The 453778-nt window shown below is 71.2% G+C and carries 421 protein-coding genes and 1 tRNA gene (2 of these 422 only partly in view); 178 read left to right on the top strand and 244 right to left on the bottom strand.

Annotated elements, in window-relative coordinates:
• Both HNR14_RS11425 and HNR14_RS11420 read right to left on the bottom strand, forming a co-directional pair.
• A protein-coding gene (locus tag HNR14_RS11425) for a diacylglycerol/lipid kinase family protein (RefSeq protein WP_179701144.1) crosses the window boundary here: on the bottom strand, window positions 1-633 show its 5' portion. The gene continues 345 nt to the left of window position 1, outside the view; the window shows 633 of its 978 coding nt (coding positions 1-633); its start codon is at window positions 631-633; its stop codon lies beyond the left edge, outside the window.
• A gap of 245 nt (window positions 634-878) precedes the next feature.
• Complete coding sequence (locus HNR14_RS11420) at window positions 879-2120, bottom strand: serine/threonine-protein kinase (RefSeq protein WP_343064469.1); 1242 nt, start codon at window positions 2118-2120, stop codon at window positions 879-881.
• A gap of 129 nt (window positions 2121-2249) precedes the next feature.
• Here HNR14_RS11420 and HNR14_RS11415 point away from each other — a divergent pair, with 129 nt between their 5' ends.
• From HNR14_RS11415 to HNR14_RS11405, 3 genes are read left to right on the top strand one after another with little or no spacing between them, the layout of a single operon-like run.
• Window positions 2250-2786, top strand: a complete 537-nt coding sequence (locus HNR14_RS11415; protein ID WP_343064468.1) for a MarR family winged helix-turn-helix transcriptional regulator — start codon at window positions 2250-2252, stop codon at window positions 2784-2786.
• A gap of 50 nt (window positions 2787-2836) precedes the next feature.
• Window positions 2837-3001, top strand: a complete 165-nt coding sequence (locus HNR14_RS11410; protein WP_169730356.1) for a hypothetical protein — start codon at window positions 2837-2839, stop codon at window positions 2999-3001.
• A 13-nt stretch (window positions 3002-3014) separates the two neighbouring features.
• Entirely contained in the window at window positions 3015-3266 is a 252-nt protein-coding gene (locus HNR14_RS11405) for a DUF6458 family protein (RefSeq protein WP_021764808.1), read from the top strand.
• A 137-nt stretch (window positions 3267-3403) separates the two neighbouring features.
• Here HNR14_RS11405 and HNR14_RS11400 read toward each other — a convergent pair whose 3' ends face one another.
• Together HNR14_RS11400 and HNR14_RS11395 are read right to left on the bottom strand one after the other, a co-directional pair.
• Window positions 3404-4798 carry a pyridoxal phosphate-dependent decarboxylase family protein gene (locus HNR14_RS11400; RefSeq protein ID WP_425485029.1) on the bottom strand — a complete coding sequence of 465 codons (1395 nt, stop codon included), beginning with the start codon at window positions 4796-4798 and terminating at the stop codon, window positions 3404-3406.
• 122 nt (window positions 4799-4920) lie between these two features.
• Window positions 4921-5472 carry an XRE family transcriptional regulator gene (locus HNR14_RS11395; RefSeq protein ID WP_246311560.1) on the bottom strand — a complete coding sequence of 184 codons (552 nt, stop codon included), beginning with the start codon at window positions 5470-5472 and terminating at the stop codon, window positions 4921-4923.
• Between the two features lie 31 nt (window positions 5473-5503).
• Between HNR14_RS11395 and HNR14_RS11390 the strand changes: the two genes are divergently transcribed.
• The 4 genes from HNR14_RS11390 to HNR14_RS11375 all read left to right on the top strand — a co-directional run bounded on the left by HNR14_RS11390 (window position 5504) and on the right by HNR14_RS11375 (window position 9561).
• The gene (locus tag HNR14_RS11390) at window positions 5504-6427 is read left to right on the top strand and encodes a DMT family transporter (RefSeq protein ID WP_179701139.1); all 924 of its coding nucleotides are present in this window, start codon (window positions 5504-5506) and stop codon (window positions 6425-6427) included.
• A 45-nt stretch (window positions 6428-6472) separates the two neighbouring features.
• The gene (locus tag HNR14_RS11385) at window positions 6473-7420 is read left to right on the top strand and encodes a GlxA family transcriptional regulator (RefSeq protein ID WP_179701138.1); all 948 of its coding nucleotides are present in this window, start codon (window positions 6473-6475) and stop codon (window positions 7418-7420) included.
• 137 nt (window positions 7421-7557) lie between these two features.
• On the top strand, window positions 7558-8556 hold the full coding sequence (gene gap / locus HNR14_RS11380; protein WP_179701137.1) for a type I glyceraldehyde-3-phosphate dehydrogenase: 999 nt from the start codon (window positions 7558-7560) through the stop codon (window positions 8554-8556).
• Window positions 8557-8655: 99 nt separating this feature from the next.
• Window positions 8656-9561: an aminoglycoside phosphotransferase family protein gene (locus HNR14_RS11375; protein WP_343064467.1), complete on the top strand. Its 906-nt coding sequence runs from the start codon at window positions 8656-8658 to the stop codon at window positions 9559-9561.
• Between the two features lie 78 nt (window positions 9562-9639).
• Here the strand turns inward: HNR14_RS11375 and HNR14_RS11370 are convergent, their stop codons facing one another.
• A complete protein-coding gene (locus HNR14_RS11370) occupies window positions 9640-11847 on the bottom strand; it encodes a DEAD/DEAH box helicase (RefSeq protein WP_179701136.1) in 2208 nt (735 codons plus the stop codon).
• Window positions 11848-12110: 263 nt separating this feature from the next.
• Here HNR14_RS11370 and HNR14_RS11365 point away from each other — a divergent pair, with 263 nt between their 5' ends.
• Genes HNR14_RS11365 through HNR14_RS11355 form a run of 3 tightly spaced genes read left to right on the top strand, consistent with a single transcriptional unit; the run spans window position 12111 to window position 16458 of the window.
• Window positions 12111-13574, top strand: a complete 1464-nt coding sequence (locus tag HNR14_RS11365) for a phytoene desaturase family protein (RefSeq protein WP_179701135.1) — start codon at window positions 12111-12113, stop codon at window positions 13572-13574.
• Between the two features lie 4 nt (window positions 13575-13578).
• A complete protein-coding gene (locus tag HNR14_RS11360; RefSeq protein ID WP_179701134.1) occupies window positions 13579-14037 on the top strand; it encodes an SRPBCC family protein in 459 nt (152 codons plus the stop codon).
• A gap of 51 nt (window positions 14038-14088) precedes the next feature.
• Window positions 14089-16458 carry an ATP-binding cassette domain-containing protein gene (locus tag HNR14_RS11355; protein WP_179701133.1) on the top strand — a complete coding sequence of 790 codons (2370 nt, stop codon included), beginning with the start codon at window positions 14089-14091 and terminating at the stop codon, window positions 16456-16458.
• A gap of 9 nt (window positions 16459-16467) precedes the next feature.
• Here HNR14_RS11355 and HNR14_RS11350 read toward each other — a convergent pair whose 3' ends face one another.
• The 4 genes from HNR14_RS11350 to HNR14_RS11335 form a co-directional block, all read right to left on the bottom strand.
• Window positions 16468-17154 (bottom strand): SDR family NAD(P)-dependent oxidoreductase, encoded by a 687-nt coding sequence (locus HNR14_RS11350; RefSeq protein ID WP_179701132.1) that lies wholly within the window; start codon window positions 17152-17154, stop codon window positions 16468-16470.
• Entirely contained in the window at window positions 17151-18011 is an 861-nt protein-coding gene (locus tag HNR14_RS11345; protein WP_179701131.1) for a fumarylacetoacetate hydrolase family protein, read from the bottom strand. The genes HNR14_RS11350 and HNR14_RS11345 overlap by 4 nt, the downstream gene beginning before the upstream one ends.
• Window positions 18008-18811 carry an IclR family transcriptional regulator gene (locus HNR14_RS11340; RefSeq protein ID WP_179701130.1) on the bottom strand — a complete coding sequence of 268 codons (804 nt, stop codon included), beginning with the start codon at window positions 18809-18811 and terminating at the stop codon, window positions 18008-18010. The genes HNR14_RS11345 and HNR14_RS11340 overlap by 4 nt, the downstream gene beginning before the upstream one ends.
• A 139-nt stretch (window positions 18812-18950) precedes the next feature.
• Complete coding sequence (locus HNR14_RS11335; protein ID WP_179701129.1) at window positions 18951-25778, bottom strand: glycoside hydrolase domain-containing protein; 6828 nt, start codon at window positions 25776-25778, stop codon at window positions 18951-18953.
• Window positions 25779-26143: 365 nt separating this feature from the next.
• Here HNR14_RS11335 and HNR14_RS11330 point away from each other — a divergent pair, with 365 nt between their 5' ends.
• A complete protein-coding gene (locus HNR14_RS11330; protein WP_179701128.1) occupies window positions 26144-27334 on the top strand; it encodes a S1C family serine protease in 1191 nt (396 codons plus the stop codon).
• A 22-nt stretch (window positions 27335-27356) separates the two neighbouring features.
• On the opposite strand, the gene HNR14_RS11325 is transcribed toward HNR14_RS11330, so the two are convergent.
• Entirely contained in the window at window positions 27357-28115 is a 759-nt protein-coding gene (locus HNR14_RS11325; RefSeq protein ID WP_179701127.1) for an IclR family transcriptional regulator, read from the bottom strand.
• Window positions 28116-28207: 92 nt separating this feature from the next.
• Between HNR14_RS11325 and hutH the strand changes: the two genes are divergently transcribed.
• From hutH to hutI, 3 genes are all read left to right on the top strand, one after another.
• Window positions 28208-29758, top strand: a complete 1551-nt coding sequence (gene hutH / locus HNR14_RS11320; protein WP_179701126.1) for a histidine ammonia-lyase — start codon at window positions 28208-28210, stop codon at window positions 29756-29758.
• A gap of 100 nt (window positions 29759-29858) precedes the next feature.
• Entirely contained in the window at window positions 29859-31583 is a 1725-nt protein-coding gene (gene hutU / locus HNR14_RS11315) for a urocanate hydratase (RefSeq protein ID WP_179701125.1), read from the top strand.
• Window positions 31583-32749, top strand: coding sequence for an imidazolonepropionase (hutI, locus tag HNR14_RS11310; RefSeq protein WP_179701124.1), 1167 nt, complete (start codon window positions 31583-31585; stop codon window positions 32747-32749). Before hutU ends, hutI begins: the two co-directional genes overlap by 1 nt.
• A 21-nt stretch (window positions 32750-32770) precedes the next feature.
• Here the strand turns inward: hutI and HNR14_RS11305 are convergent, their stop codons facing one another.
• The 3 genes from HNR14_RS11305 to HNR14_RS11295 form a co-directional block, all read right to left on the bottom strand.
• Window positions 32771-33685, bottom strand: coding sequence for an arginase family protein (locus HNR14_RS11305; RefSeq protein ID WP_179701123.1), 915 nt, complete (start codon window positions 33683-33685; stop codon window positions 32771-32773).
• 95 nt (window positions 33686-33780) lie between these two features.
• Window positions 33781-37197, bottom strand: a complete 3417-nt coding sequence (locus HNR14_RS11300; protein ID WP_179701122.1) for an efflux RND transporter permease subunit — start codon at window positions 37195-37197, stop codon at window positions 33781-33783.
• Window positions 37198-37295: 98 nt separating this feature from the next.
• Window positions 37296-37982, bottom strand: a complete 687-nt coding sequence (locus tag HNR14_RS11295; RefSeq protein WP_021765314.1) for a TetR/AcrR family transcriptional regulator — start codon at window positions 37980-37982, stop codon at window positions 37296-37298.
• 106 nt (window positions 37983-38088) lie between these two features.
• Here HNR14_RS11295 and HNR14_RS11290 point away from each other — a divergent pair, with 106 nt between their 5' ends.
• Window positions 38089-39024, top strand: a complete 936-nt coding sequence (locus tag HNR14_RS11290) for an SDR family NAD(P)-dependent oxidoreductase (RefSeq protein WP_179701121.1) — start codon at window positions 38089-38091, stop codon at window positions 39022-39024.
• On the opposite strand, the gene yczR is transcribed toward HNR14_RS11290, so the two are convergent.
• On the bottom strand, window positions 38991-40469 hold the full coding sequence (gene yczR, locus HNR14_RS11285) for a MocR-like transcription factor YczR (protein ID WP_179701120.1): 1479 nt from the start codon (window positions 40467-40469) through the stop codon (window positions 38991-38993). The two genes, HNR14_RS11290 and yczR, sit on opposite strands and share 34 nt — an antisense overlap.
• Window positions 40470-40532: 63 nt before the next feature.
• Between yczR and yczE the strand changes: the two genes are divergently transcribed.
• Both yczE and HNR14_RS11275 read left to right on the top strand, forming a co-directional pair.
• Window positions 40533-41444, top strand: coding sequence for a membrane protein YczE (gene yczE / locus HNR14_RS21375; RefSeq protein WP_179701119.1), 912 nt, complete (start codon window positions 40533-40535; stop codon window positions 41442-41444).
• A gap of 53 nt (window positions 41445-41497) precedes the next feature.
• Window positions 41498-42667, top strand: a complete 1170-nt coding sequence (locus tag HNR14_RS11275; protein WP_179701118.1) for an MFS transporter — start codon at window positions 41498-41500, stop codon at window positions 42665-42667.
• A 94-nt stretch (window positions 42668-42761) separates the two neighbouring features.
• Here the strand turns inward: HNR14_RS11275 and HNR14_RS11270 are convergent, their stop codons facing one another.
• On the bottom strand, window positions 42762-43523 hold the full coding sequence (locus HNR14_RS11270) for a MerR family transcriptional regulator (protein WP_179701117.1): 762 nt from the start codon (window positions 43521-43523) through the stop codon (window positions 42762-42764).
• Window positions 43524-43707: 184 nt separating this feature from the next.
• Here HNR14_RS11270 and HNR14_RS20655 point away from each other — a divergent pair, with 184 nt between their 5' ends.
• Window positions 43708-44802 (top strand): hypothetical protein, encoded by a 1095-nt coding sequence (locus HNR14_RS20655; protein WP_218876061.1) that lies wholly within the window; start codon window positions 43708-43710, stop codon window positions 44800-44802.
• 138 nt (window positions 44803-44940) lie between these two features.
• Complete coding sequence (locus HNR14_RS11260; RefSeq protein ID WP_179701116.1) at window positions 44941-45474, top strand: GNAT family N-acetyltransferase; 534 nt, start codon at window positions 44941-44943, stop codon at window positions 45472-45474.
• A gap of 39 nt (window positions 45475-45513) precedes the next feature.
• Here the strand turns inward: HNR14_RS11260 and HNR14_RS11255 are convergent, their stop codons facing one another.
• The 9 genes from HNR14_RS11255 to HNR14_RS11215 form a co-directional block, all read right to left on the bottom strand.
• The gene (locus tag HNR14_RS11255) at window positions 45514-46779 is read right to left on the bottom strand and encodes a Glu/Leu/Phe/Val family dehydrogenase (protein ID WP_313544210.1); all 1266 of its coding nucleotides are present in this window, start codon (window positions 46777-46779) and stop codon (window positions 45514-45516) included.
• A gap of 117 nt (window positions 46780-46896) precedes the next feature.
• Window positions 46897-48375: a serine hydrolase gene (locus tag HNR14_RS11250; protein ID WP_179701115.1), complete on the bottom strand. Its 1479-nt coding sequence runs from the start codon at window positions 48373-48375 to the stop codon at window positions 46897-46899.
• Window positions 48376-48498: 123 nt separating this feature from the next.
• The gene (locus HNR14_RS11245; protein ID WP_179701114.1) at window positions 48499-49863 is read right to left on the bottom strand and encodes an NAD-dependent succinate-semialdehyde dehydrogenase; all 1365 of its coding nucleotides are present in this window, start codon (window positions 49861-49863) and stop codon (window positions 48499-48501) included.
• 129 nt (window positions 49864-49992) lie between these two features.
• Complete coding sequence (locus tag HNR14_RS11240) at window positions 49993-52125, bottom strand: APC family permease (RefSeq protein ID WP_246311812.1); 2133 nt, start codon at window positions 52123-52125, stop codon at window positions 49993-49995.
• A 294-nt stretch (window positions 52126-52419) separates the two neighbouring features.
• Window positions 52420-53061: a helix-turn-helix transcriptional regulator gene (locus tag HNR14_RS11235; protein WP_179701113.1), complete on the bottom strand. Its 642-nt coding sequence runs from the start codon at window positions 53059-53061 to the stop codon at window positions 52420-52422.
• Entirely contained in the window at window positions 53058-53909 is an 852-nt protein-coding gene (locus HNR14_RS11230) for a DUF4097 family beta strand repeat-containing protein (protein WP_179701112.1), read from the bottom strand. Before HNR14_RS11230 ends, HNR14_RS11235 begins: the two co-directional genes overlap by 4 nt.
• A 353-nt stretch (window positions 53910-54262) precedes the next feature.
• A complete protein-coding gene (locus HNR14_RS11225) occupies window positions 54263-54742 on the bottom strand; it encodes an aromatic ring-opening dioxygenase LigA (RefSeq protein ID WP_343064466.1) in 480 nt (159 codons plus the stop codon).
• Window positions 54743-54890: 148 nt separating this feature from the next.
• Window positions 54891-55472, bottom strand: coding sequence for an antibiotic biosynthesis monooxygenase (locus tag HNR14_RS11220; protein ID WP_179701111.1), 582 nt, complete (start codon window positions 55470-55472; stop codon window positions 54891-54893).
• A gap of 68 nt (window positions 55473-55540) precedes the next feature.
• Entirely contained in the window at window positions 55541-56593 is a 1053-nt protein-coding gene (locus HNR14_RS11215) for a LacI family DNA-binding transcriptional regulator (protein WP_179701110.1), read from the bottom strand.
• A 407-nt stretch (window positions 56594-57000) separates the two neighbouring features.
• Between HNR14_RS11215 and HNR14_RS11210 the strand changes: the two genes are divergently transcribed.
• From HNR14_RS11210 to HNR14_RS11190, 5 genes are read left to right on the top strand one after another with little or no spacing between them, the layout of a single operon-like run.
• Window positions 57001-58251, top strand: a complete 1251-nt coding sequence (locus HNR14_RS11210; protein ID WP_021763315.1) for a sugar ABC transporter substrate-binding protein — start codon at window positions 57001-57003, stop codon at window positions 58249-58251.
• A gap of 14 nt (window positions 58252-58265) precedes the next feature.
• Window positions 58266-59405 (top strand): carbohydrate ABC transporter permease, encoded by a 1140-nt coding sequence (locus HNR14_RS11205; RefSeq protein WP_179701109.1) that lies wholly within the window; start codon window positions 58266-58268, stop codon window positions 59403-59405.
• Entirely contained in the window at window positions 59402-60313 is a 912-nt protein-coding gene (locus HNR14_RS11200; RefSeq protein ID WP_179701108.1) for a carbohydrate ABC transporter permease, read from the top strand. Before HNR14_RS11205 ends, HNR14_RS11200 begins: the two co-directional genes overlap by 4 nt.
• Window positions 60310-61107, top strand: a complete 798-nt coding sequence (locus tag HNR14_RS11195) for a Type 1 glutamine amidotransferase-like domain-containing protein (protein WP_179701107.1) — start codon at window positions 60310-60312, stop codon at window positions 61105-61107. Before HNR14_RS11200 ends, HNR14_RS11195 begins: the two co-directional genes overlap by 4 nt.
• Window positions 61104-63101 carry a glycogen debranching N-terminal domain-containing protein gene (locus HNR14_RS11190; protein WP_179701106.1) on the top strand — a complete coding sequence of 666 codons (1998 nt, stop codon included), beginning with the start codon at window positions 61104-61106 and terminating at the stop codon, window positions 63099-63101. The genes HNR14_RS11195 and HNR14_RS11190 overlap by 4 nt, the downstream gene beginning before the upstream one ends.
• Window positions 63102-63287: 186 nt before the next feature.
• On the opposite strand, the gene HNR14_RS11185 is transcribed toward HNR14_RS11190, so the two are convergent.
• Window positions 63288-64361, bottom strand: coding sequence for an NAD(P)-binding domain-containing protein (locus HNR14_RS11185; protein WP_179701105.1), 1074 nt, complete (start codon window positions 64359-64361; stop codon window positions 63288-63290).
• Between the two features lie 141 nt (window positions 64362-64502).
• On the opposite strand from HNR14_RS11185, the gene HNR14_RS11180 reads away from it, so the two are divergent.
• Complete coding sequence (locus HNR14_RS11180) at window positions 64503-64715, top strand: DUF3073 domain-containing protein (protein WP_021762602.1); 213 nt, start codon at window positions 64503-64505, stop codon at window positions 64713-64715.
• Between the two features lie 12 nt (window positions 64716-64727).
• On the opposite strand, the gene HNR14_RS11175 is transcribed toward HNR14_RS11180, so the two are convergent.
• Genes HNR14_RS11175 through HNR14_RS11160 form a run of 4 tightly spaced genes read right to left on the bottom strand, consistent with a single transcriptional unit; the run spans window position 64728 to window position 68166 of the window.
• The gene (locus tag HNR14_RS11175) at window positions 64728-65336 is read right to left on the bottom strand and encodes a response regulator transcription factor (RefSeq protein ID WP_179701104.1); all 609 of its coding nucleotides are present in this window, start codon (window positions 65334-65336) and stop codon (window positions 64728-64730) included.
• Window positions 65333-66478 carry a histidine kinase gene (locus HNR14_RS11170; protein ID WP_179701103.1) on the bottom strand — a complete coding sequence of 382 codons (1146 nt, stop codon included), beginning with the start codon at window positions 66476-66478 and terminating at the stop codon, window positions 65333-65335. The genes HNR14_RS11175 and HNR14_RS11170 overlap by 4 nt, the downstream gene beginning before the upstream one ends.
• Before the next feature lie 24 nt (window positions 66479-66502).
• Entirely contained in the window at window positions 66503-67246 is a 744-nt protein-coding gene (locus HNR14_RS11165) for an ABC transporter permease (RefSeq protein ID WP_179701102.1), read from the bottom strand.
• Entirely contained in the window at window positions 67243-68166 is a 924-nt protein-coding gene (locus HNR14_RS11160; protein WP_179701101.1) for an ATP-binding cassette domain-containing protein, read from the bottom strand. The genes HNR14_RS11165 and HNR14_RS11160 overlap by 4 nt, the downstream gene beginning before the upstream one ends.
• Before the next feature lie 124 nt (window positions 68167-68290).
• Here HNR14_RS11160 and HNR14_RS11155 point away from each other — a divergent pair, with 124 nt between their 5' ends.
• Entirely contained in the window at window positions 68291-68746 is a 456-nt protein-coding gene (locus HNR14_RS11155; protein ID WP_179701100.1) for a prevent-host-death protein, read from the top strand.
• Window positions 68747-69088, top strand: a complete 342-nt coding sequence (locus HNR14_RS11150; protein ID WP_179701099.1) for a hypothetical protein — start codon at window positions 68747-68749, stop codon at window positions 69086-69088.
• A 41-nt stretch (window positions 69089-69129) separates the two neighbouring features.
• Here the strand turns inward: HNR14_RS11150 and HNR14_RS11145 are convergent, their stop codons facing one another.
• Complete coding sequence (locus tag HNR14_RS11145; protein WP_179701098.1) at window positions 69130-69738, bottom strand: TetR/AcrR family transcriptional regulator C-terminal domain-containing protein; 609 nt, start codon at window positions 69736-69738, stop codon at window positions 69130-69132.
• Between the two features lie 80 nt (window positions 69739-69818).
• Here HNR14_RS11145 and HNR14_RS11140 point away from each other — a divergent pair, with 80 nt between their 5' ends.
• A complete protein-coding gene (locus tag HNR14_RS11140; protein ID WP_179701097.1) occupies window positions 69819-70502 on the top strand; it encodes a DUF998 domain-containing protein in 684 nt (227 codons plus the stop codon).
• Window positions 70503-70511: 9 nt separating this feature from the next.
• On the opposite strand, the gene HNR14_RS11135 is transcribed toward HNR14_RS11140, so the two are convergent.
• Together HNR14_RS11135 and HNR14_RS11130 are read right to left on the bottom strand one after the other, a co-directional pair.
• Window positions 70512-71114 (bottom strand): response regulator transcription factor, encoded by a 603-nt coding sequence (locus HNR14_RS11135; protein ID WP_179701096.1) that lies wholly within the window; start codon window positions 71112-71114, stop codon window positions 70512-70514.
• Window positions 71111-72325 carry a sensor histidine kinase gene (locus HNR14_RS11130; protein WP_343064465.1) on the bottom strand — a complete coding sequence of 405 codons (1215 nt, stop codon included), beginning with the start codon at window positions 72323-72325 and terminating at the stop codon, window positions 71111-71113. Before HNR14_RS11130 ends, HNR14_RS11135 begins: the two co-directional genes overlap by 4 nt.
• A gap of 145 nt (window positions 72326-72470) precedes the next feature.
• Here HNR14_RS11130 and HNR14_RS11125 point away from each other — a divergent pair, with 145 nt between their 5' ends.
• Entirely contained in the window at window positions 72471-73022 is a 552-nt protein-coding gene (locus HNR14_RS11125; protein WP_179701095.1) for a small multidrug efflux protein, read from the top strand.
• Between the two features lie 22 nt (window positions 73023-73044).
• Here HNR14_RS11125 and HNR14_RS11120 read toward each other — a convergent pair whose 3' ends face one another.
• The 7 genes from HNR14_RS11120 to HNR14_RS11090 form a co-directional block, all read right to left on the bottom strand.
• Window positions 73045-74316: a Calx-beta domain-containing protein gene (locus HNR14_RS11120; protein ID WP_179701094.1), complete on the bottom strand. Its 1272-nt coding sequence runs from the start codon at window positions 74314-74316 to the stop codon at window positions 73045-73047.
• A 137-nt stretch (window positions 74317-74453) separates the two neighbouring features.
• Window positions 74454-78617: a metallophosphoesterase gene (locus HNR14_RS11115; RefSeq protein ID WP_179701093.1), complete on the bottom strand. Its 4164-nt coding sequence runs from the start codon at window positions 78615-78617 to the stop codon at window positions 74454-74456.
• The gene (locus HNR14_RS11110; protein WP_179701092.1) at window positions 78617-80698 is read right to left on the bottom strand and encodes a purple acid phosphatase family protein; all 2082 of its coding nucleotides are present in this window, start codon (window positions 80696-80698) and stop codon (window positions 78617-78619) included. The genes HNR14_RS11115 and HNR14_RS11110 overlap by 1 nt, the downstream gene beginning before the upstream one ends.
• Before the next feature lie 157 nt (window positions 80699-80855).
• Entirely contained in the window at window positions 80856-81977 is a 1122-nt protein-coding gene (gene purM / locus HNR14_RS11105) for a phosphoribosylformylglycinamidine cyclo-ligase (RefSeq protein ID WP_179701091.1), read from the bottom strand.
• A gap of 42 nt (window positions 81978-82019) precedes the next feature.
• Window positions 82020-83597, bottom strand: coding sequence for an amidophosphoribosyltransferase (purF, locus tag HNR14_RS11100; RefSeq protein ID WP_021763721.1), 1578 nt, complete (start codon window positions 83595-83597; stop codon window positions 82020-82022).
• A gap of 33 nt (window positions 83598-83630) precedes the next feature.
• Window positions 83631-84005: a hypothetical protein gene (locus HNR14_RS11095; RefSeq protein WP_179701090.1), complete on the bottom strand. Its 375-nt coding sequence runs from the start codon at window positions 84003-84005 to the stop codon at window positions 83631-83633.
• A gap of 59 nt (window positions 84006-84064) precedes the next feature.
• Entirely contained in the window at window positions 84065-84421 is a 357-nt protein-coding gene (locus HNR14_RS11090) for a sterol carrier family protein (protein WP_179701089.1), read from the bottom strand.
• Between the two features lie 57 nt (window positions 84422-84478).
• Between HNR14_RS11090 and purD the strand changes: the two genes are divergently transcribed.
• Window positions 84479-85732 (top strand): phosphoribosylamine--glycine ligase, encoded by a 1254-nt coding sequence (gene purD, locus HNR14_RS11085; protein WP_179701088.1) that lies wholly within the window; start codon window positions 84479-84481, stop codon window positions 85730-85732.
• A gap of 76 nt (window positions 85733-85808) precedes the next feature.
• Here the strand turns inward: purD and HNR14_RS11080 are convergent, their stop codons facing one another.
• Entirely contained in the window at window positions 85809-87053 is a 1245-nt protein-coding gene (locus tag HNR14_RS11080) for an FAD-binding protein (protein WP_179701087.1), read from the bottom strand.
• Window positions 87054-87233: 180 nt separating this feature from the next.
• On the opposite strand from HNR14_RS11080, the gene HNR14_RS11075 reads away from it, so the two are divergent.
• A complete protein-coding gene (locus HNR14_RS11075) occupies window positions 87234-87686 on the top strand; it encodes a DUF6325 family protein (RefSeq protein ID WP_021764802.1) in 453 nt (150 codons plus the stop codon).
• A gap of 28 nt (window positions 87687-87714) precedes the next feature.
• Window positions 87715-88047, top strand: coding sequence for an SHOCT domain-containing protein (locus HNR14_RS11070; protein WP_218875533.1), 333 nt, complete (start codon window positions 87715-87717; stop codon window positions 88045-88047).
• A 17-nt stretch (window positions 88048-88064) separates the two neighbouring features.
• Here HNR14_RS11070 and HNR14_RS11065 read toward each other — a convergent pair whose 3' ends face one another.
• Complete coding sequence (locus tag HNR14_RS11065; protein WP_179701085.1) at window positions 88065-88532, bottom strand: MarR family transcriptional regulator; 468 nt, start codon at window positions 88530-88532, stop codon at window positions 88065-88067.
• Between the two features lie 53 nt (window positions 88533-88585).
• Here HNR14_RS11065 and HNR14_RS11060 point away from each other — a divergent pair, with 53 nt between their 5' ends.
• The 3 genes from HNR14_RS11060 to HNR14_RS11050 are packed head-to-tail and all read left to right on the top strand — an operon-like array spanning window position 88586 to window position 90958.
• Entirely contained in the window at window positions 88586-89290 is a 705-nt protein-coding gene (locus HNR14_RS11060) for a hypothetical protein (RefSeq protein WP_179701084.1), read from the top strand.
• Entirely contained in the window at window positions 89287-90021 is a 735-nt protein-coding gene (locus HNR14_RS11055; RefSeq protein WP_179701083.1) for an SDR family oxidoreductase, read from the top strand. The genes HNR14_RS11060 and HNR14_RS11055 overlap by 4 nt, the downstream gene beginning before the upstream one ends.
• 22 nt (window positions 90022-90043) lie before the next feature.
• Window positions 90044-90958, top strand: coding sequence for a phosphoribosylaminoimidazolesuccinocarboxamide synthase (locus tag HNR14_RS11050; protein WP_179701082.1), 915 nt, complete (start codon window positions 90044-90046; stop codon window positions 90956-90958).
• An 87-nt stretch (window positions 90959-91045) separates the two neighbouring features.
• Here the strand turns inward: HNR14_RS11050 and HNR14_RS11045 are convergent, their stop codons facing one another.
• The 8 genes from HNR14_RS11045 to HNR14_RS11010 form a co-directional block, all read right to left on the bottom strand.
• Window positions 91046-92755 (bottom strand): DHA2 family efflux MFS transporter permease subunit, encoded by a 1710-nt coding sequence (locus tag HNR14_RS11045; protein ID WP_179701081.1) that lies wholly within the window; start codon window positions 92753-92755, stop codon window positions 91046-91048.
• Between the two features lie 13 nt (window positions 92756-92768).
• Window positions 92769-93347, bottom strand: coding sequence for a PadR family transcriptional regulator (locus HNR14_RS11040; protein WP_179701080.1), 579 nt, complete (start codon window positions 93345-93347; stop codon window positions 92769-92771).
• A gap of 80 nt (window positions 93348-93427) precedes the next feature.
• Window positions 93428-94048 carry a uracil-DNA glycosylase gene (locus HNR14_RS11035; protein WP_179701079.1) on the bottom strand — a complete coding sequence of 207 codons (621 nt, stop codon included), beginning with the start codon at window positions 94046-94048 and terminating at the stop codon, window positions 93428-93430.
• Between the two features lie 31 nt (window positions 94049-94079).
• Window positions 94080-94745: a TIGR00645 family protein gene (locus tag HNR14_RS11030; RefSeq protein ID WP_313544133.1), complete on the bottom strand. Its 666-nt coding sequence runs from the start codon at window positions 94743-94745 to the stop codon at window positions 94080-94082.
• A gap of 68 nt (window positions 94746-94813) precedes the next feature.
• Complete coding sequence (locus HNR14_RS11025) at window positions 94814-95962, bottom strand: alcohol dehydrogenase catalytic domain-containing protein (protein WP_343064464.1); 1149 nt, start codon at window positions 95960-95962, stop codon at window positions 94814-94816.
• Between the two features lie 11 nt (window positions 95963-95973).
• Complete coding sequence (locus tag HNR14_RS11020) at window positions 95974-96870, bottom strand: phosphonatase-like hydrolase (RefSeq protein WP_179701077.1); 897 nt, start codon at window positions 96868-96870, stop codon at window positions 95974-95976.
• A gap of 33 nt (window positions 96871-96903) precedes the next feature.
• The gene (locus HNR14_RS11015) at window positions 96904-98058 is read right to left on the bottom strand and encodes a TIGR03364 family FAD-dependent oxidoreductase (RefSeq protein ID WP_179701076.1); all 1155 of its coding nucleotides are present in this window, start codon (window positions 98056-98058) and stop codon (window positions 96904-96906) included.
• 109 nt (window positions 98059-98167) lie between these two features.
• On the bottom strand, window positions 98168-100372 hold the full coding sequence (locus tag HNR14_RS11010; RefSeq protein ID WP_179701075.1) for a sigma-70 family RNA polymerase sigma factor: 2205 nt from the start codon (window positions 100370-100372) through the stop codon (window positions 98168-98170).
• A gap of 304 nt (window positions 100373-100676) precedes the next feature.
• Here HNR14_RS11010 and HNR14_RS11005 point away from each other — a divergent pair, with 304 nt between their 5' ends.
• From HNR14_RS11005 to purQ, 7 genes are all read left to right on the top strand, one after another.
• Window positions 100677-102335 (top strand): SdrD B-like domain-containing protein, encoded by a 1659-nt coding sequence (locus HNR14_RS11005; RefSeq protein WP_179701074.1) that lies wholly within the window; start codon window positions 100677-100679, stop codon window positions 102333-102335.
• A gap of 104 nt (window positions 102336-102439) precedes the next feature.
• Window positions 102440-103300 (top strand): tryptophan 2,3-dioxygenase, encoded by an 861-nt coding sequence (gene kynA, locus HNR14_RS11000; protein ID WP_179701073.1) that lies wholly within the window; start codon window positions 102440-102442, stop codon window positions 103298-103300.
• Window positions 103297-104436: an amidohydrolase family protein gene (locus tag HNR14_RS10995; protein ID WP_179701072.1), complete on the top strand. Its 1140-nt coding sequence runs from the start codon at window positions 103297-103299 to the stop codon at window positions 104434-104436. Before kynA ends, HNR14_RS10995 begins: the two co-directional genes overlap by 4 nt.
• Complete coding sequence (locus tag HNR14_RS10990; RefSeq protein WP_179701071.1) at window positions 104433-105701, top strand: kynureninase; 1269 nt, start codon at window positions 104433-104435, stop codon at window positions 105699-105701. The genes HNR14_RS10995 and HNR14_RS10990 overlap by 4 nt, the downstream gene beginning before the upstream one ends.
• Window positions 105694-106533: a PaaX family transcriptional regulator gene (locus HNR14_RS10985; protein ID WP_179701070.1), complete on the top strand. Its 840-nt coding sequence runs from the start codon at window positions 105694-105696 to the stop codon at window positions 106531-106533. Before HNR14_RS10990 ends, HNR14_RS10985 begins: the two co-directional genes overlap by 8 nt.
• Window positions 106534-106578: 45 nt before the next feature.
• Window positions 106579-106839, top strand: a complete 261-nt coding sequence (gene purS, locus HNR14_RS10980) for a phosphoribosylformylglycinamidine synthase subunit PurS (RefSeq protein ID WP_021758062.1) — start codon at window positions 106579-106581, stop codon at window positions 106837-106839.
• Entirely contained in the window at window positions 106839-107537 is a 699-nt protein-coding gene (gene purQ, locus HNR14_RS10975) for a phosphoribosylformylglycinamidine synthase subunit PurQ (protein WP_179701069.1), read from the top strand. The genes purS and purQ overlap by 1 nt, the downstream gene beginning before the upstream one ends.
• An 83-nt stretch (window positions 107538-107620) precedes the next feature.
• Here purQ and HNR14_RS10970 read toward each other — a convergent pair whose 3' ends face one another.
• On the bottom strand, window positions 107621-108415 hold the full coding sequence (locus tag HNR14_RS10970) for an MmyB family transcriptional regulator (protein WP_179701068.1): 795 nt from the start codon (window positions 108413-108415) through the stop codon (window positions 107621-107623).
• Window positions 108416-108492: 77 nt separating this feature from the next.
• Between HNR14_RS10970 and ilvD the strand changes: the two genes are divergently transcribed.
• The 5 genes from ilvD (at window position 108493) to HNR14_RS10945 (ending at window position 114428) form a co-directional block, all read left to right on the top strand.
• Entirely contained in the window at window positions 108493-110358 is a 1866-nt protein-coding gene (gene ilvD / locus HNR14_RS10965) for a dihydroxy-acid dehydratase (protein ID WP_179701067.1), read from the top strand.
• A gap of 34 nt (window positions 110359-110392) precedes the next feature.
• Window positions 110393-110851 (top strand): DUF3817 domain-containing protein, encoded by a 459-nt coding sequence (locus HNR14_RS10960; RefSeq protein ID WP_179701066.1) that lies wholly within the window; start codon window positions 110393-110395, stop codon window positions 110849-110851.
• Window positions 110852-110927: 76 nt separating this feature from the next.
• Complete coding sequence (locus tag HNR14_RS10955; protein WP_179701065.1) at window positions 110928-111110, top strand: YegP family protein; 183 nt, start codon at window positions 110928-110930, stop codon at window positions 111108-111110.
• A gap of 185 nt (window positions 111111-111295) precedes the next feature.
• Window positions 111296-113614, top strand: coding sequence for a phosphoribosylformylglycinamidine synthase subunit PurL (gene purL, locus HNR14_RS10950; protein WP_179701064.1), 2319 nt, complete (start codon window positions 111296-111298; stop codon window positions 113612-113614).
• A gap of 79 nt (window positions 113615-113693) precedes the next feature.
• Window positions 113694-114428, top strand: coding sequence for an SDR family oxidoreductase (locus tag HNR14_RS10945; RefSeq protein WP_179701063.1), 735 nt, complete (start codon window positions 113694-113696; stop codon window positions 114426-114428).
• Here the strand turns inward: HNR14_RS10945 and HNR14_RS10940 are convergent.
• Window positions 114413-115327 (bottom strand): DMT family transporter, encoded by a 915-nt coding sequence (locus tag HNR14_RS10940; RefSeq protein ID WP_021764107.1) that lies wholly within the window; start codon window positions 115325-115327, stop codon window positions 114413-114415. The genes HNR14_RS10945 and HNR14_RS10940 overlap by 16 nt on opposite strands.
• A gap of 195 nt (window positions 115328-115522) precedes the next feature.
• Between HNR14_RS10940 and HNR14_RS10935 the strand changes: the two genes are divergently transcribed.
• The 5 genes from HNR14_RS10935 (at window position 115523) to HNR14_RS10915 (ending at window position 119709) form a co-directional block, all read left to right on the top strand.
• Window positions 115523-116710 (top strand): LLM class flavin-dependent oxidoreductase, encoded by a 1188-nt coding sequence (locus tag HNR14_RS10935; RefSeq protein WP_021764108.1) that lies wholly within the window; start codon window positions 115523-115525, stop codon window positions 116708-116710.
• A gap of 32 nt (window positions 116711-116742) precedes the next feature.
• Window positions 116743-117435 (top strand): CE1759 family FMN reductase, encoded by a 693-nt coding sequence (locus HNR14_RS10930; RefSeq protein WP_039923067.1) that lies wholly within the window; start codon window positions 116743-116745, stop codon window positions 117433-117435.
• A gap of 117 nt (window positions 117436-117552) precedes the next feature.
• A complete protein-coding gene (locus HNR14_RS10925) occupies window positions 117553-119031 on the top strand; it encodes a glycosyltransferase family 2 protein (protein ID WP_179702629.1) in 1479 nt (492 codons plus the stop codon).
• Window positions 119032-119098: 67 nt separating this feature from the next.
• Window positions 119099-119515, top strand: a complete 417-nt coding sequence (locus tag HNR14_RS10920; protein ID WP_179701062.1) for a hypothetical protein — start codon at window positions 119099-119101, stop codon at window positions 119513-119515.
• A complete protein-coding gene (locus tag HNR14_RS10915; protein ID WP_179701061.1) occupies window positions 119512-119709 on the top strand; it encodes a helix-turn-helix transcriptional regulator in 198 nt (65 codons plus the stop codon). The genes HNR14_RS10920 and HNR14_RS10915 overlap by 4 nt, the downstream gene beginning before the upstream one ends.
• Window positions 119710-119790: 81 nt before the next feature.
• On the opposite strand, the gene HNR14_RS10910 is transcribed toward HNR14_RS10915, so the two are convergent.
• The gene (locus HNR14_RS10910; protein ID WP_021764111.1) at window positions 119791-120210 is read right to left on the bottom strand and encodes an organic hydroperoxide resistance protein; all 420 of its coding nucleotides are present in this window, start codon (window positions 120208-120210) and stop codon (window positions 119791-119793) included.
• 82 nt (window positions 120211-120292) lie between these two features.
• Between HNR14_RS10910 and HNR14_RS10905 the strand changes: the two genes are divergently transcribed.
• Window positions 120293-120589 carry a hypothetical protein gene (locus HNR14_RS10905; protein WP_021764112.1) on the top strand — a complete coding sequence of 99 codons (297 nt, stop codon included), beginning with the start codon at window positions 120293-120295 and terminating at the stop codon, window positions 120587-120589.
• A 22-nt stretch (window positions 120590-120611) separates the two neighbouring features.
• Here HNR14_RS10905 and HNR14_RS10900 read toward each other — a convergent pair whose 3' ends face one another.
• Genes HNR14_RS10900 through HNR14_RS10885 form a run of 4 tightly spaced genes read right to left on the bottom strand, consistent with a single transcriptional unit; the run spans window position 120612 to window position 123919 of the window.
• Window positions 120612-121532 (bottom strand): SDR family NAD(P)-dependent oxidoreductase, encoded by a 921-nt coding sequence (locus HNR14_RS10900; RefSeq protein WP_343064462.1) that lies wholly within the window; start codon window positions 121530-121532, stop codon window positions 120612-120614.
• 7 nt (window positions 121533-121539) lie between these two features.
• Entirely contained in the window at window positions 121540-121854 is a 315-nt protein-coding gene (locus tag HNR14_RS10895; RefSeq protein WP_021764188.1) for a chorismate mutase, read from the bottom strand.
• Between the two features lie 17 nt (window positions 121855-121871).
• Complete coding sequence (locus HNR14_RS10890; RefSeq protein ID WP_179701059.1) at window positions 121872-123200, bottom strand: FtsX-like permease family protein; 1329 nt, start codon at window positions 123198-123200, stop codon at window positions 121872-121874.
• Window positions 123197-123919, bottom strand: coding sequence for an ABC transporter ATP-binding protein (locus HNR14_RS10885; protein ID WP_179701058.1), 723 nt, complete (start codon window positions 123917-123919; stop codon window positions 123197-123199). The genes HNR14_RS10890 and HNR14_RS10885 overlap by 4 nt, the downstream gene beginning before the upstream one ends.
• A 108-nt stretch (window positions 123920-124027) precedes the next feature.
• On the opposite strand from HNR14_RS10885, the gene HNR14_RS10880 reads away from it, so the two are divergent.
• Window positions 124028-124693, top strand: a complete 666-nt coding sequence (locus HNR14_RS10880; RefSeq protein WP_179701057.1) for an NYN domain-containing protein — start codon at window positions 124028-124030, stop codon at window positions 124691-124693.
• A 148-nt stretch (window positions 124694-124841) separates the two neighbouring features.
• Window positions 124842-126128: a GNAT family N-acetyltransferase gene (locus tag HNR14_RS10875; RefSeq protein ID WP_343064461.1), complete on the top strand. Its 1287-nt coding sequence runs from the start codon at window positions 124842-124844 to the stop codon at window positions 126126-126128.
• Between the two features lie 73 nt (window positions 126129-126201).
• On the opposite strand, the gene HNR14_RS10870 is transcribed toward HNR14_RS10875, so the two are convergent.
• Window positions 126202-127488 carry an adenylosuccinate synthase gene (locus HNR14_RS10870; protein WP_179701056.1) on the bottom strand — a complete coding sequence of 429 codons (1287 nt, stop codon included), beginning with the start codon at window positions 127486-127488 and terminating at the stop codon, window positions 126202-126204.
• Window positions 127489-127638: 150 nt separating this feature from the next.
• Between HNR14_RS10870 and HNR14_RS10865 the strand changes: the two genes are divergently transcribed.
• From HNR14_RS10865 to HNR14_RS10835, 7 genes are all read left to right on the top strand, one after another.
• Window positions 127639-130416: an MMPL family transporter gene (locus HNR14_RS10865; protein ID WP_179701055.1), complete on the top strand. Its 2778-nt coding sequence runs from the start codon at window positions 127639-127641 to the stop codon at window positions 130414-130416.
• Window positions 130413-132431 (top strand): hypothetical protein, encoded by a 2019-nt coding sequence (locus tag HNR14_RS10860; RefSeq protein ID WP_179701054.1) that lies wholly within the window; start codon window positions 130413-130415, stop codon window positions 132429-132431. Before HNR14_RS10865 ends, HNR14_RS10860 begins: the two co-directional genes overlap by 4 nt.
• 93 nt (window positions 132432-132524) lie before the next feature.
• Window positions 132525-133208, top strand: a complete 684-nt coding sequence (locus HNR14_RS10855; RefSeq protein ID WP_179701053.1) for a TetR/AcrR family transcriptional regulator — start codon at window positions 132525-132527, stop codon at window positions 133206-133208.
• Window positions 133205-133903, top strand: a complete 699-nt coding sequence (locus HNR14_RS10850; protein WP_179701052.1) for a hypothetical protein — start codon at window positions 133205-133207, stop codon at window positions 133901-133903. Before HNR14_RS10855 ends, HNR14_RS10850 begins: the two co-directional genes overlap by 4 nt.
• Complete coding sequence (locus HNR14_RS10845) at window positions 133900-135753, top strand: YhgE/Pip domain-containing protein (RefSeq protein ID WP_179701051.1); 1854 nt, start codon at window positions 133900-133902, stop codon at window positions 135751-135753. Before HNR14_RS10850 ends, HNR14_RS10845 begins: the two co-directional genes overlap by 4 nt.
• A 49-nt stretch (window positions 135754-135802) precedes the next feature.
• A complete protein-coding gene (locus HNR14_RS10840) occupies window positions 135803-136645 on the top strand; it encodes a metallophosphoesterase (RefSeq protein ID WP_179701050.1) in 843 nt (280 codons plus the stop codon).
• The gene (locus HNR14_RS10835; protein ID WP_343064460.1) at window positions 136645-137067 is read left to right on the top strand and encodes a DUF3052 domain-containing protein; all 423 of its coding nucleotides are present in this window, start codon (window positions 136645-136647) and stop codon (window positions 137065-137067) included. The genes HNR14_RS10840 and HNR14_RS10835 overlap by 1 nt, the downstream gene beginning before the upstream one ends.
• Before the next feature lie 118 nt (window positions 137068-137185).
• Here the strand turns inward: HNR14_RS10835 and HNR14_RS10830 are convergent, their stop codons facing one another.
• Window positions 137186-137815, bottom strand: coding sequence for a TrmH family RNA methyltransferase (locus tag HNR14_RS10830; protein WP_179701049.1), 630 nt, complete (start codon window positions 137813-137815; stop codon window positions 137186-137188).
• Window positions 137816-137879: 64 nt separating this feature from the next.
• On the opposite strand from HNR14_RS10830, the gene HNR14_RS10825 reads away from it, so the two are divergent.
• The gene (locus HNR14_RS10825; RefSeq protein WP_021765272.1) at window positions 137880-138680 is read left to right on the top strand and encodes an HAD-IIA family hydrolase; all 801 of its coding nucleotides are present in this window, start codon (window positions 137880-137882) and stop codon (window positions 138678-138680) included.
• 4 nt (window positions 138681-138684) lie between these two features.
• Complete coding sequence (locus tag HNR14_RS10820; RefSeq protein WP_179701048.1) at window positions 138685-139236, top strand: DUF4303 domain-containing protein; 552 nt, start codon at window positions 138685-138687, stop codon at window positions 139234-139236.
• 1 nt (window position 139237) lies between these two features.
• Here the strand turns inward: HNR14_RS10820 and HNR14_RS21370 are convergent, their stop codons facing one another.
• Together HNR14_RS21370 and pyrE are read right to left on the bottom strand one after the other, a co-directional pair.
• Complete coding sequence (locus HNR14_RS21370) at window positions 139238-141691, bottom strand: septum formation family protein (protein WP_179701047.1); 2454 nt, start codon at window positions 141689-141691, stop codon at window positions 139238-139240.
• Window positions 141691-142239 carry an orotate phosphoribosyltransferase gene (gene pyrE, locus HNR14_RS10810; protein WP_021765089.1) on the bottom strand — a complete coding sequence of 183 codons (549 nt, stop codon included), beginning with the start codon at window positions 142237-142239 and terminating at the stop codon, window positions 141691-141693. The genes HNR14_RS21370 and pyrE overlap by 1 nt, the downstream gene beginning before the upstream one ends.
• A gap of 42 nt (window positions 142240-142281) precedes the next feature.
• Between pyrE and HNR14_RS10805 the strand changes: the two genes are divergently transcribed.
• From HNR14_RS10805 to HNR14_RS10785, 5 genes are all read left to right on the top strand, one after another.
• Window positions 142282-143130: an exodeoxyribonuclease III gene (locus tag HNR14_RS10805; protein ID WP_179701046.1), complete on the top strand. Its 849-nt coding sequence runs from the start codon at window positions 142282-142284 to the stop codon at window positions 143128-143130.
• 110 nt (window positions 143131-143240) lie between these two features.
• Window positions 143241-144119 (top strand): ABC transporter ATP-binding protein, encoded by an 879-nt coding sequence (locus HNR14_RS10800; RefSeq protein ID WP_179701045.1) that lies wholly within the window; start codon window positions 143241-143243, stop codon window positions 144117-144119.
• A gap of 135 nt (window positions 144120-144254) precedes the next feature.
• Window positions 144255-145301 carry an aliphatic sulfonate ABC transporter substrate-binding protein gene (locus HNR14_RS10795; RefSeq protein ID WP_179701044.1) on the top strand — a complete coding sequence of 349 codons (1047 nt, stop codon included), beginning with the start codon at window positions 144255-144257 and terminating at the stop codon, window positions 145299-145301.
• Between the two features lie 7 nt (window positions 145302-145308).
• Window positions 145309-146214, top strand: coding sequence for an ABC transporter permease (locus HNR14_RS10790; RefSeq protein WP_179701043.1), 906 nt, complete (start codon window positions 145309-145311; stop codon window positions 146212-146214).
• Window positions 146215-146327: 113 nt separating this feature from the next.
• Entirely contained in the window at window positions 146328-146795 is a 468-nt protein-coding gene (locus HNR14_RS10785) for an SRPBCC family protein (protein WP_021762627.1), read from the top strand.
• Between the two features lie 64 nt (window positions 146796-146859).
• Here HNR14_RS10785 and HNR14_RS10780 read toward each other — a convergent pair whose 3' ends face one another.
• Window positions 146860-148287 (bottom strand): amino acid permease, encoded by a 1428-nt coding sequence (locus HNR14_RS10780; protein ID WP_179701042.1) that lies wholly within the window; start codon window positions 148285-148287, stop codon window positions 146860-146862.
• Between the two features lie 154 nt (window positions 148288-148441).
• On the opposite strand from HNR14_RS10780, the gene HNR14_RS10775 reads away from it, so the two are divergent.
• Window positions 148442-149344: an arginase family protein gene (locus HNR14_RS10775; protein ID WP_179701041.1), complete on the top strand. Its 903-nt coding sequence runs from the start codon at window positions 148442-148444 to the stop codon at window positions 149342-149344.
• Window positions 149345-149365: 21 nt separating this feature from the next.
• On the opposite strand, the gene HNR14_RS10770 is transcribed toward HNR14_RS10775, so the two are convergent.
• Window positions 149366-150262, bottom strand: a complete 897-nt coding sequence (locus tag HNR14_RS10770; protein ID WP_179701040.1) for an SDR family NAD(P)-dependent oxidoreductase — start codon at window positions 150260-150262, stop codon at window positions 149366-149368.
• 113 nt (window positions 150263-150375) lie between these two features.
• Here HNR14_RS10770 and HNR14_RS10765 point away from each other — a divergent pair, with 113 nt between their 5' ends.
• Window positions 150376-151617: an MFS transporter gene (locus HNR14_RS10765; protein WP_179701039.1), complete on the top strand. Its 1242-nt coding sequence runs from the start codon at window positions 150376-150378 to the stop codon at window positions 151615-151617.
• 14 nt (window positions 151618-151631) lie between these two features.
• Here the strand turns inward: HNR14_RS10765 and HNR14_RS10760 are convergent, their stop codons facing one another.
• Entirely contained in the window at window positions 151632-152438 is an 807-nt protein-coding gene (locus tag HNR14_RS10760; RefSeq protein ID WP_218875020.1) for a DNA alkylation repair protein, read from the bottom strand.
• Window positions 152439-152562: 124 nt separating this feature from the next.
• On the opposite strand from HNR14_RS10760, the gene HNR14_RS10755 reads away from it, so the two are divergent.
• Genes HNR14_RS10755 through HNR14_RS10745 form a run of 3 tightly spaced genes read left to right on the top strand, consistent with a single transcriptional unit; the run spans window position 152563 to window position 155758 of the window.
• Complete coding sequence (locus HNR14_RS10755; protein ID WP_179701038.1) at window positions 152563-154008, top strand: DUF6421 family protein; 1446 nt, start codon at window positions 152563-152565, stop codon at window positions 154006-154008.
• Window positions 154005-154688: an SDR family NAD(P)-dependent oxidoreductase gene (locus tag HNR14_RS10750; protein ID WP_343064459.1), complete on the top strand. Its 684-nt coding sequence runs from the start codon at window positions 154005-154007 to the stop codon at window positions 154686-154688. The genes HNR14_RS10755 and HNR14_RS10750 overlap by 4 nt, the downstream gene beginning before the upstream one ends.
• Window positions 154685-155758 (top strand): beta-eliminating lyase-related protein, encoded by a 1074-nt coding sequence (locus HNR14_RS10745; RefSeq protein WP_179701037.1) that lies wholly within the window; start codon window positions 154685-154687, stop codon window positions 155756-155758. Before HNR14_RS10750 ends, HNR14_RS10745 begins: the two co-directional genes overlap by 4 nt.
• Before the next feature lie 399 nt (window positions 155759-156157).
• On the opposite strand, the gene HNR14_RS10740 is transcribed toward HNR14_RS10745, so the two are convergent.
• Entirely contained in the window at window positions 156158-156922 is a 765-nt protein-coding gene (locus HNR14_RS10740; RefSeq protein WP_179701036.1) for a GNAT family N-acetyltransferase, read from the bottom strand.
• A 67-nt stretch (window positions 156923-156989) separates the two neighbouring features.
• On the opposite strand from HNR14_RS10740, the gene HNR14_RS10735 reads away from it, so the two are divergent.
• Window positions 156990-157298 (top strand): hypothetical protein, encoded by a 309-nt coding sequence (locus HNR14_RS10735; protein WP_179701035.1) that lies wholly within the window; start codon window positions 156990-156992, stop codon window positions 157296-157298.
• 13 nt (window positions 157299-157311) lie between these two features.
• On the opposite strand, the gene HNR14_RS10730 is transcribed toward HNR14_RS10735, so the two are convergent.
• The 3 genes from HNR14_RS10730 to HNR14_RS10720 all read right to left on the bottom strand — a co-directional run bounded on the left by HNR14_RS10730 (window position 157312) and on the right by HNR14_RS10720 (window position 159451).
• On the bottom strand, window positions 157312-157755 hold the full coding sequence (locus HNR14_RS10730) for an SRPBCC family protein (protein WP_179701034.1): 444 nt from the start codon (window positions 157753-157755) through the stop codon (window positions 157312-157314).
• 108 nt (window positions 157756-157863) lie between these two features.
• Window positions 157864-158745, bottom strand: a complete 882-nt coding sequence (locus tag HNR14_RS10725; RefSeq protein WP_179701033.1) for an NAD(P)H-hydrate dehydratase — start codon at window positions 158743-158745, stop codon at window positions 157864-157866.
• Window positions 158732-159451 carry a histidine phosphatase family protein gene (locus HNR14_RS10720; RefSeq protein ID WP_179701032.1) on the bottom strand — a complete coding sequence of 240 codons (720 nt, stop codon included), beginning with the start codon at window positions 159449-159451 and terminating at the stop codon, window positions 158732-158734. The genes HNR14_RS10725 and HNR14_RS10720 overlap by 14 nt, the downstream gene beginning before the upstream one ends.
• 65 nt (window positions 159452-159516) lie before the next feature.
• On the opposite strand from HNR14_RS10720, the gene HNR14_RS10715 reads away from it, so the two are divergent.
• Window positions 159517-159933, top strand: coding sequence for an ester cyclase (locus tag HNR14_RS10715; protein ID WP_179701031.1), 417 nt, complete (start codon window positions 159517-159519; stop codon window positions 159931-159933).
• A 19-nt stretch (window positions 159934-159952) separates the two neighbouring features.
• Here the strand turns inward: HNR14_RS10715 and HNR14_RS10710 are convergent, their stop codons facing one another.
• Complete coding sequence (locus HNR14_RS10710; RefSeq protein ID WP_218875019.1) at window positions 159953-160846, bottom strand: alpha/beta fold hydrolase; 894 nt, start codon at window positions 160844-160846, stop codon at window positions 159953-159955.
• Between the two features lie 138 nt (window positions 160847-160984).
• Here HNR14_RS10710 and HNR14_RS10705 point away from each other — a divergent pair, with 138 nt between their 5' ends.
• The 3 genes from HNR14_RS10705 (at window position 160985) to HNR14_RS20875 (ending at window position 163376) form a co-directional block, all read left to right on the top strand.
• Window positions 160985-162052 (top strand): YbdK family carboxylate-amine ligase, encoded by a 1068-nt coding sequence (locus tag HNR14_RS10705; RefSeq protein ID WP_179701030.1) that lies wholly within the window; start codon window positions 160985-160987, stop codon window positions 162050-162052.
• 77 nt (window positions 162053-162129) lie between these two features.
• Window positions 162130-163167, top strand: a complete 1038-nt coding sequence (locus HNR14_RS10700) for an iron-containing redox enzyme family protein (RefSeq protein ID WP_179701029.1) — start codon at window positions 162130-162132, stop codon at window positions 163165-163167.
• A complete protein-coding gene (locus HNR14_RS20875; protein WP_179701028.1) occupies window positions 163164-163376 on the top strand; it encodes a CDGSH iron-sulfur domain-containing protein in 213 nt (70 codons plus the stop codon). Before HNR14_RS10700 ends, HNR14_RS20875 begins: the two co-directional genes overlap by 4 nt.
• Window positions 163377-163505: 129 nt before the next feature.
• On the opposite strand, the gene galU is transcribed toward HNR14_RS20875, so the two are convergent.
• The 5 genes from galU to HNR14_RS10670 all read right to left on the bottom strand — a co-directional run bounded on the left by galU (window position 163506) and on the right by HNR14_RS10670 (window position 169820).
• Window positions 163506-164531 (bottom strand): UTP--glucose-1-phosphate uridylyltransferase GalU, encoded by a 1026-nt coding sequence (galU, locus tag HNR14_RS10690; protein ID WP_179701027.1) that lies wholly within the window; start codon window positions 164529-164531, stop codon window positions 163506-163508.
• A gap of 45 nt (window positions 164532-164576) precedes the next feature.
• Window positions 164577-165980, bottom strand: a complete 1404-nt coding sequence (locus HNR14_RS10685; protein ID WP_021756209.1) for a UDP-glucose dehydrogenase family protein — start codon at window positions 165978-165980, stop codon at window positions 164577-164579.
• A gap of 29 nt (window positions 165981-166009) precedes the next feature.
• Window positions 166010-167491 (bottom strand): glycoside hydrolase family 26 protein, encoded by a 1482-nt coding sequence (locus tag HNR14_RS10680; protein WP_179701026.1) that lies wholly within the window; start codon window positions 167489-167491, stop codon window positions 166010-166012.
• A complete protein-coding gene (locus tag HNR14_RS10675) occupies window positions 167484-169076 on the bottom strand; it encodes a glycosyltransferase (protein WP_179702623.1) in 1593 nt (530 codons plus the stop codon). Before HNR14_RS10675 ends, HNR14_RS10680 begins: the two co-directional genes overlap by 8 nt.
• Window positions 169077-169454: 378 nt before the next feature.
• Window positions 169455-169820: a cupin domain-containing protein gene (locus HNR14_RS10670; RefSeq protein ID WP_179701025.1), complete on the bottom strand. Its 366-nt coding sequence runs from the start codon at window positions 169818-169820 to the stop codon at window positions 169455-169457.
• A gap of 47 nt (window positions 169821-169867) precedes the next feature.
• On the opposite strand from HNR14_RS10670, the gene HNR14_RS10665 reads away from it, so the two are divergent.
• The 5 genes from HNR14_RS10665 to HNR14_RS10645 all read left to right on the top strand — a co-directional run bounded on the left by HNR14_RS10665 (window position 169868) and on the right by HNR14_RS10645 (window position 172974).
• Window positions 169868-170539, top strand: coding sequence for a VOC family protein (locus HNR14_RS10665; protein WP_343064458.1), 672 nt, complete (start codon window positions 169868-169870; stop codon window positions 170537-170539).
• Window positions 170539-171069, top strand: a complete 531-nt coding sequence (locus tag HNR14_RS10660; RefSeq protein ID WP_179701023.1) for a hypothetical protein — start codon at window positions 170539-170541, stop codon at window positions 171067-171069. The genes HNR14_RS10665 and HNR14_RS10660 overlap by 1 nt, the downstream gene beginning before the upstream one ends.
• A gap of 107 nt (window positions 171070-171176) precedes the next feature.
• Complete coding sequence (locus HNR14_RS10655) at window positions 171177-171767, top strand: nitroreductase family protein (protein WP_179701022.1); 591 nt, start codon at window positions 171177-171179, stop codon at window positions 171765-171767.
• Between the two features lie 281 nt (window positions 171768-172048).
• A complete protein-coding gene (locus HNR14_RS10650) occupies window positions 172049-172663 on the top strand; it encodes a hypothetical protein (protein ID WP_179701021.1) in 615 nt (204 codons plus the stop codon).
• A gap of 32 nt (window positions 172664-172695) precedes the next feature.
• Window positions 172696-172974: a hypothetical protein gene (locus HNR14_RS10645; protein ID WP_179701020.1), complete on the top strand. Its 279-nt coding sequence runs from the start codon at window positions 172696-172698 to the stop codon at window positions 172972-172974.
• An 81-nt stretch (window positions 172975-173055) separates the two neighbouring features.
• Here the strand turns inward: HNR14_RS10645 and HNR14_RS10640 are convergent, their stop codons facing one another.
• Entirely contained in the window at window positions 173056-174105 is a 1050-nt protein-coding gene (locus HNR14_RS10640) for a zinc-dependent alcohol dehydrogenase family protein (protein WP_179701019.1), read from the bottom strand.
• 60 nt (window positions 174106-174165) lie between these two features.
• Window positions 174166-178011, bottom strand: a complete 3846-nt coding sequence (locus tag HNR14_RS10635) for a beta strand repeat-containing protein (RefSeq protein WP_179701018.1) — start codon at window positions 178009-178011, stop codon at window positions 174166-174168.
• Window positions 178012-178184: 173 nt separating this feature from the next.
• Between HNR14_RS10635 and HNR14_RS10630 the strand changes: the two genes are divergently transcribed.
• Genes HNR14_RS10630 through HNR14_RS10605 form a run of 6 tightly spaced genes read left to right on the top strand, consistent with a single transcriptional unit; the run spans window position 178185 to window position 180955 of the window.
• Window positions 178185-178619: a DUF6916 family protein gene (locus HNR14_RS10630; RefSeq protein WP_179701017.1), complete on the top strand. Its 435-nt coding sequence runs from the start codon at window positions 178185-178187 to the stop codon at window positions 178617-178619.
• A complete protein-coding gene (locus HNR14_RS10625; RefSeq protein WP_179701016.1) occupies window positions 178619-179083 on the top strand; it encodes a GNAT family N-acetyltransferase in 465 nt (154 codons plus the stop codon). Before HNR14_RS10630 ends, HNR14_RS10625 begins: the two co-directional genes overlap by 1 nt.
• Complete coding sequence (locus HNR14_RS10620; protein WP_179701015.1) at window positions 179080-179403, top strand: DUF6916 family protein; 324 nt, start codon at window positions 179080-179082, stop codon at window positions 179401-179403. Before HNR14_RS10625 ends, HNR14_RS10620 begins: the two co-directional genes overlap by 4 nt.
• On the top strand, window positions 179403-179915 hold the full coding sequence (locus HNR14_RS10615) for a phage tail protein (RefSeq protein WP_179701014.1): 513 nt from the start codon (window positions 179403-179405) through the stop codon (window positions 179913-179915). The genes HNR14_RS10620 and HNR14_RS10615 overlap by 1 nt, the downstream gene beginning before the upstream one ends.
• Window positions 179916-179928: 13 nt before the next feature.
• Window positions 179929-180426 (top strand): phage tail protein, encoded by a 498-nt coding sequence (locus HNR14_RS10610; RefSeq protein ID WP_179701013.1) that lies wholly within the window; start codon window positions 179929-179931, stop codon window positions 180424-180426.
• A gap of 7 nt (window positions 180427-180433) precedes the next feature.
• Window positions 180434-180955 (top strand): phage tail protein, encoded by a 522-nt coding sequence (locus HNR14_RS10605; RefSeq protein WP_179701012.1) that lies wholly within the window; start codon window positions 180434-180436, stop codon window positions 180953-180955.
• A 73-nt stretch (window positions 180956-181028) separates the two neighbouring features.
• On the opposite strand, the gene HNR14_RS10600 is transcribed toward HNR14_RS10605, so the two are convergent.
• Window positions 181029-183188 (bottom strand): ATP-dependent Clp protease ATP-binding subunit, encoded by a 2160-nt coding sequence (locus HNR14_RS10600; RefSeq protein WP_179701011.1) that lies wholly within the window; start codon window positions 183186-183188, stop codon window positions 181029-181031.
• A 131-nt stretch (window positions 183189-183319) separates the two neighbouring features.
• On the opposite strand from HNR14_RS10600, the gene HNR14_RS10595 reads away from it, so the two are divergent.
• The gene (locus HNR14_RS10595; RefSeq protein ID WP_179701010.1) at window positions 183320-184510 is read left to right on the top strand and encodes an AAA family ATPase; all 1191 of its coding nucleotides are present in this window, start codon (window positions 183320-183322) and stop codon (window positions 184508-184510) included.
• 68 nt (window positions 184511-184578) lie between these two features.
• On the opposite strand, the gene HNR14_RS10590 is transcribed toward HNR14_RS10595, so the two are convergent.
• A complete protein-coding gene (locus tag HNR14_RS10590; RefSeq protein WP_179701009.1) occupies window positions 184579-185067 on the bottom strand; it encodes a hypothetical protein in 489 nt (162 codons plus the stop codon).
• Window positions 185068-185199: 132 nt separating this feature from the next.
• Between HNR14_RS10590 and HNR14_RS10585 the strand changes: the two genes are divergently transcribed.
• A complete protein-coding gene (locus HNR14_RS10585) occupies window positions 185200-185559 on the top strand; it encodes a hypothetical protein (protein WP_179701008.1) in 360 nt (119 codons plus the stop codon).
• A gap of 15 nt (window positions 185560-185574) precedes the next feature.
• Here the strand turns inward: HNR14_RS10585 and ppk2 are convergent, their stop codons facing one another.
• Entirely contained in the window at window positions 185575-186483 is a 909-nt protein-coding gene (gene ppk2 / locus HNR14_RS10580) for a polyphosphate kinase 2 (protein ID WP_179701007.1), read from the bottom strand.
• A gap of 85 nt (window positions 186484-186568) precedes the next feature.
• Entirely contained in the window at window positions 186569-186988 is a 420-nt protein-coding gene (locus HNR14_RS10575; protein ID WP_179701006.1) for a MarR family winged helix-turn-helix transcriptional regulator, read from the bottom strand.
• A 79-nt stretch (window positions 186989-187067) separates the two neighbouring features.
• Between HNR14_RS10575 and HNR14_RS10570 the strand changes: the two genes are divergently transcribed.
• Entirely contained in the window at window positions 187068-187997 is a 930-nt protein-coding gene (locus HNR14_RS10570; protein WP_179701005.1) for a quinone oxidoreductase family protein, read from the top strand.
• 122 nt (window positions 187998-188119) lie between these two features.
• On the opposite strand, the gene HNR14_RS10565 is transcribed toward HNR14_RS10570, so the two are convergent.
• The 4 genes from HNR14_RS10565 to HNR14_RS10550 form a co-directional block, all read right to left on the bottom strand.
• On the bottom strand, window positions 188120-188746 hold the full coding sequence (locus HNR14_RS10565; protein ID WP_179701004.1) for a GNAT family N-acetyltransferase: 627 nt from the start codon (window positions 188744-188746) through the stop codon (window positions 188120-188122).
• A 134-nt stretch (window positions 188747-188880) separates the two neighbouring features.
• Entirely contained in the window at window positions 188881-190014 is a 1134-nt protein-coding gene (locus tag HNR14_RS10560; protein WP_179701003.1) for a class I SAM-dependent methyltransferase, read from the bottom strand.
• An 88-nt stretch (window positions 190015-190102) separates the two neighbouring features.
• Window positions 190103-191482, bottom strand: coding sequence for an APC family permease (locus HNR14_RS10555; RefSeq protein ID WP_179701002.1), 1380 nt, complete (start codon window positions 191480-191482; stop codon window positions 190103-190105).
• 91 nt (window positions 191483-191573) lie between these two features.
• Window positions 191574-193181 (bottom strand): amidohydrolase, encoded by a 1608-nt coding sequence (locus HNR14_RS10550; protein ID WP_179701001.1) that lies wholly within the window; start codon window positions 193179-193181, stop codon window positions 191574-191576.
• Between the two features lie 129 nt (window positions 193182-193310).
• Here HNR14_RS10550 and HNR14_RS10545 point away from each other — a divergent pair, with 129 nt between their 5' ends.
• Window positions 193311-194018, top strand: a complete 708-nt coding sequence (locus tag HNR14_RS10545) for a TetR/AcrR family transcriptional regulator C-terminal domain-containing protein (protein ID WP_179701000.1) — start codon at window positions 193311-193313, stop codon at window positions 194016-194018.
• Window positions 194019-194075: 57 nt separating this feature from the next.
• Here the strand turns inward: HNR14_RS10545 and HNR14_RS10540 are convergent, their stop codons facing one another.
• Together HNR14_RS10540 and HNR14_RS10535 are read right to left on the bottom strand one after the other, a co-directional pair.
• Window positions 194076-196526: a beta-glucosidase H gene (locus HNR14_RS10540; protein WP_179700999.1), complete on the bottom strand. Its 2451-nt coding sequence runs from the start codon at window positions 196524-196526 to the stop codon at window positions 194076-194078.
• A 13-nt stretch (window positions 196527-196539) separates the two neighbouring features.
• The gene (locus HNR14_RS10535; protein WP_248616270.1) at window positions 196540-197937 is read right to left on the bottom strand and encodes an MFS transporter; all 1398 of its coding nucleotides are present in this window, start codon (window positions 197935-197937) and stop codon (window positions 196540-196542) included.
• 143 nt (window positions 197938-198080) lie between these two features.
• Between HNR14_RS10535 and HNR14_RS10530 the strand changes: the two genes are divergently transcribed.
• Complete coding sequence (locus tag HNR14_RS10530; protein WP_179700998.1) at window positions 198081-199097, top strand: LacI family DNA-binding transcriptional regulator; 1017 nt, start codon at window positions 198081-198083, stop codon at window positions 199095-199097.
• Window positions 199098-199112: 15 nt separating this feature from the next.
• On the opposite strand, the gene HNR14_RS10525 is transcribed toward HNR14_RS10530, so the two are convergent.
• Window positions 199113-200516 carry a chymotrypsin family serine protease gene (locus HNR14_RS10525; RefSeq protein WP_179700997.1) on the bottom strand — a complete coding sequence of 468 codons (1404 nt, stop codon included), beginning with the start codon at window positions 200514-200516 and terminating at the stop codon, window positions 199113-199115.
• A gap of 223 nt (window positions 200517-200739) precedes the next feature.
• Between HNR14_RS10525 and HNR14_RS10520 the strand changes: the two genes are divergently transcribed.
• From HNR14_RS10520 to HNR14_RS10495, 6 genes are all read left to right on the top strand, one after another.
• The gene (locus HNR14_RS10520; protein ID WP_179700996.1) at window positions 200740-202104 is read left to right on the top strand and encodes an alpha/beta hydrolase-fold protein; all 1365 of its coding nucleotides are present in this window, start codon (window positions 200740-200742) and stop codon (window positions 202102-202104) included.
• A gap of 156 nt (window positions 202105-202260) precedes the next feature.
• A complete protein-coding gene (locus tag HNR14_RS10515; protein ID WP_179700995.1) occupies window positions 202261-203586 on the top strand; it encodes an efflux RND transporter periplasmic adaptor subunit in 1326 nt (441 codons plus the stop codon).
• A complete protein-coding gene (locus HNR14_RS10510; RefSeq protein ID WP_179700994.1) occupies window positions 203579-204289 on the top strand; it encodes an ABC transporter ATP-binding protein in 711 nt (236 codons plus the stop codon). The genes HNR14_RS10515 and HNR14_RS10510 overlap by 8 nt, the downstream gene beginning before the upstream one ends.
• Window positions 204286-205518 (top strand): ABC transporter permease, encoded by a 1233-nt coding sequence (locus HNR14_RS10505; RefSeq protein WP_179700993.1) that lies wholly within the window; start codon window positions 204286-204288, stop codon window positions 205516-205518. Before HNR14_RS10510 ends, HNR14_RS10505 begins: the two co-directional genes overlap by 4 nt.
• 37 nt (window positions 205519-205555) lie before the next feature.
• Window positions 205556-206440, top strand: coding sequence for a DUF5666 domain-containing protein (locus tag HNR14_RS10500; RefSeq protein WP_179700992.1), 885 nt, complete (start codon window positions 205556-205558; stop codon window positions 206438-206440).
• Window positions 206437-208581 carry an efflux RND transporter periplasmic adaptor subunit gene (locus HNR14_RS10495; RefSeq protein ID WP_179700991.1) on the top strand — a complete coding sequence of 715 codons (2145 nt, stop codon included), beginning with the start codon at window positions 206437-206439 and terminating at the stop codon, window positions 208579-208581. The genes HNR14_RS10500 and HNR14_RS10495 overlap by 4 nt, the downstream gene beginning before the upstream one ends.
• A 375-nt stretch (window positions 208582-208956) precedes the next feature.
• Here HNR14_RS10495 and HNR14_RS10490 read toward each other — a convergent pair whose 3' ends face one another.
• The 7 genes from HNR14_RS10490 to HNR14_RS10460 form a co-directional block, all read right to left on the bottom strand.
• Entirely contained in the window at window positions 208957-210147 is a 1191-nt protein-coding gene (locus HNR14_RS10490) for a glycine C-acetyltransferase (protein WP_179700990.1), read from the bottom strand.
• A complete protein-coding gene (gene tdh / locus HNR14_RS10485) occupies window positions 210147-211190 on the bottom strand; it encodes an L-threonine 3-dehydrogenase (protein WP_179700989.1) in 1044 nt (347 codons plus the stop codon). The genes HNR14_RS10490 and tdh overlap by 1 nt, the downstream gene beginning before the upstream one ends.
• A 105-nt stretch (window positions 211191-211295) precedes the next feature.
• Complete coding sequence (locus tag HNR14_RS10480) at window positions 211296-212492, bottom strand: Gfo/Idh/MocA family oxidoreductase (protein WP_179700988.1); 1197 nt, start codon at window positions 212490-212492, stop codon at window positions 211296-211298.
• A gap of 67 nt (window positions 212493-212559) precedes the next feature.
• Window positions 212560-213591, bottom strand: a complete 1032-nt coding sequence (locus tag HNR14_RS10475; RefSeq protein WP_179700987.1) for a LacI family DNA-binding transcriptional regulator — start codon at window positions 213589-213591, stop codon at window positions 212560-212562.
• A 9-nt stretch (window positions 213592-213600) separates the two neighbouring features.
• Window positions 213601-214428, bottom strand: a complete 828-nt coding sequence (locus HNR14_RS10470) for a carbohydrate ABC transporter permease (protein WP_179700986.1) — start codon at window positions 214426-214428, stop codon at window positions 213601-213603.
• Complete coding sequence (locus tag HNR14_RS10465) at window positions 214421-215329, bottom strand: ABC transporter permease subunit (protein ID WP_179700985.1); 909 nt, start codon at window positions 215327-215329, stop codon at window positions 214421-214423. Before HNR14_RS10465 ends, HNR14_RS10470 begins: the two co-directional genes overlap by 8 nt.
• A 3-nt stretch (window positions 215330-215332) precedes the next feature.
• On the bottom strand, window positions 215333-216592 hold the full coding sequence (locus tag HNR14_RS10460; protein ID WP_179700984.1) for an ABC transporter substrate-binding protein: 1260 nt from the start codon (window positions 216590-216592) through the stop codon (window positions 215333-215335).
• A 160-nt stretch (window positions 216593-216752) separates the two neighbouring features.
• On the opposite strand from HNR14_RS10460, the gene HNR14_RS10455 reads away from it, so the two are divergent.
• Window positions 216753-217493: a cysteine hydrolase family protein gene (locus HNR14_RS10455; RefSeq protein ID WP_021762378.1), complete on the top strand. Its 741-nt coding sequence runs from the start codon at window positions 216753-216755 to the stop codon at window positions 217491-217493.
• A 75-nt stretch (window positions 217494-217568) separates the two neighbouring features.
• Here the strand turns inward: HNR14_RS10455 and HNR14_RS10450 are convergent, their stop codons facing one another.
• The 17 genes from HNR14_RS10450 to HNR14_RS10370 all read right to left on the bottom strand — a co-directional run bounded on the left by HNR14_RS10450 (window position 217569) and on the right by HNR14_RS10370 (window position 236583).
• Window positions 217569-218012: a hypothetical protein gene (locus HNR14_RS10450; RefSeq protein ID WP_179700983.1), complete on the bottom strand. Its 444-nt coding sequence runs from the start codon at window positions 218010-218012 to the stop codon at window positions 217569-217571.
• A gap of 69 nt (window positions 218013-218081) precedes the next feature.
• Complete coding sequence (locus HNR14_RS10445; RefSeq protein WP_179700982.1) at window positions 218082-218558, bottom strand: carboxymuconolactone decarboxylase family protein; 477 nt, start codon at window positions 218556-218558, stop codon at window positions 218082-218084.
• A 23-nt stretch (window positions 218559-218581) separates the two neighbouring features.
• Window positions 218582-219475, bottom strand: coding sequence for a sigma-70 family RNA polymerase sigma factor (locus HNR14_RS10440; protein ID WP_179700981.1), 894 nt, complete (start codon window positions 219473-219475; stop codon window positions 218582-218584).
• 187 nt (window positions 219476-219662) lie between these two features.
• Window positions 219663-219992: an SdpI family protein gene (locus tag HNR14_RS10435; protein WP_179700980.1), complete on the bottom strand. Its 330-nt coding sequence runs from the start codon at window positions 219990-219992 to the stop codon at window positions 219663-219665.
• A 161-nt stretch (window positions 219993-220153) separates the two neighbouring features.
• The gene (locus tag HNR14_RS10430; protein ID WP_179700979.1) at window positions 220154-220567 is read right to left on the bottom strand and encodes a heat shock protein transcriptional repressor HspR; all 414 of its coding nucleotides are present in this window, start codon (window positions 220565-220567) and stop codon (window positions 220154-220156) included.
• Window positions 220568-220569: 2 nt separating this feature from the next.
• Window positions 220570-221574, bottom strand: a complete 1005-nt coding sequence (locus HNR14_RS10425; RefSeq protein WP_179700978.1) for a DnaJ C-terminal domain-containing protein — start codon at window positions 221572-221574, stop codon at window positions 220570-220572.
• 117 nt (window positions 221575-221691) lie between these two features.
• The gene (locus tag HNR14_RS10420; protein ID WP_021762562.1) at window positions 221692-222285 is read right to left on the bottom strand and encodes a nucleotide exchange factor GrpE; all 594 of its coding nucleotides are present in this window, start codon (window positions 222283-222285) and stop codon (window positions 221692-221694) included.
• Window positions 222286-222287: 2 nt separating this feature from the next.
• On the bottom strand, window positions 222288-224147 hold the full coding sequence (gene dnaK / locus HNR14_RS10415) for a molecular chaperone DnaK (RefSeq protein ID WP_021762563.1): 1860 nt from the start codon (window positions 224145-224147) through the stop codon (window positions 222288-222290).
• Between the two features lie 161 nt (window positions 224148-224308).
• Window positions 224309-225892, bottom strand: coding sequence for an MFS transporter (locus tag HNR14_RS10410; protein WP_179700977.1), 1584 nt, complete (start codon window positions 225890-225892; stop codon window positions 224309-224311).
• A 65-nt stretch (window positions 225893-225957) separates the two neighbouring features.
• Complete coding sequence (locus tag HNR14_RS10405; RefSeq protein ID WP_218875017.1) at window positions 225958-227871, bottom strand: SDR family NAD(P)-dependent oxidoreductase; 1914 nt, start codon at window positions 227869-227871, stop codon at window positions 225958-225960.
• A gap of 23 nt (window positions 227872-227894) precedes the next feature.
• A complete protein-coding gene (locus HNR14_RS10400; protein WP_179700975.1) occupies window positions 227895-229388 on the bottom strand; it encodes an FGGY-family carbohydrate kinase in 1494 nt (497 codons plus the stop codon).
• Window positions 229385-231049, bottom strand: a complete 1665-nt coding sequence (locus tag HNR14_RS10395; protein WP_179700974.1) for a glycerol-3-phosphate dehydrogenase/oxidase — start codon at window positions 231047-231049, stop codon at window positions 229385-229387. Before HNR14_RS10395 ends, HNR14_RS10400 begins: the two co-directional genes overlap by 4 nt.
• Before the next feature lies 1 nt (window position 231050).
• Window positions 231051-231923 (bottom strand): 3-hydroxy-5-phosphonooxypentane-2,4-dione thiolase, encoded by an 873-nt coding sequence (lsrF, locus tag HNR14_RS10390; RefSeq protein ID WP_179700973.1) that lies wholly within the window; start codon window positions 231921-231923, stop codon window positions 231051-231053.
• A complete protein-coding gene (locus tag HNR14_RS10385; protein ID WP_179700972.1) occupies window positions 231916-232971 on the bottom strand; it encodes an ABC transporter permease in 1056 nt (351 codons plus the stop codon). The genes lsrF and HNR14_RS10385 overlap by 8 nt, the downstream gene beginning before the upstream one ends.
• Entirely contained in the window at window positions 232968-233975 is a 1008-nt protein-coding gene (locus HNR14_RS10380; protein ID WP_179700971.1) for an ABC transporter permease, read from the bottom strand. Before HNR14_RS10380 ends, HNR14_RS10385 begins: the two co-directional genes overlap by 4 nt.
• A complete protein-coding gene (locus HNR14_RS10375; protein WP_179700970.1) occupies window positions 233972-235477 on the bottom strand; it encodes a sugar ABC transporter ATP-binding protein in 1506 nt (501 codons plus the stop codon). Before HNR14_RS10375 ends, HNR14_RS10380 begins: the two co-directional genes overlap by 4 nt.
• A gap of 32 nt (window positions 235478-235509) precedes the next feature.
• On the bottom strand, window positions 235510-236583 hold the full coding sequence (locus HNR14_RS10370; RefSeq protein WP_179700969.1) for a substrate-binding domain-containing protein: 1074 nt from the start codon (window positions 236581-236583) through the stop codon (window positions 235510-235512).
• A gap of 146 nt (window positions 236584-236729) precedes the next feature.
• Here HNR14_RS10370 and HNR14_RS10365 point away from each other — a divergent pair, with 146 nt between their 5' ends.
• Together HNR14_RS10365 and HNR14_RS10360 are read left to right on the top strand one after the other, a co-directional pair.
• Window positions 236730-237482 (top strand): GntR family transcriptional regulator, encoded by a 753-nt coding sequence (locus HNR14_RS10365; protein ID WP_218875016.1) that lies wholly within the window; start codon window positions 236730-236732, stop codon window positions 237480-237482.
• A gap of 53 nt (window positions 237483-237535) precedes the next feature.
• On the top strand, window positions 237536-238303 hold the full coding sequence (locus tag HNR14_RS10360) for a GTP pyrophosphokinase (protein ID WP_021762565.1): 768 nt from the start codon (window positions 237536-237538) through the stop codon (window positions 238301-238303).
• Window positions 238304-238316: 13 nt separating this feature from the next.
• On the opposite strand, the gene HNR14_RS10355 is transcribed toward HNR14_RS10360, so the two are convergent.
• A complete protein-coding gene (locus tag HNR14_RS10355) occupies window positions 238317-239054 on the bottom strand; it encodes an SDR family oxidoreductase (protein WP_179700968.1) in 738 nt (245 codons plus the stop codon).
• A complete protein-coding gene (locus tag HNR14_RS10350; RefSeq protein ID WP_179700967.1) occupies window positions 239051-239473 on the bottom strand; it encodes a hypothetical protein in 423 nt (140 codons plus the stop codon). Before HNR14_RS10350 ends, HNR14_RS10355 begins: the two co-directional genes overlap by 4 nt.
• A 92-nt stretch (window positions 239474-239565) precedes the next feature.
• Here HNR14_RS10350 and sigJ point away from each other — a divergent pair, with 92 nt between their 5' ends.
• The 4 genes from sigJ (at window position 239566) to HNR14_RS10330 (ending at window position 242931) form a co-directional block, all read left to right on the top strand.
• Window positions 239566-240456 (top strand): RNA polymerase sigma factor SigJ, encoded by an 891-nt coding sequence (sigJ, locus tag HNR14_RS10345; RefSeq protein WP_179700966.1) that lies wholly within the window; start codon window positions 239566-239568, stop codon window positions 240454-240456.
• Window positions 240457-240523: 67 nt separating this feature from the next.
• Window positions 240524-241999 (top strand): MFS transporter, encoded by a 1476-nt coding sequence (locus HNR14_RS10340; RefSeq protein ID WP_179700965.1) that lies wholly within the window; start codon window positions 240524-240526, stop codon window positions 241997-241999.
• 10 nt (window positions 242000-242009) lie between these two features.
• A complete protein-coding gene (locus HNR14_RS10335) occupies window positions 242010-242210 on the top strand; it encodes a hypothetical protein (protein ID WP_179700964.1) in 201 nt (66 codons plus the stop codon).
• 52 nt (window positions 242211-242262) lie between these two features.
• Window positions 242263-242931, top strand: coding sequence for a hypothetical protein (locus HNR14_RS10330; RefSeq protein ID WP_179700963.1), 669 nt, complete (start codon window positions 242263-242265; stop codon window positions 242929-242931).
• Window positions 242932-242944: 13 nt separating this feature from the next.
• Here HNR14_RS10330 and HNR14_RS10325 read toward each other — a convergent pair whose 3' ends face one another.
• A complete protein-coding gene (locus tag HNR14_RS10325) occupies window positions 242945-243643 on the bottom strand; it encodes a MarR family winged helix-turn-helix transcriptional regulator (protein ID WP_246311558.1) in 699 nt (232 codons plus the stop codon).
• Window positions 243644-243698: 55 nt separating this feature from the next.
• Here HNR14_RS10325 and HNR14_RS10320 point away from each other — a divergent pair, with 55 nt between their 5' ends.
• Complete coding sequence (locus tag HNR14_RS10320) at window positions 243699-244787, top strand: hypothetical protein (RefSeq protein ID WP_179700962.1); 1089 nt, start codon at window positions 243699-243701, stop codon at window positions 244785-244787.
• Between the two features lie 98 nt (window positions 244788-244885).
• Here the strand turns inward: HNR14_RS10320 and HNR14_RS10315 are convergent, their stop codons facing one another.
• Window positions 244886-246778, bottom strand: a complete 1893-nt coding sequence (locus HNR14_RS10315) for a glucoamylase family protein (RefSeq protein WP_343064457.1) — start codon at window positions 246776-246778, stop codon at window positions 244886-244888.
• Window positions 246779-246886: 108 nt separating this feature from the next.
• Between HNR14_RS10315 and HNR14_RS10310 the strand changes: the two genes are divergently transcribed.
• From HNR14_RS10310 to HNR14_RS10300, 3 genes are all read left to right on the top strand, one after another.
• Entirely contained in the window at window positions 246887-247318 is a 432-nt protein-coding gene (locus tag HNR14_RS10310) for a hypothetical protein (protein ID WP_179700961.1), read from the top strand.
• 61 nt (window positions 247319-247379) lie between these two features.
• Window positions 247380-247931 carry an isopentenyl-diphosphate Delta-isomerase gene (gene idi / locus HNR14_RS10305; protein ID WP_179700960.1) on the top strand — a complete coding sequence of 184 codons (552 nt, stop codon included), beginning with the start codon at window positions 247380-247382 and terminating at the stop codon, window positions 247929-247931.
• Window positions 247932-248082: 151 nt separating this feature from the next.
• Window positions 248083-248931 (top strand): SDR family oxidoreductase, encoded by an 849-nt coding sequence (locus HNR14_RS10300; protein ID WP_179700959.1) that lies wholly within the window; start codon window positions 248083-248085, stop codon window positions 248929-248931.
• A 178-nt stretch (window positions 248932-249109) separates the two neighbouring features.
• Here HNR14_RS10300 and HNR14_RS10295 read toward each other — a convergent pair whose 3' ends face one another.
• The 8 genes from HNR14_RS10295 to HNR14_RS10260 form a co-directional block, all read right to left on the bottom strand.
• Window positions 249110-249559 carry a hypothetical protein gene (locus HNR14_RS10295; protein ID WP_246311557.1) on the bottom strand — a complete coding sequence of 150 codons (450 nt, stop codon included), beginning with the start codon at window positions 249557-249559 and terminating at the stop codon, window positions 249110-249112.
• 96 nt (window positions 249560-249655) lie between these two features.
• The gene (gene dcd, locus HNR14_RS10290; RefSeq protein ID WP_021764114.1) at window positions 249656-250261 is read right to left on the bottom strand and encodes a dCTP deaminase; all 606 of its coding nucleotides are present in this window, start codon (window positions 250259-250261) and stop codon (window positions 249656-249658) included.
• Window positions 250262-250285: 24 nt separating this feature from the next.
• Window positions 250286-252562 (bottom strand): exo-beta-d-1,3/1,6-glucosidase, encoded by a 2277-nt coding sequence (locus HNR14_RS10285; protein ID WP_179700958.1) that lies wholly within the window; start codon window positions 252560-252562, stop codon window positions 250286-250288.
• Complete coding sequence (locus HNR14_RS10280; RefSeq protein ID WP_179700957.1) at window positions 252559-253701, bottom strand: ABC transporter permease; 1143 nt, start codon at window positions 253699-253701, stop codon at window positions 252559-252561. The genes HNR14_RS10285 and HNR14_RS10280 overlap by 4 nt, the downstream gene beginning before the upstream one ends.
• Before the next feature lie 2 nt (window positions 253702-253703).
• Complete coding sequence (locus HNR14_RS10275) at window positions 253704-254774, bottom strand: ABC transporter permease (RefSeq protein WP_021763500.1); 1071 nt, start codon at window positions 254772-254774, stop codon at window positions 253704-253706.
• Window positions 254771-255583, bottom strand: coding sequence for an ABC transporter ATP-binding protein (locus tag HNR14_RS10270; RefSeq protein ID WP_021763499.1), 813 nt, complete (start codon window positions 255581-255583; stop codon window positions 254771-254773). The genes HNR14_RS10275 and HNR14_RS10270 overlap by 4 nt, the downstream gene beginning before the upstream one ends.
• The gene (locus tag HNR14_RS10265) at window positions 255580-256404 is read right to left on the bottom strand and encodes an ABC transporter ATP-binding protein (protein ID WP_021763498.1); all 825 of its coding nucleotides are present in this window, start codon (window positions 256402-256404) and stop codon (window positions 255580-255582) included. Before HNR14_RS10265 ends, HNR14_RS10270 begins: the two co-directional genes overlap by 4 nt.
• 85 nt (window positions 256405-256489) lie before the next feature.
• Window positions 256490-258166 carry an ABC transporter substrate-binding protein gene (locus HNR14_RS10260; protein ID WP_179700956.1) on the bottom strand — a complete coding sequence of 559 codons (1677 nt, stop codon included), beginning with the start codon at window positions 258164-258166 and terminating at the stop codon, window positions 256490-256492.
• 147 nt (window positions 258167-258313) lie between these two features.
• Here HNR14_RS10260 and HNR14_RS10255 point away from each other — a divergent pair, with 147 nt between their 5' ends.
• The 4 genes from HNR14_RS10255 to HNR14_RS10240 all read left to right on the top strand — a co-directional run bounded on the left by HNR14_RS10255 (window position 258314) and on the right by HNR14_RS10240 (window position 264152).
• A complete protein-coding gene (locus HNR14_RS10255; RefSeq protein ID WP_179700955.1) occupies window positions 258314-258961 on the top strand; it encodes a TetR/AcrR family transcriptional regulator in 648 nt (215 codons plus the stop codon).
• Between the two features lie 31 nt (window positions 258962-258992).
• The gene (locus HNR14_RS10250) at window positions 258993-260084 is read left to right on the top strand and encodes a DUF4037 domain-containing protein (protein WP_343064456.1); all 1092 of its coding nucleotides are present in this window, start codon (window positions 258993-258995) and stop codon (window positions 260082-260084) included.
• Window positions 260085-260234: 150 nt separating this feature from the next.
• The gene (locus HNR14_RS10245; protein ID WP_179700953.1) at window positions 260235-263990 is read left to right on the top strand and encodes a LamG-like jellyroll fold domain-containing protein; all 3756 of its coding nucleotides are present in this window, start codon (window positions 260235-260237) and stop codon (window positions 263988-263990) included.
• An 88-nt stretch (window positions 263991-264078) separates the two neighbouring features.
• Window positions 264079-264152: transfer RNA gene (locus HNR14_RS10240), tRNA-Gly, on the top strand.
• A 54-nt stretch (window positions 264153-264206) separates the two neighbouring features.
• On the opposite strand, the gene HNR14_RS10235 is transcribed toward HNR14_RS10240, so the two are convergent.
• A complete protein-coding gene (locus HNR14_RS10235) occupies window positions 264207-265169 on the bottom strand; it encodes a GlxA family transcriptional regulator (RefSeq protein WP_179700952.1) in 963 nt (320 codons plus the stop codon).
• A gap of 70 nt (window positions 265170-265239) precedes the next feature.
• Between HNR14_RS10235 and HNR14_RS10230 the strand changes: the two genes are divergently transcribed.
• On the top strand, window positions 265240-265917 hold the full coding sequence (locus HNR14_RS10230; RefSeq protein ID WP_179700951.1) for an NADPH-dependent F420 reductase: 678 nt from the start codon (window positions 265240-265242) through the stop codon (window positions 265915-265917).
• 29 nt (window positions 265918-265946) lie between these two features.
• On the opposite strand, the gene HNR14_RS10225 is transcribed toward HNR14_RS10230, so the two are convergent.
• Window positions 265947-266786, bottom strand: coding sequence for an SDR family NAD(P)-dependent oxidoreductase (locus HNR14_RS10225; protein WP_179700950.1), 840 nt, complete (start codon window positions 266784-266786; stop codon window positions 265947-265949).
• 149 nt (window positions 266787-266935) lie between these two features.
• Here HNR14_RS10225 and HNR14_RS10220 point away from each other — a divergent pair, with 149 nt between their 5' ends.
• Window positions 266936-267808: a helix-turn-helix transcriptional regulator gene (locus HNR14_RS10220; protein ID WP_179700949.1), complete on the top strand. Its 873-nt coding sequence runs from the start codon at window positions 266936-266938 to the stop codon at window positions 267806-267808.
• Here HNR14_RS10220 and HNR14_RS10215 read toward each other — a convergent pair.
• The 10 genes from HNR14_RS10215 to HNR14_RS10170 all read right to left on the bottom strand — a co-directional run bounded on the left by HNR14_RS10215 (window position 267803) and on the right by HNR14_RS10170 (window position 277801).
• Window positions 267803-268711: an alpha/beta fold hydrolase gene (locus HNR14_RS10215; RefSeq protein ID WP_343064455.1), complete on the bottom strand. Its 909-nt coding sequence runs from the start codon at window positions 268709-268711 to the stop codon at window positions 267803-267805. The genes HNR14_RS10220 and HNR14_RS10215 overlap by 6 nt on opposite strands.
• 65 nt (window positions 268712-268776) lie before the next feature.
• A complete protein-coding gene (locus HNR14_RS10210) occupies window positions 268777-269514 on the bottom strand; it encodes an alpha/beta fold hydrolase (RefSeq protein WP_179700948.1) in 738 nt (245 codons plus the stop codon).
• 19 nt (window positions 269515-269533) lie between these two features.
• Window positions 269534-270487 (bottom strand): alpha/beta hydrolase, encoded by a 954-nt coding sequence (locus HNR14_RS10205; RefSeq protein WP_179700947.1) that lies wholly within the window; start codon window positions 270485-270487, stop codon window positions 269534-269536.
• A 98-nt stretch (window positions 270488-270585) separates the two neighbouring features.
• Window positions 270586-270981 (bottom strand): sigma-70 family RNA polymerase sigma factor family protein, encoded by a 396-nt coding sequence (locus tag HNR14_RS10200; RefSeq protein ID WP_179700946.1) that lies wholly within the window; start codon window positions 270979-270981, stop codon window positions 270586-270588.
• Window positions 270947-272593, bottom strand: a complete 1647-nt coding sequence (locus tag HNR14_RS10195) for a cytochrome b (protein WP_179700945.1) — start codon at window positions 272591-272593, stop codon at window positions 270947-270949. Before HNR14_RS10195 ends, HNR14_RS10200 begins: the two co-directional genes overlap by 35 nt.
• Entirely contained in the window at window positions 272593-273933 is a 1341-nt protein-coding gene (locus HNR14_RS10190) for an NAD(P)/FAD-dependent oxidoreductase (RefSeq protein WP_179700944.1), read from the bottom strand. The genes HNR14_RS10195 and HNR14_RS10190 overlap by 1 nt, the downstream gene beginning before the upstream one ends.
• 54 nt (window positions 273934-273987) lie before the next feature.
• Entirely contained in the window at window positions 273988-274881 is an 894-nt protein-coding gene (locus tag HNR14_RS10185; protein WP_179700943.1) for an RNA polymerase sigma-70 factor, read from the bottom strand.
• A gap of 87 nt (window positions 274882-274968) precedes the next feature.
• Complete coding sequence (locus HNR14_RS10180) at window positions 274969-275736, bottom strand: SDR family oxidoreductase (RefSeq protein ID WP_179700942.1); 768 nt, start codon at window positions 275734-275736, stop codon at window positions 274969-274971.
• 94 nt (window positions 275737-275830) lie between these two features.
• On the bottom strand, window positions 275831-277258 hold the full coding sequence (locus HNR14_RS10175) for a DHA2 family efflux MFS transporter permease subunit (RefSeq protein ID WP_179700941.1): 1428 nt from the start codon (window positions 277256-277258) through the stop codon (window positions 275831-275833).
• Window positions 277259-277345: 87 nt separating this feature from the next.
• Window positions 277346-277801 carry a sigma-70 family RNA polymerase sigma factor family protein gene (locus tag HNR14_RS10170; RefSeq protein ID WP_179700940.1) on the bottom strand — a complete coding sequence of 152 codons (456 nt, stop codon included), beginning with the start codon at window positions 277799-277801 and terminating at the stop codon, window positions 277346-277348.
• A 152-nt stretch (window positions 277802-277953) separates the two neighbouring features.
• Between HNR14_RS10170 and HNR14_RS10165 the strand changes: the two genes are divergently transcribed.
• Window positions 277954-278721 carry an SDR family oxidoreductase gene (locus HNR14_RS10165; RefSeq protein ID WP_179700939.1) on the top strand — a complete coding sequence of 256 codons (768 nt, stop codon included), beginning with the start codon at window positions 277954-277956 and terminating at the stop codon, window positions 278719-278721.
• 34 nt (window positions 278722-278755) lie between these two features.
• Here the strand turns inward: HNR14_RS10165 and HNR14_RS10160 are convergent, their stop codons facing one another.
• Window positions 278756-279073: a PASTA domain-containing protein gene (locus HNR14_RS10160; protein WP_179700938.1), complete on the bottom strand. Its 318-nt coding sequence runs from the start codon at window positions 279071-279073 to the stop codon at window positions 278756-278758.
• Between the two features lie 129 nt (window positions 279074-279202).
• Between HNR14_RS10160 and HNR14_RS10155 the strand changes: the two genes are divergently transcribed.
• From HNR14_RS10155 to HNR14_RS10145, 3 genes are all read left to right on the top strand, one after another.
• Window positions 279203-281077, top strand: a complete 1875-nt coding sequence (locus tag HNR14_RS10155; RefSeq protein WP_179700937.1) for a DUF2207 domain-containing protein — start codon at window positions 279203-279205, stop codon at window positions 281075-281077.
• A gap of 177 nt (window positions 281078-281254) precedes the next feature.
• Window positions 281255-282376, top strand: a complete 1122-nt coding sequence (locus HNR14_RS10150; RefSeq protein WP_343064454.1) for a glutathione-independent formaldehyde dehydrogenase — start codon at window positions 281255-281257, stop codon at window positions 282374-282376.
• A gap of 65 nt (window positions 282377-282441) precedes the next feature.
• Window positions 282442-283086 (top strand): DUF1345 domain-containing protein, encoded by a 645-nt coding sequence (locus HNR14_RS10145; RefSeq protein WP_179700935.1) that lies wholly within the window; start codon window positions 282442-282444, stop codon window positions 283084-283086.
• Here HNR14_RS10145 and HNR14_RS10140 read toward each other — a convergent pair.
• From HNR14_RS10140 to HNR14_RS10080, 13 genes are all read right to left on the bottom strand, one after another.
• Window positions 283077-283430 carry an antibiotic biosynthesis monooxygenase family protein gene (locus HNR14_RS10140; protein ID WP_179700934.1) on the bottom strand — a complete coding sequence of 118 codons (354 nt, stop codon included), beginning with the start codon at window positions 283428-283430 and terminating at the stop codon, window positions 283077-283079. The genes HNR14_RS10145 and HNR14_RS10140 overlap by 10 nt on opposite strands.
• Entirely contained in the window at window positions 283430-284371 is a 942-nt protein-coding gene (locus HNR14_RS10135) for a MerR family transcriptional regulator (RefSeq protein WP_179700933.1), read from the bottom strand. The genes HNR14_RS10140 and HNR14_RS10135 overlap by 1 nt, the downstream gene beginning before the upstream one ends.
• Before the next feature lie 64 nt (window positions 284372-284435).
• Window positions 284436-285467, bottom strand: coding sequence for a LacI family DNA-binding transcriptional regulator (locus HNR14_RS10130; RefSeq protein ID WP_343064453.1), 1032 nt, complete (start codon window positions 285465-285467; stop codon window positions 284436-284438).
• Window positions 285468-285584: 117 nt separating this feature from the next.
• On the bottom strand, window positions 285585-286301 hold the full coding sequence (locus HNR14_RS10125) for a gluconate 2-dehydrogenase subunit 3 family protein (RefSeq protein WP_179700932.1): 717 nt from the start codon (window positions 286299-286301) through the stop codon (window positions 285585-285587).
• Between the two features lie 35 nt (window positions 286302-286336).
• The gene (locus tag HNR14_RS10120; RefSeq protein WP_021758574.1) at window positions 286337-287986 is read right to left on the bottom strand and encodes a GMC family oxidoreductase; all 1650 of its coding nucleotides are present in this window, start codon (window positions 287984-287986) and stop codon (window positions 286337-286339) included.
• Window positions 287987-288031: 45 nt separating this feature from the next.
• Window positions 288032-288973, bottom strand: coding sequence for an aldo/keto reductase (locus HNR14_RS10115; RefSeq protein WP_021758576.1), 942 nt, complete (start codon window positions 288971-288973; stop codon window positions 288032-288034).
• 17 nt (window positions 288974-288990) lie between these two features.
• Window positions 288991-289998, bottom strand: a complete 1008-nt coding sequence (locus tag HNR14_RS10110; protein ID WP_021758578.1) for a LacI family DNA-binding transcriptional regulator — start codon at window positions 289996-289998, stop codon at window positions 288991-288993.
• A gap of 55 nt (window positions 289999-290053) precedes the next feature.
• Window positions 290054-291121, bottom strand: coding sequence for an ABC transporter permease (locus HNR14_RS10105; protein ID WP_021758580.1), 1068 nt, complete (start codon window positions 291119-291121; stop codon window positions 290054-290056).
• 55 nt (window positions 291122-291176) lie between these two features.
• Window positions 291177-292685, bottom strand: a complete 1509-nt coding sequence (locus tag HNR14_RS10100; RefSeq protein ID WP_021758582.1) for a sugar ABC transporter ATP-binding protein — start codon at window positions 292683-292685, stop codon at window positions 291177-291179.
• Window positions 292686-292786: 101 nt separating this feature from the next.
• The gene (locus HNR14_RS10095; protein WP_021758584.1) at window positions 292787-293884 is read right to left on the bottom strand and encodes a sugar ABC transporter substrate-binding protein; all 1098 of its coding nucleotides are present in this window, start codon (window positions 293882-293884) and stop codon (window positions 292787-292789) included.
• Between the two features lie 111 nt (window positions 293885-293995).
• Entirely contained in the window at window positions 293996-295081 is a 1086-nt protein-coding gene (locus HNR14_RS10090; protein ID WP_179700931.1) for a nitrilase-related carbon-nitrogen hydrolase, read from the bottom strand.
• A gap of 238 nt (window positions 295082-295319) precedes the next feature.
• Window positions 295320-295655 carry a hypothetical protein gene (locus HNR14_RS10085; RefSeq protein WP_021758588.1) on the bottom strand — a complete coding sequence of 112 codons (336 nt, stop codon included), beginning with the start codon at window positions 295653-295655 and terminating at the stop codon, window positions 295320-295322.
• The gene (locus HNR14_RS10080) at window positions 295652-295825 is read right to left on the bottom strand and encodes a hypothetical protein (RefSeq protein WP_179700930.1); all 174 of its coding nucleotides are present in this window, start codon (window positions 295823-295825) and stop codon (window positions 295652-295654) included. The genes HNR14_RS10085 and HNR14_RS10080 overlap by 4 nt, the downstream gene beginning before the upstream one ends.
• Before the next feature lie 349 nt (window positions 295826-296174).
• Between HNR14_RS10080 and HNR14_RS10075 the strand changes: the two genes are divergently transcribed.
• Window positions 296175-297158, top strand: coding sequence for an AraC family transcriptional regulator (locus HNR14_RS10075; protein ID WP_179700929.1), 984 nt, complete (start codon window positions 296175-296177; stop codon window positions 297156-297158).
• 235 nt (window positions 297159-297393) lie between these two features.
• Window positions 297394-297699: an NIPSNAP family protein gene (locus HNR14_RS10070; RefSeq protein WP_179700928.1), complete on the top strand. Its 306-nt coding sequence runs from the start codon at window positions 297394-297396 to the stop codon at window positions 297697-297699.
• Between the two features lie 16 nt (window positions 297700-297715).
• Here the strand turns inward: HNR14_RS10070 and HNR14_RS10065 are convergent, their stop codons facing one another.
• The 4 genes from HNR14_RS10065 to HNR14_RS10050 form a co-directional block, all read right to left on the bottom strand.
• Window positions 297716-298321: a phosphoribosylanthranilate isomerase gene (locus tag HNR14_RS10065; protein WP_179700927.1), complete on the bottom strand. Its 606-nt coding sequence runs from the start codon at window positions 298319-298321 to the stop codon at window positions 297716-297718.
• 74 nt (window positions 298322-298395) lie between these two features.
• Window positions 298396-299304, bottom strand: coding sequence for a pseudouridine-5'-phosphate glycosidase (locus tag HNR14_RS10060; RefSeq protein WP_179700926.1), 909 nt, complete (start codon window positions 299302-299304; stop codon window positions 298396-298398).
• 98 nt (window positions 299305-299402) lie between these two features.
• On the bottom strand, window positions 299403-300854 hold the full coding sequence (locus tag HNR14_RS10055) for an MFS transporter (RefSeq protein WP_218875014.1): 1452 nt from the start codon (window positions 300852-300854) through the stop codon (window positions 299403-299405).
• Window positions 300851-301783 (bottom strand): adenosine kinase, encoded by a 933-nt coding sequence (locus HNR14_RS10050; protein WP_179700925.1) that lies wholly within the window; start codon window positions 301781-301783, stop codon window positions 300851-300853. The genes HNR14_RS10055 and HNR14_RS10050 overlap by 4 nt, the downstream gene beginning before the upstream one ends.
• Before the next feature lie 96 nt (window positions 301784-301879).
• Here HNR14_RS10050 and HNR14_RS10045 point away from each other — a divergent pair, with 96 nt between their 5' ends.
• Entirely contained in the window at window positions 301880-302779 is a 900-nt protein-coding gene (locus tag HNR14_RS10045) for a LysR family transcriptional regulator (protein WP_179700924.1), read from the top strand.
• Here the strand turns inward: HNR14_RS10045 and HNR14_RS10040 are convergent.
• The 9 genes from HNR14_RS10040 to HNR14_RS10000 form a co-directional block, all read right to left on the bottom strand.
• Window positions 302745-303995 carry an MFS transporter gene (locus tag HNR14_RS10040; RefSeq protein WP_179700923.1) on the bottom strand — a complete coding sequence of 417 codons (1251 nt, stop codon included), beginning with the start codon at window positions 303993-303995 and terminating at the stop codon, window positions 302745-302747. The genes HNR14_RS10045 and HNR14_RS10040 overlap by 35 nt on opposite strands.
• A gap of 193 nt (window positions 303996-304188) precedes the next feature.
• On the bottom strand, window positions 304189-305409 hold the full coding sequence (locus HNR14_RS10035; RefSeq protein ID WP_179700922.1) for an acyl-CoA dehydrogenase family protein: 1221 nt from the start codon (window positions 305407-305409) through the stop codon (window positions 304189-304191).
• The gene (locus HNR14_RS21365) at window positions 305406-306596 is read right to left on the bottom strand and encodes an acyl-CoA dehydrogenase family protein (protein ID WP_179700921.1); all 1191 of its coding nucleotides are present in this window, start codon (window positions 306594-306596) and stop codon (window positions 305406-305408) included. Before HNR14_RS21365 ends, HNR14_RS10035 begins: the two co-directional genes overlap by 4 nt.
• A complete protein-coding gene (locus HNR14_RS10025; protein ID WP_179700920.1) occupies window positions 306593-307954 on the bottom strand; it encodes an LLM class flavin-dependent oxidoreductase in 1362 nt (453 codons plus the stop codon). The genes HNR14_RS21365 and HNR14_RS10025 overlap by 4 nt, the downstream gene beginning before the upstream one ends.
• Window positions 307955-307988: 34 nt before the next feature.
• On the bottom strand, window positions 307989-309605 hold the full coding sequence (locus HNR14_RS10020; RefSeq protein ID WP_179700919.1) for a dipeptide ABC transporter ATP-binding protein: 1617 nt from the start codon (window positions 309603-309605) through the stop codon (window positions 307989-307991).
• Window positions 309602-310507 (bottom strand): ABC transporter permease, encoded by a 906-nt coding sequence (locus HNR14_RS20860; RefSeq protein ID WP_179700918.1) that lies wholly within the window; start codon window positions 310505-310507, stop codon window positions 309602-309604. The genes HNR14_RS10020 and HNR14_RS20860 overlap by 4 nt, the downstream gene beginning before the upstream one ends.
• 37 nt (window positions 310508-310544) lie before the next feature.
• Entirely contained in the window at window positions 310545-311528 is a 984-nt protein-coding gene (locus tag HNR14_RS10010) for an ABC transporter permease (protein WP_179700917.1), read from the bottom strand.
• Complete coding sequence (locus tag HNR14_RS10005; RefSeq protein ID WP_179700916.1) at window positions 311525-313165, bottom strand: ABC transporter substrate-binding protein; 1641 nt, start codon at window positions 313163-313165, stop codon at window positions 311525-311527. Before HNR14_RS10005 ends, HNR14_RS10010 begins: the two co-directional genes overlap by 4 nt.
• Window positions 313166-313327: 162 nt before the next feature.
• Window positions 313328-313894: a flavin reductase family protein gene (locus HNR14_RS10000; protein ID WP_179700915.1), complete on the bottom strand. Its 567-nt coding sequence runs from the start codon at window positions 313892-313894 to the stop codon at window positions 313328-313330.
• A gap of 145 nt (window positions 313895-314039) precedes the next feature.
• Here HNR14_RS10000 and HNR14_RS09995 point away from each other — a divergent pair, with 145 nt between their 5' ends.
• Window positions 314040-314177: a hypothetical protein gene (locus HNR14_RS09995; RefSeq protein ID WP_021762429.1), complete on the top strand. Its 138-nt coding sequence runs from the start codon at window positions 314040-314042 to the stop codon at window positions 314175-314177.
• A 13-nt stretch (window positions 314178-314190) separates the two neighbouring features.
• On the opposite strand, the gene HNR14_RS09990 is transcribed toward HNR14_RS09995, so the two are convergent.
• Window positions 314191-315177, bottom strand: a complete 987-nt coding sequence (locus HNR14_RS09990) for a diacylglycerol/lipid kinase family protein (protein ID WP_179700914.1) — start codon at window positions 315175-315177, stop codon at window positions 314191-314193.
• Window positions 315178-315276: 99 nt separating this feature from the next.
• Here HNR14_RS09990 and HNR14_RS09985 point away from each other — a divergent pair, with 99 nt between their 5' ends.
• Both HNR14_RS09985 and HNR14_RS09980 read left to right on the top strand, forming a co-directional pair.
• Window positions 315277-315423 carry a hypothetical protein gene (locus HNR14_RS09985; RefSeq protein WP_179700913.1) on the top strand — a complete coding sequence of 49 codons (147 nt, stop codon included), beginning with the start codon at window positions 315277-315279 and terminating at the stop codon, window positions 315421-315423.
• A 144-nt stretch (window positions 315424-315567) separates the two neighbouring features.
• Entirely contained in the window at window positions 315568-315903 is a 336-nt protein-coding gene (locus HNR14_RS09980) for a DUF7882 family protein (RefSeq protein WP_179700912.1), read from the top strand.
• Window positions 315904-315970: 67 nt separating this feature from the next.
• On the opposite strand, the gene HNR14_RS09975 is transcribed toward HNR14_RS09980, so the two are convergent.
• Window positions 315971-323467 carry a DUF5979 domain-containing protein gene (locus tag HNR14_RS09975; RefSeq protein ID WP_179700911.1) on the bottom strand — a complete coding sequence of 2499 codons (7497 nt, stop codon included), beginning with the start codon at window positions 323465-323467 and terminating at the stop codon, window positions 315971-315973.
• Between the two features lie 302 nt (window positions 323468-323769).
• Window positions 323770-324405 carry a TetR/AcrR family transcriptional regulator gene (locus tag HNR14_RS09970; protein WP_179700910.1) on the bottom strand — a complete coding sequence of 212 codons (636 nt, stop codon included), beginning with the start codon at window positions 324403-324405 and terminating at the stop codon, window positions 323770-323772.
• Between the two features lie 122 nt (window positions 324406-324527).
• Between HNR14_RS09970 and HNR14_RS09965 the strand changes: the two genes are divergently transcribed.
• On the top strand, window positions 324528-325997 hold the full coding sequence (locus HNR14_RS09965; protein WP_179700909.1) for an MFS transporter: 1470 nt from the start codon (window positions 324528-324530) through the stop codon (window positions 325995-325997).
• 58 nt (window positions 325998-326055) lie between these two features.
• Here the strand turns inward: HNR14_RS09965 and HNR14_RS09960 are convergent, their stop codons facing one another.
• From HNR14_RS09960 to HNR14_RS09950, 3 genes are read right to left on the bottom strand one after another with little or no spacing between them, the layout of a single operon-like run.
• Window positions 326056-328083: a hypothetical protein gene (locus HNR14_RS09960; RefSeq protein WP_218875011.1), complete on the bottom strand. Its 2028-nt coding sequence runs from the start codon at window positions 328081-328083 to the stop codon at window positions 326056-326058.
• Entirely contained in the window at window positions 328080-329663 is a 1584-nt protein-coding gene (locus tag HNR14_RS09955; protein WP_179700908.1) for a family 43 glycosylhydrolase, read from the bottom strand. The genes HNR14_RS09960 and HNR14_RS09955 overlap by 4 nt, the downstream gene beginning before the upstream one ends.
• On the bottom strand, window positions 329660-331135 hold the full coding sequence (locus HNR14_RS09950; RefSeq protein ID WP_179700907.1) for an MFS transporter: 1476 nt from the start codon (window positions 331133-331135) through the stop codon (window positions 329660-329662). Before HNR14_RS09950 ends, HNR14_RS09955 begins: the two co-directional genes overlap by 4 nt.
• A 130-nt stretch (window positions 331136-331265) precedes the next feature.
• Here HNR14_RS09950 and HNR14_RS09945 point away from each other — a divergent pair, with 130 nt between their 5' ends.
• The 3 genes from HNR14_RS09945 to HNR14_RS09935 all read left to right on the top strand — a co-directional run bounded on the left by HNR14_RS09945 (window position 331266) and on the right by HNR14_RS09935 (window position 333899).
• Window positions 331266-331877 (top strand): TetR/AcrR family transcriptional regulator, encoded by a 612-nt coding sequence (locus tag HNR14_RS09945; protein ID WP_179700906.1) that lies wholly within the window; start codon window positions 331266-331268, stop codon window positions 331875-331877.
• 56 nt (window positions 331878-331933) lie between these two features.
• On the top strand, window positions 331934-332506 hold the full coding sequence (locus tag HNR14_RS09940) for an RNA polymerase sigma factor (RefSeq protein ID WP_343064452.1): 573 nt from the start codon (window positions 331934-331936) through the stop codon (window positions 332504-332506).
• 70 nt (window positions 332507-332576) lie between these two features.
• Complete coding sequence (locus HNR14_RS09935) at window positions 332577-333899, top strand: hypothetical protein (protein ID WP_179700905.1); 1323 nt, start codon at window positions 332577-332579, stop codon at window positions 333897-333899.
• 37 nt (window positions 333900-333936) lie between these two features.
• On the opposite strand, the gene HNR14_RS09930 is transcribed toward HNR14_RS09935, so the two are convergent.
• Together HNR14_RS09930 and HNR14_RS09925 are read right to left on the bottom strand one after the other, a co-directional pair.
• The gene (locus HNR14_RS09930; RefSeq protein WP_179700904.1) at window positions 333937-334335 is read right to left on the bottom strand and encodes a VOC family protein; all 399 of its coding nucleotides are present in this window, start codon (window positions 334333-334335) and stop codon (window positions 333937-333939) included.
• A 49-nt stretch (window positions 334336-334384) separates the two neighbouring features.
• Window positions 334385-335044, bottom strand: a complete 660-nt coding sequence (locus tag HNR14_RS09925) for an NAD(P)H-dependent oxidoreductase (RefSeq protein WP_179700903.1) — start codon at window positions 335042-335044, stop codon at window positions 334385-334387.
• Window positions 335045-335121: 77 nt separating this feature from the next.
• On the opposite strand from HNR14_RS09925, the gene HNR14_RS09920 reads away from it, so the two are divergent.
• Window positions 335122-335463, top strand: a complete 342-nt coding sequence (locus HNR14_RS09920) for a winged helix-turn-helix transcriptional regulator (protein WP_021760564.1) — start codon at window positions 335122-335124, stop codon at window positions 335461-335463.
• A gap of 9 nt (window positions 335464-335472) precedes the next feature.
• On the opposite strand, the gene HNR14_RS09915 is transcribed toward HNR14_RS09920, so the two are convergent.
• Window positions 335473-336495: an aldo/keto reductase gene (locus HNR14_RS09915; protein WP_179700902.1), complete on the bottom strand. Its 1023-nt coding sequence runs from the start codon at window positions 336493-336495 to the stop codon at window positions 335473-335475.
• A 119-nt stretch (window positions 336496-336614) separates the two neighbouring features.
• On the opposite strand from HNR14_RS09915, the gene HNR14_RS09910 reads away from it, so the two are divergent.
• From HNR14_RS09910 to HNR14_RS20650, 3 genes are read left to right on the top strand one after another with little or no spacing between them, the layout of a single operon-like run.
• Complete coding sequence (locus HNR14_RS09910) at window positions 336615-337520, top strand: helix-turn-helix transcriptional regulator (protein WP_179700901.1); 906 nt, start codon at window positions 336615-336617, stop codon at window positions 337518-337520.
• Window positions 337517-338041 carry an SDR family oxidoreductase gene (locus HNR14_RS09905; RefSeq protein ID WP_218875010.1) on the top strand — a complete coding sequence of 175 codons (525 nt, stop codon included), beginning with the start codon at window positions 337517-337519 and terminating at the stop codon, window positions 338039-338041. The genes HNR14_RS09910 and HNR14_RS09905 overlap by 4 nt, the downstream gene beginning before the upstream one ends.
• On the top strand, window positions 338038-338283 hold the full coding sequence (locus tag HNR14_RS20650) for a hypothetical protein (RefSeq protein ID WP_218875009.1): 246 nt from the start codon (window positions 338038-338040) through the stop codon (window positions 338281-338283). Before HNR14_RS09905 ends, HNR14_RS20650 begins: the two co-directional genes overlap by 4 nt.
• Window positions 338284-338313: 30 nt before the next feature.
• Here HNR14_RS20650 and HNR14_RS09900 read toward each other — a convergent pair whose 3' ends face one another.
• From HNR14_RS09900 to HNR14_RS09875, 6 genes are all read right to left on the bottom strand, one after another.
• On the bottom strand, window positions 338314-338658 hold the full coding sequence (locus tag HNR14_RS09900) for a ribbon-helix-helix domain-containing protein (protein WP_179700900.1): 345 nt from the start codon (window positions 338656-338658) through the stop codon (window positions 338314-338316).
• A 273-nt stretch (window positions 338659-338931) separates the two neighbouring features.
• Window positions 338932-340374, bottom strand: a complete 1443-nt coding sequence (locus HNR14_RS09895) for a GGDEF domain-containing protein (protein ID WP_179700899.1) — start codon at window positions 340372-340374, stop codon at window positions 338932-338934.
• An 86-nt stretch (window positions 340375-340460) separates the two neighbouring features.
• Window positions 340461-341120 carry a GntR family transcriptional regulator gene (locus tag HNR14_RS09890; protein ID WP_343064451.1) on the bottom strand — a complete coding sequence of 220 codons (660 nt, stop codon included), beginning with the start codon at window positions 341118-341120 and terminating at the stop codon, window positions 340461-340463.
• A 247-nt stretch (window positions 341121-341367) separates the two neighbouring features.
• The gene (locus HNR14_RS09885) at window positions 341368-343623 is read right to left on the bottom strand and encodes an Ig-like domain-containing protein (RefSeq protein WP_179700898.1); all 2256 of its coding nucleotides are present in this window, start codon (window positions 343621-343623) and stop codon (window positions 341368-341370) included.
• A 501-nt stretch (window positions 343624-344124) separates the two neighbouring features.
• Window positions 344125-344634 carry a hypothetical protein gene (locus HNR14_RS09880; RefSeq protein ID WP_179700897.1) on the bottom strand — a complete coding sequence of 170 codons (510 nt, stop codon included), beginning with the start codon at window positions 344632-344634 and terminating at the stop codon, window positions 344125-344127.
• A 507-nt stretch (window positions 344635-345141) separates the two neighbouring features.
• Window positions 345142-345840, bottom strand: a complete 699-nt coding sequence (locus HNR14_RS09875) for a GntR family transcriptional regulator (protein WP_246311555.1) — start codon at window positions 345838-345840, stop codon at window positions 345142-345144.
• Between the two features lie 218 nt (window positions 345841-346058).
• Between HNR14_RS09875 and HNR14_RS09870 the strand changes: the two genes are divergently transcribed.
• The 3 genes from HNR14_RS09870 to HNR14_RS09860 all read left to right on the top strand — a co-directional run bounded on the left by HNR14_RS09870 (window position 346059) and on the right by HNR14_RS09860 (window position 348307).
• On the top strand, window positions 346059-346769 hold the full coding sequence (locus HNR14_RS09870; protein WP_281371282.1) for a GAP family protein: 711 nt from the start codon (window positions 346059-346061) through the stop codon (window positions 346767-346769).
• Window positions 346770-346812: 43 nt separating this feature from the next.
• Window positions 346813-347847, top strand: a complete 1035-nt coding sequence (locus HNR14_RS09865; protein ID WP_179700894.1) for a linear amide C-N hydrolase — start codon at window positions 346813-346815, stop codon at window positions 347845-347847.
• A 274-nt stretch (window positions 347848-348121) separates the two neighbouring features.
• Window positions 348122-348307: a hypothetical protein gene (locus HNR14_RS09860; RefSeq protein WP_179700893.1), complete on the top strand. Its 186-nt coding sequence runs from the start codon at window positions 348122-348124 to the stop codon at window positions 348305-348307.
• A gap of 37 nt (window positions 348308-348344) precedes the next feature.
• On the opposite strand, the gene HNR14_RS09855 is transcribed toward HNR14_RS09860, so the two are convergent.
• Both HNR14_RS09855 and HNR14_RS09850 read right to left on the bottom strand, forming a co-directional pair.
• Window positions 348345-348941, bottom strand: a complete 597-nt coding sequence (locus tag HNR14_RS09855; RefSeq protein ID WP_179700892.1) for a DUF998 domain-containing protein — start codon at window positions 348939-348941, stop codon at window positions 348345-348347.
• 6 nt (window positions 348942-348947) lie between these two features.
• Window positions 348948-349373, bottom strand: coding sequence for a DUF5684 domain-containing protein (locus HNR14_RS09850; RefSeq protein ID WP_179700891.1), 426 nt, complete (start codon window positions 349371-349373; stop codon window positions 348948-348950).
• A 95-nt stretch (window positions 349374-349468) separates the two neighbouring features.
• Between HNR14_RS09850 and HNR14_RS09845 the strand changes: the two genes are divergently transcribed.
• A complete protein-coding gene (locus HNR14_RS09845) occupies window positions 349469-350257 on the top strand; it encodes an SDR family NAD(P)-dependent oxidoreductase (protein WP_179700890.1) in 789 nt (262 codons plus the stop codon).
• Window positions 350258-350335: 78 nt separating this feature from the next.
• Here HNR14_RS09845 and HNR14_RS09840 read toward each other — a convergent pair whose 3' ends face one another.
• On the bottom strand, window positions 350336-350515 hold the full coding sequence (locus tag HNR14_RS09840) for a hypothetical protein (protein WP_179700889.1): 180 nt from the start codon (window positions 350513-350515) through the stop codon (window positions 350336-350338).
• 135 nt (window positions 350516-350650) lie between these two features.
• On the opposite strand from HNR14_RS09840, the gene HNR14_RS09835 reads away from it, so the two are divergent.
• Window positions 350651-352126, top strand: a complete 1476-nt coding sequence (locus tag HNR14_RS09835) for a dGTP triphosphohydrolase (RefSeq protein ID WP_179700888.1) — start codon at window positions 350651-350653, stop codon at window positions 352124-352126.
• Here HNR14_RS09835 and HNR14_RS09830 read toward each other — a convergent pair.
• From HNR14_RS09830 to corA, 4 genes are all read right to left on the bottom strand, one after another.
• The gene (locus tag HNR14_RS09830) at window positions 352123-352899 is read right to left on the bottom strand and encodes a hypothetical protein (RefSeq protein ID WP_179700887.1); all 777 of its coding nucleotides are present in this window, start codon (window positions 352897-352899) and stop codon (window positions 352123-352125) included. The genes HNR14_RS09835 and HNR14_RS09830 overlap by 4 nt on opposite strands.
• A 13-nt stretch (window positions 352900-352912) precedes the next feature.
• Window positions 352913-353629 (bottom strand): RES domain-containing protein, encoded by a 717-nt coding sequence (locus HNR14_RS09825; protein WP_179700886.1) that lies wholly within the window; start codon window positions 353627-353629, stop codon window positions 352913-352915.
• Window positions 353629-354015, bottom strand: a complete 387-nt coding sequence (locus HNR14_RS09820; protein ID WP_218875008.1) for a hypothetical protein — start codon at window positions 354013-354015, stop codon at window positions 353629-353631. Before HNR14_RS09820 ends, HNR14_RS09825 begins: the two co-directional genes overlap by 1 nt.
• A 273-nt stretch (window positions 354016-354288) precedes the next feature.
• On the bottom strand, window positions 354289-355257 hold the full coding sequence (gene corA, locus HNR14_RS09815; RefSeq protein ID WP_021764626.1) for a magnesium/cobalt transporter CorA: 969 nt from the start codon (window positions 355255-355257) through the stop codon (window positions 354289-354291).
• A gap of 90 nt (window positions 355258-355347) precedes the next feature.
• On the opposite strand from corA, the gene HNR14_RS09810 reads away from it, so the two are divergent.
• The 3 genes from HNR14_RS09810 (at window position 355348) to HNR14_RS09800 (ending at window position 356999) form a co-directional block, all read left to right on the top strand.
• On the top strand, window positions 355348-355914 hold the full coding sequence (locus HNR14_RS09810; protein ID WP_179700885.1) for a putative immunity protein: 567 nt from the start codon (window positions 355348-355350) through the stop codon (window positions 355912-355914).
• A gap of 76 nt (window positions 355915-355990) precedes the next feature.
• Window positions 355991-356443 carry a helix-turn-helix domain-containing protein gene (locus HNR14_RS09805; protein ID WP_179700884.1) on the top strand — a complete coding sequence of 151 codons (453 nt, stop codon included), beginning with the start codon at window positions 355991-355993 and terminating at the stop codon, window positions 356441-356443.
• 13 nt (window positions 356444-356456) lie between these two features.
• Window positions 356457-356999 carry a PIN domain-containing protein gene (locus HNR14_RS09800; protein ID WP_179700883.1) on the top strand — a complete coding sequence of 181 codons (543 nt, stop codon included), beginning with the start codon at window positions 356457-356459 and terminating at the stop codon, window positions 356997-356999.
• Window positions 357000-357040: 41 nt separating this feature from the next.
• On the opposite strand, the gene HNR14_RS09795 is transcribed toward HNR14_RS09800, so the two are convergent.
• On the bottom strand, window positions 357041-357715 hold the full coding sequence (locus HNR14_RS09795; RefSeq protein ID WP_179700882.1) for a phosphatase PAP2 family protein: 675 nt from the start codon (window positions 357713-357715) through the stop codon (window positions 357041-357043).
• A gap of 34 nt (window positions 357716-357749) precedes the next feature.
• Complete coding sequence (locus tag HNR14_RS09790) at window positions 357750-358526, bottom strand: COG4705 family protein (protein WP_246311554.1); 777 nt, start codon at window positions 358524-358526, stop codon at window positions 357750-357752.
• A gap of 108 nt (window positions 358527-358634) precedes the next feature.
• On the opposite strand from HNR14_RS09790, the gene HNR14_RS09785 reads away from it, so the two are divergent.
• Together HNR14_RS09785 and HNR14_RS09780 are read left to right on the top strand one after the other, a co-directional pair.
• Window positions 358635-359300: a response regulator gene (locus tag HNR14_RS09785; RefSeq protein WP_179700881.1), complete on the top strand. Its 666-nt coding sequence runs from the start codon at window positions 358635-358637 to the stop codon at window positions 359298-359300.
• Window positions 359297-360307 carry an ATP-binding protein gene (locus HNR14_RS09780; RefSeq protein WP_179700880.1) on the top strand — a complete coding sequence of 337 codons (1011 nt, stop codon included), beginning with the start codon at window positions 359297-359299 and terminating at the stop codon, window positions 360305-360307. The genes HNR14_RS09785 and HNR14_RS09780 overlap by 4 nt, the downstream gene beginning before the upstream one ends.
• On the opposite strand, the gene HNR14_RS09775 is transcribed toward HNR14_RS09780, so the two are convergent.
• Both HNR14_RS09775 and HNR14_RS09770 read right to left on the bottom strand, forming a co-directional pair.
• Window positions 360273-360929 carry a DedA family protein gene (locus tag HNR14_RS09775; protein ID WP_179700879.1) on the bottom strand — a complete coding sequence of 219 codons (657 nt, stop codon included), beginning with the start codon at window positions 360927-360929 and terminating at the stop codon, window positions 360273-360275. The two genes, HNR14_RS09780 and HNR14_RS09775, sit on opposite strands and share 35 nt — an antisense overlap.
• Before the next feature lie 50 nt (window positions 360930-360979).
• Complete coding sequence (locus tag HNR14_RS09770; RefSeq protein ID WP_179700878.1) at window positions 360980-361576, bottom strand: TetR/AcrR family transcriptional regulator; 597 nt, start codon at window positions 361574-361576, stop codon at window positions 360980-360982.
• Window positions 361577-361665: 89 nt separating this feature from the next.
• Between HNR14_RS09770 and pdhA the strand changes: the two genes are divergently transcribed.
• From pdhA to HNR14_RS09755, 3 genes are read left to right on the top strand one after another with little or no spacing between them, the layout of a single operon-like run.
• Window positions 361666-362778: a pyruvate dehydrogenase (acetyl-transferring) E1 component subunit alpha gene (pdhA, locus tag HNR14_RS09765; RefSeq protein WP_179700877.1), complete on the top strand. Its 1113-nt coding sequence runs from the start codon at window positions 361666-361668 to the stop codon at window positions 362776-362778.
• Window positions 362775-363767 (top strand): alpha-ketoacid dehydrogenase subunit beta, encoded by a 993-nt coding sequence (locus HNR14_RS09760; protein ID WP_179700876.1) that lies wholly within the window; start codon window positions 362775-362777, stop codon window positions 363765-363767. Before pdhA ends, HNR14_RS09760 begins: the two co-directional genes overlap by 4 nt.
• A 36-nt stretch (window positions 363768-363803) precedes the next feature.
• Window positions 363804-364976, top strand: coding sequence for a dihydrolipoamide acetyltransferase family protein (locus HNR14_RS09755; RefSeq protein WP_179700875.1), 1173 nt, complete (start codon window positions 363804-363806; stop codon window positions 364974-364976).
• Window positions 364977-365005: 29 nt separating this feature from the next.
• Here the strand turns inward: HNR14_RS09755 and HNR14_RS09750 are convergent, their stop codons facing one another.
• The gene (locus HNR14_RS09750) at window positions 365006-365659 is read right to left on the bottom strand and encodes a nitroreductase family protein (protein ID WP_179700874.1); all 654 of its coding nucleotides are present in this window, start codon (window positions 365657-365659) and stop codon (window positions 365006-365008) included.
• A 123-nt stretch (window positions 365660-365782) separates the two neighbouring features.
• Window positions 365783-366445 carry a fasciclin domain-containing protein gene (locus HNR14_RS09745; protein WP_179700873.1) on the bottom strand — a complete coding sequence of 221 codons (663 nt, stop codon included), beginning with the start codon at window positions 366443-366445 and terminating at the stop codon, window positions 365783-365785.
• Window positions 366446-366587: 142 nt separating this feature from the next.
• On the opposite strand from HNR14_RS09745, the gene HNR14_RS09740 reads away from it, so the two are divergent.
• Window positions 366588-368291 carry a cytochrome c biogenesis protein DipZ gene (locus tag HNR14_RS09740; protein WP_021763294.1) on the top strand — a complete coding sequence of 568 codons (1704 nt, stop codon included), beginning with the start codon at window positions 366588-366590 and terminating at the stop codon, window positions 368289-368291.
• A gap of 12 nt (window positions 368292-368303) precedes the next feature.
• Here HNR14_RS09740 and HNR14_RS09735 read toward each other — a convergent pair whose 3' ends face one another.
• Both HNR14_RS09735 and HNR14_RS09730 read right to left on the bottom strand, forming a co-directional pair.
• Window positions 368304-368669: a hypothetical protein gene (locus HNR14_RS09735; protein WP_179700872.1), complete on the bottom strand. Its 366-nt coding sequence runs from the start codon at window positions 368667-368669 to the stop codon at window positions 368304-368306.
• Window positions 368666-374443, bottom strand: a complete 5778-nt coding sequence (locus HNR14_RS09730; protein WP_179700871.1) for a GH92 family glycosyl hydrolase — start codon at window positions 374441-374443, stop codon at window positions 368666-368668. The genes HNR14_RS09735 and HNR14_RS09730 overlap by 4 nt, the downstream gene beginning before the upstream one ends.
• A 166-nt stretch (window positions 374444-374609) precedes the next feature.
• On the opposite strand from HNR14_RS09730, the gene HNR14_RS09725 reads away from it, so the two are divergent.
• Window positions 374610-375659: a LacI family DNA-binding transcriptional regulator gene (locus HNR14_RS09725; protein ID WP_179700870.1), complete on the top strand. Its 1050-nt coding sequence runs from the start codon at window positions 374610-374612 to the stop codon at window positions 375657-375659.
• A 301-nt stretch (window positions 375660-375960) separates the two neighbouring features.
• Here HNR14_RS09725 and HNR14_RS09720 read toward each other — a convergent pair whose 3' ends face one another.
• On the bottom strand, window positions 375961-376893 hold the full coding sequence (locus HNR14_RS09720) for an ROK family protein (protein ID WP_179700869.1): 933 nt from the start codon (window positions 376891-376893) through the stop codon (window positions 375961-375963).
• Between the two features lie 104 nt (window positions 376894-376997).
• Here HNR14_RS09720 and HNR14_RS09715 point away from each other — a divergent pair, with 104 nt between their 5' ends.
• The 5 genes from HNR14_RS09715 (at window position 376998) to HNR14_RS09695 (ending at window position 382600) form a co-directional block, all read left to right on the top strand.
• Window positions 376998-377984, top strand: coding sequence for a helix-turn-helix domain-containing protein (locus tag HNR14_RS09715; RefSeq protein ID WP_218875007.1), 987 nt, complete (start codon window positions 376998-377000; stop codon window positions 377982-377984).
• 67 nt (window positions 377985-378051) lie between these two features.
• Window positions 378052-378936: an ABC transporter ATP-binding protein gene (locus tag HNR14_RS09710; RefSeq protein WP_021765755.1), complete on the top strand. Its 885-nt coding sequence runs from the start codon at window positions 378052-378054 to the stop codon at window positions 378934-378936.
• Complete coding sequence (locus HNR14_RS09705) at window positions 378933-379991, top strand: iron-siderophore ABC transporter substrate-binding protein (protein WP_179700868.1); 1059 nt, start codon at window positions 378933-378935, stop codon at window positions 379989-379991. Before HNR14_RS09710 ends, HNR14_RS09705 begins: the two co-directional genes overlap by 4 nt.
• A gap of 7 nt (window positions 379992-379998) precedes the next feature.
• Window positions 379999-382101 carry a Fe(3+)-hydroxamate ABC transporter permease FhuB gene (locus HNR14_RS09700; RefSeq protein ID WP_179700867.1) on the top strand — a complete coding sequence of 701 codons (2103 nt, stop codon included), beginning with the start codon at window positions 379999-380001 and terminating at the stop codon, window positions 382099-382101.
• A 157-nt stretch (window positions 382102-382258) separates the two neighbouring features.
• Complete coding sequence (locus HNR14_RS09695) at window positions 382259-382600, top strand: YciI family protein (protein ID WP_179700866.1); 342 nt, start codon at window positions 382259-382261, stop codon at window positions 382598-382600.
• 3 nt (window positions 382601-382603) lie between these two features.
• Here HNR14_RS09695 and HNR14_RS09690 read toward each other — a convergent pair whose 3' ends face one another.
• Entirely contained in the window at window positions 382604-382819 is a 216-nt protein-coding gene (locus HNR14_RS09690) for a hypothetical protein (RefSeq protein WP_179700865.1), read from the bottom strand.
• 99 nt (window positions 382820-382918) lie between these two features.
• Window positions 382919-383869 (bottom strand): helix-turn-helix transcriptional regulator, encoded by a 951-nt coding sequence (locus HNR14_RS09685; protein WP_179700864.1) that lies wholly within the window; start codon window positions 383867-383869, stop codon window positions 382919-382921.
• A gap of 102 nt (window positions 383870-383971) precedes the next feature.
• On the opposite strand from HNR14_RS09685, the gene HNR14_RS09680 reads away from it, so the two are divergent.
• The gene (locus HNR14_RS09680; protein WP_246311552.1) at window positions 383972-384424 is read left to right on the top strand and encodes a VOC family protein; all 453 of its coding nucleotides are present in this window, start codon (window positions 383972-383974) and stop codon (window positions 384422-384424) included.
• An 18-nt stretch (window positions 384425-384442) separates the two neighbouring features.
• Here HNR14_RS09680 and HNR14_RS09675 read toward each other — a convergent pair whose 3' ends face one another.
• From HNR14_RS09675 to HNR14_RS09660, 4 genes are all read right to left on the bottom strand, one after another.
• The gene (locus HNR14_RS09675; protein ID WP_179700862.1) at window positions 384443-385255 is read right to left on the bottom strand and encodes an alpha/beta fold hydrolase; all 813 of its coding nucleotides are present in this window, start codon (window positions 385253-385255) and stop codon (window positions 384443-384445) included.
• 9 nt (window positions 385256-385264) lie between these two features.
• Window positions 385265-385468: a hypothetical protein gene (locus tag HNR14_RS09670; protein WP_021764817.1), complete on the bottom strand. Its 204-nt coding sequence runs from the start codon at window positions 385466-385468 to the stop codon at window positions 385265-385267.
• Between the two features lie 74 nt (window positions 385469-385542).
• Window positions 385543-386124, bottom strand: a complete 582-nt coding sequence (locus tag HNR14_RS09665; RefSeq protein ID WP_021764818.1) for a sugar O-acetyltransferase — start codon at window positions 386122-386124, stop codon at window positions 385543-385545.
• A 46-nt stretch (window positions 386125-386170) separates the two neighbouring features.
• Complete coding sequence (locus HNR14_RS09660) at window positions 386171-386746, bottom strand: TetR/AcrR family transcriptional regulator (protein WP_179700861.1); 576 nt, start codon at window positions 386744-386746, stop codon at window positions 386171-386173.
• A 124-nt stretch (window positions 386747-386870) separates the two neighbouring features.
• Here HNR14_RS09660 and HNR14_RS09655 point away from each other — a divergent pair, with 124 nt between their 5' ends.
• Window positions 386871-387449 carry a Dps family protein gene (locus HNR14_RS09655; RefSeq protein ID WP_021764820.1) on the top strand — a complete coding sequence of 193 codons (579 nt, stop codon included), beginning with the start codon at window positions 386871-386873 and terminating at the stop codon, window positions 387447-387449.
• Window positions 387450-387473: 24 nt separating this feature from the next.
• On the opposite strand, the gene HNR14_RS21360 is transcribed toward HNR14_RS09655, so the two are convergent.
• Genes HNR14_RS21360 through HNR14_RS09630 form a run of 5 tightly spaced genes read right to left on the bottom strand, consistent with a single transcriptional unit; the run spans window position 387474 to window position 392541 of the window.
• Window positions 387474-388415 carry a helix-turn-helix domain-containing protein gene (locus HNR14_RS21360; RefSeq protein WP_179700860.1) on the bottom strand — a complete coding sequence of 314 codons (942 nt, stop codon included), beginning with the start codon at window positions 388413-388415 and terminating at the stop codon, window positions 387474-387476.
• Window positions 388412-389086: a glycosyltransferase family 2 protein gene (locus HNR14_RS09645; RefSeq protein ID WP_179700859.1), complete on the bottom strand. Its 675-nt coding sequence runs from the start codon at window positions 389084-389086 to the stop codon at window positions 388412-388414. The genes HNR14_RS21360 and HNR14_RS09645 overlap by 4 nt, the downstream gene beginning before the upstream one ends.
• Window positions 389083-390345 (bottom strand): PIG-L family deacetylase, encoded by a 1263-nt coding sequence (locus HNR14_RS09640; protein WP_179700858.1) that lies wholly within the window; start codon window positions 390343-390345, stop codon window positions 389083-389085. Before HNR14_RS09640 ends, HNR14_RS09645 begins: the two co-directional genes overlap by 4 nt.
• A complete protein-coding gene (locus HNR14_RS09635) occupies window positions 390339-391343 on the bottom strand; it encodes an acyl-CoA dehydrogenase family protein (RefSeq protein ID WP_343064450.1) in 1005 nt (334 codons plus the stop codon). Before HNR14_RS09635 ends, HNR14_RS09640 begins: the two co-directional genes overlap by 7 nt.
• Before the next feature lie 22 nt (window positions 391344-391365).
• Complete coding sequence (locus HNR14_RS09630) at window positions 391366-392541, bottom strand: alcohol dehydrogenase catalytic domain-containing protein (RefSeq protein ID WP_179700857.1); 1176 nt, start codon at window positions 392539-392541, stop codon at window positions 391366-391368.
• 112 nt (window positions 392542-392653) lie between these two features.
• Between HNR14_RS09630 and HNR14_RS09625 the strand changes: the two genes are divergently transcribed.
• From HNR14_RS09625 to HNR14_RS09615, 3 genes are all read left to right on the top strand, one after another.
• Entirely contained in the window at window positions 392654-393001 is a 348-nt protein-coding gene (locus HNR14_RS09625) for a hypothetical protein (protein ID WP_179700856.1), read from the top strand.
• A gap of 71 nt (window positions 393002-393072) precedes the next feature.
• Window positions 393073-393969 carry an SDR family oxidoreductase gene (locus tag HNR14_RS09620; protein ID WP_179700855.1) on the top strand — a complete coding sequence of 299 codons (897 nt, stop codon included), beginning with the start codon at window positions 393073-393075 and terminating at the stop codon, window positions 393967-393969.
• Between the two features lie 78 nt (window positions 393970-394047).
• The gene (locus HNR14_RS09615) at window positions 394048-394758 is read left to right on the top strand and encodes a YceI family protein (RefSeq protein ID WP_343064449.1); all 711 of its coding nucleotides are present in this window, start codon (window positions 394048-394050) and stop codon (window positions 394756-394758) included.
• 1 nt (window position 394759) lies between these two features.
• Here HNR14_RS09615 and HNR14_RS09610 read toward each other — a convergent pair whose 3' ends face one another.
• The gene (locus HNR14_RS09610; protein ID WP_179700854.1) at window positions 394760-396055 is read right to left on the bottom strand and encodes an alpha/beta hydrolase-fold protein; all 1296 of its coding nucleotides are present in this window, start codon (window positions 396053-396055) and stop codon (window positions 394760-394762) included.
• 131 nt (window positions 396056-396186) lie between these two features.
• Complete coding sequence (locus tag HNR14_RS09605) at window positions 396187-397101, bottom strand: helix-turn-helix domain-containing protein (protein WP_179700853.1); 915 nt, start codon at window positions 397099-397101, stop codon at window positions 396187-396189.
• Window positions 397102-397331: 230 nt separating this feature from the next.
• Between HNR14_RS09605 and HNR14_RS09600 the strand changes: the two genes are divergently transcribed.
• The 4 genes from HNR14_RS09600 to HNR14_RS09585 all read left to right on the top strand — a co-directional run bounded on the left by HNR14_RS09600 (window position 397332) and on the right by HNR14_RS09585 (window position 400741).
• On the top strand, window positions 397332-397523 hold the full coding sequence (locus tag HNR14_RS09600) for a hypothetical protein (RefSeq protein ID WP_179700852.1): 192 nt from the start codon (window positions 397332-397334) through the stop codon (window positions 397521-397523).
• A 365-nt stretch (window positions 397524-397888) separates the two neighbouring features.
• Window positions 397889-398347, top strand: a complete 459-nt coding sequence (locus tag HNR14_RS09595) for an NUDIX domain-containing protein (RefSeq protein ID WP_179700851.1) — start codon at window positions 397889-397891, stop codon at window positions 398345-398347.
• A gap of 41 nt (window positions 398348-398388) precedes the next feature.
• Entirely contained in the window at window positions 398389-399921 is a 1533-nt protein-coding gene (locus tag HNR14_RS09590; protein WP_179700850.1) for an ATP-dependent DNA ligase, read from the top strand.
• Window positions 399922-400123: 202 nt separating this feature from the next.
• Window positions 400124-400741, top strand: a complete 618-nt coding sequence (locus HNR14_RS09585; protein WP_039921890.1) for an HdeD family acid-resistance protein — start codon at window positions 400124-400126, stop codon at window positions 400739-400741.
• A gap of 19 nt (window positions 400742-400760) precedes the next feature.
• Here HNR14_RS09585 and HNR14_RS09580 read toward each other — a convergent pair whose 3' ends face one another.
• The 3 genes from HNR14_RS09580 to HNR14_RS09570 form a co-directional block, all read right to left on the bottom strand.
• Complete coding sequence (locus tag HNR14_RS09580) at window positions 400761-400937, bottom strand: hypothetical protein (protein WP_179700849.1); 177 nt, start codon at window positions 400935-400937, stop codon at window positions 400761-400763.
• A gap of 417 nt (window positions 400938-401354) precedes the next feature.
• Window positions 401355-401846, bottom strand: a complete 492-nt coding sequence (locus HNR14_RS09575; RefSeq protein ID WP_179700848.1) for a GNAT family N-acetyltransferase — start codon at window positions 401844-401846, stop codon at window positions 401355-401357.
• Window positions 401847-401908: 62 nt separating this feature from the next.
• Window positions 401909-402382 carry an ATP-dependent zinc protease family protein gene (locus HNR14_RS09570; RefSeq protein ID WP_179700847.1) on the bottom strand — a complete coding sequence of 158 codons (474 nt, stop codon included), beginning with the start codon at window positions 402380-402382 and terminating at the stop codon, window positions 401909-401911.
• Window positions 402383-402406: 24 nt separating this feature from the next.
• On the opposite strand from HNR14_RS09570, the gene rimK reads away from it, so the two are divergent.
• A complete protein-coding gene (gene rimK / locus HNR14_RS09565; protein ID WP_021762618.1) occupies window positions 402407-403609 on the top strand; it encodes a 30S ribosomal protein S6--L-glutamate ligase in 1203 nt (400 codons plus the stop codon).
• Between the two features lie 6 nt (window positions 403610-403615).
• Here the strand turns inward: rimK and HNR14_RS09560 are convergent, their stop codons facing one another.
• Window positions 403616-404551: a hypothetical protein gene (locus HNR14_RS09560; protein WP_179700846.1), complete on the bottom strand. Its 936-nt coding sequence runs from the start codon at window positions 404549-404551 to the stop codon at window positions 403616-403618.
• Window positions 404552-404659: 108 nt separating this feature from the next.
• Window positions 404660-404854: a hypothetical protein gene (locus HNR14_RS09555; protein WP_179700845.1), complete on the bottom strand. Its 195-nt coding sequence runs from the start codon at window positions 404852-404854 to the stop codon at window positions 404660-404662.
• A 132-nt stretch (window positions 404855-404986) separates the two neighbouring features.
• Here HNR14_RS09555 and HNR14_RS09550 point away from each other — a divergent pair, with 132 nt between their 5' ends.
• Window positions 404987-405277: a DUF4287 domain-containing protein gene (locus HNR14_RS09550; RefSeq protein ID WP_179700844.1), complete on the top strand. Its 291-nt coding sequence runs from the start codon at window positions 404987-404989 to the stop codon at window positions 405275-405277.
• Window positions 405278-405281: 4 nt separating this feature from the next.
• Here HNR14_RS09550 and HNR14_RS09545 read toward each other — a convergent pair whose 3' ends face one another.
• Window positions 405282-405743 carry a GNAT family N-acetyltransferase gene (locus tag HNR14_RS09545; protein WP_179700843.1) on the bottom strand — a complete coding sequence of 154 codons (462 nt, stop codon included), beginning with the start codon at window positions 405741-405743 and terminating at the stop codon, window positions 405282-405284.
• Window positions 405744-405833: 90 nt separating this feature from the next.
• Here HNR14_RS09545 and HNR14_RS09540 point away from each other — a divergent pair, with 90 nt between their 5' ends.
• On the top strand, window positions 405834-406871 hold the full coding sequence (locus tag HNR14_RS09540; RefSeq protein WP_179700842.1) for a LacI family DNA-binding transcriptional regulator: 1038 nt from the start codon (window positions 405834-405836) through the stop codon (window positions 406869-406871).
• 15 nt (window positions 406872-406886) lie between these two features.
• On the opposite strand, the gene HNR14_RS09535 is transcribed toward HNR14_RS09540, so the two are convergent.
• Window positions 406887-407240, bottom strand: coding sequence for a UBP-type zinc finger domain-containing protein (locus HNR14_RS09535; protein ID WP_021762571.1), 354 nt, complete (start codon window positions 407238-407240; stop codon window positions 406887-406889).
• 145 nt (window positions 407241-407385) lie between these two features.
• On the opposite strand from HNR14_RS09535, the gene HNR14_RS09530 reads away from it, so the two are divergent.
• Window positions 407386-407946 carry a TetR/AcrR family transcriptional regulator gene (locus HNR14_RS09530; protein ID WP_179700841.1) on the top strand — a complete coding sequence of 187 codons (561 nt, stop codon included), beginning with the start codon at window positions 407386-407388 and terminating at the stop codon, window positions 407944-407946.
• Between the two features lie 203 nt (window positions 407947-408149).
• Window positions 408150-409196 carry a cupin domain-containing protein gene (locus HNR14_RS09525; RefSeq protein WP_179700840.1) on the top strand — a complete coding sequence of 349 codons (1047 nt, stop codon included), beginning with the start codon at window positions 408150-408152 and terminating at the stop codon, window positions 409194-409196.
• A gap of 452 nt (window positions 409197-409648) precedes the next feature.
• On the opposite strand, the gene HNR14_RS09520 is transcribed toward HNR14_RS09525, so the two are convergent.
• From HNR14_RS09520 to HNR14_RS09485, 8 genes are all read right to left on the bottom strand, one after another.
• Entirely contained in the window at window positions 409649-409969 is a 321-nt protein-coding gene (locus tag HNR14_RS09520) for a hypothetical protein (protein ID WP_179700839.1), read from the bottom strand.
• 312 nt (window positions 409970-410281) lie between these two features.
• Complete coding sequence (locus HNR14_RS09515) at window positions 410282-410770, bottom strand: hypothetical protein (RefSeq protein ID WP_179700838.1); 489 nt, start codon at window positions 410768-410770, stop codon at window positions 410282-410284.
• 719 nt (window positions 410771-411489) lie between these two features.
• Complete coding sequence (locus HNR14_RS09510) at window positions 411490-412149, bottom strand: TM2 domain-containing protein (protein ID WP_179700837.1); 660 nt, start codon at window positions 412147-412149, stop codon at window positions 411490-411492.
• A gap of 41 nt (window positions 412150-412190) precedes the next feature.
• Window positions 412191-414278, bottom strand: coding sequence for an RHS repeat domain-containing protein (locus tag HNR14_RS09505; protein ID WP_218875004.1), 2088 nt, complete (start codon window positions 414276-414278; stop codon window positions 412191-412193).
• Between the two features lie 204 nt (window positions 414279-414482).
• Window positions 414483-416408 carry a glycoside hydrolase family 127 protein gene (locus HNR14_RS09500; RefSeq protein ID WP_179700836.1) on the bottom strand — a complete coding sequence of 642 codons (1926 nt, stop codon included), beginning with the start codon at window positions 416406-416408 and terminating at the stop codon, window positions 414483-414485.
• A gap of 2 nt (window positions 416409-416410) precedes the next feature.
• A complete protein-coding gene (locus HNR14_RS09495) occupies window positions 416411-417328 on the bottom strand; it encodes a carbohydrate ABC transporter permease (protein WP_021763507.1) in 918 nt (305 codons plus the stop codon).
• Window positions 417325-418245: a carbohydrate ABC transporter permease gene (locus HNR14_RS09490; protein WP_179700835.1), complete on the bottom strand. Its 921-nt coding sequence runs from the start codon at window positions 418243-418245 to the stop codon at window positions 417325-417327. The genes HNR14_RS09495 and HNR14_RS09490 overlap by 4 nt, the downstream gene beginning before the upstream one ends.
• A gap of 77 nt (window positions 418246-418322) precedes the next feature.
• Window positions 418323-419612: an ABC transporter substrate-binding protein gene (locus HNR14_RS09485; protein ID WP_179700834.1), complete on the bottom strand. Its 1290-nt coding sequence runs from the start codon at window positions 419610-419612 to the stop codon at window positions 418323-418325.
• 218 nt (window positions 419613-419830) lie between these two features.
• Here HNR14_RS09485 and HNR14_RS09480 point away from each other — a divergent pair, with 218 nt between their 5' ends.
• The 3 genes from HNR14_RS09480 to HNR14_RS09470 all read left to right on the top strand — a co-directional run bounded on the left by HNR14_RS09480 (window position 419831) and on the right by HNR14_RS09470 (window position 422272).
• Window positions 419831-420859, top strand: coding sequence for a LacI family DNA-binding transcriptional regulator (locus tag HNR14_RS09480; RefSeq protein ID WP_021763510.1), 1029 nt, complete (start codon window positions 419831-419833; stop codon window positions 420857-420859).
• A gap of 143 nt (window positions 420860-421002) precedes the next feature.
• Entirely contained in the window at window positions 421003-421701 is a 699-nt protein-coding gene (locus HNR14_RS09475) for a methyltransferase domain-containing protein (protein ID WP_179700833.1), read from the top strand.
• Window positions 421702-421705: 4 nt separating this feature from the next.
• Complete coding sequence (locus HNR14_RS09470; RefSeq protein WP_179700832.1) at window positions 421706-422272, top strand: gamma carbonic anhydrase family protein; 567 nt, start codon at window positions 421706-421708, stop codon at window positions 422270-422272.
• Here HNR14_RS09470 and HNR14_RS09465 read toward each other — a convergent pair.
• The 15 genes from HNR14_RS09465 to HNR14_RS09395 form a co-directional block, all read right to left on the bottom strand.
• Window positions 422226-422753, bottom strand: a complete 528-nt coding sequence (locus HNR14_RS09465; RefSeq protein ID WP_179700831.1) for a DUF6328 family protein — start codon at window positions 422751-422753, stop codon at window positions 422226-422228. The genes HNR14_RS09470 and HNR14_RS09465 overlap by 47 nt on opposite strands.
• Window positions 422754-422813: 60 nt before the next feature.
• Window positions 422814-423140, bottom strand: coding sequence for a hypothetical protein (locus HNR14_RS09460; protein ID WP_021763514.1), 327 nt, complete (start codon window positions 423138-423140; stop codon window positions 422814-422816).
• A gap of 73 nt (window positions 423141-423213) precedes the next feature.
• A complete protein-coding gene (locus HNR14_RS09455; RefSeq protein ID WP_179700830.1) occupies window positions 423214-424095 on the bottom strand; it encodes a phosphate ABC transporter ATP-binding protein in 882 nt (293 codons plus the stop codon).
• Between the two features lie 10 nt (window positions 424096-424105).
• On the bottom strand, window positions 424106-424957 hold the full coding sequence (locus HNR14_RS09450) for a sortase (protein WP_343064448.1): 852 nt from the start codon (window positions 424955-424957) through the stop codon (window positions 424106-424108).
• Window positions 424958-425055: 98 nt separating this feature from the next.
• Complete coding sequence (locus HNR14_RS09445) at window positions 425056-425784, bottom strand: hypothetical protein (protein WP_179700829.1); 729 nt, start codon at window positions 425782-425784, stop codon at window positions 425056-425058.
• On the bottom strand, window positions 425781-426881 hold the full coding sequence (locus HNR14_RS09440) for a WxL protein peptidoglycan domain-containing protein (RefSeq protein ID WP_179700828.1): 1101 nt from the start codon (window positions 426879-426881) through the stop codon (window positions 425781-425783). Before HNR14_RS09440 ends, HNR14_RS09445 begins: the two co-directional genes overlap by 4 nt.
• A gap of 125 nt (window positions 426882-427006) precedes the next feature.
• Window positions 427007-428053, bottom strand: coding sequence for a hypothetical protein (locus HNR14_RS09435; protein ID WP_179700827.1), 1047 nt, complete (start codon window positions 428051-428053; stop codon window positions 427007-427009).
• 29 nt (window positions 428054-428082) lie between these two features.
• On the bottom strand, window positions 428083-429177 hold the full coding sequence (locus HNR14_RS09430) for a type 2 periplasmic-binding domain-containing protein (protein ID WP_179700826.1): 1095 nt from the start codon (window positions 429175-429177) through the stop codon (window positions 428083-428085).
• Between the two features lie 77 nt (window positions 429178-429254).
• Window positions 429255-431738 (bottom strand): hypothetical protein, encoded by a 2484-nt coding sequence (locus HNR14_RS09425; protein ID WP_179700825.1) that lies wholly within the window; start codon window positions 431736-431738, stop codon window positions 429255-429257.
• A gap of 284 nt (window positions 431739-432022) precedes the next feature.
• On the bottom strand, window positions 432023-433660 hold the full coding sequence (gene pstS / locus HNR14_RS09420) for a phosphate ABC transporter substrate-binding protein PstS (RefSeq protein WP_179700824.1): 1638 nt from the start codon (window positions 433658-433660) through the stop codon (window positions 432023-432025).
• Window positions 433660-434973, bottom strand: coding sequence for a phosphate ABC transporter permease PstA (gene pstA / locus HNR14_RS09415; protein WP_179700823.1), 1314 nt, complete (start codon window positions 434971-434973; stop codon window positions 433660-433662). Before pstA ends, pstS begins: the two co-directional genes overlap by 1 nt.
• Window positions 434974-434986: 13 nt before the next feature.
• Complete coding sequence (pstC, locus tag HNR14_RS09410) at window positions 434987-436000, bottom strand: phosphate ABC transporter permease subunit PstC (RefSeq protein WP_021762235.1); 1014 nt, start codon at window positions 435998-436000, stop codon at window positions 434987-434989.
• 103 nt (window positions 436001-436103) lie between these two features.
• A complete protein-coding gene (locus HNR14_RS21170) occupies window positions 436104-437948 on the bottom strand; it encodes a serine/threonine-protein kinase (protein WP_179700822.1) in 1845 nt (614 codons plus the stop codon).
• Window positions 437945-438739 carry a lytic transglycosylase domain-containing protein gene (locus HNR14_RS09400; protein WP_179702606.1) on the bottom strand — a complete coding sequence of 265 codons (795 nt, stop codon included), beginning with the start codon at window positions 438737-438739 and terminating at the stop codon, window positions 437945-437947. Before HNR14_RS09400 ends, HNR14_RS21170 begins: the two co-directional genes overlap by 4 nt.
• Window positions 438739-439293 carry a hypothetical protein gene (locus HNR14_RS09395; RefSeq protein ID WP_179700821.1) on the bottom strand — a complete coding sequence of 185 codons (555 nt, stop codon included), beginning with the start codon at window positions 439291-439293 and terminating at the stop codon, window positions 438739-438741. The genes HNR14_RS09400 and HNR14_RS09395 overlap by 1 nt, the downstream gene beginning before the upstream one ends.
• Before the next feature lie 350 nt (window positions 439294-439643).
• Between HNR14_RS09395 and HNR14_RS09390 the strand changes: the two genes are divergently transcribed.
• The 3 genes from HNR14_RS09390 (at window position 439644) to HNR14_RS09380 (ending at window position 443858) form a co-directional block, all read left to right on the top strand.
• On the top strand, window positions 439644-440816 hold the full coding sequence (locus tag HNR14_RS09390; protein WP_179700820.1) for an EfeM/EfeO family lipoprotein: 1173 nt from the start codon (window positions 439644-439646) through the stop codon (window positions 440814-440816).
• Window positions 440813-442102: an iron uptake transporter deferrochelatase/peroxidase subunit gene (efeB, locus tag HNR14_RS09385; RefSeq protein WP_179700819.1), complete on the top strand. Its 1290-nt coding sequence runs from the start codon at window positions 440813-440815 to the stop codon at window positions 442100-442102. The genes HNR14_RS09390 and efeB overlap by 4 nt, the downstream gene beginning before the upstream one ends.
• 61 nt (window positions 442103-442163) lie before the next feature.
• Window positions 442164-443858, top strand: coding sequence for an alkaline phosphatase family protein (locus tag HNR14_RS09380; protein ID WP_179700818.1), 1695 nt, complete (start codon window positions 442164-442166; stop codon window positions 443856-443858).
• Between the two features lie 100 nt (window positions 443859-443958).
• Here the strand turns inward: HNR14_RS09380 and HNR14_RS09375 are convergent, their stop codons facing one another.
• The 8 genes from HNR14_RS09375 to HNR14_RS09340 form a co-directional block, all read right to left on the bottom strand.
• Entirely contained in the window at window positions 443959-444813 is an 855-nt protein-coding gene (locus HNR14_RS09375) for an NmrA family NAD(P)-binding protein (protein WP_179700817.1), read from the bottom strand.
• Between the two features lie 171 nt (window positions 444814-444984).
• Complete coding sequence (gene araA, locus HNR14_RS09370; RefSeq protein ID WP_179700816.1) at window positions 444985-446517, bottom strand: L-arabinose isomerase; 1533 nt, start codon at window positions 446515-446517, stop codon at window positions 444985-444987.
• Window positions 446517-447242, bottom strand: coding sequence for an L-ribulose-5-phosphate 4-epimerase (locus HNR14_RS09365; RefSeq protein WP_179700815.1), 726 nt, complete (start codon window positions 447240-447242; stop codon window positions 446517-446519). Before HNR14_RS09365 ends, araA begins: the two co-directional genes overlap by 1 nt.
• Window positions 447239-448957, bottom strand: coding sequence for a xylulokinase (locus HNR14_RS09360; protein ID WP_179700814.1), 1719 nt, complete (start codon window positions 448955-448957; stop codon window positions 447239-447241). The genes HNR14_RS09365 and HNR14_RS09360 overlap by 4 nt, the downstream gene beginning before the upstream one ends.
• Before the next feature lie 234 nt (window positions 448958-449191).
• Complete coding sequence (locus HNR14_RS09355; RefSeq protein ID WP_179700813.1) at window positions 449192-450223, bottom strand: LacI family DNA-binding transcriptional regulator; 1032 nt, start codon at window positions 450221-450223, stop codon at window positions 449192-449194.
• A gap of 42 nt (window positions 450224-450265) precedes the next feature.
• On the bottom strand, window positions 450266-450982 hold the full coding sequence (locus HNR14_RS09350) for a GAP family protein (protein ID WP_179700812.1): 717 nt from the start codon (window positions 450980-450982) through the stop codon (window positions 450266-450268).
• A 1-nt stretch (window position 450983) separates the two neighbouring features.
• Entirely contained in the window at window positions 450984-451814 is an 831-nt protein-coding gene (locus HNR14_RS09345) for a mechanosensitive ion channel family protein (protein ID WP_179700811.1), read from the bottom strand.
• Between the two features lie 111 nt (window positions 451815-451925).
• Window positions 451926-452495 carry an NADPH-dependent F420 reductase gene (locus tag HNR14_RS09340; RefSeq protein ID WP_179700810.1) on the bottom strand — a complete coding sequence of 190 codons (570 nt, stop codon included), beginning with the start codon at window positions 452493-452495 and terminating at the stop codon, window positions 451926-451928.
• Between the two features lie 95 nt (window positions 452496-452590).
• Here HNR14_RS09340 and HNR14_RS09335 point away from each other — a divergent pair, with 95 nt between their 5' ends.
• Window positions 452591-453100 (top strand): MarR family winged helix-turn-helix transcriptional regulator, encoded by a 510-nt coding sequence (locus HNR14_RS09335; protein WP_179700809.1) that lies wholly within the window; start codon window positions 452591-452593, stop codon window positions 453098-453100.
• Between the two features lie 123 nt (window positions 453101-453223).
• On the opposite strand, the gene HNR14_RS09330 is transcribed toward HNR14_RS09335, so the two are convergent.
• Window positions 453224-453628, bottom strand: a complete 405-nt coding sequence (locus HNR14_RS09330) for an NUDIX hydrolase (RefSeq protein ID WP_179700808.1) — start codon at window positions 453626-453628, stop codon at window positions 453224-453226.
• A gap of 32 nt (window positions 453629-453660) precedes the next feature.
• Here HNR14_RS09330 and HNR14_RS09325 point away from each other — a divergent pair, with 32 nt between their 5' ends.
• Window positions 453661-453778: the start of a nuclear transport factor 2 family protein gene (locus HNR14_RS09325; RefSeq protein ID WP_179700807.1), read on the top strand. Its footprint extends 242 nt past the window's final position; only the first 118 of its 360 coding nucleotides appear in the window; it begins with the start codon at window positions 453661-453663; the stop codon falls past the right edge of the window.

Below are 453778 nucleotides of genomic sequence, written 5' to 3'. Positions count from 1 at the left end.
GGCGGGAAGCGAGCCGCAGTTGCCGACGATCACGGTGTGCGCACGCACGGAGTGCACGCGGCCGCCATCGAGGCTGTAGCGCAGCCGCAGCTCGTTCTTGTCCCGCAGCACGGTGCCGATCGCCTTCACGTAGGCCAGCCAGCCGGCCTTGGCCTTGAGGTCGTCGTCGGTCGCTGCGATCATCTGGGCGTCGATCCCGAAGCCGGCCATGACGAGGTAGGCGTGCTCGCTCGTCTTCCCGGAGGCGTCGCGCAGCTCGGCGACGCCGACGTCGATCGGGCGGTCGTCGCCGCCGAAGGCGCTGTCGAGCGCGTTCTCCACGTCGTCGAGGGTGAGGCCGAGGTTGCGGGCCAGGAGGTTGCCGGTGCCGGAGGGCAGCAGGGCCAGCGGGGTGCCGTGCCCGCGGAGTGCCTCGGCGACCGTGCGGACGGTGCCGTCACCACCGGCCGCGATCACCACATCCACCCCGCGCTCGAGCGCCTCCCGGGTCTGGCCGGCGCCGGGGTCCTCCTCGGTCGTCTCCAGCCAGAGGGTCGGCTCCCAGCCCCAGCGCTCCTCGGCGGCGCTCAGCGCGGCTCGGAGGGCGGGCTCGTCGACCTTCACAGGGTTGACGACGATCGCGGCGATGCTCATTCAGGTCCTCTCGTTGCCTCGACCGTACCCGGTGGGGTCAGCGGTCGGCGACATCCCGCAGCACGACCTCCACCAGCACGACCAGGCACACGGCCACGATCGCCCAGGCGAGGAGAGTGAGAACCATCACCCTCCCTTCCTACCGGAGCGGCGGCAGCCGGGAGCCGAAACGCGGCAACTCGTAACATGCGGGACGGAAACGTCACACGCCGGAAACGCGGGAGGCCGCGCGGCGAGCGGGCGGGTCAGCCCTTGCCCTTCCCCTTGTTGCCGTTCCCGTTGCCCTTGCCGTTCCCGTTGTTCCCGTTCCCGCTGCCCGTCTTCCCGTCGTCCGGGGCGGTCGTCTCCTGCGCGGGAGCAGGCGCGGGAGTCGGGACGACGGCGGGGGCGACGGTCTGCGGCGGCATCTGCACGCTCGGCGTGGGCCGCGGCGTCGGGCCGGTGTCGGCCGTCTCCCCTCCGGGTGCCAGGAGCGCGCCGAGAGCGAGCGCGCCCGCCACGACGACGGCGGCACCCGCCACGACGAGGACGGTCGCGAGACGGCGGCGCCGGCGCGGAGGAGCGGCAACCGGCTGTGTCGGCGCGGTCGCGCCGGGTCCGCCGGGCTCAGCGTTCCCGGCGGGCATCGCCACGGTCGGCACGCCCTCCGCCTCCACCGCCGGCACCCACCCGGCCAGCTCCGGCCCCATCACCGCCGCCATCGTGGCGACCTCGGCGGCGGTCGGCCGGAGGTCCGGGTCCGCGCTGGTCATCGCCAGCAGCATCCCGCGCCATCCGTCGGGCAGGTCGGCCGGCACGGACGGATCGTGCGCCGCACGAGCGGCGACCGCCTCCACCGGCGTCCCCGGATACTGCCGCACGCCCGTGAGGGCTTCCAGCACGACGAGGCCGAAGGCGTACACGTCGGCCGCTGGGCCGGGGTCGGCTCCGCGCAACTGCTCGGGGCTGAGATAGCCCGCGGTGCCGATGACGGTCCCGGCCGTCGTCACGCGGTCGGCTCCGAGGAGGTGCGCGATGCCGAAGTCGGCGAGCTTCACGATCGGCGCACGCCCCGGCACGCTCGAGGTCGCCAGGAGGATGTTGGCCGGCTTGAGGTCGCGGTGCACCATCCCGGCGCCGTGCACGACGGCGAGCGCCTCCGCCACGTCCGCGGTCAGGGTCGCGACTTGCTCCGGCGGGAGCGGACCCTCGTCGAGCCGCGACCGGAGGTCCTGCCCGTCGACCAGCTCCATCACCAGGAAGCTCGGGGTCGTCTCGCCGTCGCCCGCGAGGTGCGCGTCGAACAGCGTGACGAGATGGGGGTGCGACAGGCGCGCGAGCGCGGTCGCCTCCCCGCGGCGCCGGGTGTCGTCGGCGGCCGTCCCCGCGGGGAAGAGCTTGATCGCGACGAACCGGCCGAGCTGCCGGTCGTAAGCGCGATGGACGGTCGCCATGCCGCCGCGACCGAGCCGGTCGCGCAGCTCGTACCGGTCGAGTAGCGGATCCACCGTGCGAGCATACGCACAGCCGAGACTCCAGGCAGCGGGTGGGCCCGATCCCATTCCCCACCGTGAATACGCTCAGAATCGCGACCGGGGCCCTTGAACCGGCGTCGGATGAGGGCCTGGCTGGGGAGCGTGGGAGATCGGGAGCAGCAGGCGGCAGGCGTCAGGGGCGAGACACCCCGGCCGGACACCGGCGTGCTCGAGGCGCTGCAGGTGTACCGCGCGGCGGAGGCGGCGATGCGGCGCCGCACGGGTGCCGCGATGGGCATGGGCGACAACGACCTCCTGGCCCTGCGGCTCATCCTCGACAACACGGCCGCGGGCCGCCCGACCGCGGCGAAGGACCTGAGCCGGTATCTCGGGATCTCCAGCGCCTCCACGACCGCGCTCATCGACCGGCTGGAGGGCGGCGGCTTCGTCGAGCGCCGCCGCAGCATGACGGACGGCCGCTCGATCACCCTCCTCCCGACGCGCGCCGCCCTCGGCGAGACGGGACCGCTGCTGGCCGAGGCCAACGCGCAGCTGGCCGCCGCCTCCGCCGAGCTGAGTCCCGACGAGGCCGAGACGGTCACGCGGTTCCTGACGCGGATGCGCGAGACCGTCGATCGCATCTCGGCCGATCGCGCGAGGGTTAGACCCGAAAGACGTCGCAGTCAAGGGGATTACTAGGCAACCGAAACAGTTGTTCGATGGTGTGCGTCAAGGAAAGGACACTCTCCATGAACATCCTGCTCATCATCATCGCGATCATCGCGATCGTCCTGCTGCTCACCGGAGGCTTCGTCCAGTCGCTGAACTTCCTGCTGTGGGTCGGCATCATCCTGCTCGTGCTGGCGGTGATCGTCTGGCTCGTGCGCATGCTGACCGGCAGTCGCCGGGTCTGATCGGAGACGTCGCATGAGCCTCGGTACAGGCATCGTCCTGCTCGTCATCGGTGCGATCCTGGCGTTCGCCCTGAACGTCCAGGTCGACTGGATCGATCTGCACCTCGTGGGCTACATCCTGATGATCGCCGGCGCCGTCGGCATCATCCTCGGGATCGTGCTGCTGTCGCGCCGCCGCCGAAGCGTGGCGACGACGCGCACGGCTGTGGACCCCACGACGGGCGAGCGTGTGACCCGCCGGACCGGCGAGTCGGACCAGCTCTGACGTCACCCTGAACGACAGGAGCCCCGCACCATTCCGGTGCGGGGCTCCTTCGCGTTCGGGCAGTGCTGAGCCGCGAGACGTGACTTCTTGTGGGCGGGGAGGCCTCCGCACCCACGACTACTCACGTCTCGGGGGCCTCACATGGTGTCGAGGATGGCGACCAGGTCTTCGAAGGTCGTCAGCGGGTTCAGGATGGCGAACCGCGTGTTCGGGCGGCCCGCGTGCGAGCTCGGAGTGACGAACGCGCGCTGCTCGTCCAGCAGGCGAGCCGACCAGAGGGCGTAGTCCTCGCGGGTCCAGCCGTCGCGCTCGAACACGACGACGGAGAGCTGCGGCTTGCGGACGAGCCGGAAGCCGTCGCGCCGTTCGATCTCGGCCGCGATCCTCTCGGCGAGGCGCAGGGAGGCCGTGACGGCATCCCGGTACGCGGCTGCGCCGTGGCTCGCGAGCGAGAACCAGAACGGGAGTCCGCGCGCACGGCGGGTGAGGTGGATCGCGTAGTCGGACGGGCTCCACTCGGCGGCGTCCGTCAGGGTGTCGAGGTATTCGGCGTGCTGCGTGTGCGCGCGGCGGCCGGCCTGCGGGTCGCGGTAGATCAGGGCGCAGGCGTCGAACGGCGCGAAGAGCCACTTGTGCGGGTCGACGATCACCGAGTCGGCGTGCTCGACACCGGCGAACCGCGGACGCGCGACCGGTGACAGCATCCCGGCCAGGCCGTAGGCGCCGTCGATGTGGAGCCAGAAGGGGAACTCGCCCTTGAGCGCGGCGATGGAGGCGATGTCGTCGACGATGCCGAAGTTCGTGGAGCCGCCGGTCGCGACGACGGCGAAGACCGCGTCGCCGTACTCCTCCAGCGCGGCGCGGACGGCCTCGCCGGTCAGGACGCCGGACTCGCCCGGCGAGACCGGGACGACATCCACATCCATCACCCGCGCCGCCGACGCGACGGAGGAGTGCGCCTCCGCGCTGCAGACGATCACCCAGCGGTCCGACGGGGAGCGGCCCTCGGCCCGGGCGTGGTCGCGCGCAGCGACGAGCGCGGACAGGTTGCCCAGCGTCCCGCCCTGCACGAACACGCCGCCCGCGGTCGCCGGGAGGCCGAACTCGGCGGCCAGCCAGGAGAGCACCTGGTTCTCGGCGTACACGGCGCCCGACCCCTCCAGCCACGATCCGCCGTAGACGGCGCTGGCCGAGACGACGAGGTCGAACGCGGTCGCGGCCTTCGTCGGCGCGGTCGGGATGAACGACAGGTACTGCGGGTGGTCGGTGGTGATGCAGGCGGGGGCGAGCACGTGCTCGAAGACGGCGAGCGCGCGCTCGGCGCCCATCCCGCTCTCGGAGACGGTCTGGCCGGCGAGGCGGCGCAGCTCGTGCTCGGGCAGCGGCTTGTCGAGCGGGGTGTCGGTGCTCAGGATGCGGCGACGCGAGTAGTCGAGCACGAGGTCGACGAGGTCGCGGGTCTCGGGGGTGACGGCGTGCATCCGGTCGGCGGACAGCGGGGACTGGGTGTTCATGGGACCTCCGCGGACCATGCTTTCACACGGAATGAGCAGGAGTGCGGTGATGGACGCACATTTTGCGCCTTCTTATCGACTTTCACGCACCGATCGCGCATCAATCGTGGGCGACGCGGACGCTTTCGCCGATTCGAGGGTCAGGAGACGACGAGCCGCACGAACCGCGCGGTCTCCGCCCCGACGGCCGCATACGAGTACCGCTGCGCACTGGAGTAGATGGCGTGCTCGTCGACACCGAGCTCGGAGACGCCGTCCTCGCGCTCGATCCGCAGCCTCCCGGCGGTGACGAAGACGATCTCGTGCCAGCCGGCCGGGTCGGGCTCGGCGTCGTAGCGTTCGCCCGCGGCCAGCGCCCACGTCCAGAGCTGGGCGTCCGTCCGGGCGGGGACCGCGCCCACGAGCGCGGCGACGCTCTCCGCCGAGGCGCCGCGCCAGGCGACCGCGTTCACGGCCGTCGGCAGTGCGGACGGCTCCGCGACGAGCGTGACGAAGTCGGTGTCGAGCGCGTCGGCGACCCGGTCGAGGCCCGAGAGGCTGATGTTGGCCTCCCCCGCCTCCAGGTTGATGATCGTGCGGCGGCTGATCCCGGACCGCTCGGCGAGCGCGGCCTGGCTGAGGCCGCGCTCCTGGCGCAGGCGGCGGAGGTTCCCGGCGACATGGGCGAGGACGTCGGCGCCGTGTTCTGGCATGTGCATCATTCTGCACCATAGGATGTGCAGGATGCTGCACACACCGGATCGGACCCGCGACCCCGCACGACGGCGCTTCGCCGTCAGCCGGCAGGAGGGCGCGCTCCTCGCGATCACGGCCCTCTGGGGGTCGACGTTCCTCATCGTGCACCTGGCGATGGCGCACAGCGGGCCGTGGTTCTTCGTCGGGCTGCGCTTCGCGGTCGCCGGGCTGCTCGGGCTCGTGATCTTCCACCGATCGGTGCGCGGGATGCGCTGGCGCGACATCGGCGCAGGAGCGGCGATCGGCGTCTCCATCGCGCTCGGCTACGGGCTCCAGACGATGGGCTTGCAGACGATCAGCAGCAGCACCTCCGCCTTCATCACCGCTCTGTACGTGCCGCTCGTCCCTCTGCTCCAATGGCTGGTGCTCCGCCGGGCGCCGCGGCCGCTCACCCTCGCCGGCGTCGGCCTCGCCTTCGTCGGACTGCTGCTGCTCGCCGGACCGGACGCGCTGACCATCGGGCTCGGCCCCGGCGAGATCGCCACCCTGGTGAGCACGCTGCCGATCGCGGCCGAGATCCTGCTGATCGGGCTGTTCGCGAAATCGGTCGACGTGGGCCGGGTCACGATCGTGCAGCTGCTGGTGGCGGGAGGGGCCGGGTTCCTCGCCATGCCGATCGTCGGGGAGGCCGCACCCGCGTTCTCATGGGCGTGGCTGCTGCCCGGCGTCGGGCTCGGCGTCGCGAGCTGCGTCATCCAGCTCACGATGAACTGGGCCCAGCGCTCGGTCTCCCCGACCAGGGCGACCATCATCTACGCGGGCGAGCCTGTCTGGGCCGGTGTCATCGGCCGCATCGCCGGCGACCGGCTGCCCCCCATCGCGATCGCCGGGGCCGGGCTCATCGTGGCCGGCGTGATCGTCAGCGAGCTGCGACCGGCGAAGCGCCGTGAGACGCCTCCCGGCCTCGGCTAGACTCCGGCGCGCGGGCGTCTCCTCGAGCCCGCGGAAGGAGCTCCGATGACCGCCCGGGACCACCGCGTCGCCGTCCTCGTGCTGGAGGGCGCGAAGCCGCTCGACGTCGGCATCCCGTCGCAGGTGTTCGCGCACCGGCCGAGCATGCCGTACGAGGTGCGCGTCTGCGGCGCGGAGCCGGGGCTCGTCACCGGAGGCGACGGGCTCTCGTACCACGTGGCCGAAGGGCTGGACGCGCTCGAGCGCGCCGACACGGTCTTCGTCCCGGGATACCGCGAACCGGCGAGCACGGAGCCTCCCGCCGCCGTCGTCGCGGCACTCCGCCGGGCGCACGAACGCGGTGCCCGCCTGGCCGCGATCTCCACCGGCGCCTTCGCCCTCGCGGCCACCGGACTGCTCGACGGCCGCCGGGCGACCACGCACTGGCACTACACGCGGGCCCTCGCCGAACGGCATCCCCTCATCCGCGTGGACGAGAACGTGCTGTTCGTCGACGAGGGCGACGTGCTGACCTCGGCGGGCGCCGCCTCGGGGATCGACCTCTGCCTGCACCTGGTGCGCCGCGACCACGGGGTCGGGCTGTCCAACCACGTCGCGCGGCGGCTGGTCGCCGCGCCGTACCGCAGCGGCGGCCAGGCGCAGTACGTGCCGCGCAGCGTGCCGGAGCCGCTCGGCGACCTGTTCGCCGAGACCCGCGAGTGGGCGCTGGGGCGGCTCGGCGGACCGCTCACCCTGGCCGAGCTCGCGCGCAACGCGAACGTCTCGGAGCGGACCTTCTCGCGGCGCTTCGTCGAGGACACCGGCTACACGCCGATGCAGTGGGTGCTCCGCGCGCGCGTCGACCTGGCGCGGGAGCTGCTGGAGCGCAGCGACCTCGGCGTCGAGCAGATCGCGCACCGGGTCGGGCTCGGGACGGGGTCGAACCTGCGCCTGCACTTCCACCGCATCCTGGGCACCTCCCCGACGGAGTACCGCCACACGTTCTCGGCCTGACGCGCCTGGCGGGATCCTCGCGAGGGGTGGCACACACGCTGGCGCGATGCTTGCGTGCACTGTCGTGGGAGCCACTTTCGGCTCTGTGCGGGGCGACGGAGCATGGATGGCGGACCGGGAACGAAAGGAACCACCCCATGACCCGCATCGCCATCAACGGCTTCGGCCGCATCGGCCGCAACACCCTCCGCGCCCTCCTCGAGCGCGACACCGACCTCGAGGTCGTCGCCGTCAACGACCTGACCGCGCCCGACGCCCTCGCGCAGCTGCTCCGCTTCGACAGTTCCCTCGGCCGCCTCGGCCGCACGGTCGAGGTCGACGGCAGCACCCTCGTCGTCGACGGGCAGCGCATCGAGGTGCTCGCCGAGCGCGACCCCGAGAACCTGCCGTGGGCCGACCTCGGCGTCGAGATCGTGCTGGAGGCCACCGGCCGCTTCACCTCGGCCGACGCGGCCCGCGCGCACCTCCGCGCCGGCGCGAAGCGCGTGCTCGTGAGCGCCCCCTCCGACGGCGCCGACGTGACGCTCGCCTACGGCGTGAACACCGACGAGTACGACCCGGCGTCGCACACCATCGTCTCCAACGCCTCCTGCACCACGAACGCCCTCGCGCCGCTCGCCAAGGTGCTCGACGACCTCGCCGGCATCGAGCACGGCTTCATGACCACGGTGCACGCCTACACGCAGGAGCAGAACCTGCAGGACGGCCCGCACCGCGACCCGCGCCGTGCCCGTGCCGCCGGCGTGAACATCGTGCCGACCACGACCGGCGCCGCCAAGGCGATCGGCCTCGTGCTCCCCGGCCTCGACGGCAAGCTGTCGGGCGACTCCATCCGCGTTCCCGTGCCGGTCGGTTCCATCGTCGAGCTCAACACGACCGTCGCGCGCGAGGTCACCCGCGACGAGGTGCTCGCCGCCTACCGCGCCGCCGCCGAGGGGCCGCTCGCCGGCATCCTCGAGTACTCGGAGGACCCGCTGGTGTCGAGCGACATCACCGGCCAGCCGGCGTCGTCGATCTTCGACTCGGCGCTCACCCGCGTCGACGGCACGCACGTGAAGGTCGTCGCCTGGTACGACAACGAGTGGGGCTTCTCCAACCGCGTGGTGGACACCCTCACCCTGCTCGCCCGGTCCTGAACCCGGGTTCGCCCGCGAGAGGTGACTCGTTGCGGGTGCGGACGCGCCCGCACCCACGACGAGTCACGTCTCGCGGGCGTGTCTGTTAGCGTCGAGCGCGTGACTCACGCCTCGACCCCTGTTGCGGACATCTCCGCCGACGCCGACCTGGTCGGCCGCATGATCGCCGAGCAGCACCCGGACCTCGCGGGGCCGCTCCGGCTGGTCTCCGACGGCTGGGACAACCGCATCTTCCGCCTCGGCGACGACTTCGCGGTCCGCGTGCCACGCCGGGAGGTGGCGGCACACCTGATCGAGCACGAGCAGCAGGTGCTCGGCGCGATCGCCGAACGGGTCGCGGTGCCCGTCCCCGCGCCCGTCCGCGTCGGAGTGCCGAGCGCGATCTTCCCGTGGCCCTGGAGCATCATCCGGTGGCTGGAGGGTGTCGACGGCGCCTCGGTCGATGCCTCCGCCCGAGCGGTGGTCGCAGAGCCGCTCGCCGCGTTCGTGCGCGCCCTGCACATCCCCGCGCCCGATGACGCCCCGGTCAATCCGGTGCGCGGCGTCCCGCTCGCAACCCGCGACGCCGCCGTCCGCGAACGCATCGCCCTGCTCGCCGCACGCCTCGACACGACCGCGCTCACCGCGGCGTGGGAGGACGCGCTGGCCGCACCCGTCTGGGACGGCCAGGCGCTCTGGCTGCACGGCGACCTCCACCCCGGCAACCTCGTGCTCCACTCGGCCGACGGCACCGCGGACGGCGTGGACGGGCTCGCCGCTGTCATCGACTTCGGCGACGTGACGGCCGGGGACCCCGCGACCGACCTCGCGACGGCCTGGCTCACCTTCGACGGCCCGGCACGGGAGGCGTTCCGCGCCGCGTTCGACGGCTCCGTCGACGACGCGACCTGGCGGCGCGCCCGCGGCTGGGCCGTCACCATGGGCACGGCCCTCGCCGCCCACTCGGACGACAACCCCCGCATGGGCGGGATCGGCAGGCACGCGCTCGCGCAGCTGGCCGGCTGAGACCACGTCCGGTTCCGCGCACGCAGAAGCCCCCGCCCGCTGGGCAGCGGACGGGGGCTTCGTGGTGCGAGCGGTCGCTTACGCCTCGGCCGCGGCGAGCGCGCCGGCCTGCGCGAGGTCGGTGAGCAGCTGGTCGCCCGGGATCGCGGGGACGAAGTCCGCCTCGATCTCGGCGCGGTCGAGCAGCTCGTTCATGCGGCGCTGACGCTGGCGCGGGATGAGCGTGACGACCGTGCCCTGCTTGCCGGCGCGGCCGGTGCGGCCCGAGCGGTGCAGGTAGGTCTTGTACTCGTCCGGGGCGTCGGCCTGGATGACCAGGTCGATGTCGTCGACGTGGATGCCGCGGGCGGCGACGTCGGTCGCGACCAGCACGTTCACGCGGCCGCTGGTGAGCTGCGCGAGGTTGCGGGTGCGGCGCGACTGGTTGAGGTCGCCGTGCAGGCTGACGGCGGGGATCCCGGCGTCGTCGAGCTGGTCGGCGAGCATCTCGGCGAACGCGCGGGTGCGGGCGAAGATCAGCGTCTTGCCCTCGCGGTCGGCGAGCTGCTCGATGATCGCCGGCTTGTCGCGGTGCTCGATGACGAGCACGCGGTGGTCGATCGTCGAGGACGCCTGGTCCTCGCCGGCGACCTCGTGCACGGCGGGCTCGACGAGGAACTCGTCGACGAGCTGGGCGACGCCCTTGTCGAGGGTCGCCGAGAAGAGCAGCTTCTGGCCGCCCTCCGACGTCTCGCGCAGGATGCGCTGCACCGGCTCCAGGAAGCCGAGGTCGCACATGTGGTCGGCCTCGTCCAGGACGGTGATGACGACCTCGCTGAGGTCGAGGCGACCCTGCTCGAGGAGGTCCTCGATGCGGCCCGGGGTGCCGATCACGATGTCGACGCCGCGCTGCAGCGCGCCGACCTGACGGCCCTGGGGCACGCCGCCGTAGATCTGGGTGGTGAAGAGGCCGACGCTGCGGGCGATGGGCTGCACCGTGCGGTCGATCTGGAGGGCGAGCTCGCGGGTCGGGGCCAGGATGAGCGCGCGGGGGGCGCGGCCGATCTGGCGCTTGCCGCCGGCCTTGCCCGACTCGGCCCAGAGCGCCATGAGGCGCTCGACCATGGGGGCGCCGAACGCGATGGTCTTGCCGGAGCCGGTGCGGCCGCGGCCGAGCACGTCCTTGCCGGAGAGCACGTCGGGGGCGGTCGCGGCCTGGATCGGGAACGGCTTGTCGGCGCCGAGCTCGGCGAGCGCGCGCACGACGTTGCCGCCGAAGCCCAGGTCGGCGAACGTCACGCCGTCGACATCCGCGGCCTGGATGGCCTCGGCCTCGAGGCGTTCGAGCACGACGTCGTCCTGCGCGTTGAACGACGGCTTGTCGTCGCGCGACGGGTAGAAGGAGGAGTCGCGGCGCGGGCGGTCGTCGTGGTCGCGGCGCGGGGCACGGTCGCCACGGTCGTCGAACGAACGGCGCGGACGGTCGTCGCTGTCACGACGGGGAGCGCGGTCGCCACGGTCGTCGAACGAACGACGCGGACGGTCGGAGAAGTCGCGGCGCGGACGGTCGTCGCTGTCACGACGCGGGGCACGGTCGCCACGGTCACCGCGGTCGTCGAACGAACGACGGGGACGGTCGTCGGCGTCACGACGCGGACGCTCGGGGCGTCCGCCGCGGTCGTCGAACGAGCGACGCGGACGGTCGTCGTTGTCACGACGGGGAGCGCGGTCGCCACGGTCGTCGAACGAACGACGGGGACGGTCGTCGTTGTCGCGACGCGGGGCACGGTCGCCGCGGTCGTCGAACGAGCGACGCGGGCGGTCGTCGTTGTCACGACGCGGAGCGCGGTCGTCGAACGAGCGACGCGGACGGTCGTCGTACTCGCGACGCGGGGCACGGTCGCCACGGTCGTCGAACGAACGACGGGGACGGTCGTCGTCGCGACGCGGACGGTCGGCGCGGTCGTCGAAGGAGCGGCGGGGGCGCTCGTCGGCGTCGCGGCGGGGGCGCTCATCGCGACCGGCGCGGCCGCGGCTGTCCCACTCGCGCTCGGTGCGGCGCGCGTCCTTGCCGCGGGGCTCCCAGTTCGGGCGCTCGGTGCGGCCGCGGCCGGCGGCGTCGGAACTGCCGCCACGGGTGCCGTAGACGGCACGGCCGCGCTCGGCGCTGCCGCCACGGGTGGCGCGGTCCTCGGCGGTCCAGCGGGCCTTCTTGCCGGCGGTCTGCTCCTCGGCGCGGTAGCCGCGGTGCTTGGGGCTCTTGCTGCCGACCTGCTTGGGTCGGTCGTTCTTCTTGTACGGGGGCATGCGTGATTCTTCCTGGGTTATCTCAGGTGCGCGGCGGCACGCAGAAGCGCACCGGGGAATCCCCGTCGAACATCGTCCGGGGCCGTTCACATCGTGATTGTCCGCACCGCTGATCGGGTGCAGAACCGGCCCGCTTGACTTACAAACCCATCCGCGCGACATGCGCGGTGTCAAGAGCCGACCTCCCAACGATACAGGACGCAGGCTGTGAAGGGGCTGCCGATCCCGGAACCCGTTCGGAGGGCACGGGGTATACAGGAGGTATGCCCTCCGCCTCCTCGCTCGACGCCGTCGTGATCGGCTCCGGCCCCAACGGGCTGTCCGCCGCCGTCACCCTCGCCCGCGCGGGGCTGTCGGTGCGGGTGTACGAGCGGAACGCCACCGCCGGCGGCGGGATGCGCACGCAGGAGATCACGCTCCCCGGCTTCCGGCACGACATCTGCTCGGCGGTGCACCCGCTGGCGTTCGCGTCCGGCTTCTTCCGCCGGTTCGGTCTGGAGAAGCGGGTGCGGTTCGTCACGCCGACCGCGTCGTACGCGCATCCCCTCGACGGCGGCCGTGCCGCGGTGGCGTACCGCGACATCGAGCGCACGGCCGACGCACTCGGCCCGGACGGCGCGGCCTGGCGCGCACTCATCGGACCGTTGGCCCGGCACGCGGACGAGGTGGCGCAGTTCACCGGTTCGGCGATCGTCGGCCTCCCGCGCCATCCCCTCGTCGCCGCCAGGCTCGGGGCGACCGCGCTGCTCCAGGGCGGTCCCTGGTGGAACCTGCCCTTCCGTACCGAAGAGCCGGGGGCGCTCCTGACGGGCGCGTTCGCGCACACGACCCTCGCGCTCCCGAGCGTGGCAGGTGCCGCCGCGGGCCTGACGCTCGCCGCCTACGGCCACGCACGCGGCTGGCCCGTGCCCATCGGCGGTTCGCAGAGCATCGCCGACGCCATGGTCGCGGACCTGGAGGCGCACGGCGGCGAGCTCGTCACCGGCACCGAGGTGACGAGCCTGGCCGACCTCCCGGAGTCGCGCATCGTCGTCTTCGACACGCACGTGCGTGCGGCCGCCCGGCTCGGCGAGGACCGGCTCGCGCCCTCCTACCAGCGCAGCGTCTCCCGCTTCCGCAGCGGGAACGGCGTCTGCAAGGTCGACTTCGCGCTCTCGGGGCCAATGCCGTGGGCGAACCTCGAGCTCAACGAGACCGCGACCGTGCACGTGGGCGGCACCCGCGCCGCCGTCGCCCGCTCCGAGCGCGAGGTGGCGCGCGGCGCGATCGGCGACGACCCGTACGTGCTCGTCTCGCAGCCGTCGCTCTTCGACGACACCCGCGCCCCCGCGGGCAAGCACGTCCTCTGGGCGTACACGCACGTCCCTCACGGCTCCGCCGCGGACCGGACCGAGGCCGTCATCCGCCAGCTCGAGCGCTTCGCACCGGGCTTCCGCGACCTCATCCTGGCCAGCACCTCCCGGACCGCCGACCAGATGGAGCTGTACAACCCCAACTACCTCGGCGGCGACATCTCCACCGGGATGCCCGACCTGCGCCAGCTGATCGTCCGGCCCGTCCTCTCCCCCGACCCGTGGCGCATGCCCGGGCGCGGGCTCTATCTCGCGTCGGCGTCCGCCGCCCCCGGACCGGGTGTGCACGGACTCGGCGGGTACTACGCGGCGCGCAGTGCGCTGCGCCACGAATTCGGTGTGACCCGCATGCCGTCTCTCGCCCCCGAGGAGTGACGACATGTCCGTGACCGTCCGCCGATTCCGCTGCACGCCCGACCAGGTCTTCGCAGTGCTCGCCGACCCCTGGGTGTACCCGAGCTGGGTGGTCGGAGCGTCGCGCATGCGCGCGGCCGACGACACCTACCCGGCGGCCGGCTCCAAGCTGCACCACTCCATCGGGGTCTGGCCGTTCGTGCTGAACGACGAGACCCGCGTGGACGAGTGGGATCCGCCGCGCCGGATGGTGCTGCAGGCCAAGACGCGCCCCGTCGGCGAGGAGCGGGTCGTGATCGACGTGCGCCCGCACCGCGACGGCTGCCTCGTGCGCATGGAGGAGCATCCCGTCGCCGGACCGGCCACGTTGATCCCCGCCCCCCTCGCGGACGCGGTGCTGCACGTGCGCAACCGCGAGTCGCTGCGCCGGCTGGAGTGGGCGGCCCGGGGGTGGCGGAGCGCCGGGCCCGGCATCCTCTCCTGACCGTCGGTGCCAGGCGCTAGCGTGGGGTGCGCCGGACCGAGGGAGAGATCGATGACCACGCACACCGACGCCACGCACGTCGCCGACACGCACGACCTGCTGCGGGTGCAGGGCGCCCGCGAGAACAACCTCAAGGACATCAGCGTCGACCTGCCGAAGCGGCGGCTCACCGTCTTCACGGGCGTCTCCGGCTCGGGCAAGAGCTCCCTGGTGTTCGGGACGATCGCGGCCGAGTCCCAGCGGATGATCAACGAGACCTACAGCGCGTTCGTGCAGGGGTTCATGCCGTCGCTGGCCCGCCCCGACGTGGATGTGCTGGAGGGGCTGACGACCGCGATCATCGTCGACCAGGAGCGGCTGGGCGCCAACGCGCGCTCGACGGTCGGCACGGTGACGGACGTCAACGCGATGCTGCGCATCCTGTTCAGCCGGCTGGGTCAGCCGCACGTCGGATCGCCGCAGGCGTTCTCGTTCAACGTCGCGTCGGTGCACGGCGATCGCGCGGTCACGATCGAGCGCGGCTCCGGCAAGGAGGCGGCGGGCAGCTTCACGCTCACCGGCGGGATGTGCCCGCGCTGCGAGGGAATGGGGACGGTCAACGAGATCGACCTCGCGGAGCTGTTCGACGAGACGAAGTCGCTCGCCGAGGGCGCCATCACCATCCCCGGCTACACGGCCGACGGGTGGGCGGTGCGGCAGTACGCGGAGTCCGGGTTCCTGGACGCGTCCAAGCCGATCCGCGACTACACCGAGACCGAGCGCAACGACTTCCTCTACAAGGAGCCGACCAAGGTCAAGATCTCGGGCATCAACATGACCTTCGAGGGCCTGGTCCCCAAGATCCAGAAGTCGTTCCTCTCCAAGGACCGCGACGCGCTGCAGCCGCACATCCGCGCCTTCGTCGACCGCGCCGTGGCCTTCACCGTCTGCCCGGACTGCGGCGGCACCCGGCTGAACGAGGGCGCCCGCTCCTCCCGCATCGACGGCGTGAACATCGCCGACGCGTGCGCCATGCAGATCAGCGATCTGGCGGAGTGGGTGCGGGGCATCCAGGATCCGACGGTGGCGCCGCTGCTGGCGAACCTGCGGCACACGCTCGACTCGTTCGTCGAGATCGGCCTCGGCTACCTCTCGCTCGACCGGCCCTCCGGAACGCTCTCGGGCGGGGAGGCCCAGCGGACCAAGATGATCCGGCACCTGGGCTCGTCCCTCACCGACGTCACGTACGTTTTCGACGAGCCGACGATCGGGCTGCACCCGCACGACATCCAGAAGATGAACGAGCTGCTGCTGCGCCTGCGCGACAAGGGGAACACGGTGCTCGTGGTGGAGCACAAGCCGGAGGCCATCGCGATCGCCGACCACGTGGTCGACCTCGGGCCGCGCGCCGGCACCGCGGGCGGGACGATCTGCTTCGAGGGCACGGTCGAGGAGCTGCGCGCGAGCGGCACCCTCACCGGCCGCCACCTCGACGACCGCGCCGCCGTGAAGGAGTCGGTGCGCACCCCGTCGGGCGCGCTCGCAGTGCGCGGCGCTACCGCGAACAACCTGCACGACGTGGATGTGGACATCCCGCTCGGCGTCCTGGTCGTCGTGACCGGGGTCGCGGGGTCGGGCAAGAGCTCGCTCATCCACGGGTCGGTGTCGTCGCAGGAGGACGTCGTCTCGATCGACCAGGGCGCGATCCGCGGATCGCGGCGCAGCAACCCGGCGACCTACACCGGGCTGCTCGAGCCGATCCGCAAGGCGTTCGCCAAGGCCAACGGCGTGAAGCCGGCGCTGTTCAGCGCGAACTCCGAGGGCGCGTGCCCCACCTGCAACGGCGCCGGGATGATCTACACCGACCTCGGCGTGATGGCGAGCGTCGCCACCGTCTGCGAGGAGTGCGGCGGCAAGCGGTTCCAGGCGTCGGTGCTCGAGTACACGCTGGGCGGAAAGGACATCAGCCAGGTGCTCGCCATGCCGGTCACCGATGCCCGCGAGTTCTTCGGTGCCGGAGAGGCGCGCACCCCCGCGGCCAGCGCCATCCTGGACCGGCTGGAGGACGTCGGCCTCGGCTACCTCAGCCTCGGTCAGCCGCTCACCACCCTCTCCGGCGGCGAGCGCCAGCGCCTCAAGCTGGCCACCCACCTGGGCGAGAAGGGCGGTGTGTACGTGCTCGACGAGCCGACCACCGGTCTGCACCTGGCCGACGTCGAGCAGCTCCTCGGCCTCCTGGACCGGCTGGTCGACTCCGGCAAGTCCGTGATCGTGATCGAGCACCACCAGGCCGTCATGGCGCACGCCGACTGGATCGTCGACCTCGGGCCGGGCGCGGGTCACGACGGCGGCCACGTCGTCTTCGAGGGCATCCCCGCCGATCTGATCGCCGCGCGCTCCACGCTGACCGGCGAGCACCTCGCCCGCTACGTCGGCGCGTGAGCCTCGCGGTCAGTACGTCGCGCGCCCGCCGCTGATGTCGTAGACGGCTCCGGTGGAGAAGCTGACGCCGTCGGAGGTCAGCCACGCGACCAGCTCGGCGACCTCCTCCGGCCGGCCCACCCGCTTCATCGGGATGAGGCCGGTGATGTGGGCGAGCACCTCCGGAGACGTGTCCGCGTTCATCGGGGTCGCGACGACGGCCGGTGCGATCGCGTTCACGAGCACGCCGGTCGTCGCCAGCTCCTTGCCGACGGACTTGGTGAGCGCGATGACGGCCGCCTTCGATGCCGAGTAGATCGACAGGTTCGGGTTGCCGTCCTTGCCGGCCATGCTCGCGAAGTTGACGACGCGCCCCCAGCCGCGCGCGACCATGCCCGGCACGAAGGTGCGCAGGGTCGCGACGGTGCCGAGCACGTTCACGTCGAGCACTCCGCGCCACTCGTCGGCGCTGGTGTCGAGCAGCGGCTTGTTCGGGCCGACCACCCCCGCCGAGTTGATCAGGATGTCGACGGGCCCGATCTCCGCCGCCGCGACCGCGAGCGCCTGCTCGTCGGTGACGTCGAGGAGGACGTCGGCGTCCCCGGCGAGGTCGACCGTCACGACACGGACGCCGTCCGCGCGAAGCCGCTCGGCCGTGGCCGCACCCAGCCCGCGGGCTCCCCCGGTGACGAGCGCCGTCCTCCCGTGCCCGCTCATCGCGGGGCGACCACGGTCTGCCGCTGCGCGCCGAGACCGTCGATCGCGAGCTCCATCACGTCGCCGGCCTGCAGCCAGATCTGCGGGTCGAAGCCCATGCCGACTCCGGGCGGGGTGCCGGTGTTGATCAGGTCGCCGGGCTCCAACACCATGAACTGGCTGATGTAGTGGACGATGAAGAAGGGATCGAAGATCATCGTCGACGTCGAGCCGGTCTGGCGGCGCACGCCGTTCACATCGAGGGTCATGCCGAGGGCGCTGACGTCGTCGATCTCGTCGGGGGTGACGAGCCAAGGGCCGGCCGGGTTGAAGGTCTCAGCGGACTTGCCCTTCAGCCACTGACCGCCGCGCTCCATCTGGAACGCGCGCTCGGAGACGTCGTTGACCAGCGTCCAGCCGGCGATGTGGTCGCGGGCCTGCTCGACCGAGTCGAGATAGCTGGCGCGCGTGCCGATCACGATGCCGAGCTCGACCTCCCAGTCGGGCTTGGTCGCACCGCGGGGGATGCGGACGTCGTCGTTCGGCCCGACGAGCGTGTTCGGCGACTTGGTGAAGAGGATGGGCTCGCTCGGCACCGCCTGACCGGTCTCGGCGGCGTGGTCGGAGTAGTTCAGTCCGACGCAGATGATCTGGTGCGGGCGGGCGATCGGCGCCCCGATGCGCTGCTCGCCGAGCTGTTCGACCTCCCCGCGCTCCAGGCGCTGCGCGACGACGGGCCGGATGGTGGCGATGCCGCCGTCGCGGAAGAAGGCCTCGTCGTAGTCGCGCACGATGTCCGACAGGTCGACGTAGCTGTGCTCGTCGACGAGGACGGCGGGCTTCTCGGCGCCGAATGCGCCGATCCGGATGAGTCTCATCGGTTCCTCTCGAGGGTGGTGTCGCGGGTGGTGTCGTGGATGATGTCGTGGATGTCCCCGGCGGCGGCCAGCAGCGCGGACAGCGGCGTGCGATACGCGACGGCGGAGACGCTGACCGCGCCCGAGGGCTCCGACGGGGACCCGAGGAAGACCGGGAACGCGATGCAGGCGATGCCCGGCTCGTTCTCCTCGTCATCGACGGCGAAGCCGCGTTCGCGCGCCTCCACCAACCGCTCGTGCAGCCTGCGGGCCGTGGTCACCGTGCGGGAGGTCTTCTGCTCGAGGGTGCGGTCGCCGACCCACTCCTCGACCTCGCCGAGGGTGCGGAGGCGGGCGGCGAGGAGCACCAGGCCGACGCCCGTGCTGTGGGCGGGGTTGCGACCGCCGATCGAGGACGACAGGCGCACGGCTCCGACGGCCGGGTCGACCTTGTCCCGGTAGACGACCTCCGTGCCGTCGAGCACGGCGAAGTGGATGGTCTCGTCGAACCGCGCGGAGAGGCGCTCGAGCAGCGGGCGCACGCGCACGTGCTCGGGGCGCGCCTCGTGATGCGCGAACGCGAGGCGGAGGAACTCGTCGCCCAGGATGTAGTGGCCGCGGGCGTCCTGCACGGCGAGTCCGGCGCGGCAGAGGGAGGCGAGCGCGCGGTGGACGGTCGGCTTGGGATGGCCCGTGCGCTGCGCCATCTCGTCGAGGGTGGCGCCCGCGGGGAGCCCTGCGAGCTCGACGAGCACGGCGAGGACGCGGTCGGTCCCGACCAGGCGCTCGTCGCCGGACGCGGCGGAGGGGGTGTGCGGCATCGGCGTCTCCTTCCGGACGCCATGCTAGCGCTATTCCATCCGTTGGATTGCAATTCCATTTAATGGAATCACGGACACGGCGCAGACGCCGACGGCCCGGACACCGTGCGGTGTCCGGGCCGTCGTGCGCGAGGCTCGGCTAGCGGGTCAGGTACCGGCGCCGGCGGCGGACCGCGAGTGCCGTTCCGAGCGCGAGCGCGAGCAGGGCGCCCAGAGCCGCCAGGCTCACGTCGGCCGCACCGGTGTCGGCGAGGTCGCCGCTGCCGGAGCCCGCGATCGAGCCGCTTCCGTTGCCGGCCGGGGTCGTGCCCGATCCGCCGCCTGTGCCGGGGCCGGTGCCGGGATCCGTCCCACCGTTGCCGGGATCCGTGCCCCCGCCGGTGCCCGGGTCGACGACCCCGCCCGGCAGGTGCGCGTCGGCGGTGATCCAGAACGCGACCGTGTAGGTCCGGCTCGTGTTGCCGTCGGCCGAGGTGACCGTGACGGTGCGCGACCGTCCGGACGCGTCGTCGATCGCCGCGAGCGAGCGGAACCGTGCCGTGAGCGGCTCGCCGACCGTGACCGTCGCGCCGTCGGCCGTGGCCGTCGCCGTGACCGCCGGGAGGGCACGGCCCGCCGGCCAGTCCACCACGTAGGTGCGGGTGGCCGGGTCGAAGCCGTCGAGCGCTGTGCCGGCGACGCTGATCGCCGAGGCGGTCGCGACGCTCCGCTGGGTGGCGTCGGCGTAGTTGGTCACCGTCACCGTGCCGTCGGCATTCACCGTCACCTGCGCGGTCAGCGCCTTGGCGAGGTTGAGGCGCTCCCAGCTGGCGTCGCCCTGAGCGGTCAGGTCGAGCGGGTCGCCCGAGTCGAGCGCCGTCTGCTCCAGGATCTGCGTGCGCTGCGCGTCCGTCAGGTCCGGGAAGGCGGTGGTGAGCAGGCTGGCCGCCTCGGCCGGCACCGTGACCTTCGCACCCGTCGCCGCGACCTTCGTGAAGCCGTAGTCGAGGCGCTGGGTGTAGAGGTCGGTCGCCGCGGCGTCGTCGAGACCGGCGTACGGCGTGCCCGAGCAGGCGGCGAGGGTGTCGCCGTATCCATTGGCCTGGCACTCCTCCACCAGCACCTGCTCCAGCTCGTCGTGCGCCTGCAGCATCAGGTCGGCGAACGCCGGGTCGGCCCAGCGGTGTGCGACCGTGGCCTGCGCGTCCATCCGGCCGCCCATGACGTCGAGCGGGTAGTGGAAGCCCAGGATGATGCGGTTGTTGCCGTACTCGGAGGCCCGGGCGAGCAGCTGGGGAGCGAGCTCCGGCAGCAGGGTCGCCATGGTCGTGCCGAACGTGTACCCGCCGAACGTGTGACCGCTCGGGTAGGAGCCGCTGCCCGCAAGACCGTCGTAGCCGCCGGTCTTGTTGTCGTAGATCAGGCCGCCCTGGCTGGCCAGGCCCATGCGCACGTACGGGCGCAGGTACTGGAAGTAGGGCTTCGCGGCGTCGGCTCCGCCGAGTCCCGAGGCCACCCGGTCGAGGATGGCCTGGGTCTTCGGCAGCTTGCCCGCGCCAATGGCCGCCGCGTAGAGCGTGCCGAGGCGCGATCCGAGGGCGTCGGTCATCGTCGTCGCCGGCGAGTTGTCGGCGTCGCGCTGGGCACGATCGACCTGCGCGCTGGTGGCGGCGTGGTTGATCGCGATGACCTTCTTGTCGTTCTCCGCGGAGATGGTGCTCAGGTCGGCGACCTTCTCGTTGGCGCCGAGGGTGCCGGTGCCGAGAGCGGAGAAGCCGCGCAGGATGTACACGTTGTAGTCCACGCCGGTCGGGGTCGCCGGCCAGGAGTCGGACGGGTACGACGCGTTGATCGTGCCGCTCGGGAAGGGCGTGGACGCGAGGGCCGCGAACGTCTCCGCGACGGCGGGGGCGGCCTGCGGGGTCGCCGGTGCCGCGGTCGAGGGAGCGGAGGCTCCCGTCGCGTTGAGAGCGCTGACCTGAGCGGTGTACGCCTGCCCTGCCTTCAGCCAGGTGAAGACGGCCGAGAGCTGGGTCGGGTCGCTGATCGTGATGGTGTGGCCGTCGTCGAGGGTGACGAGGTAGCCGGTGAGCGGCGATCCGCCGTCCTCCGACGGGGCGGTCCAGCGCACGGCGACGCTCGACCCGCTGGCCGTGGCCGTGACCGTCAGCGGAACGGCCGGCGCCACGACCGGCTTGGCCGCGAGGCCGTTCTGCGCGGAGGTGAGCGCGGCGGCCGCGGCCTGGAGCGCCTCATCCGTCGCGGCGGAGTCCGCCAGCACGGCCTTGCCGGCGTCGAGAGCGGACTGGAAGGCCGCCCACGACTCGTCGGTGTACCGCTCGTTCGTCACGGCCGATGCCACGCTCACGAGGTGGGCGAGCGTGAGCCTCGAGACCGGGGTCAGCTGGCTGGCGGCCAGGCTCAGGCTCCGCGCCTGGGCGTCGACCGCGCTCTGGGTCGCGGCGTCGGAGGCGAGCAGCTTCTTGGCCGCGGCGAGCTCGCGGAGGAACACCGCGAAGTCGATCGAGCCGTAGACGCCGGTCTTGTCCGCCAGTGGCGCGTTCGTGTCGATCGCGCCCCGCAGGCCGGTCTTGTCGACGCCCGTGGTGAAGGTCAGCTTGTCGATGTTGGCGACGTACGGGTGGTTCGCATCCGCCGTCGTGTGCAGCACCAGGTACACCCGGTGGCTGCCCGTGATCGACTTCGAGAGCGCCAGCTGAGCCGTTCCCGACTTCACCCAGTCGGCGCCGGTCGGCGCGAGCGGGAGGGTCGCGTACGGCGTGCCGGGGGCTGCCGGGTCGAACGTGTCGAGGTAGAGGTCGATGCGGGAGTTGGTACCGCAGCGGGCCGAGTTGTTCACGTAGTGCGTCGCGACCTGCGTGACCGCGGTGCCGCCGAAGTCGACCGGTCCGTAGTCGAGCCAGGCGCCGTCGTACGTGCCGCCCAGGTCGACGACGGTGCCGTCGCTCCAGGTGGAGGTCTCGCTCTTCAGGGCGCCGCCGCTGTTCGCCTTCCACGCCTCCGCCTCGAGCACCGTGGTGGTGTTCTTGGTCGGGATGAAGGTGACGTTGTCGATGTTGGCGACGTACGGGTGGCTCGCGTCCGGCGTGGTGTGCAGCACCAGGTAGAGACGGTGGCTGCCCGTGATCGTCTTCGGCAGGGTGATGGAGGCCGTGCCCGCCTTCACCCAGTCGGCGCCGGTCACCGCGAGCGGGACGTTGGCGTACGGCGTGCCCGGGTTCGCCGGGTCGTAGCCGTCGAGGTACACGTCGACGCTGGAGTTCGCACCGCAGCGGGACGAGTTGTTGACGTAGTGGATGGCGACCTCGGAGATCGGCGTGGTGCCGAAGTCGATGGTGCCGTAGTCCAGCCACGCCTTGTCGTAGGTGGCGCCGAGGTCGGTGACCGCGCCGTCGCTCCAGGTGGACTGCTCGGACTTGAGGCCGCCGCCGCTGTTCGTCTTCCAGGCCTCCGCCTCGACGACGACCGGTGCTGCGCCGTCCGACGCGGTCGCCGAGAACTGGAACCAGTCGAAGTTCGACACCCAGGCCTGGCCGGTCGGCGCGGTGAAGGTGAAGGTCACCCGCTTGGCCGCGGCGAGCGCGACCGGGTCGGTGACCGCCGCCGAGACGGTGACGTAGTTGCCCCAGCTGCCGGTGCCCGGGAGGCTGACCGTGCCGACGACCGGCCCGTTCTCATCCCCCGCGTGGACGGTGGCGGTCGACGGCGCCGCGTTGGTCGCCTGCGAGTTCGCGTAACGGATCGAGATCCGCTTGGGCGTCGAGCCGGCGAAGTCGAGGTTGTTGTACCGCACCCACGAGCCCGTGGTCACGCCGCCGAGGTCGCCGGTGGACTGGTAGGCCTCGTTCTTGAGCGAGCCTCCCGACCACTCGTCCGACTGCTCGGCCTGCAGCACGCGGTAAGCGCCCTGGTCGAGGCCGAGGCCGTCGATCGCCGCCTGCAGCACGCTGGTCGCGCTGCGCAGCTTGGAGCTGGTGGCGGACGGGTCGGCGAGCACCTTCTGCGCCGAGGTCAGCGCCTTGGTGAGGGCGCTGTACGACGCGAACGAGTAGTTGCCCGGCTGCACCAGCGCCGCCTGGTCGACCAGCTTCTGCAGGGCGACGCGGTCGGCGTTGGAGACGGTCAGCTCGAGAGCCGCCAGGTCGGAGACGCCCTGTCCGGTCAGTGTCGCCGCGGTGGCTCCGCCGCCGAGTGCCGCGTCCGCGAAGTTCACGTGGAAGCGCGCGTTCTTCGTGATCGTGCCCGTGAGGCGGAGGATCGCGGTGGTCGCCGTGGTGACCCGCAGGTCGGCGGTGACCGAGGAAGGCAGGCCGCTCACGGTCGCCCCTCCGGTGCCGGTGATGCTGGAGCCGACCGCGCCGGTGAAGGTGGCGCCGCCGCCGAGTGTCAGGACGGTCGAGCCGGAGACGGTGCCGTCCGCCGCCGCAGCGAGGGAGGTCGCCGATGCGGTGACCGGGTAGGTCGTCGCGCTGCCGCCGTCACCGCCACCGGGGTTGCCGGGCGTGCCGGCGGAGCCGGTGCTCATCGAGTAGGCGGGCTTGGTGTCCGCACCCCACGAGGTCGCTTTCGCGCCCATGTCGAAGGCGAGGGTGCCGCCGCCGACGATGGAGGAGTAGTCCACCCAGGTGTTGTTGTACGCCGCGCCGCCCAAGGTGGCCGACTGGATGTAGAAGTCGTCGGACGAGACATTGCCCGCCGAGACCGTGAACGACCGGCCGGTGTCGTAGGTGATCTTCGTCGAGTCGAAGAACGGCGAGCCGATCTGGTACTGCGACGACCCCGCGGTCACCGGGAAGAGGCCGATCGCCGCGGCGACGAACATGGTCGACATGGTGCCGGCGTCATTGTCCATCGTCGGCAGGAAGCCGGCCGGGTCGAGCTTGTAGACGTTCGTCTTGACCGGCGGCGTGAACTCGCCGTTGCCGCTCGGCGCCTCGTTGGTGCTGCCGGTCGCGATGTACCGGTTCCAGGTCGGCTTCGTGTAGATCGCGCGCGCCCACTTCTGGGTCAGGTTCGGCTCGCCCATGTAGTTGAACAGGTAGGGCGCCTGCAGGTCGATCTCGTTGGCGTTGGAGTGCAGCATCCCCTTGCCGTCGTCGGTCGCCGAGTCCTCGCCGAACATGTGCTCGACGGCCAGCTTGGCCGCCTTCGAGCCGCCCATGGCCTGGATGGTGCCGGCCATGTCGTAGGCGCCGTACCAGTTGTACTGCCATGGGGTGCCCTGGTAGAGGTTCGCTGTCTCGAAGCGCTCGTAGTCGACGCTCGTCCAGTCGCCCGCCGCGTTGCGCGGGGTCAGGAGGCCGACCTGCGTGCCGTCGGCGGCCGTCCACGCGCCCGCCTTGAAGACGTTCTGGAACGGGAGCGCCGCCTGGGCGCGCAGGTCTTTCGCCTCGTCGGTCTTGCCCAGGGCGTCGGCGATGATCGCGAGCGCCCACTGGTCGTAGCCGCGCTCGAGCGACGAGCCCGGTCGGTCGGCGATGTAGCCCTGGCGCAGCTCCTGGCCGGAGTAGTACCCGACGAGGTTGTGCAGGGCCGGGTACGCCTCGTCGAGGCGGGTGAAGCCGGTGTAGCCCTTCGACAGCGCGTCGGCGACGATCACGGCGGAGCGCTCCCAGCGGACCGTCGGCACGCCCTGCACGAGGCTGGCGAGGTTGGCCGCACCGGACGCGTTCTGGTCGGCGAAGAGGGTGATCAGCGACTGGATCATGTCGCGGTAGAGGGTCGGGTCGACGTAGGCGATCACCGAGTACTTGCGGAAGTCGTCCCACGACGACCAGCCGTCGTAGTACGTGTAGTCGTCGACCTGGTGCACAGCGCCGTCGACGCCGCGGTAGGTGCCGGAGGTGCTGGTGGCGTTGGTCGGCACCGCGAACATCCGGTACAGGTGCGTGTAGAAGAGCTTCTTGAGCGTGCCGTCGGGGTCGCTCTTCGTCGAGGCGGTCACGTCGACGGCGCCCAGGCGGGCGTTCCACGCGGCGGCCGTCTCGGCGCGCACCTGGTCGAAGGTCTTGCCGCCGACCTCGTTGGCCTGGTCGATCTGGGCCTGGGCCGCGCTGATCGGCGAGAGCGTGATGCGCAGTTCGACCTGCGAGCCGGCGGCCGGGTCGAAGGAGATCACCGCGCCGGTGTCGGTGCCGGTGCGGTTCGTGGTCGCGTCGAGCGCCGAGCCGTCTGCCCAGGTGCGCACCGAGGCGACCTTCTGCGCGGTCTCCGCGTAGTACGCCATCGCGTACGAGGCGCCGTTGAAGTTGCCGGCGAAGGTGCCCGAGAGCGCGATGCGGCCGTCGGCGAGCGTCGTCGTGGTGATGGACGACCCCGTGCGGCTGGTGAAGTTGTTGTTCAGGTCGAAGACCAGCGAGGGGGTCTTGCCCGCCGGGAACGTGTAGCGGTGCATCGCGGTGCGGGTCGCGGCGGCGACCTCGGCGTTGATCGTGCCGCCCGGCGCGGTCACGGCGCCGTCGGTGCCGGCGATCTCGCCGAGGCCCACGCGGTAGTAGCCCGGCGTCGCGGCCTCGTCACTGTGCGAGTACGGGTGCGCGTACGAGCCGGTGGAGGGGCGGGCGGAGTAGCCGACCTCGGTCGGGACGACGAGGATGTCGCCGCCGCCTCCCGAACCGCCCACGCCGTCGAGGTTGGTCTGGGTGAAGCCGGCGATCTTCTTCTCGTTGTAGTCGTAGCCGGTGTGGTTGCGGTTCGGCGTGGTGAGGGGGTTCACCTTCGCGAGACCGTTCGGAGCCTGTGCACCCGGGAGGTCGTTGCCGTCGTCGCCCGCCGTGCTCACGAACGGGTCGACGAACGACGTGTAGTCGGTGGCCGCCGGTGCCGCGTCGGGTGCGGCCATCGCGGGCAGGGCCGTGAGACCGGTCCCGGAGGCCACCAGCGCGACAGCGGACGCGACGGCGGCGAGCCGGCCCGCGAACGCGCGGCTCCTCGGATGCGCCGAGGGCGCAAGTGACGTGCGGGGCATGGATGAGCTCCTGGTTCTGGTGAAGGTGTGACCGGATGACCCCGCGTGTGACAGCGCTGTCATGGCAGAGAGCTAACCCTACCGGCGCCGTCTTCGTCAAGCGCCTGCGAGAACCGATAGGGAGGCTATCGATCCTGGATGGAACGAAAGGGGCCCTCGCGGTGTCCTGGAGGCTGCGCGAAAGTGTCCGAAAAGTGAACGCGCCCGCGCCGCCGTCAGCCCCTCACATTTGGACCAAATGTCGGGAATGGCGGCGCCTTTCCCGACATTTGGTCCAAATCTCGGGTGCGAATCGGGGCGCGAATGGGCGTAGCGGGGCGCGCATCCCGGCCACTAGCCTGGCGCCACACCCTCCAGGAGGCGCCATGACGGACCAGCAACCGACTCCCGATCCGGCCGCGGCCGAGAGCGCCGCCGCCTCCCCTGTGCCTGATCCGGCCGACGCGCCTGTCGATGCGGCCGCCACGCCCGAGCCACCCGCCGACGATCCCGGCACCCCCACCCGCGCCGGCTGGGCCACCGCCCTCCTCGTGACGGGAGCCGCCCTCACCCTGATCGCGGGCGGCTTCATCGCGGGGACGATCGCGGCCACCGCCGTCACCGCGGGCACCAGCGGATCCTGCGACGCCGCATCCGTCGCGAACGGCGTCCTGCCCACCATCGTCACCATCTCCGTCACCTCGTCCTCGGGCGGCATAAGCAACGGCAGCGGCCAGATCATCACCGATGACGGCTACATCCTCACCAACAACCACGTCATCTCCCCCGCCGCATCGGGAGGCACGCTGTCCGTCCGGTTCAGCGACGGCCACGACCTCGACGCCCGGCTGATCGGCCGCGACCCGAAGACCGACCTCGCCGTCGTGAAGGTCGACGACGACGAGCCGCTCCCGGTGATCTCCATCGGCGACTCCGGTGGGCTCTCGGTCGGCCAGCCGGTGGTCGCGCTCGGCGCCCCGCTCGGCCTCTCGAGCACCGTCACCGCCGGCATCGTCAGCGCGCTCGGCCGCACCGTCCCCGTCCCGAGCGACGACGATCGCAACGCGGTGCTCGTCGGCGCCATCCAGACCGACGCCTCCATCAACCCCGGCAACTCCGGCGGAGCACTGGTCGACTGCCGCGGCCGGCTGATCGGCGTCAACACCGCGATCGCGACCGTGCCGGGCAGTGGAGGCCAGAGCAGCACGGGCAGCGTCGGCATCGGCTTCGCAGTGCCCGAGTCGTCGGCGATGAGCATCGCGCACGAGCTGATCGAGACCGGGAAGGTCTCGTACCCCACCGCCGGGCTCGAGGTTCTCCCCATCCCGCCCGGCGTCGCCGCGGCGTACGGAATCACCGACGGCCTGTTCGTCCAATCCGTCGAGGCCGGGGGCCCCGCGGCGAGCGCCGGGCTGCGTGCCGGCGATGTCGTCACCACTCTGAACGGCACCCCGGCGAGCAGCGTCGACGTGCTGACCGCCGTGCAGATCACCTCCGACCCGGGCGACGAGGTCGCGATCGGCTACGTCCGCAGCGGCCGAGAACGGGAGGCAACGCTCACGCTGGCCGCGGGGTGAGGTGGCGGGTGCGAGGCCGCTCTCACGCCCCGCGGATGCGCCGCGACAGTTCGGCAGCCGCCTCCCGCACGCGCGCGGCGAGCGCCTCCCACTCCTCCGGCGGCACGTTCTCGCGAGGGAAGGTCACCGCGATCCCCGCGGCGGGCCACCCGGCGTGATCCCGCACCGACACCGCCACGGACGCGAAGCCGGGCGTGACCTCGCCGTCCTCCGTCGCAAATCCGCGGGTCCGCACGTCGGCGAGCACCCGGCGCAGCTCTCCGTAGGAGTGGGGGCCGGCGCCGGTGCGCTCCTCGAAGGCATCGCGGTCCGGGTAGAGGGCGCGCAGCTGCCCGGCCGGCAATGTCGCCAGGAGCGCGCGGCCGCTCGCCGTCAGATGGGCCGGGAGGCGCACGCCGACGTCGGTGACGAGGCGCGGCCGGCGTGGGGCGCGCTCCTCGACGATGTAGACGACGTCGCGGCCGTGCAGCACGGCGACGTGACCGGATTCGCCGATCGCGTCCACGAGGCCGGCGACGATCGGGCGGCCGAGCCGGCTGAGCGGCTGCTGCCGCGAGAACGCGCTCGACAGCTCGTACGCGGCGACGCCCAGCCCGTAGCGCCGTGCCTCGGGGAAGTGCAGGACGAACCCGTGATCGCCGAGCACCGAGAGCAGGTGGTAGACCGTCGAGCGCGGGAGGCCGAGTGCGGTCGCGATGCTCGCGGCGGGTACGGGCCCGCGCTGCGTGGCGAGGTGACCGAGGATGAGCAGCGTGTTCTCGGCGGCGGGGACCTTGCTCATCGGGCCTCCTCGCACGGTCGCTGTCTGGTATCCCGGACAGAGTCGAGTGTACAACCGGCCCGCCGCGGCGGCCCCGCGGCGAGGATCGGAGCATGCTCCTCACCACCGCCCCCGTCATCGTCGGCGCCGCGCCGCTCACCGTCGCGGACGTCGTCGCCGTCGCCCGCCACGACGCCCGCATCGAGCTCGACCCGAACGCGCTCGACGCGGTCCGTGCTTCCCGCGCCATCGTCGAAGGGCTCGCCGACGACGTGGAGCCGCACTACGGCATCTCGACCGGCTTCGGTGCCCTCGCGACCACGTTCATCCCGGCCGAGCGTCGCGCGCAGCTGCAGGCCAGCCTCGTGCGCTCGCACGCCGCGGGCAGCGGCCCGGAGGTGGAGCGGGAGGTCGTCCGCGCCCTCATGCTGCTGCGTCTCGCGACCCTCGCGACAGGCCGCACCGGCGCCACTGCGCGCACGGTCGAGACCTACGCCGCCGTGCTCAACGCCGGCATCACGCCGATCGTGCGCGAGTACGGATCGCTCGGCTGCTCCGGCGACCTCGCCCCGCTCGCCCACTGCGCGCTCGCTGCGATGGGCGAGGGCCAGGTGCGCGTCGACGGCGAGCTGCTGGATGCCGCGGACGCCCTGGCCGCCGCCGGCATCGAGCCGCTCGTGCTCGCCGAGAAGGAGGGCCTCGCGCTCATCAACGGAACCGACGGGATGCTCGGGATGCTGTCGCTCGCGCTGCACGACCTCCAGCGCCTCCTCACCACGGCCGACATCGCCGCCGCCCTCAGCGTCGAGGCTCTGCTCGGCACCGACGCCGTGTTCGCCGACGACCTGCAGCGACTGCGCCCCCAGGTCGGCCAGGCGGTCTCGGCGGGCAACCTGCGCGCCCTGCTCGCCGGCTCCCCCCTCGTCGCGAGCCACAAAGGTCCCGAGTGCACGCGGGTGCAGGATGCGTACTCCCTCCGCTGCTCGCCCCAGGTGCACGGCGGCGCGCGCGACACGGTCGCCCACGCGACGATGGTCGCCGAGCGCGAGCTGGCCTCCGCGGTCGACAACCCGGTGCTGACACTCGACGGCCGGGTGGAGTCGAACGGCAACTTCCACGGCGCGCCCGTCGCGTACGTGCTCGACTTCCTGGCGATCGTGGTGGCGGATGTGGCGAGCATGTCCGAGCGCCGCACCGACCGCTTCCTCGACCCGGCCCGCAACCAGGGGTTGCCGCCGTTCCTCGCCCACGAGGTGGGGGTCGACTCCGGGCTGATGATCGCGCAGTACACCGCCGCGGGCATCGTCTCCGAGCTCAAGCGCCTCGCGGCTCCGGCATCGGTCGACTCCATCCCGTCGTCCGCCATGCAGGAGGACCACGTGTCGATGGGCTGGGCCGCGGGTCGCAAGCTCCGCCGCGCGGTGGACGGCCTCACCCGGGTGCTCGCGATCGAGGTGCTGACCGCCTCCCGCGGCGCCGACCTGCGCGCGCCGCTGACGCAGGGCCCGGCGACCGGAGCCGTGACCGCCGCGCTGCGGGAGCAGGTCGCGGGCCCAGGCCCCGACCGCTACCTGTCCCCTGAGATCGAGGCCGCGGTCGCGCTCGTCGCATCCGGTGCCCTCCGCGACGCCGCCGACGCCGCCCTCCCCACCCCCCTCACCTGACCACTGCCCGCGAGCACAGGAAAAGTGCTCGAAACACGGCCTCGCGCGAGCACTTTTCCTGTGCTCGGCGGCCAGAAGACGATGACGAAGGAGACGCAGAATGGACGGAGCGAGACCAGTGCGCGCGGCGCGCGGCACGGAGCTGAGCGCCAAGAGCTGGCAGACGGAGGCCCCGCTGCGGATGCTCATGAACAACCTCGACCCCGACGTGGCCGAGCGCCCCGATGACCTCGTCGTGTACGGCGGCACCGGCCGGGCCGCCCGCAGCTGGGAGGCGTTCGACGCGATCGTCGAGACCCTCCGCGACCTCGAAGCGGACGAGACTCTGCTCGTGCAGTCGGGCAAGCCGGTCGGCGTGTTCCGCACCCACGAGTGGGCGCCGCGCGTGCTGATCGCCAACTCGAATCTCGTCGGCGACTGGGCGACGTGGCCCGAGTTCCGCCGCCTGGAGGCGCTCGGCCTCACGATGTACGGCCAGATGACCGCCGGATCGTGGATCTACATCGGCTCGCAGGGCATCCTGCAGGGCACGTACGAGACGTTCGGCGCGGTCGCCCGCAAGCTCGCCGCCCGGCGGGGCGGGCACGACGAGCAGGGTGATGGCACGCTCGCCGGCACTCTCACCCTGACCGGTGGATGCGGCGGGATGGGCGGCGCGCAGCCGCTCGCCGTCACGCTGAACGGCGGCGCGGTGCTGATCGTCGACGTCGACCGCGCCCGCCTGCAGCGCCGCGTCGACCACGGCTACCTCGACGAGCTCGCCGACGACATCGACGACGCCGTCACCCGTGCCGTCGAGGCGAAGGACGAGGGTCGCGCCCTCTCCGTCGGCCTGGTGGGCAACGCCGCCGAGGTGTTCCCCGAGCTGCTGCGCCGCGGCGTCCCGATCGACATCGTGACCGACCAGACCAGCGCCCACGACCCGCTCAGCTACCTGCCTGTGGGCGTCACGGTCGAGGAGTGGCACGATCGCGCCGCCGCGGATCCCGAGGCGTTCACCGACGCGGCCCGTGCCTCCATGGCGGCCCAGGTGGAGGCCATGGTCGGCTTCCTCGACGCCGGTGCCGAGGTCTTCGACTACGGCAACTCGATCCGCACGGAGGCACAGCTCGGCGGCTACGACCGTGCGTTCGACTTCCCCGGGTTCGTCCCGGCCTACATCCGCCCGCTCTTCGCCGAGGGCAAGGGCCCGTTCCGCTGGGCGGCACTTTCGGGTGATCCGGCGGACATCGCGGCGACCGACCGCGCCGTGCTGGAGCTCTTCCCGGAGGACGAGCACTTGCGCCGCTGGATCACGCAGGCCGGCGAGAAGGTCCCGTTCGAGGGCCTCCCGGCGCGTATCTGCTGGCTCGGCTACAAGGAGCGGCACCTCGCGGGCCTCAAGTTCAACGAGATGGTCGCCTCCGGCGAGCTGAGCGCCCCGGTCGTGATCGGCCGCGACCACCTCGACTCGGGTTCGGTCGCGTCCCCGTACCGGGAGACCGAGTCGATGGCCGACGGCTCCGACGCGATCGCCGACTGGCCGCTCCTGAACGCCCTGCTCAACACCGCCTCGGGCGCGACCTGGGTCTCGCTGCACCACGGCGGCGGCGTCGGGATCGGCCGCAGCATCCACGCCGGCCAGGTGATCGTCGCCGACGGCACCGCGCTGGCGGCCGAGAAGATCGAGCGCGTGCTGACCAACGACCCCGGCACCGGAGTCATGCGACACGTGGATGCGGGCTACGAGCGGGCGGTGGAGGTCGCCGACGAGCGCGGTCTGCGGGTCCCGATGCGCGAGCACGCCGAGCGGGAGCACGCGGCCCGGGAGCGCGAGGCCCACTGATGCCGCGCGCGACGCTGCTCACCGGCATCGGCGAACTCGTCACATTCGACCCGGCGCACGACGGGCCCCTCGGCCTGGTGCACGACGGCGCGATCTTCAGTGTGGACGGGCACGTCGAGTGGACCGGGCCCTCCGCGAGCGCTCCCCTCGGCGATGCCGACGAGGTGCACGACGCGCGTGGCGCAGCGGTGATCCCGGGCTTCGTCGACAGCCACACGCACCTCGTGTTCGCCGGAGATCGCGCGGGGGAGTTCGAGGCGCGGATGGCCGGGCGACCGTATTCCGCTGGTGGCATACGCAGCACCGTCGCGGCGACGCGAGCCGCCTCCGAAAGCGAAATGCGTAACCAGCTCAACTGGTTCGCTAGCGAGTTGCGCGCCCAGGGCACCACGACCTTCGAGGTGAAGAGCGGCTACGGCCTCACGGTCGGCGACGAGGAGCGCTCCCTGCGTCTGGCGCGGGAGGTCACCGCCGAGACGACATTCCTCGGAGCGCATGTGGTCCCGCCCGAGTACGCCGATCGTCCCGATGAGTACGTCGCCCTGGTCGTCGGGCCGATGCTCGACGCCTGCGCCCCTCACGCCCGCTGGATCGACGTCTTCTGCGAGACCGGCGCGTTCGACCCTGACCAGACGCGCCGCATCCTCACCTCCGGAGCGGACCGCGGGCTCAGTCTGCGGCTGCACGCCAGCCAGCTCGCGCCGGGCGACGGCGTGGCCCTCGCGGTCGAGCTGGGCGCCGCCGCCGTCGACCACTGCACGTACCTCACCGAGCGCGATGTGGAGGCCCTGGCCGGGTCGACCACCGTCGCCGGCCTCCTCCCGGGCGTCGAGTTCTCGACCCGGCACCCGTATCCCGACGCCCGCCGCCTGCTCGATGCGGGCGTGCGCGTGGCGCTCGCGAGCGACTGCAACCCGGGCTCCTCCTTCACGTCGTCGATGGCGTTCTGCATCGCCGTCGCCGTGCGCGACATGGGCATGACCGTGCCGGAGGCGTTGCGAGCCGCGACCCTCGGTGGTGCGGAGTCCCTGCGCCGGGACGACGTCGGTCACCTGCGTGCTGGCGCCCGCGCCGATTTCGTGGTGCTCGACGCACCTTCGTACGTGCACCTCGCCTACCGTCCCGGCGTGCCGCTGGTGGCGCGGACGGTCATCGGCGGCGCGTAAGCCGCCCATCGACCGGCCGGCTCAGGAGGTGCGCGACGCCACTCCGGCAGCTGCCTCCAGCACCAGCAGTGCCGCCAGGCGTACGGTTCGCTCGTCGGCGGCGTCGGCCGTGGCATCCACCTCGGCGATGTCGAGCGACCACACGAGGGGGGACGCTGCGGCCAGGCGGGCGACCCGGCGCAACTCCCACGCGGCGAGGCCACCGGGCACGGAGGCCGGGCACCCCGGAGCCACCGAGCGGTCGCACACGTCCACGTCGAGATCCACGTGCACCGGACCTCCCGCCGCCCCCGCGATCTCCAGCGCCTCCGCAATCACGTCCTCCCAGGGCCGCCCGTGCAGTGCATCGCGCGTCACGACCGTGATGCCGAGGTCGGCCGCACGCCGCGTGTATTCGGCGGAGTTGGCGAAGTCCGCGATGCCGATCTGGACGATGCGCGCACCCGCGAGCCCGGCCTCCACCAGCCGCCGCACGGGCGACCCGTTCGAAACCCCGTCGCGCAGATCGTGGTGGGCGTCGAGCGTGATCAGCCCGGCCGTTCCGAGGTCGGAATCGTACGCGCCCAGCGCGGCGGGAACGGTCAGCGCGTTGTCCCCGCCGACCGCGACGGTCAGGGTCGAGCGGGCGACGGCCGCGCGCATGGCGGTGGTCGCGCGCGCCTCCCCCTCCTCGCCATCCGGCTCGGCCACATCCCCCGCGTCGGTCAGCCGGAGCCCCTCGACGGCGAGCCCCGCGGCGTGCTCCGAGTAGCGGCGCAGGGCCGCGCGCACGGCGGCCGGCGTCGCGTGTGCTCCCGTCGCCGACAGCGAGGTGCGCCAGGTCGGGATGCCGAGCAGCGTCAGGTCCGCGCGCTCCCCCTCCGGCAGCGCGTCGAACCCCGGCCAGTCACCGGCCCGGGGCCACAGGGGATCGACGGACAGCGCGCTGGTGCTCATAGCGCGACGATACCGAGCGGGGGACGCGCGGGCCGATGAGCCCGCGCATCCCCCGTCTGGGATCCCGGACGATGTGTCGATCGCCCGGGACGCTCTCAGAGCTGCTGGCCGCCCGCGGGCGGGGTGAACACCGGCGGCTGCGGGCCGGAGACCGGCACGACGCCGCCGGTCTCGCTCGGGCCTCCCGTGACGGGCTCGCCCGCGCCGGGTCCACCCGTCGAGCCGTTGCCGCCACCGTCGCCGCGCTTCGCTGCCCGCCTCGCCTCGCGGCGCTCGCGCCATCCCATCACCAGGTTGTAGAGGGTCGGCAGCACGACCAGCGTCAGCACCGTGGAGGAGATCAGACCGCCGATCACGACGATCGCCAGCGGCTGCGAGATGAAGCCGCCGTGCCCGGTGAGGCCGATCGCCATCGGGGTGAGCGCCGCGATGGTCGCGAGCGCCGTCATCAGGATGGGGCGCAGACGGCGGGAGGCGCCGTGCACGACGGCCTCCGCGACCGAGAGCCCTCGCCTGCGGTACTGGTTCACCAGGTCGATGAGCACGATCGCGTTGGTCACCACGATGCCGATCAGCATCAGCACGCCGATGAGGGAGGCGACGCCGAGCGGGATGCCCGAGACGATCTGCAGCAGGATGGCGCCGGTCGCCGCGAACGGCACCGAGACCAGCAGGAGGACCGGCTGGAGGAGCGAGCGGAATGTCGCCACCATCACGATGTAGACGATCAGGATGGCCGCCAGCAGCGCGAGGCCGAGCTGCGCGAAGGCGTCGGTCTGGCTCGACGAGACGCCGCCGATCTTCGCCGTCGCACCCTCCGGCAGGTCCGCCTTGGCGAGGGACTTGGTCACGTCTCCGCTCGCGACGGAGAGGTTGTCGGTCGCAGGAGTCGCCGTCACGGTGGAGGTGCGCAGGCCGCGCTCGGAGGTGACCGTCGCCGGCCCCTTCGCCTCTTCGACGGTCGCCAGCGTGCTGAGCGGCACGACACCCGTCGCGGTCGGGATCTGCAGGTCCGCGAGCGCGGCGACGGTCGTCGGCGCGTCCGAGTTCTGGATGTAGATCGTCAGCGTCGTGTTGTCGATCGCGACCGTTCCGGCCTGGGTCGGCTGCATCGCCTGCGAGACGATGGTGCCGACGGCGACCTCGCTGAGGCCCGCCTCCGCCGCCTTGGTGCGGTCGACGGTCACCGCGATGTACGGCAGCGACGCGCTCAGGTTGTCGGTGACCTGCTTGAGCGACGAGTGCTTCTTCAGCTCGGCGACGACCGAGTCGGTCGCCGTCTGCAGCTCCTCGCTCGTGCTCGCGGTGATGTCCACCTCGATGTCGCTGGAGGCGCCGAACCCGCTCTGCGACGACACCTGGATGGTGCCCTGGTCCTTGATGGAGCCGAGCTCGCTCTCGATGGTGTTCTGCAGCTTCTCCTGATCGGCGTCCGGGTCGGTCGTGATCGAGAAGGTCGTGCCGCCTCCACCGCCCCCGGCGAACGCGTCGCGGAGGGAGGAGCCGCTGGAGCCGATCGACACCTGCACGGTCTCGACGCCCTTCGTGTCGAGCAGCTTCTGCTCGACGGACTTCGCGGCGTCGTCCTTCGCCTGCAGGCTCGCGCCGGGCTCCAGGGTCTGCGTGATCGTGAGCGAGTTCTGGCCGCTCGCGCCAAGGAAGTTCGTCTTCATCAGCGGAGCGAGGAAGCCGGTCCCGATCAGGACGACGAGCGCGATGATCATCGTGATCGCCGAGTGCTTCAGCGTCCAGCGGATGATCGGCAGGTAGCCCTTCTGCAGGCGCGACGGGTGCTCGAGCTCGTCGTGACCGGAGGCCGCTGCCTCCTCGACGGTCAGGTGCGCCGCCTCGTCGTCGGCCGCGCCGCCCTCGTGCTTGCGAGCCTTCGGTGCACGCAGGAACCAGTAGGCGAGCACCGGCACGATGGTCAGCGCCACGAGCAGCGACGAGAGCAGCGCGATCGTCACGGTGAGCGCGAACGGGCGGAACAGCTCGCCCGTCACATCGCCGACGAACGCCAGCGGCAGGAACACCGCCACGGTCGTGATGGTGGAGGCGGTGATCGCGCCCGCGACCTCCCGGACCGCGCGGACGATCGTGACCGCCCGGTCGGCGCCGGGCACCAGTTGTCTCTTGATGTTCTCGATGACGACGATGGAGTCGTCGACCACGCGGCCGATCGCGATCGTCAGCGCGCCGAGCGTGATGATGTTGAGCGTGTAGCCCGTCGCCCACATCACGACGAACGTGATGAGCACGCTGGTCGGGATGGAGATCGCGGTCACCAGCGTGGAGCGCACCGACAGCAGGAACACCAGGATGACGATGACCGCCATCAGGAGGCCGAGCAGTCCCTCCTCGGTGAGCGAGTTGATCGACTGGGTGATGAACGGCGCCTGGTCGAACACGACGGTGATCTTCGCGTCGGAGCCGAGCTTCTTCTGGAGGTCGGGGATGAGCTCCGTCACGCCGTGCGAGACCTCGACGGTGTTGGCGGAGGGGAGCTTCGTGACCGCGATCGTGAGCGCCGGCTTGCCGTCGACGCGCGAGATGGAGGTGATCGGGTCGTCGGTCTCCGCGACCGTGGCGACGTCGCCGATGGTGGGCGGGGTGGTCGGCTCGGCTGCGGCGGCGGCTGCGGCCGCGGCCGCGGCTGCAGCGGATCCCGACGCACCGGTCGCGCCGGTCGTGGCCCCGGTCGCACCAGTGGCGCCGGTCGCACCCGTCGCGCCGGATGCCCCGGAACCGGACGCGCCCGCGCCCGCCGTCGCGCTCCGCACAAGCGGCAGCGCCGCGATGTCGTCGACCGACGTGAGCTGCTTGCCCGACTGGATGGAGAGGGTCTTGCCGTCCTCGGTGATCGAGCCGCCGGGGAGCAGCACGCCGTTCTGCTGCAGCGCGTCCTTCACGGCCGAGCTGCTCAGTCCCGCCGCCGCGAGCTTCGCCGCGTCCGGGGTGATGGTGATGCGCTGGCCGACCTCGCCGACGAGCTGCGCGTCGTTGACGCCCGTGACGTCCTTGAGGTCCGGGAGGGCGAGCTTCGTGATGTCGTCGGAGAGCGTCCGCTGGTCGCCGTTGCTGCTGACCGCGAGCTGGATCACCGGGAGGTCGTCGATGCTGCCCGAGACCACCTGCGGCTCGACGCCCGAGGGGAGGTTCGACTTGATCTGGTTGATCGCGCGGTCGATCTTCTGCTCGGCGGTCGCCAGGTCGGTGCCGTAGGTGAACTTCGCCGTGATGATCGACTGGTTCGTGCTGCTCACCGAGGAGGTGCTCTCGAGGTCCGGCACACCCTGGATGGCGGCCTCGACCGGGGTGCTCACGTCGTTGTTCACGACTTCCGGGGACGCGCCGGGGTAGGTCGACACGACGGCGAGCTGCGGGAAGGAGATCGACGGGATCAGTTCCTGCTTGAGATTGGCCAGCGCGAGACCGCCGAACACGGCCGCCACGATGGTGACGAGCGCGATCAGCGCGCGGTTCTTCATGCTGAGCACAGCGAGAAAGTGCACGGATGTTCCCCTCAGCGGGTGTGGATGCGGACGTGCGGCATCGATGACGCAGGTCCAGCATCTCATTGCACAAGGTGCAAGTTCCTCATGCCGTGGTACTACTTCGCGGCGGAGCCTCCACCCGCGCCCACCCGGCCGGCGCGCAGCCCGCGGATCACGACCGCGACGCCCGTCCGGAGGCTGGACGCGAAGTCGAGCCGGTACCGGGCGAGCTCCGGGTCGAGCGCGTAGGCCTCTGCCATCCCGGGCGACACCCGGCAGCTTGACCAGACGCCGCCGATGGCGAGCGTGACCGCCCCGACGAACACGAGGGCGTCGGACTCGTCGCTGCCGATCCAGGGCGCTGCCAGCGCGGCCAGCCGCGCCGCCGAGGTGAGCATCCCCCGCTTGTAGGCCCGGGCGACCTCCCCCGAGATGTTGTGCTCCAGGATGCCCGGAGCGCTCGCGCAGAGCTCGGCCAGCACCGGCCGCTCGGCCACCGTCTCGGCCACCGCGGCGGCGAGGGAGCCGGCCGAGCGCTCGGGCGTCGCCGCGAGACGCTCCTCCAGGGCATCGAGCCACTCGCGGAACTCGCGGTCGTAGAGGTCGAGCAGCACGGCCTCGCGCGACTCGAAGTAGCGCAGCACGTTCGACTTGGCGAGACCGACGCGCCTCGCCAGCTCGTTGAGGCTCAGGTCGGCGACGCGGGTGTCGCCGAGCATCGCGCGGGCGGCGCTCAGGATGTCCTCCCGGCGCTGCGCGCGCTGCTCGACGCTGCGCGCCCGGCTGAACGTCGCCTGTGACACCGGGAACCCCCTTGCTAACAGACCATCGGTCTATTACTGTCCGTAACAGACCACCGGTTCATTATTTCACGATCAGCCGGACATCCACGGCACGACGGAGGATCTCATGTACACCGTTCCCGACCAGACCGGACGCAACATCGTCGTGACCGGTGCCAACAGCGGCACGGGAAAGGAGGCGACGACCCGGCTCGCCGCGGCCGGCGCGCGCGTCACGATGGCCGTGCGCTCGCTCGACAAGGGCGAGTCCGCGCGCCGTGACATCCTGGCTCGCGTGCCCGGCGCTCAGCTGGAACTGCGCCGCATCGACCTGGCCGATTTCGCGAGCGTCCGCGCCTTCGCCGAGGGGATGCTGGCCGACGGCGAGCGCATCGACACCCTGGTCAACAACGCCGGCGTCATGGTCCCGCCGAAGCGGACGGTGACCGTCGACGGGCACGAACTGCAATGGCAGAGCAACTTCCTCGGCCCGTTCCTGCTGACGAACCTGCTGCTGCCGCGCATCCTGGAATCGCCGTCGCCGCGCGTCGCGACGATGTCGAGCGGCACGGCGAACTTCGGCGGCATCCATTTCGACGACCTCGACTCCGAGCGGCGCTACCGCGCCGGCCGCGCGTACGCGCAATCCAAGCTCGCCGACCTGCTGATGGCCCTCCACCTCGCCGCGCTCTCGGAGGAGCACGGCTGGGGTCTCCTCAGCACCGCAGCGCACCCCGGCTACACCCGGACGAACCTGCAGACGGCAGGACGCAATCTCGCGCGGAGCGAGGACAAGGCCCTGCAGCCCTCGCGGCGCACCCTCCTCCCCTCGCAGGGGGTCGAGCAGGGAGCGGAACCCCTGCTTTTCGCCGCCGCCGATCCCACCGCCGCGCAGGGCGCGTACTACGGACCCGACCGCTGGGCCCTGACCGGCCCGACCCACCGGGCCGCCCTGCCCCGCAGCGCCCGTGGGCGCGACCTGCCCGCTTCACTCTGGGCGGTCGCCGCGAGCCGGACAGGAGTGGACGCTCAGACCACGTTGGGCAGCGCCGCCGCGTCGTAATACGGCGCCGGCTCGTTCGCCGCGACGGCCCACGCCCGCTTCAGCGCGGCGAACGCGCGCTCGGTCTCGTCCACCGAATAGGTGATCGGAATGCGCAACGACCGCTCGAACGCGCCGTCGAGCCCGAACCGGGGGCCGGCCGCGATCAGCAGGCCGTGGTTGCGCGCGGCGAGCGCGAGCGCGGAGCTGACGGGGGCGCCGATCCCGACCCAGGCGGCGAGACCGCCGTGCTGGGTGGGCATCGTCCAGTCGGGGAAGGTGGAGGCGATCAGCCGCCGCACGGTGTCGCGCCCCTCCCGCAGCTGCGTGCGCCGCTCCTCCACGATCTCCGGGATCTGCGGCAGCATCCGTGCGACCACCAGCTGCTCGATCATCGGCGTGCCGAGGTCGGTGGACGGCTTGGCGGCGATCAGGCGCTGCACGAGCGGGCGGTCGGCGCGGATCCAGCCGATACGCAGACCGCCCCAGAGGCTCTTGCTCGCCGAGCCGATGAGCAGCACGGGCGCTCCGCCGGCCGCGCGCTCCGCGTAGACGGGCATCGGGAGGTGCTCGCCCCGGCGGTCGATGTCCAGGTCGCCGGTGGTCTCGTCCGCGACGACGATCGTCCCCTGCGCCGCCGCCGCCGCGAGCACGCGCTCCCGGGTGGCCGGCGACATGGAGGCGCCGGTGGGGTTGTGGAAGTCGGGGATGAGGTACGCCAGCGCAGGATTCGCGCGACGGATCGTCTGCTCGATCGCGTCCGCATCCCACCCGTCGTCCTCGGTGCCCAGTGCGTGCGGGCCCTCCTCCGGTGGCGTCACCGTGATGGGGACGAGGCGGGCTCCCGCGAGCCGTAACGCCTCGGTGGCGTGCGGGTAGGTCGGCATCTCGACCAGCGCGCGGTCGCCGCGGCCGAGGAAGGTGCGGGCGATCAGCGCGATCGCCTGCTGCGCGCCGACGGTCACGAGCACCTGGTCCGGGTCGGTCGGGAGGCCGCGCTCGGTGTAGCGGGCGGCGATCGCGGCGCGCAGGTGCGGGAGGCCGACCGGGTCGTACCCGGAGTCGGGGAGGAAGTGCGGCAGCTCCTCGGCGGCGGCGCGCGCCGCGGCCGGGAGGGCGGTGGCCGCGGGCAGGGCAGCCTTCGTGAAGTCGAGCATCCCGTCGCCGCCACCGGTGGGCAGCGCCAGTGCCGGGCCGGGGAGCCGCGCGACGCTGCCGGAGCCGCGGATGCTGTCGACGAAGCGGCCCTCGCGCAACTGCCGGTAGGCGGCCGCGACCGTGGTGCGGCTGAGGCCGAGGCGGCCCGCCAGATCGCGCTCGGCCGGCAGGCGGGTGCCGATCGGGATGCGGCCGTCGAGCACCAGCAGGCGCACGCGGTCGGCCAGTTCCTGATACTGCGAGCCGGTTCCACGCCACTGACCGAGCAGGGTCTCCAATGAGCGGGCGGTGAGCTGGGGATCCGACATGCATGCCACCTTAACCGAATTGGCATCTTGATGGAAGGCCAATCGAGCGATTGGATTGTGAAGGTGACCACTCGACTCCTCCTGACCCGGCGCCTCGTCCAGCTGCTGATCGGCCTCTTCCTCTACGGGATGGCCATCGCGCTGATGGTGCGCGCCGCGATCGGGGTGTCGCCGTGGGACGTGCTCGCGCAGGGCCTCTCGATCCACAGCGGCTGGGCGTTCGGACTGATCACCAACGTGGTCGGCCTCGCCGTGCTGCTGCTCTGGATTCCGCTGCGCCAGCGCCCCGGTCTCGGCACGGTGCTCAATGTGCTGCTCGTCGGGCCGAGCGCGCAGTTCGGCCTGTGGGTCATCCCACAGCAGACGGAGCTGTGGGCGCAGATCCTGGTGTTCGTCGCAGGCCTCGCCCTGCTCGCGGTGGCGACCGGCCTCTACATCGGAGCCCAGCTCGGGCCGGGCCCGCGCGACGGCCTGATGACGGGTCTCCACGCCCGCACCGGCTGGCCGATCTGGGCCGTGCGGACGGGCATCGAGATCGTGGTGCTCATCATCGGCTGGTTCCTCGGCGGCAATGTCGGCATCGGAACGCTCGCCGAGGCGCTGCTGATCGGACCGCTCTGCGCCATCACCATCCCGTTCTTCGCCATCCGGCTGCCGCGGCTCGCTGCAACGGCCGCGCCGCTGGAGGGCGAACTCGAAGGCACGGCCGTGCAAGGGGCCGGCCTTCGGGACGAGCAGGATGCCGCGCGTGTCGACGTGCGCGACGGCATCCTGCTCGAGTCCGATGCCGCCGCCCGCGGCCGGTTCGCCGACCACGCCGACGGCCCGCTCGTCCGGCGGGTGCAGCCGGATCGCGCGCCGGCCGAGCGTGCAGAGGCCGGCGACGCGGCGGAGGAGGCGCGCCCCTCCCGCATCATCGCCGCGCACTGGCTCGACGACCGCCTGAACGGGCGCACCCGCACCCGCCGCGCCTAACTCCGCCCGCGCCCTCTCGATGCAGCCCCGGCGACGGGAGTACGGTGCGTCGAGTGCGGGGGAGGCGGAGCGGACTGGCGGTCTACGTCGCCGCGGCGTGCCTCCTGCGGGGCGCCGACGCAGCGGCGGTCATCGGCGTCGTACTGCTCGCGCAGCAGCACCGTCTCGGTGCCGGAACCGGCCTGCTCGCGGCGTGCATCACCCTGCCGCATCTGCTCGGTCCGGTCGCCGCGCAGCTGCTGGATAGAACGCACGCCAAGCGCGCCGTGCTCGCCGCGGCGGGCGCCCTCTACGGGCTGGCGCTGGCCGTCGCCGTTCCTGCGATCGGTACCGCGCCGTGGCTCGGCGCGATCGCCCTCCTGGTCGCCGGCGCGGCCGGTCCGCTCCTGACGGGAGGGATGAGCAGCCAGCTCGCCGGGATCGTCGGCGGCGACGCCGTCGCGCAGCGCCGCGCTCAGAGCGTCGACGCCGCCACCTACGGCATCGCGGGCACGGCCGGCCCCGCGGCGATCGGTGCCATCGCGGCGACGGCCGGTCCTGCCGTCGCCGTGGTCTGCGCGGCTACGGCCGCCCTCGTCGGCGCCGCGCTGGTACTGCTGCTCCCCCGGCCCGACCGGGAGGGCCGCGACCACCCGGCCCCCGCCGTCAACATCCTGCAGGCCATCGGGATGCTCGTGCGCGTGCCCGGGCTGCGGCGCACCACGGTGGCGACAGCGGTGACCGCGATCCCGCTCGGAGCCGTCCCGTTGATCGCGGTGGCGACGGCCGCCTCCCTGGCGCAGCCTCCCGCGCAATCCGCGACGCTGACGGCGGCGTACGGCTTCGGCAACCTCGCGGTCTCCCTCGTGCTGATCGCCGTCCCCCTCCGCGGCGAGGCCGACCGGCTCGTGCTACGCGGGACGCTCGGGGTGCTCGGGATGCTGGCGGCCGGCCTCCTGGCCCTCACCTTCCCGCTCGCCATCGTGGTGTACGCCGCGCTCGGCGCGGCGACCGGGGTGCTGTTCACGGCCAGTCTCGCGGCGCGCACCGCGTACGCGCCGCACGGCGCTGAAGCCCAGGTGTTCGTCACGATGGCCGGCATCAAGGTCGGCTTCTCGTCGCTGGGCGCCGCGCTCGTCGGCGTGCTGCTGCCGCTCGGCTCGACCGCACTCTTCGCCGGGTCCGCGCTGCTCGTGCTCGCGACCGCCGCCGCCTTCGTGCTCGATCGCCGCCTCTCGCGCTGAGCCGCGCGCGCCTCAGCGCCACCGAGACGGCACGAATTCGCGCGAAAAGCGCCGAGGAGGCGGACAATCCGCCTCCTCGGCGCTCGCCGGACGCCTACGCGAGGTGGGCGGCGGCGTACACGCGGAGGGCGTCGCGGACGAACTCCGCCCCCTCCGCCCCTCCGTAGTTCGCGCCGAAGCGCGGGTCGGCGACGTACATGTCACCGAGGCCGTTCAGGTAGGCGGCCGGCGGACCGCCCGCTCCATAGCCGGGGGTGCCGGGCACGTCGGCCAGCCATTCGGCGTGCCGCCGAGCGAGCGCCTGTGCCTCCGCCGACTCCGGCGCGACGCCGCTCGACGCGGCGGAGATCCAGTCGGCGGCGAGCCGCTCCTGGCGCTCCTTCCACCCCTGGCGCTCCTCCGGCGTCATCCCGCGCCACCACCGGTCGGACGCCGCGTACGCCTCGCGTCCCCAGCGCTGTTCGACCTCCTCCTTGTACTGGGTGTGGTCGAACCCGTCGAACATCTCTTCAGCCATGATCTCCGCTCCTCTCTCCACGGCGTGAATGGTCGTCTCGACCGACGCGATCTGCCGCGCCAGCCTGTCCTGCTCGCCGCGCAGCCAGCCGAGGTGGTCGCGCAGCGCCGGCACCGCATCCTCCCGGTCCGCGAGCACCCGGGCGATGGCCGGCAGGCCGAGTCCCAGGTCGCGCAGCAGCAGGATGCGTTGCAGCCGCACGAGGGAGTCCCGGTCGTAGAACCGGTAGCCGTTGGCCCCGACGCGGCTCGGCCGCAGCAGACCGATGTCGTCGTAGTGCCGCAGCGTCCGGCTCGTCGTGCCGGTCATGCGGGAGATGTCCTGGATGGACCAGTCCATGCGCGGCTCCTCTCTCGTGTGCACGGAGATCACGCTAGATCTTGACGTTACGTCAAGGTCAAGCGGGCGGGGCAGACCCGGAGCAGGATGTCGGTGCCCGCCCGGATGCGCCGTCGCACCGTTCTGTTAGCGTGGCCCACGGGGGCGATCGCGCCTCCGGCAAACCGTGGAAAGGCGTGCGACCGTGACGACACCTGGCATCCGGAACAGTGCGATCGGCGGGTGGGCCCCGCGCGTGCTCATCGGGGCGGTGATCCTCGCAGCGCTGCTCTCGATCGGATTCGTGCTCTTCGGCGTGAGCGGCGAGACCCTCGGCCGCGTGATCGCGACCAACATCACCCTGGTCGTCTTCGCCCTGCTGGTGTGGCTCGACTCGCTCATCGGCCGGTTCCGCCCCTCCTGGTTCGAGCTGTCCTCGCTCGCGGCCGACGCCTACCTGCTCCTGCTCTGGATCGGGATCATCTGGCTCAGCCCGTTCACGGTCGGCGACCAGTTCGGCGCCTTCTTCCTCGGCATCGGCACCCTGCTGTGGGTGCGCGCGATGCTCGGGCTCGGCGACCTCCTGCGCCTGATCTGGAACCGCTGGCGCAGCCGCCCGACCGACATCTTCGCGGTCGTCGCGCTGGTCGCGCTCGCCCTCATCGCGGTGCTCGTCACCCTCCCGGCTCCGCACTCGCTGAACACCCTGTGGGACTACGAGTTCTACGGCCGCGTCATCGGCGCGATCAGCATCGTCGCCGGCGTCTGCTTCGTGCTGGTGCCGTTGTGGGGACTGCTCGGCTCGCGCGAGCAGCGTGCGGCCGGCCACGCGACGCCCGGCTACGCGGCGGCGGGCTACGCTCCCGCCGGCTACCCGCAGGCCGGCTACGGCCAGCCGATCCCGGCCGCTCCCGCGTTCACGGCGCAGGCTCCGGGAGGCTACGCGCAGACTCCGGGAGGCTTCCCTCCCGCTCCGCAGGCGGCTCCGGCCCCGGCGGCACCCGCCGAGGCCGCCGCTCCCGCCGCACCGGCTGCACCGGCCGCCGCCGCTCCGTCACCCGCTCCGGTCGCCGAGGCACCCGTGCCGGCAGCACCGCCGACTCCGGCCTCCGCGACCACGTCCGCCCCGCAGCGCCCGCTCGCCTGGCCCCACTTCACCGACGGCACACCGCTGGCCGCCGGCCCGGACGGCCGCCCCGACTTCGCCGCGGTGCCCGCCGGCAAGCAGCTCGGCTGGCCCCTGCACGTCGACGGCACTCCCGTCCCCGCCGCGCCGGACGGCACCCCGCTCTACCGCTGACACCCCCGAGAGGTGAGTCGTTGCGGGTGCGCACCCCTGCGGACCCGCAACGACTCACCTTTCGCGCGTCCGGGAAGAGGTGCGAGGGTGTTGGCGTTGCGGTTCAGGCAACCACTTGGAACAACACGAGGAGAGCGGATGAGCGCCACGGAGACGGCACCGACCACGACACCGGATGACGGACTCGTCATCCGCCTGGCCGACCCGGCGGAGTACGCGGCCATCGGCGAGCTCAGCTACGCGGCCTACCGCAACGACTACACGATCAGCGACGGCTACCGCGCCCAACTGCTCGACACGGCCGGTCGCACCGACGAGTACGAGATCTGGGTCGCGGCGGATGCCGACGGCACCCTCGTCGGCACCGTCTCCATCCTGCGAGACGGCTACCACCTGGGCGGCGCGCTGCGCGACGGCGAACTCTACTTCCGGCTGCTCGCCGTGAGCCCCGACGCCCGGCGCCGCGGGATCGGCGCACGCCTCACCGCATTCACGCTCGACGAGGCCCGTCGCCGCGGCTACCGGGCCGTGGCCCTCAACAGCGGCGAGCACATGACCGGCGCCCACGCCCTGTACACCAGCCTGGGCTTCGCCGCCGATCCCGAGCGCGACATCCACATCCACGACGACGGCCAGGCGATCACCGTCCACCTGTTCACGCGCGCGGTCTGAGCCCGGGAGCCCGCGCTCCCGGACCCGAGCACTCGCGGCTTACGGGTACAGGCCCCGCAGCCGGTGCGCTTCGGCGACCCGCTCCACGGCGAGCGCCGTCGCGGCCGCGCGCAGCGTGAGGTCGCGCGAGCGGGCGGAGGCGAGCACGTCGCGCCAGGTGGCGAGCATGCGCTCTTCGAGCTTCGCCTCCACCTCGTCGACGCGCCACCAGTACGCCTGATTGGCCTGCACCCACTCGAAGTACGAGACGATCACACCGCCCGAGTTGGCGAGGATGTCGGGGACGACGAGCTGACCGTTCGCGGCGAACACCGCGTCCGCGCCGGCTGTGGTCGGACCGTTGGCGCCCTCGACGATGACACGAGCGGTCACGCGTGGCGCGTTCTCCTCGGTGAGCACGCCCTCGACGGCGGCGGGGATGAGGAGGTCGACGTCGAGCTCGAGCACCTGGGCGCTGTCGGCCGCGTCGGCGCCGATGTAGCCGACGACCGAGCCGGTGGCGTCGACGTGGGCGGCGAGCCGCTCGGGATCGATGCCCGCGGGGTTGTGCACCGCGCCGTACTGGTCCGCGATGCCGACGACGCGCACGCCCGCCTCGTGGAGGAAGAAGACCGCGTCGCGGCCGACCTTGCCGAAGCCCTGCACGACGGCCGAGGCGCCCGCCGGGGTGATCCCGCGGTGGCGCAGGGCCGCCAGGGCGATGTGGACGACGCCGCGGGAGGTGGCGCTCGCCCGGCCGAGCGAGCCGCCCAGGCTGAGCGGCTTGCCGGTGACCACGCCGGGGACGGTGTAGCCCGAGACCACCGAGTAGGTGTCCATGATCCAGGCCATGGTCTTCTCGGACGTGCCGATGTCGGGCGCCGGGATGTCGCGCTCCGGGCCGAGGATGGGCAGGATCTCGCTGGTGTAGCGACGGGTCACGCGCTCCAGCTCCGCCTCGGAGTGGAGGCGCGGGTCGATGCGCACCCCGCCCTTGGCGCCGCCGTACGGGATGTCGACGAGCGCGCACTTCCACGTCATCCACATCGCGAGGGCCCGAACCTCCTCGAGCGTGACGTGCGGGCTGTACCGCAGGCCGCCCTTGGCGGGACCGCGGGAGAAGTTGTGCTGCACGCGGTGGCCGGTGAAGACGGTGACCGTACCGTCGTCCCCCCGCAGGGGCACGGCCACGGTCATCTCGCGACGCGGGGTGGCGAGCATGTCGCGTATCCCCGCGTCGTATCCGAGCGTCGCGATCGCGCCGTCCAATTGGGCGATCGCCTCATCCAGCGGGTTCGCTTCCGTCCGATCCAACGTCAGGGCCACGGCTCCTCCTCAAGCACTTGTGTGAGGCCCACGGTACGTATCCCGCGTCGCCGATGCGTTCGACGCCCTGTCGATTCCGGACAGCGCGGATAGACGTCGTGGCGAACGTCGCCGCGGTTACCGGGAGGCGGCGCCGTGCTTTCGACGCCGCACAACGAGGATGCCGCCGGCGATCACGAGCATCCCTCCGCCGAAACCGGCGAGGAGCGGTGCCGACCCGCTCGATCCGCTCTCGGCCAGGACGTGCGTGCGACCGTCGCGGTGGTCGCCGTGATCGCCGTCGCCGGGGACATGGTCCGGTCGCGGCTCGAAGTTCAGGATCAGCGAGAGCAGCTCGATGCCGGGCTCGCTGTCGACGCCCTGCGGACGCCCCTGGTTCCACATCGTGGTGACGCCCACTCCGCGGCTCGGGGCGAGCGTGGTGTCGGTGCTGAACCCGGCCGTTCCGCCGTTCTTGAACGCCCAGTCCGTGCCCATGCCGTTCGAGGCCGCGGGGTACAGCTGCCAGCCGAGTCCCATCTGGAAATCCGTGACCGGCTGACACGACGCGGGATCCGGCTCCGAGCACATGGTGGTGATGGTGCTGACGGGACGGAGGGTGTCCGTCATCGTCCGCACGCCGAGCGGTGCGCCCGCAGAACGATAGCCGAGGTGCGCCTCGACCCAGGTCGCCATGTCGTCGGCGTCGGAGACGAGCCCGCCTTCTCCGGCGAGGGCGTTGGTGTCGTCCCAGTAGAAGGTGGGGGTGTTGTCGGACGCGTACGGCGTCGCGATGGTCGGTCCGGTCCCGAGCAGGGTCGAGGACATCCCCAGGTCGTCGAGGAACGCGCCCTGCAGCGCGGGCAGGTACGCGGGCGGGTCGGTCTCCGGGGTCGGCGCGATCACGTTCGCGAGGATCGTACCGAGGAGGCCGAACCCGAAGTTCGAATAGAGCCAGTTGGTGCCGGGCTGCCACAGCAGGGGGTTGTCCGCCAGGCCCCGCCACAGCATCCTCTGCGTGTAGTCCGGCTGGGGATTGATGCAGGCGGGGTCGTTGTGGCACGGCTCCCAGTAGTTCTCGGGCGAGTCGGGAAGGCCTGCCTGATGTGTGGCCAGATCGCGGAGCGTGATCTCCGTCGTGGCGCCGGACTGCGGGTCGGTCCACACCGGCACGGTGATCCCGGCCGGTGCGTACTTCTGCACCGGGTCGTCGAGCGACACCCGCCCGGCGGCGACGAGGGAGGTCAGGAGGTCGGTGGTGAAGATCTTCGTCTCGGACCCGATCTCGAACTGCGTCGACGAATCCACCGGCGTCGCGGACCCCAGCGTCGGAACCCCGACGGCGAATCGGGTGACCACCGGTTCGGCACCTCCGGGGGCCGGTGTCACGACGGCGACGGACATCCCGGCGATGCCGTACTTCGCCTGGAAGGACGCGATCTTCTCCTGGATGCGGTCGCGCAGCTCGGGCGTCATCTCCACCGCCCGGTCGGCCGTGTGAGTCGATGCCTGAGCGGGCGCGGTGCCGACGGCGACGACCACGCCGATCGCGACCGCCGCCGCACCGATCATCGTCCGGAATCGGCGCCCACGCCGACGCGAGCTGCTCCTGATCACGTTCCGCCCCTCCCCGGGTGACTTCAGCGATCTCATACTGCCCGATATGAGTCGTCGCCCGGAAGGGGATCGACGCAGGACGGCCGCCCCGGAGGTCCGGGACGGCCGTCGTGCGCAGCGGGATCAGCCGATGCGGATGAGCTTCTTGTTGACGAACTCGTCGGCGCCGAAGCGGCCGAGCTCACGGCCGGAGCCGGAGCGCTTCACGCCGCCGAAGGGCAGCTCGGCGCCGTCGGCGAGGACGAGGTTCACGAAGACCATGCCGGCCTCGATCTGGTCGGCGACGCGGTGCGCCTGCTCCTCGTCGGTCGTGAAGAGGTACGAGCCCAGCCCGAACGGGGTGTCGTTGGCGATGCGGACCGCGTCGGCCTCGTCCTTCGCGCGGAACACCTGCGCGACCGGTCCGAAGAACTCCTCCTGCGAGGCCGGGTTCTCCGGGGTGACGCCGGTGAGCACGGTGGTCTCGAAGAAGGCGCCGTTACGGCCGCCTCCACGGACCAGGGTGGCGCCGTTCTCGACCGCGCGGTTGACCTGGTCCTCGAGGTTCTCCGCCGCGCGCAGCGACGAGAGCGGGCCGAGGGCCGACTCCTCGCTGGTCGGGTCGGTGGCCTCCACCTCGGCGAGCTTGGCGGTGAACTTCTCGAGGAACGACTCGTACAGATCGTCGGCGACGATGAAGCGCTTGGCCGCATTGCAGGACTGGCCGCTGTTGTCGAGGCGGGCGTCGACCGCGTTCTGCACGGTTCCGTCGAGGTCGTCGGTGGACAGCAGGATGAACGGGTCGGACCCGCCGAGCTCCAGCACGACCTTCTTCAGGTTGCGGCCGGCGATCTCGGCGACGGCCGCACCCGCGCGCTCCGAGCCGGTGAGGGAGACGCCCTGCACGCGGCGGTCGGCGATGACCTTCTCGATCTGGTCGTGGCCGGCGTAGATGTTCACGTACGCGCCGACGGGGAAGCCCGCGTCGAGGAAGATCTTCTCGATCGCCGCGGCCGACTCCGGGCACTGCTCCGCGTGCTTGAGCAGGATGGTGTTGCCGATCACCAGGTTGGGTCCGGCGAAGCGGGCCACCTGGTAGTACGGGAAGTTCCACGGCATGATGCCGAGCAGCACGCCCAGCGCCGAGCGCCGCACGACCGCGGTGCCCTCGCCGTCGAGCAGCGTGATCGGCTCGTCCTCCAGGAACTCCGACGCGTGGTCGGCGTAGTACTCGTAGATCGCACCGGCGAAGTCCACCTCGCCGAGCGCCTGCTCGACCGGCTTGCCCATCTCGCGGACGATGATGTCGGCCAGCTCCTGGCGGCGCTCCACGTGCAGCTCTCCGACGCGGCGGATGAGGGCGGCGCGCTCCTCGACGGTGGACGACTTCGACCAGCCGCGGTAGGCGTCGCTGGCGGCGGTGATCGCGGCCTCGAGCTCGGCGTCGCCGATGGGCTCGAAAGTCTTCACGGTCTCGCCGGTGGCGGGATTGGTCACGGCGTAGCTCATGGCACTCCTCTTCTGCGATGAATGGCGTCAGGCCCTCTTGCGACCCTACGCGCCATCCGCGCGGATCGCCTCGACACGACGTCCGAGTTCTCAGACCGGGACCGACACAGTGTACAGAGCGCGGAAGGCTCAGCGCTTGGTGGGCGCGGGGGTCTCCGGAGGCGTCGGCAACGTCTCGCCCGTCGTCTCGCCCACGACGTCCGGCACATCCGGGACGGAGTTGTCGGGCTGGCCGACGGCGAGCGGAGTGGAGTGGATGTGGATGCGCGCGTGCGGCTTCGACGCCGGCACCAGCGGCCGGCGGGCGATCGCGCGCACGGGCTCGCCGCGGCGGTCCTGACCGGGCAGCGGGCGGGATCGGCGGCCGTAGATGAGCGACGAGGAGTCGAGCAGCCACGGGACGAGCGCGACCGTGACGCCGTGGCAGAGCATCAGCTGCTTGGCGAGGCGCCGGGCGCGGTGGTTGTGGAGGATGCCCTCCCACCAGTGGCCGACGATGTACTGCGGCAGATAGACCGTCGTGACCTCGGAGCCGTGCTCCTCGCGTCGGTGCTTGAGGTACTTGATGAGCGGAACGCCGAATTCGCGGTAGGGCGACTCGATGATCGTGAGCGGGACGTGGATGTTCTGCTCGATCCACTGCTTCTGCAGCTCCTCGGTCGCCTCCTCCTCGATGGAGACGTGGATGGCCTCGATCGAGTCGTGCCGCGCCGCGATCGCGTAGTCGAGGGCCTTGAGGGCCGGCTTCTGCATCTTGCCGACCAGCACGATGGCGTGGTCGCCGACGGAGCCGAAGGTCGTGATCGGGTCGACCTCGATCTCCTTCTCGACGTCGCGGTAGTACCGGTTCACACCGAGCATGAGGAACCACAGGATCGGCATGAAGATGAAGACGAGGTACGCGCCGTGGGTGAACTTCGTGATCGTCACGACGATGAGCACGATCGCGGTCAGGCAGGCGCCGAAGGCGTTGATGCAGAGCGAGCGCACGATGCTGCTGCGCTCGCGACCGGTCTGCCCGCCCTCCTTGAGCAGCGTGATCCAGTGCTTCACCATCCCGGACTGGCCGAGCGTGAACGACACGAAGACGCCGATGATGTAGAGCTGGATGAGCTGGGTGAGGTTCGCCTGGTAGACGAGCAGCAGCGCGGTCGCGGCGAGCGCCAGGACGATCATGCCGTTCGAGTAGACGAGGCGGTCGCCGCGGGTGTTGAGCGCCTTGGGGGCGTAGGAGTCGCGGGCGAGCACCGAGCCGAGCAGCGGGAACCCGTTGAAGGCGGTGTTCGCCGCCAGCAGCAGGACGATCGCGGTCGCGGCCTGGATGAGGAAGAAGAAGAAGGTGTTGTTGCCGAAGGTCGCGGCGGCGATCTGCGCGATGAGGCTGCGCTGCGGCGACGTCGCGCACTGGGCCCAGCCCTGGAGGTCGCAGGGATTCTCGGCGTAGTGCACGCCGCTGATCAGCGCGGTGGCGGTCAGGCCGGCGAACAGGACGATCGCGATGCCGCCCATCAGGCCGAGCGTGACGCGGGCGTTGCGGATCTTCGGGGTGCGGAACGCGGGGACGCCGTTGGCGACGGCCTCCACACCGGTCAGGGCCGAGCAGCCGCTGGAGAACGCGCGGAGCAGCAGCAGCACCATCGCGGCCTGCGTGAGGCTGCTGGCGTGCACCTGGTACCCGGCCGACTCGGCGACGGGCGCATCGCCGAAGACCGTGCGGATCAGCGCCGTCACGATCATCAGGAAGACGCTGCCGATGAAGATGTAGGTCGGCAGGGCGAACGCCTTGCTCGACTCGCGCACACCGCGCAGGTTGACCGCGGCGATGAGGATGACGCAGAGAACCGCCAGTTCGACCCGCCACGGCGCGAGGAACGGGAGGGCGGAGATCACGTTGTCCACGCCGGACGCGACCGATACGGCCACGGTGAGCACGTAGTCCACCAGCAGGGCCGAGGCGACGATGAGGCCGGCCTTCTCGCCGAGGTTCTTGTGGGCGACCTCGTAGTCACCACCGCCGGAGGGGTACGCCTTGACCAGCTGACGGTAGCTGAGGACGACCGTGACGAGCAGGACGACGACGGCCGCCGCGACCCACGGGGCGAAGCTCAGGAACGCGAGCCCACCGAGCAGCAGGATCATCAGCAGCTCCTGCGGGGCGTAGGCCACGCTCGACAGGGCGTCGGAGGCGAAGATGGGTAGGGCGAGGTGCTTCGGGAGCAGCTGTCCTTCGAGCTTTTCACTCGGAAGCGGGTCGCCGATCAACCAGCGCTTCGGGGATCTCCCCTCATTTGTCACGAGGGACGACACTACTCGCTGCCAATACCCTGTCAAGTCGGCGCGTCGAGGGGGTGGCCAGTTGCGTTTCTGCAAGGCTCGGCCTTCGCATCCACAACCCCTCCACATCCGCGGAATGACGCGGCGGAACGGGGCTCGGAGCCTCTCTCTGAAGACTCTCAGAACGTTCGCCGGGAGTTGCTGTGCATCCCGTCCGGGGCGCCGTCTCCGCGGGCGGCGCCGTGCGCAGGTAGAACCGCAGCGACGACATGGCTCATCCCGTCAGCGTCGCCCGAGCGCCTCCAGGACGGAGCGGCGCACGCGCACCAGCTCGTCCTTCAGGAGCGTGACGACGTCCTCCGGCAAGGTTCCGCGCGACGCCTGCAGCCGCAGCTCCGTGCGGAGCTGCTGGCGGAAGTCGTTGATCGCGACATCGGCCTCGCGGATCGCCGACGAGGCCGCCGCCCGAGCGTCGCGAGACGCCTCCCGGGCCGCGTCGCGCGCCTCCCGCCGGGGATCGAAGCGCGTGGCGTCCCGCCGGCTCTCGCGTGCGGCCGAGGCCAGCTCGGCCCGCAGCGTGCGCATGGCGTCGTCGACGCCCGCGCGCACCTCGTCGGCGAGCCGGCGCACCGAATCGGTCACCTCGTCCTCGATCGCGTCGAGCTCGTGCTGGCGCTCCGCGAGCTCGCGGCGGCCGGCCTCAGTGATGGCGTAGACCGTCTTGCGGCCGTCGGCCTGCTTGGTGACGAGGCCCTCCTCCTCGAGCTTGGCGAGCCGGGGGTAGATCGTGCCCGCGCTGGGCGTGTACGTGCCCCCGAAGCGGTCGCTCAGCGCCTGGATCAGCTCGTAGCCGTGCTTGGGGGACTCGTCGAGCAGGCTGAGGAGGTACAGGCGGAGGCTGCCGTGGGCGAAGACGGGGGTCACGCCGACTCCCCCTCGCCGCCCTGGCGAGCGCCCTCCTGCGAAGCGCTCGGACCGCGCAGCACCGAGACGGCGCCCGAGACGGAGTTCACGTTGATGTCGACCCAGGAGCCGTCGAGCGAGCCGGCCGTGCCGGTGTACCCCTTTCCGACGGACCCGACGATCACCACGTTGTCGAGCTGCACGCGTCCCGAGACCGTGTTCGCCCGGTAGCGCGCGCCGATGGCCTCGGGGATGCGGATGGTCGAGTCGCCGGAGACCGTGTTGATCGCGATCTCGTCCGGAGTGCCGGAGATGTCGGCCATCACGTCGCCCGAGACGCCGTCCACCGCGAGCTTGCGGATCGAACCGCTGACGGTCACGTCGCCCGAGACGGTGTGCGCGTTGATGCGGCCGGAGTGGTCGCGCACCGACAGCTCGCCGCTGACCGAGTTGAGCTCGATGTCCCCCACCAGCCCGTCGGCGACGACATCGCCGGAGACCGTGCTGAGGCGGGCATCCGTGTGCAGACCCGAGATCAGCGCCGTCGCCGAGACGACCCCGAACTTGAGGGCGACGTCGCGCGGCACCAGCACGCTCACGTCCGCTTTGGCGTTCGACCTCATGGACTTGAAGACCTCGATGAAGTTGTCCCAGCGCAGCTGCGGGTGGTCGATCTCCAGCCGGTCGCCGTCGATCGTGATCTTCAGATCCCGACCCTGCACCGAGTGCACCTCGACGCGTGCGCCGGGCTCGTCGTGCGCGATGACGTCGATCTGCCCGCCGATGAAGCCGATCTTGAGGGTGCGGACCAGCTCCACGTCGATCGTGCGGCTCTCGCCGGGCTGGACCAGCCACTTCTCCTGTGCCATGTTCCTGACCTCTCCTGTACGCCGCTGCCACGCGGCGATGATGTTTCGGTGACTCGCGATATATCGCGATGTTGACAGAGTCACGATATATCGCGAGTTGCGACCACCGCAACCCCAGCGCCGAGGAATCAGGGTGCACTCAGGGTCGGGTCGGGGTTCGAGTCGGGGAGGGCCAGGGCACCGGCCTTCCGTACAGGCGGAAGGGGCGGTACGTGTGTCGACGTACCGCCCCTTCGGCCTATCGCGCCGCTCGGGCGGCGAGCCGCAGGCGGGTGGCTCTCTTGAGCTCCGTCCACCGCTCGCGCGTCACGCGGCGCCGTCTCCGGATCGACGCTGAACCGATCCCTCCCGTGCTACACCGCCGACGCGGTCGCGGTGCTGCGGCGGCGCGGGGCGATGAGCCAGATGGCGCAGCCCAGCAGCGCGATGATCACGCCCGCTCCCATGGCGAAGGCCGCCACGCCGAACGAGACCACCGACGTGAACAGCGAGGCCCGGAGGAAGGATGCGTTCATCACCATCGGGCGCAGCGGGTCGTCCTGCTCGAGCTCGGCGTAGGTCTTGCCGCCCGACAGCTTCTCCGCGTGTGTGTTGATGATGTCGGCCTGCGCGAGGGCGGTGAACGGCCCGGCGACGGTCTGCCCGCCGAACGCGGCCGCATCCTCGCTCACGGTGATCTTCTGCGCCTGGAGCTGGCTGCTGACCACACCCCAGACCACTCCGCCCGCGATCACCATGACCAGTCCGGCGACGACGGCGAGGATCCCCACCGGCCGCACGAGCCGGGTGGCCCAGGTCGAAGTTGCCGATCGCGTCTCTGTTGCCACGGTCACGATGAATCCTTCCGGCGGCGGCCATCCCGCCGCGTCGTCGCGTGCGGTGGTTACCGCACGCTTGAATTCTACGGACTGTAGAAGTTCGATATGCGACATGCTTTCGCCACGGTCCGCAAGGATCCGGACAACTCCCGGGAGGCGGCGATCAGCGACGGAGCCAGGGCTGCAGCAACCGGGTGACGAACGGCAGCAGGAGGTATGTCATGGTCGGCGTGAGGCAGAGCGTGCTGATGAGCACGGTCGCCAGCGGCCACAGCGAGTGCCAGCCCGGCACGAACGTGACGGTCAGCCAGGTGAAGAGCAGGGACAGCGGGAAGAACCCGAGCCAGATGGTCACCGCCTGCTTCCAGCGCGGCGGCGCGGCGGGGACGCCCGGCTGCGGGACGTCGAACCAGCCCTCGATGCCGGTGCGCCGCTCCACCCGCGAGACCTCGACCAGCTCGCGGCCGTCGTAGAGCCACGTCGCGCGGTCGTCGGAGGCCTCCCACGCCTCGAGCGTCCCCGCGTCGGCGAAGCGGTAGAGCATGTGCCACTCGTCGGAGTCGGCGTGAGCACGCACCCAGCCCGAGCCGAGGAACCCCTCGTACGTGTTCGCGAGGTTGACGCCGGACTGGACCCAGCGGGTGACCTCGGGCAGGCGGCTGCCGTCGACGCGGCGCGTGATGGACACGGTGATCGGGAGGCGGAGCGCTCGTGACGCATCCTGCAGCGACTCTTGTGGAGACATGACTCCATTGTCGCCGCCGTTCGTTACGCCGGTGTTTCAGCGGGGTGCTGCTTCAGCGCGGTGCTGTTTCAGCGCGGGGCGATGAGGGCGGGTCCCCCGCGCACGACCAGGCGCGGAGCGACGAGCCGGTGCCGCGGGTCGGTGACGCCGTCGTCCGCACGCACGCGACCGCCGTGGGCTCCGGTGAGCAGTTCGAGCACGCCGGCGGCGACGGCATCGAGCGGCTGCTCCACGCTCGAGTAGCCGAGGGAGGCGGCCACCGGGGTGTTGTCGTAGCCGATCACGGGGATGCGGCTCCCGACGACGGTCAGAGCACCGAGGGCCAGCGAGTCGGAGGTGCAGACGACCGCGTCGATGCCGTCCGGCCCGGCGGTGGCCTGCAACCGGCGCATGGCCTCGGCGCCGAAGGTGACGCCGTCCTCCGCGACCGCCTGCAGCCCCGGGAGGTCGGACTCGGGCACCTGCCCGGCCGCCCGCATGGCCTCGAGCCATCCCTCGCGGCGGTCGTCGCCGGTGCCGGATCCGCTGGGCCAGCCGAGGAAGGCGATCCGGCGGGCGCCGGCGGCGAGCAGATGGGCGGTCGCATCGCGCAGGCCGGAGCGGCCGTCCACGTCGACCCAGAGGTGCTGCGGGTCGGTCATGTCGTCGATCCCCCACGGCCGGCCGAAGGTCACGAACGACTGACCGTGCTCGATCAGCCACTCGGTGCGCGGATCGCCGTGGAATGTGGAGGTGAGCACGAAGCCGTCGACGTCGGCCGCGTCGGACAGCCGGCGGAACTGGGCGATCTCGTCGTCCGGGCCGTCCGCCGTGAAGAGCAGCACGCGCAGACCCTTGCGGTCGGCCTGCTCGGTGAACGAATGGAGGAAGCGGTCGAGGATGCTGCCCGAGATGCCGTCCTGCGTGATGGGGTCGAGCCGGATGCCGATCGTCGAGCTCTTCTGCGTGCGCAGCCGGCGGGCCGACGCGTGGGGACGGTAGCCGAGGCGCCCGATCGCGTCCTGCACGCGCTCCCGCGTGGCCGGACGGACCAGCTCGGGCGCGTTCAGCACGTTGGAGACGGTCTGGCGGGAGACGCCGGCGGCGTCGGCGACATCGCTGACGGTGGGCTGTGCACCCATGGCGGCCTCCTCCCGGCTCGATCGCGGCTGAACCGACCCTACCGTCCGGCCGCTTGACAGGCCGGGAAGCCCATGGTTATGGTGACTGCAATCCGATTTGATCGTTCAAACGTGAAGCTAGCACGTCGCGATTTGATCGTTCAAGATCACGGATCGATCCATGAACCGCAGCACGACGGACCAGAGGAGGTCGGATGCCCGCATCGAAGCGCAGCGTCCCTTCACCCCTCCGTCGTCGTCTTCCGGCAGCCTCCTCATCGGCCCGCTGGTCTACTGTCGTCGAGGCCCCGGGAGCGTGCACGGCCCGCTCCACAGCGTCCGCCCCGACCTGATCCCTCCACACTTTCCCGACCCCACCCTCTGCGCGCCCGACCGTTCGGGCACGCTCACACCAAGGAGAGAAACACATGCGCAAGAACACCAACAGGTGGATCGCGAGCGGCGCCGTCGCCGTCGCGACCGCCCTGGCGCTGACGGCCTGCGGCTCCGGCTTCAGCGGGAGCAGCAGCAGCGACTCGGGCAAGCTCACGTCGTCCGACAAGGCCCTCACGGTCATGATCGGCTCGTCGGGCGACTCCGAGACGAACGCGGTCAAGTCGGCCGTCTCGGACTGGTCGAAGAGCTCGGGCACCAAGGCCTCCGTCGTCGCCGCCACGGACCTCAACCAGCAGCTCTCGCAGGGCTTCGCGGCGAAGAAGCCGGCCGACGTGTTCTACCTGTCGACCGACGCCCTCGCCGGCTACGCGTCCAACGGCTCGCTCCTCGCCTACGGCGACCAGCTCAGCAACAAGGACGACTTCTACCCCAGCCTGGTCAAGTCCTTCACCTACGACGGCAAGTTCTACTGTGCCCCGAAGGACTTCTCGACCCTGCAGCTCATCATCAACAACGACATGTGGAGCGCGGCCGGCCTGACCGACGCCGACATCCCGAAGACCTGGGACCAGCTCGAGTCCGTCAGCAAGAAGCTGACCACCGCCGACCACGTCGGCCTCGGCATCTCCGGTGAGTACGCCCGCATCGGCTCCTTCATGGTCCAGGCCGGCGGCAACCTGATGAACGACGACTCCACGAAGGCGACCGCGAACAGCGACGCCAACGTGAAGGCGCTCGACTACGTGAAGACGCTCCTCAACGGCGGCGAGCTCAAGTACGCCAAGGACCTCGGCGCGGGCTGGGGCGGCGAGGCGTTCGGCAAGGGCCTCGCGGCCATGACCATCGAGGGCAACTGGATCACCGGTGGCCTGAAGGCCGACTACCCGGACGTCAAGTACACCGTCGCCGAGCTTCCGGCCGGCCCCGCCGGCCAGGGCACCCTGCAGTTCACCAACTGCTGGGGCATCGCCGCCGACAGCCCCAACCAGGCCGCCGCGCTCAAGCTCGTCGAGAAGCTGACCAGCAAGGACGACCAGCTCGCCTTCTCGGAGGCTTTCGGTCCCATGCCGTCGATCAAGTCGGCCGCCGACGAGTGGAAGTCGGCCAACCCGGCGCTCGTCCCGTTCCTCTCCGCCGCCGACTACGCCAAGGGCGTGCCGACCGCGAAGGGCTCGGCCGACGTCGTCACCGACCTCAACAGCAAGCTGGAGTCGCTGGCCACGGGTGACCCGAAGGCCATCCTGGACGCGACCCAGAAGAACCTCGAAGCACTGCTGAAGTAGGAGCGAACCCTCCCATGTCGCAAACCACGAGTCGGTCTCGCCGTTCCGGAATCCGGCGCGGCGAGGCCGCCTCGGGGTGGTTGTTCACCGCCCCGGTCATCATCCTGCTCGGCGTGTTCCTCGTCGTCCCGGTGCTCATGGCACTGTGGGTGAGCTTCTCCGACTGGGGAGGCCGGGGCAGCCCCTTCTCCTCCGACGTCAACTTCATCGGACTCAAGAACTACACGTCGATCCTCGCGGGCGGCGGCCTGGCCGAGCAGGACTTCGGCATCTCGCTGAAGAACAACGCCTGGTACGTGGTCCTCGTCGTGCCGATCCAGACCGCCGTCGCCCTCGGCCTCGCGGTCCTCGTCAACCGGGCGGTGCTCCGCGGACGCGGGTTCTTCCGCACCGCCTTCTACTTCCCCTCCGTCACCAGCTCGGTGGCCATCACGGTGCTGTGGCTCTTCCTCTTCAGCACCACCGGTGCGGTCAACCAGATGCTCTCCTGGATCGGGATCAACGGACCGAACTGGTTCAACGACCCCGACGGCATCGTCCACAACTTCCTCGGCATCTTCGGCGTGACGCAGGGCCCGGGCGCCCTCACGCAGAACACCCTGCTCGGCGTCTCCTGGTGGGACTGGCTGGGCGGCCCGTCGGTCGCCATGACGGCGTACATCATCATGGCCGTCTTCACCACGAGCGGCACCTTCATGCTCCTCTTCATCGCAGCCCTCCAGAACCTGGGCGGCGACATCACCGAGGCCGCCATGATGGACGGCGCGAACGGGTGGCAGCGGTTCTGGCGCATCACCCTCCCGCAGCTGCGCCCGACCCTCTTCACCGTGCTGACCCTCGGGCTCATCGGCTGCTGGCAGGTCTTCGACCAGATCTACACCGGCACCAAGGGCGCTCCGGGCAAGACCACGCTGACCCCGGCCTACCAGTCGTACAAGACCTCGTTCGTCGATCAGAACTGGGGACAGGGCGCGGCGATCGCGTTCATCCTGTTCGTCATCATCGTGCTGTTCACGATCTTCCAGCGCTGGGTGCTGCGCGAACGCGCGGTCTCGAAGCGCCGGATGCGCCTCTACCAGCCCGCCATCGCGGCGAGCACCGCCGTGCCCGCTGCCGCGACCGCCGCAGCAGCGGAGAAGGAGCCGAAGCGATGACCGCGACACTGTCCTCCGCGCCGTCCGGCGCCGAGAAGGCGACCGCCGCGCCCGCCGCGCGACCGCCCCGTCGCCGGTCCAACGGCACGATCGCCGCGACGTCGGTCAGCTACGCGATCCTCGTCATCCTCGCGGTCGTGTACATCCTGCCGTTCCTCATCCAGCTCGCGACGTCGTTCAAGACCGACGCCGACGCCACGGCCCACCCCGTCTCCCTCATCCCGCAGGTCTGGACGACCGCGGCCTACACGAAGCTCTTCCTCAGCTCCGACTTCCCCACCTGGTTCACCAACTCGGCGATCGTGACGATCTTCGTGACCCTCGGGCGCGTGTTCTTCAACTCGCTGGCGGGGTACGCCCTCGCCCGGCTGCACTTCCGCGGACGCGGCGTCATCTTCGCGGCCCTGGTCGCGGTCATGTCGGTGCCGATGGTCGTGCTGCTGATCCCCAAGTTCCTCGTGATCAACCAGCTCGGGATCTACGACTCCTACGCCGGCATGATCCTGCCGCTGCTGACGGACGCGGCCGGTGTCTTCATCATGAAGAACTTCTTCGAGTCGATCCCCGCCAGCGTGGAGGAGCAGGCCCGCATCGACGGCGCCAGCACCTTCCGGGTGTTCTGGTCGATCGTGCTGCCGATGGCGCGGCCCGCGCTCATCACGATCATCATCCTGTTGTTCCAGGGCTCGTGGAACGAACTGGCGCACTTCATCGTCTCCACGCAGGACCCGGCGCTCACCACGCTGACCAAGGGCGTCGCCGGCCTCGCCAGCGGCCAGCTCAGTCAGGGCAACCAGTTCCCGCTCAAGCTCGCGGCCGCCGCGCTCATGACCATCCCCGTGGCCATCATGTTCTTCATCTTCCAGCGCCGCATCATGAACTCGAGCGAGGGGGCGGTGAAGGAGTGACCGCCGCCGCACCCACGATCGTCGCGACCTGCGGCGGGCTCAACGGCGGCGACTGGACCGACTCCGTCTATGGTCCGCTCCTGCACCACGCCATCGAGCTCGCCGAGGTGAGCGGCCGAGCGCCGCGTGTCACCCACATCAACACCGCAGGCGGCGACCAGCGGCACATCGAGGGCGCCGAGCTGGAGGCTGCCCGCGTCGCGGGAGTCGAGGCGAGCCACGTGCGGTTCTTCCCGCACCCCAACATCTCGAACCTCCGCGAGCACCTGCTCAGCCAGGACGTCGTCTGGGTCAGCGGGGGCAGCCTCGTCAACCTGCTCGCCGTCTGGCGCGCGCACGGCCTGGACCGGCTCCTCGCGGAGGCGTGGGAGGCGGGCGTCGTGCTGGCGGGAGGATCCGCCGGCGCCCTGTGCTGGCACGAGGGCGGCACCACAGCCTCGTACGGCCCGGACATCAGCGCCGTGCCGGACGGTCTGGCCCTGCTGCCCGGCTCGCTCGGCGTGCACTGGGACTCCGACCCGAAACGCCGGCCCGCGCATCTCGCGGCCATCGCCGAAGGCACCCTCGCCGACGGGTACGCCCTCGAGGAGGGAGTCGGCCTCGTCTATCGCGGCCGACAGCTCGTCGACGTCGTCGCGGAGCGCGACGGTGCCACGGCCTGGCGCCTGCACCGCACCGGCGACTCCATCACGGAGACGCGCGTGACACCGCGCGTCCTCCGCCACGAACCCACCGACCGTTCCGACCGATCCACATTCACACCCCCTATCGAGGAGGCGCGACAGCCACGATGACCCACCCGCTCCAACCCCTGCTGCACGACAGCGTCGTGGTCCTGACCGCGCCCAGCCAGGCCTGGTCCACCGCCGACGGCGACGTGGACGGCGTCGGCATCCACGGGTTCTTCCACTCCGATCTGCGCGTCCTCGACCGCATCGGCCTCACGGTCGCCGGTTCAACGCTCGAGCACATCGCGACCGCCGGCCCCGACGCCGCGACGGCCGTCTTCACCTCCCTCGCTCGCGGTCTCGACGACTCGACGGCCGACCCCCGTGTCCGCGTCGAGCGCACCCGCGAGGTGCGTGCCGGCGTGCTGCGCGAGACCATCGTGGTCCGCAACGCGCTCCGCGAGCCGATCTCCACCACCGTGTCCGTCGCCGTCCACGGCGACTTCAGCCCGATGCAGGTGGTCAAGGCCGGTCTCGCCGGCGCCGAGCACCCGGTCGAGACCTCCGTCGACGGCTCCACGGTCACCTTCACGTCCGGCCCCGTCACGGCCGTCCTCCGCGCCGACGGAGCGCGCGTCGAGTCCGACGCGGCCGCGGCGACGCTGTCGTGGGATGTCGACGTCGCCGGCAACGGCGCCGCGACCCTCACCTGGGAGATCGACGTCGACGACCCGACCGCCGTCGTCGCGGGCGCCGGTCCCTCCGCCGATTGGGCGGCCTTCAGCGCCTCCACCGGCGACTCGCGCCTGGCCTCCTGGCTGGAGCGCGCCCTCGCCGACCTGCAGTCGCTGCGGATGACGACCACCGCCCGTCCGGACGACGTGTTCCTCGCCGCCGGCGCCCCGTGGTTCTTCACCCTCTTCGGCCGCGACTCCATCTGGGCGGCGCGGATGCTCCTCCCGCTCGGCACGGATCTCGCCGCCTCCACCCTGCGCGTGCTCGCCGCGCTCCAGGGCACCGAGACCGTGGGCGCGACGGCCGAGCAGCCGGGCAAGATCATGCACGAGCTGCGTCCGTCGGCGCTGACCATCCCGGGCGAGGGCGTCGTGCTGCCCCCGCTCTACTACGGCACGGTCGACGCGACCGCGCTCTGGATCTCGCTGCTCCACGACGCGTGGCGCTGGGGCATGCCGGCCGACGAGGTCGAGGCGCTCCTCCCCGCGCTCGAAGCCGCGCTGCTCTGGATGCGCGACCACGGCGACAGCGACGGCGACGGGTTCCTCGAGTACGTCGACACCACCGGCCACGGCCTCGCGAACCAGGGCTGGAAGGACTCGGGCGACTCGATCCAGTGGAACGACGGCACCCTCGCCGACGGTCCGATCGCGCTCTGCGAGGTGCAGGGCTACGCCTACGAGGCCGCGATCGGCGGCGCCGCCCTGCTGGAGGCGTTCGGTCGCGACGGCGCCGAGGAGTGGCGCGACTGGGCCGCCGCCCTCAAGGCACGGTTCGCCGCCTCCTTCTGGATCGACGACCCGGCCGGCGCCTACCCGGCGATCGCGCTCGACGCGTCGAAGCGGGCGGTCGACTCCGTGACCAGCAACATCGGCCACCTGCTCGGCACCGGCATCCTGGAGCCCGGTCAGGCCGAGCTGATCGCCCGCCGTCTGGCGTCGCCCGAACTCTCCTCCGGCTACGGGCTCCGTACGATGTCCAGCGCGGCCGGCGGCTACTGGCCGCTGAGCTACCACGGCGGCAGCGTCTGGGCCCACGACACCGCGATCGTCATCACCGGCCTCGCCCGCGAGGGCTTCGCCGCCGAGGCGGAGCAGCTCTCCGACGGCCTGCTCGCCGCCGCCGACGGGTTCGGCTACCGCATGCCCGAGCTGCACTCCGGTGACAGCGCGGAGCAGACGGCCGCGCCCATCCCGTACCCGGCCGCCTGCCGTCCGCAGGCGTGGTCCGCCGCCGCTGCCGTCGCCGTGCTCAGCGCCCGCCTCGGGCTGCGCGCCGACGCACCCGCCGGACGTTTCGACGTCGACCCGGCTCCCGCCGCGGCCAACACTCACGTGCGCGGCCTGCGCTTCGCCGGCGAGACGCGCGACGTCGACGTGCCCTGACCGGGCCATGACGCCAGAAGAGGCCGGACGCAGCCTGCGTCCGGCCTCTTCTGCGTGCGCCGGCCGGCCTCCCGGGAGCCCGCGCGCTTCTCGCGAGAGGTGACTTGTTGCGGGTATCCACGCGAAATACCCACAACAACTCACCCCTCGCGAGATTCGGGGGGGGCACGGGGGGCGCGCGGGAGGCTACAGCTGGGCCATGATCTGGCGGGCGATGACGCGGCCGGCGCGGTTGGCGCCGATGGTGCTCGCCTGGGGGCCGTAGCCGGCGAGGAAGATGCGACTGTCCTGCCAGGAGGCACCCGAGGCGACGGTCAGGCCGCCCGCCTTCTCGCGCAGCTTGAGCGGCGCGAGGTGCCGCAGCTCGGGACGGAACCCGGTCGCCCAGACGATGGCGTCCGCGCGGGTGAACGACCCGTCGCTCCAGCGCACGCCGTCCGGCTCGATGGCGGTGAACATCGGGCGCTCGACGAGGAGCCCCCGCTCGATGCCGGCGGCGATGCGGCGGGTGCGGGGCACACCGGTCCCGCTGACGATGCTCGGCAGCGCCGCACCGGCGCGGGCTGCAGCATCTTGCTGCTGCACGGCGGCGACGCCGCCCTCGATCGTGAGCTCGGATTCGTCACGGAAGTCGACGGGGCGCCGGGTCGCCCACGCCAGCTCACCGGCGACGCCCTCCAGCTCGAGCAGGAAGCCGATCGCGCTCGTGCCGCCGCCGACCACGACGACCGACTGCCCGGCGAACTCCTCGGCCGACACGTAGTTCGAGGTGTGCACATGCCGTCCGGAGAATGTGTTCATCCCGGGGTACCACGGGATGAAGGGTGCACCCCAGGTGCCGGAGGCGTTGACGACGACGCGCGTGACGGTCTCGCCCTGCGAATGCCCCACCACGAGGTCCGCTCCCCGGTTGAAGACGCTGGAGACGGCGACCGGTCGCTCCACCCGGAGGCCGAAGTGCTCCTCGTAACGGCGGTAGTAGCCGGCGACGATGTCCTTGGCGGGAAGGGAGCGGTCGGCGGTCTCGAAGCTGAGCCCGACCTCCGCCATCCCGGGCAGATCGTTGACGTGATGGGCGCTGCCGAGCTTCAGCGCATCCCAGCGGTGCTGCCACGCGCCGCCCGTGTACGGACCCCGGTCGAACAGGACGAAATCCTCGCCGGGGACGAGCTCGAACCGCCGCAGATAGTAGGCCACTGCGAGCCCCGCCTGGCCCGCACCGATCACGACGACCTGGGTCTCGGTCCTGCTCGTGGTCACGCTGTCATCCCATCATGTCCGGCTGTGCGCATACTCCGGGTCCATAGGGACCTGCATGCTAAACTCGATGCTAGTTTTTATTGTTTCTGTTCGGATCCCCGGGAGCCCAGCCCCCGGGCTGGGACCAAAAGGGGGTCACGCATGGGGCGCGGCCGTCAAAAGGCAAAGCACACCAAGATCGCTCGTGAGTTGAAGTCGTTCAGTCCGACGGTCAACTACGACGCGCTCGAGCGCGAGCTGACCGGACATTCACACCACGAGGACGACCAATACGCCGCGTGGGCGGACTACGAGCCGGAGGAATCCGGCGACGGCTACGAGGACGAAGAGACCGAGACGCCGAAGCGCGCCTGACGAGTCCCGCCCCTACAACCACCCCTGCCGGGTGGCGATCAGAACCGCGTCCGAGCGGTTACGCGCCGCGGTCTTTCCGATCGCGCTCGACAGGTGATTGCGCACCGTCCCCTCGCTGAGGTGCAGTCGGCGCGCGATGTCGGAGATCGTGCCGCCGTCCCCCGCCAGGGCCAGCACCTCCGCCTCACGCGAGGTCAACGGTGAGACGCCGGACGCGAGCGACTCGGCGGCGAGCGTCGGGTCGACGACGCGCAGACCCGAGGCGACCCGACGCACGGCGTCAGCGAGCTGCCCCGACGGCGTGTCCTTGACGATGAAGCCCGAGGCCCCTGCCTCCATCGCCCGGCGCAGATAGCCGGGACGCCCGAAGGTCGTGACGATCAGGGAGCGGCAGGTGGGCAGAGCCGTGCGCAGGGCAGAGGCCGCCTGGATGCCGTCGAGCCCGGGCATCTCGACGTCGAGCAGGGCGACGTCGGCGGCGGACTCCCGGGCCGCGTCGACGACGTCGTCTCCGCGGCCGACCTGGGCCACCACCTCCAGGTCCGGCTCGAGGTCGAGCAGGGCGGCGAGCGCCCCGCGCACGAGCGCCTGGTCGTCGGCGAGCAGCAGGCGGATGGTCATGCGGTCCTCCGGACGGTCAACAACGTTCCGCCGCGCGTCCCCGCCGCGATCTCGACCGTCGCCCCCGACGTGCGGGCGCGCTCGGCGAGCCCGGCCAGCCCGGAACCGCGCACCGCGGCAGCTGCCGGCACCGAACCGACCGGCGCCGGACCGAGTCCGTCGTCCTCGATCGCGAGGGCGTCGCTCCCGACGGTCACCCAGCAGTTGCGGGAGCCGGAGTGGCGGATCACGTTGGTCACGCCCTCCCGCAGCACCCAGCCGAAGAGCTCCCGCAGATCGGGCGCGACCTCCTCGCCGTTGCGCGGGAGGTGCGCGGTGATGTCGGCTGCGGCCAGGCTGGCCTGTGCTGCGGCGAGCTCGGTCGAGATGCTCATCTCGCGGTAGCCGGCCACGGCCGCCCGCAGATCGGCCAGCGCGGAGCGGGTGAGGCGTTCGATGTCCGCGAGCTCGGCCTCCGCCCGCGCCGGGTCCACGGGGACGAGCCGGCGGGCGAGTTCGGACTTCACGGTGACGACGGTGAGGGAGTGCCCCAGCACGTCGTGCATGTCGCGCGAGAACCGCGACCGCTCCTCGATGACCGCGAGCCGGGCGATCTCGCCCTGGGCGCTGCGGAGCTTGCGGAGGGCATCGATCTGGCGGGCGAACGCGCTCATCATGATGCCGATCGAGACGGTGACGAGGGCGATGAACCAGTAGTCCTCGAAGCTTCCCGCCAGGAGGAACGCCACCAGCTGGAGCGCGCCCAGCGCCACGATGAGAGCGGTCGAGAGCACGGGCCGCGCCACGACCATCCCGATCACGCAGGCGACGTAGACCCAGGTCCAGCAGGTGATCTCGCCGAGCGAGGGGATGAGGAGGAGCGTCAGGGCGAAGTAGCCGGCGATCGCGAGCATCCGCGTGCGCTCGCCCTCCCACCAGAGCAGGGGCGGGAGGGCGAGGAAGCCCGCGTAGACGAGCACGAGGAGGAACGTCGTGATGATCTTCTCGGCGAGGGAGCCGTCGGACGTCCAGAGGCCGGCCAGGACCGAGATCTGGTAGACCAGGCCGATCAGCGCGCCCGGATACCAGCGCCGTGCGGCCTGATGGGTCAGCCGGGCGCGGAACCCTGCCGGCCGGCGCTCCTCGACCTCGTTGCTGAACACGTCCCTACCCTAATCAGCGGCCGGTCAGCCGCGCGCGGCGTCGCGGCGGTAGCGCCAGACGATCAGGGCGCCGAGGGCGACGGTCCAGGCGGCCAGCACCAGCGCCGGGGTCAGGACGTCCCCGCTCTGCAGAGCGCCGAGCTGACCGACGCGGTTGAGCCAGTACGAGGGGACGGCCTTCGCCACGTTCGCGACCCACACCGGGAAGATCTGGAGGGGGATCCAGAGCCCGCCGAGCACGGCCATCCCCATGAACACCGCCATGAAGAGAGGCTGCGCGAACTCGGGCTTGGCGAACTGACCGATCAGGATGCCGAGCAGCGCGAACGGGATGACGCCGCACCAGATGCCGAGGGCGGCGAGCAGCCAGCTCCCGGCCGACAGCTCCGGGTGGTAGAGCGCGAGCGACACCCCGATGATGACGACGATGCTCACCAGTGCGAGGGCGAGCGCCGCGATCAGCTTCGAGACGAGGTAGCCGGTGCCCGACAGCGGGGTGACCCGCAGCTGGCGGTTCCAGCCGATCGAGCGCTCGGTGACGATCCCGAACGCCTGCGAGAGGGCCGCCATCATGCCGCCGTACGCGGCGACCTGGATGGTGGTGACGACGATCCACGGCAGGTGCGTCACCGCATCCACCTGCCCTCGTCCGCCGAAGGTGCCGCCGAACGCGATCAGCATCACGAGCGGGACCGCGAGGGTGAACACCATCGAGCGCATGTTCTTCAGCTGACGGAGCGACTCGCGCCCCAGATAGGCGATGCTCATCGCGTCGCTCCTTCGGTCTCGTGCGCCTCGGTGAGGGCGAGGAAGGCCTCGTCCATCGTGTGCGCGGTCACTTCGATGTCATGGATGTCGTCGTGCGTGGCGAGGAGCGCCCGGAGCGTCGCGTCGGAGTCGTCGCTGACGAGGGCGAGCTGGCCGGCCCGGTGCTCGACGCTGCGCACGCCGGGCAGTGCAGCGAGCGTGGCCTCCACCGCCGGGGTCCAGGCGAAGTCGGCGGAGGCCCGGATACGGCGGCCCGAGACGACCGCCTTGACCTCGGCGGGCGTGCCGTCGGCGACGACGCGGCCACGGGCGAGCATCACGATCCGGTCGGCGTAGGTGTCGGCCTCGTCGAGGTAGTGGGTGGCGAAGACGACCGTGCGGCCCTCCTCCGTGAACTCGCGCATCGACTGCCAGAAGGTGCGCCTGGCCTCCACGTCCATCGCGGCGGTGGGCTCGTCGAGGAAGAGCAGGTCGGGGTCGGAGACGACGGCGACCGCGAACCGGGCGCGCTGCATCTGGCCGCCGGACAGCTTGGCGACGCGCTGCTTGGCGATCTCGGTGCACCGCGCCCGCTCGAGCGCCTCGGCGACGCTGAGCGGGTGCCGGTGCGCGGCGGCGACGAGCGCGACGCACTCGGCGACGGTGAGGGTGGGGAGCAGGGCGCCCCCCTGCAGCATGGCGCCGACCCGGCCCTCCCGGATGGCACGGATCGGCTCGGCGCCGAACAGCTCGGCGGTGCCCGCGGAGGGCCGCGCGAGGCCGAGGGCGAGGTCGATGGTCGTCGACTTGCCCGCCCCGTTCGGGCCGAGCAGGGCGACCACCTCGCCGGGGCGGATGGTGAGGTCGACGCCGTCGACGGCGGTGAGCGAGCCGAAGGACTTGCGCAGGCCGGCGAGGCGGATGGCGGGTGTCTGATTCACGCTCTCAGCCTCCCGCCGCGGCCGGCCCGGCGCGCAGGGCGGGTGTCAGGAGGTGGGGGTGATGAATGTCATGGGTACGCACCATTCGCAGCATTCAGAAGTAGTTCTGAACTATGATCGAGGGATGCTAACCGCTGCCCGCCCACAACAGGTCTTCCAGTCCTCCGAACTCAGCCGCAACTCGACCCGGGTCTTCGCCGCTGCCGAGGATCAGCCGGTCGAGGTCACGCGCCGCGACGGAGAAGATCTCGTCCTCATGTCCAAGAGCGAGGCGGACGCACGCGAAGGACTGCTTCAGCTCGCCGCGACTCTCATCGGCGTGGCCACCGACACCCGAGGAACGCTGGCGGAGCGCATGTCCGAGGCCCTGCCGTGGATGCTCGCCCTCAGCCCCGAGGACCGCGAGACCTGCGCGAGCGATCTCATCCGGGCGGCTCGTGCTTCATTCTCCACCGGGCAGGCGCACCTCGCGGTGGCCGAGCTGAACTCCTGGCTCGAGACCGCTACCGCGATCGCTGCAGGGCTCTCCACGGCATCGGTCGACTGGCTCGACGCCGACCGCCCCGTCGAGCGGCCGTAGGTGGCGCGAGAGAAGAAGGTCGCCCGGCCGACCAAACGCAGCGAGTACGGAATCGAGTTCGCCACCAGGCAGGCACAGGTCGGCTGGACCGACCTGTGCGCCACGATCCGCGGACCGCCGGCCGACGCGTGGGACTTTCTGACCCGCACCCCTCTGGCTGAGACGCCGACGAACTACCCGCTGAAGGGTGCGCTGGGGACCATCACGCGCGACGGCGCCGTCCACCAACGCTGGCAGCACAAGCCGACCCTCAAAGGCGACGCACGCATCTGGTTCTACGTGGACGGTCAGGTCGTGCACCTGGAGCAGGTTCACACTCACCACCCGAACGCAACGAAGTAGAGGCGGTGGGAGCCTCTTCCTCGACCGGATGCGGAGATCGATCAGACGGCGGCCGCGTGCCCGCGCAGGAACGCATCCACCGTCGCCGCGATGTGTGCCTCGAGGTCGGCGTCCGTGAACGTGTGGCCGGGGTCGAGGAGCAGGCGGTCCTGCAGCGGGCCGACCAGCGCGTAGGCGAACTGCGTCGCGGCGCGGACGGGGTCCGATGCGGCGAGCGCGCCCTCATCCGCCAGCGACCGGAACCGGTCGGCGAGGAGCTCGATCGTCGCGGCCGGGCCGGCCCGCCAGTATCCGGCAGCCGCCTCCGGGAACCGGCCGGCCTGCGAGATCGCCAGGCGTCGCAGGCTGACGACCTCCGGCCGGAGCACTCCCCGCACGAGGACCCCGGCGACGGCCAGGAACCGGTCGCGCACCGGTCCGGCGCCCTCCAGGCCCGCCGTCGCCGACCGCAGGATGCCGCCGGCCTCGGCGGTGACGACCTCCAGCAGCTCGACGAAGAGCGCGTCCTTGTCGGCGAAGTTGCTGTAGACCGTCGCCTTGGAGACTCCGGCGGAGGCTGCGATCGCCTCGATCGTCGTGCCGGCGAAGCCGTCCCGCAGGAACAACTCGCGCGCGGCCGTCAGGATCTCCGCCGTCTTCCGCTCGCGCACGGTGCGCTCCTCCCTTGACCCGGTCGTCGACGCCAGCCTATCCTTATCAAACTAAACGGTTCAGTTCAGATTGGATGGCCATGTCGCGCACCGTGCCGGGCGAATCATCCACCTCCCGCATCGACTGCACACCCGAAGCCCGGGTCACCAAATCCCTGCTGGGCTACGGCGTCATCGCCGGGCCCTTCTACGTCGTCTGCTCGGTCGTGCAGGGCCTGCTGACGCCCGGCTTCTCGTTCGCGACGGACAGCTGGAGCCTGCTCTCCCTCGGCGGCGCGGGCTGGGTGCACATCACCGTCTTCGTCCTCACCGGGCTGATGACCGCGGCGGCCGCGATCGGTTACCGCCGCCACCTCCCGAGCGGGCCGGGGCGCACCGCCTGGGTCTTCCTCCTGGTCTACGGGATCCTGCTCATCGCGGCGGGGGCAGCCCTCCCCGATGCGACGGGGGCGGGCTTCTCGGTGCACGGGATGCTGCACCTGCTGGCCGGAGGGCTCGGGTTCGTGGCCTTCGCCGTCTGGTCGTTCGCCCTGGCGCGGCGCCTGCGCAGGACGTCGGTGCCGGCCTCCGCGACGAGCATCATCGTGGGCGCGCTGCTCCTCGTCGGCTTCGTGGCGATCGCGGTGTCGGGAGGCTCGGCCGTCGCCACGATCGCACTGACGGTCGTCGTCATCCTCGCCTGGGCCTGGCTGGCCGTGGTCTCCGTCTGGATGTACCGCGAGGCCGCCGCGGCGGGGCGCATCGTCGTGCCGGCCGCCGGCTGACCAGGGCCGTCAGATCCAGCCGCGCTCCTCGGCGATGAGGACGGCCTGCTGTCGGGTGCTGACCGACAGCTTGCCGATCACGGCGGAGACATGGTTGCGTACCGTGCCCGGCGCCAGTGAGAGCGCACGGGCGATCTGACCGGTCGTCTCGCCGCGCCGGCCCGCGCGCAGGACGTCCAGTTCCCGGTCGGTGAGCGGGGAGCGCTCGTCGCTCAGGGCGTCGGCCGCGACCTCCGGATCCACATACCGCCGGCCCGCCGCGACCGTGCGGATGACCGCCGCGACCTCCGCCGCATCACGCGACTTGGGCACGAAGCCCGAGACACCCGCCGCCAGCGCGCGCCGGAGCACCCCCGGGCGGGCGTGGCGCGTGATGACGATGCACCGGGTCGGGAGGGCGCGCGTCAGCCGAGCGGCGACCTCCACCCCGTCGAGACCCGGCATCTCGAGGTCGAGCAGGCAGACATCGGGCGCGACGCGCAGCGCTTCGGCGACGGCCTGCTCGCCGTCGGAGCACTCCGCGACGACCTCGATGTCGGCCTCCAGCCGGAGCAGCGCCGCAAGGGCGGAGCGGATCATCCCCTCGTCGTCGGCGATCAGGACGCGGATCATGCCCGGCCCTCCTCGACCGGGACGGTCACGACCAGCCGGAACGACTGCGCTCGGTGCTCGACCGCCAGCGCGCCGCCTGCGTCGGAGACACGGCGGGCGATCCCCGGCAGTCCCGACCCTCCGCCGTCGCCGGAGGACTCCCGATCCGTGGCGTCGTTCTCGATCACGAGTCGCCACGCATCCACGTCGCGGGTCAGCGAGAGGAGCGCCCACCGTCCGCCGCCGTGCCGCAGCGCGTTAGTGGTCGCCTCGCGGATGACCGGTCCGAGGACGGCGGCCGGCGCGAGATCGGCGTCGCGGTCGACCGTCGCCTCGGCGGCGACACCCGCCGCCCGCAGCAGGTCGACGGCGTTCGCGAGCTCGTCACGCAGGGGGACGGAGCGGAAGCGCAGCGCGAGGTCCCTCGTCCCCTGCCGCGCCTCGTCGACGCTCGACCTCGCCGCACGCACCTGAGCGAGCGACGCCTCCGGGTCGCTCGTCATCAGCCGCTCCGCGAGCTCCAGCTGGAGGGCGATGACCTGCAGATGGTGCCCCTGGAGATCGTGGACGTCGGTCGCGACCCGCAACCGCTCCTGGGTGGCGGCCAAGCGCGCCTCCGCGGCGCGAGCGCGATCGAGGGTGAGGACCACGTCCCACCACCACAGCGACAGGATGGTGACCGCCGGCAGGGAGGCCGCGTAGAAGCCGAGCAGGAACCAGGTCGAACCGCCGTCGGCCGGGATGCCGAACCGGACGTCGATCGCCCAGAGCGCTGCGAGCAGGACCGTCACCACCAGCACGACCCGCAGACGGATGCCCGGCCCCCAGTTCAGCAGGACGATCGCCTCGACGAGCGGGACCGCCGCGATGACCCAGATCCCCGTGGCGTATCCCAGCACGAGCGAGCACGCGAGCGCGACGAGGAGCGGGACGAACGCCCGCCGCCGGCGCACCGGCACTGCGTCCTCGTCCCTGCGCCGGTAGTCGAGCAGCATCGGGACGGTGGCGGCGATCCACACCACCCCTGCGATACCCGCGGCGAGCACGGACCCCGCGTCGAAACCTGCGCCGACGAGGGCGGCCTCCCAGAACAGCACGAGCATGACGACGAAGAAGACGACCGTGCCGAAGGTGTACCACCAGGTCGCGGACACCCCTCGGCTGAGCCGCGGTGCGATCCGTGCCGTGGCGGCAGCACCGGCGGCCTCCGCTGCCTCTGCCCCGTATCCCACCCGTTCATCGTAGGTGCGTGACGAATGTCACGGATCGCCCGAGCGGAACGCCCGGAGACCGGTGACGCTCGCACACTTCCGGCACGCACCCGCGACCGATGGACTCGGATGGAGCACGCACGACCGACCGATCGGAGCAACCACCATGAACCTCGTCGACGCCCTCCAAGACCTCGTCGGGCACGTGCCGGACCTCGTCCAGCCGCTGATCGTCGCCGCGGCCGGCGCCATCCCCTTCGTCGAGGGCGAGGGAGCCGCGACGATCGGGATCATCGGCGGGATCGCTCCCGCGATCGCGATCATCGCCGCGATCGTCGGCAACTTCGCCTGCGTCGCCGTGCTCGTCCTCCTCGGCTCGGGCGCGCGCCGCGCCGTCGTGACCCGCAGCCGCGCGCGGAAGCAGGCCACCGCAGTGGCCGCCGGCCACGGCGTCGGCGCCGAGCCGGACCTCGAGACCGACCCCGCGCCGGCCAGCTCACCACGGAAGGCCAAGTTCCAGCGTGCGTTCGAGCGCTACGGCGTGCCCGGTGTGAGCCTGCTCGGGCCGCTCCTGCTGCCCACGCAGTTCACCGCGACGATGCTCGCCGCGGCCGGCGTCGGCCGGGCGCGCATCCTGATCTGGCAGGGCGTCGCGATCGTCGGCTGGACGGTCGCCGTCTCGCTGGTGATCGGCGGCGTGGTGAACACGCTGAACTGACCCCGACGAGCCGTCGAGGCCGTCAGGCGTCGGCGTTCTTGAGGGTCACGCCGCGCAGGACGCTCACCACTCCCGCGATCCCGCCGACGGAGAGGATGGCGCCGACGATCAGGAGCAGCAGGTCCTGTCCGGTCGTGCCGCCGGGCCGTGCGGTCGGGTCGGCGACGGGGAGTGCCGATGCGGGTCCGTCCGCGTCGTGCGAACCCGCGACGGCGAGCGAGGCGGTCGCGGAATCGTTCGGTCCGGCCGCCACGGCAGCGGTCGGCGTCGCCACGGCCGGGAGCAGGACCGTCGCCGAGGCGGCTCCGACCGACGTGGACGCCCGCTGCAGGAGCACGAAGAACGTCGCGGACGGCGAGCCGACCGCCCGCGCTGCCAGAGGGATGCGGACCTTCGCCTCGCGCACCCCGTCGGCGAGCACGACGGTCCCGGAGGTCGCGGTGTAGTCGGCGCCGGCGCGTGCGGTCCCGTCGGCGGTCGTGTAGTCGACGGTCGCCTCGCCGTTCGCCGTGGCGCGCGTCACCACGACGACGGCCGAGGTGCTGCCCGCGACGACGCTGTTGGCGGCGACCGAGAGCGGCCCGCTCGCGACGACGGTCGTCAGGAGGGTGGAGGCCGTCGCCGGCTTCAGTCCGGAGCCGTCGGCGGGGAGGTAACGGGCGACCAGGGTGTGGGTGCCGGCGGCGGGGGTCATGAGCTCGACGCGCGCGGAGCCTCCCGCGACCGCGACGACCGTCTCGGCGCCGCCATCGATCGAGAAGCCCACCGATCCGCCGTCGGCGGCGCCCAGCAGGAGCCGCGAGACGGCAGCGGTCGTGACGAAGGGCCGGCCGGCCTCGGGGCTCGTCGGAGCATTCAGCGTCACGACGGTCGCGTCAGTGCAGGCCGGTGCCGACGCGTCGATCGCGGCGACCGCGCCCTGCACCCGCCAGCCGAGGGCCGGCTCCGCCTGCGCATCGAGGGTCAGCAGGGCGACGCCGTGGTGCTCGCCCGGGAGGAACGTGTTCGGTTGGCCGCGGTCCGCGGCACCGGAGGTCAGCTCGTTGTCGCCGCCGCCCGCGGGCACCGTCACCGGCTCGGCGGCGGTCGAGCGGTAGCCCAGCACGACCGTGCGCGCCGTGACGGCGCCGAGCGGAGCATCCTGGACGCAGTCGATGAGCGGGGTGACGGTCCCGCTGGAGGGAGAACCCGGATCGGGCTGGGCGAGCGCCGCCGGTGCCGCGCCGAGCAATGCAGCCACCGCCGCCATGCCCGCCGCGCTCGCCACGCGAAGGTGGGCAGACAGGCGGGTCACCCCGTCACTCTATCCAGAGACGGCCGTGCCCCGCTCCGACCAGAACAGGGCACGTCTGCGCGGACCCCGCAGCAGAACGCCCGCCTCCCGGGCCGCGAGGGCCGGGAGACGGGCGTCCTGTGGTGGAGGCGCGTCCGCTACTTCGCCGCCCGCTGGAGGGCGATGATCGCGGTCGGGTAGCGGTCGCGCGCCGAGACGTACACGACGCCCTTCGCGGAGTCGACCGAGACGCCGTAGACCTTGTTGCCGTAGGCGTGGGCGGTGAAGTTCGCGATCTCGGTGAGATCGGCGGCCTTCAGGACGCGCACGCCGCTCGCCTCGAACGTGTCGGTCGAGTGACCGATGTAGAGGCGGCCGGCGGCCGGGTCCACCGCGATGGCGCGGTAGTCCGGCTTCGCGACGGCGAGCGTCTGCAGCAGCGCGTAGGTCGTGGCGTCGTAGACGCGCACTCCTTCCGTGCCCGCGGCGTTGTCGTTCGTCACGTATAGCCGGTTTGCGACGGTGTCGACGGCGATGCCGTGCGACGTCCAGTTCGCGGCGGCCGCGGTGTCGACGGTCGTGATGGCCGCCCCGGTGTTCGCGTCCATCACCTGGAAGCCGGTCTGCCGGGTCGCGCCGAAGACGCGTCCGGTGGCGAGGTCGACATCCATCCCGCGCACGTTCGCCGCGAAGGCGAAGGGCCCGCGCTCGACCGTGTCGGTCTTCAGGTCGAGCACCGCCCAGACCGCGCCGTAGGCGACGTAGAGCTCGCCCTTCGCGCTGTCGATCGCGACGTCCCGGACACCCTCGCCGTCGCCGCCCGGGATGGCGTGCGTGGCGACCAGCTTGTCCGTCGCCGGGTCGATCTCCAGCACCCGTGCCGGGCGCATCTCGTTGCCGACGAACAGGTGACCCGACACCGCGTCGACGACCGAGCCGACCGGCTTCACGTCGAGGTCGGCGTTGTCCGTCGCGGACGGGACCGCCTTCAGCGCGGTCGGCGTGTAGGCGGTGCCGGCCGGCGGCGTGGAGGGGGTGCCCGGGTCCGTGCCGGGGTCGGTCCCCGGGTTCGTGGGGGCGACGCCGTTGCGCTGGCTGATGGTCACGGCCACCGCACTGGACTCCGATCCCGGCGGGTTGAGTCGGAAGTCGCGGTTGGAGACGAAGACGCGCTGGCGCTCCTCGTCCACCGAGATGCCGTAGCCGTCCTTGCCGAAGGCCGGGTCGGCCAGGTCCGCCACCTTCTCGCCCGTGGCGATGCGGTGCACCGAGAACCCGCCCGTGCCTGCGGCCGTGCCGGTGTACCCGACGTAGACGAGGCCGTGGGTGGAGTCGATGTCGAGTTGGCGGGCGTTCGGCCGGGTGACCTTCTCCCATACCTGCGCGTAGTCCTTCTTCGGGTCGAATGCCGCGATGTTGATCGCGCCGTCCGCGTCCTCGAAGTACGCCGTGGTGATGATGCCGGTCTTCGGGTCGGCGGCGACGTAGTAGGAGTCGACCGTCCCGTTGATGACGCCGAGCGAGACACCCGTGCTGGCCTGGAAGACCTCGACGCCCCGCGAGGGGACCGCCCCGTAGACCAGGTCGTTGGCCGGGTCCACATCGATCGAGCGGTTCGACTCGATGAACGTGTACGGCCCGCGGACGATCTGGCCGAAGGTCGCGTCCGCGATGGACACGACGACCCAGTTGCGGTTCTGCTGCCCGACGTACAGGAGCTGCTTCGCGTCGTCGATACCGAGGTCGCGGATGTTCTCCGGCAGCGTCATGGAGCGGGTGACCGCGTCCGTGTCGGGATCGACCTCGAAGATCGCGCGGCTGTTCTGGTCGCCCACATACAGGCGCTTCTTCGACTGCGAGTAGGCAGAGCCCGCGGGGAGCTGCGCGTTCGACTTGTTCACTGACACGACGGAGCCGACCGGGGTGTACTCGAACGTGTCGTCGAGCACGCGCTCGCTGACCGTGACGGCGACCGCGCTGGACTCCGACCCCGGCGGGTTGAGTCGGAAGTCGCGGTTGGAGACGAACACGCGCTGCCGCTCCTCGTCCACCGAGATGCCGTAGCCGTCTTTACCGAAGCCCGGGTCGGCGAAGTCGCCGAGCTGCTTGCCGGTCGCGATGTCGTGGACCGAGAAACCGCCGCTGCCCGCCGCCGTGCCGGTGTACCCGACGTAGACCAGGCCGTGCGCCGAATCGATGTCGAGCTGGCGGGCGTTCGGCCGGGTGACCTTCTCCCACACCTGGGCGTAGTCCTTCTTCGGGTCGAACGCAGCGATGTTCACGGCGCCGTCCGCGTCGCGGAAGTACGCCGTCGTGATGATGCCGGTCTTCGGATCGGCGGCGACGTAGTACGCGTCCGCCGTCCCGTTGATGACGCCGAGCGAGGCGCCCGTCTTCGCGTCGAGCACCTCCACCCCACGGGAGGGGATGGCGCCGTAGACGAGACCGGCGGCCGGGTCCACGTCGATCGAGCGGTTCGACTCGATGAACGTGTACGGACCGCGGACGATCTGGCCGAAGGTCGCGTCCGCGATCGAGACGACGACCCAGTTGCGGTTCTGCTGGCCCACGTAGAGGAGCTGGTTCGTGTCGTCGATGCCCAGATCCCGGATGTTCTCGGGCAGGGTCATCGAGCGCGTCACGGTGTCGGTGTCCGGGTCCAGCTCGAAGATGCTGCGGCTGTTCTGGTCGCCCAGGTACAGCCGCTTCTTCGACTGCGAGTAGGCAGAGCCCGCGGGCAGCTGCGCGTTCGACGTGTTCACGCTCGAGAGCTGCTTGACGACGCGGTAGTCGACGGTCTGGTCCGGGTTCTCGGTGCCGGGATCGGTTCCACCCGGGTCGGGGTTGGGCGTGCAGCCGAGGCACGGCGATGTGTTGCCGTCGATCTTGTCCGGCTTGCTGTCGTCGGTCACGGCCTTGCCCGCATCGTTCTTCACGATGGTGAGGCCGTCGTAGTACTGGCCGTCGGCCGTGCGGGCCTCGTAGCGCAGCTTGTCCCCCGCGACGTCGACCAGCTGGTAGAGCTCGGTGTCGCCCTTGAGCTTGCGCAGGTGGGCGTCGTTCGACGTCCACAGCCGCGGTCCGGCGTTGGAGTACATCTTGCTGCCGACGACGGAGACCGCGTACACGGGGCCGTCATAGTTCAGCTCGCTGTTCCAGCCGGCCGGGAGGTCCTTCTCGGCGGCGTTGCTGTTGCCGCGACCGTAGTTGTGGTCGTGGCCCTGCAGCACGAGGTCGACGTCGTACTTCTCGAAGAGCGGCACCCACGCCTGACGGATGGCCGTGTTGTTGCGGCCTTCGTCGAGCGAGTAGACGGGGTGGTGGAAGTACACCACGGTCCACTTGTTGGGGTTGTCCTTCAGGACCGACTCGAGCCACGCCGTCTGCACGGCGAGCGCCTTCGACTCGGTGATGTTGCTGTTCAGCGAGACGAACCGGACGCCCTGGTAGTCGTTGTAGTGCACGGTGCCGTCGAGGACGGAGGCCGTGGCGGCATCCTTCGGGCCATTGGCCGGGTAGTCGAACTGCGCCTGCCACTGACGGGAGAGCGTGTCACCCTCGTACTCGTGGTTGCCCGCCGCGGCGAGGAAGTTCTGCTCGCCGAACTGGTACCCGGCCGCCTGGAAGACCTCGCCCCACTGGGAGTCGTCGTTCGCCGAGTCGATCAGGTCGCCCGCCTGCAGCACCATCTTGGCGTCGGGCCTGTCGCGGAACGCGTTGCGGATGACGCGGGAGGCGTCGGACTTGATGCCGTTCTGCACGTCGCCGAGGTAGATGAACGAGAACGGCTCGGCGGTCTTCGCGGCGGTCGAGAAGTGCTGCCACTCGCTCCAGGTCGTGCCGTCGCCGACACGGTACTGGTACGTCGTCTGCGGCGACAGGCCGGTGAAGCGGACCGTGTGGTAGCTGGTCTGGTAGCCGAAGCCCGAGTCGATGGTCTCGTTCTCGGCGGCCGGCACGGTGGTGACGTCGGTGCGGTACGCCTCCGAGATCGCCACGCGGATCTCCGCCCGCGCCTGCCCGGAGGTGACGGCGGTGGAGGTGCGCCAGGTCACCGACTGGGCGGTGGAGGCGTCGGCGGCCGGGGTGAGCACGACACGGTCGGGCACCCGGGTGGGGACGTACTGCTGTGCGGCCGGGATGGTGGCGGCGGATGCGGTCTGCGCGACCCCGGCGACGGGGGCGAGCAGTCCGCAGGCCACCGCGACCGTGGCGAGCGCGCCGAGCAGTCTCGGCTTCGTGCGGCGGCGCCGCGACGAGTTCGTCATCGTGTGACGGCCTTTCGGGTCAGGTGTACTCGGGAGGGTGGGGATGGCGGTCATCAGGCCTCGGCTCCGTCCTGCTTGCGGCGGGCGCGGAGCACCACGATGACGCCGCCGGCGAGGAGTGCGGCACCCCCGAGCGCCAGCGGGATGCCGATCGCGAGGGCGTTCGAGCCGGTGGCCGCGAGGTCGCGGACCCCCGTGCTCGGCGATCCGGCGGCGAGGACCGTGAGCGGCACGCTGACGACGGCGCCCGACTCCAGGCCGCGCACCTCGATGCGGTGGGCGCCCGGCGTGGTGTCGGCCGGGATGCGGAGGGTCGCGACGTAGCTGCCGTCGGCCTCCGCAGAGAAGTTGCCGAGGGTGACGGGGTCGCTGTGCAGGGTGACCTCGAGGTCCTCGTTCGCCGCGAAGCCGCCTCCCTTGATCTGCACCGTGCCGCCGGCGGCCACACCGGTCGCGGAGAGCTCGGGGGTCGAGGGGCTGGCCGACGGGGTCGGCTGCGGCGTGGGCTGGCCGGTGGGCGTGGAGGTCGGCGTCGGGGTGGACGTCGGCTCGGGCGTGCTCGTCGGCTCGGGCGTGCTCGTCGGCTCGGGCGTGGACGTCGGCTCCGGCGTCGACGTCGGCTCCGGCGTCGACGTCGGCTCCGGCGTCGAGGTCGGCTGCGGCGTCGCACCGGGCGTCGCCGGGATCGGCAGCTGCGGCGCGGAGTACGCGGCGCGATCCGATCCTGGGCCGGCCGTTCGTGCGGTCGTGTCGTCGGTCACCAGCTTGGCGCCGGCCTTCTTCGTGATGGTGAAGCCGTCGTACAGCTCGCCGGTCACCAGGTGGCTCTCGACGTGCATCTCACCGTCGGTCACGTCGACCGTCTGGTACATCTGCGCGTCGTGGGTCATGCTGCGCAGGTTGGCGCCGTTCGTGATCCAGTTGTTCGACTCGAGCGGGTCCGGGATGTACGCCTTGGGCCCGGCGACCGTCACCATGTAGACCGGCCCGGTCTGGCTGGTCTTCGCGGTCGCTCCTGCAGGCAGGTCCTTCTCGTTCGCGAACAGGTTGCCGCGGCCGTAGGCGTGGTCGTGGCCCGCGAGCACGAGGTCGGTGTCGTACTTCTCGAACAGCGGCAGCCAAGCGTCGCGCTCGAGCTTGTTGTCGCGTCCCGAGGTCACCGAGAAGAGCGGCTGGTGCATGTACGCGACCGTCCACTGGTTCGGGTTGTTCGCGAGCACCTGGTCGAGCCAGGCGGTCTCCGCGTCGAGCAGCGCACCGGGAGCGGCGTTGGCGTTCAGCGAGACGAAGCGGACGCCCTGGTAGTCGACGTAGTAGGTGTTCTCGTCGAAATAGCTCGCGACCTCCGTCGAGCCGGTCGGTCCGTTGCGCGGATATTCGAACTGCGCGCCCCAGTACTTGGTCAGCTGCGGGCCCGGGTAGTACTCGTGGTTGCCGGGGGCGGCGAGCACGTTGAGGTAGCCGTTCTGGAACCCGGCGGCCTCGTTCCAGCCGCCCCACTCGGCGTCTGCCACATCGGTGTCGATGAGGTCGCCGAGGTGCACGACGGCCTTGGCGTAGGGACGTGCCTCGAACGCGGCGCGGAACGTGCGGGAGGCGTACGCCTTGATGTCGTTCTGCGCGTCGCCCTGGATGAGGAAGGAGAAGTCCTGCGCGCCGTCCGCGGCGGTCTGGAACTCGAACCACTCGCTCCAGGTGTCGCCGTCGCCCACGCGGTACAGGTAGCCGGTGGCCGGCGCGAGGCCGGTCAGCGTGGCCGTGTGGTACGCGATGTCGTAGCCGAGGTCGGTCGAGAACTGCACGGTGGTGGTCGCGTCGACGGTGCCGGTGGGGGTGACCGGGCCCTTCGTCAGGGGCGAGAGCTGCACCTTGGCCGCCACTCCCTTGGCCGTGCGCCACGAGACGTTCTGCGTGACGGCCGGGGTCGAGCTCGGCGTGAGGATGACGCGGTCCGGGATGGCGCTCGGCGCGTAGACGACGGCGGGGTTCTCGGCGGGCGGGTTGAGCCCGCCGGCGGCGAAGGCCAGGCCGCCCGCGAAGGTGGCCGCGCCCACGACGGCGGCCACCCCCGCTGCGGCCAGGACCGTTCGGGTCTTCGACTTCGTGAGGGCGCGTGAGAGCGCGGGAGATCTCATCCTGGGGAGGTCCTTCGGGCGGTCGGGTGGGTGGCGCGCGGGGAGGCGCGGCCACGTGCTGCGAGCGCAGCGCCGCCAGCCTAAGGACAGTCTGAGAGAACGTTCAGCTAGTTCCGGAGTCGTTCAGACAAGGTTCATACAGCCCGCTGGGCCACGCCTATCCGGCGTACGTGCCGGTCAGGCGCACCGCGCCGCCGTCGACGCCCTTCGCACCCTGCTCGAACCCGGCGAGGTCGCGGGCCGAGGTCGAGACGGTGCCCACCGGCCAGGTCGGGATGCCGTCGGCCGTGATCGCCGCGGCGACCGCGTCGGCGGCCTCCGGTGCGACGACGGCGAACATCCCGACGCCGAGGTTCCAGGTGCCCTCGGACGACTCGAGCGTGCTGCCCGCGAGGTCGCTCAGGATGCGGAAGACCGGGCTCGGCGACCACGTCGAGCGCTCCACCTCGACCCACGAGCCGACCGGGAGCACGCGGGCGAGGTTCGCCGCGATGCCGCCGCCGGTCACGTGGCTGAGCGAGTGCACGGCACCGCGCAGCGACGGCTCCCGCAGCACGCGCAGCAGCGGGGAGGTGTAGAGGCGGGTCGGCTCCAGGAGGGCCTCGCCCACCTGGCCGCCGAAGTCGTCGGAGTGGTCGGTGAAGCCGATCCCGCGCTGCGCGAGGATGTGGCGCACCAGCGAGTAGCCGTTCGAGTGCAGGCCGGAGGAGGCCATCGCGAGCACGACATCCCCGTCGCGCACGCGCTCGGCGCCGAGCAGCTCGTCCGCCTCGACCGCGCCGACGGCGGCACCTGCGACGTCGTAGTCGTCCGGGCCGAGCAGACCGGGGTGCTCGGCGGTCTCGCCGCCGACGAGGGCGGTGCCGGTGGCCTCGCAGGCGCCCGCGATGCCGGCGACGATCGCCGCGATGCGCTCGGGCACGACCTTGCCGCAGGCGATGTAGTCGGTCATGAACAGCGGGCGCGCGCCCACCACGATGATGTCGTCGACGACCATGCCGACCAGGTCCTGGCCGATGGTGTCGTGCTTGTCGATCGCCTGGGCGATGGCGACCTTGGTGCCGACGCCGTCGGTGGAGGTCGCCAGCAGCGGCCGGCGGAAGTCCTTCAGGAACGAGACGTCGAAGAGCCCGGCGAAGCCGCCCACTCCCCCGAAGACCTCGGGGCCCTGGGTGCGGGCGACGGCGGCCTTCATGAGCTCGACCGCGCGGTCCCCGGCGGCCGTGTCGACGCCGGCGGCGGCGTAGGAGGAGGACGAGGATGCGGTGGGTTCGGTCACCCGCCAATCGTACCGGGCGACGGGGCCGCCCCTCCCCCTGAACTACTCCTGGCGGCCCGGGTCCCCGAAGGAGAGCAGGCGCTCGTACTCGGAGTCCGGTCCCGGCTCGCAGCCGTCGGACGCGGCATCCGCACCGGTGTCGGTGTCGGCGACGGTCTCTTGCGGGCGCTCCAGGAGGTTCTTGCCCAGGTGGTGCGCATCCGGCAGCTCGATCGGGTACTTGCCCGTGAAGCAGGCCGTGCAGAGCAGCTCGCGCGGCTGCTCTGTGGCGCCGATCATGCCGTCCTCCGACAGGTAGCCGAGGCTGTCCGCGCCGATGGACTGGCGCACCTCCTCGACCCCGAGGCCGGTCGCGATGAGCTCGGCCCGCGAGGCGAAGTCGATGCCGTAGAAGCACGGCCAGGTGATGGGCGGGCTGGAGATGCGCACGTGCACCTCGGCCGCTCCGGCCTCCCGCAGCATCGAGACGAGCGCGCGCTGCGTGTTACCGCGCACGATCGAGTCGTCGACCACCACGAGGCGCTTGCCCTTGATGACCTCCTTGAGCGGGTTCAGCTTGAGCTTGATGCCGCGCTGGCGGATGGTCTGCGAGGGCTGGATGAAGGTGCGGCCCACGTACGAGTTCTTGACCAGGCCCTGGCCGAACGGGATGCCGGACGCCTGCGCGTAGCCGATGGCCGCGGGGGTGCCGGACTCCGGGGTCGGGATGACCAGGTCGGCTTCGACGGCGTGCTCGCGGGCCAGCTGACGGCCCATCTCGACGCGGGCCTCGTGCACACCGCGACCCGAGATGGTCGTGTCGGGACGCGCGAGGTAGACGTACTCGAAGACGCAGCCGGCTCGCTTCTCGGGGGCGAAGCGGGTGGTGCGCAGGCCGTTCTCGTCGACGGCGATCAGCTCGCCGGGCTCGACCTCGCGCACGAAGCTCGCACCGACGATGTCGAGGGCCGCGGTCTCGGACGCGACGACCCAGCCGCGCTCGAGCCGGCCGAGCACCAGCGGGCGAACGCCCTGCGGGTCGCGGGCGGCGTAGAGGGTGTGCTCGTCCATGAAGACGAGGCAGAAGGCGCCGCGCAGACGCGGGAGCACCTCCAGGGCCGTCGCCTCGAGCGTGTGGTCGAGGTCGCCGGTGAGGAGCGCGGTGACGACCGCGGTGTCGGTCGTGTTGCCGCGGGTCAGCTCGCCGTCGAGCTCCGGGTACCGCTCGTGCACGAGCTGCATGAGCTGCGCGGTGTTGGTCAGGTTGCCGTTGTGGCCGAGCGCGACGGTCCCGCTCGCGGTGCGGCCGAGGGTCGGCTGCGCGTTCTGCCAGCTGGAGGCGCCGGTCGTCGAGTAGCGTGTGTGGCCGACGGCGATGTGGCCGGTCAGCGAGTTGAGCGCGTTCTCGTTGAAGACCTGCGAGACGAGACCCATGTCTTTGTAGATGAGGATCTTGTCGCCGTCGCTGGTCGCGATGCCGGCCGACTCCTGCCCGCGGTGCTGCAGCGCGTAGAGACCGAAGTAGCTGAGTTTCGCGACCTCTTCACCGGGAGCCCAGACGCCGAAGACGCCGCACGCGTCCTGGGGTCCTTTCTCACCGGGCAGCAGATCGTGGGTGAGAAGACCGTCGCCTCCGGCCACAGCGGACCCCTTTCTCAAGGTGTGTCGTGATGTTCAGCTCTCGGGGGTCGCGGGCCGGTCGCTCTTCGGCTCGTCGCTCTGCAACTCGTCGCCGGGCTCCTCCGCGGGGATGTGCACGTCGATTCTATCGGCCTGAACGCTGCGCGCGCGCCGGGAGGTCGCACGGTCGATCAGCAGCGCGATGAGTGCTCCGAGGGCGACGCCCACGACGACGCAGATCGCGAGCAGGAAGCCGAAGACCGTGCCGCGGTCGTACGTCGGGTTCTCCGGGAAGGCGAAGGTCAGCACCAGGGCGACGATCGCGAACAGGATGGCGCCGGTGAGCATGAACCGGAAGTAGCGCGGCGAACGGTGCACCCGCACCTCCGCCTCGGTGACGGACGCCTGCTCCTCCGGATTATCGGTCATGCGTCCATTCTCCCTTACGCCGCCTGGGTGGACGCCCACCCCGGTGCGGCCCTCCCCCGTCAGTAGCGGAGGGGCAGCAGGCCGTCGAGGGAGGCGCGCTGGCCGGAGGCGTGCACGGAGCCGGAGGCGAGGCCGTCGTCCCAGGAGAGAGCGCCGGAGGCGAGCGCGAGCCAGGTCTTCGGGTCGGTCTCGATGACGTTGGGCGGGGTGCCGCGGGTGTGGCGGGGGCCCGGGATGCACTGGGTCGCGCCGAACGGCGGGACGCGCACCTCGACGGTGTTGCCCGGCGCGCGCTCCGCCAGCAGCTGCAGGAGGTAGCGCACAGCGGTCGCGGTCGTGTTGCGGTCCGCGCCGTCGGCGAGCGCCGCGCGCACCGCGGGGCCGCCTTCGGAGTCGGGGATCTTCGCTCGGGCCATGCGTCCATCCTCCCACCGGGGCGGCGGGCACTCACCGCGGCCCTCTAGCATGGTCGCGTGAAGATTCTCGTCCTCGGTTCCGGTGCCCGCGAGCACGCCATCATCACCGCGCTCCTCGCGGAGGAGGCGGGTCACGAGATCGTCGCCGCCCCCGGCAACGCGGGGATCGCGGCCGACGTCGCGGTCGACACCGCGCTCGATCCGCTCGACGGTGCCGCCGTCGCCGAGTACGCGATCGAGCACGGCATCGAGCTCGTCGTCATCGGTCCCGAGGCCCCGCTGGTGGCCGGGGTGGCCGATCCCCTGCGCACCCGTGGCATCCCCGTCTTCGGTCCGGGCAAGGCCGCCGCACAGCTGGAGGGTTCCAAGACCTTCGCGAAGCGCGTCATGGAGGCCGCGGGCGTGCCCACCGGCCGAGCCGTGCGCGCCGGGACCCTCGCCGAGGTCGAGAAGGCCCTCGACGATCTCGGCGCCCCCTACGTCATCAAGGCCGACGGGCTGGCCGCGGGCAAGGGCGTGCTCGTCACCGAGGACCGCGCCGCCGCACTCGCCCACGCCGAGCACTACCTCACCCAGGGCGGGGTGCTGATCGAGGAGTTCCTCGACGGCCAGGAGGTCTCCCTCTTCCTGGTGAGCGACGGCCACACCGTCCTCCCCCTCAGTCCGGCGCAGGACTACAAGCGCCTCCTCGACGGCGACGCCGGACCCAACACCGGCGGCATGGGCGCGTACTCGCCGCTGCCGTGGCTGCCGGAGACGTTCGTCGACGAGGTCATCGACACCGTCGCGCTGCCGACCGTGCGCCAGCTCGCCGCCGAGCAGACGCCGTTCATCGGCCTCCTCTACTGCGGCCTCATCATGACCGAGCGCGGCATCCGCGTCATCGAGTTCAACGCCCGCTTCGGCGACCCGGAGACCCAGGTCGTGCTCCCGCGGCTCGTCACCCCGCTGTCGTCGCTGCTGTTCGCGGCCGCGACCGGCGCGCTCGCCGGGATGCCGCGCCCCGAGTTCGCGCTCGACACGGCGGTGACCGTCGTGGTCGCGAGCGAGGGCTACCCGGAGGCACCGCTGACCGGCCGCCCGATCACGGGGCTGGAGGAGGCCGCGGGGGTTCCCGAGGTCACCATCGCGCACGCCGCGACGGCCCGCGACGAGTCGGGCGCCCTCGTGGCGACCGGCGGCCGGGTGCTCTCGGTCGTCGCCCGCGGCACGAGCTTCGCCGAGGCGCGCGACCGCGCCTACGAGGCCGTCGGCCGCATCCACCTCGAGGGCTCGCAGTACCGCACCGACATCGCGACCCGCGTCTCCTGAGCATCGAGGCGGCGGATGGTCCGCCGCTTCGGCGCCTCAGCGTGCACTTTGCGCCGCCTCGGCATCTACCGCCGGCTCAGCCGAGCAGGCGGGTGAGGAACGGGTTGCGGAAGCGGCCCGCGGGGTCGAAGCGCTCGGTCAGGGCGCGGAAGTCGTCGAGGCGCGGGTAGAGCGTCGGGACGACGCCGGCCGGGTCGAGGTAGAGCTTGCCCCAGTGCGGGCGGGCGCCGAGCGGGAGCAGCGCATCCTCGAGCACCGGGAGCACGGCCTCCACACCCTCCTGGTCGCGGAACCAGGTGAAGTGGAGGCCGACCACGTCGGTGCCGTAGGCGCTCGACAGCCAGAGGTCGTCCGCCGCCGCGGTCCGGATCTCGCTGATCTGCAGCAGCGGCGCGATCAGCGGGGCGAGCGAGCGGACCGCGTTGATCGCCGTCACCGCGTTGGCGCGCGGCACGAGGTACTCGGACTGGATCTCCTCGCCGTTCGACGGCGTGAACTCGAACCGGAAGTGCGCGAGCCGCTCGCTCCACGGTCCGGGCACGCCGAGCTGCTCGGTCGTGTTGCGCACGTCCATCGTCGCGATCATGTGCCGCGCCTCGGTGAGCGCGGGGGCGCCGAAGAAGTCGTCGCCGACCGGGGTCGGGGTGTCGGCGAGCTCCTTGATCCAGCCGAGGCTCACGGCATCCTCGTCCCAGGTGGTGAAGAGCGAGACGCTGTAGGCCGCCGACGTGACCTCGTCGAACCGGCCCGTGACCGCCTCCCACGGCACACCGCCGAAGAGCCGCTGCCGCACAGTGAACGTCGGGCGGATGTCGAGGGTGACCTCGAGCACGACGCCGAGCGCGCCGAGGGACACGACCGCCCCGTCGAAGTCGTCGTCGCCGCGGCGTAGCTCGACCACCTCGCCGTCGGCGCGCAGGATGCGGAGCCCGGCCACCGCGGTCGCGAGCGTCCCGTTGCGGTCGCCGGAGCCGTGGGTGGAGGTCGCGATCGCGCCGGCCACCGAGATGTGCGGGAGCGAGGCGAGGTTGTGGAGGGCCCAGCCCGCGGCCTCCAGCTCACGGGCGAGGTCGCCGTAGCGCACACCGCCTCCGACGGTCGCGGTGTGCGCCTCCGCGTCGATCCGGACACCGCCCGGGAGGCCGGCGGTGCTGACGAGGAGGTCGTCCGTGTCGGCGAGGTCGTTGAACGAGTGGCGGCTGCCGAGCGCGCGCACCGAGCGGGCGCCCGCGATCAGCTGGCGCAGCTCATCCACGCTGCGCGGGGTCGCGATGCGGCTCGCGGCGTAGCGGTGGTTGCCGGCCCAGTTCCATTCGTCCACGTGGTCCTCCTTCGCACCGGGATGCGGGTCCCGCGTCCCTCGACCGTCCTCAGTCTAAGGATGTGAACGTGCGCATCGCCGACGGGACCCCACCTCGTCCACGTCGGTCATTGCCTCGCCGCACCGGGCACGGGTAGCGTCGGCCCCAGGAGCGGCGTCCGCCGCAGGAGGAGGACCACGGTGGCCGAATTCGAGTACGGACCCGCGGAGTTCATCGTCGCCCAGTTCGACACCGACCTGCCCTCACCCGGGGTCGTCCAGGCCATCCTGGACCTCGTGGCGAGCGGCACGGTGCGGCTGCTCGACCTGCTGATCATCCGGCGGAGCGTCGACGGGAGCGTCGAGCTGCTGGAGCTGGAGGAGATCGGCGACCAGATCGGGATGACCGATGTGCAGCTCGAGGCGAGCGGCCTCGCGGGCGACGACGACGTGAGCGACATCGCCGACCTCATCGAGCCGGGTCGCGCCGGCGCCGTGCTCGTGATCGAGCACCGCTGGGCGACCGAACTGGCCAGCCGCTTCTTCGCGGCCGGGGGCACCGTCGTGCACACCGAACGCATCCCCGCGCCGGTGGTCAATGCGATCGTCGCGGGAGATTTCGACGAAAGCGCGCCCGCGGGCGCGGAAGGCTGAGGAGGACACCATGCCGTTCATCGGACGAATGGGACGCCCGGGACTGCTCGGGCTCGCGGCGCGCACCGCCGTCGTCGCCGGGACCGCGACCGCGGTCTCCGGAGGCATGGCCCGCCGCCAGCAGCAGAAGGCGCAGGACAGCTACGAGCAGCAGCAGTACGAGGCCCAGCAGCAGCAGGCGCAGATGCAGGCGGCCGCTCAGCAGGCCGTCGCCCAGCAGCAGCCGCAACAGGCCGTGGCGGCTCCCGCCTCCGCCGCCGACGACCTCATGGCGCAGCTGCAGCAGCTGGCGACGATGCACACGCAGGGGCTGCTCGACGACACCGAGTTCGCCGCAGCGAAGGCGAAGCTGCTCGGCTGAGCCTCCCCCGCACGGCGTCAGCCCCGGTATCCGGGGTGACCGTCGGGCGTGAGGCCCGTTCCGGCGGACAGCTTCTGGAGCAGCGCAGCGAGAGCGACGCGCTCCTCCGGTTCGAGCGCTGCGAGCACCTCTGTCTGGTGCTCCTCGGCGACGGCGCGCAGGCGGCCCAGCATCGCGCGCCCCTCGGCGGTCAGGGACAGCGCGTTGTTGCGGCGGTCGGCCTCGTTGCGTTCGCGGTCGACCAGTCCGCCCGACGAGAGCTCGTCGAGCAGGGCGACGATCCGGCTCGGCGGCGCACCGAGGGCGTGGGCGACCTCGCGCTGGCTGATCCCCGGCCGCTGGCCGATGATCCGGATCGCTCCAGCCTCCCGTGCACTGAGTCCGAGCTCGGCGACGCGGGCCTGGAAGCGGTCGGCGGCGGACGCGCCGACCTGCGCCAGCAGGAAGGCGGTGCGTGGCGGCACGGCGTCGGAGGAAGGGCTCACCCGACCAGAATAGCTGTTGCGCGTAACGATTACACTGTGTAACGATTACGAACATGAACGATTCATCCCCGACGAGGCGTCCCGGGGGTCCGCCGCTGGGCGGCCTCGCCGTCGTGCACGCTGCGCTCGTCCTCCTCGCCCTCGTCGTCGGGTTCGCCGCTGCAGGGCCGGACGCGTTCGTCTCTCCCTACGCGGGAGCCGCGGCCGTCGCCGCTCACGCTCAGCAGGATCCCGTGGCCATCCGGGTCGTCGCGCTCCTCCAGTTCGGTTCGGCCGTCCCGCTCGGCATCCTCGCGGCCACCGCCTTCGCGCGTCTCCAGCGGCTCGGCGTGCGCGTCCCCGGCCCGTCGATCGGGTTCGCAGGCGGCCTGACGGCGTCGATCCTCCTGATGATCTCGGCGTTCAGCACCTTCCTGCTCTCCCGCCCCGAGCTCACCGCCGACCCGCGGCTCGCCCTGACGTTCTCCTTCGCCGCGTTCGTCACCGGCGGCGTCGGCTACGCCACCGGTCTCGGTCTCCTCATCGCCGGGATGGCCGTCCCCGCGCTCATCCTGCGTCTGGTGCCGCGCTGGCTGGCGTGGGCGGGGCTCGTGATCGCGGCGCTGGCGGAGCTGACCTTCCTCTCGCTCGCGATCGAGCCCCTCCAGTTCCTGCTGCCGATCGCCCGCTTCGGCGGGATCGCGTGGCTCATCGTCGCCGGCTTCCTGTTCCCGACGGACCGCCGGGATGTGCGCGAGCGGAACGGGGCGGCAGCGTGAGCGCCGCGCTCGTCATCGGCGCGAACGGCCTCATCGGCCGGGAGATCTGCCGTGCGCTCGCGGCCGACGGCCACACGATCCTGCCCGTCGCCCGGGACGCGATCGCACTCGACGAGCTGGTCGTCACACTGCGCGCCGAGGGGATCGACTGCGGGGAGCCGATCCCGGTGGATGCCACGGACGACGCGGCCCTCACCGACGCGATCGAGCGGCTGGCGCGGGAGCGGGCGTTCAGCGTCTGCGTCAACAACGTCGGACGCGGCCACCGGCCCGTGCCGCTCGCCGACCAGGATCCGGCGGAGTTCGACGCGATCGTCGCCGTCACCTTCCGCAGCGTGGCCGTGGCGATGCGCTCAGAGCTGCGGGCGCTCCGGGCCATCGACGGGCCACGTGCGATCGTCAATGTCGCCTCGAGCGCCGGCACGGCAGCGGCTCCCGGGATGTCGGCGTACGTCGCCGCCAAGCACGCGGTGGTCGGGCTGACCCGCACGGCCGCCCTCGACGAGGCCCGGGCCGGCATCCGCGTCAACGCCGTGGCGCCGGGCCCCATCGAATCGGGTCCGATCCTCGCGCAGAGCGCGGAGACGCGCGCCCACGTCGGCGCGCAGATGCCCGTCGGGCGGATGGGTCGCGCCGAAGAGGTCGCCGCCGCCGTCGCGTGGCTCGCCTCCCCCGCCGCCTCGTATGTGACGGGCGTCGTCCTGCCTGTGGACGGCGGCAAGTCGGCCTGACGCCAGCCTCTACGATGGACGGGTGAGCGAACTGGCGGGATGGGTCCACAGCTATTCGGGCAAGGTCCGAGACCTCTACGTGCCCGAGGGCGCGACCGGTCTCGATGACGCGGACGCCGTGCTGGTCGTCGCCAGCGACCGCGTGAGCGCGTTCGACCACGTGCTCTCCCCCGGCATCCCGGGCAAGGGCGAGCTGCTGACCGCGCTCAGCCTGTGGTGGTTCGACCAGCTCGCCGACGTGCCCAACCACCTGGTCCCTGACCACGAGCTGCGCCGCGAGGGCACCGACGACCGGACCGTCGAGCGCATCCCGGCAGAGGTCTCCGGGCGCGCGATGCTGGTGAAGCCGCTCGACATGTTCCCGATCGAGTGCGTGGTGCGCGGCTACCTCACCGGCAGCGGCTGGGCGGAGTACCAGGCGAGCCGCAGCGTGTGCGGCATCCCGCTGCCCGACGGCCTGAGCAACGGCGACCGCCTGCCCGAGCCGCTCTACACCCCCGCGTGGAAGGCGCCGCTCGGCGAGCACGACGAGAACATCAGCTTCGAGCGCACCATCGAGCTCGTCGGCCCCGAGATCGCGGACGAGCTGCGCCGCCTCTCCCTGCAGGTCTACTCGCGCGCCGCGGCCATCGCCGAGCAGCGCGGGGTGATCATCGCCGACACCAAGTTCGAGTTCGGCGCCGACCGCGCGACCGGCGAGATCACGCTGGCCGACGAGGTGCTGACGAGCGACTCCAGCCGGTACTGGGATGCGCAGGTCTACGCGACCGCGCCGACCGCCGAGGAGCGGATGGCCAGCTTCGACAAGCAGATCGTGCGCGACTGGCTCGCGGCGAACTGGGACAAGTCCGGTACGCCTCCCGAGCTGCCCGCCGAGATCGTCGAGCGCACGACGGCCCGCTACCGCGAACTGCTGGAGCGGCTGACGGGCGCCTGACGCGATCCACCGCGCAAGCGCCCCGAACACGACGAAGCCCTCCCGCCGATCGGCGGGAGGGCTTCGTGCTGGCGGAGCGTCCGGGCGTCAGTCCGTGACGGGCGCGGCGTGGAGGCCGTGCGGCGGCTCCTCGCCCTCGGACAGGTCCGTCGCGGGCGGGACGTCGGCGGCGTGCGACCCGTGCACCACCGCGTCGACGGGGACCGGGGCGGCGTGCGAGCCGTGCGCTCCGACGGCGGCAGGAGCGCCCGAGGGAGCATCCGCGCCGGCAGCGGCGGGAGCGCCGGCGGCGGCAGCGGCAGCCGCATCCGCGCGCGGGCCCCACGCCGGCGGCTTCGGCTTCGCCCACCACACCACGATCAGCGCACCGAGAAGGGCGACGGCCGCGGGCAGGAGCAGCGCCTCCGACATCGCCTGGGTGAACCCGGCGTGCAGGAACTGCGGCAGTTCGGTCCCGGCCGAGGCCTCGGTCGGCGTCGCGCCGCCCGGAGCCTTCGGCAGGTCGACCGCGAGACGGCTGGAGATGAGGGCGGCGATGGAGGCGCTGCCCAGCACCGCTCCGACCTGGCGGGTGGTGTTGAACACGCCGGAGCCAGCCCCCGCCTGGTTCATCGGGAGGTTGCGGGTGGCCGTCGTGGAGATCGGGCCCCACACACCGGACATCGCGACACCGAGCAAGGCGCTCGGCGCGAGCAGCCACCAGATGGAGACGTCGGGGGTCAGCAGACGCGAGTACCAGAACAGCGAGCCCGCGAACAGCAGCAGGCCGACCGTCGCGAAGTAGCGCGGGTTGATCCGGTCGATCAGCTTGCCCACGAACGGCGCCAGGACGCCGGAGAAGATCGCCATCGGGGCGAGCATCAGGGCGGACTGGGTGGGGGTGAGGGCCCGCACGGTCTGGAAGTAGAACACGAGCGGCAGGGCCATGCAGGTGACGGCGAAGCCGACGGTCGTGATCGCGGCGTTCGAGAGCGAGAAGTTGCGGTCGCGGAACAGCGCCAGCGGCAGCAGCGGCTCCTTCTTGTTGAACGCCTGCCAGACCACGAACGCGATCAGGACCACGATGCCCGAGATGATGAGCCCCCAGACGGTGATCGGGCCGGTGATGGTCCCCCAGTCGTAGGTGCCGCCCTCCTGGATGCCGAAGACGAGCAGGAACATGCCGACCGCGCTGAGGATCACGCCGAGGATGTCGAAGCTGTGGGTGTGCGTCGGCAGCTTGGGCACGAGGCGGGCCGCGAGGATGAACGCGACGACGCCGACCGGGACGTTGATGAAGAAGATCCACTCCCAGCCGAGGCCGTCGACGAGCACGCCGCCGAGCAGCGGGCCGATCAGGGTGGCGACACCGGCGACGGCGCCCCACAGCCCCATCGCCGCACCGCGGCGGTCCGGCGGGAAGATGCGGGTGATGACGGCCATCGTCTGCGGGGTCATCAGCGCGGCGCCGAGACCCTGCACGACACGGGCGGTGATGAGCATCCCGATGCCGCCACCGGGCATCACACCGGAGAATCCGCACCAGGCGGAGGCGAGCGTGAAGATCACGAGGCCGACGAGGTAGAGGTTCTTCGGACCGAACCGGTCACCGAGGCGACCAGTGATGAGCAGGGGGACGGCGTAGGCGAGGAGGTAGGCGCTGGTCACCCAGATGACCGCGTTGTAGTCGGTGCCGAGGTCGAGGCCCTTCATGATCGCCGGGTTCGCGACCGACACGATGGTCGTGTCGATCAGGATCATGAAGAACCCGATGACCAGGGCCCACAGTGCGGGCCACGGCTTCAGTTCTTTTTCCATGGTGTCTTTTCTCTCAGTGCTGCTTCTGGTCGTCCCAGGAGATCTCTCCCGAGACGAGGTCGTCGATGAGGGCCTCGAGCGTGGCCACGTCGGCCTCCGCCATCGCGCGCAGGTAACGCACGTCCATCCAGTACCGGGCGGGGAGGCCTTTGTCCACGAGCTTGCGGATCGCCTCGTCGAGTGTCCCGATGTCCTCGCGGATGTGGGAGACGCGCTGGCGCAGTAGGGCGACGACGGTCTCGGCGGAGAGATTGTTGGACTCCCCCAGCCCGACCGGGAACTCCGGATACTCGTTGACGGGTGTGCCGATGATGTCGGCGATCCGCTCGCGGAGGGCCTGCGTGCCCTCGGCGGTGATCTCGTAGGTGGTGCGCTCGGGACGGTTGCCCTCGCGCTCGGTGCCGGTCGCCCGGACGAGGCCGTTGCCGGCCATCCGATCGACCGTGTGGTAGAGCGAGCCGGGGCGTACCTTGACGAGCCGGTCCTCCGAGCGCTGCACGAGGGTCTGGTACATCTCGTACGGATGCGTCGGCCCCTCGGCGAGCAGCGCGAGCGCCGCCACGGCGAGCGGGGTGAGGGGGGTTGGTGTCATGGGTGTTGTTCCGGATCGATTGTTCCGCTGTGATTATTCCACGTGGAATAGTAGGTCGTGAAGGATTCGGATGTCAACCCTCAGCCGCGCATGCCCGCATTCACGGCCAGCAGCTGCTCGGTGAACTGGCGCGCGCCGCCCTGAGCGGGGTGCCGGATGGCGGGTGCGTCGACGCCGGCGACCGCGAGCGCGCCCTGGGCTTTGCGACCGACGGCGACGACGGTCTCCACGCCGAGGGCGCGGATCAGCTCCAGCGCGACCGGGGCGCCGGCGCGCACCTCGGCGGGGCGCGGAGTGCGGTTCGTGTGCGGGTCGCCCGGTACGAACGGGTGGTGCGGGTAGACCGGCCAGGAGAGCGGGAGCGGCCCCTCCCACGATCGGAAGGCCGCCCACACGTCCCGGCTGGACGCCTCCCACGGCGCCTGCGGCTCGGGAGGCAGTTCGAGCGCGGCGAGCTCGGGCGTGACCGCGGCCTCCACCTCGCGCACCGACGTGAACGGGACGCCGGTGATCGTCATCCCGCGCCATCCCGGAGCCTCGCCGAGCAGCAGCACCGGGGCGTGCGGCATCGCGAGGTAGCGGCGCAGGTTGCGCTCCCGGCGACGTCCTTCGGGGTCTTTCCCGTACAGCGCCTCAGCGTCGGGCGGCACCGGCACCTCGGCCAGCAGGCGGAAGAAGGTCGCGAAGGGGTCGTCGCTCATGCCTCCACGATGCCACCCGGCACCGACGGCGTCAGTGGCCGGCGTCGGACTTCTTCGACATCCGGTCGATCGCGGCGAGCGCCACGGCGGAGAGGATGAAGACGCAGTGGATGAGGACCTGCCAGAACACGCCCTGGGACGTGTAGGTGTCGCCGGTCACGTTCTCGGCGCCCGGAGCCCCGAGGTCGCCGACCTCGATGAACGTCTTGAGCAGGTGGATGGACGAGATGCCGATGATCGCCATCGCGAGCTTGACCTTGAGCACGTTGGCGTTGACGTGCGACAGCCACTCGGGCTGGTCGGGGTGCCCGTCGGTGTTGACGCGGGAGACGAAGGTCTCGTAGCCGCCGATGATCACCATGATCAGGAGGTTGGCGATCATCACGACATCGATGAGGCCGAGCACGGCGAGCATCACCGCGGCCTCGTCGATGTGGCCGCTGACGATCACGTCTTCGGCGAGATGCCACAGCTCGACGATGAACACCCAGACGTAGATCGCCTGCGCGACGATCAGCCCCAGGTAGAGGGGAGCCTGCAGCCAGCGGCTGAAGAAGATCAGCGAGCCGATGGCGCGGCTCGCCGGCCCGGGCTGCCGGTGCTGCAGCGACGGCGACGGCGGGCTCGGCGGCACGGGCGGCTGCGCCTCGGAATCGGTGGTGCGGGGACGGGTGGTCGGGTCGACGGTCTCGATCACGGGGGTTCCTCACGGGGTTCGGGAGCTCGATCCTAGAGAACCGAACATGTGAGAACGCTCAGGAAAGGTTACGGTCGCACGCCCACCCGCGGGTGCCCGGTCGCGGCGAGCGCCGCATCCACCTCCTCCAAGGGGAAGACGACGCCCACCTGCTCGGCGAACGGGTAGCGGCGGCCACCGTCGGCCAGGAAGCGGACCGCCTGCTCCAGGTGCCGCGGCGCGTAGTTGTGCACGCCGCGGATGGTGAGGAGGCGGCGGACGAGCTGCTCGGGCGAGACGGCGAGGTCGGGGCCGGGAAAGACGGAGCCGACGAGCACCAGCACGCCGCCGACGTCGACCGTCGCGAGGAGGGAGCGGACTGCGGCGGCGGTGCCGGAGAGCTCCAGGGCGACCGTCGGCGCCGCGGCACGGCCACCGGCCTTGCCGAGCGCCGTCGCGAGCCCCGTGGCCGAGTCCGCGGAGGCGCGCGGATCGACGATGGCGGCCGCGCCGAACGCAAGGGCCGCCTGGCGTCGCTCGGGGACGGGGTCGCTGACGACGACGCGCGCGCCCGCCTCCGTCGCCATGGCGGTGGCGGTGAGGCCGAGCATCCCGGCCCCGGCGATGAGGACGAGGGCGCCGTCCAGCGGCACGATCTCGGAGGCCGCCTCGAGCGCGGCCGCGACCGTCGCCGTCGAGCACGACGCGGGGGCGAGCACGGCGGCGGGGAGGTCGTCCGGAACCGGGACGATCGGGGTGCCGTCGAGGATGTGGGCGTGCGTGGCGAAGCCGCCCGAGAGCTCCCAGCCGCGGCGCATCCGCTCGTGGCCGTACTTCTGCAGGTTCAGACACCGCTGCGGGAGGCCGCGGCGGCAGCGCGCGCACCGCCCGCAGGGCACGGCGACGGACCAGACGACCCGCTCGCCGAGCGACACCCGGTGACCGTCGGTCGTCTTGGCGCCGCCGCGGCCGAGCGCGACGACGCGGCCGACCTGCTCATGGCCGAGCACCAGCGGGGTGGGCGCCGAACGGTGCCCGAGCACGGTGTGCACGTCGGAGCCGCACACGGTGGCGAGCTCCACCTCCACCAGCACATCACCCGGCGCGAGACGCACGCCCGGGACGGCGACCGCCTCGTGGCGGTGGCCCTCGCCCGGCCACACCATGGCCGTCGCCGACGGGTACACGCTGACCCCCATCCCCAGGCTCGCCGGCGGCGCGACGACGCGAGGGGTCACGGCTTTGATCGTCACCGGCCGGCCGGCCCGTCCGCGCGGGCGAGCGCTGCGTCGTCGTCGAGCTCGACGTCGTCGACGAGGGCGTCCTCGTCGTCGAGCGCGTCCTCGTCGTCGATGTCGGCGAGGTCGTCCTCCTCGTCGTCGTACTCGGCGTCCTCGTCGGCGAAGCCCAGCAGCTCGGCGAGGTCGGCGACGCTGTCCACGACGGCGTCGGCTCCCGCATCGAGCAGGGTGCGCTCGTCGTGCGACCCGCTCAGCACACCGACGACGAGCCCGGCGCCCGCGGCGATGCCGGAGGCGATGTCGCTCGCGGTGTCGCCCACGACCACCATGCCGTCGACCGCGGTCGTCCCCGTGCGCAGCACGGCCGTGAGCGGGAGGTCGGGGTACGGTCGGCCGCGCCCCGCCTCGTCGGCGCTCAGCGTCACGTCGGCCAGGTCGGCCCAGCCGAGGGCGTCGAGCACGACATCGAGGGTCGCGCGGGAGAACCCGGTGGTGAGCACCACGGCGACGCCCGACTCCCGCAGCAGGCCGATGAGCTCCTCCGCACCCGGGACGGCGCGCACGCCCTCCGCGGCGACGAGCTCCGCGTACGTGGACTCGAAGACGGCGTTGGCGTGCTCGGCCTGGTCGTCGTCGCCGGTGAGGGCGCGGAAGACGGCCGCCTTCGACTGCCCCATGGTGCGGTGCACGTACGCGAGCGCGGCGGTGCGCTCCTCCTCGGAGGAGGTCAGGCCCGCGGCATCGGCGGCACGCGCGAACGCACGCTCCACGAGACCGTCGTCGACGACGGTCGTGCCGGCCAGATCGAGCACGACGAGCTCGAGATCGGCGAGCTCCTCGTCCTCCTCGGGCTCGATGATGGCGGTGTCGTCGAACTCGCTGGTTATGCGGCCGTCAGGGGTCACGGTGGTGCCTTTCTCGTGTCTCGTGCAGACGTGTCAGTGGGCGCGTGCGCCGGCGGTCGCCAGCACGCCGGGGGCGGAGGCGAACAGCTCGTCGACGACGCGGTCGGCGAGCCCCAGCCCGGTGGTCATCCCGATGCCGGTCATCACCGACACGACGCGCACGTCGGGCTGCGGCGCGGCGACGAGGAACTCGTCGGGGGCGGACGCGTACACGCCCTGCCAGCGCTCGCGCACGCGGAGGCGGTCGGTGCCGAAGAGGGCGCGGGCGCGCTCCAGCAGCAGTTCGAAGGCCTCCTCCGATTGGAAGGGCGGGACGTCCGAGCCGAGTCGGTGGGTGTCGCCGACGAGGAGCGAGCCGTCGGACCGCTGCGTGTACATCTGATTCACGTCGAGGGCGGCGAGCGCGGGATGCTCCGCGGCCAGCCGCTCGCGCACAGCGTCGGCGCTCGGCGTGCGGGCGAAGCCGGGGTAGCGCACCAGCGACCAGCCGGTGAGGAGCGGGGCGGCGAGCGGGTGGTCCAGCTCGGCCTCCACGAGCATCATGTCCAGGCTGCAGCGCACCATCCCGTGCGCCTCGGCGACACCGGGGAAGAGCTGCTCGACGTCGTGGTTGACCGCGACGACGACCGCGTCGGCGGCGAGACGTCCACGGGAGGTGTGGACCGTGCCGGTCTGCACCCCGCCGACGGCGGTCTGCCAGTAGAAGTCGACGCCATGCGCATCCAGCCAGCGGACGATCGCGGGCGCCGCCTCGCGCGGGTCGACCTGCAGATCGGCGGGCAGGAAGGCGCCGCCCATCGCGACGCCGTCGGCGACGGGGATGCGCTCCCGCACCTCCGCCGGCGTGAGCATGCGCACCTGCCGGCCGCCGCGCTGCTCGCGGAACTCCTCGAGCACCGCCAGCTCGTCGGGCGCCTGCGCGACGACGACGGTGCCGGACTCCCGCAGCCAGAACCCGGCCTCCGGAGCGAGCGTCAGCCACAGCTCCCGCGCCAGCTCTGCGTAGGCCCTGGCCTCCCCGTCCTGCCCCGTCACGCACAGGTGGCCGAAGTTGCGCACGGACGCCCCGTAGGGTCCGGAGGCGCGGTCGAGGACGGCGACGGTCAGCCCACGGCGCAGCGCCGCCACCGCGTGACCGAGGCCGACGATGCCGCTGCCGACGATCGCCAGATCGTAGTGCCTGCCCATAGCGCCCCTCCTGTAGGGCACACGCTAGGCGCCGGGGACGACGGCGGCGCGACGGCCGGGTAACCGGGAGGTGAACGGCGAGCGGCGTCGGCGACGGAGGAGCCAGGGCTCAGGGTCGGCTGACGTGGACGCTCTGGTCGACCAGCACCCCGTGCCGGTCGCCGGACCCGACGACGATCCCGATCCGGTAGTCGCCCGGGTCCATCGCGAACAGGGTGTAGGCGTTGCCGTTGTCGTCGAGCGGGAGGACCCGGCCGGAGGGCTGGCCGTCGACCCACACCTCGGCTGTCGCGCCCGGGGCGCCGTGCACCGCCAGGATCACGGAGAGCGGCGCTCCGATGGCGAGCACGCCGGGAACGCTCGACGTGCCCGTAACCGGAACCGACGGCTCGGAGACGTTGCCCGCCACGTCGGTCTGACGCGCGGTCAGGGAGGAGTTCGGGGAGGCGAGGATCAGCTCGCCCGTGCTCCAGCCTCCCGTCGCGTCGGCGGTCACCGTCGCGAGGGGGCGGTCGCCGTCGGAGACGACCACGGTCGCGCCGGGCTCGGTCGTCCCGGAGACGATCGGGGCCATCCGCCCCGCCAGGTCGCCGGAGCCGGTGTCGACGCCCGTGATCACGGGCGGGAGCGCCGTGCGGTCGACGAGGAGGTCGAGCGTGGTGGGCGCGGACGAGGCTCCGGCCGCCGTCTGGACGAGCACGAGGGTCCACGAGCCGTCGGTCAGCGAAGACAGGTCGACGGTGAGCGACCAGGCCCCGGAGGGGTCGACGGTGGCGGAGGCAAGCGGGGCCGCAGCGGAGGCCCGCACTGCGGCACGCCCGCCCGCACGCTCGGCGCCCACCGAGACGACCGCGCCCGGGAGGCCGGTTCCCGCGAGATCGGCGGAGGTGGCGGAGGTCGGCCGTGCCGCATCCCACGGCGAGGTGACGACGGGAGCGAGCGGCGGCTGGGGGAGGGTGGGGTTCGTCGGCGCCGTGGGGTCGGTCGGGGTGGTGGGGCCGGTCGGGGTCGTGGGATCGGTCGGCGTCGTGGGATCGGTCGGGGTGGTCGGGGCCGCGGGCACCGCCGGGGCCCCGGGGCGCGCCGGAGCGGTCGGCACCTCGGGAGCCGGGTCGGCGGGTGCGTCCTGCGTGGGCGGAGCCGCTGGCGGTGCGGCCACGGGCACCTCGGGGAGGGCCTTCGCCGCACCTCCAGGTGCCCCCTCGGCGGACGGCGGGGCGGCCGCGACGACCGGCGTCGAGGGTCCGTGGTCGCCACCGGGGAACAACTGCGGTCCGAGCACGAGGGTCCCGGCGACGGCCGCCGCGGCGAGGAGCGCGCCTCCTGTCGTCCAGCCGGCGATCGCCATCCCGCTCGCCGCACCGCCCGCGCCGGCACCGCCGGTCGATCCCGCCGACGAGACCGCGTGGGACACCGACGGCGGCATCGGAGTCGCGGAGCCCGCCGTGGCGGCGACGGCGTTGTGACCGGCCTGGATCCAGGCCGCATACGCGGCGGCGGCACCGGCCCCCACGGTCAACGGGAGCACGATCAGAGCGAGGCGGGAGCCGACCTCCTCGGCCTCGCCGAGCACGATGGTGCAGCGGGCGCAGGAGAAGAGGTGCTTCTCGAAGCGGACGGTGTCACGGGTCGCGAGCTTGCCGCGCGTGTACGCACCCATCCGGTCGGTCACCCAGCGGCACTCGGAGTCCTCGTCGAGAGACTGGAGGTGCGCTTGGATCCACGCCTGGCGGAGCCCCTCCCGCGCCCGATAGGCGAGAGCGGAGACGCTGTTGGGCGACAGGCCGAGAAGCGGGGCGACAGTGGCCGGGCTCAGCCGCTCGACGTCGCAGTACCAGAGAACCTCCTGCCAGCGGTCGGGGAGCGAGCGGAAGGCCTGCGCAGTGAGGGAGCGGTCGAGCGCCTTCATGGTCGTCGACTCGGTGGTCTCCGGATCGGGGATGCTCTCGGCGTCCTCGAGCGGGTTCTCCTTGCGGTCGCGGCCCCACGACGCGGCGAGGTTGCGGATCGTGGTGAAGAGGTACGGGCGGAAGCCGACCTGCGGCCCCTTGCCGCTCTGGACCGCCTGGAAGATCTTGGTGAACGCCTCGGCGACGAGGTCATCCGGGTCGATGCTCGAACTCGCCGACCGCGCGACGGCGAGGCCCGCCCGGGAATGCCGGCGCCACAGCTCGGCGTAGGCGAGCTCGTCGCCGGCGCGGGACCGCTCCACCAGTTCGTCGTCGGACAGCTCGTCGACGGGTTCGGGCCGGGGCGCGCGACGGAGCAGCGTCAACCGCTTGCGCTCGGCGCGCTGCTGGTCGCGAGGGGTCATCGGGGAGCTCATTCGGGTGGGGATCGCGGACGGGGCGGGCAGTGCCGCATCCAAGAGACGCTGGAGGGGGTGGATCATGACGCGACTCGGCGGATCTCGATGAATTCGCGCGAACCGCGTCACGATCGGCGCCCTCCCCCGTCCCTTCTCCGAGCGCACACCCGAGCGCGCTCCGAGCGGTCCGCCACCCGAAGGCGAGACCCGGGGAGACCCGAAACCCCGTCCGCCCGATCAGCGTCCGCCGGCCACCGGCAGGCGCCGTCCGGCGTGCGCAGGACCGTCCGAACCCGAACGAAGGACCGTCATGCATCGCACCGTCGCGCGCGACCCGAACGCGCGCACCCGTTCCACCTCCCGCCCCGCCCGCCTCGTCGCCGCGCTCCTTGCCGGCCTCCTCGGGGTCAGCGGCCTGCTCGTCGCGACGGCTCCGGCCGGCGCGGCCGAGATCCCCAGCGCCATCTCGAATGTCACGACCGACAAGTCGTCCTACGGCTACAGCGAGAAGCTCGTCCTGAGCTTCGACTGGGCGGTCCCGGACGGCAGCGCGCCCGGCGACACGTTCTCGCTGACCCTGCCGCCCGAGCTCGCCGCCGCGAGCCTCGCCCGGTTCACCCTCGACGCCCCGGACGGCACGCCGATCGCGGCCGCCGCCTGGAACGGCCGCACCGCCGTCTTCACCCTCACCGACTACGTGGCGACCCACGACGACGTCGCCGGCACCGGGCACTTCACGGCGCAGTGGGACCACACCACCGTGACGGAGACCGGCGGCCCGGTCGAGCTGACCTTCGGCTCGACGCTGACGACCGTCACGATCGCGCCGAAGCCCACGCCCACGCCCTGCACCACGAACTGCGGGCCCCCGCCCGTCCCGACCTCGCGCGGAGCGTGGAAGGGGTCCGGCTGGACCGACGGTTCGTACGAGGGCACGCGCGACCCGTCGAGCAACATCTCGTGGGTTGTCCAGCTGCCGGGCGACCAGACCGGATACGCCGGACCGGTCGACGTCGTCGACACGATCGGCGCCGGGAGCGCGATCGATTGCCCGTCGCTCTCCGTCACCGCCCGCGCCAGTCTGGCGGGAGGAACGCCCAGCTCCCCGGTCGACCCGTCGCGCTACACGGTCTCGTGCACGGCCTCCGGCCTCCACGTCGTGCTCGATGCGGTGCACGCGAGCGAGTTCATCGACCTCCGCTACACGGGCACCATCACCGACCAGCGTCTCGGCACGTACTCGAACGCGGTCACGATCAGCTACCCCGGCACGACCGTGACCAAGACCGCCACCATCAAGCGGACCTCGGCCGGCGGATCGGGTGACGGCGACCAGAGCGTCTCCGTCGGCGACCTCGTCTGGCTCGACACGAACCGCGACGGCCTGCAGAGCCCCGGCGAGCAGGGGATCCCCGGCGTCGTGCTCGTGCTCACCGGTCCGGACGGCGGACCCGTGACGAACGTGGGAGGTGCGCCGGTCGGCCCCGCGACGACCGACGCCGACGGTCGCTACCTCTTCCCGGGACTGCCCGTGCTCCCCGCCGGGCAGCACTACACGGTCACGCTCGACAGAGCCGCATCCGCCGTCGCGCTGGCGGGTCTCACGCCCACCACCGCGAGCGCCGGCACCGACCGCGCCATCGACAGCTCGACCTGGCTGGCCGAGTCGGGCGACCTCACCACGAACCGCGCAGCGGACCTGACGCTGGACTTCGGCTTCGTGCGCCCGGCCGTCACGCCGACGGAACCGGCCGAGCCGAACGCCGGCGGCACGACCCCGGGCACTCCCGCCACCCCCGTCCCGGGTTCGGGAGGCGCCACTCCGGTCGCCGCCGCACCGGTCACGTCGCTGGCGCACACCGGCTCCGACGTGGTGACCCCGCTCGCGGCCGCGGCGGCCCTCATCGCGCTGGGACTGGCGCTCGCCGCCACCGTCTCATGGCGGCGCCGCCGGGCCGAGCGGGGCTGATCACCGTCACCGGGGGACGGCGCACCGGCGCCGTTCCCCGGTGACGCTCGCGCCCGCACGACTCGGCTGTTGCGCATTCGTGACGATCGGCGCAAACTTGCAGCATGAGCGTGGATGGGAACACCCGGGACATCGAGCCCGACATCGTCACCGACTTCCGCGAGCGGATGTCGTACGGCTCCTACCTGGACCTCGACACGCTCCTGGGCGCACAGCACCCGGTGAGCCGGCCGGAGCACCACGACGAGCTGCTGTTCATCGTGCAGCACCAGACGACCGAGCTCTGGCTGAAACTGGTGCTGCACGAGCTCGAGTCCGCCCGCGACCTGCTGCGCGCCGACGAGCTGGCACCGGCGCTCAAGCGCATTGCGCGCGTCAAGCACATCCAGAAGACCCTCACCGAGCAGTGGTCCGTGCTCGCGACGCTGACGCCGACCGAGTACGCGCAGTTCCGCGGGTTCCTCGGCAACTCCTCCGGCTTCCAGTCGTACCAGTACCGCGCCGTCGAGTTCGTGCTCGGCAACAAGAACGCCCGCATGCTCAGCGTGTTCGCGAGCGACCCCGCCGCGCACGCCCTGCTCGCGGAGTTGCTGGGGCAGCCGAGCGTCTACGACGAGTTCCTCCGCTACCTCGCCCGCGCCGGGCATCCCGTGCCGCAGGCCCTGCTGGAACGCGACGTCACCGAGGCCCACGTCTTCACTCCGGAACTCGTGCCCGTCTTCCGGGACATCTACGAGAACGCGGATGCGCACTGGGCGGAGTACGAGGCGTGCGAGGAGTTCGTCGATCTGGAGGACAACTTCCAGCTCTGGCGGTTCCGGCATCTCAAGACGGTGCAGCGCACCATCGGCATGAAGATCGGCACCGGCGGCTCCTCGGGCGTGAACTTCTTGCAGAAGGCGCTCGAGCTGACCTTCTTCCCCGAGCTGTACGCCGTCCGTACCGAGATCGGCACGCCCCGGTGAGCCCGGACGCCCGCGCGTCCGACGCGGTCTCGTTCGACGCGGTCTGGACCGGCGACGGCTTCCGCGGGCCGGCCACCTTCCGTATCCGCGACGGCCACCTCCTTCCGAACGACCCCACCCCGCGCGACTCCACCCCGCGCGACGCAGACCACGGCACCTCCCCCGCGACCCGCGACCTGGGCGGCACCCTCTTCCCCCGGCTGACCGACCACCACGTACACCTCGGCCTCGTCGATCCCGTCGCCCTCTTCTCTGGCGGCATCACGCACGCCGTCGACCTCGGCTGGGACCCGGCGATCGCGACCTCCTGGCTGCGCGACGACCCGCGCAGCCCCAGCGTGACGATCGCGGGCGCTCTCCTCACCGCTCCCGGCGGCTATCCCGCGCGCTCCGGCTGGGCTCCCGTCGGCGCGGCGCGCGAAGTGGGTGGCGCGCGGGAGGCTCGGCGAGCGGTGCGTGAACAGGTCATGGCAGGAGCCTCCCGCATCAAAGTCGCCCTCAACAGCGAGGCGGGCGAAACGGTGGATGACGCCACTCTCGACGCGATTGTGGAGGAAGCCGTGACCGCCGGGCTGCCGGTCGTCGCCCACGCACAGGGCACCGGGCAGACCGCCCGCGCCGTCCGCGCCGGCGTCACCCAGCTCGCCCACACCCCGTTCAGCGAACGCGTCCCCGCCACCGTCATCGACGACGCCGTCGCGCGCGGCATGAGCTGGATCTCCACCCTCGACATCCACGGCTGGGGCACCCCGACCCGGGATCACGACACCGCCGTCGACAATCTGCGCCGCTTCCACGCCGCCCGCGGACGCGTGCTCTACGGGACCGATCTCGGCAACGGCCCCCTCCGCCTCGGTGTGAACGCCCGCGAGCTGACGGCGCTCCTCTCCGCGGGCCTCGACGCGACGACCGTGCTCCGCTCGATCGCCGGCGACCCCGGAGCCGACCACCTCGCCGACGAGGCCCCGATCGGCTCCCGCCTCGCCTGGATCCCCGCCGCGCCTCCTCGCGACGCCGCCCTGCTGCCCGCGTGGCTCGCGACCGCTCGCGGGCTCCAGGCCGGCGACCTCACCGCAACCGACCTCCACACCCCCATCTCCACTCCCACCACGAGCACCGAAGGACCGCTCCCATGACCGACGACACCGCCATCACCGACCTCCTCGCGCCCGACCCGCTCACGGTCGCCCGCGCCCTCGACGGCGCCGACCAGCTGGCCACCTACCGCGAGCGCTTCGTCGGCGTGCCCGACGGCACGGGCGTCACTGCCTACTTCGACGGCAACTCGCTCGGCCGGCCCACCCTCGCGAGCATCGAGCGCGTGCAGCGCTTCCTGGTCGACGGCTGGGGCGGCCGCCTCATCCGGGGCTGGGACGAGGAGTGGATGGAGCTCCCGTTCACGATCGGCGACGCGCTCGGCGACGCCGCACTCGGCGCAGCGGCAGGTCAGACCTTCATCGGCGACTCGACTACCGTGGTCCTCTACAAGCTGGCGCGCGCCGCCGTCGACGCCCGGCCGGGGCGCACGCAGATCGTCCTCGACACCGACAACTTCCCGACCGACCGCTACCTGCTCGACGGCATCGCCCGCGAGCGCAGCCTCGACCTGGTCTGGATCGAGGCCGACACGGAGGCGGGCGTCACTCCCGAGCAGGTCGCGGCGGTCGTCGGCCCGCAGACGGCGCTCGTCGTGCTGAGCCAGGTCGCATACCGGTCCGGGTTCCTCGCCGATGTTCCGGCGATCACGCGGATCGCCCACGACGCGGGCGCGCTCGTGCTGTGGGACCTCTGCCATTCGGCGGGTTCCGTCTCGGTGGAGCTGGACGCGTGGGGCGTCGACCTCGCCGCGGGCTGCACCTACAAGTACCTCAACGGCGGACCGGGATCCCCCGCCTTCGGCTACGTCGCCGCGCGCCTCCAGAGCGAACTCACGCAACCGATCCAGGGGTGGATGGGCACCAGCGATGTCTTCGCGATGGGCCCGGAGTACCAGCCCGCCGCGGGGATCCGCCGATTCATCAGCGGCACCCCTCCGGTCGTGGGGATGCTCGCCATGCAGGACACGATCGCGATGATCGCGGAGGCCGGGATCGACGCGGTGCGCGCCAAGTCCGTCGCGCTCACCGAATATGCGGTCGCGCTCGCCGACGAATGGCTCGCCCCGCTCGGCGCGACGCTCGCCAGCCCGCGAGAGACGGAGCGGCGCGGCGGACACGTCACGGTCAACCACCCGGCGATGCGCGAGGTGACCGCCGCCCTCTGGGAGCAGGACGTCATCCCCGACTACCGCGACCCGAACGGGCTGCGCATCGGGCTGTCGCCGCTGAGCACGAGCTTCGAGGAGGTGTGGCGGGGGATGTCCGCCGTGCGCGACGTGCTCGGCGAGCTGACGCATGGCTGAACCCGCCCTCCGCGAGGATCTCGAGGCGACCTCCGGCAGCGCGACCGCCCTGCTGCGGACGCTCGTCGGCAGCATGCTGCGCCCGCTCGGCGGGTGGATGTCGGCCGCTGGCACGGTGCACCTGCTCGGTTCGCTGGGCATCCCGCCCGCCACGGCACGGTCGAGCATCGCGCGGCTCGTCGCCCGTGGCGTGCTGCGACGAGCGCCCGGCGACGGCGGAGTGCCCGGCTACTCCCTCGACCCGGCCGCGGTCCCGATGCTGGAGCGCGGCGACGCCCGCATCTTCGGCGAGCGCCGCCCCGCGACGGCGTGGTGCCTCGTGTCGTACTCGTTCCCGGAGCGGCAGAGATCGCTGCGGCACCAGCTGCGCCGACGGCTCGCCGCCATCGGCTGCGGCACGGTCGCGGACGGCCTGTGGATCGGCCCTGCCGCGCTCGAGCGGGAGCTGGCGGAGGTCGTGGCCGAGTTCGACGCCGTCCTGTTCGTGGACGCGGCTGCCCGCAGCGACCTCTCCGCGGGACTCGCGTCCTGGTACGACCTCCCCGCCATCCGGCGCGTGCACGAGACCTTCATCGACCGGTTCGGCGCGGTCGACGTCTCACCGACGATCGGTGACGAGGAGGCGTTCGCGCTCTGGGTGCGCGCGCTCGACGAGTGGCGGGTGGTCCCGTACCGCGACCCCGGCCTCCCGCCCGCCGCGCTGCCGGACGATTGGCCCGGCGACGCCTCCGCCGCTCTGTTCGGACGCCTGCGCGACGCGCTCGAGCAGCGTGCCGTCGGCTACGCCTCGCGCATCGCCGGCCCGGACCGCGTGCCCGCCGTCGCACGGTAGAATCGCTGGCGAACCCCCCGACCGCGAGCGAGCAGGAGCGCACCTTTGTCGACGATCGTTGTGGAAGTCATGCCCAAGGCCGAACTGCTCGACCCGCAGGGCAAGGCCGTCGCCGGCGCCCTCTCGCGCATCGGCAAGGGTCAGTTCAGCGGCGTCCGCGTGGGCAAGCGCTTCGAGCTGACCGTCGACGGCCCGATCGACGACGCGACGCGCGCCGCGGTCCGCGAGATCGCCGACGAGATCCTCTCCAACTCCGTGATCGAGGACGTCGTGGGCATCCACTACCCGGACGAGGCCGGCGCCTGATGCGCATCGGCGTCATCACCTTCCCCGGCTCGCTCGACGATCGCGACGCCCTCCGTGCCGTGCGCCTCGCCGGCGCCGAGCCGGTCGCGCTGTGGCACGGCGAGCACGACCTCCAGGGCGTCGACGCGCTCGTCCTCCCGGGCGGCTTCAGCTACGGCGACTACCTGCGCTGCGGTGCGATCGCCAGCCTCTCGCCGATCATGACCGAGGTCGTGGATGCGGCCGCCAAGGGCGTGCCCGTGCTCGGCATCTGCAACGGCTTCCAGATGCTCGCCGAGGCGCACCTCGTGTCGGGCGGTCTGATCCGCAACGACCACGGCAACTTCATCCGCCGCGACCAGTCGCTGACCGTCGAGAACACCGACACCCCGTGGACGAACGGCTTCGAGCAGGGCCAGGAGATCGTCATTCCGCTCAAGAACGGCGAGGGCGGCTTCATCGCCTCGGCCGAGGAGCTCAAGCGCCTCGAGGGCGAGGGCCTGGTGACGTTCCGCTACCAGGGCGTCAACCCGAACGGATCGCTCAACGACATCGCCGGCGTGCGCAACGAGCGCGGCAACGTGGTCGGCCTCATGCCGCACCCGGAGCACGCGGTCGAGCCCGGCTTCGGCCCTGACACCTCCGACGCCATGCGCTCGGGCGTCGACGGCCTCACCTTCTTCACCTCCGTCATCCGCTCGGCGCTCGTCGAGGCGTAACCCCGCCTCCGGAGGCAACAGCCGAGTACGCAGAAAGTGCGCCGAATCCACTCGATCCGGCGCACTTTCTGCGTACTCGGGAGTTACCCCAGCGGGGTGTAGACGACCAGCCGGAGCTCCGGGTGGTCGGTCGGCGTCAGCTGGTGGTGCTCGAAGCGCGCGGTGACGCCGCCCGGGAGGCGGAAGAGCCGCTCGCGGGAGGCGAATCCGCTGATGTCGTAGTGCTCCCACGCCGCGCGGAACTCCGGGCTCGCCGCGCGCAACCGCTCCACGAGCGTCCGCACGCCGGGGTCGCCCGCCCGCGCGCCGGTCTCGGCGCGGAACTCGGCGAGGAACCGCGCGCTGGTCACATCCCAGTCCGGCAGCAGCTCCCGCACCGCGTCGTCGGTGTAGACCAGCCAGAGCAGGTTGCGGTCCTCGGGAGGCACGTCCCCGACCCGTGGATACAGGCGGGTGTACGCCTCGTTCCAGCCCGCGATGCCCCAGTCGGGTGCGAGCGCGAAGGCCGGGTTGGGGTCGATCGCGTCGAGCAGCCGCTGGAGGTGGGGAGGCGCATCCTCGACCGCCCGCGCCGCGACCGTCGGCGCGAGGCCGAACCCGGCGAGGGAGAGCACGAACTCCTGCTCCGGCAGCGGGAGGCGCAGCGTGCGGGCGACGGCGTCCAGCACCGAACGCGACGGGTTGATCGGGCGCCCCTGCTCCAGCCAGGTGTACCAGGTGACGCTGACGCCGGAGAGGTAGGCGACCTCCTCGCGGCGCAGGCCGAGATCCCTGGTGCGCCCGACCGGCGGGAGGCCGTAGTCGGCGCGCGGAGCCTGCTCGCGGCGGGAGCGCAAGAAGCGCCCGAGTTCGCGGCGGCGGTCCTCGGTGTCTGGCACGACGTCGATACTAGTGCTCCCACTACTAGTACCAAAGCTGACTTCCGCTCCCGCGCGCGCGACCGAAGGATGGGACCATGCCTCCACTCCGTTCACGCACCGTCACGCACGGCCGCAACATGGCCGGCGCCCGCGCACTGCTGCGCGCCGCCGGCGTCGCCCGCGAAGACTTCGGCAAGCCGATCATCGCGGTCGCGAACAGCTTCACCGAGTTCGTCCCGGGCCACACCCACCTGCAGCCGGTCGGGCGCATCGTCTCGCAGGCCATCCACGACGCCGGCGGCATCGCCCGCGAGTTCAACACGATCGCGGTCGACGACGGCATCGCCATGGGCCACGGCGGCATGCTCTACTCGCTGCCCTCGCGCGAGCTGATCGCCGACTCCGTCGAGTACATGGTCAACGCGCACTGCGCCGACGCGATCGTCTGCGTCTCCAACTGCGACAAGATCACGCCCGGGATGCTGCTCGCGGGGCTGCGCCTCAACATCCCCGTCGTCTTCGTCTCGGGCGGTCCGATGGAGGGCGGCCGCACCACGCTCGTCGACGGCACCGTGCGCAAGCTCGACCTCATCTCGGCGATCGCCGACTCGGCGAACGACAGCGTGAGCGACACCGACCTGTTCCGCATCGAGGAGAACGCCTGCCCGACGTGCGGCTCCTGCTCCGGGATGTTCACCGCCAACTCGATGAACTTCCTCACCGAGGCGCTCGGGCTGGCCCTGCCGGGCAACGGCTCGACCCTGGCGACGCACACCGCCCGCCACGCCCTCTATGAGAAGGCCGGCGCGACCGCCGTCGAGCTGGCGCACCGCTACTACGACCAGGACGACGAGTCCGTGCTGCCCCGTTCGATCGCGACCAGCGCGGCCTTCGGCAACGCGATGGCGCTCGACATCGCGATGGGCGGGTCGACCAACACCATCCTGCACCTGCTCGCCGCGGCGCGTGAGGGCGGGATCGACTACGACCTGACCGACATCGACGCCCTGTCGCGCCGCGTGCCGTGCCTGTCGAAGGTCGCGCCCAACGGCGCCGCGCTCGTCGAGGACGTGCACCGCGCGGGCGGTGTGCCCGCGCTGCTCGGCGAGCTCGACCGCGCGGGTCTGCTCGACCGCGGTGTCCACACCGTGCACGCCGCCACCCTCGACGCGTGGCTCTCGGACTGGGACATCCGCGGCGGCTCGGCGACGCCCGAGGCGATCGAACTGTTCCACGCGGCGCCCGGCGGCGTGCGCTCGTCGTCGGCGTTCTCGCAGTCGGAGCGGTGGCACGAGCTCGACCTCGACGCCGAGACCGGCGTGATCCGGGATGTGGCGCACGCCTACTCGAAGGACGGCGGCCTCGCCATCCTCCGCGGCAACCTCGCCCCCGACGGCGCCGTGGTGAAGACCGCGGGCGTCGACGAGAGCATCCTCACCTTCAGCGGACCGGCCGTCGTCGTCGACTCGCAGGAGGCCGCGGTCGACGCCATCCTCGGCAAGCGGGTGAACGAGGGCGATGTCGTCGTCATCCGCTACGAGGGTCCGCGTGGCGGTCCCGGGATGCAGGAGATGCTGTACCCGACGTCGTTCCTGAAGGGCCGCGGGCTCGGAGCGAAGTGCGCGCTCATCACCGACGGCCGCTTCTCCGGCGGCACCTCCGGCCTCTCGATCGGGCACGTCTCGCCCGAGGCGGCGGCCGGCGGCCTGATCGCGCTCGTCGAGGACGGCGACATCATCAGCATCGACGTGCACACCCGTGCGCTGCGCCTGGACGTGCCGGACGCCGTGCTCGACGCCCGCCGCGAGGCGCTCGAGGCCGGGCGCGGCTACCGCCCGCTGGACCGCGACCGTCCGGTGTCGGCCGCGCTGCGCGCCTACGCCGCGATGGCGCTGTCCGCCGACAAGGGTGCGGCCCGCGACGTCGACCAGCTCGAGGAGCGCGTTCGTACTTTCGGGTGATTCGCCGGGGACGGCGATCCATCAGGCTGGAGGCATGACCCCCCGCCTGCTCTACCGCATCCTCGCCGTCGCCGAGGCGATCACCTGGACCCTCCTCATCGCGGGGATGGTGCTCAAGTACGCCGTCGGGGTGGGCGACTGGCCCGTGGCTGTGGCCGGCCCGATCCACGGCTTCGTGTTCATCGCGTACGCGATCACGGCCGCCCTGATCGGGGTCAACCAGCGCTGGCGCCTGCCGCTCATCGTGCTCGCGGTCGCGACGGCCGTCGTCCCGTACGCCACCGTCCCGTTCGACCTCTGGGCCGACCGCACGGGCCGGCTCGACGGCAGCTGGCGCACGACCGCGACGGACGACCCTCGGGATCACAGCCTGTTCGGGAAGCTGTTCCGCTGGATGCTGACGCACGTCGCGGTGCTCGCCACCTCCCTCGCCGTCCTGGCAGTCGCGATCATGGCGGCGCTGCTGGTGCTGGGGCCGCCGAAGCTCTCCTGAGCCGGGACTCCCCGCCGCCGCCTCCGCCCACTACCCTGTCGCGTGTTCGCACCACGTCACGAGTACGGAGGCCACCATGGCAGGGAAGTTCGAGCTCTACAAGGACAAGTCGGGCGAGTACCGCTTCCGGCTGAAGGCCGCCAACGGCGAGACCATCGCGACGTCGGAGGGCTACGCCAGCAAGTCCGGCGCGAAGAGCGGCATCGAATCGGTGCAGAAGAACGCCCCGACCGCCGAGGTCGTCGAACTCGACACCTGAGCCGCACCACCCGCACCACCCTGTGGATGAGTCGCTCTCATCCGTCACGACACGCCCTCCCGCGTGCCCGTTCACGGTCCGGGAGGGCGTGTCGTGACGTCTCGCCCCTCCCGGCTCCCGTGCTCGGCGACGGCCGGTAGACTGGCCTCCATCCCCCGCTTCCGCCTGCAGCCTGGAGTGCCCGCGTGACCGACACCACCGCCCAGCACGTCGTCGACACCGTCGCGAACGCGATCGAGACTCCCGAGAAGGAGCAGCCGTTCGCGGCGCTCGGCCTCAAGGAGGACGAGTACGCGCAGATCCGCGAGATCCTCGGCCGCCGGCCCACCAGCGGCGAGCTGGCGATGTACTCGGTGATGTGGTCGGAGCACTGCTCCTACAAGTCGTCGAAGATCTACCTGCGCCAGTTCGGCCAGAAGGTCTCCCCCGCCATGAAGAAGAACCTCATGGTCGGCATGGGCGAGAACGCGGGCGTGGTCGACGTCGGCGAGGGCTGGGCGGTCACCTTCAAGGTGGAGTCGCACAACCACCCCTCCTACATCGAGCCGTTCCAGGGCGCTGCGACCGGCGTCGGCGGAATCGTGCGCGACATCATCTCGATGGGCGCCCGCCCAGTGGCCGTGATGGACCAGCTGCGCTTCGGCGCCATCGACGAGCCGGACACGGCGCGCGTCGTGCACGGCGTCGTCTCGGGGATCTCGTTCTACGGCAACTGCCTGGGCCTGCCGAACATCGGCGGCGAGACCTACTTCGACCCGATCTACCAGGGCAACCCGCTGGTCAACGCGCTGTCGGTCGGCGTGCTGCGCCACGAGGACCTCCACCTGGCCAACGCCTCCGGCGCCGGCAACAAGGTCGTGCTCTTCGGCGCCCGCACCGGCGGCGACGGCATCGGCGGCGCGAGCATCCTCGCCTCCGACACGTTCTCGGCCGGCGGCCCGACCAAGCGCCCGGCGGTCCAGGTCGGCGACCCGTTCGCCGAGAAGGTGCTCATCGAGTGCTGCCTGGAGCTGTTCCGCGACAAGCTCGTCGAGGGCATCCAGGACCTCGGCGCGGCCGGCATCTCCTGCGCCACAAGCGAGCTCGCCTCCAACGGCGACGGCGGCATGTACGTCGAGCTCGACAAGGTGCTGCTGCGCGACCCGTCGCTCACCGCCGAGGAGATCCTCATGTCGGAGAGCCAGGAGCGCATGATGGCGGTCGTCAAGCCCGAGCTGCTCGACGCCTTCCTCGCGGTCACCGCCAAGTGGGATGTCGAGACCAGCGTGCTGGGCGAGGTCACCGAGACCGGCCGCCTCGTCATCAACTGGAAGGGCGAGGAGATCGTCAACGTCGACCCGCGCACCGTCGCGGTCGACGGCCCGGTCTACGAGCGCCCGGTCGCCTACCCGACCTGGATCGACGCGCTGCAGGCCGACTCGGCCTCCCGCCTCCCCCGCCCCGAGGGCGGCGACGCCCTGCGCGAGCAGGTGCTGGCGCTGCTCGGCTCGGCCAACCTGGCCGACAAGGGCTGGATCACCGACCAGTACGACTACTTCGTCGGCGGCAACACCGCCCTCTCCTTCCCCGATGACGCCGGCATGGTCCGCGTCGACGAGGAGAGCGGGCTCGGCTTCGCGATCGCCACCGACGCGAACGGCCGCTACTGCCAGCTCGACCCGAAGGAGGGCGCGAAGCTCGCCCTCGCCGAGGCCTACCGCAACGTCGCCGCCTCCGGTGCCGTTCCGGCCGCGGTCACCGACTGCCTCAACTTCGGCAGCCCGGAGAACCCCGAGGTCATGTGGCAGTTCTCGCAGGCCGTCGAGGGTCTCTCCGACGCCTGCCTGGAGCTCGAGATCCCGGTCACCGGCGGCAACGTCTCCTTCTACAACCAGACCGGCGACGTGCCGATCTTCCCGACCCCCGTCGTCGGCGTGCTCGGCGTGATCGACGACGTCGCCCGCCGCATCCCGGCCGGCTGGCAGGACGAGGGCGAGAACATCTACCTCCTCGGCGTCACCCGCGAGGAGCTGGACGGCTCCGCCTGGGCCGGCACCATCCACGGCCACCTCGGCGGACGCCCGCCCGCGGTCGACCTGGCCGCCGAGCGCACGCTCGCCGAGACGCTGCACGCGGCCTCGGTCGAGGGTCTCGTCTCGTCCGCGCACGACCTCGCCGACGGCGGCCTCGCGCAGGCCCTCGCCGAGAGCGTGATGCGCTTCGGCGTCGGCGCCCGCGTGTGGCTGGGCGAGATCGTCGAGCGCGACGGTGTGGATGCGGCGACCGCGCTGTTCAGCGAGTCGACCGCCCGCGTGATCGTCTCGGTGCCCCGCGAGGACGACGTGAAGTTCCGCGGTCTCTGCGAGGGCCGCGGCGTCCCGATCCTGCGCATCGGCGTCACGGACGCCGAGGTCGGCACCCAGCCGGTGCTCGAGGTGCAGGACCAGTTCACCGTCGGCCTGGAGGAGCTGCGCGCGACGCACCGCTCGACCCTCCCGGAGCGCTTCGGCCCGGTCGTCGCCTGACGACCAGCCCCGGCTCCGCACGACACGAGCGGTCACACGATTCCGTGACGGCCGACCGGCCTGACAGGCTGGGAGCACCATGACCCAGCACAGCATCGATCGTCTCGCCGGCCGTTCCGTCGTCCTGATCGGGGGCGGCTCCGGCATCGGGCTCGCCGTCGCGCGCCAGGCCGTCGCCGCCGGTGCGCGCGTGCACCTCGGCGGACGCACCGAGACGACCCTGCAGCGCGCGGCCGCCGAGCTGGGCGACGCCGCGTCCTGGGGCGTTGTCGACACCTCCGACGACGCCTCCGTCGCGCGCTTCTTCGAGCGGGTGGAGGCCGTCGACGCGCTCCTGACGACGGCCGCCAGCTACACGACGGGCCCGTTCACGACCTCCACGATCGAGGAGGCACGGAGCCCGTTCGAGTCGAAGTTCTGGGGCCAGTACCGGGTCGTCCACGCCGCCCTCCCCCTCCTGACTCCCGACGCCTCCGTCGTCCTCATGTCGGGTGCGGCGAGCGTGCGTCCCGCGGGGCCCGCCGCGGCGTACGTCGCCGCGAACGCCGCCATCGAGGGCCTGGCCCGCGGCCTCGCCGTCGAGCTGGCGCCGGTGCGCGTCAACGCCATCGCGCCGGGCACGATCGACGGCAACCTGTGGGCGCAGCGCTCCGCCGAGGTGCGGGAGGCGGCCTTCAGCGGCTTCAGCGCCACCACGGTCCTCGGCCGGCCCGGCACCGAGGAGGAGATCGCGGACGCGGTCCTCCACCTCTTCACGAGCACGTACACGACGGGATCGACGCTCTACGTCGACGGCGGCTACGCGCTGCGCTGACCCACCAGCTCCGCCTGGCGACGCGAGAAGATCCGCACCCGCTGCTGCGTGAGCAGGATGCCGGCGATCACGATGAGAGCCCCGACGGGCTCGTTCCAGCTGAGGTGCTCGCCCAGCACGAGGATGCCGAGCGCGACGCCGACGACCGGGGTCACGTAGGTCACGCCGGAGGTCGCCGTCGGGCCCCAGGCGCGCAGCACGTTCATGTTCCAGATGTAGACGACGCCCGTCCCGAGCATCCCGAGCGCCAGGAGGCTGAGCAGCACCGGCCAGCTGAAGGTGATCGGGCCCAGGGCGACGAACGGGGTCAGCACCAGCATGATGACCGCGGCGATGCCGATGTTCAGGAACGCCGTGGTCGTCGCCGGGATGGCGCGGTGGCTGATGAAGCGGCGGATGTAGCCGAAGCTGAACCCGTAGCAGGTCACGGCGCCGAGGCACGCGAGCTGGCCCCACAGGCTGCCGGTCAGGGCGGCGACGCTCCACGGACCGACCACGACCACGACGCCGACCACGCCGATCAGCACGCCGAGCACCTGATCGCGGTTCAGCTTCTCGACCCGGAACGCGACCGTCACGAGGATCGCGGTGGTGATCGGCGTGACCGCGTTGTAGATGCTGGCCAGGCTCGACGACACGTACTGCTCCGCCCACGCGAAGAGGAGGAAGGGCACCACGCAGTAGGTGATCGCGACCACGGTGAAGTGCAGCCAGACGATCGGCTCGCGCGGCAGCCGGCTGCGCATGACCAGGACGATGACGCCGAGCGTGATCGCGCCGAAGACGAGGCGCGCCCAGGCGACCTGACCGAAGGACACCCCGTCGAGGGCGATCTTCATGAACAGGAAGCTGGCTCCCCAGATGAGCCCCATGGCGACGAACTGCAGCGCGACCTTCACTCTGCGAGGCTAGCGGCTGCCACCGTCACCGGCTGGCGGGATTCGGACGCGGCGCCGCACTCTGTCCGGACCTTTGCGATGGCTGGCCGGATCTCCCTTCCGGAGGCCAGACTGGAGGCCGGGAATACTCCGGCCGTGCGTGCGTTATATGCGTTTGCATAGAAACGGCGAGACGAAAACCACAAGGAGCCAGCCATGCAGTACGGAATCTTCTCCGTCAGCGACATCACCCGCGACCCGGTCTCGGGTCACACCCCCAGCGAGGCGGAGCGCATCGAGGGGATCGTCACGATCGCCAAGCACGCGGAAGAGGTCGGCCTCGACGTCTTCGCCATCGGCGAGCACCACAACCCGCCGTTCTTCTCCTCGTCCCCGACGACGCTGCTCTCGCACATCGCGGCCCTGACGAAGACCCTCACGGTCACGACCTCCACGACCCTCATCACCACCAACGACCCGGTGCGCATCGCCGAGGAGTACGCGATGCTCCAGCACCTCTCCAAGGGGCGCATGGACTTGATGCTCGGCCGCGGCAACACCGGCCCGGTCTACCCGTGGTTCGGCAAGGACATCCGCCAGAGCCTGCCGCTCGCCCTCGAGAACTACAACCTCCTCAACCGCCTGTGGCGCGAGGACGTCGTGGACTGGGAGGGGCGCTTCCGCACCCCGCTGCAGGGCTTCACCTCCACCCCGCGCCCGCTCGACGACGTGCCGCCCTTCGTGTGGCACGGCAGCATCCGCACGCCCGAGATCGCCGAGCAGGCGGCCTATTACGGCGACGGCTTCTTCGCGAACAACATCTTCTGGCCCAAGGAGCACTACCAGCGCCTGATCGCCTTCTACCGCGAGCGCTTCGAGCACTACGGCCACGGCACCGCCAAGCAGGCCATCGTCGGGCTCGGCGGCCAGGCGTACATCGCCAAGAACTCGCAGGACGCGAAGAACGAGTTCCGCCCGTACTTCAACGAGGCCCCCGTCTACGGCAACGGCCCGACGATGGAGGAGTTCACCGAGGCGACCCCGCTCACCGTCGGCAGCCCGCAGGAGGTCATCGACAAGACGCTGACGTTCCGCGAGTGGGCGGGCGACTACCAGCGCCAGCTGTTCCTGATGGACCACGCCGGCCTGCCGCTCAGCACCGTGCTCAAGCAGCTCGACCTGCTGGGCGAGGAGGTCATCCCCGTGCTCCGCAAGGAGACCGAGGCCCGCAAGGACCCGGAGGCGCCCGACGCCCCCACGCACGCCTCGCTCGTCGCCGCCAAGTACGGCGACGCGGAGCCCCGCCAGCCGCGTCCCAACGCCAACCGCGGTGACAACGTGACCGGCGCCTCCCCCTACCAGGACACCGAGGAGCAGTTCCAGGCCAGCTACCCGTCGCTCTGAGCGACGCGGCCTGAGATCGAGAGAAGGACATGATGACGAACACCGATCAGCGCCCGTTCCGCGTTGTGGTGGTGAACGCCGGCGTCAGCGACCCGTCGTCCACCAAGATGCTGGCCGACCGGCTGGCGCTGCGCGTGGAGGCCGCCGCCCAGCGCGACGGACGCACCGTCGAGACGCAGCACCTCGACCTGCGCGAGCTGCTGCCGGAGCTCTCCGGCGCACTCGCCTCCGGGCACCTCGGGCCGAAGTTCACGAAGGCGATCGACGCGCTGAAGGCGGCGGACGGCATCATCGCGACCGCGCCGGTCTACAAGGCCGGGCCGAGCGGACTGTTCACCTCGTTCTTCCAGGTGATCGACAACGACCTGCTCATCGCCAAGCCGGTCGTGCTCGGCGCGACGGCCGGCACCGCCCGGCACGCGCTCGTGGTCGACGAGCAGATGCGCTCGATGTTCGCCTTCCTGCGCACGATGACCACCCCGACCTCGGTGTTCGCGTCGACCGAGGACTGGCAGGACAAGTCGCTGGGCAAGCGGATCGACCGGGCTGCGCGCGAGCTGGTCGTGCTCATGGAGAGCGAGGTGGAGGCCAAGATCACCGACGCCTCCTGGGACCACTACCAGCACGAGTTCGGATCGGCGGGAGGCGACGAGTTCGGCATCGACCTGAGCTCCGACCTCATGAAGCTGGCCGCGGGCGGCTCCCTGGGAGCACCCCGCTCATAGCGCCCTGTGCACAAGCGGGCCCCGTCCACCGACGGGGCCCGCTTTCGTCTGCCCGGTGGCACTCCCGCTGTAGGGTTGCGGGTAGACGAGGGGAGTTTCCGGGTGGATGCCGTGAGCGTGCTGCAGTGGATCGGCGTGGTCGTGTGCCTGATCCTCGCGCTGACCGGTTTCATCCCTGTCGTCTCGGCCGCGGTGACGTTCTTCGTCATCCCGTTCCACGCCTGGATCAACCACTACAAGAAGGCGGCGCCGTATCTGCCGCGGGTGGCCATCGTCGTGCCCGCCTGGAACGAGGGCGCGGTCATCGGCGCCTCCATCGACCGGCTGATGAAGCTCGACTACCCCAAGGAGGCGCTGCGGATCTACGTGGTCGACGACGCCTCCACCGACGACACCCCCGACGTGGTGCGCGGCCGCGAGGCGCAGTACCCGGGCAACGTGTTCCTGTTCCGTCGCGAGCAGGGCGGGCAGGGCAAGGCGCATACCCTCAACCACGGCATCAGCCGCATCCTCGAGGAGGACTGGATGGAGGCGCTCCTCGTGATGGACGCCGACGTCATCTACCTGCCCGACTCCCTCCGCCGCATGACGCGACACCTGGCCGACCCCGCCGTCGGCGCCGTCTCGGCGTACATCCGCGAGGGGAGCAGCGTCGGTCGCAACTACCTCACCAAGTTCATCGGCATCGAGTACGTGCTGTCGCAGCCGGCCTCCCGCCGCGCGCAGAACGTGATGGGCGCCCAAGCCTGCCTCGCGGGCGGCGCCCAGCTGCACACCCGCGAGAACATCGTCGCGATCGGCGGCCAGATCGACACCTCCTCGCTCGCCGAGGACACGATCACGACGTTCGAGACCCAGATCCAGGGCCGCAAGGTCGTCTTCGAGCCGCACGCGCACGTGCTGGCGGAGGAGCCGAGCCGGGTCGACGCGCTCTGGAAGCAGCGCCTGCGCTGGGCGCGCGGCAACGTGACCGTGACGGCCCGCTACGCGAGGGTCTGGTTCCGGCCGTCGAAGGTGCACCACCTCGGCGGGTTCATGTTCGGGCTCATGTGGTTCAGCCTCCTGCTGCTCCCGCTGATCATGGTCGTGTCCGCGGTGGGGCTGACCGGCCTGCTGTTCCTCCAGTCGCCGTTCGCGACCGGGGTCTTCCGTGCACTGTGGATCAGCGCCTCCCTCGCCTACCTGTTCGTTCTGCTGCTGGGGTCGCTGACCGACACGCGGACGTCGCGCCGCGCGCTCGGGCACGTACTGCTCTTCCCCGGCATCATCAACATGCTGGTGATGGTCACGGCGCTGTTCCCGACGCTCATGCTGGTGCGGCTGCCCGCCCTGTTCGGCGTCACCCTCAGCGACGCGTCGCTGCTGGTGCTCACGCTCCTGATCTACATCTGGATGCCGGTCTCGATGCTCGTCGCCTGGCTCGCTCGGGTGGTCGAGAAGCGGAAGGGCCTGCGCTGGCTGGCACCGATCTTGATCTACCTGGCCGGCTACGGATCGCTGCTCTGCGCGATCACGCTCGACTCCTACTTCAAGGAGCTCGCCGGGGCCGAGGCCCGCTGGGACAAGACCGAGAAGGTCGGCCGCGTCGCGGTCTGAGTCTGCGCCGGCTCCGCGACTGTAAAGCACGCTTGACATGGATGCGGGCATCCGCGATGCTGGAGGCATGACAAGCGAACTTGACACCCGCGCCACCGGTCCGACCGAACGCCGCCGTACCCGCGGCTTCGCGCTCCAGTTCACCCTTGGGATGGTCGCCTACGTGCTCGTGCTCGTGGCGTCGATCATCTGGGGCGACCTCGACGGCGACGACCCCGTACGCTTCCTCTGGGCACTGGCGCCGGTCGTCCCGGTCGCGGCCGTGGCCGTGGTGCTCGTCCGGTTCGTGCTGCGCTCCGATGAGTTCGAACTCGTTCAGACGCTGAAGGGGCTCGCGATCGGCTTCGTGGTCACGATGCTGCTGGCCGTGATCGCCGGGTTCCTCGGGATCGCCGGCCTCGACATCCCGGGCCTCGGCTGGTGGCTGTACGGCGGCGGGATGCTGGCGTGGCTCGTCGCATCGATCGCGATCAAGCTGCGATGAAGAACGAGCTCAAGACGCTCCGCGTCGAGCACGCGCTCTCTCAGGGGGCACTGGCCGAGCGGCTCGGGGTGTCACGGCAGACCGTGAACGCCCTCGAGACCGGCAAGTACGACCCGTCCCTCCCCCTGGCGTTCCGGATCGCGAAGCTGTTCGACCGCCCCATCGAGGCGATCTTCACCCCGGAGGACGACTGACAGACGCGCGAGAGGTGAGTCGTTGCGGGTCCCGGGCGACCGGGACCCGCAACAACTCACCTCTGGCGCAGCGCCGCCTCGTCAGTCGACGATGGTGATCTTCACCGGGATGTTGCCACGCGTCGCGTTCGAGTACGGGCACACCTGGTGGGCCTTCTCACCGAGCTCCTCGGCGACCTCGCGGCTGACGTTGGGCACGTAGACGTCGAGCTCGACCTCCAGGGCGAAGCCGCCCTCGCCGTTCGGGCCGATGCCGACGCTGGCGGAGACCCCGGCGTCGGTGGTGTTCTGCTTCTCGGCGCGACCCACGGCGTGCAGGGCGCTCAGGAAGCAGGCGGCGTACCCGGCGGCGAAGAGCTGCTCCGGGTTCGTGCCCTCACCGGAGCCGCCGAGCTCCTTCGGCGGACGGGTGTCGAGATCGATCAGGTCGTCCTCACTGCGGACGTGCCCGTCGCGGCCTCCACCGGAGGCGTGGGCGATGGCGGTGTATGCGATTTCCATGGGCTCAGCCCACTCCAGCGGTCTGAACGCCGACTGGGAGACGCGTCAACAGTGCGGGTGTATAAGGCGATAGCGTGGAGGCATGAAGGTCCGCGGAATGGTGCAGAGCAGCGAGACGAGCGAGCTGGTCGCCGAGGCGGACGACGCCGAGACGGCGCGGGCCCTGGTCGACGAGCAGGTGCCCGAGGGCTTCGAACTGCTCCGGGTGCACAACGCCATGCCGCGCGGCGGCCGCGTGATCGCGACGGGCGTCATGCGCCCCGCAGCGGTCACCGAGATCGAGGCCGCGGGCGCCGACTACGCCTCCGCCCGCGACGCCCTCCGCGCCGCGGTGCCCGAGGGCCAGCGGCTGCTCTCCATCACCGTCGTCCCTGAGTAGCGCGCCGCCCTGCGGCCGCGCGTCAGCCGATGCGCAGCTCGACGCCCGCCGCCTCTTCGAGCAGCGGCCACAGCCGTGCACCCACGCGGGGTGAACGCGACGCCCAGGTGGGGTGCAGATGCGTCGGGATGCCCTTGGTGCGGCCGACCGGCCCGATGTAGTCCTCGCCGGTGAGATCGGGGTCGAGCACGGCACGCACCGGAGCCCAGGCCCCGTGGTCCTTGCCCTGTGTCCACCCGGCCTGCAGGTTGTCCACGAACCGCTTGACCCGCGTCGGCTGGTTGACCCCGCGGATCCCGGGCGTGCGACCCGAGGTGGAGTAGCCGGGATGCACGACGATGCTGCTGATGCCGTTGCCGGCCGCGTGCAGCCGCCGGTCGAGCTCGAAGCCGAAGGCTTGCGCGGCGATCTTCGACCGCGAGTACGCCCGCCACGACGTGTAGGAGTGCTCGAGCTGGAGGTCGTCGATCCGCAGACTCCCGAGCCGGGTCGCCAGCGAGCCGAGCGACACGATGCGGGAGCCCGGGGTGCGCTCCAGCACCGACAGCAGCCCGGCGACGAGCCGCACGTGACCCAGCACGTTGGTCGAGAGCACCAGCTCGTTGCCGACCGCGTCGGTCTCGCGCTCCCGCGGCGGGTGCACGATGCCCGCGTTCAGCACGACGGCATCCACCCGCTCCCGCTCGCGGAGGTGCTCGGCCGCGGCGTCGATCGACGCGCGATCTGTGACGTCGAGGGGCATGGCCTCCACCCGGGAGCCGGGGACACGGCGGCGGATGGCCGTGACGGCCGCCTCCGCCCGCTCGGGATCGCGGCAGGCGAGCACCACGCGTGCGCCGGCCCGCGCCAGTTGCTCACCCGTGAAATAGCCGACGCCGGCGTTGCCGCCGGTGATGACGACGGTGCGGCCGATGGCGTCCGGCAGCGCTGTCGGATCCCACACCACGGCGTTACTTGCCGCTCTCGGTGGCGATGCGCTCGTGGTGGTGGATGACCTCGGCGATGATGAAGTTCAGGAACTTCTCCGCGAACGCCGGGTCGAGGTGGCTCTCCTCGGCGAGCGCGCGCAGACGCTGGATCTGCTCGCGCTCCCGCTCGGGATCGGCCGGGGGGAGGCCGTACTCGGCCTTCAGCGCGCCGACCTGCTGGGTGAACTTGAAGCGTTCCGCCAGCATGTGGATGACCGCGGCGTCGATGTTGTCGATGCTCTGCCGGATGCTGTGCAGCCGCTCAACGGCGGCGTCGTCTGACTCGGTGTCACCCATGCTCCGACCCTATCGGGTCAGAGGCTGGGCGACGGCTCCGCGAGCACCCGCGTCAGCACCGGACGGGTCGCGAGCAGCGCGAGCCAGACCAGCCCGATCCCGGCCGCCAGGCAGCCGACGATCACCGCGATGCTCGCCGGGGCGAGGATGAGGCTGAGCCCGGCCAGGGGGAACACGACCACACCGGCGACCAGCGCCGAGCCGACCGTGGTGATGCGCAGCGGCGAGAGCACGGCCCGGCCGCGGGCGCCGTTCATCTCGCTCACCGGCATCCCGAGCCGGTCCAGGCTGACGTAGAGGTCACGGCGGTCCAGGATGGCGGCCGCCTGGTTGACGCCCGCCGAGCAGGCGACCATGAGGAACGACGCGATCACGGTGATCAGCACGCCGGTGCGGATGTCGGCGACGAGCTGCGCGCTCTGCGGGTCGGTGTCCCCCACCGCACCGAGGAGCGCGATGCCGACACCGGCGAAGACGGCCATGAAGCTGGTCATCGCGACGCCGGAGACCTGCCGCCAGGCCGCCTTCGGCGACTCGAGGATCGTGCGGGCGGCGAGGAGGCGGCGCGGTGTCTGCGCGCGGCGCGCCTGGCGCGAGGCGAGCATCCGGAGCACCCATGGCCCGACGAGGTTCAGCACGGCGACGGCTCCGCCGAAGCCGGCCCCCAGCACGCCGAGGATGATCGCCACTCCGCCGAAGCTACCGAGCGCGCTCATCGCGCCGTAGACGACTCCGATCACGACGACCGCGACGACGACCCGGACCCAGTGGGTGCGCGGGGCGTCCTGGCGCGTGCGGACTCCCAGCGGCGAGAGGACCACCCGGCGCAGGCCGATGACGGCACTGAGAGCCGCGAGCGCACTGACGCCGAGCACGACCAGCGCGATCCAGCCGGGACCGAGCAGGATGGACATCCCCAGTGGCTCGCCGCGGAACGGGATGAGCCCCACCAGCGGCGCGAGGGCGAGCGAGAGCACGACGCCGACGAGGGCACCGGCCACCGCGAGCATCGTCGACTCGATCACCGTGAGGGCGGTGACCGTTCCGGGTGTCGCCCCGAGCAGGCGCAGTCCGGCGAGACGGTCGTCGCGCCGTCGAGCCGAGAGGCGGGCGGCCGATCCCCCGAGGGCGATCAGCGGGACGACGAGCAGAGCGAGCGCGATGACCGCGAGGCCCTGGTAGACCGGGGCGAAGTCGTCCGTCCACGAGAAGAAGGCCTGCGCGCCGCCCGCGACGATGAGCAGCAGCGTGGTGACGATCGCGAACGCGACCACGGGGAGCGCGATGGTGGAGCGGTCAGCGGCCCCGCGACGGGCGAACAGCCAGGCGAGGCGGAGGGTCGTCATCGCGACTCCTCCGTCCGCGTGCGGGCCTCGTCGACGATGCGCCCGTCCGCCAGGCGGAGCACGCGCGAGCAGCGGACGGCCACGCTGTCGTCGTGAGTGACAACGACGAGGCTGCGACCGCGGCCGGTGGTGGAGGCGATGAGCGCATCCATCACCTCGGCGGAGGTCCGCGAGTCGAGGGCGCCGGTCGGCTCGTCCGCGAAGACCACGGATGCTCCCCCGACCTGCGCGCGCGCGATGGCGACGCGCTGCGCCTGTCCACCGGAGAGCTGGCCGATGCGCCGCTGCTCCATCCCGGCGAGACCGAGGGCCGCCAGCCAGGTGGCGGCGTCCTGCTCGGCGGCCGCGCGCGGCGCCCCGGCCAGCATGAGCGGCAGTGCGACGTTCTCGACGGCGGTGAGCTCGGGCAGCAGCAGGCCCTGCTGGAAGACGAAGCCGAACGCCTCCCGGCGCAGGCGTGACCGCTCGGCCTCCCCGAGCGCGGTCACCTCCACCGGCCCGTGCGCCGTCGCCAGCACGACCGATCCCGTGTCGGGGCGGACGATGCCCGCGAGGCAGTGCAGGAGGGTGGTCTTGCCCGAGCCGGATGCGCCCATGATCGCGACGGACTCGCCCGGGGCGATGGCGACATCCACCCCGGCGAGCGCCGCGGCGGAGCCGTAGGTCTTGGTGAGCCCGGAGGCGCTGAGCACCGGAGGGGCGGGGACGAATGCGTTCATGCCTCCATGCTCGCCGCGGCCGGCGCGCCGCACATCGGACGACGGCGTCATCCTCACCGCCCGGCGTCATCCTTCCGACGGATCGACCCTCGGGTAATGTTATATTTCATGACGAGACCCACCGCACGTGTATACGTCGATGGATTCAATCTGTACCGCCGCTGTCTGTCGTCTCATCCCGAGCACAAATGGCTCGATCTCTGGGCGCTCGCTACTCAGCTGATGCCGGACCACACGGTGACGCACGTGGACTACTTCACAGCCCACCTTCGCCCCGGCATCCAATTCGATCCGCAGACTCCGGTGCGACAGCAGATGTATCTCCGGGCGCTTCGGACGCGTCCGCAGCAGATCTCGCTTCATTTCGGGAGTTTCCGCAACGATAAACGGGACATGCCCGTTCACCCCGTCGAGCTCGATCCGGCCACAGGCAAGTGGCGGACGACGGCCGTCAAGAAGCTCGAAGAGAAGGGCTCGGACGTCAACCTCGCCTCACGGATGGTGGCCGATGCCTTTCTGCGAAAAGCCGACATCTTCGTGCTGCTCTCGAACGATTCAGATCAGGCGGGCCCGCTACGGATGCTGAAACACGAACTCGGCTTCTCCACCGGCATCATCTTTCCGATGGAGTCGTCGCGAGGCTCCAAGGAGCTGATGCAGACGTCCCCGGATTTCGTGTCGCACGTGACTCCGGAGGCGCTCGCCGCGAGCCAGTTTCCCCGCGTTCTCGAGGACGACACCGGGCGATTCCATCGACCGCCGGCATGGGGTTAAATTCCGAAGGCCCCAGTCTCCTGGGGCCTTCTAACCGGTAACCGAAGTATCCGGGGGTGTGTGTCCAGTCTATTCGAACGTCCGAGCTGCGCCAAGCTCCACACGCACGTCCTCGCGGCGGAGGAGGGCCGGTGGGTACGGTGGAGAGGTGAACCAGAGCTACGAGAACGCGCCCGTCGACGAGCAGTCCGCCCATGAGATCGAGGAGGCGGGGATGCGGCTCGCGCTGGTCGACACGACCGATGCGGAAGCGTTCGACAAGTGGTTGCGGGCCGATCAGCGCGGATTCCACAGCGGCGCGCCGTCGAAGGAGGCGCTGCAGGAGGCGCGGGAGACTCTCGCCGACCGCCGCACGACCGCCGTGTACGACGACGACCTCCCGTCGCGGGAGCCGGTCGGCACCGTGAACTCGTGGGTCGCACCGCTGACCGTCCCGGGCGGCACCCTCGCCGACAGCTGGGCGATCAGCTCGGTGACCGTCGCTCCGACGCATCGGCGCCGCGGTATCGCCCGCGCCCTGCTCGGGGGCGAACTGCGCGCCGCGCACGCGCACGGGCTGCCGCTGGCGATCCTCACGGTCTCCGAGTCCGTGATCTACGGACGCTGGGGCTTCGGTCCCGCCACGTTCGCCAGCGAGTGGCGGGTGGACACCAAGCGGGTGCGCTGGGCGGGCGGGCCGACGACCGGCCGGCTCTCCTTCACCGAGCCCGAGGACTACCGGGAGACCGCGCGCGCCGTGCTCGACGCCGTCGTGGCCGGACGCGCGGGCGAGATCGGTCTCTCGCCGTACCTGGCCGACCGCCTGTTCGGCCCGACGAAGAGCAGCGAGAACCCGGAGCGCTACCGCTTGGTGCGCTACGACTCCCCGGCGGGCGAGCCGGAGGGGTTCGTCAGCTTCGTGGTGAAGGGGCACGACGACTTCGTCCGGCACGTGGTCGAGGTCAACTACCTCGCCGCGACGACCGACGAGGCCCTCACCGCTCTGTGGCGCTTCCTGCTGGAACTCGACCTCGTCGCCGAGGTGCGGGCGGGGCTCCGCGGGATCGACGAGCCGCTGCCCGCGCTCGTGTCGGACGTGCGCGGCGCGGCGGTGGCGGGCGTCCGCGACCACCTGTGGGTGCGCATCCTGGACGTCCCCGCCGCCCTCGCGGCTCGCCGCTACGAGCGCGACGGCGAGCTGGTGCTCGACGTGACCGACGACCTCGGCCTGGCGGGAGGTCGCTTCCGGCTGTCCGTGACGGAAGGGGTCGCGACCGTGACGCCGACCGAGGACGCCCCCGACGTGACCCTGCCGGTCGCGTCGCTCGGCAGCGTCTACCTGGGCAACGCCTTCGCGCTCGCCCTCGGTGTGGCCGGCAAGATCGAGGGCGACGTGACCGCGCTCGACGGGCTGTTCCGCACGGCCGTGCCGCCGCGCCTCAGCACCTGGTTCTGACGGCGAAGTTCACGTCGTGGCGGCTATTCGCACCTCGATGAGCGCCACGACGTGAACCTCGTGCCGGCTCGGCTCAGTCGACGAGGTCGTGGCGCACGACGATCTCGTCGCGGGCCGGGCCCACGCCGATCGCCGAGATGCGCGCACCGGACATGCGCTCGAGAGTGAGCACGTAGTCCTGGGCGTTCTTGGGCAGGTCGTCGAACGTGCGCGCGCCGCTGATGTCCTCGGTCCAGCCGGGGAACTCCTCGTAGATCGGCAGAGCGTGGTGGAAGTCGCTCTGCGACGCCGGGACCTCGTCCATCCGCACACCGTCCACGTCGTAGGCGACGCAGACCGGGATGCGCTCGATGCCCGTGAGGGTGTCGAGCTTGGTCAGCACGAAGTCGGTGACGCCGTTGATGCGCGCGGTGTACCGGGCGACGGGGGCGTCGTACCAGCCGGTGCGGCGCGGACGGCCCGTGGTGGTGCCGAACTCGAAGCCGCGCTCGCGCAGGAACTCGCCCCACTCGTCGAACAGCTCGGTCGGGAACGGGCCGGCGCCGACACGGGTCGTGTACGCCTTGACGATGCCGATGACGCGGTCGATGCGGTTCGGGCCGATGCCGGAGCCGATGGCCGCGCCTCCCGACGTCGAGCTGGAGGACGTGACGAAGGGGTAGGTGCCGTGGTCCACGTCGAGCATGGTCGCCTGGCCGCCCTCGAAGAGCACGTACTTGCCGTCCTCGAGCGCGCGGTGCAGCAGCAGCGAGGAGTCTACGACCATCGGACGCAGGCGCTCGGCGTAGCTCAGCAGCTGCTCGACGATCTCGTCGACCGAGATCGCGCGGCGGTTGTAGACCTTGACCAGGAGGTGGTTCTTCTGGTCGAGGGCGCCCTCGACCTTCTGGCGCAGGATGTTCTCGTCGAAGAGGTCCTGGATGCGGATGCCGACGCGGTTGATCTTGTCGGCGTAGGTCGGGCCGATGCCGCGACCGGTGGTGCCGATCTGGCGCTTGCCCAGGAAGCGCTCGGTCACCTTGTCGATGGTGCGGTGGTACTGCGTGATCACGTGCGCGTTGGACGAGACCTTGAGGCGCGAGACGTCCACGCCGCGGGCGATCAGGCCGTCCAGCTCCTCGAAGAGCACCTCGATGTCGACGACGACGCCGTTGGCGATGACCGGGGTCACACCCTCGGTCAGGATCCCCGACGGAAGCAGGTGGAGCGCGTACTTCTCGTTGCCGACGACGACCGTGTGCCCGGCGTTGTTGCCGCCGTTGAACTTGACCACGTAGTCGATGCGGCTGCCGAGGAGGTCGGTCGCTTTGCCTTTGCCTTCGTCGCCCCACTGGGCTCCGATGATCACGATCGCGGGCACTGTCCACGTCCTCTCGATGGATGGGCGCACCGGTGCGTCACACGGACGACCGCTGCACTCGATCCTATCGCGACCCGTGTGAGGGGGCGGTCCGGGGCGTTCATGCGCGGGCCGTTGCCGAAGAGCTGAGGAAAGTTCTACATTGGCGCCGTGGCGTCCTTCCTGTACGCGCTGGGCCGGATCGCCTTCCGGCGGCGCCGGAGGGTCCTCGCCCTGTGGCTGCTGGTCGCGGTGCTGATCGGCGCGGGCGGCGCGCTGCTCAGCCACGGAACGGATAACACGTTCAGCATCCCGGGGACCGAATCGCAGGAGGCGCTCGACGCGCTCGCCCGGACCTTCCCCCAGGTGAGCGGCGCGTCGGCCCAGCTGATCGCCGTCGCGCCGCCGGGCGGGAGTGTCGACGACTCCGCGTTCCAGTCCGCGGTCGAACAGTCGGTGACTGCGATCGGGCGGATCCCGCAGGTCACGAGCGCCTCCTCCCCCTACTCGGGACCGTCGAGCGGGAACCTCAGCTCCGATGGGTCGGCGGCGCTCGTGCCCATCCAGCTCTCGGTCGCGCAGACGGCGGTCGAGCCGTCGACGATGGATGCGCTGCAGCAGGCCGGGAAGGACCTCCTGAAGCAGCTGCCGTCGGGCTCGCAGGTCGCGGTGGGCGGTCAGGTGTTCTCGCAGTCGGCGGCGGGGATCAGCGTGACCGAGCTGGTCGGCATCCTGATCGCCTTCGTGGTGCTGCTGTTCACGTTCGCGTCGGTGGTCGCGGCAGGGATGCCGCTCGTCACGGCCCTGCTCGGCTCGCTCATCTCGCTCTCGCTGATCTTCGCGGCCACGCACTGGCTCACCATCGCCTCCACCACGCCGCTGCTGGCGCTCATGCTCGGCCTGGCAGTGGGGATCGACTACGCGCTGTTCATCATCTCCCGGCACCAGGAGCAGGTGAAGCACGGGATGCCGCCGGAGGAGTCCGCGGCGCGCGCCGTCGCCACGGCCGGCTCCGCGGTCGTGTTCGCGGCGGTCACGGTGATCATCGCGCTGCTCGGACTCGCGGTGGCCGGCATCCCGTTCCTGACGACGATGGGCGTGGCGGCGGCCCTCGGTGTCGCGATCGCCGTGCTGCTGTCGACGACCCTCACGCCGGCGCTGCTCGGGTTCGGCGGGATGAGGGTGGTGGCGCGGCGGTACCGCCGGGAGCCGGTGCAGCCGTCGAAGCGGGCCGCGAGTCGAGCGGTGAAGCGCGCGGCCGCACCGCGACGCCCGCGGTCCGAGCATCCCGTCGCCCTCGGCTGGGTGCGCGCGATCACCCGGTGGCCGCTCGTCACGGTGCTCGGCGTCGTCGTGCTGCTCGGGTTGGCGACCCTCCCCGCCGCGTCGCTGCGGCTCTCCCTTCCCGACGCCGGGTCGCTCGACGAGCAGGAGCCCGCCCGCATCACCTACGACCTGGTCGCCGACCACTTCGGCCCGGGCTACAACGGACCCTTGATCGTCACGGGCTCCGTCATCGGCAGCTCGGACCCGGTCGGCCTGATGAACGACCTCGCTGCCGAGCTGCGCACGGTGCCGGGGGTCGCGGCCGTCCCGCTCGCCACGCCGAACCCCGACGGCGACACGGGCATCGCCCAGGTGGTGCCGACGGGCGCGCCGGACTCGGAGCAGACCCAAGCCCTGGTGGCCAGTCTCCGCTCGATGCACGATCACTTCGAGCGCGAATACGGCATCGATCTCGCCGTCACCGGCTACACCGCAGCCGGCATCGACATCTCGGCACAGCTCGCCGGCGCGCTCCTGCCGTTCGCGCTGCTCGTGGTCGGGCTCTCGCTCGTGCTGCTGGCGATGGTGTTCCGCTCGATCGTGGTGCCGGTGACGGCCGCGCTCGGCTACCTGCTCAGCATCGGCGCCGCCTTCGGGGTGTCGAGCCTGATCTTCATGAGCGGCTGGCTGGCCGGCCCGCTGCACATCGCCCACGTCGGCTCGGTGATCAGCTTCATGCCGATCATCCTGATGGGCGTGCTCTTCGGGCTCGCGATGGACTACGAGGTGTTCCTCGCCAGCCGGATGCGGGAGGAGCACGTGCGCGGGGCGGCGCCGCGCGAGGCGGTGCACGGCGGGTTCGCCGGTTCTGCGCGCGTCGTGACGGCGGCCGCCGCGATCATGTTCGCCGTCTTCGCCGCATTCATCCCGGAAGGCGACGCGTCGATCCAGCCCATCGCCGTGGGTCTCGCGGTCGGCGTGGTGGTCGACGCCTTTATCGTGCGCATGACGCTCATCCCGGCCGTGCTCGTGCTGTTCGGGCGCGCGGCCTGGTGGATGCCGCGCTGGCTGGACCGCGCCCTCCCGCACTTCGACATCGAGGGGGAGGCGCTGCAGCGCGAGCTCGACGCCGCCGACTGGCCGGAGCCCGGCGACCGCATCGCCATCGCGGCGGAAGGTGCGCAGATGGGCGGCCACGAACACACGCTCGCAACGGTGGATGCGATGGTGCCGGCCGGGGACGTGCTGGTGATCCGGGAGGCCGATGCCACCGCGGTCGGCGCCGCCCTCTACGGTCTCGCCGGCCGCGGACCGGTGTCCGGCGGACGGCTCAAGGTCGCCGGGATGCTGCTCCCCGTCCGTCGGAGTGCGGTTCGTGCTCGGGTCGGCGTGGCCCGGGTCGGCGATGGTGCCGATCCGATCGCGGCGGTGCGCGTCGCGCTGCGCGGCGACCCGCGCATCCTGGTCGTCGACGGCGCCGACCGGACCGCGTGCGCGCAGGCGCGCGCTGAACTCGCCGTCGCCCTCGACCGCGCGTGGACGGACGCGCGCGACGCCGGGGAGCCACTCACCATCGTGCTCGGCGGCGGCCTCGATGCCGACCTCGACGGGCTGGTCCCGCTCGGCGCGGTGCGGCACGTCACCACCTCCACCCTCCTCACGGAACCGGAGCCCCAGCCATGAGACGCACCCCCTTCTCGGCCCGAGCGGGCGCCGAACGACTCGCGCCGCTCACGCTCACCGGCCTCGCCCTGGTGCCCCTGATCGTCGCGGGCGTGCTGGCCTGGGCCCTCTGGGCGCCCGGGCAGAACCTGGACCGTGTCACCGCCGCCATCGTCAACGACGACACCCCCGTCACGGTGAACGGGCAGACCGTCCCACTCGGACGGCAGTTCGCCGCGGCGCTGATGAGCGGAGGATCAGCGACGGTCTCGGGAGACGGGTCGACGTCGACGGGGACGCCCGCACCGACCGGCACACCCGCGCCCACCGGCACGCCGAATTCCAGCCCGACGCCCGTCCCGGCCGAGGCGCCGCCCGCCGCGGATCCGCAGAACTTCGACTGGGTGCTCACGAACGACGCGGAGGCCGGCGACGGCCTGACCAGCGGGCGGTACGCCGCGGTGGTGACGATCCCCTCCTCCTTCTCTGCGAACGCCCTCTCGTTCTCGGGTCCGGCCGCACAGGCGAAGCAGGCGTCGATCACGGTGCGGACCGGGGCCGCCGTCGCCCTGCTCGATCCGGCGCTCACGGCCGCGATCACGCAGACGGCGACCGCCGCGCTCGGGCGGCAGCTCACCGTGCAGTACCTCGGCAACGTCTACCAGGGGTTCAACACCATCAACACGCAGATCGGCGGCGCGGCCTCCGGGGCGACGAGCCTGGCGAGCGGAGCCGACACGCTGGCACAGGGCACGCAGCAACTCGCCGCGGGGGCCGCCAGCCTCGCGACCGGCGCGCAGTCGGTCGATGCCGGCGCGCAGTCCCTCGCCTCCGGGCTCTCGGTCTTGAGCGATCAGACGGCGTCGCTGCCCGCGCAGTCCGCGCAGCTCGCACGCGGCGCGACCGCTGTCGCCGGGGCGACGGATGCCGCGGCCGCGAAGGTGTCGGCCGCCACGGCCTCCCTCGCCCAGGCGCAGGCACAGGTGTGCCCCGGGCCCGGATGCGCGGCGGTGACCGACGCGCTCACCACGCTGCAGCAGGCGAACGCCGACGTCGGGACGCTCGCCACCGTCGCCGACGGCGTCGCCTCGGGCAACCAGCAGCTCGCCGCAGCCCTGCCCCAGGTCGTCGACGGCATCGATCAGTCCGCCACCGGGGCCGCGCAGCTGGCGTCCGGGACGGCGCAGACCAGCAGCGGAGCGGCCTCCCTCAGCAGCGGCGCCGCCTCCTCGGCAGCGGGCGCCGCTCAGGTGGACGCGGGCGCGCAGCAGCTGAGCAGCGGTCTCACCACGGCGGTGACCGACATCCCGACCTACTCGCCCTCGGACATCGCCACGCTGACGGCGGTCGTCGCCCAGCCCGTCGTCGCGACGCAGAAGGCGCCGCCGGCGGGGGTCGCAACCGTGCCGCTGTTCCTGGTGCTGGCGCTCTGGGTCGGCGCCATGGCCACCGCGTACGCACGGCGAGCGGTGCCCGACCGGGAGCTGATGACCACGACGCCCTCGCTGACGATCACGCTCCGGGCGGCCGGGGTCACGGCGCTCGTCGGCGCCGGGGAGGGTGTGCTCGCCGCCGCGCTCGCGCAGCTGTGGCTCGGCCTCCGGCCCGACGTGTGGCTCGAACTCGCCCTCGTCGGCGCGCTCGTCGGCGCGGTCTTCTGCCTCATCAACCAGGCGCTGGCCGCGGCGTTCGGCGGCGTCGGCCGGCTGCTCGCGCTCGTCGTCGGCCTGTTGGCTCTGGTGTCCGGGATGTCGTCCACGGTGCCGCCGGCGGTGGCCTCCCTCGCCGCGGCCATGCCGACCGCCCCCGCGCTGTCGGGGCTGCGCGCGATTGCGTCCGGCGACGCGGGAGGCGCGTGGGGAGTCGTCGGGCTGCTTCTGCTCTGCGCGGTGGGTGCGCTCGCGCTGCTGTTCGCCGCGGTCGCCGCGCGTCGGTCGGTCCGGCTCGCCGATCTCGCCCCCCGGTCGCGCCCGAGCGCTCCGCTCACGCCACCGCCCCCTCCGGCTCCGCCGCCCGCGCACTCCCGCGCGGCCTGAGGCTGTCGGTCCGCCGAAGTTCACGACGTGAACCTCGGGCGCGGGCGCCGCACTAAGTTGCACAGCGGTGTGCAAGAAGCGTAAGATCGTCGCATGACCGCCTCCCCCGCCCGTGCTCCGCGACGCGATGCCGCCGCGAACCGGGAGGCCCTCCTCGTCGCCGCCGCGGCGGCCCTGAACGAGGACATCGACGCCTCCCTCGAGACCATCGCCGCGCGCGCCGGCCTCAGCCGCCGCGCGCTGTACGGCCACTTCGCCAACCGGGACGACCTGCTCGTCGACGTCTTCACGCGCGGCGCCGCCCGGCTGGCCGCCCTGCTCGACCCGGTGTCGCATCCCGACGCCCGCGTCGAGATCGCACTCTTCGGCGCGACGCTCTGGGCCGAGGTCGAGCACATCCGGGTCAGCGCCGCCCTCGCCGTGCGCGGCCCGCACCGCCAGATGGTGGCCACCGCCCTCGACCCGGCGCGCGAGCGCCTGCGCTCCACGGTCGAGCGCGGGATGGCCGCGGGCCAGGTGCGCACGGACCTCGACCGCGAGACCGTCACCCGCCTGATCGAGAACGCGGCCGTCGCCGTCCTCGACGAGGCCACGCGTGCCGGATTCTCCCGCGCGGCCGGGCACCGGCTGGTCATGCTGGCCGGCCTCGGCGCGGCGGGCCTCGGCTGGCAGGAGGCCGACGCGCTGATCGACAGCACGCCCGAACTCGCCTTCACCCCCGAACCCGCACTCGCATCCACACCCGCACCCGCATCCACCCCGGAGAAGAACCGATGAAGATCGCCCTCGACTCGGTCGCGAAGGGCCCGCGCAACGCCGCCCTGCCGCCGACCAGCGTCGCCTTCGCGAACGGTCAGGCCGTGCTCGCGCGCGCCGAGACCGAGCAGCGCCCGACCGTGCTCGGTCTGATCGCCTCGGGCCGGATGCGCCCGGACGCCGGGGTCGTCACGATCGACGGCGCCACCGACTACCGCGCCATGCGCCGGCGCATCGCCCTCATCGACGCGCCCGACGTGTGCGAGCCCGCCGCCGATGTGACGGTCGCCGGGATCGTGGCCGAGGAGCTCATGTTCGCCGGCCGCGCCTCCCACCCGATCGCCGTCAACAAGCGCCTCAGCGAACTGGACGCGTCGGAGTACGCGCGCTGGGACATCGGCACGGTGCCGCCGACCGTGCGCATCCGGCTGCTCGCCGAACTCGCCTTGATGCGGAAAGGCGTCGACGGTCTCGTCATCGTCTCCCCCGACCGGCACGGCGGAGACCCGACCGAATGGTGGACGTTCGCCCGCGAGCTGGCGGGGCGCGGCATCGCCGTGCTCGTCGTGGCCGGCGACGCCTCCGCCGCGGCGATCGCCGCCGCCTCCCTCGTCTCGCGACTCGACGAGACCGCTTCCGCCCCCGCGACCTTCGACGAGGACCCGGGCCGCGACGACACCGATGACCTTCCCGACCTGATCGTGGAGAACGCATGAAGATCCCGCAGATGATCGCGGCGGAGTTCCGCCGCCTGACCGCCAACCCGATGGCCATCGTGGCGCTCATCGCCCTCATGGCCGTGCCCGTGCTCTACGGCGGCCTGTACCTGTGGGCCAACCAGAACCCGTACGCGAACCTCGACAAGATCCCCGCCGCGATCGTCGTCGACGACACCGGCACCACGGTCGACGGCAAGGACATCAACTACGGCGACCAGGTGGCCGACCAGCTGATCGAGGACGGCTCGTTCGACTGGCACCGGGTGAAGTCGGGATCCGCGGCGAGCGGCGTCGACGACTCGAAGTACGACTTCAGCATCACCTTCCCGTCCGACTTCTCGTCGGCGCTCGCGTCGGCGTCGGGCGACAGCCCGCACCGCGCGATCGTGACGCTCACGACCAACGACACCAACAGCTACCTGGCGTCGACGATCGGCACCCAGGCGGCGGAGAAGATCCGCACCTCCATCGTCAAGCAGGTCAACCAGGAGGCCGCGGCGCAGTTCCTCCTGGGCCTCTCCGACATCCGCTCCAACCTGGTGAAGGCCGCGGACGGCGCGAACCAGCTGGTCGACGGCAGCGCCACGGCCCAGTCGGGGGCATCCTCCCTCGCCGACGGCACGGCCCAGCTCGCGAGCGGGTCGCAGACCCTGGCGAGCTCGCTGGGGCAGCTCGCGTCGGGCGCCCAGCAGGTGAGCGACGGGGCGGCGCAGGTCGCCTCCGGCAACAAGGAGCTCGCGGGCAAAGCGACCGAGGCGGGGCAGGTCGCGGCGCAGTTGGCGGCGGACGCACCCGCCGTCGGTCAGAAGCTGATCGCCCAGCTGCAGGCCGACAACGTGGACCCGGCCATCATCGCCCAGGTCCAGGCCGCGATCGGCGACATCGACGGCAAGGTGCAGTCGGGCAACAGCCAGATCCAGAACGCGGTCGGGCAGGTCAACCAGCTCTCCGCGGGCGCGGACCAGGTCGCGGGAGGCGCGGCGCAGGTCGCCAGCGGATCGGCGCAGGCCCAGGCCGGTGCGACCCAGCTCGCCAGCGGGGCGGGCACCGCGGCCAGCGGCGCAGCACAGCTGCGCGACGGCCTCACCACGCTCCACGACGGCACGACGACCCTGAGCAACGGCCTCCAGGACGGCGTGAAGCAGATCCCCGACAACTCCCCCGAGCTGCAGAAGAAGCAGGCGTCGACGATCTCCGATCCGGTCAACCTGAAGAACGACAGCATCACCTCCGCCGGCACGTACGGCGCGGGCCTCGCGCCCTTCTTCGTCGCCCTAGCCGGCTGGATCGGCATCTACGCGCTGTTCCTCATCGTGAAGCCCGTCTCGCGCCGCGCGATCACGGCGCTGCACTCGCCCGTCAAGATCACCCTGGCGGGCTGGCTCACGCCGGGGCTGCTCGGCGCCATCCAGATGGTCGGGCTGTTCGCGATCGTGGCGGGTGCCCTCGGCTTCCGGATCGAGAATCCGGTCGGGATGTACGGGCTCATGGCGTTGGCGTCTCTGACGTTCGCCGCCATCATCCTGGCGCTGAACGTCTGGCTGGGCAGTGTGGGGCAGTTCCTCGGCCTGGTGCTGATGGTGCTCCAGCTCGTGACCGCGGGCGGCACCTTCCCCTGGCAGACATTGCCGGGCCCGTTGGCCGCCCTGCACCATGTGCTGCCGATGTCGTACGCGGTCGACGGGATCCGCCAGCTCATGTACGGCGGCAACCCCGCCACCGCCTGGGCGGACGCGGGCGTGCTCGGGCTGTGGCTGCTGATCGCACTGCTGGTCTCGGCGATCGGGGTGACGCGGATGACGCACTTCCGCACCCTGCGGGACCTGCGGCCGTCGCTGATCGGTTAGGCCCGGTGGGGTGGGAGGCGCCGTCACCGGTGCGCGCTAGGCTCGGCGCGTGACCGCCTCCCACCGCATCCTGCACCTCAGCGACACCCACCTGTTCGGCGACGGCCGACGCCACTACGACCTCGTCGACACCCGTGCGGCGCTCGAGCGTGTGCTGGAGCGGGCGTCCTCGCTGGGGGCCCTGGATGCGGTCGTCGTGTCCGGCGACCTGTCGGAGGACGGCTCGGCGGAGTCGTACCGCCTCCTCTCCGGACTGCTGGAGCCGTGGGCCGCCGAGCGCGGGGCGCAGGTCGTCTATGCGATGGGCAACCACGACCTCCCGGAGCCGTTCGAGGAGGTCCTCGGCGAGCGCGAGCGCGTCGTCGAGGTGCGCGGCCTGCGGATCGTGACCGTCGACTCCACCGTCGCCGGCGCCGGCTACGGTGAGGTCGGCGAGGAGCGCCTCGACCGGCTGCGGGAGATCCTGTCCGAGTCGGCCGACCACGGCACCGTCGTCGTGCTGCACCATCCCCCGACGCCTCCCACGACCGGGCTCTTCGAGTCACTGCGGCTGGTCGACCCCGAGCCGCTGCTGGAGGCATGCCGGGAGGGTGACGTGCGCGCCATCCTCGCCGGGCACTACCACCACGCGCTGGTCACCGAGACCGACCCCGGGTACATCCCGCTGGTCGTCGCTCCCGCGGTGGCGAACACCACCGACGTGCTCTGGCCGGCGCCGGGCGAGCGGGCCGTGCGCGGCTCCGGCTTCGCGCTCGTCGATCTCCCGGACGACGAGCCCGTGCGCGCCCTCATCGTCACCGTGCCGGCGCCCGACGACGGCGAGACCGTCTACGAGCTCGACGCGGCCGACGTCACGCGCATCGCCGAGACGTCGGGCTGGCGCGGAGAGTAGTGACCACTCCGGCCGGGTACTCCGGCACGCCGCTGTGGAAGAAGCTCGGACTGAAGCCCGGGATGCGCGCGCAGCTGCTGCACGCCGACCCCGGCTGGCGCATCCCGCTCGACGAGCCCGGTGCTCCCGACCCGATCGATTGGCTCGACCCCGGCGACGACGGCCCGGCCACCCTGGTGCTGGCGTTTTACCGCGAGGCGGCCGAGTACCTGGGCGAGCTCGACGCGATCGCCGCCCGCATCCGGCCCGACGGGATGCTGTGGGCGGCCTGGCCGCGCAAAGCCGCCGGCCACGTGAGCGACATCGACGAGAACCTCCTGCGCGACGCCGCCCTCGACCGCGGGCTCGTGGATGTGAAGGTCGCCGCCCTCTCGACGGATTGGTCCGGCCTCAAGGTCGTCTGGCGCCGCGAGAACCGCTGACCCCCGTCGCCCGCTGACCCCCGTGAGCCGCTGACCCGGTGGCGCGATTTGTGCCAAATGTCGCGAATGCCGATGCCGAAGTCGACATTTGTGCCAAATCTCGGGAGGGTGGAGCGGGTCAGAAGCGCACGTGCTGCAGCACCCACGCGTGCATCGCGACTGCGGCTGCGGCGGAGGCGTTGATCGAGCGCGTCGAGCCGAACTGCGAGATCTCGATCACGGCATCGGCGGCGTCGATCGCCGGCTGCGAGAGCCCCGGCCCCTCCTGCCCGAACAGCAGCACGCACTCCCGCGGGAGGGCGAAGGTCTCGATGAGCACCGACCCGGGGACGTTGTCCACCGCGATGATCGGGAGGCCGGCCTCCCGAGACCACGCGACGAACGCCTCCACATCCTCGTGGTGCACGACGTGCTGGTAGCGATCGGTCACCATCGCGCCGCGCTTGTTCCACCGGCGGCGCCCGATGATGTGCACGGTGTCGGCGGCGAACGCGTTCGCGCTGCGCACGATCGACCCGATGTTCATGTCGTGCTGCCAGTTCTCGATGGCGACGTGGAACGGGTGCCGGTGCTCGTCGAGGTCGGCGACGATCGCCTCCATCCGCCAGTAGCGGTAGCGGTCGATCACGTTGCGGGTGTCGCCCTGGCGCAGCAGCTCGGGGTCGTAGTGGTCGCCCTCCGGCCACTCGCCCGGCCAGGGCCCGACGCCGTGGGTGGTGAGCTCGTGCGACGGTCCCGGGTGATCCACCCAGCCAGCGTAGCCGCCCGCCCTCTAAGCTGGTGGCGTCCAGTCTCCATCGGAAGGGGTTTGCGTGGCGCGACGCGACGAGATCGAATGCTGGCTCACCGACATGGACGGCGTGCTCGTCCATGAGAACCAGGCGCTGCCCGGCGCCTCGGATCTGATCCAGCAGTGGCGCGACAACGGCACTCCGTTCCTCGTGCTGACGAACAACTCCATCTACACCCCGCGCGACCTCGCCGCCCGGCTCCGCGCCTCGGGCCTGGACGTGCCGGAGGAGTCGATCTGGACCTCCGCCCTCGCCACCGCCGACTTCCTCAAGTCGCAGAAGCCCGGCGGCAGCGCCTACGTCATCGGCGAGGCCGGACTCACCACCGCGCTCCACGAGGCGGGCTTCATCATGACGGACACGAACCCCGACTACGTCGTGGTCGGCGAGACCCGCAGCTACTCGTTCGACGCCATCACGAAGGCCGTGCGCCTCATCGGCGCCGGCGCCCGCTTCATCTCGACCAACCCCGACGCGACCGGCCCGAGCGCCGAGGGCCCGCTCCCGGCCACGGGCGCCGTGACCGCCATGATCACCAAGGCGACCGGCGGCATGGAGCCCTACGTCGTCGGCAAGCCCAACCCGATGATGTTCCGCTCGGCGCTCAACCGCATCGGCGCCCACTCCGAGAACACGGCGATGATCGGCGACCGGATGGACACCGACGTCGTCGCGGGCATCGAGGCGGGCCTGCACACCATCCTGGTGCTCACCGGCATCAGCGACCAGGCCGAGATCGACCGCTACCCGTTCCGCCCCGACGAGATCCTCAGCGGCGTGCGGGAGCTGCTCGCGCCCGAGCCCGTGGAATCGGACCTCTGACGGCGTGACCCTCGAGCACCACCCTGCGTCGTATGGCCGCGTTCGCGCCGCCATCCGGGAGGCCGCTCGCGCAGCGTGGACGGATCTGCGCCGCGAGCATCCCGAGTCGTTCTACTACTTCGGGCTGTGGACGACGCCGCTCGCCCACCGGCCGGCGCCGACAGCGATCTCGGTGGAGGGGCAGGCGCGGGTCGTCACCGACTACCGCACGCAGGGGATGCCCGTGACCGTGGAGGAGCTGCGCTGGGCCGAGAACGACTCGCCGTTCGACCTCTTCGGCGACAAGGGCTTCGCCGAGGTGGAGCGCCTGTTCGACGCGTTCGGCAACCCGTACGACCGCCCGCGCGCCGTCAACGAGGCCCTGTTCGAGACGATCACCGGCGCACTCGCCGATCTCGACGCGGAGGGCTTCTTCGGCACGGGCGCCGAGCGCGACGCGGTCGTGGTCAACGTGACCATGCCCGGTCACGACGAGGCGGACGACCTGCTCGCCTCGGCACGCGCGCTCAACCCGGCCTCGGCGCTCGCGCGCTACGAGGCCGACTGGTCCGCGTAGGTCAGCCCGTCGGGCCCGGACCGGCCACGGACGACGTCATCGGCTCACCCGTCGAGCGCGTGGCGAAGCAGTAGTACGAGCGCTGCCCGTCCTTCCACTGCTCCTCGGTCGCCGGGAACGTGCCCTGCACCTGCAGGCCGGTGTACGCCGCGGCGGCGTTCAAATCGATCACGCCGGGCGCGGTGCACAGGCCGTTGATCTGCTGACCCAGTGCGTCGGCGCCGGGGTAGGCGGCCGCGATGTCCGGGTTGAGGATGCCGGTGTAGACCATCTGCGCGGTGTGCGGCGCCGCGCAGTCGACCACCGTAAACGATTCGGCCCAGGGCGTCGTGTACGGCTCGATGCACTCGCCGCCGCCCAGCGCATCCCACGCTGCGACGCCGGCCGCGGCCGGAGCCCCCGGCTTCGGAGTGACCGTCGGGGTCGGGGTGGGGGTCGGCGTGGGCGTCGCGGACGGCGTGGATGATCCGGAGGCCTTCGGGGTCGCCGCCGCCGAGCCGAAGAGGGACGGCAGACGCGTCCCGAGCGCGAAAAGGCCGATCAGGACGAGGACCACAGCGAGCGCGCCCGCCACGATGAAGAGGATGCGGTTGTTGCGCGGATTGCGCGGGCGCTCCGGCGGTGCGGCGCCCGTGGTGTCGCCGGGGCCGCCTCCCGAGACGCCCGGGGCCGTGGGTCCGCCCGCCGGTGCGATCGGAGCGGGCGCGATCGGCGGGGTCTCGGCGGAGGGGATCGCCACGGTGGGGTCCGCGGCGAAGACCGGTGCCGGCAGCGTCTCCTCGGGGACGGTCAGCGGACCGGTCAGCGGGGCGGTGAAGGGCTCGGTGAACTGCGGGCCTTCCATCGCCGCGCTGGGCTCCGCGGCGGCCAGGTCGGGGAAGAGGATGGTGTCGGCGTCGGAGGGCCGATCACCGGCGGCGGGTTCCTCCGCGAGGGCGGCGTCCGGCTCCGGCTCGAGGTCGGGCTCGGGCTCCGCCACGTCGCCGAAGAGCGCGGCGATGCCGTCGTCGGGCTCGGCCTCCGCTTCGAGCGGTTCGGCGCCCGCGGCTTCGGCTTCGACGGGCTCGGGCGTGGCCGGCTCGAGCTCGGCCGGCTCGGGCTCGGCCGGCTCGGGCTCGACGATCGGCAGCACCGTGGTCGGCTCGGGCGCGACGGCGACGGGCGCCACCTCGACGGGCTCGACGGGCTCGACGGGAGCGAGCGGATCCGGGTCTCCGACGCGCGCCGCGAGCAGCGCCGCCATCTCGGCGGTGTCGAGCTTGGTCGTCGGCACCCCGGCGCTGTCGGGCTCGGGCGCGGGTGCCTGCTCGGCCGCGGGCTCGAACAGCTCGGCCGCGTGCGGAGGCGGAAGCACCGGCTCGGCCGGCAGCGTCGGCGCCGCGAACGCGGGCGGCACCACCGGTGGCGGGGCGACCGGGGGCTGCTTGGTGAGAGGAGGCTGCGCGGCGACGGGAGGCGGGGTTGCCGCGGGCAGCACCGTCGCGGGCGGGAGCACGGTCGGCGCGGGCGGCGTGAGCGATCCGGGGACGATGGGGATGATCCCGGTCGTGTCGCCGATCACCGACCGGGAGGCCGGAGCGTCCGGGCTGGGCGCGCCGTAGCCGAGGAGAGCGGCGAGTCCGTGACTCTGCGGCTCCTCCGACGCGGGGGTGGCCTCGGCCGCAGCACCGGCCTCCCGCTCGTCGTCGGCGCGCTGCGAGTCGGGGACGGCCGGCGTGGCCGTCTCCGGGGACTGGACGGGCTCGTCCCACTCGGGAGGCTTGGGCATCCGCAGCGAGGCGAGGAAGCTCGGCGGCTCGGCGAGCGCCGGCGACGGCGCGGCCGGTTCGGGAGCAACGGGCGCTTCGGGAGCAACGGGTTCGGGAGCAACGGAGGATTCCGGCTCGACGGGCGCCGAAGCGACCGGCGGCGTAACGGTCGGCGGCTCGGGGAGCACGGGCACCACCGGTGCTGCCGGTTCCGGTGCCGTGTACCGCGGGGGCTCGGGCAGGGACGGCTCCGGCTCGACCGCCGCGGGCTCCACGGGAGCAACCGGCTCCACGGGAGCAACCGGCTCCGCAGCCTCCACCGGCACCGCGGGCACCAGCGGGACGCCGGGCTCGACGGGCTTCGCCGTCGTGTTCACCACGAGCGGGTCCTCGCCGGCTCCGGGGGTCAGGTTCCAGGTGAAGGGCGCCGGCCCCGAGGCCGTCGGCTCCGGCTGGGGACCGGTCCCTTCGGCGTCCTCGTCCGATCCCACGGGCTCCACCGGCTCAGCGGCGGCGCTGCGACGCGCACGTCGAGACAGGGGCGCGGGCTCCGGTTCCTCCGGCTCGACGACCTCCGGCTGCGTGCCCAGCTCGCGGAACAGCCACTCGGGGCTGCCGAACTCGGGCTCATCCGCTCCGGGCGCAGCGGCGTCCGGCGACGCGTCGGCGTCGCCGTCTCCGTTCGCCGGGTCGCGGTGGTCGGCCACTAGGCCAGCCCCAGATCCTTCAGGCCGATCGCAGCGTAGTACGGGTATCCGGCGGCCTCGATGACCTCGCGCGCACCGGTGTCACGGTCGACGACGACGGCGACGGCGGCGATCTCGGCGCCCACCTTCTTCAGCGCCTCGACGGCCTTGAGCGGCGAGCCACCCGTGGTGGAGGTGTCCTCCAGCACGATGACGCGCTTGCCGGCCAGGTCGGGGCCTTCGACCTGCTTGCCGCGGCCGTGGTCCTTCGGCTCCTTGCGCACGACGAACGCGTCATAGCCTGCACCGCGTGCGGCGCCCTGGTGCAGGATGGCGGCGGCGACCGGGTCGGCGCCCATCGTCATCCCGCCCACCGCGGAGACGTCGGGGATGTCGGCGATGAGGTCGAGCATGACCTGGCCGATCAGCGGGGCGACCCGGTGGTCGAGGCTGACCTTGCGCAGGTCGACGTAGTACGTGGCCTTCTTTCCGCTCGTGAGCGTGAAGTCCCCGTGGAAGACGGCGTCGGCCGAGATGTAGTCGATGAGCTGCTGTCGTGCGTCGGTCACGTCCCGATTCTATGGGGGCGGGACCCCCGATACGATCGGTGCATGCGTGTCGCCACCTGGAACGTGAACTCCATCCGCACCCGAGTCGGCCGAGTGGTGGACTGGCTGGTCCGCGAAGACGTGGATGTGCTGGCCATGCAGGAGATCAAGTGCAAGCCCGAGCAGTTCCCCTACGGACCGTTCGAGGACGCGGGCTACGAGGTCGTGCTGCACGGTCTCAACCAGTGGAACGGCGTCGCCATCGCGAGCCGGTTGCCGATCGAGGACGTGCAGATCGGCTTCCCGGACATGCCCGGATTCCTGAAGGGCCATGAGGGCCCGGATCTGCCGAAGGAGGCGCGCGCGATCGGGGCGACCGTCGACGGCGTGCGGCTCTGGAGCCTGTACGTGCCGAACGGCCGCGCGCTGGACGACCCGCACTACCACTACAAGCTCGACTGGCTGGCGACGCTGGCGCAGGACACGCGCCGGTGGCTCGCCGAGAACCCGCACCTCCCGCTCGCCCTGATGGGCGACTGGAACGTGGCCCCGCTCGACTCGGACGTCGGCGACCCGAGCCTCATCCCGGGCGTCTCCACGCACATCTCTCCCCCGGAGCGCACGGCGTTCGCCGCGTTCGAGGCGGCGGGACTCACCGACGTCGTGCGACCGCTCGTGCCCGAGGGTTACACCTACTGGGACTACAAGCAGCTGCGGTTCCCGCGCAACGAGGGTCTCCGGATCGACTTCATCATGGGGTCGGAGGCGTTCGCCGACCGGGTCGCGGGAGCCTCCATCCACCGCAACGAGCGCAAGGGCGACGCCCCGAGCGACCACGTGCCGGTGCTGGTCGACCTCACGGACGCCCCGAGCGACGACGAGGACGAAGACCGGCCGATGATCTTCGGCTGACGCCGCACGGCTCGCCCGCAGAGACTCCGCGGGCCGGCGGGCAAGCTTTCGTTACGCCACGTTTCGTCGCGCGGGCGCGCCGACGGGGGCTTCGGTAGCGTCGGAGCACCATGTCCGAGACATCGTCCGCCTACCCCGTCGAGTTCGCCGGAGTCGGTCGCGCCTTCGCGGCCCCTCAGCGCCGCGGCCACGCGGGCGACGTGCGGCCCGTACTGCGCGATGTCTCCCTCCGGGTCGAGGCCGGCGAGGTCGTCGCCATCCTCGGTGCGAGCGGCTGCGGCAAGTCCACGTTGCTGCGCATCGCGGGTGGCCTGGACCAGCCCACCGCGGGTGCGGCGCTGATCGACGGTTCGCCGGTCGCGGGCGTCGACCCCCGCTGCGCCGTCGGCTTCCAGGAGCCGCGGCTGCTGCCCTGGCGCTCCCTGGCCGACAACGTCACCCTCGGCCTCCCGCGCGGTATCGACCGGGCCGCCGGCCGCGAGCGCGTCGCCCGGCTGCTCGACCTCGTCGGACTCTCCGCCTCCGCCACGCTGCGTCCGCGCGAGGTCTCCGGCGGCATGGCGCAGCGCGCCTCCCTCGCTCGTGCCCTGGCCCGCAACCCGGGCGTCCTGCTGCTCGACGAGCCGTTCGGCGCCCTCGACGCGCTGACCCGCCTGAAGATGCAGGACCTGCTCGTCGACGTGCACGCCGCGGCCCCGACGACGATCCTGCTCGTCACCCACGACGTGGACGAGGCGCTGCAGCTCGCCGACCGCATCATCCTGCTCGGCGCCGAGGAGGGACGCGTCGGCGCGACCATCCGCAGCGTCACGACCGTGCCCGGCGCACGGCCGCGCGACCGGGCCTCGGCCGAGCTCGCGGCGCTGCGCGCCGACCTCCTCGACGGGCTCGGCATCGACCGGCACGGGAACGCGCACGCGGGCTCGGGCTCGGGCTCGGTGACGACCGGCGGCCGAATGTCGTCCACAGCCGAGACCTCCCTGGTCTGATTCCACCGATCGGGCGATCCCACCCCGCGGAACAGCACCGCACGGGAGGCTCGACTCAGCTCCACCCGCACCACCGGCACAACCGCACCGCACCCACACAGCACGGCTCGACAGAGCCACGGACCAGGAGGCCCCATGCGCCGCACACCCACGATCGTCACCGCCCTCGCGGCCGCCGCCGCAGCGGCGACCCTGCTGCTCACGGGCTGCGTCGCCGGAGAGGGCTCGGCTTCGGGCGCCGCCGCGAGCAGCACCCCGGGCACCGTCACGAAGGGCGGAACGCTCAACATCGACTTCGCCACCTACAACCCGCTGAGCCTGGTGATCAAGAAGGAGGGCTGGCTCGAGAAGGCCCTCGCCAAGCAGGACATCACAGTCAACTGGGTGCAGTCGGCCGGCTCCAACAAGGCCAACGAGGCGCTGCGCTCCGGCGCGATCGACGTCGGCTCGACCGCCGGCTCGGCAGCGCTGCTCGCGCGCTCGAACGGCTCCGAGATCAAGACGATCGACATCTTCTCGCAGCCCGAGTGGTCCGCCCTCGTGGTCGGCCCGAACTCCACCATCACCGATGTGAAGGAGCTCAAGGGCAAGCAGGTCGCCGCGACCAAGGGCACCGACCCCTACTTCTTCCTCCTGCAGGCGCTGGAGGCCAACGGGCTCTCGGCCGACGACGTCACCATCCAGAACCTCCAGCACGCCGACGGCTGGGCCGCACTGCAGAACGGCTCGGTCGACGCCTGGGCCGGTCTCGACCCGATCATGGCCAACGCGCAGGCCTCCGGCGCGAAGCTGATCTACCGCAACGTCGCCTTCAACACCTACGGGTTCCTCAACGCGACGGAGTCCTTCGTCTCGAGCAAGCCCGATGTGGCGCAGACCGTCGTGAACACCTACGAGTACGCCCGCGCCTGGGCGCTGAAGCACCCGGACGAGACGTCGCAGATCCTCGCCGACGCCGCCAGCATCTCCCTCCCGGTCGCCACGACCGTCATCACCGAGCGCACCAACCTCGACGTCTCGCCGATCCCCGGCGACGCGCAGCTGAAGGTGCTCAAGAAGGTCGGCCCGATCTTCGTCCAGACCGGCGACGTCGCCTCGCAGTCGAACATCGACGCGGCGCTCAAGAGCCTGCTCGACCCGACCTTCGCGAAGAAGGCGGACCCGAGCGCCATCGGAGGCTGACCCGGCCATGTCGTATCAGAACGCACCGGAGGGCGACGGCCCGCGTCTGGCGACCAGCGTCTCCGGCACGTCCGTCGCGGGCGAGAGGCCCCGAGCGGCCGAGTCCGCCAGCGTCGAGGTGAATCGGCAGGGCGCGCTCGCAGCACGCACGCCGTTCCTCTCCCGGCGCTGGGTGCGGATCACGGGCGGGCTCGCCCTGCCGGCGATCATCCTGGTGGTCTGGCAGGTCGCCAGCACCTCCGGTGCGTTCACGTCCGCGCAGCTGCCGTCCCCGGCCATGGTCTGGAACGCGGCGATCGACCTCGCCCAGCGCGGGCTGCTCGGGCTCTACATCGCGATCTCGACGCAGCGCGTCCTGATCGGCTTCGCCTGCGGCGCGGCGCTCGGCCTGGTGCTGGGCGCCGTGGTCGGGCTCTCACGCCTCGCGGACATCCTGTTCAGCTCCACCCTCGCGGCCGTGCGCGCCGTCCCCTCGCTCGCCTGGGTGCCGCTGCTGATCCTCTGGTTCAAGATCGGCGAGGACTCCAAGATCATCCTGATCGCGATCGGCGCCTTCTTCCCCGTCTACACGACGGTCGCGGCCTCCCTCAAGCACGTCGACCGGCACCTCGTGGAGGCGGGGCGAGCCTTCGGGCTGAACGGCGCGCGCCTGTTCACGACGATCCAGCTGCCCGCCGTGCTGCCCTCGGTCATCTCCGGCCTGCGACTCGCGCTCGCCCAGGCGTGGCTGTTCCTGGTGGCGGCCGAGCTCATCGCCTCCTCCATGGGCCTCGGCTTCCTGCTGAGCGACTCGCAGAACAACGGCCGCACCGACCGGCTCTTCCTGGCGATCATCCTGCTCGCCGTGCTCGGTAAGGCGACGGACTCCCTCGTCGGCCTGTTCGAGCGCTGGGCGAACCGCCGCTGGGCCTGAGCCTGCGCGCGGCGTCGCGTCGCACCAACCACCTGTGAAGTCCAGGCCCTGTACCTGACCGCTGCCCGGCCTACCGTTCGACGGGAAACCAGAAGGCAGCGAAAGGAGCAGCAATGGCTGCAGTGACCAAGTCCATCGACGTGAACGTCCCGGTCTCGACCGCATACAACCAGTGGACCCAGTTCGAGTCCTTCCCGCACTTCCTCGACGAGGTCGAGGAGATCCGCCAGGTGGACGACACCACCAACCACTGGCGGGTGAAGATCGGCGGCGCCGAGCGTCAGTTCGACACCGTCATCACCGAGCAGCTCCCGGACGAGCGCGTGGCGTGGAAGTCCGTCGCCGGCGACACCGAGCACGCGGGCGTCGTCACGTTCCACCGGCTGTCCGACACCGAGACCAAGGTGACTGTCCAGCTGGAGTGGGCGCCGTCCGACGCGCTGGAGAAGATCGGTGCCGTATTCGGCCTCGACGACCACGCCGTCAAGAAGGACCTCGAGAACTTCAAGGAGTTCATCGAGTCGCAGGGCACCGAGTCCGGTTCCTGGCGCGGCGAGGTCGACCGCGGCAAGACGGTCTGACCGCCCTCGACGCAGAACGTCGGAACGGCGCCGGTGCGACTTCGCACCGGCGCCGTTCTCTGCGTCAGCGCTGCGAGTCGACCCGTTCCTGGACAGCCCGGCGCTTCGCCATCCGAGAGTAGATCCGCTCGACGATCCACAGCAGGATCCCGATCGCGAGCAGCCCGAGGGCGATCGTGTACTGGCCGACCGGGCGCCCCGACGTCCACGGGAACACCAGGTAGAGACAGGTCAGGCCGCCGATGATCGGCAGCACCGTCGGCGAGCGGAAGTGCTTGTGGTCGACGGGCTGCTTGCGCAGGACGAGCACCGCCACGTTGACGACCGCGAACACGGCGAGCAGCAGCAGGGAGGTCGTCCCACCGAGCAGCGCGACGATCGAGCCCTTCGGATCGAGCGAGACGTAGATGATGAGGGCCACCGCGAGCGCCGACGTGAAGAGGATGGCGGTCCACGGCGTGCGCCGCTTCTGCGAGACCTTCGCCAGGAACGGCGGCAGCACACCCTGCTTCGCCATGCCGTAGAGCAGGCGGCTCGCCATCATCATGTTGATGAGCGCCGTGTTGGCGACGGCGAACATCGAGATGAACGGCAGGAGGTCGTTGATCGGGAAGCCCGGGGCGGCCGCCTCGACCGCCGTGACCAGCGGCGTCTCGCTGCCGGCGAGCTGACCGATCGGGACCAGCGCGACGACCGTGATCGACACCAGCACGTAGATGACGGCGGCGATGCCCAGCCCGCTCAGCATCATCTTCGGGAAGATACGGCTCGGCTCCTTGGTCTCCTCCGCCATGTTCACCGAGTCCTCGAAGCCGACCATGGCGAAGAACGCCAGCGAGGTCGCCGTGCTCACCGCCAGCAGCACGCCTTTGTCCTCCGGCGTCTCGAACGCCACGACGCGCGACCAGTCCGCGTTGCCGCCGGCGATCGCCCACATGCCGATGAAGATCACGAGCAGCAGACCGGAGAGCTCCACGAGGGTGAGGACAACGTTCAGCCACACGCTCTCCGTCACCCCGCGCAGGTTCACCAGCATGATGAGCACGATGAAGGCGAGCGCGATCAGCAATGTCGTGAGGTTCTCGTCCGGGATGCCGAAGCCCACGGTGAGGTTCACCGCGAACGCGCGGGACGCGGTCGACGCCGACGTGATGCCCGACGTCATGACGATGAAACACACGATGAAGGTGAAGAAGTGGACACCGAACGCCTTGTGCGTGTAGAGCGCGGCGCCCGCGGCCTGCGGGTACTTGGTCACCAGTTCCAGATACGAGAAGGCGGTCACGGTGGCGACCGCGAACGCCAGCAGGAAGGGCAGCCAGGCCGCGCCTCCCACCTCCGCCGCCACCTGGCCGGTGAGGGCGTAGACGCCGGTGCCGAGGATGTCGCCGACGATGAACAGCAGCAGCAGACCGGGCCCGAGCGCCCGCTTGAGCTCGGGCTGCTCAGGCTCGACGGTCTTGACCACTTGGGTCCAGGATGGATCGCTCACGATTGCTCCCTTCCACACGACCGCGGTGACGTGCGTAGGGGAGACTTTATGTGAGTTCTCTCAGATCTGCCACCCGTTCGGGGGTGGAATGGGATCGCGGCGTAGGCGGACGCGGGTCTCGCCCGCACGACCGGTCCCTGGCAGGCTGGTGCGCATGCTCGCTCTCGTCTCGGCGCCGACCAACCTGGGCCTGCGCCCACCGCTGCCGGGGAGTGTGCCCGGCGCATCCAAAGCACCCGAGGCGCTCCGGGAAGCCGGGCTCTTCGAGCGGCTACGGGCGGCCGGCGCGCGCGAAGCCGGGGCGATCATCCCCGGCCGCTACGTCGACGACGACGCGACGCGCGCGCCTGGTCGCGTTCGCAACGAGGCCGCGCTCGTCGAACACGCGCACCGACTTGCCGATCGGGTGGGCACGATCCTCGACGCCGGCGACGCACCGATCGTGGTCGGCGGTGACTGCAGCGTGCTCGTCGGGATCGGTGTCGCCCTCGCGCGGCGCGGCGCCAGCGGCCTCGTCCATCTCGACGGTCACACGGACTTCCGGCATCCCGGCAACAGCGCCGCATGCGCCAGCGTCGCCGGCGAGGACCTCGCGGCGGCGGTGGGGCTGCACTGGCCGGCGATCTCCGATATCGATGGACTCGCCCCCTACTTCGCGCCCACCCGCACGGTCCACCTGGGCCACCGGGACGATGACGAGCATGCGGCAGAGGCGCGCGGCGTGCTCGGCGCGGTCGTCTCCGCACGCGAGGCCCGGGAGACCGCACCGGCCGCGGTGGCCGCCCGCCTCCTCGCGGTCGCGGGCGCCGGATACTGGCTGCAGCTCGACGTGGACATCCTCGACCCGGGCGTGATGCCCGCGGTGGACAGTCCCGACCCGGGCGGCCTCGACACCGACGAGCTGAGCGCGCTGCTACAGGAGCTCGCCCCTCACGCGGTCGGAGCCTCCATCACGGTCTTCGACCCGGATCTCGACCCGGACGGACGCTACGCACGCCTGCTCACAGAGCTCCTCGTCGGACCGCTCGCCGCAGTCGGGAGTGCGCTGGACCGCTGACGACTGCGCGCCGGTGTGCGCCTACGGCCGCCGCCCCGTGAACAGGTCCATCGAGTGGTACACGCCGAGCCGGTCGGCGACCGCATCCCACGCCCGCGTCGGGAGAACGCCCTTGAGCAGGCGGGCGAAGCCGACCGACCAGGGGAGCATGAGCATCGGGCGGCCGGCGAGCATCGCCTTCCACACCTTGTCGACGACGTACTCGGGGGTCAGCACCGGGGTGAGGAGCGGCCCGCGGGCGCCCTCGAACATCCCGGTGTCGATGTAGCTGGGGGCGACGGTGGTCACCTTGACGTGGCCGAAGCCCTGCTGTTCCAGCTCGAGGCGCACGCTGTCGCTCCAGCCGATGACGGCCCACTTGCTCGCGGCGTAGACGCTCATGCGCGGGTTGGAGAGGGTGCCGGCGGCGGAGGCGATGTTGACGATGCGCGCCTCGCGGTCGCTCTCGATCATCCCGGGGAGGAACTCGCGCGTGACGTACATGGGGGCGAGGGCGTTCACCTGCATGGTGGGGCGGGTGTCGTCGCCGTTGTCGTGCTCCCAGAAGTACTTGCCGCGCACGATGCCGGCGTTGTTGACGAGCACGTCGATGCCGCCGAGCTCGCGGCGGACCGCCTGGGCGCTCTGCGCGATGGCGCCGAGCTCGCCGAGGTCGAGGAAGTACGGGTGGACGCTCGTGACCGGGGTTCCGGCGGCGGACGACGGCGAACGCGGAGGCGCGCCCCAGGCGGCGGCCGTGCGCCCGGCGAGGATCTCGGCGCGGAGCGCGTCGGTCAGCGCGGTGAGCGCCGCGGCGTCGCGGTCCCACAGCACGACCGCGCGAGCGCCTTCGCGCACCGCGCGCTCCGCGTAGAGCCGCCCCATCCCGGACGCGGCCCCGGTGATGAGCACACGTGCACCCCGAACCGTTCTCGCCATCCGTCCATCATCGCAGGCGAGCGCGTCGCGTGCGGCGTGTACGATCGACGGGAACACCGATCACTGGTCGGTTTTCCGCCCGTGTCCGTCCCATCCGATCCGAGGTCCCTGTGATGACGCAGACCGCTCTCGACCGTCGCGCGCTCGTGCGCTGGCGCAACGCGATCACCGCCGCGTTCGGCCTCGGCGGGGTGACCATCGCGACCTGGGGGCCGCGCCTCCCGGAGCTGATGCGCGAGCTCGACATCGACACGCCCACGGTCGGCATCCTGATCGCCTGCTCCACGGTCGGCTCGATCGCGGGTCTCGGGATCTCGACGCCGCTGCTCGGCCGTCTCGGCGGACGCTGGGCGGTCTCGACGGCGCTGCTCACGATCGCCGGGTCGCTCGTGCTGATGGGTGGCGCGCTGCTGGCCCAGTCGGTTCCGCTCGTCGCACTCGGCTTCGTGACGGTCGGGCTCGGGATCGGGACGCTCGACGTCCTCATCAACGTGGAGGGCGCCGCGATCGAGCAGGCGGCCGCCAAGACGCTCATGCCGCTGATGCACGCGGCCTGGTCGGTCGGCGCCGCGGTGGGGTCCGGGATCGGGGCGGCCTGCGCCGCACTGGGCATCGCGCCCTCGGCCCAGTTCATGGCGCTGGGCGTCGTCGTCGTGGTCGTCACGCTCGCGATGGCCCGCGCCATCCCCGCGGCGGCACCGGAGGCCGTCGCCGACGACGCACCGCGACCTCCCGTCGCCGCGCGCGTGCGGCAGTGGCTGCGCGGCTGGATGGACGTACGGCTGCTGGTGATCGGCGTCGTGATGCTGGGCGTGGAGCTGGGCGAAGGGTCCGCGAACACCTGGCTGACGCTCTCCGTGAAGGACGACCACGGCCAGACCGCCGCGATCGCCGCCCTGTTCTTCACGATCTTCGCCGCGAGCGAGGCGGCGACCCGCATCTTCGGCGGGCCGGTGGTCGACCGGCTGGGGCGCGTGGCGACCATCCGCTGGACGACGGCGCTGGGCATCGCCGGCCTGCTCCTCTTCATCCTCGGCGGCGAGCTGTGGATGGTGCTCGTCGGCGTCGTCCTGTGGGCCGTCGGCGTCTCGATGGGGTTCCCGCTCGGGATGTCGGCCGCAGCGGAAGGCGGCGGCAACGCGGCGGCCCGGGTGAGCGTCGTCGCCTCCATCGGCTACATCGCGAACCTCGCCGGACCTCCCGTGCTCGGGCTCGTCGCCCACTCGACCGGGCTGCTCGGGGCGCTCTGGCTGGTCGTCGCGCTCATGGCGGCCGCATTCATCAGCGCGCCGGCGCTGCGGCCGCGGGTCGCACGCGGAGCGCCGGCTCCGGCGCCGGTCAATTCCGGAGAGTAGGGGCGACGCGCCGCTCAGCGTACTGCGCGGTACTGCGCCCGGGTCGCCGGGGCGAGGTGTTCGGTCGCGTAGGAGAGCATGGTGCGCGGCATCCGCGCGGCGTGCTCGTCCAGGAAGCCGAGGAGGAGCGCGCGGTCGACGCGTTTGCCGACCTCCCGCAGCATCCACCCGACGGCCTTATGCATGAGATCCTCGCGATCGGTGAGCAGACGCTCGGCCAGCGCGAGGGTCGTGGAGGCGTCGCCGCGGCGGATGAAGGCGAAGGTCGCGAGCACCGCGACCCGCCGCTCCCACAGCACGTCGCTCGCGGCCAGCTCGTCGAGCAGCTCGCGCGGTCGGTCCCACAGCCACGCTCCGAGCACGAACTCGGCGGACGAGTCGACGAGGTCCCAGTTGTTCACACGCCCGCGCCGCACGGCCGCGAGGTAGAAGTCGGCCAGGCGCTCGCGCGCCGCATCGTCCCGGTCGCCGGGGCGGCTCGCCCGCTCGAAGGCGCGGTTCAGGATGATCAACCCGGCGAGGCGGTGCTCGTGCACGTCGCTGTCGAGGAGAACGTCGATCTGCTCCAGCGGCATCCCCTCGAACCGCTTCGCGACGGCGCGCGTCTGCGGAACGCGCACGCCGATGAAGACGTCGCCCTCGCCGTACTCACCGGGCCCGGTCTTGAAGAAGCGCTGCAGGAAGACGGCGTCGGCGGGATCGGCGACCGCGGCGAGCGCCTCCTGCACCTCTGCCGCATCGATCGTCACGCTGCCGAGATTACCGAACGGCGCGGGAGGCGTCGTCGCGTTGGCGAATCCTGCGCGTTCCGTCGATTTCACGCACGATTCCGCCGAAACGGGCAAAGAAACGTCCGCGATCCCCGGATAGGCTCGACCGAGGGCGCGATTTCCCGCGCCCTCGCTGCCGCGAGCCTGCGGCCGACCGATGACGGGAGGTTCGTCAATGTCTCAGTCCCTTTCCAGCTTCACGCAGAACGCGATTGTCGGAGAACCCGAGGTCGTCGAGGACGCCCGTCCGGTGCGCGAGGTCGCGACGCATCCCGCGTGGCTCCGGCTCAAGGATGCCGCCGTCGCCCTGCAGGCGCTGCAGATCAAGGACGGCTCGGTCGAGCAGGAGTCCGACCGCCCTGCCTCCGCGAGCCACGTCGCCGCGATCATCGAGTCGATCGACGAGCTGGCGCCGTTCTTCCCGCACGACGCGTCGTACCTCGCGGCGCTGCAGCGGGATTTCACCCGCTGGGCCGACGAGGGCTTCGGCGTCCCCGACTTCCTGGACGCCCTCAACGAGTTCCAGCCGCAGCAGCACCGCGTCGACGGGCTCGGCCACCTGGTCGTCTTCCCGATGTACACGCAGAACGGCAGCGCGAACCGTCTCGTGGAGGCCGTGCTGGTCGAGGTGATCTGGCCGGAGTTCGTGGCGGAGCTGGAGGCCGGCGAGTACGGCAACAAGCTCTTCGTTGCCCTGCGCTTCGTCGACTTCACCCCGGGCTACGACACCAACTCGGCCGTCCTCTTCCCCGAGACGGTCGCGATGCGCGAGATCCCGCAGTTCACCTGGGGCGCGATCTTCCAGGACCGCGAGGCCGCCCGGTACCGCCGGGTGGTGCGCGCCGCCGCGGAGATCACCAAGCTGGAGCTGCCGGCCGACGCGGCCGCGATGCTGGACGACCAGCACCTCACGGAGGAGACCTTCGTGATGTGGGACATCATCCACGACCGCAGCCACATGCGCGGCGACCTGCCGTTCGACCCGTTCATGATCAAGCAGCGGATGCCGTTCTTCCTCTACTCCCTGGAGGAGCTGCGCTGCGACCTGACGGCGTTCCGCGAGTCGGTGCGCCTCGAGCGGACGCTCTCGGCCATCCCGGACGCGGAGCTGTCGGAGGCGCAGCGCGCCATCCGCGACCACGCCCACCTGGTGCAGTACGCGGTGATCTTCGATCGCATCTTCCGCTTCGCGATCACCGGCAGCCGCGTGCGCAACTACGACGGGCTCGGCGGCCAGCTGCTGTTCGCGTGGATGCACCAGCACGACGTGCTGCACTGGACCGACACCCAGCTCACCATCGACTGGGAGTCCGTGCCGGACGTGGTCGTCGCCCTCAGCGACCAGATCAACGAGCTCTACTGGCGGTCGATCGACCGGCCGAAGGTCTCGCACTGGCTGGCCGCGTACGAGATGCTGACGCAGACGCTCACCCCGCACCCCGCCTCCAACTGGGCGCGCGGACTCTCCGACGAGATCCTCGCCGGTGCGCCGAAGGGCTACACCGACGCGGTGCTGGACGACGAGTTCCCGCTCTCGATGTTCTACGAGGCGCTGAACAAGAAGATGGCGGCGGTCATCGAGTCCACGGCCGGGATCACCGGTACGACGGACGCCGCGTGACGGACGCCCTGCCTCTGCACGGCCGGCTGGTGCTGATCGCGGGAGCGACCAGCACCAGCGGCGAGGCCGTCGCGCGCGCGCTGGTGACGGCGGGCGCGACGGTCCTCGCCGTCGGCACGCGGGAGGAGGCGCTCGACGCCCTCGCCGCCGCGGTCCCGGGCGTCGACACCCGCGTCTGCGATCTCGCCGACCGGGATGCCGTCGCCGAGCTGGCGATGCGCATCCACCTCAAGTTCGGCGCGGTCGACGGCCTGATCCACCTGGTCGGCGGCTGGCGAGGCGGCGGCGGGCTCGCCGGCCAGACCGACGAGGACTGGGACTTCCTGGAGCGCGCGTTCCGCACCCTGCGCAACACGACCCGGGTGTTCTACGACGATCTGGTCGCCTCCCCCGCGGGCCGGCTCGCGATCGTCTCGTCGACGGCCGTCGACTCCCCCTACGCAGGCGGTGCGAACTACGCCGCGGCGAAGGCGGCGGCCGACGCGTGGACCCGCGCCGTCGCCCAGGGTTTCCGCAAGGAGGCCCCGAACGCCGCGGCCGTCGTCTTCGTCGTGAAGACCCTGTCGGGCCTGGAGGATCAACTCGCCGACGAGATCGTCCGGCTCTGGCAGAGCGCGCCCGCCGACCTGAACGGCACGCGCATCGCGCTCGCCGCGAATCCTGCGAGGATGGACGGGTGACGCTACAACTCCATGATCTGAACCTGCGCGGCTTCGCCTCCGACAACTACGCGGGAGTGCACCCCGAGATCCTCGACGCGATCGCCGCGGCCAACCAGGGCCACCAGATCGCCTACGGCGAGGACGTGTACACCGAGCGCCTCCACGAGGTCTTCGCCGAGCACTTCGGCGCGGGCGTGCAGGTGTTCCCGGTGTTCAACGGCACGGGTGCCAACGTCGTCGGCCTGCAGTCGATGGTGCCGCGCTGGGGCGCCGTCGTGTGCGCGAAGACCGCGCACATCAACACCGACGAGGCGGGCGCCCCCGAGCGCGTCGGCGGCCTCAAGCTGCTGCCGGTCGAGACCCCGGACGGCAAGCTCACCCCCGAGCTCATCGACCGCGAGGCCTGGGGCTGGGGCGACGAGCACCGTGCGCAGCCGCTGGTCGTCTCGATCACGCAGACGACCGAGCTCGGCACCGCCTACACGGTCGAGGAGATCCGCGCGATCGCCGACCACGTCCACGGTCTCGGCATGAAGCTCCACATGGACGGCGCCCGCATCTCGAACGCGGCCGCCACCCTCGGCGTGCCGCTGCGAGCGTTCACGACCGACGCCGGAGTGGATGTGCTCAGCTTCGGCGGCACGAAGAACGGCATGCTCTACGGCGAGGCCGTGGTCGTGCTGAACCCGGAGGCGTCCGACGGCCTGATCTATCTGCGCAAGCTGAACATGCAGCTGGCGTCGAAGATGCGGTTCATCTCGGCGCAGCTCATCGCCCTGCTCTCCGACGACCTCTACCTGCGCTCCGCCGGCCACGCGAACGCGATGGCCACCCGCCTGCGGACCGCCCTGGAGCGCGGCGTCGCCGACGGCAGCATCCAGGGCGTCGGCTTCAGCCAGGAGACCCAGGCGAACGGCGTCTTCGCGACGCTGCCCGCGGGCGTCGCCGACCGGCTGCGCGAGCACTTCCGTTTCTACGACTGGGATGCGGCCCGCAACGAGGTGCGCTGGATGTGCTCGTTCGACACCTCCGAGCAGGACATCGACGACTTCGTCGCCGCCCTCGTGCAGGAGCTCTCCGCCGCCTGACGGGGCCGTGTCCCCCGGGTGCCCCTCGATCTGGGGCCACATCGGGGTACAAACGTGTCCTCCATTTAGCCGACAGATTCGTTATTCTTGGATGACGGCCGGGGGAACCCGAATTTCCACCGGCCGTCACCCCGAACGAATGCCGGGCAGCGCGGATCGAACCCTAGCCTCCACGCCGCCCGGCATCGTAGGTTAAGCGGTCCGGAACCGTGGCACCCTCCCCCGAATTGGGGTGGTGGGGTACAAGTTTTGTCCTCCATTTGACCCACACGGAGGACGGGGTTTCGGTTAGTCTTCAAGAGCGGTCGAGGGAAACCCGAATATCCACCGGCCGTAACCCCGAAACGATGTCGGGCAGTGTGGACTAACCCTAGTGTCCATACCGCCCGACATCGTGGGTTAACCGGCCTGCGGAGGCTCCTCCCAGTACTCGTAACGCGAGGCGGAGACGAAGCCGAGGCTCTCGTAGAGCGCGATCGCCGCGGAGTTGTCGGCGACCACCTGCAGCCAGAGCCGGTCGACGCCGTGCGCTGCGGCCTCCCGGGCGAGCGCCGCCGTCAGCGCGCGTGCGACCCCTCGCCGCCGTGCAGAGGGGAGGGTCGCCACGGCGTACAGACCGCCCCACCCGCCGACCAGCGCCAGACGGGCGACCGCGTCGGGCTGCTCCGCTCGCCCCGCCCACGCGTACAGGGCCGGGCCGCCACCGAGGATCCGCTCCACCGTGCGGCGCTCGGCGTCGCCGCCGCGCCCATCCACCGTCCACCAGGTATCCAGCCAGCCGGAGGAGGGGTGGGTCGCGATGCCGATGTCACCGGCAGCGTCCAGCACGGCAGGCGCAGCGACCACGCCGGCGCGGTCGGCCGCGAGGATGTCGGTGGCGGAGTGCCGCCGGTAACCGCGCCGCTCGAGTTCGGGAGCGAGGGCGGGCGGTGCGGCCGGGCTCAGCTGGAACACGGCAGGGAGGCCGCGCGACGCGTACCAGCACTCGGCGACATCCACCGCCTCCCGGATGTCGCGATCCTCCCCCAGGGCGAGCACGGAGTTCGCCCGGTTCGTCACACCGTCGGCCGCCCGCAGCGTCCACGGTCCGAGGGCTTCGCGCTCGAGTGCGGGCCAGCCACGGTCGGCGAGCCGGTCGAGCACGTCGGGGTCGGGGAGGTCCATCCACCAACGCTAACGCGTGCGGGCCGACCGCTCGCCAGCGGCCCTCCTCCGGCGTACCGTCCACGGCATGACCGACACCCACCACGCCGACCCGTTACCCGACAGCGAGATCGCGGGCCTCGGCGCCAAGACCGTCGCCCACGTCATCCACTACCGTCGCAAGACGTATGTGACGAAGCCCTCCGAGGGGTACGCGCTGCTGAAGCGCATCCGCACGCTGCTACGGGACGGGACCACCGACCTGGTGCCCGTCGTGCACCGCGACGGATTCGTCTGGCTCGCCGTCGGCCCGAACATCCCGATCGCCGTCGACGAGATCGAGACCGACGCCGGGCACAGCGAGAAGCACACGCTGAAGCGGCTGGGGCTGGACTGACCGGCGGCGGGCGCTACCGCTGCTCGAGGTGCTCCTTGAGCACGCGCAGCGTCCGCCGGCTCTTGGAGGCGATCGCGGCGGCGGCCAGTGGACGCGCGATGCCGATCAAGCCGCGCGCCGACACGGCGCCCGTGCGGACGACGCGGGTCCCGCCGTCGATCGGGGTCAGCTCGTAACGGATGGTGATGGCGAGCCTGCTGCCGCCGGAGCGCCGGGGTGCCGCGGCCTGCTCGAAGATGAGGAGCCGGTCGGGCTCGTACTCGCAGACGGTGCCCTGCGCCGTCCCGATCAGGCTCGCGTCCGTGTAGGCGGTCCCCTTCGCGATCGAGGCTCCCCCGGCGGAGGTGCGGGTGCGGGGCAACCAGGCCGGGTACCCGTCGAGGTCGGCGAGCGTCGCGAAGACCCGCTCAGGGCTCGCGTCGATGTCGATCGTCAGCACCGTCTCGTTCGTCGCCATGCAGATGACCGTACGCCAGCGAGGGCGGCGACGCGGTACGTCTGCGCATCGGCGCCGCGCCGCATTCGTCCCGAGACGCAGCAGAAGCAGTCCGGGACAGCCGCGCGCTCAGTCGGCGCCCGGGTGCTCGACCGCGGCGAGCTCGCGCGGGAGGCGGTCGACGATCTCGCTCGCAAGAAATCCGAGTGGCGCGATGTCGCGAGCGAGGGAGACTCCCGTCGCCATGTGCAGGTACGTCCCCCACACCGCAGCCTGGGCCGGCGTGCAGCCGCGAGCGGCGAGGCCGGCGATCGCGCCGGCGAGCGCATCCCCGCTCCCAGAGGTCCCGAGGCCGGGGCCGCCGTCGTCGAGGAGGTAGAGGCTGCCGTCGGGGTCGGCGACGACGCCGTGGCACGAGACCACGGCGCGGTAGCGGCGGGCGATCTCGAGGAGGTCGGCGCGCTCGTCCCGCAGCCGGCGGCCCAGCAGCACCGCGGCTTCCTCCGAGTTGGGGGTGAGGATGCGCCGCCCCGACCGGCCACGGTTCGGGCTCCCGGCGAGTGCGCCCAGGGCATAGGCGTCCAGCACGACGGTCGTGTCGCGCCCCGCGACGGAGCGGAGGCGGCGCAGCGTGGAGGTCGTCTCGCGGATGTCGTCGAGACCGGGACCGAGCAGCACGGCATCCGCGGACCGCAGATCGGCGGCCGCCGCACCGATCGAGCGACCGCGCACACTGCCGCCGCGGCCCTCGTCCAGCGGGACCACGCCGCACTCGGGGAGGGCGACGGCCACCTCGGCGGCGGTGGACTCCCCCACGGCGAGGGTGAGGCGCCCGGCCCCCACACGCAGGGCGGCCCGCCCGGCGAGGAGCGCGGCACCGGGTGAGCGGCCGGCGCCGCCGACCACGACCACCTCCCCACGGGACCGCTTCGACCCTCCCGGTGCGGGAAGGGGCCAAGCGCGCAGCAGGGAGAGGTCGACCTTCACAGGATCGCGGTCAGTCGATGACACGGGCGGCTCCCGGGTGCTCGGTCGCCGGGAGGCCGGCGGCGGTGAGGTGGGCGTCGTCGGAGAACGCCTCCACCCGCCAGACCGGGCCGTCCGCGACGAGGGTGGTCACGGTCGCGTTGCCGACGACGCGGTCCAGGAGGAACGCGTTCAGCTGCTCCTCGGTCCAGCCGAGGAGCACGTAGAGGAACAGGCTCACCACGGCGTCGTGCGTGAACAGGAGCACCGTCCGGCCGTCGGCGGCGCCGAGTTCGAGGGCGAAGGAGCGCAGTCGCAGCGCGACGTCGGTCCACGACTCTCCCCCCGGCGGCCGGTAGTAGAACTTGCCTAGCCAGCGGCGGCGAGCGGCCTCGTCGGGCAGTCGCGCATCCACCCCGCGGGAGGTCAGCGCGTCGAGGATGCCGAGCTCGCGGTCGCGGAGACGCTCATCGATGGCGAATGCACGGTCGCCCAGCGCCAGCTGAGCGGTGTTCACCGCACGCCGGTAGGGCGAGCTCCAGACGAGCGCCCGGTCCCATTCGGCGCCGAGCTCGTCCTGCAGGCGCGGTCGCAGGGAGGCGGCCTGCTGCTCGCCGAGCGCGGAGAGCGGCACGTCGGCGTCACGCGCCGTGACGTCGATCGTCTGCGCCCCCGCGGCCTCGGCGGCGGTCGCGGCGACGTTGGCGATGCTCTCGCCGTGGCGGATGAGGAGGATCTTCGCGGCGGTCATGGCCCGGAGTGTACGCCGGGGCGGACCCCTTGCCCGGGCCCGGGAACGGGCGGAGAGTCCATGGCATGCCAGAGCCGGACACCCCTACGCCCGTCGACCGCGAGCTGATCGAGCAGCGCTACCGCCGGTACCTCGACCGGTGCAACGCGCACCGCTTCGACGACCTCGCCGCGTTCGTCGCCGACGACGTCGAGGTCAACGGTGTGCCGACGGGTCGCCGGCAGTACGGTCGCGGCCTCGCCGAGGTCACGGACGCGTTCCCCGACTTCCACTGGGAGCTGCGGCACCTGATCGTCGAGGGCGACTGGATGAGCGCCCACCTCGAGGACACGGGCACCGCGCGGGACGGCCGGGCGATCGTCCTGCAGGAGTTCGCCCTCTACCGCCTCACCGCCGGCCGCCTCACCGCCGGCCGCATCGCCGCCGTCTGGGGCGACCTGGACCGGTGGCGGCTGGAGGCGGCACCCCCGACCACGCGATGAGGCAGCGGATCGCCCGGGGCTAGCTCAGGAAGTCGACGAGCGCACGGGTCAGTTCACCGGGCGCCTCCTCCGCCAGGTGGTGGCCGGAGTCGATCCCGTGCCCTCGCACGTCGTCCGCCCAGTCCCGCCAGATGGGCAGCGGGTCGCCGAACAGCTGCTCGAGGTCATCCCGTGTCGACCAGAGGACGAGAAGCGGCTGGGTCAGCCGACGTCCCGCGGCGCGGTCGGCCTCCTCGTCCGCGCGGTCCACGGTGAGGCCGGCCCGGTAGTCCTCGAGCATGGCGCGGACGACGCGCGGCGAGCGCATCGCCTCCCGCCACTCCGCGTGGTTCTGCGCTCCCATCGCCTCGGGATCGCCCCGGTACCAGCTATCGGGGTCGGCGAGGATGACGCGCTCCGGCGTCTCGGGCTGCGCGAAGAAGAACCAGTGCCACCACTGCGTGGCGAACTCGGGGGTGATGCGCTCCAGGTGCTCGACGATCGGGATGCAGTCGAGCAGGGCCGCGTGGGAGACGGCCTCGGGATGGTCCATCGCCATCCGGAAGGCCACGTAGCTGCCGCGGTCGTGACCCACCACGGCGAAACGCTCGTGGCCGAGGGTGCGCATGGCTGCCAGCAGCCGCTCTGAGCTCGCGCGCTTCGAGTGCGGGGCGTGGTCCGGCGTCGGATCGGGCGCGAGCGACGCCCCGTACCCGGGCAGGTCGGGCACGACGACTGTGAAACCGAGCGCGGCCAGGCGGGGCGCCAGGCGGTGCCAGGTGGAGCCGGTCCGCGGGTGACCGTGGAGGAGCAGCACGCCCGGGCCGGAGCCGGCGCGCCGGAGGTGCACGGTCCCTCCGGGCACCGCGATGTCCTCGACGACGAACCCGTCGAAGATCGGCGGCGCGCCGCCCTCGCTGTCGTCGATCCTCATCCTTCCCCCTCTCCGCCGAACACGGTGGGCGCAGAACCGCTCCGCGTCAAGCCGTTGTGCCGCAGCGCCCCGGCCCTGTCTACTGGGCGCTGTCTACGGGCGCCTGTCTACTGGCGGGGACGACAAGGGGAGGATGATGTGCGGACGACCATCGGTGCCGAGGAGGAGTTCGTCCTCCTCGATCCGGCCACGCTGACGCCCGTCGATCGTGCGGCGGAAGCCATCGCTGCTCTCGGCGGCCGGCGAGCGGACGGCGGCGCGGTGACGCCCGAGTTCTTCCCGTCTCAGCTCGAGTACGCGACACCGGTCTGCCGCACCGCCGCGGACGTCTCGACGGCGCTGGAGGGGTTCCGCGCGGAGCTGCGCGAGTGGGCGGCGTCCGCTGGACTGCTCGCCGCGGGGGTCGGCCTGCCGTATCGCACGGCGCACGACGCGCGCGTGACGGACCACGAGCGCTACCGCGACATCGCGTCCCGATTCGGGCTCGTCGTCCCCGACCATCAGCTCAACGGACTGCACGTGCACGTCGGGGTCGACGACCGGGAGGGGGCGATCGTCGCCCTCAACCGGCTCCGGCCGTGGGTGCCCGCACTGCTGGCCCTCTCGGCGAACTCGCCGTTCTGGCAGGGCGCCGACACCGGGTTCGACAGTTGGCGCGCGATCCACAGCCGACGCTGGACGACGCACGGCGTCCCTCCCGCATTCGTCGACGCCGCCGACTACGACCGCCGAGCCGCCGCGCTGGGCGGTGTCGGCGGCACCAGCGATGCCGGGACCCTCAACTGGGTCGTGCGCCCGTCGGAGCGGTACCCGACGATCGAGGTGCGGGCTTTCGACGCGCAGCTCGACGGCACGACGAGCTCGGCGCTCGCCGCCCTGGTCCGCGGGCTCGTGGTGTCGCCGCCGCCCGATGCGACAGCGGCAGTCGTCCTCCCGCCCGAGCTGCTGGACGCCGCCCACTGGCACGCCGCCCGGGACGGTCTCGGCGGAGACCTCCTCGACCCGCGCGACGGACGGTTGCATCCCGCCACCGAGGTCACCGCAGGGCTGCTGGCCGCGGCCGGACCGGGCCTCGCGGAGCACGACGACACCGACCTGGTGCACGACGCCGTCGCCCTGCTGCTCGCCGATGGCAACGGCGCGACCCGCCAGCGGCGCGCGCTCGCTCAGGGCGGGACGGCGGCCCTGGCCGCACTGATCTCCTGACGCCCGCCGGCCATGCACGGAAGCGAGGACGTGGCAAGCACTTGATCGCCCCCTCGCCTCGCGGCACCGTCGATGGCATGACACCACGCATCACGCCCCGCGGCCCGGTCAGCGCGGCGCTCCTGCGAGCGTTGCCCCTGGCTCCGCAGCACTCCCGCACCGCCGCGGAGGGCATTGTCGAGGAGGTCCGCGCCGCCCTCTCCGCCGGGCCCGACCTGCTCACCGACGACGACCTCCAACTCAGCCTCTACCTCATCTACGGCCTCTCCTACGGCGGCACCGTCGACGCCGACGACGAATGGGAGTGGGACCCCGACATCGTCGTCGCCCGGCGACTCATCGAGCGCCGGTTCGAGGAGCAGCTGCGCGAGCGCGTCCCGGTCGGCGAGCTGCCGGAGCCCGAGGCCGAAGCAGTCGCCGCGTACCTCTTCTCCCTCACCGCCGAGGACGGCGGCCCCAGCCTCTCCCGCTACATCGCCAAGAAGGCCGGCGACGAGCAGCTGCGGGAGTTCGTCATCCAGCGCTCGATCTACACGCGAAAGGAGGCGGACCCGCATTCCTGGGCCATCCCCCGCCTCACCGGACGCGCGAAGGCCGCGCTCGTGGAGGTGCAGTCGGACGAGTACGGCGGCGGCCGGCCCCACCGCATCCACGCGGAGATCTTCGCCAGGACCATGCGCGGCCTCGGACTGGACGACACCTACGGGGCGTACGTCGACGACGTCCCGGCCATCACCCTGGCCTCGTTCACGATGATGTCGATGTTCGGGATGAACCGCCGCCTCCGCGGGGCCATCGCCGGCCACCTCGCCGCCTTCGAGATGACCTCGTCGATCCCGAACCGCTTCTATGGCAACGGCTTCCGCCGCCTCGGGTACGACGAGGACGTCACGGAGTACTACGACGAGCACGTGGAGGCCGACGCTGTGCACGAGCAGATCGCCGGCCGCGACCTCGCCGGCGGACTGGCCGAGGACGAGCCGGAGCTGCTCGCCGACATCATCTTCGGCGCCACCGCGTGCCTCTACGTCGACGGGCTAGCCGGCCAGCACATCCTCGACAGCTGGGAGGCCGGGCGCAGCTCGCTGCGCGCCCGCGAGGAGGTCACGGCGTGACGAGCGAGGAACCGCCGGAGATCGTCGTGTGCCCGAACGGGCCGCTCCTGGTGCGCGGGCACGTCGACCTCACCACGCCGGACGGCGAACCCGTCGAGCAGAAGCGCCGCACGGTCGCCCTCTGCCGCTGCGGGGTCTCCACCATCAAGCCGTTCTGCGACGGGACACACAAGGCCATCCACTTCACGACCGAGGCGCCCGCGCCCTGAGAACGGGCGCTGCGCGGGCGCGAGTGCGGTGCTGCGGTACGACTGCGTCGTGTCGTCGCGCCGCAAACGTCCCGTCGCGCCGCAGTCGCTGGAACTGCGGCGCGACGGGACACGCGGCGGCCGCGCGGGCTAGGCGCCCGCGACGGGAAGGAGCTCGCGCTCGCGCTTCGCGGCGGCCGGCTTCGCGGCCTTGGCGGCGGCGGGCAGCACCGGCACCGAGGGCGCGGGGGCGGAGGGCGCAGCCGGCTCCACCGGAGCGGAGGGCGCGATCGAGTCAGCGAACTCCCGCAGCCACGGCACGAGGCCGGGGCCGAGGTCGTCGCGCGCCGAAGCGAGCTGCACGATGGCCTTGATGTAGTCGAGGCGGTCGCCGGTGTCGTAGCGACGGCCTCGGAAGATCACGCCGTGCACGCCGCCCGTCCAGGCCGGCGCGGTGGCGAGTCCCTCGAGGGCGTCCGTCAGCTGGATCTCCCCGCCCTTGCCGGGCTCCGTCTTCTCCAGGATGTCGAAGATCTCGGGTCGCAGCACGTAGCGCCCGATCACGGCGTAGTTCGACGGCGCGTTCTCACGGCTGGGCTTCTCGACCAGGCCGGTGATCCGCACGACGTCGTCCTCGTCGGTCTCGACGACCGCGGCCGCACCGTAGAGGTGGATGGACTCCGGCGGCACCTCCATCAGCGCGACCACCGTCGTGTTGAGCGCGTGCTGCACCTCCAGCATCCGGGCGAGCAGGGGGTCGCGCTCGTCGATGATGTCGTCACCCAGCAGCACCGCGAACGGCTCGTGACCGATGTGCATCTTGGCGCGCAGCACGGCGTGCCCGAGGCCCTTCGGGTCGCCCTGCCGCACGTAGTGCATGTCCGCCAGGGACGTGGAGTGGCTGACCTTCTGCAGCTTGTCGGTGTCGCCCTTGCGGACGAGCGTGTCCTCCAGCTCGGTGTTGCGGTCGAAGTGGTTCTCGAGCGCGTTCTTGTTGCGGCCGGTGATGAGGAGCACGTCGTGGAGGCCGCTGGAGACGGCCTCCTCGACGACGTACTGGATGGCCGGCTTGTCGACGACCGGGAGCATCTCCTTGGGCATCGCCTTGGTGGCGGGGAGGAAGCGGGTGCCGAGCCCGGCGGCGGGGATCACGGCCTTGGTGACGTAACTGGTCATGTCGGTTCCTTCGATCGGAGGAGCGTGCGTGGAGGGATGGACGGGCTAGCGGACGGAGGCGAGAGCGGCGAGGTCGCGCTCGAGCGGGGCGACCGTGGGCACGGTCCCCATCGCGAGCACGTCCCAGCCGGCGGCGGACCACGCGGCGGGGTCGAGGCAGTTGCGGGCGTCGATCACGGTGCGGCCCGCAGCCAGGGCGCGGAGGGCCGCCGGGTCGGCCGAGGTGAACTCGTCCCACTCGGTGAGCACGACCAGCAGGTCGGCCCCGGCCACGGCGTCGTCCATCGACTCCGCGTAGCCGAGCGTCGGGTACAGCCGCTGGGCGGTCCCGCGGGCCTGCGGGTCGTACACGACGACCTGCGCACCGCGGAGGTGCAGGGCGGCGGCGACGTTCAGTGCCGGCGAGTCGCGGACGTCGTCGGTCTCCGGCTTGAACGCCGCGCCGAGCACACCGATGCGGCGGTTGAGCACCGAACCGCCGAGCGACTTCAGCGCCAGGTCGATCACGCGCTGGCGGCGGCCCATGTTGATCTCGTCCACCTGCTGCAGGAGGCCGACGGCCGCGTGCGCGCCCAGCTCGTTGGAGCGGTGCATGAGCGCCCGGATGTCCTTCGGGAGGCAGCCGCCGCCGAAGCCGAGGCCGGCGTTCAGGAACTGGCGCCCGATGCGCTTGTCATGCCCGAGCGCGTCGGCCAGCAGCGAGACGTCCGCACCGGCGGCGTCGCACACCTCGGCGATCGCGTTGATGAACGAGATCTTCGTCGCGAGGAACGCGTTGGCGCTCACCTTGACGAGCTCTGCGGTGGGGAGGTCGGCGACGAGGACCGGCGTCCCTTCCGCGATCGGCGTGGCGTAGACCCGGCGGAGGAGCGCCTCCGAAGCCGCCGTCGTGCCGCCGAAGACCAGGCGGTCGGGGTGGAGGGTGTCGTCGACCGCCTTGCCCTCGCGCAGGAACTCGGGGTTCCAGACCAGCTCGACGTTCACTCCGGCGGGCGCGGCCTCGGCGACGATCGCCCGGAGGCGGGCGCCGGTGCCGACCGGGACGGTCGACTTGCCGACGATCAGGGCGTCGTGGGTGAGGTTCTCCGCGATGCCGCGCGCCGCAGCCTCCACGTACGCCAGGTTGGCGGCGAAGGAGCCGGACTGCTGCGGGGTGCCCACGCAGATGAAGTGCACGTCGGCGGTCGCGACCGCCTCGGCGATGTCGGTCGTGAAGGCGAGCCGGCCCGCGGCCACGTTCGACCGGATGAGCTCGGGCAGGCCGGGCTCGAAGAAGGGCGCGCGCCCCTCCCGCAGCTCCTCGACCTTGTGCGGGTCGGTGTCGACGCCGACGACGTCGAAGCCGAGCTCGGCCATGGCCGCCGCGTGCGTGGCGCCCAGGTACCCGGTGCCGATGACGCTGAGACGGGGAGCGGGCTGCTCCTTCGGGGACTTCTTGGTGGTGGTCATGTCGTGTCCTTCCGGTGCGATGGAGCAGGTCAGGGAGCCGGGGTGAGGGTGAAGCGGTCTTCCGGTCTCGTGAGGCCGGCGATGAAGGCCGAGAGCGTGTCCGCCCGGGAGTCGATGCGCCAGTCGTTGGTGGCGCGCACCCCCTCGACGTACGTCGTGATGGCGAGGTTGAACCAGGAGAAGCCGATGATGTCGTCGTTCTCCGGGCGCCCGAGCGCCTCGAAGAACGAGGTCACCCATTGCGGTTTGCCGCCGCCCGTCTCGGACGCACCGACCTCCGCCAGGATGATGGGCTTCTTCGTGATCGATCGCAGCTTGTCCAGGCTGGGCTTGAACGTGTAGTCGAAGCTGAAGTCGTTGTCGGACTTGTACGGCGGGCGCAGGTAGCCCGAGAGGCCGACCCAGTCGACGTAGTCGTCGCCGGGGTACAGGCCCTCGAGGTAGCCGTCGACCTTGTGGGTGGCGGGGAGGTTGTTCACGATGTTCGGCGCCCACACCCAGATCACGAGGCTGTTCGCCCCCTCCTGCTGGAAGATGTCGTGGACGTGCCGCCACATCTTCACGTAGTCGCCCGCACTGTTGCCGTTGATCGACTTGCCCTGACCGTCGGTCTCGGACCACGGGTACCAGATGCCGTTCATCTCGTGGTCGAGGCGGATGGCGAGGGGGAGGCCGGTCGCGACGATGTCCTTCGCGTACTGGTGCAGGTAGGCGTCGAAGTCGCCGCCGATGATCTTCGGCAGGGAGTACTCCGGCGCCACGTTGGAGTCGTTGCCCGCGTTGATCGGGCGCGACTCCCACGTCATCATCGGCATGCGGCCCTGCGCCCAGGCGCGGGTGACCGCGTTGGCGCGGAACGTCTCGTCCCAGCCGCTGAAGTAGCCGACGAGATTGGGCGCGACACCGACCTTGGCGCTGGTGGCGTCGAAGGTGGCCCAGTTGAACGGGGCCTGCTCGGTGTACATGCCGTAGTACCGGCTGGTCGGGGCGACGAGGTCGGCACGGGCCGGAGCCGTGATGGGGGTGGTGGTGCCTCCTCCCGAACCGGATGAGCCGGAACCCGAGCCGGACGCGCTGCTCCCCGAGCTCTTCGACCCGGCGGACGCCTTGGCGTTGGCCGCGGCGAGCTGCGCCTTGACGCTGTTGAGCTGGTTCTGAGCGGCCGTCGCCTTCTGCTGGGCGGCGGCGAGCTGCTTGGCCGTCGACGCCTGGGCGGCGAGCGCCTGCTTCTCCATCGCCGTCATCTTTCCCTTCTGGGAGGCGATGGTCTGCGTCGCGCGCTGGAGGTTGCGGCGCAGTTCGGTGTTCTGGGCCGCGTAGGGGGTGATCGCCTCCGTCGCGTCGGCCACGGCCTGACGGAGCGGGGCGCCGGTGGGAGAGGACCAGACGAAGGCGGAGATGCCGACGAGGGTCCCGGTGAGGAGGATGGCCGCCGCGGCGGTCGCCTGGGCGCGCGAACGGGACTGGGACCACCAGGCCGCGGTCTTGGTGGAGATCGAGGGGCTAGACAAGGAACAGAGCCTCCAGGGTCAGGATCGCGATGCCGATCAGGTACGGGATGGCGGCGAGCGGGTTGAGGCGGCGCCGCTTCGAGGTCTTCTTCGCGGAGGTGGCCGTGGCGGCCTTCGCCGCCTTGGCCTCCGCACGGGTGGCGGTGCCGGCCAGCGCGACCACGGGACGCGCCGCGATCGCGGTGACGCTCCCCGTCGCGGGACGGCTCGCAGTCTGCAGGGCCGTGGCGGTCGTCACCCCGCCGACCGCATCCGGGAGCGCCGGACCAGACGGGGTCTCGGACGAGGGCGCGCTGTCGAGCGCGGCGATCTCGTCGTCGGAGCTGATCTCCGCAGGACCGCCGGCGTAGGCGCCGGCACGGGTGCCCCAGCCACTGGCGTGCGCCATGCGGAAGAACCCGATGAGTCGGATCGGCATCAGGAAGAACGTCGAGACGATGATGAAGATCGGCAGGCGGAAGAAGTCGCTCGGCTTCTCGGAGAGGTGCCGGATCTGGCGGATCGACATGCTGATCACCGACGACGCGACCATCAGCGCGACCACGGTCAGGACACCCGCCTGGACGCCGTACTCGTGCAGGAAGCCCGCGTAGAAGTTGTAGCCCTGGCCGGTGATCGATCGGTAGACCCAGCCGCCGAGCACGCCGGCGAGCACGAACGGCAGGATGATGTCCATCACGAAGAAGAACGCCAGCAGGGGCGCGTGCCCGAGCATCCACGGCAGCATCCGGAGCGTGTTGTACTGGCTGCCGCGCGCCCAGCGGAGCTGCTGCTTGAAGAGCTTCTTCACCTTCAGCGGGGCGTCCGTGTAGCAGAGGCTGGTGTGCTGGTAGACGGTGCGGTAGCCCTCTTTGAGCGTGAGGTTCGTGAGCGTGCGGTCGTCGGAGACCTCGAGGAAGACGCCGAGGAACTTCTCGGTCATGAACTTGTCCATGACGCGCATCAGGATCGACCGGCGGAAGGCGATCGTGCGGCCCGGGAGGCAGCCGATCTGCCCGACGACGCTCTGGGCGGGCATCGAGTAGAGCGCCCGCGAGTTCTCGAGCCAGTCGGCCCACCGGGTGATCCAGCTGCGCTCCGGCTCGAGGATGCGCTGCTTGGTGGTCACGCCGCCGACGCGGTCGTCGGCGAACGGCTTGACCAGCTCGCTCAGGGTGTCCTGCGTCCACACGGTGTCGGAGTCGACCAGGACCGTGATCTCGCCGGTGGACATCCGGGTGCCGATCATGACCGCGTTGCGCTTGCCGGGGATCGGCGTGTGCACCCAGCGGACGAGCGGGGCGAACTCCTCGCACACCTCGGCCAGGTCGGGGTTGGGGGCACCGTTGATGACGACGATGATCTCGCCGGGGCGCTGCTCGACCATGCGGCCGAGCACGTCGCGGAACAGGTCGAGCGGTTCGTCGACGACCGGCACGACCACGCTCGTGGTGCCGTGGAACTCGCCGGTGTACGGCCGGTAGCGGCGGGACATCAGCACCTTGACGATCCAGATGACCCAGATGAGGGCGGAGTAGACGGCGAAGAGATAGATCTCCGGATGGCCGCCCAGCATGTGCCGGATCTGCAGCAGGAAGATGAACACGAGCGGACCTCTCACGGGGGGAATGGGGTTGGCATCCACGACGGCGGGGATCTGGTCTGTTCGGGTGGCTCAAGTTGTATTGGTTCTCAGGCATGGCCCGCAAGTAGGGGTGGACAGGGCGGGTCGGCGCGTCGGGCGCCCCCCTCCACGACCCCTGTCCGCAGACACGCGGACAGCACTTCTCGGGCGTGTCGGCATGGCGCATCCCGGGCGTGGCGGAGGAAGAAGGCCTGATCGGATACCGAAATATCGGGAGGATTCCGACAATTGACGGCCACTCGGGTTTTGTACCCCATACTCCTCTTCGTGTACCCCGCAAAGTCCTCCGGCGATACGGGCCCGAATGTGACGAATTGTTACGTGCGCGTCATATTGCGTTCACACCGGCGACGCGGGATCGGTCGGGAGCACGGGCCCGAGGGAGGGCCTCCGACCCCCTCCCGCCTCCCCTTTGAGCTCGACGATGATCGTGCGGGTGGGGGTCTCGCCGATATTGCTCCCGGCGTGCGATTGCTCGGGGATCCACACGGCGACCCCCTCGGGCAGCTCCACTTCGGCGCTCTGATCGCCGGACTCGAGCCTTCGGCGGAATGCGGTCAGCGTGACCATCACGGAGTCGGGGTGATGGTGCACGGTGGTGCTCTCGCCGGGCTCGTCGGAGTACGCGAGCACGCGCACGCGCTCGTTCTCCCAGAGCACCCGGTAGTGATCGGGGTTGCTGACCGTCGGGTCGTCGTCGACCATGAGCGCAGGCTACTGCTCCTGCGCACCCCGGGGCTATGCTGTGGCCCGTGGGCACGGACGACCGCATCTCCCCCCGTCGCTTCCACGACGCCGACGGCGTCGAGGACTGGTCGGTGCTGTACGACGGAGCCGTCGCGCGCTACGCCACCGGGACCTTCGAACGCGGTGCGGCCCTGGTCGCCGAGATCGCGCGGCTGGCCGAGGAGGCCGGCCACCATCCCGACCTCGACCTGCGCTATGGCAGCCTCGTCGTGCGCCTCGTCAGCCACGACGTGGGAGACATCAGCGCGCGCGATCAAGCGCTCGCCGCACGCATCTCGCAGGCCGCGCGCGAGCTCGGGATCGCGTCCGCCGCCACCCGCGCTCAGACCGTGCAGATCAGCATCCACGCGCTCGACATCCCCACCGTGCTGGCCTTCTGGCAGGCCGCCCTCGGCTACGACCGGGTGGGCGACGCGGACCTCGTCGACCCGCTGGGCCGCGGCCCCGCCGTCGCGTTCCAGCCGCTCGACCACCCGATGACGCACCGCAACCGCATCCACATCGACATCTCCCTGCCGCGTGCCGAGGCCGTGGAGCGGGTGGATGCGGTGCTCGCCGCCGGTGGCCGGCTCACCGAGCACACCCGCGAGCCGCACTGGTGGTCGCTGGCCGACCCCGAGGGCAACGTGGCGGACATCGCCGCGTGGCGCGACGACTCCGAGGAGGGGGATCTGTGATGTCAACCGCACGGACGAAGGCGGGCGTCCGCGCCCGAGCCGGTGCAGCCGCGGGACTCTCTGTCGCCGTACTGCTCCTGCTGACCGGCTGCGACCTGTTCGCACCGCAGGACACCATCGACATCCACGAGACGAGCGACGGCGTGAGCGGCACCGTCGGCGACGTCTTCGTGGCCAACGCCGTGCTCCTCACGGCCCCCGACGGAGACGGCCCCGCGGGGCTGGTCGCCAGCCTCGTGAACCAGGGCACCTCGTCGCGCGACGTGAGCATGCACACCACCGCCGGCAGCGAATCCGTCGCGCTGGAGCCGTCCGGCGTCGTGCAGCTCGGCGTGCCGGAGGGTGAGACCGTCGAGTTCGACGGGCTCGACGCGAAGCCGGGATCGCTGACGGACGTGACCTTCGAGACCGGCGCGGAGACGCTGACGCTGCAGGTGCCCGTGCTCGACGGCGCCCTGCCGCAGTACCGCGACCTGGTGCCGACGGCGACGCCGCTCCCGACGCCCACTCCGACCTCCACCTCGAAGTAACGGATCGCAACGCTCGCGGAATACTCCCGGAGTTGATGTGTTTACATCGATATAGCCGGGCAATGGAGCCTCGAGGCCATCCATCCACACTTCGAGGAGATCCACCCATGTCGCTCACCGACGTCGCGCCCCGCACCGCCGAGACCGCCGCGCCCCTGCTCCCCGCGCTCGCCGAGCGCTGGAGCCCGCGCGCGTTCGACACCGCCGCCGTCATCGACGAGACCAAACTGACCGCCGCCCTCGAGGCCGCGCGCTGGTCGCCGTCGGCCAACAACTCCCAGCCCTGGCGCTTCATCGTCGCCCGCCGCGGCACCCCCGAGTTCGACAGCATCGCCGCCAACCTGATGGGCTTCAACCAGGCCTGGGCCGGCGCCGCCAGCGTGCTGATCGTCGCCGTGGCCGAGGTCGTGGACGCCGAGGGCGCCGAGCGCCGCTGGGCCACCTACGACGTGGGCCAGGCGGTCGCGCACCTCACCATCCAGGCCCACCACGACGGCCTCCACACCCACCAGATGGGCGGCTTCCAGGTCGACGGCCTGCGCGAGGCGTTCGGCCTCGAGGAGCGCTTCGTGCCCGTCTCGGTGACCGCCCTCGGCATCGTCGGCGACGCCGACGCGCTGCCCGAGCCGCTGCGCGAGCGCGAGCTCGCCCCGCGCGTCCGCCGCCCCCTCGACGAGGTCGTCATCGTCCGCGCCTGACGCGCGCGCCGGCGGGCCGCTGCCCGCCGCCGAAGTTCACGAAGGGGCCCTCATTCCGTGCGGAATGAGGGCCCTTTCGTGAATGCACTACGGAGATCTTCAATCGCGAGTACTCGATCCAGCCGCGAGCCTACTGGCGGCCGCCGAGGCACTGGTATTTCTGCTTCATACGCTCATAAGCCGGTCGAACTCATCGGTCGCAGAGATGACCGGGACTCTCGTTGGCGAGACACGTTCCGCGTGTTCGGCTTCGCCCGTGTGGGGTCCTTCAAGGAGAGATCATGCGGAGAACATCGAAGTTCACCTCGGCCCTCGCGGTAGCCGTCCTCGCCAGCATCGGCACGATCGCCGGCGCTACCGGCGCAAATGCGATGCTGCCAGAATCGGAGGCTCCGACGAGCGACGTCCCCGGCGAAGTGCGCAACGGGGCACTGGACCCTGCCACTTTCGAGGGTGAACTCATCGTGGCTGTCCCGTCAGGACACGAAGTCATTGTGACCGTCGAGGCTGGCGAGGCCCCATCGGTCATCGAGGAGGTGCAAGCTGCGGACGCGACGGGGTCTCCGCAAGGTCAAGGTCGTGTCGTGCAATCACGGGCGGGATGCGGCGAGAAGGTTCGCTCCGTCGCCGGGATGTTCGGGTACTCCACGAGCGTCCAGGGATGCGCGGTAGCGGGCTACCCCGGCTACCAGAGGTCGTACTCGTGGAGCAAGACCTCGGACACGAGCGTATGCACTAAAGGCAAGGGTTTCAACGGCAACAATGCCACGTGGTTCAGCACGTCGTGCAGTAGCGGAAGCTGGTCGGTTCCATGGGGAAACGTCCTCGCATACACACAGATGCAGGGCATGTCGCTTGCGGGCGTCGTCGGTGCCACGTACGACTGGCGCGCCTAGATTCACGCCGACTCGACGAAGGAGTGTGAGTGATGGAAGCCTCTCGCCTGCAACCGAAGCCTGTGCTCGTGTGGGGGATCGTGCTGACGATCTCTGGTTCGGTCCTGACGATCTTCATCCCCAACATCGCGTGGTTCTTCACGAGCGCGAGGAACGCGGCGACGGGAGTCGATCAGGGCCTTCTCCTGCTCCTGGACCTCATCGGGCGCATCGTCGGCGGTGTCGTGACGCCGTTCGGAGTCGTGCTGATCGGTGCCGCCGTCGTCATGGCCTATCTGCGCAACCTCCTGCAGCCCCGCCAGCCCGAGTGAGGTTCACGAAAGGGCCCTCATTCCGTGCGGAATGAGGACCCTTTCGTGAACTTCGGCGGCGCGACGCGGAGGAGCCGGAGGCTAGGGGCGCACGAGCGTCTTGATGGCGCGGCGCTCGTCCATGGCGGCGTACGCCTCGGCGATCTCGCTGAGCGGCAGCTCGAGGTCGAAGACCTTGCCGGGCTGGATGGCGCCCGACCACACGTCCTGCAGCAGGTCCTCGACGTAGTTGCGCACGGGGGCGACGCCGCCGTTGACGCCGATGTTGCCGTTGAAGAGGGGGCGGACGGGCAGCTCGGGGCCACCGTTCGGGACGCCGACGTAGCCGACCATGCCGCCGGGGCGGGCCGAGCGGATGGCCTGGTCCATCGACTCCTTGGTGCCGACGGCCTCCAGGACGCAGTCCGCGCCGATGCCGTCGAGCAGGGCCTTCACGGCCACGACGCCCTCATCGCCGCGCTCGGCGATGATGTCGGTCGCGCCGAACTCGCGGGCGAGGGCCTGGCGGGATTCGTGCCGCGACATCGCGACGATGCGGGAGGCGCCGAGGCGCGCGGAGGCGAGGACGGCGCACAGACCGACCGCCCCGTCGCCGACCACGACGACGGTGCTGCCCTCGGTCACGCCCGCGGACACGGCGGCGTGGTGGCCGGTGCCCATGACGTCCGAGAGGGTGAGGAGGCTCGGGATGAGCTCCTCGTCGGGGTAGGAGGGGGTCGCGACGAGGGTGCCGTCGGCGTGCGGCACGCGCACCCGCTCGCCCTGGCCGCCGTCGGCGAACCCGCCGACCTGGTCGTTTCCGCCCCACCAGCCGCCGTGCAGGCACGACGTGCTCACGCCGTTGCGGCAGTTGATGCAGGTCATGTCGCAGTCGTAGAACGGCGCGATGACGAAGTCGCCGGGCTTGATCGTGTGCACGTCGGGACCGACGGCCTCCACGACGCCGACGAACTCGTGGCCGATGCGCCGGGGCTTGGGGGTCGGCGTGACGCCACGGTAGCCCCAGAGATCGGAGCCGCAGACGCAGGCCGCGACGACCCGGACGATGGCGTCTCCGCCAGTGGACAAGACAGGATCGGGGACCTCTTCGAGACGGATGTCTCGCTCCCCGTGCAGGACGGTTGCACGCATGCTGCGAGCCTACGCCCGGCTGCCTTGCGCCTGGCTGTCAGGGAGCGCAGACAGCGAGCATCAGGCCCGCACGCGGCGCCGCACGAGCATCCCGGCGCCCAAGCCGAGCAGCGCGAGGGCGAGGAGCAGCAGCGGGGTGGCGTCGAGGCCGGTGTCGGCGAGCCCCGACCCTCCGGATCCGGACGTCGAACCGGCGCCGCGCTGCGCGGAGCCGCCGCCCGAACCGCCCGCGCCGCCGCCGTTCGCGGTCGGCAGGACGATGCCGGTGCGGAGCACGCGCTCGCTGCCGTCCGGTGCCGTGCCGAGCGCGACGAGCGTGTGCGCGCCCGCGTAGCCCGCCGGGATGACGACGGTCAGACGCGCGGTGCCCTGCGCGTCGGCGTCGACCACGCCCAGCGTGACCGGCACCGAGTACAGGCCGAACGTCACCGGCGAGTCCGGTGCGAAGCCGTCCGCGACGAGGGTGATCGTCTGCCCGGGCTGGACGCCGGAGGGCACGCCCGCGAGAGGGCCGTCCGCAGCGGGAGGCGTGAGCGGGAGGGTGTACGTCGGCGCGTCGGAGACCACGATGGTCAGCGTGCGGGTGACATCCGCGCTGCCGGGCGCGACGGCGGTGAGCGTCACGGTGGAGGTCGCGGCGGCATCCGTCGTGCTCCCCGTGATGCGGGCGGTGCCGTTCGGTCCGGCGGTGAACGTCAGGCCGGCCGGAAGCGCGCCGGTCACGGTCACGGTGGAGACCGCCGGGTAGGCAGGACTGGTCGCGATCCCGAAGTCGACGTCCACGCCGCGCGTGACGTCGAGCGCCGACGGGCCGGTGAACACGGCGGCCTCGGCGACGGTGACGGCCAGGGTCTGGGTGGTCGCCGGGGCGACGCCGTTGTCCGCGGTGACCTGGATGCTGTACTCGCCTCCGGAGCCCGCTGCGGGCGACCCGGTCAGCACGGCCGTGCCGTTGCCTGCGTCGGTGAAGTGGAGTCCCTGCGGGAGCGAGCCGGTCGCGGTCAGCGCGACCGCGGCGGGGAAGCCGCCGGCCGTGGTCACCGTGAAGGACCCGGACGTGCCCGCAGTGAACGCTGCGGAGGCCGCGCTGGTGATGGCCGGCGACTCGGCGACCGTCAGCGCGAAGGTCTGGGTCGCATCCGGCTGGTATCCGTTGGCGGCGGTGAGCGTGAACGTGTGGACTCCCGCAGAACCGGCCGGCGGGGTGCCAGTGAGCGTGCCCGTCTTGTCGCCGTTGTCGGTGAGCGTGAGCCACGCGGGGAGCCCGGAGGCCGTGAGCACGGCGTTCGGGAAGCCGGTGGTGGTCAGGGGGAAGGTGTGAGCGGCGCCATCGAGCAGGAAGGTCGTGCCGGCCGCGCTGCTGAAGGCGGGTGCCGTGCCGACGGAGAGCGCCGCATCGGCCGAGACCGAGCCCGCCGAGTTCACGAAGGTGACGCGGTACCGGTTGCCGTTGTCTCCCGCCGCGGCGGTGAACGCGTACGTGGAGGCGGTCGCTCCGGCGATCGGGGCGTACGACGCGCCGCCATCGGTCGAGACCGACCACTGCGCGGTCGGCACGGGGAAGCCGGAGGCGGCCGCGGTGAAGACCACGGGGGCGCCGACCACGACCTTCTGGTCCGTCGGCGCGGTCGTGACCGCCGGTGCCGTCCTGACCGTCAGCGCGAGGGTGCCTGCGGCGACCGGGCCGACACCGTTGGCCGCAGTGACGCCGAGGGTCGCGACGCCTCCCGAGCCGGTCGGGGTGCCGGAGATCGTGCCGGTTCCGTCGCCGTTGTCGACGAAGGCGAGGCCGTCAGGAAGAATGCCGGCCAGCGCGACCGCCGGGACCGGATAGCCGCGATCGGTGGTCACGGTGAAGCTGAAGCTCTGGCCCACCGTCGCGGTCGCGGACGAGCTGCTGGTGAGGACCGGCGCCTCCTGGACGGTCAGCGTCACGGTCTGCGTCGCCGCCGTTCCGACGCCGTTGCCGGCCGTGAGGGAGAGCGTGCGGACGCCGCCGGTCTTCGCGGCGGGAGTGCCCGCGATGGTCGCGGTGCCGTCGTGGTTGTCGGTGAAGGTCAGTCCCGACGGCAGGGTACCGGCGAGCGTGATCGGGTCCGGCGTCGGGCGCCCGGTCGTGGTCACCGTGAACGACCCGGCGGAACCCGCCGTAAAGGTGGCCGCGTTCGGGCTCGTGATCGACGACGTCTGGTTGAGGACGTAGGTGAGAGCCTGATCCACGGTGCCGCCTGCGCTGGACGCACGGACGGTCACGGGGTAGTCCTTTGCCGCGCCCGTCGGCGTGCCGGAGATGGTCGCGGTCCCGTCGCCGTTGTCGACGAAGGCGACGCCGGCGGGGAGGGAGCCGATCAGCGAGAGAGCCGGCGTGGGGTTGCCCGTGGCGGCCACCGTGAAGGTCCCGTTCGTGCCCACGACGCCGGTCGCGGTGCCTCCGGTGCTGAACACGGGCGGGGCGTAGAGCGGCACGACCAGCGTGGCAGAGGCGGCGCCCAGCGTGGCAGAGGCGGTGGCCGACCCCGGTTGCGTCACTCTGAGGGTCGAGGTGGCGACGCCGCCGGACACGGCCGTACTCGTCGGTGTGACGCTCCCGGCGGTTCCCGTCCGGGCGAACGCGACGCTCGCGCCATCGAACGCGGTCAGGTCCGACGGCGCGACGGACGCACCGCCCGAGTCGGCGCGCAGGCTGGCGGTGAGCGTCGTGGTGCTCTGTGGGGCGACGAGCGCCGCCGGCGACGCGGTGAGCACGAGGGTCAGATACGGGGTGGCCGTGACCGTCCCCGAGACGGTGTCGCAGCCGCTCGCCGCCGGGGCGCCGCCGCATCCCCACCAGTTGCGGGCGAAGTCGGCCGTGCCGCCGGACTGCTTCACGGCCGGAGCGGAGTTCCCCGCGATCCGGTTGTACCGGGCCGAAAGCGTGCCGGCCGTCACGGCGATCGCGGATCCGGCGTTGGCGGGATTCGTGTTCGCCGTGAAGCTGGATGCGGTCACCGAGAGAGACCCGCCGTCGAGCCAGAGCCCCCCGCCCGTGAAGGAGGCGCCACCGACCGGCGCATTCCCCGCAAAGGTGCTCGAGGAGATCGACATCGTGGCGCCGCCGTGCGGATCGCTGACGGCGACCGCCGCGCCCCCGTTCACCCCGGACGCCGTCGCCGTATTGTTCGCGAACGTACTGCCCTGGATGCTCAGCTTCTCGCCCGAGGTCGCACCGGTCGCCTGGTAGTACAGCGCGCCGCCCGAGGCGATGCCGGAGGAGTTGGCGCTGAAACTCGTGGACCGCACGTCCAGCGAGCCCCCGATGAACTGGACGGCACCGCCCGGGTTGGCCGTCGACCCGGCCGATGTGGTGTTCGCCGAGTTCCCGGTGAAGCTCGAGGCTGTGATCGTCAGCGAGTCGGCGGCCGCGGCGTTGCCCGAACCGCCGATGATCGCGCCGCCGCCGTAGACGTTGTCCACGCCGCCGCGCAGGGTGACCTTGTCGATCGTGACCGCGATTCCGCCGACCTGCATCGGGTCGAGGCTGAGCACCTGTTCCGTGCCCGAGCCCACCAGAACCGTGCCGACCGTCGACGACCCCTGGATCGTGATGTCCGTTCCCGCCCGGCTTCCCACGTCGACCGCGCCGTTCGCGAGGGTGAAGGTACCGACCGGGAGGGTGACGATGGTCGCTCCACCGAGGTTGGAGGCGACGCAGAGCGCGGCGCGCAGCGTGACCGGGCTGCCGGGGTCGGTGACCGACGGCGTCGTGCACGCGTTGTTCACGTCGGCGTCCGCGGTGGTCCCGACCGCGATCGTCTGCGGGGCCGCCTGGGCCGGGGCGGCGATGCCGACGCCGAGGAGCGAAGCGAGCAGGGCCGCGACGGCTGCGGCGGCGGTGAGCGAGAGTCGGCGAGCAAGCGGGCGATGCATCGGTGATGGGCTCCTCGCCGGCTCGGGAAATCAGGCTTTCTCGATGCTAGTGGTCGCCACATACCGAGCGTTGTCCCCTCTGTAAGGGCCAGAGACGCCGAACGGGGATGCCCTAAGCTCGCATCCAGGCTGCGCGCCTCCCGACCGGCGCCCAGCACCCAGAGAGGACAACCGTGCCCGAGGTGTCGCGCCGCGCCGTGATGGCCACCGCCCTGAGCGGGATCGGCCTCGCCGCGCTGGCCCCCGCCGCTCCGGCCCTCGCCCGCACCGCGGTCGGCGCCGGCGTCTCCGGAGCTTCGGCCTCCACCTCCGGTCTCGCGGAGCCCGTCCGCTCGCTCTTCACCCCCGCCATCGGCCGCGCCTTCACGGCCGTCGACGGCGAGCGCAGCCTCCACCTCGTCCTCACCGCCGTCGAGGATCTGGCGGCGGATGCGGCGGGCGACGAACACCGCTTCCTGCTGCTCTTCACGGCTGACGGCTACTCCGCCGCGGACGGGATCTTCACCCTCAGCCGCGCGGGCGCTCCCGACGTGGCACTCTTCATCAGCCCGATCGGGCGTGGCGGCCTGACCCGCACGCTGCAGGCCGTCGTCAACCGGACGGCGTGATGGCACTGCTCACGGCCGGAGTGCGCGCGGCGACGCCCGCCGACGACGCGTTCCTGCGGCGGGTGTTCCTCGACAGCCGCCGCTCCGAGTTCGCGGGCCTGCCGGCCGACCAGATCGATCCCCTGCTCGCCCTGCAGTATCGGGCGCACGCCGCCGACCGCCGCGCCCGGCACCCGCACGCGGAGACCGCGATCATCCTCGCCGACGACGAGCGGGTGGGCTCGGTGACAGTCGACCGCGACGGCGGCCGGATGCACCTGGTCGACATCGCCGTGCTCTCCTCCCACCGCGGTCGCGGTATCGCCTCCGAGATCCTCGGCGAGCTCGTCCGCACGACGGAGCACGCGACGCTCACCGTCTGGGGCCTCAACACCGGGGCCCGCCGCCTGTACGAGCGCTTCGGCTTCCAGGTGGTCTCCGAGCAGTTCGGCTACCTCCTGATGGCGACGGAGGTCGACGGATGACCGCGACGCACGCGGACTGGGCAGCGGTCGCCGGAAGCGAAGTGCGGGCGACGGCGCCCGACGGCACCGCGTACTCACTGCAGCTCGTCGACGTCTCCTCCGCCCGCGTCGAGAACGGCTGGGTGGCGTACACGCTCCGCTTCGAGAGCGCGGCCGACCTGCCCGTGGAGCAGCAGACCTACGAGCTCGTCGTCGGGTCGATCGCCGATCCCGTCTTCCTCGTCCCGACCGGTCGCGTCGCCGACGGGCTCGCGCTCGAGGCGGTCTTCGCCCAGGCGGAGCCGGCCCCGCGGATTTCCACGTCGCAGAAGGAGAACTGATGGCCAACTCGTACGTCGGAGAGATCCGCATGTTCGCCGGCACCTTCGAGCCGGCCGGGTGGATGTTCTGCCGCGGCCAGCTCATCTCGATCGCCGACTACGAGACGCTGTTCAACCTGCTCGGTACGACATACGGCGGCGACGGTCAGTCGACCTTCGGGCTCCCGGACCTCGGCGCCCGCTTCCCCGTCCATCAGGGGACCTCGTCCTCCGGACGGCAGTTCACGCTCGGCCAGATGAGTGGGGCGGACCAGGTGACCGTGAACGTCCCGCAGCTACCCGTCCACACGCACGCTCCCACCGCGGCGGCGGCCCCGACCACCGCGAGCGCGTCCGGCGCCGTCCTCGCGGGATGGGCCGATGCGCCGTTCACCTCGGCGACTCCGTCGACGGCGCTCGCCCTGCAGCAGCTGGCCCCGACCGGCGGCTCGCAGCCTCACGAGAATCGGCAGCCGTACGTCACCGTGAGCTTCATCATCAGCCTCTTCGGCATCTACCCGTCCCCGTCCTGAGCAGGAGAACCCGATGGCCGAACCCTTCCTCGGCGAGATCCGCCTCGCCGCATTCAACTTCCCGCCCAAGGGGTGGGCGTTCTGCAACGGCCAGACTCTGCCGATCAATCAGAACCAGCCGCTCTTCAGCCTCCTCGGCACCACGTATGGCGGTAACGGCCAGACGACGTTCCAGCTGCCGAATCTGCAGGGACGGGTCCCGGTCGGTTTCGGTCGCACCTACGCGCTCGGGCAGCAGCCAGGCGAAGAGGCCCACGTGCTCACCGTCAACGAGCTGCCGTCGCACTCCCACGCCGCTTCCGTCGCTTCATCGGCAACGGTGACGACTCCGACGGGCACGTCCTATCTGGCGCAGCCGGGCAAGGCGGCCTACGCGGCGAGCGGGACCACGACCATGTCCACCGGTTCCGTCGCATCGGTCGGGCAGTCCCAGCCGCACGAGAACATGGCGCCGTACACCGTGGTGTCGTACATCATCGCCCTGACGGGCATCTTCCCCTCCCGGAACTGAGGCCAGCATGTCCAATCCCTTCGTCGGCGAGATCCGTCTCGTCGGGTTCAACTTCGCTCCGGCCGGCTGGGCGTTCTGCCAGGGCCAGCTCCTCTCGATCGCGCAGAACACCGCCCTGTTCTCGGTCCTGGGCACTTACTACGGCGGCGACGGCCGCTCGACGTTCGCGCTGCCGGACCTCCAGGACGCCACCGTGATGGGTACGGATCAGTCGGGCGTGTTCCCGTACGTCGGGGAGTCGGGGGGAGCGGCCTCCGTCACTCTGACGCAGACCCAGATCCCGTCGCACACGCACGGCGTGCTCGCCTCCCCCACGCCGGGGACGACGAGCGACCCGAACAACGCGTCGTTCGCCATCCCCCGCGTGGGCCGTGTGACGGAGGCGGCGTACGGCACGGCGGGTTCGGTGCCGCTGGCGCCCAACGCGTTCGCGGTGACCGGTGGCAACCAGCCGCACAACAACATGCAGCCGTCTCTCGCCCTGAACTACATCATCGCCCTGCAGGGCGTCTACCCGCCGCGGTCGTAGCACAGGCGCGACACGACAAAGGAGGGGCACACGGCCGATGCCGTGCGCCCCTCCTTTCGTCGTCCTGCCGGTGCTATGCCACGTCGTGCGCCGCCGCGACCGTGAGCCGGTCGCCCTCGGGAGCGAGGTCCACGCGCACCAGGTCGCCGTCGCGGATCTCTCCGGCCAGTAACGCCGTCGCGAGCCGGTCGTCGATCTCCCGCTGCATCAGCCGGCGCAGCGGCCGGGCCCCGTAGATCGGGTCGAAGCCGCGCTCGGCCAGCCAGGCCCGGGCGTCCGGTGTGACCGCCAGCTCCAGTCGACGCTCCGTCAGCCGCTTGACCAGGCGGTCGATGTTGAGCTCGACGATCTCGCCCAGCTCGTCCTTGCTCAGCGTCGAGAACACCACGATGTCGTCGAGACGGTTCACGAACTCCGGCTTGAACGCCTGGCGGACCTGCTGCAGCACCGCCTCCTCGCGCTCCGTCTCGCTCAACGTCGGGTCGACCAGATACTGGCTGCCGAGGTTGGACGTGAGGATGAGGATCGTGTTGCGGAAGTCGACCGTGCGGCCCTGACCGTCGGTGAGGCGACCGTCGTCGAGCACCTGCAGGAGGATGTCGAACACCTCCGGGTGCGCCTTCTCGACCTCGTCGAGCAGGATGACCGAGTACGGCCGGCGGCGGACCGCCTCCGTGAGCTGACCGCCCTGCTCGTAGCCGACGTAGCCGGGAGGCGCGCCGACCAGCCGCGAGACGGCGAACTTCTCGCTGTACTCGCTCATGTCGATGCGGATCATGGCCTTCTCGTCGTCGAACAGGAACGCGGCGAGCGCCTTGGCCAGCTCGGTCTTGCCGACGCCGGTCGGGCCGAGGAACAGGAACGACCCGGTCGGCCGGTCGGGGTCGGAGATGCCGGCCCGCGTGCGGCGCACCGCGTCGGCCACCGCTCGCACGGCCGTCTTCTGGCCGATGATGCGCCGGCCGAGCTCGGACTCCAGGTGGAGCAGCTTCTCGGTCTCGCCCTGGGTGAGGCGGTCGACGGGGATGCCCGTCCACGCCGCAACCACGGCCGCGATGTCGTCGGCCGTGACCTGCTCGTTCACCATGCGCGGGTGGTCGTGCTCAGCCTGCTCGGCCTCCGCCAGCTCGCGCTCGATGCTCGGGATCGTCTCGTACTCGATGCGCGAGGCCTCCTGGTAGCGACCGTCGCGCAGGGCGACGTCGCGGCTGGTCTTGGCCTCGTCGAGCTGCGAGCGCAGTGCGCCGACCCGGTTGAGCGCGGCCTTCTCGGCGCGCCACCGGCCCTGCAGCTCCTCGAGCTCGGCCTCCTGCACCCGCAGGCGCTCCTGGAGCGCGGCGAGGCGCTCCTTGCTGGCCTCGTCCTTCTCCTTCTTGAGGGCGAACTCCTCCAGCTTCATCCGCTCGACGACGCGCTGGAGCGTGTCGATCTCGACCGGGGCCGAGTCGATCTCCATCTTGAGCCGGGAGGCCGCCTCGTCGATGAGGTCGATCGCCTTGTCGGGCAGCTGCCGTGCGGTGATGTAGCGGTTGGAGAGGGAGGCCGCGGCGACCAGCGCCGAGTCCTCGATGGTGACGCCGTGGTGCGCCTCGTAACGCCCCTTCAGCCCGCGCAGGATGGCGACCGTGTCCTCCACGCTCGGCTCGCCCACGTAGACCTGCTGGAACCGGCGCTCGAGCGCGGCGTCCTTCTCGATGAACTCGCGGTACTCGTCGAGCGTGGTCGCGCCGATGAGCCGCAGCTCGCCGCGCGCCAGCATCGGCTTGAGCATGTTGGACGCCGCGACGGAGCCCTCGCCACCGCCCGCGCCCATGAGGATGTGGAGCTCGTCGACGAAGGTGATGATCTCGCCCTCGGCGTCGTTGATCTCTTTGAGGACGGCCTTCAGCCGCTCCTCGAACTGGCCGCGGTACATCGCGCCGGCGACCAGCGCCGACAGGTCGAGCGAGACCAGCTGCTTGCCCTTGAGCGAGTCGGCCACGTCGCCCGCGACGATGCGCTGGGCCAGGCCCTCGACCACGGCGGTCTTGCCGACGCCGGGCTCGCCGATGAGCACGGGGTTGTTCTTGGTGCGCCGGGTCAGCACCTGGCTGACGCGGCGGATCTCGGCGTCCCGCCCGATGACCGGGTCGAGCTTGCCGCTCTTGGCGATCTCCGTGAGGTTGACGCCGTACTGCTCCAGCGCGCTCTTGGACTCCTCCTGGGTGGAGGGCGCGCCCTGCATGTTCGCCATTCGTGTCCTTTCCCGAGTGGTGGCAAAGTTGAGTCTACTTAGCTCAACTTTCATTGGCCAGGGGGTATTCCGTTTTTGCGCGGACGAAATCGCGCTCTCGCGGCATCGGTGGTCGCCCGTACGATCCTCACGTGATCACCACCGTCGCCGTCGCCGGCTACCGCTCGCTGCGCGACCTCGTGCTGCCGCTCGACCATCTCACGGTCGTGACCGGCGCGAACGGGGTCGGCAAGTCGTCCCTCTACCGGTCGCTGCGGCTGCTCGCCGGCTGCGGTCGCGACGAGGTCGTCGTCGCGCTGGCGCGGGAGGGCGGACTCGACTCGACGCTCTGGGCCGGTCCCGAGCAGATCGGCCGCGCGGTGCGGGAGGGCCGCGCGCCGGTGCAGGGCACGGTGCGCAGCGGCCCCATCTCGCTCCGACTCGGCGTGCAGCTCGACGACGACGGCGACGGACTCGGCTACGCGCTCGACCTCGGGCTGCCCAACACGCGCAAGTCGGCTTTCGGGCGCGACCCGGAGCTCAAGGCGGAGACGCTCTGGACGGGCAGCGGCCCCCGACCGTCGAGCGTCGCCGCCGAGCGTCGCGGCGGTCACGTGCGGCTGCGCGACGACGACGGCGCCTGGACCGAACTCGGCCGCTCCCTCCGGCCGTTCGAGAGCCTGCTCACCGAGGTCGTGGATCCCATGCGCGCGCCCGAAGTCCTTCGGATGCGCGAGAACCTGCGGTCGTGGCGGTTCTACGACCACTTCCGCACCGACGCGACCGCACCCTCCCGCCTCCCGCAGCTCGGCACCCGCACCCCCGTGCTCGCGGCGGACGGCGCCGACGTCGCGGCCGCCGTGCAGACCATCCGCGAACTCGGCGGCGGGGATGCGTTCGACGCCGCGATCGTGGACGCCTTCCCCGGCAGCCGGGTGGAGGTCGTCGTCGACGGCACGCAGTTCACGCTGGCCGTGCACCAGCACGGGCTGCTGCGTCCACTCGCCGGGCCCGAGCTCTCCGACGGCACGCTGCGGTACCTGCTCTGGGCCACCGCGCTGCTGTCGCCGCGACCCCCGCAGCTGCTCGTGGTCAACGAGCCGGAGACGAGCCTGCACCCCGACCTCCTGCCGGCGCTCGGCTCCCTCATCGTCGCGGCCTCGGCGAACGCGCAGACCCTCGTCGTGACCCACTCGCAGGTGCTGCTCGACGCGATCGAGGCCGCAGCCGCCGACCGCGACGGTGTGCGCCGCGTCGAGCTCGAGAAGCGCTTCGGCGAGACGGTGGTGCTGGGCCAGGAGGGCCTGCTCGACCGGCCGTCCTGGCACTGGCCGAGCCGGTGACGCACGACGCCCCGGTCACCGCGGTCTCCCGCGGCGCCGGGGCGTCGGATGTGCGATCGATCAGAGGGTCAGGCGCAGACCTTGCCGACCTCGGTGAAGGACTCGGTGATCGCGGTCGCCTTCGCGCCGACAGAGCTGGCGTCGATGGAGGCCGGGTTCTGCACGGCGTCGTGGAGGAAGGTCGCGTAGTCGTCGATGGCGGCGGCGGCCTTGTCGACCGGAGCCTTGACCTCGGGGTTGCCGACCTTGTCCTTGATGGACGTCATGGTGTCGTTCATCTGATCGAAGAGGGCGAGCGCCTTCTGCGGGTCGGACATGGCGGCGCTGGCCTCGCTCTGCATGCTCTGCAGCTTCTCCAGACCCGACTTGACGACGGCGCAGGCATCGGCCTTGGACTGGTCGGTCGAGGCCTTCGCGGCGGCGGACGGCTTCGACGACGCGGACGAGGACGACGACGAGTCGCCCGACCCTCCGGCCGAACAACCGGTGACGGCGGCGGTGACAGTGGCGATGGTGACGGCGGCGAGCGCGAGACGCGCTCCGAAAGTCTTCTTCATTGTTCCCCTGTGTTGGAGCGGCGCGGCGGCCGCATCGTTCCCCCTGCGGTTGAGAGGCCGCTGGCCACGATAGCAAACCCATAGGAACGGCAATGCGGCGCGTACGCCTCCCGCGCTTGTACGCTGACGATGATGATCGACCCGATGGACCTCCACATCGTCCTCATGGACAGCGCCTCGGCGGCTGCCCTGGCGCAGATCCTGCCCCTCCTGCTGCTGACCCTCATGGTCGAGTTCCGCCGGGTGGAGCTGCACCACCGCGGCCGGGTGCGGGTGACGCGCCTGCTGCTGGGCGTGTTCTTCCTGGTGTTCGGCTTCATCGAGACGGTGCTGGTGCTGTCGATCGACGGGTCGTTCATCCCGTTCCAGTGGAGCGACCTGGCCGCCGCGCTGGTGATCTTCGGCCTGCTCGCGCTGCTCTTCTGGCTGTCGATGCTCGACAGCCCGAGCCGCCGCAGGGGACGCGCCACGCAGGACGAGGACTTCGACTAGCGCGGAGTCCGTGCCCTACTCGTCGGCGTCGAGCCGCTTGCCCCGCATGACGATCAGCGGATCGGGACGCTTCACGACCGACGTGTCCTTGCCGTCGTAGTCGAACTGGCTCAGGAAGTAGCGCATCGCGTTCACCCGGGCGCGCTTCTTGTCGTTGGACCGCACGATCGTCCAGGGAGCGTGCCGCTTGTCCGTGCGGCGGAACATCTCCTCCTTGGCGGCCGTGTACTCGTCCCACCGGTCGAGGGAGGCGATGTCCATCGGCGACAGCTTCCACCGGCGCACCGGGTCGAGCTGCCGCATGGCGAACCGCGTGCGCTGCTCGGTGCGCGACACGGAGAACCAGAACTTGGTGAGGTGGATGCCCGAGTCGACGAGCATCTTCTCGAACGCGGGCGCCTGCGCCATGAAGGTCTCGTACTCCTCGTCGGTGCAGAAGCCCATGACCCGCTCGACGTTCGCCCGGTTGTACCAGGAGCGGTCGAACATGACGATCTCGCCGGCGGTCGGGAGGTGCTGCACGTAGCGCTGGAAGTACCACTGGCCGCGCTCCCGGTCGCTCGGCTTCGACAGGGCCACGACCCGGGAGGTCCGGGGATTGAGGTGCTCGGTGAACCGCTTGATCGTGCCGCCCTTGCCCGCCGCGTCCCGGCCCTCGAAGACGATGACGGCCCGGCGGTCGTTGTCCTCCAGCCAGTACTGGAACTTCAGCAGCTCCACCTGCAGCTGGTACTTCTCGAGCTCGTACTGCTCGCGCGTCATCCGCTCGGAGTAGGGATACCCCTCCTGCCAGGTGTAGACCGGGTTGCCCTCCGGGTCGATCAGGTCGGGGTCGGGGGTGTGCCCGCCCTGCACGGTGTACCCGGTCGCGCGCAGGTGCTCGATGTACTCGCGCAGGTCGGTCGCAGTGTTGTCGTCGGCCATCTGTCCTCCTGGTCGCCGGTCGTCTGTGCGCGCGAGTGTACGCGGGCCAGGTGTACGCGCGGTGCCCGGGCGCGCACCGCTCACGTCAGTGCGCGGAGAGCATCCGCTCCAGCTCGCGCGTGAGCGCGGCCCGGCCGGTGCCGTCGACCGTGCTCAGGAGGGGCTGGAGGGCGCGGCCGACCTGCTCGGCGCCGTCGCGCGCGAGGGCGAGGCCGTCGGCGGTGGCCTCGACCTCCACCGCCCGGGCGTCGTCCGCGCTCGGCACGCGCCGGACCAGGCCGCGGCGCTCAGCGCGCTCGATCAGGCCGGAGACCGTGGACTTGTCGAGGCCGAGCAACGCCGCGAGCTGCGCCATGCGCGGGCGGCGGTCGCGCAGCACGCCGAGCATCCGGAGCTGGGTGAGGGAGAGGTCGCGCTCGGCGGCCACACGGGTGAGCACGCCCGTGACGACGAACGAGGTCTGCACAAGAGCGTCCACGAGCGCGTCCTCGGGGGTGTCGGTCATGATCCGAGCGTACTTGACAAAGGTTGGTATTACCAACCATCATTGAATAGTTCGCAATACCAACCAACTTGGAGGAGCCATGCGCGCAGCAGTCGTCACATCGTTCGACACGGTGCCGGAGTACGGCGAGTGGCCCGACCCGATCGCGGGCGACGACACGCTCGTCGTCGACGTGGTCGCCGCCGCCCTCCACCCGCGCGTACGCTCGCAGGCCGACGGCAGCCACTACACGAGCACCGGCGACCTCCCGCTCGTGCCGGGCATCGACGCCGTCGTCCGCGACGCCGACGGCCACCTGCGGTACGCGCTCGTGCACGAGAGCGAGCTGGGCACCTTCGCGGAGCGCACCGTCGTGCCCCGGAACGCGACCGTCCCGCTCCCCGACGGGATCGACACGGTGCGCGTCGCCGCCGCCATGAACCCGGTGATGTCGTCGTGGGTGGCGCTGCGCCGTCGGACCACCCTCCGGCCGGGCGCGCGCGTCCTCGTGCTCGGCGCGACCGGGAACGCCGGCCGCCTCGCTCTGCAGGTCGCTCGCAAGCTCGGGGCCTCCGAGGTGGTCGCGGCCGGACGCGACCGCGACCGCACGGCAGCGCTGCTGGGACTCGGCGCGGATCGCGCGCTCGGGTTCGACGAGCTGTCGCAGGCGGCGGACGTCGACGTGGTGCTCGACTACATCTGGGGCGCCCCCACCGCGCAGGCGATGGCCGACATCGTGACCGCCCGCTCCGACCGCGGCGCGCCGCTGACCTGGATCGAGATCGGGTCGGTCGCAGGCTCCACGGCCAGCATCCCGTCGGCCGCGTTCCGCGCCGCGCGGCTCGATCTGGTCGGAAGCGGGATCGGCTCCGTCTCGCCCGAGGAGTTCGGCGCCGAACTGCCCGCCATCGCCGAGGCCGTCTCGCGGGGCGAGTTCGACATCGACGTGCGGGCGGTCCCGCTCAGCGACGTCGCCTCCGTGTGGCGCGACGACCCGGGAGCGACCGAGCGCGTGGTCTTCGTCCCCTGAGCCGGCGACTGCGTCCTCCCGGTACGTCTGCCGCGGCGCGACCCGGCGCAGACGTACCGCGGGACCGCAGTCGCGCCCGCAGTGGTCGGCGGAGCCCGGCCGGGAGTCCGTCTGGGTCATCGCTACTGGGGAAACCGTCGCCGATCGCCGATCCGGCCACTGAATCCGGCGATCGGTTCGGGATGCTCCGCCCGCGCCAGCAGCCAGGTCGTGTGCGAGGCCGTCCCGCCCGCGAGCCGGAAACCGAGCCGCCCGGCCAGTCGCGCCGACCGCACGTTGGTGCGGTCGACCACGGCGGTCACGATCACGGCCCCCAGCCTCCCGAACGCCAGATCGAGCGCCGCCTCCGCCGCCTCCGTGGCGTAGCCCTGCCCGCAGCGATCCGACCGCTGCAGCCAGCCGATCTCGACGCTCCGCGTCTCCACCGCGAGGGTGCGCAGGTGCAGGGAGACGTCGCCGATCACGTGATCGTCGAGCTCCACGGCGAGCGCGAGGAAGTCGCCGGCCTGGCTGAGCGCGGTGTGACGCATGCGCGCCCGGAAGTGGTCGAGCGCCTGCCGCTCGGTGCGCTCCGGCCAGCCGAGCCCCGAGCGCACACCGTCGTCTGCCTCGATCGCGAGCCAGTCGGCGGTATCCCGAGCCCGGTACGGACGCAGCAGCAGGCGGTCGGTGCCGAGCACCGGTGCGACCAGCGGCTCGTCGAGGGCGGGGCCGCGCAGCACGCGCGGCCGGTGAATCGCCAGTGCCATCTCGTTCCCGTCCTGTCCCGCTCCCCGGTCTCAGGTCGAGGCTATGACCGCGCGCGTAGCAATCGGCTGCCAGGTCGGCGCGTGCGGTGTGAAGGCTCGAAGCCAGCCATAGGCGGCACGCAGCGGCATGCAGACTACGGCCGGCGGGACGCCGTGACCGTGAACTTGGCGTTGCGCGCGATCTGCCGGGTCGGTCCGACGACCCGCTCGAGGGCCGCCCGGTAGCCGAGGTGGGAGTTCCACACGGTCCACAGCTCGCCGCCGGGGGCGAGCACGCGGGCGGCGTCGGCGAACATCCGGTGGGCCACGCCCGTGTGCACGGCTCCGCCGATGTGGAACGGCGGGTTCAGCACCACGAGCTCGGCCGAGGCGTCCGGCTGGGAGGCGAGGCCGTCATCCCGGACGACGGTCACCCGCTCTGCGACGTGGTTCGCGACAGCGGTCGCGCGTGCCGAGGCGACGGCGGCGGCCGACTGATCCGTCGCGACGACCCGCAGGCCGGGGCGTGCGGAGGCGAGGGCGGAGGCGAGCACGCCCGTCCCGCAGCCGAGGTCGATGGCCGTGCGCGCCTCCGGGACCGCCTGCGACAGCACGGTCAGCAGGAAACGCGTACCGATGTCGACGGACGCGCCCGCGAAGGCCGCCCCGTGCGCGCAGACCCAGAGGCCGGTCGCCTCGTCGAACGCGCGCTCCGGCCAGCGGTCGAGCACGGTCGCGGCGGCGGGATGCGGTTCCGTCGCGGTCAGGACGCGGGCCTTCTGCCGCGCGAGCGACACCTGCACCGAGCCGAACACCTCGCCGAGCACGCCGTTCATCGCGACGCTCATGTGCTTGAGCATCCCTCCGGCGAACACCTGCACCTCGGGCCGGGCGTGCTCGGCGATGAGGGCCGCGATCTCGGCGAGCGCCTCCAGGCTCCGCGGCAGCCGCAGCAGCACCGTGGTCGCACCGCGGACGAGGGACTCGTCGAGCGGGTGGTGGGTGAAGACGCCGTCTCCCGGGAGGCCGAGGGTGCTGCCGAGGTCGGCCGCGTTGGCGTCGAGGGCGCGTTCGCCGGTCAGCGGATCCTGGTGCACGCGGATGCCGCGCGCGCCGCGCTCGGCCGCGGCCAGGGTGAGCGCGCCGTAGGCGTCGCCGATCACGACGAGCCCCGGCTGGAGCACCGCGTCGCCGGCCGTATCGGCGAGGAGCCGGTCCGCCGCATCGGCGGCGAACAGGTTCGGCGCCTCCACATCGGGCCGGCGGCGCAGCTGCTCGTACGGGAACATGCCTCCCAGTCAAGCAGACCGGCTACCGGCCTGGACCACAGGGGGTGCAGGCCGATGCGGGAGTTGCGCGGCAGCAGGGCCGGCCGGGTCAGGCCTCCGCGGCCACGGCCTCCTTCTCGGAGAAGTCCATCATCGGGGGCTTACGGCGGAAGCCGCGGGTCAGCACGGCGAGGTAGATCACGCCGAGCGCGACCCACGAGAGGCCGACGATGAAGGTGGTGACGGTCAGCGACGTCCAGAGCCAGACGGTGAGCAGGAAGCCGATCGCCGGGAGCAGGCCGTACCGGATCCACTCGCCCGCCGACGGCTTCTCGCGGCCGCCCTTCGGGAACAGGTGGTGCCGGATGACGGAGAGGTTCACCATCGAGAAGGCGGCGAGCGCACCGAACGAGATCATCGTGGCGGCGACGTCGAGCGTGAGCACGAGCGACAGCAGCGAGACGATCGACACGGCGATCGCGGCGACCCAGGGGGTGTGGAAGCGCGCGTGCAGCTTTCCGAAGATCCCGGGCAGCACCTTGTCGCGGCCCATCGAGTAGATGATGCGCGAGACGCTGACCTGGGTCGTCATCCCGGAGCCGAACGCGCCGACGACGTACACGGCGACGAAGAAGGAGGTCAGGAAGGTGCCGCCGACCTTCGCCATCAGGTCGACGCCCGCCGAGTCGACGTTGGCGAAGTCGCGCCAGTCGGGGAAGACGAGGGCGCCCAGCCACGAGACGACGATGAAGATCGCGCCGCCGATGAGCGTGGTGAGCATGATGGCGCGCGGGATGTCGCGCTTCGGGTTCTTGGCCTCCTCCGACAGCGTCGACACCGCGTCGAAGCCGAGGAACGAGAGGGCGAGCACCGCGGCGCCCGCGAACACCGGGCCGAGTCCGCCGGAGCCGGGGAGGAACGGCTCGATGAGGCTCGGGGTGTCGGCGGACGGGTTGGTGGCGAGCTCCTTGATCGCGAGCACGGCGAAGACGACGACGAGCAGGACCGACAGCGCGACGATGGCGACGTTGAGCTTGTTGACCAGCGTGATGCCGAGCACGTTGAACACCAGGACGAGCAGCAGCGAGGCGAGTGCGAACACCCACTGCGGCACCTCCGGGAACTGCGTGTTCAGGTACAGGCCGATGAGCAGGAAGTTGATCATCGGGAGGAAGAGGTAGTCCAGCATCAGCGTCCACCCGGTGAGGAAGCCGATATGCCCGCCGAACGTCTGCTGCGTGTAGGTGTACGCCGAGCCGGAGACCGGGAACGCCCGCGCCATCGCGCCGTAGCTGAGCGCGGTGAAGAGCATCGCGACCAGGGCCACGACGTAGGCGGACGGCAGGTGGTTGTCGGTGGACTCCGTGACGATGCCGTACGTCGTGAAGACCGTGACGGGCGCCAGGTAGGTGAGTCCGAACAGGATGAGGGCGGTCGGCCCGAGCGCCCGCTTCAGGCGGGGCTGGACGGGCAGGTCTGTCGTGGTCATGTGGTGCGGGCCTCTCTACGTCGAGTGGTGCATTCGGGTTCGTGCTGGGGAGGGGTCGGATGAGACGGAACGGGACGGGACGGGATGCGGCTCAGGCCCGGCGCACGCCGGCGACCCAGGCGCCGAGCACGCGCACGGAGCGCAGCTCGTGGGGGTCGACCGCGCGGGGATCGCGGTCGAGCCAGACCAGGTCGGGTGCGGTGCCGACGACGAGCTCGCCGCGGGCCGCCTCGCCGAAGGCCTGGCGGGTGACGCCGGAGGAGTACGCCTCCAGGGCGTCGGGCAGTGCGATGCGCTCGGCGGGGGTCCATCCCGCTTCGGGCACGCGTGCCGGGGTCTGCCGGGTGACCGCGGTGGCGATCCCGGGCCGCCAGTCGTTGTCGCTGACCGGCCAGTCGCTGCCGAAGGAGATGTGGGCGCTCTCCTGCAGCGTGCGGATGGGGTACTGGAGCTGCTCGCGCTCGGGCCCGAGGCGCGGGAGCGTGAGGTCGAGCATCATCGGGTCGAGCTGCGCCCACAGCGGCTCGAAGTTCGCGGTGACGCCGAGCGCGGCGAACCGCGGCAGATCGACCGGGTCGGCGAGCTGCACGTGCGCGATGACGGGGCGGCGGTCGCGCGGGCCGTTCGTGCGCTCGACGTGCTCGAAGACGTCGAGCGCGGTGCGGCAGGCGGCGTCGCCGATCGCGTGCAGGTGCAGCTGGAAGCCGAGGCGGTCGAAGGTCGCGGCGGCCTCGGCCAGCTGGGCGGCATCCCAGTTCGGGAGGCCGCGGTCGCCGGGGGTGTCGGTGTAGTCGGCGAGCATCGCGGCGGTGTGGTTCTCCACCACGCCGTCGACGAAGACCTTGACCGTGGCGGCGGTGAGGAGGGGGTCGCCCAGCTCCTCGACGCGGCGGCGGGCCTCCACGAATCCGGGCACCTGGTCGCGCCATCGGAACGGGTCCGCGCGCAGAGCCAGGTTCACGCGGGTGGAGAGCAGTCCGCGCTCGGCGGCGGTGAGATACGCTTCCACCTCGGCCGGCTCGACCCAGGCGTCCTGGATCCAGGCGATGCCGAGGCCCGCGTACTCGGCGGTGGCCAGGCGCAGCGCCTCCACCCGGTCCTCGTGCGAGCGGCCGGGCTCGACGGGCAGCAGCAGGTCGACCGCACCGGGCTCCTGCAGGATGCCGAGCGGGGTGCCGTCCGGGCGGCGCGGGATGCGGCCGAGCGGAGGCTCCGGGGTGTCGGCGTCGATGTGCGCGCGGCGCAGCGCCTCCGAGTTGACCCACACGGTGTGGTAGTCCCAGGCGCGCAGCACGACCGGGCGGTCGGGCACGGCCTCGTCGAGCCAGCGGGCGTCGAACATCCCCTCGGGAGCGAGGGTCGCGTCGTAGCTTCCGCCGTAGATCCACTCCTGCTCGGGATGCGCGTCCGCCCATTCCTTCACGCAGGCGACGATCTCGGCAACGCTCCCGCACGCCCGCACCTGCGGGCCGAGCTTCTCGAGGCCGCCCTGGAGGGGATGGGCGTGTCCGTCGCCGAAGGCCGGGGCCAGCACGCCGCCGGCCAGATCGACCACCTCGTCCGCGGTGCTCCGCAAGGCCAGGGCCTCGGCACCGGTCGCGACGACCGCGCCGTCGACCACCGCCGCGGCCTCCGACGCCCGCGCGTCGGCACGGTAGCCGGAGAGGATCGTCCCGTTGACGAAGACGGTCGCGCCCATCGCACCTCCGAAGTCCAGCGCCGCTAAATGAACGGCGTTCTTTTATTTCGTCAGAGACTAGGGCACGATCCCCGCGAGCGGAAGAGCAACCGGAGAATTCGTCGACGGACCGGGCGTTAGGGTGTGAACGTGCCCGAGGCTCAGAACGACACCCGGGCCGACCGGCCGGCCCGTCGCGTCGGCCGGCCAACCACCACCGTGCTCACGCGCGACCTGATCGCGGAGGCGGCGCTCCGGCTGCTCGACGAGAGCGGCTCGGAGGGCTTCACGATGGCGCGCCTCGCCCAGGCCCTGCGCGTGCGGCCCAGCGCCCTCTACAACCACGTGGACGGCAAGGAGGACGTGATCGCGGGCATCCGCGAGCTGATCAGCGACCGGATCGACGTGAGCGCCTTCGCGACCGAGCCGTGGGACCAGGCGATGCTGCACTGGGCGTACTCGTACCGCGTCGCGTTCGCCGGGCATCCCCCGACCATCGCCATGCTCGCGACGATGCCGTTGCGCGGGGCGAAGCGCACGATGCGGATGTACGACGCGGTGGTCTCCGCGATGATCGCGGCGGGCTGGCCCGCGGAGGAGGTGCTGCCGACGATCGTCGCCGTCGAGTCGTTCATCCTCGGCTCGGCCCTCGACGCGGTGGCCCCGGGCGACATGTTCGACCCGGCGGGCGCGGAGGACGAGGTGCCGGCGTTCGCCGCCGCCTACCGGGCGCGCGCCGCGGCGGTCGGGGACGCGCCTCCCGCCGACGGTGCGTTCGCGATCGGGCTGCACGCCGTGCTCGACGGTCTGCGGGCGCGCTTCGCGCAGCTCGGCGGGCCGGGCACCGCATCCATGTGACGCAACACGCCGCCTCCGCAGGTGCGGAGACGGCGTGTTGCGACGACCTGATCGGCGCTAGACGGTGAACTCCACCGGAGCGCCGAGCGCGGCGACCGAGGTGCCGGGTTGGAGGGCGTACGTGCCCGGCTCGGTGCGCCACGCGTGGTCGTCGACCGACCAGTGCTGCAGGCTGCGCGGCTCGACCGTGATCGTCGCCGTCACGGTCTCCCCCGGCTGCGCGTGCACGACGGCGTAGCCCGCGAGCCACAGGACGGGGCGCTCGACCTCCGACGCGGAGACGCGCGACAGGTAGGCCTGCACGACCTGCTTGCCCGCGCGGTCGCCCGTGTTCGTCAGCGGGATGCTGGCCGTCAGACCGTCGACGGCGGTCTCCCCGAGCTCCCACTCGGTGTAGCCGAGGCCGTGGCCGAACGGGATGGCCGGGGCCGGGCCGCCGAGCTGCTCGCGGCGCACCCACTCGCGGTAGCCGACGTTCAGCTTCTCGTCGTAGAACAGCTTGCCGTCGACGGGCTCGACCTGCCAGACCGGCACGTCGTCCTCGCTCGCCGCCCAGGTGGTGGGGATGCGGCCACCGGGCTCGCGGGTGCCGGTGAGCACGTCCGCCAGGGCGCCTCCCATCTCCTGCCCCGGGAACCAGGTGAGCAGCACCGCGGGCGCCTCGCTCAGCCACGGCATGATCACGGGGCCGCCCGAGTTGACGACCACGACGGTGCGCGGGTTGACGGCGAGCACGCGCCGGACGAGTTCGTCCTGGCCGTCCGGGAGGCTGAGGCCGGCGCGGTCGAAGCCCTCCGACTCCAGCGTCTCGGTCGTGCCCACGACGACGATGGCCGTCTCGGACTCCGCGGCGAGCGCGACCGCCCGCTCCAGCTCGGCCTCCGGATCGGCGAACGGCTCCTCGTAGCCGAAGGTGAACATGACGGCCGCGAGGCCGGCCTGCATCTGCGGGCGGTGCTCGAGCCGCAGCTCCACCGTCTGCCCGGCCGTGAGCTGCACCGGGAACGACTGCTTGGGCGGGTTGAGGAACGCCATGAACGGGTCCGTGCCGTCGGGGAAGAACAAGCCGTCGCTCTTGAGCTCGCCGTCGACCTCGAACCGGAACAGGCCGAGGCCGGCGAACCCGACCGCGTACTCGCCGTCCTCCGGGGCGGTGAAGGTCGCGGTCGCCTCGACCACGGCGGTCTCGCCCAGCACGGGGTCGCCGAGCCAGGTCAGGCGGCCGGAGAGGCGGTGCTCGTCGAGCACGACGCCGCCGTCGGCGTCCAGGAACCGCACGTGCACGCCCGGCTCGCCGGTGACGGGGTCGACCGCGACGCGGGCGTCGAGGGGGAGGACGCTCTCGGTCGACTTCGCTCCCGGCGCGAACCGCACGCGGTCGGCGCCGAACGCCTCCTCGATCCCGTCGAGCGGAGTGACGACGTGCTGCGGGAAGACGGTGGCCGAGCCGCCGCCCTGGCTGCGCGCGACCCGGGCGTGCTGCCCGATGACCGCCACCGAGCCGTCCACCGCGAGCGGCAGCAGGCCGCCCTCGTTGCGCACCAGCACCATCCCGTCGGCCGCGGCCTCGCGGAGCAGCGCGTCCACGCTCTCCTGCGGCCACGGCTCGGCGAGCGGCGTCGCGGCCTCCACGCCGTCGAGTGCACCGAGACGGCCGGCGAGGCGGAGGATGCGGCGCACCTTCTCGTCCACGTCGCTCTCGGCGACCGAGCCGGCGCGGACGGCCTCGACCAGCGCGTCGCCCCACACGCCCTGGGGGCCGGGCATCGCGAGGTCCTGCGACGAGACGGCGGCGGCGATGGTGTCGCGCACGCCCATCCAGTCGGAGACGACGACGCCGTCGAAGCTCCACTCGTCCTTCAGCGGCGAGCGCAGCAGCTCGTTCTCGGTCATGGTGACGCCGTTGACCGAGTTGTACGACGACATGACGAGCCAGGCGCCGCCCTCGACGACCATCCGCTCGAACGGGGCGAGGTACACCTCCCGCAGCGTGCGCTCGTCGACCTGCACGTCGACGGTCATGCGGTCGGTCTCGCTGTCGTTGGCGACGAAGTGCTTCGGCGTCGCACCGACCCCGCCCGACTGCACGCCCTGCACGTAGGCCGTGCCGACGACGCCGGAGAGCCACGGGTCTTCGCTGAACGCCTCGAAGTGGCGGCCGCCGCGGGGCGAGCGCTGGATGTTCACGGTCGGGCCGAGCGCGACGCCGACGCCCTTACGACGCGCCTCGGCGGCGATCAGCTGGCCCAGCCGGTAGACCCGCTCGACGTCCCACGAGGCGGCGAGTGCGGTCGGCGACGGGAGGTTGGCGGACGCGTCGCGCTCGTCCCAGACCTGGCCGCGGATGCCCGCGGGGCCATCGGAGACCACGATCGTGTCGAGCCCGATCTGCGGCTCGTCGTGCAGCGTCCAGAACGAGGCGCCGGTGAGCAGGCGCACCTTCTGCTCGAGGGAGAGGGAGCCGAGGAGGCCCGCGATGACGTCCTCGGTGGTGATGGTGTCGGTCATGGTTGCGGCGCTCCTAGCGGACGGACTTGATCGGCAGGACGGCGAAGGCGCCCAGCAGCGCGATCACGATACCGATGGGGAAGAGGGCGGTATAGGTGTTGCCGAAGGCGACGATGATCGCACCGGCGATTCCCGGGGCGAGCGTCTGCGGCAGGGTGGCGGCGATGTTCAGGACGCCGAGGTCCTTGGCGAAGTCGTCCTTCGACGGCAGCACCTCGCTCATCAGCGCGGTGTCGACGGCCTGGTACGCGCCGAAGCCGAGGCCCGAGATGAAGGAGAACAGGAACATGCCCGTGAGGGTCGGCATGATCAGCGGGAACAGCAGCGAAATCGCGAGGACGATGCCCGCAACGATGACGACCGGCTTGCGGCGCCCGAGCTTATCGGAGAGCGGTCCGCCGACGAGCGTGGTGATGATGATGCCGACCAGGCTGACGAGGCTCAGCAGCGGCATCATGGCGACCGCGCCGTCGCCCAGCCCGATGTAGGACTGGAGGATGAAGAGCTGGTAGCCGGTGACCATGAAGTAGCCGGCGTAGAGCAGGAGGCGGCCGGTGAAGCCCCAGAAGAAGTCGGGGTGCTTGCGCGGGCTGACCCAGAAGGTCTGCAGGAACGCCGCGAGGTTGAACGGCGGCTTGGGCTCGCCCTTGTTGGAGCGGTCCGGGTTGATGATGACGAAGAGCACGATCACGATGAGCGCGATGCCCGCGAACGTGAGGTAGCCGGCCGGGATCGCCTTCGCGAACTGCGCGGCCACGATCGAGCCGCCCAGCGACCCGAGCATCAGCCCGAGTCCGGAGAGCGAGGCGAAGGTGCCCCGCGCGCCGCTCGGGACGCGGTCCGGGAGGATCGCGGAGAGCGGACCCTGCGCGAAGTTGTAGCAGATCTGGACCATGACCCAGGCGATCGCCAGCTGGACGACGCCGTTGGCGGTGCTCATGAAGAGCAGCGACAGACCGCCGAGGAGCACGCCGACGACCATCCACGGAGCGCGACGCCCGAAGCGGCTGCGCGTCCGGTCGGACACCAGGCCGGCGATCGGTTGCGCGACCATCGCGGCGAACGCGCCGATCGTGGCGACGATGGCGAGCGTGCCGTTCTGCGCCTTCTCGCCGACGAGGGCCTGGATCTGCAGCGGGAGGAGGATGCCCGGCACCGCGCCCCAGATCGCGAAGATGGCGACGTTCGCGACGAGCATCGACAGCATCAGCTTGAGCAGCCTCCCGCGCACCTTCACCTTGTCGGGGCGCTGGGCCGAGGTGGCGGTCGTCGGTGCGGCGGAGAACGGGGATCCGGCTGTGGTGAGCGTCGAGCCGAGCGCGGCGCTGTCCGGCACGCCGGAGAGGTTGGAGGGGACGGTCGGCTGGACCGGGCGGGGACCTTCGGGGAGATCGTCAGACGTCGGTGTCACGGGTGGAGTCCTTTCAGGAGCAGGCGTCGTTGCGTGCTAACACGCGTAACCATAAACCACCCGCGCGGCCGAATACAAGCCATCGGTCGGTTTTTGATTACACGCGTAACCTCGCGGGGGCTCCGACCTAGACTGAACCCAGCATGTTCACACCCCAGGTCGTCAAAGCCCCGACGAGCGCCGACGTGGCTCTCGCGGCGGGGGTCTCGCGCGCGACCGTCTCGTTCGTGCTCAACGACAAGCCGAACTCGCGCGTCTCCGACGACACCCGGCATCGCGTGCTCGAGGCCGCACGGCTGCTCGGCTACACGCCGAACACCGCGGCCCGGTCGCTGGCGAGCGGGGAGGCCGTGGCCGGCCTGGTGGTCGCCGCTTCCGCCGCCGACCACGGCGCGACGGTCGAGCGCACCCTCCAGGCGCTGCTGGCGCGCACCGTCGACGACGGGACGGACGCCCTCCGGCACGCCGACGTCTCCGCCACCGGCGCCGAGGCCGCGCAACTGTGGGCGAAGCTGCGCCCGGAGGCCGTGCTCGCCGAGGCCGCGCGCTGCGACGCCGCCGCGACCGAGGTCCTGCGGCTCGCGGGCGTGCGCGCACTGATCGTGCACGGTGAGGCACCGGTCTCCTACGCGCCGACCCTCGTCATCCCCCAGCGGCCGTTCGGCCATGCCGCGGCCGAGCACCTGATCGCGCTGGGCCACCGCCGGCTCGTCTTCCTGATGCCGACCGCGGCCTCCACCATGGCCGACGAGCGGCTGGCCGGTGCGCGGGAGGCTGCCGACGCGGCGGGCGCGCGGCTCACGGTCACTCACGCCGCCAGCTCGGCCGCCACGCTCCGCGACTGGACGCGGGGGCTGCGCTACGACGAGCAGGCGCCGACCGGTGTCGTGGCCGCACACGACGGGCTCGCCATCGCCGCGATGCGCGCCCTCACCGACGCGGGACTGCGCGTCCCTGACGACCTGTCCGTCATCGGCGCCGACGACCACGCGGCGTCGGCCGACTTCATCCCGCGCCTGAGCACGGTCGCGTTCGACGCCGACGAGCTCGCCGCCGACCTCGTCGAGGCGTATGCGACCATGCGTTCGGGCGGCCGTGTCGAGCGGGTGGATGCGCCTCCCGTGCGGGTGCGGGCGCGCGAGTCGACCGCACCCGCCTGAGAGGCGCGCGTCGCGCTAGGGGTCGAGACGGTAGATCGCGGACGCGGCCGCGCCGACGGGGTTCCCGTTCGTCGACGGATCCGATCCGAGCCGGACCGCGTAACGCATCGCGGTCCCCTGCGCGGGGATGCTCAGCGTGACGTACCCGTCCGCGTCGGTCATGGCGCTCTCGCCGATCTCGTACGCGTTCGAGCCGACCGGGTAGATCTGCGTGCGTACGGCACGCCCCACGATCGGATCACCCGCGGCCGAGGTCGCGCGTGCGCGCACCGTGATCGCCTCACCGTTCGCCACCGACACCGGGGCCTCGATCGTGACGATCGTCGGGGACACCGTGACCCACCGGCTCGCGACGGCCGGGACGGTCTCGTCACCCGCGAACCGGAGCGCGAAGTCGGCACGCGGCTTCGGCGGGCTCACCTCGACCTGCACGCGACCCCACATGTCCGTCGTCCCCGAACCCACGGGCGTGCTGCTTCCGGTCTGCAGGACGTCCACTTTCTTACCGGCCAGGACGGAACCGTCCGCGTCACGCAGCATCCCCGTGAGCGTGACCGTGCCGCCCGGGGTCGGATAGTAGGTCGACGGGTCGATGGTGAGGAACGGCCGGGCCAGCGCGGGATCGGTGGCGGGGGTCACGTTCAGGCCCGACGCGATTCGCCACGCCGGGACGGCGTAGAGCATGGAGCCGGTGGGCGAACCGTTGAGCGACGGCCCGTCGAGCACGCCGCCGCGGATCATCCCGAGATACATGAATGCGCCACCCTCGGTCACCTTCCACACCGCTCCCCCGGAGTCGCCGTTGCCGACGATCAGACCATCGGGGCGATCGCTCTGCCCGACCACCAGGGTGTCACCCGTCGCGATGATCCGGCCGCAGATGACGCCGCTCGCTGCGCCGGGTATGTCGGGGGCGGGGATCACGTTCGCGACCCGCTGCCCGTCCGCCCCTCGGCTGAGCGGGCTCCACCCGGTCCGGCACACCCGGTCGCCCGGACGGGTGTCGGCCGGGCCTTTGGCCGCCGACTGGAACATCGACCGGTAATCGTCGCTCAGCGCCACCGCGGGGTTGCCACCCCACTCGGATCCGACGGGGCGCAGCAGAGCGACGTCGATCGCGGACGAGCTGTGCCCCGGGATGACGGAGACCTTCGACGACGCTCCCATCGCGTCGCTGAGGGACCACGCGGTCGTGCTGCTGTCCCCGACGCCGTGGCGAGCCGTGACGAGACCGACGGCCCCCTCCGCCGTGGAGTACGGGACCCCCGCGGTCTGTCCCTGCAGCTTGAAGACACCGGACGCCGTCGCGAGCGGATCTGCCGCCCGCGATCCGGCCTCGTCCGCCTGCGCGGGGCTCGCGCCGATGACGCACGCCACCGCCAGCAATCCCGCCGCCCCTATCCATCGCCTACGTCGCATCGATTCCTCGTCTCCGATTCCCGATGGCCCGCTGTCGCTCCGACAGCATGGTGACCACCGAAGGAATACGATATCGGCAATATATGCATGCAAAACCATGCATGGGAGGGTCGGGACCGCGCGCCGCCGGCCTGAGCCGACTCTCACCCGCTTCGGGCGACTTTTCACCTGCTCCCTGCTGTCGTCGCCGGGACGCGCGGTGCCGTGCGCATAGGGTGGAGACGTGGGGATCCTCGCCTGGCTGAGCCTGGCGCTCGCGATCGTCTGCGCCTATCCGGCCTGGCGATTCGCTCGACGCGCCTGGCACTTCCGCGCGCGCCCGACCGTCATCGCCGTGATCGTGACGCAGGTGCTGGCCCTGGTCGTGCTGACGCTGCTCGCCCTCCTCACCCCGCGGCCCGACCTCGGCGGCCTCGGCTGGTTCGCGATCGGGCTCGCCGCCCTGCTCTTCCCGCTCGCGCTGGGCGACGCGCTCCAGACCACGCGCCTGCGCGCGGTCGCCGTCGTGGTCGCCGCGGTCGCCGGCCTGCTGACGGCCGGGATCTCGGTGGTGGCCGCCGCTCCCGCGTTCGCCACCGCGACGGTCGCCGGACGGCACATCCCGGCGACCGAGACGACGCTCGCCGAGGGCTACCAGCTGGCCGTGCACATCCCGCCGACGGCCTCCGGCTTCTCCTCCCGCGACGCGCACCTGTTCGTGCCGTCCGGGTGGATCCGCGACCCGTCGAGCACCCGCCCGATCGTCATCATGATGATGGGCCAGCCGGGCAACCCGACCCTCGGGGCGACGCTCGACGCCCTGCACTCGCTCGGCACGGAACGCCTCGACGACGCTCCGTTCGTGCTCGTCGTCGACCAGCTCGGCGCCAACGACAAGAACCCGCCCTGCAGCAACACCTCCGCCGGGCAGCTCGAGACGTTCCTGACGGAGGACGTGCCGAACTGGGTGACGGCCGAGCTCCCCGTCTCGCACGACCGCGCCGACTGGGCGATCGCCGGCTTCTCCCACGGCGGGGAGTGCGCCGCCTACCTCGGTGCGAAGCATCCCGACCTCTGGGCGAACGTCATCGACGTCTCCGGCCCCGACAAGCCCGGCGAGTACCGCTCCGACCGCACCCGCGCGAAGTATTACGACGACAGCGAGGCCGAGTACGAGAAGTACTGGCCCGCGAAGGTGATGGCCTCGACCAGCTACGCCGACCACCCCATGCGCGGCATCTTCGTCGCCGGCGCAGAGGACGACCACTTCCGGCCGCAGGTCGAGGACACCGCGACCGCCGCCGAGAACGCCGGCTGGAAGGTCACGTACTGGGCCGTGCCGGGCGAGGGCCACTCCGGGCCGACTCTCACCAAGGGCCTGGCCACGGCTTACAACCAGCTCATCCCGCTCTGGCTGGAGTCGGGCGCGATCACCACCGGCGACCGCTTCCTCTGCCAGCCCGACCAGCCCAACCGCTCCTGCGGGGTGACGCAGGTGACGGCCGTGGCCGGCACGATCGCCATCGTCGACCTGGGGATGCTCGCCGTCTTCCTCAGCGCCCAGCTGCTGCTCTTCTTCGGCAACCGCGGCCGTCGAGTGGTCGAATAGTCCGCCTTCTCGGCCCTTTTCCCGCGACATATCGCCTTCTCGCGCGTCCTGAAGGGACGCTCAGGAAGCGCATAGGCGGGTGAACGGGCGCGCATAAGACCCCTTCCTACGCTCGGTTTCTGCCCCGACGGGCGGGCGCATGGAAGGAACACCCGAATGAAGCGGACTCTCGCGCGGATCAGACCGCGCACCTGGATCATCACGGCGGCCGTCGTGGTCGCGGTCGTCGGGGGTGGGGCTGTCTACTGGTTCGGCTTCGCCCTCCCGGCCCAGGCCACCTCCTCGCAGCCGGCCACCCGGACGGTGCAGGCCAGCACCCAGACCCTGCAGAAGACGGTCAGCGCGACCGGCACGCTGTCGCCGACTGTGTCGGAGGACGTGAACTTCCTCCCCTCCGGCACGGTCACCGCGGTGAACGTCGCCGCCGGGGCGACGGTCACGGCGGGCGAGGTTCTCGCTACGGTCGACACCGTCTCGGCCAACGCGACCCTCCTGCAGGCCAAGGCGGATCTCGCCTCGGCGCAGGCGAAGCTCTCGGACGCGCAGGACGCCTCGACCGGCAGCACCACCGACGTGGCGGCTGTCGCCGCGGCGCAGGCGCAGGTCACCTCGGCCCAGTCGTCCGTCGACACCGCGCAGACCGCGCTCGACGGCACCACCCTGGTCGCCCCGGTCGCGGGACTCGTCACCGCGGTGAACGTCGCGGTCGGCGACGCGGTCACCGGCACGTCCGGCAGCACGAGCAGTTCGAGCAGTTCGGGGTCCGGCGCATCCAGCGGGTCCGGCGGGTCCACGGGCGGCGGCGCGACAGGCGGCACGGGCACGACCGGCAGCGGGACCGGCTCCTCCACCTCCACCTCGACCTCCACCGCGCAGTTCACGATCGTCGGCACCGGGTCGTGGGAGGTCGACCTCACCGTGAGCGCCTCCGACCTGAAGTCGATCGCTAAGAACGACCAGGTCGAGCTCTCCACGTCTGACAACGACTCCTTCTTCGGCACCGTGACCTCCATCGGCCAGCTGCCGTCGACCACGTCCGGGAGCGCCGCCTACCCCGTCGTCGTCTCGGTGACCGGGTCGCCCGAGAACCTCTACGACGGTGTGAGCGTGACGGCCGCGATCGTCTACGAGCGCCGCACCGACGTGCTCACCGTCCCGAGCGCCGCGATCACGACGGCGAACGGGAAATCCACCGTGACGAAGGTCGTCGACGGCAAGGACGTCACCACCGACGTCACCGTGGGTGAGACCTCCGGCACCGTGACCGAGATCACCAAGGGCCTGAGCTCCGGGGACTCGGTGCTCGTCACGGTCTTCACGCCCGGCTCGGGCACCGGCACCGGCGGCTCGACCGGCCAGACCGGGCAGACCGGCCAGCAAGGGCAGTTCCCCGGCGGCGGCGAAGGCTTCACGGGCGGCGGCGAAGGCGGCCAGTTCCCGGGCGGCGGACAGACCGGGAACGGGGGCACCCGCAATGGCTGAGCTCTCGCCCGCCGTCTCGCCCGTCATCGAGCTCACCGGCGCGCGCAAGATGTACCGCAGCGGCAGCATCGAGTTCGAGGCCCTGCGTGGCATCGACCTGCTCATCCACGAAGGTGAGTACGTCGCTGTGATGGGGCCCTCCGGCTCCGGCAAGTCGACGATCATGAACGTGCTCGGCTGCCTCGACGTGCTCTCCGAGGGCGCCTACCGCCTCGGCGGCCAGGATGTGGAGGATCTGGACGAGACCGAGCTCGCAGCCATCCGCAACCAGCGCATCGGCTTCGTGTTCCAGCAGTTCAACCTCCTCCCCTCCCTCTCAGCCCAGAAGAACGTCGAGCTGCCGCTCGTCTACGCCGGGGTCCCGGTGGAGGAGCGCCGCGAGCGCTCCCGGGCCTCCCTCGAACGCGTCGGTCTCGGCGACCGCCTGCAGAACCGGCCGGGTGAGCTCTCGGGCGGCCAGCAGCAGCGCGTCGCCGTCGCCCGCGCCCTCGTCGGCGAGCCGACCCTGATCCTGGCGGACGAGCCGACGGGAAACCTCGACTCTGTCTCGACGGAGGACGTGCTCGCGCTCTTCGACGAGCTGCACGAGGCCGGCCGCACGATCGTGCTGATCACCCACGAGCTGGAGGTCGCCGAGCGGGCCCGCCGCATCGTGCGGGTGCGCGACGGGCAGATCCTCCGCGACGAGGTGAATGCGGCATGAACTGGAACGAGACCCTCCACACCAGCTGGTCGGCCATCCGCGCGCACACCCTGCGCTCGGTCCTGACCGTGCTGGGGATCCTGATCGGGATCGCCGCCGTCATCCTCACGGTCGGCCTCGGCCTCGGCACCCAGAAGGACGTGAGCGCGCAGATCAGCGCCCTCGGCAGCAACCTGCTCATCGTCTCGCCGGGCAGCAGCACCGACTCGAGCGGGGTGCGCGGCGGCTTCGGCTCGGGCACAACGCTGACCCTCTCGGACGCCGACGCTCTCGCGTCGAAGGTCAACGCGCCCGACATCGCGGGCGTCGCGGCCGAGAAGTCGACCCAGACCTCCCTCGTCTACGGCGACACGAACTGGACCACGACGGTGACCGGCGTGACGAGCTCGTGGCTGGACGTGCGGTCGCGGACGGTCGCGCGCGGCGCGTTCTTCACGGCTGCGCAGCAGTCGTCGGGCGCCCGGGTCGTCGTGCTCGGCTCCGAGACGGCGCAGGAGCTCTTCGGCTCCGAGAACGTCGTGGGCCAGTCGGTGACCATCGGCAACACCACCTACAGCGTGATCGGCGTGCTGGCGTCGGCCGGCTCCGACACGTCGAGCAACCTCGACGACGTCGCGATCGTGCCGATGACGACGGCCGCCGACGACGTGATCGGCGGGACGAACACCTCCAGCGTCTCGACGATCTACATCCAGGCCGCCGATGCCGACCGGCTCAGCGCGGCCTACCAGGAGGCGCAATCGGTGCTGCTCAACGCGCACTCCATCACCAGCACCGACGACGCGGACTTCACGATCAGCAGTCAGGACGCCCTGGTCAGCACCGCGACCTCCGTCTACCAGACGCTGACCGTGCTGCTCACGGGCATCGCGGCGCTCTCCCTGCTGGTAGGCGGCATCGGGGTGATGAACATCATGCTCGTCTCCGTCACCGAGCGCACCCGCGAGATCGGGTTGCGCAAGGCGATCGGGGCACCGCCCGCGGCGATCCGCACGCAGTTCCTGGTGGAGGCCGCCATCCTCGGCCTGACCGGCGGCGTGCTCGGCTCGGTGCTGGGCGTGGCCGCGGCACTCGTGCTGCCCGCGCTGATCGGCAGCTCGGTGGTCATCTCGCCCGTCGCGCTCGGCCTCTCCATCGCCGTCTCCCTCGCCATCGGCCTGGTGTTCGGCGTCTATCCGGCAGCGCGCGCCGCGCGCCTGGCCCCCATCGACGCGCTCCGCTCCGAGTGAGCGCCCCCTCTCGTCCCGACCCGCAAGGAGAACCACGATGAAGACATCCACCCGCCGAGCCGCCGCGGTGATCGCCGCCCTCGGCTTCGGCGCCCTCGCCCTCACGGGATGCGCCGCCGCCACGGCGAGCAGCGCCTCCACCACCGCGGCCCCGCAGCAGCAGGGCCAGCAGGGCGGCGGAGGCGTGACCGGCGAGATCGCCGCCGTCGACGGCACCACGCTCCAGGTGCAGTCGACGACCGAGCAGACCGCCGTGACCTACACCGACGCCACCACCATCACACAGCGCGTGACCGCCGCACTCACCGACGTGACGAACGGATCGTGCATCAGCGCGTTCACCGGCGGCACGGGGTCGTCGACCTCCACCTCGTCGTCCTCCTCGACGGCCGCGACGACGGTCTCCATCAGCGCGGCCGTCGACGGCGCGTGCACGGCAGGCGGGTTCGGCGGGATGGGAGGCGGCGGCACACCGCCGACCGGCGCACCCAGCGGGTCGGCCGAGGGTGGCTCCGGCCAGCGGCCCACGGACGCCCCCACCGGTGCGCCCGGCGGCGCGGGCGGCGGTGGCGCGGGCGGCTTCGGCGGCATGACCTCCGGTCTCGTCACCGCGGTCGACGGCTCGACCATCACCGTCACCTCGACGGCGCAGGACGGCACGACCTCCACGAAGACCGTCACGGTCGACGACAGCACCACCTACACGACGACGCAGGCGGCCACCGCGGACGCCCTGACCGCCGGCCGGTGCGTCATGGCCAGCGGCACGGCCGACTCCTCGGGAGGCTACGCGGCGACCGCGCTCGTCGTCTCGGACAAGGGTGCCGACGGCTGCACCCAGGCCGGACCCGGCGGCGGCCGGCCGGGCGGCACGGGAAGCGACTCCGGCACCGGGACCGGCACGAACGGCGGCGGAGCATGAGCCCCGCGACCAAGCGCCCCGCCGCGCGCCGGCGGCGCCGCACCGTCGTGATCGCCTCGGTGGCGACCCTCGCGCTCTGCGCGGTCGGCGGCGGCGTCGCCTGGGCGGCGAGCGGCAACGGCGGCGCGAACTACCGCACCGCCGCCGCCGCGAAGGCGTCGGTCACGCAGACCACCACGCTCACCGGCACCGTCGCCTCGGCGACCCGCCGCGACCTGGCCTTCCAGGTCGGCGGAACGGTCAGCGCCGTCCCGGTCGCGATCGGGGACACAGTCACGGCGGGGCAGACTCTGGCGACGCTCGACACGACCGACCTGGAGGCGGCGGTCACCTCGGCGCAGCAGGCGGTGTCGGATGCCGAGGAGACCCTCGCGACAGACCTCGCGTCGCAGTCGGGGACGAGCACGAGCTCGAGCGCCGGCTCGAGCGCCAGCTCGTCCGGCTCGTCCGGCTCGTCCGGTTCCTCCGGCTCGTCCGCGTCGGGATCCACCGCTTCGTCGGGCGGATCCGGCACCACGACTGCCTCCACCGGCGCGACCGCGGCCGTGCCGAGCACCGGCACCGGGACGGGCAACGGCTCGGGCACCGGGACCGCCGGCGGCTCCTCGTCCGGCGTCTCTGCCGAGACCACCGCCGCCATCGCCGCCGTCACCGACGCGCAGACGAAGCTGCTCGCGCAACTGACGGCCGCCTCCACCGCGCTGACGGACACCGACACCCTCGTCGCCACCAGTTCGACCACGTGCCAACCGTTCCTGGAGGCCGCACTCGACGACGCGACGGACGGCACGGGGACGGGCACGGGGACGGGCACCGACGGTTCCGGCTCCACGACCGACGGCAGCGGCACCTCCGGAACCGACACGTCGGGTGCAGACACGTCGGGAACCGACACCTCGGGCACCGACACGTCCGGCACGTCGACGGACGGCAGCGGCACCGCGACCTCCGGAAGCTCCGGGACCTCCGCGGCCGACCAGCTCCAGGCGGCGAAGGACGCGCTGGCCTCCTGCCAGACCGCGATCACCGCTGCCCTGGCCAGCCAGCAGACCACCACCGACGCGCAGAACGCCGTCACGCCGCTGGCCACGAAACTGGACGACGCCGTCGCCGCGCTGCAGAAGGTGCTCGCGGGCGGTACGACCGGGTCGGGTTCGACCGGAGGTTCGACGGGCTCCGGTTCGACGGGCTCCGGCTCGACAGGCTCCGGCTCCACCGGTTCCGGCTCGACCGGTTCCGGATCGACAGGCGCCGGCTCCACCGGCAGCGGATCGACAGGGACGGGCGCTTCCGGCGGCTCGGGCAGCGGCACGGGCGGCGCCTCCGGCACGGCAGCGACCGGCTCCGGCACCGGCACCACGCAGGTCGCGTCGGCGGCGACCATCGTGGCCGACAACGCCGCGATCGACGCCGCGAAGGCCGCCCTCGCTCTCGCGCAGAGCAAGGTCGCCCTCGCGACGCTCACCAGCCCGGTCTCGGGCACCGTCGCGGCCGTTTCCCTCGCCACCGGCGACGCCGTCTCGGCCGGCTCCACGACGGCGGTCATCTCGGTGATCGGCACCAACGGTTTCGTGGTCGACTCGTCCGTCGGCCTCAGCACCGTCGCCACCCTGGAGGTCGGGCAGAGCGTCGCCGTCACGGTCTCCGGATCGACGAAGGCGCTCGCCGGCACGGTCAGCTCCATCGGCGTCGTCGACACAGCCACCGACTCCTCGACCCCGAGCTACACGGTGACCACGGCCATCACGGATACGAAGGCCGACCTCCTCAACGGCGCGAGCGCCAGCGCGGTCGTCACCATCGCGAAGACGGCCGACGTGCTCACGGTCCCGACCTCCGCCCTCCACCGCGACGGCACGAAGTACACCGTCGATGTGCTGAAAGACGGTAAATCGGTCGCCACCACCGTCACCGTCGGCGCGAAGGGCACCGACCGCACCGAGATCACGAAGGGCCTGAGCACCGGCTCCGAGGTGATCCTGGCGGACCTCACCTCGACGACGACGGGCGACAGCTCGAACTCGTCCACCACCTCCGGAGGGCTCAGTGGCCTGGGCGGCCAGTCCAGCACCTCCGGCGGCCCGGGCGGACAGGGCGGCCCTCCGGCCGGCTTCACCGGAGGCGCCCCCAGCCGCGGCTGACCGGGAGCGAACACGGGGCGGACGTGAGGAGGGCTCGCGTCCGCCCCGATGCGCGTCCGCCCCGATGCGCGTCCGCGGGCGACGCCGCGGTCGCGCGTGCCGCGCCGCGGAACGACTGCGGTCACGAGTGCCGCGCGGCGGGACGCTTGCGGTCGCGCGAGCGGCCGCAAACGTCCCGGGAGGGCGCAGTCGCGGCTCCAGCGGCTGGCCGGCGGGGCCGCCGGCAGGCTGCGCGACCGGCCACGCGAGGCGGTCGCCGGCGCGGTCGCGAGTGCTGCGCGGCGGTACGTTTGCGGTCGCGCGAGCGGCCGCAAACGTACCGGGAGGGCGCAGTCGCGCTGGGCGGGCGGCCGCCGCACCGCGCCACGCGCGCCGTCAGGCGGCGGCGACGGCCTCCCGCGCCGCGGCGAACGCGGCCACGCAGCGCCGTATCTCGTCGTCGGTGTGCGCCGCCGACAGCTGCACGCGGATTCGTGCCTCGCCGCGGGGGACCACCGGGAACGAGAACGCGGTGACGTACACGCCGTGCTTCTGCATCTCGTCGGCGATCCGGCCGGTGAGCGCCGCGTCGTGGAACATGACCGGGACGATGGGATGCTCGCCCGGCAGGAGGTCGAAGCCCGCCTCGGTCATCAGCTCGCGGAAGAGGCGCGCATTGGCGACGAGCTGCGCCCGGAGGTCGTCGGAGCTCTCGAGCAGGTCGAGGGCCGCCAGCGTGCCCGCGACGATCGAGGGCGCCAGCGTGTTCGAGAACAGGTACGGGCGGGAGCGCTGGCGCAGCAGGTCCACGATCTCCTGGCGCGACGAGACGTAGCCTCCGGAGGCCCCGCCGAGCGCCTTGCCGAAGGTGCCGGTGTAGATGTCGACGCGGTCGGCGACGCCGCAGAACTCGGGCGTTCCGCGGCCGTGCTCGCCGACGAACCCGACGGCGTGAGAGTCGTCGACGAAGACCAGCGCGCCGAACTCGTCGGCCAGGTCGCAGATCTCGCGCAGCGGGGCGATGTACCCGTCCATCGAGAAAACGCCGTCCGTGACGATGACCGTGAACCGGGCGCCGGCCTCCCGCGCGGCCTCGAGCTGCGTGCGCAGGTCGTCCATGTCGCGGTTGCGGTAGCGGAACCGCTGCGCCTTCGAGAGCCGGATGCCGTCGATGATCGAAGCGTGGTTGAGCGCATCGGAGACGATCGCGTCCTCCGGGCCGAACAGCGTCTCGAAGACCCCGCCGTTGGCGTCGAAGCACGAGGAGTAGAGGATGGTCGACTCGGTGCCGAGGAACCGCGACACCCGCCGCTCCAGCTCCAGATGCTGCTCCTGCGTGCCGCAGATGAAGCGCACGCTGGCCATCCCGTAGCCCCAGTCGTCCAGGGCGGTCTTGGCCGCATCCCGCAGCGCAGGATGATCGGCGAGGCCCAGATAGTTGTTGGCGCAGAAGTTGAGCACCTCGGCGCCGTCGGCGGTGATCTGCGCCGACTGCGGACCGTGGATGCTGCGCTCGCGCTTGGTGAGGCCCGCGGCCTCGATCTCGTCCAGCTGCGTGGCCAGGTGGTCGCGGAATGTGCCGTACATCAGAGCTCCGTCCAGTCGAGGATGACCTTGCCGCCGCCGGCCGACGCGGCCGCGGCGAACCCCTTCTCCCAGTCCCGGGCGGGGAACCGGTCCGAGACGATCGAGGCGATCGCGTCGTGCAGAGTGGTCGAGGTCTGCAGCATCGCGCCCATCGCGTTCCACGTCTCGAACATCTCGCGCCCGTAGATGCCCTTCAGCGTGAGCATGTGGGTGACGACGATCCCCCAGTCGACCGCGATCTGCTGCGACGGGAGGCCGAGCATCGCGATGCGGCCGCCGTGGTTCATGTTCTCGATCATCTGCGGCAGCGCGGTCGGCGCTCCGCTCATCTCGAAGCCGACATCGAAGCCCTCGCGCATCCCGAGCGCCGTCTGCGCCTCGCGGATGTCGGAGCGGGAGACGTCGACGGTGTAGTCGGCGCCCATCCCCTGCGCCAGAGCGAGCCGCTGTGCGCTGACGTCGGTGCCGACGATGAAGCGGGCGCCCACGTGCCGCGCGACGGCGATCGCCATCAGGCCGATGGGTCCGCAGCCGGTGACGAGCACGTCCTCGCCGACGACCGGGAAGGCGAGCGCCGTGTGCACGGCGTTGCCGAGCGGGTCGAACAGCGCGCCGACCTCGGGCTCGATCGCGCTGTGGTGCACCCAGACGTTCGTCGCCGGAAGCACGAGGAACTCGGCGAACGCGCCGTCCCGCTGCACGCCGACACCCTGGGTGCGGATGCACATCTGACGGCGCCCGGCACGGCAGTTGCGGCACGTGCCGCAGACGATGTGCCCCTCGCCCGACACCAGGTCGCCGACCGCGACGTCGCGGACGAGCGGCCCGACCTCGACGACCTCGCCGAAGAATTCGTGGCCCGGCACCAGCGGGGCGGCGACCGCGGAGGCGGCCCAGTCGTCCCAGCGCTGGATGTGCAGGTCGGTGCCGCAGATCCCGGTGCGCAGGATGCGGATCTTCACGTCCTCCGGCCCGGCCTCGGGCTCGGGGAGGTCGCGGAACTCGAGACCCGGTCCGGCCTCGCTCTTGAACAGGGCTTTCATAGCCACCTTCCTCGTCGACGTCCTTCGTGGGGCGCGTCAAGCGGAGTCGAACGCCCGTCCCCGGCCTCGTGAGCGTGGAGGGAGGAGCGTTTCGCCGCTGACAGCCTAGACCACCTCATCCTGCGCAGCTCCGTCTCTCCGCACCTGCCCGCCGTCGAAGTAGGCGCGCAGTTCCGGGCGCAGTTCGGGCACCGCGAGCAGGCCGCCATCGCCGCGGAGGGAGGCCGTCGCGACCACTCCCGCGGCGACCGCGTTGCGGGCGGCGACCGGGGAGGTGACGGTCGCGCCTCCCTCGCGCACGAAGGTCACGAACTCGTCGATCAGCAGCCGGTCGGCGCCGCCGTGGCCGCCCTCCGCCTCCGGGACGATGAACGTCTCGTCGCCCGGGGCCGCCCCCTCGTGCCGCCGGTTCCACAGGCGCACTTCGGCGCCCGGCTCGTCCCCGAAGTTCTCCAGCCGCCCCTCCGTCCCGATGACGGTGTAGTTGCGCCAGTAGTCGGGCGTGAAATGGCACTGCTGGTAGGAGGCGAGCGCGCCGCCCTCGAGGACGAGGTTGACCTGCGAGATGTCCTCGACATCGACCACCGGGTTGAGCCCTTCCGCCGCGGCCGGCGGCCAGTTGTCGAGGCTGAACCAGTCGTGCATGCGCTCGCCCGACCGGTCCCGCCGGTCCTGGATGCCGCCGTAGACGCTCAGCGAACCGATCGCCTGCACCCGGCGCGAGTAGCCCCCGCCGAGCCAGTGGATGACGTCGATGTCGTGGGCGCCCTTCTGCAACAGCAGTCCCACCGACTTCGAGCGGTCGGCGTGCCAGTCCTTGAAGTAGTAGTCGCCGCCGTTGCCGACGAAGTGGCGGCACCAGACGGCCTTGACCTCCCCGATCCGCCCCTCGTCGATGAGCCGCCGCATCAGCGTGATCACCGGCATGTGCCGCATGTTGTGGCCGACGTAGAGCCGTGAGCCCGTGCGGTACGCCGCCTCCAGGATGCGGTCGCAGTCGTCGATCGAGATCGCGAGCGGCTTCTCGCAGAACACGGCGACGCCGGCCTCCAGGGCGGGGACCGCCACGTCCGCGTGACGGTCGTCGGGGGTGAGGACCATCACGGCATCCACCCCGGCGGCGAGCAGCTCGCTCAGGCTCGCGGTGACGAGCGCGTCGGGGAAGGCCTCCGCCGCCTCCGCCCGCGATCGTTCGCTGAGATCGCAGACCGCGACGACGCGCGATCCGCCCCCCGGCCGATGGGCCTCCCGAGCGAGATGACCCCGCAACCCGAAGCCGACGACACCGATTCTGACGTCCACGAACACTCCTCACGTGACACAGGGAAAGAAAGTACTGAAGGAAAAGAAGGGAGGGCGCGGCGCCGACTCAGCCGGCCGTCGACGCGCGCACGAACAGGTCCCACTCGAAGGTGTGCAGCTCGCCACCACCCGGTTCGGCGGCCGCACCGAGCGCGCGGTCCACGATGATCCGCGCCTGCCGCCGGTAGAAGTCCGCCGGCCCGACCGTGGAGAGCCCCGGCTCGACCAGCTCCGCGTCGGGGGTGTTCCCGACTCCGATCACGGCCACATCCTCCGGTACCCGCAGGCCCAGCCGGTGCGCCGCGATCTCGACGGCGATCGCCGCGAAGTCCGTCGTCGCGTAGATCGCCGTGGGCCGGTCGTCCCGCGAGAGCAGGTCCACCGCCGCGCTGAACGCGCTGGCCTGGGTGTCCTCGAAGAAGGCGACCCGGTCCTCGCGGATCGGGAGGCCGCGCCGCAGCAGGGCGTCCCGGTACACCGAGTAGCGCGACTCCCCCGTCGACTCGTAGGACGGACTCGTGGTGAGGCAGCCGATCTCGGTGTGCCGCTCCAGCAGGTGCGCGACCGCCAGCCGGCAGCCCGGGATGGCGTCCGAGCGGATGACGTCGAAGCCGTCCGGCTCCAGCCGCTCGTCGAAGACCACGAGCCGCTGCCCGCTCTCGACCAGCGCCGCCAGCCTGCGCTGCGCCTCCACCCGGTCGGCACCGAGACCGTCGATGTAGACCACATCCGCCCGTTGCGCCTCCGACGCCGCGAACCAGTCGCCGTCGGCCAGGATCATGGTCGTGAGCCGATGCTCGTTCGCCGCCTCGTTGACCGCCGCCGCGACCGCCAGCGACCAGGGGTCGCTCAGCATGTGCAGCGAGAGGTGGACCAGCCCGGTGCGACCCGTACGTACGGCACGGGCCGAGGTGTTCGGCCGATAGCCGAGCCGCTCGACCGCATCGCGCACCCGCTCGACCGTCGCCTCGCTGACCCCGGGTCCTCCGCCGGAGCGACCGGAGAGCACGTACGACACCGTCGCCGTCGAGACCCCGGCCTCCTGGGCGACCGCCTTCATCGTGGGACGCCCGGGCTCCCGCTTCGCCTGCTCCGCCATACCGAGAACTCATCCCTTCGATCCCGAGAAGGCTATCCCCTGGATGAACTGCTTCTGGAGGAAGAGGAAGGTGATCAGCATCGGCAGGGCGGCGAGCAGCGCACCCGCCATCAGCACCGGGTAGTCGGTGCCGTGCAGGCCGACCAGCTGGGACAGCCCGACGGACAGCGGCATCCTGCTCGGATCGGTCGTCACCACGAGCGGCCAGAGCAGATCGTTCCACGACCACAGCACCGTGAAGACGGTCAGCGCGATGATGCCCGGCTTCGCGAGCGGGAGCATGATCCGCCAGAAGATCTGCCAGACGTTCGCGCCGTCGATGCGCGCCGCCTCCTCCAGCTCGGCCGGCATCGACAGGAAGAACTGCCGCATCAGGAAGGTGCCGAACGCGCTGAACAGGCCGGGGAGGATGAGGCCCTGCAGCGAGTTGAGCCAGCCCAGGGACTGGATGATCTCGTACTGCGGCAGCAGGTACAGCTGCGACGGCACCATCAGCACCGAGAGGAACAGCACGAACAGCGCGTTCCTGCCCCGGAACGGGATGCGCGCGAACCCGTACCCGGCCATCGTGCACAGCACGACCTGGCCGAGCGTCCTCCCGAGCGTGAGCACCACGGAGTTGACGAACATCAGCACGAACGGCATCGAGTCGAAGACCTTCGCGAAGTTGCCGAACTCCCACGGGCTGGGCAGCAGCTGCGGCGGCACCTGCACCGAGCCGGTGAAGGTCTTGAACGCGGTCAGCACCTGCCATACGAACGGGAAGACCATCACCACGGCTCCGAGCACGAGCAGGCCATGCACCAGCCAGGGCTGACGCCGCTTGACGTCATTCATAGTGCACCCACTTCTTCTGGAGCCGGAACTGCACGATGGTCAGCCCCAGGATGATGATCAGCAGCAGGAACGCGATCGCCGCCGCGTAGCCGCGGTCGTTGTCGATGAACCCGGCCTGGAAGAAGAGGTAGACGATCGTGCGGGTGTCCGGCAGGGCCGGGTTCGTGCGCCCGATCATCAGGTACACGAGGTCGAAGACCTGCAGCGACCCGATCACGTTGATCACGCTCACGAAGAAGATGCTCGGGCTGAGCATCGGCACCGTGATCGAGAAGAACTTCCGGATCGGTCCGGCGCCGTCGAGCGACGCCGCCTCCATCAGCGTGTCCGGGATGCCCTGCAGACCGGCGAGGAAGATCACGATGTTCGTGCCCAGCCCCGCCCAGATGCCCACCAGCGCCACCGCGTACAGGGCGGTCGCCGGGTTGGTCAGCCAGCTGCCGCCCTGGATGCCGACCACGTGCAGCGCCTGGTTGAGGATGCCGTAGTCGCCGTTGTAGAGCATCTTCCACACCAGCGCGATCGCCGCCGGCATCGTGACCACCGGCAGGAAGTACAGCATCCGGTAGACGCTCCTCCCCTTCAGCCCCGCCGTGTTGAGCAGGGCGGCGATGGCCACGGCCAGCGGGATGCCGACCAGCGCGATCAGCATGTAGATCGCCGTGTTGATCAGGGCCCGGCCGAGTGCCGGGTCCTCCGCGAGCCGCGCGTAGTTCTCCAGGCCGGCGAACGCCGACCCACCGAACGGTCCCGACTGGGTGAACGAGAGGATGAACGTGCGGACCGTCGGCCAGAGGTAGAAGACCAGGAGCCCGAGCGCGGTGGGCCCGATGAAGAGCAGCGCCCACCACGGCGAGGCGAAGGGTCCCCGCCGGCGACGGAGAGCGGTCGTCGCGGTCACCGGCTACTTCTTTTCCTTGTCGAGCGAGGCCTGCATCTTCTCGGCCAGTGTCGCGAGCCCTTCCTCGGGCGTGATGCTCAGTGCCCACACCTGCGACAGCGTCTGGTCCTGGACGGTCACCCACGCCGCCGTGTTGATGGAGGCGGGATACGGCACGGCCGTGTCGAGCGCGTCCGTGAAGACGCCGAGGTCGAACGACGGGTACGAGTCGATCCAGGCCTGCTGGGTCCCGTCGTAGGCGGGGATGACGGCGCCGCTGCTCGCCTGGATCTCGGCGGCCTCCTTGCCGGACGCGAAGGCGGCGAACTTCTTCGCGGCGTCCAGGTGCGGCGACTTCGCGTTCGCGACGTTCGCCAGGCCGTGCACCACCGACTGGTTGCCCGTCGGGCCGGTCGGGAGCGGTGCGACGCCCACGTGGTCCTTGATCGTGGCGTCCTGCCCGAACTTGTTGGCGCTCCACGAGCCGGACCAGTACATCGCGACCTTGCCCGAGAGGAAGGCGTCCTCCGGCGGGGTGTCGGTCATCTGCTGCTGGGTGGGCGAGACGCCGTCCGTGATCTGGTCGACCCAGAATCGGATGCCCTCGAGGGCCTCGGGCTCGCCGTAGCCGGTCTTCGTCCCGTCGTCGTCGATCACATATCCACCGGCCTGCGCGATGGTGTTGTAGTAGTTCTGCTGGTCGTTGAGCGCTGCGGCCGAACCCCAGACACCGGCCTCGGGGTTCGTCAGCGCCTTCGCCGTCGCGAGGTAGTCGTCCCAGGTCCAGCCCGCCTTCGGGTACGCCACGCCGGCCGCGTCGAAGAGAGCCTTGTCGTACCAGACCCCGATCGTGTCGAAGTCCTTGGGGACGCCGTAGAGCTTCCCCCCGTAGGTGTAGATGTCGGTCAGCCCCTCCGAGTACTTCGACGTGTCGACGCCGTCGAGCGGAGCGAGCACGCCGTTCGACGCGTAGAGCTTGCTGTTGGGACCGTTCATCCAGAACACGTCCGGGGCGCTGCCGCCCGTGACGGCCGTCTGCAGCTTCGTCCAGTACTGCGAGAACGGCGTGACCTGGATCTTCACCGAGACCCCCGGGTTCTCCTTCTCGAACGCGTCCGCGATCTTCTGCATCGCGGGCTTCTGCACCTGATCCCAGATGCCGTACTGGAGGGTGACGTCGCCGCCTCCTCCTCCCTCCGACGAGCAGGCCGCCAGGCCCGTCACGGCGAGGGCGGCCGCCGCCAGCAGGGCGGCGAGGCGTGAGCGGTTGTGGTGTCGAGGCATCCGTCTTCTCCTTTGAACAGCGGGTCCCGCCTCGGGCGTTACAGTGTTGTTAACCGATTAACCCGAATCGATTAACAAGACCATATTGCTCGGGCTTAAACGCGTCAAGCATTCGATCACTCCGGGTGCGCGACCGCGCTGCCGGCGATAGAGTCCCCTCATGAAGCGCGCACTGATCGTGATCGACGTGCAGAACGAATACGTCGACGGCAACCTCCCCATCTGCCACCCGGATCTGATGACCTCCATCCCGAACATCGAGGTCGCCATGGATGCAGCCGCCGACCACGGCGCCGCCCTCGTGATCGTGCAGCACATCGAGGACGAGGGCGCACCGGTCTTCGCCCGTGGCTCGCACGGCGCGGCCCTGCACGAGTCCGTCGCCGACCGCACGCCGGACCACCTCGTCACCAAGACCGACGTGTCCGCCTTCCGCGGCACCGACCTCGAGGAGTGGCTGCGCGCCGGCGGCTACGACACGGTCACGATCGCGGGATTCATGACGCAGCACTGCTGCGCCGGCACCGCCCGGGATGCGCACGCGCTCGGCTTCACCGTGGAGTTCCTCTCCGACGCCACCGGCACCCTCGACCTCGTCAACGCGGCCGGCTCCATCTCGGCGGACGCCCTGCACGTCAGCGTGCTGGTCACCATGGACTCCGAGTTCGCCGCCGTCGCCACCACCGAGGAGTGGACGCTCGCGGTGGAGGCCGGCGACAGCCTCCCTGTCTCGAACCTCTGGGACAGCACCGGCCACGCGCGGGTGCCGGGAAAGCACTCCGAGCTGCACAAGCTCATGCGCGAGGTGCGCGCCGGGATCGACCGCGACATCGCCGCGGAGGAGTCGCACGAGCTCCGCAACACCCTGTACGTCGGGCAGGGCGGGTCGGCGTCGCTCTGACCCTCCCGACATTTGTGCCAAATGTCGTGAAAGCGCCGCCCAAAGTCGACATTTGGCACAAATGTCCGCGCGCGCCTACCCCGCGAACGACATCAGCGCGTTGACGACGAGGGTCCCGAGCACGGAGATCACGCCCGAGCCGCTCACTCCGAGGGCGATCGCCGCCGGGATCGTCCCGCGCCGGCCGACCAGCGCGACGACCGCGATCGCGATGACCACCAGATCGAGCACGACGCCGAACGTGACGGAGACCCCGGAGAACAGCGCGAACGACGCGCTCGAGTAGTGCGTCTGCAGCAGGAACTGCCGCTGCAGCACCTGCGCAAGGAGGCCGGCAAGCAGGCCGAACGCCGCGATGCCGAGCGCGACGGAGCCGAGGACGGGGGAACGGCGCCGGGGAGGGGCCGACGGCGGCGGCGCGTACGTCACCTGCGGCTGCTGCGGCGACTCCTGCTGCTGCGACTGGTGCTGCTGCGGCGGCGTCGGGAACGTCGGCTGGAACGGCGACTGCTCGGACATGATCTGGATCCCCCCGGTCGAGACTCTGCGTGGTCAGGCCTCGACTCTATCCCCGCCTCCGGAGGGGCCCTACGCCTCGTCGAGCTGCCCGACCTCGTAGGAGCCGCCTGGCATCTTGATCATCACGTTCATGCGGTTGAACGCGTTGATGAGGGCGATCTGCGCGACGAGTGCCGCGAGCTGCTCGGTGTCGAAGTGGGAGGCGGCCGCCTCCCACACCGCGTCGTCCACGCCGTTGCCGTCGGCCAGGCGCGTGCCCTGCTCGGTGAGTTCCAGGGCGGCGCGCTCGGCGTCGGTGAACACCGTCGTCTCGCGCCACGCGGCGATGAGACTGAGTCGCAGGGCGGTCTCCCCCGCCTGGACGGCCTCCTTCACGTGCATGTCGAGGCAGGCGCCGCAGCCGTTGATCTGACTGGCGCGGATGTCGACCAGGCCCTCGATCGTCAGCGGCAGCGTCGACTGTCGGATCACGCGGTTGGCCGAGACGATGTATTTGACGAACTTCGGCGTGATCGCGGCGGCGTACATGTTGAATCTGGGTCCCACGGTGATCTCCTTTTCAATCGGACTCACCGGGTAGACGGATCCGCGGGCTCAGATGTAACAGCCGGGGGCGCAACCGCTATCGTGGCCTGTCGTTCCGGACGGAGGAGCGAGTCGACCTGCACGATCCGGCCGTCGACGACGACGCACGCCATGACGGCCAGGGGCGTGCCATCCTCCCGCCACGCCATCACGCCCGGCATGCCGTCCACATCGACGCGGCGCGCGACGGTCTTGGTCCGCCGACCGAGCGCCGCGTGCCGGGCGAGCTCGCTCGCTCCGAGGCGCACCGTCACCCCACGCGGCGTGTGGACTCGCCACACCACGTCGGGGTCGAGCACGCGCAGCAGGGCGTCGAAGTCACCCTCGCGCGCCGCCGCGAGGAACGCATCCACGACCTCCCGTTGCCGCCGGCGATCGCTGGGCGGCTCCGCACCCCGCACTTTGCGTCGTGCACGGCTGCCGAGCATCCTCGCCGCGTCGGGCGACTTGCCCAAGATGCGGGCGATCTCGTCGAACGGCACCGCAAAGGTGTCGTGGAGGATGAACGCCAGCCGCTCGTCCGGGGTCAGGGACTCCAGCACCATCAGCAGGGCGACGCCGATCGTGTCGCTGAGCTCGGCGCGGCCTTCGGGATCGTCGACGTCGTCGGAGACCAGCCACTCGCGGCCCGGCTCCTCCCACGGGGTCTCGCCCTTGGCGCGTCGGGATCGCAGCATGTCGAGGCAGACCCGGCCGACGACCGTGCTCAACCAGCCGGAGAGGTTGTCGATGGAGTCCGGGTCCTGCCGGGACAGGCGGAGCCACGCCTCCTGCACCGCATCCTCGGCGTCCGTGCGCGACCCCAGCACGCGTGCGGCCAGCCCGGTCAGGCGGCCGCGCTGCGCTTCGAAGGCCTCGCTCGTCGCGCTCTCGTCCATCGTGGTGCCCCTCTCGTCCGCACTCTACGAGAGGGAGACGATCCGGCGCGCGAAAACGTAACACCCCCTGCGAGATTTGGACCAAATGTGGCGAAAGCGCGCGCCAAAGCCGACATTTGACACGAATGTCGGCGGGGTCGCCGCCCCACGGAGCGCCATCGCGGAAGCAGCTCCCGCGAGTCGGGTTTCAGGCTTCGATCTTCTTCGCGGCCAGACTTGCCGCGTATGCAGCTGCGCCTGTCCCACAAAAGGTCAGCGCAACGCCTGCAGCAAGCAGGATCATCGACGATGCCTCCGAGTCCACACTGAGCGCAATGATCTCGAGAGGGAGCACCAGCAGCACCGTGATACGCGATGGCCACACGGCAGCTTCGTGCCCACGCTTCCAGGACGCGGCGTTCTTTCGAACTTCGTGAGTTCTGATGCCCACCACCGAATTCCGCCGCAGCTTCCCTCTGGCAGGGAGCTCGACGACCACATCGGCAGCGATGACTACGACAATGATCACGGGCGCCATCAATATCATGAGAGTTCTCCCGCGCAGGAGGCTCCATTGTGTGTAGTACGGATATTTATGACCATACGGTAAATTTTAGATTCGAACAACGGTCTTGACGCCCTAGGGGCAGCGAAAGGCCGGCACCCTCAACGGATACCGGCCGAAAAGTCGAAAGCCGCCTACTGCTCCAGCGGCCGCCAGACGACCAGCTGCGTACTGCGACGCACGCGGGTGCCGGCGCGCAAGGAGACGACCTCGCCCTCGGAACCGGCGGCGAAGACGCGGCGGCCCGGGCGGTTGAGGAGCTCGTCGGCGAGGGCCGACTCGAGTTCGCGGACGCGCGCGTGGAGCGAGCCCACCTGGTCTTCGAGCTCGATGATGCGGCGGATGCCCTCGAGGCTGACGCCCTCGGCTCCGAGCCGCGCGATCTCCTGCAGCTTCTCCACGTCGCGCATGGAGTACCGGCGCGACTTGCCGGCCGTCCGGCTGGGGCTGACGAGCCCCAGCCGGTCGTACTGGCGGAGGGTCTGCGGGTGCATCCCGGCGAGCTCGGCCGCGATCGAGATGACGAAGACCGGGGTGTTCTCGTCCATGGTCAGCCTCTGGCCTTCGCGAGAAGGTCCTCTCGGGGGTTCTCGTCGGGGAGTCTCGCGGCGAACGCCTCCAGAGCCTCCTTCGCCTCAGCGGAGAGGTGCGACGGGACGGCGACCTGGACGACGGCGAGCAGGTCGCCGGTGCCCTTCGACGTCTCCACGCCGCGGCCCTTCACGCGCAGCACGCGTCCGCTCGGGGTGCCGGGCGCGACGCGGAGCTTGACCGGGTCGCCGCCGAGGGTCGGGACCTCGATGGTGGCGCCGAGGGCCGCCTCCGCGAAGGTGACCGGGACGGTCACGCGCAGGTTGAGGCCGTCGCGCTCGAAGACGGGGTGCTTGCGCACGGTGACGGTGAGGACGATGTCGCCGGGCTCGCCGCCGTCCGGGCTGGGCTGCCCTTTGCCGCGCAGCTTGATCTTCTGGCCGTCGGAGACGCCGGCCGGGATCTTCACCTTGAAGGGCTTGCCGTCGGCCGACTGGAGGCTGATGGTCTCGCCGCGCGTGGCGGTGAGGAAGTCGATGGTGGTGTGCGCGGTGACGTCGCGGCCACGGGTCGGTCCGCCGTATCCGCGGTAGCCGCCGGACGAGCTGCCGAAGCGCCCGTTGCCGAAGAGGCCGCCGAACACGTCGTCGAAGCCGCCGTTCTGGCCGCCGCCCTGCTGGAAGGTGTAGCCGCGCTGCTGACCGCCGGCGCCGCCGCCGAACATGCCGCCGAAGACGTCGTCGAAGCCGCCCTGCCCGGCCGAGCCGGGAGCCGTGAAGCGGGCTCCGCCTCCCATGGCGCGGATCTGGTCGTACTCCTTGCGCTCCTCGGCGTCGCTGAGCACGGAGTACGCCTCGCTGACCTCCTTGAACTTCGCCTCGGCAGCGGCATCACCGGGGTTGGAGTCCGGGTGGTACTTGCGGGCGAGCTTGCGGTAGGTCTTCTTGAGGTCCGCTTCGCTGACGTCCTTGGAGACGCCGAGGACCTTGTAGAAGTCCTTGTCGAACCAGTCCTGGCTAGCCACGACGCCTCCTTTCGATCGTGATGGTCGTGGATGAAGTCTGCATGATGTCCGCACGGCGGGCGGCCGGAACGGCGGGACCGTGGCCCCGCCGCTCCGCCGTGCCGTGCATCCGGTCGATCAGGCCGGGACCGCGACGACGACCTTCGCCACTCGGACGGTGGTCGAGCCCAGGCGGTAGCCGGTCTCGACGACGTCCGCGACAGTGTCGACCGTCACGCCCGGGGTGGGCTGCTGGAAGATCGCCTCGTGGATCTGCGGGTCGAAGGGTTCGCCCTTCTCGCCATAGGGGGTGAGGCCGAGCCGCTCGACGTTGGTGCGCAGCTTGGCCGCGATGGTCGCGAACGCGCTGCCCTCGGTGAGGTCGCCGTGCTTCTCGGCGCGCTCGAGGTCGTCGAGCACCGGGATGAGGCCCTTGACGGCCTCGCTCACGGCGCGCTCGCGCTCGACCTCGCGGTTGGCCTCCGTGCGCTTGCGGTAGTTCGCGTACTCCGCGGTGACCCGCTGGAGGTCGGCGAGCCGCTCCGCCGCGAGCGCGTCGGACGTGGTCTGGCCGGAGAGGACGTCCAGGTCGTCGTCCGACAGGACGGGACCCTCCTCGGCGGCCGGGCCGACGTCGACGAGCTCCTCGTGCGACAGGTCGTGCTCGGACTGCTCCTCGCGCTCGGGGTCGGGCTCGCCCGATCCCGGAGCGCCGGGGTTCTGGTCCGACATGATTACTTCTTCTCCTCGTCCTCGACGACCTCGGCGTCGATGACGTCCTCGTCGGAGGACTCACCCGCCTGCTCGCCCTGAGGGGCGTCCGCCTCGGGAGCCGCGGCGTCGGCCTGGCTGGAGGAGTAGATGGCCTCGCCGAGCTTCTGCTGGCTCGCGCTCAGCTTCTCGAACGCGGTCTTGACGGCCTCGTCGTCCTCGCCGGCCAGAGCCGTCTTCAGCGCGTCGACGTCGCCCTGGACCTCGTTCTTGACGTCCTCGGGGAGCTTGTCCTCGTTGTCCTTGATGAGCTTCTCGATCTGGTAGACGAGCTGCTCGGCCTGGTTGCGGGTCTCGGCGGACTCGCGGCGCTTCTTGTCCTCCGCCGCGTGCTCCTCGGCCTCGCGCACCATGCGCTCGATGTCGTCCTTCGGCAGGCTCGAGCCGCCGGTGATCGTCATCGACTGCTCCTTGCCGGTGCCCTTGTCCTTGGCGGACACGTGCACGATGCCGTTCGCGTCGATGTCGAAGGTGACCTCGACCTGCGGGATGCCGCGGGGGGCCGGGGCGATGCCGGTGAGCTCGAAGGTGCCGAGTGGCTTGTTGTCGCGGGTGAACTCGCGCTCGCCCTGGAAGACCTGGATCGCGACGGACGGCTGGTTGTCGTCGGCCGTGGTGAAGGTCTCGCTGCGCTTGGTGGGGATGGCCGTGTTGCGCTCGATGAGCTTGGTCATGATCCCGCCCTTGGTCTCGATGCCGAGGGACAGCGGGGTGACGTCGATGAGGAGGACGTCCTTGCGCTCGCCCTTCAGGACACCGGCCTGCAGCGCGGCGCCGACGGCGACGACCTCGTCCGGGTTGACGCCCTTGTTGGGCTCCTTGCCGGTCTCCTGCTTGACGAGCTCGGAGACGGCCGGCATACGCGTCGAGCCGCCGACGAGCACGACGTGCGCGATGTCGCCGACCTTGATGCCGGCCTCACGGATGACGTCCTGGAACGGCTTCTTGGTGCGGTCGAGGAGGTCGCTGGTCATCTGCTCGAACTGGGCGCGGGTGAGCGTCTCGTCGAGGTTGGCCGGGCCGTTCTCGGTGAGCGAGAGGTAGGGCAGCTGGATGCTGGTCGACATGCTCGACGACAGCTCCTTCTTGGCCTGCTCGGCAGCCTCCTTCAGGCGCTGCTTCGCGATCTTGTCGCCCGAGACGTCGACACCGGTGGTGTCCTTGAACTTCTTGATCAGCCAGTCCACGACACGCTGGTCCCAGTCGTCGCCGCCGAGGCGGTTGTCGCCGGCGGTCGAGCGGACCTGGATGGTCGAGAAGTCGTCGTCCTTGCCCACCTCGAGGAGGGAGACGTCGAAGGTTCCACCACCGAGGTCGAAGACGAGGATGAGCTCGTCCTCCTTGCCCTTGTCGAGGCCGTACGCGAGTGCGGCGGCGGTGGGCTCGTTGATGATGCGGAGCACGTTGAGGCCCGCGATCTCACCGGCCTCCTTGGTGGCCTGACGCTCGGCGTCGTTGAAGTAGGCCGGGACCGTGATGACCGCGTCGGTGACGGTGTCGCCGAGGTACTGCTCCGCGTCGCGCTTCAGCTTCTGCAGGATCCGGGCCGAGATCTCCTGGGCGGTGTACTTCTTCCCGTCGATCTCCTGGGTCCAGGTGGTGCCCATGTGGCGCTTGACGGACGAGATGGTGCGGTCGACGTTGGTGACCGCCTGGCGCTTCGCGGTCTCGCCGACGAGCACCTCGCCATCCTTGGTGAACGCGACGACGGACGGGGTGGTGCGGAAGCCTTCCGCGTTGGCGATGACCGTGGGCTCGCCGCCCTCGAGCACCGAGACGACGGAGTTGGTGGTTCCGAGGTCGATACCTACTGCACGTGACATATGTGCTTTCTCTCCTTTGTTGCTGGTCTGCGTATTCGCTGGCCGATGAAAATCTTGGGTCGAGAGTTGAGCCCCGACGACTCAACACTGCCACCCGGGGTGGAATCGTGTCAAGCCGCGAACCCAAAACTTGAGTACACATGACTCAACTTTCAGGTGGGTCACAGTATTCCGGGCTCGGCGGATTCGTTCGACGGTTTCGGGTCCGGCAGCCGCCGCATCCGCAGGGCGTTGCCGATGCCGAGCAGCCCCGCCACGAGTGGGACGAGCAGGGCGATCTGGAGGGCGAGCGGACGCGCTTCCGTGTTGATGCGGACGACCTCCTCGCGCACCGGTTGCGGCTCGCCCGCCAGCAGCTCGGCGAGGCTCGTGTTCGACATCAACTGGGCGTCCTCCTCGAGCACGGCGGCGATCTGCTGCTTGTCGTCCGACGGGAGGACGGTGCTCGCCTGGGTCATCGACCCGAAAGTCGCGGCCAGCGTCGAAAGCATGATCGCCCCCGCGAACGCCAGGCCGAACGACAGCCCGAAGGAGCCGGCGGCGGAGTTGACCCCGGCGGCCTCGCTGACGCGCTCGTCCGAGATCGGCGAGAGCGTGTAGTTGTTGAGCTGCGAGACCAGCAGGCCCAGCCCGCATCCCGAGACGATGAGCGGCAGCGTGAGGTACCACCCCGAGGTGGCGATCGGCACGAGCAGGATGACGACGGCGATCCCGACGACGACCAGGGCGAACCCCCAGAGGATGAGCGTCGACGGCCGCCGCTTCAGCCCGCGGCCCGCCAGGAGCGCGACGGCGAACATGCTCAGCGAGAGCGGTGCGATCGAGAGCCCCGCCCAGAGCGCGTTGTACTCGAGCACCATCTGCAGGTAGATCGGCAGGGCGATCATCGTGCCGCCGAGGGCGATCTGCTGCAGCAGCTGCCCCGACGCACCGGCCTGGAACAACCGCGACCGGAATAGCGCGGGGTCCAGGAGGACGGGCTTCGCGCGCCTGCTGCGCCAGCGCAGCCAGAAGACCAGCCCGGCGAGCGCCGCCGCACCGAGCAGGATGAGCGCCAGCACCCGGTCGCCGCCCTCCTGCCAGACCAGGATGCCCGTGACGATGCCGCCCATCCCGACCACGGAGAGCAGCGCCCCGACCAGATCGATCGACCGCGAACCCGTGTACGGGACGTCCTTCACCAGCCCGATGCCGGCCAGCACCACCGCGATGATCACGGCTTCGAGCAGGAACCCGACCCGCCAGGAGAGGAACGTCGTGATGAACCCGCCGAGCAGGGGCCCGACCGCGGCGGCGATCGCCGCCGACGCCCCGACGAGGGCGTAGACCCGCTTCTGGTGGTCGCCGGCGAAGTTGCCGTGGATGAGGGACTGCATGGCGGGCAGCAGGAGCGAGGCGCCGATCCCGCCGATGATCGCCCAGAAGATGATGACGGCGGCGAGGTCGCGCGCGAGGGTCATCGCGATCGCGCCGGCCGCGTAGCCGAGCAGGCCGAGCACATACGCGAGCTTGCGCCCGATCAGGTCGCCCGTCTTGCCGCCGATCAGGATGAACGCGGCCGACACCAGCGCCTCCAGCGCGATCGCGCCCTGCACCCCGCTGACCGTCGTCCCGAGATCGCGCACCACGGCGGAGATGGACACGTTCATCAGGGAGGTGTCCACCACGAGCACGAACATCGCCATCGCGAGCAGGATGGCGAGCCGAGCGTTGAACGGCGCCGAAGCGCCGGAGCCGCCGGTCATGCGCACATGAGAGCACAGCGCCCGCGGGTTTGGGTAGCCCGGACGTCGCCGTCAGCCGCCTCCGGCTACACCACGCGGTCGTTGCCCCCGTCCACGGACAGGTGGGCGCCGGTCGTCGCCGGGAGGCCCGTGATGAACGTGAGCACCGCCTCCGCAACCGAAGCGCTCGTGACCTCGACGCCCAGAAGGTTCCTGGTGCGGTACTCCTCGACGGTGAGCCCATAGTGAGCGGCGCGCACGGCGAGAAGCCCGGGCGTCCAGATCGCCGTGTCGAAGACGGCGTCGGGTTCCACCTGGTTCACGCGGATGCCGTCGGCGGCCCACTCCAGCGCCGCCACCCGGGCGAGCTGCGCAGCCGCGGTCTTGCTGGCGGAGTACGCGGCGGCTCCCGGGCCGGGCGCCGCGACGTTCTTGGTCGACACAAGCACCACACGGCCGCCGCGCGGCGCGACGGCGAGCAACGGGTGCGCAGCCCGCAGAGCCCGTGCCACGGCGCCGGCGTTGACCCGCATCGCCCGCTCCCAGACGTCGTCCGCGAGGGTGGCGAGGGACTCGCCGGCGGGGAAGATCCCGGCGGCGATCACGAGTGCGTCGAGACCGCCGAACTCCCGTGCCGCCGTCTCGACGGCGGCGTCGAGGACGTCGGGCTCCGCCACGTCGCCGACGATTCCACGCCACGACGGACCGCGGAAGACATCGGTCACGGTCGGGCTGAGGTCGACGCCGACGACCGACGCGCCCTCGGCGAGCAGTGCCGCAGCAGTCGCCCGGCCGATTCCGGACGCGGCGCCGGTGACGAGCGCGACCTCGCCGTCGAGTGGACGGGCGCGGGCGCCGGAGCGCAGGCGCGCCTGCTCGAGCTCCCAGTACTCGATGTCGAAGCTCAGGGCCTCGTCGAGCGAGCGGTAGCCGGCCTGCCGATCGGCCGCCTCCACGATGTCCATGGTGTGCAGGGCGATGTCGTGCACGGCGTCGGCGGCGGAGCGGGAGACGCCGGCGGTCAGCAGGCCCAGCTCGGCGTCGAGGACGACCCGTGGGGCAGGATCGATCGGCTCGATCGGGCCGGGGACACTGTCGCGGTGCGCACGCACATAGCGGGCGTAGTCGGAGGCATAGGCGGCCACGTCGCGGCCGACGAGTGGAGTGCGCTTCGTGCGGATGACGTGCTCGGGGGTCGCTGTGCCACGGGAGGTCGCCTCCCGGAGATCCGGTCGCTGCGCGTACCGCAGAGCACGCGACGATGCCGACTGCCGCACGACCAGCGGCCTGCCTGCGGCCAGGGAGAGATCGCGCCGGAGTTCGGCGATGGCCTCGACCGATCCGGCCCGCTCGACCGGCGCCCCTGGATCGCCCCAGCGCGGCGAACCGGCGTCAGCCGATGCCAGGGTCACCAGCTCGAGGTGGCGGCGCAGGGCCTCGTCGGCGTCGTCGGCGAACGTGAACAGACCGTGGTTGGCCAGCACCAGGGCGTCGGCCCCGTGAAGGTCCGCGTCGGCGACGGCCCGCGCGAGCGGGAATCCCGGCATGACGTACGGCAGCACCGCGACTCGGTCGCCGAGCACGCGCGCTGCGCGGTCGACACCGTCCGGCTGATCGGTGAGGGCGACCACGGCGTCCGCGTGCGAATGGAGGACGACCCGGGCCGGGAGATGGGCGTGCAGCAACGCCTCGATGGACGCCGTCGGCGCGGAGGAGTTGAGCGATGCCTGCCGCAGCTCGTTCACCATCTCGCTGTCGGTCAGCTCGTCCAGCCCCAGCAGGCGCTGCAGGCGCTCACGTCGTAGCGGGGCGAATCCGGCCGGCTCGATCGAGCCGAGGTCCCAGCCGCTCCCCTTTACCAGCACGAGCTCGACCTCGTCTCCGATCGCATCGCTGCCGGTCGCCTTGATGGAGGTGTTGCCGCCGCCGTGCAGCACGAGGGAGGGGTCGGCTCCGAGCGTGCGGGAGACCCGGGTGATCTCCGCCAGTGCGGCATCCACCCCAGGACCGTATGGCGAGCCGATCATCGGGCCAGCTCCGTCCACACGGATCCCATCGCGGCGAGCGCGCGGTCGAACCGCTCTGCTTGTCGCCGGTAGGCCTCTCGGTCGGCGCCCGGCGCGATGACCAGCCCCGGATCCGGCTCGCCCCACCACCCGGTGGTGTCGACCCCCGCTCCGGCGGCGGCCAGGGACGCGACGCCGCGCGCGCCGAGCTCCGTCCCGAGCTGGCGGCGCACCGGGTGACCGACCACGTCGGCGAACATCTGCGCCCAGACCGGGTTCTTGGCGCCTCCGCCCGCGAGGGTCCACGGGCCGTCCGAGACGGTCGCGCCGCTGGCGCACACCTTCTCGAGCTGCACGCGGTGGTACTGGGTGACGCCCTCGGCGACAGCGCGCGCGATCTCGCGGTAGCCGTGTTTGTCTTTGGCGCCGAGGAGGGTGCCGGAGGCGCCCAGGTGTTCCGGCGCACCGTGCACGAACGGGAGGAAGAGGAGCCCGTCGGCGCCCGCGTCGACGGTCGAGGCGGCGTGCAGCAGGTCGCGCGGTGTGACGGCATCGGCGGCCACGCTCGACATCAGTGTCGAGAACCACTCGACCCCGGCGGCCGAGGTGGGTGCGACCTCCTGCGCCAGCATGTGACGGGGGTCGGGGAGCAGCGCGTTGAGTGTCACCCGCGGCGGCTCGGTGTCGGCCGGCACGACCACGGAGTTGATCGCCCAGGTGCCGACGATGATCGTCACATCGCCCGGCCGCACGGCACCCGCTCCGATCGGACTCGCGATGCAGTCCATGCATCCGGCGACGACCGGGGCCCCCGCAGGCAGACCGGTGACGACGGCGGCTTCTGCGGTCACGGTGCCCACGACCTCGTCGGAACGGGACAGAGGCGGCAACAGCCGCAGCAGGTTGTGCGGGAGGCCGAGCAGGTCGAAGACGGCGGGCTCGTAGGTGCGAGCCGCGAGGTCGACCAGCCCGCAGGCGGAGGCGTCCGAGTAGTCGGCACTCGGCCGGCCGGTGAGGCAGGAGGTGATCCAGTCCTTGCAGCTCAGCGCCCACCTCGCGCGCTCCAGGGCCTGCGGCTCCTCATCGTGCAGCCAGCGCAGCAGTACACCCGGCTGGCCCGCCCACGGGACGGAGCCGGTGACCCGGCGCACCGCCTCCACCTCGCCGGGGTCGAGCGCCGCGACGATCCGCTCGGCGCGGCTGTCGGTCGAGGCGAAGGCCGCCCGCACGGGGCGCAGATGCTCGTCGACGAGGTAGAGCCCGTTGCCGTGACCGGTTGCACCGACACCCGAGATGGTCCAGCCCTCGGCCGCGAGCCAGCCGGTGAGCTCGGCGAGGACGCCAGCGACGACGTCCCACAGGGCCGCCATGTCGATCTCCTGGCGGTCCGCGGCGACGGCCACGCGCGGGTTGGCCGCGGACACCGTGCGCAGCTCGGCGCCCCCCTCGTCGAACGCCGCGGCCTTGGCGGCCGTGAGGCCGACATCGATCCCGATCAGGCAGTGCTTCATTCCGTGCTTCCTCGCATGGTCCCGGCCTCGCGCTCGGCGTCGAGAGCGCGCGGCTTGAAGCGTCGCATCGCGGCGCGGTACTGGTCAAGTTCGCGCTCGGCGCGCTCGGCGGTCCAGCCTGCGTGGGCGACCAGGACGGCCGCGACGGCCGGAGCCGCGGCGAGACCGACGTCGCTGTTGAGCGCGACCGCCATACGGCGGAGGACCACGTCTTCGAGGCTGAGCGCGCCCTCCTCCCTCACCGCATGCACCGCCTCGGCGGCGATCGCGCCGGTCTCGGGATCGACCGTCTCACCGAGCGCCGGCGCGCCGGCGACGAGCTGCTCGATGCGCTCGGCGACGACGCCGTACGTGTCCACCAGCCGCTGCGCCGTGCGCGGCGGCAGCGCGGAGCGCTCGATGAACCGGCTGCGATAGGCGGGCCAGTCGCCCTCGGGAGCGCCGGGGAGGCGCGCCGTCCGGGTCGGCGACGGGCCAGGACGGCGCCCGAGCTCCCGCTCCAGGCGGCGCGCGACAAGCTCGCCGAGCGCCCGGTGCGTGGTCAGCTTGCCGCCGATGATGGTCACGAGGCCGGCGTCGGCGCCCGAGTGCACGACGATCTCGTGGTCGCGGCTGACCGTTGACGGGTCGTCCAGCTCCCCGACGTAGGGCAGTGGGCGCACACCCGAGTACGACCACAGCACATCCCCGGCGCCGAGTCGCGCCTCCGGGATGAGGGCGTTGACGGCGCCGAGGAGGTACGCAGTCTCGTCGTCGTCGATCACCACGTCGTCGATGGAGCCGTCGTAGGGCAGATCCGTCGTGCCGATCATGTACTTGCCTTCCCAGGGGAGCACGAACATCGGCCGGGCATCGTCCGGCGACTCGAAGAAGATGCAGGTGTCCGGAGCCCCGGGGAAGGTGGCCACGACGAGGTGGCTGCCCTTGGTCGGGCCCATCCGACGGTCGTGGGCGCCGGCCAGGTCGAGCACGCTGTCGACCCAGGGTCCGGCGGCGTTGACAACCAGGCGCGCGGGCACCGTCTTCGTACCCCCGGTCTCGCGATCGCGGTAGCGGAGCCCTGCGATACGGCCCCCGACCCGCACGAGGGATTCGACCCGGGCGTGGGTGGAGACGATGGCGCCGCTGCGCTGCGCGTCGACGGCCAGCTCAACCGCGAGTCGCTCGGTGACGGGCACGTTTGCGTCGTGAAACAGACCGCCCCACCGCAGCCCGGCAGCCGCCAGCGCCGGCCACTCGCGCTCCAGCCGCCGGCGGAAGACGATGCGGTTGAGCGGCAGCGGCTTGCCAAGCGAGAGAACGTCGTGCAGCGCGAGGCCGCACGCGAGCAGCCAGCCAGGCCGGCTCTGCTGTTTCGAGAACGGGATGAGCATCGGGTAGTGGTGGACCAGGTGCGGTGCCTTCGCGAGCAGGATATTGCGCTCTCGGATCGATTCGTGAACGAGGTTGAGCTCGAACCGCTCGAGGTACTTGAGGCCGCCGTGGATAAGGCGCGTCGAGATCGCCGACGTTCGGGCGGACAGATCGTCCTGGTCGAACACGGCGACGCTCAGGCCGCGTGCGGCGGCCTCGCGGGCGACGGCCAGGCCGTTGATACCCGCGCCGATCACCGCGACGTCGACCGCCGGGATCTCCGGGGTGTAGGTGGTGAGGGCCGGCATGTCAGTGCGACAGCTGCTCGTAGAGGGCGAACGCGTCGTCGGCGGTGAGTCCGTCGTGGACGACGCCGCGGACCGCCGAGAGCATGGCGGCCGGATGCTCGGACTGGAAGACGTTGCGGCCCATGTCGACGCCGGCGGCACCCTCCTGGATCGCGCGGTACGCGACGCGCAGAGCCTCGCGCTCCTCCACCTTCTTGCCGCCGGCGATCACGATCGGGACCGGGCACGCGCTGGTGACGGTCTCGAACCCCTCTTCGACGTAGTAGGTCTTGACGAATGCGGCCCCGAGCTCGGCTGAGATCCGCGTGGCGAGGCGGAAGTACCGGGCATCGCGTACCATGTCGCGCCCCACCGCCGTCACGGCGAGCACCGGGATGCCGGCAGCCTGGCCCTGATCGACCAGCGTCGTGAGGTTGCGGACCGAACGGCTCTCGTTCTCCGACCCGACGAAGACCTGCACGGCCAGCGCGGCGGCATCGAGGCGCACGGCGTCGTCGATGCCCACGGCCAGATCCTCCGCGCTCAGGTCGCCCAGCACGCTGGGACCGCCGCTGGCGCGCAGCACGACGCCCTTGCCCGAGGTCGCGGGGACGGTGGTCCGCAGCGCGCCGCGCGTGCACATCAGGGCGTCCGCCTGCGGGATCAGCGGCACGATCGAGCGGTCGAGCCGCTCGAGGCCCGAGGTCGGCCCCTGGAAGTAGCCGTGGTCGAAGGCCAGCATGACGGTCTTGCCGTCCGAGGGGTCGAACACCCGGGAGAGGCGGGCTCGCATCCCCCAGTCCTGCCCGGCGAGGCCCTTGAGCGGGAAGTCGCCCGCCAGGTGGGCGGCGCCGGTGAAATCGGTCCCGTCGCGGAGGTCGTCGAGGTCAGCCATGTGTGTTCTCCTTCTTCTTGGCGGTCATGGTCAGGGAGTCGCGCAGCCGCGCGAGAGCGGAGCGGCCGTTGCCGGTGGCCGCCGTCGAGACGACCACGACCGCGACCACGAGGACGCCCTTGAGGATGTTCTGGGCGCCGACGCTCCAGCCGACGAGGTTGAGCAGGCCCGACAGCAGCACGAAGAACAGCGCGCCGGTCCAGGCTCCGACGGGGACGGCGCGGCCACCCGAGATCAGGGTGCCGCCGATCACCACGACGGCGACGGAGTCGAGCATGTAGGAGGTGCCGAGGACGGTGCTCGGCGAGATGAAGGCGGCGAGCAGCCCTCCGGCGAGGCCGGCCAACGCGCCACTGACCACGTAGGTGATGGCGGTGACCCGCCAGACGCGGATGCCCGCCCGTTCGGCCGCCCGCGGGCTCTGCCCGACGGCGAGCACCGCGAGCCCGAAGCGCGTGCGGGCGAGCACGAGGGCGACAAGAGCGGTGACGACGGCGACGAGCAGCGCCATCACCGGGACGCCGAGGAGTTTCGCGTTGACGAAGGTTCGCAGCCCGGCCGCCGCCGTAGCACGGTTGGTGTCGGCGAGGAGCAGGGTGCAGGACTGCACGATGAGGCTCGTCGCCAGGGTCGCGATGATCGGCGGGACGCGCAGCACCAGGATGGCGACCACGCTCACGAGTCCCGCGGTGACCCCGGCGCCCACCGCTGCCGCGACGCCGACGACCGGCCCGGCGGCCGCGCCGACCCCCACCGAGACGTACGACGCCATCGACACCACGGCGCCGACCGACACGTCGATGTTGCCGGGGCCCAGCGTGATGACGAGCATCTGCCCCAGCGCAACGAGCACGAGGAAGGGTGCCAGCGAGAGTGCCTGGGCCAGCGGGTCGAAGGGCTGAGCCGGGCGCACCCCGACGATGCACAGCCAGACAGCCAGCACGCCGATCAGCGACCAGCCCCAGGCCGGCCAGCGGAGCCGGCGACGCGTGTCGATCTGCGTCGGCACCGTGGGCGTCGGAGTGGGAGCGGAGGTGGAGGTGGTCATCTGCTGAACCTCTCGGTGACGATGCGGCCGGCCAGCACCGCGAGCACGATGACGCCCTGTGCGCCCGCCTGCATGCTCGAGGGGAGCGCGATCAGACTGAGGAGCACCGAGATGAGGCCGAGGGTGACGGCGCCGAGGGCGGTGCCGATGGGGAGGGCCCGGCCGCCGGAGAAGGTCCCACCGCCGAGGATCACCGCGGCGATGGTGGTGAGGGTGAAGTTGCTCGCCGAGTTGATGTCGCCGGAGCGCGTCTGGGCGGCGAGCAGGAGCCCGGAGATCACGATGAGGAGCGCCGCGAGCACGTAGGCCGTCACACGGGTCCTGGTCGGCGACCAGCCGGTCTTGTCGAGGGTGGCGGCGCTGGAGCCCAGCGCGCGGATCCTCGCACCAACGCGACTGCGCCGGGTGATCCACCAGCCGACCAGCGCCGCGATCGCGATGAAGACCAGCGGAGGCGGCACCACCGTGCTGCGCCAGGATCCGATCGCGGTGAGCCAGGCCGGCGTCGCGCCTCCCGGTGTCGGGAGGAGTTGCAGGCCGAGGCCGAGCCAGACGAATGACATCCCGAGCGTGACGATGATGGACGGCACTCCGCGCTTCTGCACGACCAGCGCGAGCAGGGCGTAGACGGCCGGCACGGCGGCGAGCAGAGCGACGCCGAGCAGCGGACTGGTCGCCAGGACGGTGGCCGCGATCACGGTGATGAGCCCGACCAGGTAGCCGATGCCGAGGTCGATGTCGCCCACGGACATCACGATCATCTGCGCCTGCGCGGCGAAGACGAGTGGGACGGCCGACATGAGCATGAGGCTCAGTCCGGTCACGGAGAGGACGCCCGGCTGGATCGCAGCTGCGATCGTCACGATCACGATCAGCGCGACCAGCGAGAGAAGGGCGGGGGAGCCGTGGGCGACGGCCGCGCGCAGGCGCAGGGCCGTCGCCGGCCGACCCGAGCGGGTCGGCGCAGGCGTGGCTGCCCGGGGAGATGCTGTGGATGCGGTCATCGGGCCGTCCCTTCGTCGAACGAGTCGGCGATGATGCGCTCCTCGGTGTTCGTGTCGCCGGCCAGTTCGGAGACGATCCGGCCGCCGCGCAGCACGTACACGCGGTCGCAGTGCGCCATCTCGGCGTTCTCGGTGGAGTACCAGACGATGGCGCGCCCGGCGGCCGCCTCCGTCTTCATGAGGGTGTAGAGCTCGTTCTTCGTTGCAACATCGACGCCGCGGAACGGGTCGTCGAGCAGCACGAGCGCAGCGTCGGTCGCGAAGGCCCGGGCGACCAGTACCTTCTGCTGGTTGCCGCCGCTCAGGGCGGTGATCGGGGTTCCGGCGGCGCCGCGGATGCGCAGCGCGTCGATCCAGCGCGCCGCCAGGTCGCGTTTGGCCCGTGCGTCGACGATCCCCGCGGTACTGACGCCTCGGAGGGCGGCGATCGTGAGGTTCTGTGCGACGTTCCAGAGCGGGAGGATGCCCGAGGTCTGCCGGTCGCCCGGCACGTAGGCGCGTCGCTGCGGCGCCCGCACTCCGCGGGTGAGCGCCCCGGCCGACCAGAGCCGGGCGAGCACCCCCTCCTGTCCCTGACCGGCGAGTCCCGCGAGGCCGACGATCTCGCCCGAGCGCACCGCGAACGGGACGCCGTCGCCGCGGATCTCGGCCACGACCTGCCCCGTCTGCCTCGCCACGGCTGCCGCCTCCGCCTCGGCGGCCGCATGGACCTCGCCGCCCATCGCATGCAGCAGAGTGGCCTCGTCCGCTCCCGCGAAGACGCCCGCCACGGCTCCGTCGCGCATGACCGCGACGCGGTCGCTGTGGGCGGTGACCTCGGCCATCCGGTGGGAGACGAGCAGCACGCTCGTCCCGTCGGCGGTCAGCCGGTGCAGGTGCGCGTAGAGCTGGTCGGCGGCGTCCACGCCGAGTGACTCGGTCGGCTCGTCGAGGATGAGCAGACCGAGTCGCTCCGTGCAGAGTGCACGGGCGATCTCCACCATCTGCCGCTGGGCCAGCGTGAGGTCGCCGATGCGCCGGACCACCACGATTCCGTGCCCGGGGAACACGGCGTCCAGCACCTCGCCGATCCGCCGCTCCGCGCGTGCCCGCCAGCCGAAGGGGGCTGCACGGCGCGGATCGGAGAGATACCCGTTCTCGGCGACGGTCAGGTCGGCGCAGAGCGCCAGCTCCTGGTACACCATCCGAACGTCCGCTGCGGCGGCCGAGCGCGTGTCCCACGGCTGCCCGGCGGCAGCGTCCCGCGCGGTCACGGCACCCGAGTCGGGCTGCTCGCGACCGGCGAGGATGCGCATGAGCGTGCTCTTGCCCGCCCCGTTGTGACCGACGAGCCCGAGGATCTCGCCGCGTTCGACGTGCAGGTCGACGCCGGTGAGCGCACATGTGCTCCCGTAGCGCTTCGTGACGCCGCGCGCGACGATGGTCGCCGTCACGCCGGTGTCCGCCTCCGGAGCCGCGGCGGAAGCCGAGCTCGTCGTGGTCGGATCGATCGTCGTTGGCATGTTGTCCTCCTCGAACTCGCCGGTCGTCCGCGCTAGCGCAGCGCGGGAGCCTCGGCGTCCTTCCCGGCGGCGACCGCCGCGATGGCGGCGTCGACGCTCTTCTGGTCCCACGGGTAGGCGGCGTACTCGTCTGCCGAGAGCGTGCCCACCCAGTAGTCGAGGTCGTCCTGGCCGATCTCGAGCAGCGGAAGCACGACAGTGGACGGCACCTTCTTGCCCGCCAGCAGATCGAGGCCGACGTAGAGCGCGGCGACGCCCTGGCCCGGGTCGGTCAGCGCCGCGAAGGAGCCGTTGTCGATACCGCGCTCCTTCCAGAAGCTCAGCGACTTGCCGTCGGTGTCGAAGACGACGACGGGATCCTGCCGGCCGGCCGACTCGAAGGCCTGCACGACGCCCATGCCGCCGATGCAGCCGGGCACCGCTGCGATCTGCGGCAACGACCCGAGCACCGAGACGATCTCCTTCTGGGCGGTCGACCCGTCGCAGTAGCCGTTCACCTCCGCCGCGACCTTCACATCGGGGTAGTCCTTGAGGATCTCGTGCTGCCGCTTGTTGAACTCTTCCTCCGGCTGCGACCCGATGACGCCGCGGTTGATGATGATGTCGCCCTTGCCGCCGATCGCCTTCAGCGCCGGCACGAGGGACACCTCGCCCCATTTGGCGTAGTCGTTGCGGACGACGTGCGCGCAGGGCGCCTTCATGTCCGCGTCGAGGACGAGCACCGTGATGCCCGCGTCGCAGGCCTCTTCCACCGCCGGCACGAGCGCCGTCGAGGAGGCCGGGATGACGACCAGCATGTCGGGCTTCTGCAGGACGAGGCTGCGGATCTGCGACGCCTGCTCGGTCGCGCTGTTCTCGCCCGGCGCGTTGACGGTCGTGTACTTCGAGACGACGCCGTCCTTCTTGAGCTTGTCTGCCGCCTTCGCGAACTTGTCGATCAGGGTGAGCCGCCAGCCGTTCACGAAGCCGTTGCTCAGCGCGACGGAGATGCCGCTCGTCTTGCCCGATCCGCCGTCTCCGGCGGCGCCGGCCGAGCAGCCGGTCAGTGCGAGGGCCGCCGTGACGGCGGCGACGACGCCGATGCGGCGCCAGGGTCCAAACGACATTGTTCTGCCTCCAGGGGTTCGCTTCTCTGCGAAGGGTTCATCACCTTGTCACGTCCAACTCGTCATGACAAGCTTGTAGTGACAAGACCATAGACAGTAGCCTGGCGGAGTGTCAAGCGAGGTCGATCCGACGAAGGGGGGACAGCATGGGGGCACACCCTGTGGCGGAGGGGCGCCTGGACCGCGATTCCGGTGAACCGCTGTGGCAGCAGCTGGTCGCCGTGCTGCGCGACTCCATCGAGACCGGGACCCTCACGGCCGACCAGGCGCTGCCCTCCGAAGCCGAGCTCATCGACCGGTACGGCGTCTCCCGCACCGTCGTCCGGGAGGCGCTCGCGGAGCTCGTCCGGCGTGGCCTGATCTACAAGATCCGCGCCAAGGGATCCTTCGTCGCGCCCCCTCGCCGCGATCTTTCGTTCATCGGGTCGAACGCGGGATCGTCCGAGGACCTCGCCGGGACCGGCCGCACCGTCGTGACGCGCATCCTGTCGCTCGACGAGGGCGCCGCCGACGAGCGTGAGGCGACCGCCCTGCGCCTGCCCGAAGGCGCGCCCGTCGTACGGATGCGACGGCTGCGCACGGTCGATGGAACCCCCTGGCTGCTCGTCCGGACGACCTTGCCGCATGAGCGCTTCGCGGGCGTGCTCAAGGCCAACCTCGAGAACCGCTCGCTCTACGACCACCTGCGTCGCAGCTACGGCGTCTCCCCCGCCGGGGCCGACCGCTGGCTGCAGGCGGTCATCCCCACCGCCGAGGAGACGGCGCTGCTCGACCTGCCGCCCGGGACGCCCGTGCTTGACATCGAGTCGGTGGCCTGGGACGAGCACGAGGTGCCGTTCGAGTACTACCACGCGCTGCATCGCAGCGACGAGTCACGCTTCTACGTCGGCGTCCGCTGATCCAACCGTCGCATTCACACCGCCCGCACAAGCACCGTCGATAGCGTGGAGGCATGGACCCAGCCCCTGCCGACGCCGACACCCCTGCTCTCGCCGGGGAGCACGGAGGGCCGCTGCTGTCGTCGCGCGCCATCGAGGCGTTGCAGAGCATCGACCCGGCGACGCTGAGCGAAGTGCAGGCGTTCCGGGACGATTTCGCGCGGTTCATCATGCCCTACAAGTTCGGCATCGACGAGATCTCGACCAAGGTGTCCATCCTGCGCGAGGAGTTCGCGGAGCTGCACGAGTACAACCCGATCGAGCACATCTCGAGCCGCCTGAAGTCAGCGGAGAGCATCGAGCAGAAGGTGGTGCGCAAGAACTGCGAGCCGTCGTTCGAGGCGATCCGCGACGCGATCACCGACATCGCCGGGGTGCGGATCGTGTGCTCGTTCGTCTCCGACGTGTACAGCGTGTTCGAGCTGCTCGTCGCCCAGGAGGACGTGCGCGTGCTCCGCGTGAAGGACTACATCGCACACCCCAAGCCCAACGGCTACAAGAGCCTGCACGTGATCGTAGAGGTCCCCGTCTTCCTCAGCGCCGGTCCCGTGCACGTGCCGGTCGAGATCCAGCTGCGCACGGTCGCGATGGACTTCTGGGCCAGCCTCGAGCACAAGATCTACTACAAGTACGACGGTGAGATCCCGGAGCACCTGCTGCGCGACCTCACCGCCGCCGCCGGCACGGCGGGCCAGCTCGACGTGACGATGGAGGACATCCACCGCCAGGTGCGCGGCGACGGCGGCGGGATGCAGCAGTACACTCTGCCGATCCAGGTCTAACGCCGATCCCGGTCTAGAGCGCCTCCAGCCACTCGGCGAAGGTCTGCCGGCCGAGCAGAGCGTCCGGGCCGCCGAGGATGGTCCCGTCGCGGAGCGCGCGACCCCAGCGACCGGGCAGCGGCACGGTGATCACCCGTCCGCCCCGACCGGTCGCGGCGAGGTAGCGGCGGACGAGGTCGGGCATGTCCTCGACCAGCGGCCCCGCCAGATCGCGGTCGAGCCCGCGCGGCTCTCCGACCGCGATCGCGGCGAGCGCCTCGCCGACCTCGGCCGCGGCGATCGGCTGCGAGCGCATCGCGGGCACGAGGTGGAACCGCTTCTCCCCGTCGCCGAGGAGCTGCGCGGCGAACTCGTGGAACTGCGTCGCCCGCAGGATGCTCCATCCCGTGCGGGACTCCCGGACCAGCTGCTCCTGCAGCGCCTTCCCCGCGTAATAGGCGGACGGCGCCGCCACCGCTCCCACGATCGACAGCGCGACGTGGTGCGGCACGCCCGCGCTGCGCTCGGCGGCGAGCAGGGAGCGGGTGACCCCGCCGAAGAACTCGCGCGACACGCGACCCGAGGTGGTCTGCACGCTCGTCACGTCGACCAGGGCCGCGCATCCCTCGATCGCCGCGGCGACCCCGTCCGCGTCGCGCACGTCCACGCCGCGCGATCGGCTGAGCACGACGGCCGCGTGGCCGCCCGCCTCGAGGGCGGCCACGACGTGCCGGCCGACCACGCCCGTCCCTCCCGCCACCGCGACCCTCATCGCGTCACCGCCTCGGTGCGGCCGCGCATCGGGAGGATCAGCACGAGGCCCAGCAGTGCGCTCAGGCCGAGCGAGACCAGGGCGAGGATCTGGTCCCCTGTCGATCCCTCGGGGTGCAGCGCGTGATAGCCGAAGTGCAGCACGCCGAACGCGGCCCACGCGAGCCCCACGACCCGGCCGGGCGCAGCCGACCGGCTGAGCGCCGCAGCGATGCTCGCGACGCCGAGGCCCAGGTAGAGGGCGCCGACGTCGCGGACCAGGTGCTCGTTGTAGGGGCCGTCGATGTCGATCCAGTGCAACCCGAAACCGGGGAACGAACGGTAGAAGGCGTCGGGCGCAGCGAACGCCCACCCGCCGACGTACGCGCCGAGCGCGGCGCCGACACCGAGCAGGGTGCGGCGCAGAGGTGTGTTGTCCATACCGTCCAGGACGACGCAGCGTGCGTGGATGTGAGGTGCGGCCTCACATCCACACCTCCCGATCCGTCTTAATAGACGGAGAGGAGGCGCACATGGACGTGGACGCGGAGGTGATCGCCGAGCGGCGGCACCTGCTGGCACTCGGATACAGGATGCTCGGCACGGTGGCGGAGGCGGAGGACGCGGTGCAGGAGACGTACGCGCGCTGGTACCGGCTCACCCCCGACGAGCGCGATGCGATCGAGTCGCCGCGCGCGTGGCTCACCCGCGTGGCGAGCCGGATCTGCCTCGACGTGCTCGGGTCGGCGCGGGTGCGGCGCGAGAGCTACGTCGGCCCGTGGCTGCCGGAGCCGGTGCCGACGTCGACCTTCGGGACGCTCGGGGATGCGCACGCCTCCGCCGACCCGCTCGACCGTGTGACGCTCGACGAGTCGGTGAGCACCGCGTTGCTCGTCGTGCTCGAGGCCATGACGCCCGCGGAGCGCGTCGCGTTCGTGCTGCACGACGTGTTCGCGCTCCCCTTCGACGAGATCGCCGGGATCGTCGGCCGCTCGCCCGCGGCCTGCCGCCAGCTGGCGACCTCCGCCCGGCGCCGGGTGGAGGAGCGCCGGGAGCGGGCGGTCCCCCGCGCCGAGCACGACCGGGTCGTGCAGGCCTTCGGTGCCGCGGCGGCGGGAGGCGACCTCGCCGCACTCGTGGCGGTGCTCGATCCCGCGGTCGTGCTGGTGGCGGACGGCGGCGGCCGGGTGAGCTCGGCCCGCCGGCCCGTCCAGGGCGCCGAGAACGCGGCGCGCTTCCTCCTCGGCCTGGCCGCCAAGTTCACGGACGCCGTGATCCGCCCGATCGAGACGACCGACGGGCTCGGCTTCGAGGTGCGGCAGCAGGGCGCCGTGACCGGCATCCTCACCCTGAGCGTCCACGACGGCCTCATCACCGACATCCGCATGATGCGCAACCCGGACAAGCTGACGCTCTGGGCGTGAGGGATGCGGGCGTGAGCGCGCCGCGCCAGTTCACCGCCTGTTCCCCGCCAGCCCCTACGCTGTGGGCATGACACGCGACCTCCCGGGAGGCGGCGGTGCGAGCGGCGACGGCGACGCGAACACCAAACGCCCCACCACGTCGACCGATGCCCTGCTGACGTCGGCGAGCCCGCTCTTCTCCGACAGCTCGACCGAGCGCCGCATCCCGCGCCGCTGGGTCGTGTCGTGGGCTCTCTGGGACTGGGGCGGAGCCGCCTTCAACGCCGTCATCACGACCTTCGTGTTCACGGTGTACCTGACCGGCAGTCTCTTCGTCGACCCCGCGCTGGTCGCGGCGCGCGACGCCGAGACCGACCTGAAGGGTCCCGCCCACGCCGCCGTGACGGCCGCCGAAGCACCGCTCTCCAGCGGGCTCGGCTGGGGCCTCGCCATCGCGGGCATCATCGTCGCGCTCCTCGCGCCGGTGCTGGGCCAGCGGACCGACGGCTCGGGCCGCCGCAAGCTGTGGCTCGGGATCAACACCGGCGTCGTCGTGGTCGTGACGGCGCTCATGTTCCTCGTCGTCGGCGAGCCGTCGTACTTCCTGCTCGGCGTCGCCCTCGTCGCGATCGGGACCGTCTTCTACGAGATCGCCACCGTCAACTACAACGCGATGCTGGTGCAGGTTTCGACTCCGAAGACCGTCGGCCGGGTGAGCGGCTTCGGCTGGGGCGCCGGCTACCTCGGCGGCATCGTGCTGCTCCTCATCGTGTACTTCGGCCTGGTGACCGACAACCCGGACGGCACCGGCGGCTTCCTGCACGCCAGCCAGGACGCCGGGCTGAACATCCGCATCATCGCGCTCATCGCCGCGCTGTGGACGCTCGTCTTCTCGCTGCCCGTGCTGATCTCGGTGCCCGAGATGGCGAAGAACGCCCGCACTCCGCGGGTCGGCTTCTTCGCCTCCTACGCCGTGCTCGTGCGCGACATCGGGAGGCTGTGGAAGGAGAGCCGCAACACCGTGCTGTTCCTGATCGCCTCGGCACTCTTCCGCGACGGGCTCGTGGGCGTGTTCACCTTCGGCGGCATCCTGGCCCAGGGCACCTTCGGCTTCTCCAGCGGCCAGGTGATCATCTTCGCGATCGCCGCCAATGTCGTGGCGGGTGTCAGCACCCTGATCTCGGGGCGCTTCGACGACCGGTACGGGCCGAAGCCGGTCATCGTCACCGCGCTGGTCGGCCTCGTCGTCGCCGGACTCGCCGTGTTCTTCCTGCACGACGGCGGCGCGACCGCGTTCTGGGTCGGCGGCCTCGTGCTCTGCCTCTTCGTCGGGCCCGCGCAGTCGGCCAGCCGCACGTTCCTCACCCGGGTCACCCCGGTCGGGCGGGAAGGGGAGGTCTTCGGCCTCTACGCGACGACCGGCCGCGCGGTCTCGTTCCTGGCGCCGCTGCTGTTCGCGACCTTCGTCGCCGTCGGCGGCGCGCAGTACTGGGGCATCCTCGGCATCGTGCTGGTGCTCGCGATCGGGCTCGGGCTGCTGATCCCGGTCAAGGCGCCGCGCTAGCATCCTGAGCATGGTCGAGTACAAGTACGTGAGCCTGCCCACCGCGCGCAAGGAGATCAACAGCAGCAAGGTCGACGAGCACGCGTCGGCAGAGCTCAACGCCGAGTACGTCGCCCAAGGCTGGGACGTGGTGAACGCGACGCGACCGATGGGGATCGGGCAGATCGGGTTCCTGCTGCGCCGCGACGCGGCTCCCGCCACCGAGAGCTGAGCCGGCGAAATCGACCATTCGGCCCGGCGGCGCGAGCGCATAGCCTGAGCCCATGGCGGAGGTCGCAACATACCCGCTCGGAGTGGTGGTGCTCGTCGGCGTGATCGCGTTGGCGGTCGGGATCCTGATCGGCACGCTCGTGCGCGGCTCGGCGCGCACGGAGGCCGTGCTCGCCGCGCGGCGCGCATGGGCGGCGGCCAATCTGCGGACGATCTTCGGGATCGGACGCGACGCCGCCGACGCCGGCCGGCCCTTCGACGGGATCGTCCCTCCCGACGGCGCGACACCGCGCGGTTACGGCGTGCGCGCGGTCGACGGCACGGCGGACGGGTCGGCCGAGCTGATGCTGCTTCAGCCGCTCCGTGCCGGCTGGGCGCGCAACTGGCTGTTCAACTCGCAGGTGTTCCTGCAGGCGCAGGCCGACATCCTCCACGGCTGGCTGCACACGCTCGGCAGGGAGGCCGCGCTCGTCGACCCGGCCTGGGTGGAGGCCGATCAGGAGTACGTCCGGCGCGTGCACCGCGTCGAGAACACGCTGACCCACTGGGCGGCCGGACGTTGGCTCACGCACTCGAGCCTCCGCCTGCGCATCACGAGCCGGAAGCCGTTCTGGAACCGGCGACTGCAACGCTCGCTGCTGATCCCGTCGGCTCCGGAGGCCGTGCTGCGCGGCGAGTACCCGCCATGCGATTGCGAGACGGGTCAAGCTCCGGCCGGGTGATCGCCTTCCCGGCTCAGGGGCGGGGCCAGGCGCGGACGAAGCGGTCGAACAGCTCGGCGAAGGTGCGCGCCTCCTCCGGCGTGAACTCCGCGAGCGCCGACTCGACCGCGCTGCGCCGATGCGTGCGCACCTCGTCGAGCTGAGCACGCCCGGCAGAGGTGAGCTGGATGAGCGCCCGGCGTGCGTCCGACGGGTCGGGCACCCGGCGCACATGCCCGCGCTCGACGCCCTCCTGGACCAGCCGGCTCGCCCGCGGCTGATCGACGCCGATCGCCTGCGCGAGCGAGCTGATCGACAACGGGCTGCCGGCGGCCTCCGCCGTCTCGAGCGCCTCCAGCATCCGGATGCGCGCGATGCGGCCGAGGCTGCCGTCGCGGCCGCGGCGACCGGGGCCGGGGCGGGCAGAGTCGCCGAACGGCGGGTGATCGTGGTCGTGCGCGGCGTGCTCGTGGGCAGTGTGGTCGTGGGATCCGTGCTCGTGATCGGCGTGGCCGTGGTCGGCGTGCCCGCGCCCGCCTTCGCCGCCCGCCGCACCCCACGGCCCGCGCGGGCCCCACGCGTGCGGCCCTCCGCGGCCGAAGGGAGCATCCCCCCAGGGGCCGGGCGGCCGACGGCGCGACTGGTCGCGGCGCACCGCGACGAGTGCGCTCTCGATCAGCGCCACCACGTCCGCTGCCGGCGAACCCTGCTGAGCTTGACTCTCGTCATCCATGTATGTAACTATACATTTACTTGTCAAGATACATGCAAATAGGAAGGGGTCCCCGATGACGAACATCGACGACTCGAACAACACCCCTGCCTCGACCCCGCCCGGATACTGGTTCGGCGAGATCGAGAGCCGGCTGCGCGATCGGATGCGCGACGCGCTGGCCGAGCAGGGCCTCCGCCGCGGAGGCTGGCGCCTGCTCCACTCCCTGTCCGAGGGCCCGGCGACCGCCGCCGACCTCGCGGACCGCCTCCCCCGCGGCCGTCGTGGCCACGGCCACGGACGCGGCCACGGACACGGACGCGGCGCCTTCGGCCGCGACCACGACCACACCGGCGGCCCCGAGCGCGGCGGGAACGGCGAGCGCCCCGAGCGCGGCGAGCGCGGTCATGACCGCGCAGGCTTCGGTCGCGGCGGCTTCGACCCGCGCGAGCGCGGCGGTCGCCACCCGTACCCGTCCCCGCGCTCGCAGGGCGCCTGGACCTACAGCCGTGAGACCTGGCACGCCGAGCGCCCGTTCGGCCCGGGAGGCGGTCACCCCGACCACCACCACGCCGACGCTCACGCGGAGGCCCACGGGCACCACGGTCACGACGGCGACGCCGGCCAGCACGGCCACGACGGACATCACGAGCACCACGACCGCGAGGCCGCCTTCGAGCGCGGCTTCGAGCGCGGTTTCCAGCGCGGAGCCGCGGCGGCACCCGCCTTCGGCGGCCCGTTCGCCGGGCCCTTCGGCGGTCCCGGCGGTGGTCCCGGCGGCCCCGGCGGCTTCCGCGGCGGGCGCGGCTTCGCCCCGCACCACGGGCACCGCGGCCACGGCGGCCCTCACGGCCACTGCGACGGCGACCGCCGCACGGGGCGCATCGAGCGCATCCTCGCCGACTTCACCGAGCGCGGATGGGTCTGGTTCGACGGCGACCGCGCCACACTGACCGACGAAGGCCGCGCCGCCCACGACGCCGCGTTCGCGCGAGTCCAGGAGGTGCGCGGCGCTCTGGCCGACGGCATCTCGCCCGAGGACTATGCCACCACCCTGGCCACCCTCGAGACGATGGCCCGCAACCTGGGCTGGGAGCCGCGGCAGCAGGACCAGGCCGACGAACCGGACGAGTCCGGGGAGCCGGGTCAGGCCGAGCAGAGCTGACCAGCACCTGTTCCACCGATCACCTTCGGCGGAGCGACAAGAGGCCGGGGCGCACGAGCGCTCCGGCCTCCGTCATGTGCGGCACCGGGCCGCGATCGTCACGCCGCGCGACGTCGCCTCCGCACGATCGTGAGCGCGGTGATCCCGGCGCCGGCGAGCAGCACGGCGAACGCAGACGCGATCACGGCACCGCCTCCCGCGTCCGATCCGGTCGCGGCGAGTTCGCCGGTCGCGATGCCCGCAACCGCGGCGCCGCCGCCTCCCGTAGCTCCACCGTCCTCCGCGCGCGGAGCCCACGACGCGGAGAACGTCTGTGCCGCCATGAGCGGCTGGAGCGCATCCCGCACGGCATCGTCGGCGAAGAGCGTGCGCATCGCGCCGTCGTCCAGGCCGTTCGCGACCGCGGCCATGATCATCGACTGGTCGAGCGAGAGGTAGCGCTCGGCGATGCGTCCGCTGTGCACGGCCACCGCGTCGTAGAACCCGCCGGGGCCGTAGGCGCCGAGGTCCTGCTCGATGCCGCGTAGGTTCTCGACAGCACCGCGGGCGTCGTAACCGAGCGCGAGGAACGACGCGTGCGGCGTCACCACGCCGTCGCCATAGGTGGGCGCCGGGTTCGTGCCGCGCTCCGCGGTCGGGCAGCCGGCGAAGGGGAGGTCCACATCCGTGTTCTCCTGGTCGGAGAAGTAGCCGTCGGCGCGCATCCCCGCCGCGTCCACCCCGTACTCGCGGTAGCCGCCGTCGGGGTTGCTCGCGGGCGAGAAGCCCCAGTATCCGTAGCCGGCATCCTGACCGTGCTTCTCCTGCACGGCGACGGTCACGGGATGGTTGACGCCCCACGAGGTCGGACCCCACGTCTCCTCCGGCACCAGGAGGTCGGGCATCAGCGCCTCGAACATGCTGCCGCCCCAGCTCGGCACGAACTGCATGCCGTCAGAGCTGTAGGCGCCCTCGAAGACGGTGAGACCGTCGTAGACCCGGTTCTCGCCGACGGGGCTCTGCTCCTGCCAGGAGTAGTCGCAGCCGGCGGGCATGGTGCGGAAGGTGCCGTACAGCCCGGACGGCGGGATCTGCCCGTTGACGATGCCGAGGTAGGTCGCGATGCGGCTCTCGCTCACCGTGGTGTCGTACCAGTGGCACGTGTAGAAGACGTTCGGCCCGGATCCCGAGAACGGCGCCTGCTCGCTCGCGCAGGTGTCGCCCGGCTGCGCCTCCCAGAAGCCGCCCTTGTTCGTGCCGGCCGGGAGCGCCGGGTTGTACGGGGTCGGATCGAAGAAGACGCCGAAGTCCATCGAGTCGTAGAGCGCGCGGGCGCGGTCGGTCAGCGTCGTCTCCCCGTTCGCCACCATGCGCAGCGCGGCGGCGAGCCAGCCGTTGTCGACCGTGCTGAGGAAGGGATGGACGACCGAGCCGTCCTCCGGCCACGTGGTGAGCTTCTGACCGTCGGCGGGCGAGTACCAGTTGTAGAACATCCCGCTCGCGGCGTTCCGTTCGAGGTGCTCGAGCGTGCCGACGGTGGTGGTGAGCCGCTCGCGGGCCTCGTCGGCCGAGATGATCCCGAGCCCGCGCGCGGCGAGCGTCGACCAGAGGTAGCCGCCGATGTTGGTCGGCGAGGTGTGGCCGCTGGCGGAGGCGGGATCGAGGCTGCCGTCGATGTTGTCGGCGGGCAGGCCGACGGCGGGGTCGGTCATCGCGTCGAGGGAGTGCCAGGTGTCGGCCGCCCAGCGGTGCAGCTCGGCCGAGTAGGGCGTGGCGTCGCCGGAGGCGGGGCCGTGGGTGTCCACGGAGATCGCGGCGGGAGCCACGGCGGCGGCGGCGCGGGCCTGGCCCGGAGGTGCTGCGGCCGCCGGGGTTGCGAGCGCGACAGCGCCGGCGAGCGCGGCGGCGAGAGCTGTTCCGCCGGCGCGCAGGGCGCGGCGGGAGAGGTGAAGGGGCATCATCGTCCTTTCGCCGCCATCCTGACGCCAGGGCGCGAGGTGACGGGCGGTCACGGTTTCGAGCGAGTGTATGCGCATACATTGCGATGCGCAACCTCCCCACCCCGGTCGCATCACGCGCTTCGCGGTTAGGGTGGATGCACCGGACCAGGGGGAGGACCGATGCAACCGACCGACGATCAGGTCGCCGCGATCGACGCCGCAGCCGAGGCGCTTCGGAATGCACCAGACAGCTTCGCGGCCATGGACGGCCTCTGGCGCGCGGTCTACGCGCTGCCGAGCTGGGCGTTCATCGCGCGCGGGACGGACGACGCCCCGACCCCATTCGTGGGCGAGCTGGACGCGGGGCCGATGGTCTTCGCCTTCACCACCCTCGGGCGCGCGCAGGAAGGCGCATTGAGCGCGGGGCTGGACGAGGACGCCGCCTCGAAGGTGCTCTCGGTCCCGCTTCCCGGCGCGATCGAGTGGCTCGCCTCCTTCGCCGAGTCGGGTGTGCGCGGGGTGGTGTTCGACCTGCCACGATTCGGGTACTTCGCGCCGCTGCAGAACCTCGTGCCGATGCGCGACCACATGGCGGCCACCCCGCCGGCGTGAGCGGACCGCCACCCGGCTCGGTCCCGGTTCCCCTCGCCGCACCCGCGCCTAGGATGGACGCATGACGCCATCCCGTGAAGAGGTCGTACTGCTGGCCGAGGACGGGACGCCGATCGGGACGGCCGACAAGGCCACCGTGCACACCACCGAGACGCCGCTGCACCTGGCGTTCTCCTGCCACCTCTTCGACGGCGAGGGCCGCATCCTCGTCACCCGTCGCGCACTCGGCAAGGCCACCTGGCCCGGCGTCTGGACGAACTCGTTCTGCGGGCATCCCGGCCCGGGCGAGACGATGGAGGATGCCGTCGCCCGTCGCGCCGCCGACGAGCTCGGCACGACGATCGAGAACGTGATCGTCGCGCTCCCCGACTTCCGCTACCGGGCGGTCGACGCGTCCGGCATCGTCGAGTACGAGATCTGCCCCGTCTACACCGCCACCGTGGCCTCGCCGCTCTCCCCGGCGGCCGACGAAGTCGCCGAGTGGGAATGGGTCGACCCGCGCACGCTGCTCTCGGCCGTGGAGGCGACGCCGTGGGCGTTCAGCCCCTGGCTCACCCTCCAGTTGCCGGCCCTATACGCCGATCCGGACGGCGAACCTTCGGGTCAGCTGTGAGAACGGCTCATATTTTCCACTTGTGAAATTCCCTGTGGATAACTCACGTCTGGGGTATGCCCGCGGCCGAATACTTTCGTGCGCACAGCGTCGGGGCGGGAGACCGCCCACGGTTTGACTTCGAGCGCACTTCAAGGAGCATGCTGAGACCATGAACTCCTCCTCCAGCACTCCCGTCGCCCTCGTCACCGGCACCTCCACCGGCATCGGACTCGAGACCGCGGTCGCCCTCGCCCGCGGTGGCTGGGATGTCGTCGCCACCGTCCGCGACGTCTCCCGGGCGGACCGGCTCCGCGACGCCGCGACCACCGCCGGGGTGTCCCTCGACATCCGGGCGCTGGATGTGACCGACGGGGCGGCGTCGACGGCACTCGTCGAGCAGGTGGTGGCGGAGCGCGGTCGCCTCGACGCCCTGGTCAACAACGCCGGCGCCGCCGCCCTCGGCACCGCCGAGACGATGGGCATCGACCGCGTCCGCGCCGCGATGGAGGTCAACTTCTTCGGAGTCGTGCAGCTCACGCAGGCGGCGCTGCCCGCGCTGCGCGCCTCCGGCGGGCGCGTGGTGACGGTGTCGAGCGTCGGCGGCATCATCGGCCAGCCCTTCAACGACGCGTACTGCGCGGCCAAGTTCGCCGTCGAAGGCTTCATGGAGAGCCTCCACCCGGTCGCCGCCGCCCAGGGCGTCGCGGTGATCGTCGTCGAGCCGGGCGCCGTCGCGAGCGAGTTCGTCGCCAACGCGACCGAGGGCCGGGATGCCGCCCTCGCGGACGCCGGACCCTACGCCCCGCAGCTCGCCGCCTACCTGGAGCGCACCGCCGGCGCCTTCGCCGCGGCGCAGCAGCCCGCCGAAGTCGCCGCCGTCATCGAGCGGGTGCTGACGGAGGCGGAGCCGCCGTTCCGTGTGCAGACCTCCGACGCCGCGCGTGCCTTCGTCGGAATCAAGCTGGCCGACCTCGACGGCTCGGCCGTCACCGGGGCGACCGCGGCGTGGGTGGCGTAGGGAACTGACGCCGCATCCAGTGGTCGCAACACGCCGTGCGGGCGCCTGCGCGGCGGCGTGTTGTGACAGGTGGATGGGAGGGGCGATCCAGTGGTCGCAACATGCCGCGCGCGCGCCTGCGCGGCGGCGTGTTGTGACGGATGGATTCGTAGACCCGGCAGCGGGCGCGGCGCCGCACCTACCCGGTGCGCGTGGCGGTGATGTGCTGCTCCAGCCACCAGGTGCGGCCCTCGTCGTCGGAGACCCAGCCGTCCCACTCGAAGGAGTCGGCGGTGATGGCGGAGAAGTTCCAGCGGATCGGGCGGCCGTCGGTCTGCGTTCCGTCCTGGCGGATCCCGTCGCGGTGGCCGGAGGCGACGAGGGTGCAGAAGTCACCGGCGACGGCGCCGAACCAGCTCACCCGCCACGCGCCCAGCACCGGGTCGTACACGCGGATGGTGGTGCCCTTGGACTCCATGCGGGAGGGGTCGGCCGCGGTCGGCGCGACCAGCACATCCTGGACCGCGCGTCCGCCCAGCGTGTAGGCGAACAGCCAGTCGGTGGTGAACTCGCTCCAGGCTCCGGACTCCTCGTCGAGGAACCGGCACTCGGCGCGCCAGCTGCCGACCAGCTGACCGAAGAGGTGCATCCGCTGCGGCGCACGGGAGTCGGCCCCGTCGCGATCAGCGCGCTCGCGAACTCGGCGTCGGTCGTCTCGCTCATGGGGCGCCTCTCGGGTCGTGGGTCAGCTGGACGGACGCCCGGCCTCGGTGGCGGACACGTCGGTCCGGTGGAAGTTCAGGAACGAGCGCGAGGCCGTCGGCCCGCGCTGGCCCTGGTAGCGGGAGCTGTACTCGCTCGACCCGTAGGGCTTCTCCGCCGGCGAGGTGAGCCGGAAGAAGCACATCTGGCCGATCTTCATGCCCGGCCAGAGCTTGATCGGGAGGGTGGCGACGTTGCTGAGCTCGAGCGTCACGTGCCCCGAGAACCCGGGGTCGATGAACCCGGCGGTCGAGTGCGTCAGCAGGCCGAGGCGACCGAGCGAGCTCTTGCCCTCCAGCCGCGCGGCGACGTCGTCGGGCAGGGACACCAGCTCGTACGTCGACCCGAGCACGAACTCGCCGGGGTGCAGGATGAACGGCTGGTCCGCCTCCACCTCGACGAAGCGCGTCAGCTCGGGCTGATCCTCCGACGGGTCGATGAACGGGTACTTGTGGTTGTCGAACAACCGGAAGAACCGGTCCAGCCGCACGTCGATGCTCGACGGCTGCACCATCGAGGCGTCGAACGGCTCCAGGCCGATCCGTCCGGCGCCGAGCTCGGCCTTGATGTCGCGATCGGAGAGAAGCACGAGGTCAGCTTATCGGGATGCCGCTCACCGCACCTCGAATCCTGCAGCCAGCAGATCCTCGGTGCGCGACGACGAGCCGACGAGCAGCTCGAACGCGCCGGGCTCCACGCGGCGGACGGCGGCCGCATCCACGATCGTGCAGTCGGCGACGGGAAGCGTCAGCACCACGCGAGCGGACTCCCCCCGCGCGAGATCGACCTGGCGGTACGCCTTCAGCTCCCGGTCGGCCCAGCTCACGCTGGTGACCGCGTCGCGCACGTAGACCTGCACGGTCTCGCGCACCGGACGGTCGCCGGTGTTGCTCACCGTGACCTCGGCGACGATGTCGTCTCCGGCGCCGAGCTCGGTGCGCGTGAGCGAGAGATCGGCGTACTCGACGGTCGTGTACGAGAGCCCCTGGCCGAACGCCCAGGCGGGTGCCTGGGTGAGGTCGGCGTAGCGGTCGCCGTGCTGACCGCGGATCTGGTTGTAGTACGTCGGCTGCTGGCCGACGTGGCGGGCGAAGGAGATCGGCAGGCGCCCCGACGGCTCGATGCGGCCGGTAAGGAGCTCGGCCAGCGCCTGGCCGCCGAGCATGCCCGGGTTCGCGGCCCAGATCACGGCAGCCGCCTGCGCGGTCGAGGGAGGCAGGACGAGCGGCTTCGACGCGAGCAGGATCACGACGACGGGCTTCCCGGTCGCGATCAGGGCGTCGAGCAGCGCGTTCTGGCCGCCGATCAGTTCGAGGGTCGCCGTGGAGCGGCCCTCGCCGACGAGCTCGATGCGGTCGCCGACCACGGCGACCACGACATCCGACTGCTCGGCGGCGGCCACGGCCTCGTCGATCAGCTGCTGATCGGGCGCGCAGGGCACCACGACCGGCGGACGCGGCTGGCCGTCCGGGAACGTGCGGCCGTTGGGGTCGTCCTCGAGGGTGAGGATGTCGGCGCCGCGGGCGTACTGCACGCTGACGCCCTCCGTCGCGCGGAGCCCGTCGAGCACCGTCGTGATCATCTCGCGCGGCTGGCCGTCCAGCCAGCCGGCCTGGCCGGACCCGCCGGCCCAGTCGCCCAGCTGCGTCTGCGCGTCGTCGGCGAGCGAGCCGACCAGCGCGACGCGCACGGGGGCGGGCGCCGACGCGGAGGCCGCCAGCGGCAGCGTCCCGTCGTTCTCCAGCAGCACGAGCGAGCGGCGCGCGACCTCGAGATTGAGGGCGGCGTGCTCCGCGCTGCCGACCACGGTGTCGAGGTCGTGTGCGGGAAGGCGCGGGTCCTCGAAGAGGCCGAGGTCGAACTTGAGCGTCAGGATGCGCCCGACCGCGGCGTCGAAGTCGTCGTCGGCGAGCAGCCCCCGGGCGACGGCCTCCAGCGCTCCCTCATAGAAGAGAGGAGTGGTCATGACCATGTCGTTGCCGGCCTTCACGGCCGCGGCGGCCGCGTGCGCGTAGTCGGGCTGGACCTTCTGCTCCCAGACCATGCGGCCCACGTTGTCCCAGTCGGTGATGAGGGTGCCGGTGTACCCCCACTCGCCGCGCAGCACCTCGCTGAGCAGCCAGTCGTTGACCGTGATCGGCACGCCGTCGGTGCTCTGGTAGCCGAGCATGAAGGTGCGGCAGCCCTCGCGGGCCACGCGCTCGAACGGCGGCAGGAACCAGCTGCGGAGCTTGCGCCGGGAGATGTCGGCCTCGCTCGCGTCGCGGCCGCCCTGCGTCTCGGAGTACCCGGCGAAGTGCTTCGCGGTCGCGAGGATCGCGGTCGGGTCGTCGAGGCCGTCGCCCTGGTAACCGCGGACCATGGCGCTCGCGAGCTCGCCGATGAGGAACGGGTCCTCGCCGAACGTCTCGCTGACCCGGCCCCAGCGCAGGTCGCGGGCGATGCACAGCACGGGCGAGAACGTCCAGTGCACACCGGTCACCGCGACCTCTTCGGCCGTGGCGCGGGCGACGCGCTCGATCAGTTCCGCATCCCACGACGCGGCGAGGCCGAGCTGGGTCGGGTAGATCGTGGCGCCGGGCCAGAAGGAGTGCCCGTGGATGCAGTCCTCGCCGACGAGCAGCGGGATCCGCAGGCGCGTCTCGGCCGTGAGCCGGTTCGCCTCCAGGATGCGCTCGGGCGACGTGTGCAGGATCGACCCGACGTGACGTCGCAGGATGTGGTCCTGCAGGTCGTCCCGCGCGTCGAGCTGGAGCATCTGCCCCACCTTCTCCTCCACGGTCATGCGGCCGAGCAGGTCCCGGACGCGCTCCGCCGTCGTGAGCGACGGGTCCTGGTAGGGGAGGGTGCCGGTCCGCGTGGCGTCCGTGATGGGCAGTGTGGATGTCATTCAGTGGCGCCTTCCGCCGCGGGCCCGTTCGACGGGGAGGTGGTGGACGTGGAGCCGGGGGACGACGGAGCCGACGACCCCGTGCGCACCTGCGTGACGGTCGCGTTGATGTTGAGACCCTTCTTCTTCATCGCGCGGGCGCGCTCGCCGGCGGAGCGCAGGCGCGGGTTGACGTACTCGTCGATGCCGAAGTTGACGAGCGAGAGCGCCACGCCCAGGATCGCGATGCAGAGACCGGCGGGGACGTACCACCACCAGTAGTCCGGGAACGCGTTGTTCTGCTGCGCCCAGAACAGGACGGTGCCCCAGTTGAGGTTCGACACCGGGATGACGCCGATGAACGCCAGGGTCGTCAGACCCAGGACGGCGGCCGTCATCGTGCCGACGAAGCTGGAGGCGATGAGCGCCATCAGGTTCGGCAGCATCTCCACCAGGATGATGCGGTAGAGCGGCTCGCCGTTGGCGCGGGCGGCCTGGATGAAGTCCCGGTTGCGCAACGACATGGTCTGCGCACGCAGGACGCGCGCTCCCCACGCCCAGCCGGTGAGACCGAGCACGGCGGCGATGACGACCAGCGGCGGGTCCTCGAACTGCGACGCGATGATGATCATCAGCGGGAGGCCGGGGATGACGAGGAACACGTTCGACAGTGCCGACAGCGCCTCGCTCTTCCAGCCGCGCAGGTAGCCGGCGGTCACACCGACGGCGATCGCGACGATGGTCGCCATGATCGTCGCCAGGAAGCCGACGACGAGCACGCCGCGGGTCCCGTAGACGAGCTGGCTGAAGACGTCCTGGCCGATGTGGGTCGTGCCCAGGAGGTGCTGGAACGACGGCGGCTGCAGGGTCTCGTCGAGGTTCTGCGCCTGGGGGTCGTACGGGGCGATCAGCGGCGCGAAGATCGCGACGAGGATGAACACCCCGAGGATGATGAGGCCCGTGGCGGACTTCGGGTTGCTGAACATCGCGAGCGAGACCTTGAGCTGCGACCAGAAGGTCTTCCGCTCCGGAGCGTGCTCGGGAGCGTTCTGCGGCCGACCGGCCAGCACTGCTGCGGTCTCGGGGGCGCCGACGCCCACGTGGTGCGCGAGCGCCGGTGCGCTCTCGGCGGGGACGGTCTTCTCGGCGGGGGTTGTCATGATCAGGCCTCCGTCTGACGGGTGCGCGGGTCGAGGATGGCGTAGGCGATGTCGGCGATGATGTTCGCGACCAGCACGGCCAGGACGAGGACGAGGAAGATGCCCTGCATCAGCGCGTAGTCCTTCGCGTTGGTCGCGTTGAGCAGCAGCAGGCCGATGCCGGGGTAGGAGAAGACCATCTCCATCACCAGCGTGCCGCCGACGATGAAGCCGAGGGCGAGCGCGAAGCTCTGGATCTGCGGGAGCACCGCGTTGCGGGCGGCGTAGCGCCACAGCACGCGGCGGTTCGGCATGCCCTTGGCCTGCGCGACCGTGATGTAGTCCTCGTCGAGCACGGTCAGCATCATGTTGCGCATGCCGAGCACCCACCCGCCGAGCGAGACGACCACGATGGTCAGCACCGGGAGGACGGCGTGCGAGACGACCTCGGAGATGAACTCCGCGTTCCAGCCCGGGTCGACGCCGACCTCGTAGGCGTGGCCGGCGGGGAACCAGCCGAGCGTCGTCGAGAAGATCGCGATGAAGATCAGGCCGAGCCAGAAGTACGGGATGGTGCCGAGGAAGGTCGTGACCGGCACGAACAGGTCGAGGCGGCTCCCGCGCTTCCAGCCGATGATGGCGCCGAGGCCGGTGCCGATGACGAACGAGATGATCGTGGCGACGCCGACGAGCCCGAGGGTCCAGGGCAGCGCCGAGGCGATCGCGTCGCCCACCGGCGCCATGCCGGTGGAGATCGAGATGCCCAGGTTGCCGTGCAGGAGCATGTTCCAGTAGTTGATGTACTGGTCCCAGAGCGGCACCGACTTGTCCAGGCCGAAGAGCGCGCGCAGCGCCTTCTCGGCGTCAGGCGTCAGCTGACCCTGGCTCCGCGCCATGAACGAGTCGACCGCGTCGCCCTTCATCAGGCGGGGCAGGAAGAAGTTCACGGTGATGGCGGCCCACAGGGTGAACAGGTAGAAGGCCACCCGACCGCCGATGAAGCGCCACGGGACCCGCGTGCGGCGGCGCTCCGTGCCGGTGGCGGTCGTGCCGACGAGGGTCGGATCGACGGGGGCCTGCGATTCGGCGCTCACAGCGCACCTCCCGAGGTCTGTGCCGACAGTTCCCGGAAGTGCTTCTCGGGGTCGGGCGAAGCGGCGCGCAGCTCGCGCGTGTATGGGTCCTGCGGGCGCAGGATGACGTCGTCGGCCGTGCCGCGCTCGACGACCTTGCCCTGGTTGAGCACCATGATCTCGTCGCTGAAGTGCCGGGCCGTGGCCAGGTCGTGGGTGATGTAGAGGACGCCGAGCCCTTCCTCCCGCTGGAGGTCGGCGAGCAGGTTGAGCACGCCGAGGCGGATCGACACGTCGAGCATCGAGACGGGCTCGTCGGCGACCAGCAGCGCCGGACGCGAGGCGAGCGCGCGGGCGATGGCCACGCGCTGGCGCTGGCCTCCCGAGAGCTCGTGCGGGCGGCGGTCGATGACGGCGTCGGCGTCGAGGCGCACGCGGAGCAGCAGGCGCCGCACCTCGTCGTCGACCTCGCGCTTGGGGACGACGTTGTCGAGGCGCAGCGGGCGCTCGATGTGGTGGCGGATCGAGTGGGACGGGTTCAGCGACGCGAACGGGTCCTGGAACACCATCCGCAGCTGCTGGCGGTACCGCCGCAGGCCTCGTCCGCCGCGCGGGATCGGAGCGCCGTCGAGCAGGATCTCGCCGCGCGTCGGCGTCTCCAGCTGGGTCAGGATCTTCGCGATCGTCGACTTGCCGCTGCCCGACTGCCCGACCAGACCGAGCGTCTGGTGCGAGCCGAGCGTGAAGCTCACATCGTCGAGGGCCTTGAGCTGCCCGGAGCCGCGGACGTTGTAGATCTTGGTGACGTTCTTGAATTCGAGGGTCGTCATCGCGCGACCACTCCTCTCTCTCCGGTCAGGCGCGGGAAGGAGGCGAGCAGCTTGCGCGTGTACTCGTGCTGCGGGTCGTTCCAGATCCGCTCGGCCGTGGCCAGCTCGATGATCTCGCCCTCGCGCATGATCGCGATGCGGTCGCTGATCTCCAGCAGCAGGGGGAGGTCGTGGGTGATGAAGACGACGGAGAAGCCGAACTCGTGGCGGAGCTGCGAGATCTGCCGCAGGATCTCGCGCTGCACGAGCACGTCGAGCGCGGTCGTTGGCTCGTCCATCACCATGAGCTGCGGCCGGAGCGCGAGCGCCATGGCGATCATGACGCGCTGGCGCATGCCGCCGGACAGCTCGTGGGGATAGGAGCGGAGGCGCTGGCCGCCGACCTTCACGATCTCCAGGAGCTCGACGACCGCCTTGCGGCGTTCGGTGCGGTTCATGTCGGGCCGGTGCACTTCGAAGACGTCCTCGAGCTGCGAGCCGATGGTCGCCACCGGGTTGAGGGCGTTCATCGCGCCCTGGAAGACCATGGAGATCTTGTCCCAGCGGAACCGGCGCATCTGCTCGACGCCGAGGGCGTTGATGTCGACGTCGTCGCCGCTCTTGTCGTGGAAGACGACGCTGCCGTCGGTGATGACCGCCGGGGGACGGAGGAGGCGCTGCACCCCGTAGGCCAGGGTGGTCTTGCCGCATCCGCTCTCGCCGGCGAGACCGACGATCTCGCCGCGCTTGATGTCGAGGGTGACGTTCTTGACCGCCCGGACCGGGGGATCCACGTCGTACACGACCGAGAAGTCGCGCACCGAGAGAAGGGTGTCTGTCATGAGTTCGTCGCTTTCCTGCTGACCGCGAAACGTCCGGGGCGGAAGGGGGTCGAAACCGTCTTCCGCCCCGGACGCAGGTGGGGGATTACTTGCTCGCGGGCTTCAGCTTCATGATCACCTGCACGGCAGAGGGCTGGGTCGGGTCGGCGGTCGCGTACTGGTCGCTCTCGCTCGGCCACCCGGTGTACTTGCGCGTGTTGTACTCGGCGAGCTGCGGGTGGGTGCCGATCGCGATGGCCGGGACGTCCTCGACGAAGATCTTCTGGATCTTGTCGAGAGCGGCCTTGCGGGCCGTGTCGTCGGACGCCTGCGCGTACTCCTTGAGGAGGGCGGTCGCCTCCGGGTTGTTGTAGCGCCCGAAGTTGTCGGCGACCTTGCCGTCGGCGGCCTGGTCGAGGTAGGCGCCGTTCATGACGTCGTCGTAGATGTGCCACGGGTTCGAGCCGGAGCCGGTCCAGTGCAGCACGGCGTCGAAGTTGCCCGTCGCCACGTTGGTGGTCCAGGTGTCGGCGTCGGGGGTGGCGACCTTGGCGTCGGCGCCGAGCGTGTTCTTCACCTGCGTGGCGACCAGCTGGATGCCGGTGACGTAGTCGTTCCAGCCCTGCGGGTCCTGGAGGGTGAAGGAGACCGGGTTGCCGGACGGGTCGATCAGGGCGCCGTCCTTCCAGGTGTAGCCGGCGTCGGTGAGGACCTTCTTGGCGCCGTCGACGTCGATCTTGAAGTTCTGGTCCTTGTAGTCCGGCGCGATGTACTGGTCACCGGTCGGCTGCGGGATGCCCGTCACGTTCTTGAGCTCGGGTCCGGCGTTGCTGCGCGCCTTCTCGGCGTGCGCCTTGCGGTCGACGACCATGTTGACGGCCTTGCGGAACGCCACGTTGTCGAACGGGGCCTTGGTCGTGTTGACCAGGATCATGTCCGGGCTCAGCACGTTGGCGCCCCAGAAGACGTTGTGCTTCGGGTCCTTGTCGACGTAGTTCTTCTGGTAGTCCGTGATGAAGATCTGCGCCCAGTCGGTCTCGCCGTTCTGCAGACCGCGGAGGAGGCCGGTGTTGTCGTTGTACTCGAGGTACTTGAGCTCGCCCACCGGGACCTTGCCGCCCCAGTAGTCGGTGCGGGCCTTGAGCACGACGCCCTGCGAGGAGAAGGTCTTGATCGTGTACGGGCCGGTGCCGACCGCGTCCTTGACCGCGTCCTTCGTCGGGTCGGAGATGCTCTTCCACTGGTGCTCGGGCACGATGGCGGTCTGCAGCACGTCGCCCTGCTTGACGAACTTCGACTCCGTGAAGCTGAGGACCACGTTGCCGCCGTCCTTCTTGACGTCGGCGAGCTTCAGCCCGGCCAGGTCGAGGGCGGGGGTGCTCTTGATGAGGTTGAAGGTGAAGACGATGTCGTCGGCCGTGAACGGCTTGCCGTCGCTCCACTTGACGCCCTCGCGGGGCGTGACCGTGAGCTGCGTGTAGTCGGAGTTCCACTCGACCTTCGACGCGAGCCACGGGGTGGTCTCGTTCTTGCCGACCGGGTTGACCATGGCCAGCGGCTCGAAGATCATCCGGTTGTAGCCGAGCGACTGGCCGGAGCCGGTCGCGATGAACGGGTTGTTGATCTGCGTCGCCAGCACGGCCGCGCCGTCCGGCTTCGCGACGGTGATCGATCCGCCCGATCCGCTCGATGCGTTCGATCCGCTGCTCGAGCATCCCGTGAGGGCCATCGCACTGATGGCGACGACCGCGGAGCCCGCGATCAAGAACTTCCTAAGCCTCATTGCTTCTCCTTCGTGACGGCACAGTCCTTGTGCCAGGTGGTGCAGGGTGTGTGGTGAACATAACTTGCTTACTGGTCAGAAAGCAAGTTAGCGTGAGGTTACTGGGTGGTAAGCTGCCACGCAACAACGAGCGAAAGAAGATGCGGGATGGCCACCACCGCCGGCACGGCCAATCCGCGCCCTGAGACCGAGCGCAAGCGCAAGGAGATCCTGCGAGCCGCGGTCGAGGTCTTCGGCACCAAGGGCTCCACGAACGGCACCCTCGCCGACATCGCCGAGCAGGTCGGGATGACCCACGCCGGCGTGCTGCACCACTTCGGCTCCAAGCAGAACCTGCTCCTCGAGGTCATCGAGTTCCGCGACCAGGACGATGTCGCGCACCTGGCCGACCGCCACATCCCGGGCGGCCCGGAACTCTTCATGCACCTGGTCGGCACAGCCCTCCGCAATGCGCAGCGCCCCGGCATCGTGCAGGTGTACACCGTGCTCTCCGCCGAGTCGGTCACCGACGAGCACCCGGCCCGGAGCTACTTCGAGGACCGCTACCGGACGCTCCGCCGCGAGATCGACGACGCCTTCCGGGAGCTGTGCGTGCAGGAGGGTGTCGCCGACCCCCAGTCGGTCGACAAGGCAGCGGCCTCCATCCTCGCCGTCATGGACGGACTCCAGCTCCAGTGGCTCCTCGAGCCCTCCGACGTCGACCTCGCCGGCGCCAGCGAGTTCGCCATCCGGGCGATCGTCAACGGCGTCCTCTACCCGGGCCCCGAGCTGACGTCGTACGTGCGCGAGGCCTGAGACCCGCTGGCCCATGGACCGCGGAGCCGACGTGCCGGATGACGCTGCGACGGGAGTCTCGCTGTCGCGCGCGTTCTTCGACGACGTGGTCGCACCCCTCCTCTCGGCGTCGCTCCCCCGCCTCCGCTTCGGCGCCGGGCGGCTCGGGACCGGCTCGGATGTCCTCGGCTTCGACGACGACGTCTCCCGCGACCACGACTGGGGCCTCCGGCTGAGCCTCTTCGTGCCCGCCGATGCGGTCGGAGACGTCTCTGCGCTGCTCAACGACGACCTCTCGGACACCTTCCGCGGGCTCCCCGCCCGGTTCGCCTTCACCGGCGAGAGTCTCGTGCGCCATCACGTCGAGGTGACATCGGTGAGGGAGTTCGCCGTCGCCCGGCTGGGATTCGACCCGCGCGACGGCATCGACGTGCACGACTGGCTGTCGGTGTCCGGCCAGGCCGCGCTCGAGGTGACGGCCGGCGCGGTCTTCGCGGACCCGGCCGGCGAGCTCGGAGCCGTTCGCCGAGCGCTGGCCTGGTACCCGGACGACCTGTGGCGGTATGTCCTGGCCAGCGACTGGGAGCGGATCGCGCAGGAACTGCCGCTGATGGCCCGGGCGGCGGAGGTCGGCGACGACACCGGCTCACGCATCGTCGCGGCCCGGCTGTCCCAGGTCGCGATGCACCTGGCGTTCCTGCTCGAGCGCACCTGGCCGCCGTACGCGAAGTGGTTCGGCTCGGCATTCGCGTACTTGCCGAACGCGGGGCCCGTCGGCGGATCGATCGCCGCGGTGCTGGACGCGCGCAATCTCGCGACGAGACATCGCGGACTCGGCGATGCCCTCCAACTCCTCCTCGACCGGCAGAATGCGCTCGGCCTGACCGCGGTGGAGACGGCGCTCGTCCCGTTCTGGGACCGCCCGCACCTGCACCCGGACCCGGCCATCGCGACCCAGCTTCTCGACGGCATCACCGACCCCGACGTTCTGCGTCTCCCCCGCGGAGGCGGCTCCATCGAGCAACGCACCGACAACGTGGCCGTGCTCACGAGACCGGAGGCGCGACGGGCCACCGTTCGAGCTCCGAATTTGAACATGAGAATTTCTCAGAAACTCTTCCCCTGGCCGTACCGACGCCGCTAAACTGCGGCCGCAAGCGTACTGGCATGTTGCACCCGACGATGTGGCCGAAGCGCAGCTGACAGCACGAGCGCCCGTGGGACATCCGCGTGCGCCCGGTGACCCACGAGGCAGTGCGGCCGCCGGTCGGAGATCTCGACGATCGGGGTTCACGTGCGTACTCGACTCATCGCCTGCCTCGCCGCCGTGGCGACGCTCGCGATCGGAAGCATCGCCCTCCAGGCACCGCAGAAGGCCGAGGCACTGTCGCCGGACCTGCCCTTCAGCGCCGACGCCCTGCCCACCTGGCAGACCAACGGCACCGTGTGGCAGGTGGCGATCTCGCACGGCAAGGCGGTCGTCGGCGGGACCTTCACCCAGATCCGCCCGGGCGCGGGCCAGTCGGGGACCGCCCGGGATCTGCAGAGCCTCGCCATCCTGAACGCGGCGACGGGAGAACCCGACGGGTGCCAGCTGCCCGTCTCCTTCGGCAGCAGTGCCGCATCGGTGTACGCGGTCAAGGCCTCCCCCGACGGCAACACCGTCTTCATTGGCGGACAGTTCACCAGCGTCGGCGGTGTGTCCGTGAACCGTCTCGCGGAGATCGACGTCCAGACGTGCACCGTGCTGCCGTTCCGGGTGAGCGGTATCTCCAGCTACGTGCTCGAGATCGAGCCGGCCGCCACCGCCGTCTACTTCGGCGGCGTGTTCCAGACCGTCGCGGGTCAGACCCGGCGCAGCTTCGCGAAGGTCGACCGCTCCGGAGCCCTGCAGACCGCTTTCGTGGCCAACGCCTCCGGAGCCACGCAGGATCTCTACAACACGACGGTCGTCCCCGGCAAGAACGCGCGCGGGGACGCGCTCCAGCTCTCGCCCGACGGCACCCGACTCGCCATCGGCGGCGACTGGTTCGACGTCAACGGCTCGGCGACCCACAGCTTCGCCGTCGTGGACTCCACGACCGGCGCGGTGCTGCGCACCTGGCCCGCGAACACCGTCGGACCCACGTCGCGGACCAAGACGATCAGCTCCGACGGCACGCGGTTCTACGTCGCCCAAGAAGGTTTCAACGGCTACGACGGCGCCCTCGCCTACAACTGGTCCGACTACAGCCAGGCATGGCGCGACAACTGCGCCGGCGCGACGCAGACGATCGTCCCCTACCAGGGCCTCCTGATCGAAGCGCACCACCACCACGACTGCTCCGCACAGGGGATGTATCCGGACGGCCGCCGCATCTACCTGACCATGACGCACGCGACCGATCCGCTCCAGACGCACATCGGCTGGGTGCCGGAGCTGAACGACGGCACCGGCGAGGGCATCGGCCCGCGCACCATCGCGGTCGGGACCGGGACGGATGCGACGCCGTACCTCTGGGTCGGCGGCGAGTTCACGCGGGTCAACGGCGCGAGCCAGCAGGGCCTGACCCGGTTCAACTCGACCGACACGGGTGCGCCGCCCGCGCCCACCATCGCGGCGCGGGCGATCACGCCCGGCGCCGTGCAGGTGAACATCCGCGGCGTCTACGATCCGGACGACTCCGACCTCACGTACGCCGTCTACCGCGGCACCGACACGACCACGCCCGTCTGGACGGGTGTCGCCGAGTCGAAGCACTGGTACCGCTACCAGGCGACCTTCGTCGACACGAACGTGACGCCGGGGACGACCTACAGCTACCGCGTGCGGGCGATCGATCGCGCGAACAACCAGAGCGGACTCTCCGCCGCGGCGACGGCCACCGCCTCCTCGACCGGCTCTGCCTACGCATCGACCGTGATCGCCGACCAGCCGCGGCTGTTCTACCGCTACGACGACACGGCGAGCACGCAGTGGGTCGTGGACAGCGCCGGCCAGACCGTCGTGGGCTTGAACGGCCTCGCCCAGAACGGCGTGACCAGGACGGCCACCGGCGCGATCTCCGGTGACGCGAGCGGGAGTGCGACCTTCAGCGACACCCAGGCGAGCGGGCTGCCGCAGTACATCTGGAACGACGTCATCGCGAACGGGCCGACCGTCTACTCCGTCGAGACCTGGTTCCGGACGACCTCCACGACGGGCGGTGCACTCGTCAACTACGGATCGTCGAACGGGCGGCCGCGCACCGACGACGGCACGGATCGCCTCAGCACGACGGTCGACCGCGTCGTCTACATGGAGAACGGGACGGGCTTCCTCCGCTTCGGCGTGAGGGCCGGCGCCGGCACGACCACGCTCCGCAGCACGGCCGCGCTGAACAACGGCCAGTGGCACCACGTCGTCGCCACCCAGGGACCAGGCGGCATGCGCCTGTACGTCGACGGCGCGCTCCAGTCGCAGAACTCCACGACGGGCAACGCCACCTATTACGGTACGTGGCACGTCGGCGGCGACAGCCTCAGCGGCTACCCGTCGACGGGCAACGCGCAGACGAACCGGTACTTCGACGGGCAGCTGGACGAGACGGCGGTCTACTACCGGGCCCTCTCGGCGCAGCAGGCCCTGAACCACTACCGCGTCGGGACGGGCTACGTCGACACGACGGCCCCGAGCGTGCCGCAGGGAGTCGCGGCCGCCTTCGACGGCGCCAACGTGGACGTCTCGTGGAGCGCCGCATCGGACGACATCGGCGTGGCGGGCTATCACGTCTATCGCGGCACGACGGCCGGGTTCACTCCGGCTGCCGACACGCTGCGCGCGACCGTCACCACGACGACGTTCGAGGACGTCGCGTCGGCACCGGGCACGTACTACTACAAGGTCATCGCGTTCGACGGGGCCGGCAACGCCAGTGCCGCCTCCGCTGCATCCGGAGCGGCCACGGTCGTCGACGGGGCGGCGCCGTCGGTTCCGGCGGGCGTCACCGCGACGGCGAACGGGCTCGCCGCGGACGTCTCCTGGACCGCCTCCACCGACAACGTCGGCGTCACCGGCTACGCGCTCTACCGCGGGCAGAACGCCGATTTCGCACCGAGCGCGGACACCCTCATCCAGCCGAGCATCGCCGGCACCGCGTACCACGACGCTCCCCTCTCCGAAGGCACCTGGTACTACAAGGTGACCGCCCGGGATGCCGCCGGCAACGTCTCCGGCGCATCGAGCGCGGCGTCGGTGACCACCGTGGCTCCGGACACGGCGGCGCCGAGCGTGCCGACCGGACTGACCGCGACGGTCGATGCAGGGAACAACGTCGGGCTGAGCTGGAGCGCCTCCACCGACAACGTCGGCGTCACGGGCTATCTCGTCTACCGGGGCACGACCCCCGGCTTCACGGCGGACGACGCCTCCCGGATCGGCAACACAACGGGCACCACCTTCACCGACTCGGCCCGCCCCCAGGGCACCTGGTACTACGCGGTGGCCGCGACGGATGCCGCGTCGAATGTGAGCGGCGCCTCGGCCACCGCGGCCGCAACGGTCTCCGGCCCGGCCGCGCCTCCCACGACGCAGACCATCGTGACGAGCGCCGACACGATGGCGGCCGCCGTGAACCCGACCTTCGCCTACGGCACCACGAACCAGCTCTCGTCGCGCTTCAACACCGCGATCGAGTCCTTCCTGCGGTTCGACCTCCCAGCGGCACCACCCGGACAGGTGCTCACCTCGGCGACCATCTCTCTCCGCACCTCCACCGACCCCACGGCCGGATCGGCCGACACCCACGAGTTCCGTCTCGTCACCGGGGCCTGGGACGAGGCGACCCTCACCTGGAACAACCGGCCGACGGCCGCGGGACCGGCCGTGCTCGGCCAGCTCACCGGAGCCACGGCGGTGAACACGGCCTACACCGCCACCCTGTCCGCCGCCGACCTCGCCCCGCTCGCCGGCAGCTCCGTCACCCTCCGACTCGCGAGCACCGCCGGCAGCGACAACGTGCGGCTGTGGTCGCGCGAGGCGACCGTGGCGGGATACCAGCCGACGCTGACACTCGTCTACACGACGCCGTGAGTGGATGACGGGTTTGGCCGAGAACGCGGGACCGGGTAGTCTGGGCGGCAGTCCCGCACCCCAGTGGATCACTGGGATCGAGGGCCACGCGAGTGTAGTTCAATGGTAGAACTTCAGCTTCCCAAGCTGATAGCGCGGGTTCGATTCCCGTCACTCGCTCCATTTCTGCTCCGTCGATGAGTGTGTCAGGCGTCGATGGGCGGCCTTCTCACAGCCCTAGTCCTCGAATGGAGCGAATGCCTGCCGGTACTGCTGCGGGCTGATCCCCAGGGCGTTGCGGAAGGCCGGGCGTAGCGCGGTCGCGCTGCTGAACCCGGTCCGGTGTGCGACTTGCTCGACGGTCAGGGTCGTCGTCTCCAGTAGCTCCTGGGCTGTCAGGACGCGTTGGCGGAGTATCCACTGCATGGCGGACTGGCCAACAGTCGCGGTGAAGTCCCGGTCGAGGGTGCGCCGGCTGGTGCCGTACCACCGCGCGAGGTCGTCCACTGTGAGCGCCCTCGGGAGGTTGGCGATGACTCGCTCCTGAATGGCCGCGATCGTGGGTGAAGCCGACCGGAGCGGTTCGGGTTGCGCGAACTGGTTCTGGCTTCCGTGACGGTGCGGTGCGGTGACCATCCTGCGCGCGATCGCGTTCGCCGCGGCCGAGCCCCATTCGCGTCGGACGTAATGCAGGCACGCGTCCAGGCCGGCAGCTGTGCCGGCGGAGGTGATGATGTTGCCCTCATCGACGTACAGCCCGCTGTCATCGACGACCGTGTTCGGGAAGCGGTTCGCGAAGTCGTGCACCCATCTCCAGTGAGTGATCGCCCGGTGCCCGTCGAGGATGCCGGCGTATGCCAGAGCGTAAGCGCCGGAGCAGAGGCCCATGACGGTGGCCCCGTCATCCACCGCTCGCTTCAAGACGGCCACCAGCGCGTCGGACGGTCGACTCTCCGGGTCGGGCCAGTTCGGGACGATCACGACGCCGGCGTCATCGGCTGCACCCAGCCCGCTCAATCCCGTCAGCGAGAGGCCACCGGTGGTCGCAGACGTGTCGGCCTCTGAGACCGCCACGACACGCAGCGGCGGAGCGCCCGTCGCCGTCCGGTCGACGCCGAACACGCTGATCGGGACGGCCGTCTCGAACAGCAGCGCCGTGTCCGGCACGATGACGGCGGCGAGATGACGATCACGGTCCATGACCGGATTTTATCGACACCGTGCTGATCGGCCACTGGTGGAGGCTCTGCCGGATCGGAAGGGTGGGTTCATGCACGTCTCCGCTGAACACGCCCGGCCCCGACTCGCCGTCATCGGCTCGGGCCGCATGGGCGAAGCCCTCGTCCGACTCCTGGCCCCTCACCGCGAGGAGGTGGTGTGGGCGGGCAGAGACCCCGAGCGACTGCAGCGCACGATCGACGAGCTCGGCCGGGTGGGCGTTCGGCCGCTCGGGGTCCGCGACGCCATCGATGTCAGCGACGTCATCGTCCTCGCGCTCTGGCATCAACACGCGCTCGAATTCGTGTCGGAGCACCGGCGCCCACTGCAGGGAAAGATCATCGTCGACATCGCCAACCCGTTCACCGAGGACTTCACGGATTTCACCCTGCCGGAGACCACGTCAGCGGCCGAAGAGCTGGCCGAGGCCGTACCGGGAGCTGCGGTCGTCGGAGCGCTGAAGAACACGTTCTGGGTGGTCTTCGACGACCCGCAGTTTCCGGAGGGAGAATCCGACATTCTCGTCACCGGCGACGACCAGCACGCGAAAGAACGAGTCATGAGCGTCTTCAGCAACCTCCCGTTCCGCGTCCTGGACGCGGGACGGCTGCGCAACAACCGCACGATCGAACGGATGACCCTGCTCTCGCGCGAGATCGCCATCCGCTACGACCACTACCCGCGGACCACCTGGCGCCTCCTCGGCCAAGCCCCGGCACCCGTGGCTTGACTCGGTCGGCGAGGTGACCGATCGCGTGCTCAACCGTCGTACGCGAGCGACGCCGACAGTTCACGATGGGCGTCGATCTGGGCCTGGATGGTGGCGAGGTTCTGCTCCTCGCTCGCCATCACGTCGGCGCCGGCGAGGAATCGCAGCGGCAGGTCGCCTGAGTCGGAGAGGGTGACGAGGGCTTGCGCGAGCTTCTGGGGGTCGCCTCCCTGCTGCCCGTTCATGCCCTTCCAGGCGTCGATGGTCTGCGCGGTGAGCTCGGCGTAGTCCTCGATGTCGAGCTCCGGCCAGATCGTCGACGAACCCTCGACCAGCAGCTCGGTCCGGAAGAAGCCGGGCTCCACCGCCATGGTCGCGATGCCGAAGCGTTCCACGTCGTAGCGCAGCGACTCCATCCAGCCCTCGAGGGCGAACTTGGATGCGGCATAAGCGGCGACGAACTCCTGGCCCATGAGACCGGCCGCCGACGTGATGGTGATGACCTGGCCGGAACGCTGCGCGCGCATCCCGGGCAGGATCGCGCGGGTGACGTTGGTGGGCCCGAAGAAGTTGGTCTCCAGCTGGGCACGGAACTGCGCGGGGCTGATGTTCTCGAAGTAGCCCGCGTAGAAGTTGCCGGCGTTGTTGACGAGCACATCGATGCGGCCGAAGCGCGCGACGGCGGCCCGCACTGCGGACTCAGCGGCTGCGGGGTCGGTGATGTCGAGGGCGACGGTGAGCAGGTTCTCGTGCTCGCCGATCGCGTCGAGCACGCGCCGTGGGTCACGGCCGGTCGCGACCACGGAATGCCCCGCGGCGAGGGCGGACCGGGCGATGTCGGTGCCGAGACCGCGGCCGGCTCCGGTGATGAACCAGACGTTGCTGCTCATGGATGATGCCTCTCTCGAAGTTCGCTCCCACCGTCTTCGCGGCGGGGATGATCCGAGTCAACGCCTGTTCGCCGGATCGAGCGTGGCTCTGTCGAGAGGTGCACCAGCAGGGACCCTCTCCGGCCGCAGCGGCGGCGTATTTTGGGGACATGGAGACCCACGACGACCTCAGCGAGTTCCTCACCTCGCGACGGGCGCGACTCAGCCCTGCGCAGGCGGGCCTACCGGATTACGGCGGCCGTCGTCGCGTCCCCGGGCTGCGCCGGGAGGAAGTCGCCCTGCTGGCCGGGATGAGCTCCGAGTACTACAAGCGGCTCGAGCGTGGCAACGCGTCCGGTGTGTCGGAAGCAGTGATCGACGGCATCAGCCGGGCCCTCCGACTCGACGAGGCCGAGCACTCCCACCTCTACGACCTCGTCCGCACCGCCAACGCCGGCGCTCACCCGCAACGCCGCCGCCCGGCACGCACCACGCAGCTCACCGCGGGGATGCAGCAGACCATCGACGCGATGTCGACCGTCCCCGTCTTCATCCAGAACGGCCGCCTCGACGCCGTCGCGACCAATCGACTCGGGCGGGCGCTGTTCTCCGAGATGTTCGACGACGCACGACCACCGGTGAATGCTGCGCGATTCGTCTTCCTCGACCCGAGAGCGCAGACGTTCTACCGGGACTGGGAGGCCAACGCCCGCCAGATCGTCGCCATCCTCCGCGCCGAAGCCGGCCGATCACCGTATGACCGGCAGCTCAGCGACCTGGTCGGCGAGTTGTCGACACGCGACGACCTGTTCCGCAGATTGTGGGGCGCGCACGACGTGCGCGAGCATCGCACCGGGCTCAAGAGCGTGCACCACCCCGTCGTGGGAGACCTCGACCTCACGTTCCAGAGCATGGACCTGGCATCCGACCGGGGTCTGCAGATGCTGGTGTTCTCAGCCGCACCCGGATCGGTGTCCAGCGACCGCCTCCAGCTGCTCGCCAACTGGGCGGAGACAGAACAGGCGAGCGTCACGCACTCATGAACCCTCGACATCCAGCACGGCGCGGGCGAACTCGTGCGGGCGCTCCCGGGGCAGATTGTGACCGGCACCCTCGACGAGCCGGTGCATCCGGGGGCCGGTGAAGTGCGCCGCGGAGGCTGAGCCGTCGGTCGCCGGGAAGTTGCCGTCGGCGGTGCCGTCCAGCGTGATGGTCGGCACGGAGATCGCCGGCTGATCGGCGAGGAATCGCTCCAGCTCGTCATAGCGTTCCGCCCCGGCGGCAGAGCCCAGGCGATGTCGATAGGAGTGGATGACGACATCCACGTAGTCGGGATTCTGGAACGAGCGTGCGACCCGGCCCAACTCGTCCGCGGTGAAGGACCACTTCGGCGAGTTCCGGCGCCAGATCACCTCAGCGACGCTGGCAGGGTCCGCTGCGAGGCCGGCGCGGCCGCGCTCGGTGAGGAAGTAGAAGAAGTACCAGAACCCGGCTTCGAGCCGCGGTGCCAGCGGGTGTCCCGCGGCAGCGATGTCCTGGATCAGGTAGCCGTTGACCGACACGAGCCCCCGCACGCGCTCCGGCCACGCGGCGGCGACGACGCAGGCGGCACGGCCGCCCCAGTCGAACCCGGCGAGCACCGCATCCGCGAGACCGAGCGCATCCATCAGCTCGACGACGTCGGTCCCCAGGGCGGCCTGCTGCCCGCTGCGCTCCTCCGCCGGGTCGAGGAACCGCGTCGGACCGTGGCCCCGCAGGTACGGGACGATCACCCAGCGGCCGGCAGCCGCGATCTCCCGCGCCGCGTCCGTATAGCTGAGCGCGTCATAGGGAAACCCGTGGAGCAGGATCACCGCCTGCGCCGCCGGGTCTCCGACCTCGTGGTAGCCCACGTCGAGGGTGGCGGTGCGAACACGTCGCACCTCACCGAGATCTGCCGATTCCACTGTCGTGCCCTTCTTCTGGTTCGTGGGCGTCCCCGGTGCCATCGACACCGGGGACGCCCTCCTGCTCACGCGCTGACGCTCACCGAACCGACGGCGGCGACCGCTGCGAGGATCGTCTCGGCGACGGCGGCCGGCTGAGAGACGCTGAGCGCGTGCGACCCACCGGGGACCTCGCGGCTCAGCCGCGCCTTCGCCCGAGCGGCGCCCGCTCGATGCTCCGCGACGGGGATGTTCAGATCCCGGTCGCTGAAGACGCACCACGTGGGGATGGTCTTCCATCCCGGCTCCGCAGTCGGCAGCGGCTCCGTGAGCGCGGCCTGGGTCACCGGGCGCTGGGTGGCCGCCATGAGCGCGGCGGTGCCGTCGGGAACGTCCGCGCAGAACTGCCGATGGAAGAGCGCGGGCTGGATCACCAGCTCGACGCTCCCGTCGGCGAGCTGGCGCGGCGCGAGCGCATCGCCCAGGGTGCTGCCGGGGAACTCCGTCGACAGGTCGAACGCCGTCTGCCCGTGCTCGGGCACGAACGCATTGACGTAGACGAGCGCGCTCACGGCGTCATTCCCCGAGGACGCCTCGGAGATCACGAGACCCCCGTAGGAATGTCCGACGAGGACGACCGGGCGCCCGACCGCCGCGATGACGTCGCGGACGTACGCGGCATCCCCTGCCAGGCTCCTGAGCGGGTTGGCGACCGCGATGCACTCGAGGCCGTCCTGCTGGAGTCGTTCGATGACGCCGTTCCAGCTCGCGGACTCGGCGAACGCGCCGTGCACCAGCACGGCGGCGGGCTTCTGATCAGTCATTTCTTCGTCTCCTCGTCGTTCAGTCGTCGGTTCCGAGCGCGGTGCGCAGGATGTGGACGGCCTGCTCCACGGCCGCGGTCACCGCGGCGGACGGCCGCAGCGGGTTCAGCATCATGAAGTCGTGGATCGTGCCGTTGTAACGGACCGAGGTGGTCCGGACGCCGGCCTCGGTGAGCTTGCGCGCGTAGGCCTCGCCTTCGTCGCGCAGCACGTCGTTCTCGTCGACGATCACGAACGCCTCCGGCAGACCGGCGAGCTCCTCCAGCGTGGCGCGGAGAGGCGAGGCGGTGATCTCACCGCGCTTGCCGCCGTCCGGCAGGTAGGCATCCCAGAACCACGCCATCGCCTTGGCCGTCAGGTACGCGCCCTCGGCGAACTCGCGGTACGACGCGGTGTCCTGCGCCGCATCGGTCACGGGGTAGTACAGCGACTGGTGCACGAACGCCACGTCCCCGCGCTGCTTCGCCATGATGGCGACGGCCGCCGTCATGTTGCCGCCCACCGAGTCGCCGGCGATCGCCAGCCGGGAGACGTCCAGGCCGTGCTCGGCCCCGTGGACGGTCAGCCACTGCGCGGTCGCGTACGCCTGCTCGATCGCGACGGGGTACTGCGCCTCCGGCGACCGGTCGTACTCGACGAACGCCAGGGCCGCCCGTGCACCCACCGCCAGCTCGCGGACGAGCCGGTCGTGCGTCCCGGCGTTGCCGATGACCCAGCCGCCGCCGTGGATGTAGAGGATGACCGGCAGCCCGGCCGGAGCGCCGACGGGCCTGACGATCCGCACGCGGACGTCGCCGACCGGCGCCGGGACGGTGATCCACTTCTCCTCCACATCGAGCTTCTCGATCGGCGCGGACTGGAGGTCGTCGAGGACCTTGCGCGCACCCTCGGGCCCGAGTTCGTAGAGGAACGGAGGCGTGGACGTGGCATCGACGATGCCCTGCGCCTCCTTCTCCAGGATGGGTCTGTTCATAGCCGTACTCCTTCATGGATGAGGTTCGGAGGACGCGATCGCGTTCCCCTCGTGCAGCTATGACCGAGACGGTCGCGGATCTGTGACGCGGACGGGGGTCACTGCCAGTGCCTGAGCTTCTCCGGGTTCTCGACGATCCAGACGTCCGTGACGGCGCCGACGACGCCCGAGACCGCGACGACCGCGACCACGCGACCGGAGCGGCGCCCGACCAGCCCCGGGGCACCGTTCACCGAATGCGCCTCCCAGCTCAACGCTGACACGCTGCCGATCCGCAACGCGCGGAACAGGATGGACCACGCGATCAGCGGCTCGGCCAGGTGGGAGGGTTCGGCGACGGGCTGCTCGCCGGTGTCGACGACGACGCGCGGATGCGGACCGACGACCGCGATGAGCCGAGCGAGATCGTCCTGCTGCAGCGCGCTCAGGAACTCCTCGCACAGACGCCGCCGTTCGGCGTCAGGCAGCCCCCGCCCGTTCGGCGCTCGTCTCATGCGTTCGGTCCTCACCGGCGACCCTGCCGACTCCTTCGGGCACCACACCATTCTCCGCGTTCATCCGCCCGGCCGGCGGAGGGACGATCCGGTCGTCGACGTACGCTCGCGCGATCCGCGCTCGAAGGCGGTCCCGCCGGTGGACCCTCCCGGACTCGTCGGGGCGCGCGACGACCTCCAGCATCGGACGCGGCCCGCCGAGCAGAGGCCGTCGATCCGCCGGCACGGGCGCGTGGACCTCCACGAACTCGCCGCCGGGCAGCCGGACGATCCGACCGGTCTCGTACCCGTGGAGCAGGAGCTCGCCGTCCTTCTTCTGCAGCGCGAGGCACACGCGCCGGGTCACGACGAACGCAGCGACGGGGCCGAGTAGTGCGAGCGCCTGGAACGCATGGACGACGGCCTCCAGGCCGATGGAGAAGTGCGTGGCGACCAGGTCAGCGCTGCCGGCACCCCAGAGTGCGCCGTAGAACGCGATGGCGGCGACGCCCAGGCCCGTTCTGGTGGGTTCGTTCCGCGGCCGGTCGAGCCGCGCGTCCTCGTCGCCGGGACCGCGCACCCACTGCTCGAAGAACGGGTACAGGGCGATCGCCGCCAGGAACACACCGACCACCGCCAGCGGCACCAGGAGGGCGAGCGTCCAGGTGCGACCGAGCCACACGATCTCCCAGCCGGGCGGCACCAGTCGCAGCGCGCCGTCGAGGAACCCCGTGTACCAGTCCGGCTGGCTGCCGGCCGAGGCGTCGCCGGGGGACGACGGGCCGAACAGCCACACGGGAGCGACCGTCACGGTCGCGGCCATGAGCACGAGGATGCCGCAGACGGTCGCGAACAGGCCGCCGGCCCGCACCGCGGCGTTCGGATACGCCGGCACCCCGACCTCGCCCGGATACAGCGAAGGCGTGTCCCGGTACGCGACGCGGGCGCGCACCGCCAGAAGGACGAGAAGGAGGACCGGGACCACCGCGATGTGGATGGGGTAGAGGTTCTCGATGATCCGTCCGGGGAACTCGCCGCCGAAGATCAGCCACGACAGCCACGTGCCGGCGACCGGGATCCCGGAGAGGATGCCCTGGAAGATGCGCAGTCCGGTCCCGGAGAGCATGTCGTCCGGGAGCGCGTAGCCGCTCCATCCCCCCGCCAGCGCCACGACGAACAGTCCGAAGAGCAACAGCCAGGACCCGCGGCGACGCCGGAAGGCGCCGGTGAAGAACGTCACCGCGAGCTGCAGCATGATCGCGGCGGGGAGCAGCAGCGCTGCCCAGTGGTGAGCCTGACGGACGAGCAGACCGCCGGGGATCTGGAACGACGTGCGCAGGATGGACGCGTATGCGGCCGACACCTGCCGCCCGTCGAGCGGGGCGTACGGACCGTCGTAGGCGACGCGCTGACTCGACGGCGCGTACCAGAACATCAGCAGGATGCCGGTGACGAACAGCACGACGACGCAGGCGAGCGCGACCACGCCGAAGAGGTTCGACCAGCGCAGCGAGACACGACGACCCGCGAGCTCGGAGCGGGCAGCGGCGAGCCGGCGACCCGCCGACGACGTGCGTACCGCGCGGGCGAACGTCTCGGTCAGCGACCGCCGAGACCTCCGATCGGCGGGCATCAGGCGCTCTCCGTGTGCGAGGCGACGACGGGCGCGCTGCCGTCGAGGAACGCCCGCCGCGGGTGCTGCACCGACACGAGGGAGACGATGTCGCGGCCGAAGACGGCCGCACTCGCCCAGACGAGCAGGATCCGGACCTTGCGCTCCCAGGTCGGGACGGCGAGGACGTGGTAGCCGCGGTGCATGATCCAGGCGAGGAAGCCGGTGATGACCAGCCCGCGCCACTGGAAGATGCCCCGCCCCAGTCCCAGCGTCGCGACCACGCCCAGGCTGTGATGCACGTAGTCCCTGGGTCGCTCACCGCGCAGATCGGCAGCGATGTTCTTCGCCAGCAATCGCCCCTGCCGCACGGCGTGCTGCGCATTCGGGACGGTGAGGGCGCCGTCGACGGGAGACGCCAGATCGGGGACGGCCGCGTCGTCGCCGGCTGCCCACGCGTCCGGCACCGGCGCATCGGGTGTTCCCACCCGGAGGTCGGGTCGAACGACGAGCGACCCCCGCGCGGTCACCGGAAGGTCGGTGCGGTTCGCGACGACGGGGTTGGCCCCGTTGCCGGCCGTCCACACGATGGTGTGGGAGTCGAACTCCTCACCGGTCGAGAGGACGACATGTCCGCCTTCGGCCGACAGCAGCTGCGCCCCCAAGTGGATGCGCGCGCCGCGTTCGGTGAGCGACCGCACCACCCAGGATCCCGGGCGGTCGGTCACCTCGGGCAGGATCCGCTCCCGCGCCTCGACGAGATGGAAGGAGAGGTCCGAGAAGCGCAGCTCCGGGTACGAGCGCAGCAGGGCGGTCGCCAGCGAGAGCAGCTCGGCGAAGCCCTCCACTCCCGAGAACCCTCCACCGACGAAGGTGACCGTGAGCAGCCGGGCGCGCTCCGCACCGGCGGCCAGCTCCGCGGCCCGGTCGAACGCGTCGAGCAGGCGGTCCCGGATGGCGACGGCCTCCTCGACGTGCTTCATGCCGATGGCGCTCTCCACCACGCCGGGAATCGGGAAGGTCCGGGTCACGGCGCCGGCGGTCACCACGATCGTGTCGTATCCGAGCGCGAACTCCTCGCCGTCCTCCGGCAGCACGGTCACGGATCGGCCCGCGTGGTCGATGCGCGTGACCCTCCCGTGGATAAGCCGGGTGCGGCGCAGATGACTGCGCAGTGAGATCGCGGCGTGACGCGCCTCGATCGAGCCGGCGGCGACCTCCGGCAAGAAGGGCTGATAAGTCATGTACGGGCGCGGATCGACCACCACGATCTCCGCCTCACCCGCCCGGAGTCTCTTCTCCAGGCCCCAGGCCGTGTAGAAACCGGCGTATCCGCCACCAACGACGAGGATCCGACGCATTACGAACCTCCTGTCCTCACTAGCTATGACCGGACAGGAGGTCGTTTTGTGACATCAGGCGGCGGGAAGGTGCTCCAGCTTCTCGGGATTCAGCACCCAGAACAGGCGGTCGATGCCGTCGTCGCCGACCTCGACGGTGACGAACGCGAACACCGCGCCGTCGCGCGTGGCCACGATGGCGGGTTCGCCGTTGACCTCCGCGAGGTGCATGGCCGATCCGTCCCAGAACCGCGACGCGAAAGCGTGGATGTACTTCGCGACGGTGCTCCCGCCGACGACCGGGATGCGGGTGGCGCGGACGATTCCGCCACCATCGGACAGCGAGACCACGTCGGCGGTGAACAGCTTCTCGAGCGCCACCATGTCACCTCGCTCGGCCGCCGCCATGAACGCCGACAGAAGACGCGTCCGCTCCTCGTCGGTGACGGCACGCGACCGCCGCTCCGCCGCGAGATGCTTGCGCGCCCTGCTGACCAGCTGGCGCGCGGACTGCTCGCTCGTCTCGACGATCCGGCCGATCTGCGCGTACGGATAGTCGAACGCCTCACGCAGCACGTACGCCGCGCGCTCCGCCGGGGACAGCTTCTCGAGCAGCACGAGCACCGCGAAGCCCAGTGCTTCGCCGCGCTCGGCACCCAGGGTCGGGTCCTGGGAGGTGTCGACCGGCTCCGGTAGCCACGGCCCGATGTAGGTCTCGCGCTGGACGCGCGCCGATCGCAACGCGTTCATGGCGAGTCGGGTCGCGGCCGTGGCGAGGAACGCGGCGGGTTCACGCACGGACGCCCGGTCGTACGCCTGCCAGCGCAGCCAGGTGTCCTGGACGATGTCCTCCGCGTCCGCCACCGTGCCGAGCATCCGGTAGGCGATCCCGAACAGCCTCGGGCGGACCGCGGCGAACACCTCAGCCGCTGTCGCGAGGTCTTCATCCCCTGCAGCCGGTTCGGACATGGGACCGATGCTACCTCCTGGTGCGGGATGTCGGGGTGGCCGTACAGCCCGCACCAGGATCAGCCGTCCTCCCGGTCAGGCCGGGAATCAGACGTCCGAATCGCGACGGCTCCACGCGTCGAGGGATGTCTCGCCGCGGAGCTGGGTCGTCGCACGAGCGTCGTGCCCGGGCATGAGCGACTCGTCGGTGACGGTGCCTCCGAAATAGCCCGCCGACTCGTCGGCGACGATCTCGCGGCCGTCCCCCCGAGCGCCCAGGATCACCCTCGCGGCGTCGGCGAGCCTGACCGGACCCGGCCCCGCGAGCTCGGCGATCGCGTTGCTCGGCACGGCGACCGCGAGGGCGGCGAGCGCGCCGGAGACGTCCGCAGCGGCGATCGGCTGCATGAGCACAGGCGACAGAGTGATCGTGCCGCCGGACGCCCCACCCTCCGCGAGGGCGGGGATGAACTCGAAGAACTGCGTCGCGCGGACGATCGAGTACGGGATCCCGCTGCCGGTCACGATGTCCTCCTGCGCGACCTTGGCGCGCATGTAGCCGATGTCGGGCATCCGGTCGGCGCCGACGATGGACAGGACGACGTGGTGGCCCACGCCCGCGCGGCGCTCGGCGTCGACGAGCGTCTGCGTGCTGCGCTCGAAGAACTCCCTGACCGGGCCGTCGTCGAACGACGGCGCGTTCGGCACGTCGACGACGACGTCGGCGCCCTCCAGCGCCGCGTCCACTCCCGCCCCGGTCACGGTGTCGACACCGGTCGACGGGGACGCGGGAATCACCTCGTGCCCCGCCTGCCGGAGGAGTTCGACGAGCGGACGGCCGATCAGGCCGGTGCCCCCGATGACGACGATCTTCATGCGTATCCCTTCGTTGATGCGGCACGCGTTCGAGCCGCTGCCAGCTCAGACACATCACGACGCCCCGCTGTGACCGATCGCGCGCAGAAACCTGTCACGACGTCGCCGACGGCGTCGCGGGGAGCGGGGCGTGACCTGACCCTGCGCCGGCCGTGGCGACGGGTACCGGCCGGGGATCGCGGATCCACACGCCGGAGACGACCGCCCCGGCGAAGAGGGCGACCGCCGCCGCGAGGACGAGCGTGTGGAATCCGTGAAGCTGGATCGTCGCTCCGCCCACAGAGCCGGCCAGCGCGACCGCCACCAGTCCGGCCACCCGCGACACGGCGTTGTTCACCGCCGAGGCGATCCCGGCGCGGCCTGCGTCGACGGCGCCGAGGACGGTAGCGGTCAACGGCGCGACGGTGATGGCCATCCCGATCCCGAACGCGCAAACAGCGGGCAGGACTTCGGTGAGGTAGTCGGCGGTCGCGGTGATCCTCAGCATCAGGAGGAATCCGGCACCCGTGACGGCCGGACCGATCGTCATCAGCAGCCGGGGGCCGACCCTGCCGCTCAACCGGCCGAAGACCGCCGCGAGCGCGATGAGGAGGACGCTCGACGGCACCATGGCGAAGCCGGCCGCAGTGGCGCTGTACCCCGCGCCCTGCTGCAGGAAGAGCGCGAGCGCGAAGGTTCCGACGGCGACTCCCCCGTAGATGAACGCGGTCGCGACGTTGCCCACCGAGAAGTCGCGCTCTCGGAAGATGGCGAGAGGGAGCAACGGGGTGGCGACCCGGCGCTCCCAGAGGAGGAAGGCGACGAGGCCCGCGACGCCGAGCGCGAGCGCGCCCAGGATGACCGGCGACCCCCAGCCGAAACGGCCGCTCTCGATCAGCGCGAAGACGGGCAGTCCGAGACCGAGGATGCCCAAGAGGGCGCCGATCCAGTCGACGCGCGCATTCGTCGTCCGCACCGCGTCCGAGGGCAGCGCACGCACGAGGAGCAGCGCCACGGCGATCGGCAGGAGGTTGATCGCGAAGACCCAGCGCCACGAGAGAGTGTCGACGAGCACACCTCCGAGGACCGGCCCGGCGATGCTCGCCAGGCTCGTGATCGCGGTCCACACGCCGATGGCCCGCGCCTGCGCCGAGCCCTGGAATGCGCTCAGGATCAGTGCGAGCGAGCTGGGCACGAGCAATGCTCCCGCGACTCCCTGCACCCCTCGGGCGAGGATCAGGACCGCGGCGGTCGGAGCGACGGCGCACGCCACCGACGCGACCCCGAAGCCGACGAGGCCCCAGAGGAGTACGCGCTTGCGGCCGAAGAGGTCGGAGAGCGATCCCGCGAGCAGGATCACGGAACCGAGCGTCAGCAGGTAGGCGTCGATGACCCACTGCTGCGCCGCGAGGCCGCCGCCGAGCTCGCGCCCGATCGCCGGCAGCGCGACGTTGACGACGCTCCCGTCCAGAAAGGCGATGAACGTCGCCAGCACGGCGACCCCCAGGACGGTGCGTTGCAGTCGGGTGTTCCCGTTGGTCATGGCTCCTCCTCCGATCGTGCGAGGTCGTCTCGCTCGCCTGCTCTGACCGGACAGCTCCCGCCGCTGTGACGGCCTCGGCGCGTTCCGCTACGCGTGGACGGTGTTCCAGTGCCTCAGCGCCGTGGGTTCGAGCCTGATCCAGATCACGGTGACGAGCCGGCCGGTGAAATCGACGGCGATGCACGCGGTCGGGATTCCGGCGCGGGAGATGATCAGCCCCGCCTGGCCATTGACCGACCGCTCTTCGACCAGGTCGTCGGATCTTCGGGCGAACCCGTGCTCGAGGACGAACCGGGCGTCCTCGAAGCCACGGACGACGCGGACGCCCGACGGCTCGCCCGAGCCGGAGTCGACGACGACCGAGACGTCCGGCGCGACGAGTGCCTGCAACCGGTCCCGGTCGCCTGACTCCGCTGCCGCGTACAGCCGGCGCACGGCCCGGTAGTGGAGCGGACCCGCCAGCCACTCCCAGAGGAGCCACCAGCACCGCGCGAGAACCGGGCGGACCGACCGCCGGTCATCCCCTCGAGTGATCTCGGACATTTCGAACGCCTCCATCCGGCGTGACGTACCGCCGCTACAACTCAGACCGATCGGGGAGCGATTCTGTGACGACCTGTCACAGATGGGAGGTCTGGCCGGTCAGAGCTTCCGCCGGCGCACTCCGCGCCGGGAAGACAGGATGAGAGGCCAGCATGTCCAGAATCGTCGTCATCGGAGGCACGGGGCTGATCGGCTCCAAAGTCGTGAAGAAGCTCCTCGAGCACGGCCACGAAGCCGTCGCCGCCTCCCCGAACTCGGGCGTCGACACCATCACGGGTGACGGTCTCGAGCACGCACTCCAGGGGGCGTCGACCGTGCTCGACGTCTCCAACTCGCCGTCGTTCGCGGACGAGGACGTCATGACGTTCTTCACCACCGCGACCACGAACATCGTCGACGCGGCCAGGAAGGCGGGCGTCGGGCACTACGTCGCCCTCTCCGTCGTCGGCTCCGACCGCATGACCGACAGCGGGTACATGCGGGCCAAGGTCGCCCAGGAGAAGCTGATCGCCGCGAGCGGCATCCCCTACTCGATCGTGCACGCCACCCAGTTCTTCGAGTTCGTGACCAGCATCGCCGCCTCCGCGACGGTCGGCGACGAGGTGCACCTGTCGCACGCGCAGATCCGGCCGATGGCGGCCGAGGACGTCGCCACGGCCGTGGCGAAGGTCACCGCCCACGAGCCGCTCAACACGGTGATCGAGGTCGCGGGTCCGGAGCAGTTCGGCCTCGACGACCTGATCCGCACCGGTCTCGCCTTCCGCGGCGACCCCCGGACGGTCGTCGCCGACCCCGATGCCCGCTACTTCGGCGAGCGCCTCACCGACGACATGCTGCTCCCCGGGCCCGACGCGACGGTCTTCGAGACACGGTTCGAGGAGTGGCTGCCCCTGAACCCGCCGCCGGCAGCCCGGTCGTGACGCTCGACCGTTCGCCGAGGTCGGCGATCCCGGCCTACCCGGCGCCCAGCGTGAGCGTGACCGTCCGCCCCGCCGCGACCTTCGCCCCGCCCTCCGGCTTCTGCGACACGATGAGCCGCGTGGGCGAGGCGGTCGCGGGTTCGCCGTGCCCGCCCAGCACCGCCACGCGGTAGCCGGCATTGCGGAGGAGTTCGACGCCCTTGTCGGCGGGCTTGCCGACCACATCGAGCAGGGCGGGAGCCGCGCTGTCCGACGACGACGGGGGCACGGTCTCGCACGCCGTGAGACCGCCGAGGGTCAGCGCGACGGCGGCGCATGCCCCGAGCGCGCGGAGACGGCCGCGAGCGATCATGCCTGCATGAAACGTCGGGAACCCCCGAGGGTCAACCCGTCACCCGCCGTGTCAGGATGGGAGGCGTGCTGCCGGGCGGGCCGGCGGCCGAGACGAACCGTCCGGCGAGGGCGGAGGACGGCGGGGCAGGTGGGAGTCCGCGTTCGAGACTGGCGGCTGCGTGGGTGGGCCGGGCGGCTGGCCGCGACGGCCGTCGCCGTCGCGCTGGGCTCGCTGATCGCGGCGGGAGGCGCCCCGAGCGCAAGCGCTGCGCCCGCGGCGGCGCCCGCTCCGGCCGCCGTCCCCTCCGGCGTCGACGACTTCTCGTTCGCGAGCTTCGACGGGGACTACCGGCTCGGCCGCGACGCCGAGGGGCACTCCACCCTCACCACCGTCGAGACCCTGGTGGCGCGCTTCCCGGAGACCGACCAGAACCACGGCATCCGGCGCGAGCTGGTCGAGGAGTACGACGGGCAGCCGACGGACCTGACGGTCGTGTCGGTGACCGACGAGAACGGCACCCCGCGCGCATACACGAGCGACTCCGACGACGGGATCCTCTCGCTGACGATCGCCGCGAAGGGCTACGTGCACGGCGACCAGACCTACGTCATCACCTACCGGCAGACGAACGTCACGCGTTACTTCTCCAACACGGACGACGACGAGTTCTACTGGGATGCGAACGGCACCGCCTGGGCGCAGCCCTTCGACCGGGTGACGGCGACCGTGCACCTCGGCTCCGGCCTGGCCGCGGCGCTGCAGGGCACCCCGTCCGCGTATCGCGGCGTCCAGGGCTCCACGCAGCCCGCGACGGTCGAGCGGACGGGCGACGGGTTCCGCTTCAGCGCCGACCGGCTCGGCGCGGGCGAGAACCTGACGTTCGCGATCGGCTTCGCCCCCAGCACCTTCACGGCGCGCGCCGACGGACTGTTCGACACGGGATGGGGATACGCGGCTCTTGCCGGATTCCTCCTCAGCGTCGCGACGTTCATCGCCGCCATCGTCGTGCGGGTGCGCCTGCTGCGCGACGCTCCGGGGCGCGGCACGATCATCCCGGAGTACGTCCCGCCGAAGGAAGGACTGCTGCTCGCGGCCGACCTGACCCGCCGCACCACGAAGGCGGTCGCCGCGCAGACCCTCGATCTCGCGGTGTCGGGCCGGGTGCGTGTGCTGCAGTCCACCGGATTCCTCGGCCGCGCCACCTACACGCTGGAGTTCATCTCGACGGAGGCGACCGGTCGACAGGCGCTGCGCGACCCGCATCCGACGACCGACGAGCTGCAGTTCCTGCGGGCCCTGTTCGGCGACGAGCTCGTGCCGGGCACGACGCTCGAGCTCGGGTCGACCAACTCGCGCGTCGCACGCGCGATCTCCGCGCTGCTGAAACGCGTGCACACGGACGCGACCCGTTACGGCTACCGCACCTCCGGACCGCGCGGTCCCGTCCGCACGGTGTTCTTCACCGCGCTGGGCGCGGCGGTGCTCGCCGTGCTCGGCTCGGTGATGTGCATCGTCGGCGTCTTCGGAGGCGCGTGGATCATCCTGACCTTCCTCGGGTCGATCGTCCTGTTCGTCACCACCGCCGTCCTGCTGTCGCGCTCACCGCTGACCGCGACCGGCACCGCCCTCCGCGAATACGTGGACGGCCTGCGGATGTACGTGCACCTCGCCGAGGCCGACCGCATCCGCTACCTGCAGTCGCCGCAGGGGGCGGAGCGCGTGCCCGTCGCCGTGGGCGATCCGCGCGAGATGCTGAACCTCACCGAGCGCCTCCTCCCCTGGGCCGTGCTGTTCGGGGACGAGAAGGAGTGGCTGGCCGAGCTCGGACGGTTCTACGAGCAGACCGGGCAGTCGCCGACCTGGTACGCCGGCCAGACCGCCTTCAACGTCGCGGTGCTCTCCCAGGTGGTCAGCGGCATCTCCTCCAGCACGACCATCGCGAGCAGCTCCTCCTCCGGCGGCACCGGAGGCGGCGGGTTCTCCGGCGGCGGAGGGGGCGGCGGAGGCGGCGGGGGCGTCTAGGCCGCCCTGTGGTGCCCGATCCGAGACTCGCCCCTTGTGCACTGCCGTATTCCGCCTAGCGTTGGGCCCACAGCAGAGCGACGCCCGTTGAACGGGATGGCTGAGCGCCGGCATCTGTCGATAGCGATTGATGGAGGCACGAAAATGAAAGCCGTAGTGTACGAAGGACCGCGCAGCGTGAGCGTCAACGACGTTCCGGATGCGCGGATCGAGAGCCCGACCGACGTCCTGGTGCAGATCACCACCACGAACATCTGCGGGTCGGACCTGCACATGTACGAGGGCAGGACCGACTTCGAGACCGGCCGCTGGTTCGGCCATGAGAACCTGGGCCAGGTCATCGAGGTCGGCGACGGCGTCGACAAGATCCGGGTCGGCGACTACGTCGTCCTCCCCTTCAACGTGGCGTGCGGGCACTGCAAGAACTGCGAACGCGGGCTGACCAACTACTGTCTGACCGCGCAACCGAACAAGGAATGGGCCGGCGCTGCGTACGGGTTCGCGGACATGGGTCCATGGGCCGGCGGCCAGGCCGAACTGCTGCGCGTCCCCTGGGGCGACTTCAACTGCCTGCGGCTCGGGGAGGATGCGGAGGAGAGGCAGAACGATTACGTGATGCTGGCCGACATCTTCCCGACCGGCTACCACGCCACCGAGATGGCGAACGTCAAACCCGGCGACCAGACGGTGATCTACGGCGCAGGCCCGGTCGGCTGCATGGCCGCCTACTCGGCGATCCTCAAGGGCGCGAGCAAGGTCATGGTCGTCGACCGACACCCCGACCGCCTGAAGAAGATCGAAGAGATCGGCGCCATCGCCATCGACGACTCGGCGGTCGACCCGGTCGAGGCCGTCAACGATATGACGATGGGACTCGGCGCGGACAACGGATGCGAGTGCGTCGGCTACCAGGCGCACGACCCGGACGGGAACGAGCACGCGAACCTGACGCTGAACCGGCTGGTCCAGTCGGTGCGGTTCACCGGCGAGATCGGGGTGGTCGGGGTCTTCATCCCGCAAGACCCGGGGGCGGCCGACGAGCTGGCCAAGCAGGGCGAGGTCGCCTTCGATTTCGGCGAGTTCTGGTTCCGCGGTCAGAAGCTGGGGAGCGGACAGGCCCCGGTCAAGAAGTACAACCGGCGCCTGCGCGACCTCATCGCGGGCGACAAGGCGAAGCCGTCCTGGGTCGTGAGCCACGAGCTCTCCCTGAACGAGGCGCCGGAGGCCTACGAGCACTTCGACAACCGCGACGACGGGTGGACGAAGGTCGTACTGCACCCGGCAGGCGCAGCGGCCTGACTCCGACGTGACCGGCGACGGTGCCCGCTCTCCGCGGGCACCCCTGCCGCGTCGGAGGAGGATCCATGGCCGATCGTCGCATTCTGTCCGCCCGCCGCGCCCTCGTGTGCGTCGCGGTGGGCGCCGTGACCGGGACGGTGGTGGCGCTGACGGTGGCGCCCCGCCTCGGCCCCCTCGTCGGCTGGTGCACGGCCGGGTCCGTCGCACTCGCGTGGGTGTGGCGGATCTGCTGGCCGCAGGACCAGCACGGGACGGAGCGCCTGGCGCGCGAAGAGTCCTCCACCCGCGTGACCGACGACGCCATCATCGCCGCCTGCCTCGCCAGCATCGCCGCCGTGGTGGTCTCCGTTGTCCAGTCCAGCGACCGGAGCGGCGACCCGGTCTCCATCGCCCTGGTGATCCTCGGCGTGCTCGGGACCATGGTGGCGTGGGCGCTGGTGAACACCGTCTACGCATTCAAGTACGCCCGGATGTACTACGTCGACCACCACGAGGGCGGATTCGGCTTCAACCAGCCATCCACTCCGACCTACAGCGACTTCGCCTACCTCGCCTTCACCATCGGGATGTCCTACGGCGTCTCGGAGGTCGAGCCGAACGCCACCGGGACCCGGCGCAAGGCGCTGCTCCACGCCCTCCTGTCGTACTTCTTCGGCACCGTCCTGATCGCCGTCGCGATCAACCTGGTGACGGGCCTCGGTCACGGCTGAAGGGAGGCCGGGCCGTCCTGCAGTCTGGTCGGGGCGTGCTCGAGGCCGAGCCCGGGCTGCCCGTAGGCGCCGATCACCTCGCCGATCACGATGCGATAGGCGCCGATCCAGCGTTCGTGCAGGCGTTTGGCCTCCCGGTGGGTGTCCATGCCGATGAGCTGCTGGAGGGCCTCCCGGCTGTCCCAGTAGTACACCTCGGAGTGGAGGCCGGACTCGTCGTTGGTCCACGACTCCTCTCCCAGGAATCCGGGGATGGCGCGGGCCCGCTCGGCGATCTCGTCGTTGAGACGATGGAACTCGTCGTCGTACGGCTTGGCCTCGAAGATGAAGGTGGAGGTGAACATCAGGCCGGGTTGTCCTGCAGCCAGGTGAGGACCTGCTGGGCGTGGGTGTTCGGCGGGAAGATCGGGTAGAAGGCGTGCTCGATGACGCCGTCGCGGATGACGAGCGTCAGCCGCGCGTACAGGCGGTCGTGGCCCTCGGCCGCGAACGTCGGCAGGCCGAGCGCATCCCCGAGCCGGAAGTCCTCGTCCGAGAGCATCGTGAACGGGAGCCGCAGGCGGTCGACGACCTCGGCCTGATAGTCGGTGGGCTGACTGGAGAATCCATAGACCGCGCTGACGCCGGCCGCGGTGAGCTCGTCGTGATGGTCGCGGAAGTCGCACGCCTCGGTGGAGCAGCCCCGCGCGCCGGGGATGGCATCCCAGCCGTCGGGGAGGTCGACGCCCGGGCGCCCGGTGAGGGGGTACAGGTAGATCACAGTGCGGCCGCTGCCGAGCCCGGCGAGATCGACGACCCGGCCGTCGGTGGCGGTGAAGGCGATCGCCGGCGCCGGCGTGCCGGGGAGGTGGTCGGCCGCACCGTCGTCCTCGGGGACGGGAAGTCCGGTGGGAAGCGTGGTGTAGTCGGTCATGGTGGTCTCCTTCTCGAAAGTCCGGGATGCGCCCTCGTCCAGCCTGCGGACGAGTTCGGCGCGGCGCGTCTGGAGGGTGGCGACGATGCGATCGATCTCGGCGATGCTGTCGCGGTAGGCGGCGAGCGAGGACACGCACTCGTCGCCGTGCTCGTGCCCGAGCTCCAGGCACTCCAGGAACGGGACCGTCTTCCTGGCCGTGATCCCGGTCGACGCCAACTCGCGGATCTCCACGACCGCCCTGAGGTGGCCGTCGTCGTACTCGCGATAGCCGTTCGCCGCGCGCGCCGGCTGCACGAGGCCGAGGCGCTCGTAGTAGCGCACCGCCTTGGTCGAGACGCCGGCCCGCTGCGCCAGTTCGCCGATCCTCATCCGTACCTCCGAGAAGAACGGTAGACCTTGTCCCACCGGGCAAGGTCAAGCCGTCGGCGCCGCGTCAGGCCCCGGAGTCGTATCTCGCGGTGCTGTCACGCACCTTCAGCTCGGGCTGGATCAGCGGGATCGTGGTCGATGCCTCACCGCGCAGGGCACGGAGCACGCTGTCGACCGCGCGGCGGCCGACCTCGGTGAAGTCGAGCCGCACGGTCGTCAGAGCGGGCTGGAAGAACGCCGACTCGTCGCGGTCGTCGAACCCGACCACGCTGACATCACCGGGGACGCTGACGCCCCGGTCGTCGAGCGCCTTCATGACCCCCAGCGCCATCACGTCGTTGATCGCCAGCACAGCCGTCACGGACCGGTCAGCCGCGATCGCGACGCCGGCGCGATAGCCGGACTCCGCCGACCAGTCGGGGGACGGGAACTCGGCGGGGATCGCACGTCCGGCGAGGGCCAGCTCGGTCCGCCAACCGCGCCGTCGCGCCTCCGACGCCATCCACCCGTCCGGACCTCCGACGAAATGGACGGTCTCGTGCCCCAACTCGAGCAGGTGCCGCGTGGCGAGCTGGGCGCCCAGGGCCTCATCGATCGAGATCGTCGCCGAGCCGGCGGGCGAGCCCTGCTCGAAGCGCACCACGGGCACGTCAGTGTCGAGCCGCTGCAGCACCTCGGTCGCGGCGGTCATCGGGGCCAGGACGACGATGGCGTCGACCCCGTCGTCGACGAGAGAGTCGAGCCCGGCCCTGATACTCGCCCGGTCGACGTCGGCGATGCTCACGAGACTCGTCGAATAGCCGTTCCGGCGGGCCTCTTCCGCGATACCGAACAGCGCGAGGGCCGGTCCGTGCACCGACAGTGCGTAACTGAGCACGCCGAGGTTCATCGAGCGGCTCGTCGCCAGGCTCCGCGCGGCGGAGTTGCGCCGGTACCGCAGCTGCGCGATCGCCTGGTCCACCCGCTCCCGGATCTCGGGAGCGACATTCGTGTGCCCGTTGACCACCCGGGAGACGGTCTGCTGAGACACTCCGGCGAGCCGGGCGACGTCCACCATCCGGGCGGCGCGGGGCGCAGCGCCGTTCGTCTCGGTCACCGGCTCGGTTCCGGGTCGACCGGGTGGCACACGCAGGGGAGGATCATCCCCCAATTATGGTCGTGCCCGGCCGGGCGCCCGTGGAGCGCCCGGCCGGTGCCTCCCGTTGCGCCGGGCTCAGCGGTTCCCGTAGCGCAGCACGGCGGGGTGCTGCTCATACGGCCACTCGGCCTCCGGGATCATGTACTCGCGCGTCGTGTAGCTGCCGTCCATCGTCGAGGCGAGCGAGGGAGGCCCGGGGAACCCGATGACGCGCCAGCCGAGGCGGTTGTCGTTCCCGCCGTAGACCGGATCGCCGTAGAAGCCCTGTCGCGTGTTCAGAACGAGGAGAGGGAAGAACTCCAGGAAGTCCTCGTTGACCGGCTGGTTGCCGGCCGGCGCTCCCCCGCTGCCCTGCCCATCGGACTCGGCGAAGACGAACCGGGCCGGCTTCTCCTTCTTCGAGATGATCTCCAGGACTGCATCCTGCTGATCATCGTCGAGGTCGACGAAGTCGGCGCCGTACCGCTCGCCGCCGATCCCGTCCAGCTCGACGATCCCCTCCCGGTAGAACGTCTGACGGCTCTCGATGCGCTCCTGCCAGGCCTTCTCCTCCAGCCCCTCCATCCGGAGGAACCCGTTGCCGTCAGCGGCGGGGAAGACGAACTGCGTCCCCGCCAGCATCCGATCGATGAACCGAACCACCCCCGCCTCCTTCGCTCCGGGGTGGTGGTCCGTCGGAATGATGCGCGCAGTGGCGGCCTCGACAGTCGCCCACTCGTGCTCCGTGAAGAAGAGCGGCCCATCCGTGTCCCGCGTCGAGATCGGTACGGTGACCCATTCTGCCTGTCCCATTGTCTTCGTCTTCTCCTCTGAGGTCGTCGTCGATGTCAGTCGGTCCAGCCGTGGCGGTCCACGGCGATGATGCGGTCGGCGCAGCGCCAGGCGTTCGCCATGATCGTCAGCGCGGGGTTGATGCCGGTCGCCGTGGGGAAGAAGCTCGCGTCGAACACGTAGAGGTTGGGCACCTCGTGCGAGCGGCACCACTTGTCGACCACCGAGGTCGCGGGATCGTTGCCCATCCGGACCGTGCCGAGCTCGTGCGACGTGTTGCCGGTGATGCGCTCCATGTTGACGGGCACCACCTTGGAGGCGCCCGCCGCCTCGAGGATCTCCCCGTTCTTCTTGACCTGCCACTTCTCCTGCGCGAAGTCGTTCGCGTGCGGCGTGTGGGTGATGCGGGCGACCGGGAGGCCCCAGGCGTCCTTCACCGTCGGGTCGAGGTCGACGCGGTTGGACTCGACCGGCAGATCGTGGAGCAGGATCCCGATCTTCATGCTGTAGTTGAACAGGTCGCGGTCGGCGTCCTTCGCGGCCTGGCCCCACGTGGGGCGGCCCGGGAAGCTCCAGTTCACGGGGTGGCCGAGCATCGACGGGAAGATCAGCGAGCCGAGGATGTGCCCTCGCGACTCGTCCGTCTCGTAGAAGTCGAACGAGCACAGGTTCATGTAGTGGCCCGACCAACCGTAGAGCGGGTCGTGCAGCTCCTTGTCGAACAGGCCGACCGAGAACGAGTACTGGTGGAACGTCGCGTTCTTGCCCACCTGCCCGCTCCCGTTGCCGAGGCCGTCGGGGAACAGGGCCGACTTCGACATGAGCAGCAGACGCGGGGTCTCGATGCCGCCGCCGCAGACGATCACAGCCTTGGCGTTCTGGACGAACTCGTTGCCGTTCTCGTCCTGGTATCGCACACCGGTCGCCTTGCCCGTCTTGTCGACCAGGATCTCGCTGACGTAGCAGTCGGAACGGAGGTCGTAGAGGCCGGTGTTCACGGCATCCGGGATGAAGCTGATCAGCGTCGAGGATTTGCCGGTGCCCGGGTCGGGGTACTGCTGCCAGAAGCCGTTCTCGCTGAACGGCTCGCGCCCGCGGTAGGGCTCCGTCACCATCCCCTGCGGCATGGGGAATGTGCTGTGCCCCATCGAGTTCATGGCCGTGGCGAACTTGCGCCCGATCTGGCTGAGCGGGGCCGGCTTGGTCGGGTAGTCGCGGGTGCGACGCCCCTCCCATCGGTTGGCGCCACCGAGGCCCGAGGTGCCGAACTCCCACTCCACGCGGGTGTAATACGGCTCCAGATCGTCGTAGCTGATCGGCCAGTCGACGAGGCTCGCGCCCTCGACGTCGCCGTGCAGGGACCGCAGACGGAAATCGTTCACCGTCATCCGGGGCACCATGCCGCCCCAGTGCGTGGTCCCGCCCCCGACGACCTGCGGGGTCGCCGAGAAGTTCGTGATGACAGCCTCTTCGCTGTCGTTCTGGCGGTACGTGCGCGGCTTGAGCTTCGGGTCCTGCCAGATGAAGTTGCGGTTGAGGAACTTGAGCTCGTCCCCGGACGCGTGCTCGGGCTTCAGCCACGGTCCGCGCTCGAGACCGACGACGCGCAGCCCGGCCTCGGTCAGCACCTTGGCGGCGGTCGCCCCGCCGGCACCGGCGCCGACGATGACGACGTCGACGGGCTCGGGGTTCTTGAGGGTGGTCATTCTGTGTCCTTTCCTTCTGGACGGATCTGGTTCTGGACGGACCGACTAGGCGAGCACACCCGCGCGACCCCGGCGCGCGATCGGCAGCAGCGCATCCCACAGCGCATCGGGGATCTCGAAGCCGGCCAGCTCGACCGTCTGCTCCACGCGCTTCGGCTCCGACATGCCGACGATCGTGGAGGTCACACGCGGGTCGCGCAGGGAGAACTGCAGCGCGGCGGCGGCGAGGGGGACACCGTGCTCGGCGCAGAGGGCCTCCATCAGCCGCACCCGGTCGAGGACCTCGTCGGAGACGGGGGCGTAGCAGTAGGTGGGGACCACGTCGGGGCCCTTCACGAGCATCCCGCCGCCGAACGGGGCCGCGTTCACGAATGCGACGCCGCGCGCTTGGGCGTCGTCGAGCAGCGGCTCCGCCGACTGGTCGACGAGGGTGAAGCGGTTGTGGCTGATGACAGCGTCGAAGGCTTCCGTCGCCAGGTACTGGAGCTCGAGGTCGATCGGGCCGCCGGCGACGCCGAGGTGGCCGATGACGCCTTCATCGCGGAGGGCGATCAGCGCCTCCAGGGGCCCACCCGGCGCGACGCCCTCCTCGAAGGTGATCTTCTCGGGGTCGTGCAGGTAGACCAGCGGCAGCCGGTCGAGGCCGAGCCGGTCGAGGCTCTCCTCCACCGAGCGACGCACGCGGTCGCCGGAGAAGTCGGTCGTGCCCGGGAGCGGGTCCACCTTCGTGGCCACGACGACGCCCTCGGGGACTCCCCCGTGCTCGCGGATCGCCTGGCCGATGCGCTTCTCGCTCTCGCCGCCTCCGTACTCGTTCGACGTGTCGATGAAGGTGAAGGGGCCCTCGAAGACCCGGTGGATGGTCGCGACGGCGGTCTCGGTGTCGACCTCGTAGCCGTACTGGGCCGGGAAGCTGCCGAGGGCGCTCGTCCCGACGCAGACGTCGGAGACGGTCAGACCGGTGCGCCCGAGTTGTGTGATGGTCATGCGCTTCGCTTTCTCTGTCAGGTGGGGTTGATGGTTCGTGGGGTGCGGGAGGGCGGCGCGGTGCTCTGGCGGACGACGAGCGTCGGCAGCACACGCGGCAGCGCGTCGGCCCGTCCGCCGCGCATGAGGTGCAGGATGCGGTCGACGGCCAGCCGGCCGACCTCCTCGAAGTCGAGATGGACGGTCGTGAGTCCCGGCCGGTAGTACCGGGACTCGGGCACGTCGTCGAAGCCGACCACGCTGACGTCCTCGGGCACGCATACTCCGTGATCCGCGAGCGCTTTGACGACGCCGAGCGCCATCTGGTCGTTGGCAACGAACACGGCGGTGATGCGCGGGTCGCGTGCGATCCGGCATCCGGCGTCGTATCCCGAGCGTGTGGTCCAGTCGCCGGTGAAGACCGGGTTCGTCACCCGGCCGCTCGACGCGAGGGCGCGGGACCAGCCCCGCAGGCGGGCGTCGGTACCGAGCCATCCGGGCGGTCCGGCGACCTGCCAGACCGTGTCGTGCCCCAGGTCCAGGAGGTGCCGGGTGGCGAGCTCCGCGCCGCCGATCTCGTCCGTCGCGACGCTGACGGTCCCGTCGGGCGCCCCGGGTTCGAAGAACACGAGCGGCACGTCGGCCTCGAGCCCCGAGATCGCCTCGAGCGCGGCCTGCACCGGCGCCAGGACGACGATCCCGTCGACCGCGTCCTCGGCCAGGTGGTCGAGCGCCGCCTTCATCGCCGCGCGGTCCACGTCACCGAGGGTCACGAGGTTGGTCGCGTATCCCTCGCTCCTGGCCTCGTCGGCGATGCCGCTGAGGGCGACCGACGGGCCGTACTGGGCGAGGCCGAAGCTCACGATGCCGAGGTTCATCGTCCGCCCGTTCGCCAGTGCCCGCGCGGCCGGATTGCGCCGGTACCGCAGCTGCCGGACGGCGAGCTCCACGCGTTCCCGGAGCTCGGGAGCCACGTTGGGGCTCCCGTTGACGACGCGGGAGACGGTCTGCTGGGACACACCGGCGAGACGTGCGACATCGATCATCCTGGCGCCGCGAGTGGTCGACTGCTCTGCGTTGCTCGAAGGCGCCGACACGGGCTCAGCTCGCTGCCCGCGGGGTGCGACGGCCGAAGTGCGACCGGAAGAACCCGGAGATGCGCTGCACGCCTCCCGCGCTGGAGAGGAAGACGGCGATCACGATCACCGCGCCCTTGATCACGAGCTGCGGCTCGGAGGAGATGCCCACCAGGTTCATGACGTTGATGATCGTGGCCAGGACGAACACGCCGATCACGGCACTGATGGGATCGCCCTTGCCGCCCATGAGGGAGGCGCCGCCCACGACCACGGCGGCGATCGCGTCCAGCTCGTAGCCGACACCGATGAGCGAACTGCCCTGCCGGAGCTGCGCCGCCGCGATGAGACCGGCCAGGCCGGCGAGCAGGCCCGACATCGTGTACGTGATGATGAGGTTGCGGGCCACCGGCAGCCCCGAGAGACGGGCGGCCTCTGGATTGCCGCCGATCGCGTACAGCGAGCGGCCGAACGTGGTGAACTTCGCCACCAGCGCCGCGAGGATCATCACGACGAGGAAGATCATGACGGGGTTCTGGAGGCCGAGGCTCGTCCCGCGGGCGAACAGGTCGATGAACGTCTGGTCGGTGATCTGGATCAGGCTGGTCGACTGGATGATGTAGCTGAAACCCTTGACCGCGCTCATCATGGCGAGGGTCGCGATGAACGGCGGGATGCGCAACCACACCACGAGCAGGCCGTTCACCAGCCCCGCGATCCCGCAGCAGAACAAGGTGAAGGCCACCGAGAGGCCGGTGGCCATCCCGGCCTGCAGTGTCAGTGCGACGATCACGGTCGACATCGCCAGGATCGAGCCGACCGAGAGGTCGATGCCGCCGGTGAGGATGACGAAGAACTGACCGACCGCGAGCACCGCCACGATGGAGGCGGCCGCGATGACGTTCTCCGCGTTCCGCAGCGTGAGGAAGTCGGCCGAGACGTAGTACCCGATCACGATGATGACGACGAGCACCAGCAGCAGATAGCTCTTGGGCAGGATGCGCTTGAGCATGCCTCCCCAGGTCGAGCGCGCGTGCGGAGCCGAAGGCGAGCCGCTGGTCTTCTCCGGCTCGTGGAGGGTCTTGTTCGACATTGTCTTTCCCGTCGTTGGGTTTCCGTCAGGTGGGTTCTCTGGATTCGGGCGCGGCTCAGGCCAGCAGTTGGAGGATCCGCTGCCCCTGCGGATCGATCTCGTCGTGGTCGAACTCGGCGACCACGCGGCCGCGGGCCATGACGAGGACGCGATCGCACATCATCGCCTCCGAGATCTCGGAGCTCGCGATGATCACCGTCCCGCCGGAACGGGCGAAGTCGCGGATCAGCTCGTACATGTCCTCCTTGGCGCCGACGTCGACACCGCGAGTGGGCTCGTCGCAGATCAGGAGGCGCGACGAGCGCACCAGCCAGCGGGCGAGGATGCCCTTCTGCTGCGTCCCGCCGCTCAGGGTCTTCATCGGCTGGTTCACGCTCGAGACCTTCATGCCGAGCTTCGTCACCATGTCCTGGGCGGCACGTTTCTCCCGTTTGCGGTCGATGACCGCGAGCCTGCTGAACATCGGCATGCTCGCGAGCGTGATGTTGCCGGCGACGCCCATATCGGGGATGAAGCCCTGCGTCTTGCGGTCCTGAGGCAGCAGGCCGATCCCGCGCCGGATGGCGTCCCGCGGGGATGCGAAGGCGACAGGCTTGTCGTCCATCACGAGGTGGCCGTCCGTCTTCCTGCGCGCACCGGCGAGGAGGCTCGCCAGCTCGGACTGACCGGAGCCGATGAGGCCGGCGATGCCGAGCACCTCCCCCTGATAGAGGTCGAAGTCGACGTCCGCGACCCGGTCGTCCTCGCCGAGGCCCCGCGCCGAGAGAAGGACCGTGTCGGTGCGTCCGGCACCCAGTCGCGGGCTGCGCTCGCCCCGCAGGGCGGCATCCGCGATCGAGCCCTCGAGGCTCTTGCCGACCATCGCCGTCACGACGTCGGCCGGCCGGGTGTCCGCCGTGGTCAGATCGGCCGCGGCGACGCCGTCGCGCAGCACGGTGACCGCGTCGCACAGACTGTAAAGCTCGTCCATGCGGTGCGAGATGTAGAGCAGGGTCACGCCTTCGGCCGCGAGCCGGCGCAGCACGGTGAAGAGGCGCTCCACATCGGGGAGCGGGAGCGTGGAGGTGGGCTCGTCCAGCAGGAGGATCCGAGCGTCCTTGTGCAACGCCTTGGCGAGCTCGACGGCCTGCTGCTCGGCCACCGAGAAGGAGGAGACCGGCTGGCGCACGTCGAGGTCGAATCCGACGCGGGCGAGCGCATCCCGTGCCTGAGCCTGCATCTCCTTCCAGTCGACGACGGTCCCCTTGGTCGGAAGCGTGCCGAGGAAGATGTTCTCCGCCACCGAGAGGGACGGGACGAGGCTCAGCTCCTGATAGATGGTGTGGATGCCCGCGTTCTGCGCGTCCGTGGGCTCCCGGAACTTCACTACCTCGCCACCCAGGCGGATGGTCCCGCCGTCGGGCGTCTCGGCCCCGGAGAGGATCTTCACCAGGGTCGACTTGCCGGCGCCGTTCTGCCCGGCGAGGGCGTGGATGCTGCCCCGCTTGACCGAGAGGCTGACCCCCTTGAGCGCCTGGACGCCGAGGTAGCCCTTGGTGATGCCGTCGAGCTGAAGCTCGTCCATGTTTTCCTCTGCACTTCTTCGTGACGTGGTCGTGTGAACCGGTCGCTGCGCCCGAACCGATGACATCGGGCGCAGCGACTCCTCGTGGTACCCGCAGGTGCCTAGTCGTTGGCCCGGACGTAGGTGTCGCCGGGCTTGTAGTACTGCTGGGCGTTCTCCGGCGTGACGACGGTGGTCTTGATGTAGACCTCCTTCTTCGGGCACGCGGTCTTGTCGTCGTTGTAGGCGGCGACGGCCATCTTCACGGCGGCTACGCCCTGGTCCCAGGGCTGGTTGGACGCGGTCGCCTGGAGCGGACCGGTGGGGTTGTCCACCATCTCCTTCACGACGTTCATCCCGCCGTCGTACCCGGCGACGATGACGCCGTCGCCCCAGATGCCGGCCTGCTGGAGGCCCTGCTCGATGCCGCCCTCCATCACGTCGCTCATGCTGTAGACGATCTTCAGGTCGGGGTTGGCCGTGGCGACGTCGCGGATCGGGGCGAGCGCCTTGTCGGGCTTCCACTCGCCGTACTTGGTCTCGAGCTTCTTCGTCGTGATGCCGGGGTAGGCCTTCATCACGCTCTCGTAGCCCTTCATGAACCCGTTGAACCGCAGGTCGCTGAGCACGTCGCCCGGGAAGCCGCCGATGCCGACGACCTTGATCTCACCGGTCTCGCCGAACTTGGCGATGGCCTTCTTCGCCGCGACCTCGCCCGCGAGCGAGCCCGTGTACCCCTGGTCCTCGGCGACGTAGCAGTACATGTCCTTGACCAGCGACGGGTCGAGGTTCGAGTTGACGGTGACGAGGGGGACGCCCGCGCTCTGCAGTGCCGCCACGGAGGACCCGACTCCGATGGGGTCGTTCGGGTTCATGATCACGACGTCGACGTTCTTCGTGATCAGGGTCTGCACGTCCGCGTTCTGCCGGACGGTGTCCCCGTTCGCGTCGAGGAGCTGGATGGTCGCGCCGAGCTTCTTCGCCTCGGCCTGGCCCCCCTCGACGAGGGTCTTCCACCAGTCGCTTCCGCTGATGCCGCGCTGGCTCCAGCCGATGACGAGACCCTTGCCCGTCTTCTTGTCCGCGTCGCTGGCGGCGGAACCGTCGGTTCCTCCGCGGGCGCATCCGGTGAACAGGAGGGCGGTGACCGCGGAGAGGGCGGCGACGGCGAGCAGGGATCGGGTGCGGGTGCGCTTCGTGGTGCTGTTGGGACTGATCATTGTTCCACTTCCTTGTGAGGTGATCGGTGCTGGGGACAGCTGGGTGGTGCAGGTGGTGCCGGGGGAGAGTGTGGCGGCCCCGTTCGGGGTGGGACCGCCACACAGGGAGGCTCAGTCGAGCGGCGTGAAGACGCCGCGCTCCTCGAGCAGCTTGATGTTGCGGGCGCGCGTCTCGCGCTCGCGGGCGAGCCAGCCTTCGCCGGGAGGGGCGTCGAGGTACTGGTTCTTCGGGTAGATCGGCTTCTCGTAGATCGCCGCGTACTGCTCCGTGCGCAGGTCCTTGAAGCCGTTGAAGACGCCGTTCGCCTGGCGGTCGCGCCGCAGGGCGTCGATGTCGATCGTCGTGCTGACGAAGGTGTCGCCCGCCGTCACTCCCGGGGTCTCCGTGATGATCTTGCCGCGCTGGTTGACGATCATCGAGCGCCCACCGAAGAGGTCGTTGATGACGCCGTCCGGACCGAGCTCGGGGCCGAGGTTCGGAGCGACCACGATCGCGTTGTTGAACAGCGCGTGCGCCTTGTTCTGCACCTCCCACATGCCCTGCGAGGTCTGCGGCTCGATGAGGGTCGCGCGGATGATGACCTCGGCGCCGTTCATCGCCAGGCCACGGGCGATCTCGGGGTACGCGCCCTCGTGGCAGATCACGTAGCCGATGTTGCCGATGTCGGGGGTCTTCGCGACGGGGTAGATGGCGTCCATCACGTTGCCGTCGCCCTTCTTCTGGATCCACTCGTCCCACAGGTCGTGCGGGTTGGTGGTGCCGAGGGTGCCGCCCTCGAAGCCGTCGCTGGTCGCCTTCGCGCGACGGTAGATGACGTCGCCGTTCGGGTCGATCATGAACGCGCAGTTGAAGTAGCGGTCCGGGAAGTCGTCGTCGGCGACCAGGTAGAGCTCGCCGGCGATGTAGGTGTTCAGCTCACGAGCGGCTTTGCCGAGCTCGTCGGTCTCCGGTCCGGGGATCGTCCGGGCGAACTTCTTCTCCGCCTCGCGGTTGCCCGCAGTGAATGCCATGTGCATCCCCTGGATCGCCATCTCGGGGATGACGACCAGCTTGACCGGGTGGCCCTCGGTCGCGGCCACGCCGACCGCCGTCTTCATGAACGAGATGATGCGCTTGGTGTTCTTCAGCGCGTCCTCCGGTTCGACGATCGGGATCTGCAGCGGCGAGAGCGCTACGACTGTGTACGGCTCAGTCACGTCCAACTCCTTTGTTGATTGGGGTTCGTGCGTTCATGTTAGCGCACTATCAGATTCTGTCAAACGGGAGTTTTCGGCTCGTTGGTGTTGCTGAGGCGAGTCGGGTCGACCTTCGGTGGCGGACATCGTAAATGCAGTAAATTCCTGGTCAAATGCCTTTTCGATCGCGCGAGCATGTCACGGTCGATCGCCACCGCCGACCCTGGGTGGTTGATAGAATCGGCTCAAGTGAGCGCACTCACGCGGTTGCGCAGTGGAGGCAGAGAAGCCGCCGGATGGTCCCCGGCGCACCCGGCGCGGTCGCCAGATGCTCGAGCCCCAACTCGATCAGCGCCAGGCGTGCGCGGAGGACGGTCGCACGCGGCAGGCCCGTGCACTCCGCGAGCTGTTCGTGGCTCAGCAGGGCGATGCCGCCGGCGTCCGCCCGCACGGCCTCCACCCGCGCGACGGCGAGGAGGGTGCCCGGCTCCATCCCGGTCTCGTCCAGGATCGGTCGCGCGGCCGGGTGCCCGACGACGTGATCCACCGCGGCGACCCACGAGTCGGCGTCGACGAAGTGGGACTCGTGCGTCATCCGCCCGGCCGGAGCAGGCGCACGATGCTCCAGCGCAGCCGCTGCCAGCGCGACGACCGGAGCACCTCGCCCCGAGCGGGGACTTCGTCGCCGTCCCGCCCGGCCGGCATGAACTCGACGAGGTCGCACCGCGTGCAGCTGGACAGCTGGCGATGGACCGCCAGGCCCACGCCGTAATACGGATTGGATACGACCCGTACCGGGGCACCGCATCGCGCGCACCGACGCGGGCGTCTCAGCGCGTCGGGCTCAGCCATGGGACGTCTCGCGTGCGGTTCGGTGGTGCATGTGCTGCCGCCTCGGGGTGGTTCGGTGCCTGCGGGTGCACGGGTGGGAGGGCCCCGGTGACCCTCCCCACCCGAAGGGGAGGATCACCGGAGATCGTCGCCGTCCGGGGAGGCGGTGACGATTTCACGTTATGCACGGCGCTCCGGCATCGATATCCGGTCGGCGCGGAGTCCTGTCCGATGTGCGCGGACGGGTCGTCCGGCGTCGAGATCCGACGCATACAATCGCGGAATGCGATCCGACGTGAACGAGATGTTCGGCAGCCGCCGCATCGCAGCGGGACGCGGTGTCGAGCAGGCGCGATATGCCCTGTCCGACGTCTTCCTGCCGGTGGACTTCCCCTCCGCGGCTCCCGCGAGCGTCATCGACCTGAAGCTCAACGCCGTGACGGTGGGCCGGACCACCTGCGGTTTCATGCGGTTCGAGGAGGCCGTGCGCATCAGGACCGCGGAGGCGGAGAACTACCACGTGGACATCCCGGTGGGCGGCCGCGCGACCATGCGAGCCGCGCTGTCCACTCCGGTCTACGGGACTCCGAGGACCGCGGCGGTCTTCATGCCCGGGCGGCCGGTCGAGCTCGACTGCGGCGAACGGTTCTCCCAGCTCGCCCTGATGATCCCGCGGGATCAGCTGCACCGGGAACTCGAGCACCTGCTCGGCTCGCGCGCCGCCGGCCCCCTGGAGTTCTCGGCAGCGCTGAGCCTGTCGACCCCCGGCGGCCGGCTGGTGATGCAGACGCTCCGGATGATCGACCACGCCTCCGCCCAGGACGGCGGGGCGCTGGCCCACCCGCTGGCCGCGCAGCGCTTCGAGCAGGTGCTGGTCCACAGCCTGCTGTTCTCGCAGCCCCACAACTACTCGACGCGGCTGGCACTCCCGACTCCGGCAGCGGGAGGCGGACCCGTCTCGAGGGCGGTTGACCTGCTGCGGAACAGCCCAGCACATCCGTGGACCGTCGCCGAGCTGGCGGCGGCCGTCTCCGTGAGCGTCCGAAGCCTGCAGGAAGGCTTCCGCCGATCGCTCGACACCACGCCGATGGCATACCTCCGCGCCCTCCGGCTGGAGAAGGTGCGCGATGCCCTCTCCACGGCGGAGCCCGGTTCGGTCAGCGTGACCGAGGTGGCCGCACGGTGGGGATTCGTGCACCTCGGCCGATTCGCCGGGGCGTACTCCCGAACCTTCGGCGAGCGCCCGTCGGAGACCCTGCGCCGATGACGCCTCGCCCCTCCCGGCCCGCCATCGGTCGCGGCCTCCCGATCTCCTTCACGGTCGGCCTCGCCGTGCTGGTGCTGGCCGGCCCCGGGATCGAGCTCGCCGGCGACCAGGGTGCCCTCCAGGCGCTTCGTCGGTGTTCTCGACCAGGGAGACACGGGGTTCGACATCGTGACGCCGTGATCCCGCGCTCTGTCAGGATGAGGTCGTCCCTGCCTGCCGACGAGAGCGAGCACCCGTGATCACCGTCCACCTGCGTTACGAGATCGATGCCGACAAGCTGGCGGAGTTCACCGACTACGGGCAGCGCTGGATCCGCCTCGTCAACAGGCTCGGCGGCGACCACCACGGGTACTTCATGCCCAGCGAAGGCGACAGCGACGAGGCGTTCGCGCTGTTCACCTTCCCGTCGCTGGCGGAGTACGAGCGGTACCGGGAGGCATCGGCGACGGACCCCGAATGCCAGGAGGCCTTCCAGTTCGCGCGCGACACCGGCTGCATCCGCCGCTACGAGCGCCGCTTCCTCACGCCGGTCTTCGAGTAGGACTCGCCGCTCCCGGTCAGACCGCCTTCGCCGCCGCGACGAAGGCGCGGATGCGGTCGAGGTCCTTGACGCCGGGCGCGGATTCGACGCCGCTGGAGACGTCGACGCCCCACGGGCGTGCGGAGGCGACGGCCTCCGCGATGTTCTCGGGGTCGAGTCCGCCCGCGAGCATCCACCGGCCGCGCAGGGGTCGGCCCTCGAGCACGGCGAAGTCCCAGCGGCGGCCGGAGCCAGGGTCGGGCGAGTCCAGGAGAAGGGCCTCCTCGCCCCAGGATCCGACGTCGACCTCGTCGGCCGAGGTGACGGAGGTCGCGCGCCAGACGCGGAGACCGGCACCGGCGGCCGCTGCGACGTCGTCCGGTCGGTACCCAGTGCCGTGCAGCTGGACCACGTCGGCGCCGATCCCACCAGCGACGGAAGCCGCCTCCACCGCGGGGAGCTCGTCCACGACGAGCACGACGTCGGCGGCGCCCCCGACGAAGCCGGCGATCTCGCGCGCGATGTCGGCGGAGACCGTGCGACGGCTGCGTCTGCTCATGACCACGCCGACGGCGTCCGCACCGGCGTCGAGCGCGACCCTGGCCGACTCGATCGTGGAGAGACCGCAGATCTTCACGTACATCGGGACTCCTCGTTCATGAGCGACGGCCCCGCCCCGGTCGGGGCGAGGCCGTCGCGTCGGGCCGATTCCGTAGCCTAACGGGCGCTGATCGAGCGGGCGATCTCCGCACCCAGCGCGACGTTGTTGCGGTACACGTCGATGTTGACCTCGAGGCTCTCGCCGCCGGTGGCGCGCTGGATGTAGTCGAGCAGGAACGGCGTGGTGTCGTGACCCACGATGTTCGCGTCGGCCGCCGCGGCATGCGCGGAGACGAGCACCTGCTCGAGCTTCTCGGGCGAGAGCTGCTTCTCGGCGGGGATCGGGTTGGCGACGAGCACCGTGGAGGCGAGCCCCAGCTCGTCGCGGCTGGCGGCGATGCTCGCGATCTCGTCCGTGCTGTCCACCGAGTACTCGATGTCGAAGCCGGAGTCGGTGATATAGAAGCCGGGGTAGTCGGTGGTCTTCCAGCCGACGACCGGCACGTTCAGCGTCTCGAGCCGCTCGAGGGTGAGGCCGATGTCGAGGATCGACTTCACGCCAGCGCTCACGACGACGATGGGCAGGATGGCGAGGGCGCCGAGGTCCGCCGACTCGTCGAAGGTCTGGGCGGCGCCCTGGTGCACCCCGCCGAGACCGCCGGTCGAGAACACCTTGATGCCGGCGGCGTGCGCCGCGTAGGCGGTCGCAGCGACGGTCGTGCCGGCGTTGAGCCGCTTGGCAGCGGCGATCGGCAGGTCGCGGATCGAGGCCTTGACGACGGAGTCGTCGTTGGAGAGCAGCTCGATCTCGGCGGAGGACAGCCCGACGACGAGCTCGCCGGCGACGACGCCGATCGTCGCGGGGGTGACGCCGGAGGCGCGCAGCTGGGCCTCGGACTCCGTCGCGACCTGCAGGTTGCGGGGGCGGGGCAGCCCGTGGGTGAAGATGGTCGACTCGAGGGCGAGGACGGGCCGGCCGGCGGCGACGGCATCGCGGACCTCGTCGGAGATGCGGATGGAGCTCATGGTGTCTACCTGCTTTCTTGCGGTGGTGATGCCAGTCTCGGGTGCGCGATTAGGCCGGATCAACACGCAAATGTTCGACGATTGATAGGTTTTGACAATTAGTGGACGGCGGAGACCGAGGTCGTCTTCAGCTCGACGCCGCGGGGCTTCGGCAGCAGCAGGGAGACCGCGAGCGCCAGGGCGGTGATCCCGGCGGCGGCGAACATCGCGACGCTGTAGCCGAGGTGGGTCGGCACTCCGGTCGAGCCGCTGCCGAGCATCTGGAGTGCGGGCATCACGGTGAAGCCGATACCGGCGCCGAACCCGAAGGCCGCCGAGTTCAGGCCCGGCAGGAACCCGGGGTTCTCGGGCGGGCTCAGCACGACGCCGAGGCCGTTGAGCATGATGTTCGCCATCCCGGCGTAGACCACGCCGAGGAAGAGCACCGCGCCGATGAGGAAGGGGAGGCTCTGCGTGCCGAGGAAGCCCAGGCCGACGATGCCGAGCACCGACCCCGCCAGTCCGACCCGCAGGATCGTGCGGTAGCCGACCACCGGCGCGAGCCGACCCGCGAACGGACCGACGATCCAGCCCAGAAGTGCATACGGGGTGAGCAGGATCAGGGAGGTCGTGTCCGCAGCCAACCCGAACCCGTTCGTCGGGTTCTGCGCGAGCGAGAGGGCGACCGCGTTCACGACGGGGACCACCCCCGCGATGGTGAGCGATGTCGTGAGGAGCAGCGCCCACACCGAGCGCTGCTTCAGGAGCGAGATCGACGCGAGCGGGACGGGGACGATGCGCTCGACCGTGAGGAAAGCAGCGCCGAACACCAGACCGAGGACGGCGAGTCCGCCGATCAGCCACCAGTTCGCGTCGCCCAGCTGCTGCAGCTCGTTGATCGCGAGCTGGAACGACAGGATCGCGCCGACGAGCGTGATCACGCCCCACCAGTCCATCCGCGCGCGGGCGGACGGACGGGACTCGGGAGTCCAGGACCGGGTGAAGACGAGTGCGAGGACGCCGAGCACGGTGATGACCCAGAAGATCGGCCGGAATCCCCAGAGGCTGGTGATGAACCCGCCGGCGATGGCATCCACCCCGGCGATTCCACCGTTGACGGCGGCGACGAGCCCCATCAGGTAGCCGTACCGGCGTGCGTCCTTCACCTCGGCCCGCAGGATGAGCAGGCTGACGGCGACGATCGGGCCAGAGGCGCCCTGCAGCGCCCGCGCCACGAGGAGGATCGGCAGGGTCGGCGCGAGGGCGGCCACGATACTGCCGACGGTCATCGCCGCCAGCATCAGGAGCATGATGCGCTTGCGGCCGACGATGTCGCTCCAGCGCGGGAGGAAGATCCCGAACACCGCCGTCGCGGTGAAGAAGACCGTCTGGGCGAGCGCCGCACTGGCCTCGCTGACGTCGAGTTCGTGGGCCATCGTGACGAGGGCCGGCGCCAGCATGCTGGCGTTGAGCTGGAAGGCGGCGCACGCCACCAGCAGGGCGAAGACCATCCGCCTGATGGAGGCGGACCGGGTCGATGCGGAGATGTCCGCGGAATGGAGCTGCGTCATTGCTTCGTCCTTGCGCTGGGCGCCGGCGCACCGGGGGTGGACGCGCCGACGACGGGGATGGGGGTGGTGGCGCCCGGCGAGCCGAGGACGGCCTGCGCGCTGCGGTGGCCGCCGCGGCAGGAGGCGACGAGGTCGCGACTGGTGAGGTAGGTGGTGAGGAAGCCGGCGGCGAACGCGTCGCCCGCTCCCGTGGAGTCACGGATCACCGTGACCGGCGGCACGTCGACCGTCAGCGGCTCGGCGTGGGCGGAGAGCACCCGGGTGGGCTGCGCGCCCGCCTTGAGGACGAAGGTCGTCGACGGGTTGCGGCGCAGGTTCTCCGCGGTGGCGTCCGCGCTGCCGAAGCCCAGGAGCTCGGCCTCGTCGCCGTTCGCGATGAGGAAGTCCGGGGCGATGCGCTCGAGGTCGTCGCGGAACCGCTGCACGCCGAACGTCTCGATGACCTGGGTCGAGGAGGCGTCGACCGAGATGAGCCCGCCGCGCCCCCGCACGACGTCGATCATGGCCTCCACGCTCTGCCGCACCGGCTCGCCGTCGAAGGAGTACGCGGGGATGTGGAGGAGCTCCACACCGTCCAGCCACTCATCCGCGACGCGCTCGAGCTTCGTCGCCGCCCCGCGGTTCGGGAGCATCGTGCGCTCCCCGTCGGGTTCGATCAGGATGACGATCGTGCCGGTCGTCCCGCGGCGCTGCACGCGCACGTCGACCCCGGCCTCCGACAGCACGCGGCCCAGGTTCTCGCCGGTCGCGTCGTCGCCGACGCAGCCGATGAAGCGGGTCGGGTGGAGCCCCGCGGCGAACGCGGCGACGTTCGCCGCCGACCCGCCCCGGGTGCGATAGATCTCGGCCTGGTTGTCCGTCCCTCGTCGCAGTGCGCCACTCGGCCACACGACGATGTCTTCCACCAGGTCACCTACTACAGCCAGCATCCTTGCCTCTGTTCTTTCGTTCGAGCGAGGTCAACGCTAATGACGCTTGGTGATTCGACCAAGGCGGAAAAGACGACCAATTGATAGGCTCGCGCTATGGCTGTCACTCTCCGCCAGGTCGAGATCTTCCTCGCCCTCGCCACCGAGCTCCACTTCGGGCGCGCGGCGGATCGGCTGCACATCGCCCAAGCTACGGCGAGCCAGGAGTTGAAGCGCTTGGAGGTCGCGCTCGGCCTGAGACTGTTCACACGATCCACGCGCACGGCCAGCCTGACGCCGGCCGGCGAGGCCCTGGTCGAGGAGGCGCGCGCCCTGCTCGAATCCGCCGACCGCTTCACCGATCGCGCCCGCCTCTTCCAGACCGAGCACCTCCAGCGCGTGCGCGTCGTGGCGTCGCCGAGCGTGATCAACACCCTCCTCCCGGCCGTCATCCGGCGCGCGGAGCAGGAGACGCCCGACACGAGCATCGAGGAGATCGCGGCCGACAGCGGGGCCGTCGTCGCCGAGGTCCTGCGGCAGACCGCGGACATCGGCATCGGCCGGTTCCTGACCCCGCCGCCGCGCTTCGCCACCGAGGTGCTGCTGCAGGAGGAGTTCCTGGCGGTCGTCTCGGCGGCGCATCCCCTTGCCGGCTCGCCCTCGATCGACCCTGCCGAGCTGGGCGACCTCCCGCTGCTCCTGTGGTCCCGCGAGCAGGCGCCCGCGTACTACGACGCCCTCCTCGCGTTGTGCCACGACCGGGGGCTGAGCCCGATGATCCTGGTCTCGCCTCCCCGCATCGTCGGGTCTCGGAGCTACCTGCTCGGGGAGGGACGCGCGTTCAGCCTCGTGCCGCGGTCGGCGGTGCCGTCGCTGCCATCGGAGGTCGTCGCCGTGCCGCTGGACCCGCCGGGCGCGCTGCCGCTCGAGATGATCTACCGGGACCGCGACCCGCGCGAGAGCCTGCACGAGACGGTGGAGCTCATCCGTTCGACGGCGTCGCAGCTTCTGCGCTGAGGCTCCGAGCCGGCACGAACCGGTGGGTGACCGCCAGCGCCAGGAGCGCGACGCCGACGCCCACGGCGACGAGGAAGCCGAGCGCGGCGCCGGCCGAGGAGACCAGCTGACCCGCTCCGGCCGTGACGACCGCCTGGCTGACGATCAGCGCGCTGCTGAGCACGGCGAACGCGGTCGTGCGGCGCGACGCGGGCACGACCTCGGCGGTCAGGGCGAACACGGTCACGAGGGCGGCGCCCATCCCGCAGCCGAGGAGGAAGAGCCCGATGCACGTCCACACCAGTGCGGGGCCGAGTGCGAGGACGACCGCCCCCGCGACGGCGACGCTCGCGGCGACGATCCAGCGTGCGCGACGCGGGAGGAGTCTCTGCGGGATGTGGGCGAGCGAGGCCGCCGAGAGGATCGACCCGACGCTCATCAGGCCGTAGACGAGCCCGGTCCAGCCGGGGATGCCGGCGACCTCCAGCTCCCGCGTGAGCGCGGTGAGGGTGGCGCCGAAGATCGCGCCAACGCACGCCATGCCCGCCACCAGGATGACGAACCTCCCGGACCAGAGGCGGTGACGGCGCCCGCCCGCCCCGCTGGTCGCCCCGGCCAGCCCGACGGCCGTCGGATGGAGGGCGAAGGCGACGACCGCGGTGAAGGTCAGCCCGGCGGCGACCAGCAGCGGCGCGCACGGGCCCAGGGCCAGGGAGAGAGCGCCGACGAGCACCGGCCCGACCACGAACGCGCCCTCGTCGGCCATCGACTCGTAGCCCATCGCCGCATCGAGCCGCGGGCCCGACTCGGTGTCGAGCACCGCCGCCGCGACCCGTGAGCGCGAGAGCGGTGCGACCTGCGGGCTGACGATGCCGGCGAGCGCTGCGACACCGACGAGCACCCCGGTGGCGGCGCCGAACCAGACCAGCGCCGTCAAACCGACGAGCAGGAGCCCGAAGACCGGCCCGATCACGAGCAGCACGGGGCGCTGGCCGAACCGCTCGATCGAGCGCCCGAGGAGGGGCGCGCCCAGCGCGGTGCCGATCCCCGCCACGGCCGAGACGATGCCGGCCTCGGCGACCGACCGGCCGAGCTCGACCATCATCGTGAGCGCACCGACCACCATCATGGCGAACGGCAGCCGGGCGATCAGGGCGAGCGCGATGTAGCGGAGGCCCATGAGGGAGAGGACGCTCGGCGGACGGATGCGACGGCGGGGAGGGGTGAGGACAGCCACCCGTCCACGCTAGGTTTCGATTCTTCCGCCCTCAATAAGAAATCGAGGGCCATTGATCGAGGGAGGCTATCGATCCCGGGTCGCCGACGCCTATGACGGGCAGCGACCCGGGATACGACAACGCTAGGTCGGCGGCGGAAAGCGGATCAAGCGGCACCCGCGCCCGCATTGATAGGTTCCGCCTATCAGCGCGTCAGCGCACGCCCGAGGGTGTCGGAGCCTCCCCGTTGAGCACGTACCGGCCCACCTCGTCGCGCTTGTAGGCGACGGGATCGTGAAGCGAGATCGTGCGGACGTTGCGCCAGAAGCGGTCCAGCCCGTACGCGGCCGCGGTCGAGCGGGCGCCGGTGTACTCGAAGATCGCGCTCGTCACCTCCAGGGCCGTGTCCGTCGACACGATCTTGGCGCTCGCGATGATCTCCGCGACGGCCGCCCGCTGCTCGGCCGTGACCTCGTCGCCGAGGGCGTAGAGCCAGTCGAGCGCGTGGATCGCGCGCTCGACCAGCGCGGACACGGCCTGGACCTTCGCGACGAGGGTGCCGTAGCCGGCGAGGATGTACGGCTCGTCGCGGCCGCGCTCCACCGTCGAGTGCAGCGCCGGGCGGGTGTGCTCGCGCGTGTAGGCCGTGGCGGCCTCCAGCGCTCCCTCGGCGATGGCGAGGTGGAGGATGCCGAAGGTGAGCTGGAAGTGCAGCACCTGCACCGACTGCCGCGCCTCCTGCTCCCGGATCGGCCCGAAGCGGCGCAGGATGCGCGACTCGTCGACGCGCACGTCGGCGAGGGTGATCGACTGGCTGGCCGAGAGGCGCTGACCGAGCACGTCCCAGTCGCCGCTGAAGGTGATGCCGGGCTGCGCCGGGTCGAGCTCGACGACGGTCATCCGGTCGCCGTCGCGCAGAGTGATCGCGAAGAGGCGGTCGGCGACGGGCCCGCCGGAGGCGAATCCGCTGTCGCCGGTGATGACGAACCCGTCGCCGTCCGGAACGATCGGCGGATACCCGGACGCGCGGTTGTTGCCGGGGCTCGCCCAGAGCCAGCGGCCGGCGGCGCTGTCCGCGAGCGCGCGGCGCGACTGGTCGGTGTCGAACGACTGGATGAACCGCAGCCAGACGTAGTGGTAACCGAGGATGTGCGCGATCGAGGAGTCGGCGCGGGCGACCAGCCGGACGATCTGGGCCGTGACCGTCCACGGCACGCCCGCCCCGCCGAACTCCACCGGGATACCGATGGTGAGCAGGCCACGCTCGCGCAGCAGCTCGATCTCGGCGGTCGGGAGGCGGTTGCCGCGGTCGCGTTCGAGCGCGTCGTTGGCGAGGAGGCCGGCGACCTCGCGCGCCACGGCGATCCACTCCGCGTACCGGTCGTGGTCGCCGCCGATGTCCGACGGATCGGGCAGGAGGTCGAAGCGGCTCATCGGGTGCCCACCACCCAGGCGTGCGTCGGCGCGGTGCCGTTGAGCAAGTGGTCGCCGACCGTGCGCTGCTTGTAGATGCCGGGGTTGTGCACCGAGATGGTGCGGGCGTTGCGCCAGTGCCGGTCGAGCGTGCGGTCGCGGTCGACGGCGGAGGCGCCTCCCACCTCGAAGAGCGTCGTCGCGGCGCCGAGCACGGAGTCGACCACGGTGCTGTGCGCCTTCGACGTGGCGAGCTCGGCGGCATCGATCAGGTCTTCGACGGGCTCGCCGGCGGTGCGCGCGGTGGCGACCGCCTCCAGCGCATCGGCGGCGGCGAGGACGACGGCGTCGGCGGCGAAGGAGGCCGCGGCCAGGCGCCCGACGACCTGCTGCACGAGCGGGTCCTCCCGGGGCAGGTCGGCCTGCGCGTGGCTGAAGACGCGCGTGCGATGCTGCACGTAGTCGACGGCGTCCGCGACGATCGCACGCCCGATGCCCGCGAGCGAGGCGAGCAGCACCTGCTGGTAGAACGCGATCATGTAGTGCGGGGTGCGGTCGGCGTACCAGAAGACGTCGTCCCGCTCGACGGCGACCGCATCGAGGTGGGTCGTGCCGGAGGCGGTGAGGCGCTGGCCGAAGCCGTTCCAGTCGTCGACGAGCTGCAGGCCGGGATGCGTCGCGGACACCACGGCGAAGGCCCGCTCGTCGCGCTCGTCCGAGACGCCGATCGCGAGCCAGTCGGCGTAGAGGCTGCCGGTGCTGTAGAACTTCGTGCCCGTGATGGTCCACTCGTCGCCCGCGGTGTCGAGGCGGGTGCCGGTGGCGCCGACCTTGCCGCCGCCGATCTCGGTCACGGCGTTGCCGAGGATCGCCCCGTCGGCGACGCGCCGCAACCACTTCGCGCGGGCCGGGCCGTCGGGATCGATGAGACGCTCCTCCACCATCCCGAAGTGGGCGCGCAGCGCCTGCGGGAGGTTCGAATCGGCCGCGCCGAGCTCGATCAGCAGATGGATGAGCTGCGACACCGACGCCCCCGCGCCGCCCTCCTCGACCGGCAGACGGACCGCCCCGAACCCGGCCGCGGCGAGCGCACGGACCGCGTCGTGGGCGAGCGTGCGATCCCGCTCCCGGTCGGGCGCCCCCGCGGCGATCTCGGCGAAGAGCGGGCGGAAGCGCGCCGCGAGCTGCTCGTACGGCACCGCGGTCACGCCTCACCGCCGAAGGCGCCGCGGTAACGGGAGGCCGGGTGCCGCTCGTCGAGGTGGTCGCGGCCGAAGAGCTTGCGGCGCAGCGTGCCGGGCGTGTACTCCGTCTGTGCGAGCCCGCGTCGCTGCAGTTCGGGCAGGACGTGGTCGATGAACTCGATGTAGGAGCCGGGGATGCGCCAGTTGACGACGTTGATCCCGTCCACCCCGGCGCGCTGCCACTCTTCCAGCTTGTCCGCGATGGTCTCGGGCGTGCCGACCAGGCGGCCCCGGCTCAGGAGCACCTTGCCGAGGTCGGCGACGGTGGCCTCGCGGTCGGGCACCGAGCGGCGCAGCCACTCGAGGATGGACTGGCTGGCGTTGGTGTGGATGTCCTTGAGCTGCGTCTCCGGCGGGTAGGGCGTGCCGTCGGGCCGGGTGCCGAAGTTCATGTGGGTGAGGTAGCCCTCGAGGCTGGCGTACTCGTCCAGCTCGGCCTCGGCGCGGCGCGCCTCCTCCTCCGTCGAGCCGATGACGAAGCTGATGCCCTGGAAGAACTTGATGTCCTCCGGGCGGCGGCCCGCCTCGACCGCGAGACGGCGGGTCTCGACGATCGTCTCGGCGGCGATCGCCGGAGTGGGCGCGGCCAGGAAGACGGCCTCGGCGTTGCGGGCGGCGAAGGCGCGGCCGGCTCCGGAGGCGCCCGCCTGGTACAGCAGGGGGGTGCGCTGCGGCGACGGCGACGGGAGGTGCGGACCCTCCACGCGGTAGCGCTCGCCCACGTGGTTGATCCGGTGGATCTTGGAGGCGTCGGCGTAGACGCCGCCCTCGCGGTCCTTGACGAGGGCGCCCTCGTCCCACGACCCCTCCCACAGCTTGTACGTCACGTCGACGTACTCCTCGGCCCAGCGGTAGCGCTCGTCGTGCTCGACGAGGCCCGGGAGGCCGAAGTTGCGCGCCGCGCTCTCCTGCGCGCTCGTCACGATGTTCCAGGCGATGCGTCCCCGGCTGATGTGGTCGAGCGTCGAGACCTTGCGGGCGAACGCGAAGGGGTGCTCCTGCAGCACGCTGCTCGTGAACGCGAAGCCGAGGTCGCGGGTGTTGACGGCGAGCGCCGACAGCAGCACAGCGGGGTCGTTGCTCGGGATCTGGAGGCCCTGGCGCGCGTTCGGCGTGTAGTCGCCGTCCGCCGGTCCGTACACGCCGACCACGTCGGCGAAGAACATGGCGTCGAACAGGCCGTCCTCGAGCCGCTTGGCCAGGTCGATCCAGACGTCGACGTCTTCGAAGTCGGTCTGCCGGGAGTCGGGGTGGCGCCACTGGCCGTGGTTGATGTGCGACGCGGTGTTCATCACGAAGGCGTTGAAGTGGAGGACGGACATGGATTCCTTTCGGGGGTGCGGTGCGCGGGGGCCGTCAGCGGACGAGGCGCGGGGCTGCCTCGAGCAGCGCCCGCGTGTACGGGTCGGCGGGCGACCGGAAGATCTGCTCGGCGGATCCCGTCTCGACGATGCGGCCGGCGGACATGACGGCCACCTCGTCGCTGACGTGCTGGATGACGCCGAGGTCGTGCGAGATGAAGAGGTAGCTGAGGCCGAGCTCGCGCTGGAGGTCGTCCAGCAGATCGAGCACCTGGGCCTGCACCGAGACGTCGAGCGCCGAGACGGGCTCGTCGCAGACGATGATCTCGGGGCGCGGCGCCAGGGCGCGCGCGATGGCGACCCGCTGGCGCTGCCCTCCCGAGAGGTGCAGCGGGCGGCGGCGCAGCACGGTCGAGGGCAGCCCCACCTCGTCGAGCAGCCGGGCGATGTCCGCGGCCGCCGGACCGGGCCGGGACCCGAGCGCCTCGGCGAGGATGTCTTCCACCGACAGGCGCGGGTCGAAGGAGCCGAGCGGGTCCTGGTAGACGGCGCCGATGCGGTGCCGCTCGCGCCGGCGGTCACGCTCGGAGGCGGCCGTCCACGGTGCGCCGAACAGCGTCACGGCGCCCGACTCCGGCTCGGTGATCCCGAGCGCGACGCGCGTCGCGGTGGTCTTGCCGGAGCCCGACTCCCCCACGAGCCCGAGGGTGCGGCCCCGGTGCAGGTCGAAGGAGACCTGGTCGAGCACGAGCCGCGCCGTGCCGTCCGGGTTGCGGTAGTGCTTCACCAGGTCGCGCGCCTGCAGCACGACCTCGGCGGGCGCGGCCGGCGTCGCGGCCGCCTCACGCTGAGGAGGCGCCGCCTCGCTGAGCCGTGTGCCGCGCGGGCGGTCCGCCGGCACGGCGGCGATCAGGCGGCGCGTGTAGGCGTCGCGGGCGTCGAAGAGCACCTGCTCCGCCGGACCGTGCTCGACGATCTCGCCGCCGTTCATGACGGAGATGTCGTCGGCGACCCGGCCCACCACCGCGAGGTCGTGACTGATCAGGAGGATGGCGGTGCCGCGCTCCTTGAGCTCCTCCAGCAGTGCGAGGATCTGCTCCTGCACGGTCGCGTCGAGCGCCGTCGTCGGTTCGTCGGCGATCAGCAGGGGCGGCTGCAGCGCGATCGCCGAGGCGATCAGGGCGCGCTGCCGGAGGCCGCCGGACAGCTCGCCGGAGCGCTGCCGGGAACGCTGCGCGGGCTCGGGGACGCCGGCGGAGGCCAGCAATTCGAGCACGCGCTCGCGCCGCTTCGCCGGGGAGAGGCGGGTGTGCAGGCGCAGCGCGTCGTCGATCTCGCGCCCGACGGGGCGCAGCGGGTCGAGGGAGACCAGCGCATCCTGCAGCACGTAGCCGACCTCCTTGCCGCGCACCCGGCGCAGGCCGCGGTCGCTGAGGCGCAGGATGTCGCGGTCGCCCACCGAGAGGCGGTCGGCCTCGGTGCGCGCCGCGGGACCGTTCAGCCCCACGATGCTGCGGGCGGTGACCGACTTGCCCGACCCGGACTCGCCCACGAGGGCGAGGCACCGGCCGGGCTCGATGCGCAGGTCGACGCCGCGCACGACCGGGGTGACGGCGCGGTCGGCGCGGAACCCGACGGTCAGCCCGCGGACGTCCAGGATGGGTTCGGTCACGGTCGTGCCTCTCTGACGCGCTTCTGCAGGGCGTGCCCGAGCACCGTCGCCGAGGCGGCGCTGAGCACGATCGCGATGCCGGGGAAGACGGTCAGCCACCAGGCGTTGCCGATGTAGGTCCGGCCCGCGGCGAGCATCGCGCCCCATTCGGCGGCGGGCGGCACCGAGCCGAGGCCGAGGAAGCTGAGCGAGGACGCCCACACGATTGCCTGCCCGATGCCGAGCGTCGCCAGCACGAACACCGAGGTGAGCACGTTCGGGAGGATGGTGCGGCGCAGGATGGTCGCCGGCGACCGTCCCAGCACCCGCGACGCCTCCACGTAGCCCGACCGGCGCACCGACAGGATCTGCGTGCGCAGGATGCGCGCGTAGCCGGGGGCCGTCGCCAGGCCGACCGCGATCGTCGAGGTGACCACTCCGGCTCCGAAGATCGCGATGAACACCAGTGCGAGCAGCAGACCGGGGAAGGCGAACATCACCTCGAGGAAGCGGTTCACGGTGAAGTCGGCGGCGCGGCCTCCCAGCGCGGCGAGGCCTCCGAGCACCACGGCCAGCACCATCCCGATCGCCGTGGCCGAGAAGCCGATGAGCAGCGACGGGCGTGCGCCGTAGATCACGCGGGTGTAGACGTCGCGGCCCGACTCGTCCGTTCCGAAGAGGTGGGCGGCGGAGGGCGCCTGGAAGGCGTCGGCCGGGGCGATCGCCAGCGGGTCGGCGTGCGTGAAGAGCTGGGGCACGAACACGGCCAGCAGGAGCACGAGCAGGATCAGTCCGGCGATCGTCTCTCCGGCGCGCGGCAGGCGCAGCCGACGGGCCCGGCGCGGAGCGGCGGGAGCCGGGACGCTGCCGGCGTCGGGCGCGGGCGCGATCGCCGGGCGGTCGGCGTCGAGGTCGATGGTCATGGGTTCTCCCGAGGGGGCCGGAGGTGCGTGCGGGCGGTCATCGCTGCACCTGGCGCAGGCGCGGGTCGGCGATGCGCTCCGCGAGGTCGCCGACGAGGGTGACGATGATGTAGACGAGCGCGACGACCAGCACGATCCCCATCACCAGCGGGATGTCGCGGACGAGCACCGCGCTGAGCAGGGAGCGGCCGAGTCCGGGGCGCGAGAACACGGTCTCGACGACGACGGCGCCGCTGATCAGGGAGCCGAACGCCCATCCCGAGAGCGCGATGCCGGGCAGCGCCGAGTGCCGCAGCGCGTGCCGGAGGCGGACGCCGGTCTCGCTCTCGCCGCGCGCCCGGGCGGACGTGACGAACGGGGCTTCGAGCGCCGCCAGCATGGACTCGCGCATGGACTGGCCGAGGAACCCGGCGAGCGGAAGCGCCAGCGTGATGACCGGGAGCACGAGTCCCGCCGGCCCGGGCACGCTGGTGGCGGGCAACCAGCCGAGCGTCGCGCTGAAGACGATGATCAGCATCGTGCCGAGCCAGAAGTGCGGCACGGCCGCCGCCGTCACCTCGAGCACGGTCGCGACGCCGGCGGCGATGCGGCCGCCGCGCGTCGCCCAGAGCGCGAGCCCGATCGCCAGCAGCCACGCGACGATGAGCGACACCGCCGCGAGGATGAGCGTGTTGCCCAGCTGCTCGCCGATGAGGGTCGTGACCTTGGTGCGCAGGGCGTAGGAGGTGCCGAGGTCGCCCGTCGCGAGCCGGCCGATCTCGGAGAGGTACTGCTGCCACAGCGGACGGTCGAAGCCGTACTCCGCCCGCACCTGCGCGAGGGCCTGCGCGGTCGCGCGCGAACCCGGACCGCCGAGGACCGCCTCCGCCGGGTCCCCCGGGATCAGCCGGATCCCGAAGAACGTGACCGTCGCCACCGCCCACAGCACGAAGACCGCGCCGATGGCACGGCCGGCCGCCCACCGCGCGGCGCCGAAGCGTCGCGCGGCGGGTGCACCGGCCGGGGCGGCGACGGCTGTCACTTGTCGAGCCAGGCGTCGTAGAACGACGGCAGCGTGAGTGACGGGAGGAAGCGGATGCCCTTCACGTCGGCCCGGTAGCCGAGGCGCGTCTGCTGGTCGTAGATCGGCAGCGTGACGTTCAGGGCGGCGATCGCGTCCTGCGCCTTCTTGTAGAGGGCGGCGCGCTGGGCGTCGTCGGTGGTCGCCTCCGCCTGCGTGAGGTACCCGTCGATCTCGGGTCCGAGGTCGCCCGCGTTGTTCGAGTGGTAGCCGTTCACCGTGGTGGAGGTGGCGTTCTTCGACCAGTAGATGATGCGCAGCACGTCGGCCGAGTTCTTCGTGTAGTAGATCGGGATGGCGTCGTAGTTCCAGGCGTAGTTCTGGCTCCACCAGCCGGCCGAGTCCTGCGGGTTCAGCTGCACGTCGAAGCCGACCTTCTTCGCGGTGGCCTGGAACTGCTCGTACACGGCCTGCGACAGCGGCACGAAGACGGTGGTCGGGATCACGACGGTGAGACGCTTGCCGTCCTTGACCCGGTAGCCGTCGCTGTCGCGGGCGCTCCAGCCGGCGGCGTCGAGCAGCTTGCCCGCATCCTTCGGGTCGTACTTCACCGAGACGTCGGAGACGCCGTACCGCGTGGAGGTGCTGAGGAGCGACGTCGACCGGTCGACGGTGCCGAGGTAGACGCTCTTCAGCGCGCTGTCGACATCCAGGGACTCGAAGAAGGCCTTGCGCACGCTCGCGTCGTCGAACGGCGCGCGCGTGGTGTTCAGCGTGAGCTGCACGGGGGCGCCGGGGCGGGAGCCGATCAGGACGGCCAGCGCGGGGTCGCCCTTCGCGGCGACGGCGTTCTCGGGCTGCAGCGTGTCGATCACGTCGGCGTCGCCGCTCTGCAGTGCCGCGAACCGGGCGGACGCGTCGGGCACGAACTTCCAGACGATCTTGTCGAGGTAGGCGGCTCCGGTGTGAGCGGCGCCGGGCGGGGGCGTCGTGTAGTGCGAGTTCTTGACCAGCGTGACGTTGTCCTGCTTCGTCCAGCTCTGGACGACGAAGGGGCCGGTGCCCACCGGGCTGACACAGTTCTCCTCGAGGGAGCGCTTGATCGCCGTCGGCGACTCGATGGGCAGCCAGATCTGCGACAGGGATTCGAGCAGGGCGCTGTCGGGGGTGCTCAGGTTGATCCGCGCCGTGGTGGCGTCGACGATGTCGACGCCCTTCACCGCGTAGAGCGCCAGCCGGCCGGTCGTCGACTGGGTGGAGCCGTCGACCACGCGCTCGATGTTGGCCTTCACGGCCTCCGAGGTGAGCGGGGTGCCGTCGGAGAACGTCACGCCGTCGCGCACGGTCACGTCGACGCTGAGCCCGTCGGCCGCGACCTTCCAGCTCTTCGCGAGCCAGGGCTCGATCGTGCCGTCCTTGTCCTGGTAGAAGAGCGTCTCGAGGTACTGGGAGGCGAGGAGCGCCTGGGGCACGTTGCCGCGGTTCGCGGAGTCGAGGCACGGCGGCTCGTCGTCACCGGTCGCGTAGACGAGCGTGCCGCCGGTCTTGGCGGTGGCCGCGGTGCTGTCCGCCGCGTCGCCGCCTGCGGCGCAGCCGCTGAGGAGGGCCGTGCCTCCGACGAGCGCGATCGCCGCGATCAGGGTCTTCGTGATGCGCAAGGTCTGCCTTCCTGTAGCAGTGCGGGGGTCTCGGGGGTGCAGGCACCGATCCTGCAAGGGATCCCGCGCGGCGGCGTCATCGCATTACGAACGTTTCAACTTGTGTCCGTCGATGAAGCGGCGATATGGGATGACGGACGTGATCTTGTAAGGTGCGCGCGCTCAGAGCTCGATGCGCGAGGCATCGCCGAGGCTGTGCCAGGTGCGGTTGTGGTAGACCAGCGGCGCCGCCTCCCCCTCCGGGACCTGCGCCTGCAGCGCCTGGACCGCCACGATCGTCGATGTGCCGGCGCTCATCGTGTCGACCACCCGGCCGCGGATCCACGAGTGCGCGGCCGGGAAGTACGGCTCGCCGGTGATCAGGCGCGTCCAGATGCTCGTGTCGGCGAACCGGTCGATGCCGCTCGTCGCGCACAGCTGCGCCAGGTCGCGCTGGCCCTCCGCCAGCAGGTGCACGACCACGTGCTCGGCCCGCAGCAGCGTCGGCGCACTCGACGACTGCGCCGACACGGAGAAGACCAGGAGGGCGGGCTCGGCGCTCACCGAGAAGACGCTCGTCGCCGTGAGGCCGACCGGCCCGTTGCCGTCGTCCGCCGTGATCAGGGCGACACCGGCCGCGTGGTTGCGGAACGCCCGTTTGAACTCGTCCGGGCTCAGGCCGACCGAGAAGCCCGCGCGGCGCGAGCCCTGGTCGGAGTCCTCGGTGCTGATCGCCTGCGCATCGCTCATGACGGCTCGTCTCCTCGTTCGCGGTCGGTGTCCGGAACTGCCCATCGTCGTCGCGCGACCGTCCCGGCACGCCATTTCATTACGCGCTCTTACGGATCCGCGAGAAACTGTCTGCACACGCACGACTCGAGAGGGGAACGACGGCATGAGCAGAGAGAAGCGCCGGGAGGCCGCTGCCGCAGAAGCGGAGGCCCAGGCGGAGGCCGCGATGGAGGCGACCGAGACCGACGACTCGGGCGTCGACGCGGACGAGACCCTGGAGTCGGAGGAGGAGCCCGGCTGAACCGGGCGGCCGCTCAGCTCTGCGGCACGCGGATGGTCAGCGCGCTGTGCTCCACCCGCAGGTGCACGGCGATGACCGAGCCGTTGGGGTCGCCGTCGAGCTGGATCTCCTGCGGCTCGCGGAACCGCACGCGGAGGGTCTTCGCCTGCGCGTAGAGGATGGCGCGCGGCTTGGGCGTCAGCCGCCCGATGAACCGGCCGAACCGGGTGCGGTGCAGCACGCGGTTGAAGGCGAGGCGGTAGCCGATGTTGGTCCAGCCTCCCCCGCCCTTCGGCCGCATGACGACCGCGTCGAGCAGGCCGTCGTCGATGACCGCGTCCGGGATGAGCAGCATCCCTGCCGTCAGGCTGCCCGAGTTGCCGACGATGACCGTGTGCGCCCGCATCTCGACGTCGGGCTTGTCGTCCAGGCCGTAGGTCATGTCGAACCGGCGATTGCCGAGGATGCTCCGCGCGATGGGGTCCGAGTAGGCGAGCCAGCCGATCCGCTTCTTCAGCTTCTGGTTGGTGTGCGCGGCCATGTGGGCGTCGAGGCCGATGCCGGCCATGACGAGGAACGCACGTTCTTCGCTGTCGCCGCCGTCGCGCTCCAGCCGGGCGAAGCCGAGATCGACCGGGCGGTCGTCCCCGTCGAAGGCGGTCGCCACCGCCGAGCCGAGGTTGTTCACCGGGAGGCCGAGCTCGCGGGCGAAGAGGTTGCCCGTGCCCGAGGGGATGACGCCGATAGCGATCCCGCTGCCGGCCAGCACGGCGGCTGCCGCACGCAGGGTGCCGTCGCCGCCCGCGACGACGATGAGGTCGGGGGAGGAGGCTGCGGCGCGATCGACGGCCGCCCGGCCATCGTCGTCGGCGCTGGTCTCGAACCACTCCGCGGCGGCCCAGCCGCCCTTCGCCTCCTGCGCCGCCACGGCGCTCTGCAGCGCGGACATCCGCACCTTGGTGGGGTTGACGACGACGGCCGCGCGCCGCTGCCGCGACGCCCCCTCGATGTCAGCGCTCATCCGCCCAGGCTACGCGGGATCGGCCGTCCCGCGCCTCCACACGAATGGGACGGGAATACAAGGGGCTCGGCGGCCGGCTAATCCGAGTTGACTCGGAGCGTGGATATCTTCGTCTGGGTCGTCGTCCTGCCGCACGAGCTCGCGCCCGAAGTGTGCGGCGTCTTCTTCGAGCTCGCGGAGGCGGAGGACCTCGCCATCGGACTCGACGCCGACGCGGTCGTCGATCGGGTGCTGCTGACCACCTGACGCCCCGCCAACCTGGGAATGCGGTCACGCACAGCCCGTTCCCCCCATGCGAGGGTCAGACTGTACCCACACCCTCCGGTTGACGTGGAGCCTCGTTCGGCACCGACCCTTCGCCCCCTTCCGGACCGACCGAGGAGGGCCGCCATGGGGTACATCAGCCTCGATGGGCACGAGACGGAGTTCGACGACCGGACGCTCGCGCATCTGCACCTGGTCGTCATCAACAAGCTCCGCAAGGGGCAGAGCTTCGCCATGTCGTGGCGGGACACCCCGCAGGACGGCGGTGGGCGCACCAGCGTCTGGGTTCATCCGAACAGCCGCGTCCGCTTCCACTTCATCGGCTCCCGCGCGGTCGCCCTCAACCGGCAGTGGCTCGCGCAGCTCGCCGAATCGGCCGACAGCTCGCGCGGCCTCATCGTGTACCGCGAGGAAGGCGAACTCGCTCAGGGGCGTGGCGATGCCCACTCGCTGACGCGCTGAAACACCGCAGCGGCGGGACGAGGGGTGTCGCCCTCATCCCGCCGCTGCGATGTCAGCCGTTCCGGTCTCAGCCGTGCCGGGGGCGGCGGCGCAGGCGCGTCGCCACGAGTCCGCCGGCGCCGGCGATCAGCAGGCCGATGGCCCACAGCATCCCGGTGCGCTGGTCGGAGCCGGTGCTCGCGAGCCCTGCGGCCCGCGGCGGGTCGAGCACGACGGCGCACGCGACGCCGGCGTCGCCACAGCCGCCCTCACCGGTGGACGGCTCCCACGGCCCGGGCGGGGTGGTGACCGTCGCGCGGTTGGTGGTGTCGAGCGGCTCGTCCAGCACGGTGGTCACCGTGAACGTCACGGACTTGCCCACCGCGAGGGCCGGGATCTTCCAGGTCAGCTTGCCTGCCGACGCCGTGGAGAGCGGGTTGGTGCTGACCACGCGCAGGCCCTTCGGCAGGAGGTCGCTGACCGTCGCGTCCACCGCGTCGATCTGGCCGTCGTTGGTGACGACGATCGTGTAGACGATCGTGTCGCCCACGGACGCCGAGGCCCGGTCTGCGCTCTTCAGGATCGAGAGGTGCCCGATGTCGAAGCGGTTGGTGACCGTGACCGTGGCGACCGAGCCGGCCGGGATCGCGACGATGCCGTCCGCCGGGTCGAGGGTCGTCTGCGTGGCGAGGCCCGCATCCGTCTCCTCGACCGAGCAGGAGGCGCCGGCGATCAGGTCGTCGATCGTCGCCGTGTAGCCGTTCGCCTTCGAGAGGGTCAGCGTCCCGTCCGTGCCGAGGTCGATCGGCGTGGTCACGCCGTCGACATCGTAGGTGCAGGTCACCTGCATCGTGAACGGCCCGGCCCCGAAGAGGGCGACGCCGTCGCCGACGCGCTTCTTGTCGATGGTGAGCGACCCGGTGTCGAAGGTGTTGGTGATCGTGACCGCGGCGGGGGTGCCCGCCGGAACCGTCACACCCGCAGCCGGGGCGATCGCGACGGAGGTCGCGCCTCCCGTTGCCGTCTCGGCGGTGTCGCAGTGCGCGCCCTGGATGAGCCCGGTGACGGTGGCCTTGTAGCCGTTCGCGTCGTCCAGGACCACCCGTCCGGCGTCGGGCAGCGGGATGGTGAGCGTGACGCCGTCCTTGACCCAGGTGCAGGTGAGCTGGGCGGTGAACGGACCGGAGCCGTAGGTCGCGGCGCCGTCACCGGTGCGGACCTTCTCGATCGCGACGGAGCCGGCGGAGAACGTGTTGGTCACGTCCACCGTCACGTTCTGCACGCTGCCGTCGAGGGCGCCGGGGATGGTGACCGAGGGCGTGTCGACGGTGCTGTCCGTCGCGCCTCCGGTCGCCGTCTCCGTCACATCGCAGACGGTGCCGGCCGGGTACACGCCCGGGACCGTCACGGTCTCGCCGCCGCGGATCGTCACGTCACCGTCGAACAGCGTCTGGTCCCCGGCGTACACGCAGGTGGCGTGGACGGTGAAGGGGCCGTCGCCGTAGTCGCCCGCGGCGTCGCCGTCGACGGTCTTGGTGATCGTCAGGGTGCCGGCCGCGTAGTGGTTCGTCACCAGCACGGTGTCGCCCTCGGCGGCGTTCGTGAGGGTCACGGTCGCGGTGTCGCCGGTCGTCTCCGCCGCGCCGTCGAACGCGATGCCGACGTGGTTCGGAGCGGTGGCGGCGCCGTCGGCGTCGGTCTCGCTGACGACGCACGTCGCGCCGATCGGCAGGCCGGTCACGGTGCGCGACGCGCCATCGGCGAGCGTGAAGGCCGCGTCGCCCGCCGCGAGCGGGATCCGCGTGCCGAGGGCGCTGGTGCAGACCAGCGTCATCCCGAACGGCCCGAACGATCCGGCGGTCGCCGCGGTGTCGACGTGCTTGGTCACGGTGAGCTGCGTGGTCGCGTAGTCGTTCGCGATGGCCACGCTCTGCCCGGCCGGGACGGCGGCGGTCGCGTCGGCCGCGGTCGCGATGACCACGCTCGACGGGGTGACCGTGCGGCTGGACTCGCCGTAGGAGCCGTCCGCGCCGTGCTCGGTCACCGCGCAGGAGGAGCCGACCGGGATGCCGTCGATGCGGGCTGTGTAGCCGCCGGCCTTGCTCAGCGTCACCGAGGAGGCGCTACCGAGATCGACCTTCACGCCCTCGATCGTGCACACCACGTCGGCGACGAAACTGGTCGGAGCGTACTGGGCGGCGTCTCCCGTGATCGTCTTCGTGATCTGCAGCGGGCCGCCGGTGAGGATGACGCCGGACTTGATCGGCTCCTGCGGGCCCGCGGGCTGCGATCCCGACACGTAGGTCGGGTAGAAGCCGAACGAGTTCCAGGCACGCACGCCGGTGACCGGGGCCGTGACCGGCGCGCGGTCGTCGCCCGCCTGGGTGGTCGGGACGTTGGTCGTCGAGTACGTCACCTTCAGCGAGCCGCCGGCCGGGAGCACGGCCCCCGGAGCGCCGCTGAAGTCGAAGACCAGCTTGACCGCGGTGACCGAACCCGGGTCGACGGTCGTGCCGACGACGCTCGACGGCAGCCACGATCCCGCCGGGCACGTCCCGGCGCCGGGAGTGATCTCCTTGGTGCAGGGGTTCGCGGAGGTGGTGACGAACCAGTCCATCCGGCTGCCGTCCTCACCGCCCGAGGTCTGGAAGGCGATGTCGCCGTTGAACCGCGGGGTGTAGACCGAGCCGCGCTGCGACGGGTCGACCACGCCGACGTCGCCCGGGTACGGGAAGACGTCCACGGCCGTGAGGCCCTTGGCGGCGACGTTCCCGCCGTTCACCATCTCGAGCTTCCAGTGGTCGGTGTCGCCGATCGCGCTGACGGCCGCACACGGGTACCGGTAGTAGCCGTCCGCGTCGGAGGTGCAGGGCACGGCCGGGTTGTTGATGTTCTGCGCAGCGCCGCTGTCGGAGCGCACGCCCTTGGAGGCGGTGAACGAGCCCTGCGAGAGGGTCGTGACGACATTGCTCGTCGAGCACGTGTTGGCCGCGAAGGTGACGGTGCGTCCGTTGCCCGGGTTGAGCGCGGTACAGACGCCGGCGGTCAGCGCGCGGTCGGTGCTCACGCCGAAGCGGTTGGTCGCGACGGTGGCGGGCGCCAGGCCGGGCTTGATCTGCAGCGAGATGGTGATGCTGTAGGTCTCACCGGGGGCCAGCTGGGATCCGGCCGGCCAGGTGAAGCGGATGGTCCCGGCGGCCGCATCGTAGGCGCGGGTCACCTTGGTCGCGTCGGTGGGCAGCGTGCCGCCCGTCGACGTGCTGTACACCGGCACGTTGGTCGGAACGAAGAGCAGCGAGCCGTCGGCCGGCAGCGTATCCGTCACGACCGGGTTGGGCAGGTAGCCGGTCCCGGTGTTCTTGAACCGCAGGGTCCAGTTGACCTCCTTGCCGGAGGCCGCCTGGCCGGGGCTCGTCTTCTCGACCGCGATCGCGGCGGTGCCGGGGTTCACCGTGAAGGTGGCGGTCGCCGTGGCGCGCGTGGCCTTCACGTCGTTGTAGGAGGCGTCGGCGAGCACCGTGTCCGTGATGGTGCCCGCGGCGGTCTCACCGGGCATCGGCGTGGTGACGGCCGTGGAGGCGACCGGGCCGGAGCCGTCGCGCAGCTGCGAGCGCAGGCTCACGCTGAGGCGCACGTTGTCCGCGTTGTTCGAGGCGGCGAAGCTGGTGCCGTCCGCCTTCGTGAAGGTGAAGCGGAGGCCGGTCACGTCCGCCGCAGCGACTCCCGAGGGGAGCGACGCGGTCGCGATGGTCGTCGCCGTGCCGGGGTTCCAGGTCGCGGACGCGCCCTGGCCGGTCTGCGCGTCGATGGTCACGCGGTCGGCGCCGGTGGGCACGTTCGGGATGGCGAACCCGGTCAGGGTGAACGCGTTCCAGAAGGTGGGCGTCGAGTCCTCGATGACGAGCGACTTCGGCGCGAGCGTGCCCGTGGCGCGGGCCCGCAGGTTCACCTGGATGGGGTTGGTCGGGCTCGCCTGCAGGGTGCTGGTCGGCGTGAACGTCTTGGCGGTGGCGACCTGGAGGTTGCCGTTGGCCAGCGTCACGGAGGCGCTCTGCGTGTCCGTCGCCTGGACCGTCGGGTAGACGTCGTCGTGGAGGGCGCCGTACACGGTGTTGACGAAGGTGCCGGCGGTGGGCGCGACGCCCGTGGCCCGGCTGGTCGGCCGGAGCTGGGTGGTCAGGGTGACGGTGGCCTTCTGGCCCGACGCGATGGTCGCGCCGGTGCCGTCGGTCCCCTGCGCGTTCGTGCCGCGGAGCAGCACGCTGACGCCGACCACGTCGGCGAGCTGTGCGGCGGTCAGCGCGGGGGCCTGCGCGATCGTGTGCGTCGTCGTCGACAGGGTCCCGTCGGCGGCGCGGTGCAGCAGCGAGACCACGCTGAGGGAGGTCTGCACGCCGGCCGCCGAGCTGAGGTCGACGGCGATCTTCGTCAGGTTCAGCTTGTCCAGCGGGTTGGCGGCGGGGTCGTAGGCTCCGAAGACGCACGGAGCGGTGGTGGCCGCGTTGGTGCAGTCGATCGGGTCGTTGATCCGCAGCTGCCAGGTGCTGCTGGTGGAGGTGTTGGCGATCGTCGTCGTGTAGACCGTGGTCGGGTAGGAGGCCGCGGGCACGTCGGGCTGCGGGATCACGAGCGACGTCGGGTTCGCGGTCTTCGTCACCTTGGTGGTGAAGGTCGGGTCGATGATCGTGACGTGGTCGTCAGCGGTCCGCTCGAACGGGTCGCCGGTGACGGGGATGCCGCGCACCAGGACGGTGTTGTCGACCGCTCCGGCCGAGCCGGCCATGTTGTACTCGCGCGTCCCGGTCACCCAGTCGGTGGCGGTGCTGTTGCGCACGGCGTTCCGGAGCTTCAGGGCGAGGTGGATGGTGCGCGCGTTCGCGTTCGCGCCGGGGAAGGCTCCGGCGGAGGCGCTGGCGACGCCGCTGCCCACGGTCGGCGCCATCGGGTCGCCGGTCGCGGCGATCGCTGCGGCGCGGTTCGGGCTCTCGATGAACGTGAGACGCACACCCTGGGTGGAGCTGCGCTCGGCGGCGGTCAGCGTGTAGCCCGGGAAGGTCCCGTCACAGGCGTTCGCGGTGGTGCACGCCTTGGCGGTGATGTCGTTCCAGGCGGTGCCGTCGAACAGCTCGACCTTCGAGACCTTGTCGTAGCGGATCAGCGGGTCGAAGGTGGCGCCTCCCGTGGAGGTCGGCGTGATCGCGTCGATGCGCGTCAGGTCGAACGCCTGGAACACGCTGCCGGTCAGGGGCGACGGCGTCGCCGGGTCCTGCACGACCATCGAGCCGATGCCGGTGGTCTGGGTGCCCCAACCGAGCGTGACGCCGGTGGTGACACCGGACTGCGCCTGCAGCACCTTGGTGCCGTCCCACGCCTTGCTCGCCATCAGCGGGCCGGGGCCGCCGTCGGTGGCCTGGACGTTCGCGGTGGCGCAGGAGGTGGCGGGACGGCTCGTGATCGTGGTGCCGCCGTTCACACTGCCGCTCGCGCTGCTCACGGAGCAGTTCTCGTAGGCGGTCAGCGCCGGGTAGGTGCCCGGGTTCGTCGGGGCGTTCGTGTCGCGGAGCTGGCCGCGGGCGACGAAGACGATGCCCGGCTTGACGTTGGTGGCCTGGCCGAATCCGGCCGGGTCGGTGAAGGTGAAGCGCAGGCCGCGCACCTGCGAGTGGGTGGTGCCGCTGGGCAGCACGCTGTCGAGGACGGCCGAGTAGGTCTTCGCGCCGGAGGTCGCATCCACCGTGGAGAGCGTCTTCCAGGTGGTGCCGTCGGTCGTGTACTCGATCGTCAGCGTCGAACCGGCCGGCACCGAGGTCGGCGCGATGGCGGTGGCGTCGAAGGCCTGCCAGTAGGGGGCGGACGCGGTGTCCTGCGGCTCGCTCACCACGATGGTGTTCGGGCGGACGGAACTGGTGCCGGTGGGCGTCTGCGCCGAGAGCTGGACGAGGCTCGCCCCGCCAGGGATGACCGTCTGCGGCGTGATCGTCTTGGCGAGGGACAGCATGACCTCGGGGAAGTACACCTGCAGGTCGGCGGTCGCGGTGTCCGCGTCGGTGCCCGCGGCGTTGGTGCCGGTCACGGTCGCGGCGTTCGGGTAGGTGACGAAGCCGGAGCCTGCGGGGCCCGCGTTCGTGGTGGTGCCGACCGCGAACGGCAGCTTCGCCGTGGCCCCGGTGGCGATGGTCCCGGTGTAGGTGACCTGGAACGCGGTGATGTACTGGCCGGCCGAGAGCGTCGGGGTCGCGGGCAGGCCGGAGGCGGAGGTGAACGTCGAGTCGGCCGGCGCCACTCCCGAGTTGACCGACCACGAGACCGTGGCACCGGTCGCGCCGTCCGGCCAGGCCGCCCCGGAGGCGAAGCCGGCGAAGGAGATCTTGTCGGAGAAGAACGTGCCGGTGCCGGGCTCGCGCACCGACAGGCTCGTCAGCGGACCGGTGGAGGTGTTCGTCGCGGTGAGCGTGGCCGTGGTGGACTGCCCGGCGGGCAGCTGCTGGACGCTGAAGCTCTTGTCGGCGGAGACGCTCACGGTCAGCGGCGCGATCTCCTGCGATGCCGTGGCCGGGGCGGAGGTCGCGTTCCCCTTCGGAGTCGTGACCGCAGCGGTGATGGAGTTGACGCGGGTGCCGCCGGCGACGAGGGTCGCCCCGGTGCGCCTGTTCGTCGCGCGCTGCGCGAAGACGACGTCGGCCGAACCGTTCGCGCCCGGCGCGATGGCGGCGCCCTGCGACGAGCTGAAGACGAGCTTGAGGCCGATCACGTCGGCCGGGTTCACCGTGGAGGCGAGGGCGGGGACGGTGCCCACCGGTCCGGCGACCTCGCCGCCGGCGGTGACCGCGACGGCCTGCACCTGGTCGGCGCCCGCGGGGAACGTCACCGCGCCGAAACCGGCGAAATCGTAGAAGTCGAAGACGCCGCCGGCGACCGACGGGTCGCCCGGCTCCGCGATGGTGAGCGCGCTCGCGGCGATGTTGGAGGCGCTGGTCGCCTTCAGCGTGGCGGTGGACTGTTCGCCCGCGTTGTACTGCGTGGCCGCCGGCTTCCAGGTCTTGGCCGCGGTCGCGGCGAGCACATCCGGGACGTGCACGACGACCGGGGCGGAGGCCTGGACCGTCGCCGCGTTCTTCGCGGTGAAGGTCGCCGTGTTCGTCAGCGTCTGGCCGTCGTACGACTTGGCGATGTTGTCGGGCACCTTGACGACGAGCTGGACCGTGCCGGTCGCACCCGCGGCGAGCCCCGTGCTCGCCGGCGTGGTGTTGGGGACGACGTCGCCGAAGACGATCTTCATCGTGCTGCCGTCGAGCGACACGGCGCCGCTGCCGCCGACGACGGTGGGGGTTCCAACGATGGTCAGCGGGGCCGGCAGCGGGTCGGTGATCGTGGCGTCGACGCACCCGGTGGTCGTCGACGAGCAGCCGAAGTTGAGGGTGTAGACGAACTGCTGGCCGGGCGTGACATCCGTGACCGTCGTGGTCTTCGACAGGTTGAGCACGCCGGAGCCGAGGTCGTCTGCGTTGGCCGCCTGCACACCGATCACGGAGGAGCCGAGCAGCACCAGAGCGAGTGCGGCGGCGACGCTGACCGGTGTCCGCAAGGCCAGTCGGGCGGCGGAGTGACGGCCGCGCGGGCGCACGAAAATAGACCGGATTCGGGTAAGCAAGACGGGTCCCCCAGGCAGGACGAAGGATCCCAGTCCGCATCGGCAGCGTCGTTCGGGTGGATCGACGGGTGTCGTTCGGGTAGCGGCTCGCCGGTCGGGTCCGGTGAGAAATCCCTCACGTCTTTCCTATCGGAATTTCGATCACACCTGTAGTGGATCGATCACCCCATTGCTGGGGACAGTCCGTCGCTTGGAGGACGTGTTTGTACCCCGAATGGGTCGGTCGCTCTCGGTCGCTACGCGTCCAGCAGGGCGTTGAGCACCTCGGCGAGCGGCCCCCGGAGGTCGTCCGCGCTCGCGGACATCAGCGGCTCGAGGCCGGAGGAGGCGCGCAGCAGCACGATGCCGAAGGTCGTCGCCATCGCGATCTCGGCGCGGAGCATGAGGTGCTCGGTGGCCGGGTCACCGGCGCTCCAGCCGGCCGCGGTCGCCATGCGCTCGGCGAAGCGCTGGAAGGTCCCGCGGCGGATGCGCTCGGTCGCCGGGTCTCCCGACGAGCGCAGGAGCAGGAGCATCCGCATCGAGTCCTCGCTGCTGAGCGGCTCGCTCACCTGCCGGGCGACGTCGTGCACGAGCGTCTGGATGCGAGGAACGGGCCGCTCCGACGCCTCCAGCCCTTCGACGGCCAGCGTCAGGCACGCCTCGAACAGCCCCTCCTTCGAGCCGAAGTAGCGATTGATCAGGGCGACATTCACCCCGGCGTCGGCCGCGATCTCCCGCACCGTGGTCGCCGAGTAGCCGTCGAGCGCGAAGCGGCGGCGCGCCGCGGCCAGCAGGTGACGGCGCGTGCTCACGGCGTCGCGGGCGCGCGCGGCGGGGGCGTCGGCGGCCCGCTCGTCGCGGGTCTCTCGCGCTGCGCTCGCGGGTGTCATGGCCGTCCCTCCGTTTCCTCCACGTTACCGTTCGCTGCAAGTCATGTAAACGCGCATTGACTTAATGCATGCACTGGCTATCCTTCATAAGTCAGCAAATGTTTACATTGATCCGGAGAGACATGTCTCACACCATCGACGAGCCCGCGACGGGCTCCGTCCCGGCGGTCGCCGCCTCCCCTGCCAAGCGCAGGACCACCCTCATCGTCGTCTACCTGGCCCTGGGTGGCCTGGCCTTCTCCGTCCTGCAGTCCCTGGTCGCACCGGCGCTCTCGACCATGGGCAAGGACCTGCACGCCACGACCAGCGACGCCAGCTGGATCATCACGGCCTACCTGCTCTCGGCCTCCGTCCTGACCCCGATCCTCGGTCGCCTCGGCGACATGGTCGGCAAGCGCCGCATCCTGATCGTCGTGCTCGCGCTGGCCCTCGTCGGCGCCGTGCTGGCGGCGATCGCCCCCAACCTCGGCGTGCTGATCGTCGCCCGTGCCCTCCAGGGTGCGGCCGGCGCGGTCATGCCCCTGTCGATCGGCATCGTGCGCGACGAGCTCCCGCACGACCGCGTCAGCGTGACCATCGGCCTGCTCTCCGCCATCTTCGGCGTCGGCGCGGGCATCGGCATCGTGGCCGCCGGCCCGATCATCGAGAACCTCTCCTGGCCGTGGCTGTTCTGGCTGCCGGGCATCCTGATCGCCATCGCCCTGCTCGGCGTCATCTTCGGGATGCCGGAGTCCCCGGTCCGCAAGCCCGGACGCCTCGACGTGGTGGGCGCGCTCATCCTCTCGGTGTCGCTCGTCTCGCTCCTCCTGGCCATCAGCAAGGGCGAGGAATGGGGCTGGGATGCGGGCGGCACGATCACCCTGCTGATCGTCGGCGCCGTCGCACTCATCGTGTTCGTCCTCGTGGAGCTGCGCGTCAAGGAGCCCCTCATCGACATGCGCCTGTTCAAGGTGCGCGGCGTGTGGACGGCCAACGCGGTCGCCCTGATCTTCGGCTTCGCGATGTTCGGCACGTTCGTGCTCGTGCCCACCCTCCTCCAGCTGCCGACGATCACGGGCTACGGCTTCGGCGAGAGCGTCTCGTCGGCCGGGCTGTTCCTGCTCCCGACCGTCATCATGATGGTCATCTTCGGGCCGGTCGCCGGCATCCTGGTCCGCAAGGTCGGGCCGAAGCCGCCGATGATCGCGGGCGGCATCCTGGTGACCGCCGCGTTCGTGCTGCCGGCGATCTCGCACGGCGAGCTCTGGCAGGTCGTCGCCTCCGGCGTGCTCACCGGTGCGGGCATCGGCCTGGCCTTCGCGTCGATGTCGAACGCCATCATCGAGAGCGTGCCCGCCGGCCAGACCGGCGAGGCGATGAGCGTCAACACCATCGCCCGGACCATCGGCAGCTCGATCGGCACCGCGGTGATCGCCGCGATCATCTCGTCCAACAGCTCGCCACAGGGCCTGCCGTCGGACGACGCCTTCACCATCGGGTTCTGGGTCTGCGCCGGCGTCGCCGTGCTCGCGATCGTCGCCGCGCTCATCGCGCCGTCGATGCGCAAGCGCCGCGAGCAGGCGCTCGCCCTCGGGGTCGAGGACTTCGACTGACCCTGCACGACAGAACGGCCGGGGACACCTCGTCCCCGGCCGTTCCTGCGTTCCGGCGTCAGGCGGTCACGACCACCCGGGCCCGCGCGATGTTCTGGACGCGGGCGTGCGTGGACGCCGCGTCGCCCTCGGCCTGCGCCGCGACCTGCACGGCCACGAAGTAGGTGCCGGGAGCGTCGAACGAGATCTCGTCGTCGAGCACCACGCGCGCGCCGGGCTCGACCTCGCGCGGGGAGCCGAAGTCGCCGGCCCCTGTGAGGTCGACGCGCACCGACACGATGACCCCGGCGCCGGGCGCCTGCGCCTCGACCCGCACCGCGACGGGCCGCCCGACGCCGACGGTCGTGCTCGCTCCGCCGTCGACGGTGAGCGAGACGACGGGCTGGACGCCCCGGCGCTCGGCCGCTGCGGGCGGGACGACGATCTGGCCGTCGACGACCTCGTACGAGGTGGTCGGCGCGGGCTCGACGCCGCGCTCCACCCAGGCGGCGAGCTGGCGCAGCGCCGTCTCGAGCGCGCCCACGTAGGTCACGGTCCGGGTCGGGAACTCCTGGGGGTCGTCGTCGCCGTGCAGCGCGTTGTCGACGTACCAGAGGCGGAAGCCGTCCTCCGCCCCGTCCGCGTGCTCGGCGACCCGCGAGCGGTACCAGTCGGCCTGCCACGGGAACGCCTCCCGGTCGAGCAGGCACGACACCGCGATCATCTTGCCCGACACGGCACCGGTCGGCACGGTGCCGGAGGCGGCCATCGTGAAGAGCGGCCCGAGCAGCATCGGCCGCTGCGGGGGCAGCGGCGTGCCGTCGGCGGCGCGGAACTGGTCCCACACGGCGTACTCCGGGCCCGGCACCTGGTGGCGGTGGTACGTCTGCGCGGCGAGGAAGCTCGAGTTGTCGAGCACGACCTCGTCGCCGATCGCGAGCGTCGCGAGGAGCTCCTCCTGGCTCGGCTCGACGCGGGCGAGGTCGCCGTCGACGCCGGAGAGGCGGAGGACGCCGCCCGCCGCCGCGCCGCTCGTCACGGCCAGCTGAGCTCCGAGGATCCATCCCGTCGGAGCCTCGCCCAGACGGACGGCGGAGATCGCCGCCCCGGCGCCGGACGTGTGGAGGAACGACTCGTCCACGCCGCCCGCGGCGAGGTCGCCCGCGGACGCTGCGGCGTCCGCGACCAGCTCCGCCACCACGGTCGAGAGCTGCACGCGGTCGCGGTGCACGGAGGCCTCCGGGTCGGCGCCGAGGTAGCCGTCGACCGACCAGAAGTCGGCGGGATAACCGGGGTCGGCGGCGAGCACGCCCGGGAAGACCACGCTGAAGGCGTGCATGCCCATCGTCTCCCAGCCGAACCAGGAGCGGGGCGGGAACCCCATCTTCGTCACCTCGGCGAGCGCCGCGGCCTGCTCGTCGTCCAGTCGCAGCGCCGACGGGTCGCCGCCGGCGTCGTACGCGTCGACGATGGCCGGGAACACGTCGCGCAGGATCCGCTGCGCGTGCATGCGCACGCTGAACACGTTCGGGATGGACATGGGGCTGCCCGGCACGTAGGGGACGAAGCCGTCCCACACGCCGGCGGTGTTCTCGGCCGCGCCGATGGTGCGGTACGCGCCTCCGCTGCCGCCGTAGAGGTAGCCGTAGGCGCGGTGGTCGCCGTAGAGGGCCACGGCGACCACGCGGGAGAACCGGGCGGCCGCGGCGTTGGCCCGGTACGCGCCGATCGTCGGGTCCATGCCCGAGAACGGGTTGGCGGCGTCGGGGCCGCCGCCGTTGGTCTCGACGAAGTACGCGCCGCTGTCGACCGCGAACGCGATCTTGTTGTATTCGCCGTCGAGCTCCGGGGCCAGGTTCTCGCTCTGCGGGACCGGCGTCACGTGCTGGAAGAAGCGGCCCTCGTAACCGTCGGCCGCCGGGAAGTAGAACGAGAACCGGGTGTCGGTGCCGGCGAAGCCGCCGTGCACGTGGCGGTGGCGGACCGGGGCGTCGCGCCATTCGTCGAGGTCGACGTAGGGCTGCGCGAACAGCTCGTCGTCGCCCGCGGCATCCCATTCCGCGCCGACCAGGGTCTCGCTCGCGGTCGTGGTCTGCTCTGCACTCATCGTGCTGCTCCTTCTGTTCGGGATGGTTCGGGCGCCTCGAGCGCGTGCGCGCCGTCGCCGCCGCGGTAGACGAAGTCGCGGAAGCGCACCGCGCCGCGCTCGGCGAACGGGCCGGTGACGCGACCGGTGAAGTAGGCGGCGGTCTCCGCCGACCAGTAGCGGCCGTCGAGCTCGGCGAGCCGGGTCACCGCGCCGTCGGGGGCGACGATCTCCAGGAGCACACGGTCGGCCCCTGCTCCGTCGTTCGCCATCAGGCGGGCGGGGCGACGGGTGCGGATCCGCAGGGTGACCTCGTCGGCGTGGACCGTCTGCTCCCACGTCTGGCGGAGCCCGCGCACGGCGGCGGTCGCGGACACGCGGAGTCCACCCGCGTCGTCCGCCCGCGCCGTCAGCCCGATGTGGAAGTCCTCGTCGAAGCGGAGGCCGAGGCCTCCCGCACCGGTGCCGGGACGCACCCGCACCGCGGTGTCGCTGTCGAGGTGGCGCTGCCGCCTCCCCAGCAGGACCGGGAGCCGGGCGTCGAGCCCGCCGCCCTCGCCGCGGAGGGTCAGCCCGCCCGCGTCGAATGTCGCGAGCTGCGCCGGAGTGCGGCCGACGGCGAGCCATCCCGGCTCGGCGAGGTCGGCCGGGGAGAGCAGGTCGAAGTGCTCCTCGACGATGCCGTCGCGCGGGGCGAGCTCGACGGGAGCGATGACGGGCCACCCGTCCACCCACTCCACCGCGGTGACGAAGGTCTCCCGGCCGAGGGGCGAGAATCCTCCCGCGCTACCGAGCGGACGCACGCCCAGCACCACCGCGAGATCCGGCCCGCCGGGGCCCGCCACGAGGTCGGCGTGACCCGTGTTCTGGATCGGCCGGTCCGTCCCGCTCGCGCTCAGCACGGGGTTGGCCGGGCAGCCCTCGAACGGGCCGGAGATGCTCGGCCCCCGCGCGATGCTGACGGCGTGGCCGCGCTCCGTGCCGCCCTCGGCGATGAGCAGGTACCACTGCCCCTCACGCCGGTAGAGGTGGGGCGCCTCGGGGAACTGGAGGCCGCTGCCCGACCAGAGCGGGCGCGGCTCCGAGAGGGTTTCGCCGGTGACGAGGTCGACCGCGACCTGCTCGATGCCGTCGTGGCGCCCCGGCCTGTCGCCGCGCAGGCGCAGCGCCGAGTAGGTGACGAAAGCCGTCCCGTGCTCGTCCCAGGCGAGGTCGGGGTCGATGCCGTCGACGCCGGGGAGGGTCAGTCCGTCGCTCCACGGGCCGGCCGGATCGGTGGCCGAGAAGACCACGCACCCGCGGTCGCTCGCGGCGACGCAGACGATCACGTAGAAGACGCCGTCGTGGTGCCGGATGGTCGGGGCCCACACGCCCATCCCGGAGCGGGCGTCGACGATGCCGGCCTGCACGGCGTCGGCGGTGACGTCGCCGATGTGCTCCCAGGTCGCGAAGTCGGTGCTCCGGTAGATCGGCAGTGCCGGCAGGTACTCGAACGTCGAGGTCACGAGATAGTAGGCGTCTCCGACGCGCACGCACGACGGGTCCGGGTTGAAGCCGGGGATCAGGGGGTTGGGCAGCCGGGCGGCGTCGGCCCCGGTCACTTGATGCCCTTGAGCGGGAAGAGTGCGACGCCGGCGAGCAGCACCAGGCCGAACGCCGCGATCCAGACGCCGACGTAGCCGCCGGTCGTGGCGACGACGGCGCCGGCGAGGATCGGGCCGAGCGCCTGGCCGAGGTTCGAGCCGAGGCCCGCGACGCCCAGGTCGCGGCCCGCCGCCTTCTCGTCGGGCAGCACGTCGATGAAGAGCGCCTGGTCGACCGGCAGATAGATGCCGAACGCGATGCCGCCGACGATCGCCTGCAGGAAGAGCCCGAGGATGGTCGGCGAGACGATCGGGATGAGCATCGAGAACGCCATGAGCACCGACGAGATGATGACGAAGATGCGGCGCTTGCCGAGCTTGTCCGAGAGCTTGCCCGCGATGAACAGGGCGATGATCGTCACCGGGACCCCGACCAGGGTGAGCAGCGGCGCCAGCTGTGTCGCCTGGGTCTGGCTCAGCGCGGGGCGGATGTAGCTCTGGAGCATATAGAGGCTGAGCGCGGTCGACACCGTGTAGCCGAAGCTCAGCAGGATGCGCGCCACCCACACCCAGCGGAAGTCGCGCGACCGCAGGGCGATGGTGAAGCCGACGAAGAACGACCTCCAGTTCATCTTCGGCACCAGCAGGTTCTTCGACGAGCGGTCCTTCGCGAAGAGCACGAACATCACACCCGCGAACGCGACGAACGCGACCACGATGAAGTAGATGTCGAGGCCGAGGACGGCGAAGAGCGAGCCCGCGGCGAGACCGCCGAGCAGTCCCCCGAAGAAGTTGCCGAAGCCGCCGAGCGCGGACGCCGTGCCGCGGCGGTTCTCGGGCATGCGGTCCGCGACCGTGGTGGCGAGCGGGCCGACGGCCGCGTTGATGAACGCCTGCGCGAACATGTAGACGATCGCCAGCACCACGAGGGTGGGCGAGAACCGCATGAGCACGAGCAGCAGCGCGCCGATCAGGCTGCCGAAGAGGATCCACGGTGCGCGCCGGCCCCAGCGGCTGCGGGTGCGGTCCGCGAGCACGCCGACGACGGGCTGGATCAGCATCGTGAGTACGACGCCGATGGAGGTGATGATCGCCAGGGACTGGGCGCGGGCCGAGTTGAACCCCTTGAGCAGTTCGAGCTGGTGCGCCTGAGCGGCGTTCGCCGTCGTCGTGCCCGCGTCGACCGCCTGCTGCAGGAGGGTGAGCTTCTGGAGGTCGAGGCCGGCGTCGCTCCCGGTGAACCACTGGCCGAACTCGAGGATCTGCACGTGGTTCGGCAGCAGGATCCCGAGCACGGCGCCCCACACCGCGCTGATCGCGATGGTGAGGATCGTGTACCAGGTGAGGTACCGGCGCGAGCTGCGCCCGCGGATCAGGATCGGCGACGTGCCGGGCTCGGCCGGTTCGAGGACGACGTTGCCCTTCTTCTTCACGGGGCCGTCGGGCTCGGGGGTGCTGGATCTCGGTTCGGGCGCCAGGGTGTCGCTCATTCGAAGGGGTCCCATCGTCGGTGATGGCCGACGCTCGGGGTGACGCAGCAGGGACTGCATCGTGTCGGCGAAAGCAGCATGACATACGGGTTTCAGTTTCCGCAAGCCAAAACCGCATATCATGCTGCTTATGGCAGCACGAGGTCCGTACGCGAAGGGCAAGGCGAAGCGAGCCGAGATCCTCGACGCCGCGCTCGCGGTGATCGACGAGCAGGGCTACAGCGCCGCGACCGTCAAAGAGCTGGCGGACGCCGTCGGCCTCAGCCAGAACGGCCTCCTGCACTACTTCGGCTCGAAGGACGCGCTGTTCGCCGAGATCCTCCGGCGCCGCGACGAGCTCTCCGAGATCGAGATCGACGTGCAGCGCGAGGGCTTCGCCGAGAACATGGTCGAGGCCCTGCTGAGCGCGCTCGACGCCGAGACCTCCTCCCCCGGCCTCGCTCAGCTCGCTCTGCGCGTCACCGGCGAGGCGACCGAGCCCGACCATCTCGCGCACGAGTTCATCCGCCACCGCTACGAGCTGGTGCGCGTCGTGGTGCGCGACGCGATCGTCCAGCTCCAGTCCGAGGAGCGACTCGCCCCCGACATCGATCCCGATGCCGTCGCCGCCCTCGTCTACGCCAGCTGGGACGGGCTGCGCATCCAGTGGATGTACGACAGGTCCATCGACCTGCGGGCCCACATGGCCTACCTGCTGCGGGCGCTCGGCATCACGGTCGCAGCGCGGAGCATCCCCGCGTAGCGCCGGGCCGCCGACGCCGCCTGCAAGATCCGCGGGATACTCGACACAGCCAGGGTGTGAGGATCGCCAGGACCGCAGCCGACGCCGAGACGACCGAGGGGGACGGGATGCCCGACGACGACCTCCCGCACGCCCCCGAGCACGATGTGGCCTGGTTCACCGCGGTCGTCGAGGAGCATTCCACGGCCCTGGTGCGGTACTTCGCCCGCCGCGGCCCCCGTCAGGACGCGGAGGATCTCGCCGCCGAGGTCTTCACCACGGCCTGGCGCCGCCGGGCCGACGTCCCCGACGAAGCCGTGCTCCCGTGGCTGTACCGCACGGCCGGATTCACCCTCGCCAACCATCGCCGCAAGACGGTCGACCTCCCCGTCGAGGAGGTGCCGGAGGCGGGCACGACCCGGGTGGCCGAGGACCCCGAGCTGAGCGCGCTGTTCGACGCCGAGCTGCGCGGGGCGCTGGCGAGCGTCGGCGCGCGCGACCGCGACATCCTGCTGCTGCACGCCTGGGAGGGGCTGAACGGTGAGGAGCTGGCCGCCGCGCTCGGCATCTCGCGGTCCGGAGCCGACGCCGCCCTCTCGCGCGCCCGCAAGCGGCTGCGCGACGCCTGGGGTGAGCGGCTGTCGTTCTGACCGGCCCTGCAAGGTCATCGGCGCGCCGGACATAAGCGTTGATGAAGCGTTCCCACGGAGGGTGATGGACATGACCGACGACAACGAGCTCGACCCGCTGGCGCGACTGCGCGCCGCCGACCCTGCCGCGGAGGTCGAGGCATCCGACGGGTTCGCGGCACGGGTCGTGGCCGAGGCGACAGCGGACGCCGGGCGCGAATCGACGGAGCAGGAGGCGCCGGAGCAGGAGGCGCCTGTCACGGAGATCACCTCGGCGCGTACGCGACGCCGCCGCCTCTGGCTGCCGATCGCGGCGGTCGCGGCCTCCGTGGTCGTCTTCGGCGGTGCCGGCTTCGCGGTCGGCTCGGTCACCACGGCTTCGAGCGTCGCCGGAGGTGCGGCGGCGCCGATCTCGCTCGAGGGCGGCGGCGGCGCCCAGACGGCGGAAGGGCGGAGTGCCGGCACGGGATCTGCCGCCGGGCAGAAGATCGCGGCCCCCGGGGCGTTCGATCAGGTCTACCGCTCCGGCTACGGCCGCAACAGCTTCACGGCCTCCGGCCTCTCCACGTCGGCGGGCACCGCGCGCGCGTACGGTTTCGACGCGCGCGCCGCCTCCGATGCGAAGACGGTGGGCGCGCTCGCGAAGGCACTCGGGATCGAGACGGCACCCGCGCTGAAGGACGGCAGCTGGCAGGCCGGGCCCCAGGACGGCACCGCCCCCTCCCTCACCGTCGGACTGGACGGGACGCTGAGCTTCTCCTACTACGACTCCGCCATCGACCCGATGGTCTGTGACGGCGACTCCGCCCATGCATGCGGTGCGCCTCCCGCGGTTCCGTCAGCAGACGCCGCCGTTGCGGAGCTGCGGGCGATCATCTCCTCGGCGGGACGCGATCCGGATGCCTTCGAATACAGCTCCGACCCTTCGAGCGGCGTTCACGCGATGACGGCCCAGGCGTGGCCCGTCATCGACGGCCAGCGCGTCGACCAGCCCTGGACCGTCGAGCTCACGGCGGACGGCGTCTTCAGCGCGTCCGGCTCGCTGGCGCCGCTCGTCAGCATGGGTGAATACCCCGTCGTGAGCGCCCAGACGGCGTTCGAGCGTCTCTCCGACCCGCGCTTCGGCGCCCAGCAGACCGCCATGCCGCTCGCGCTCCGCGCCGAGGAGCAGTCCACAGCTGCGGCGCCCACGGACGCTCCGACGCAGCCTCCCGCGCTCCCCGGTTCCGGGGTCTCGCCGTCCTGGCCGGTGAACGACGTCCACATCGTCAGCGCCCGTCTCGGCCTCGCCAGCCAGTGGCAGCCGGACGGCAGCGTCCTGGTCCTGCCGGCCTACGAGCTCACCGACTCCGACGGCGGCACCTGGTCCGTCATCGCCGTCGCCGACGCGAAGCTCGACTTCGCGGTCGAGTAGGGCCGGCGCCGTCAGGAGGCCCGCTGACCTTCCGGAGTCAGACGTCCGACTCGATCGCGAACGTGTTGCCGTCCGGGTCGCGGAACCAGGCGATCCGGCCGCCGCCGGCTCGCTCGGTGATGCCGCGGGCGTCGTGGACGAGTCCGTCGTACCGGGCGAAGCGGACGCCGGCCGACGTGAGCTCGTCGACGATCGCGTCGAGGTCGTCGACGTACCAGGTCGCCATGGTGGCCTCCGAGGAGCCGGCGGTGCCGGACTGGAACACGTTCAGCGCGACGTCGCCGCCCGACCGGTAGATGCGGGACCCGTCGGCGATCGTCGCGCTGGGGGCGGCGTGCTCCAGGGGCAGACCGTGCCTCCCCTCGTAGAACTCGACGGCCCGGCCGATGTCGGAGACCGCGATGGAGGCACGCACCGGGAAATCGCTGAGTGGCATGCCGCCATCCTCACCCCGTCGCGCTCGGCCGGGCAAGGTTCGAGTCGCCTCAGGCGGCGGAGTGCTTGCCGCGCAGCTCGGCGATCTCGCGTCCCGAGCGGCGGGCGCCCGTCTCGGCCTCGGCCTTCATCGCCTCGGCCGTCTCGGCGAAGGCGTCGAGCGCCGGGTTCACGCCGACCAGGGTGAAGGGACGCTCCACCACGCGCAGGTCGAGTCCCCACACGTCCGCCAGCACGCGGCGCAGCCACGGCGTCGAGTGGTCCCAGCCCTCCTTGGGGCTTCCGGGGTTGTAGTTGCCGCCGAGCACGGTGACGAGGGTGGCGGGCTTGCCCTGAAGCGCGGTGCCCTGGGGGTTGGTGCGCGGGTCGGTGTAGGCCAGGTCGAACCAGGTCTTGAAGTGCTGCGAGACGCCGTAGTTGTAGAGCGGGACCGCGAAGAGCAGCGCCTCCGCGTCCACCAGCTCGTCGGAGAGCGCGGTGGCGAGCGCGATCGCGGCGCGCTGGTCGTCCGTGCGGTCGGCCTCGGAGGTGAAGCCTCCGGTCACGGCGTTCTGCCACGCGGTGGCGGGGATGGGGTCCGCGGTCAGGTCGCGGCGCACGACGCCGGAGTCCGGGTGGGCGGTCACCCACTGCTCCTCGACGAGGTCGGCGAGGGCGCGGCTGGCGGAGGTGGCGGGGAAGAGGCTGGCATCCAGGCGGAACAGCGACACGGGGCTCCAATCGTCTTTTCGTAGTCACTCTGTTTTTCAGAGTGACTACGCGAACACTAGCACGATAGAATCGTGGGATGGATCCCGAGCCCCACGGACTGCATCAGTGCGATGCCGCCGTCAGCCTCGCCTTCACGATCCTGGGCAAGCGCTGGAACGGGATGATCATCGACGCGCTCGGCGGAGGCCCGACGACCTTCACCGGCCTGAGCCGCACGGTCACCGGCATCAGCGATGCCGTGCTCGCCGACCGGCTCTCCGAGCTGGCCGAGGCGCTGCTCGTGACGCGCACCGTCGACCCCGGCCCTCCGGTCGCCGTCACCTACGCGCTCACCACAGCCGGCGAGCGGCTCCTCCCCGTGCTGCAGCAGCTGGGCGACTGGGCGTCGGCCAACCTCGCGGCGACCAGGGACGCCTGACCGCTACCCTCACGGCCGACGCCGCGCCGACGGGACCAGCTCGGCGGCGCCGTAGCTGTTGTCGTCGGGGTTGAGGGTGACGCCCGGGGCGACGAGCTCGTCGATGCGGTCGAGCACGTCCGCCGTCAGCACCACCTCCGCGGCCGGGAGGTACGACTCCAGCTGCTCCATCGTGCGCGGGCCGACGATCGCCGACGTGACGCCGGGATGCCGGATGACGAAGGCGATCGCCAGCTCGATGAGCGTGAGTCCCGCCTGCTCGGCGAGCAGGGCGAGCTCCTCCACGATGTCGAGCTTGCGCTGGTTGGCCGGGCTGCTCATGTCGAACCGCGCGCTCGGGCGGGCGGAGGAGGTCGGCGCGGCCGCCGCATCCTTGCGCCAGCGTCCGGAAAGCCAGCCGCCGGAGAGCGGGCTGTAGGTGAGGGACCCCATCCCGTGCCGCTGCAGGGTCGGCAGCACGTCCTCCTCGATGCCGCGCACGAGGATCGAGTACGGCGGCTGCTCGGTCACGAACCGCTCGAGGTTGCGCGAACGCGATGCCCACTGCGCCTCCACGATCTGCGACCCGGAGTACGACGAGGAGCCGATGTACCGCACCTTGCCCTGGCGCACGAGGTCGGTCAGTGCGCCGAGCGTCTCCTCCACGTCGGTGTCGGGGCTGGGCCGGTGGACCTGGTAGAGGTCGATGTGGTCGGTGTTCAGGCGTCGCAGCGAGTTCTCGACCTCGCGCATGATCCACCGACGCGATCCGCCGCGCTGGTTGGGGTCGTCCGGGTCCATCGGCATGAAGAACTTCGTGGCGAGGAACACGTCGTCGCGCCGACCCGCGAGGGCCTCGCCGACGATCTCCTCCGACACCCCGCCCGAGTACACGTCTGCGGTGTCGATGAAGTTGATACCGGCATCCAGCGCCCGGTGGATGATGCGGATCGCGTCGGCGCGATCGTCGTTGCCCCACGGGCCGAACATCATCGCGCCGAGGCAGAGCGGGCTGACCTGCACACCGGTGCGGCCGAGGGTGCGGTACTGCATGGGTGGTTCCTTCTCTCTGGACGGGCTCACTGTCCTCTCACGCTAGGAGCCCGTCCGCCCCGCTGGGAGGGGCTGTCAGAGCCTCCCTGCCCAGCGGCGCGCGGCGTAGGGTCGGGGCCATGACCCACACCGACGACGTGCGGGAGTTCCTCACCTCCCGTCGCGCGAAGATCACCCCCGAGCGGGCCGGACTGCCCGCGTACGGCGGCAACCGCCGCGTCGCGGGGCTGCGCCGGGAGGAGGTCGCGATGCTCGCCGGGATGAGCGTCGACTACTACACGCGCATCGAGCGCGGGAACCTCTCCGGCGCCTCCGACAGCGTGCTCGAAGCGCTCGCCCGCGCCCTGCAGTTGGACGACGCCGAGACCGCGCACCTCTACGATCTGGCGCGCGCCGCCTCCGTCGCCCCGCGGGTGCGGCGCAAGCGCAGCCCGCAGACCGTCCGGCCGGGCCTGCAGCGCGTCATCGACGCGATCGAGTCCGCTCCCGCGTGGATCCGCAACGACCGCGGTGACGTGCTCGCCGCCAACCAGCTCGGCCGCGCCCTCTACGTCGACCTGCTGGCCGAGACCGTCCAGCCGCCGAACAACTCCCGCTTCACCTTCCTCAACCCGAAGGCCCGCGAGTTCTACGTCAACTGGGAGCAGGCGGCGGACGACATCGTCGCCATCCTGCGCTCGGCCGCGGGCCGCAACCCCTTCGACAAGGACCTCACCGATCTCATCGGCGAGCTCAGCACGCGCAGCGAGGAGTTCCGCACGCGCTGGGCGCGGCACGACGTTCGCCACCACCGCACCGGGCGCAAGCGCGTCCACCACCCCATCGTCGGCGACCTCGACCTCGCCTTCGAGGCATTCGAACTGCCCGGCGACCCCGGCCTGCGCGTGAACGTCTACACCGCCGACCCCGGCACCCCGTCCGAGGACGCGCTCAAGGTCCTCGCCAGCTGGGCGGCGACGCAGGAGCAGGCCGCCCGGGATCAGGCTGCGCGGGATGCCGACCCGGCCACCGTGGAGAAGAAATGACCGACCGTCCCGCCACCGTCCTCGTCGTCGGCGCCACCGGCAGCATCGGCACCCACGCCGTCGCCGAGGCCCTCCGCCAGGGCTACCGCGTGCGCGCGCTGGCTCGCGACGCCGGACGAGCGCGCCGCCTACCCGAGGAGGTGGAGGTCGTGATCGGCGACCTGACGCAGCCCGCCACCCTGCCGCCCGCCGTCGACGGTGTCGATGCCGTCATGTTCGTCCACGGCTCCACCACCGACGAGCGCGACGTGCGCGCCATCGACTACGCCGGCGTCTCGAACATCCTCGAAGCCCTCGGCGGCCGCCGCGTGCGCATCGCCCTGATGACCGCGATCGGCACCACCCGGCCCGGCGCCCCCTACGCGCAGTGGAAGCTGCGCGCCGAGCGCCTCGTCCGCGCCAGCGGCAACGCGTACACGATCGTCCGCCCGGCTGGTTCGACGACAACGACGACGACCAGCGCGCCATCCACCTGCGGCAGGGCGACACCCGGCAGTCCGGCACTCCCCGCGACGGCGTGATCGCCCGCGACGAGATCGCGCGCGTGCTGATCGACGCCCTCCGCATCGACGCCGCCGATCACACCACCTTCGAGCTCGTCGCCGAAAAGGGCCAGGAGCAGGAGGATCTGACCCCCGCCTTCGCCGCGCTGGAGCATGATGCTCCCGGCTCCCTCGACGGAGCGAAGGACGCAGCCGTGCTCCCCCTCAACCAGGAGCCGGACACGTTCCTCCGCGACCTGGAGGCGGTCAGGGGGAAGTAGGTCGATCGACGCAGGTTCCTCGGGTCCGCCTCACGACGCTTCGAGGTAGGCGACCAGCGCCTCCCGCATCAGCTCAGAGGGCTTGCGGTGCTCGGCTGCCGCCCGCGCCTTCAGGAGGTCGTCGAGCTCTCTCGGCAGCCGCACCTGGCGTACCGGCGAATGCCCCGCCCTCATTGTGCCGTCCACGCTCGGACGCCCCATCGCCCGCTCCACCGCCTCCGGAGAACCGAGCAGTTCTTCCATCAGCGCGCGTCCATCCTGGTTGATAGTCGCGTCGATCACCGTCGCGTCTGCGGGGAGCGCATCGTTGCTCTCCGCCCGGGCTGCGGCTCGCGCGTAGCGCTCCTCGTCAGCGTCGGTCAGTTTCCGGGTCATTCGCCGAGCCTCCTTCTTGCTGCATTGACGATCTTGGGCCGAGCCGGCATCACGTGGAAAACCGTCGCCTCCGTTCGAGACACCCGCTCCAGCAGAACCTCCAACAGCTGACCGTCGCGGTCCGGTCCGACGTACAGGTCGGGGGCGAGCCCTCCAGTACGGCCGTCGTCGAACGGACAAGTGTACTACACAATCAGCGCTTTCTGTACTACATTTATTGATGCGCCACCGTTGACCATCGATCGTCCCGCGCCGCATGTCACGGCCGCGACGTCAGCTCCCCGGGACCCGTTCGCGCGGGGAGATCGATGTCGGGTCGACGACCTCGAGCCGCTGCGAGTGCTGGCGGCCGTGGTAGACGACAGCCTGGTCGCCGCCGCTCCGCTTCGCCGCGTACATCGCCTGGTCGGCGAGGCGGATGAGATAGTCGACCGGCTGGTCGGCCATGTGACCGTCGGTGATCGCGATGCCGACGCTCGCCGTGATCGTCAGCCCGCGGGGGATGCCCTCGATCTTCTCGGCGATGGCGGCTCGCGCGCGGTCGGCGAGCTCGAGCGCGTCGGAGGTGTCCGCGACCTGGAGGGCGACGACGAATTCGTCGCCGCCGTAGCGGGCGATCTCGTCCTCGGCGCGGAAGACGCGCGTCAGACGCTCCGCCACCACCCTGAGGACCTCATCCCCCGCGGCGTGGCCCAGCGAGTCGTTGACGGCCTTGAACCCGTCGAGGTCGACGAAGAGCACGGCGACCTGATCGGCCTGCGCACGTTCTCTCCGCTGTAGGTTCTGATCGAAGAGCCGCCGGTTCGACAGCCCGGTGACCTCGTCGAGCATCGCCGCGCGCCGCAACCGCTCCTCCAGGCGCAACCGCACCAGGACCTGCCCGGCGAGCTCGGCCAGCGCCTCGGCCAACGGCACCGCCTGGTCGTCGAAGGTTCGGGGCTGATCGAAGTAGCACGCGAAAGCCCCGAACGGGGTCCCGTCCTCGATGATCGGAGCGCCGATGACCGAGAAAACGCCGGACCGCCTGAACACGTCGCTCAACCCGATGTCCGGCGCGACCAGATCGGCGTCCTCGGGGGATTCGATCGTCACCACCCGTCCGAGCGCGACCGTCATCCCCGCTCGGGGCGGTGCGTCGGCCGGCCACTCGGACGCGAGCAGATTCTCCCCGGCGACGAGCTCGTAGCGTCCCGGTTCGCCGGTGTGCACGCTGCACGCGGTCGCGTTGAACGCGCGCCGCGCGGTCTCCGAGAGGAGCTCGCCGAGTTCGAGCTCGGAGCGCGTCTTGGCGAACGCGACGGATGCCGAGAGCAGCAACTGCAGTCGGTCGCTCTCGCGTTGGCCGAGGGCCTGCGTCCGTTCGCCGACGGCGGCCAGTTCCGGATCGAAGGCGACGATCGTGCGACCACCCGACACCCGCACCGCGCGGATCACCACCGAGCTCCGCGTCCCTTGATACCCGTGGGCGGTGCTGCCCAGGCGGATACCCCCGGGATTGCCCGTCGCCAGCGCTGCCGACAGCTCCCCCTCGTCGACGCCGAGGACGGTCGCGAGCGGCGTGCCGACCAGCTCGGCAGCGGGGCGCGCAGCCCACACCTCCAACGCCACGTTGGCATCCAGCACGACGTGAGACCGGTCGATCAGGGCTCGCGGAAAGGGTTGCATGCGCGCGACTTCGCCGAAGTCGATGTCGACGTCGATGTCGTTCAACGGCATGGCAACTCACGGCTCATGAGTAGAGCGTGGCGGGCGGCCCCGCAATCGTCAAGTTCTCGCAGAATCCCACGTGGCGCCGGGCTCGGTCAGATCATCGCCGTATGCATCGTCTCGGCGGCGAGCCGGGCCCGCTGCGCATCCCGCACGGCGAGGGCGACCTTGAGCTCCTCCGTGGCCTCTGCTACCTCGTCGAGACGACGAGCATCCAGTGTTCGCACGACCATCTCGATCGGGGTCTGGAAATAGAACGCGTCGAGATCGCTCAGCGCCCATCGTCTGTAGGCCTCGTTCTCCCCCGCCGCGTCCACCGCGCGAAACAGGCTGAGGAAGCCGTCGCGAATTGCGATCTCATCCCGGCCCCAGATGCACTCGATCAGCTCGTCGCACCTGCGCTGCAACCTTGCGATCGCCGTCTCGGACAGTGTGGGAACGGCTAACAGCACAGCCCCGCCGTGCAGTACGGCCAGGGCCTGGAGAGACGGTGCAGCGTTCGATCCGATTCGCCTGGCCACACGGGTGTAGCGGTTCGGATAGGTCTCGATGAGGCCGATGCGAGCCAGGTCGTTGATCGCCTCCCGCAGCGGCGTCCGGGAGACCTCCAACCACTCGACGAGCTCTGCGTCGCGGAGGATCTCCCCCGGCAAGAACGTTCCGTCCAGGATGGCGTCGCGCAACCGGTCGCGGACGACGTCCTTGAGTAGAGCGCGTTCGACGGTGACGGAAGCCAGTCTGCGAGGTGCGGGCACGAGGTCCTCCGAATGTAAAGGCGGCGTACGGCTTGTCGGTCGACGGCCGCACCTGCACTCTCGCGGGTGCGGCCGTCGGGTGGAGCCTGCCCATTCCTGAGGCGCTCCGTGCCGACGAGTGACCGCTCACTCGACGGCGGCGCGGTGCCGGAAGAACAAGACGGCGACCGCGGGTGGGTGAAGTGTGGGGGGTGGGCGGACACGGTGTGTGTCCGCCCACCGGGGTGACCCTGAGGGTCGGGTGGTGCTAGTTGGTGCTGGCGGTGCGGCGGCGGCGGACCAGCAGGACCGATCCGGCCGCGGCCAGGAGTGCCAGGGCGGCACCGCCGGCGATCGCCGGGTCCATCAGCGGGGTCGCCTCGTCAGCCATCACGACCACGATCGCGCCGAGGTCGATGACCTTCTGCTCCCCACCGGGGAGGGTGAGGTCGGCGGTGAGGTTGTTCGGCCCCTGGGGCAGACCGGTAACGGTCGTGGACCAGTTGCCCTCGCTGTCGATCTCGGCCTGGCCGACGGTGTTGCCGTCCTGGTCGGTCAGCACGACGGTGGTGCCGGGCTCACCGGTTCCAGTGAACGTCGTGCCGTTCTTGATGTTGCCGGAGTCCTGCGACAGATTCGGGGTCACGACCACGAAGTCGGCAACCTTCGGGGTGTCGTCGACGACCTTCAGGCCATCCAGGACAACGCTCTGGCCGCCGGCGGTGACGGTGATCGGGGCGGAACCCTCGGGAACCTTCACACTCGTGGTCCACTCGCCGTTGTCGCCGACAGTGGTCTCGCCGAGGACGGTGCCGTCCTTGTCGGTGATGACGACCGTCTCGCCCGCCTGACCGGTGCCGGTGAACTCGGCACCATTGGTGCCGATCGTGGCATCCGCCTTCGGGGTGGTCACCTCGAGCTTCGCAACCACGTTCAGGTCATCGATGGTGACGGTCTGGTCGCCGGACTCGATGGTGACGCTGCCGCCGCCGGGGAGGGGGACGGTGGTGTTCCAGCTGCCATCGGGGTTGACCGTGGTCTCACCGATCGTCTTGCCATCGGCGTCCTTGATAACGACCTTGTCGCCAGGCTCACCCGAGCCCTCGAACGTCACATCCGGACCCACGACCTTGTCGCCGGCCTTCGGAGACGTGACATCCAGCGGAGCCGCCACGACGATGTCATCGATCGTGACCTTCTGGTCACCGGACTCGACCGTCACCGAACCACCCTCGGGGAGCGGAACCGTGACATCCCAGCTGCCATCGGGGTTGACCGTGGTCTCACCGATCGTCGTGCCATCGGCGTCCTTGATGACGACCTTGTCGCCAGGCTGACCGGTGCCATCGAACGTCACATCCGGACCCACGACCTTGTCGCCGGCCTTCGGAGACGTGACATCCAGCGGAGCCGCCACGACGATGTCATCGATCGTGACCTTCTGGTCACCGGACTCGACCGTCACCGAACCACCCTCGGGGAGCGGAACCGTGACATCCCAGCTGCCATCGGGGTTGACCGTGGTCTCACCGATCGTCGTGCCATCGGCGTCCTTGATAACGACCGTCTCGCCAGGCTGACCGGTGCCATCGAACGTCACATCCGGACCCACGACCTTGTCGCCGGCCTTCGGAGACGTGACATCCAGCGGAGCCCCCACGACGATGTCATCGATCGTGACCTTCTGGTCACCGGACTCGACCGTCACCGAACCACCCTCGGGGAGCGGAACCGTGACATCCCAGCTGCCATCGGGGTTGACCGTGGTCTCACCGATCGTCGTGCCATCGGCGTCCTTGATAACGACCTTGTCGCCAGGCTGACCGGTGCCATCGAACGTCACATCCGGACCCACGACCTTGTCGCCGGCCTTCGGAGACGTGACCTCGAGCTTCGCGGCCACCTTCAGGTCGTCGATGACGACGGTCCGGGATTCGGTGTTGACGCTCGCCGAGGTCGAACCCTCGGGGAGGACGACGGTCAGCGTGTACGAGCCATCGCCCAGAGCTTCCGTCGTGCCGACGACGGTGCCGTTCGCGTCCTTGACCGTGATGGTGGCACCCGGCTCGGCGGTGCCGGAGAACTCGACGCCCGCACCGACCACAGTCGAGCCGGGGGTGGGCGAGGTGACGACGAGCGGAGCGGTGTCGTTGATCACGAGTCCGGACCAGACGGCCGACTTCGTCCCGGACGTGAACGTCAGGTTCGCCGCCCCCTCTGGAAGGGCGAGAGTGACCGTGAACGCACCCGTCGCATCCGTCGACGTCGTACCGATCGCAGCGCCGGTGGCGTCGGTGATCTTCACCGTCGAGTTCGGTGTCGCCTTTCCGGTGAAGGTGGCGCCCGTGGTTCCCACCATCTCGCCCGCCGCGGGGGACGTGATGACGACGTCATCGGACACCGGGCTTACGAGTGCGCCGGCAACCATCCATCCCGAGTTGGCGGGGAGGTTTGGAGCGGTGTAGTCGAAGGCCCCGGTTATCACGTTGAACCCGAGGTAGGTCTGGTTATCGTAGTAGGACACGAAGGCCGCGATGGTGGGACCGCCTGGGATAGCCAGCCCCGCTTTCACCCCTTTGAAGAGCTGAATGTCGGCGGTGGGGTCGCAGGTCGCGTAGGTGGCGCCTCGCGTAACGCACTTCCCGAACTGCGCGGACCCGGGGGTCACATTCTTGACCAGCCCTCTGGCGCCCAACGCCGGGAATTCGAAGGTTCCTGCGTTCGGGTTCGCTGCGGCGAGGGCCGCCGTCGTCGCGGTGGTCGTGGGGGTTGTCGTGCTGCCGGCGGCAGCGATGTAGCCGTAGCCCGCCCGGTACTGGATCAGTGGGCCCGTGAGCTGGGTCCCGGATGGGGACGCAGCGGACGCAGGCGCGGCCGCCAGCATCCCGCCGACCGCTAGGGCAGCGGCGGTTCCGGCCGCGGCGATACCGCGACCGACCTTTCGTGACATTTTCATTGACGTGCCTTTCATCGGGAGTGCCGGTCTGACCGGCTGATGGCGCCACAGTGTCGTGGCAGGGAGCTTCTACGCCGTGCGTGCGCGTCGCGCGGTTCGCACGGCGAAGAAGAAGCAGGTGACGACGCCGAGGGCGGCGACGATCATCGCCGCCAGGCCGATCGGATGGTTGAGGGGGTAGGCACCCTGCTGGGCGGAGGTGCCGATGACGAATGCGCTGACCAGGAGGCGAAGCTGGCCCCCGATGACGAGGGCGAGGACCCCGGCCGCGGTGATCGCCAGCCCGCGCGACCAGGTCAACCGACCAGCCGCGACCAACACACCGCCGATGACGGCGATCCCCGCGACGAACACGGCCGAGCCGGTGAACGCAGTGACCTGGCCGGCGAACCAGCCGTGCCCCAGGGTGAAGCCGATCACCGGGTCGCCACCGGTCCAGGCGACCATGGTGTCGGTCGCGAACGTCATCCCAGCGACAGCGGCCGCGAGCTGCGTCTCCAGGACACGGACGGCATGCTCCGACACCACAGCGAGGACGCCGAACACGATCAGCAGACCACCCACGACCCACCGGGGCATGGAACTCCCACCAGTACGGGGAAGCCGGCGTCCGGCCGTCTCGGTGGTGATCCGTTCGGATCTGGATTCGAATGTCATGGATGTCTTCGTCACGCGCGTCTTCTTCCGGGTCGGGTCCGCCGTCGAGCGGGTGCGGGTGGTGCTGATCGGAGCGCACGGGTTACGCAGCTCGCAGCCCGTCGGAGCACGTTGAAGCGGCGGGCGGTTCTTCGCTCGACCGCCGGCCGGCAACGGCAGTTGGATGATGTGCGTCAGAACCCCGGAAAGCGGTACGGGTTCGCGCAGAAGAAGGCTATGCAGCCACGCTCGCGGCATCAGCGAGTTCCGGGCACAACGAGTAGCGCTCGACGAATAGCTCGGGGAGCGCCCGCTGCGAACTCAGTAGTCGCGGCTCCCTACCTCAGCACCCGAGCCCCAACGCCCCTGGGTGATTCCGGGCCGCTCAAGCGCCGAGATCCGCGATTCTGCGGGATTCTGGCCCGTCATTCTGCGGAGTTCGGACTTATATCATGCCGTCATTGTGGGTTCAGTAGTTGGCCCAGGTCCACCATCATGCTGATATTTCGGGATGTCGCTAGTGACGTCGGGCACCCATCCCATGAAGACTTCCTCCGTCGCATCACGGGCGGCGCGCACGTCTCCGGCCGCGATAGCGGCGCCCAGAGCCTCTATGGCGGCCGCGAACCGTGGAAGCGCGCTTTCACCACCTGAGGCATGAAAGACGGATTCGGTCTGCGTGATGAATCCGAGTCCGTCGGTCGGACTGCTGACCCGATCGCTGTACAGCTGATTGGTCGACAGCCTGAGGAACTCCCTGAACAGCGGGAGGAATCTGGCACCGATGGCCTCGAGGTCGCCTGCTCTGAGAACCTCCGCGAGTTCGGTGCAGCGCTCTTGCAGCTGCAGTTTCGTCTCAGGCGGAAGGCCAGGAAGGGCGAACCGAATGGCGCCGGCGAACAGGGTTCCCATCGCGTGCGTCGCGCTGACGACGCTCGCCTCGTCGGGCGTCGCCACACGCGTGTAACGGTTCGACGCCGTCTCGATCAGGCCTTCGCGAGCGAGATCGTCCAGCGCTGCCCGGATCGGCGTGCGCGAGACGCCGAGCCATTCGGAGAGCTCCGCATCGCGGAGGACTTCACCGTTGCGGAAGGTGCCGTCCCGGATCGCCTCGCGAATGCGTGAGCGTACGACGTCCTTGAGCAGCATCCGCTGAGAATTGATGGGTTCGGTCCGGGAAGGGACGGGCATGCTCTCTCCTGCCGCTAGCGGCGTCCTCGGGACCAGAGAGCCATGATGGGAGACCGGCGGGACCCCTCGCGACGAACCGTACCGCTATTGAACCACCGCGGGGGCCGGGGTCGAAGACCGCATTCGGCCGCCGATATCGGCCATTCGGTGTGCGCGGACGAGCGGATACGTTCGGAATGCGCAGACGGACGGCGGAGCGGAGGTCGCACGTGCTCGGAGTCCTCGCAGATCTCCTCACCATCGGGGTCGGAGTGACGATCAGCCCTCTCGCGATCGTCGCCGTCATCATCATGGCGACCTCGGGCAAAGGACGGTCCAACGGAACCGCGTTCGTGCTCGGCTGCTACCTCTTCACGGTGGTGTTCGTCGCCGCGCTCGTCGTCATCGGCCGAGCCTCCCGCACCGAGGACCCGAAGTCCGGTCCGCACCTCATCGTCGACATCCTCGAGATCGTCCTCGGCGCAGCCCTGCTCGTCCTCGCCGTCCTTCAGTGGCGGAAGCGGAACAGCGTCGACGTGCCGAAGTGGATGCAGGGACTCGACCGGCTCACCATCGCCAAGGCCTTCATCCTCGGGATCCTCATCTCCGGGCCGCTGTCGCCCAAGGACATCCCGCTGCTCATCTCCGCGGGCGGCCGGATCTCCCAGTCCCCGATCCCGCCCGGTCAGATCGCCGCCGTCATCCTGATCTTCGCCGCCATCGCCGTCACCGCGGTGTCCGTCCCCTGGCTCATCAGCGTCGTGTCGCCCACGAAGGTCGAGCTGCGCCTGAGCGGGACGCGACAGTGGCTGATCACCAATCACGCGGTGATCATGGTGATCCTCTTCCTCCTCCTCGGCGTGAAACTCATCGGCGCCGGCATCCTCGACCTCGCCGGATCGTCATGACGCGCGCCGATCACCGGAACGACCCCAATGAAAGGAGCACGACATGTGCACACGAGTGATCTGGCCCGATGCGAACGGAGCCGTGATCGTCGGCCGGAACATGGACTACCGCCGCGACCTCGGAACCAACCTGTGGAAGCTCCCGCGCGGCGTGACCCGCGACGACGGGGTCAACGGCCGGCTCACCTGGACGTCGACGTACGGAAGCGTCGTCGCCGCGGCCTTCGACATCATCAGCGTCGACGGGCTCAACGAGGCGGGTCTCGCCGGGCACGTGCTGTGGCTCGCCGAATCGGCGTACGGCGAACCCGACGGCGAACGCGTCGCGCTCAGCCAGGCGGTCTGGCTGCAGTACTTCCTCGACAACTTCGCCACCGTCGCGGAGGCCGTCGACTGGGTCGAGACCTATCAGGTGCAGGTCGTGCGGCTCGCCGACCCGGCCACGGGGGAGGTGCCGGCGATCCACCTCGCGCTGGATGACGCCACGGGCGACTCGGCGATCATCGAGTACATCGACGGTGAGGCCGTCATCCATCACAGCCGCGACTACCTCGTGATGACGAACTCCCCGACGTACGATCAACAGCTCGAGCTCGTACGGCAGTACGAGGGGCTCGGGGGAGACAAGGACATCCCGGGCTCGACCCTCGCCGCCCATCGATTCGCCCGGGCCTCCTACTACGTCGGGCGTCTGGCCCGGCCGGAGACGCAGCTGCAGGCCATCGCGGCGATGTTCAGCGTCATCCGCAACGCCGCTCAGCCGTTCCGCACCCCGGACCCCGGCAAGCCCGACGCGTCGCAGACGATCTGGCAGGTGGTCGCCGACCTGACGAACAAGCGGTACGTCTTCGAGTCGACGACGCGGCCGAACACGGTCTGGGTCGACTTCGCCGACCTCGACTTCTCCGAAGGTTCCCCCCAGCTCAAGCTCGATCTGCAAGGGAAGCTTGCGCTGGAAGGGGGGATCGCCGGGAACGTGAGCCGCCATTTCGAGGACGACGGCCCGATGACGTTCCTCAGCCTCGCCCTGCTCCGGGACCTGCAGTCGGGGTCTGCCGCGGCACGGACGAGTGGCTGAGGGCAGCGCCGCTCTGCATGGACCGCACCCCGAGTCAAGGGGTTCCAGCTCCGCGAGCTCTCCTTTAGCGTCCTCTCAACGGCGCCCCAGACCCCGGTGCCATCGATGCGGGGTTCGCGCGCCCAGATGCAGATCGGCGGCGCGCAGTGACCACAGTCAAGCCATCCCGACCGGATTTCGTCTGCCCTCGCCCGGCTCGGGCCCATCCGCCGCTGCCCGTCTCCTCCTGCGTGGCCCCCCTCAGCCAGGAGCGGGGCCGATCATGCAATGGGTCGTGACGACCTCCACGCTGCACCTCCCCGAGTACGGATTGGTCACCTGCGTCGTCGAGACCAGCACCCATCCCTCGACCGGTTCTCGGCTCGTCGTGGTGCGATCCATCCTCGGCCCGGACAACCGGGCCGTCCCGCCGCACCTGTGGGTACGCGCCGAGAAGACCCTGCGCGACCGGCTCAGTTGAGCGCCATCCCGGAGACCGACGGAGCGAGACGTTCGGTCTAGCGACCCATCAACGCGATCGCCGTGGTGGCGAGCGACGCGAGCATCCCGGCATAGATGAGCCGCTCGGCGAGGCCGAAGATCGGACGCAGGGCGCGGATCACGGAGGCGAGGATGGTGAGCGCACTCGCGACCGTCGTGATCCAGCCCAGCGTCGTCGCGACGGGCGCGATCGTGCCGAGCCCGTCGGTGGAGCCGAACGCGATCCCGACCATGAAGCCGCCGACCGAGGCCGCGGCGAACGCGCCGAACGCCAGCAGGTTGTGGGTGCGCCCGGTGGAGGTGCGCGCGGCGCCTTCCGCATCCATCGGCACCCAGCTGATGACGGCTCGCGTCACGGCCAGCACGGCGAGCGCGACCACGGCACCCGTCGCCGCGACGACCTCGGCCACGGGCAGCGCGACGGCGAGCGCAGCCGCGGAGACGGCCGTGCCCAGGGTCTGTGCGCGGTAGAGGAGGCTGAAGCGCGAGATCCCGTACGCACTGACCGGATCGCGCAGGGGCGACAGCCCGCTCGGGGCGAGGTGCAGGACGACGAGGGCGCCGAGGGTAACCGCGACTCCGGCGAGCGCGACGACGCAGAGGACGGCGAGCACGGCGCCTCAGACCGCAGGCGCCGTGGGCGCGCCCGGGGCGGCCGGCGCCGCGTAACCGGACGGCGGGACGATCGGCGTGTGCTTCGGGTTCCAGCGCGAGCCGTCCCAGGCGAGGATCCCGTACCAGACCGGCGTGAGCAGGATCGCGAGCAGGTAGAAGACACCGGGCTTGCCGAAGCCGCTCTGGATCCTGACCCCGGCGATGATGAGGAACACCAGGTAGATCAGCGTGCCGACGAACGGGATCAACCCGATGAGCACCAGCCAGCCGCGCTGGCCGCCCAACTGCAACAGCCTCCACATGTTGAAAAGCGGCACCCACGCGGGCCACGCCTTCAGGCCCGCCTTGCGGAAGATCCCCATCAGCGCGAAGCCGTAGAAGAGGTAGGCGACGAGGCCGCTCACCGCCGACCACGAGTACGCCATCGTCATGTCCGCCGTCGTCGACGCATCCACCGTGTTCCCCCGACCCGGGCGCGCCCCGTGCGCGCACTCGCGACCAGTATGCCGCGAAGTATGGTCGCAGCATGAGCTTCGTTTCGGCCTCCACGACCCGCACCCCCTTCGATCTGACCGGCTCGCGCGCCCTCGTCACGGCTGCGAGCCGCGGCCTGGGCCGGGAGATCGCGCTCGAACTCGCCGGACAGGGGGCGGATGTGGTGATCGGCGTGCGCGACCCGGACGGATCTGCGGGGCTCGTCGACGAGCTCACCGCGTTCGGGGTGCGCGCGACGGCGATCCGCCTGGACGTCCTCGACCTCGCCGCGAGCCGCGCCGCCATCGATGCGGCCACCGCGGAGTTCGGACCGTTCGACATCCTGGTCAACAACGCCGGCGGCGGTGTCGACGCGCCCGCGCTCGAGATCACCGAGGAGGACTTCGACCGCGTCTGGCAGCTCAACACCCGGTCGACCTTCTTCCTCTCCCAGCACGTCGCGAAGAGCATGCTGGCGAACGGCGGAGGAGCGATCGTGAACGTCGCGTCGCAGGCCGGGCTCGTCGCCCTGCCCGGGGAGGCGTCCTATTGCGCCGCCAAGGCCGCGGTCGTGCACCTCACCCGCTGCCTGGCGGTCGAGTGGGGCGAGTACGGCATCCGCGTCAACGCCGTCGCGCCGACCTTCATCGAGACGGACGGCACCGCCGCCGCCCTCTCCGACGACGCCTTCCGCGCCGACACGATCGACCGGATCGCCGCCCTGCACCGCATCGGGGTGCCCGCCGAGGTGTCGGGTGCGGTGGCGTTCCTGGCCTCGCCCGCGGCCTCCCTCGTCACCGGCCAGACCCTCGCGATCGACGGAGGCTGGACGGCGCGCTGACGCGGGGCGGCCGCGGGCGTCGCGAGTCCCGCCTTCGCTCCGTCGCTCCGTCGCTCCGTCGCTCCGTCGCTCCGTCGCTCAGGGACGGTACTCGGGCGGAGGCGGCTCGTAGCCCTTCCTGGCCTGCGGATCGCCGGCGCCGCGGGCATCGCCGAGCGAGCTGCCCACGATCATGAGCGCTCCGACGATACGACTGATCACCGTTCCGATCGCCCGTCCGATGCGGATGAGGACCGAACGCCGTCGCGCCTGTTCCATTGGATCCTCCGATCCTGAGGGTGCCTTCAGGCTAGTGCCGGAGCCGGGCGGCTGTCGCGTCCCGACGGACGGCTCCCGGTGCGCCCCTCGTCGGATCGTGGTACATCTACGGGAAGACCACAGATCGGATACGCCGTGCCCAGAGAGACCCGCCGGTTCGCCGAGCGCGATGCCGAGCCCGAGCAGAGCCCCTTCGTCGTCGACCTCGAGCGGGTGCAGTTCTCGCCCTACTTCTCGCGACTGTCCGCCGTCACGCAGGTGGTGTCGCCGTCGACGGCCGGGGCGCCGGTGCACAACCGGCTCACCCACACGCTGAAGGTCGCGTCGGTCGCGCGCTCCATCGCCGACGGCATCGGGACGAGCGCGGCAGGTCCGTGCGACCCGACCGTCGTGGAGGCCGCAGCAAACGCGCACGACCTCGGGCATCCACCGTTCGGGCACCTCGGCGAGGCCGTGCTCAACCGCATCGCCCGAGACGAGCTCGGGCTGACGGACGGCTTCGAGGGCAACGCCCAGACCTACCGGATCATCGCCTCCCTCGACGTGGTGGAGCACGCCCCGAGCGGGCTCGACCTCACGGCCGCGACGCGCGCGGCGATCGCGAAGTACCCGTGGTCGCCGCGGGTGGACGCGCGGGAGCTGCACCACGCGGACGGGGTGCCGCGCGGTATCCACCGGGTCGGCGCCGACTACGACGTGTTCAAGTACTCCACCTATTTCGTGGACGAGGCCGACCTCGACGAAGCGCGACGGGAGGTGGAGGCCCGCCCCCTGCGGCAGACGGTCGAGGGCGCGATCATGGACATCGCCGACGACATCGCCTACTCGGTGCACGACATCGACGACTTCTACCGGGCCGGCATCCTCGACCACGCGTCGGTCACCGCCGAGTTCCACGGCTGGCTCGACGCCGTTCCGACCTGGGCGATCGCGGACTCCCGCGACCTCGCCGCGAGCAACGCGCCGGGCGCCGCCCTCGAGCGCCTGCGCCGCAAGATCGACCGCGACGATCCCTGGATCGCGACGGACGACGCCTTCTACGACGCGGTCTGGGCGGTCAACGCCGAACTGGTCGACGCGCTCCTCATCCGCCCCTTCGACGGCTCACTCGGGCTCGAGCGCGAGCTGGCCGCCTTCACGGGCCGCTGGATCCGCGGGTTCGTCGATTCGGTGGGGGTGACCCAGGTGGAGTCGCTGCGCACCGGCCCGATCAGCCTCGGCACCGCCGCCTGGCACCGGGTCGAGATCCTCAAGTTCCTGCACCGGCAGTTCGTGCTCAGCCGGCCCGATCTCGCCATCCAGCAGCGGGGGCTCAGCACCGTCATCTCGCGCACGGTCCGCTCGCTGATCGAATGGATGGAGGACGAGCACGACCGGCAGCGGGTGCCACGGCGCCTGCGCGAGCTGATCGAACTCGCCCGTGAGGACTACTCCGCGATGGACCAGGCGCGCTACCGCGCGATCGCCGCCTGGCGGCCCGTCGACGACCTCGCCCGCGGTCGCGGCGTGATCGACTACGTGGCGTCGCTCTCCGACGCGCAGGCGGCCGACCTCTCCGACGCGCTGTCGGGCCGTGGTGACCGCATCTGGTCGCTCGGGCACCGCGTCTAGCGGTTCCCCCGCTGCACGCGCGCCGGGCGACGGCGCTGCCCGGTGGGCGGGTGCGAGAGCGAGATCACGCCCGCCCCCTGAGCACCGCGGCTGAAGACGACCCAGCGCTCGCCGTCCGTCGTCTCGAACACCCACTGACGCTCCGAGCGGGGGTCGCGGGTCCAGACCCGTGCGAGGTCGGCGGTCGCGCCACCGGTCGCCGACGTCCACGCTGCAAGCAGCTCGGGCGGCACGCCGGCGGCGATGTCGGCCGCGCCGGTCAGGACGCGGGTCTCGCCGCGCGGTCCACCCGGTTGGCGGGTGCGTCCGGGAGCGGCCGGCGCCGGAGTCGTCGGCGCGGGAAGGGGCGGTGCGGGCGTCGTCGGCGCGGGAGTCGTCGGTGCGGGAACCTGCGGCGTCGCCTCCTCCGACGGCTGCGTGCTGTCGACTCCCTCCCCCGCATCGTCGGGCGACGCCAGCGCCGTGGAGAGCTGCTCGTGCAGGTCGGCGATCTGTTCCAGCACGGTGTCCGTGTCGCGCGCGGTGAGCAGGTAGATCATGACGCCGAAGAAGAGCGCCCAGAGTGTCGCCACCAGCCCGACAACCGACGTCGGGCTCCCGTCGCCGCCGAGCAGCACGACGACGACCGTCACGACCACGCCCGCGACGAACGTGACGACGGTGACCCGCCCGGGGAACTTGGCGAGGTGGTCCAGCACCCAGTGGTACAGCCGCGAGTAGCGGGAGGACGGGCCGTCGGTGACGACGACCTCGCCGTCGGAGGAGGCGCTCATGGTCGGGCTCCGTTCAGTCGCGCCAGGTGAGGCGATGGAGGCGCATGGCTCGCATGAGCTCCGCGTCGTCGGGGTCGACGAGTCGGGCGCTGCCCTGCTCGAGGTGACGACTGGCCGGCTCATCGCCGGGGCGCTCGAAAACGCCCCACATCGTCAGCTCGTCCCCGTGGCGAGACGCGAAACGGACACCGTCGATGGCGGTGGCGCCCTCGTCGTCGGTCACGGCGTACAGGTGGCTTGCCACGCGCTGCGTCAGTTCTCGAGGTTCCGCACTTTTCAGCGCCGCTGCGTCGAAGTCGGGGTAACCGAGCCTCAGGGCGAGGGCGACGAAGAGGGGGCGCAGCGCGGCGACCGTTTCCGCGGATCGCACGTCCGCGTGCGGACCGGACAGCCGCGCCGTAGCCACCATGCGGCCGCCGATCCAGTCGCGCGGGATCGATCCGGCGACGGGTACCGGGAAGTCGGCGGCGTCGCGCGGATCCTCCGCGATGCCCGCCAACAGATCCGTCCCGTCCGCGCCGACGTCCGGCCGGGAGTAGGCGAGTACCTCGACGTAGCAGGCGAGCAGGGTGTCCCCCGCGTAGACGGTGCGGAAGACGCCGTTCGCGTCGTCCCAGCGGTTGCGTCCGGCGTACTGCCGATCGACCCACGCCCAGGGGTCGGGAGCGCGACCCACGCGCCAGACGGACGACCCGTCCGCGTCCACGACGGCGACCCGAGGGCCCGGCATCAGGCGCCGACGAAGGCGTTCGCCGCCGCCAGAACCCTCGGCCCGGCGTCTTCGAAGGCGTCCTCGTGCAGAACGCGCGCGGGGGAACGGTCGCCGAGGTGCGGGTTCATGCCCTGGAACCACGTCGGCACCACGGCTTCGCCCTCACTCTGCCCGATCAGCGTCACGACCCGATGCGTCAACCTCAACCGCTCGACCGCAATCGGCGACGGTCGCCGGCCGGCCTCCGCCCACTCGCGAACTGTCCGCGTCTCGGTCACGCCCGCGATGTAGGCGACGAGCTTCGCCCCCAGCGCGCGCCGCAGGTCATCGACGATCTGCGGCACCGTGTGCTTGATCGAGTCGTTGTACGCCTTGAGGCCCGTGGTCGCGAGAGTCGTGCTCATGCCTCCACGGTATCAACGATGACAGTGAATATCCATGCTCCAAAACCACTGTGAATGCCACCGTGGATCCCAATTTTGCGTATCGCGACACGCCCGGGATGCAGCGCGAGGGAACCCTCGCCGCCATCCGGACATTCCCCTATGAGAGCGAAACGTTCAGGGGGACGCCGATCTCACCCGCGACGCCCGCGACAGGGGGTCGGGCCGCACGCGGCCCGGGCATCGCCGAGTGACTGCGGGCCGGTTCGGGGGGACCGGCCCGCAGCACCGTCGTCAGATCCAGTTCTTGCGCTTGAAGACGGCGTAGAGGCCGAAGCCCATGGCCAGCATCAGCAGGATGGCGAACGGGTAGCCGAGCGCCCAGTGAAGCTCGGGCATGATCCGGAAGTTCATGCCGTAGACCGAGGCGACCAGGGTCGGCGTGAAGAGGATGGCCGCCCAGCCGGAGACCTTCTTGACCTCGTCGTTCTGCGACTGCCCGACGAGGGTGGTGTGCACGGTGAGGGCGTTCTGGAGGATCTGGCGGAAGCCGTCTGCGCGCTCGATGACCCGGATGGCGTGGTCCTGCACATCCCGGATCCCGTCGAGGAGCACGTCGTCCGCCCCTCCCGCGGCGAGGGTCTCCCGCAGTGACTGCAGCACATCCCGGAGCGGGTTGACCGCCCGCTGGAACATCATCACCTCGGTGGACAGCTCGTAGATGCGCCGCGAGACGCCGCGGTCGCCGTTGAAGAGCTGGTCCTCGATCTCGTCGATGTCGTTCTCCAGGCCGGCGATGACCGGCGCGTACTCGTCGACGACCTGGTCGAGGATGCCGTAGAGCGCGGCCATGGGCCCGTGGTCCAGCAGCTCGGGCTCGGCCTCCAGCCGGTGGCGGACCGCGCCGAGGTCGGGCGAGTCGAAGTGCCGGACCGTGATGAGGAAGTCGGAGCCGAGGAAGACGTGGACCTCGCCGAACTCGACCTTCTCGGTCTCGTCGACGTAGTTCGCCGGGCGCAGCACGACGAAGGAGGTGCTGCTGTACTTCTCGATCTTGGCCCGCTGGTGGCCGGCGAGCGCGTCCTCCACGGCGAGCGACGGGAGGCCGAACTCGGTGGCGACGGCACCGAGCTCCTGCTCCGTCGGCCGGTAGAGGCCGATCCAGGCGAATCCTCCGCGATCGCGGACGGTCTCGCAGGTGTCCTCCAGCGAGACCGTCGGGGTGCGTTCGCCGTTCACGTACACGGCATTGTCGACGATCATGTGCCTCCTCCCCTGCACCTTACGCCGGGAATCGAGGGCCCAGCTGCGGATGGCGTGCACGCTGCGGACGCGGTATGAGAGTGTGCTCGGGTGGCTTCTTCGCAGTCGTTGAGCGAGCAGGATCGGCGCATCGTCGCCGCCTGGGCGGCGGACTGCGCCGAGCGGGCGCTCGGGCTGTTCGAGGCGGAGGCGCCGGACGACGACCGGCCGCGCGACGCGATCGCGCGCACCCGCGCCTTCGCCCGCGGCGAGCTCGACGCCGCCGGGGAGATCCGGCGTCGATTCGTCGCCGGCCGTGCGGCGCACGCCGTGACCGGACGGGCCGCCATCGCCGCCGCCCGCTCCGCCGCGCAGGCCGCCGGCGTCGCCCACATGGGCGCGCACGCGCTCGGCGCCGCCGCCTACGCCGCCAAGGCTGCCGCTCTCGCCGCACCCGACCGGCCCAACGCGCTCGACGACGAGATCGGCTGGCAGCTGGACCACCTGTCCTCGGATGCGCGCGCTGCGCTCGCACAGCTCCCACCGCTCGGGGAGGACACCGCGGGCCCGCTCGGCCCGGGCCTCCTCGCGCGGGGAGTGCTCGGCTCCGCGATCCGGCGGCTGCAGGCTGAGATCGACACCCCGGCCTCTGGGGACGACGGCCAGCACTTGGTGTGAGTTAAGTGAGTTATGGCGTTTATGGCGGTATTGTCGGTTATTCTGGTGTCCCACGTCGGACCGGTTGGAGGTTGAGATGACGCTCTTGAGCCCGCACGCGACAGAGGCGGTCGTGGATGCGTCGGAGTTGAGCGCGCTGAAGTCAGCCGCGGCCCGAGTGAACGACTCCGTCATTCCTCCCCGGATCCTGATCGGCGAGGAGGTCATCACCCTTCCCAGCGACGTCGTCGACGCCGTTCAGGACCTACTGACACGATTCGCGAACGGCGACAGTGTCGTCATCGGCTCCGCGCGCACTCTGCTGACGACCTCGCAGGTCGCAGACCTTCTCGGGGTATCGCGGTCGTTCGTGGTCCATCTGATCGACGACGGACGGCTCGACTACGAATTCCGCGGGACGCACCGCCGGGTGTCGTTGACCGAGACCATCCGATACCTCGAGGAGTCCAAGCGGGAGCGTCGAGCCAAGCTCGACGCGATCGCCGAGGTGACGGCCGAGACCGGCGGCTACGACGGCGACCCGTTCTGACGTGCCGTTTCGAGTGTTCGTCGACGCCAACGTCCTGGTTCCGGGGCGTTGGCGCGACATCGTCTTGACCCTCGCCGAGGCCGACCTGTTCGAAATCCTCTGGAGCCCCCTTGTGCTTGAGGAAGTCGATCGACACCTTCCCGCCGGTATGGACGCCGAAGCCCGCGCCTTCCTGTTCGGGGCTATGAATGGGGCCTTCCCTGAGGCTCTGGTGGAATGGCCCGGCGCAGTCGATATCGATGTCCGCCTGGACGTGAACGAGAAGGACCGTCATGTGGTTGCCGCGGCGCTCTGGGGCCACGCTGATGTCCTCCTGACCGAGGACGAGAACCTTCACAACGAGGTCAACCGAAGCCACCTCCTCGACGCACAACGCCTGCCGGTGTTTCTCACGTACGCGATCGATGTCTCTCCGACTGAAGCAGTTGCCGCTCTCATCGACATGGCCCGTCGGCGCTGGTTGAGGGACCCCAACGCCACGGACAGCGAGGTGCTGGAACGCCTTCGCGACTACTTCGGCCGCCACGGCTGGCCGACCGGTCTCCTCGGCCCCTGATCCAGTTCGCCCAGAGCGGTCGCTCGGGCCAGTCGAGGACCTCAGACCGTGACGCGCGCCGTCTCCCGCCGCTCGACGAAGACACGCGAGGCGACGAGGTTCCACAGCCCGGCGAACAGCAGCACGCCTCCGACACCGTTGAGCACCGCCCCGACCACGTCGGTGCCGTAGTGCACGCCGAGGTAGAGCCGCGACCACGCCACCACCGCGACGAAGACGGCGCCGATCACGATGACGACAACGCGGGACATGCGGCCACGGCAGACCAGGACGAGCGCCGTCACCAGAGCGGCGGCGAACACCACGTGCCCGCTCGGGTAGCTCAGCGTGGCGGGGCTGACGTGCAGGGTGTGCACGAGGCCGCCGGTCGAGGGACGCGGCTGGGCGACGACCGTCTTGACGACCAGGGTGGTGATCCAGCCGAGACCGGTGACGGCGCAGGCGCCGAGGGCGAGCCTCCACCCGCGCACGAACAGCAGCACGACGAACACGACCAGCAGGATCCCCGCGACGACGACCGGCCGGTCGAGCTCGTCGAGCACCAGCACGATCCCATCGGCGAACGGCGAATGCGCCCGGTTGATCGTGTCGTCGAGGCCGGCGAACCGCAGAGCCGGGGCGGCCTTGGCCGCGAAACCGAGCACGAACGTCACGGCGAAGAGCACGACGGTCCAGACGATCCAGTGGCGCGGGATGCGCAGGAGGGCGGAGTTCACGCAGGTGTCCCTTCGGTTCGGTCGACCAGGACAGTCAAGCGGAGCGCTCCTGAGGAACTTCTAAGGACGCCGCGCTCGACCCTGAGGATCCGCGAGGACGCGCCGACAGCGCCCCCACGCAGGCGACGATCGCCGCGAGCAGCACGAGGCTGACCGGTCCCGTGCCGAGACCCAGGCCGCCGAGCGCGTGGGAGCGCGAGAACCAGTCGGCGAGGGAGGCGCCGAACGGACGGGTGAGCACGTACGAGGTCCAGAATGCGGCCGTCGCGCCCATCCCCCACCACCGGTACGCGACACCGGGGATCACGAACAGCGCCCCGAACAGGATGCCGGCGGCGAGGTAACCCAGGCCGAACGTGACGGCCGTGAGATCGCCGATCGCCGTGCCGAGCGCGAAGGTCGCGAGCACCGCGCACCAGTAGAAGAGCTCGCGCGGGCGGGTGTCGATGCGGTGCACCGAGAGCGTGCGCTGCGTTCCCCACCACAGCGAGAACACCGCCGCGAGCACGACCGCGAACCCGACGGTCGACACGAGGTAGGGCACGCCGAACTGCACGTGCAGCACGTCCGCGACCATCGTGCCGAACACCGCGACCATGAGCACGGCCAGCCAGTAGACCCACGGGATGTACCGGCGCACCGCGAACTGCAGGGCGAGCGCTCCGGCGAAGACGACAAAGGTCACGCCGACCGCGAGATACGGATCGAAGGTCTTCACCAGGAAGTCGGAGGCCGTCTCGCCCATCGCCGTGGTGAGCAGCTTGGTCGCCCAGAAGAGGGCGGTCACCTCGGGAACCGTGTTGCGCAGCATGGGGACAGCATCGGCGGACGGCTCCCAGAAATCTCTGAGACGGTGGCGCTTCTTAGTGCCGTCTGGGAGCCGGTCCGGCAAGCTGGGGCCGGCGAGTGGAGGTGGCGAGTGGCGACGGACAGACTGCGTGTGCTCCTGATCGAGGACGATCCGCGGCTCGGCCCGCTGATCGAGCAGGTCCTCGCCGAGGTCTACGACGTCACGCGCGTCGAGGACGGTGAGGCCGGTCTGGCCGCCGGGGTGGCCGGGGACTTCGACGCGCTGGTGGTCGACCGGCGGCTGCCGGGGCTCGACGGCGCGGAGGTCGTGACCGCGCTGCGCGAGCGACGGGTCGTGGCGCCCATCCTGATGCTCACCGCGCTCGGCACCGTGCGCGACCGCGTGGACGGTCTGGATGCCGGAGCGAACGACTACCTGGTCAAGCCGTTCGAGTTCGACGAGCTGCTCGCCCGGCTGCGCGCACTGACGCGCATCTTCACGGGCGAGGGCACGGAGCTCGGGATCGGCGAGTGGCGGTTCCACCCCGAGAGCCGGGCCATCTACTCCCCGTACGACGGACGCATCCTGCTGACCGACCGGGAGAACGCGCTGCTGCGGCTGCTGGCGGAGAACCCGCTGCGCACCTTCTCGCGACGACAGATCCTCGAGGCGGTTTTCGCAGCGGACGAGCAGGACGGCACCGTCGACACCTACGTGCACTACGTGAGGCGCAAGACGGACCCCGACATCATCTCGACCGTCCGCGGTCAGGGCTACCGGCTGGGGCAGCTGTGAGGCGGCAGGCGCAGGACGCCGACCTGCGCGAGGTGCGCGCCGCCTCCCGCTCGGTCGGTCTGCAGCTCGCGATCGCCTCGGGTGCGCTGGTCGTCGCCGCGATCGGGGTGGCGTTCTTCTTCGTGCTCGACCAGCTGCGGCCGTCGGAGGTGAACGAACCGCCGAAACCGGGCGAGCACAAGATCTACATCGACACCGTGGAGGCGATGATCGCGTTCGCCGTCGTGGGGGTGCTGGCGGTCGCGATCGCCGGCGTGCTCAGCATGATCGTGACCCGGCGCGCGGTGCGCCCGCTGGGTCGCGCGCTGCAACTGCAACGGGACTTCGTCGCCGACGCCAGCCACGAGCTGCGGACCCCGCTCGCCGTGCTCGACGCCCGCCTCCAGGTGCTGCAGCGCGGCCTGCCCGACGGCGACCCCTCGACCGCGACCGTCGCCGAGCTGCGTGCCGACACCCGCACCCTGATCGACGTGGTCAACGACCTGCTGCTCGCCGCCGACCCCGAGCGGGAGGCCGCGGTCGCGCCGTCTCCGATGGCCGGACCGGTCGGCCGCGCCGTCGAGTCCCTCGGCGTGCTCGCGCGGGATGCCGGTGTCGAGCTGCTGCTCGAGGCCGACCCGGAGGTGCGCACGACCGTCCCTCCGGCGAGCCTGCAGCGCTGCGCCACGGCCCTCATCGACAACGCGCTCGCCCACTCCCCGGCCGGCAGCCGCGTGACCATCCGCGTCGCCCGCGACGGCGCGGACGCCGTGCTGACCGTCGCCGACCAGGGCGCCGGGATCACCGGCATCGACCCGTCGCGCATCTTCGACCGCTTCGCCCGGGCGCAGCCGGACGTCCCGCGACTCACGGGCGCCGGGTTCGGCATCGGCCTCGCCCTCGTGCGCGAGGTCGCGGGCCGTCACGGCGGCAGTGTCGCCGTGACGGCGACCGGGCCGACCGGCACGGTCCTGGCGATGCGGGTCCCGGCGGCTACGAGTCCGCGCGCGACCGGCGCCGGAGCGTGAGCACCCGGACGAGCACCGGCACGACCGAGATCACGACGATGCCGATCAGCACCAGGTCGAGGTACTGCGCGACGAAGTCGGCGACGCCCGGGATGTGCCCGAGCCCGTAGCCGAGGAGGATGACGGCCGTCGCCCAGATGGCCGCACCGACGACGTTGTATACGGTGAAAAGCGACCAGCGCATTCGTCCGACTCCCGCGGCGACCGGGGCGAACGTGCGCACGACGGGTACGAATCGCGCGAGCGTGACGGCGGCGCCGCCGAACCGGTCGAAGAAGCGCTGCGTGCGGTCCACGCTCGCGCGGCTGAATAAGCCGGACTCCCTGCGCTCGAAGACCGCCGGACCGGTGCGCCGGCCGATCGCGTAGCCGACCTGATCGCCCAGCGCCGCCGCGACGATCACCGCGAGGATGATCACCCACAAGGGCTCGGTGAAGTGGCCCGTGAGAACGAGTACCCCGGTGAAGAAGAGGAGCGTGTCGCCGGGGAGGAAGAACCCGACGAGCAGGCCGGTCTCGACGAACACGATCGCGCAGACGCCGAGGAGGGCCCACGGGCCGGCGGCCTGGATGAGGCCCTGCGGGTCGATGAGCCCGGTGGCGAGGAGTCCGCTGCTGGTCATGCGACCAGTCAATCCGCGGAGCCCTCAGAAACCTCCAAGGACGTTGCGCCTCAGTCCAGCCCGAGCAATCGCAGCGCGGACGCGGCGTGCCCGGCGGCCTCCCGCCGCGTCGGCGCCTCCCGCAGGCCGAGCAGGCGCTGGCGGTGGGGCTCGCCGAGCAGGAGGGCGAAGAGAGCGGTCGCGCGTTCCGGGTCGGAGTCAGGCAGCCTCCGGTCGAGGGCGGCGATGTAGGACCGCGGGCCGTCGGCGTAGAAGCGCTCGGCCAGCCCGGGGAGGGTGCCCGCCTCGGCGATCATGAGCCGGTGCAGGCCGACCGCTTCGTCGGAGTGCAGGGTGAAGACGATGGCGGCCGCGAGCTCGGCCAGATCGTGCGCGTCGTCCGGTGCGCCGAGCACGCGCTCGCGCAGCCGGTCGACGGCGGCGATGCCGATGTCGGTGCGGTCGCCGAAGTAGCTGTAGATGGTGCGCTTGGTGACGTGCGCCTCGGCCGCGATCGTGTCGAGCGTCACCTGGTGGAACCCGTCGGCGATGAGGAGGCGCACAGCGGCGTCGAGGATGTCGTCGCGACGTTCGGCGCGCTCCCGCTCGGTGGGGCGGCCCTTCTTGCGCGGGGCTGCCGCGGTCGCCGGGGCGTCTCGGGAGGCCATCGCGCCTCCTTCGTGGTCGTCGCGGGTCCGCCTCCCATTCTACAATGAAATGAGTTTCGTATCATTATGGGACGACGAGGAGAACCCGCATGCCCCCATCCACCGCATCCACGCGCAAGCGGCCCGCCACGCGCACCACCCCCGCGCGCCCGGCCGCCGACGCCGCCCAGCTGCTGGCCTTCTACCGCCGGATGCTGCTGATCCGGCGCTTCGAGGAGCGCACCGCCCGCGCCTACACCGAGGCCCGGATCGGCGGATACTGCCACCTCAACCTCGGCGAGGAGGCGACCGTCGTCGGCCTGATGTCGGCCCTCGAGCCGACCGACTACGTCTTCACGAACTACCGCGAGCACGGCTACGCCATCGCCCGCGGCATCGAGCCCCGCCGGGTGATGGCGGAGCTCTACGGCCGCACCGACGGCGTCTCGCGCGGGTGGGGCGGATCGATGCACATGTTCGACGTCGCGGCCCGCTTCATGGGCGGCTACGGGATCGTCGGCGGCCAGCTCCCTCTCGCCACCGGCGCCGCTCTCGCGATCGACTACCGCGGCGGGGACGAGGTCGTGCTCTGCCTGATGGGCGACGGCACGACGAACATCGGCGCCTTCCACGAGTCGCTCAACCTCGCCGCCCTGTGGGGGCTGCCGATCGTCTACGTGGTCGTCAACAACGGGCTCGGGATGGGCACCACCGTGGACCAGTCGTCGGCCGAGCCCGAGCTCTACAAGCGGGCGGCGGCGTACCGGATGGGTTCCGCGCGTGTCGACGGCAACGATCCGGCGGCGGTGTTCACGGCAGCGCAGGCGGCGATCGCCGGTGCCCGCGCGGGACGGCCGTTCCTGCTGGAGGCGACCTCCGGGCGGCTGAAGGGCCACTCGGTGGTCGATCCGGCCCGGTACCGCGCGGGCGACGAGGTGGAGGCGCTGCGCGCGGCCGACCCGGTCGCCGGCCTCGCCGCGCGGCTGCTGGCCGACGGCGCCGTGACCGGCGAGCTCCTCGCGGAGCTGGAGGCGGAGGTCGTGGCGCAGGTGACCGACGCCGCGGCGTTCGCCGAGGCGAGCCCGCATCCCGATGTCTCGACCCTCTTCGACTACACCTACGCGACGCCCGTCCCGAACGACTCGCGCCGTCTGCCGGGCGAGGCGCTGTTCCCGCAACCACCGCGTCCCGTCGCGCCGTCGCGGGCGGGGGTGCCCGCATGAGCCGGATCAGCTACCGCCAGGCGCTGCACGACGCCCTGCGCAGCGAGATGCTCCGCGACGAGGACGTCTTCCTGATCGGCGAGGAGATCGGGCTGTTCGAGGGCTCGTACAAGATCACCGCCGGGATGCTCGACGAGTTCGGGCCGAAGCGCGTGCGTGACACCCCGATCGCCGAGGAGGGCTTCACCGGCGCGGCGATCGGTGCGGCCATGCTCGGCCTGCGCCCGGTGGTCGAGATCATGACGATCAACTTCTCGCTGCTCGCCCTCGACCAGATCGTCAACCACGCGGCGAAGATCTACGGGATGTTCGGCGGCCAGACCCGCGTGCCGCTCGTCATCCGGACCCCGGGAGGCGGCGGCCAGCAGCTCGGCGCCACCCACTCCCAGAACATCGAGCTCTACTACGCGTTCGTGCCCGGGATGAAGGTGGTCGCCCCCTCCACCCCGGCCGATGCGAAGGCGCTGATGCTCGCGGCGATCCGCGACGACGACCCGGTGCTCGTGCTGGAGAACCTCGCCCTCTACAACACCGTCGGCGAGGTGCCCGACGAGGACGAGCCGGCCGAGATCGGTCGGGCCGCGGTCACCCGCGCGGGCGCGGACATCACCGTCGTCGCGTACTCGCGCATGGCGACGGTCGCCCTGGAGGTCGCCGAGCGGCTGGCCGGGGAGGGCATCGACGTGGAGGTCGTCGACCTGCGCAGCCTCCGCCCGCTCGACCGCGACACCGTGATCGCGTCGGTGCGGAAGACGAACTGCGCGGTCGTGCTCGAAGACGACTGGCTCACCTACGGCATCGGCGCGGAGATCGCGGCGACGATCTCCGACGGCGCCTTCGACTGGCTCGACGCCCCCGTGCGCCGCGTCGCGATGGCGGAGGTGCCGCTGCCCTACGCCAAGCCGCTGGAGACGGCCGCCCTGCCCTCGGCGGACGACGCGATCACCGCCATCCGCGAGACCCTCGACGCCGTCGCGCGCCGCCGCTGAGCCGGCCACCGGCCCCCGTACCGAGAAGAGAGCACCATGATCGACATCCTCATGCCCCGCCTGTCCGACACCATGACCGAGGGGGCGATCGCCGCCTGGCACAAGAAGCCGGGCGACGCCGTCGCGCCCGGCGACGTGCTCGTCGAGATCGAGACGGACAAGGCACTGATGGAGCAGGAGGCGTACGAGGCGGGCGTGCTGGCCGAGATCCTCGTCGCCGAGGGCGAGAACGTCGCGATCGGCACGCCGATCGCCCGGCTCGACGACGAGAGCGGGGAGGGGACGCCGGTCGTGGCTGCCGCCTCCACGTCCGCTCCCGCCCCGGCCTCCGCGTCCCCGGATCGGCGCCCCGCGTCGCCGCTCGTCCGCAAGATCGCCCGCGAGCGCGGCCTCGATCTGGCCGCGATCCCGGGCACCGGGCCGGGCGGCCGGATCGTCCGCGCCGACCTGGACACGGTGGCGGGCGCACCGGCGGTCGAACCCGTCCGGACGCAGGAGCAGCCTCCCGCCGACGCCGCGGCCGACCGCGTCCCGTTCGACGGCATCCGCCGTGCGATCGCCGCGCGGCTCACCGAGAGCGCCACGACCGTCCCGACCTTCACGGCCACGGCCTCCGCCGACGTCGGGGCGCTCCTGGCACTGCGCGCCGAGCTCAACGCCGCCGTCGGCGACGACGCACGGATCAGCGTGAACGACCTCCTCGTGCGTGCCGTCGCCCTCGCACTGCGAGAGCACCCGGGCGTGAACGCGTCCTACTCGGCGGAGGACGGCGGCGCGACCCTGCTGCACCGGCGGGTGAACGTGGGGATCGCCGTCGCCTCCCCGGCCGGGCTGGTCGTGCCGGTCGTGCCGGACGCCGACCGCGCCTCCGTCTCCACGATCTCCGGCATCGCCCGCGCGCTGGTCGCGAAGGCCGCCGATCGCACGCTCTCCGCCGCCGAGATGGCCGAGGGCACCTTCACCGTCAGCAACCTCGGGATGTACGGCGTGGAGCACTTCACGGCGATCATCAACCCGCCGCAGGGCGCCATCCTCGCGGTGGGCGCTGGGCGCGACGAGCTCGCCCTCGTCGACGGGGAGATCGTGAGCCGCACGCGCATGCGGCTCACGATCACCGCCGACCACCGCATCATTGACGGGGCGCTCGCCGCGCGGTTCCTCGCGACGCTGGTGAGTCTCCTGGAGCACCCGCTGCGGGTCATCGCCTGACGGCGGGGGCTCCCGATGCGACGGAACGGTCAGGCCGCCGTCCGGTGGGCCGGCGCCTGCACCCGCGCCTCGGAGTAGTGCCCGAAGGCGGCGCTGTGCAGGACCGGGCCGCCTCCCGTCGCCGGGCCGAGGAGCGCCTCGGCCGCCGCGCGATCGAACTTCCCGATCGCGCACGCGCCGATCTTCTGGTGCTGCGCCACCAGGAGCATGCTCTGGATCAGGTGGCCGGCCTCGAGCAGGAGGAAGCGGTCGGCGTTCTCCCCGAAGTGCTGCTGCGCGGAGTCGGCGTCGCCGACCGCGAAGACGTGCGCGGCCTCCGTCTCGGCGATGGCCCGGTTGGCGAGCACCCCGAGCACCCACTCGCGCGGATCGGCCTCGGTCGCGAGCGGGGACAGCGTGTGTGCGCGCGGGTCGTACCGGTAGAAGGCGGAGGGCAGCCCGTCGACGGCGCAGGCCGCCACGACGCAGGCGACCGGGTACGCCCGGCCGGGCGACGGCGTCCCGCGGCCGAAGAGCTCCGTGATGCCGGCCGACTCGTTGAGCAGAGTGGCGAGCGTCGTGAGCGAGAGGGGCTCGGCCGCGAACTCGTGCTGCGACCGGCGTTCGCGCAGCGCGGTGACGGCGCTGACTCCCGACGCCGGGTAGTAGAGGTCGGGCGAGGGGAGGGGGATGGTTCGCGTCACGGGACCAGTCAAACCGCGGCGGCGGCCACGCGGGCGGGGGAACGCCGGAACAAAGCGGCGCCCCCGCCCACGACGAAGCGCCCGGTTCGAGTCCGGGCGCTTCGGTCGTTCGTCAGCTCAGAGTCACTGGGCCGGCGGCATCAGGACGGAGTCGATGAGGTACACCGTGGCGTTGGCGGTGTGGACGCCGCCGCAGATGACGGAGGCGTCGTTGACCTTCATCGAGTCACCGGAGCCGGTCACCGTGAGGTCGCCGCCCTCGACGGTCTTGTGGGTGCCGTCGATGTCGGTCGGGGCGATCTGGCCCTGGACGACGTGGTAGGTGAGGATCTTGCTGAGCGTGTCGGCGCCCGCGTCCGTCTTCAGGGTGTCGAGGGTGGCCGCGTCGATCTTCGCGAAGGCGCTGTCGACCGGGGCGAAGACGGTGAACTCGCCACCGTTGAGGGTGTCGACGAGGTTGACCTTCGGGTTGAGCTTGCCGGAGACCGCGGCGACCAGCGTGGTCAGCAGCGGGTTGTTGGAGGCGGCGGTCGCCACCGGGTCCTGCGACATGCCGGCGACGGAGCCGGCGCCCGACGGGACCTGCTTGGCGTAGGCGGCGCAGCCGGGGCCGACGAGGTCGGCGGCCGGGTCGGCCATGGCGGAGGATGACGGCGTCGTCATCGACGAGCCCGAGGAGGAGGTCGAGGACGACCCCGTGCCCGAGCCGGACGAACAACCGGTGAGGGCGAGGGCGAGGGCCGCGACCGTTCCGGCGACCGCGAGCGAGATCTTGGAAGTGCGCATTGTGAGACTCCTTCGTGCGTTCATGCAGTGATGTGACGTGCTACGACGTTCTTGCTACGACGGGGCTTCGGAGCGTCGCTCACGATCGGATTGGAACGTCTTTTGGCCAATCCGATCGGGATGCCGCCGCCGAACGCAGGGCATGTACCTGACACTCGCGCTGATCGGATTCCTCGGCGGCCTCATCACGGGCATCTCCCCGTGCATCCTCCCCGTGCTGCCGGTGATCTTCTTCTCCGGCGGCGCGCAGAGCGACCGCGCCTCCGGCGCCTCCCGGTGGCGGCCGTACCAGGTGATCCTGGGTCTGGTGGTGTCGTTCAGCGTGTTCACGCTGCTCGGCTCGCTCCTCCTCGCGCTGCTGCACCTGCCTCAGGACGTGCTCCGGTACGCGGGCATCGTCGTGCTGGTGCTGATAGGCATCGGCCTGATCGTGCCGAAGTTCGAGGAGATCCTGGAGAAGCCGTTCTCGTGGATCCCGCAGCGCAACGTGGGCACCGACCGCGGCGGCTTCGTGCTCGGCATCGCGCTCGGGGCGGTGTACGTGCCGTGCGCGGGACCGGTGCTGGCGGCGATCACGGTCGCGGGCTCGACCGGCAAGATCGGCGTGGAGACGATCGTGCTCACGCTGTCCTTCGCGATCGGCGCGGCCATCCCGCTGCTGATCTTCGCGCTGGCGGGCCGGCGCGTCTCCGAGCGGGTGAAGGGGTTCCGCAAGCACCAGAAGGGCATCCGCATCACGGGCGGCGTGCTGATGGTCGCCCTGGCCGTCGGGCTCTTCTTCAACATCCCGCAGGCGCTGCAGCGGCTCATCCCGGACTACACGTCCGCACTGCAGGACAACTTCTCGTCCTCCGACCAGGTGAGTCAGGCCCTCAACCTCGGCGGCCTGGTCAACGACCAGAACAAGAACCTCTCGAAGTGCAGCAACGACGCCGACAAACTCCAGTCGTGCGGCACGGCCCCGGACATCACAGGCATCCAGCAGTGGTTCAACACCCCCGGGAACAAGCCGATCGCGCTGGACCAGGAGAAGGGCAAGGTCGTCCTCATCGACTTCTGGGCCTACTCCTGCATCAACTGCGAGCGCTCCATCCCGCACGTCGTCGCGTGGGAGAAGGCGTACAAGGCGGCCGGTCTGCAGATCATCGGCGTCCACTCGCCCGAGTACGCGTTCGAGAAGGTGCCGGCGAACGTCGAGTCGGCCGCGAAGGGCTTCGGGATCACCTACCCCGTCGCGATCGACAACAACCTGTCGACCTGGACCAACTACCGCAACCGCTACTGGCCGGCCCACTACCTGATCGATGCGAAGGGCACGGTGCGCAATGTTCAGTTCGGGGAGGGCAACTACGCCCAGACCGAGTCGCTCATCCGCCAGCTGCTGCAGCAGGCCAACCCGTCGGTGAAGCTGCCCGCCCCGACCGAGGTCGCCGACGCGACACCGCAGGTGAGCAAGATCACGCCGGAGACCTACCTCGGCTACACCAAGGTCCGCAACTACGACGGCCCCGAGAAGTACACGAGCGGCACGCAGACGTTCAGCCTGCCGGAGAAGCAGGCGGCGAACTCCTTCGCGCTCGAGGGCGGCTGGAACGTGGGCACCCAGTCCATCACTCCGTCGGCCGGACCCGCGACCATCCGCCTCTCGTACACGGCGAAGGTCGTGCAGATGGTGCTCTCGGGCACCGGTGACGTCACGGTCGAGCGCGACGGCAAGAAGCAGACGGTGCACGTCTCGGGAGTCCCGAACGCGCGGCAGCTGCTCTCGACCAAGGACACCGGCAGCGGGACCCTGACCGTGACGGTGCCGCAGGGCGTGACCGCCTACTCCTTCACCTTCGGATAAACCGACGCTCTGCTAGCGGTCGAGCCCGCTCAGGCTGAGGAGCTCGCCCCAGGCGATCGGGTCGGACAGGAGTAGGAGCACCTCGGAGACCGGGACGATCGCGCCGTAGCGGTTGCCGCCGCGGCGGTCCAGGACCGCCGTGGCGAGCTCGCGGAGCTCGCGCACGGCGGCCATCTCGCGGTCGAGCGGGGCGAGCCGGCGCGGGGCGGCCCGACGCCACCACGTGCTCCGGCTGCGCTCCCACTGCCGCTGCTGGAGGGCGACGACGACGCGCTCGGCCTCGGCCGGGAGGGCGGGGAGCACCCAGGCGTACGGGCGCTCGCTCTCCCCTTCCTCCTCGGCCGCGGCCTGCGCCTGCGTGATCGTCGCCTCCATCACTCTGCCGATCCTCCGCGGGTGCGGCGGATGCGGCGGCTCAGCAGGTACCCGGCGCCCGCGAGCAGTGCGCCCGCGAGGACGAGCCAGGCACCCATGGCCGCGGCCGACTGAGCGCCCTGCGCGTTCGTCCCGGTGTCGGCCAGACCTGTCCAGGCGCCGCCCTGCGTGGGAGCGGTGCCGTGGTCGGCGGGCGCGACGTCGAGCACCGTGAACGCGACCCGGACGGTCACACCGCCGGCGGTCGCCTCGATCTCGTGCGCTCCGGTGGCCGCTCCGGCCGGCACCACGAGGGCCGCCGTGAAGACGCCCTGCGCGTTGACCGTCGCCGTCCCGAGCGCGATCGGGTCGGAGTGGAGGGTGAAGGCCACCGTCTCGCCGGCCGGGAAGTGGTCACCGTAGGCCACCACCGTCGCACCGCGCACGGCGGACCCGGCGGAGAGGCTCAGCGTGGCGTCCGCACCCGGAGCGACCGGAGCCTTCACGACGACCGAGGTCGTCGCGTCGGTCTGCGACGTGTCACCGCGCGCCGTCACCGTGTAGGTGGCGTCGGCGGTGCCGGCCGGGATCGTCACCGTGGTGCTGATCGCACCGGAGCCGTCGGCCGTCGTCGAGACCGGCGTGGCCGGCGTGGTGCCCAGGGTGACCGTCACCGGCTCGCCCGCGGCGAACCCGTGCCCGGTGATGGTCGCGTCCGCGCCGGGGAGGAACGTCCCCGCCACCGCATCGAGCTTCGGCTGGTAGGCCTGGTCGACGTGGACCGCGGTGGTGACGGCGGTGCTCTTCAGCCCGTCGTCCACCGTGACCGAGACCGTGAAGTCGCCAGCGGTCGTGTAGGTGTGGGTACCGGCGACGGTCGCCGGGTCCGTTCCCGTGCCCGGGGTGACCGGCGCATCGGCGACCGGCGAGCCGTCGCCCCAGTTGACGCGGGCGGCGTAGGCGCCCGGCGTGCTCGGGGCTCCGCCCGTTGCGGTGGCGAGCGGCGCGGTGAACTCGACGCCCGTCTTCTGCGCATCCAGAGCCGCGCCCGTGGCCGTCAGCGCCGGCAGAGCGGTGCGCGCACCGTCGGAGGCGAAGGCGAACACGTGGATGCGGCCCGCCGATCCCGGGTCGCCGGTCTGCACCGGCAGCGTGATCGACTGGACGGTCTTGCCCGCGGGGATCGCGTACGGCGCGGTCGAGAAGATGCCGGCGGTCTGGCCGTCCGCAGCGCTCGATCCGCTCAGGCGGCCCGCGGACGTGCCGACGGAGATGCCGCCGTTGATCGGGCTGTTCGCCGCGCCCACCCAGTCGCCGTAGTCGATCGCCAGCGGCGCGGTGCTGCCGTCCGTGAAGGTGATCGTGGCGGTGACGTGCTGCGCGGTCTGCGTGGCCGTGCCGATCACGGACAGCGTCGTGGCGCCCTGGCCCGCGTCAAACCGGATGGTCTGGCCGTTGCCGGTCGCGTTGTCCGGCTGGCCGGCGACGGCCGCGGGGAGATCGAAGGTGAGCGCGGTGCCGGGCACCGCCACCGTCGTCCCCTGCACGAAGCCGGTGTTCTTCAGCAGGGCGCGGTTGAACGCCCACGCCTTCGCGTCGCAGTTGGCGCCGACTCCGGCGTCTCCGATGCAGGTGCTGTCGAACGATCCGGCGAGCGTGTTGTCGCGGCTGATCGAGACGGGCACGTCCGCGCTGACCTGCGAGGTGCCGTCACCCGCCGTGATGGTCACGGCGTACTCGCCGACCGCGTCGAACGCGTGCGGTGCGGTGATCGCCCAGGTGCCGAGCGGCGTCTTCGAGACGGCGGCCGGCTTCGGGCCGGCGCCGTCGTGGAAGTCCGCCGTGACCGTCAGGTCGTCCGCGGTCTTCGCGTCGCCGCCGGAGACGGTCGCGAGGGTCGCGCCGACGGACGCTCCGACGGCCGCCTTCACGCCCTCGGCCGGGGTGATGGCCAGGTCGCCGACGGTGCCCGGGGTGGCGAGCAGCTCGAGCTCGGCCAGCGACGCGGGGTCACCGGTCGTGGTCGCGTCGATCGTCAGGCGGTAGTGCGTGAACGATCCGGGATGCGCGAGCTCGAACGGACGGGTCTGGGTCGCCCAGGTGAACGTCTGGCCCGTGCGGGTGTCCAGCGGCATCCAGCTCGTGCCGTCGGCGGAGCCCTCCAGGTGCCAGGCGGTCGGGACGGCGCCCGTGGCCGGCGAGGTGAGCGTGTAGCTGTTCACCGAGACGGCACCGCTCGACGACGTCCAGCTGATCGCCGGGGTCGCGGTCGCGAAGGTGGCCACGTTGCGCGAGTTGTCGTCGGTCAGGGAGCCGATCTGGCTGCCGTCGGAGACCGTCGTCGTGCCGTAGCCGGCCTTCGTGACGTCCGTCGCCGGGGTCGGGACGGGCGTCGAGCTGGTGTGCGCGCCCCACGACGTGGGGGTGGCGCTCATCGTGAAGTCGACCGTGCCTCCCGTGCTCAGGATGTCGTGCGGGAGAGCCGCGGTGTCGAGCGCCTGCCCGTTCAGCTTCGCCGAGGCGATGTAGACGTTCTTGTCGCTGTTGTTCGGCGCGTTCACCACGAGGGACTTGCCGCCGGCGAGGTGCACGGTCGTCTTCGTGAAGAGCGGGGATCCGATCGTGTAGTCGCCGCTGCCGAGCTGGAGCGGGTAGAAGCCGAGCGCCGAGAAGATGTACCACGACGACATCTCGCCGTTGTCCTCGTCGCCCAGGTAGCCCTGTCCGATCTCACTGCCCACGAAGAGGCGCTTCTGCACCTCGCGCACGACGGCCTGCGTCTTGCTCGGCGCACCGGCCGCGGCGTAGAGGTACGGGATGTGGTGCGAGGGCTGGTTGCTCATCCCGAGCTGACCCATCCGCACCGCGCGGGCCTCGATCATCTCGTGGATCGTCCCGCCGCCGCCGTCCTCCGGCGTCGCGAAGAACTGGTCGAGCTTGTCGACGAGGCCCTGCGATCCGCCGTAGAGGGAGGCGAGGCCGTCGACGTCGAAGGGCGCGTGGAACGCGAAGTTCCAGGCGTTCGTCTCGGTGTACGGGCCCCACCAGGTCTTCGGGTCGAAGCTCGCGTCGCCCGAGACGGCGCCCGACGCGGTCTTCGGCCGGAAGAACCCGGTCGCCGGGTCGAACATCTGCACGTAGTTGGTGGCGCGGTCGAGGAAGTACGCGGACTCCTCCTTCAGCTGCGCGCGGCGGGCGTCCGGCGTGGCCGGGTCCTCCGCGAGCTTCGCCGCCATCTGGCCGATGCCGTGGTCGTTGATGTAGCCCTCGAGCCCCCACGAGACGCTCTCGCCCTGCGAGTCGGGCGTGTAGCCGAGGAAGATCGACGTGTCGAGCGACTTGCGGCCGACGTTGTTCGACGGCGCGAGCACGGTCGCGTTCTTCACCGCCGCGTCGTACGCGTCGAGCGCGACCGCCGTGGACACCGAGCCGTTGATGTAGGCGTCGGCGAACGCGACGTCGGAGCTGGTGCCGGTCATGATGTCGGAGTAGCCCGGCGACGACCAGCGGGAGACCCAGCCGCCCTCGCGATACTGCTGCACGAAGCCGTCGACCAGCTCGTCCGTGAGCTTCGGGTAGAGCAGGGAGTACAGCGGCCAGACGGTGCGGTACGTGTCCCAGAAGCCGTTGTTGACGTAGATCTTGCCGTCGACGACCTTGGCGTTCGTGGCCGTGTCCGTCGCGGCGCCCGTCTGCGGGGCGACCGGGCTGGCGTGCTTGTAGACCGGGGCGCCCGCGGTACCCGTGTTCTCGAACTGCGAGTTCGGGTAGAGGTTCATGCGGTAGAGGTTCGAGTACAGGGTGGTCAGCTGGTTGGCCGTGGCACCCTCCACGTCGATCACGCCGAGGCGGTCGTTCCAGGCGTTCGCCGCCGCCGCGTTGACGTCGTCGAAGCTCTTGCCGGTGACCTCCAGGTCGAGGTTCTTCTTGGCCTGCGCGGCCGAGATGAAGGAGGTGGCGAGGCGCAGCTGCACCGTCTCGCCCGCGGTGGTCGAGAAGGCCGCGTAGCGGGCGCCGGTGCGGCTGCCCGCGGCGGTGCCGACCGCGCTCGGGGTCTTGTCGAACGCGCCGGAGACGAACATCCGGCTCACGCCGCTGCCGCTGCCCCCGTCGGTCCAGCCCGAGACGGTGCCGTCGGCCGCGACGCTGAGCGAGGAGGATCCGCCGACGCGGTCGACGATCACGCTGCCGGTCGTACCGGGGAACTGGAAGCGGAAGATGCCGCCGTGGTCGGTCGGGGTGACCTCGGTGACGAGGTTGTTCTGGAACTTGACGCTGTAGAGGTCCGGGCGCGCGATCTCGTCGGAGTGGCTGAACGCCAGGGCGCGCGTGGTCAGGTCGCCGTTCGGAGTGCCGGAGGTCGACGGCATGATGCCGAGCTGGTCGCGGTCGCCCATCCAGATGCTCGGCTCGTGCGAGATCCCGATCGCCTGCAGCGTGGGCAGGTTGTCGGCGTTGTTGGCGCGCTGGTACTCGTACAGCGTCCCCTGGCTGCCGCCGTTGGTGAACGGCGTGAAGAAGTTGAAGCCGTTGGGCCACGCGGTCGCCGGGATGTTGGTGCCGCGCGAGAAGGACGAGCTCGAGAGCGTGCCGCGGCGGGTGTCGACGAGCTTCACCTTGCTGGACGCGTCGGCGGCCGGTGCGGCGTCGCCGATGCGCACGTCGTCTATCCAGCCCGAGAAGACGGTGCTCGCGCTGCCGGTCGGGTAGTCGTAGCTGAGGAGCACCTTCTGCACCGTGCGTCCGGCGAGGCTCGAGAGGTCGATCTGGATGTTGTTCCACTCGTTCTCGAAGAGCGACTTCTGCTCGCCGTGGGCGCGGGCGGTCACGCCGAAGCCGTTGGCGTCGGTGAGGTTCTGCTTGCTCGACAGGGTCGTGCCGTCATCCAGCACGAGGTCGACGGCGACCCACGACGACGGCACGGCGAGGTCGGTGCCGCGGTCGGGGAAGACCTTGTACGAGAGCTCGGTCTGCGTGCCGATCGTCGCGCCGACGCCGTCGTAGAGCAGGTTCGTCGCCGCGGCCGCGCCGTCGGCGAGGTGCTTGCCGCCGTAGCGGAGCGCGTGGGTGCCGCTGAAGCCGGCGCCCGCCTTGGCGTTGTAGCCGTTGGTCGGGCCGGCGCCGACGACCGAGAGCATCGGGGTCGCGCCCGGGGTGGCGTCGCGGAGGTCCCAGTCGGCGAGCTGGAGGTACGCGTCGCCGCTGTTCTGGGTGACCGTGAACCGGTACTGCGAGAACGTGGCCGGCGTCGCCAGGTGGTACGCGTTCGTCGTCTGGCGGTTGCTGAAGGTCTGGCCGGTCTGGGTGTCGACCGGGCTCCAGGTGCTGCCGTCGTTCGAGCCCTCGATGGTGAAGTTCTTGGGGTCGCGGCCGGCGGAGTCGTTGCCGGAGGTCAGCGCGTAGTCGGTGACGAGCCTCGGCGTGGCGAAGGTGTAGACCACCCAGCCGGTCGCCGCCTTGGTGAGCCACTTGGTGCTGGAGTTGTTGTCGGTCAGCTTGACCGCGGTCTCCCCCGGCGCGTTCTCGGCGGAGGCGGTGACGTTGCCGATGTACGCCGACAGGCTGCCCGGCGGGACCTTGCCCGTCACGTTGGTCTGCGTGCCGAACGGCGTGCTCGCGAGCGGCTGCGGGTCCGCCGTCTCGAACGACGACAGGAACGGCGTCGAGGCGGCCGCGGCGGGCAGTGCCGCGAGGCCGGCGCCGGAGCCCACGAGGGCGACGGCGGCCGCGACGGCGGCGGTGCGGAGGAGGGAGCGGCGGGCGCGATGCGCGGACCGGTAGTGCGAAATGCGGAGCATTCTGGCTGAACTCCTGGCTGGTGAAGGAAATATCGAACTCTGGTGACCCCGCATGTGACAGCGCTGTCACTGGTAGATTTTGTCCTACGCTGTCACCGCGGTCAAGCACGAATTTCCGACACCCGGTCGGCGCGGCGGGTCCAGCTGGACGAGGAAGGCGACGCCCATGGCCACGGATCCCTCCGGCGCGGCCTCCCCGCAGCCGCATCCCGACCGCCCGCATTCCGCGCCCACGCTGACCCAGGTGGCCGAGCGCGCCGGCGTCAGCCTGAAGACCGCCTCCCGCGCCGTCAACGGCGAGCCGCGCGTCGCCGAGGCCACCCGCGAGCGCGTGCTCGACGCCGCGCACCAGCTCGGCTTCCAGCTCAACCGCGCGGCCAGCCTCCTGGCCCGCGGCCTCACCTCGAACCTCGTCGGACTCATCACCGGCGACCTCGCCAACCCGTTCTACTCGGCCGTGGCGAAGGGCGTCGAGCAGGAGCTGCGCTCGCACGGGATGCAGCTCACCGTCGCCAGCTCGGACGAGGAGCCCGCGCGCGAACGCGGTCTGATCGGGGAATTCGTCGACCGTCAGGTGCGCGCGCTCATCCTCGTCTCCACCATCACCGACCACAGCGATCTGTCGAGTGTGCAGTCCCGCGGCATCCCCGTCGTCTTCGTCGACCGCCCGGGCGTCGGCATCGACGCCGACTCGGTGCTGCTCGACAACCGGCGCGGGGCGCGGGATGCGGTGGAGCACCTCCTCGCCGCCGGCCACACCTCCATCGGCTTCATCGGCGACCTCTCGCGCCTCGACACGCACCGTGAGCGCTTCGCCGGCTTCGAGGACGCCATGCGCGCCGCCTCCCTCGACCCCGGGCGCTGGGTGCGCCACGACGCCCACGACGTGCAGGCCGCCCTGGACGAGGCGCGCGACCTGCTCACACAGTCCGACGCGCCGACCGCGCTCTTCACCAGCAACAACCGCATCACGATCGGCGCCCTGCGCGCCATGATCGAGCTCGACGTGTGGCCCGCACTGGTCGGCTTCGACGACTTCGAGCTCGCCGACGTGCTGGGCGTCACCGTCGTCGCGCACGACCCGGTGGAGATGGGGCGCACGGCCGCGCGGCTCGCGCTCGGTGCGATGGACCGCCGCCACGAAGGCCCATCCGGCATCGTGCTGCCGACCCGCCTGGTGCAGCGCGGCTCGGGCGAGCGGCTGCCGCGCGGCTGAAGCGCGGGAGTGCGGGTGCGCGGGCTGACACGCTAGCGCTAGCCATCTAGTGGTCACGACATGCCGCCACCCCCTCACCCAGTGGTCACCGCACCCATCCAGTGGTCGCAACACGCCGTTTGCGCACCTGCCCGGACGGCGCGTCTCGCCAACTAGGTGTGGGCCCCCATCCAGTGGTCACCGCAGCCATCCGGTGGACACCGCACCCATCCAGTGGTCGCCGCACCCATCCAGTGGTCGCAACACGCCGCCAGCGTGGCCGCTCAGGCGGCGTGTTGCGGCAAGTGGATGCGGCCCGCGCCTACGGCAGCGCTGGCGCCGTGACGCACCGGGCGCCGGCGGCCGACCGCTCGAGGAGGTGCGCGACGCCGTACAACGGCGCATCGGCGAGCAGGCGGGAGGGCGCGATGTCGAGCGTCCCGGCCAGCTCGGGCGCACTGGTCTCCAGACCGGCGCGGAAGCCGCGCTCGAGCACATCCCACGAGCGCGAGATGGAGCCGCCGACGACCAGTGCGGTGGCGCCGAAAGCGGCGAGCCACGGCCCGACGGCCAGCGCGAGCGCCTCCATCCCGGTGTCGAACGCACCCTGGGCGCGCGCATCCCCCGAGCGGGCGCGCGACGCGAGCTCTTTCACGCTGAGCCCGGGATCGGGAGACGCGTAGCGGGCGAGGAGGGCGCGGGTCGAGATCGTGTCCTCCAGATCGCGGCCGTCGAACGGCAGCCGGTGCACCTCGCCGCCGGGAGGGACGTCCGCACGGTCGAACACCAGCGCACCGTCGTCGACGAAGGCCGAGCCGACGCCGGTGCCGAGCGTCACGCACACGAAGCGCGTATGACGGGTCGGCGAGCCGTACCTCCACTCGCCGATGCCGTACGCGCCGGCATCGTGCACGAACCGCACCCGCATGGGCTCCACGCCCAGACGATCGGCGAGGCCCGAGCGGATGTCGACCCCCGCGAGGTGCTCGAACTTGCCGACGCGGGCGTAGTGGCCGATGCCGTGGTCGTAGTCGAACGGGCCGGGCATCGCGAGACCCCAGTCGCGACCTCCCGCATCGATGCCCGCGCCCTCGGCGGCGTCGACGCACGCGGCGGCCCAGGAGTCGAGCACGACGGCGCTGGAAGCGTGGGAGTCGACGGACCGCTCGATCCGGCTCAGCAGGGCCGCGCCGCCGGGCGCCGCGGTGCTGACGGCGGCGGCGGTGACATGGCTCCCGCCGACGTCGACCACCATGTGTTGTCCGCCCTGCGCGACCACCGGCTACCTCCTCGAATCGCGGCCAGCTCTGGGGTGACAGCGCTGTCGCATCGGTAAATCATAGTCATAGGCTGGTCGGGATGCCCGCACGCCCTCCCACCCCAGACCCCGCCGCCGACGCCGGCGCCGCCGAGCCCGACGCGACACCCGCGTGGCCCGGCGCGACGGTCGCGCCCGAGCACTCCGCGGGTTCCGGGTCATGGCGCCGCGAGCCCGACACCGTCGTCCGCCGCACGGGCCGGATGCCGGCCGGCGCTGCCGAGGGCTCGATCATCCGCGCGGAGTCCGAGGTGCCCTCTGGGCCCTTGGAGTGGGAGTCGCACGCGCATCCCCTGCACGAGCTCGTCTGGGTGCGCGGCGGCACGATGACCACGCGCGTCGGAGGCCGGGTCTTCACGGTGTCGGAGGGCTCCGGACTCTGGCTGCCCGCGGGCGCAGAGCACGCCGGCCGGCTCACCGCCGGGGTGGAGTTCTTCGACGCCTTCTTCGCCCCCGAGTGCACCCCGGTCGCGTTCGACGGCCCGACGGTGATCGCGATGTCGCCGCTGCTGGAGTCGCTGCTCACCCACCTGGCGCGCACCGACCTCGACGCGGCGGCTCGCGCGCGGGCCGAGGCGGTCGTCTTCGACGTGCTCGCACCCGCCGAGCAGCCGCTGGCCCTGCGGGTCCCCGGGGACTCCCGCATCGACGCCATCGCCGAGGCCCTGCTCGCCGATCCGGCCGACGACCGCGGACTCGAGGAATGGGCACGGCAGCTGGGCCTGAGCGAGCGGACGATCACGCGTGCGTTCCGCCAGACCACCGGCCTGTCGTTCGTGCAGTGGCGGCAGGCACTGCGGGTGCACCAGGCGCTCGCGCTGCTGGCGGAGGGATGGGACGTGCAGCAGACCTCCGAGCGCCTCGGGTACGCCCAGCCCAGCACGTTCATCGCCGCGTTCCGCCGCGTGATGGGCACCACCCCCGGCGCGTACGCGGGGACGCCGCAGCCGGATACTGTCCGGAAGCCCGTATCCACTGTCCTTAGGTCTGGATTGCAGACAGTCGCGGTCGAACATATTCTGACTTAGGCAATCCTTACCTAACCTCCCGAGGATTCCGCACCGACGCCCCCACTCCACCCGGACGAGATCCCCTATGCCCAGCACACCTCCCCCGCGCGCCGCCACAGGCCTCAGCGGGGAGCGGCTCGTCCTGCGGTTCGGCGCGACCACGGTCGTCGACGGGGTGTCGATCACCCTCGAGCCGGGCCGGGTCACCGCGCTCGTCGGGCCCAACGGCAGCGGCAAGTCGACCCTGCTGCGCTCGCTCGCGCGCCTGCATCGTGCCGCGGAAGGCGCCGTCAACCTGCGCGACACCGCCGGCACCGACCGCCGCGCCGCCCTCCTCAGCCCCCGCCAGTTCGCCCGGGAGGTCACCCTGTTCTCGCAGTCCCGGCCGGCACCGCAGGGGCTCACTGTGCAGGAGGTCGTGGCCTTCGGGCGGCACCCCTACCGCCGCGGTTTCTCCGGTCTGTCCGCCGACGACCGCCGCGCTATCGACCACGCGATGCACGCGACCGGCGTGACCGACATGGCCGGCCGTGCCGCCGGCGAGCTCTCCGGCGGTGAGGTGCAGCGCGTCTGGCTCGCGGCCTGCCTCGCCCAGGAGACCGGCGTGGTACTGCTCGACGAGCCCACCAACCACCTGGACCTGCGCTACCAGATCGAGACGCTCGACCTCGTGCGCGACCTGGCCGACGAGCACGGCGCAGCCGTCGGGATCGTGCTGCACGACCTCGACCATGCCGCCCGCATCGCCGACTCGCTCCTCCTCATGCGCCACGGCCGCATCCACGCCGCCGGCCACCCGCACGACGTCCTCACCGCGGAGAACATCGGCGAGGTCTACGACCTGCGCGTCGAGGTGGAGGTCGACCCGCGGTCAGGTCGCCTGCGCATCGACCCGGTCGGTCGCCACGCCGCGCGACCGGCCCGCCCCGCACCGTCCCCCGCATCCCCCATCAGAGAGGACCACCCATGATCCGAGCCCACCGACTCGCGACCGTCGCGGCCACCGTCGCCGCCGTCGCACTCACCCTCACCGCCTGCGGCACCACGGCCGTCAGCGAGGCGAGCACCGCCGCCCCGAAGGCGACCTCGCAGGCGTGCGCCGACGACACGACCGCCACCTCCACCGGCCCGGTGACCATCACCGACGGCGTCGGCCGCACGGTGAAGCTGGACGCGCCGGCCAAGCGGGTCGCCGTGCTCGAGTGGCAGCAGATCGAGGACGCCCTGACGCTGTGCGTCGGCCCGGTCGCGGTCGCCGACCCCGACGGCTACACCACCTACGTGAGCGCCGAGAAGCTGCCGAAGGGCGTCGTCAACGCCGGCGAGCGTGGCGAGCCCGACCTCGACGCCCTCTACGGCGCCAAGCCGGACCTCATCATCGTCGAGGGCTTCAAGGCGGACGACGAGATCGTGACCCAGCTCGAGAAGCGCGACGTGCCGGTGCTCGTCACCCTGGGCGCGAACGCCGCCGACCCGATCGGCAACATGAAGAGCGTCTTCACGATGATCGCGAAGGCCACCGGCCGCACCCAGCGCGCCGACGTCGTCCTGAAGCAGTTCGACGAGCACCTCGCCGCGGCCAAGAAGAAGGTCGAGAACGTCGACCTCCCGACGAAGAGCTTCCTCTTCTTCGACGGCTGGATCGAGAGCGGCAACGTCGCGATCCGCCCCTACGGCAAGGGCGCGCTCTTCACCGCGCTCGGCGAGCAGCTCGGGATGACCTCGGCCTGGACCGACGAGATCGACAAGGCGTATGGCAACGGCGGCGTCGACCCGGCGTACGGCCTCGCCCAGACCGACATCGAGGGTCTCACCGCGGTCGGTGACGCGAACCTGTTCTACTCGGACGACAAGACGCCCGACAGTTACGTGACCGAGCTCGACAAGAGCGCGATCTGGACCTCCCTCCCCGCCGTGAAGGAGGGGCGCGCGCACGCGTTCCCCGCCGGCGTGTGGGGCGCGGGCGGCCCGCTCTCGAACGAGCAGGCGATCGACGCCTACGTCGACGCGCTGACCCAGAGCTGACCGCGCGGTGAGCACCTCCCGGATCGCAGCGACCGGGCCGCGCCCGATCGCCGATACCGGGCTCCGCGGCGGGGCGGGCGGGGCGGCCGTGCTGGTCGCCCTGCTCGTCGCCGTCGCCCTGGTCGGGATGTGGCACGTGACGCAGGGCACGTCGGGGATCGGGATGTGGGACCTCCTGCGCTACGCCGCCGGCGCGCAGGAGACGGTCGGCGGCGTGCCGGTCGCCGACGTGCTGACCGGCTCCCGCCTCCCCCGGTTGCTCGCGGGCATCGCGGTCGGCATCGCGCTCGGCGCGGCCGGTGCGCTGCTGCAATCGGTGACGCGCAACGTGCTCGCCTCGCCGGACACGCTGGCCGTCAGCGCCGGCTCGTACTTCGCCCTCTCGGCGGTCGCTGCGTTCGGGCTGTCCGTGCCGCTCTGGGCGTCGGGAGGCGTCGCGTTCGTCGGCGGCCTGGCCGCGGCCGCGCTCGTGCTCGGGGTGGCGGGCCGCGGCGCCGGGACGGGCACCACCCGGCTCATCCTCGCCGGTTCGGCCATCGCGATGGCGCTGGATGCGGCCACCGCGATGCTCCTCATCCTCTTCAAGGAGCGCACCACCGGGCTGTTCGCCTGGGGCAGCGGCTCCCTCGCCCAGCTCAACCTCGACGCGTCGACGCGTGCCATCCCGCTGATCGTCGCCGTCGTCGCCCTCGTCATGCTGCTCTCCCGCCGCCTCGACGTGCTGCGGCTCGGGGATGACACCGCCTCCTCCCTCGGCGTCCCCATCCGATCGACCCGCCTGCTCGCGGTCGTGAGCGCGGTGCTGCTGACGGCCGTCGCCGTGACCGTCGCCGGCCCGATCGCCTTCGTCGGGCTCGGCGCGCCGGTGCTGACCCGTCTCGTCGCCGCGCGGGTGCCGTCGCTCAACCGGCACATGCTGCTCATCCCCGCCTCCGGCCTGATGGGTGCGCTGCTCATCCTGCTCGCCGACGCCACGCTGCGCGCGATCCTCGGTGCCGAGGCCGCCGCCTCCATCCCCACGGGCATCCCGACCGCCGTCCTCGGCGCGGTGATCATCGTGGCGCTGGCGATGCGGCTGCGCGACTCGGGATCGGTGCGTCAGCCGCCCGGCGCGCGCATCGCCGTGCGCTCCCGCCGCCGGTTCGTCATCGTGCTCGTGGTCGCCGGCGTGCTGCTCGCCGTCGCGGCCGTGGTCGGGATGCTGGCCGGGAGCCTCTGGCTGCGCACCGGCGACATCGCGCTCTGGCTGCAGGGCGGAGCCCCCGACCTCGTGGCCCGCGCGCTGGACGAGCGCCTCCCGCGCATCCTGGCCGCCGCCCTCGCCGGAGCCGCCCTCGCCCTGGCCGGCTGCGTCGTGCAGAGCACCGTGCGCAATCCGCTTGCCGAACCCGGCATCCTCGGCATCACCGCCGGGGCGGGACTCGGCGCGGTCATCGTCGTGACGTCCGGGATGGCCGGCGGCCGCCCGCTGCTCATCGTCATGGCCGTCGTCATGGGCCTCGCCACCTTCGGACTGATCGCCCTGCTCGCCTGGCGCGGCGGCCTCCTGCCCGATCGCTTCGTCCTGGTCGGCATCGGCTGCGGCTACGGCCTCACCGCCATCACCGCGTTCCTGCTGCTGCGCGCCGACCCGTGGCAGACGCCGCGCATCCTCACCTGGCTCTCGGGCACGACCTACGGCCGCACGCTGCCCGACGTGGCGCCGGTCGCCATCGCGCTCCTGATCGCCGTGCCCGTGCTGTTCGGGATGCGGCGCCGCCTCGACCTGCTCGCCGTCGACGAGGACACCCCGCGCATCCTCGGCCTCCGCCTGGAGCGCACCCGCGTGACGGTCCTCGCCATCGCCGCCGTGCTCGCCGCCGTGAGCGTCGTGGCAGTCGGCGTGGTCGGCTTCGTCGGCCTCATCGCCCCGCACCTCGCGCGCGGGCTGGTCGGAGCGCGCCACGGCCGCACCATCCCCGTCGCCATGCTCCTCGGCGCCCTGCTGGTCTGCGTCGCCGACACCCTCGGCCGCACCCTCATCGCGCCGTCGCAGCTGCCCGCTGGTCTGATGATCGCCCTCGTCGGGGCGCCCTACTTCGTCTGGCTGCTGCGGCGGTCGCGGGCGTAGACCCCTCCCTTCCCTCCAACCGTTCCGGACTTCTGTACGCAACACGCCGAGCGGCACGGTGCAGAACTCCGGAAGGGATGGCATCCGAACCGGGTGCGCGACGACGACGACCGGAGTAGCCTCCCGGACACAGGGCCCGACGACGAGGGAGCAACCCATGACGAAGTTCCTGATCTCCTTCCCCAGCGGGGCGATGACGTTCCCGGCGGAGGAGCTGCAAGCGGTGTCCGACGCCTCGCACGCGGTCATGCGCGAAGCGAAGGAGGTCGGCGTCTACGTCTTCGGCGGCGGAATCGACGAAAACGTCGACCCGGTCCTGGTGGACGGCGACGGCAACGTCACCTCCGGCACCTACCCGCAGACCGGGCAGATGAAGGGAGGCTTCTGCGTGCTCGAGCTGCCGTCACGAGAGGCCGCGCTCGAGTGGGGCGCGAAGATCGCCACCTCGTGCCGGTGCGCGCAGGAGGTGCGCGAGTTCATGTACGACCCGGAGTCGTAGCCCTCAGCGGTCGACCGCCGTCCCGTCGCCGTCCGCCGATTCGCTCACCGTCGCGCGGTCCCGGAGGACGACCGCCGTCCGCCCCTCCCGCAATGCCGCGTCGTAGAACGCCCAGGAGGCGACGATGTCGTCGGGCGGGCTGTCTCCGTCGTGGACCGCTCGAGCGATCGCGTTCGCGTAGATGTCGCGCATCTCCTCAGCGACTCGTTCGAACGGCATCGACACGCACCCCCGCCCTTCCATCCCCATGCATTCGTATAGTTTCCGTGCGCGGCTGACGGCGGGGCAAGCCCGCAATCAGGGCTGATTCCGGCGCGCTCACACGGTGTGCGACGCGACCAGCCGCCGAGCCAGTTCGTCGGCGGCGGAGATCAGCTCCTCCGGTCCGACGACGCGGAACGGGGCGTCGAACCGCAGCACCGACGCCAGCAGGCCAGTCCACGACCACGACCCGAGCGTGACGAGCGTCGTCCGCTCCGACAGCGCCGCGGCCTCGCAGTCGCCGACCCAGGGCGCGACCTCCCGCAGCGGCAGGTCGAGCTCGACGCGGCCGACGCAGGGCCAGCGGTCCGCGTCCGTCGAGCCCTTGAACCGGGCCGAGAGGAAGGTGTCGACGTCGCCGGTCGGCACGGGTCGCGGTGCGAACGACGGGCCGGGCGGGATGCGCGGGGCCAGCCTGTCCAGGCGGAAGATCCGCCAGTCGTCGCGGTCGACGTCCCAGGCCACGAGGTACCAGAAGCCGTCGCGGGCGACCAGGCCGTGCGGTTCCGCCCGGCGCGGCGGAGCCTCCCCCTGCCCGTCGCCGTAGTCGAACCGGAGCGTGCGGTGCAGGCGCACGTGCTCGCTGACCGTCTCGAGCACGGCGGGGTCGACCCGCACCGCGGCGCTCGCACCGGTGAAGCGCACGCCGTCGATCCGGTGCCGCAGCCGCGACGGCATCACCTGCCGCACCGTGAGCAGCGCCCGTTCGGCGGCCTCGGCGATGTCGGCGCCGCTCGCGGGCGCGTTCTGCAGGGCGACGGCGATCGCGACGGCCTGCTCGTCGTCGAGCAGCAGCGGCGGGAGCTCAGAACCGGCGGCCAGCCGGTAGCCGCCGTCCGGACCCATCACGGCATCGATGCGGTAGCCCAGCTCCCGGAGCCGGTCGACGTCGCGACGGACGGTCCGCGTGGTGACGTCGAGCCGCTCGGCGAGGGCGCCGCCCGGCCAGTCGCGGCGCGTCTGGAGGAGCGACAGCAGCGCGAGCAGCCGTGACGAGGTCCCGATCATGCGTCCATTCTGCTCGCAGTCGAGGACTCGATCTGTCCTCCACTGCTGTGACCATCGGTTCTGCGGCCGATGGCGCCGCGATCACATCGACCAGGAGGACTCATGCTCACGACCACCACCCACCTCAACTTCCCCGGCACGGCGCGGGCCGCGCTCGACTTCTACCAGGGCGTCTTCGGCGGCGACGTCTTCGCCACCACCTACGGCGAGCTCGGGATGCCGGCCGAGCTCCCCGACGCCGGCAGGGTCGTCTTCGGCACGCTGCAGGCGGAGAACGGCTTCCGCGTCATGGCGTACGACATCCCGGGCCGCACCGACGCCTTCGCGGGCGGGACCCGCCGCGAGAACGGTGCCACGATCACGGACCAGCCGTTCTTCATCTCCGTCCGCGCCGGCAGCCTCGACGAGGCGACCGGCTACTGGGACGGGCTGGCGGAGGGCGCGAGCATCGTCGAGCCCCTCGCGGCCTCCGCGTGGAGCGCCGGCTTCGGGATGCTGACCGACCGGTTCGGCGTCACCTGGGTCGTCGACGTCGAGGCGCCGGCTGCGAGCTGACCGCGGGCGCCCGGGCGCTCAGCTCGACGGGCGCCCGGGCGCCTGCGCCTCGTCGAGCCGCACGTCATCGAGGAAGGCGCGCACGATCGTCGCGATCAACTCGGGCCGTTCGGCCACGAGACCGTGCGTCGCGCCCGGCACGATCGCCAGCTGCGCGCCCGGGATGGACGAGGCGATCAGGAGGCTGTGGTCGGGCCGGATGGTGTCGCGGTCGCCCGACATCACGAGCGTGCGCGCGGTGATGCGGCCGAGGTCGGCCGGATCGATGCGCGGTTCGGACGTCCACAGACGGAACAGCTTCGCGAGGACGACATCCGCGTGCTCGGGCCCGTCGGGTGAGAGCCGGTCGTAGTGCATGCGCTCCGAGTCGGGCTCCGGCTCCCCGGCGTCCGCGACGTGCGCGGGCAGCCCGAGCGGCTCGAGCACCACGGCGTCGGCCGCCTCGGGCGAGTGCGTGAAGGCCGACGGGTCGAGATTGGCGCTGATCGCGACGAGCGACCGCACCCGCTCGGGATGCTCCAGCGCGAGCAGCAGGCCGAGGATGGCGCCGTCGCTGTACCCGATGATGTCGGCCCGCTCGATCCCCTTCGCGTCGAGGTACGCGACCGTCTCGGCGAGCCCGCGCTCGTAGCTGTACTCGCCCTCCACGTCCGCCGAGCGACCGTGGCCCGGCCGCTCGAAGGCGAAGACGCGGTGGTCGGCGACGAGCGCGTCGCTCTGCGCCCGCAACGATTCGAGCGAGCAGAACCCGCCGTGCAGCAGGACGACGGGGTCGCCGGCGCCGGCGACCTCCTCGTAGACGTCGATGTCGGCGATGCGAAGGTGCGGCATCGCCCCAGCCTAGGCGGCTTCGACCGGACGGTAGCGGGACAGCCAGACGTGCGAGCCGCACCGGCCGGTGCCGATGTAGCCGCCCGTCCCCGCCCAGTAGACGTCGGACATGCCGTAGCCCAGCTCGACGTGGCCGGTCACCACGACCCGGCGGTGATCGCTCCTCCGCTCCCAGAGGGACCCGACGATGATGGATTCGGAACCGGCAGCCATACCGCCAGGCTCGCACGGCGGCGAGCCGCGGGCAGTGGAATCGTCGCCAAGTTAAGTACCTCCGGGCACGACACTCAGATCTCGCGGAGGACTCTCGCGGGGTTGCCGACCGCGACCACGTTCGCCGGGACGTCACGGGTGACGACCGAGCCGGCCCCGATCACACTGTTGTCGCCGATCGTGACGCCGGGGCAGACGATCGCGCCGCCGCCCAGCCAGACGTTGTCGCCGATGACGATCGGCTCCGCCGCCTCCAGCTTGTCGCGGCGCGGTTGCGGGTCGACCGGGTGCGTGGGGGTCAGCAGCTGGACGTTGGGGCCGATCTGGCAGTCCTCGCCGATCGTGATGCTCGCCACGTCGAGCGCGACGAGGTTGTAGTTGACGAAGGTGCGGGCGCCGACGGTGATGTGCGCGCCGTAGTCGACGAACAGCGGAGGCTTGACGAACGCATCCTCGCCCAGGGCTCCGAGGAGGTCCTCGAGGATCGCGCGGGCCCCGTCGTCACCGGCGATGTAGGCGCGGTGGTAGGCGTCGGCGAGCTGCGCCCCGTGGAGGGCGAGGCGCTCGCTCTCCGGGTCGTCCGAGATGTAGAGGTCACCGGCGAGCATGCGCTCACGGTTGGTGCGGGGGTCGCCGGCGAAGTAGTCGTGACTCATGTGTACGATCGTACATTGCGGGTGAACCCGTGCATGCAGCGAATGCTCAGGCCGCCCCGCCCGCGACCCGGTCGATCGCGGCGCGCACCGCCGAGGCGTCGTACGGCTCGACATCCAGCGCCCGGTGCAGCGTCATCCCCTCGACGAGTGCGTCCAGGATGCCCGCCGTCACCGGGTCGAAGAACCGCTCGAGCACGGCGCGGCTCCGACCCATCCAGGCGTTCGTGATGGTCCGGTAACACGGGTCCCGTGCCGCCAGCGTGTACAGCTCCTGCGTCAGCACGAGCTCCCGCGGGGTGCCGAAGACCTCGTGCAGGATGTGGCGGGCGAGCGCCTCCCGAGCCTCGGCGGCCGACGTGCACGCCGCCATGCTCGCGTCGAACCCGGCGCTGAAGGTGCGCGCGAACCGGTCGAACGCCTCGCCGAGCAGGGCATCCATGCCGGTGAAGTGGTAGGTCATCGAGCCCAGGGAGACGTCGGCGGCCTCCGCCACCCGGCGATGCGTCGTGCCCGCGACCCCGCGCTCGGCGATCACATCGAGGCAGGCGTCGATGATCCGGTCGCGCCGGGCGGGGTCGTGGCGCCGCGGTCTGCGCGCCTCGGCAGGGGAGCTGTCGGCCATCCCGCCAGCGTACACATGTACCAATCCGGCGGCCGGACGGTCGATTCCGACCCGTCAACCCCGTTCACAAGGCGGCCCGACCGGCCTACCGTCCGGGTGTAATCGAATCCAAGGAGCGATACCGATGGCCACCACCGCCAAGAAGACCACCAAGACCACCGCGGCCGCCGCGCCCCGCACCTCCCGCCCGCGCGGCGAAGCGGCCGGCGAGCACACCACCCGTCGCGAGAACGCGGAGCACGGCTTCGTCGCACCCGCGTCCCTGGCCGCCGACCTGCAGCGCGTGCTCGTCGACCTGATCGAACTGCACCTGCAGGGCAAGCAGGCGCACTGGAACATCGTCGGGCACAACTTCCGCGACCTGCACCTCCAGCTCGACGAGATCGTCGAGGCGGCACGCGAGTTCAGCGACGACATCGCCGAGCGCATGCGCGCCCTCCACGCCACGCCGGACGGCCGCTCCCGCACGGTCGCCGAGTCCACCACGCTCGACGACTTCCCGAACGGCGAGATCGACACGGCCGTCGCCATCGACCTCATCACCGCGCGTCTGGAGGCCGTGGTCCGCACGATGCGCTCGGTGCACGACGACGTCGACGAGGCCGACCCGACGTCTGCCGACCAGCTCCACGCGATCATCGAGCGCCTCGAGCAGCTCGCCTGGATGGTCAGCGCCGAGAACCGCACGCCGGCCAAGGCCTGAGCCGGCCGCCCGCGGGCCCCTCGATCACGTGTCGAGGGTGTCCCGCGGGCTCTCGCCGAACGTCTCGCGGTAGTAGGTCGCGAACCGCGGGAGATGGCTGAAGCCCCACCGCCTCGCGATCTGCGCCACCGTCGCGCCGTCCGTCCGCTCGCGGCGCTGGAGGTCGGCGCGGGCCGCCTCCAGCCGCATCCGGCGCAGGTAGCGGGTGGGGGTGTCGCCGAACACGCGGCGGAACGCCTCCTGCAGCCCGCGGGCCGACAGACGCGCGGCCTCCGCGATGTCGGCGACGCTGATGGGGTCCGCGACGTTCTCCTCCATGTACGCGATCGCCCGCCGCACGGCCGCGGGGGTCGCGGTCGCCCCGTCGCGCGCAGCGGGCAGGTCGAGCAGGTCGCTGGGGAAGACGGACACCAGTGCGGCGGTCAGGCTGCGGAACAGCGCGTCCCGCACCAGCTCGCTCGAGAACACCTCGGGATCGGCTGCGACGGCGCGGGCATGCGCGGTGGCGGCCGACCAGAGACGGGCGCGCTCCGGAGAGACGGGCGCAGTGTCGGAGAAGCGCACCGGGAGGTCGTCCCGCCCGTAGTGCTGGGCGAGCAGCTCCCGCACCGGACGCTCCTCGAGCTGGGTCACGTCCAGGAGCAGGCGTGCCTCCCACACCGCCTCCGCGGGCGCGACCGGATGGAGGTACGGCTGCGAGGTGTCGAGAACGCGACGGCCCACCGACACCCGGACCGGGAGTGCGGACTCGCCGATGACGAAGGCCGTCTGCGCCTCTATGGCGGCTCGGCCCGACGAGCGCAGGTCGACGCTCACGAGGGAGAAGCGCTCGTCGCTCACGACCGAGAGGTCGCAGCTGAACCGCCTGCTCGCCGGGACGGTCAGCTCGACCCCGCGGTAGACCCCGCGGAGCAGGTCGAGCGCGGCATCCGCATCCGACGTCCGCAGCTGCTCGCGGGTCGTCACGAGACCAGGGCGCGCAAGTGGGCCGCGTATCCGTCGGGCGCCCGGCCCTCGAGACGCGCCGAGGTGAGGACGGGATGCTGCTCGCTCTCGACGACCGGGCGACCGGACGCCCTCACCCGTGCCACGAGGTCGACGTCTTCGCCCACCACGAGCGGCAGCACGCCGCCGACCGCCACGTAGGCGCTGGCGCGCACCCCGAGGTTGGCGCCGTGGACGTGCCCCAGGGTCGCGCCCGGCGGATGGCTGCGCGTCCAGGCGTGGCGTCGGGCCGCGTCCAGGTCGTCCAGGCGCGGAACGACCGCGCCGACGAAGAGGTCCGCGCTCTCGGCGGCCGCCAGATGCGCCTGCAGCCACCTGCGCGGGACCACGGTGTCGGCGTCGGTGAAGGCGATCCAGGTGCGCTCCGGCGCAGACGCGGCCTGCGCCAGGCCGGCCGCGACGCCGTCCTGCCGCGCTCGGCCGACGTTGCCGTGGTCGCGCTCGACGATCAGCACTCCGGCGAAGCCCCGGGCGATCTCGGCCGAGGCGTCCACGCAGCCGTCGAGGACGACCACCACGGTCACCGGCACCTCCACGTGCGCGGAGGCGACGAGCACCGACTCGAGGCAGGCCGCCAGCGTCTCCTCCTCGTCGCGCGCGGGCACGGCGACGATCACATGCTCGACGGTCATCGGTAGACCTCCAGCCGGAACGACTCGTCGACATGGCCGACGAGCCGGCGCAGGCCCGACTGTGCGGCGAAACGCTCATGCGCCTCCGCACCCGTCTGCGCGAAGTCGTCCGCGATGCCGGACCAGTGGCACAGCAGCACCGCGCCGCCGGGTGCGAGGGAGGCGGCGATTCGCTCGATCGTCGCCGTCCACTGGTCGGCCGCGAGGTAGTAGGCCAGTTCGGAGACGACCACCAGGTCGAAGGCCCCGCCAGGCCACTCGCCGGGCACCCGCATCCGCTCGACGCGGACGGTGGGGAGTTCCGCCGTGCGACGGGAGGCGAGCTCGACGGCGGCGGCGGAGGCGTCGATCCCCAGCACGGAGTCGCACCGCTCGGCGAGCGCGGCCGAGAGCTCGCCGTTGGAGCAGCCGAGCTCGAGGGCACGGCCGTAGCGTTCCGCCGGCAGGGAGGCGAGCGTCAGGGCGCGCTTGCGCCGCTCGTACCAGCGGGTGCGCACCGACCAGGGGTCCGCGCTGGCGCGGTGCAGCCGCTCGAAGTGCTCGCCGAGCGGATCTTGCTGCGGCTCGATCAGCAGCTCCCGCCCTGCGGTCGCACGCTCGACGAGACCCGCGGCGAGGACACCGGACGGGTTGGCGGGCGAGTGCAGCTGCGACGGGAACGCGGCGAGCGCCGCCCCCTTGCGTTCGCGGGCCTCCCCGGTCAGCTCGACCTCCGCTGCACGCGACCAGGGGAGGTCGTCGGGCGTCCCCCACTGCCAGAGCCAGATCGGGTAGTAGCGGAGGGTGTGACCGGCCGCCGCGCACACCTCGGCGGCCTCACGGCCGAGTGTGCGGTGGTCGCCATGGCGGTCGCCCGGCCAGGGCGCGAGCACGAGCCGCCGGGTGCCGTCGGCACGGAGGACCCGCTCCAGGGCGCCGCGCAGGGCGTCCGCCTCGTGCTTGAGCCGGCCGTCGGTCAGGCCGAGCAGGACGGGTCCGGTCGTGACGCCCAGGCGGTCGAGCGCGTCGGCGAGCTCCTCGGCACGGGCCGGCTCGGCGACCGTCGCGACCACCACCGACACGGGGATGCCCGCCTCCGCGCACGAGGCGATCAGACCTCCAGCGCCCAGGGTCTCGTCATCGGGATGCGCGGCGAGCACGGTGACCGCGTCGAACCCGGCCAGCCACTCGGCCGTCCGGCGCGGGACCTCCCGGCGGCGCGCCTCCTCCTCCCACTCCTCGTGCGGCGTCACCGTCACGAGCGGGTCGAAACTCACCACGCGAGCCCGCCTTCGGGCAGGTGACGGGCGAGGGAGGCGTCGTCGCGGCCCCGATGGTACTGGGCCACATAGAGCTCGAGGTCGGCGCAGCGCCGGGCGAGGCTCTCGTCGAACGCGAGGGCGGCCGGTCCGAGCACGTCGCGGGCGGCGGCGAGGGCGAGCACGACGGCGTCGGCCACGGTGCCGCGCACGCCGTGCGCGAGCAGGGCCGCGTCGTCGACCGCTCCGCTGTCGATGCGCGCGGCGGCGTCGCGGAGGGCGAGCCGTCCGGCGTCGAGCGCGCGGTGGAGCTCGCCGGCGCGAGCCGCGCCGAGCTCGTCGTCGGGGCGACGGCGCACCCGCGCCGCCAGCGCCTCCGCGATCGGGAGGCAGCCGCCCCACCAGCAGGCGGCGACCCCGACGGCGCCCCAGCGGAAGCCGGGACGATCCAGGTACCACCCGTCCTCGCCGACCGGCGTGGCGACCGCTCCGTCGAACCGGACGGGACCGCTCACGACCTCCGCGAGCCCGCGGGCGACCCAGTGGGCCGGCTCCGCGGTGACCTCGGCGGCCGTGAGGTCGACCGCGAAGATCCGCCGTTCGCCGGTCAGGGTCGTCGCGGTGACGAGCGCATTGGTCAGCTCGCCGGCGAGCGAGCACCACGCCTTGCGCCCGCGCAGCAGCCAGCCGTCGGCGGTGGGGATCGCCTGCATCACCGCGTCCGGAGCCTCGGCGGCGAACACGCCCCAGGTCGTGCCGCGCTCGGGCGCCGGCTCCCCGGCTTCCGCGAGGATGGCCACGGCGTCGACGTGCGGCTCGAGGACCCGGGCGGCGGTCACGTCGCTCTCGGCGACGCGCGCCAACCGGCGGAGGCGCTCGTCCGTCTGCCCGGCACCCGGCAACGGGAGCAGCGACCCGGGCTCGACGGCGCGGAGAACCGCGAGCATCGGCGCCACGCTGCCTCCCCACGACGACGATGCGGAGAGGAAGCGCGCGAAAGCGGCTCCGTCGGTGGTCACGGCCGCCTGCTGCACTGCCGCCTCAGGGATGGAGTACGACCTTGACACAGCCGTCCTTCTTGTCGCGGAACAGGTCGTACATGCCGGGAGCGTCGTCGATCGAGGCGTGATGGGTGACGAGGTCCTCGGTGCCGAGCGGATCCGACGGATCCTCGACGAGTGGGAGCAGGGTGTCGCGCCAGGAGTGGACGTTGCACTGCCCCATCCGCAGCGAGAGCTGCTTGTCGAACATCTTCATGAGCGGCATCGGGTCGGCGACGCCGGAGTAGACGCCGCTCAGCGAGACCGTGCCGCCGCGCCGGACCGCGTCGATCGCGAGCATCATCGCGGCGAGCCGGTCGACGCCGGCGGTCGTCATGAGCTTCTTGGCGACCGGGTCGGGCAGCAGACCGACCGCCGACTGCGTGAGGGCGGTCGTCGGATTGCCGTGGGCCTCCATCCCGACCGCGTCCACGACGGCGTCCGGACCGCGGCCGTCGGTGGCCTCGCGCAGCCACGAGGCCGCATCGTCGGAGAGGTCGAAGGTGTCGACGCCGTGCCGCTCGGCCATCGCGCGCCGTTCGGGGACGGGGTCGACCGCGACGACCCGGTGACCGAGGTGCACGCCGATCCGGCTCACGAACTGCCCGACCGGCCCGAGGCCGATGACGCCGAGCACGCCGCGCTCCGGGAGGTTCGCGTACTGCACGCCCTGCCAGGCGGTCGGGAGGATGTCGCTGAGGAAGAGGTACCGCTCGTCGGGCAGCTCGGTGCCCACCTTGAGCGCGTTGAAGTCGGCGAGCGGCACGCGCAGGCGCTCGGCCTGGCCGCCGGGCACGGAGCCGTAGAGCTCGGTGTAGCCGTACAGCGCGGCACCCGTGCCCTGGTCGTAGTTCTGCGTCGTCTCGCACTGGGTCGTGAGGCCCAGCCGGCACATGTGGCAGTGCCCGCACGCGATGACGAACGGGATCACCACCCGGTCGCCCACCGTGAGCTCGCGCACCTCGGCGCCGACCTCCTCGACGATCCCCATCGGCTCGTGCCCCAGGATGTCGCCGGCGCTCAGGAACGGCCCGAGGACGTCGTAGAGGTGGAGGTCGGAGCCGCAGATCGCGGACGACGTGATGCGCACGATCACGTCCGTCGGCTCCTGGATGCGCGGGTCGGGGGCGTCGACGACGGCGAGCTTCTTGTTCCCCTGCCAGGTGAGTGCTCTCATGACTCGACAAGTACGCCGTCGCACCGGTCTCCGACAGGGGTTCACAATCGGGGCCATCCGTGGATCAATGACTGCCCAGGGGCATCCGGCACCCGGCAGGAGAGGACCGACGATGACGACGAGACTGAACCGGGCCGCGCTCGAACACGCGCGGGAGCTGATAGGGAAGAGCCGGATCGTGCGCGACGAGCGCGACGACTGGAGCGAGCACGCGCCGAGCGCCGACGACGAGAACGCGTTCATCGACAAGCACGGCTGGGCGAAGTTCGCGCTCTGGCATCTGGGCGAGGACCCGGACGCGTCGGAGGAGACGAAGGGGCGCTACACCTTCCCGTACGGCGACTTCGCGCGCCTGCACCGCTGCGCCGTGATCTCCCTCGAGAGCCGCGCCGCCCAGAACGACCACGACGAGATCGCCCGCGCCGCGAAGAGGCTGCTCGACGAGCTCGACGGCGACTGAGCCAAGGTACCCCTCTCGCCGCGGGAGGAAACCCCCTGGGGAGGGTCCCGACGCGGTGGTTCGCTGGAACCATGCCTCAGAATCAGTACACCTTCGACAACCCAGTCGACCGCTACCCGCACATCGAGCCGCCCGAGAAGCAGGTCTCCGAGCCCGGCCGCGACAGCGAGCTCGACCCGCCCGCCGACCACGGCGAGACCAGCTACGTCGGCAGCGGCCGACTCACCGGTCGCAAGGCGCTGGTGACCGGCGGCGACTCCGGGATCGGCGCAGCTGCCGCCATCGCCTTCGCCCGCGAGGGCGCCGACGTCGCCATCGTGTACCTGCCCGACGAGGAGGTGGACGCCCAGGCGATCGCCGAGCAGATCCGCGCGGCCGACCGGGAGGCGCTGCTGATCCCGGGAGACCTGACCGATCGCGCCTTCTCCGCTGAGGTCGTCAACCGGGTCGTCGACGCCTTCGGCGGCCTCGACATCCTGGTCAACAACGCGGGCAAGCAGATCTTCTGCACCGACCTCGCGGAGCTCCCCGACGACCAGTTCGACCTCACGATGAAGACGAACGTCTACGCGATGTTCTGGCTCACCAAGGACGCCCTCCCGCACCTGAAGCCGGGCGCGACCATCATCAACACGACCTCGGTGCAGGCGTACATGCCGGGCGAACAGCTCGTCGACTATGCGACGACGAAGGCCGCCATCAACGCGTTCACGAAGGCGCTCGCCCAGCAGCTCGCACCGAAGGGCATCCGCGTCAACGCGGTCGCGCCCGGGCCGATCTGGACGCCCCTGCAGCCGAGCGCCGGCCAGCCGCCGGAGGAGCTGCCGGACTTCGGATCCCAGACCCCGATCGGCCGCGCCGGACAGCCGGCCGAGCTCGCACCGGCCTACGTCTTCCTCGCCTCCCCCGAGTCGAGCTACGTGATCGGCGAGACGCTCTCGGTCAACGGAGGGATGCCGACGCCGTAACGATGGCCAGGGCTCTCCCAGGCGGATCATCGACGACTCCCAGCCACCCGCGGGGCGGGATTCCGTAGGTTTGTTGACATGTCCCCGATGAAGAAGTCCTCGAAGGTCTGGATCTCCGTCGCCGCGGGAGTCGTCGTGCTCGGCGTGGCCGGTGCGATCGCCGCGCCGTACGTCTATCGCGACCTGATCGCGGGTCCGGCGGACGCGGTGCCGACGGTCGCGCTCACCACGGACCCGGAGGCGAAGACGACGATCGACACCTCCGACCTCAGCGGGGATTGGCAGGTCGGGGCGTCGTCGTTCGCCGGCTACCGGGTGGACGAGGTGCTCAACGGCGTGAACGTCACGGTCACCGGGCGCACGGCCGACGTCACGGGATCCTTCACCGTCGACAAGCTCACCCTCACGAAGGCGACCGTCACCGTCAAGGTCGCCACGATCGCCACCGACGAGCCCAACCGCGACGATTACTTCCGCTCCACCGCCCTCCAGACCGACACGTACCCCGAGGCGACCTTCGAGCTCACCGAGCCCGTCACGGTCAGCACGCCCGCGTCGGGCGCGTCCCAGACGGTGAAGGCCACCGGCACGCTCACCCTCCACGGGGTGTCGAAGACGGTGACGGCCGACCTCCAGGTGGGCCTGAACGGCAACGGCGGCCAGTTGAGCGGCAGCATCCCGATCACCTTCGCGGACTACGGCGTGACGGCGCCGAGCCTCGGCTTCGTGAAGGTCGAGAAGACCGGGTCCGTGGAGTTCCTGCTCAATCTGGAGAAGGCGGCCGGCTGACTCAGCGCGGGGCCTCGAGCCCCAGCAAGGGGTAGAGGTCCGCGAAACCGCCGTTCAGTCCGCCATCCAGCGCACCGATCCCGTGGCCGCCCGTCGGGAGGCTGACGAACGCGCTGTTGATGCCGGCCGCCCGAGCCAGCTGCGAGGCGCGCAGTGCGACGGCGTGGTAGCCGGGGTCGTCGGCGCACGCCGTGAAGATCGCCGTGGTCCCCGGGAACGAGGACGCCCGCAGCCGGGTGAACGGCTTGGCGCGGTCGTACGCCGCCTGGTCGCCTCCGAACTCGTCGTGGAGGGTCGCATCCGGATGCTCGGCACCCGGGAACTCCTCACCAGAGATGTCGAGGATGTTCGTGAACAGGTCGGGATGGCCGATGCCGAAGGAGAGCGCGCACAGGCCGCCGTTGGAATAGCCCGCGACGGTCCAGAAGCGGTGGTCGTGGGTGACGGCGAGGTTCTTCTCGGCCCACGCCGGAACGTCGCGTGTGATGTAGGTCTCCACGGCTCCGAAGCGCTTGGTGTCGCGGCAGAGGGTGTCGTGCGTCGGATCCCCGAGTTGGTCGGCGACGATCACGATAGGCGCCAATCCGTGATGGGAGGCGGCGAAGCGGTCCAGCACCCCGGCTATCGGCTCAGGGTCGGGGTTTCCCGGCTGCCCCATCATCATCACGACGAGCGGCAGCGTCGGCGGGTGGGCGACGCGGGCGGCGGGCGGCAGGTACAGGCCCGCCTCGCGCGCCCGGAACCCGCTCGCGGTGGGCGGGATGCGGACGGTGCCGACCTCTCCGCGCGCCGGCATGTCGCTCGGCGCACGCCAGTGCTTCCACAGCTCGGTGTCGTAGCGGTGCGCGGCGCTGGTCGGCGGCGTCAGCGCGATCGGCTTGGGGACGGTGATGGCGAGCAGCCCGCCGAGCGTGCGGTTGAGGCCGTAGTTGGCGTTGATCCCGACGGTGGCGGCGGCCAGGAACACGGGGATTCCCACGATCGCGACCACCGTCCGCCAGCGCGGCCGGCTCCCGATGCTCACCGCGCACAAAGCCACTCCGCAGAACGCCGCCGCGAGCCAGGCGTAGTTGCCCGCTCCGAGCGACTCCCCGAACAGGTTGAGCCAGCGGACGCAGACGAGCCACACCACGATCGCCGCCGCGAGGCCGCCGACCGCGGCGAGCGCGACCCTGCGCAGCCAGCGTGCCGACGGGCGTCGCGCGAGGAGCGCGATCAGGATGCCCGCGGCCGCCACGAACAGCAGCACCGGCAACGGGCCGCTCAGCACATCGAGCGACAGCACCCCATCGAACACGCGACGACCCCCGTCAGACCGGCCCCGCGAATGCTCGGCCCCTCCTCGGATCCGCTTCGGACCCCTGCTCATTCAAGCGGATGGACGGCCGTCCATCGCTGAGATTCGTCCGACGGAATCTGCGCGTCCGCTCAGAACGGCCGATCGTCCGGAGCCGACGGCCGGGCCTCCGCCTCCAGCGCCCGGTACAGCGTTGACACGGAGCCGAAGCCGACGCTCCGGGCGATCTGCGCGGCCGGCATCGACGGGTTGCGGTCGCGAAGCGCCCTCGCCTCCCGGGCGCGGGTCGCCCGCACCTCTCCCGCCACCGTCGTGCCTTCCGTCGCGAAGGCGGCCTGGAGGCTGCGCGGCGACACCTCGGCGAGTTCGGCCAGGCGCGGCACCGACAACCGGGCGTCCGCATGGTTCTCCACGATGAGGCGCATCGTCCGCGAGAACAGGGTGAGCTCGCTCGGGTCGCCCTCGGCGATCAGCCGCGCGAGCGCACGCCCCACCTCCATCGCCACCGAGCGCAGCGGGCCGACGATGAGCGAGTTGCCGACGGATCCCGCGCTGAGGGAGGTCGCGAAGGCGAGCAGCGGTGCGAGCACGTTCGCGGGCACCTCCGGTCGCGTGGAGCTGCGCCCCCGCCGTACATCGATGTCGCTCACCAGCGAGGCCGGGGCGCTGATGTAGAGCACCTCGTTGAGGTCGTCCAGCGTCTCGAACGTGAGCGGGGCGTCGCCGGGCGGGACCAGGAACATCCCGGGGCGACGCTCGATGATCGTCGAGGAGGAGGTCACCGCGATGCGCCCGCTGATGCAGAGGATGACGGCGGCGCGCGTGAGCGACAGCGCGTCGCGCGGCCATTCGACGAGCGCGCGCGGCAGTGTCGCCTGGGCGAACGTGAGCTCGGGGAAGCGCGTCATCCGGATCCGCAGGCTGTCGGACTCCTCCAGCCGGACGATCCTCAGGTTCGCGGACGTCAGATAGTCCGCCAGGGCCGGGTTCGCCTCCACCGCCGCGATGCCCCGGACGGCGAGCCGCAGTCCCTCCACGGGTGGCATCGCATCCCACCTCGTTCGCCGCGACGTCACCGTGCTCCTCCGATCCCGGGTCTGGTCCCAGTGAACCACCGGAAGAGCGGCTCGCAAATGCGGGAGACGTAGAGGCCGAACCGTCCTCGACGCGAGCAGAAACCGCAAGCGGACTCGCAGAACGCGCAACCCGCCTCTCCGCCGACGCGACACTGGCGAAACTCGGTCGCACAGTCGGCCATCCAGCGAAGGAGCAGCCCATGTCGGATCCACCCGTGACCTGCACGCTTCTCGTACCGGGCTACGGTCTCGTGACCTGCGTCACCGAGATCGCCGCGAGCGAGGCGGGCGACGCACGACGCACCATTCTGCGGTCGGCCGTGGACGCGGACCGCCGCCGGGTGGATCAGCGCACGTGGCTCCGCATCGAGCGCATCCTCGGCGCCCGCTGACGCGATCCTTCACGCCTCGTGCGCTCAGTGGTCGATGTCGGTCACGTCGTGGACCCACGGCGAGATCTCGACGCCGGTCGGCTCCCGCTCCCCGTCGAAGCCCTGCAGCTGCACCCGGAACGTCGTACCCGGCCGACTGACCCTGGTAACGCGCGCTCGATTCCCGGCCGCCCTCGACGGGCGGCACGACGGCCGGCAGCTCGTCCTCCTGCGAGCGCTCTCCGTCGAACGGCGACGGCATCGCCGTGCACCCCGCCGACGCCCCCATCACCACGGCGAGCGCCACCGTCGCGGATACGATCCTCCGGCATTCCCTCATGCCCCACCCCCGCAACCCACCCTAGCCACCGGGGTAGCGTGGATGGATGCCGCTCTCCCCGTACATCGCAGAGATCCGAGCGCTCATCGGCGCCCGCCCGCTGCTCCTCCCCGGGGTCACCGCCGTGGTCCGCGATGACCGCGGCCGGTACCTGCTGGCGCGGCACACGCAGAGCGGGCGGTGGAGCCTCGTGGGCGGAGGGGTGGAGCCGGGCGAGGAACCGCGCGCGGCGCTCGAGCGCGAGATCCGGGAGGAGCTCGGCGTCGCCGCCGTCGCGGGCCGGGTGGTCGACGCGTGCGGCGGACCGGCCCTCGACGTCGTCTACGGCAACGGCGACCAGGTCTCGTATGTGACCGTCGCCTACCTGTGCAGCCTCGACGGGGCGCCGCGCGCCGCGGAGCCGGAGGAGATCGCCGAGGTCGGGTGGTTCACCCGCTCGGAGGTCGGCGCCCTCGATCACTTCCCCTGGATCGACCGGGTGCTCGCGGACGCCGACGCGCTCTGACGGGGGTGGTGCTGTCGGGGGGCGGTGGGAGACTGGGCGGCGTGCTCCTCGATGCGCTCGTGACCACCGCAGACACCGTCGCCGCCACGCGGTCGCGGCTGGCGAAGGTCGACGCCCTCGCCGAACTGCTGAACCGGCTCGCCCCCGATGAGGTCGCGCCCGCCGTCGGGATGCTCGTGGGCCGCCCGCGACAGGGCCGCGTCGGCGTCGGCTGGCGCGGGCTCGGCGCCGCGATGGGCGAGCCGGCCGCAGAGGCCACGCTCACCGTCGGCGATCTGGACGCGTTCCTCGACAAGATGCTCACCCTCTCCGGTGCCGGCTCCGCCGCCGAGCGCACCGCCGCCCTGCGCGACCTCACCGGGCGCGCGACCGCGGCCGAGCAGGACTTCATCGGTCGCGTGCTGCTCGGCGAGATGCGCACCGGCGCGCTGGAGGGGGTGCTCCTCGACGCCATCGCCCGCGCCTCCGACCGCCCGGCCCCGAGCGTCCGCCGAGCGGCGATGCTGTCCGGGGATCTCGGCGAGACCGCCCTCCTCGCACTGACCGGCACGGCCGACGAACTCGACGACGTCGGGCTCGTCGTCGGGCGGCCGGTGCTGCCCATGCTGGCGGCGACCGCCGCGAGCGCGAGCGCCGCGCTCGAGACGACCGGGGAGGCGTCGGTCGAGTTCAAGCTCGACGGGGCGCGCATCCAGGTGCACCGGAACGGCGACGAGGTGCGCGTCTTCACCCGCACGCTCGCCGACATCACCCACCGGGTGCCCGAGGTCGTGGAGGTCGTGCGCTCCATGCCGGCACGCGACCTCATCCTGGACGGCGAGACGCTCGCCCTCGACGAGGACGGCGGACCGCGCCCGTTCCAGGAGACCATGTCGCGCTTCGGCTCCGAGTCGGTCGGCGAGACCGTGCTGCACCCCTGGTTCTTCGACATCCTGCACGTGGACGGCCGCGACCTGCTCGACGAGCCGCTCTCGGTGCGCCGCGCGGAGCTGGAGCGGGTGGCGGGCGAGCACCGCATCCCGGGCCGGGTGACCGACGACCCCGAGGTCGCCGAGCAGGTCGCCCGCGACGCCCTCGCGGCCGGACAGGAGGGCGTGGTCGTCAAGGCGCTCGGCTCGCCGTACGCGGCGGGACGGCGCGGATCGAGCTGGATCAAAGTCAAGCCGGTGCACACCTACGACCTGGTCGTGCTCGCCTGCGAGTGGGGATCGGGCCGGCGGCAGGGCCTGCTCTCCAACCTCCACCTCGGCGCGCTCGACCCGGACGGCGAGTACGGCGAGCCGGGCGGCTTCGTCATGGTCGGCAAGACCTTCAAGGGCCTGACCGACGAGATGCTGCGGATGCAGACCGAGCTGTTCCAGGAGATCGAGGTGCGGCGCACCCCCGGCACGGTGTGGGTGGCGCCGACCACCGTCGTCGAGATCGCGATCGACGGCGTGCAGCGCTCCAGCCGCTACCCCGGCGGCATCGCGCTGCGGTTCGCGCGCGTCAAGCGGTACCGCGACGACAAGACGGCCGCCGAGGCCGACACGATAACGAACCTCCGCGGACTCCTGCGCGGCACCCCGGAGTAGGCTCCGGGCATGACGAACAAGACCCCGCGCGAAGAAGAGATCCAGAAGACCGAAGAGGCGAAGGTCGCCGAGAAGGAGCGCCTGGAGCGCGAGGAGGAGGAGCGCCTGCGCTGACCCCCGCCACCGTTGTGTGACGCCGGTCATAGACAGGCGGGTGCGCTGAGCGCTAGCGTCCGAAGCATCCACGGAAAGGATGCTCGCGATGTCCACTTCTCAGCCTTCGGGTTTCGCCGCCTTCTCGCTCAACGGCAAGGACATGACCGGCTCGGTGATCAACAGCGTGCGCGTCGCGCTCGGGATCAGCGGCACGGTGGCGCTGATCATCGGCGTCATCATCGTGTTCTGGCCGAAGACCGCCGCGGTCGGCCTCACCATCCTGATCGCCATCTCCCTGCTCGTGTCGGGCCTGGCGTACCTCAGCATCGGGATCTTCGCCAAGGGCCTCAGCGGAGGCTCGCGAGCGCTCGACATCGTGTTCGGCGTGCTGCTCGTGATCGGCGCGATCATCGCCTTCGCGAACCTCAGCGGCACGACCGCCTTCCTGGCCGTGTTCATCGGCATCCTGGTCGGCATCGCGTGGATCGTGGAGGGCGCGGTCACCCTGGCTCAGCTGGGGGACTCCCCGTCGCGCGGCTGGGCGGTCTTCTTCGGCATCCTGAGCATCATCGCCGGCATCGTGCTGCTCTTCACCCCGCTGTGGGGGATCGTGGTGCTGTTCGTGCTCACCGGCATCAGCCTGATCGTGCTCGGCATCATCCAGATCATCCGGGCGATCACGTTCGGCCGCGGGGTCGCGACCCCCTCCTCGCCGGCCGTCTAGCGACGGTTCTCCCGGCGACTCAGGCGGCGGCGCCGACCGCTTCGGCGTACGTGTGCGTGCGGCCGATCGGGCACCAGCAGCCGACCAGGATCTCCTCGTGCGTGAGGGTGCTCTCGTAGACCTCCACGTGGAAGTCGAGCGGGTTGCCCAGCTCCTCTTCGATGGTGGTCGGCCCGGTCGTCGCGGTCTTCGTCATGGCTCGTCCTCTCTCGACGGAGGGATGCACCCCTCCACGAAGTGAGACGACGGTTCGGGCGATCCATGACGCGAACTGAAGCGAATCGGTTCGTCCGCCGTGCGCGAGGCAGTCGCGACGGGCCGCGCTCCGTGAGGGACCACGGGCCGGCCCGTCGACGACGGCGGCCGCTCCGCATTCGGGTTGTCGGAGCGGAACCGGGGCGAGTGGGGGCGCTGCGCGCCTCGGCCACCCGGAAAGAAGAGAGCCCCCAGGGGATGCCGACTGCTCCGTGTCGGGTTGAGACGTCATCGCTGTTCGGATTTCGTATCCACATCGCGGCGGCATCCCCGGGCTGAGACCACGCTATGGCCCCGCGGGCCGTGTCCTCAATCTGGAGGACAGAAACCGTCAATGGTTGACAGTGGACCCTGCGGTCTACCGTTCGTTTCGGCTGAAGAGATCCTCATGCGACACGGGCGTGTGGAGCAGCCGGCCCTCGGACGCGAAGCCGTGGCGCTCGTACGCGACGACGGCCCGCGGGCTCGAGTGCACGGTGACGCGTTCGAGCCCGTGCTCCGCGGCGCGTGCCAGGACGGCGTCGACGAGCCGGCCCCCGATCCCCCGCCCGCGCAGCCGCGGCACGACGTACGCGCACTGGAGATCGCCCGACGCGCGGTCGAAGGAGCGGGCGCTCGGCACCCGGGCCGTGCGAGCGAGCCAGGTCATCCCGATCACCACGCCGTCCGCGACGGCCACGAAGCACTCGTGCGTGGCCTGGTTGGCCGCCGCCCACTCGGAGAATCGCGCCGCGAACACCTCGCGCATATCGTCCGGCTCGCCGCCGAACTCAAGGAGGGAGTCCCAGCGCAGGCCGCCGGCCTCCGCCCACTCGTCCGGCCCGGCGGGATGCACGTCGACGTCGCTCATCCCGACACCCTACGACGGGCGGACGCCGCAGTGGCGCTGCGGGTCAGCGCTGCGACGGGACGCTACGCGCGGCCGCGGTTGCGGCGGCGCACATCCCGGGGCGCGCGGCCGCCGAGGAACGACTTGCCCGGATCGACCAGGAACCCCTGGCGCAGCGCCTCCCGGCCCACCAGCATCCGGAAGCCCATCTGGTCGCGGTTGCTCAGCGTGGTCTCGGCCTGCACGGTGCGTCCCGCGAGAGCGAGGTCGAGGAGGACGACGATCCGCTCCTCGGTGTGGCCCGAGGAGCTGCGCACGACGCGGCGGTCGTGGATGTCGCACTCGACCGCGATCGCATCCGCGTCGGAGTCCTGCCACGGGTGCACCGTGAACCGCACCCGGTTGCCGTCGAGCTCCTCGATGTCGAAGGTGTGGAGGGCCGAACTGCGGGCGCCCGTGTCGATCTTGACCTTGATCCACGGCACGCCGATGCCGGGAAGCCCCACCCACTCACGCCAGCCGACCGCCACGGTGTTTGAATGGAGGTCGTCAGCCATTCCCCCATCTTGGCAGGAGCACCGGTGAAACTCGCCATCCTCTCGCGCGCCCCGCACGCCTACTCGACGCAACGGCTCCGCGCGGCAGCGCTGCAACGCGGCCACCGGGTGAAGGTGCTCAACACCCTGCGCTTCGCGATCGATCTCTCGGGCGACGAGCCCGATCTGCAGTATCGCGGCAAGCTCCTCTCGGACTACGACGCCATCCTGCCCCGCATCGGCAACTCGATCACCTACTTCGGCACGGCCGTGGTGCGCCAGTTCGAGCAGATGGACGTCTACACGCCGAACACCGCCAACGGGATCACCAACTCCCGCGACAAGCTGCGGGCCAGCCAGATCCTCTCCCGCCACAACATCCAGATGCCGGCCACGACGTTCGTCAACAACCGCAACGACGTGCGCCGCGCCATCGAGCAGGTGGGCGGCGCCCCGGTCGTCATCAAGCTGCTCGAGGGCACGCAGGGCATCGGCGTGATCCTCGCGCCCGAGGTGAAGATCGCCGAGTCGATCATCGAGACGCTGCACTCGACGAAGCAGAACGTGCTCATCCAGAGCTTCATCCGCGAGAGCCGCGGGCGCGACATCCGAGCCCTCGTGGTCGGCGACCGGGTCGTCGCGGCGATGCGGCGCATCGCGAACGGCGACGAGTTCCGCTCCAACGTGCACCGCGGCGGCACGGTGGAGAAGGTGGAGCTGACGCCCGAGTACGAGCAGGCGGCCGTCCGCTCGGCGCAGATCATGGGCCTGCGCGTCGCGGGCGTCGACATGCTCGAGGGCAACGACGGCCCTCTCGTGATGGAGGTCAACTCGTCCCCCGGGCTCGAGGGCATCGAGCGCGCGACCGGCCTCGACGTCGCCGGCGCGATCATCGACTTCATCGACAACCAGGTCGCCTTCCCCGAGATCGACGTGCGTCAGCGCCTGACCGTCTCGACCGGCTACGGCGTCGCCGAGCTGCTCGTGCACACCAACGCGGACCTCGTCGGCAAGACGATCAAGGAGTCCGGGCTGTGGGACCGCGACATCACGGTGCTGACCGTGCACCGCGGCAGCTCCGTCATCCCGAACCCGCGCAGCGGCGTGCTGCTGGAGCCCGGCGACCGCCTCCTCTGCTTCGGCAAGCTGGAGGAGATGCGCTCGATGATCCCCGACCGCCGCAAGCGCCGCGCGAAGGTCCGCAAGCTGCCCAAGGAGCCGTTGCCCGAGACCGAAGCCGCGTCGTGAGAGGCGTCAGGCGCCGTCCCACCAGCGGAGGACGCGCAGCGCCCGCAGCGTGATCCAACGGCTCGGGTGTCCCTCCCCCTCGCCCCAGTCGTTCCATGCTGGGCCCTCGTGGTGGTTCTCGAGCCGCCAGAGGCCGCGCTCGTCGGCTTTGCCGCGCAACAGGTCGACCGCGTCGGCGAGGCGCGGATCGCGCCGGTCGACGGTGCGGAAATGCTCCAGCCCGCGCAGCACGTCGTGGTACCAGCGCACGGGATACGACAGCATCGTCATGCGCGGATCGGCGACGGCCCCCGTGGACCGGCGGCGATAGAGCCCGCGCTCGAGCAGGTACTCCTCGCCGGAGGCGAGCGCCTCGGCGACCGCGGGGTCGGCGCGGCCGGTGCCCCGCCAGGCGGCGAGGCCCTCGACCACGCAGATGGTCGAGTGGAACGACGAGACCCGGGCGCCGTACTCGGCCCAGCAGTTCCACGCGCCGTCGGCGAGGCGACCGTCGACGAGGGTGGCGGCGATGCGGGAGCCGTCCTCGCCGAAGTAGGCGGCCGCGGCGAGCGCCATCCCGTTGATGCAGGGCTCCACCTCGCCGTCGAAGTAGCGCTCGCCCGCATGCTCCCAGCGCACGTTCTCGCGGACGCGCGCGATCGCCTCCCGCACCTCCGGAGCGGCCGGGTCGACGCCGAAGTCGGCCAGCTGCTGGAGGACGAAGTGCGTGGCCGTCCAGGCGTCGAAGAACGGACGGCTCTCGTCGACCCAGCCGGGGCGGTAGGTGCCGCCGTCCCAGCGGCCGTCCGCATCCTGCGCAGCGAGGAGCTCGGCACCCCAGCCCTCGAGGGCGACGCGCGAACGCTCGGTCGCCACCTCCTCATCGGTCGCGTCCGTCAGGTCACGCAGGGCCTGCCAGCGGAGGGCCGGGTCGGCGTCGAGCAGCCAGTCGATGGCGGTCATGGCCGACATGGTACTCAGCCCGCGGACATTCGTGCCGAATGTCGGGAAACGGCGCCGCATTCGCCACATTCGGCGCGAATGCTGCGGGCGGGAGGAGGCGCGGCCGCGCTACCGCCGGGCGTTCTCGACGTCGAGGGCCGAGTACACGGCGCCCCCGCACTCCGTGCACGTGCCGCCCGCGGTCAGCTTGAGGGTGTCGCCGACCGTGCGGCCGATCACGACGATGCGGCCGCCGCAGCGCGGGCACGGCACGACGAGCGGCATGCTCGCGGGCATGCCACCGGGCGTCGAAGCGGGAGGCATGTGTGCCACTGTCGTCCCTCCCCGTGCCGTCGCGCAAGTCGGCATCGGGATTTTCTCCGTTTTCGTTGCCGCGACCCGCGCGCGTCCGGCAAGCTCGACAGACCACGACGACCCCGACCACGGAGGATGACGATGTCGTTCCAGGCGTATCTCGACAACATCGAGGCGAAGACGGGGCTCACCCCGCGGCAGTTCATCGAGCTGGCCCACGAGCGCGGGCTCGACGCACCGGGCACGAAGGCCGGCGACATCCTCGCGTGGCTCAAGGACGACTACGACCTCGGCCGCGGCCACGGGATGGCGCTGGTCCACGTGATCACCAAGGGCCCGCAGATCAGCAGCAAGCACGTCGGGACCGAGGGCACCCACTCCGACGAGTCCGAGACGCTGTGGCTCGACGGCGCCGCCACCAAGCCGAGCTGACGCGCTACTCGCCCGCCCAGACTCCGTAACGCACCCGCTGCAGCGGCCACTCCGACGCCAGCCAGCGCGGCACCGCCGTCGCCAGCTCGGCCTCCAGCGGACCGCCGGCCTCGGCATCCACGACCCACCAGCTCACGACCGCATCGTGCGCCTCGTCGTCCGCCTGATCGATGTAGACGCACCCGAGCAGACGGGTCTCGGCGTCGTCGAAGAGGGCGTAGTTGAACGACTCGTTCGTGCGCATCTCGGCGGCGTGGTGCTCGAGGTCCTCGAGGTCCTGCTCGCGCGTCATGCCCTCGGGCGGCCAGCCCCAGTGCTCGCCGTAGATCGCGAACAGCCGCTCGCGGGAACCCATCACCGCGGCCAGGTCGAGGTCGACGTCGCCGGGCGCGATCGGCCGCAGATGGTGGGTGGAGCCGACCTCCGCTCGCGGCGGGTGCTCGAAGGTGCGGGGAAGCCAGGGCATGCGCGTCCTCTTCTCGTCGTCGAGTGGATCCGTGGGGCGATCCCGTTCGGGGACAGGATGCCACGGATCCCCGGCGGATATCATGGCCGGATGACGGACGAGGAGGCTGCCGTCGCCACCCCGCACCGGCCGGCGACCCTCAAGGACATCGCCGCGCTCGCGGGCGTCTCGATCGCCACCGCCTCCAAAGCGCTCAACGGGCGGGAGCACGTGCGCGAGGAGACCCGCCAGCGCGTCCAGCGGGCGGCCGAGCAGCTCCACTTCTCGCCGAACACACTCGCGCAGGGGCTCTTCGCCGGGCGCACCGGCACGGTCGGGCTCATCACGAGCGACCTCGACGGCCGGTTCTCCATCCCCATCCTGATGGGCGCGGAGGACGCCTTCGGCGCAGGGAGCATGTCGGTGTTCCTGTGCGACGCGCGGGGGGACGCGATCCGCGAGCAGCACCACCTGCGGGCCCTGCTGTCGCGGCGGGTGGACGGGATCATCGTGCTCGGCGACTCCGCCAACCCGCGCGATTCCATCGGCCACGACCTCCCGGTGCCCGTCGTCTACGCGTACGCACCCTCGACCGACCCCGGTGACGTCTCCGTCGTGAGCGACAACCTCGGCGCGGGTCGCATGGCCGCCGAGCACCTGCTCGCCTGCGGCCGCTCGCGCATCGCCTACATCTCGGGCGACGTGACGTACGAGGTCGCCCGGGAGCGGGTCGCCGGCGCGGCCGCGGTGCTCGGCGAGGCGGGCCTGCAGCTCCTCGGGGGCGAAGCGCTCTACGGCGCGTGGAGCGAGGTCTGGGGGCGGGGTGCCGCCCGCACGGTGCTCACGCGCTTTCCGGAGGTCGACGCCATCCTCTGCGGGTCCGACCAGATCGCCCGCGGGGTGCTGGACGTGCTGCACGAGACGGGCCGGACGGTTCCGGACGACATCGCGGTGATCGGGCACGACAACTGGGAGCCGCTGGCGACCCAGTCGCGGCCTCCGCTGACCACGATCGACATGGAACTGCAGGAGGTCGGCCGGGTCGCCGCGCAGCTGCTCGTCGAGGCGATCGACGGTCGCCCCGGGAGCGGGTCGCACCGGGTGGCGTGCCGGCTCGTGACCCGCGACTCCACCGCACCCGCGGGCTGAGCTGCTCGGGCCGGATCAGGCGAGCAGCCGCTGCCAGTCGGCGGGGACGCGCTCGGCGGGGCCGGGAGTGGACTGGTCGAGCGGGTGGCTGTGCGGCGCGGCGAGCTCGGGGCCGCCGATGAAGCGGTCGGTGACGTAGTCCCAGAACCAGTCCTCGCCGGGCTCGAAGCTCTGGATCACCCGGTGCCCGGACTCCCGTGCGTGCGCGGTCGCGTGCTTGCCGAGCGACTGGTCGCAGCATCCGATGTGCCCGCACTCCGCGCAGCGGCGGAGGTGGAACCACCAGGAGCCGTCGCGCGTGCACTCCACGCAGCCGGGGCCGGAGGGCGGAACGGCAGGGTCGATGCCGTTGCGGCTGGTGTCGGTCATGGTTCCTCCTCGAGGTGCGGGCAGCGCGAGCAGGTCCTCCGCCACATGCCGAAGCTACAACGGTCGCGGCGTTCGCGGCAGAGCGGGATGTCGACAGCGGTTGCGACGAATGTCGAGTCGCGTGTCCCGGTGCTATGGTGCCGAAATGGCCCGACGACGTGAATTCGACGAGCAGACGCTCCTCGACGCCGCGACCGATGTCTTCTGGAGCCGCGGCTACGCCGCCACCGCGCTGAGCGACATCGCCGCCGCCAGCGGCGTCGGCACCAGCAGCATCTACGCCGCCTACGGCAGCAAGTGGGGTCTCTTCCTCGCCGCGTTCGAGCGCTACTGCGCTGACCGCGTCGCCATCGTGCGCGCCGCGGTCGCGAACGGCGACGGCACCCGCCGCGACGTCGCCGAGCGGATGCTCGCCGCCATCGTGGACGACTGCGCCGGGCAGCCCGACCGGCGCGGCTGCCTCATGCTGAACAGCATCGGCGAGCTCGCCGCCGACCATCCCGACGTCACGCGCATCAGCAGCGAGACGGTGGACGCGATGGAGGCCGCTGTGCGCGAGCGCCTGCCGCAGGATCCCTCCGCCGACAGCCTCGCGGCGCACATCGTCGCGCTCTCGCAGGGCCTCATCCAGCTCAGCCGGCTCGGCGTCAGCGAGCGGCGCCTCCGCAGCACGGCCCGGGCCGCCACCGAGGCGATCCCGGCGTAACCCCTGCCGACATTTGTGCCGAATGTCGCCTTTCGCCGCCCTATTCGCGACATTCGGTCCAAATGTGCGGACGCCGTTTTCGACAGTTGTCGAAGCGGGATGCGACGAACAGGGCTGCCGCGCCCCGTCGGCGCGGGCCTACGCTCCTGCTGTACGCACCGCATCGGAAGCCCGGAGCAGCGCCCGGGAGACAAGGGGTCGCAATGTCGGAGTCCAGGCACGTCGCGCAGCTGATCGGCGGCGAAGGCGTCTTCGAGAACGAGTTCGGCAGCATCACCCAGGTGACGTCGAGCTCCCTGCCCATCCTGACCGGGCTCTCGGTCAAGCGGATCACCCTGGCGCCGGGCGCCGTGCGCGAACCGCAGTGGAACGTCAACGCCAACCAGATCGCCTACGTGGTCAAGGGCACCGTGCTCGTCTCCACCCTCGGCAACGGCGACTCGTTCTCCACCTTCGTCGTGCAGACCGGCCAGATGTACCACGTCGAGTCAGGAGCGGTCTATCACATCGAGAACGTCGGGGACGGGGAGGCCGAGATCATCGCCGCGCTCCGCACCGACCGCCCGCAGCACTTCTCGCTGCAAGACAGCGTCAATGCGATGTCCGACGCGGTGCTCGGCAACACCTACGACCTCCCCTCGGCCGCGTTCGCCGCCTTCGACCGCCAGCACTCCTCGCAGATCGTGCACCGCGACGGCCCCGCGCGCATCCCGGACACCGCCGGCCTCCCCAACGCCCGCCTCTTCGACATAGAAGGCCAGAACGCGCCCCTGTCGTACGAGTGGGGCAAGGCCCGTCTCGCCCGCAAGCAGTTCTGGGCCGCGCTCGACGACCTCTCGATGTACGAGCTGCTGATCGGCGGCAACGGGATGCGCGAACCGCACTGGCACCCCGTCACCGGCGAGCTCGGGTACGTGCAGAGCGGCCACGCCCGCATGACCGTGCTCGACCCCGACGGGACCCTCGACACCTACGAGCTGCACCCCGGCGAGGCCTACTTCGTGCCCCGCGCCTACCCCCACCACATCGAGGCGCTCGGCGACGAGGGCATCCGCTTCCTCATCTTCTTCGACCAGCCCACCCCCGGCGACGTCGGCTACCGCGCCACCGCCTCCGCCTTCTCGCGCGAGGTGCTCTCGGCGGCCTTCAAGGTGCCGGAGCGGGACCTGCCGACCTTCCCGTTCACGCCGGTCGACCCGCTGATCGTGGCGCGGTCGAACCCGCGGGATCCGGTGGAGGGGGAGGGCTGAGGGCGGCTAGACCCTCGGCGGAAGTCCCGCTCGGAGGAAACGGGCGTGAGCCCTGTGGCTGCGACCGAGCCACCGCCCCAGGTGGTCCCCCTCGCTCGCATTTCGAAGGTACTTCGATGCCACAGGGCTCCCCCGTGTCCCCCTGTACCCGCCGCTCGCGCGCCGGATTGCTGTCAAGCAAAGCGCATCGCCGCAATCCGAGCATCCGCATTCGGTCGAATTGCGTGAGCGGACGGCGCACTTTACGTAGACCGTGCAGTCTAGCTACGAGGTTGGGCGTCCGTCGTGCGAATCAACCGGGCGAAATCGCGCACCGATGCTGCATCGCTCTTTGAAAGCTCAATCGGAGTTCTGCCTGCTCCGGGCATTGCTGCACCCCAATCAAGTAACAGCGCACCGGAGCAATACGTCAGAACCAGCCGGATAGTCACTACGAGACGCCCTGCCGTCGCTCAATTCTGTTGCGGGTGCGGGTATTCGTCGCCAATTTCAACGCTCGAGAAGGTTGACTCATCGACGACGATTTGGCGTTCGCCTTTGGCTGTGGCGACGGTAAGGACGAAGCTTGCCGACGACACCGCGAGCGGGCGCACCGGGTAGGTCCCAAGTGGCGCGCCTCCCAGGGTCCCGGATTCTTGAGCGAAGCGCTTGTTCGTGACAATTCCTGTCAGTCCTGGCGAAGGCAAAGCTCGGCGTCGGAGGACTTCCATTCGCCAGATCATCGCACCGGCAAAGACAGCAAACACTGCAAGTATCAGGCCGACATAAATCACGTGGATACCTCGTCTCCATCTGATGCGACGCCAAGGCACCCCGCCGAACCCAGCTAAAGCGCCGATTCTGTTTTCGCCAGCCCAACCCCATAACAAGGTGCCCAGAAGAACTGTGCACAGTCCCGTTGCTCCGATCAAAGCAAGCACCAGTCCAAAAGTGCCGGAGCGGCGGCGTACCCATCTCGAGAGAGATGTCCGAGTCACAGTAGCCAGCAGATCGACGCCGAAAGACGAATCCACATTCCCCGCTCCGCCCATAACCAAGTCTCCGGGAGCGATGACTTCGACGGCGAAGCGCGCCGAGTGTCTCGCTCACTCGGCGCGCTGCAACACCATGTGCGCGTCGGCAGACCAACGTTGTTGGAGGTTGTCGGTGAACGCGATCGAAAGCACCCGGTAGCCCTCCGTACGCGTATACGGCCGAAGGTTCCGGCAATGCTCACTCGCCTCGATAGCGAATTCCCACTCACCGTCCTTGAGGTATTCGACGAAGAAATCACCCGGTGGCAGCACCGCGAAATGGATGGCATTCGATGCCTGCTTCTTGTGAATCTTGACGATGACCGTGACCTCGTGAAAGGTGGACCCCGAGCGGTTGCTGACAACCACCCCATACACGAGCGGGGACGCGCCCCGATCGGACACCGCCCACGCAGACAGTTTCGACGCCTGAGCTTTCGCCTCGCGATTCTCCTCAGCCCGACGGCGACGACGATCAACCATGAGCTGCGCGCCAGCGAATCCCACCGCTGCAGTCGTCACCCACGTCGGGATGTCCCCCGCCCACTCAGGCCAGATCACTGTGTCTCCTCGATTTCTACTGATTGGCTTCGATTTCCCGATGGTGCCGACAGGAACCCCGCATCGGCGATGAGCAAGCGCCACATCGGCCCTAACGAGGGACGTTTCGCAAAGCCTGCTGCACTCATCAAACGGACCCATCCGTGTCGGGGACCGATAGGCAGGCTCGGACGCCATCGGACAACTGCTGCTGGTCTTTCTGCGACATCGGCCCGATCCTGTACCAGGACGGCGCCAGGGGACACAGCCTCATTTCGACATCGTCGATCCTGAGGGTCACGGTCGGCCAGTTCCGCATCCCCACGAAATACTCGCCCTTTCCGACCGATGCGATCCGGGTGGACGGAATGGCCCAGAGCTGCGTTGCTCGCAGATTCCCGTCCCAGATCTGGAACTCGGACGCACTGAGCAACCCCGTCACATTCCGCGGATCGAAGCACGTAGAGCGCGATCACTCCGACACCAACTATGGGGGTGCTGAAACGAACCTTGCGACGACTCATCTAGATTTCGCGAGCTTGGCCCTGCACCGACGCCTCCTGGACCAATAGTCCAGCACGGTCCAAGCCGCGGATCCACGAAAACAGATCGCCAGTGCAATCGAAACCAACGAGCGAGAAGCGAGCCCCCTGCTTTCCCGTTCTTCCGGGCAGTAGATCCTGCCACTCCCATATCTCATTCGCCTTCAACTCAACCCCACCTTTCGCGACCCCAAAGGATCAGAACACCTGTCTTCGTCCTGCTTGCGGCGACGATCCCCATTGCCGTCGAAGGCGTTGAATTCGCGACGGCATCAGCGCTGCGTCAGCGACCAAGAGGCCGCCAAGAAGGAGAAAGAAGACGTACGTAAAAAAGGTGCCCAGCGCGGCGGTGCCGAGCAAAAGGAAAGTGAAGTAAAGAATTCCCGCCCACGCCCGCGACAAGTAGTAGTTGTGAACGCCAAGGATTCCGCCCGCGATGAGAAGAACGTAACCCACAGCAGTCGAATAGCGTCGCGAAGCGCCTGATTCGAGCTTCAGTAGAGGTTTCAATCGCCATACAAGAAGCGACGCCAGAATGTACACGACCGCTGTTGGGATCGCGCGCCAGCCCAAGAGGAGAATCGCTAGGACGCTGAGGATGACGAGGATGAGAGCGAGAGTTACTGCTCTGCCGCTCCTCGCAACCAACTCACAGACAATCGCGATCGGCAGAGCGACCAACACGCCCGCTGAAAACGCACACCCCAACACGATTGGGACAATCAGGATGATCGCTTTGAGGTTGATGCTGCCCAGAACCGAGTTCCAGTCCAATACCACGAGTGTGATCGCCAGGCCCGCCGCATGTAGGGTGGCGGCCGCGATGAGCCCCCAGATGGCGAGGTTGAGGATCGCCACCTCCCGAGCGGATGCTGTAGGAGTTTGAGTTTTTTGCACGATTAGCTCCTCCAACGGGCCAACTGGTCCGCCCACAACTTATATTCGGCATCCTGCCAGCCGTATAGCGAATCGAGGAAAGATGCCACATCTTGCGAATCGAGATTGAGACAAGCACCGCCACCGACGGGCAACGAAGTCCCGCAGAGCACTAGACCAGGAACGACACCAATCCCATCCACCACAACGTCGATGAAGGCTATCCACGCGTCTCCACACAACTTGTTGCACTCAAGCCAGAGGCGCGCCCGTTGCTCAGAGTCTTTGAGATTCTTCGCGTCGACGCACTGTGGGCTCACGTATGGGCTGATATACCGCACCTTGCCTTCGGGGCACCCATGAGTGTCTGGTAGGTCGTTCTTGTCATTCGGCCCGTTCGATGTCGGCTTGCTCGGATTCGACGATGTGCTCGGCGGGTTAGAAGGCGGCATGTTCACGTTCGCCGACGCTTGGTGCGGCGGAGCCCCACATCCGAGCGGGAGCGCGTCGGTGCTGCCCCGCTTCGCGCAGAGATGCCCGTCGGGGTCCCAGTTGGTGATCGGGTTGGTGAACGCGTACTGGTACCGGGCCAGCGACTTCGGCTGCGTCAGCAGCCCCCGCCACGTGTCCGGGCTCGTCCACGTCCCCGTCGCCACGTCATAGCTGCGGGCGAACGTGTGGATCAGGCTCTGCGTCGCATCCTGAGCGTGACCGGTGTAACTCTCCGGAGCCGACCAACCACCCGTTTCGAAGTCCTGGGCACCCCAATCGTCATACGACGCCAGCTGGGTGATCGACCCACCTGTGACGCCGGCGATCGTCGAGCCCAGCCCATCCAACAGATCCCAGGTCGCCTCCCCGGATGCGGTGACGTGCTCGGCCAGGGAGCCAGCCGCATCCCGCACCAGCGTCGTTGTGCCCTGCGTCGAACTCGTCGACTGGATCAGAGAAGTGCCCGCGTAGACGTTCGAAGTCGTCTCCGTGCCGTACTTCGTTTCATCAGCACTCGACGCCTGACGGCCGAGACCGTCATACGCATACGACGTCGACCGGCCGTCACGAGTCACCTGTGTCGCCTGCCCGGACGGGTTGAACGAGAACGACGTCCCCACACCGGCCACCGACTGCGACACCCGATTCCCAGCACCGTCATACGAATACGACGCCACACCACCGGACACCCCACGACCCGAACCGGACGTGACCGACTGCGTCAGCTGGTTCGCGTTGTTGAACGACGCATTCTGGGAGAAGTTGCCGTCTTTCGCGGCCGTACGCGTCCACCCGGTCCGGTTGCCCGCCGGGTCGTAGCTGTAGGTGTTCTTCTCGCCGGAGGTCGTCTTCGAGGAGGTCAAGCGGTCCAGACCGTCGTAACCGTAACTGGTGGACGCCACCTTCGCGGGCGGCACCTCGGCCGACGGCACGCCAGGCGCCGGCCTCGACGGCTGCCCCGAGCTGTCCGTCACGGACGCGACCGGCGGCGCCGGGGTGATCGTCCGGGTCGCCTTCGTCACGTTGCCGTCCGGGTCGTACCCGTACTGGTAGCGGAGCGCGCCGCCGTCAGCCACCGGGTTCTCCGGCGTCGGGACGGTGCGGCCGTTCAGGTAGGTGTTGGTGTGCTTGCACATGCCGCTCTCGCCGGCGGCGGGCGCGGACCGCGTGCTGAGGTAGCCGGCGACCGTCGCACACTTCTCCGCCTGCACGTCGCTCGCGGCGAACGCAGCAGGCTTCGGAGACGGTGACGGCGATGCGGGCGCGGCCGCCGCAGGCGTGGTGTGGAGGACATCGACGACACGGTTCACGGCGTCGTACGCGTAGCTCGTCGCGACGCCGGTCGAGCGGGCGAGGTCGGTGAGGTTACCCGCAGCATCCCACGCATAGGTGAGACCACCCCACGGCGAGGTCTGCGAGGTGACCTTGCCCGCGGCGTCGTAGGTGTAATCGAGCTTCTGCCCGGTCGGCAGCGTCATCGACGCGACCTGGCCGGCCTTGTCGTACGCCGTGTTCAGATGGCCACCCCGCTGGTCGATCTGGGAGGTCGTGCGCCCGTCCTTGTCGTACGTCCAGCCGGAGACGCCGGTGGGATCGACGCCACGACTCCCAGCACCCAACGAACACGACCGCCTGCACGCCCCCGAGAATTCACGAGCGTCAGCCTGGCGGAGCCGGAGGACGCGCTCGATGCAGATCGGAAGGGTTCAGTACCTATCGGTATGGAATTGAGTAGACCGGACCTTCTAGGTCAGTACGGCGCTGGCCCAGCGGGCTGTTACCGCATCCGCGCACAGCCCCGGAACGCAGCAGCCCCGCAACCCCTAGCTCTCCGGGATCCAGATGCGCATCGTCGAGGGGCCGCGTTCGGCCCACTCGTTGTACGGCACGAGGGCGACGTCGGCGGGTTCGGCGGCGGAGCCGGCGGGGGCCGTCGCGTAGGGCCACGGGCCGTCGCCGGAGACGCGGTGCGCGAGGCGGACGAGCACCCGGCCGTCGGCGTCGCGCGGGGCGACCTCCGCATCCAGCACGGCGTCGTCCACGCCCTCCCAGCCGGCCGGGAGGTCGACCGACTCGAGCGCGTAGACGACGGGGCCGCGCTCGACGGCGAGGCTGCCGCGCACGGCGTCGATGCGGGGGTCGGCGCGCACGAAGTGCGGGGCGACGGGCAGGTCGAGGGTCACGACGTCGCCGGCCCGGTAGGCGCGGCGGACCTCGGCGTAGCCGGGAGCGACCTCCCGCGTCTCTCCGTCGACGGTGAGCGTGGCGCCGGTCGCCCAGGCGGGCACGCGGAGCTGCAGCGTCCAGGGCGCGGTCGCGTCGTTCTCGACGGTGACGGCGATGCGGCCGTCGGCCGGGTACTCGGTCGCGACGGTGAGCGCGACCTCCTGGCCGGTGCCGAGCACGGTGCGGATGCGCGCCGGGGCGTACTGGTGGAGCTGCAGCGAGCCGTCGTGGCCGGCGGTCGCCAGGTAGGCGTCGAGGCTGGCCAGCGTGCGCGCCACGTTGGGCGGGCAGCAGGAGACCTCGAACCAGGGCGCGCGCAGGGAGGCCTCGGCGCGCGGGGAGACGACGTCGGGGTCGGCGGCCTCGCCGGGGGTGCGGCGGTGGAGGGTGTTCGCGTAGTAGAAGGCGGTGCCGTCGGCGGACGGGGAGGTCGCGACCACGTTGTAGAGGGTGCGCTCGACGAGGTCGGCGTAGGCCGCATCCCCTTCGGCGAGCAGCATCCGCCAGCTGAACTGCACGGATGCGATGCCCGCGCAGGTCTCGGAGTACGCCCGGTCGGAGGGCAGCTCGAAGTCGTCGCCGAACGCCTCGTCCTGGTGGTGCGATCCCTGGCCGCCCGTCACGTAGGTGCGACGGGCGACGGTGTTCGCCCACTGGCGCCGCAGCGCAGCCGAGAGCTCGGCGTCTCCGGTCTCGGCCGCGACGTCGGCGGCACCGGAGGCGAGGTAGTTGGCGCGCACGGCATGGCCGCGCATGACGTCGGCCTCCCGCACCGGGATGTCGTCCTGGTAGTAGGAGCGGCCCCATTCGATGTCGCGCAGCACCCCCGTGCCGCGGCGCTCGACGAACAGGCGGGCCTGCTCGATGTAGCGGCGCTCGCCGGTCACGCGCCCGAGCTCGACGAGCGCGGTCTCGACCTCCGCGTGCCCGCAGACCGAGGGGATGCCGTCGGGGCCGAACACGTCGCAGACGAGGTCGGCGAGGCGGGTGGCGACGCCGAGGAGGCCGTCGTCCGACCCCGGACGCGTGCGCTCGCGGGCGACGGCCGCCTGGAAGAGGTGACCGGCGCAGTAGAGTTCGTGCCCCCATTCGAGATCGGACCAGCGGGCCCCCTGCCCGGGGCGGCCGAAATTGGTGTCGAGATAGCCGTCGGCCTCCTGAGCGGCGGCGACGCGGGCGACGGTGCGGCGGAAGCGGGCCTCCAGTTCCGGGTCGTCGTCGCGGCCGAGCTGCCAGGCGACGGCCTCGAGGTACTTGTAGACCTCGGAGTCGGCGAACTCGCGACCGCGACGGCCCGCGGGGAGCGCTCCGCTCGCCGCCAGGTCGAAGTTGCCCAGCCAGCCCTCGCGCTCGAGCCAGTGCGCGATGTGGGCGAGGGTCGCCGTCGCGTTCACACGCTGCCGGTCGGCCCAATGGCCATCGGTGATGCGCACCTCCCCCAGCCCGAGCGGGCGCAGCCGTCCCGTCGACGGGACCGCCGGGGCGATGGGAAGCGTGGCGGTGGTGGTCTGATCGAAGGTCATGGTCATCCCTTGAAAGCGCCGGACAGGAAGCCGCGCACGTAGTGTCGTTGCAGGAGCAGGAAGAGCAGCACGCACGGCAGCGCGAGCACGATCACGCCGGCCTCGGTAGCGCCGTAATCCACGACGCCCTGCACCTGACCGCGGAGGTTCGAGACCGCCAGCGGCAGCGTCATCCGGTTGGAGTCGTTGATCAGGATGAGCGGCGCGATGAAGTCGTTCCACGCGGCCAGGAAGGCGAACAGGCCGACGGTGATGAGCCCCGGCTTCACGGCCGGCAGCAGCACCCGCCAGAGCGCCCCGAAGGTGGAGCAGCCGTCGACCATCGCGGCCTCGTCCATCTCCTTCGGGATGGACTCGAACGAGATGCGCATCATGAAGGTCGCGAACGGCAGCTGGAACATGGTCAGCACCAGGGCGACCCCGACGAGCGAGTTCGACAGGCCGACGAGGTTCAGCAGCACGTAGAGCGGGATGAGCAGCGTCGCGTACGGCACCATCAGGATGGCCAGCGTGGCCATGAAGAGCACGTTGCGGCCCGGGAACCGGAACCGTGCGAACGCGTAGCCGCCGAACAGGGACACGAGGAGCGTGAGCAGCACGGTCAGCAGCGACACGAACAGCGAGTTGCCGATGTAGACCCAGATGCCGGCCTGGTAGTTGGCGAGGGAGGCGTAGTTGCCCAGGCCCCATCCCTCGGTCTGGCTGGTGCCGGCCCGCGGCGCGAGCGACGAGACCGCCGTCCAGATCAGCGGGTACAGGAAGATGAGGGCGAGGCCGCCGGTCAGCACCCAGTACGGGGTGCGGGTGGCGATGCCGAGCAGCCGGGTGGGCTTGCGGCGGCGGGCGGAGCCGCGGGTGTCGGCTCGCGTCGCGGAACCGCGGCCGGACTCCGTCTGGCGCGCGAGGGTGTCGGCGCTCACAGGGCGTCCTCCTTCTGGCCGAACGCGCGGATCTGCGCGATGTTCACGATGATGAGGGCGACCAGCACGATGACCGAGAGGGCGCCGGCGACGCCGAGGTTGTTCGGCCCCTGGAAGGCGACGCTGTAGATCAGCTGCACGACGGTGATCGTGCTGTTGTCGGGGCCGCCCTTGGTCAGGATGTAGAACTGCTCGAACGCGAGCAGCGAGCCGGTCACGCACAGCACGGTGGTGAGGGCGAGCGTCGGCTTCAGCAGGGGCAGGGTGACGCCGCGGAAGGTCTGCCAGCGGCTCGCGCCGTCGATGCGGGCGGCCTCGTAGACCTCCTCCGGGATGCCCTGCAGGCCGACGAGCATCAGCAGCATGTAGAAGCCGGCGTAACGCCAGACGATGAGGAACACGGTCGACCAGAGCGCACCCTCCGGTGTGCCGAGGAAGGTGAAGCCCCACGCCTTCATCAGGTCGGCGAAGGGGCCGGCGATCGGCGAGTACAGCACGTAGAAGAGGAGCGACGCCGACGCGAGGCCGAGGGCGCTCGGGATGAGGATGGCCGTGCGCAGGAAGCCCTTCCAGCGCGACGACTCCTGCACCAGCATCGCGAGCCCGAGGGCCAGGCCGAGCAGGATGACCGTCGTGATGACGGTGTAGAGCAGGGTGAAGCCGACCGACGCCATGAAGAACCGGTTGCTGAACGCCTTGACGTAGTTGTCGGGGAAGTTCACGCCCTGGTTGCCGCCGAGCAGCGGCCAGTCCGAGCCGGACATCTGCAGCACCAGCAGGAGCGGCAGGAGGAAGAGGAGGACGACGAACAGCGCCGTCGGGGAGGCGTAGAGCCAGCCCAGCCAGCGGCCGGAGCCGCGCTTGCGCGAGCGGGCGGGACGCGGGGGCCGCTGGGCCACCGTTGCACCGGCGGTCATGGGGAGCCTTTCGTCGGGAGGGAGGAAGGGGACGGGGCGGGCGCGCAGCACGGCGCCCGCCCCGCGAGGTCGGTCCGCTACTGCGAGAGGACCGAGGTGATCTCCTTGTTGTCGGCGTCGACCGAGTTGCCGTCGCCCAGCACCGCGTTGCGGATGAGGGTCAGCCACGGGCTGTTCGGTGCGTTGAACGCCTCCTGGAAGTTGAGCGAGAACGGGGTCTCGCCCTTGCCGGCGACCTCGTTGATCGTCACCAGGCGCGGGTCCTTCTCCGAGTACTGGTTCGTGGCGAGGTCGGAGCGGGAGACGACGTCGTTGTCCTTGGCCAGCACGCCGACCTGGGCGTCCTCCGACATCATCCAGTTGAGGAAGTTCCACGCCTGGGCGGACTTCTTGGAGTCCTTCGAGATGCCGATGCCGTCACCGCCGACGAAGGTGGAGCCGCCGCCCTTGGGGCCGGGGATGCCCGCCACGCCGACGTCGAACGTCGTCGACGAGAGCAGGGTGGCCGGGTACATCATGACGCCGACCTTGCCCTCGGTGAACGCCGCGGTCCACGTGGGACCGGTCTCGTCCTTGGAGGCCGGGAGCACGGCGCCCGCCTTCCACATGTCCTGCCAGGTGCTGTAGACGCCCTTGGCGGTGTCGCTGTCGAGGAGGGACTTCGTGCCTTCGTCGTTCATGACCTGCTGGCCATCGGCCCACACGCTCGGGAACCAGGTGAAGACGAGGCAGCCGCCGCAGGCGAGGCCCGTCGCGGTGCCGTAGGTGTCTGGCTTGTTCAGGGCCTGGACCTTCTTGGCGGCGTCGGCGTACTCCTCGAGGTTGGCCGGGGCTTTCTCGGGGTCGAGACCGGCCTCCTTGAACAGCTCCTTGTTCCAGAACATCATCGAGAGGTCGAGGACGAACGGGAGCACGTGCTCCTTGCCGTCGGCGGTGCCCGCCTTGAGGTGGCCCTTGTTGATGCTGTCCTTGTAGCTGAGGCCGTCGATCTGGGAGCTGATGTCCTGGAAGAGGCCTTGCTTGACCCAGTTGGGCACGTAGACGATGTCGGCGGCGAAGAGGTCGGGCAGTCCGCCCGAACCGGCTGCTGCGCCCACCTTCGCCACGTAGTCGTCGTTGGGGACGACCGTCAGCTCGACCTGGTTCTTGTGGCTGTCGTTGTAGGCCTCGACCAGGAGCTTTGCCTGCTTCTCCAGGGGTGCGCGGGTCCAGAGCGTGATCTTGGATCCGTCGTCGGTGCCGTCTTTGCTGATGGACTGGGGCGCGGATGATCCGCCCCCGCCCGAACAGGCGGCCAGCGTGATCGCCAGCGCGCCGGCGACGGCTACGGCCGCCAGGCGTCGCGTGCGACGAGTGAATACTGTCATTGCATCTCCTCGGTGCTCTTCATTGAGTCGGTGCTCATCGTTGAGAGTGGTGCGGGTAACGTCATCGGCTGGTGAAATTCCCGAAACGGGTTTCGGAATGTGGTGGACAGTCAACCGCGAAGTCCGCTTGTCTGTCAAGCAGAACTTGGGTGTATGGTTTCGAAACGACCGAAAACCTCGGAAAACACGACCGACGCATCGAACGAACAGGGGGCGCGATGGCCGACGGCAGCACCGGCACGGGCCGCGCGGCGACGCTCGGCGACGTGGCACGCCTGGCGGGCGTCTCGATCGCCACCGCCTCCAAAGCCATCAACGGCCGCGACGAGGTCGCCCAGCGCACCCGCGCCCGCGTGCTGGCCGTCGCCGAGGAGGTGGGGTTCACCCCCAACGCGCTGGCGCAGAGCCTCACCGCCGGACGCACCGGCACCGTCGGGCTGCTGACGAGCGACCTCGAGGGCCGCTTCGTCATCCCGATCCTCATGGGCGCGGAGGACGCGTTCGGCGCCGGCCAGGTCAACGTGTTCCTGTGCGACGCACGCGGCGACGCCATCCGCGAGCAGTACCACCTGAAAGCCCTGCTGAACCGGCGGGTGGACGGGATCATCGTCGTGGGGCGTCAGACCGACCCGCGGCCCTCGCTCGGCCACGAGCTCCCCGTCCCGGTCGTCTACGCGTACTCCCCCTCCGACGACCCCGCCGACCACTCGCTCACCCCCGACAACCGCGTCGGCGGCCGGATGGCCGTGGAGCACCTCGTGACCTGCGGGCGCTCCCGCATCGTCCACATCACGGGCGACCCCACCTATGCGGCCGCCCAGGACCGCGCCATCGGCTTCCGCGAGGCCATGGCCGACGCCGGTCTGCAGTCGCCGGCCGAGCCGATGTTCGCCAGCTGGACGGAGAGCTGGGGCCGCGACGCCGCGACCCTGCTCTTCCGCCGCCACCCCGACATCGACGGCGTCGTCTGCGGGTCGGACCAGATCGCCCGCGGCGTGATCGACGCCCTGCGCGACCACGGCCGCAGTGTGCCGGACGACGTCGCCGTCATCGGCTACGACAACTGGCAGGTGCTCGCCACCAACTCCCGGCCCGAGCTCACCAGCGTCGACAACAATCTCGAAGAGCTCGGCCGGCTCGCCGCCCGCCGCCTGTTCGACGCGATCGACGGCCGCGGCCTCGAGCCCGGGACAGAGAAGCTGCCGGTGCGGCTCGTGATCCGCGGGTCGACCATCCCGCACCTGTAGCGACTGGGGCGCGTGGCTAGCGGAGGAGATCTGGCCACGGTGCGCGGCGTGTCGCAGGGAACGGAGGAGATCAGGGGCCGCCGGGCCGTGGTCGCCCTCCGTTCGCCACAGCCACGAAGGCGGCCGGCGAGTAGCCTGGGCGCGTGAGCGCGCCCGACGATGACCAGATCCCCACCGCCGAGGAGGCGCGCGCCGAGGTGCGGCGGCGGTTCGACGACCGCGCACCGACCTACGACGAGAGCGCGATGCACCGGGGGCTGGCAGACGCCGTCGCGGAGTTCGTGCTGGCGGGGGATGCGGGCGGCGGCCCGGGCGACGTGCTCGACGTGGCCACGGGCACCGGTCTCGTGCTGCGTGGCCTGCGCGAGCGCGGCGCGCACGGCCGCATGATCGGCGTCGACCTGGCGCCCCGGATGCTGGAGGTGGCGCGCACCCACCTGCCGGAGGCTGAGCTCGTCGAGGCAGATGCCGCCTCCCTCCCCCTCCCGGACGACTGCGTCGACCTCGTCACCTGCGTGACCGGCCTGCAGCTGTTCACCGACGCGCCGGCCGCGATCCGCGAGTGGGCGCGCGTGCTGCGGCCGGGAGGCCGGGTGGTGACGGCGACATTCGTCGCGTTCGATCCCACCCGCCATCGCGCCGCGCCGCCGAGCGCGATGCTGCACCACGAGCCGTTCCGCACGCCGGAAGTGCTGGACGAGACGTTCGCGCCGGTCGGGCTGCGTGTCGCCCGCCACGACCGGTGGGCCGACGGGGCCGACGACCTGCTGATCGCCGAGCTGACCTCCGGCCCGACCACCGGCGGCGACTCCGCTGCGGAGCGGCCCGCGCCCCTACACTGACCCCATGTCATCCGGCCCGGTCATCCACCCGTCCGCCTCGGTCGCCGAGACCGCGACCGTGACAGGCGACGTCACCCTCGGACCGGGCGCGCGCGTGCTCGCCGGCGCGGTCGTCGACGGGACGCGCGGCCCCGTCACGATCGGCGAGGACTCGCTCGTGATGGAGCACGCCGTGCTGCGCGGGCGGCCGGGCCATCCCCTCCTCGTCGGCGACGCCGTGCTCATCGGCCCGCACACCAACCTCACCGGCGCGCGCATCGAGGACGAGGCCTTCATCGCGACGGGCTCGTGCGTCTTCGCCGGCGCGGTGGTCGGCGCGCGCTCGGAACTGCGCATCCACGCGGTGCTGCACGCCGGCTCCGTGCTGCCGCCGGACTCGGTCGTCCCGATCGGCTGGATCGCCGCAGGGAGCCCGGCTCAGCTCTTCTCGCCCGACCGGCACGACGAGCTGTGGGAGGTGCAGAGCACCCTCGACTTCCCCGGTCTCATGTACGGGGTGCCGCGCGGCACATCCATGCGCGAGATCATGCGGCGCCAGAGTGCGGCGTACGGAGAGCCCGCCGGCGGATGACCAGCGGCACCGCGATCCACAGCACCACGACGACCGCGAATACCGCCACCGCGGCGACGATGCCCGCGCCCGGCGTGAGCAGGAAGTCGACGATGAACATCACGATCCCGGTGAAGAGCAGGGATGCGGCCGCGAGGCACACGATCAGCAGCCGGCTGCCGTAGGCGACGAGCTCCTCCTTCAGCCGGTGGTGGAAGAGGAGGCGGTGCAGGGCGACCGGCGCGAGGGCCAGCAGGGTGATGGCCACGGCGAGCAGGACCAGCACGAGGTAGACGCCGACGTCGAACGGCGGCAGCTCGCGGAAGCGCTGCTGGAACGGCAGCGTGAGCAGGAACGCTGCGACGATCTGCGTGCCGGTCTGGAAGACGCGGAACTCCTGGAGGAGCTCGTTCCAGTTGCGGTCGGCGCGCTGGCTCGCGGTCTCGAGTCGTCCGTCATCGGGATCGACGTCGCGGTCGTCGGTCGCGCGGGGTTCGTCCATGAGACGAGCATCCGTGGGTTCCACGCGCGGGTCAAGGGCGTCGACGGGGCGGAGGCGGGCTCAGGCCGTCGGCTCGGGCTCCGGTTCGGGGGCGGGGGCGACGTGCAGGGCGTCCTGGCGGAAGCCGGCGGTCGCCTCCTCGTACGTGGTGTGCTTGCGGGCCGGATGCGACTCGGCCGGCGGCGGCACGTCGGTCTTGCTCAGCGCGTGCAGCACGAGCTGCTCGACGAGGCCGGCCGCCGTCGTGTCCCGATGGCGCGCGATGCGTACGAGGGCCGCGTACTCCCGCTCGCCCAGGCGGAAGGTCAGCGGGATTCCTGCAGGCGCACGACCGGGGCCGTGCGCGGAGGCCGGCTGGGCCGCCTCGCTACCTTGAGAATCCTTCATATCCCCAGGATCGCACGAAACGGCTGATTTGCACCCGTTTTCGATCCAGAACTGTATCGACGTGAGAGCGCGATCATCCGAACCGTCCGTTGACGTAGTCGAACGTTCGCGGGTCGAGAGGATTCGAGAACATCGCCTCCGTGTCGCCGTGCTCGACGATCGCGCCGGGCTTGCCGCCCGCGGCGAGGAAGAACGCGCAGCTGCTGGAGACCCGCTGGGCCTGCTGCATGTTGTGGGTGACGATCACGATGGTGACCTCGGAGACGAGCTCCAGCATGGTCTCCTCGATGACGCGGGTGGAGGTGGGGTCGAGCGCCGAGCACGGCTCGTCCATCAGCAGCACGCGCGGCTTCACCGCGAGCGAGCGCGCGATGCACAGGCGCTGCTGCTGGCCGCCGGAGAGGCCGCCGCCGGGCGAGCGCAGCCGATCCTTGACCTCCTTCCAGAGACCCGCCTTCGTCAGGCAGGACTCGACCAGCTCGTCCTTCTGGTCGCGGCTCACGCGGGTGCCGGTGAGCTTGAGGCCGGCGACGACGTTGTCGTAGATTGACATCGCGGGGAAGGGGTTGGGCTTCTGGAACACCATCCCGATCGACTTGCGGGCGTCGACGAGGCGCTTGCGTGGGTCGTAGATGTCGTCGCCGTCGAGCAGCACCTCGCCCGCGAGGGAGGCGCTCGGGATGAGCTCGTGCATGCGGTTCAGGATGCGCAGGAAGGTCGACTTGCCGCAGCCGGACGGCCCGATGAGCGCCGTGATCTCGCCGGCCTCCATGGTCAGCGAGACCCGGTCGAGCACCTGGTGGTCGCCGAACCAGGCGGTGATGCCGCGCGCCTCGAGGGCGGCGAGCTCGCCGGGGAGGGGCGCGAGCAGCGGGAGCGGTGCGGTCTGGTCCGGGAGGCCGCCGGGCGCGGGGAGGACGGCCGTGCGGTCGAGGGGGGCGAAGAGCTCGGACATGGGTTCTCTCTCAGAGCAGGTTGGGCAGGAGGCGGGAGACCTGGTCGGCGGCGATGACGCCCGCCGCGACCAGGATGGGGGCGAACACGATCCAGGTGCGCTGGGCGCCGAACCGGTCGAGGGCGCGCGTGCCGATGAGCAGCGCGGCGACCAGCGCCTGCAGCGCGAACACGAGCAGCCATGCCGTGCTCGGATCGCTCGCGAGCTCGCGGTCGGCGAGGGGGAGGGTGTTGGCGGTGGTCTGACGTAGTCCGCGGTCCTTGGCCGGGGTGACGAGCTCCGCATCCACGCGCACGACGCCGGCCGGCACGTATGGGAGGCCGCGCGCGGTCTCGAGCGTCATGCGCGCCTGGGTGCCGCGCAGCGCGGGGAGGTCGGGGTCGCCGGCGTAGCGGACGCCGATCACCCGGTAGACGCTCTTGCCCTGGCCGGTGACCACGTTGATCGTCGCGCCGGGAGCGAGCTCCTGGATGCGCGAGAACGGGCCGCCGTAGGCCGCGGCCCGGCCGAGGATCACGCTGGTGCCGGGCTGGCCGGGCAGCACCGTGTCGCGGCGGTGGCCCGGGCCGTCCGCGGTCACGCCGGACGACGAGCCCTCGAGCACGTACTCCGACACGGCTATGGAGGGGATCGAGATCTTCGCGACCGGGGCGCCGTCGGAGACGAGCACGTCGTCGGTCGTGCCCTCGCTGACCGGCGCGGTCGCCGCGGCGAGCTGCTCCCGGAAGGTGTCGCCGGCGATCTGCTGGCCGATCAGGTGGTGCAGGTGGCTGATCAGGAGCATGTTCGCGGCGAAGGCGATGAGCAGCGTCGCGCCGAGGGCGACCATCCCGCGCACGAGCCGCTGCCGCGGGGTCTGCACGACCGGCTCGCGTGGGGGCGCGGGCGGACGACGAGGCGGTTTCGGGGGCTTCGGTGGCTTCGGGGGTGTCGGCGGTTTCTGCCCGTGGACGGTCCGGCTCATACCCGCACCGCCGCGACGGCGACCGGGACCGAGACGGACGCGCGGAGGGCGAGCAGGATGGCGAGCGCGGTGGCGGCCAGCACGGCCCCCACGCTCCCGAGCCACGGGAACGCGAACACCGTCGCCTCGCGCAGCGCAGGCTTCGTCGCGATGCCGTCGATGGTCGCCGGCGGGGTGAACTTCGCGTGCGCCGTGACGACGGCCCACTGGCCGACTCCCGTCAGCGTGCGGCTGTACGTGATGGTGGAGCCGGGCTTGAGGTTCGTGACCGCGGCCTCGCCGGAGTCGTCGAGCGGGTTGCCGAACGGGCCGGTCAGCCAGACGCGGACGGTCGACGACCAGGTGGAGGCGGACCCGTTGTGGACCGAGAACGAGACGACGATCTTCCCCGCGCCCGGGTTCAGGGACGGGACGAACTTCGCGTTCAGGCCGCCGATATTGAACGGGCCGTTGTCGACGACGACGGCCGGTGCGGGGGTGGCGCCGGGAGCCGCGACGTCGCTCGGCGGCGCGTCGGTGGGGGCGGTCGTGTCGGGGTAGCCCGAGCCGCCGGTGCCGGTCGAGCCGGTCCCGCCGGTCCCGCCGGCCGGGGCGTCGCCGGTGGACGGGATGTCGATCGAGATCCCGATGCCGCCGTCGTCGGCCGCGGCCGCGCCCGCGCCGGCCAGCAGCATCCCGAGGCCGAGCACGACGGCGGCGGCGAGGGTGCGAGCGGTGCGTCTCATCGGCCGGAGTCCTCGCCCGGAGCGGTGGAGGCGGTGACCGGCTCCGCCTCGACGGAGCCGGCGCCGTCCTGCTCTTCGCGCGCCTTCCGGCGGGCCTCCTCCTCGGTGTACGCGATCCACGCCTCGGCGCGCTTGCCGTCGCTGCGGCGGCGCCAGCGGCGGAACAGGAAGAAGCCGGCGACGAGGGCGGCGAGCACGAGGATCCACCACGGCACGGCCGCGATCACGGTGTCGCGGGAGACGAGCGCGAGCGGACCCGGGTTGAGGGCGTCCTTCTCGACGGCCGGCTGCAGCTGCACGTACGGGTTGAGGTAACCGACCTGCGCGGTGCCGGGCACCACGACGGTGAGGGTGCGGGTGCTTCCCGGGAGCAGCTCCGGCAGGTCCTGGCGCACCGCGGTGCCGGCGGGGATGCCGAAGAGCGCCTTCGCGCCGACGAGCATCGTGGCGCCCAGGGCGACGTTGCCGCTGTTGCGCACGGTGAAAGTGACGGCGGTGGAGCCGGCGAACGGGTTCCACTCGGCCTGGTAGTCGGCGGAGACGTTGGCGATCGTCAGCGCGGGCTGCAGATCGCCGGGCACGCGGACGTAGAGGCGCGTGGCGACACGGCGGTCGACGAGGATCTGCCCGTCGCCCTTCTGGCTGGAGACGACGATGCCGCCGGCGTGGTCGCCGGGGCCGGCATCGGCCGGCACGGTGAGGGTGAACGGCACGGTGCGCTGCTCACCGGGAGCGAGCGCGAAGGCCTCGCTCGGCTGCGAGCCGTCGAAGAGTACCCAGGTGCCCGCCGCGGTCGGCTTCTTCGCCGTGTCGAGGAGGGCGAACTCCCCCTCGTCGGTGTTGAAGGCGTCGGTGGCGAACAGCGTGACGTTCTGCGGCGTGGTGCCGGTGTTGCGGACGACGTACTCGTCCTCGAGGTGCTGACCGGGCTGGAGCTGGTAGCTGAGCCGCGTGCGGTCGTCGCCGGGTCCGGCGGAGATGCTGTCGACGTCGTCGGCGAAGGCCGGCCCGACGCCGAGGAGTGCGGCCGCGAGGGCGGCGAGCAGGGCGGCCACGGCGCGGACGGGCCGCAGCGGCAGGGTCTGTGTGGAGGGCACGCTACATTGATCCGAATCCGGGTGGCCGGGGTGTGTCGCCGGCGTTAACTGGGTGAAAACAGGACTGTCGGGGCGGGAACGGGCAGGAGGGGCCGCCACTCGACGGCCCCTCCCGATTCCCACGGCTACTTCGAGACGAGCGTCAGCGTCATCGTCGAGGCGTAGGTACCCGCCGGGGTGCCGGACGGGGCGACGAGCTTCAGGTCTGCACTGAGGCTGGTCGCACCGGTTCCGGTGCCGGCGGGGGCGGACGCGAAACCGCTGAACGCGGTCGCGTCTCCGGCGACGTGCTCGGTCCCCGCGACCACGCCTCCCGGGTTCGTGGCGATCGTCGGCTTCACGCCGAGCTGCTTCGCGTCGATGGTCTTCGACGAGTCCGCGCCGTTGACGAAGTTCGCCGTGCTGGCCGTGAGGTTCCAGCCCGGCTTGCTGACGACGCGCTGGTCATCGACCGTGAACGCCGGCAGGGTGCCCGTGGAGGTCGACAGACCGTTCACGAGGCTGGCCGTGCCGAGGGTCGCCTTGGCGCCCGAGGGGACGACGAGGCTCAGGGTGCCGTCCTGCGCGGCGACGGTGGTCGCCTCGAGGGCGATGTCGCCCGTCTGAGCCGGGTTGCCCGGGTTGGTGGGCGTCTCGCTCTGCGCGTCGAACGTGTACGCGCCGGTGCCCGCGGTGATGTGCGCCGTGAAGTACCAGACGCCGCTCGCCGCGAGGTTCACGCCGTTGTCCTTGAGGCAGGCGAAGCCGATCGAGTAGTTGCCGCCGTTGGCCTTGATCTGCGCGATCGCGCCGAGCTGGCCCTGCGGGCGCGTGTTCGGGCCGATCACGGTCTTGCCCGGGTTGAGGGGCAGGAGCGACGAGTACGCCTTGTACGCGGTGGGCTGACGCTCTCCGCCCGGGTCGGTCCAGAACGTGCGGTAGCCGGTGGCGTCGGCCGAGCACTGGAACGCCGCGTACGGGTCGGAGGTGACCGGCGTGAGCGAGATGTCGTCCAACCACTGGATCGTGGATCCGTTGGCGGAGAAGTCTCCCGCGTCGTTGTTGAACAGGTACGCCGGGCCGTCGGAGCCGTTCGCCTGCGTGGCGGCGAGGGCCGGGGCGGCGGCCACGGCGACCAGCGTCGCGGTGGCGGCCATCGTCGCGGCGACGATGGCGATCTTGGATGTCTTCATGATCGTCCTTTTCTCAGTTCGGGTCTGGACTAGGAGGAGAGGTTCGCGCGCTGCGGCGTGGTGCTCGACGGGGCGAGGAAGCCGAACTTCGACTTCACCGCGCCGGACGTCCCGGCGAGGGTGCCGAAGTTCGTCAGGCTCTTCGCCTTAGAGGGATCGACGAGCGCCGCGAGGGCGGCGTCGTAGGTCGCGCTCGCGGAGTCGATGCGCGCGTATTCGACGACGACGAACGTGTCACGGCCCCAGGTGGAGTTGTTGTAGTAGGCCGCGTTCGGGACGAGCGCGTTGCCGGTGCCGGTGAACGGAGCGGTGGCTCCGAGCGCACTGCCGAGTGTGGACGAGCCGGTGCGGTTCTGCGCCGCGCCGTTCTTCTGGGCGACCCAGCTGGCGACCGAGAACGGGATGATCTGGCCGGGCTGGGTGAGGACGCTACCGTCGTTCTCGGCGAGCGTGCTGTCGTTGACGCACGAGCCGAGGGTGCTGACGCCGATCGCCGACAGGAAGAACTTGCGGGTGCCCGAGGCCGACTGCGGCAGCACCGGCTTGACGGCGACGCCGTTGACGGTGGTCAGGGTGCAGTTGTAGATCTGGGTGAGCTGAGCGGTGGTGAGCTGCTCGAGGCCCGCGGCGGTGCCCGGGGCGATCGCGAACGAGACGGCATCGCGGCCGAATGGCACGTAGGCGAGCGGACCGGTGGGGTTGGCCGCGGCACCGGGACCGGAGGAGGAACGGGCGATGTCGACCTGGCCGCTGATCGCCGTGGCCGGAGTGGTGTTGCCGGAGACGGAGAAGTTGGCTCCGTCGATGGAACGGCTGAGGGCCTTCACGCCGTCGCCGGAGCCGGCCGGACGGGCGAAGTAGGGGCCGTTGGGCTTGGTCTGGATGGCGGCCGAGCCGAACGCGTCGTAGGAGGCGATGGTGCCGTTGTCGGCGACCGACCGCACGAACGGACCGGTGAGCTGGGTGCCGTTCGCCAGCGCGTTGCTGACGTCCTGCAGGGTGTCCGAGCCGGCCAGCACGTAGCTGCTCGACACGGGGTCGGCGTTCGCCGGGGTGGCGAGCACGAGACCGGCGACGGCGGTGCCGACGACAGCGCAGAGAGCCGCAGCCTTCTTGATCTTCACTCTGGTTCCTTTCGGGTTGGGCGCGGACCGGTCGGAACGCGCTCGTCGGGTCGATGCCGACCCGGGCTCTGGTGCCGTCACGGGAACCGCCGGAGGCGGGCGATGACGGGGACGGCGCCGGCCGCGGCGAGACCGCCGAGCAGGCCGCCGGGGAGGACGGCGGCGAGGGCTCCGGTGTCCGGGTCCTTCGCGGTCTTGTCTCCGGTGAGGCTTCCGGCCGCGCTGCCGAGAGCCTGGGGAGCGGTCGGGGCCGAGGCGGTGTCGATCGTCGCGCCGGTCGAGGCGTCCGCACCGTAGCCTCCCGTGCTCCCGCTGTCGCCGAAGGAGCCGTCGCCCTCGCCGTCGGAGGGCGAGTCCAGCGTCGCGCCCGACTGGATGGCGGCGGCGGCGGCGATCGCCTGTGTCTTCCACGCGGCGGGGATGGGCGCGTAGCCGGGAGGCAGCTGGCCGGCCTCGACGCCGGGCGCCTGCCCGGTGGTGGCGGCGTAGCGGATGAAGGCGGCGTAGTCGGCGCGGGTGGCCGCATCCCCACGGGCCGGGTTCGTCGCGGCGTACACCGGCATGGTCAACGGGTAGGCGTCGGCGGCGGACTTCGCGACGGTGCCGGCCGGGTCGTACTCGACGACCTGCGGCTGGCCCGCGACCGGCGTCATGGCGGTGGCGGCCGCGGTCAGGCTCTGGGTCGACGGGGTGACGTAGGCACCGGCCGGGTTGCGGAGCGCGGCGGTGACGACCTGGTACTTCGCGGCCGAGCTCGTGTCGGTGAGGGCGAGGACCTTCTGGTAGCCGGGGAGGCTGCGCGGCGTCTTGGCGTACTTCGCCGGGGATGAGGTCGGATCCCACTGGCCCAGCACCTGTCCGTCGCCGCGCAGGGTGAGGTAGGCGGACTGGTCGAGATCGTTCGTGTAGGGGCGCCACGTCACGAGGTTGACCTCCGCCGCGCCGTTGATCACCGGCTGCACGACCGGGTCGGCCTTGGGGAAGTCCTCGCGCGGCAGCTCGAGGGCGGCGCCGGACGGGTTGATCGCCGCATCGGTCGCCGAGGTCGGGTTGACCTTCATGCCCCAGGGGTCGGCCTGCCCGGCGAGGAAGGCCTTCGCGTCGGGGTCGGCGAGCACGTAGCGCCACAGCTGCATGGCCGCGTCGGAGCGACCCTGCGGCACGAGGAGGTCGGCGACCGAGGGCGCGACGATCGCCTGGAACTTCCAGTCCGGGATGTCCGCGTTCACGTCGAGGAAGTCCGGGTCGAGCAGGAGGTTGCGCGCGTTCGCACCGAGGTGGCCCTTGTCCGCATACGTCGGGAGCGAGTCGAGGTACGACGCGGTCAGCAGCTTGGCGATCAGCCGCGGCGTGAGCTTGAGCGAGTCGAACGACAGCCCCGCCTTCAGCAGCTGATCTGCCGGAGTGCCGTCGGCGGCAGACGGCGCCCGGTCGACCGCGAAGGCGATCGCCAAGCCTCCCACAGCGACGGGGGCGTAGCGGAGGTCGTCTTCCGTGCCGCCGAGCGCCCGCGACGTGAGGGCCAGTGGCGCCGAGTCCGCGCCGTTCGCCGCCTGGACGGCGTCCGACTCCGCGCTGTTGCTCATCGTGTAGATGGCTCCGCCCTGCGAGTTGCACAGCACCGGCTGCCAGGAGGCGACGGCGCCGGCGACGAGCTCGCTCCCGCGCAGCTGGCGCTCGGCCGCGCCGATGTTGCACGAGACGCCGAGCGGCTTGAAGGTCAGCTTGAACGCGATGTTGTGCTTCCACGCGTCCCAGCGCAGGCCCGACTGGGTGATGTGCGGCTCGCCCGAGTCGGCGGTCCCCCGCGGGATGACGACGAGCCAGCACGTCTGCGGCGTGGTGGTGCTGCCGCTCTTCACGGGGGTTCCGCAGCCGAGGCCGTTCGCCTGCAGCGCGGTCTGCACTTCGAAGCGCACCGATCCCGCGCCGTTCGACGCCGAACCGGCCCACGGCACCTCGTTGGACTGGCTCGGGTTGAAGAACTGGTTGACGTTGACGTTCGTGTCGGTCTGCTTGCCGTCGACGATCGAGGCGACCGTCGTGCCGTCGACGCTCGTGAACGGGATGGACGTGTAGCCGGGCGTGAACGGTCCGCGGCGCGGCAGCGAGAACTTCTCGTCCTGCGTCGCGACGGTGTCGTCGGTGACGTAGCCGTCGCGGGTGGCTCCCGCGGTGTTGAACGCCCCGTACTGGCAGGTCGTGCGGTCGGGGTGACCCGGGTTGTCCGGGTCCTCGCCCCAGCACTGCGCGAGCTGCAGGAAGTTCTCGCCGCCGTTGCCGCCGCTCGGCGGGGTGGAGAGCGTGCCGCCCGTCCATGACACGGTGACGCCCTGCGAGATGAGGTCGGTGGTCTGGGAGACGGTGACCGCGAGATCGGGGAAGGGCGCGTTCTTCGCGTCCTTGTCCTGCTGCGCGGCCGTGGCGGTGACGGCGGTGGAGTCCGCGGCGCGCGCCGATCCCGCTCCGGCTCCGCCCACTCCCGCGAACACGGCGGTGGCCGCGATGCCCACGAGGGCGCCGAAGACGAGGGCTCGCGCGATCGTTCCGCGAGGCCGCACGCGACCGCTCGATTCCATGTCTCTCCCGGGGTTTCTCCGGCCGAACCTGCCTCGACCGGGCGCCAAGCTATGGGCGGTTCGTGACATCCCGATGAACGATCCGGGAACGGGCTGACGACGGGAGCTTGTCCAGCGGAGTTCGCCCCGGGTCGCGCCGGGGGGCGCCCGTGGGCATGTGGAAACAGCCCGTCGAGACGTGAGTCGTTGCGGGTGTCCGGGGGCGGACACCCGCACCTACTCACGTCTCGCGGGCTGTGGGGGTGGGGGAGGGGATGGGGGAGGGGCTACTCGGTGGTGCCCCGGGAGCGGCGGAGGCGGCCGAAGAGGAGGGGCGGGAGCACGATGGCGAGCACGAGCAGGCCCGCGGCGATGAGCATCACGGTCTGCTGGCCTCCCCAGCCGTCGTCCGCCAGCGCGAACGGCGTCGCACGCGCGGCGTTCGCACTGGCGAGCTGGGTGTCGTCGGTCGTGCCGGTCGACCCATCGGTGGCGGCCGCACCGGCGTCGGTCGTCCCCGCGCCGGCACCGGCACCTCCGGCTCCCGCCCCGCCGCCGGCCTCGGCGGACGAGCCGCCCTTGCCGCCGCCCGTGGTCGCCGTCGGGGTGTTGCGCGCGCCAGCGGTGCCGGTGGTGCACTGGTCCGGGCCCTGCTTGTCGCAGGCGGCCGGCTGGGGCGCGGTGGCCGCCAGCTGGTTGCTCGAGGGCGAGTCGCCCGGCTTGAACGTGGGGTTGTTGCACTTGTTGAGGTCGACGCCGCTCACGTCGGCGCCGGGGATGCGCTTGATCTGGGCGAAGCCGGCCTGCACGAGGTTCATGGGCAACGGCGAGTAGCCGAGGGTCGCCGCCTGTTGCTGGCCCTCGCAGAGCATGTAGTTCGAGAACGCCCCGAGCGTCTTGCCCTTCTCGGCCGTGAAGATGCCCGCCACCTGGGTGGGCACGATCATGTACGAGTAGCTCGACAGCGGGTAGGTGCGCGGGTCGGCGCCGTTGTAGACGCCGTCGAGGATCTGCGTGAGGTAGTCGGGCGAGGAGGCGTTGTCGTTGATCGCCGCCTTCATCAGGGCGACGGCGACGGAGGGCGCGGTCGGCTCGATGTAGTAGCCGGCGGCGTTCAGCACCTTCGCGACGGGGAAGCCCGACTTCAGAGCGTAGGAGTACTCGACGTAGGTGATCGCGCCCTCGCCGTAGGACTGGCTGACGTATCCCGCGACGCCGAGCGAGCCGCTCTGCGCCTTGAAGTTGCCGTACGACGGGTATTGGGAGGTCAGTCCGCAGGGGTTCGGGCGGCCGACCTTGCTGCAGAACGAGTTCCACAGCGCGGAGTGCTGCTTCGACATCCACAGGGTGAACTGAGCCGTGGAGCCGGAGCCGTCGGAGCGGACCACGGGCACGATCGCCTTGTCCGGCATCGCGAGGCCCGGGTTGTCCTTGGCGATCTGCGGGTCCTTCCAGTTGGTGATGACGCCGGTGAAGATCTTCGTGATCGTGTCACCGCTCAGCCGGAGGTTCGTGACCCGCTTGCCGCCGATCTTGAGGTTGTACATGAACGACGTGCCACCGGCGACGATCGGCATGTACGCGAAGCCGGAGGTCGGCTTCTCGGGCGCCGAGCCGTCTTCGGGCGTCGACTGGAACGGGATCTCGCTCACCGCGAAGTCGACCGTCTGCGCGATGAAGTCCCGACGGCCGGCGGAGGAGCCGGTGCCGGAGTAGTTGACGGTCATGCTGTAGTTCGTGGCGACGTTGCGGCGCCACTGGTCGAGCGCGTTCTGCGACCAGGTGGAGCCGGTGCCGGTAATCGGCGCCCAGTTCGCGGCCTGCGCCGACTGAGCCGTCTGCGGGGCGAGCGGCGCGGCGACGGCGAGCACGGCGGCGGCCGCGGCCAGCGCGATCCGCAGGATGCGTCGGGGGGATCGGGGCATCACGGCGTGGGGTCCTTCTGGTCGGTGGAGAGGGAGGTCGGGCTGGGGCTCGGAGCCACTGCGGCGGCCTCGATGCGCATCAGGTCGCGGTGGCTGGCCTCGGCGGTCCGGCGCCTGCTGCCGGCGGACTGCTGTCCCGGCGCCTTGCCGCCGAGCACGCGCGCGGCGAAGAAGAGCGCCAGCACGAGCAGGATCAGCACGACGGCGGTGCCGAAGCCGCGGGCGATCATGTTCGGCTCCGGGCTCTTGACGAAGTCGAAGACCTGCAGCGGCAGGGAGATCATCGGGCCGCTGAACGGGTTGAGATTCATCACGGCCGTGACACCGCTGGTGAGCAGCACGGGCGAGGTCTCGCCGATCCCGCGGGCGGTGCCCAGGATGACGGCGGTCACGAGACCCGAGCGCGCGGTCGGCAGCACGACGTGCCAGACGGTGCGCCAGCGGGTCGAGCCCAGCGCGTACGACGCCTCGCGCAGGTTTCCCGCGACCAGCCGCAGCACGACGTCGGAGGCGCGGATGACGATCGGCAGCATCATCACGGTGATGGCGAGGGAGGCGGCGAAGCCCGAGCGCTGATGCGTCACGAACGTGATGATCGCCGAGTAGACGAACAGCCCGGCGACGATCGAGGGCAGCGCGGTCATGGCGTCGGCGATGGTGCGGACGAAGCGGGCGAACCTCCCGCCGATCTCGTTGAGGAAGACCGCGGTCGCGACGCCGAGCGGCACGGTGATCGCGAGCGCGATGGCGATCTGGATGAGCGTGCCCACGATCGCGTGGAGGATGCCACCCTTCGAGAGCGGATCGAGCGGGCCGGCGAACTCCATCGTCTGACCGAAGAAGTTGACATGCGTGACGGCGGAGGCGCCGCGGACGAAGGCGAAGACGAACACGAAGACCAGGGAGGCGAACAGCACGAGCCCCGAGCTCACGAAGAGCACGGTCATCACGCGGTCGGCGACGGTCTGGCGGTTGGAGCGCAGCGAGACCAGCAGGGCGTAGATGCCGATGAAGGAGAGGAAGGCGACGACGGCCCAGCCGACCTCGCCGGTGAGCGGCGCGAACCAGCCGAAGAGCAGGAGCGCCAGCGCCATCCCGGCGACGAGCGCGCCCCACAGGTTGAACCGGTCCTCGGAGGTGGTCTGGCTGAGGTCGCGGCGCGGACCGATCTCGCCGCGATCCTCGGGCGGGAGGCTGGTGTGGCCGTCGGCGACGGGTGCAACAGGCTGCTCCGGACGCTCGGCGGGCGGGGCGACGACCGTGATGTCGTCCACCAGCAGGGTGGGCGCGTTCCAGTTCTCGGTGGTGGTCATGGGGTCCCGGCCGTCAGTTGGTCTGGGCGCCCGAGCGCGAGCGGGCGACGATGGAGGAGGCGGTGAAGTTGACGACGAGCGTCATGAGGAACAGCACCAGGCCGGCGGCCATGAGCGCCGAGAGGCCGAACGAGCTCGCCTCGCCGTAACGGTTGGCGATGAGCGCCGAGACCGAGTTGGAACCGGTCTTGAGCACCTGCAGGTTGATCGTGAACACCGGCGAGATGATCAGATAGACGGCGATCGTCTCGCCGAGTGCGCGACCGAGGCCGAGCATCGTGCCGCCGATGATGCCACCGCGCCCGAAGGGCAGCACGACCGAGCGGATCATCCCCCACCGGGTCGACCCGAGTGCGTACGCTCCCTCGCGCTCGCCGGCCGGCGCCTGCGAGAACGCCTCGCGCATGACCGAGGTCTGGGTGGGCACGACCATGAGCGCGACGACCAGCCCGGCGATGAATGCGGACGACGTGAACGCGCTCGCCTCGGTGAGCGCGTGGCCGCTGCCGTCGGTGACGGCGAAGACGGGGATCCAGCCGAAGTGCCCCGAGATCCAGCGGGCGACGGGGATGATGTTCTCCTGCAGGAAGAACAGGCCGAAGAGGCCGTAGACCACGCTCGGCACGGCGGCCATCAGGTCCACGAGGCTGATCAGCGCGGTCTTGACCCGCGGCGGCACGATCTCGGAGATCAGGAGGGAGGTGCCGAGGGCGAGGGGGACGGAGACGCACATCGCGATGATCGCGATCGTGACGGTGCCGCTCAGCACTGCGGCGATCCCGAACTTCTGCGTCTCGGGCGACCACTGCTGCTCGGTGAGGAACGAGAACCCGGTGACGCTCAGCGCATCCCCGGCGCGCACGGCCAGGAAGAAGCCGACGGCGAGCATGATGCCGACGGTCGTCGCGCCGGCGCCGTAGCTGACGGTGCGGAAGACGGAGTCGGAGCGCGACGGGCGCGAGGCCAGCGAGCGGGGTCGCTGGCGCGTGCCCGGCTCGGGCGGGACGGTCAGGGTGTGCTGTGACATTCGGGTTCCTCGGATCGGCGTGCGCCTCGGCACAGCGTGCTCAGAGCGGGTGAACGCCCGGAGACGCGGGGGTGAAGGGGCTGCAACCGTGCACGGATGGGGGTCATGGCGCGGGCGGCCGGGTGGGCTGCGGCGTCGTGGTGGGGGCGGGTGTCGGGGTCGTGGTGGGCTGTGCGGGGAGGCGGCTGACGACGACCGTGACGGTCTCGCCGAGCGCGATCACCGTGCCCGCGCCGGGCTCGCTGCCCAGCACGGTGCGGTCCGGGACAGTGGAGTCGACGACCGACCGCTCGACGACCGCGAAGCCGGCCGCCGAGAGGGTCGCGCCGGCGGCGAGCATGGTCTGGCCGTGAAGTTCGGGGACGGCGTTGCGGCCCGACGCGACGACGAGAGCGACAGCCGTCCCTGGCGCCGCGGGGACGCCCGACGCCGGCTGGGTCTGCAGCACGGTCCCCGCCGCCGCGATGCCGTCACGGGAGGTGACGGACCCGGCGGTCAGGCCCGCGGCTGCGAGTCGGGCCGCCGCATCGGCACGCGAGAGACCGGCGAGCTCCGGGATGGGCACGTCCTGTGGAACGGTCTCCGCGGGAGCGACGGTCGGCTTCGCCGTGGGCGTCGCGGAGACGACCGGTGGGGCCGCGGACGGTACGGCCACCATGGTCGGCGGTGCCGTCGGCGCGGCGTTGGCGGCGACCAGCCAGATCGTCGCCGCCACCGCGACAGCTCCGGCCGTGACGGCGAGGGCGGTGCGGCCGGGACGGGCAGCGGGTGCGGCGGCGGGTCGTGCCGCTCCGGTCGGCGCGGGAAGGGGACGCGGCGCGGCGGCAGGCTCGGCGCGTCTCGCCGGCGGTCGCACCGTGGGAGCCGGGGTCGCGGACCCGCGCTCGGGCGTGCGGCGCCCGCGCGGGATGACGGTGGTCGCCGCCTCCCGATCGACCAGCACCCCGCCCGGACCGATGAACACGGAGGACGCGGTGGGCACGGTGGACGCGACCGGAACCGTGGTCCGCAGCAGAGCGGTCCCCGTGTCGAGCACGGAGGTCCCACCAGAGCCGAGCGCGGGAGGAGCCGACTCCCCCAGCACCGCCCGCACCGCCGCAGCCATCGCCGCGGCGCTCGCGTAGCGGGCCTCCGGCTGCTTCATCAGACCGCGCACCACGATCTCGTCCGCGGCCTGCGGGATGCGCGAGTCCAGCGCCGACGGCACCGGCGGCGGCGCGGACACGTGCGCCGCCATGGTCTGCGCGGCCGTCGCACGCGGGAATGGCGGACGCCCGGTCAGCGCGAAGTGCAGGAGGCCGGCCGCCTGGTAGAGGTCACCGCGTTCGTCGACGGGCGCGCCGAGGGCTTGCTCAGGCGAGAGGTAGTTGACGCTCCCGATCACACCGCCGTCGGAGTCGCTCGCTGCACCGTTGCCGATGCCGCCGCCTCCCGAGCGCAGCACGTCGCCGCCGACCGCCGCCCGCCCCGGCGCGTCCGCGAGACCGAAGTCGAGCAGGCAGACCGCGCCGTCGTCGGCGACGACCACGTTGCCCGGGGCGACATCGCGGTGCACCAGCCCCGCCGCGTGCACCGCGGCGAGCGCGTCGAGCAGCCGGGCCGCGAGCGCGAGGGCCGCCCCGGGATCGAGCGGGCCGTCGGCCTCGACGAGCCGCGCGAGGGTGCGTCCCGGGGCGCGGGCGGTCGCGATCCAGGCGCGCGGCTCACCGCCTCCCTCGTCCACGCCGTGGCCGAGCACCGCGGGGACCCCGGGATGGTCGACCCGCGCCGCCGCGGCCGCTTCGGCGAAGAAGGCGTCCCGTTCGGCGGCCGTGCCCGAGAGACGGGGGTGCAGCACCTTGACGGCGACGGTCTCGCCGGTCGTGGTGTCGCGGGCGCTGTAGACGGAGGCCGTCGCGCCGCTGCCGAGCAGTCCGTCGAGCTCGAACCGGCCGGCGAACGCGCTCATCGGCCACCCGCACCGCGCGCGCTCGCAGCGGCGGCATTCGCGGCGGCCGCGACGGCGTCGACGTAGGAGTCGAGGTGGTTGTAGGCGAAGATCGCGTCGCGCCAGGAGGCGGGCTGCGAGAGGTCGCCGGAGGAGCAGAGGTAGCGCCCGGCGGCGAGAGCAGCGTCGTCGAGCTGCTGCGGGTCGGCGACGCCGTCTCCGGATCCGTCGGCTCCCCACTGCTCCCAGGTCGACGGGAGGAACTGGAACGGCCCGACCGCGCGATCCCATCGTGGGTCGCCGTCGACCCGTCCGCCATCGGTGTCGTCGATCGCGTCGTAGTCGGTGCCGTCGAGGCGGGGCCCGAGGATGGGCGGCAGCACGGTGCCGTCCGGCTGCGGCGCCGAGCCTCCGATCGTGCCGTGGTGCGACTCCACCGCGCCCAGGCCGGCGAGCGTCGACCAGCCGAGGCGGCATCCCGGGTCCTCCGCGGCGATCGCGGTGGCCGCACCGGCATAGGCCAGCACGGCCCGCTCGGGGATGCCCGTGCGGCGCGCGACATCGGCGGCCCAGGTGCGGGAGACGCGGGCGGCGTTACCGGCGGCGAGTGGGCCGTCAGCCGGGGCCGTGGTGGCGGGCGCGCCGAGCCCCGTCGAGTCGGCAGGTGCACCCTCGGGCATCGTCTCCCCCACGGGCACGACATCGGAGGGCGGCACGCTCCATCCCCGGGGCGCCGGGGCCGAGCTGAGCGCGCACACGCCCACGACGACCGCGATCGCGGCAGCCCCGGCGACGAGCAGCAGCCTCCGCATCACCACACGACGTCGTCGGCGACCGCGCCGGTGCGCCGTGGCGGCTCGAGGCGGCGCACGGTGTCCTCGATCTCGGCCTCCCGCAGCGCGTCGATCGCGGCGAAGGCGGCCGTCGTCCCGGATGCGGCGGCGCCGTACCAGCGACCGCAGGTGATGACGGGCTGGCGGCCGTGCGAGAGGTACCAGCCGTGCATCCCGGTGCGCTCGCCGCTCACGGTCGTCAGCCGGAGCTCATCCACACCGGCACGCAGGGCGATAACGTGGGCGCGCGCGCTGGCGTAGGAGGTGTATGCGCGGGCGCTGCGGCCCAGCTCGCGGTTGTTGGAGGCCAGGATGCGCCACACCCCGCAGGCGCCGTCCGCGACGACGGGATGCGCCATCGGCGTCCGGCGCACGACGCTCGTCGCGGCCGGGGTGCCCGGGCGCGAGACCGCGATCGAGCCGGTGCGACGGGCCGCGCCTTCGACGGTCTGGAGAAACCGCGTCCAGGCCAGGAACATCGGGTCGGCGCTGGAACGGAACGTGGAGAAAACGATGCGCGGCGAAGCGGACATGGCTGTGCCTTCGGGAGAGGGGACGGGGCCGGCACGCGGGGTCTCGTGCCTCTGGTGGGCGACCGTCACGCATACGGTGATGCCCACCCATGAAGGCGCGGCGACGGGAAGGTGAAGGAGGGGTGTACGAGGTGCCCCCAGTCTGTGGGGATTCTCACCGGTCCACGCCGTGTCTCCCAGCCCCCTCCGGGGTGGGACCCCCCGTTCGGGGACACCCCCGTGACCGTCCGGTGAACAAGGGGTGACCTCCCCTCCCCCGGCGCATAGGCGGCTCCTAGGATCGCTGCTGCCGGAGCGCCACCGGCCCCGCTCCAGCCTCCCCGCACCTCCCCCGCGAAGGACTCCCCGCGATGTCGAAACGCACACGCCTCACCGCGATCCTCGTGATCGTCGGCGTGCTCGTCGCGGTGGCCGTGACGCTCGCGATCGCCGCACGGCCCGCCGCCGTCGCAGCGGCCTCCGGCACCTACGCCGTCTCGGCCGGGCTCGACGACTGCGGTGCGGGGTGGGGCGACGAAGGCACCGTGCCGGGCGGCGACGAGGAGCTCACCGTCACCAACCCGACCGTCGCTGGGATGGAGGTCTACCTCCAGGAGGCCGTCGGCGGCAAGGTCTACCTCGACCTCGAGAACCTGGGCGCCGGCGCCCACGCGAAGGCGCACGTTGCGCTGGGCAGCGGCAGATACCGGTTCGTCTGCCTGCCCGCCGACGCCGACCCGGTGCGCGGTCCCACCGTCACGGTCGGCCGTGCGCCCGCCTCCGCCCAGCTCACGCCGGGACTGGTCCCGGTGACGAGAGGCGACCTCATCCCGGTCGCACTCGCTTACGGCACATGGGTGGGCACCCGCCTGCCCGTGCTGCAGCAGCAGGTCGCCGCGCTCGCGGCCGACGCCGAGGAGGGCGACCTAGCGGCCGCGAAGCGCGACTGGCTGGCGGCCCACACCACCTATGAGACCCTCGGCGCCGCGTACGACGCGTTCGGCGATGTCGGAGACCAGATCGACGGACTGCCGCGCGACGGGCTGACCGGCTTCCACCTGGTCGAATCGCAGCTCTGGGGCGGCGCGGATGCCGCGACGGTCGCCGCGTCGGCGGCGCAGCTCGGCACGGAGGTCGGCAGCCTCGCGGGCACGTTCGCCGACGCCGAGATCGACCCGGGGGCGATCGCGCTGCGCGCCCACGAGATCGTGGAGGTCGCCGTCCAGGACGTGCTGACGGGCGCCGCGGATGCCGGGTCCGGCACCGAGCTGGCCACGGTCGACGCGAACCTCGACGGGGCGGAGCAGGCGCTGGCGCCGCTGCACGACATCCTCGCCCCGCGCTACCCCGACCTGGACCGCACGACGGAGGCGCTGCAGCAGACGCGCACGCTCGTCGAGTCGTTCCGCGCCGCGGACGGCACCTGGACCCCGCTCGCCGGCCTCGACCGCGGCCAGCGCGAGCGCCTCGACGCCGCCCTCGACCACGACGCGGAACTGCTCGCTCCCGTCGCCGCCATCTGCGACCCGAGGAGGGACTCGTGACCGAGACGGAGCGCGCCGCGGAACAGGCCACGGACGAGCGGAGCACCCGCCTCGGACGCCGGGGGTTCCTGGCGGCGGGGGTGGCTCTGCCCGCTGCAGCGGCCGTCGCGGCGGGTGCCGGGGCCGGGATCGGCGCGGCCGCCTCGTCCGCACCCTCCTCGTCGTCGGCGGCGACGCCTCCGCGCTCGTACCCGTTCCACGGCACCCACCAGCAGGGCGTGCTCACCACCCCGCAGCGCGCTGCGGCGTTCGTCGCCCTCGACGCGACGGCGGCCGACCGCACCGAGCTCGCCGACCTCCTCAAGACCATCACCGAGCGGGCCCGGTTCCTCACCGCCGGCGGCACCCCGCCCGACCCCGGGCTCACCGCGCCGCCGCGCGACTCCGGTGTGCTCGGCCCGACGGTCGAGCCCGGTTCGCTCACGGTCACCCTGTCGGCCGGCGCCTCCCTCTTCGACGACCGCTACGGGCTCGCCGCCGCGAAACCCGCTCGACTGCGGGCGATGGATGCGTTCCCGGACGACGCGCTGCGCAGGGAGGTGTGCGACGGCGACCTCCTGCTGCAGGTCTGCGCCGACGAGCGCGACACCGTCACTCACGCGGTCCGCGAGATCGCCCGCGCGACCCGCGGCGGGATGCAGGTGCGCTGGCGGCGGGACGGTTTCGTCTCCCCGCCGCGACCGAGCGGGACGCCCCGCAACCTGATGGGCTTCAAGGACGGCACCAGCAACCCCGACGTCACCGACGCCGCGCTGATGTCGAAGCTCGTATGGGCGCGCGGCGGCAGTGGAGGCGAACCCGCCTGGACGACCGGCGGCAGCTACCACGTGGTGCGCGTCATCCGGATGCTCGTCGAGTTCTGGGACCGCGTGAACCTGCACGAGCAGGAGAACATGATCGGCCGCCGCCGCGACTCCGGAGCCCCGCTCACCGCCTCCCGCGAGTTCGACGACCCGCACTACGAGCTCGACGCGACCGGCGACGTCATCCAACTCGACGCGCACATCCGGCTCGCCAATCCGCGCACCGCGGACACCGCGGACCAGCGGCTGCTGCGCCGCGCGTACAACTACGACGGCGGCACCGACGCCAACGGCAACCTCGACATGGGCCTGGTCTTCGTCGCCTTCAACCAGGACCTCGACCGGCAGTTCGTCGCCGTGCAGAAGCGCCTCGCCGGCGAACCGCTCGTCGACTACATCCAGCCGTTCGGCGGCGGGTACTACTTCGCGCTGCCCGGCGTCCGCGACTCCTCCGACTGGCTCGGGCGCACGATGCTCGCGTGACCAGCAGGAGGCCGACCGGCGCACCCGCGCCGGTCCCACCACCAGCAGGAAAGAAGGAAACGTGTCCAGACACTTCCGTCTGCGCCGCTCCACCCTCGCCGGAGCGGGAGCCGCCCTCCTGGGCGTCGTCGCGCTCGTCGGCGCCGGTGTCCTGGCGGGCTCGCCCGCCTCCGCCTCCGCCTCCGCGAACGGCGGCCACGGGGACCACTCCGCGCAGACCGTCACCCCGATCAAGCACCTCGTCGTGATCTTCGACGAGAACATCTCCTTCGACCACTACTTCGGCACCTACCCCAACGCGGCCAACACCGACGGCACGCCGTTCACCGCCGCCCCGCGCACCCCGGCGGCGAACACACTGGCCAGCAGCGGCACGCTCACCAGCAACCCCAACCTCTACCCGCCCAAGCGGCTCACCCCCGACCAGGCCGTGACCTGCGACCAGAACCACAGCTACGCAGCCGAGCAGGCCGCCGTCGACGCCGGGAAGATGGACATGTTCGTCCAGAAGACGAGCACCGACACCTGCACCGGCGCGTACGGCGCACCCGGTCTGGTCATGGACTACTACGACGGCAACACCGTCACCGGCATGTGGAACTACGCCCAGAACTACGCCATGAGCGACAACAACTGGGACACCGAGTTCGGCCCCTCCACCCCCGGCGCGCTGAACCTCGTCTCGGGTCAGACCCACGGCGGCACCGCCTACGACCCGAAGACCGGGGCCGTGCTGCCGGCCTCGACGGCCGTCCAGTCGCCCAACGCCGCGGGCGTCGGGACCGTGATCGGCGACCCCGACCCGGCGTACGACGACTGCTCCGACAACGACCACACCTCCACCTCCGCGGTCGTCGGGATGTCAGGCAAGAACGTGGGCGACCTGCTCAACGCGCGCGGAGTGACCTGGGGCTGGTTCCAGGGCGGCTTCACGCCGACCACTGCCTGGAACGGCCAGTCCGGCTCCTATGCGGCCTGCGACAAGACCACGGCGAACGTGGCCGGCGCGACCCCGAAGGACTACTCGCCGCACCACTCGCCGTTCCAGTACTACAAGTCGACCTCGAACCCGCACCACCTCGCACCCTCCAGCGTGAAGGCGATCGGGCACACCGACCAGGCGAACCACCAGTACGACCTGACCTCGTTCGACGCGGCGCTGAAGGCGGACAACCTGCCCGCCGTCTCGTTCCTCAAGGCGCCGGAGGCGCAGGACGGCCACGCCGCCTACTCCGACCCGCTGGACGAGCAGAAGTTCCTCGTCAACGAGATCAACGCCATCCAGAAGTCCGACAGCTGGTCGAGCACCGCTGTCGTCGTCACCTATGACGACTCGGACGGCTGGTACGACCACGTGGCGCCGAAGGTGACCAACGGGTCGAAGGATGCGGCGGTCGACTCGGCCGTGTGCACCAGCGTCTCGCGCACCGCGGGCGGGTACGCCGACCGCTGCGGACCGAGCCAGCGCCTGCCGTTCCTGCTGATCTCGCCGTGGGCCGCCCAGAACAAGGTCGACCACACCCCGATCGAGCAGACCAGCGTGCTCCGCTTCATCGAGAACAACTGGCTGACCGGCCGGATCGGCGACGCGTCGTTCGACACGCGCGCCGGCTCCATCGGCGGCCTGTTCGACTGGTGGCACCCGCAGCAGCGGGAGGTGCTGCTCGATCCGACCAGCGGCGCCGTGACGAAGGTGGTCTCGACGCGCCCGCACTGGCCGACCCCGCCCCGCGGAGGCTGGTCCACCCAGCCCTAGCCGCGCCTCCCGCACCGCCCGGCCCGCCGAGGTTCACGAAGTGGCGCTCATTCCAGCCCGGATGACCGCCACGACGTGAACCTCGGCGGGCCTTCGCGCGTCAGCGGTCGCGGAGCAGTTCGTCGAGCGTGAGCGGAGCGCGGCCGGTGACGCGCTCGACCGCATCGCTCACGCCCGCCAGCTCCCCCGCGGCGATCGCGGTGTAGGTCGAGACCCAGGCGTCGTACTGCCACTGCGGTGCGTCCCACTTCTTCCGGGACTCGTACGCTTCCTCAACGGACTCGTCGTGGAACGACACGGCGCGGCCGAGCCGGCGCGACAGGGTCTCGGCGACCTCCGCCATCGTCAGCTCCTCGGGGCCGGTGAGGTCGTAGGTGACGTCGCGGTGCCGCTCGGGATGCTGCAGGACCGCTGCCGCGACGCGGGCGACGTCCGCACGCGCGACCATCGCCGCCCGCCCGCCGTCTGCTGGACCGCGGATGACGCCGTCCTCCCCCATCATGAACTCGACGAAGTCGAGGTAGAGGTTGTCGCGCAGGAAGGTGTGCGCCATCCCGGTGCTCAGGATGCGCTGCTCGGTCGCGTAGTGGTCGCGCGCGAGCGTGAAGGTCGCGTCGGGCGCCGCGCCGACGAACGAGGTATAGACGATGTGCTTCACCCCTGCCTCGGCTGCGGCGTCGACGAAGGAGTAGTGCTCGCGCAGCCGCTCGGCGTTCTCCGCCGCGGAGACCATGAAGAGCGTCTCGACGCCGTCCAGTGCGGCGCGGGCCTGGCCGGCATCGCCGTACGTGCACGCGAGCGTCACCGTCCCGGGAAGATGCGGCGCCTTCGCGGGCGTGCGCGCGAGCATCCGGAACGGCACAGCGGCGTCGGCGAGCGCGGCCGCGGTCAGCCGCCCGACCGTCCCCGTCACGCCGGTCACCGCGAGCGTGGGCATCCCCGTGTTGTCCGTCATACGCCCATCCAACCCCTGCACCCACGCCGGCCGCCATCCGTTCCGGGGTTTCGTACGCGACACGCCGCTCGGAGGCGTACGAAACTCCGGAACGGATGGCGACGGCGCGAGAAAAACATCCTGGCCGCCGGGCCGATGACATGCCGGCGGCCAGGACGAGGGAGGCCCGGGTCAGATGCCCCGGGCGAGGCGGTAGTACGCGGCGTTCCAGTCGAGCTCCCGCTCGAAGCCGCGCAGCGTGGTGTCGTCGTCGATCACGAGCAGCTCGGTGCGCGCGATGCGGGCGAAGTCGGCGAACGCCTCCACCCCGACGGCCGTGCTCATCACGGTGTGGTGGGCGGCGCCGGCCTCCAGCCACGCCGTCGCCGAGGTGGTGAAGTCGGGCGCCGGCTTCCACACGGCGCGGCCGACCGGGAGCTTGGGCAGCGGGGCCGACGGCTCCACGACCTCCACGACATTCGCCACGAGCCGGAAGCGGTCGCGCATGTCGGAGAGCGCCACCACGACGGCCGGGCCGGGGGTCGCCGTGAAGACGAGGCGCACCGGGTCGTCCTTGCCGCCGATGCCGAGGGGATGCACTTCGAGGGTCGGCTTCGCGGTCGTGAGCGCAGGCGAGACCTCGAGCATGTGGGCGCCCAGGATGCGCTCGTCGCCCGGGGTCAGGTCGTACGTGTAGTCCTCCATGAGGGAGGCGCCGCCCGGCAGGCCCGCGCCCATCACGTTCGCGGCGCGCACGAGGATCGCGGTCTTCCAGTCGCCCTCGGCGCCGAAGCCGTAGCCCTCGGCCATGAGCCGCTGGACGGCGAGGCCGGGGAGCTGCTTCAGCGCGCCGAGGTCCTCGAAGCTGGTGGTGAAGGCGCCGAAGCCGCCGCCCTCGAGGAAGGAGCGCAGGCCAAGCTCGATCGCCGCGCCGTCGCGCAGCGACTGGTGCCGGTCACCGCCGCGGCGGAGTTCGGCAGCGACGTCGTAGAGCTCCTCGTACTCGGCGACGAGCGCATCCACGTCGGAGGAGGAGGCGGCGGCCACGGCGTCGGCGAGCTCGTTGACGCCCCAGGTGTTGACCTGCACGCCGAACGCCAGCTCGGCCTCGGTCTTGTCGCCCTCGGTCACCGCGACGAAGCGCATGTTGTCGCCGAAGCGCGCGAGCTTCAGCGAGCGGGTGGCGGCCCAGCCAGCGGCGGCGCGCGTCCAGGTGCCGATGCGGGAGGTGACGGTCGGGTTGCTCACGTGGCCGACGACGGTCGTGCGCGGCACGCCGAGGCGGGTCTGGATGTACCCGAACTCGCGGTCGCCGTGCGCGGCCTGGTTGAGGTTCATGAAGTCGAAGTCGATCTCGCCCCACGGCAGCTCGACGTTCGCCTGGGTGTGGAAGTGGAGGAGCGGCTTCTGGAGGGCGTCGAGGCCGGTGATCCACATCTTCGCGGGGCTGAAGGTGTGCATCCACGCCACCAGGCCGATCACAGTGTCGTCGGCGTTGGCCTCGAGCATCACGCGGCGGATGGCGTCGGAGTCGGTGAGCACCGGCTTCCAGACCACGCGCACCGGCACGTCGGCTGACGCACCGAGCTGGTCGGCGATCTGGCGGGACTGCTCGGCGACCTGCGCGAGCGTCTCGGGCCCGTAGAGGTGCTGGCTGCCGGTGAGGAACCAGACCTCGTAGCCGTCGAGGGTGGCGGAGTTCGGGGACGGAGTGAGCTTCGGCATCAGGAGATGGCACCTTCCGGGTTCTGTCCGTAGACGTTCTGATAGCGGTCGAAGAGACGGTCGATCGCCTCCTGCGGGATGGGCACGAGCGGTCCGCCCTGGCGGGCGAGGTGCACCGTGCGGGCGACGTCCTCGGCCATGACGGCGGCCTTCACCGCGTCGCGGGCATCCCGGCCGATGGTGAAGACGCCGTGGTTCTGCATCAGGACAGCCCGGCTGCGGTGGCCGGCGAGCGTCGCGACGATGCCGCGGCCGATGGAGTCGTCGCCGATGATCGCGAACGGGCCGACCGGGATCTCGCCGCCGAACTCGTCCGCCATCGCGGTGATGACGCACGGGATGGCCTCGGCGCGCGCGGCCCAGGCGGTCGCGTAGGTGGAGTGCGTGTGCACGACGCCGCCGACCTCGGGCAGCTCGCGGTAGACGTACGCGTGCGCAGCGGTGTCGGAGGAGGGGGACCGGTCACATCCGAGCGAGCCCGGGACGACCTCCCCGTCCAGCGTGCACAGGATCATGTTCTCGGGGGCGAGGTCGTCGTAGTCGACGCCGCTCGGCTTGATGACGAAGAGGTCCTCCCCGGGCACGCGGCCCGAGACGTTGCCGCCCGTCCACACCACGAGCCCGTAGCGCACCAGCTCGGCGTGCAGCGCGGCGACCTGCTCGCGCACCCGCCGGACGGCGGGGGTCTCGGGGTGGTTCGGCTCGGCGGCGGTTGCGTCGGTCACCGGGTGGCTCCTTCCGGGGTGGATGCGGTGAGGGGGATCGCCTCGACGGCCGCGCGCTCGATGGCGAGGCCGGCACGGTACTGCTCGATGTAGGCGCCGAAGCCCGCGACGTCGCCGGGATGCGGGGTGGTGGTCTCGAACGCGAAGCCTCCGAAGACCTGGCGGCGCAGGTAGTCGTCGAGGCTCACGCCGCGCTCCGCCTCCGCGAGATAGCCGGCAAGGACGGCGATGCCCCACGCGCCGCCCTCCGACGCCGTCTCGGCGACCGACACCGGCGCGTCCAGCGCGCCCGCGAGGAAGCGCTGCGCGACTCCCGCGGTGCGGAACATGCCCCCGTGGGCGAACATCCGGTCGAGTGCGACGCCCTCGTCGGCGAGCACGCGCATCCCGAGGGCGAGCGTGCCGAACACGCCGTAGAGCTGCGCGCGCATGAAGTTGCCGAGCGTGAAGCGGCTGCCGGGCGTGCGGACGACCAGCGGGCGGCCCTCGTCGAGCCCGGCGATCGGCTCGCCGGACAGGTGGTTGTAGGCCAGGAGGCCGCCGGCGTCGCTCTCGCCGGCCAGCGCCTCCCGGAACAGCGCGTCGTATGCGGCGTCGGCATCCACCGGCGCGTCCGCGGCCTCGGCGAAGCGGCCGAACAGGCCGACCCACGCCGCGAGCTCGCTCGCCCCGTTGTTGCAGTGGACCATCGCGACCGGGTCGCCCGCCGGCGTCGTCACGACGTCGAGCTCGTGGTGCACGCTCGCCAGCGGCCGCTCGAGCACGACCATCGCGAAGATGCTGGTGCCGGCGCTGACGTTGCCCGTGCGCGGTGCGACCGAGCTGGTCGCGACCATCCCCGTGCCGGCATCGCCCTCCGGCGGGCAGAGCGGGATGCCCGGGCGCAGCGCGCCGGACGGGTCCAGCAGCGCGGCCCCCTCGGCGGTCAGCTCGCCGGCCGCCTGGCCCGCCACGAGCACCTCGGGCAGGATGCGGCCGAGGGCCAGCCCGGGCGCCAGCGCCGGTGCCTTCTCGGCGAGCAGCGCGTCGTAGCGCGCGACGAGGTCCGCGTCGTAGTCGCGCGTGGCGGGGTCGATCGGGAACATCCCGGACGCGTCGCCCACGCCGAGCACGGAACGGCCCGTGAGGCGGCGGTGCACGTAGCCCGCGAGCGTCGTGATGGAGTCGAGGCGCGGGAGGTGCGGCTCGGCGTCGAGCACCGCCTGGTGGAGGTGCGCGATCGACCAGCGCAGCGGGATGTTCACGCCCAGCAGGTCGGTGAGCTCGGCCGCCGCGGGCCCGGTGCTCGTGTTGCGCCAGGTGCGGAACGGGACGAGCAGCTCGCCCTCGGCGTCGAACGCGAGGTAGCCGTGCATCATCGCCGAGACGCCGATCGCGCCGTACGTCGCGGGACGCACGCCGTGGGTGCGCTCGGCGTCGGCGACCAGGTCGGCGTAGGCGGCCTGCACGCCCGACCAGATCGCGTCGAGGGAGTACGTCCACACCCGGTCGACGAGCTCGTTCTCCCACTCGTGGGAGCCCACGGCCAGCACACGGGACGGGTCGGCCGCATCCACCAGGCAGGCCTTGATGCGCGTCGAACCGAACTCGATGCCGAGGGAGGTGCGGCCGGCCAGGATGGCGTCGCGGGCGGCGGGGGGCGCGGCGGGCGCGGGGATGGTCGCGGGGGCGGGCTGTGCGGGGGTGTCGCCCCCGGCGCGCTCTGAAGCCGTCATCTGTTCCTCACCACGTTGTGACCGGTCACAATTGCGACTCCAGTATGCGGCGGCCGGCGCTCGCACGTCAAGCCGCGAGGCGCCCATCCAGTCGTTGCAACACGCCGCGCGCGGCCGCGCCGCCCCATCCAGTTGTCGCAACACGCCGCTCGAGCACGTGCGCTGGCGGCGTGTCCTGACCACTCGTTTGCCGAGCCCATCCAGTCGTCGCAACACGCCGCGGGCGCGCAGCCGCTACGCCGACGCGCGCTCCACCAGCACCGGCGCGACGGGCGCGCCGAAGGCGACGCCCGCGCCCTCCGCTCCCCCGCCTTCGATGAGCGAGACGAGGCGGGCGACACAGCGGCGGCCGAGCTCGGCGAAGTCCTGCCGCACGGTGGTGAGCGGCGGCGCGAAGAACGCGGCCTCGGGGATGTCGTCGAAACCGACCACCGCGAGATCCTCGGGCACCCGACGACCCGCGAGGCGGGCAGCGTGCAGCACGCCGAGCGCCATCTGGTCGTTGGAGGAGAAGACGGCGGTCACGCTGTCGTCGGCGAGCAGCCCGGCGGCGATCTCGGCTCCGGAGGCCGCGGTCCAGTCGCCCTCCCGGGTGACGAGCCCCACGACCCGCTCGTCGCCGCCACCGCCGTGCTCCGCGACCTCGGCGAGGAACCCGTCCCGACGCGCACGCGCCTCCGACCAGTCGCCCGGGCCGCACAGGTGGGCGATCCGCCGGTGCCCGCGCTCGATCAGGTGACGCGTGGCCAGCCGTGCTCCCTCGACCTGGTCGACGAAGACGCCGTCGTCGCCCGCGGCGACGGCGCCGTGCAGCGTGACCGACGGGACGGCGAGCGACACGGCGGCCATCGCATCCTGCACCCGCTGCTGCGGGGCGATGACGACGATGCCCTCGACGGCCTGCGCGAGGAGGTGGTCGAGGGCGGCCTCGACCGAGGCGCGGTCCAGCGCGGAGGTGTGCGCGACGGTGACGAAGTACCCGGCGTCGCGCGCGGCGTTCTCCACCGCGTCGATGCTGGAGGCCGGGCCGAAGAGGGAGGAGGTGGAGGCCGCGAGCACCCCGATGGTCGTCGACCGGGCGGTCGTGAGCATCCGAGCGGCGCGATTGGGCCGGAAGTTCAGCTCGGCCATCGCGGCCAGCACGCGGTCGCGCGTCTCGGGCCGGATGCTGGCGTGGTCGTTCAGCACGCGCGACACGGTCTGCCGCGAGACCCCCGCCGCGGCCGCGACCTCGCGCACCCCCGGGGCGCGTCCGCTCTCGATCATCCCTTCACCCTAGCGGCGCGCATCCAGCGGCCGCCGCACCGCTCACACGAAGGCGGAGAGCGCCTTCTGCAGCTGGAGCGCGCCGATCACGAGCAGCAGGGCGGCGTTGAGCACGTGCGTGTTGCCGGCGACCCAGCTGCGGGTGCGGGCGAGCAGAGGTTCGGCGGCGGCGCCCCGCACGACGACGAGCAGGACGGGCAGCACGATCGACAGCGAGCCGACCAGCCCGAAGACCACCAGCACCGCCACCGCCGGACCGGTCGCGACGGCCGCCACCCGGGCGTCGAGCGCCGCGATGATCGCGCACGACGCATCCACCGGATTCACGACGAACAACCCGAGACCGAGGAAGAACGTGCGCACGGGACGGAACGTCTCCACCTGCTGCAGCCAGCCCGGCAGCTGCGGTGCGGCGGCCGCGACGTCCCGCGGCGAGCGCGCCTCCGCCATCTGCGCGATCCGCGCGCGGCCCCGGCGGTACACCACGACCGCCGCCCCGACGAGCAGCAGGCCCAGCACGAGCCGCAGGATCGGCACCCACAGCGGCGGCTCCCGCAATGCCCGTACCTGCAGCGCCCCGAAGACGAGGAACGCCACGGTCAGCACGAGCGCGATCCCGGCCAGCCAGCCGAGCGCGAACGCGATGCCACCAACCCGGGCGCGGGACGAGACCAGCACCGCGATCAGCGCCATCAGGGCGAGCGGGCTGAGCAGGATGCCGAACAGCAGCGGGACGAGGCCCAGGATGAGATCGCCCACGTCACACCTCCGGCGGCGGGGTGAGCGGCGTCGGAGGCGCGTCGGACGTGACGGTCGCCTCCCGGTCGCCGAGCGCGGCGAAGATCGCGTCGACCACCGCGGCGGTCACGGCCGGCCCGTCGCCGGCGTGGTGCCAGTACTGCGCCCGCACCGTGTAGCGGTGGGGCTCGTGCGCGATGCTCAGCACCCGCACCGGCTCGCGGTGGTGCACGCCCTCCACCGCGGCGCAGGCGTCGGATATGCGCGTGCGGACCTCCTCCCGATCCGCCGGGTCGACCTTGACGCGCACCTCCACCTCGGACCGGCGACCGCCGAGCTCGGACTCGTTGACGAACGGGTTGCCGACCACGTCGGCGTTCGGGATGTGCGCGACCCGGCCATCCATGGTCCGCACCACCACGGTGCGGCTGGTGACTTCGCGGACCGCGCCCCGGTACCCCGCCACGTCGACGATGTCGCCGGCCTTGAACGGTCGCCGGGTCTGCAGCACCAGGCCCGCGGCGAAGTTCTCGTTGATGCCGCGCAGGGCCAGGCCGGCGACGACCGCCACGATGACGGCGAGCGCCAGGACGGGCTGGATGGGGGCGCCGAGGAAGGCGATGCCGACGCCGATCCCGAGCAGGATGACCGTGAGCCGGACCACCCGCGCGATGCGGCGGCCGGTGTCGGTGGTGACGGCGGGGATGCGGGCGCAGAGCCGCAGGGTGGCGCGGTGCGCCAGGATGCCGAGCAGGATCCCGGCGGCGACGGACACGAGCGCGAACAGCACGGACCACTGGTCGAGGCCCGAGAAGAACCCCGCCGCGTCTCCGGCCGCCGCCGTACGCACCATCCCGACTCCCTCACCGCCCGTGCGGCGACAGTATCGGCCGGGCGACGGGAGCGTCTAGACGCAGAACGGGCGGCGGAGTGCGACCTCCACCGCCCGTGTCGTGCGGTGCGCTCAGGCGACGAGCGAGAAGCCGGCCGTCCAGGAGATGCGCTCGGCCGCCGCGAGCGTGATCTGCAGGAAGCCGATGGACTCGAGTTCGCGGGCACGCTTGAGGGAGCCGGCGTCGACGGCGTTCAGGCCGCCCGCGGTCACGATGCCGGTCAGCGTGGCCTTCGCGGCGTCGTCGTCACCGGCGATGAGCACGGTGGTGGTCTCGGCGCCGACCTTCCCGGAGGCGAGGGTCGCGGCGAAGGTGGTGTTGAAGGCCTTGAGGACCGTCGAGGACGGAAGCTTGCCCGCGATCACGGCCGCGGCCGAGCCGTCGGCCGGGACCGTCAGGCCGTCGAAGGTCCCGAAGTCGAGTGGGTTCGTGATGTCGACGACGACCTTGCCTGCGAGGGCGTCGCCGTAGGTCGCGATGACCGCATCCACCTCGGGGTACGGGACGGCGAGGACCACCACGTCGCCGGCGACCGCGCCGCCCTCGCGGCCCAGGTACTCGACCGTGCTGCCGCCGGCCGCGGCCACGCCGCCGATCGCCTTCGCCATGTTTCCGTTGCCGATGATGCTGACCGTGCTCATGAGATTCCTTCCCGGCTGTGCGCCGTATTCAGTTGATGCTTCAACCAATGTACGTCGGGATGGTTGAAGCGTCAAGTGATTGCTAGAATGGACCCATGACGACGAGCGACGACCTCGCGGGCCGCGAGCGCGATGCCTGGCTGGGCCTCGTCGCGCTCACGCAGTTGCTGCCTCCCGTCATCGACGGCCAGCTCTCGCGCGACTCCGCGGCGACGCACTACGAATTCTTCGTGCTCTCGCGACTGGCCGAGTCGCCGAACCATCGGCTGCGACTCAGCGCCCTCGCGACCGCGACCAACGCGTCCGTCTCGCGCCTCAGCCACGTGATCACCCGGCTGGAGGCCCGCGGGCTCGTGCAGCGGATGCCCTGCGAGGAGGACGGCCGCGCCACCAACGCCGTGCTCACCGACGCGGGCGCCGAGTTCGTGGCGACCGCCGCCCCCGGGCACCTCGACACCGTGCGCTCGCGCGTGCTCGCGGCACTGACTCCCGAGCAGGTCGAGCAGCTCGCCGAGATCTCCTCGTCCATCGTCGGGGCCATCGACCCGTCGCGCCGCCCGAGCGACGCCTGCGAGTCGATCGTCGCCGCCGCCACCAGCGACTAGCCCCCTCCCCCTCCTTCCCCCCTCACCCCGCGGGCAACCGCCGAGTACGCGAAAAGTGGGCTCGAAACCGCCGAGTACGCAGAGAATTCGCGTACTCGGCAGGCGGGGCGGTGCAGGCTCGCGTCAGTCGATGAGGTCGCGGGCGGCGAGGAGGCGCAGGACCTCCCGGCCCGCGGGTGGGCAGCGGTCCGCGTCGGCGGTCGTGACCCAGTGCAGCGCACCGACCTCGGACGACGGCGTCGGCGCCGCATCGGTGCGCGCGCGGAAGACGCGCATGTGCACCATCCGCCCCTCCTCCTGACCGTGCGCGAGCGTGCGCACCTCGAACAGCTCCTCGAGCGCGCTCGGGTCGAGCGTCAGCGAAACCTCCTCGTGCGCCTCGCGCGCCGCGGCCTGCGCTGCGGTCTCGCCCGGGTCGATCTTGCCGCCGGGCATGTAGTGCACCTCGCGCCCGCGCGCGGTCACCATCAGCACGGTTCGATCGCGGAGGAGCGCGATGGCGGCGACCTGGAGCGGCGGGAGGGTCATGCCTCCACGCTAGGCGATGCCATGCTGGTCGGATGATCAGCGACGACACCGCCCGCGCCTTCGTCGACCAGTGGCTGGCCGACTGGAACGCCCACGACCTCGACGCCCTGCTCGCCCACTACGCGGACGACGTCGTCTTCACCTCGCCGC

This window comes from Leifsonia naganoensis (genome assembly GCF_013410615.1).
In the GTDB taxonomy this organism is placed as follows: domain Bacteria; phylum Actinomycetota; class Actinomycetes; order Actinomycetales; family Microbacteriaceae; genus Leifsonia; species Leifsonia aquatica.
Note: the sequence above shows the minus strand (reverse complement) of the source record. Positions and strands in the feature narration are given on the sequence as shown.

Excerpts from the sequence above, each read along its gene's own strand:
- HNR14_RS10915 (WP_179701061.1), top strand. The coding sequence starts at position 119,512 with ATGAAGAACGAGCTCAAGACGCTCCGCGTCGAGCACGCGCTCTCTCAG.
- HNR14_RS11110 (WP_179701092.1), bottom strand. The coding sequence starts at position 80,698 with ATGAGATCTCCCGCGCTCTCACGCGCCCTCACGAAGTCGAAGACCCGA.
- HNR14_RS10600 (WP_179701011.1), bottom strand. The coding sequence starts at position 183,188 with ATGGCGAACATGCAGGGCGCGCCCTCCACCCAGGAGGAGTCCAAGAGC.
- HNR14_RS10430 (WP_179700979.1), bottom strand. The coding sequence starts at position 220,567 with ATGGACGAGAACACCCCGGTCTTCGTCATCTCGATCGCGGCCGAGCTC.
- HNR14_RS10095 (WP_021758584.1), bottom strand. The coding sequence starts at position 293,884 with ATGATCAGTCCCAACAGCACCACGAAGCGCACCCGCACCCGATCCCTG.
- pstC (WP_021762235.1), bottom strand. The coding sequence starts at position 436,000 with ATGTCACAGCACACCCTGACCGTCCCGCCCGAGCCGGGCACGCGCCAG.
- HNR14_RS11060 (WP_179701084.1), top strand. The coding sequence starts at position 88,586 with ATGAACGATTCATCCCCGACGAGGCGTCCCGGGGGTCCGCCGCTGGGC.
- HNR14_RS09645 (WP_179700859.1), bottom strand. The coding sequence starts at position 389,086 with ATGACCGTCGAGCATGTGATCGTCGCCGTGCCCGCGCGCGACGAGGAG.
- pstA (WP_179700823.1), bottom strand. The coding sequence starts at position 434,973 with ATGACCACCACCGAGAACTGGAACGCGCCCACCCTGCTGGTGGACGAC.
- lsrF (WP_179700973.1), bottom strand. The coding sequence starts at position 231,923 with ATGGCTGACCTCGACGACCTCCGCGACGGGACCGATTTCACCGGCGCC.
- HNR14_RS09580 (WP_179700849.1), bottom strand. The coding sequence starts at position 400,937 with ATGACGAAGACCGCGACGACCGGGCCGACCACCATCGAAGAGGAGCTG.
- HNR14_RS11355 (WP_179701133.1), top strand. The coding sequence starts at position 14,089 with ATGACCACGCACACCGACGCCACGCACGTCGCCGACACGCACGACCTG.
- HNR14_RS10450 (WP_179700983.1), bottom strand. The coding sequence starts at position 218,012 with ATGTCCGAGCAGTCGCCGTTCCAGCCGACGTTCCCGACGCCGCCGCAG.
- HNR14_RS10115 (WP_021758576.1), bottom strand. The coding sequence starts at position 288,973 with ATGACCATCACACAACTCGGGCGCACCGGTCTGACCGTCTCCGACGTC.
- HNR14_RS10105 (WP_021758580.1), bottom strand. The coding sequence starts at position 291,121 with ATGTCGAACAAGACCCTCCACGAGCCGGAGAAGACCAGCGGCTCGCCT.
- HNR14_RS10490 (WP_179700990.1), bottom strand. The coding sequence starts at position 210,147 with ATGTACGGCACATTCCGCGACCACCTGGCCACGCAGCTGGACGAGATC.
- HNR14_RS09830 (WP_179700887.1), bottom strand. The coding sequence starts at position 352,899 with ATGAGCGCCTCCTCCGACGGCGAGGTCGTCGTCACCGACGGCCCGTCC.
- HNR14_RS11230 (WP_179701112.1), bottom strand. The coding sequence starts at position 53,909 with ATGGCACAGGAGAAGTGGCTGGTCCAGCCCGGCGAGAGCCGCACGATC.
- HNR14_RS10655 (WP_179701022.1), top strand. The coding sequence starts at position 171,177 with ATGTCGCTCACCGACGTCGCGCCCCGCACCGCCGAGACCGCCGCGCCC.
- HNR14_RS11175 (WP_179701104.1), bottom strand. The coding sequence starts at position 65,336 with ATGACCATCCGCCTGCTGCTCGCCGACGACCAGGCGCTCGTGCGCGGG.
- HNR14_RS10135 (WP_179700933.1), bottom strand. The coding sequence starts at position 284,371 with ATGAGGATCGGCGAACTGGCGCAGCGGGCCGGCGTCTCGACCAAGGCG.
- HNR14_RS10645 (WP_179701020.1), top strand. The coding sequence starts at position 172,696 with ATGGAAGCCTCTCGCCTGCAACCGAAGCCTGTGCTCGTGTGGGGGATC.
- HNR14_RS09530 (WP_179700841.1), top strand. The coding sequence starts at position 407,386 with ATGGCCCGACGACGTGAATTCGACGAGCAGACGCTCCTCGACGCCGCG.
- HNR14_RS09865 (WP_179700894.1), top strand. The coding sequence starts at position 346,813 with ATGTGCACACGAGTGATCTGGCCCGATGCGAACGGAGCCGTGATCGTC.
- HNR14_RS09670 (WP_021764817.1), bottom strand. The coding sequence starts at position 385,468 with ATGGCTGCCGGTTCCGAATCCATCATCGTCGGGTCCCTCTGGGAGCGG.
- HNR14_RS10570 (WP_179701005.1), top strand. The coding sequence starts at position 187,068 with ATGCGCGCAGCAGTCGTCACATCGTTCGACACGGTGCCGGAGTACGGC.
- HNR14_RS09930 (WP_179700904.1), bottom strand. The coding sequence starts at position 334,335 with ATGCCACTCAGCGATTTCCCGGTGCGTGCCTCCATCGCGGTCTCCGAC.
- HNR14_RS09720 (WP_179700869.1), bottom strand. The coding sequence starts at position 376,893 with ATGGTGGTCGACGTCGGCGGGAGCCATGTCACCGCCGCCGCCGTCAGC.
- dnaK (WP_021762563.1), bottom strand. The coding sequence starts at position 224,147 with ATGTCACGTGCAGTAGGTATCGACCTCGGAACCACCAACTCCGTCGTC.
- HNR14_RS09760 (WP_179700876.1), top strand. The coding sequence starts at position 362,775 with ATGAGCCGGATCAGCTACCGCCAGGCGCTGCACGACGCCCTGCGCAGC.
- HNR14_RS11245 (WP_179701114.1), bottom strand. The coding sequence starts at position 49,863 with ATGAGCTACGCCGTGACCAATCCCGCCACCGGCGAGACCGTGAAGACT.
- HNR14_RS10585 (WP_179701008.1), top strand. The coding sequence starts at position 185,200 with ATGATCGACCCGATGGACCTCCACATCGTCCTCATGGACAGCGCCTCG.
- HNR14_RS09630 (WP_179700857.1), bottom strand. The coding sequence starts at position 392,541 with ATGAGAGCACTCACCTGGCAGGGGAACAAGAAGCTCGCCGTCGTCGAC.
- HNR14_RS10920 (WP_179701062.1), top strand. The coding sequence starts at position 119,099 with ATGACAAGCGAACTTGACACCCGCGCCACCGGTCCGACCGAACGCCGC.
- HNR14_RS11165 (WP_179701102.1), bottom strand. The coding sequence starts at position 67,246 with ATGAGCATCGCCTATCTGGGGCGCGAGTCGCTCCGTCAGCTGAAGAAC.
- HNR14_RS10055 (WP_218875014.1), bottom strand. The coding sequence starts at position 300,854 with ATGACGCAGCTCCATTCCGCGGACATCTCCGCATCGACCCGGTCCGCC.
- HNR14_RS10160 (WP_179700938.1), bottom strand. The coding sequence starts at position 279,073 with ATGATCGCTCGCGGCCGTCTCCGCGCGCTCGGGGCATGCGCCGCCGTC.
- HNR14_RS09605 (WP_179700853.1), bottom strand. The coding sequence starts at position 397,101 with ATGCCACCCGTGGAGGGACTGCGGCTCGCCGTCCGGGGCATCGCGGCG.
- HNR14_RS10410 (WP_179700977.1), bottom strand. The coding sequence starts at position 225,892 with ATGACCGGCGGCTCCGGCGCTTCGGCGCCGTTCAACGCTCGGCTCGCC.
- HNR14_RS11070 (WP_218875533.1), top strand. The coding sequence starts at position 87,715 with ATGGGACGCCCGGGACTGCTCGGGCTCGCGGCGCGCACCGCCGTCGTC.
- HNR14_RS10565 (WP_179701004.1), bottom strand. The coding sequence starts at position 188,746 with ATGGCACTGGCGATTCACCGGCCGCGCGTGCTGCGCGGCCCCGCCCTC.
- HNR14_RS09655 (WP_021764820.1), top strand. The coding sequence starts at position 386,871 with ATGGCCACCACCGCCAAGAAGACCACCAAGACCACCGCGGCCGCCGCG.
- HNR14_RS09945 (WP_179700906.1), top strand. The coding sequence starts at position 331,266 with ATGGCAGCACGAGGTCCGTACGCGAAGGGCAAGGCGAAGCGAGCCGAG.
- HNR14_RS09730 (WP_179700871.1), bottom strand. The coding sequence starts at position 374,443 with ATGCTCCGCATTTCGCACTACCGGTCCGCGCATCGCGCCCGCCGCTCC.
- HNR14_RS10170 (WP_179700940.1), bottom strand. The coding sequence starts at position 277,801 with ATGTCCGAGATCACTCGAGGGGATGACCGGCGGTCGGTCCGCCCGGTT.
- HNR14_RS10395 (WP_179700974.1), bottom strand. The coding sequence starts at position 231,049 with ATGCCGGCCCTCACCACCTACACCCCGGAGATCCCGGCGGTCGACGTC.
- HNR14_RS10990 (WP_179701071.1), top strand. The coding sequence starts at position 104,433 with ATGACCGACGACACCGCCATCACCGACCTCCTCGCGCCCGACCCGCTC.
- HNR14_RS10610 (WP_179701013.1), top strand. The coding sequence starts at position 179,929 with ATGGCCGAACCCTTCCTCGGCGAGATCCGCCTCGCCGCATTCAACTTC.
- HNR14_RS10575 (WP_179701006.1), bottom strand. The coding sequence starts at position 186,988 with ATGACCGACACCCCCGAGGACGCGCTCGTGGACGCTCTTGTGCAGACC.
- HNR14_RS11405 (WP_021764808.1), top strand. The coding sequence starts at position 3,015 with ATGAGCCTCGGTACAGGCATCGTCCTGCTCGTCATCGGTGCGATCCTG.
- HNR14_RS10100 (WP_021758582.1), bottom strand. The coding sequence starts at position 292,685 with ATGGACGAGCTTCAGCTCGACGGCATCACCAAGGGCTACCTCGGCGTC.
- HNR14_RS09820 (WP_218875008.1), bottom strand. The coding sequence starts at position 354,015 with ATGAGCACGACTCTCGCGACCACGGGCCTCAAGGCGTACAACGACTCG.
- HNR14_RS09845 (WP_179700890.1), top strand. The coding sequence starts at position 349,469 with ATGAGCTTCGTTTCGGCCTCCACGACCCGCACCCCCTTCGATCTGACC.
- HNR14_RS09445 (WP_179700829.1), bottom strand. The coding sequence starts at position 425,784 with ATGAGACGCACCGCTCGCACCCTCGCCGCCGCCGTCGTGCTCGGCCTC.
- HNR14_RS10885 (WP_179701058.1), bottom strand. The coding sequence starts at position 123,919 with ATGAACGCATTCGTCCCCGCCCCTCCGGTGCTCAGCGCCTCCGGGCTC.
- HNR14_RS10755 (WP_179701038.1), top strand. The coding sequence starts at position 152,563 with ATGTCTCAGTCCCTTTCCAGCTTCACGCAGAACGCGATTGTCGGAGAA.
- HNR14_RS11215 (WP_179701110.1), bottom strand. The coding sequence starts at position 56,593 with ATGGGTGCACAGCCCACCGTCAGCGATGTCGCCGACGCCGCCGGCGTC.
- HNR14_RS10475 (WP_179700987.1), bottom strand. The coding sequence starts at position 213,591 with ATGGCGGAGCAGGCGAAGCGGGAGCCCGGGCGTCCCACGATGAAGGCG.
- HNR14_RS10440 (WP_179700981.1), bottom strand. The coding sequence starts at position 219,475 with ATGGACGAGAGCGCGACGAGCGAGGCCTTCGAAGCGCAGCGCGGCCGC.
- HNR14_RS09935 (WP_179700905.1), top strand. The coding sequence starts at position 332,577 with ATGACCGACGACAACGAGCTCGACCCGCTGGCGCGACTGCGCGCCGCC.
- HNR14_RS10110 (WP_021758578.1), bottom strand. The coding sequence starts at position 289,998 with ATGATCGATGTCGCACGTCTCGCCGGTGTGTCCCAGCAGACCGTCTCC.
- pstS (WP_179700824.1), bottom strand. The coding sequence starts at position 433,660 with ATGCCCCGATCCCCCCGACGCATCCTGCGGATCGCGCTGGCCGCGGCC.
- yczR (WP_179701120.1), bottom strand. The coding sequence starts at position 40,469 with ATGTCGGATCCCCAGCTCACCGCCCGCTCATTGGAGACCCTGCTCGGT.
- HNR14_RS09345 (WP_179700811.1), bottom strand. The coding sequence starts at position 451,814 with ATGGTGCGTACGGCGGCGGCCGGAGACGCGGCGGGGTTCTTCTCGGGC.
- HNR14_RS10715 (WP_179701031.1), top strand. The coding sequence starts at position 159,517 with ATGCCAGAGCCGGACACCCCTACGCCCGTCGACCGCGAGCTGATCGAG.
- HNR14_RS11325 (WP_179701127.1), bottom strand. The coding sequence starts at position 28,115 with ATGAGCAAGGTCCCCGCCGCCGAGAACACGCTGCTCATCCTCGGTCAC.
- HNR14_RS10455 (WP_021762378.1), top strand. The coding sequence starts at position 216,753 with ATGAAGCGCGCACTGATCGTGATCGACGTGCAGAACGAATACGTCGAC.
- HNR14_RS10955 (WP_179701065.1), top strand. The coding sequence starts at position 110,928 with ATGGCAGGGAAGTTCGAGCTCTACAAGGACAAGTCGGGCGAGTACCGC.
- HNR14_RS09900 (WP_179700900.1), bottom strand. The coding sequence starts at position 338,658 with ATGACCCGGAAACTGACCGACGCTGACGAGGAGCGCTACGCGCGAGCC.
- HNR14_RS10555 (WP_179701002.1), bottom strand. The coding sequence starts at position 191,482 with ATGACCACGACAGACCTGCCCGTCCAGCCCCGCCTGAAGCGGGCGCTC.
- HNR14_RS10180 (WP_179700942.1), bottom strand. The coding sequence starts at position 275,736 with ATGAAGATCGTCGTCATCGGGGGCACCGGCCTGATCGGCCGTCCGCTC.
- HNR14_RS09675 (WP_179700862.1), bottom strand. The coding sequence starts at position 385,255 with ATGCCGCACCTTCGCATCGCCGACATCGACGTCTACGAGGAGGTCGCC.
- HNR14_RS10400 (WP_179700975.1), bottom strand. The coding sequence starts at position 229,388 with ATGAAGCACTGCCTGATCGGGATCGATGTCGGCCTCACGGCCGCCAAG.
- HNR14_RS10700 (WP_179701029.1), top strand. The coding sequence starts at position 162,130 with ATGACACCACGCATCACGCCCCGCGGCCCGGTCAGCGCGGCGCTCCTG.
- HNR14_RS09360 (WP_179700814.1), bottom strand. The coding sequence starts at position 448,957 with ATGACGGCTTCAGAGCGCGCCGGGGGCGACACCCCCGCACAGCCCGCC.
- HNR14_RS11395 (WP_246311560.1), bottom strand. The coding sequence starts at position 5,472 with ATGCCAGAACACGGCGCCGACGTCCTCGCCCATGTCGCCGGGAACCTC.
- HNR14_RS10380 (WP_179700971.1), bottom strand. The coding sequence starts at position 233,975 with ATGACCGCATCCACAGCATCTCCCCGGGCAGCCACGCCTGCGCCGACC.
- HNR14_RS09680 (WP_246311552.1), top strand. The coding sequence starts at position 383,972 with ATGCTCACGACCACCACCCACCTCAACTTCCCCGGCACGGCGCGGGCC.
- HNR14_RS11360 (WP_179701134.1), top strand. The coding sequence starts at position 13,579 with ATGTCCGTGACCGTCCGCCGATTCCGCTGCACGCCCGACCAGGTCTTC.
- idi (WP_179700960.1), top strand. The coding sequence starts at position 247,380 with ATGACGCCATCCCGTGAAGAGGTCGTACTGCTGGCCGAGGACGGGACG.
- HNR14_RS11190 (WP_179701106.1), top strand. The coding sequence starts at position 61,104 with ATGACCCACCCGCTCCAACCCCTGCTGCACGACAGCGTCGTGGTCCTG.
- HNR14_RS10295 (WP_246311557.1), bottom strand. The coding sequence starts at position 249,559 with ATGCACCTCTTCGGTCAGCTGGTCGGCAGCTGGCGCGCCGAGTGCCGG.
- HNR14_RS11095 (WP_179701090.1), bottom strand. The coding sequence starts at position 84,005 with ATGACCGATAATCCGGAGGAGCAGGCGTCCGTCACCGAGGCGGAGGTG.
- HNR14_RS09715 (WP_218875007.1), top strand. The coding sequence starts at position 376,998 with ATGCCCGCACGCCCTCCCACCCCAGACCCCGCCGCCGACGCCGGCGCC.
- HNR14_RS11135 (WP_179701096.1), bottom strand. The coding sequence starts at position 71,114 with ATGATCCGCGTCCTGATCGCCGACGACGAGGGGATGATCCGCTCCGCC.
- sigJ (WP_179700966.1), top strand. The coding sequence starts at position 239,566 with ATGGACGTGGACGCGGAGGTGATCGCCGAGCGGCGGCACCTGCTGGCA.
- HNR14_RS10045 (WP_179700924.1), top strand. The coding sequence starts at position 301,880 with ATGGCTGTCACTCTCCGCCAGGTCGAGATCTTCCTCGCCCTCGCCACC.
- HNR14_RS10790 (WP_179701043.1), top strand. The coding sequence starts at position 145,309 with ATGTCGTATCAGAACGCACCGGAGGGCGACGGCCCGCGTCTGGCGACC.
- HNR14_RS10635 (WP_179701018.1), bottom strand. The coding sequence starts at position 178,011 with ATGCATCGCCCGCTTGCTCGCCGACTCTCGCTCACCGCCGCCGCAGCC.
- HNR14_RS10910 (WP_021764111.1), bottom strand. The coding sequence starts at position 120,210 with ATGGAAATCGCATACACCGCCATCGCCCACGCCTCCGGTGGAGGCCGC.
- HNR14_RS10855 (WP_179701053.1), top strand. The coding sequence starts at position 132,525 with ATGACCGCCTCCCCCGCCCGTGCTCCGCGACGCGATGCCGCCGCGAAC.
- HNR14_RS09970 (WP_179700910.1), bottom strand. The coding sequence starts at position 324,405 with ATGACACCCGCGAGCGCAGCGCGAGAGACCCGCGACGAGCGGGCCGCC.
- HNR14_RS09980 (WP_179700912.1), top strand. The coding sequence starts at position 315,568 with ATGGGGTACATCAGCCTCGATGGGCACGAGACGGAGTTCGACGACCGG.
- HNR14_RS09545 (WP_179700843.1), bottom strand. The coding sequence starts at position 405,743 with ATGCCCTGGCTTCCCCGCACCTTCGAGCACCCGCCGCGAGCGGAGGTC.
- kynA (WP_179701073.1), top strand. The coding sequence starts at position 102,440 with ATGAGCGTGGATGGGAACACCCGGGACATCGAGCCCGACATCGTCACC.
- HNR14_RS11350 (WP_179701132.1), bottom strand. The coding sequence starts at position 17,154 with ATGAGCGGGCACGGGAGGACGGCGCTCGTCACCGGGGGAGCCCGCGGG.
- HNR14_RS11010 (WP_179701075.1), bottom strand. The coding sequence starts at position 100,372 with ATGACCCCTCGCGACCAGCAGCGCGCCGAGCGCAAGCGGTTGACGCTG.
- HNR14_RS09340 (WP_179700810.1), bottom strand. The coding sequence starts at position 452,495 with ATGAGCACGGTCAGCATCATCGGCAACGGAAACATGGCGAAGGCGATC.
- HNR14_RS09870 (WP_281371282.1), top strand. The coding sequence starts at position 346,059 with ATGCGCAGACGGACGGCGGAGCGGAGGTCGCACGTGCTCGGAGTCCTC.
- HNR14_RS11345 (WP_179701131.1), bottom strand. The coding sequence starts at position 18,011 with ATGAGACTCATCCGGATCGGCGCATTCGGCGCCGAGAAGCCCGCCGTC.
- HNR14_RS10420 (WP_021762562.1), bottom strand. The coding sequence starts at position 222,285 with ATGTCGGACCAGAACCCCGGCGCTCCGGGATCGGGCGAGCCCGACCCC.
- HNR14_RS10310 (WP_179700961.1), top strand. The coding sequence starts at position 246,887 with ATGCAACCGACCGACGATCAGGTCGCCGCGATCGACGCCGCAGCCGAG.
- HNR14_RS10035 (WP_179700922.1), bottom strand. The coding sequence starts at position 305,409 with ATGAGCCGCTTCGACCTCCTGCCCGATCCGTCGGACATCGGCGGCGAC.
- HNR14_RS09395 (WP_179700821.1), bottom strand. The coding sequence starts at position 439,293 with ATGTCCGCTTCGCCGCGCATCGTTTTCTCCACGTTCCGTTCCAGCGCC.
- HNR14_RS09460 (WP_021763514.1), bottom strand. The coding sequence starts at position 423,140 with ATGAAGGATTCTCAAGGTAGCGAGGCGGCCCAGCCGGCCTCCGCGCAC.
- HNR14_RS09535 (WP_021762571.1), bottom strand. The coding sequence starts at position 407,240 with ATGACCGACACCAGCCGCAACGGCATCGACCCTGCCGTTCCGCCCTCC.
- HNR14_RS10085 (WP_021758588.1), bottom strand. The coding sequence starts at position 295,655 with ATGACGCACGAGTCCCACTTCGTCGACGCCGACTCGTGGGTCGCCGCG.
- HNR14_RS09695 (WP_179700866.1), top strand. The coding sequence starts at position 382,259 with ATGACGAAGTTCCTGATCTCCTTCCCCAGCGGGGCGATGACGTTCCCG.
- HNR14_RS11045 (WP_179701081.1), bottom strand. The coding sequence starts at position 92,755 with ATGGAAAAAGAACTGAAGCCGTGGCCCGCACTGTGGGCCCTGGTCATC.
- HNR14_RS10285 (WP_179700958.1), bottom strand. The coding sequence starts at position 252,562 with ATGACATCCACACTGCCCATCACGGACGCCACGCGGACCGGCACCCTC.
- HNR14_RS09960 (WP_218875011.1), bottom strand. The coding sequence starts at position 328,083 with ATGAGTGCAGAGCAGACCACGACCGCGAGCGAGACCCTGGTCGGCGCG.
- HNR14_RS10730 (WP_179701034.1), bottom strand. The coding sequence starts at position 157,755 with ATGGCGACGAACGAGACGGTGCTGACGATCGACATCGACGCGAGCCCT.
- HNR14_RS11180 (WP_021762602.1), top strand. The coding sequence starts at position 64,503 with ATGGGGCGCGGCCGTCAAAAGGCAAAGCACACCAAGATCGCTCGTGAG.
- tdh (WP_179700989.1), bottom strand. The coding sequence starts at position 211,190 with ATGAAAGCCCTGTTCAAGAGCGAGGCCGGACCGGGTCTCGAGTTCCGC.
- HNR14_RS09740 (WP_021763294.1), top strand. The coding sequence starts at position 366,588 with ATGTACCTGACACTCGCGCTGATCGGATTCCTCGGCGGCCTCATCACG.
- HNR14_RS11220 (WP_179701111.1), bottom strand. The coding sequence starts at position 55,472 with ATGTCTCCACAAGAGTCGCTGCAGGATGCGTCACGAGCGCTCCGCCTC.
- HNR14_RS10230 (WP_179700951.1), top strand. The coding sequence starts at position 265,240 with ATGCACGTCTCCGCTGAACACGCCCGGCCCCGACTCGCCGTCATCGGC.
- HNR14_RS09595 (WP_179700851.1), top strand. The coding sequence starts at position 397,889 with ATGCCGCTCTCCCCGTACATCGCAGAGATCCGAGCGCTCATCGGCGCC.
- HNR14_RS10800 (WP_179701045.1), top strand. The coding sequence starts at position 143,241 with ATGTCCGAGACATCGTCCGCCTACCCCGTCGAGTTCGCCGGAGTCGGT.
- HNR14_RS10190 (WP_179700944.1), bottom strand. The coding sequence starts at position 273,933 with ATGCGTCGGATCCTCGTCGTTGGTGGCGGATACGCCGGTTTCTACACG.
- corA (WP_021764626.1), bottom strand. The coding sequence starts at position 355,257 with ATGATCGTCGACAATGCCGTGTACGTGAACGGCGAACGCACCCCGACG.
- HNR14_RS09400 (WP_179702606.1), bottom strand. The coding sequence starts at position 438,739 with ATGCGGAGGCTGCTGCTCGTCGCCGGGGCTGCCGCGATCGCGGTCGTC.
- HNR14_RS10530 (WP_179700998.1), top strand. The coding sequence starts at position 198,081 with ATGTTCACACCCCAGGTCGTCAAAGCCCCGACGAGCGCCGACGTGGCT.
- HNR14_RS10365 (WP_218875016.1), top strand. The coding sequence starts at position 236,730 with ATGGGGGCACACCCTGTGGCGGAGGGGCGCCTGGACCGCGATTCCGGT.
- HNR14_RS09600 (WP_179700852.1), top strand. The coding sequence starts at position 397,332 with ATGTCGGATCCACCCGTGACCTGCACGCTTCTCGTACCGGGCTACGGT.
- araA (WP_179700816.1), bottom strand. The coding sequence starts at position 446,517 with ATGCCGAAGCTCACTCCGTCCCCGAACTCCGCCACCCTCGACGGCTAC.
- HNR14_RS10615 (WP_179701014.1), top strand. The coding sequence starts at position 179,403 with ATGGCCAACTCGTACGTCGGAGAGATCCGCATGTTCGCCGGCACCTTC.
- HNR14_RS09995 (WP_021762429.1), top strand. The coding sequence starts at position 314,040 with ATGAGCAGAGAGAAGCGCCGGGAGGCCGCTGCCGCAGAAGCGGAGGCC.
- HNR14_RS09880 (WP_179700897.1), bottom strand. The coding sequence starts at position 344,634 with ATGCCCCGGTGGGTCGTGGGTGGTCTGCTGATCGTGTTCGGCGTCCTC.
- HNR14_RS11270 (WP_179701117.1), bottom strand. The coding sequence starts at position 43,523 with ATGGACTGGTCCATCCAGGACATCTCCCGCATGACCGGCACGACGAGC.
- HNR14_RS09745 (WP_179700873.1), bottom strand. The coding sequence starts at position 366,445 with ATGCGCACTTCCAAGATCTCGCTCGCGGTCGCCGGAACGGTCGCGGCC.
- HNR14_RS10435 (WP_179700980.1), bottom strand. The coding sequence starts at position 219,992 with ATGGCGCCCGTGATCATTGTCGTAGTCATCGCTGCCGATGTGGTCGTC.
- HNR14_RS09335 (WP_179700809.1), top strand. The coding sequence starts at position 452,591 with ATGACGACGAGCGACGACCTCGCGGGCCGCGAGCGCGATGCCTGGCTG.
- HNR14_RS11200 (WP_179701108.1), top strand. The coding sequence starts at position 59,402 with ATGACCGCGACACTGTCCTCCGCGCCGTCCGGCGCCGAGAAGGCGACC.
- HNR14_RS10000 (WP_179700915.1), bottom strand. The coding sequence starts at position 313,894 with ATGAGCGATGCGCAGGCGATCAGCACCGAGGACTCCGACCAGGGCTCG.
- HNR14_RS10375 (WP_179700970.1), bottom strand. The coding sequence starts at position 235,477 with ATGCCAACGACGATCGATCCGACCACGACGAGCTCGGCTTCCGCCGCG.
- HNR14_RS10710 (WP_218875019.1), bottom strand. The coding sequence starts at position 160,846 with ATGAGGATCGACGACAGCGAGGGCGGCGCGCCGCCGATCTTCGACGGG.
- HNR14_RS11305 (WP_179701123.1), bottom strand. The coding sequence starts at position 33,685 with ATGAGCACCAGCGCGCTGTCCGTCGATCCCCTGTGGCCCCGGGCCGGT.
- HNR14_RS11155 (WP_179701100.1), top strand. The coding sequence starts at position 68,291 with ATGCTAACCGCTGCCCGCCCACAACAGGTCTTCCAGTCCTCCGAACTC.
- HNR14_RS09435 (WP_179700827.1), bottom strand. The coding sequence starts at position 428,053 with ATGAAGACATCCAAGATCGCCATCGTCGCCGCGACGATGGCCGCCACC.
- HNR14_RS09895 (WP_179700899.1), bottom strand. The coding sequence starts at position 340,374 with ATGCCGTTGAACGACATCGACGTCGACATCGACTTCGGCGAAGTCGCG.
- HNR14_RS10775 (WP_179701041.1), top strand. The coding sequence starts at position 148,442 with ATGCTCGCTCTCGTCTCGGCGCCGACCAACCTGGGCCTGCGCCCACCG.
- HNR14_RS11340 (WP_179701130.1), bottom strand. The coding sequence starts at position 18,811 with ATGCCGCACACCCCCTCCGCCGCGTCCGGCGACGAGCGCCTGGTCGGG.
- HNR14_RS10510 (WP_179700994.1), top strand. The coding sequence starts at position 203,579 with ATGGCTGAGCTCTCGCCCGCCGTCTCGCCCGTCATCGAGCTCACCGGC.
- HNR14_RS10470 (WP_179700986.1), bottom strand. The coding sequence starts at position 214,428 with ATGAATGACGTCAAGCGGCGTCAGCCCTGGCTGGTGCATGGCCTGCTC.
- HNR14_RS10880 (WP_179701057.1), top strand. The coding sequence starts at position 124,028 with ATGACGAGACCCACCGCACGTGTATACGTCGATGGATTCAATCTGTAC.
- HNR14_RS09950 (WP_179700907.1), bottom strand. The coding sequence starts at position 331,135 with ATGAGCGACACCCTGGCGCCCGAACCGAGATCCAGCACCCCCGAGCCC.
- HNR14_RS10460 (WP_179700984.1), bottom strand. The coding sequence starts at position 216,592 with ATGCCTCGACACCACAACCGCTCACGCCTCGCCGCCCTGCTGGCGGCG.
- HNR14_RS10740 (WP_179701036.1), bottom strand. The coding sequence starts at position 156,922 with ATGGACCTCCCCGACCCCGACGTGCTCGACCGGCTCGCCGACCGTGGC.
- HNR14_RS09615 (WP_343064449.1), top strand. The coding sequence starts at position 394,048 with ATGTCCCCGATGAAGAAGTCCTCGAAGGTCTGGATCTCCGTCGCCGCG.
- HNR14_RS10720 (WP_179701032.1), bottom strand. The coding sequence starts at position 159,451 with ATGACCGCCGCGAAGATCCTCCTCATCCGCCACGGCGAGAGCATCGCC.
- HNR14_RS10605 (WP_179701012.1), top strand. The coding sequence starts at position 180,434 with ATGTCCAATCCCTTCGTCGGCGAGATCCGTCTCGTCGGGTTCAACTTC.
- HNR14_RS10540 (WP_179700999.1), bottom strand. The coding sequence starts at position 196,526 with ATGACCGACACCATCACCACCGAGGACGTCATCGCGGGCCTCCTCGGC.
- HNR14_RS09550 (WP_179700844.1), top strand. The coding sequence starts at position 404,987 with ATGTCGTTCCAGGCGTATCTCGACAACATCGAGGCGAAGACGGGGCTC.
- HNR14_RS10280 (WP_179700957.1), bottom strand. The coding sequence starts at position 253,701 with ATGACAACCCCCGCCGAGAAGACCGTCCCCGCCGAGAGCGCACCGGCG.
- HNR14_RS09480 (WP_021763510.1), top strand. The coding sequence starts at position 419,831 with ATGGCCGACGGCAGCACCGGCACGGGCCGCGCGGCGACGCTCGGCGAC.
- HNR14_RS10560 (WP_179701003.1), bottom strand. The coding sequence starts at position 190,014 with ATGTTCCCGTACGAGCAGCTGCGCCGCCGGCCCGATGTGGAGGCGCCG.
- HNR14_RS10140 (WP_179700934.1), bottom strand. The coding sequence starts at position 283,430 with ATGTTCACCTCCACCTTCATCTTCGAGGCCAAGCCGTACGACGACGAG.
- HNR14_RS10220 (WP_179700949.1), top strand. The coding sequence starts at position 266,936 with ATGGAGACCCACGACGACCTCAGCGAGTTCCTCACCTCGCGACGGGCG.
- HNR14_RS09755 (WP_179700875.1), top strand. The coding sequence starts at position 363,804 with ATGATCGACATCCTCATGCCCCGCCTGTCCGACACCATGACCGAGGGG.
- HNR14_RS09375 (WP_179700817.1), bottom strand. The coding sequence starts at position 444,813 with ATGACGGACAACACGGGGATGCCCACGCTCGCGGTGACCGGCGTGACG.
- hutU (WP_179701125.1), top strand. The coding sequence starts at position 29,859 with ATGGACGGAGCGAGACCAGTGCGCGCGGCGCGCGGCACGGAGCTGAGC.
- HNR14_RS11335 (WP_179701129.1), bottom strand. The coding sequence starts at position 25,778 with ATGCCCCGCACGTCACTTGCGCCCTCGGCGCATCCGAGGAGCCGCGCG.
- HNR14_RS10670 (WP_179701025.1), bottom strand. The coding sequence starts at position 169,820 with ATGGTCGACGACGACCCGACGGTCAGCAACCCCGATCACTACCGGGTG.
- HNR14_RS10300 (WP_179700959.1), top strand. The coding sequence starts at position 248,083 with ATGAACTCCTCCTCCAGCACTCCCGTCGCCCTCGTCACCGGCACCTCC.
- HNR14_RS09555 (WP_179700845.1), bottom strand. The coding sequence starts at position 404,854 with ATGCCTCCCGCTTCGACGCCCGGTGGCATGCCCGCGAGCATGCCGCTC.
- HNR14_RS09465 (WP_179700831.1), bottom strand. The coding sequence starts at position 422,753 with ATGGACGAACCCCGCGCGACCGACGACCGCGACGTCGATCCCGATGAC.
- HNR14_RS10255 (WP_179700955.1), top strand. The coding sequence starts at position 258,314 with ATGGCCACCACCGCCGGCACGGCCAATCCGCGCCCTGAGACCGAGCGC.
- HNR14_RS11210 (WP_021763315.1), top strand. The coding sequence starts at position 57,001 with ATGCGCAAGAACACCAACAGGTGGATCGCGAGCGGCGCCGTCGCCGTC.
- HNR14_RS10890 (WP_179701059.1), bottom strand. The coding sequence starts at position 123,200 with ATGACGACCCTCCGCCTCGCCTGGCTGTTCGCCCGTCGCGGGGCCGCT.
- HNR14_RS09570 (WP_179700847.1), bottom strand. The coding sequence starts at position 402,382 with ATGGCTGACGACCTCCATTCAAACACCGTGGCGGTCGGCTGGCGTGAG.
- HNR14_RS10060 (WP_179700926.1), bottom strand. The coding sequence starts at position 299,304 with ATGAGCTCCATCCGCATCTCCGACGAGGTCCGCGATGCCGTCGCCGCC.
- HNR14_RS10620 (WP_179701015.1), top strand. The coding sequence starts at position 179,080 with ATGACCGCGACGCACGCGGACTGGGCAGCGGTCGCCGGAAGCGAAGTG.
- HNR14_RS09490 (WP_179700835.1), bottom strand. The coding sequence starts at position 418,245 with ATGACCGCCGGTGCAACGGTGGCCCAGCGGCCCCCGCGTCCCGCCCGC.
- HNR14_RS09805 (WP_179700884.1), top strand. The coding sequence starts at position 355,991 with ATGACGCTCTTGAGCCCGCACGCGACAGAGGCGGTCGTGGATGCGTCG.
- HNR14_RS10205 (WP_179700947.1), bottom strand. The coding sequence starts at position 270,487 with ATGAACAGACCCATCCTGGAGAAGGAGGCGCAGGGCATCGTCGATGCC.
- HNR14_RS10210 (WP_179700948.1), bottom strand. The coding sequence starts at position 269,514 with ATGACTGATCAGAAGCCCGCCGCCGTGCTGGTGCACGGCGCGTTCGCC.
- HNR14_RS10905 (WP_021764112.1), top strand. The coding sequence starts at position 120,293 with ATGAAGGTCCGCGGAATGGTGCAGAGCAGCGAGACGAGCGAGCTGGTC.
- HNR14_RS21170 (WP_179700822.1), bottom strand. The coding sequence starts at position 437,948 with ATGAGCGCGTTCGCCGGCCGGTTCGAGCTCGACGGACTGCTCGGCAGC.
- HNR14_RS20860 (WP_179700918.1), bottom strand. The coding sequence starts at position 310,507 with ATGACCATCGACCTCGACGCCGACCGCCCGGCGATCGCGCCCGCGCCC.
- HNR14_RS09525 (WP_179700840.1), top strand. The coding sequence starts at position 408,150 with ATGTCGGAGTCCAGGCACGTCGCGCAGCTGATCGGCGGCGAAGGCGTC.
- HNR14_RS10145 (WP_179700935.1), top strand. The coding sequence starts at position 282,442 with ATGGCCGATCGTCGCATTCTGTCCGCCCGCCGCGCCCTCGTGTGCGTC.
- HNR14_RS10195 (WP_179700945.1), bottom strand. The coding sequence starts at position 272,593 with ATGCCCGCCGATCGGAGGTCTCGGCGGTCGCTGACCGAGACGTTCGCC.
- HNR14_RS11125 (WP_179701095.1), top strand. The coding sequence starts at position 72,471 with ATGAACCTCGTCGACGCCCTCCAAGACCTCGTCGGGCACGTGCCGGAC.
- HNR14_RS10805 (WP_179701046.1), top strand. The coding sequence starts at position 142,282 with ATGCGTGTCGCCACCTGGAACGTGAACTCCATCCGCACCCGAGTCGGC.
- HNR14_RS10175 (WP_179700941.1), bottom strand. The coding sequence starts at position 277,258 with ATGACCAACGGGAACACCCGACTGCAACGCACCGTCCTGGGGGTCGCC.
- HNR14_RS11365 (WP_179701135.1), top strand. The coding sequence starts at position 12,111 with ATGCCCTCCGCCTCCTCGCTCGACGCCGTCGTGATCGGCTCCGGCCCC.
- HNR14_RS09585 (WP_039921890.1), top strand. The coding sequence starts at position 400,124 with ATGTCCACTTCTCAGCCTTCGGGTTTCGCCGCCTTCTCGCTCAACGGC.
- HNR14_RS10660 (WP_179701023.1), top strand. The coding sequence starts at position 170,539 with ATGTCAACCGCACGGACGAAGGCGGGCGTCCGCGCCCGAGCCGGTGCA.
- HNR14_RS10330 (WP_179700963.1), top strand. The coding sequence starts at position 242,263 with ATGGCGGAGGTCGCAACATACCCGCTCGGAGTGGTGGTGCTCGTCGGC.
- HNR14_RS09770 (WP_179700878.1), bottom strand. The coding sequence starts at position 361,576 with ATGGCCTCCCGAGACGCCCCGGCGACCGCGGCAGCCCCGCGCAAGAAG.
- HNR14_RS09825 (WP_179700886.1), bottom strand. The coding sequence starts at position 353,629 with ATGCCGGGCCCTCGGGTCGCCGTCGTGGACGCGGACGGGTCGTCCGTC.
- HNR14_RS09850 (WP_179700891.1), bottom strand. The coding sequence starts at position 349,373 with ATGACGATGGCGTACTCGTGGTCGGCGGTGAGCGGCCTCGTCGCCTAC.
- HNR14_RS11370 (WP_179701136.1), bottom strand. The coding sequence starts at position 11,847 with ATGCCCCCGTACAAGAAGAACGACCGACCCAAGCAGGTCGGCAGCAAG.
- HNR14_RS10025 (WP_179700920.1), bottom strand. The coding sequence starts at position 307,954 with ATGTCCGTCCTCCACTTCAACGCCTTCGTGATGAACACCGCGTCGCAC.
- HNR14_RS10185 (WP_179700943.1), bottom strand. The coding sequence starts at position 274,881 with ATGTCCGAACCGGCTGCAGGGGATGAAGACCTCGCGACAGCGGCTGAG.
- HNR14_RS10265 (WP_021763498.1), bottom strand. The coding sequence starts at position 256,404 with ATGACAGACACCCTTCTCTCGGTGCGCGACTTCTCGGTCGTGTACGAC.
- purQ (WP_179701069.1), top strand. The coding sequence starts at position 106,839 with ATGCGCATCGGCGTCATCACCTTCCCCGGCTCGCTCGACGATCGCGAC.
- HNR14_RS10125 (WP_179700932.1), bottom strand. The coding sequence starts at position 286,301 with ATGGGACAGGCAGAATGGGTCACCGTACCGATCTCGACGCGGGACACG.
- HNR14_RS10895 (WP_021764188.1), bottom strand. The coding sequence starts at position 121,854 with ATGGGTGACACCGAGTCAGACGACGCCGCCGTTGAGCGGCTGCACAGC.
- HNR14_RS09575 (WP_179700848.1), bottom strand. The coding sequence starts at position 401,846 with ATGAGCGACGTCGACGTGCATCCCGCCGGGCCGGACGAGTGGGCGGAG.
- HNR14_RS09470 (WP_179700832.1), top strand. The coding sequence starts at position 421,706 with ATGTCATCCGGCCCGGTCATCCACCCGTCCGCCTCGGTCGCCGAGACC.
- HNR14_RS10325 (WP_246311558.1), bottom strand. The coding sequence starts at position 243,643 with ATGGATGACGAGAGTCAAGCTCAGCAGGGTTCGCCGGCAGCGGACGTG.
- HNR14_RS10525 (WP_179700997.1), bottom strand. The coding sequence starts at position 200,516 with ATGCGACGTAGGCGATGGATAGGGGCGGCGGGATTGCTGGCGGTGGCG.
- HNR14_RS09725 (WP_179700870.1), top strand. The coding sequence starts at position 374,610 with ATGGCCACGGATCCCTCCGGCGCGGCCTCCCCGCAGCCGCATCCCGAC.
- HNR14_RS11260 (WP_179701116.1), top strand. The coding sequence starts at position 44,941 with ATGAGCGCCACGGAGACGGCACCGACCACGACACCGGATGACGGACTC.
- ppk2 (WP_179701007.1), bottom strand. The coding sequence starts at position 186,483 with ATGGCCGACGACAACACTGCGACCGACCTGCGCGAGTACATCGAGCAC.
- HNR14_RS11115 (WP_179701093.1), bottom strand. The coding sequence starts at position 78,617 with ATGACCGCCATCCCCACCCTCCCGAGTACACCTGACCCGAAAGGCCGT.
- HNR14_RS10200 (WP_179700946.1), bottom strand. The coding sequence starts at position 270,981 with ATGAGACGAGCGCCGAACGGGCGGGGGCTGCCTGACGCCGAACGGCGG.
- HNR14_RS09705 (WP_179700868.1), top strand. The coding sequence starts at position 378,933 with ATGATCCGAGCCCACCGACTCGCGACCGTCGCGGCCACCGTCGCCGCC.
- gap (WP_179701137.1), top strand. The coding sequence starts at position 7,558 with ATGACCCGCATCGCCATCAACGGCTTCGGCCGCATCGGCCGCAACACC.
- HNR14_RS10765 (WP_179701039.1), top strand. The coding sequence starts at position 150,376 with ATGACGCAGACCGCTCTCGACCGTCGCGCGCTCGTGCGCTGGCGCAAC.
- HNR14_RS09790 (WP_246311554.1), bottom strand. The coding sequence starts at position 358,526 with ATGCTGCGCAACACGGTTCCCGAGGTGACCGCCCTCTTCTGGGCGACC.
- HNR14_RS10985 (WP_179701070.1), top strand. The coding sequence starts at position 105,694 with ATGGCTGAACCCGCCCTCCGCGAGGATCTCGAGGCGACCTCCGGCAGC.
- HNR14_RS09625 (WP_179700856.1), top strand. The coding sequence starts at position 392,654 with ATGACGACGAGACTGAACCGGGCCGCGCTCGAACACGCGCGGGAGCTG.
- HNR14_RS09915 (WP_179700902.1), bottom strand. The coding sequence starts at position 336,495 with ATGCAGTACCGCACCCTCGGCCGCACCGGTGTGCAGGTCAGCCCGCTC.
- HNR14_RS10650 (WP_179701021.1), top strand. The coding sequence starts at position 172,049 with ATGCGGAGAACATCGAAGTTCACCTCGGCCCTCGCGGTAGCCGTCCTC.
- HNR14_RS09620 (WP_179700855.1), top strand. The coding sequence starts at position 393,073 with ATGCCTCAGAATCAGTACACCTTCGACAACCCAGTCGACCGCTACCCG.
- HNR14_RS11005 (WP_179701074.1), top strand. The coding sequence starts at position 100,677 with ATGCATCGCACCGTCGCGCGCGACCCGAACGCGCGCACCCGTTCCACC.
- HNR14_RS10270 (WP_021763499.1), bottom strand. The coding sequence starts at position 255,583 with ATGACGACCCTCGAATTCAAGAACGTCACCAAGATCTACAACGTCCGC.
- HNR14_RS11035 (WP_179701079.1), bottom strand. The coding sequence starts at position 94,048 with ATGAGCGACGACCCCTTCGCGACCTTCTTCCGCCTGCTGGCCGAGGTG.
- HNR14_RS10640 (WP_179701019.1), bottom strand. The coding sequence starts at position 174,105 with ATGCGTGCAACCGTCCTGCACGGGGAGCGAGACATCCGTCTCGAAGAG.
- HNR14_RS10370 (WP_179700969.1), bottom strand. The coding sequence starts at position 236,583 with ATGTCGTTTGGACCCTGGCGCCGCATCGGCGTCGTCGCCGCCGTCACG.
- HNR14_RS09710 (WP_021765755.1), top strand. The coding sequence starts at position 378,052 with ATGCCCAGCACACCTCCCCCGCGCGCCGCCACAGGCCTCAGCGGGGAG.
- HNR14_RS09455 (WP_179700830.1), bottom strand. The coding sequence starts at position 424,095 with ATGTCCGAGCTCTTCGCCCCCCTCGACCGCACGGCCGTCCTCCCCGCG.
- HNR14_RS09965 (WP_179700909.1), top strand. The coding sequence starts at position 324,528 with ATGTCTCACACCATCGACGAGCCCGCGACGGGCTCCGTCCCGGCGGTC.
- HNR14_RS10785 (WP_021762627.1), top strand. The coding sequence starts at position 146,328 with ATGGCTGCAGTGACCAAGTCCATCGACGTGAACGTCCCGGTCTCGACC.
- HNR14_RS10935 (WP_021764108.1), top strand. The coding sequence starts at position 115,523 with ATGCAGTACGGAATCTTCTCCGTCAGCGACATCACCCGCGACCCGGTC.
- HNR14_RS10795 (WP_179701044.1), top strand. The coding sequence starts at position 144,255 with ATGCGCCGCACACCCACGATCGTCACCGCCCTCGCGGCCGCCGCCGCA.
- HNR14_RS09330 (WP_179700808.1), bottom strand. The coding sequence starts at position 453,628 with ATGACCCTCCCGCCGCTCCAGGTCGCCGCCATCGCGCTCCTCCGCGAT.
- HNR14_RS11330 (WP_179701128.1), top strand. The coding sequence starts at position 26,144 with ATGACGGACCAGCAACCGACTCCCGATCCGGCCGCGGCCGAGAGCGCC.
- HNR14_RS11410 (WP_169730356.1), top strand. The coding sequence starts at position 2,837 with ATGAACATCCTGCTCATCATCATCGCGATCATCGCGATCGTCCTGCTG.
- HNR14_RS11140 (WP_179701097.1), top strand. The coding sequence starts at position 69,819 with ATGTCGCGCACCGTGCCGGGCGAATCATCCACCTCCCGCATCGACTGC.
- HNR14_RS10385 (WP_179700972.1), bottom strand. The coding sequence starts at position 232,971 with ATGACCACCTCCACCTCCGCTCCCACTCCGACGCCCACGGTGCCGACG.
- HNR14_RS10360 (WP_021762565.1), top strand. The coding sequence starts at position 237,536 with ATGGACCCAGCCCCTGCCGACGCCGACACCCCTGCTCTCGCCGGGGAG.
- HNR14_RS10500 (WP_179700992.1), top strand. The coding sequence starts at position 205,556 with ATGAAGACATCCACCCGCCGAGCCGCCGCGGTGATCGCCGCCCTCGGC.
- HNR14_RS11205 (WP_179701109.1), top strand. The coding sequence starts at position 58,266 with ATGTCGCAAACCACGAGTCGGTCTCGCCGTTCCGGAATCCGGCGCGGC.
- HNR14_RS11385 (WP_179701138.1), top strand. The coding sequence starts at position 6,473 with ATGACCGCCCGGGACCACCGCGTCGCCGTCCTCGTGCTGGAGGGCGCG.
- HNR14_RS09685 (WP_179700864.1), bottom strand. The coding sequence starts at position 383,869 with ATGATCGGGACCTCGTCACGGCTGCTCGCGCTGCTGTCGCTCCTCCAG.
- HNR14_RS10065 (WP_179700927.1), bottom strand. The coding sequence starts at position 298,321 with ATGTACGTGAAGATCTGCGGTCTCTCCACGATCGAGTCGGCCAGGGTC.
- HNR14_RS10495 (WP_179700991.1), top strand. The coding sequence starts at position 206,437 with ATGAGCCCCGCGACCAAGCGCCCCGCCGCGCGCCGGCGGCGCCGCACC.
- HNR14_RS10335 (WP_179700964.1), top strand. The coding sequence starts at position 242,010 with ATGGTCGAGTACAAGTACGTGAGCCTGCCCACCGCGCGCAAGGAGATC.
- HNR14_RS10945 (WP_179701063.1), top strand. The coding sequence starts at position 113,694 with ATGACCCAGCACAGCATCGATCGTCTCGCCGGCCGTTCCGTCGTCCTG.
- HNR14_RS10845 (WP_179701051.1), top strand. The coding sequence starts at position 133,900 with ATGAAGATCCCGCAGATGATCGCGGCGGAGTTCCGCCGCCTGACCGCC.
- ilvD (WP_179701067.1), top strand. The coding sequence starts at position 108,493 with ATGCCTCCACTCCGTTCACGCACCGTCACGCACGGCCGCAACATGGCC.
- hutH (WP_179701126.1), top strand. The coding sequence starts at position 28,208 with ATGCTCCTCACCACCGCCCCCGTCATCGTCGGCGCCGCGCCGCTCACC.
- HNR14_RS09840 (WP_179700889.1), bottom strand. The coding sequence starts at position 350,515 with ATGGAACAGGCGCGACGGCGTTCGGTCCTCATCCGCATCGGACGGGCG.
- HNR14_RS09500 (WP_179700836.1), bottom strand. The coding sequence starts at position 416,408 with ATGACCTTCGATCAGACCACCACCGCCACGCTTCCCATCGCCCCGGCG.
- HNR14_RS10590 (WP_179701009.1), bottom strand. The coding sequence starts at position 185,067 with ATGAAGAAGACTTTCGGAGCGCGTCTCGCGCTCGCCGCCGTCACCATC.
- hutI (WP_179701124.1), top strand. The coding sequence starts at position 31,583 with ATGCCGCGCGCGACGCTGCTCACCGGCATCGGCGAACTCGTCACATTC.
- HNR14_RS10075 (WP_179700929.1), top strand. The coding sequence starts at position 296,175 with ATGCGATCCGACGTGAACGAGATGTTCGGCAGCCGCCGCATCGCAGCG.
- HNR14_RS09910 (WP_179700901.1), top strand. The coding sequence starts at position 336,615 with ATGACCCACACCGACGACGTGCGGGAGTTCCTCACCTCCCGTCGCGCG.
- HNR14_RS09540 (WP_179700842.1), top strand. The coding sequence starts at position 405,834 with ATGACGGACGAGGAGGCTGCCGTCGCCACCCCGCACCGGCCGGCGACC.
- HNR14_RS10120 (WP_021758574.1), bottom strand. The coding sequence starts at position 287,986 with ATGACCACCCTCAAGAACCCCGAGCCCGTCGACGTCGTCATCGTCGGC.
- HNR14_RS10550 (WP_179701001.1), bottom strand. The coding sequence starts at position 193,181 with ATGGGCGCGACCGTCTTCGTCAACGGGACGATCCTCTCCGGCTACCGT.
- HNR14_RS10235 (WP_179700952.1), bottom strand. The coding sequence starts at position 265,169 with ATGGACCGTGATCGTCATCTCGCCGCCGTCATCGTGCCGGACACGGCG.
- HNR14_RS10050 (WP_179700925.1), bottom strand. The coding sequence starts at position 301,783 with ATGCTGGCTGTAGTAGGTGACCTGGTGGAAGACATCGTCGTGTGGCCG.
- HNR14_RS09560 (WP_179700846.1), bottom strand. The coding sequence starts at position 404,551 with ATGACCGCCATCGACTGGCTGCTCGACGCCGACCCGGCCCTCCGCTGG.
- HNR14_RS10165 (WP_179700939.1), top strand. The coding sequence starts at position 277,954 with ATGTCCAGAATCGTCGTCATCGGAGGCACGGGGCTGATCGGCTCCAAA.
- HNR14_RS11390 (WP_179701139.1), top strand. The coding sequence starts at position 5,504 with ATGCTGCACACACCGGATCGGACCCGCGACCCCGCACGACGGCGCTTC.
- HNR14_RS09690 (WP_179700865.1), bottom strand. The coding sequence starts at position 382,819 with ATGCCGTTCGAACGAGTCGCTGAGGAGATGCGCGACATCTACGCGAAC.
- HNR14_RS10625 (WP_179701016.1), top strand. The coding sequence starts at position 178,619 with ATGGCACTGCTCACGGCCGGAGTGCGCGCGGCGACGCCCGCCGACGAC.
- HNR14_RS10505 (WP_179700993.1), top strand. The coding sequence starts at position 204,286 with ATGAACTGGAACGAGACCCTCCACACCAGCTGGTCGGCCATCCGCGCG.
- HNR14_RS10960 (WP_179701066.1), top strand. The coding sequence starts at position 110,393 with ATGACCCCCCGCCTGCTCTACCGCATCCTCGCCGTCGCCGAGGCGATC.
- HNR14_RS10225 (WP_179700950.1), bottom strand. The coding sequence starts at position 266,786 with ATGAGCAGCAACGTCTGGTTCATCACCGGAGCCGGCCGCGGTCTCGGC.
- HNR14_RS10260 (WP_179700956.1), bottom strand. The coding sequence starts at position 258,166 with ATGAGGCTTAGGAAGTTCTTGATCGCGGGCTCCGCGGTCGTCGCCATC.
- HNR14_RS09355 (WP_179700813.1), bottom strand. The coding sequence starts at position 450,223 with ATGATCGAGAGCGGACGCGCCCCGGGGGTGCGCGAGGTCGCGGCCGCG.
- HNR14_RS10340 (WP_179700965.1), top strand. The coding sequence starts at position 240,524 with ATGACACGCGACCTCCCGGGAGGCGGCGGTGCGAGCGGCGACGGCGAC.
- HNR14_RS09875 (WP_246311555.1), bottom strand. The coding sequence starts at position 345,840 with ATGCTGCTCAAGGACGTCGTACGCTCACGCATTCGCGAGGCGATCCGG.
- HNR14_RS11040 (WP_179701080.1), bottom strand. The coding sequence starts at position 93,347 with ATGACACCAACCCCCCTCACCCCGCTCGCCGTGGCGGCGCTCGCGCTG.
- galU (WP_179701027.1), bottom strand. The coding sequence starts at position 164,531 with ATGACCAGTTACGTCACCAAGGCCGTGATCCCCGCCGCCGGGCTCGGC.
- HNR14_RS09905 (WP_218875010.1), top strand. The coding sequence starts at position 337,517 with ATGACCGACCGTCCCGCCACCGTCCTCGTCGTCGGCGCCACCGGCAGC.
- pdhA (WP_179700877.1), top strand. The coding sequence starts at position 361,666 with ATGCCCCCATCCACCGCATCCACGCGCAAGCGGCCCGCCACGCGCACC.
- HNR14_RS10685 (WP_021756209.1), bottom strand. The coding sequence starts at position 165,980 with ATGACCACCACCAAGAAGTCCCCGAAGGAGCAGCCCGCTCCCCGTCTC.
- HNR14_RS09660 (WP_179700861.1), bottom strand. The coding sequence starts at position 386,746 with ATGGCCGACAGCTCCCCTGCCGAGGCGCGCAGACCGCGGCGCCACGAC.
- HNR14_RS11090 (WP_179701089.1), bottom strand. The coding sequence starts at position 84,421 with ATGGCCCGAGCGAAGATCCCCGACTCCGAAGGCGGCCCCGCGGTGCGC.
- HNR14_RS09920 (WP_021760564.1), top strand. The coding sequence starts at position 335,122 with ATGGATCCCGAGCCCCACGGACTGCATCAGTGCGATGCCGCCGTCAGC.
- HNR14_RS10770 (WP_179701040.1), bottom strand. The coding sequence starts at position 150,262 with ATGGCGAGAACGGTTCGGGGTGCACGTGTGCTCATCACCGGGGCCGCG.
- HNR14_RS10735 (WP_179701035.1), top strand. The coding sequence starts at position 156,990 with ATGACCGACACCCACCACGCCGACCCGTTACCCGACAGCGAGATCGCG.
- HNR14_RS10930 (WP_039923067.1), top strand. The coding sequence starts at position 116,743 with ATGACGAACACCGATCAGCGCCCGTTCCGCGTTGTGGTGGTGAACGCC.
- HNR14_RS10320 (WP_179700962.1), top strand. The coding sequence starts at position 243,699 with ATGACGAACATCGACGACTCGAACAACACCCCTGCCTCGACCCCGCCC.
- HNR14_RS09390 (WP_179700820.1), top strand. The coding sequence starts at position 439,644 with ATGTCGAAACGCACACGCCTCACCGCGATCCTCGTGATCGTCGGCGTG.
- HNR14_RS10515 (WP_179700995.1), top strand. The coding sequence starts at position 202,261 with ATGAAGCGGACTCTCGCGCGGATCAGACCGCGCACCTGGATCATCACG.
- HNR14_RS10850 (WP_179701052.1), top strand. The coding sequence starts at position 133,205 with ATGAAGATCGCCCTCGACTCGGTCGCGAAGGGCCCGCGCAACGCCGCC.
- HNR14_RS10350 (WP_179700967.1), bottom strand. The coding sequence starts at position 239,473 with ATGGACAACACACCTCTGCGCCGCACCCTGCTCGGTGTCGGCGCCGCG.
- HNR14_RS10355 (WP_179700968.1), bottom strand. The coding sequence starts at position 239,054 with ATGAGGGTCGCGGTGGCGGGAGGGACGGGCGTGGTCGGCCGGCACGTC.
- HNR14_RS09775 (WP_179700879.1), bottom strand. The coding sequence starts at position 360,929 with ATGACCAGCAGCGGACTCCTCGCCACCGGGCTCATCGACCCGCAGGGC.
- HNR14_RS11400 (WP_425485029.1), bottom strand. The coding sequence starts at position 4,798 with ATGGTCCGCGGAGGTCCCATGAACACCCAGTCCCCGCTGTCCGCCGAC.
- HNR14_RS10860 (WP_179701054.1), top strand. The coding sequence starts at position 130,413 with ATGAGACGCACCCCCTTCTCGGCCCGAGCGGGCGCCGAACGACTCGCG.
- HNR14_RS09485 (WP_179700834.1), bottom strand. The coding sequence starts at position 419,612 with ATGACAGTATTCACTCGTCGCACGCGACGCCTGGCGGCCGTAGCCGTC.
- HNR14_RS11015 (WP_179701076.1), bottom strand. The coding sequence starts at position 98,058 with ATGGGCAGGCACTACGATCTGGCGATCGTCGGCAGCGGCATCGTCGGC.
- HNR14_RS11290 (WP_179701121.1), top strand. The coding sequence starts at position 38,089 with ATGTACACCGTTCCCGACCAGACCGGACGCAACATCGTCGTGACCGGT.
- HNR14_RS09665 (WP_021764818.1), bottom strand. The coding sequence starts at position 386,124 with ATGAGTCACGACTACTTCGCCGGCGACCCCCGCACCAACCGTGAGCGC.
- HNR14_RS09990 (WP_179700914.1), bottom strand. The coding sequence starts at position 315,177 with ATGAGCGCTGACATCGAGGGGGCGTCGCGGCAGCGGCGCGCGGCCGTC.